This is a genomic window from Streptomyces sp. NPDC005374, assembly GCF_042872225.1.
Taxonomy (GTDB): domain Bacteria; phylum Actinomycetota; class Actinomycetes; order Streptomycetales; family Streptomycetaceae; genus Streptomyces.
Genome location: NZ_JBIAKA010000009.1, coordinates 1 through 404,463 on the forward strand (window position 1 = coordinate 1; position 404,463 = coordinate 404,463).

Annotated in this window: 376 protein-coding genes, 5 tRNA genes and 8 pseudogenes; 162 read left to right on the plus strand and 227 right to left on the minus strand. The window is 70.2% G+C overall.

Going from position 1 to position 404,463, the window contains the following annotated elements:
• Positions 1 to 709 precede the first annotated feature (709 nt).
• Entirely contained in the window at positions 710 to 1,771 is a 1,062-nt protein-coding gene (gene trpS / locus ACFYRX_RS23160) for a tryptophan--tRNA ligase (protein ID WP_389102763.1), read from the plus strand.
• Here trpS and ACFYRX_RS23165 read toward each other — a convergent pair.
• Positions 1,675 to 2,724, minus strand: coding sequence for a GlxA family transcriptional regulator (locus ACFYRX_RS23165; RefSeq protein WP_389102765.1), 1,050 nt, complete (start codon positions 2,722 to 2,724; stop codon positions 1,675 to 1,677). The genes trpS and ACFYRX_RS23165 overlap by 97 nt on opposite strands.
• Positions 2,725 to 2,799: 75 nt before the next feature.
• On the opposite strand from ACFYRX_RS23165, the gene ACFYRX_RS23170 reads away from it, so the two are divergent.
• Positions 2,800 to 3,387: a cysteine hydrolase family protein gene (locus tag ACFYRX_RS23170; RefSeq protein ID WP_389102767.1), complete on the plus strand. Its 588-nt coding sequence runs from the start codon at positions 2,800 to 2,802 to the stop codon at positions 3,385 to 3,387.
• Positions 3,388 to 3,404: 17 nt separating this feature from the next.
• On the opposite strand, the gene proC is transcribed toward ACFYRX_RS23170, so the two are convergent.
• From proC to ACFYRX_RS23185, 3 genes are all read right to left on the minus strand, one after another.
• Positions 3,405 to 4,217, minus strand: coding sequence for a pyrroline-5-carboxylate reductase (gene proC, locus ACFYRX_RS23175; RefSeq protein ID WP_389102770.1), 813 nt, complete (start codon positions 4,215 to 4,217; stop codon positions 3,405 to 3,407).
• A gap of 92 nt (positions 4,218 to 4,309) precedes the next feature.
• The gene (locus ACFYRX_RS23180; RefSeq protein ID WP_389102772.1) at positions 4,310 to 5,101 is read right to left on the minus strand and encodes an ABC transporter permease; all 792 of its coding nucleotides are present in this window, start codon (positions 5,099 to 5,101) and stop codon (positions 4,310 to 4,312) included.
• Positions 5,098 to 5,910 carry an ABC transporter ATP-binding protein gene (locus ACFYRX_RS23185; protein WP_389102775.1) on the minus strand — a complete coding sequence of 271 codons (813 nt, stop codon included), beginning with the start codon at positions 5,908 to 5,910 and terminating at the stop codon, positions 5,098 to 5,100. Before ACFYRX_RS23185 ends, ACFYRX_RS23180 begins: the two co-directional genes overlap by 4 nt.
• 243 nt (positions 5,911 to 6,153) lie before the next feature.
• On the opposite strand from ACFYRX_RS23185, the gene ACFYRX_RS23190 reads away from it, so the two are divergent.
• Complete coding sequence (locus tag ACFYRX_RS23190; protein ID WP_389102777.1) at positions 6,154 to 7,587, plus strand: SulP family inorganic anion transporter; 1,434 nt, start codon at positions 6,154 to 6,156, stop codon at positions 7,585 to 7,587.
• Here the strand turns inward: ACFYRX_RS23190 and ACFYRX_RS23195 are convergent.
• The 4 genes from ACFYRX_RS23195 to ACFYRX_RS23210 all read right to left on the minus strand — a co-directional run bounded on the left by ACFYRX_RS23195 (position 7,551) and on the right by ACFYRX_RS23210 (position 9,674).
• A complete protein-coding gene (locus ACFYRX_RS23195; RefSeq protein ID WP_389102780.1) occupies positions 7,551 to 8,330 on the minus strand; it encodes a class I SAM-dependent methyltransferase in 780 nt (259 codons plus the stop codon). The two genes, ACFYRX_RS23190 and ACFYRX_RS23195, sit on opposite strands and share 37 nt — an antisense overlap.
• 99 nt (positions 8,331 to 8,429) lie before the next feature.
• Positions 8,430 to 8,957: an EamA/RhaT family transporter gene (locus ACFYRX_RS23200; protein WP_389102782.1), complete on the minus strand. Its 528-nt coding sequence runs from the start codon at positions 8,955 to 8,957 to the stop codon at positions 8,430 to 8,432.
• A gap of 44 nt (positions 8,958 to 9,001) precedes the next feature.
• Complete coding sequence (locus ACFYRX_RS23205; RefSeq protein ID WP_389103668.1) at positions 9,002 to 9,310, minus strand: hypothetical protein; 309 nt, start codon at positions 9,308 to 9,310, stop codon at positions 9,002 to 9,004.
• Between the two features lie 46 nt (positions 9,311 to 9,356).
• On the minus strand, positions 9,357 to 9,674 hold the full coding sequence (locus ACFYRX_RS23210) for an SH3 domain-containing protein (RefSeq protein WP_389102784.1): 318 nt from the start codon (positions 9,672 to 9,674) through the stop codon (positions 9,357 to 9,359).
• 182 nt (positions 9,675 to 9,856) lie between these two features.
• Between ACFYRX_RS23210 and ACFYRX_RS23215 the strand changes: the two genes are divergently transcribed.
• Entirely contained in the window at positions 9,857 to 11,968 is a 2,112-nt protein-coding gene (locus tag ACFYRX_RS23215) for a serine/threonine-protein kinase (RefSeq protein WP_389102786.1), read from the plus strand.
• Positions 11,969 to 12,026: 58 nt separating this feature from the next.
• Here the strand turns inward: ACFYRX_RS23215 and ilvD are convergent, their stop codons facing one another.
• The 4 genes from ilvD to ACFYRX_RS23235 form a co-directional block, all read right to left on the minus strand.
• Positions 12,027 to 13,880, minus strand: coding sequence for a dihydroxy-acid dehydratase (gene ilvD, locus ACFYRX_RS23220; protein WP_389102788.1), 1,854 nt, complete (start codon positions 13,878 to 13,880; stop codon positions 12,027 to 12,029).
• Positions 13,881 to 14,063: 183 nt separating this feature from the next.
• Positions 14,064 to 14,783: a TetR family transcriptional regulator gene (locus ACFYRX_RS23225; protein WP_389102790.1), complete on the minus strand. Its 720-nt coding sequence runs from the start codon at positions 14,781 to 14,783 to the stop codon at positions 14,064 to 14,066.
• A complete protein-coding gene (locus ACFYRX_RS23230) occupies positions 14,780 to 15,604 on the minus strand; it encodes a sugar phosphate isomerase/epimerase family protein (protein ID WP_389102792.1) in 825 nt (274 codons plus the stop codon). Before ACFYRX_RS23230 ends, ACFYRX_RS23225 begins: the two co-directional genes overlap by 4 nt.
• Positions 15,605 to 15,744: 140 nt before the next feature.
• Positions 15,745 to 16,686, minus strand: a complete 942-nt coding sequence (locus ACFYRX_RS23235) for a Ppx/GppA family phosphatase (protein WP_389102794.1) — start codon at positions 16,684 to 16,686, stop codon at positions 15,745 to 15,747.
• A 71-nt stretch (positions 16,687 to 16,757) separates the two neighbouring features.
• Between ACFYRX_RS23235 and ACFYRX_RS23240 the strand changes: the two genes are divergently transcribed.
• Entirely contained in the window at positions 16,758 to 17,654 is an 897-nt protein-coding gene (locus tag ACFYRX_RS23240; RefSeq protein ID WP_389102797.1) for a hypothetical protein, read from the plus strand.
• 439 nt (positions 17,655 to 18,093) lie between these two features.
• Here the strand turns inward: ACFYRX_RS23240 and ACFYRX_RS23245 are convergent, their stop codons facing one another.
• The gene (locus ACFYRX_RS23245) at positions 18,094 to 19,812 is read right to left on the minus strand and encodes a hypothetical protein (RefSeq protein WP_389102799.1); all 1,719 of its coding nucleotides are present in this window, start codon (positions 19,810 to 19,812) and stop codon (positions 18,094 to 18,096) included.
• Between the two features lie 206 nt (positions 19,813 to 20,018).
• Here ACFYRX_RS23245 and radA point away from each other — a divergent pair, with 206 nt between their 5' ends.
• Positions 20,019 to 21,428, plus strand: coding sequence for a DNA repair protein RadA (radA, locus tag ACFYRX_RS23250; RefSeq protein ID WP_389102802.1), 1,410 nt, complete (start codon positions 20,019 to 20,021; stop codon positions 21,426 to 21,428).
• A gap of 81 nt (positions 21,429 to 21,509) precedes the next feature.
• On the plus strand, positions 21,510 to 22,634 hold the full coding sequence (disA, locus tag ACFYRX_RS23255; protein WP_389102804.1) for a DNA integrity scanning diadenylate cyclase DisA: 1,125 nt from the start codon (positions 21,510 to 21,512) through the stop codon (positions 22,632 to 22,634).
• A gap of 109 nt (positions 22,635 to 22,743) precedes the next feature.
• Here disA and ACFYRX_RS23260 read toward each other — a convergent pair whose 3' ends face one another.
• Positions 22,744 to 23,601, minus strand: a complete 858-nt coding sequence (locus ACFYRX_RS23260) for a hypothetical protein (protein ID WP_389102807.1) — start codon at positions 23,599 to 23,601, stop codon at positions 22,744 to 22,746.
• 346 nt (positions 23,602 to 23,947) lie between these two features.
• Here ACFYRX_RS23260 and ACFYRX_RS23265 point away from each other — a divergent pair, with 346 nt between their 5' ends.
• The 5 genes from ACFYRX_RS23265 to cseC all read left to right on the plus strand — a co-directional run bounded on the left by ACFYRX_RS23265 (position 23,948) and on the right by cseC (position 28,479).
• Positions 23,948 to 24,883, plus strand: a complete 936-nt coding sequence (locus tag ACFYRX_RS23265) for an A/G-specific adenine glycosylase (protein ID WP_389102809.1) — start codon at positions 23,948 to 23,950, stop codon at positions 24,881 to 24,883.
• A 235-nt stretch (positions 24,884 to 25,118) separates the two neighbouring features.
• The gene (locus ACFYRX_RS23270; RefSeq protein WP_389103671.1) at positions 25,119 to 25,661 is read left to right on the plus strand and encodes a SigE family RNA polymerase sigma factor; all 543 of its coding nucleotides are present in this window, start codon (positions 25,119 to 25,121) and stop codon (positions 25,659 to 25,661) included.
• A complete protein-coding gene (locus tag ACFYRX_RS23275; protein ID WP_389102811.1) occupies positions 25,646 to 26,323 on the plus strand; it encodes a hypothetical protein in 678 nt (225 codons plus the stop codon). Before ACFYRX_RS23270 ends, ACFYRX_RS23275 begins: the two co-directional genes overlap by 16 nt.
• 98 nt (positions 26,324 to 26,421) lie before the next feature.
• Positions 26,422 to 27,126, plus strand: coding sequence for a two-component system response regulator CseB (cseB, locus tag ACFYRX_RS23280; protein WP_389102814.1), 705 nt, complete (start codon positions 26,422 to 26,424; stop codon positions 27,124 to 27,126).
• Positions 27,127 to 27,144: 18 nt separating this feature from the next.
• Positions 27,145 to 28,479 (plus strand): two-component system sensor histidine kinase CseC, encoded by a 1,335-nt coding sequence (gene cseC, locus ACFYRX_RS23285; protein ID WP_389102817.1) that lies wholly within the window; start codon positions 27,145 to 27,147, stop codon positions 28,477 to 28,479.
• 47 nt (positions 28,480 to 28,526) lie between these two features.
• Here cseC and ACFYRX_RS23290 read toward each other — a convergent pair whose 3' ends face one another.
• Together ACFYRX_RS23290 and ACFYRX_RS23295 are read right to left on the minus strand one after the other, a co-directional pair.
• On the minus strand, positions 28,527 to 28,709 hold the full coding sequence (locus tag ACFYRX_RS23290; RefSeq protein ID WP_389102820.1) for a hypothetical protein: 183 nt from the start codon (positions 28,707 to 28,709) through the stop codon (positions 28,527 to 28,529).
• Between the two features lie 158 nt (positions 28,710 to 28,867).
• On the minus strand, positions 28,868 to 30,433 hold the full coding sequence (locus ACFYRX_RS23295) for an MDR family MFS transporter (RefSeq protein ID WP_389102822.1): 1,566 nt from the start codon (positions 30,431 to 30,433) through the stop codon (positions 28,868 to 28,870).
• A gap of 142 nt (positions 30,434 to 30,575) precedes the next feature.
• Between ACFYRX_RS23295 and ACFYRX_RS23300 the strand changes: the two genes are divergently transcribed.
• The gene (locus ACFYRX_RS23300) at positions 30,576 to 31,175 is read left to right on the plus strand and encodes a TetR/AcrR family transcriptional regulator (RefSeq protein ID WP_389102824.1); all 600 of its coding nucleotides are present in this window, start codon (positions 30,576 to 30,578) and stop codon (positions 31,173 to 31,175) included.
• A 298-nt stretch (positions 31,176 to 31,473) separates the two neighbouring features.
• On the opposite strand, the gene ACFYRX_RS23305 is transcribed toward ACFYRX_RS23300, so the two are convergent.
• On the minus strand, positions 31,474 to 32,022 hold the full coding sequence (locus tag ACFYRX_RS23305; RefSeq protein ID WP_389102827.1) for a M23 family metallopeptidase: 549 nt from the start codon (positions 32,020 to 32,022) through the stop codon (positions 31,474 to 31,476).
• Between the two features lie 366 nt (positions 32,023 to 32,388).
• Between ACFYRX_RS23305 and ACFYRX_RS23310 the strand changes: the two genes are divergently transcribed.
• The 3 genes and pseudogenes from ACFYRX_RS23310 (at position 32,389) to ACFYRX_RS23320 (ending at position 33,959) form a co-directional block, all read left to right on the plus strand.
• Complete coding sequence (locus ACFYRX_RS23310) at positions 32,389 to 33,021, plus strand: HAD family acid phosphatase (RefSeq protein WP_389102830.1); 633 nt, start codon at positions 32,389 to 32,391, stop codon at positions 33,019 to 33,021.
• 45 nt (positions 33,022 to 33,066) lie between these two features.
• Positions 33,067 to 33,666, plus strand: a pseudogene (locus ACFYRX_RS23315) (ATP-binding protein); the annotation flags it as partial.
• Between the two features lie 32 nt (positions 33,667 to 33,698).
• Complete coding sequence (locus ACFYRX_RS23320) at positions 33,699 to 33,959, plus strand: hypothetical protein (protein WP_389102832.1); 261 nt, start codon at positions 33,699 to 33,701, stop codon at positions 33,957 to 33,959.
• 189 nt (positions 33,960 to 34,148) lie between these two features.
• On the opposite strand, the gene ACFYRX_RS23325 is transcribed toward ACFYRX_RS23320, so the two are convergent.
• Entirely contained in the window at positions 34,149 to 36,677 is a 2,529-nt protein-coding gene (locus ACFYRX_RS23325; RefSeq protein ID WP_389102834.1) for an ATP-dependent Clp protease ATP-binding subunit, read from the minus strand.
• A gap of 430 nt (positions 36,678 to 37,107) precedes the next feature.
• Here ACFYRX_RS23325 and ACFYRX_RS23330 point away from each other — a divergent pair, with 430 nt between their 5' ends.
• The gene (locus ACFYRX_RS23330; RefSeq protein ID WP_389102836.1) at positions 37,108 to 37,812 is read left to right on the plus strand and encodes an SCO3374 family protein; all 705 of its coding nucleotides are present in this window, start codon (positions 37,108 to 37,110) and stop codon (positions 37,810 to 37,812) included.
• A gap of 35 nt (positions 37,813 to 37,847) precedes the next feature.
• Here ACFYRX_RS23330 and ACFYRX_RS23335 read toward each other — a convergent pair whose 3' ends face one another.
• From ACFYRX_RS23335 to ACFYRX_RS23380, 10 genes are all read right to left on the minus strand, one after another.
• A complete protein-coding gene (locus ACFYRX_RS23335) occupies positions 37,848 to 38,183 on the minus strand; it encodes an Lsr2 family protein (RefSeq protein ID WP_389102839.1) in 336 nt (111 codons plus the stop codon).
• Positions 38,184 to 38,405: 222 nt separating this feature from the next.
• The gene (locus ACFYRX_RS23340) at positions 38,406 to 38,954 is read right to left on the minus strand and encodes an amino-acid N-acetyltransferase (protein WP_389102842.1); all 549 of its coding nucleotides are present in this window, start codon (positions 38,952 to 38,954) and stop codon (positions 38,406 to 38,408) included.
• A 9-nt stretch (positions 38,955 to 38,963) separates the two neighbouring features.
• Positions 38,964 to 39,356 (minus strand): BlaI/MecI/CopY family transcriptional regulator, encoded by a 393-nt coding sequence (locus tag ACFYRX_RS23345; protein ID WP_389103673.1) that lies wholly within the window; start codon positions 39,354 to 39,356, stop codon positions 38,964 to 38,966.
• A gap of 139 nt (positions 39,357 to 39,495) precedes the next feature.
• Positions 39,496 to 39,672: a hypothetical protein gene (locus tag ACFYRX_RS23350; protein ID WP_389102844.1), complete on the minus strand. Its 177-nt coding sequence runs from the start codon at positions 39,670 to 39,672 to the stop codon at positions 39,496 to 39,498.
• A 59-nt stretch (positions 39,673 to 39,731) separates the two neighbouring features.
• Complete coding sequence (locus ACFYRX_RS23355; RefSeq protein WP_389103676.1) at positions 39,732 to 40,388, minus strand: hypothetical protein; 657 nt, start codon at positions 40,386 to 40,388, stop codon at positions 39,732 to 39,734.
• 153 nt (positions 40,389 to 40,541) lie between these two features.
• A complete protein-coding gene (locus tag ACFYRX_RS23360; RefSeq protein WP_389102847.1) occupies positions 40,542 to 41,339 on the minus strand; it encodes a type III pantothenate kinase in 798 nt (265 codons plus the stop codon).
• 5 nt (positions 41,340 to 41,344) lie between these two features.
• Positions 41,345 to 42,322 (minus strand): carboxylating nicotinate-nucleotide diphosphorylase, encoded by a 978-nt coding sequence (gene nadC / locus ACFYRX_RS23365; protein ID WP_389102850.1) that lies wholly within the window; start codon positions 42,320 to 42,322, stop codon positions 41,345 to 41,347.
• Positions 42,323 to 42,327: 5 nt separating this feature from the next.
• The gene (locus ACFYRX_RS23370) at positions 42,328 to 44,043 is read right to left on the minus strand and encodes an L-aspartate oxidase (protein WP_389102853.1); all 1,716 of its coding nucleotides are present in this window, start codon (positions 44,041 to 44,043) and stop codon (positions 42,328 to 42,330) included.
• Positions 44,040 to 45,032 carry a pantoate--beta-alanine ligase gene (gene panC, locus ACFYRX_RS23375; protein WP_389102856.1) on the minus strand — a complete coding sequence of 331 codons (993 nt, stop codon included), beginning with the start codon at positions 45,030 to 45,032 and terminating at the stop codon, positions 44,040 to 44,042. Before panC ends, ACFYRX_RS23370 begins: the two co-directional genes overlap by 4 nt.
• A complete protein-coding gene (locus ACFYRX_RS23380) occupies positions 45,029 to 45,982 on the minus strand; it encodes a Rossmann-like and DUF2520 domain-containing protein (RefSeq protein WP_389102859.1) in 954 nt (317 codons plus the stop codon). The genes panC and ACFYRX_RS23380 overlap by 4 nt, the downstream gene beginning before the upstream one ends.
• Positions 45,983 to 46,131: 149 nt before the next feature.
• Between ACFYRX_RS23380 and ACFYRX_RS23385 the strand changes: the two genes are divergently transcribed.
• Complete coding sequence (locus ACFYRX_RS23385) at positions 46,132 to 47,355, plus strand: threonine aldolase family protein (protein ID WP_389102862.1); 1,224 nt, start codon at positions 46,132 to 46,134, stop codon at positions 47,353 to 47,355.
• A gap of 88 nt (positions 47,356 to 47,443) precedes the next feature.
• Positions 47,444 to 48,541: a DUF5937 family protein gene (locus ACFYRX_RS23390; RefSeq protein ID WP_389102865.1), complete on the plus strand. Its 1,098-nt coding sequence runs from the start codon at positions 47,444 to 47,446 to the stop codon at positions 48,539 to 48,541.
• A 45-nt stretch (positions 48,542 to 48,586) separates the two neighbouring features.
• Here ACFYRX_RS23390 and ACFYRX_RS23395 read toward each other — a convergent pair whose 3' ends face one another.
• The gene (locus ACFYRX_RS23395; RefSeq protein WP_389102868.1) at positions 48,587 to 49,258 is read right to left on the minus strand and encodes a response regulator; all 672 of its coding nucleotides are present in this window, start codon (positions 49,256 to 49,258) and stop codon (positions 48,587 to 48,589) included.
• An 83-nt stretch (positions 49,259 to 49,341) separates the two neighbouring features.
• Entirely contained in the window at positions 49,342 to 50,544 is a 1,203-nt protein-coding gene (locus ACFYRX_RS23400; RefSeq protein WP_389102871.1) for a sensor histidine kinase, read from the minus strand.
• Positions 50,545 to 50,662: 118 nt separating this feature from the next.
• On the opposite strand from ACFYRX_RS23400, the gene ACFYRX_RS23405 reads away from it, so the two are divergent.
• Complete coding sequence (locus ACFYRX_RS23405; RefSeq protein WP_389102874.1) at positions 50,663 to 51,694, plus strand: SAM-dependent methyltransferase; 1,032 nt, start codon at positions 50,663 to 50,665, stop codon at positions 51,692 to 51,694.
• A gap of 327 nt (positions 51,695 to 52,021) precedes the next feature.
• On the opposite strand, the gene ACFYRX_RS23410 is transcribed toward ACFYRX_RS23405, so the two are convergent.
• Positions 52,022 to 53,173: an NADH-quinone oxidoreductase subunit D gene (locus tag ACFYRX_RS23410; RefSeq protein WP_389102877.1), complete on the minus strand. Its 1,152-nt coding sequence runs from the start codon at positions 53,171 to 53,173 to the stop codon at positions 52,022 to 52,024.
• Positions 53,174 to 53,204: 31 nt separating this feature from the next.
• Between ACFYRX_RS23410 and ACFYRX_RS23415 the strand changes: the two genes are divergently transcribed.
• Positions 53,205 to 53,708 carry a PH domain-containing protein gene (locus ACFYRX_RS23415; RefSeq protein ID WP_389102879.1) on the plus strand — a complete coding sequence of 168 codons (504 nt, stop codon included), beginning with the start codon at positions 53,205 to 53,207 and terminating at the stop codon, positions 53,706 to 53,708.
• A complete protein-coding gene (locus tag ACFYRX_RS23420) occupies positions 53,705 to 55,048 on the plus strand; it encodes a PH domain-containing protein (protein ID WP_389102881.1) in 1,344 nt (447 codons plus the stop codon). The genes ACFYRX_RS23415 and ACFYRX_RS23420 overlap by 4 nt, the downstream gene beginning before the upstream one ends.
• Before the next feature lie 54 nt (positions 55,049 to 55,102).
• Here ACFYRX_RS23420 and ACFYRX_RS23425 read toward each other — a convergent pair whose 3' ends face one another.
• Positions 55,103 to 56,377: a hypothetical protein gene (locus ACFYRX_RS23425; protein ID WP_389102884.1), complete on the minus strand. Its 1,275-nt coding sequence runs from the start codon at positions 56,375 to 56,377 to the stop codon at positions 55,103 to 55,105.
• Positions 56,378 to 56,498: 121 nt separating this feature from the next.
• On the minus strand, positions 56,499 to 57,626 hold the full coding sequence (locus ACFYRX_RS23430; RefSeq protein ID WP_389102886.1) for an alpha/beta hydrolase: 1,128 nt from the start codon (positions 57,624 to 57,626) through the stop codon (positions 56,499 to 56,501).
• Between the two features lie 174 nt (positions 57,627 to 57,800).
• Between ACFYRX_RS23430 and ACFYRX_RS23435 the strand changes: the two genes are divergently transcribed.
• The 6 genes from ACFYRX_RS23435 to ACFYRX_RS23460 all read left to right on the plus strand — a co-directional run bounded on the left by ACFYRX_RS23435 (position 57,801) and on the right by ACFYRX_RS23460 (position 62,779).
• A complete protein-coding gene (locus tag ACFYRX_RS23435; RefSeq protein ID WP_389102889.1) occupies positions 57,801 to 59,612 on the plus strand; it encodes a phosphatidylglycerol lysyltransferase domain-containing protein in 1,812 nt (603 codons plus the stop codon).
• A gap of 50 nt (positions 59,613 to 59,662) precedes the next feature.
• Positions 59,663 to 60,523, plus strand: a complete 861-nt coding sequence (folP, locus tag ACFYRX_RS23440; protein WP_389102892.1) for a dihydropteroate synthase — start codon at positions 59,663 to 59,665, stop codon at positions 60,521 to 60,523.
• On the plus strand, positions 60,520 to 61,023 hold the full coding sequence (locus ACFYRX_RS23445) for a nuclear transport factor 2 family protein (RefSeq protein ID WP_389102895.1): 504 nt from the start codon (positions 60,520 to 60,522) through the stop codon (positions 61,021 to 61,023). The genes folP and ACFYRX_RS23445 overlap by 4 nt, the downstream gene beginning before the upstream one ends.
• A gap of 245 nt (positions 61,024 to 61,268) precedes the next feature.
• Positions 61,269 to 61,628, plus strand: coding sequence for a dihydroneopterin aldolase (gene folB, locus ACFYRX_RS23450; protein WP_389102898.1), 360 nt, complete (start codon positions 61,269 to 61,271; stop codon positions 61,626 to 61,628).
• Complete coding sequence (folK, locus tag ACFYRX_RS23455; protein WP_389102901.1) at positions 61,625 to 62,236, plus strand: 2-amino-4-hydroxy-6-hydroxymethyldihydropteridine diphosphokinase; 612 nt, start codon at positions 61,625 to 61,627, stop codon at positions 62,234 to 62,236. Before folB ends, folK begins: the two co-directional genes overlap by 4 nt.
• A gap of 57 nt (positions 62,237 to 62,293) precedes the next feature.
• Positions 62,294 to 62,779: a DUF3180 domain-containing protein gene (locus ACFYRX_RS23460; protein WP_389102903.1), complete on the plus strand. Its 486-nt coding sequence runs from the start codon at positions 62,294 to 62,296 to the stop codon at positions 62,777 to 62,779.
• Between the two features lie 14 nt (positions 62,780 to 62,793).
• Here ACFYRX_RS23460 and folE read toward each other — a convergent pair whose 3' ends face one another.
• The 6 genes from folE to dacB all read right to left on the minus strand — a co-directional run bounded on the left by folE (position 62,794) and on the right by dacB (position 70,512).
• Positions 62,794 to 63,399, minus strand: coding sequence for a GTP cyclohydrolase I FolE (folE, locus tag ACFYRX_RS23465; protein WP_389102905.1), 606 nt, complete (start codon positions 63,397 to 63,399; stop codon positions 62,794 to 62,796).
• A gap of 123 nt (positions 63,400 to 63,522) precedes the next feature.
• Complete coding sequence (gene ftsH / locus ACFYRX_RS23470) at positions 63,523 to 65,556, minus strand: ATP-dependent zinc metalloprotease FtsH (RefSeq protein WP_389102908.1); 2,034 nt, start codon at positions 65,554 to 65,556, stop codon at positions 63,523 to 63,525.
• Between the two features lie 207 nt (positions 65,557 to 65,763).
• The gene (hpt, locus tag ACFYRX_RS23475) at positions 65,764 to 66,324 is read right to left on the minus strand and encodes a hypoxanthine phosphoribosyltransferase (RefSeq protein ID WP_123990840.1); all 561 of its coding nucleotides are present in this window, start codon (positions 66,322 to 66,324) and stop codon (positions 65,764 to 65,766) included.
• Between the two features lie 51 nt (positions 66,325 to 66,375).
• Positions 66,376 to 67,470, minus strand: a complete 1,095-nt coding sequence (tilS, locus tag ACFYRX_RS23480) for a tRNA lysidine(34) synthetase TilS (RefSeq protein WP_389102910.1) — start codon at positions 67,468 to 67,470, stop codon at positions 66,376 to 66,378.
• A 193-nt stretch (positions 67,471 to 67,663) separates the two neighbouring features.
• Entirely contained in the window at positions 67,664 to 68,788 is a 1,125-nt protein-coding gene (locus ACFYRX_RS23485; RefSeq protein WP_389102913.1) for a zinc-dependent metalloprotease, read from the minus strand.
• 86 nt (positions 68,789 to 68,874) lie between these two features.
• Positions 68,875 to 70,512, minus strand: coding sequence for a D-alanyl-D-alanine carboxypeptidase/D-alanyl-D-alanine-endopeptidase (gene dacB, locus ACFYRX_RS23490; RefSeq protein WP_389102916.1), 1,638 nt, complete (start codon positions 70,510 to 70,512; stop codon positions 68,875 to 68,877).
• Between the two features lie 79 nt (positions 70,513 to 70,591).
• Between dacB and ACFYRX_RS23495 the strand changes: the two genes are divergently transcribed.
• Complete coding sequence (locus ACFYRX_RS23495) at positions 70,592 to 71,083, plus strand: inorganic diphosphatase (RefSeq protein ID WP_389102919.1); 492 nt, start codon at positions 70,592 to 70,594, stop codon at positions 71,081 to 71,083.
• 102 nt (positions 71,084 to 71,185) lie between these two features.
• Positions 71,186 to 72,853 carry a threonine/serine exporter ThrE family protein gene (locus ACFYRX_RS23500; protein ID WP_389102922.1) on the plus strand — a complete coding sequence of 556 codons (1,668 nt, stop codon included), beginning with the start codon at positions 71,186 to 71,188 and terminating at the stop codon, positions 72,851 to 72,853.
• A 61-nt stretch (positions 72,854 to 72,914) separates the two neighbouring features.
• Here ACFYRX_RS23500 and ACFYRX_RS23505 read toward each other — a convergent pair whose 3' ends face one another.
• The gene (locus tag ACFYRX_RS23505; protein ID WP_389102925.1) at positions 72,915 to 73,778 is read right to left on the minus strand and encodes a DedA family protein; all 864 of its coding nucleotides are present in this window, start codon (positions 73,776 to 73,778) and stop codon (positions 72,915 to 72,917) included.
• Between the two features lie 130 nt (positions 73,779 to 73,908).
• On the opposite strand from ACFYRX_RS23505, the gene ACFYRX_RS23510 reads away from it, so the two are divergent.
• The gene (locus ACFYRX_RS23510) at positions 73,909 to 74,274 is read left to right on the plus strand and encodes a YbjQ family protein (RefSeq protein WP_389102927.1); all 366 of its coding nucleotides are present in this window, start codon (positions 73,909 to 73,911) and stop codon (positions 74,272 to 74,274) included.
• A gap of 11 nt (positions 74,275 to 74,285) precedes the next feature.
• Here ACFYRX_RS23510 and ACFYRX_RS23515 read toward each other — a convergent pair whose 3' ends face one another.
• The gene (locus tag ACFYRX_RS23515) at positions 74,286 to 75,047 is read right to left on the minus strand and encodes a MerR family transcriptional regulator (RefSeq protein ID WP_389102929.1); all 762 of its coding nucleotides are present in this window, start codon (positions 75,045 to 75,047) and stop codon (positions 74,286 to 74,288) included.
• A 191-nt stretch (positions 75,048 to 75,238) separates the two neighbouring features.
• Here ACFYRX_RS23515 and ACFYRX_RS23520 point away from each other — a divergent pair, with 191 nt between their 5' ends.
• Complete coding sequence (locus tag ACFYRX_RS23520) at positions 75,239 to 76,645, plus strand: glutamate decarboxylase (protein WP_389102932.1); 1,407 nt, start codon at positions 75,239 to 75,241, stop codon at positions 76,643 to 76,645.
• 167 nt (positions 76,646 to 76,812) lie between these two features.
• On the opposite strand, the gene ACFYRX_RS23525 is transcribed toward ACFYRX_RS23520, so the two are convergent.
• The 6 genes from ACFYRX_RS23525 to ACFYRX_RS23550 all read right to left on the minus strand — a co-directional run bounded on the left by ACFYRX_RS23525 (position 76,813) and on the right by ACFYRX_RS23550 (position 82,360).
• Positions 76,813 to 77,574 carry an ABC transporter permease gene (locus ACFYRX_RS23525; protein ID WP_389102935.1) on the minus strand — a complete coding sequence of 254 codons (762 nt, stop codon included), beginning with the start codon at positions 77,572 to 77,574 and terminating at the stop codon, positions 76,813 to 76,815.
• Entirely contained in the window at positions 77,571 to 78,524 is a 954-nt protein-coding gene (locus ACFYRX_RS23530; RefSeq protein ID WP_389102938.1) for an ATP-binding cassette domain-containing protein, read from the minus strand. The genes ACFYRX_RS23525 and ACFYRX_RS23530 overlap by 4 nt, the downstream gene beginning before the upstream one ends.
• Positions 78,525 to 78,608: 84 nt before the next feature.
• Positions 78,609 to 79,250, minus strand: a complete 642-nt coding sequence (locus ACFYRX_RS23535; protein WP_389102941.1) for a PadR family transcriptional regulator — start codon at positions 79,248 to 79,250, stop codon at positions 78,609 to 78,611.
• 18 nt (positions 79,251 to 79,268) lie between these two features.
• Positions 79,269 to 79,805, minus strand: coding sequence for a DinB family protein (locus ACFYRX_RS23540; protein ID WP_389102944.1), 537 nt, complete (start codon positions 79,803 to 79,805; stop codon positions 79,269 to 79,271).
• A gap of 115 nt (positions 79,806 to 79,920) precedes the next feature.
• Positions 79,921 to 81,381, minus strand: a complete 1,461-nt coding sequence (locus ACFYRX_RS23545; RefSeq protein WP_389102947.1) for an aldehyde dehydrogenase family protein — start codon at positions 81,379 to 81,381, stop codon at positions 79,921 to 79,923.
• 154 nt (positions 81,382 to 81,535) lie between these two features.
• Positions 81,536 to 82,360 (minus strand): helix-turn-helix domain-containing protein, encoded by an 825-nt coding sequence (locus ACFYRX_RS23550; RefSeq protein WP_389103680.1) that lies wholly within the window; start codon positions 82,358 to 82,360, stop codon positions 81,536 to 81,538.
• A 365-nt stretch (positions 82,361 to 82,725) separates the two neighbouring features.
• Between ACFYRX_RS23550 and ACFYRX_RS23555 the strand changes: the two genes are divergently transcribed.
• A complete protein-coding gene (locus tag ACFYRX_RS23555) occupies positions 82,726 to 83,232 on the plus strand; it encodes an ATP-binding protein (RefSeq protein ID WP_389102949.1) in 507 nt (168 codons plus the stop codon).
• 91 nt (positions 83,233 to 83,323) lie between these two features.
• Here ACFYRX_RS23555 and ACFYRX_RS23560 read toward each other — a convergent pair whose 3' ends face one another.
• The 5 genes from ACFYRX_RS23560 to rpmG form a co-directional block, all read right to left on the minus strand.
• Positions 83,324 to 83,566, minus strand: coding sequence for a DUF397 domain-containing protein (locus ACFYRX_RS23560; protein WP_389102951.1), 243 nt, complete (start codon positions 83,564 to 83,566; stop codon positions 83,324 to 83,326).
• A gap of 243 nt (positions 83,567 to 83,809) precedes the next feature.
• Positions 83,810 to 84,043 carry a 30S ribosomal protein S18 gene (gene rpsR / locus ACFYRX_RS23565; RefSeq protein ID WP_389102954.1) on the minus strand — a complete coding sequence of 78 codons (234 nt, stop codon included), beginning with the start codon at positions 84,041 to 84,043 and terminating at the stop codon, positions 83,810 to 83,812.
• Between the two features lie 5 nt (positions 84,044 to 84,048).
• Positions 84,049 to 85,227, minus strand: a complete 1,179-nt coding sequence (locus ACFYRX_RS23570) for a CobW family GTP-binding protein (protein ID WP_389102956.1) — start codon at positions 85,225 to 85,227, stop codon at positions 84,049 to 84,051.
• Positions 85,227 to 85,475, minus strand: coding sequence for a type B 50S ribosomal protein L31 (locus ACFYRX_RS23575; RefSeq protein ID WP_389102959.1), 249 nt, complete (start codon positions 85,473 to 85,475; stop codon positions 85,227 to 85,229). Before ACFYRX_RS23575 ends, ACFYRX_RS23570 begins: the two co-directional genes overlap by 1 nt.
• A gap of 2 nt (positions 85,476 to 85,477) precedes the next feature.
• Positions 85,478 to 85,642: a 50S ribosomal protein L33 gene (gene rpmG / locus ACFYRX_RS23580; protein WP_030043314.1), complete on the minus strand. Its 165-nt coding sequence runs from the start codon at positions 85,640 to 85,642 to the stop codon at positions 85,478 to 85,480.
• A gap of 62 nt (positions 85,643 to 85,704) precedes the next feature.
• Here rpmG and rpmB point away from each other — a divergent pair, with 62 nt between their 5' ends.
• The 4 genes from rpmB to ACFYRX_RS23600 all read left to right on the plus strand — a co-directional run bounded on the left by rpmB (position 85,705) and on the right by ACFYRX_RS23600 (position 87,524).
• Positions 85,705 to 85,941 (plus strand): 50S ribosomal protein L28, encoded by a 237-nt coding sequence (gene rpmB, locus ACFYRX_RS23585; protein ID WP_389102962.1) that lies wholly within the window; start codon positions 85,705 to 85,707, stop codon positions 85,939 to 85,941.
• 13 nt (positions 85,942 to 85,954) lie between these two features.
• Positions 85,955 to 86,260, plus strand: a complete 306-nt coding sequence (rpsN, locus tag ACFYRX_RS23590; protein ID WP_389102965.1) for a 30S ribosomal protein S14 — start codon at positions 85,955 to 85,957, stop codon at positions 86,258 to 86,260.
• A gap of 114 nt (positions 86,261 to 86,374) precedes the next feature.
• Positions 86,375 to 86,890 carry a hypothetical protein gene (locus tag ACFYRX_RS23595; RefSeq protein ID WP_389102968.1) on the plus strand — a complete coding sequence of 172 codons (516 nt, stop codon included), beginning with the start codon at positions 86,375 to 86,377 and terminating at the stop codon, positions 86,888 to 86,890.
• An 88-nt stretch (positions 86,891 to 86,978) separates the two neighbouring features.
• Complete coding sequence (locus tag ACFYRX_RS23600) at positions 86,979 to 87,524, plus strand: DUF4232 domain-containing protein (protein WP_389102971.1); 546 nt, start codon at positions 86,979 to 86,981, stop codon at positions 87,522 to 87,524.
• Here ACFYRX_RS23600 and ACFYRX_RS23605 read toward each other — a convergent pair.
• Positions 87,505 to 88,698 carry a DUF2786 domain-containing protein gene (locus tag ACFYRX_RS23605; RefSeq protein WP_389102974.1) on the minus strand — a complete coding sequence of 398 codons (1,194 nt, stop codon included), beginning with the start codon at positions 88,696 to 88,698 and terminating at the stop codon, positions 87,505 to 87,507. The genes ACFYRX_RS23600 and ACFYRX_RS23605 overlap by 20 nt on opposite strands.
• 72 nt (positions 88,699 to 88,770) lie before the next feature.
• On the opposite strand from ACFYRX_RS23605, the gene ACFYRX_RS23610 reads away from it, so the two are divergent.
• Both ACFYRX_RS23610 and ACFYRX_RS23615 read left to right on the plus strand, forming a co-directional pair.
• Positions 88,771 to 89,508 carry a Clp protease N-terminal domain-containing protein gene (locus ACFYRX_RS23610; RefSeq protein WP_389102977.1) on the plus strand — a complete coding sequence of 246 codons (738 nt, stop codon included), beginning with the start codon at positions 88,771 to 88,773 and terminating at the stop codon, positions 89,506 to 89,508.
• Positions 89,509 to 89,601: 93 nt separating this feature from the next.
• On the plus strand, positions 89,602 to 91,287 hold the full coding sequence (locus ACFYRX_RS23615) for a bifunctional 3'-5' exonuclease/DNA polymerase (protein WP_389102980.1): 1,686 nt from the start codon (positions 89,602 to 89,604) through the stop codon (positions 91,285 to 91,287).
• Between the two features lie 47 nt (positions 91,288 to 91,334).
• On the opposite strand, the gene ACFYRX_RS23620 is transcribed toward ACFYRX_RS23615, so the two are convergent.
• The 3 genes from ACFYRX_RS23620 to ACFYRX_RS23630 all read right to left on the minus strand — a co-directional run bounded on the left by ACFYRX_RS23620 (position 91,335) and on the right by ACFYRX_RS23630 (position 96,597).
• The gene (locus ACFYRX_RS23620; protein ID WP_389102983.1) at positions 91,335 to 94,733 is read right to left on the minus strand and encodes a BTAD domain-containing putative transcriptional regulator; all 3,399 of its coding nucleotides are present in this window, start codon (positions 94,731 to 94,733) and stop codon (positions 91,335 to 91,337) included.
• 363 nt (positions 94,734 to 95,096) lie between these two features.
• Complete coding sequence (locus ACFYRX_RS23625; protein ID WP_389102986.1) at positions 95,097 to 95,990, minus strand: glycosyltransferase family 2 protein; 894 nt, start codon at positions 95,988 to 95,990, stop codon at positions 95,097 to 95,099.
• A gap of 163 nt (positions 95,991 to 96,153) precedes the next feature.
• Complete coding sequence (locus ACFYRX_RS23630) at positions 96,154 to 96,597, minus strand: DUF3052 domain-containing protein (RefSeq protein WP_389102989.1); 444 nt, start codon at positions 96,595 to 96,597, stop codon at positions 96,154 to 96,156.
• 199 nt (positions 96,598 to 96,796) lie between these two features.
• Here ACFYRX_RS23630 and ACFYRX_RS23635 point away from each other — a divergent pair, with 199 nt between their 5' ends.
• Together ACFYRX_RS23635 and ACFYRX_RS23640 are read left to right on the plus strand one after the other, a co-directional pair.
• Positions 96,797 to 97,345 carry a dihydrofolate reductase family protein gene (locus tag ACFYRX_RS23635; protein ID WP_389102991.1) on the plus strand — a complete coding sequence of 183 codons (549 nt, stop codon included), beginning with the start codon at positions 96,797 to 96,799 and terminating at the stop codon, positions 97,343 to 97,345.
• Positions 97,346 to 97,689: 344 nt separating this feature from the next.
• Positions 97,690 to 98,460: pseudogene (locus tag ACFYRX_RS23640) on the plus strand (helix-turn-helix transcriptional regulator); the annotation flags it as partial.
• Between the two features lie 93 nt (positions 98,461 to 98,553).
• Here ACFYRX_RS23640 and ACFYRX_RS23645 read toward each other — a convergent pair.
• From ACFYRX_RS23645 to ACFYRX_RS23655, 3 genes are all read right to left on the minus strand, one after another.
• On the minus strand, positions 98,554 to 100,035 hold the full coding sequence (locus ACFYRX_RS23645) for an FAD-binding oxidoreductase (protein ID WP_389102992.1): 1,482 nt from the start codon (positions 100,033 to 100,035) through the stop codon (positions 98,554 to 98,556).
• A gap of 97 nt (positions 100,036 to 100,132) precedes the next feature.
• The gene (locus ACFYRX_RS23650; protein WP_389102995.1) at positions 100,133 to 101,320 is read right to left on the minus strand and encodes an MFS transporter; all 1,188 of its coding nucleotides are present in this window, start codon (positions 101,318 to 101,320) and stop codon (positions 100,133 to 100,135) included.
• Between the two features lie 166 nt (positions 101,321 to 101,486).
• A complete protein-coding gene (locus ACFYRX_RS23655; protein ID WP_389102998.1) occupies positions 101,487 to 102,230 on the minus strand; it encodes an SDR family oxidoreductase in 744 nt (247 codons plus the stop codon).
• Between the two features lie 287 nt (positions 102,231 to 102,517).
• On the opposite strand from ACFYRX_RS23655, the gene ACFYRX_RS23660 reads away from it, so the two are divergent.
• Genes ACFYRX_RS23660 through ACFYRX_RS23670 form a run of 3 tightly spaced genes read left to right on the plus strand, consistent with a single transcriptional unit; the run spans position 102,518 to position 104,764 of the window.
• Complete coding sequence (locus ACFYRX_RS23660) at positions 102,518 to 103,558, plus strand: phosphotriesterase (RefSeq protein WP_389103001.1); 1,041 nt, start codon at positions 102,518 to 102,520, stop codon at positions 103,556 to 103,558.
• Positions 103,548 to 103,889, plus strand: a complete 342-nt coding sequence (locus ACFYRX_RS23665) for a cupin domain-containing protein (RefSeq protein WP_389103004.1) — start codon at positions 103,548 to 103,550, stop codon at positions 103,887 to 103,889. The genes ACFYRX_RS23660 and ACFYRX_RS23665 overlap by 11 nt, the downstream gene beginning before the upstream one ends.
• Entirely contained in the window at positions 103,886 to 104,764 is an 879-nt protein-coding gene (locus ACFYRX_RS23670) for an SDR family NAD(P)-dependent oxidoreductase (RefSeq protein WP_389103006.1), read from the plus strand. Before ACFYRX_RS23665 ends, ACFYRX_RS23670 begins: the two co-directional genes overlap by 4 nt.
• A gap of 70 nt (positions 104,765 to 104,834) precedes the next feature.
• Here the strand turns inward: ACFYRX_RS23670 and ACFYRX_RS23675 are convergent, their stop codons facing one another.
• Together ACFYRX_RS23675 and ACFYRX_RS23680 are read right to left on the minus strand one after the other, a co-directional pair.
• Positions 104,835 to 105,833, minus strand: coding sequence for an aldo/keto reductase (locus ACFYRX_RS23675; RefSeq protein WP_389103009.1), 999 nt, complete (start codon positions 105,831 to 105,833; stop codon positions 104,835 to 104,837).
• Complete coding sequence (locus tag ACFYRX_RS23680; RefSeq protein WP_389103011.1) at positions 105,830 to 107,341, minus strand: FAD-dependent oxidoreductase; 1,512 nt, start codon at positions 107,339 to 107,341, stop codon at positions 105,830 to 105,832. The genes ACFYRX_RS23675 and ACFYRX_RS23680 overlap by 4 nt, the downstream gene beginning before the upstream one ends.
• A 420-nt stretch (positions 107,342 to 107,761) precedes the next feature.
• Between ACFYRX_RS23680 and ACFYRX_RS23685 the strand changes: the two genes are divergently transcribed.
• The 7 genes from ACFYRX_RS23685 to fabI are packed head-to-tail and all read left to right on the plus strand — an operon-like array spanning position 107,762 to position 113,462.
• Positions 107,762 to 108,730 carry an AfsA-related hotdog domain-containing protein gene (locus tag ACFYRX_RS23685; RefSeq protein WP_389103014.1) on the plus strand — a complete coding sequence of 323 codons (969 nt, stop codon included), beginning with the start codon at positions 107,762 to 107,764 and terminating at the stop codon, positions 108,728 to 108,730.
• Complete coding sequence (locus ACFYRX_RS23690; protein WP_389103017.1) at positions 108,730 to 109,413, plus strand: HAD family hydrolase; 684 nt, start codon at positions 108,730 to 108,732, stop codon at positions 109,411 to 109,413. The genes ACFYRX_RS23685 and ACFYRX_RS23690 overlap by 1 nt, the downstream gene beginning before the upstream one ends.
• The gene (locus ACFYRX_RS23695; protein WP_389103020.1) at positions 109,410 to 110,417 is read left to right on the plus strand and encodes a beta-ketoacyl-ACP synthase III; all 1,008 of its coding nucleotides are present in this window, start codon (positions 109,410 to 109,412) and stop codon (positions 110,415 to 110,417) included. Before ACFYRX_RS23690 ends, ACFYRX_RS23695 begins: the two co-directional genes overlap by 4 nt.
• 54 nt (positions 110,418 to 110,471) lie before the next feature.
• A complete protein-coding gene (locus ACFYRX_RS23700; RefSeq protein WP_266462935.1) occupies positions 110,472 to 110,723 on the plus strand; it encodes an acyl carrier protein in 252 nt (83 codons plus the stop codon).
• A complete protein-coding gene (locus tag ACFYRX_RS23705) occupies positions 110,723 to 111,970 on the plus strand; it encodes a beta-ketoacyl-[acyl-carrier-protein] synthase family protein (RefSeq protein WP_389103024.1) in 1,248 nt (415 codons plus the stop codon). The genes ACFYRX_RS23700 and ACFYRX_RS23705 overlap by 1 nt, the downstream gene beginning before the upstream one ends.
• Positions 111,967 to 112,677 carry a 3-oxoacyl-ACP reductase FabG gene (fabG, locus tag ACFYRX_RS23710; RefSeq protein ID WP_389103027.1) on the plus strand — a complete coding sequence of 237 codons (711 nt, stop codon included), beginning with the start codon at positions 111,967 to 111,969 and terminating at the stop codon, positions 112,675 to 112,677. The genes ACFYRX_RS23705 and fabG overlap by 4 nt, the downstream gene beginning before the upstream one ends.
• Positions 112,674 to 113,462: an enoyl-ACP reductase FabI gene (gene fabI / locus ACFYRX_RS23715; RefSeq protein ID WP_389103030.1), complete on the plus strand. Its 789-nt coding sequence runs from the start codon at positions 112,674 to 112,676 to the stop codon at positions 113,460 to 113,462. The genes fabG and fabI overlap by 4 nt, the downstream gene beginning before the upstream one ends.
• 125 nt (positions 113,463 to 113,587) lie before the next feature.
• Here the strand turns inward: fabI and ACFYRX_RS23720 are convergent, their stop codons facing one another.
• A complete protein-coding gene (locus ACFYRX_RS23720; RefSeq protein ID WP_389103032.1) occupies positions 113,588 to 113,854 on the minus strand; it encodes a hypothetical protein in 267 nt (88 codons plus the stop codon).
• Between the two features lie 288 nt (positions 113,855 to 114,142).
• Here ACFYRX_RS23720 and ACFYRX_RS23725 point away from each other — a divergent pair, with 288 nt between their 5' ends.
• Positions 114,143 to 114,712 carry an SMI1/KNR4 family protein gene (locus ACFYRX_RS23725; RefSeq protein WP_389103039.1) on the plus strand — a complete coding sequence of 190 codons (570 nt, stop codon included), beginning with the start codon at positions 114,143 to 114,145 and terminating at the stop codon, positions 114,710 to 114,712.
• A gap of 48 nt (positions 114,713 to 114,760) precedes the next feature.
• On the opposite strand, the gene ACFYRX_RS23730 is transcribed toward ACFYRX_RS23725, so the two are convergent.
• The 5 genes from ACFYRX_RS23730 to ACFYRX_RS23750 all read right to left on the minus strand — a co-directional run bounded on the left by ACFYRX_RS23730 (position 114,761) and on the right by ACFYRX_RS23750 (position 122,238).
• Positions 114,761 to 119,242, minus strand: coding sequence for a hypothetical protein (locus ACFYRX_RS23730; protein WP_389103042.1), 4,482 nt, complete (start codon positions 119,240 to 119,242; stop codon positions 114,761 to 114,763).
• Between the two features lie 17 nt (positions 119,243 to 119,259).
• Positions 119,260 to 120,243 carry a hypothetical protein gene (locus ACFYRX_RS23735; protein ID WP_389103045.1) on the minus strand — a complete coding sequence of 328 codons (984 nt, stop codon included), beginning with the start codon at positions 120,241 to 120,243 and terminating at the stop codon, positions 119,260 to 119,262.
• Between the two features lie 259 nt (positions 120,244 to 120,502).
• A complete protein-coding gene (locus ACFYRX_RS23740; RefSeq protein ID WP_389103048.1) occupies positions 120,503 to 120,664 on the minus strand; it encodes a hypothetical protein in 162 nt (53 codons plus the stop codon).
• A gap of 29 nt (positions 120,665 to 120,693) precedes the next feature.
• The gene (locus tag ACFYRX_RS23745) at positions 120,694 to 121,710 is read right to left on the minus strand and encodes a hypothetical protein (protein WP_389103051.1); all 1,017 of its coding nucleotides are present in this window, start codon (positions 121,708 to 121,710) and stop codon (positions 120,694 to 120,696) included.
• A 12-nt stretch (positions 121,711 to 121,722) separates the two neighbouring features.
• Positions 121,723 to 122,238 (minus strand): hypothetical protein, encoded by a 516-nt coding sequence (locus ACFYRX_RS23750; protein WP_389103054.1) that lies wholly within the window; start codon positions 122,236 to 122,238, stop codon positions 121,723 to 121,725.
• A gap of 499 nt (positions 122,239 to 122,737) precedes the next feature.
• Between ACFYRX_RS23750 and ACFYRX_RS23755 the strand changes: the two genes are divergently transcribed.
• Genes ACFYRX_RS23755 through ACFYRX_RS23765 form a run of 3 tightly spaced genes read left to right on the plus strand, consistent with a single transcriptional unit; the run spans position 122,738 to position 126,968 of the window.
• A complete protein-coding gene (locus tag ACFYRX_RS23755; protein ID WP_389103057.1) occupies positions 122,738 to 123,262 on the plus strand; it encodes a DUF2690 domain-containing protein in 525 nt (174 codons plus the stop codon).
• Positions 123,263 to 123,270: 8 nt separating this feature from the next.
• Entirely contained in the window at positions 123,271 to 126,270 is a 3,000-nt protein-coding gene (locus ACFYRX_RS23760) for a hypothetical protein (RefSeq protein ID WP_389103060.1), read from the plus strand.
• Positions 126,270 to 126,968: a hypothetical protein gene (locus ACFYRX_RS23765; protein WP_389103063.1), complete on the plus strand. Its 699-nt coding sequence runs from the start codon at positions 126,270 to 126,272 to the stop codon at positions 126,966 to 126,968. Before ACFYRX_RS23760 ends, ACFYRX_RS23765 begins: the two co-directional genes overlap by 1 nt.
• A 48-nt stretch (positions 126,969 to 127,016) precedes the next feature.
• On the opposite strand, the gene ACFYRX_RS23770 is transcribed toward ACFYRX_RS23765, so the two are convergent.
• Positions 127,017 to 127,349 carry a hypothetical protein gene (locus ACFYRX_RS23770; protein ID WP_389103066.1) on the minus strand — a complete coding sequence of 111 codons (333 nt, stop codon included), beginning with the start codon at positions 127,347 to 127,349 and terminating at the stop codon, positions 127,017 to 127,019.
• Between the two features lie 134 nt (positions 127,350 to 127,483).
• Here ACFYRX_RS23770 and ACFYRX_RS23775 point away from each other — a divergent pair.
• From ACFYRX_RS23775 to ACFYRX_RS23785, 3 genes and pseudogenes are all read left to right on the plus strand, one after another.
• Positions 127,484 to 127,915: pseudogene (locus ACFYRX_RS23775) on the plus strand (hypothetical protein); the annotation flags it as partial.
• Positions 127,914 to 128,177: pseudogene (locus ACFYRX_RS23780) on the plus strand (type II toxin-antitoxin system VapC family toxin); the annotation flags it as partial. The pseudogenes ACFYRX_RS23775 and ACFYRX_RS23780, both read left to right, overlap by 2 nt.
• A gap of 347 nt (positions 128,178 to 128,524) precedes the next feature.
• Complete coding sequence (locus ACFYRX_RS23785) at positions 128,525 to 129,364, plus strand: helix-turn-helix domain-containing protein (RefSeq protein WP_389103070.1); 840 nt, start codon at positions 128,525 to 128,527, stop codon at positions 129,362 to 129,364.
• On the opposite strand, the gene ACFYRX_RS23790 is transcribed toward ACFYRX_RS23785, so the two are convergent.
• Both ACFYRX_RS23790 and ACFYRX_RS23795 read right to left on the minus strand, forming a co-directional pair.
• Positions 129,316 to 130,170 (minus strand): alpha/beta fold hydrolase, encoded by an 855-nt coding sequence (locus ACFYRX_RS23790; protein ID WP_389103073.1) that lies wholly within the window; start codon positions 130,168 to 130,170, stop codon positions 129,316 to 129,318. The two genes, ACFYRX_RS23785 and ACFYRX_RS23790, sit on opposite strands and share 49 nt — an antisense overlap.
• A gap of 62 nt (positions 130,171 to 130,232) precedes the next feature.
• A complete protein-coding gene (locus ACFYRX_RS23795) occupies positions 130,233 to 131,678 on the minus strand; it encodes an MFS transporter (protein ID WP_389103076.1) in 1,446 nt (481 codons plus the stop codon).
• A 532-nt stretch (positions 131,679 to 132,210) separates the two neighbouring features.
• Here ACFYRX_RS23795 and ACFYRX_RS23800 point away from each other — a divergent pair.
• A complete protein-coding gene (locus tag ACFYRX_RS23800; RefSeq protein ID WP_389103079.1) occupies positions 132,211 to 132,993 on the plus strand; it encodes a BTAD domain-containing putative transcriptional regulator in 783 nt (260 codons plus the stop codon).
• 142 nt (positions 132,994 to 133,135) lie between these two features.
• On the opposite strand, the gene ACFYRX_RS23805 is transcribed toward ACFYRX_RS23800, so the two are convergent.
• The 3 genes from ACFYRX_RS23805 to ACFYRX_RS23815 form a co-directional block, all read right to left on the minus strand.
• A tRNA-Lys gene (locus tag ACFYRX_RS23805) sits at positions 133,136 to 133,224 on the minus strand.
• A 177-nt stretch (positions 133,225 to 133,401) separates the two neighbouring features.
• Positions 133,402 to 134,913 (minus strand): MmgE/PrpD family protein, encoded by a 1,512-nt coding sequence (locus tag ACFYRX_RS23810; protein ID WP_389103082.1) that lies wholly within the window; start codon positions 134,911 to 134,913, stop codon positions 133,402 to 133,404.
• Entirely contained in the window at positions 134,910 to 135,878 is a 969-nt protein-coding gene (locus ACFYRX_RS23815; RefSeq protein WP_389103085.1) for a diacylglycerol/lipid kinase family protein, read from the minus strand. Before ACFYRX_RS23815 ends, ACFYRX_RS23810 begins: the two co-directional genes overlap by 4 nt.
• Before the next feature lie 232 nt (positions 135,879 to 136,110).
• On the opposite strand from ACFYRX_RS23815, the gene ACFYRX_RS23820 reads away from it, so the two are divergent.
• Positions 136,111 to 136,470, plus strand: coding sequence for a nuclear transport factor 2 family protein (locus ACFYRX_RS23820; RefSeq protein WP_389103087.1), 360 nt, complete (start codon positions 136,111 to 136,113; stop codon positions 136,468 to 136,470).
• 130 nt (positions 136,471 to 136,600) lie between these two features.
• Here ACFYRX_RS23820 and ACFYRX_RS23825 read toward each other — a convergent pair whose 3' ends face one another.
• The 9 genes from ACFYRX_RS23825 to ACFYRX_RS23865 all read right to left on the minus strand — a co-directional run bounded on the left by ACFYRX_RS23825 (position 136,601) and on the right by ACFYRX_RS23865 (position 150,689).
• The gene (locus ACFYRX_RS23825) at positions 136,601 to 137,809 is read right to left on the minus strand and encodes a cytochrome P450 (protein ID WP_389103090.1); all 1,209 of its coding nucleotides are present in this window, start codon (positions 137,807 to 137,809) and stop codon (positions 136,601 to 136,603) included.
• Positions 137,810 to 137,949: 140 nt separating this feature from the next.
• A complete protein-coding gene (locus tag ACFYRX_RS23830) occupies positions 137,950 to 138,657 on the minus strand; it encodes a TetR-like C-terminal domain-containing protein (protein ID WP_389103093.1) in 708 nt (235 codons plus the stop codon).
• 100 nt (positions 138,658 to 138,757) lie between these two features.
• Positions 138,758 to 139,546 (minus strand): thioesterase II family protein, encoded by a 789-nt coding sequence (locus ACFYRX_RS23835; RefSeq protein WP_389103095.1) that lies wholly within the window; start codon positions 139,544 to 139,546, stop codon positions 138,758 to 138,760.
• A complete protein-coding gene (locus ACFYRX_RS23840; protein ID WP_389103096.1) occupies positions 139,543 to 140,595 on the minus strand; it encodes an LLM class flavin-dependent oxidoreductase in 1,053 nt (350 codons plus the stop codon). Before ACFYRX_RS23840 ends, ACFYRX_RS23835 begins: the two co-directional genes overlap by 4 nt.
• A gap of 27 nt (positions 140,596 to 140,622) precedes the next feature.
• Complete coding sequence (locus ACFYRX_RS23845) at positions 140,623 to 142,179, minus strand: long-chain-fatty-acid--CoA ligase (RefSeq protein WP_389103098.1); 1,557 nt, start codon at positions 142,177 to 142,179, stop codon at positions 140,623 to 140,625.
• Positions 142,172 to 148,348: an SDR family NAD(P)-dependent oxidoreductase gene (locus ACFYRX_RS23850; RefSeq protein WP_389103101.1), complete on the minus strand. Its 6,177-nt coding sequence runs from the start codon at positions 148,346 to 148,348 to the stop codon at positions 142,172 to 142,174. The genes ACFYRX_RS23845 and ACFYRX_RS23850 overlap by 8 nt, the downstream gene beginning before the upstream one ends.
• 31 nt (positions 148,349 to 148,379) lie before the next feature.
• Positions 148,380 to 148,691, minus strand: coding sequence for an acyl carrier protein (locus tag ACFYRX_RS23855; RefSeq protein ID WP_389103104.1), 312 nt, complete (start codon positions 148,689 to 148,691; stop codon positions 148,380 to 148,382).
• Between the two features lie 740 nt (positions 148,692 to 149,431).
• Complete coding sequence (locus ACFYRX_RS23860) at positions 149,432 to 149,605, minus strand: hypothetical protein (RefSeq protein WP_389103107.1); 174 nt, start codon at positions 149,603 to 149,605, stop codon at positions 149,432 to 149,434.
• Positions 149,606 to 149,684: 79 nt separating this feature from the next.
• A complete protein-coding gene (locus ACFYRX_RS23865; protein ID WP_389103109.1) occupies positions 149,685 to 150,689 on the minus strand; it encodes a DUF2156 domain-containing protein in 1,005 nt (334 codons plus the stop codon).
• A gap of 175 nt (positions 150,690 to 150,864) precedes the next feature.
• On the opposite strand from ACFYRX_RS23865, the gene ACFYRX_RS23870 reads away from it, so the two are divergent.
• The 13 genes from ACFYRX_RS23870 (at position 150,865) to serS (ending at position 163,687) form a co-directional block, all read left to right on the plus strand.
• Positions 150,865 to 150,947 (plus strand) — tRNA-OTHER (locus tag ACFYRX_RS23870).
• A gap of 427 nt (positions 150,948 to 151,374) precedes the next feature.
• Positions 151,375 to 152,976, plus strand: coding sequence for an aldehyde dehydrogenase family protein (locus ACFYRX_RS23875; RefSeq protein WP_389103112.1), 1,602 nt, complete (start codon positions 151,375 to 151,377; stop codon positions 152,974 to 152,976).
• A gap of 67 nt (positions 152,977 to 153,043) precedes the next feature.
• The gene (locus ACFYRX_RS23880) at positions 153,044 to 154,183 is read left to right on the plus strand and encodes an acyl-CoA dehydrogenase family protein (RefSeq protein ID WP_389103115.1); all 1,140 of its coding nucleotides are present in this window, start codon (positions 153,044 to 153,046) and stop codon (positions 154,181 to 154,183) included.
• Positions 154,184 to 154,279: 96 nt separating this feature from the next.
• On the plus strand, positions 154,280 to 155,563 hold the full coding sequence (locus ACFYRX_RS23885) for an aspartate aminotransferase family protein (protein ID WP_389103118.1): 1,284 nt from the start codon (positions 154,280 to 154,282) through the stop codon (positions 155,561 to 155,563).
• A 2-nt stretch (positions 155,564 to 155,565) separates the two neighbouring features.
• On the plus strand, positions 155,566 to 156,054 hold the full coding sequence (locus ACFYRX_RS23890) for a type II toxin-antitoxin system RatA family toxin (protein WP_389103121.1): 489 nt from the start codon (positions 155,566 to 155,568) through the stop codon (positions 156,052 to 156,054).
• Between the two features lie 69 nt (positions 156,055 to 156,123).
• Positions 156,124 to 156,672 carry a hypothetical protein gene (locus ACFYRX_RS23895; RefSeq protein ID WP_389103124.1) on the plus strand — a complete coding sequence of 183 codons (549 nt, stop codon included), beginning with the start codon at positions 156,124 to 156,126 and terminating at the stop codon, positions 156,670 to 156,672.
• Positions 156,669 to 157,277, plus strand: coding sequence for a flavin reductase family protein (locus ACFYRX_RS23900; RefSeq protein WP_389103127.1), 609 nt, complete (start codon positions 156,669 to 156,671; stop codon positions 157,275 to 157,277). The genes ACFYRX_RS23895 and ACFYRX_RS23900 overlap by 4 nt, the downstream gene beginning before the upstream one ends.
• A complete protein-coding gene (locus ACFYRX_RS23905) occupies positions 157,274 to 158,251 on the plus strand; it encodes a VlmB-like protein (protein WP_389103130.1) in 978 nt (325 codons plus the stop codon). Before ACFYRX_RS23900 ends, ACFYRX_RS23905 begins: the two co-directional genes overlap by 4 nt.
• The gene (locus ACFYRX_RS23910; protein ID WP_389103133.1) at positions 158,248 to 159,261 is read left to right on the plus strand and encodes a beta-ketoacyl-ACP synthase III; all 1,014 of its coding nucleotides are present in this window, start codon (positions 158,248 to 158,250) and stop codon (positions 159,259 to 159,261) included. The genes ACFYRX_RS23905 and ACFYRX_RS23910 overlap by 4 nt, the downstream gene beginning before the upstream one ends.
• Before the next feature lie 94 nt (positions 159,262 to 159,355).
• Positions 159,356 to 159,586 (plus strand): acyl carrier protein, encoded by a 231-nt coding sequence (locus tag ACFYRX_RS23915; protein WP_389103136.1) that lies wholly within the window; start codon positions 159,356 to 159,358, stop codon positions 159,584 to 159,586.
• Entirely contained in the window at positions 159,586 to 160,803 is a 1,218-nt protein-coding gene (locus ACFYRX_RS23920; RefSeq protein WP_389103139.1) for a beta-ketoacyl-[acyl-carrier-protein] synthase family protein, read from the plus strand. The genes ACFYRX_RS23915 and ACFYRX_RS23920 overlap by 1 nt, the downstream gene beginning before the upstream one ends.
• Positions 160,804 to 160,855: 52 nt before the next feature.
• Positions 160,856 to 162,349 carry an APC family permease gene (locus tag ACFYRX_RS23925; protein WP_389103141.1) on the plus strand — a complete coding sequence of 498 codons (1,494 nt, stop codon included), beginning with the start codon at positions 160,856 to 160,858 and terminating at the stop codon, positions 162,347 to 162,349.
• A 36-nt stretch (positions 162,350 to 162,385) separates the two neighbouring features.
• The gene (serS, locus tag ACFYRX_RS23930; protein ID WP_389103143.1) at positions 162,386 to 163,687 is read left to right on the plus strand and encodes a serine--tRNA ligase; all 1,302 of its coding nucleotides are present in this window, start codon (positions 162,386 to 162,388) and stop codon (positions 163,685 to 163,687) included.
• A 96-nt stretch (positions 163,688 to 163,783) separates the two neighbouring features.
• Here serS and ACFYRX_RS23935 read toward each other — a convergent pair whose 3' ends face one another.
• From ACFYRX_RS23935 to bldG, 13 genes are all read right to left on the minus strand, one after another.
• Positions 163,784 to 163,909 (minus strand): hypothetical protein, encoded by a 126-nt coding sequence (locus tag ACFYRX_RS23935; RefSeq protein WP_389103146.1) that lies wholly within the window; start codon positions 163,907 to 163,909, stop codon positions 163,784 to 163,786.
• 335 nt (positions 163,910 to 164,244) lie between these two features.
• Positions 164,245 to 164,318, minus strand: a tRNA-Thr gene (locus ACFYRX_RS23940).
• Positions 164,319 to 164,426: 108 nt separating this feature from the next.
• Positions 164,427 to 166,103 carry an alpha/beta hydrolase gene (locus ACFYRX_RS23945; protein WP_389103149.1) on the minus strand — a complete coding sequence of 559 codons (1,677 nt, stop codon included), beginning with the start codon at positions 166,101 to 166,103 and terminating at the stop codon, positions 164,427 to 164,429.
• 97 nt (positions 166,104 to 166,200) lie between these two features.
• Positions 166,201 to 167,406 carry a DNA polymerase III subunit delta' gene (locus tag ACFYRX_RS23950; protein ID WP_389103152.1) on the minus strand — a complete coding sequence of 402 codons (1,206 nt, stop codon included), beginning with the start codon at positions 167,404 to 167,406 and terminating at the stop codon, positions 166,201 to 166,203.
• 232 nt (positions 167,407 to 167,638) lie between these two features.
• On the minus strand, positions 167,639 to 170,824 hold the full coding sequence (tmk, locus tag ACFYRX_RS23955) for a dTMP kinase (protein WP_389103155.1): 3,186 nt from the start codon (positions 170,822 to 170,824) through the stop codon (positions 167,639 to 167,641).
• A gap of 124 nt (positions 170,825 to 170,948) precedes the next feature.
• Positions 170,949 to 173,792 carry a type I DNA topoisomerase gene (gene topA, locus ACFYRX_RS23960; RefSeq protein ID WP_389103157.1) on the minus strand — a complete coding sequence of 948 codons (2,844 nt, stop codon included), beginning with the start codon at positions 173,790 to 173,792 and terminating at the stop codon, positions 170,949 to 170,951.
• Positions 173,793 to 174,051: 259 nt separating this feature from the next.
• Complete coding sequence (locus ACFYRX_RS23965) at positions 174,052 to 174,249, minus strand: hypothetical protein (RefSeq protein ID WP_389103159.1); 198 nt, start codon at positions 174,247 to 174,249, stop codon at positions 174,052 to 174,054.
• Between the two features lie 296 nt (positions 174,250 to 174,545).
• On the minus strand, positions 174,546 to 176,894 hold the full coding sequence (locus ACFYRX_RS23970; RefSeq protein WP_389103161.1) for a protein kinase: 2,349 nt from the start codon (positions 176,892 to 176,894) through the stop codon (positions 174,546 to 174,548).
• A 250-nt stretch (positions 176,895 to 177,144) separates the two neighbouring features.
• Positions 177,145 to 178,677 carry a methyltransferase gene (locus ACFYRX_RS23975; RefSeq protein WP_389103164.1) on the minus strand — a complete coding sequence of 511 codons (1,533 nt, stop codon included), beginning with the start codon at positions 178,675 to 178,677 and terminating at the stop codon, positions 177,145 to 177,147.
• 115 nt (positions 178,678 to 178,792) lie between these two features.
• On the minus strand, positions 178,793 to 179,410 hold the full coding sequence (locus ACFYRX_RS23980) for a small secreted protein (RefSeq protein WP_389103166.1): 618 nt from the start codon (positions 179,408 to 179,410) through the stop codon (positions 178,793 to 178,795).
• A 196-nt stretch (positions 179,411 to 179,606) separates the two neighbouring features.
• Entirely contained in the window at positions 179,607 to 182,012 is a 2,406-nt protein-coding gene (locus ACFYRX_RS23985; RefSeq protein ID WP_389103168.1) for a sodium-translocating pyrophosphatase, read from the minus strand.
• Between the two features lie 308 nt (positions 182,013 to 182,320).
• Positions 182,321 to 182,758, minus strand: coding sequence for an ATP-binding protein (locus ACFYRX_RS23990; RefSeq protein ID WP_389103169.1), 438 nt, complete (start codon positions 182,756 to 182,758; stop codon positions 182,321 to 182,323).
• A gap of 119 nt (positions 182,759 to 182,877) precedes the next feature.
• Positions 182,878 to 183,219: an anti-sigma factor antagonist BldG gene (gene bldG, locus ACFYRX_RS23995; RefSeq protein WP_024885807.1), complete on the minus strand. Its 342-nt coding sequence runs from the start codon at positions 183,217 to 183,219 to the stop codon at positions 182,878 to 182,880.
• Between the two features lie 80 nt (positions 183,220 to 183,299).
• Here bldG and ACFYRX_RS24000 point away from each other — a divergent pair, with 80 nt between their 5' ends.
• Positions 183,300 to 185,801, plus strand: a complete 2,502-nt coding sequence (locus tag ACFYRX_RS24000; protein WP_389103172.1) for a DEAD/DEAH box helicase — start codon at positions 183,300 to 183,302, stop codon at positions 185,799 to 185,801.
• A gap of 283 nt (positions 185,802 to 186,084) precedes the next feature.
• Here ACFYRX_RS24000 and ACFYRX_RS24005 read toward each other — a convergent pair whose 3' ends face one another.
• The 7 genes from ACFYRX_RS24005 to ssd all read right to left on the minus strand — a co-directional run bounded on the left by ACFYRX_RS24005 (position 186,085) and on the right by ssd (position 191,984).
• Positions 186,085 to 186,465 carry an Rv3654c family TadE-like protein gene (locus ACFYRX_RS24005; RefSeq protein WP_389103683.1) on the minus strand — a complete coding sequence of 127 codons (381 nt, stop codon included), beginning with the start codon at positions 186,463 to 186,465 and terminating at the stop codon, positions 186,085 to 186,087.
• A gap of 254 nt (positions 186,466 to 186,719) precedes the next feature.
• Positions 186,720 to 187,094, minus strand: coding sequence for a TadE family type IV pilus minor pilin (locus ACFYRX_RS24010; RefSeq protein ID WP_389103175.1), 375 nt, complete (start codon positions 187,092 to 187,094; stop codon positions 186,720 to 186,722).
• Positions 187,081 to 187,302, minus strand: coding sequence for a DUF4244 domain-containing protein (locus ACFYRX_RS24015; RefSeq protein ID WP_389103178.1), 222 nt, complete (start codon positions 187,300 to 187,302; stop codon positions 187,081 to 187,083). Before ACFYRX_RS24015 ends, ACFYRX_RS24010 begins: the two co-directional genes overlap by 14 nt.
• 75 nt (positions 187,303 to 187,377) lie before the next feature.
• Positions 187,378 to 188,178: a type II secretion system F family protein gene (locus tag ACFYRX_RS24020; protein WP_389103181.1), complete on the minus strand. Its 801-nt coding sequence runs from the start codon at positions 188,176 to 188,178 to the stop codon at positions 187,378 to 187,380.
• The gene (locus ACFYRX_RS24025) at positions 188,175 to 189,233 is read right to left on the minus strand and encodes a type II secretion system F family protein (RefSeq protein ID WP_389103183.1); all 1,059 of its coding nucleotides are present in this window, start codon (positions 189,231 to 189,233) and stop codon (positions 188,175 to 188,177) included. Before ACFYRX_RS24025 ends, ACFYRX_RS24020 begins: the two co-directional genes overlap by 4 nt.
• 94 nt (positions 189,234 to 189,327) lie before the next feature.
• Positions 189,328 to 190,569 (minus strand): TadA family conjugal transfer-associated ATPase, encoded by a 1,242-nt coding sequence (locus tag ACFYRX_RS24030; protein ID WP_389103686.1) that lies wholly within the window; start codon positions 190,567 to 190,569, stop codon positions 189,328 to 189,330.
• A 302-nt stretch (positions 190,570 to 190,871) separates the two neighbouring features.
• Entirely contained in the window at positions 190,872 to 191,984 is a 1,113-nt protein-coding gene (gene ssd / locus ACFYRX_RS24035; protein WP_389103186.1) for a septum site-determining protein Ssd, read from the minus strand.
• Positions 191,985 to 192,582: 598 nt separating this feature from the next.
• Here ssd and ACFYRX_RS24040 point away from each other — a divergent pair.
• Entirely contained in the window at positions 192,583 to 193,416 is an 834-nt protein-coding gene (locus tag ACFYRX_RS24040; RefSeq protein ID WP_389103188.1) for an HAD family hydrolase, read from the plus strand.
• A 336-nt stretch (positions 193,417 to 193,752) separates the two neighbouring features.
• Here ACFYRX_RS24040 and ACFYRX_RS24045 read toward each other — a convergent pair whose 3' ends face one another.
• Positions 193,753 to 194,577 (minus strand): oxidoreductase, encoded by an 825-nt coding sequence (locus ACFYRX_RS24045; RefSeq protein WP_389103190.1) that lies wholly within the window; start codon positions 194,575 to 194,577, stop codon positions 193,753 to 193,755.
• Positions 194,578 to 194,678: 101 nt separating this feature from the next.
• Here ACFYRX_RS24045 and ACFYRX_RS24050 point away from each other — a divergent pair, with 101 nt between their 5' ends.
• Positions 194,679 to 195,665, plus strand: coding sequence for an ATP-binding protein (locus tag ACFYRX_RS24050; RefSeq protein WP_389103192.1), 987 nt, complete (start codon positions 194,679 to 194,681; stop codon positions 195,663 to 195,665).
• 3 nt (positions 195,666 to 195,668) lie between these two features.
• On the opposite strand, the gene ACFYRX_RS24055 is transcribed toward ACFYRX_RS24050, so the two are convergent.
• On the minus strand, positions 195,669 to 196,946 hold the full coding sequence (locus tag ACFYRX_RS24055) for a hypothetical protein (RefSeq protein WP_389103195.1): 1,278 nt from the start codon (positions 196,944 to 196,946) through the stop codon (positions 195,669 to 195,671).
• Between the two features lie 300 nt (positions 196,947 to 197,246).
• Between ACFYRX_RS24055 and ACFYRX_RS24060 the strand changes: the two genes are divergently transcribed.
• Positions 197,247 to 199,679 carry a SulP family inorganic anion transporter gene (locus ACFYRX_RS24060; protein ID WP_389103198.1) on the plus strand — a complete coding sequence of 811 codons (2,433 nt, stop codon included), beginning with the start codon at positions 197,247 to 197,249 and terminating at the stop codon, positions 199,677 to 199,679.
• Between the two features lie 47 nt (positions 199,680 to 199,726).
• Here ACFYRX_RS24060 and ACFYRX_RS24065 read toward each other — a convergent pair whose 3' ends face one another.
• Both ACFYRX_RS24065 and ACFYRX_RS24070 read right to left on the minus strand, forming a co-directional pair.
• Positions 199,727 to 200,356 carry a hypothetical protein gene (locus ACFYRX_RS24065; RefSeq protein WP_389103199.1) on the minus strand — a complete coding sequence of 210 codons (630 nt, stop codon included), beginning with the start codon at positions 200,354 to 200,356 and terminating at the stop codon, positions 199,727 to 199,729.
• Positions 200,353 to 200,961 carry an RNA polymerase sigma factor gene (locus ACFYRX_RS24070; protein ID WP_389103201.1) on the minus strand — a complete coding sequence of 203 codons (609 nt, stop codon included), beginning with the start codon at positions 200,959 to 200,961 and terminating at the stop codon, positions 200,353 to 200,355. The genes ACFYRX_RS24065 and ACFYRX_RS24070 overlap by 4 nt, the downstream gene beginning before the upstream one ends.
• A 229-nt stretch (positions 200,962 to 201,190) precedes the next feature.
• Here ACFYRX_RS24070 and acs point away from each other — a divergent pair, with 229 nt between their 5' ends.
• From acs to ACFYRX_RS24095, 5 genes are all read left to right on the plus strand, one after another.
• Positions 201,191 to 203,149: an acetate--CoA ligase gene (acs, locus tag ACFYRX_RS24075; protein ID WP_389103204.1), complete on the plus strand. Its 1,959-nt coding sequence runs from the start codon at positions 201,191 to 201,193 to the stop codon at positions 203,147 to 203,149.
• A 148-nt stretch (positions 203,150 to 203,297) separates the two neighbouring features.
• Complete coding sequence (nhaA, locus tag ACFYRX_RS24080) at positions 203,298 to 204,722, plus strand: Na+/H+ antiporter NhaA (protein WP_389103207.1); 1,425 nt, start codon at positions 203,298 to 203,300, stop codon at positions 204,720 to 204,722.
• A 64-nt stretch (positions 204,723 to 204,786) separates the two neighbouring features.
• Entirely contained in the window at positions 204,787 to 205,293 is a 507-nt protein-coding gene (locus ACFYRX_RS24085; protein ID WP_389103210.1) for a phage holin family protein, read from the plus strand.
• Entirely contained in the window at positions 205,290 to 206,231 is a 942-nt protein-coding gene (locus ACFYRX_RS24090; protein ID WP_389103212.1) for an alpha/beta fold hydrolase, read from the plus strand. The genes ACFYRX_RS24085 and ACFYRX_RS24090 overlap by 4 nt, the downstream gene beginning before the upstream one ends.
• A gap of 128 nt (positions 206,232 to 206,359) precedes the next feature.
• Positions 206,360 to 206,545 carry a hypothetical protein gene (locus tag ACFYRX_RS24095; protein ID WP_389103215.1) on the plus strand — a complete coding sequence of 62 codons (186 nt, stop codon included), beginning with the start codon at positions 206,360 to 206,362 and terminating at the stop codon, positions 206,543 to 206,545.
• Between the two features lie 19 nt (positions 206,546 to 206,564).
• Here ACFYRX_RS24095 and ACFYRX_RS24100 read toward each other — a convergent pair whose 3' ends face one another.
• The 3 genes from ACFYRX_RS24100 to nth all read right to left on the minus strand — a co-directional run bounded on the left by ACFYRX_RS24100 (position 206,565) and on the right by nth (position 209,646).
• Positions 206,565 to 207,764, minus strand: a complete 1,200-nt coding sequence (locus tag ACFYRX_RS24100; RefSeq protein WP_389103218.1) for a MarP family serine protease — start codon at positions 207,762 to 207,764, stop codon at positions 206,565 to 206,567.
• 120 nt (positions 207,765 to 207,884) lie between these two features.
• Positions 207,885 to 208,574 (minus strand): NUDIX hydrolase, encoded by a 690-nt coding sequence (locus tag ACFYRX_RS24105; RefSeq protein ID WP_389103220.1) that lies wholly within the window; start codon positions 208,572 to 208,574, stop codon positions 207,885 to 207,887.
• Positions 208,575 to 208,671: 97 nt separating this feature from the next.
• Entirely contained in the window at positions 208,672 to 209,646 is a 975-nt protein-coding gene (gene nth / locus ACFYRX_RS24110) for an endonuclease III (protein WP_389103223.1), read from the minus strand.
• Between the two features lie 277 nt (positions 209,647 to 209,923).
• Between nth and ACFYRX_RS24115 the strand changes: the two genes are divergently transcribed.
• A complete protein-coding gene (locus ACFYRX_RS24115) occupies positions 209,924 to 210,598 on the plus strand; it encodes a Crp/Fnr family transcriptional regulator (protein ID WP_015658871.1) in 675 nt (224 codons plus the stop codon).
• 231 nt (positions 210,599 to 210,829) lie between these two features.
• On the plus strand, positions 210,830 to 211,654 hold the full coding sequence (locus tag ACFYRX_RS24120) for a nucleotidyltransferase (protein ID WP_389103226.1): 825 nt from the start codon (positions 210,830 to 210,832) through the stop codon (positions 211,652 to 211,654).
• Here ACFYRX_RS24120 and ACFYRX_RS24125 read toward each other — a convergent pair.
• The 4 genes from ACFYRX_RS24125 to ACFYRX_RS24140 form a co-directional block, all read right to left on the minus strand.
• Positions 211,647 to 212,477, minus strand: a complete 831-nt coding sequence (locus ACFYRX_RS24125; protein ID WP_389103229.1) for an MBL fold metallo-hydrolase — start codon at positions 212,475 to 212,477, stop codon at positions 211,647 to 211,649. The genes ACFYRX_RS24120 and ACFYRX_RS24125 overlap by 8 nt on opposite strands.
• On the minus strand, positions 212,474 to 213,340 hold the full coding sequence (locus ACFYRX_RS24130; protein ID WP_389103230.1) for an NUDIX hydrolase: 867 nt from the start codon (positions 213,338 to 213,340) through the stop codon (positions 212,474 to 212,476). The genes ACFYRX_RS24125 and ACFYRX_RS24130 overlap by 4 nt, the downstream gene beginning before the upstream one ends.
• Before the next feature lie 443 nt (positions 213,341 to 213,783).
• Entirely contained in the window at positions 213,784 to 214,251 is a 468-nt protein-coding gene (locus ACFYRX_RS24135) for a RidA family protein (protein ID WP_389103233.1), read from the minus strand.
• The gene (locus ACFYRX_RS24140) at positions 214,248 to 214,412 is read right to left on the minus strand and encodes a DUF4177 domain-containing protein (RefSeq protein WP_389103235.1); all 165 of its coding nucleotides are present in this window, start codon (positions 214,410 to 214,412) and stop codon (positions 214,248 to 214,250) included. The genes ACFYRX_RS24135 and ACFYRX_RS24140 overlap by 4 nt, the downstream gene beginning before the upstream one ends.
• Positions 214,413 to 214,574: 162 nt before the next feature.
• Here ACFYRX_RS24140 and ACFYRX_RS24145 point away from each other — a divergent pair, with 162 nt between their 5' ends.
• A complete protein-coding gene (locus ACFYRX_RS24145; RefSeq protein ID WP_389103237.1) occupies positions 214,575 to 215,552 on the plus strand; it encodes an ArsA-related P-loop ATPase in 978 nt (325 codons plus the stop codon).
• Positions 215,549 to 216,985 carry an ArsA family ATPase gene (locus ACFYRX_RS24150; RefSeq protein WP_389103240.1) on the plus strand — a complete coding sequence of 479 codons (1,437 nt, stop codon included), beginning with the start codon at positions 215,549 to 215,551 and terminating at the stop codon, positions 216,983 to 216,985. The genes ACFYRX_RS24145 and ACFYRX_RS24150 overlap by 4 nt, the downstream gene beginning before the upstream one ends.
• A gap of 14 nt (positions 216,986 to 216,999) precedes the next feature.
• On the opposite strand, the gene wblA is transcribed toward ACFYRX_RS24150, so the two are convergent.
• Entirely contained in the window at positions 217,000 to 217,338 is a 339-nt protein-coding gene (gene wblA / locus ACFYRX_RS24155) for a transcriptional regulator WblA (RefSeq protein ID WP_328749084.1), read from the minus strand.
• A gap of 506 nt (positions 217,339 to 217,844) precedes the next feature.
• On the opposite strand from wblA, the gene ACFYRX_RS24160 reads away from it, so the two are divergent.
• Entirely contained in the window at positions 217,845 to 220,118 is a 2,274-nt protein-coding gene (locus ACFYRX_RS24160) for a transglycosylase domain-containing protein (protein WP_389103242.1), read from the plus strand.
• A gap of 329 nt (positions 220,119 to 220,447) precedes the next feature.
• Positions 220,448 to 220,954 (plus strand): hypothetical protein, encoded by a 507-nt coding sequence (locus tag ACFYRX_RS24165; protein ID WP_389103243.1) that lies wholly within the window; start codon positions 220,448 to 220,450, stop codon positions 220,952 to 220,954.
• A 120-nt stretch (positions 220,955 to 221,074) separates the two neighbouring features.
• On the opposite strand, the gene ACFYRX_RS24170 is transcribed toward ACFYRX_RS24165, so the two are convergent.
• On the minus strand, positions 221,075 to 221,539 hold the full coding sequence (locus tag ACFYRX_RS24170; protein ID WP_389103245.1) for a GatB/YqeY domain-containing protein: 465 nt from the start codon (positions 221,537 to 221,539) through the stop codon (positions 221,075 to 221,077).
• A gap of 100 nt (positions 221,540 to 221,639) precedes the next feature.
• Between ACFYRX_RS24170 and ACFYRX_RS24175 the strand changes: the two genes are divergently transcribed.
• The 3 genes from ACFYRX_RS24175 (at position 221,640) to ACFYRX_RS24185 (ending at position 223,579) form a co-directional block, all read left to right on the plus strand.
• Positions 221,640 to 222,569: a metallophosphoesterase gene (locus tag ACFYRX_RS24175; protein ID WP_389103248.1), complete on the plus strand. Its 930-nt coding sequence runs from the start codon at positions 221,640 to 221,642 to the stop codon at positions 222,567 to 222,569.
• A gap of 110 nt (positions 222,570 to 222,679) precedes the next feature.
• Entirely contained in the window at positions 222,680 to 223,465 is a 786-nt protein-coding gene (locus tag ACFYRX_RS24180; RefSeq protein ID WP_389103251.1) for a Pr6Pr family membrane protein, read from the plus strand.
• A gap of 40 nt (positions 223,466 to 223,505) precedes the next feature.
• Positions 223,506 to 223,579: transfer RNA gene (locus ACFYRX_RS24185), tRNA-Pro, on the plus strand.
• A gap of 121 nt (positions 223,580 to 223,700) precedes the next feature.
• Here ACFYRX_RS24185 and ACFYRX_RS24190 read toward each other — a convergent pair.
• The 14 genes from ACFYRX_RS24190 to ACFYRX_RS24255 all read right to left on the minus strand — a co-directional run bounded on the left by ACFYRX_RS24190 (position 223,701) and on the right by ACFYRX_RS24255 (position 235,117).
• Positions 223,701 to 225,206 carry a LacI family DNA-binding transcriptional regulator gene (locus ACFYRX_RS24190; RefSeq protein ID WP_389103253.1) on the minus strand — a complete coding sequence of 502 codons (1,506 nt, stop codon included), beginning with the start codon at positions 225,204 to 225,206 and terminating at the stop codon, positions 223,701 to 223,703.
• 57 nt (positions 225,207 to 225,263) lie between these two features.
• Positions 225,264 to 225,671 carry a helix-turn-helix domain-containing protein gene (locus ACFYRX_RS24195; RefSeq protein WP_389103256.1) on the minus strand — a complete coding sequence of 136 codons (408 nt, stop codon included), beginning with the start codon at positions 225,669 to 225,671 and terminating at the stop codon, positions 225,264 to 225,266.
• A gap of 393 nt (positions 225,672 to 226,064) precedes the next feature.
• Entirely contained in the window at positions 226,065 to 227,540 is a 1,476-nt protein-coding gene (locus tag ACFYRX_RS24200) for an ATP-binding protein (RefSeq protein WP_389103259.1), read from the minus strand.
• A gap of 2 nt (positions 227,541 to 227,542) precedes the next feature.
• Positions 227,543 to 228,388, minus strand: coding sequence for a bifunctional DNA primase/polymerase (locus ACFYRX_RS24205; protein WP_389103261.1), 846 nt, complete (start codon positions 228,386 to 228,388; stop codon positions 227,543 to 227,545).
• Positions 228,385 to 229,077: an SAM-dependent methyltransferase gene (locus ACFYRX_RS24210; RefSeq protein ID WP_389103263.1), complete on the minus strand. Its 693-nt coding sequence runs from the start codon at positions 229,075 to 229,077 to the stop codon at positions 228,385 to 228,387. Before ACFYRX_RS24210 ends, ACFYRX_RS24205 begins: the two co-directional genes overlap by 4 nt.
• An 86-nt stretch (positions 229,078 to 229,163) precedes the next feature.
• Positions 229,164 to 229,394, minus strand: coding sequence for a hypothetical protein (locus tag ACFYRX_RS24215; RefSeq protein WP_389103265.1), 231 nt, complete (start codon positions 229,392 to 229,394; stop codon positions 229,164 to 229,166).
• Positions 229,395 to 229,431: 37 nt separating this feature from the next.
• Positions 229,432 to 229,923 (minus strand): hypothetical protein, encoded by a 492-nt coding sequence (locus tag ACFYRX_RS24220; protein ID WP_389103268.1) that lies wholly within the window; start codon positions 229,921 to 229,923, stop codon positions 229,432 to 229,434.
• A 236-nt stretch (positions 229,924 to 230,159) separates the two neighbouring features.
• Positions 230,160 to 232,337, minus strand: a complete 2,178-nt coding sequence (locus tag ACFYRX_RS24225) for an FtsK/SpoIIIE domain-containing protein (RefSeq protein WP_389103270.1) — start codon at positions 232,335 to 232,337, stop codon at positions 230,160 to 230,162.
• 77 nt (positions 232,338 to 232,414) lie between these two features.
• The gene (locus ACFYRX_RS24230) at positions 232,415 to 232,585 is read right to left on the minus strand and encodes a pRL2-8 (protein ID WP_389103273.1); all 171 of its coding nucleotides are present in this window, start codon (positions 232,583 to 232,585) and stop codon (positions 232,415 to 232,417) included.
• A gap of 2 nt (positions 232,586 to 232,587) precedes the next feature.
• Entirely contained in the window at positions 232,588 to 232,905 is a 318-nt protein-coding gene (locus tag ACFYRX_RS24235) for a hypothetical protein (RefSeq protein ID WP_389103276.1), read from the minus strand.
• Between the two features lies 1 nt (position 232,906).
• Positions 232,907 to 233,296: an RRQRL motif-containing zinc-binding protein gene (locus tag ACFYRX_RS24240; RefSeq protein WP_389103277.1), complete on the minus strand. Its 390-nt coding sequence runs from the start codon at positions 233,294 to 233,296 to the stop codon at positions 232,907 to 232,909.
• Positions 233,296 to 234,348, minus strand: coding sequence for a conjugal transfer protein (locus ACFYRX_RS24245; RefSeq protein ID WP_389103689.1), 1,053 nt, complete (start codon positions 234,346 to 234,348; stop codon positions 233,296 to 233,298). The genes ACFYRX_RS24240 and ACFYRX_RS24245 overlap by 1 nt, the downstream gene beginning before the upstream one ends.
• Before the next feature lie 56 nt (positions 234,349 to 234,404).
• A complete protein-coding gene (locus ACFYRX_RS24250; protein WP_389103280.1) occupies positions 234,405 to 234,851 on the minus strand; it encodes a Pycsar system effector family protein in 447 nt (148 codons plus the stop codon).
• Positions 234,848 to 235,117, minus strand: a complete 270-nt coding sequence (locus ACFYRX_RS24255) for a DUF6284 family protein (RefSeq protein ID WP_389103283.1) — start codon at positions 235,115 to 235,117, stop codon at positions 234,848 to 234,850. Before ACFYRX_RS24255 ends, ACFYRX_RS24250 begins: the two co-directional genes overlap by 4 nt.
• Positions 235,118 to 235,600: 483 nt before the next feature.
• Here ACFYRX_RS24255 and ACFYRX_RS24260 point away from each other — a divergent pair, with 483 nt between their 5' ends.
• The 8 genes from ACFYRX_RS24260 (at position 235,601) to ACFYRX_RS24295 (ending at position 244,639) form a co-directional block, all read left to right on the plus strand.
• Entirely contained in the window at positions 235,601 to 236,359 is a 759-nt protein-coding gene (locus tag ACFYRX_RS24260) for a GntR family transcriptional regulator (RefSeq protein ID WP_389103286.1), read from the plus strand.
• Complete coding sequence (locus ACFYRX_RS24265; RefSeq protein WP_389103288.1) at positions 236,356 to 237,033, plus strand: AAA family ATPase; 678 nt, start codon at positions 236,356 to 236,358, stop codon at positions 237,031 to 237,033. The genes ACFYRX_RS24260 and ACFYRX_RS24265 overlap by 4 nt, the downstream gene beginning before the upstream one ends.
• Before the next feature lie 257 nt (positions 237,034 to 237,290).
• Positions 237,291 to 238,505, plus strand: coding sequence for a DUF262 domain-containing protein (locus tag ACFYRX_RS24270; protein WP_389103289.1), 1,215 nt, complete (start codon positions 237,291 to 237,293; stop codon positions 238,503 to 238,505).
• Positions 238,506 to 238,519: 14 nt separating this feature from the next.
• Positions 238,520 to 239,035, plus strand: coding sequence for a HEPN domain-containing protein (locus ACFYRX_RS24275; RefSeq protein ID WP_389103291.1), 516 nt, complete (start codon positions 238,520 to 238,522; stop codon positions 239,033 to 239,035).
• Between the two features lie 178 nt (positions 239,036 to 239,213).
• Positions 239,214 to 240,257: an HNH endonuclease gene (locus ACFYRX_RS24280; RefSeq protein WP_389103294.1), complete on the plus strand. Its 1,044-nt coding sequence runs from the start codon at positions 239,214 to 239,216 to the stop codon at positions 240,255 to 240,257.
• Complete coding sequence (locus ACFYRX_RS24285; protein WP_389103296.1) at positions 240,254 to 240,586, plus strand: hypothetical protein; 333 nt, start codon at positions 240,254 to 240,256, stop codon at positions 240,584 to 240,586. The genes ACFYRX_RS24280 and ACFYRX_RS24285 overlap by 4 nt, the downstream gene beginning before the upstream one ends.
• A 761-nt stretch (positions 240,587 to 241,347) precedes the next feature.
• Positions 241,348 to 242,532, plus strand: coding sequence for a helix-turn-helix domain-containing protein (locus ACFYRX_RS24290; RefSeq protein ID WP_389103299.1), 1,185 nt, complete (start codon positions 241,348 to 241,350; stop codon positions 242,530 to 242,532).
• A gap of 910 nt (positions 242,533 to 243,442) precedes the next feature.
• On the plus strand, positions 243,443 to 244,639 hold the full coding sequence (locus ACFYRX_RS24295; protein WP_389103301.1) for a DUF4365 domain-containing protein: 1,197 nt from the start codon (positions 243,443 to 243,445) through the stop codon (positions 244,637 to 244,639).
• A gap of 84 nt (positions 244,640 to 244,723) precedes the next feature.
• Here ACFYRX_RS24295 and ACFYRX_RS24300 read toward each other — a convergent pair whose 3' ends face one another.
• Positions 244,724 to 245,104: a hypothetical protein gene (locus ACFYRX_RS24300; RefSeq protein ID WP_389103303.1), complete on the minus strand. Its 381-nt coding sequence runs from the start codon at positions 245,102 to 245,104 to the stop codon at positions 244,724 to 244,726.
• A 56-nt stretch (positions 245,105 to 245,160) separates the two neighbouring features.
• Here ACFYRX_RS24300 and ACFYRX_RS24305 point away from each other — a divergent pair, with 56 nt between their 5' ends.
• Entirely contained in the window at positions 245,161 to 245,292 is a 132-nt protein-coding gene (locus ACFYRX_RS24305) for a hypothetical protein (protein ID WP_389103305.1), read from the plus strand.
• Positions 245,293 to 245,425: 133 nt separating this feature from the next.
• Positions 245,426 to 245,656 (plus strand): hypothetical protein, encoded by a 231-nt coding sequence (locus ACFYRX_RS24310; protein ID WP_389103692.1) that lies wholly within the window; start codon positions 245,426 to 245,428, stop codon positions 245,654 to 245,656.
• A gap of 5 nt (positions 245,657 to 245,661) precedes the next feature.
• On the opposite strand, the gene mgtA is transcribed toward ACFYRX_RS24310, so the two are convergent.
• Both mgtA and ACFYRX_RS24320 read right to left on the minus strand, forming a co-directional pair.
• Entirely contained in the window at positions 245,662 to 248,220 is a 2,559-nt protein-coding gene (mgtA, locus tag ACFYRX_RS24315; RefSeq protein WP_389103307.1) for a magnesium-translocating P-type ATPase, read from the minus strand.
• Positions 248,221 to 248,407: 187 nt separating this feature from the next.
• The gene (locus ACFYRX_RS24320) at positions 248,408 to 248,767 is read right to left on the minus strand and encodes an ArsR/SmtB family transcription factor (protein WP_389103309.1); all 360 of its coding nucleotides are present in this window, start codon (positions 248,765 to 248,767) and stop codon (positions 248,408 to 248,410) included.
• A gap of 371 nt (positions 248,768 to 249,138) precedes the next feature.
• Here ACFYRX_RS24320 and ACFYRX_RS24325 point away from each other — a divergent pair, with 371 nt between their 5' ends.
• Positions 249,139 to 253,110, plus strand: a complete 3,972-nt coding sequence (locus ACFYRX_RS24325; RefSeq protein WP_389103312.1) for an AAA family ATPase — start codon at positions 249,139 to 249,141, stop codon at positions 253,108 to 253,110.
• Positions 253,111 to 253,294: 184 nt separating this feature from the next.
• A complete protein-coding gene (locus tag ACFYRX_RS24330) occupies positions 253,295 to 254,035 on the plus strand; it encodes a glycosyltransferase family 2 protein (RefSeq protein ID WP_389103314.1) in 741 nt (246 codons plus the stop codon).
• Positions 254,036 to 254,136: 101 nt separating this feature from the next.
• Here ACFYRX_RS24330 and ACFYRX_RS24335 read toward each other — a convergent pair whose 3' ends face one another.
• From ACFYRX_RS24335 to ACFYRX_RS24350, 4 genes are all read right to left on the minus strand, one after another.
• Positions 254,137 to 255,378 carry an amidohydrolase family protein gene (locus ACFYRX_RS24335; RefSeq protein ID WP_389103316.1) on the minus strand — a complete coding sequence of 414 codons (1,242 nt, stop codon included), beginning with the start codon at positions 255,376 to 255,378 and terminating at the stop codon, positions 254,137 to 254,139.
• An 84-nt stretch (positions 255,379 to 255,462) separates the two neighbouring features.
• A complete protein-coding gene (locus tag ACFYRX_RS24340) occupies positions 255,463 to 256,761 on the minus strand; it encodes an amidohydrolase family protein (protein WP_389103319.1) in 1,299 nt (432 codons plus the stop codon).
• Positions 256,762 to 256,885: 124 nt separating this feature from the next.
• The gene (locus ACFYRX_RS24345; RefSeq protein WP_389103321.1) at positions 256,886 to 257,650 is read right to left on the minus strand and encodes a dienelactone hydrolase family protein; all 765 of its coding nucleotides are present in this window, start codon (positions 257,648 to 257,650) and stop codon (positions 256,886 to 256,888) included.
• Positions 257,651 to 257,669: 19 nt separating this feature from the next.
• Positions 257,670 to 258,380 (minus strand): NADPH-dependent F420 reductase, encoded by a 711-nt coding sequence (locus tag ACFYRX_RS24350; RefSeq protein WP_389103324.1) that lies wholly within the window; start codon positions 258,378 to 258,380, stop codon positions 257,670 to 257,672.
• 106 nt (positions 258,381 to 258,486) lie between these two features.
• On the opposite strand from ACFYRX_RS24350, the gene ACFYRX_RS24355 reads away from it, so the two are divergent.
• Positions 258,487 to 259,080, plus strand: coding sequence for a TetR family transcriptional regulator (locus ACFYRX_RS24355; protein ID WP_389103327.1), 594 nt, complete (start codon positions 258,487 to 258,489; stop codon positions 259,078 to 259,080).
• Positions 259,081 to 259,087: 7 nt separating this feature from the next.
• Here ACFYRX_RS24355 and ACFYRX_RS24360 read toward each other — a convergent pair whose 3' ends face one another.
• A complete protein-coding gene (locus ACFYRX_RS24360) occupies positions 259,088 to 259,840 on the minus strand; it encodes a TIGR03943 family putative permease subunit (RefSeq protein ID WP_389103330.1) in 753 nt (250 codons plus the stop codon).
• The gene (locus ACFYRX_RS24365) at positions 259,837 to 260,871 is read right to left on the minus strand and encodes a permease (protein ID WP_389103332.1); all 1,035 of its coding nucleotides are present in this window, start codon (positions 260,869 to 260,871) and stop codon (positions 259,837 to 259,839) included. Before ACFYRX_RS24365 ends, ACFYRX_RS24360 begins: the two co-directional genes overlap by 4 nt.
• A gap of 222 nt (positions 260,872 to 261,093) precedes the next feature.
• On the opposite strand from ACFYRX_RS24365, the gene ACFYRX_RS24370 reads away from it, so the two are divergent.
• Positions 261,094 to 262,977 carry an NAD-binding protein gene (locus ACFYRX_RS24370; protein WP_389103695.1) on the plus strand — a complete coding sequence of 628 codons (1,884 nt, stop codon included), beginning with the start codon at positions 261,094 to 261,096 and terminating at the stop codon, positions 262,975 to 262,977.
• 272 nt (positions 262,978 to 263,249) lie between these two features.
• Here ACFYRX_RS24370 and ACFYRX_RS24375 read toward each other — a convergent pair whose 3' ends face one another.
• Positions 263,250 to 265,064 (minus strand): prolyl oligopeptidase family serine peptidase, encoded by a 1,815-nt coding sequence (locus tag ACFYRX_RS24375; protein ID WP_389103334.1) that lies wholly within the window; start codon positions 265,062 to 265,064, stop codon positions 263,250 to 263,252.
• Positions 265,065 to 265,215: 151 nt separating this feature from the next.
• Between ACFYRX_RS24375 and ACFYRX_RS24380 the strand changes: the two genes are divergently transcribed.
• Together ACFYRX_RS24380 and ACFYRX_RS24385 are read left to right on the plus strand one after the other, a co-directional pair.
• Positions 265,216 to 265,590 (plus strand): nuclear transport factor 2 family protein, encoded by a 375-nt coding sequence (locus ACFYRX_RS24380; protein WP_389103336.1) that lies wholly within the window; start codon positions 265,216 to 265,218, stop codon positions 265,588 to 265,590.
• Positions 265,591 to 265,633: 43 nt separating this feature from the next.
• Positions 265,634 to 266,446 carry an SURF1 family protein gene (locus tag ACFYRX_RS24385; RefSeq protein WP_389103339.1) on the plus strand — a complete coding sequence of 271 codons (813 nt, stop codon included), beginning with the start codon at positions 265,634 to 265,636 and terminating at the stop codon, positions 266,444 to 266,446.
• A 41-nt stretch (positions 266,447 to 266,487) separates the two neighbouring features.
• Here the strand turns inward: ACFYRX_RS24385 and ACFYRX_RS24390 are convergent, their stop codons facing one another.
• The 4 genes from ACFYRX_RS24390 to ACFYRX_RS24405 form a co-directional block, all read right to left on the minus strand.
• On the minus strand, positions 266,488 to 267,513 hold the full coding sequence (locus tag ACFYRX_RS24390; protein ID WP_389103342.1) for a hypothetical protein: 1,026 nt from the start codon (positions 267,511 to 267,513) through the stop codon (positions 266,488 to 266,490).
• 107 nt (positions 267,514 to 267,620) lie between these two features.
• Complete coding sequence (locus ACFYRX_RS24395) at positions 267,621 to 268,274, minus strand: SigE family RNA polymerase sigma factor (RefSeq protein WP_389103345.1); 654 nt, start codon at positions 268,272 to 268,274, stop codon at positions 267,621 to 267,623.
• Between the two features lie 375 nt (positions 268,275 to 268,649).
• Positions 268,650 to 269,708, minus strand: coding sequence for an aspartate-semialdehyde dehydrogenase (locus ACFYRX_RS24400; protein WP_389103348.1), 1,059 nt, complete (start codon positions 269,706 to 269,708; stop codon positions 268,650 to 268,652).
• The gene (locus ACFYRX_RS24405; RefSeq protein ID WP_389103351.1) at positions 269,708 to 270,988 is read right to left on the minus strand and encodes an aspartate kinase; all 1,281 of its coding nucleotides are present in this window, start codon (positions 270,986 to 270,988) and stop codon (positions 269,708 to 269,710) included. Before ACFYRX_RS24405 ends, ACFYRX_RS24400 begins: the two co-directional genes overlap by 1 nt.
• A gap of 235 nt (positions 270,989 to 271,223) precedes the next feature.
• On the opposite strand from ACFYRX_RS24405, the gene ACFYRX_RS24410 reads away from it, so the two are divergent.
• Both ACFYRX_RS24410 and ACFYRX_RS24415 read left to right on the plus strand, forming a co-directional pair.
• Positions 271,224 to 271,913 carry a response regulator transcription factor gene (locus ACFYRX_RS24410; protein ID WP_389103354.1) on the plus strand — a complete coding sequence of 230 codons (690 nt, stop codon included), beginning with the start codon at positions 271,224 to 271,226 and terminating at the stop codon, positions 271,911 to 271,913.
• Positions 271,910 to 273,250, plus strand: coding sequence for a sensor histidine kinase (locus tag ACFYRX_RS24415; protein WP_389103357.1), 1,341 nt, complete (start codon positions 271,910 to 271,912; stop codon positions 273,248 to 273,250). The genes ACFYRX_RS24410 and ACFYRX_RS24415 overlap by 4 nt, the downstream gene beginning before the upstream one ends.
• On the opposite strand, the gene ACFYRX_RS24420 is transcribed toward ACFYRX_RS24415, so the two are convergent.
• Both ACFYRX_RS24420 and ACFYRX_RS24425 read right to left on the minus strand, forming a co-directional pair.
• Positions 273,216 to 273,716, minus strand: coding sequence for an SgcJ/EcaC family oxidoreductase (locus tag ACFYRX_RS24420; protein ID WP_389103360.1), 501 nt, complete (start codon positions 273,714 to 273,716; stop codon positions 273,216 to 273,218). The genes ACFYRX_RS24415 and ACFYRX_RS24420 overlap by 35 nt on opposite strands.
• A gap of 111 nt (positions 273,717 to 273,827) precedes the next feature.
• Complete coding sequence (locus tag ACFYRX_RS24425; RefSeq protein ID WP_389103363.1) at positions 273,828 to 274,019, minus strand: hypothetical protein; 192 nt, start codon at positions 274,017 to 274,019, stop codon at positions 273,828 to 273,830.
• 109 nt (positions 274,020 to 274,128) lie between these two features.
• Here ACFYRX_RS24425 and ACFYRX_RS24430 point away from each other — a divergent pair, with 109 nt between their 5' ends.
• Entirely contained in the window at positions 274,129 to 274,854 is a 726-nt protein-coding gene (locus ACFYRX_RS24430) for a TSUP family transporter (RefSeq protein ID WP_389103366.1), read from the plus strand.
• Between the two features lie 267 nt (positions 274,855 to 275,121).
• On the opposite strand, the gene ACFYRX_RS24435 is transcribed toward ACFYRX_RS24430, so the two are convergent.
• The 5 genes from ACFYRX_RS24435 to ACFYRX_RS24455 all read right to left on the minus strand — a co-directional run bounded on the left by ACFYRX_RS24435 (position 275,122) and on the right by ACFYRX_RS24455 (position 277,602).
• Positions 275,122 to 275,346 (minus strand): helix-turn-helix domain-containing protein, encoded by a 225-nt coding sequence (locus ACFYRX_RS24435; protein ID WP_389103369.1) that lies wholly within the window; start codon positions 275,344 to 275,346, stop codon positions 275,122 to 275,124.
• A 23-nt stretch (positions 275,347 to 275,369) separates the two neighbouring features.
• Entirely contained in the window at positions 275,370 to 275,786 is a 417-nt protein-coding gene (locus ACFYRX_RS24440; protein WP_389103371.1) for an SsgA family sporulation/cell division regulator, read from the minus strand.
• 121 nt (positions 275,787 to 275,907) lie between these two features.
• Positions 275,908 to 276,567: a DUF5063 domain-containing protein gene (locus tag ACFYRX_RS24445; protein ID WP_389103374.1), complete on the minus strand. Its 660-nt coding sequence runs from the start codon at positions 276,565 to 276,567 to the stop codon at positions 275,908 to 275,910.
• Entirely contained in the window at positions 276,560 to 277,159 is a 600-nt protein-coding gene (recR, locus tag ACFYRX_RS24450) for a recombination mediator RecR (RefSeq protein WP_019063094.1), read from the minus strand. Before recR ends, ACFYRX_RS24445 begins: the two co-directional genes overlap by 8 nt.
• Positions 277,160 to 277,239: 80 nt before the next feature.
• Positions 277,240 to 277,602, minus strand: a complete 363-nt coding sequence (locus ACFYRX_RS24455; protein WP_389103377.1) for a YbaB/EbfC family nucleoid-associated protein — start codon at positions 277,600 to 277,602, stop codon at positions 277,240 to 277,242.
• A gap of 240 nt (positions 277,603 to 277,842) precedes the next feature.
• On the opposite strand from ACFYRX_RS24455, the gene ACFYRX_RS24460 reads away from it, so the two are divergent.
• A complete protein-coding gene (locus ACFYRX_RS24460; protein ID WP_389103380.1) occupies positions 277,843 to 278,568 on the plus strand; it encodes an SLATT domain-containing protein in 726 nt (241 codons plus the stop codon).
• A 129-nt stretch (positions 278,569 to 278,697) separates the two neighbouring features.
• On the opposite strand, the gene ACFYRX_RS24465 is transcribed toward ACFYRX_RS24460, so the two are convergent.
• The 4 genes from ACFYRX_RS24465 to ACFYRX_RS24480 all read right to left on the minus strand — a co-directional run bounded on the left by ACFYRX_RS24465 (position 278,698) and on the right by ACFYRX_RS24480 (position 281,737).
• Positions 278,698 to 280,242 carry a PstS family phosphate ABC transporter substrate-binding protein gene (locus ACFYRX_RS24465; protein WP_389103383.1) on the minus strand — a complete coding sequence of 515 codons (1,545 nt, stop codon included), beginning with the start codon at positions 280,240 to 280,242 and terminating at the stop codon, positions 278,698 to 278,700.
• 124 nt (positions 280,243 to 280,366) lie between these two features.
• Positions 280,367 to 280,627, minus strand: a complete 261-nt coding sequence (locus ACFYRX_RS24470; RefSeq protein WP_389103386.1) for a hypothetical protein — start codon at positions 280,625 to 280,627, stop codon at positions 280,367 to 280,369.
• A 49-nt stretch (positions 280,628 to 280,676) separates the two neighbouring features.
• Positions 280,677 to 281,135, minus strand: a complete 459-nt coding sequence (locus tag ACFYRX_RS24475; RefSeq protein ID WP_389103389.1) for a MarR family winged helix-turn-helix transcriptional regulator — start codon at positions 281,133 to 281,135, stop codon at positions 280,677 to 280,679.
• A complete protein-coding gene (locus ACFYRX_RS24480) occupies positions 281,132 to 281,737 on the minus strand; it encodes a type 1 glutamine amidotransferase family protein (RefSeq protein WP_389103392.1) in 606 nt (201 codons plus the stop codon). The genes ACFYRX_RS24475 and ACFYRX_RS24480 overlap by 4 nt, the downstream gene beginning before the upstream one ends.
• Positions 281,738 to 281,866: 129 nt before the next feature.
• Here ACFYRX_RS24480 and ACFYRX_RS24485 point away from each other — a divergent pair, with 129 nt between their 5' ends.
• The 3 genes from ACFYRX_RS24485 to ACFYRX_RS24495 all read left to right on the plus strand — a co-directional run bounded on the left by ACFYRX_RS24485 (position 281,867) and on the right by ACFYRX_RS24495 (position 284,797).
• Positions 281,867 to 283,222, plus strand: coding sequence for an aspartate aminotransferase family protein (locus tag ACFYRX_RS24485; RefSeq protein WP_389103395.1), 1,356 nt, complete (start codon positions 281,867 to 281,869; stop codon positions 283,220 to 283,222).
• Positions 283,223 to 283,314: 92 nt separating this feature from the next.
• Positions 283,315 to 284,016 carry a GntR family transcriptional regulator gene (locus ACFYRX_RS24490; protein ID WP_389103397.1) on the plus strand — a complete coding sequence of 234 codons (702 nt, stop codon included), beginning with the start codon at positions 283,315 to 283,317 and terminating at the stop codon, positions 284,014 to 284,016.
• Positions 284,017 to 284,146: 130 nt separating this feature from the next.
• Positions 284,147 to 284,797, plus strand: coding sequence for a hypothetical protein (locus ACFYRX_RS24495; RefSeq protein WP_389103400.1), 651 nt, complete (start codon positions 284,147 to 284,149; stop codon positions 284,795 to 284,797).
• A gap of 12 nt (positions 284,798 to 284,809) precedes the next feature.
• Here ACFYRX_RS24495 and ACFYRX_RS24500 read toward each other — a convergent pair whose 3' ends face one another.
• Positions 284,810 to 285,103, minus strand: a complete 294-nt coding sequence (locus ACFYRX_RS24500) for a hypothetical protein (RefSeq protein WP_389103401.1) — start codon at positions 285,101 to 285,103, stop codon at positions 284,810 to 284,812.
• A gap of 194 nt (positions 285,104 to 285,297) precedes the next feature.
• Between ACFYRX_RS24500 and ACFYRX_RS24505 the strand changes: the two genes are divergently transcribed.
• The 6 genes and pseudogenes from ACFYRX_RS24505 (at position 285,298) to ACFYRX_RS24530 (ending at position 288,163) form a co-directional block, all read left to right on the plus strand.
• Positions 285,298 to 286,167, plus strand: coding sequence for an NAD(P)H-binding protein (locus ACFYRX_RS24505; RefSeq protein ID WP_389103403.1), 870 nt, complete (start codon positions 285,298 to 285,300; stop codon positions 286,165 to 286,167).
• A 140-nt stretch (positions 286,168 to 286,307) separates the two neighbouring features.
• The gene (locus tag ACFYRX_RS24510; protein ID WP_389103406.1) at positions 286,308 to 286,595 is read left to right on the plus strand and encodes an SCO4225 family membrane protein; all 288 of its coding nucleotides are present in this window, start codon (positions 286,308 to 286,310) and stop codon (positions 286,593 to 286,595) included.
• A gap of 27 nt (positions 286,596 to 286,622) precedes the next feature.
• A pseudogene (locus ACFYRX_RS24515) lies at positions 286,623 to 286,757 on the plus strand (hypothetical protein); the annotation flags it as partial.
• A 137-nt stretch (positions 286,758 to 286,894) separates the two neighbouring features.
• Positions 286,895 to 287,260 carry a hypothetical protein gene (locus ACFYRX_RS24520; protein ID WP_389103409.1) on the plus strand — a complete coding sequence of 122 codons (366 nt, stop codon included), beginning with the start codon at positions 286,895 to 286,897 and terminating at the stop codon, positions 287,258 to 287,260.
• A gap of 19 nt (positions 287,261 to 287,279) precedes the next feature.
• Positions 287,280 to 287,795, plus strand: a complete 516-nt coding sequence (locus ACFYRX_RS24525; protein ID WP_389103412.1) for a hypothetical protein — start codon at positions 287,280 to 287,282, stop codon at positions 287,793 to 287,795.
• Entirely contained in the window at positions 287,792 to 288,163 is a 372-nt protein-coding gene (locus ACFYRX_RS24530) for a peptidase inhibitor family I36 protein (protein WP_389103415.1), read from the plus strand. Before ACFYRX_RS24525 ends, ACFYRX_RS24530 begins: the two co-directional genes overlap by 4 nt.
• Positions 288,164 to 288,193: 30 nt before the next feature.
• Here ACFYRX_RS24530 and ACFYRX_RS24535 read toward each other — a convergent pair whose 3' ends face one another.
• The 3 genes from ACFYRX_RS24535 to ACFYRX_RS24545 all read right to left on the minus strand — a co-directional run bounded on the left by ACFYRX_RS24535 (position 288,194) and on the right by ACFYRX_RS24545 (position 291,652).
• Positions 288,194 to 290,002 (minus strand): bifunctional metallophosphatase/5'-nucleotidase, encoded by a 1,809-nt coding sequence (locus tag ACFYRX_RS24535; RefSeq protein WP_389103417.1) that lies wholly within the window; start codon positions 290,000 to 290,002, stop codon positions 288,194 to 288,196.
• Positions 290,003 to 290,176: 174 nt separating this feature from the next.
• Positions 290,177 to 291,061 carry a hypothetical protein gene (locus ACFYRX_RS24540; RefSeq protein WP_389103420.1) on the minus strand — a complete coding sequence of 295 codons (885 nt, stop codon included), beginning with the start codon at positions 291,059 to 291,061 and terminating at the stop codon, positions 290,177 to 290,179.
• A gap of 99 nt (positions 291,062 to 291,160) precedes the next feature.
• A complete protein-coding gene (locus tag ACFYRX_RS24545; RefSeq protein ID WP_389103422.1) occupies positions 291,161 to 291,652 on the minus strand; it encodes a hypothetical protein in 492 nt (163 codons plus the stop codon).
• Between the two features lie 193 nt (positions 291,653 to 291,845).
• Here ACFYRX_RS24545 and ACFYRX_RS24550 point away from each other — a divergent pair, with 193 nt between their 5' ends.
• Positions 291,846 to 292,865, plus strand: a complete 1,020-nt coding sequence (locus ACFYRX_RS24550; RefSeq protein ID WP_389103698.1) for an ArsR family transcriptional regulator — start codon at positions 291,846 to 291,848, stop codon at positions 292,863 to 292,865.
• 57 nt (positions 292,866 to 292,922) lie between these two features.
• Here the strand turns inward: ACFYRX_RS24550 and ACFYRX_RS24555 are convergent, their stop codons facing one another.
• Positions 292,923 to 294,206 carry an adenylosuccinate synthase gene (locus ACFYRX_RS24555; protein WP_389103425.1) on the minus strand — a complete coding sequence of 428 codons (1,284 nt, stop codon included), beginning with the start codon at positions 294,204 to 294,206 and terminating at the stop codon, positions 292,923 to 292,925.
• Positions 294,207 to 294,394: 188 nt separating this feature from the next.
• Between ACFYRX_RS24555 and ACFYRX_RS24560 the strand changes: the two genes are divergently transcribed.
• The gene (locus ACFYRX_RS24560; RefSeq protein ID WP_389103427.1) at positions 294,395 to 295,243 is read left to right on the plus strand and encodes a diacylglycerol kinase; all 849 of its coding nucleotides are present in this window, start codon (positions 294,395 to 294,397) and stop codon (positions 295,241 to 295,243) included.
• A 455-nt stretch (positions 295,244 to 295,698) separates the two neighbouring features.
• On the opposite strand, the gene eutC is transcribed toward ACFYRX_RS24560, so the two are convergent.
• Positions 295,699 to 296,457 (minus strand): ethanolamine ammonia-lyase subunit EutC, encoded by a 759-nt coding sequence (eutC, locus tag ACFYRX_RS24565; protein ID WP_389103430.1) that lies wholly within the window; start codon positions 296,455 to 296,457, stop codon positions 295,699 to 295,701.
• A 35-nt stretch (positions 296,458 to 296,492) separates the two neighbouring features.
• Positions 296,493 to 297,887, minus strand: coding sequence for an ethanolamine ammonia-lyase subunit EutB (locus tag ACFYRX_RS24570; RefSeq protein WP_389103433.1), 1,395 nt, complete (start codon positions 297,885 to 297,887; stop codon positions 296,493 to 296,495).
• Between the two features lie 148 nt (positions 297,888 to 298,035).
• On the opposite strand from ACFYRX_RS24570, the gene ACFYRX_RS24575 reads away from it, so the two are divergent.
• Complete coding sequence (locus tag ACFYRX_RS24575; RefSeq protein ID WP_389103436.1) at positions 298,036 to 299,544, plus strand: APC family permease; 1,509 nt, start codon at positions 298,036 to 298,038, stop codon at positions 299,542 to 299,544.
• A gap of 11 nt (positions 299,545 to 299,555) precedes the next feature.
• Here the strand turns inward: ACFYRX_RS24575 and ACFYRX_RS24580 are convergent, their stop codons facing one another.
• Positions 299,556 to 300,044: a GbsR/MarR family transcriptional regulator gene (locus ACFYRX_RS24580; RefSeq protein WP_389103439.1), complete on the minus strand. Its 489-nt coding sequence runs from the start codon at positions 300,042 to 300,044 to the stop codon at positions 299,556 to 299,558.
• 74 nt (positions 300,045 to 300,118) lie between these two features.
• On the opposite strand from ACFYRX_RS24580, the gene ACFYRX_RS24585 reads away from it, so the two are divergent.
• From ACFYRX_RS24585 to ACFYRX_RS24595, 3 genes are read left to right on the plus strand one after another with little or no spacing between them, the layout of a single operon-like run.
• Entirely contained in the window at positions 300,119 to 301,012 is an 894-nt protein-coding gene (locus tag ACFYRX_RS24585; protein WP_389103442.1) for an ATP-binding cassette domain-containing protein, read from the plus strand.
• Positions 301,009 to 302,577 carry an ABC transporter permease gene (locus tag ACFYRX_RS24590; RefSeq protein ID WP_389103444.1) on the plus strand — a complete coding sequence of 523 codons (1,569 nt, stop codon included), beginning with the start codon at positions 301,009 to 301,011 and terminating at the stop codon, positions 302,575 to 302,577. Before ACFYRX_RS24585 ends, ACFYRX_RS24590 begins: the two co-directional genes overlap by 4 nt.
• A gap of 45 nt (positions 302,578 to 302,622) precedes the next feature.
• Entirely contained in the window at positions 302,623 to 302,874 is a 252-nt protein-coding gene (locus tag ACFYRX_RS24595; protein ID WP_389103447.1) for a hypothetical protein, read from the plus strand.
• 19 nt (positions 302,875 to 302,893) lie between these two features.
• Here ACFYRX_RS24595 and ACFYRX_RS24600 read toward each other — a convergent pair whose 3' ends face one another.
• The 4 genes from ACFYRX_RS24600 to ACFYRX_RS24615 form a co-directional block, all read right to left on the minus strand.
• On the minus strand, positions 302,894 to 303,496 hold the full coding sequence (locus tag ACFYRX_RS24600; RefSeq protein WP_389103450.1) for a Uma2 family endonuclease: 603 nt from the start codon (positions 303,494 to 303,496) through the stop codon (positions 302,894 to 302,896).
• Between the two features lie 88 nt (positions 303,497 to 303,584).
• Entirely contained in the window at positions 303,585 to 304,790 is a 1,206-nt protein-coding gene (locus ACFYRX_RS24605) for a cytochrome P450 (protein ID WP_389103453.1), read from the minus strand.
• A 9-nt stretch (positions 304,791 to 304,799) separates the two neighbouring features.
• Positions 304,800 to 305,000: a DUF397 domain-containing protein gene (locus ACFYRX_RS24610; protein WP_389103456.1), complete on the minus strand. Its 201-nt coding sequence runs from the start codon at positions 304,998 to 305,000 to the stop codon at positions 304,800 to 304,802.
• Positions 305,000 to 305,851 carry a helix-turn-helix domain-containing protein gene (locus tag ACFYRX_RS24615; protein WP_389103459.1) on the minus strand — a complete coding sequence of 284 codons (852 nt, stop codon included), beginning with the start codon at positions 305,849 to 305,851 and terminating at the stop codon, positions 305,000 to 305,002. The genes ACFYRX_RS24610 and ACFYRX_RS24615 overlap by 1 nt, the downstream gene beginning before the upstream one ends.
• A gap of 217 nt (positions 305,852 to 306,068) precedes the next feature.
• Between ACFYRX_RS24615 and ACFYRX_RS24620 the strand changes: the two genes are divergently transcribed.
• The 3 genes from ACFYRX_RS24620 (at position 306,069) to ACFYRX_RS24630 (ending at position 307,173) form a co-directional block, all read left to right on the plus strand.
• Positions 306,069 to 306,479, plus strand: coding sequence for an ATP-binding protein (locus ACFYRX_RS24620; protein ID WP_389103462.1), 411 nt, complete (start codon positions 306,069 to 306,071; stop codon positions 306,477 to 306,479).
• Positions 306,480 to 306,616: 137 nt separating this feature from the next.
• Positions 306,617 to 306,862: a hypothetical protein gene (locus ACFYRX_RS24625; protein WP_389103465.1), complete on the plus strand. Its 246-nt coding sequence runs from the start codon at positions 306,617 to 306,619 to the stop codon at positions 306,860 to 306,862.
• The gene (locus ACFYRX_RS24630) at positions 306,859 to 307,173 is read left to right on the plus strand and encodes a hypothetical protein (protein WP_389103467.1); all 315 of its coding nucleotides are present in this window, start codon (positions 306,859 to 306,861) and stop codon (positions 307,171 to 307,173) included. Before ACFYRX_RS24625 ends, ACFYRX_RS24630 begins: the two co-directional genes overlap by 4 nt.
• Positions 307,174 to 307,196: 23 nt before the next feature.
• On the opposite strand, the gene ACFYRX_RS24635 is transcribed toward ACFYRX_RS24630, so the two are convergent.
• The 7 genes from ACFYRX_RS24635 to ACFYRX_RS24665 form a co-directional block, all read right to left on the minus strand.
• The gene (locus tag ACFYRX_RS24635; RefSeq protein ID WP_389103469.1) at positions 307,197 to 307,862 is read right to left on the minus strand and encodes a response regulator; all 666 of its coding nucleotides are present in this window, start codon (positions 307,860 to 307,862) and stop codon (positions 307,197 to 307,199) included.
• The gene (locus tag ACFYRX_RS24640) at positions 307,859 to 309,235 is read right to left on the minus strand and encodes a histidine kinase (RefSeq protein ID WP_389103471.1); all 1,377 of its coding nucleotides are present in this window, start codon (positions 309,233 to 309,235) and stop codon (positions 307,859 to 307,861) included. The genes ACFYRX_RS24635 and ACFYRX_RS24640 overlap by 4 nt, the downstream gene beginning before the upstream one ends.
• Before the next feature lie 91 nt (positions 309,236 to 309,326).
• Positions 309,327 to 310,001: a response regulator gene (locus ACFYRX_RS24645; protein WP_389103474.1), complete on the minus strand. Its 675-nt coding sequence runs from the start codon at positions 309,999 to 310,001 to the stop codon at positions 309,327 to 309,329.
• Positions 309,998 to 311,353: a sensor histidine kinase gene (locus tag ACFYRX_RS24650; RefSeq protein ID WP_389103477.1), complete on the minus strand. Its 1,356-nt coding sequence runs from the start codon at positions 311,351 to 311,353 to the stop codon at positions 309,998 to 310,000. The genes ACFYRX_RS24645 and ACFYRX_RS24650 overlap by 4 nt, the downstream gene beginning before the upstream one ends.
• 10 nt (positions 311,354 to 311,363) lie before the next feature.
• Positions 311,364 to 312,590: an acyltransferase gene (locus ACFYRX_RS24655; RefSeq protein ID WP_389103480.1), complete on the minus strand. Its 1,227-nt coding sequence runs from the start codon at positions 312,588 to 312,590 to the stop codon at positions 311,364 to 311,366.
• The gene (locus ACFYRX_RS24660; protein WP_389103699.1) at positions 312,583 to 313,515 is read right to left on the minus strand and encodes an alpha/beta hydrolase; all 933 of its coding nucleotides are present in this window, start codon (positions 313,513 to 313,515) and stop codon (positions 312,583 to 312,585) included. The genes ACFYRX_RS24655 and ACFYRX_RS24660 overlap by 8 nt, the downstream gene beginning before the upstream one ends.
• A gap of 298 nt (positions 313,516 to 313,813) precedes the next feature.
• On the minus strand, positions 313,814 to 314,788 hold the full coding sequence (locus ACFYRX_RS24665) for an alpha/beta hydrolase (RefSeq protein WP_389103482.1): 975 nt from the start codon (positions 314,786 to 314,788) through the stop codon (positions 313,814 to 313,816).
• A gap of 206 nt (positions 314,789 to 314,994) precedes the next feature.
• On the opposite strand from ACFYRX_RS24665, the gene ACFYRX_RS24670 reads away from it, so the two are divergent.
• Entirely contained in the window at positions 314,995 to 315,612 is a 618-nt protein-coding gene (locus tag ACFYRX_RS24670) for a TetR/AcrR family transcriptional regulator (RefSeq protein ID WP_389103701.1), read from the plus strand.
• 32 nt (positions 315,613 to 315,644) lie between these two features.
• Here ACFYRX_RS24670 and kynU read toward each other — a convergent pair whose 3' ends face one another.
• From kynU to ACFYRX_RS24725, 11 genes are all read right to left on the minus strand, one after another.
• On the minus strand, positions 315,645 to 316,841 hold the full coding sequence (kynU, locus tag ACFYRX_RS24675) for a kynureninase (protein WP_389103485.1): 1,197 nt from the start codon (positions 316,839 to 316,841) through the stop codon (positions 315,645 to 315,647).
• Complete coding sequence (locus ACFYRX_RS24680; RefSeq protein WP_389103488.1) at positions 316,834 to 317,676, minus strand: tryptophan 2,3-dioxygenase family protein; 843 nt, start codon at positions 317,674 to 317,676, stop codon at positions 316,834 to 316,836. Before ACFYRX_RS24680 ends, kynU begins: the two co-directional genes overlap by 8 nt.
• A 160-nt stretch (positions 317,677 to 317,836) precedes the next feature.
• Positions 317,837 to 318,250 carry a DUF3151 domain-containing protein gene (locus tag ACFYRX_RS24685; protein WP_389103491.1) on the minus strand — a complete coding sequence of 138 codons (414 nt, stop codon included), beginning with the start codon at positions 318,248 to 318,250 and terminating at the stop codon, positions 317,837 to 317,839.
• 309 nt (positions 318,251 to 318,559) lie between these two features.
• Positions 318,560 to 320,029, minus strand: a complete 1,470-nt coding sequence (locus ACFYRX_RS24690) for an MFS transporter (RefSeq protein WP_389103494.1) — start codon at positions 320,027 to 320,029, stop codon at positions 318,560 to 318,562.
• A 63-nt stretch (positions 320,030 to 320,092) separates the two neighbouring features.
• Complete coding sequence (fbaA, locus tag ACFYRX_RS24695) at positions 320,093 to 321,124, minus strand: class II fructose-bisphosphate aldolase (protein ID WP_389103496.1); 1,032 nt, start codon at positions 321,122 to 321,124, stop codon at positions 320,093 to 320,095.
• A 174-nt stretch (positions 321,125 to 321,298) separates the two neighbouring features.
• Positions 321,299 to 321,847 (minus strand): orotate phosphoribosyltransferase, encoded by a 549-nt coding sequence (gene pyrE / locus ACFYRX_RS24700; RefSeq protein ID WP_389103498.1) that lies wholly within the window; start codon positions 321,845 to 321,847, stop codon positions 321,299 to 321,301.
• Positions 321,848 to 321,857: 10 nt separating this feature from the next.
• Positions 321,858 to 322,649, minus strand: a complete 792-nt coding sequence (locus tag ACFYRX_RS24705) for an aldose 1-epimerase (RefSeq protein ID WP_389103500.1) — start codon at positions 322,647 to 322,649, stop codon at positions 321,858 to 321,860.
• Between the two features lie 62 nt (positions 322,650 to 322,711).
• A complete protein-coding gene (locus ACFYRX_RS24710; protein ID WP_389103503.1) occupies positions 322,712 to 323,458 on the minus strand; it encodes an SRPBCC domain-containing protein in 747 nt (248 codons plus the stop codon).
• 70 nt (positions 323,459 to 323,528) lie between these two features.
• On the minus strand, positions 323,529 to 325,181 hold the full coding sequence (locus tag ACFYRX_RS24715; protein ID WP_389103505.1) for a polyamine aminopropyltransferase: 1,653 nt from the start codon (positions 325,179 to 325,181) through the stop codon (positions 323,529 to 323,531).
• An 84-nt stretch (positions 325,182 to 325,265) separates the two neighbouring features.
• The gene (locus ACFYRX_RS24720) at positions 325,266 to 325,796 is read right to left on the minus strand and encodes a DUF2617 family protein (RefSeq protein WP_389103507.1); all 531 of its coding nucleotides are present in this window, start codon (positions 325,794 to 325,796) and stop codon (positions 325,266 to 325,268) included.
• 402 nt (positions 325,797 to 326,198) lie between these two features.
• Positions 326,199 to 326,549, minus strand: a complete 351-nt coding sequence (locus ACFYRX_RS24725) for a hypothetical protein (protein WP_389103510.1) — start codon at positions 326,547 to 326,549, stop codon at positions 326,199 to 326,201.
• A 129-nt stretch (positions 326,550 to 326,678) separates the two neighbouring features.
• Between ACFYRX_RS24725 and ACFYRX_RS24730 the strand changes: the two genes are divergently transcribed.
• On the plus strand, positions 326,679 to 327,869 hold the full coding sequence (locus ACFYRX_RS24730; protein WP_389103513.1) for a pyridoxal phosphate-dependent aminotransferase: 1,191 nt from the start codon (positions 326,679 to 326,681) through the stop codon (positions 327,867 to 327,869).
• A gap of 148 nt (positions 327,870 to 328,017) precedes the next feature.
• On the opposite strand, the gene ACFYRX_RS24735 is transcribed toward ACFYRX_RS24730, so the two are convergent.
• On the minus strand, positions 328,018 to 328,281 hold the full coding sequence (locus tag ACFYRX_RS24735) for a type II toxin-antitoxin system RelE/ParE family toxin (RefSeq protein WP_389103516.1): 264 nt from the start codon (positions 328,279 to 328,281) through the stop codon (positions 328,018 to 328,020).
• A complete protein-coding gene (locus tag ACFYRX_RS24740; protein WP_005483715.1) occupies positions 328,274 to 328,543 on the minus strand; it encodes a type II toxin-antitoxin system Phd/YefM family antitoxin in 270 nt (89 codons plus the stop codon). Before ACFYRX_RS24740 ends, ACFYRX_RS24735 begins: the two co-directional genes overlap by 8 nt.
• Positions 328,544 to 328,641: 98 nt before the next feature.
• Here ACFYRX_RS24740 and ACFYRX_RS24745 point away from each other — a divergent pair.
• Positions 328,642 to 329,065: pseudogene (locus tag ACFYRX_RS24745) on the plus strand (aminotransferase class I/II-fold pyridoxal phosphate-dependent enzyme); the annotation flags it as partial.
• A 96-nt stretch (positions 329,066 to 329,161) separates the two neighbouring features.
• Here ACFYRX_RS24745 and ACFYRX_RS24750 read toward each other — a convergent pair.
• Together ACFYRX_RS24750 and ACFYRX_RS24755 are read right to left on the minus strand one after the other, a co-directional pair.
• Complete coding sequence (locus tag ACFYRX_RS24750) at positions 329,162 to 329,653, minus strand: hypothetical protein (RefSeq protein WP_389103517.1); 492 nt, start codon at positions 329,651 to 329,653, stop codon at positions 329,162 to 329,164.
• On the minus strand, positions 329,650 to 334,248 hold the full coding sequence (locus tag ACFYRX_RS24755) for a DNRLRE domain-containing protein (protein WP_389103520.1): 4,599 nt from the start codon (positions 334,246 to 334,248) through the stop codon (positions 329,650 to 329,652). The genes ACFYRX_RS24750 and ACFYRX_RS24755 overlap by 4 nt, the downstream gene beginning before the upstream one ends.
• Before the next feature lie 484 nt (positions 334,249 to 334,732).
• Between ACFYRX_RS24755 and ACFYRX_RS24760 the strand changes: the two are divergent.
• Both ACFYRX_RS24760 and ACFYRX_RS24765 read left to right on the plus strand, forming a co-directional pair.
• Positions 334,733 to 334,929: pseudogene (locus ACFYRX_RS24760) on the plus strand (aminotransferase); the annotation flags it as partial.
• Positions 334,930 to 335,118: 189 nt separating this feature from the next.
• Complete coding sequence (locus tag ACFYRX_RS24765; RefSeq protein WP_389103713.1) at positions 335,119 to 337,125, plus strand: hypothetical protein; 2,007 nt, start codon at positions 335,119 to 335,121, stop codon at positions 337,123 to 337,125.
• A 64-nt stretch (positions 337,126 to 337,189) separates the two neighbouring features.
• Here ACFYRX_RS24765 and ACFYRX_RS24770 read toward each other — a convergent pair whose 3' ends face one another.
• Positions 337,190 to 338,089, minus strand: coding sequence for a hypothetical protein (locus tag ACFYRX_RS24770; protein ID WP_389103522.1), 900 nt, complete (start codon positions 338,087 to 338,089; stop codon positions 337,190 to 337,192).
• A gap of 351 nt (positions 338,090 to 338,440) precedes the next feature.
• Positions 338,441 to 339,637 carry an RNA-guided endonuclease InsQ/TnpB family protein gene (locus tag ACFYRX_RS24775; RefSeq protein ID WP_389103525.1) on the minus strand — a complete coding sequence of 399 codons (1,197 nt, stop codon included), beginning with the start codon at positions 339,635 to 339,637 and terminating at the stop codon, positions 338,441 to 338,443.
• A gap of 178 nt (positions 339,638 to 339,815) precedes the next feature.
• On the opposite strand from ACFYRX_RS24775, the gene ACFYRX_RS24780 reads away from it, so the two are divergent.
• From ACFYRX_RS24780 to ACFYRX_RS24790, 3 genes are all read left to right on the plus strand, one after another.
• Positions 339,816 to 339,881 (plus strand): hypothetical protein, encoded by a 66-nt coding sequence (locus ACFYRX_RS24780; protein WP_389103703.1) that lies wholly within the window; start codon positions 339,816 to 339,818, stop codon positions 339,879 to 339,881.
• Complete coding sequence (locus tag ACFYRX_RS24785) at positions 339,862 to 340,260, plus strand: ATP-binding protein (RefSeq protein ID WP_389103528.1); 399 nt, start codon at positions 339,862 to 339,864, stop codon at positions 340,258 to 340,260. Before ACFYRX_RS24780 ends, ACFYRX_RS24785 begins: the two co-directional genes overlap by 20 nt.
• A 115-nt stretch (positions 340,261 to 340,375) precedes the next feature.
• Positions 340,376 to 341,563, plus strand: coding sequence for a hypothetical protein (locus ACFYRX_RS24790; RefSeq protein WP_389103531.1), 1,188 nt, complete (start codon positions 340,376 to 340,378; stop codon positions 341,561 to 341,563).
• A 13-nt stretch (positions 341,564 to 341,576) separates the two neighbouring features.
• On the opposite strand, the gene ACFYRX_RS24795 is transcribed toward ACFYRX_RS24790, so the two are convergent.
• The gene (locus tag ACFYRX_RS24795) at positions 341,577 to 342,101 is read right to left on the minus strand and encodes a YbjN domain-containing protein (RefSeq protein ID WP_389103534.1); all 525 of its coding nucleotides are present in this window, start codon (positions 342,099 to 342,101) and stop codon (positions 341,577 to 341,579) included.
• Positions 342,102 to 342,241: 140 nt separating this feature from the next.
• Here ACFYRX_RS24795 and ACFYRX_RS24800 point away from each other — a divergent pair, with 140 nt between their 5' ends.
• Positions 342,242 to 342,730, plus strand: a complete 489-nt coding sequence (locus tag ACFYRX_RS24800) for a hypothetical protein (RefSeq protein WP_389103536.1) — start codon at positions 342,242 to 342,244, stop codon at positions 342,728 to 342,730.
• 54 nt (positions 342,731 to 342,784) lie between these two features.
• Here ACFYRX_RS24800 and clpB read toward each other — a convergent pair whose 3' ends face one another.
• Positions 342,785 to 345,382: an ATP-dependent chaperone ClpB gene (gene clpB / locus ACFYRX_RS24805; RefSeq protein ID WP_389103538.1), complete on the minus strand. Its 2,598-nt coding sequence runs from the start codon at positions 345,380 to 345,382 to the stop codon at positions 342,785 to 342,787.
• A gap of 118 nt (positions 345,383 to 345,500) precedes the next feature.
• On the opposite strand from clpB, the gene ACFYRX_RS24810 reads away from it, so the two are divergent.
• Positions 345,501 to 345,914, plus strand: a complete 414-nt coding sequence (locus ACFYRX_RS24810) for a pyridoxamine 5'-phosphate oxidase family protein (protein ID WP_389103541.1) — start codon at positions 345,501 to 345,503, stop codon at positions 345,912 to 345,914.
• Positions 345,915 to 346,066: 152 nt separating this feature from the next.
• Here the strand turns inward: ACFYRX_RS24810 and ACFYRX_RS24815 are convergent, their stop codons facing one another.
• Both ACFYRX_RS24815 and ACFYRX_RS24820 read right to left on the minus strand, forming a co-directional pair.
• Positions 346,067 to 346,402 carry a hypothetical protein gene (locus tag ACFYRX_RS24815; RefSeq protein ID WP_381335416.1) on the minus strand — a complete coding sequence of 112 codons (336 nt, stop codon included), beginning with the start codon at positions 346,400 to 346,402 and terminating at the stop codon, positions 346,067 to 346,069.
• Between the two features lies 1 nt (position 346,403).
• A complete protein-coding gene (locus tag ACFYRX_RS24820; RefSeq protein WP_389103705.1) occupies positions 346,404 to 346,583 on the minus strand; it encodes a hypothetical protein in 180 nt (59 codons plus the stop codon).
• A 116-nt stretch (positions 346,584 to 346,699) separates the two neighbouring features.
• On the opposite strand from ACFYRX_RS24820, the gene ACFYRX_RS24825 reads away from it, so the two are divergent.
• Positions 346,700 to 347,737 carry a helix-turn-helix transcriptional regulator gene (locus ACFYRX_RS24825; RefSeq protein ID WP_389103544.1) on the plus strand — a complete coding sequence of 346 codons (1,038 nt, stop codon included), beginning with the start codon at positions 346,700 to 346,702 and terminating at the stop codon, positions 347,735 to 347,737.
• Positions 347,734 to 348,714 carry a helix-turn-helix transcriptional regulator gene (locus ACFYRX_RS24830; protein ID WP_389103547.1) on the plus strand — a complete coding sequence of 327 codons (981 nt, stop codon included), beginning with the start codon at positions 347,734 to 347,736 and terminating at the stop codon, positions 348,712 to 348,714. Before ACFYRX_RS24825 ends, ACFYRX_RS24830 begins: the two co-directional genes overlap by 4 nt.
• On the opposite strand, the gene ACFYRX_RS24835 is transcribed toward ACFYRX_RS24830, so the two are convergent.
• Positions 348,677 to 349,714 (minus strand): LuxR C-terminal-related transcriptional regulator, encoded by a 1,038-nt coding sequence (locus tag ACFYRX_RS24835; protein ID WP_389103550.1) that lies wholly within the window; start codon positions 349,712 to 349,714, stop codon positions 348,677 to 348,679. The two genes, ACFYRX_RS24830 and ACFYRX_RS24835, sit on opposite strands and share 38 nt — an antisense overlap.
• A gap of 476 nt (positions 349,715 to 350,190) precedes the next feature.
• On the opposite strand from ACFYRX_RS24835, the gene ACFYRX_RS24840 reads away from it, so the two are divergent.
• From ACFYRX_RS24840 to ACFYRX_RS24850, 3 genes are read left to right on the plus strand one after another with little or no spacing between them, the layout of a single operon-like run.
• Positions 350,191 to 351,732 carry a circularly permuted type 2 ATP-grasp protein gene (locus ACFYRX_RS24840; protein ID WP_389103552.1) on the plus strand — a complete coding sequence of 514 codons (1,542 nt, stop codon included), beginning with the start codon at positions 350,191 to 350,193 and terminating at the stop codon, positions 351,730 to 351,732.
• Positions 351,729 to 352,661: an alpha-E domain-containing protein gene (locus tag ACFYRX_RS24845; protein ID WP_389103555.1), complete on the plus strand. Its 933-nt coding sequence runs from the start codon at positions 351,729 to 351,731 to the stop codon at positions 352,659 to 352,661. Before ACFYRX_RS24840 ends, ACFYRX_RS24845 begins: the two co-directional genes overlap by 4 nt.
• 17 nt (positions 352,662 to 352,678) lie before the next feature.
• The gene (locus ACFYRX_RS24850) at positions 352,679 to 353,521 is read left to right on the plus strand and encodes a transglutaminase domain-containing protein (RefSeq protein WP_389103708.1); all 843 of its coding nucleotides are present in this window, start codon (positions 352,679 to 352,681) and stop codon (positions 353,519 to 353,521) included.
• A gap of 39 nt (positions 353,522 to 353,560) precedes the next feature.
• On the opposite strand, the gene ACFYRX_RS24855 is transcribed toward ACFYRX_RS24850, so the two are convergent.
• A complete protein-coding gene (locus ACFYRX_RS24855) occupies positions 353,561 to 354,664 on the minus strand; it encodes a sugar ABC transporter substrate-binding protein (protein WP_389103557.1) in 1,104 nt (367 codons plus the stop codon).
• A 241-nt stretch (positions 354,665 to 354,905) separates the two neighbouring features.
• On the opposite strand from ACFYRX_RS24855, the gene ACFYRX_RS24860 reads away from it, so the two are divergent.
• The gene (locus ACFYRX_RS24860) at positions 354,906 to 356,645 is read left to right on the plus strand and encodes a fibronectin type III domain-containing protein (protein WP_389103560.1); all 1,740 of its coding nucleotides are present in this window, start codon (positions 354,906 to 354,908) and stop codon (positions 356,643 to 356,645) included.
• A gap of 59 nt (positions 356,646 to 356,704) precedes the next feature.
• On the opposite strand, the gene ACFYRX_RS24865 is transcribed toward ACFYRX_RS24860, so the two are convergent.
• From ACFYRX_RS24865 to ACFYRX_RS24885, 5 genes are all read right to left on the minus strand, one after another.
• Entirely contained in the window at positions 356,705 to 357,151 is a 447-nt protein-coding gene (locus ACFYRX_RS24865) for a heat shock protein transcriptional repressor HspR (protein WP_389103563.1), read from the minus strand.
• A 5-nt stretch (positions 357,152 to 357,156) separates the two neighbouring features.
• On the minus strand, positions 357,157 to 358,341 hold the full coding sequence (gene dnaJ, locus ACFYRX_RS24870) for a molecular chaperone DnaJ (protein WP_389103565.1): 1,185 nt from the start codon (positions 358,339 to 358,341) through the stop codon (positions 357,157 to 357,159).
• A 45-nt stretch (positions 358,342 to 358,386) separates the two neighbouring features.
• The gene (gene grpE, locus ACFYRX_RS24875) at positions 358,387 to 359,028 is read right to left on the minus strand and encodes a nucleotide exchange factor GrpE (protein WP_389103568.1); all 642 of its coding nucleotides are present in this window, start codon (positions 359,026 to 359,028) and stop codon (positions 358,387 to 358,389) included.
• Positions 359,025 to 360,866 (minus strand): molecular chaperone DnaK, encoded by a 1,842-nt coding sequence (gene dnaK / locus ACFYRX_RS24880; RefSeq protein WP_389103571.1) that lies wholly within the window; start codon positions 360,864 to 360,866, stop codon positions 359,025 to 359,027. Before dnaK ends, grpE begins: the two co-directional genes overlap by 4 nt.
• A gap of 94 nt (positions 360,867 to 360,960) precedes the next feature.
• A complete protein-coding gene (locus ACFYRX_RS24885; protein ID WP_389103574.1) occupies positions 360,961 to 361,992 on the minus strand; it encodes an MraY family glycosyltransferase in 1,032 nt (343 codons plus the stop codon).
• A gap of 192 nt (positions 361,993 to 362,184) precedes the next feature.
• Here ACFYRX_RS24885 and ACFYRX_RS24890 point away from each other — a divergent pair, with 192 nt between their 5' ends.
• From ACFYRX_RS24890 to ACFYRX_RS24905, 4 genes are all read left to right on the plus strand, one after another.
• Positions 362,185 to 364,467, plus strand: a complete 2,283-nt coding sequence (locus ACFYRX_RS24890) for a heterodisulfide reductase-related iron-sulfur binding cluster (protein ID WP_389103576.1) — start codon at positions 362,185 to 362,187, stop codon at positions 364,465 to 364,467.
• Between the two features lie 113 nt (positions 364,468 to 364,580).
• Positions 364,581 to 365,555 (plus strand): Yip1 family protein, encoded by a 975-nt coding sequence (locus tag ACFYRX_RS24895; protein WP_389103578.1) that lies wholly within the window; start codon positions 364,581 to 364,583, stop codon positions 365,553 to 365,555.
• 162 nt (positions 365,556 to 365,717) lie between these two features.
• Entirely contained in the window at positions 365,718 to 366,458 is a 741-nt protein-coding gene (locus ACFYRX_RS24900; protein ID WP_389103581.1) for a hypothetical protein, read from the plus strand.
• 98 nt (positions 366,459 to 366,556) lie between these two features.
• Complete coding sequence (locus ACFYRX_RS24905; protein ID WP_389103583.1) at positions 366,557 to 366,970, plus strand: Imm10 family immunity protein; 414 nt, start codon at positions 366,557 to 366,559, stop codon at positions 366,968 to 366,970.
• A 38-nt stretch (positions 366,971 to 367,008) separates the two neighbouring features.
• Here the strand turns inward: ACFYRX_RS24905 and ACFYRX_RS24910 are convergent, their stop codons facing one another.
• Together ACFYRX_RS24910 and dcd are read right to left on the minus strand one after the other, a co-directional pair.
• Positions 367,009 to 367,518, minus strand: coding sequence for a phosphoribosyltransferase (locus tag ACFYRX_RS24910; protein WP_389103585.1), 510 nt, complete (start codon positions 367,516 to 367,518; stop codon positions 367,009 to 367,011).
• Positions 367,515 to 368,090, minus strand: coding sequence for a dCTP deaminase (gene dcd, locus ACFYRX_RS24915; RefSeq protein ID WP_037702868.1), 576 nt, complete (start codon positions 368,088 to 368,090; stop codon positions 367,515 to 367,517). Before dcd ends, ACFYRX_RS24910 begins: the two co-directional genes overlap by 4 nt.
• 526 nt (positions 368,091 to 368,616) lie before the next feature.
• Between dcd and ACFYRX_RS24920 the strand changes: the two genes are divergently transcribed.
• Positions 368,617 to 368,690, plus strand: a tRNA-Gly gene (locus ACFYRX_RS24920).
• A gap of 278 nt (positions 368,691 to 368,968) precedes the next feature.
• Here the strand turns inward: ACFYRX_RS24920 and ACFYRX_RS24925 are convergent.
• The 8 genes from ACFYRX_RS24925 to ACFYRX_RS24960 form a co-directional block, all read right to left on the minus strand.
• The gene (locus ACFYRX_RS24925) at positions 368,969 to 369,571 is read right to left on the minus strand and encodes an ASCH domain-containing protein (protein WP_389103587.1); all 603 of its coding nucleotides are present in this window, start codon (positions 369,569 to 369,571) and stop codon (positions 368,969 to 368,971) included.
• Positions 369,568 to 371,133 carry a GNAT family N-acetyltransferase gene (locus ACFYRX_RS24930; protein ID WP_389103589.1) on the minus strand — a complete coding sequence of 522 codons (1,566 nt, stop codon included), beginning with the start codon at positions 371,131 to 371,133 and terminating at the stop codon, positions 369,568 to 369,570. The genes ACFYRX_RS24925 and ACFYRX_RS24930 overlap by 4 nt, the downstream gene beginning before the upstream one ends.
• Positions 371,046 to 371,648, minus strand: a complete 603-nt coding sequence (locus ACFYRX_RS24935) for a GNAT family N-acetyltransferase (protein ID WP_389103591.1) — start codon at positions 371,646 to 371,648, stop codon at positions 371,046 to 371,048. Before ACFYRX_RS24935 ends, ACFYRX_RS24930 begins: the two co-directional genes overlap by 88 nt.
• Positions 371,649 to 371,717: 69 nt before the next feature.
• A complete protein-coding gene (locus ACFYRX_RS24940; RefSeq protein ID WP_389103593.1) occupies positions 371,718 to 372,872 on the minus strand; it encodes a helix-turn-helix domain-containing protein in 1,155 nt (384 codons plus the stop codon).
• Positions 372,873 to 372,905: 33 nt separating this feature from the next.
• Entirely contained in the window at positions 372,906 to 373,556 is a 651-nt protein-coding gene (locus ACFYRX_RS24945; RefSeq protein ID WP_389103595.1) for a hypothetical protein, read from the minus strand.
• 206 nt (positions 373,557 to 373,762) lie between these two features.
• Complete coding sequence (locus ACFYRX_RS24950; protein WP_389103597.1) at positions 373,763 to 374,911, minus strand: tyrosine-type recombinase/integrase; 1,149 nt, start codon at positions 374,909 to 374,911, stop codon at positions 373,763 to 373,765.
• Positions 374,911 to 375,123, minus strand: coding sequence for a helix-turn-helix domain-containing protein (locus tag ACFYRX_RS24955; protein WP_389103599.1), 213 nt, complete (start codon positions 375,121 to 375,123; stop codon positions 374,911 to 374,913). The genes ACFYRX_RS24950 and ACFYRX_RS24955 overlap by 1 nt, the downstream gene beginning before the upstream one ends.
• Positions 375,124 to 375,263: 140 nt before the next feature.
• A complete protein-coding gene (locus ACFYRX_RS24960) occupies positions 375,264 to 375,521 on the minus strand; it encodes a helix-turn-helix domain-containing protein (RefSeq protein ID WP_389103601.1) in 258 nt (85 codons plus the stop codon).
• Between the two features lie 482 nt (positions 375,522 to 376,003).
• Here ACFYRX_RS24960 and ACFYRX_RS24965 point away from each other — a divergent pair, with 482 nt between their 5' ends.
• The 4 genes from ACFYRX_RS24965 to ACFYRX_RS24980 all read left to right on the plus strand — a co-directional run bounded on the left by ACFYRX_RS24965 (position 376,004) and on the right by ACFYRX_RS24980 (position 380,414).
• Entirely contained in the window at positions 376,004 to 376,849 is an 846-nt protein-coding gene (locus ACFYRX_RS24965) for a helix-turn-helix domain-containing protein (protein WP_389103602.1), read from the plus strand.
• A 7-nt stretch (positions 376,850 to 376,856) separates the two neighbouring features.
• Complete coding sequence (locus ACFYRX_RS24970) at positions 376,857 to 377,546, plus strand: hypothetical protein (RefSeq protein ID WP_389103603.1); 690 nt, start codon at positions 376,857 to 376,859, stop codon at positions 377,544 to 377,546.
• 517 nt (positions 377,547 to 378,063) lie between these two features.
• Positions 378,064 to 378,693, plus strand: coding sequence for a plasmid mobilization protein (locus tag ACFYRX_RS24975; RefSeq protein ID WP_389103605.1), 630 nt, complete (start codon positions 378,064 to 378,066; stop codon positions 378,691 to 378,693).
• Positions 378,690 to 380,414, plus strand: a complete 1,725-nt coding sequence (locus ACFYRX_RS24980; RefSeq protein WP_389103607.1) for a relaxase/mobilization nuclease domain-containing protein — start codon at positions 378,690 to 378,692, stop codon at positions 380,412 to 380,414. Before ACFYRX_RS24975 ends, ACFYRX_RS24980 begins: the two co-directional genes overlap by 4 nt.
• 452 nt (positions 380,415 to 380,866) lie before the next feature.
• Here ACFYRX_RS24980 and fxlM read toward each other — a convergent pair whose 3' ends face one another.
• The 6 genes from fxlM to ACFYRX_RS25010 form a co-directional block, all read right to left on the minus strand.
• Positions 380,867 to 382,090: a methyltransferase, FxLD system gene (gene fxlM, locus ACFYRX_RS24985; protein WP_389103609.1), complete on the minus strand. Its 1,224-nt coding sequence runs from the start codon at positions 382,088 to 382,090 to the stop codon at positions 380,867 to 380,869.
• Positions 382,091 to 382,176: 86 nt separating this feature from the next.
• Positions 382,177 to 383,352 carry a lanthionine synthetase C family protein gene (locus ACFYRX_RS24990; protein WP_389103611.1) on the minus strand — a complete coding sequence of 392 codons (1,176 nt, stop codon included), beginning with the start codon at positions 383,350 to 383,352 and terminating at the stop codon, positions 382,177 to 382,179.
• Complete coding sequence (locus ACFYRX_RS24995; RefSeq protein ID WP_389103614.1) at positions 383,352 to 386,402, minus strand: lantibiotic dehydratase; 3,051 nt, start codon at positions 386,400 to 386,402, stop codon at positions 383,352 to 383,354. The genes ACFYRX_RS24990 and ACFYRX_RS24995 overlap by 1 nt, the downstream gene beginning before the upstream one ends.
• Before the next feature lie 79 nt (positions 386,403 to 386,481).
• Entirely contained in the window at positions 386,482 to 386,712 is a 231-nt protein-coding gene (locus ACFYRX_RS25000) for an FxLD family lanthipeptide (protein WP_389103616.1), read from the minus strand.
• A 184-nt stretch (positions 386,713 to 386,896) separates the two neighbouring features.
• Positions 386,897 to 387,073, minus strand: a complete 177-nt coding sequence (locus ACFYRX_RS25005) for a hypothetical protein (protein WP_389103619.1) — start codon at positions 387,071 to 387,073, stop codon at positions 386,897 to 386,899.
• Positions 387,073 to 387,372: a hypothetical protein gene (locus ACFYRX_RS25010; RefSeq protein ID WP_389103621.1), complete on the minus strand. Its 300-nt coding sequence runs from the start codon at positions 387,370 to 387,372 to the stop codon at positions 387,073 to 387,075. Before ACFYRX_RS25010 ends, ACFYRX_RS25005 begins: the two co-directional genes overlap by 1 nt.
• A gap of 315 nt (positions 387,373 to 387,687) precedes the next feature.
• Between ACFYRX_RS25010 and ACFYRX_RS25015 the strand changes: the two genes are divergently transcribed.
• A complete protein-coding gene (locus ACFYRX_RS25015; protein WP_389103624.1) occupies positions 387,688 to 388,248 on the plus strand; it encodes an ATP-binding protein in 561 nt (186 codons plus the stop codon).
• On the opposite strand, the gene ACFYRX_RS25020 is transcribed toward ACFYRX_RS25015, so the two are convergent.
• Both ACFYRX_RS25020 and ACFYRX_RS25025 read right to left on the minus strand, forming a co-directional pair.
• Positions 388,129 to 388,833 carry a 2'-5' RNA ligase family protein gene (locus ACFYRX_RS25020; protein WP_389103627.1) on the minus strand — a complete coding sequence of 235 codons (705 nt, stop codon included), beginning with the start codon at positions 388,831 to 388,833 and terminating at the stop codon, positions 388,129 to 388,131. The genes ACFYRX_RS25015 and ACFYRX_RS25020 overlap by 120 nt on opposite strands.
• A 55-nt stretch (positions 388,834 to 388,888) precedes the next feature.
• Positions 388,889 to 390,229, minus strand: coding sequence for a hypothetical protein (locus ACFYRX_RS25025; RefSeq protein ID WP_389103629.1), 1,341 nt, complete (start codon positions 390,227 to 390,229; stop codon positions 388,889 to 388,891).
• A gap of 221 nt (positions 390,230 to 390,450) precedes the next feature.
• Here ACFYRX_RS25025 and ACFYRX_RS25030 point away from each other — a divergent pair, with 221 nt between their 5' ends.
• The 3 genes and pseudogenes from ACFYRX_RS25030 to ACFYRX_RS25040 form a co-directional block, all read left to right on the plus strand.
• Positions 390,451 to 391,326 (plus strand): helix-turn-helix domain-containing protein, encoded by an 876-nt coding sequence (locus ACFYRX_RS25030; RefSeq protein WP_389103632.1) that lies wholly within the window; start codon positions 390,451 to 390,453, stop codon positions 391,324 to 391,326.
• A gap of 116 nt (positions 391,327 to 391,442) precedes the next feature.
• A complete protein-coding gene (locus ACFYRX_RS25035; protein ID WP_389103710.1) occupies positions 391,443 to 391,586 on the plus strand; it encodes a DUF397 domain-containing protein in 144 nt (47 codons plus the stop codon).
• Between the two features lie 308 nt (positions 391,587 to 391,894).
• Positions 391,895 to 392,215: pseudogene (locus tag ACFYRX_RS25040) on the plus strand (TetR/AcrR family transcriptional regulator C-terminal ligand-binding domain-containing protein); the annotation flags it as partial.
• Between the two features lie 72 nt (positions 392,216 to 392,287).
• Here the strand turns inward: ACFYRX_RS25040 and ACFYRX_RS25045 are convergent.
• Positions 392,288 to 392,896 carry a TetR/AcrR family transcriptional regulator gene (locus ACFYRX_RS25045; protein ID WP_389103635.1) on the minus strand — a complete coding sequence of 203 codons (609 nt, stop codon included), beginning with the start codon at positions 392,894 to 392,896 and terminating at the stop codon, positions 392,288 to 392,290.
• A 509-nt stretch (positions 392,897 to 393,405) separates the two neighbouring features.
• Here ACFYRX_RS25045 and ACFYRX_RS25050 point away from each other — a divergent pair.
• Positions 393,406 to 394,257: an alpha/beta fold hydrolase gene (locus tag ACFYRX_RS25050; protein WP_389103638.1), complete on the plus strand. Its 852-nt coding sequence runs from the start codon at positions 393,406 to 393,408 to the stop codon at positions 394,255 to 394,257.
• Positions 394,258 to 394,366: 109 nt separating this feature from the next.
• Here the strand turns inward: ACFYRX_RS25050 and ACFYRX_RS25055 are convergent, their stop codons facing one another.
• Together ACFYRX_RS25055 and ACFYRX_RS25060 are read right to left on the minus strand one after the other, a co-directional pair.
• Positions 394,367 to 394,837 carry a glycoside hydrolase family 3 C-terminal domain-containing protein gene (locus ACFYRX_RS25055; RefSeq protein WP_389103640.1) on the minus strand — a complete coding sequence of 157 codons (471 nt, stop codon included), beginning with the start codon at positions 394,835 to 394,837 and terminating at the stop codon, positions 394,367 to 394,369.
• A gap of 172 nt (positions 394,838 to 395,009) precedes the next feature.
• A complete protein-coding gene (locus tag ACFYRX_RS25060; RefSeq protein WP_389103642.1) occupies positions 395,010 to 395,150 on the minus strand; it encodes a hypothetical protein in 141 nt (46 codons plus the stop codon).
• A 419-nt stretch (positions 395,151 to 395,569) separates the two neighbouring features.
• On the opposite strand from ACFYRX_RS25060, the gene ACFYRX_RS25065 reads away from it, so the two are divergent.
• The gene (locus tag ACFYRX_RS25065) at positions 395,570 to 396,442 is read left to right on the plus strand and encodes an alpha/beta fold hydrolase (RefSeq protein ID WP_389103645.1); all 873 of its coding nucleotides are present in this window, start codon (positions 395,570 to 395,572) and stop codon (positions 396,440 to 396,442) included.
• Positions 396,443 to 396,828: 386 nt separating this feature from the next.
• Here ACFYRX_RS25065 and ACFYRX_RS25070 read toward each other — a convergent pair whose 3' ends face one another.
• The gene (locus tag ACFYRX_RS25070) at positions 396,829 to 397,422 is read right to left on the minus strand and encodes a TetR/AcrR family transcriptional regulator (RefSeq protein ID WP_389103647.1); all 594 of its coding nucleotides are present in this window, start codon (positions 397,420 to 397,422) and stop codon (positions 396,829 to 396,831) included.
• A gap of 197 nt (positions 397,423 to 397,619) precedes the next feature.
• On the opposite strand from ACFYRX_RS25070, the gene ACFYRX_RS25075 reads away from it, so the two are divergent.
• Positions 397,620 to 399,185: a long-chain fatty acid--CoA ligase gene (locus ACFYRX_RS25075; RefSeq protein WP_389103650.1), complete on the plus strand. Its 1,566-nt coding sequence runs from the start codon at positions 397,620 to 397,622 to the stop codon at positions 399,183 to 399,185.
• A 280-nt stretch (positions 399,186 to 399,465) separates the two neighbouring features.
• On the opposite strand, the gene ACFYRX_RS25080 is transcribed toward ACFYRX_RS25075, so the two are convergent.
• Together ACFYRX_RS25080 and ACFYRX_RS25085 are read right to left on the minus strand one after the other, a co-directional pair.
• Positions 399,466 to 400,533, minus strand: coding sequence for an alkene reductase (locus tag ACFYRX_RS25080; RefSeq protein WP_389103653.1), 1,068 nt, complete (start codon positions 400,531 to 400,533; stop codon positions 399,466 to 399,468).
• Between the two features lie 193 nt (positions 400,534 to 400,726).
• Positions 400,727 to 401,566 carry an alpha/beta fold hydrolase gene (locus tag ACFYRX_RS25085; protein WP_389103656.1) on the minus strand — a complete coding sequence of 280 codons (840 nt, stop codon included), beginning with the start codon at positions 401,564 to 401,566 and terminating at the stop codon, positions 400,727 to 400,729.
• 131 nt (positions 401,567 to 401,697) lie between these two features.
• Between ACFYRX_RS25085 and ACFYRX_RS25090 the strand changes: the two genes are divergently transcribed.
• A complete protein-coding gene (locus ACFYRX_RS25090) occupies positions 401,698 to 402,312 on the plus strand; it encodes a TetR/AcrR family transcriptional regulator (protein WP_389103659.1) in 615 nt (204 codons plus the stop codon).
• 410 nt (positions 402,313 to 402,722) lie between these two features.
• On the opposite strand, the gene ACFYRX_RS25095 is transcribed toward ACFYRX_RS25090, so the two are convergent.
• Positions 402,723 to 403,553 carry an enoyl-CoA hydratase/isomerase family protein gene (locus ACFYRX_RS25095; protein ID WP_389103662.1) on the minus strand — a complete coding sequence of 277 codons (831 nt, stop codon included), beginning with the start codon at positions 403,551 to 403,553 and terminating at the stop codon, positions 402,723 to 402,725.
• A gap of 363 nt (positions 403,554 to 403,916) precedes the next feature.
• Positions 403,917 to 404,420, minus strand: a complete 504-nt coding sequence (locus ACFYRX_RS25100; RefSeq protein WP_389103665.1) for an SDR family NAD(P)-dependent oxidoreductase — start codon at positions 404,418 to 404,420, stop codon at positions 403,917 to 403,919.
• Positions 404,421 to 404,463 lie beyond the last annotated feature (43 nt).

Sequence of the window (404,463 nt, forward strand, 5' to 3'; positions counted from 1 at the left end):
TATCAACATATCTGGCGTTGATTTTTGGCACGCTGTTGAGTTCTCAAGGAACGGACGCTTCCTTTGTACTCACCCTCTCGGGCTTTCCTCCGGGCTTTTCCCTTCGGTCTTGCGTTTCCGACTCTATCAGACCGTTTCCGGCTCCGATTTCCTCGGTGCTTTCCAGGTTCCCGCTTCCGCGTTTCCCTTTCCGGCGACTCCGACTCTATCAGATCCTTTCGGGCCTGACTCCCAGTCAGAGGGGGCTTGCCTTCCCGGCTGTTGGGCCGTTCCGACGAGTGAGACTTTAGCGGATTCCCGGCTCCCGAGCTAATCGGGGACCGTCGTTCTTTCGAACGTGGATTCCTCATTTCGCGAATACGCACGCCAATGCGGCGACGGCAGACAGAGTGACTGTCGTCGTTTGTTGGCTGGTCTTGCGGAATGGCTGTCCGGGGACCGACCGGAGTCGGCGCTCACGTCGGACAACTCGGAGAACACTACGTACCGGGCTGGGGAGTGTCAACTCAAGGCCGGACGGGCCCCTGCAGGCGTACGCTGGCCTGCATGACAACGCGTACGTGCACCCAGCAGTGGTGGGCCGCCTGACGGCGGCCGGAGTCACGTATGCACTCAACGGCCGCCGCCTCGGCGGCCGTTCTTGTTTCCACCTCCAGGACTCCTGAGGGTCGGCCGGCCGGGGCGGCGGTCTCGACCAGGAGGTGGAGAGATGACGCGGGTCTTCAGCGGGGTCAAGCCGACGGGGCATCTGACGCTGGGGAACTACCTGGGAGCCATGCGGCAGTGGGTCGCGGAGGACCAGCACCGGGCGGAGTCGCTGTTCTGCATTGTCGACCTGCATGCCCTCACCGTCGACCATGATCCGGCGCGGGTGCGCCGGCTGAGTCGGCAGGCCGCGACGCTGCTGCTCGCGGCGGGACTGGATCCCGAGCTGTGCACCGTGTTCGTACAGAGTCATGTGGACGAGCACGCTCGGCTGTCGTACGTGCTGGAGTGCGTGGCCACGGACGGCGAGATGCGGCGGATGATCCAGTACAAGGAGAAGGCCGCTCGGGAGCGGGCGCGAGGCGGGAGTGTGCGGCTGTCGCTGCTCACCTATCCCGTGCTGATGGCGGCGGACATCCTGGCGTACGGGGCCGACGAGGTGCCGGTCGGGGACGACCAGGCTCAGCATGTGGAGCTGACGCGGGATCTGGCGGTGCGGTTCAACCAGCGGTACGGATACACGTTCGTGGTGCCACGGGCCACTGTGCCCAAGGTGGGCGCGCGGGTCATGAATCTGCAGGAGCCGACCTCGAAGATGGGGAAGTCCGACGACTCCGGGCCGGGGATCGTCTATCTGCTCGACGAGCCGGACGTCGTGCGGCGGAAGGTCATGCGGGCCGTGACCGACAGCGGGCGGGAGGTCGTGTACGACCGGGAGGCCCGGCCCGGGCCGGCGAACCTGCTGGAGATCCTCGCGTCCTGCACGGGTGGGAACCCATCGGAGCTGAGCGGTGTATATGAGTCGTACGGCGCCTTGAAGAAGGACACCGCCGAGGCCGTGGTCGAGGTCTTGAGGCCCGTGCAGGACAGGCACAAGGAGTTGTGCGCGGATCCTGGCTATGTGGAGGGGGTGCTGCGGGATGGCGCGGAGAGGGCGAGGGCCATGGCCCGGCCGACCGTGGATGCCGCCTATCGCGCGATCGGGCTGCTGCCGGCTGCTTCCGATCCGGTCGCTGTGGATACCGGCGGGGTCGGCAGTGGTGTCGCGTTGAACGCTGCTCGGTAGGCACGTGGGCTGGTGGCGAGGCGCGCTGCGAAGTGCTGGCGCATCGTGACCTCGCTGCCGAAGCCGGCGCGGCGGGCGATCTCGGGCATCGGCAGGTCGGTGCGCTCGAGGAGTTTCTGGGCTGCGGCGATGCGCTGGTCGAGGAGCCAGCGAAGCGGTGTCGTGCCGGTCTCCGCGGTGAAGTGACGGGCGAAGCTGCGGGCGGACATCCCTGCGTGGCCAGCCAGCTCGGCGACCGTGAGCGGTTCGTGGAGGCGGCGCAGGGCGTGCTCGCGTACGGCGGCGAGGGTGTCGGAGTCACGGTCGGCGCGCGGGGTGGGGTGCTCGATGAACTGGGCCTGGGTTCCGGTGCGGAAGGGCGCGGTGACCATCGAGCGGGCGATGGTGGCCGCGGCTTCGGCGCCGTGGGCCTGACGGACGAGGTGGAGGCAGAGGTCGATGCCTGCCGCGGTGCCAGCCGAGGTCCAGATGTTGTCGTCCTCGATGAAGAGGGCGTCGGAGACGACGGTGACCTGGGGGTGGTGTGTGCGGAGGAGATCGATCAGGTTCCAGTGGGTGATGGCGCGGCGACCGGTGAGGAGGCCGGCCTGGGCGAGGGTGAAGGCGCCGCCGCACAGGGCCGCGATGGTGATGCCGCGGGTGTGCGCGCGGCGAAGGGCTTCGAGAACGGGGGTGGGTGCGGAGGTGAGGTGGTCGTCGAGGCCGGGGATCACGATGAGGTCGGCGCGGGACAGCCAGCTGAGGGTGCGGTCGGGAAGGAGGGTGAGGCCACCGCGCATGGAGACAGGTGCGGTGTCGGGGGCGACTCGGCGCAGCTCGAAGGCGGGGGCTCCGCGATCGGCGCGGTCGGTGCCCCAGACCTCGGTGATGACGGAGACATCGAAGGCGCGGATGCCGGGGAAGGCGACCAGAGCGACGCGGTATGCACGCTGCTTCTCTCCAGGGTTCTCCACGGGTGGCAGTAAACCATCGATCGCTGGCTTTTCACCCTCTGGGTGGGATGGGCGCCCGGCGGCAGGATCGTCGGCATGGAGATCGCAGAGAACGCAGCGCTGGTGGTCGTGGACGTCCAGAAGGGCTTCGACGAGGCCGACTTCTGGGGACCGCGCAACAACCCTGACGCCGATGACAACATCGCTTCGCTCATCGACGTGTGGCAGGCGACGGGCCGGCCGGTCGTGTTCGTACGGCACGACTCGCCGAAGCCCGGGTCGCCGCTGCGGACGGGGTACGAGGGGAACGGCTTCAAGGAGTACGTGGAGCGGCGGCGCGGGAAGGGGGTTGGCGGCGCTGAGCTGCTGGTCACGAAGACTGTGAACTCGGCCTTCTACGGCACGCCGGACCTGGATGCCTGGCTGAAGGCGGAGGGGGTCTCGCAGGTCGTGGTGGCCGGGATCCAGACCAACATGTGCGTGGAGACGACGGCTCGGATGGGCGGGAACCTGGGATACGAGGTGGTGGTCGCGTATGACGCGACGCACACGTTCGATCTGGAGGGCCCGTTCGGCTGGCGGCGGAGTGCGGACGAGCTGGCGCAGGCGTCGGCGGTCTCGCTGCACGGGGGCGGCTTCGCTCGTGTGGTGGCCACGAAGGACGTGGTGGACGCGGCGGGGTGACCGCCCCCGAGCGGGCGTCAGTCCTTCTGGCCGGAGGCCAGTGCGCGGCTGCGGTCGCGGGCGGCTTCGAGGGCGGCGATGAGGGCGGCGCGTACGCCGTGGTTCTCGAGTTCGCGGATGGCGTTGATGGTGGTGCCCGCGGGAGACGTGACGTTCTCGCGGAGCTTCACCGGGTGTTCGCCGCTGTCGCGGAGCATCGTGGCGGCGCCGATCGCGGACTGGACGATCAGGTCGTGGGCCTTGTCGCGGGGCAGGCCGAGCAGGATGCCGGCGTCCGTCATGGCTTCGACCAGGTAGAAGAAGTACGCCGGTCCGGAGCCGGAGAGGGCGGTGCAGGCGTCCTGCTGGGACTCGGGGACGCGGAGCGTCTTGCCGACGGCGCCGAAGATCTCCTCGGTGTGAGCGAGGTGGTCGCCGGTGGCGTGGGTGCCGGCGGAGATGACGGACATGGCCTCGTCGACCAGGGCGGGGGTGTTGGTCATGACGCGGACGACCGGGGTGCCGTTGGCGAGGCGTTCCTCGAAGAAGGAGGTGGGGATGCCGGCGGCGCCGCTGATGACCAGGCGGTCGGCGGGGACGTGCGGGGCGAGTTCGTCCAGGAGGGTGCCCATGTCCTGCGGTTTGACGGTGAGGATCAGAGTGTCGGCGGCCTTGGCGGCTTCCGGGTTGGTGACCGGGGCGACTCCGTAGCGGGTGCGGAGTTCCTCGGCTCGCTCTGGGCGGCGGGCGGTGACCAGGAGGTCGGCCGGGGCCCAGCCGGCGCGGATCATTCCGCTGAGCAGGGCTTCGCCGATCTTGCCGGTGCCGAGGACTGCGACTTTCTGACTCATGCGGTTCAGTCTGGCACCGGTTCGTCGGGGGTCGGTCGGATGTCCGGTGGGCGGGACGTGGGTCGGGCGGGCGGAATCCACCCCGACCGGCTCTAAGCCGTCCTGCGCCGGACGGTTGCCGCGCCCAGGCACAGAACCAGCAGTGCGCAGCCCGCCACGATCAGGGCGTCCCGGACGAAGGTCGCTGTCATGTCCGTGTGCCTGAGGACCTCGTTCATGCCGTCGACGGCGTAGGACATGGGGAGGACGTCGGAGATGGCTTCCAGGACGGGGTGCATGTTGTCTCGGGGGGTGAAGAGGCCGCAGAGGAGGAGTTGGGGGAAGATCACGGCCGGCATGAACTGGACGGCCTGGAATTCGGAGGCCGCGAAGGCCGAGACGAACAGGCCGAGGGCGGTGCCGAGCAGGGCGTCGAGGAGGGCGACGAGCAGCAGGAGCCAGGGGCTGCCGGTGACGTCGAGGCCGAGGAACCAGACGGCGAGGCCGGTCGCGAGGGCGGACTGGATGATCGCGAGGGTTCCGAAGGCGAGGGCGTAGCCGGCGATGAGGTCGCCTTTGCCCAGCGGCATGGCGAGGAGGCGTTCGAGGGTGCCGGAGGTGCGTTCGCGCAGGGTGGCGATGGAGGTGACCAGGAACATCGTGATGAGCGGGAAGATCCCGAGGAGGGAGGCGCCGATGCTGTCGAAGGTGCGCGGGCTGCCGTCGAAGACGTAGCGCAGCAGGAGCAGCATCACGCAGGGGATCAGGATCAGCATCGCGATGGTGCGTGGGTCGTGGCGGAGCTGGCGCAGGACCCGGGCCGCGGTGGCGGTGGTGCGGGAGAGGCTGAGGGCGCTGGTGGGGGCGGGCGCGGGCCTGATGGGGGTCGGGGTCGTCGTGGTCATCGCGTGGGCTCCTTGGTGCGGCTTGCCTCGGTGGCCTGGTCGACGAGGTGGAGGAAGGCCTCCTCGACGGTGTCGGAGTTCGTGCGGGTGCGGAGGGCCTCGGGGGTGTCGTCGGCGAGGATCTCGCCCTGGCGCATGAGGAGGAGGCGGTGGCAGCGCTCGGCCTCGTCCATGACGTGGGAGGAGATGAGGAGGGTGGCGCCGCGGCGGGCGGCGATGTCGTGGAAGAGGTTCCAGAGATCGCGGCGCAGGACGGGGTCGAGGCCGACGGTGGGTTCGTCGAGGACGAGGAGTTCGGGGGCGCCGAGGAGGGCGACTGCCAGGGAGACGCGGCTGCGCTGGCCTCCGGAGAGGTTGCCGGCGAGGGAGTCGGCGTGGGTGGTGAGGTCGACGTCGGTGATGGCCCGGGTGACGTCGGAGCGGCGGCGGTCGGCGGCTGCGCGGCCGGGGTCGAGGATCGCGGCGAAGTAGTCGAGGTTCTGGCGGACGGTCAGGTCGTCGTAGACGGAGGGTGCCTGGGTGACGTAGCCGATGCGGGTGCGCAGGGTGGCGTGTCCCGCGGGGTGGCCGAGGACGTCGAGGGTGCCGGTGACTTTGGCCTGGGTGCCGACGATCGAGCGCATCAGTGTGGACTTGCCGCATCCCGAGGGGCCGAGGAGGCCGGTGATCTGGCCGCGGGGGACGTCGAAGGCGAGGTCGCGCAGGACGGTGCGGGGGCCTCGGACGACGGTGAGGCCGTCGGCGTGGACGGCCTTGTCGTCGGTGCCGGTTTCGCCGGTGTCGGGTGGGCGGGGCACTTTATTCATCATGCGATGAATAATGCTCTCGCCGACGGGACCCGTCAAGCCGGGTGCACACGACGGCGCAGGCGCGCGGTGGCGTGATCGGAGGCGGGTGATCCGGTTGCGCGCCTCCGATTCCCTGTGCCGACCAGGAGAATTTGATGCGCGATCAACTGCCGTTACCGACAATGGATTTCAGTGCCGCGCACTCCCCCGGTGCGGCACGCCCACGCATCTCCCGTTCGGTTCGCAACCGGAGGTGCTCCGTTCATGCGCTGTCGCGTAGGCAAGACCGATCTGTTCGCGTCTCTCGTCGTGTTTCTCGTGGCGCTGCCCCTGTGTGTGGGCATCGCCATCGCCTCCGGCGTGCCCGCCGAACTGGGGCTGGTCACCGGGATCGTCGGCGGCCTCGTCGCCGGTGCACTGCCCGGCAGCAGTCTTCAGGTGAGCGGGCCGGCGGCGGGATTGACCGTGCTGGTCTACGAGGCCGTCCATCGGTACGGCGTCGAGGCGCTCGGGGTGCTGGTGCTCGGAGCCGGTCTCGTGCAGCTGGGGCTCGGGGCGCTGCGGCTCGGGCGGTGGTTCCGGGCCGTGTCCATGGCCGTCGTGCAGGGGATGCTCGCCGGGATCGGGCTCGTGCTGGTGGCCGCGCAGGTGTACGCCCTCGGTGATGTGGCGGCGCCGGCGGGCGGGCTCGCCAAACTCGGCGGACTGCTGTCGTTGCCCGGGCGGCTGGACCCGGGGGCGTTGTCAGTGGGGGCTGCCACTATTGCCGTAGTGCTGCTGTGGCCTCGGTGGCGGCGGGGGGCCCGGCTGGTGCCGGCGCCGTTGGTGGCGGTGGGGCTGGCTTCGGTGGTGACCTGGGTGCTCGGCCTGTCGGTGCGGCGGGTCGAGGTGCGTGGACTGGTGGATGCCGTACGGCTGCCGCAGGCGGCGGAGTTCGGGCGGCTGACGGAAGTGGGGGTGATCGGGACTGTCGTGGCCTTCGCGTTGATCGCGTCGGCGGAGTCGCTGTTCAGTGCGGCGGCGGTGGACCGGCTGCACACGGGGCGGCGGACGGACTACGACCGGGAACTGATGGCGCAGGGCGCGGGAAACGCGGTGTGCGGGCTGCTGGGGGCGCTGCCCATGACCGCCGTCATCGTGCGGAGCGCGGCGAACCTGCAGGCGGGGGCGCGGACCAAGGCCTCGCGGGTGCTGCACGGGGTGTGGCTGCTGGTCTTCACCGTCGTGCTGCCCGGGATGCTCGGACTGATCCCGGTGGCGGCACTGGCAGCGCTGCTGGTGCACGCCGGGTGCAGGCTCGTGCCGGTGCGGGAGATGCGGGCGCTGTGTCGGGGGCACCGCGGCGAGCTGGTCGTGCTCGGGGTGACCGCCGCGGCCATCGTCGTCGGGAACCTGTTCGAGGGCGTGCTGGTGGGGCTGGCGCTGGCCGTGGCCAAGACCGCGTGGGACATCAGCCATGTGCATGTGGAGATCGAGGACCGAGGGGAGGCGGGGATCGTCGTACAGGTACTGGGGCATGCCACCTTCCTGCGGCTGCCGAAGCTGCTGGACGCGCTGGAGGCGTTGCCGCGGGACCGTGAGGTGCGACTGGAGCTGGGTGGGCTCAGGCATGTGGACCACGCGTGCGCGGCGGCTCTGGAGGGGTGGGGCGCCGCACGGGGTCAGGCGGTGGTGGCCACCATCAGCTCGACGTCGTAGGTCTCCTCGACGGTTCCGTCCGGGAAGAGCTCCAGCAGGATCCGGCGTTCCTCGGTGAGGAAGGCGTCCGCGTGTTCCTCACCCGCCACCAGGAACATCGAGTGGCTGCCGATGTTGGCGAGGTGGGTGTCGACGGGGACGCGGCGGCTCCAGCGGACGACGCGGCGCGCGAAGTCCAGGCGGCCGCTCGGGTCGGCCAGGGCGGACCGGGTTCCGTCGCCGTTCACCTCGACGGCCGGGTGGGCGCCGTAGGCCTTGAAGTGCTCGGCGACCCGGCCGACCTGACCGGCGATCCACGGGACGTCGAGGGCGTAGGTGTTCCACCACAGGGCGAGCGCACCGCCCCCGCGCAGTACGCGGAGGGCTTCCGGGACCGCGCGGGCGGGGTCGGTCCAGTGCCAGGACTGGGCGTAGGTCACGAAGTCGACGGAGTCCGCGAGGAGGGGGAGGTCGTTGCCGTCGCCCCTGATGACCGGGATACCGGGGTGCGTGCGGCGGAACTCCGCGGCCATGCCGTCCCCGGGTTCGACGGCCACGACGTCGGCGCCCCGAGCGTGCAGCAGGGCGGTCGCGATGCCCGTACCGGCGCCGATGTCCGCGACGCGGGCGCCGGCCAGGGGGCGACCGGCGAGTTCCTCAACGGCGTCGAGGAGGGCGGGCGGATAGGAGGGGCGGTTGGCGGCGTACTGGGCTGCGGCGGCGTTGAAGGAGTGGGCGCGGGTGGCGTGGAAGGAGGCCGTCATAGGGCCATGGTGCCGGGGAGGGGGGCGGGAAGCGGTGAGTTTTCGGTGAGAAGCGGAGGGGCTGAAGGGCAGCGCGCCTCGCCCGCGGTTCCCGGCGCCTCAGCCGCGGCGCTTCTTCTTGGAAGGGTTGCCGGTGCGCCGGGAGTTCCGCTTCTCGTGCAGCTTCAGCGCCGCCTCGTACTCCTCGCGGTGGAGCTTCTCGCCGGGCGCCTCGGTGAGGGAGCGGAGGAAGTAGGCGAGGAGGGAGCCGACGAAGCCGATGGCCAGCAGGCCGCGGAGGGAGGCCTGGCGGTCGGGGTCGGGGTGCTTGCCGAAACCGTCCCAGGTGTTGCGGAACGCCAGCGCGCTGCAGATCGCGAACATCGCGATGACGAGGACGGTCACGAAGCTGCCGGTGTCGGCGATCCGGAGGCCCTCGTAGGCGAAGCGCAGGACCAGGCAGGAGGCGACGGCTGCGGCGAGGGAGCCGACGGCCACGCCGACGCGGCGCAGGGCGTAGCCGTTGTCGTGGTTCGCCCAGGTCGTGCCGAAGAAGCGGATCGGTTCGGGGCGGGGGCCGCCCGCTGGGGAGCCGCCGCCCTCTGGGGAGCCCGCGGGGATGTCCTGGGTGCCGGATTCGTCGCTCACGGGACGATTATGGCGCCGGGGCGGGGGCGGGCTCCCTTCGGGGATCAGCCGCAGTTCGAGGCCACGTAGCCGTCGCTGCCGGTCTTCACGTAGGTGTCTGAGACGAACTCACCGTTGGCGATATTGTCCCAGATGTTCGACGTGCCGTAGTAGCCCGACACCGTCTCACCCGGCGTCTGGCAGAAGATCGCCACCTTCGCGCCCTCGGGCAGGACACGGACGATGCCGTACTGCGTTCCGGGACCACGGCGGACGTTCAGTCGGAGGCCCGGTGCGACGTCGTAGTAGTGGACGGCGGCCTCGGCGTGGGCGGCGCCCACCATGAGGAAGGCGCCGGCGAGGCCTAAGAGCATGACGGATCTGCGCTTCACGGAGGTCATGAGGATTCTCCAGGGAGGCTCAGGAGCAGCGGTCGGCGACGTAGCCGTCGCTGCCGGTGAGTACGTAGGCGTCAGAGATGTACTGGCTGTTGCTGATGTTGTCCCAGATGTTGCTGGTGCCGTAGGGACCGGTGACCGACGTGCCCGGGGTCTGGCAGTAGATCGGCACCTTGGCGCCCTCGGGCAGTACCCGCACGATGCTGTAGCTCGTGCCGGGACCGCTGCGGACGTTGAGCCGGACTCCGGGCGCGATCGAGTAGTAGCGAACCGACGCCGCCGCCGTCAGGGCCTCGGCATGCTCGACGCCCCCGGTCTCTTCCACGCGGTCAACAGACATGAAAATCCTCCCCCGTTGGTCCCCATGACTGCCATGAGGTCCCGTTGATTCCCCTAAATCACGCCATGAAACACATGTACGTAACTCGCACGCGGACACTAGCAAGCCGCCTCTGTCCCGTACGAGTCATCGAATAGGCTCCGTGTGTCGCGCGCGCGGACGATCAGCACGGGGGTGGTTCCATGGCGCCACAGGGCAGCACCGGAGCGGGCGCGGAAGCGGAACTTCCCGAGTACGCCGGTCACTACCGGCTGGAGTCATGCCTCGGGTCCGGTGGGATGGGCGTCGTGCACATCGCGCGCAGTACCTCGGGGATGAAGCTCGCGGTGAAGGTCGTACACACCGAGTTCGCCAAGGACCCCGAGTTCAGAGGGCGTTTCCGGCAGGAGGTGGCCGCGGCTCGGAAGGTGAGCGGGGCGTTCACGGCGTCCGTCGTCGACGCCGATCCCGATGCCGAACGGCCCTGGATGGCCACGCTGTTCATCCCCGGGTCGACGCTCTCCGACGAGGTGAAGCGGAACGGGCCCATGGCGCCCGCCGAGTTGCGCCGGCTGATGGCCGGGCTCGCCGAGGCGCTGCGCGACATCCATCGGGTCGGGGTGGTCCACCGGGACCTGAAGCCGAGCAATGTGCTGCTCGCCGAGGACGGCCCCAAGGTCATCGACTTCGGCATTTCTCGGCCAAAGGACAGCGAACTTCGCACCGAGACCGGCAAGTTGATCGGGACGCCGCCGTTCATGGCGCCGGAGCAGTTCCGGCGGCCGAGGGAGGTGGGTCCCGCGGCCGACATCTTCGCCCTGGGCTCGGTGATGGTGCATGCGGCGACCGGGCGCGGGCCGTTCGACTCCGACAGTCCCTATGTCGTCGCCTACCAGGTCGTACACGACGAGCCGGATCTGACGGGTGTACCGGAGAATCTCGCGCCGGTCATCATGCGGTGTCTCGCCAAGGAACCCGAGGACCGGCCCACGCCGGACGAGTTGATGCGGGAACTGCGGTCGGTCGCCGCCTCGTACGACACGCAGGCGTTCATACCGGCCCAGCGCACGGGTGACGTGACAGAGCAGGAACAGCAGCAGAAGCAGGGGCCGAGGAAGCCGGCGTCACGGCTCAGGAGACGTCCGTCCGCGAAGGCCGTCCTCGCCGCCGTCGGCGTCGTGCTCGTCCTGGCCGGCGCCCTCGCCTCCGTCCGTTGGCTCGGCACCAGCGGCGACGCCGTCGCGAAGAGCGGCGAGGAGCCCACGGCCACCGCTCCTGGATCGGCCGGCTGGGAGGCGAACCCGGTGCCGAAGGGCACGGGTGAAGTGCAGTGCTCGTTCGGAACACGTCAGTTGCTCTGTGCGCGGCCAGGGACGGTCTTCGCCCTGAACCCGTCGGACGGCACCGTGCTGTGGCGGCACTCCGTCGCCGCGTCGAGCCCGAGCAAGGCGCCGGTGGCAGGGGGCGGTCTCGTACAGCCCATGGTGGACGAGGGGCAACGCCTGGAGGCACTCGATCCCGCCTCGGGCAAGGCACGTTGGCAGCGGACCCTGCCCGCGCACAACGCCATGCGGACCGCGGGAGGAATGCTCCTGTTGACCCTCCTCGACGGAACGGTCACCGGCGTGGACGCCGCGACAGGCGACACCGGGTGGAGCGGGCGGATACCGGGGCAGCCCATGCCGACGTTCGTCTCGTTCGCCGGGGATCCGCTGGCGTACACGACGACCTTGTCCAGCGACTCGTTGAGCACCCGGGTCACCGCGGTGGACCCGGCGACCGGAGCGGTGCGCTGGGACGCGCGGCTGAGCGGAAACCTGACCCCCGTGGGCGTGCACGACGGATCGGTCTTCTTCCTGTCCACGAGCAACGTGTACGGCGACACGGACGCCGTCGTTCGCTACACCCCTGCCACCGAGTCCTCGCACCGGGTGAAACTCCCGGTGGCCCGCTCCGACGCCCAGGCCACCGTGCAAGGCACCGTGGTCTATCTACTGGGGACGAACGGCTCCCTGGATGCCGTGGACACGGGGTCGGACAAGCGGCTCTGGACTCTTGAGACGTCCGTGAGCCGTGGTTCCGTACCGGTCGCGGACGCCCGCCATGTGTACTTCACCGCGGCCGACGGACGGCTGCTGGCCGTCGACTCCGCCAAGGGGCGCCTCGTCGGGCAGACCCCGGCGCGGCTCGGCTCGAACAGCGGCACGGTCGCCGGCGCGCTGCCCAAACCCGTCCTCGCCGGCAACCACGTCTACGCCACCGCCCCCGACGGCACCGTCTTCGCCGTGGACGCCCGCGATCCCTCCGCCTGGTAGCGCGCCGGGCAACGCGAAAGGGCCGCCCCCGAGGAGGCGACCCCAGGCGTCAGCGTGTTCAGCCGAGCTTCGACACGTCCCGGACCGCGCCCTTGTCCGCGCTCGTGGCCATCGCCGCGTAGGCGCGCAGCGCGGCCGAGACCTTGCGCTCGCGGTTCTTCGGGGCGTACACGCCGCCCAGAGCCGCCTCTCGGCGCGCGAGTTCGGCGTCGTCGACCAGGAGCTCGATGGTGCGCCCCGGGATGTCGATGCGGATGCGGTCGCCGTTCTCGACGAGGGCGATGGTGCCGCCGGCCGCCGCTTCCGGGGAGGCGTGCCCGATGGACAGGCCGGAGGTGCCGCCGGAGAAGCGGCCGTCGGTGATCAGGGCGCACGCCTTGCCGAGGCCGCGGCCCTTCAGGTACGAGGTCGGGTAGAGCATCTCCTGCATGCCGGGGCCGCCCTTGGGGCCCTCGTAGCGGATGACGACGACGTCGCCCTCCTTGACCTGCTGGGTGAGGATCTTCTGGACGGCCTCCTCCTGCGACTCGCAGACGACCGCCGGGCCCTCGAACGTCCAGATCGACTCGTCGACGCCGGCCGTCTTCACGACACAGCCGTCGACCGCGAGGTTGCCCTTGAGGACGGCGAGACCGCCGTCCTTGGAGTACGCGTGCTCGGCGCTGCGGATGCAGCCCTCGGCGGCGTCCTCGTCCAGGGTCTCCCAGCGCTCCGACTGGGAGAAGGCCTCGGCGGAGCGGACGCAGCCCGGGGCCGCGTGCCACAGTTCCAGCGCCTTGGGCGAGGGCGAGCCGCCGCGGACGTCCCACGTCTTGAGCCAGTCCCCGAGGGAGGGGCTGTGGACCGAGTGGACGTCCTCCCGCAGCAGGCCCGCGCGGTGCAGTTCGCCGAGCAGGGCCGGGATGCCGCCCGCGCGGTGCACGTCCTCCATGTAGTACGTGCGGTTCTTCGCGACGTTGGGGGCGACCTTCGCGAGGCACGGCACGCGGCGCGAGACCTCGTTGATCTCCTCCAGGCCGAAGGGGACCTCCGCCTCCTGGGCCGCCGCCAGCAGGTGCAGGATCGTGTTGGTGGAGCCGCCCATGGCGATGTCCAGCGCCATCGCGTTCTCGAAGGCGGCGATGGTGGCGACGTTGCGCGGCAGGACCGTCTCGTCGTCCTGCTCGTAGTAGCGCCGGGTGATGTCCATGACCGTGTCGGCCGCGTCGACGTACAGCTGCTTGCGGGCCGTGTGGGTGGCGAGGACCGAGCCGTTGCCGGGGAGGGAGAGGCCGATGGCCTCGGTCAGGCAGTTCATCGAGTTGGCGGTGAACATGCCGGAACAGCTGCCGCAGGTCGGGCAGGCGTTCTCCTCGATACGGAGCATGTCCGCGTCGGAGATCTTCTCGTTCACGGCCTCGGACATCGCGTCGACCAGGTCGAGGGTGCGGACCGTGCCGTCCACGAGGGTCGCGCGGCCGGACTCCATCGGGCCGCCGGAGACGAAGACCGTGGGGATGTTGAGCCGCAGCGCGGCGTTCAGCATGCCCGGGGTGATCTTGTCGCAGTTGGAGATGCAGATCAGGGCGTCGGCGCAGTGGGCCTCGACCATGTACTCCACCGAGTCCGCGATCAGGTCGCGGGAGGGGAGGGAGTACAGCATGCCGCCGTGGCCCATCGCGATGCCGTCGTCGACGGCGATCGTGTTGAACTCGCGCGGGATGCCTCCGGCGGCGGTGATGGCCTCGCTGACGATGCGGCCGACCGGCTGGAGGTGGGTGTGGCCGGGCACGAACTCCGTGAAGCTGTTGGCGACCGCGATGATCGGCTTTCGGCCGATGTCCGCACCGGGTACACCGGAGGCGCGCATAAGGGCGCGTGCGCCCGCCATGTTGCGGCCGTGGGTGACTGTGCGGGACCTCAGCTCGGGCATCGTCGCTCGCTCCTTCGCGGACGGCCGTCGGACACTTCGAAGACGACCGTCGTATGAGACTTCTGACTTGTGACGAGCCTACGCCCGTCATCCAGGGGTCGGGACGGAGTGTCCGGAATGCGGGATGTCCGTCTCGGGATCGAAGCTCCGGGACCGCCCCGCCAGATCCCCACCTGTGACCCGTCAGAGCCCCGTCAGATGACCCTGCACCACCGGGGCCACCCGCGCGATGATCTGTTCGATGTCCGCCGACGCCAGCGGCTCCACCTTGATCACGTAGCGGAGCATGGCCGTCCCGACGAGTTGCGCGGCCGCCAGTTCGGCCCGCAGCTCCGCGTCCGGCAGGTCGAGCTGGTCGACGATGCGGCGCAGCAGCTGGGTGGCGACGAGCCGGCGGAAGACGGTGGCAGCGGTCTCGTTGTTCACGGCGGAGCGCACGATCGCCAGGATCGGCATGCGCGTCGCCGGGTTCTCCCAGATACCGAAGACGAAGCGGGTGAGACGCTCGCCGACGTCCTCCACGGGAACCTCGGCGAGGGCGTCCGGTCCACCGAGCACGGGCGCGGCGGCGACCTCCACGGCCGCCTCGAACACCTGCTCCTTGGTGCCGAAGTAGTGGTGGACCAGGGCCGAGTCGACCCCGGCGGCCTTGGCGATGCCGCGCACGGACGTCTTCTCGTAACCCCGTTCGGAGAACTCCTCGCGGGCCGCGCCGAGGATGCGGTCGCGGGTACCGGCCGCGTCCGATTCCGTACGACGGGGTCGGCCACGCTTCCGGGCGGAGACGTCGGCCGCTGCGGGGGAACCGGCGTGGCCGCCGACGGCCCGGGAATCAGCGTGACCGCCGACAGCCTGGGAACCGTCGTGGTCCCTCGCCGCCGCCGCACCGTCGCGGCTCCTCATCGTCGTGGCACCTTCACCGGCGAGGCCAAGTGGAGGCGGGTGAAGGCCAGGGCCTCCGCGAGGTCGGCCTCGCGTTCGGCGCCGGACATCGCGCGGCGGGTGTTGACCTCGATGACGACATGGCCGTCGAAGCCGCTCAGCGCGAGGCGTTCCAGCAGCTCGGCGCAGGGCTGGCCGCCCCGGCCGGGCACCAGGTGCTCGTCCTTCGCGGAACCGTTGCCGTCGGCGAGGTGGACGTGGCCGAGCCGGTCTCCCATCCGGTCGACCATCTGCATCGCGTCGGTCCGGGAGGTCGCCGCGTGGCTGAGGTCGATCGTGAAGTGCCGGTAGTCGTCCTTGGTGACGTCCCAGTCGGGGGCGTAGGCGAGCATCTCGCGGTCGCGGTAGCGCCAGGGGTACATGTTCTCGACGGCGAACCGTACGTCCGTCTCGTTCGCCATCCGCCAGATCCCGCTGACGAAGTCACGGGCGTACTGGCGCTGCCAGCGGAACGGCGGGTGTACGACGACCGTGCTCGCGCCCAGCTTCTCGGCGGCCGCGCGGGCTCGCTGGAGCTTGATCCAGGGGTCCGTCGACCACACGCGCTGGGTGATGAGCAGACAGGGGGCGTGCACGGCGAGTATCGGGATGCCGTGGTAGTCGGAGAGGCGGCGCAGGGCCTCGATGTCCTGGCTGACGGGGTCGGTCCACACCATGACCTCGACGCCGTCGTAGCCGAGGCGTGCGGCGATCTCGAAGGCCGTCGCCGTCGACTCCGGGTAGACGGAGGCCGTCGAGAGGGCGACCTTCGCGTCCGGGATCCGTACGACTGGTTCTGCCACGACGGTCAGCCTAAGGGGTTCGGTCGGGTGGGTATGGGGTGCCCATCGGCCGTTGTGGTGTTCGCCACTGGGCGGGTCGGAGTGCGTCGCGGTTGCACGCGCCCGCGCGGTGGAGCCGCGGGTGTCACGGCCTCACGCTCCTAGAGACTCTGCGCGGAACCCATGTGGTCAAGTCTGCGCAGGATGACGCCCTCTCTGAGCGCCCATGGGCAGATGTCGACCGTTTCCACACCGAACAGGTCCATCGCGCCCTCGGCCACCAGGGCGCCGGCCAGGAGCTGGTTGGCCCTGCCTTCGGAGACTCCCGGCAACTCCGCCCGCTGTTCCGTCGTCATACCGGCCAGCCTCGGGACCCAGGCCTCCAGGGACTCGCGCTTCAGTTCGCGTTGGACGTAGAGGCCCTCGGTGGAGCGGGCCGCGCCTGCGAGGCGGGCGAGCTGCTTGAAGGTCTTCGACGTGGCGACCACGTGGTCCGGGGCGCCGAAGCGCCTGAACTCTCCGACCGTGCGGGCGATCTGGGCGCGGACGTGCCGTCGCAGCGCCCTGACGGCGTCCGGGTCCGGGGGGTCGCCGGGGAGCCAGCCCGCGGTGAGGCGGCCCGCGCCGAGCGGCAGGGACACCGCCGCGTCCGGTTCCTCGTCGATGCCGAAGGCGATCTCCAGGGAGCCGCCGCCGATGTCGAGGACGAGGAGCTTGCCCACCGACCAGCCGAACCAGCGGCGGGCGGCGAGGAAGGTCAGCCGGGCCTCCTCGGCGCCGGTGAGGACCTGGAGCTCGACGCCGGTCTCGGCCTGCACGCGCGCGAGGACGTCATCGGCGTTGCTGGCCTCGCGGACGGCGGAGGTGGCGAACGGGAGCAGGTCCTCGACGCCCTTGTCCTCGGCGGCCTGACGCGCCTCCTGTATGACCGAGACCAGCTTCTCGACCCCTTCGGGACCGATCGCTCCGTCCCCGTCGAGGAGTTGGGCGAGGCGCAGTTCCGCCTTGTGCGAGTGCGCGGAAAGGGGGCGCGCGCCGGGGTGTGCGTCCACCACCAGCAGATGCACCGTGTTCGATCCCACGTCGAGGACACCGAGTCTCATGTAGGGAACGCTACTGCCAGCTGGGCGTTCGACTGTCTCCGGAGGGGCCTCGGGCGAATTACCCTGGACGTGTGCCGAAGACGAAAAAGGTGAAGGACGACAAAGCGGCCACAACTGGCGCCGGTTCTTCCCAGGTGAAGCCGCCGAAGCAGTCGCGGAAGTCCCGGAAGGCTCTGCAAGCCGACGAGAAGGGACTCGACTTCGCGCGCGCGTGGGTGGAGTTCCCGGATCCGGCGGACGACGAGCAGGTCTTCCGCTGCGACCTGACATGGCTGACCTCCCGATGGAACTGCATCTTCGGCAGCGGCTGCCAGGGCATCCAGGCGGGCCGGGCGGACGACGGGTGCTGCACGTTGGGTGCCCACTTCTCCGACGAGGACGACGAGAAGCGGGTCGCCGAGCATGTGGCGCGGCTCACTCCGGACGTCTGGCAGCACCACGCCGAGGGCACGGCCGGCGGCTGGGTCTCGGAGGACGAGGACGGCGACCGGCAGACCCGGCCCTTCCAGGGCTCCTGCATCTTCCAGAACCGGCCCGGATTCGCGGGCGGCGCGGGCTGCTCGCTGCACATCCTGGCCGTGAAGGAGGGCCGCGAGCCGCTGGAGACCAAGCCGGACGTCTGCTGGCAGCTCCCGGTGCGGCGGACGTACGACTGGATCGACCGGCCCGACGACACCCGCGTGCTCCAGGTCTCGATCGGCGAGTACGACCGGCGCGGCTGGGGCCCCGGCGGCCACGACCTGCACTGGTGGTGCACATCGGCGACCTCGGCGCACGGCGCGGGCGACCCGGTGTACGTGTCCTACCGGCCCGAGCTGATCGAGCTGATGGGCAAGGGCGGCTACGACCGTCTCGTCGAGCTGTGCGAGGAGCGGCTGGCCTCCCAGCTGCCCTTGCTGGCACCGCATCCGGCGGATCCGGTGGGTCCGGTGAACCATCCGGTGGACCCGGTGGGTCCCGTCGGCTGAGCGCTCCCGCAGGAAGGGCGGCACCGGGGACGCGAGGCGACGGGGTCGGCGCATCCTGGCGGCGGACGAGATTCCCGGTGAGCCCTGACCGCGCGGGCCACGCGGGCCGTTGTGTCCGTAAGCGCGGGACGACAGGCTCAGCGCAGCTCATCCTCGCGGCGTGGGGCAAAGCGCGCGGGCCATCCCCACGGCTCGTGGGCCCCGCGAGCCCTGACCGCGCGGGCCCCGACAGGGCCGTCCCGGCTCGAAGGCTCAGGGCGACAGGGACCGTCGGGTCCCGCTCGGCTCCGGGGTGAGACCCGGCGGCGGCCTACACGGCCCCAGTGCACGAGCCGGCGGTGACGAGGGACTCCACCCGCCCCGGGGCCCGGAACACGAACTGACGGCGTTCTGCCCCACCCCGCATGCACGACCTGCCCGGCCGCCCTTTCCCCATCGGCTACGACGACGAGGACGGACTGGGTTCGCCGCTGTCCGTCGGCGAGGGTGTCGAGCTCGCCGGGTCGGACGGCGTGGAGTCCGTCGGAGTGGGATCGGGGGTCGGGGACGAGGACGGCGGGTCGCTCGGCGTGGGATCCGACGGGGTCGAGGTCGTGGGGCTGGGCCCCGGGCCGGGCGGCGCAGTCGTCGGTCGGCCGGGGCCGCCGGGACGGCCGGGGTCGGACGGGGTGGGCGCGGTGCCGTAGCCCTGGATGGTGACGACGGCGCCGGCCGGTGAGAGCGCCACGCGCGCGCTCCAGGGGCCGGACGGCTCGCGCAGATGGTCGACGTACACCTTGATCGTCAACGACTCGCCCGGCTTCAGCGTTCCCGAGGACTGGCTGAGGTAGAGCCAGGAGGCTCCCGTGGTGGCCGACCAGCGGACCGGTCCGTCGCCGGTCGCGGTGAGGGTGACCAGGGTGGTGTCGCCGTCGTTGTCGGCCGCCACCGCCAGGTGCCCGGCACCCTTCTTGCCCGCTCCGGTGACGCTCACGACCTCAACGGACACGTCCGGGCGGCCGTCCTTGGCGAAGCGGTTGCCGGGTCCGGTGCGGGCGTTGCCCGCGTTGCCGGCGTTCTGGTAGCCGCCGCTCGCCGCCTCGCCGTCCAGGCTGCCGGGGCCGCGCGCCTCGCTGGCGCTCGCGGAGTGCCCGTCGGCCCCCTCGCCCGGACCGCCCCGGTAGGCGGCCCACAGGGCGAGCACGGGGGCGGCGATGACGGTGGCGACGACGGTCGTGGTGACGGCACGCGCGCGAAGCCGGTCGCGGCGGGCCGCGCGGTCCTTGGGGTCCATCGGGAAGCCGCGTCGGTCGAAGCGGGGCACGGCGGCGCCACGCGCGCGTGGCGGGTGCGCGAGCGCCATGTGCAGGGCCGCGCGCGGTGCTTCGAGCACGGGCAGCTCGGCCGGGGTGGTCATGGCGCCGGGCCAGCGTCCCGGGATCGCGCGCTCGGCGCTGCGGCGGCAGCGCGGGCAGTCGTCGACGTGGCGCACGAGTTCGCGGCGCAGGGCGGAACTGAGCACGAACTGGTTGTCGCCGGTGAGGCGGGCCACACCCGGGCAGTCGCCGGTCTCGACGACGGCGAGGGCCGCGCGCGTGCGCTCGACCTCGCAGGCGGCGGAGGCGAGCAGTTCGCGGGCGCCGGCGAGGTCCATGCCGAGGACGGCGGCCACCTCGTGGGCGGCGAGGTGGTGGCGCACGGCGAGTTCGAGCGCCTCGCGCTGCTCGGGGGTCGTACCGGCCGCCTCCGGCCAGGCCAGCTGGGCGAGTTCGCGGCGGCGGGCCTCCTGGGCCTCCTCGGCGACCGGGGTCTGCGCGGACTGCTCGGAAGCTCCGTGCCGTCCCGCCGCATGCGTGGCCTGACGTTTCTGCTTGGCCTCGGCCAGCTTGCGCAGACAGGCCCAGCGGGCCAGCGCGTACAGCCAGGACCTGCGGTCACCCGGCGCGTCCGGGCCGCCGCGCTTCTCGGCGAGGGCGAGGACATCGCCGAGGGCCGCGGTCGCCGCTTCGTGGTCGCACAGCACGGACAGGCAGTAGGTGAACAGGCCGTCCAGATACGGCTCGTAACGCGCGGGCGGCCGCTGCGCCAGCGTGCGCGCGGCACCGCGGTCGCGCTCCTCCCGTTGCGCCCGGTGCGCGCCGGTGGTGCGGGTCGAGGTCTCCGGACTGCTGCTCGTCATCCGTGGACCGTAGGGGTCGGAAGATGACCCCTACCTGCACCTTGAGCAGTTTTACTCCGTACGGGTGAAACGATCCCTCAATAGGGGACAGGAACCCTCGAATTCGTGGCTCGTTCTTGACGGGACGTGGCCGGTTCCCGCACCGAGGTGCAGGTCCGACGGCGGGCGGCGGCCGGGTTGTCAGTGGCGACGGTTACGGTTCGTGCATGGCTGCCCGTACGAAGTCCGCCAAGGAGCGTCCGTCCTACCGCTGCACCGAGTGCGGCTGGCAGACGGCCAAGTGGCTCGGCCGCTGCCCCGAGTGCCAGGCCTGGGGGACGATCGAGGAGTACGGCACGCCTGCGGTGCGTACGACGGCCCCGGGCCGTGTCACCACCTCCGCCGTGCCCATCGGCGAGGTGGACGGGCGTCAGGCCACCGCCCGTTCGACCGGTGTGCCCGAGCTGGACCGGGTGCTCGGCGGCGGTCTCGTGCCCGGCGCGGTGGTGCTCCTCGCGGGCGAGCCCGGCGTCGGGAAGTCCACGCTGCTCCTCGACGTGGCGGCCAAGTCGGCGAGCGACGAGCACCGCACGCTCTATGTGACCGGCGAGGAGTCGGCGAGCCAGGTCCGGATGCGTGCCGACCGCATCGGCGCGATCGACGACCATCTGTATCTCGCCGCCGAGACCGACCTGTCCGCCGTCCTCGGACACCTGGACGCGGTCAAGCCGTCCCTGCTGATCCTCGACTCGGTGCAGACGGTGGCCTCCCCCGAGATCGACGGCGCCCCCGGCGGCATGGCCCAGGTGCGCGAGGTGGCCGGGGCACTGATCCGGGTCTCCAAGGACCGCGGGATGTCGACCCTCCTGGTGGGCCATGTCACCAAGGACGGCGCGATCGCGGGCCCGCGACTCCTCGAACACCTGGTGGACGTGGTCCTGAGCTTCGAGGGCGACCGGCACGCGCGACTGAGGCTCGTCCGGGGCGTGAAGAACCGCTACGGCGCCACCGACGAGGTCGGCTGCTTCGAGCTGCACGACGAGGGCATCACGGGCCTCGCCGACCCGAGCGGACTTTTCCTGACACGTCGTGACGAACCGGTCCCCGGTACCTGTCTCACCGTCACTCTGGAGGGCCGCCGCCCGCTGGTGGCCGAGGTCCAGGCGCTCACCGTCGACTCGCAGATCCCCTCACCCCGGCGCACCACCTCGGGGCTGGAGACCTCCCGGGTCTCGATGATGCTCGCGGTGCTGGAGCAGCGCGGCCGGATCAGCGCGCTCGGCAAGCGGGACATCTATTCCGCGACTGTTGGTGGTGTAAAGCTTTCGGAACCTGCCGCGGACCTCGCGATCGCCCTCGCCCTGGCGTCGGCGGCCAGCGACACCCCGCTGCCCAAGAACCTCGTCGCGATCGGCGAAGTCGGCCTCGCGGGCGAGGTCAGACGGGTGACGGGCGTCCAGCGAAGGCTCTCCGAGGCGCACCGTCTGGGCTTCACCCACGCGCTCGTACCGGGCGATCCCGGCAAGGTCCCGGCCGGTATGAAGGTCCTGGAAGTAGCCGACATAGGGGACGCCCTGAGGGTCCTTCCACGCTCTCGTCGGCGAGAGGCCCCACGGGACGACGAGGACCGCCGGTAGACTTTGCCCTGGTCTCGCCCGTCCGTACGAACCGAATGTACGGAACGTGAGCGGTCCAGACCCCGCGACCGGAGGAGAGCAGTGGCAGCCAACGACCGGGCAGCAGCTCCCGGAAAGTCCGGTGGGAGTGCCGGTTCCGATGGCCTGATGCGCGCCTCCCTGAGCGCAGTGGCCCCCGGCACCGCCATGCGCGACGGCCTTGAGCGGGTGCTGCGCGGCAACACCGGAGGACTCATCATCCTCGGCTGGGACAAGACGGTGGAGACGATGTGCACGGGCGGTTTCGTGCTGGATGTCGAGTTCGCCGCGACCCGTCTGCGTGAGCTGTGCAAGCTCGACGGCGGCATCGTGGTCTCGTCCGACCTGTCGAAGATCCTGCGGGCGGGCGTGCAGTTCGTGCCCGACGCGACGATCCCGACGGAGGAGACGGGCACCCGGCACCGCACGGCGGACCGCGTGAGCAAGCAGGTCGGCTTCCCGGTCGTCTCCGTCTCCCAGTCGATGCGCCTCATCGCCCTCTACGTCGACGGCCAGCGCCGCGTGCTGGAGGACTCGGCGGCGATCCTGTCCCGAGCGAACCAGGCCCTCGCGACCCTGGAGCGCTACAAGCTCCGTCTCGACGAGGTCGCGGGCACCCTCTCCGCGCTGGAGATCGAGGACCTGGTGACGGTCCGGGACGTCTCGGCCGTGGCCCAGCGCCTGGAGATGGTCCGCCGGATCGCCACGGAGATCGCCGAGTACGTGGTCGAACTGGGCACGGACGGCCGTCTGCTCGCCCTCCAGTTGGACGAGCTGATCGCGGGCGTGGAGCCGGAACGCGAACTGGTGGTCCGGGACTACGTCCCCGAGCCCACCGCGAAGCGCTCCCGCACGGTCGACCAGGCGCTGCACGAGCTGGACGCCCTGACCCACGCCGAGCTTCTCGAACTCCCCACGGTGGCCCGCGCGTTGGGCTACACCGGCTCCCCCGAGGCGATCGACTCGGGGGTGTCCCCGAGGGGCTTCCGTCTGCTGGCCAAGGTGCCGCGCCTGCCCGGCGCGATCATCGACCGCCTGGTGGAACACTTCGGCAGCCTCCAGAAACTCCTCGCGGCCAGCGTGGACGACCTGCAGACGGTCGACGGAGTGGGCGAGGCAAGGGCGCGCAGCGTCCGGGAGGGCCTGTCCAGGCTGGCGGAGAGCTCGATCCTGGAACGGTACGTGTAAGAGCTTTCAGGGACGCGGGGCCGTATCAGTATCGGATGTGCGGCTCCGCAACGTGGGCGCGACCGGCCCCACGAAGCCGCGGACGACGCACCGCCGTCCGCGGCACCCCTCAGTCGCTCTCCAGCACGAACGAAGCCTGGACCGTGGCGTATCCGGGAGCCTTCACCTCGACCAGATACGTGCCGGCGCCCGCCGACCCCGCGGGAGGCGTGGCGCACTGCGGAGCACTCGGCTTGCGGTCCCACTTCACGGTGTACGTGATGCTGCTGCCGGCGGGAGCCCGGTAGACGAGGTTGCCCGCGGTCCTGGGGCAGTCGGCGGACGACCAGTACGCGTCGTCGGTGTCGGCCTGAGTGATCGTCAACACCGCGTTCTTCGGCCCGAGATCGACCTTGCAGTCACTGCCGGAGGAGTTCGTCGCGGTCAGCAGCAGGGTGGGCGTCTGGCCGGGATCGTAGGCGTTGCGCTGACTGTGGATCGTCAACTTCACGGCTCCTGCGGTGCAGTTGGGGAGCGAGGAGCCCGCAGGGAGGGTGTCGCCCTGTCCGACCCCGACCCCGGCTCCCGTATCGCCGCCCGCGCTGCCCGAGCCGCCCGTCCCGGCGGCGCCGCCGGTGCCCGAGGTGTCCCCCGTACCGGACCCGGCGCCGGAACCCGCACCGGCCCCGGTGCCCGAACCCGCACTCGACCCCGACCCGCCGGTGTCCCCACCGGTCGTCGACTCGTCGCGTCCGCCCGGCGCTTGACTGATGGCCGGCCCGGAACCGGACGGCCCCGGAGTGATCGTCGAGGGGGAGGGGTTCTTGCCGTTGGACCCGTCGGCACCGTTGTCGCCGCCTCCGCCGCCGGAGCTGACGATCCACGCGATCAGCAGCGCCAGCACACCGAGGACGGACAGCATGACAGCCCTCCGTCGCCAGTAGATGGAGGAGGGAAGCGGCCCGACCGGATTGCGCATAGATCCCACGGCGCAAACTGTACGAGAGATCGGTGAGTTCACCGTCCTCACCCGCCGCCCGGCGCCACAACTTTTCAGGATCATCATTCCGGAAACGGCCGTCCCCGCGCGTCGTTCGCCAGGCGTGACACGTGCCGACGGCGGAGTGTGACCGAACTGGCAGACCCGCTACGGTCCGTGACCGTGAAGATCGCCCCCGCGTGGGTGACGGCTCCCGGTCGGGATGTGGACGGGAGGGTGTTCGCGATCGCGTCCCTTGCACCTCTGGCCATGACTGTGGTCCGCACCGGTTCCGGCCGACCCGTGCCCTCAGAACACCCGTCCGCCCGCTCCGGCATGGCAGGATCGGAAGGCCATGACTGCGCCCACGAAGCCCCCGCACAGCAGCGCCGCCGACGGCGGTACCGACGCTCCCCTCGGAGCGGGCCTGCACTCCCCCGTCATCGACTGGTTCGACGAGCACGCCCGGGATCTGCCGTGGCGGCGGCCCGAGGCCGGACCGTGGGGGGTGATGGTCAGTGAGTTCATGCTCCAGCAGACGCCCGTGAGCCGGGTGCTGCCGGTCTACGAGCAGTGGCTCGCACGCTGGCCGCGCCCCGCCGATCTGGCCGCGGACGCTCCCGGTGAGGCCGTGCGCGCCTGGGGCCGGCTCGGCTACCCGCGCCGGGCCCTGCGGCTGCACGGCGCGGCGGTCGCCATAACGGAGCGGCACGGCGGTGACGTACCGAGGGAGCACGCGCAGCTGCTCGCGCTGCCCGGGATCGGCGAGTACACGGCGGCGGCTGTCGCCTCGTTCGCGTACGGGCAGCGGCACGCGGTGCTGGACACCAACGTCCGGAGGGTGTTCGCGCGGGCGGTGACCGGCACGCGGTATCCGCCGAACGCCACGACCGCCGCCGAGCGCAAGCTCGCCCGCGCCCTGCTGCCGCAGGACGAGGAGACCGCCGCGCGCTGGGCCGCCGCCTCCATGGAACTCGGCGCACTCCTGTGCACGGCCAAGAACGAGACCTGCGGCCAGTGCCCCATCGCCGCCCGGTGCGCCTGGCGGCTCGCGGGCAAGCCCGAGCACGACGGGCCGCCGCGGCGCGGACAGACGTACGCCGGTACCGACCGCCAGGTCCGCGGGAAGCTGCTCGCCGTCCTGAGGGAGGCCCACGCGCCCGTCCCGCAGACGGCCCTGGACCGGGTGTGGCACGAGCCGGTGCAGCGGGCGCGGGCGCTGGACGGTCTCGTCGCGGACGGACTCGTGGAGCCCCTGTCGGGTGGTTTGTATCGGCTGCCGTTGACGTAGCCCCTCCCGGAACAGGCCGACAAAACCCCCCGAACCAGCGCAATCAACCGCGCCGGTTTACCCCTTTTCGGTTTCCGTTACACAACCGACGGACAGCCGATTGCCAGCCGCGCGCTGGACCGGACAACGCCGTGACAACCGGTCCGTAGCTTCATTGCCATGCCGCACACAAGGCGGCGCAGAAGCGATGAGGACCGGCAGTGGCTGCCGGAACGGGGATCAGGAGGCGGTCTACATGGCGCAGGGCGAGGTGCTCGAGTTCGAGGAGTACGTGCGCACCCGGCAGGACGCGCTGCTGCGCAGCGCACGCCGTCTGGTCCCGGACCCGGTCGACGCGCAGGACCTGCTCCAGACGGCGCTCGTCAGGACGTACGGCCGCTGGGAGACCATCGAGGACAAGCGGCTCGCGGACGCCTACCTGCGCCGGGTGATGATCAACACCAGGACCGAGTGGTGGCGGGCACGCAAACTGGACGAGGTGCCCACCGAGCAGCTCCCCGACGCCTCGGTCGACGACGCCACCGAGCAGCACGCGGACCGCGCCCTGCTGATGGACGTGATGAAGGTGCTCGCTCCCAAGCAGCGCAGTGTCGTGGTGCTGCGACACTGGGAGCAGATGTCCACGGAGGAGACGGCCGCCGCCCTCGGCATGTCGGCCGGAACGGTCAAGAGCACGCTGCACCGGGCGCTCGCCCGGCTCCGTGAGGAGCTGGAGGCCCGCGACCTGGACGCACGCGCGCTGGAGCGTGAGGAGCGGGAGCGTTGCACGGCGGCCTGACCGAACCAGGGCCCACCCGGCAGGACCCGCCTCCGGTCCGGGGGGTCCTCCAGGCGGCAAGCGCGGTGGCGATCGTGCTCGCCGCCCTCGCCCTTTTCGTCTCCGCCTGCGCCACCGGCGGCACCGGCACCCGTGACGAGGGCCCGGCGCACGCGGTCGCGGAGGACGGCGCCTCGGTCGCGGACGCGCCGTCCGCCACGTCGTCCCCGCATCTGGACCGCACGGCGGCGGTCGCCCTCCTCAAGTCGGACCCGAAGGTCTCCGAGGCGGTCAAGCGCGACCTGAAGCCCTGCGTCGCCGACGAGTACCCGGTCGACCTGTTCTACGGCGATCTGACCGGAGGCTCGGCCGACGACGTCGTGGTCAACGTCGTGACCTGTGCGGATCTCGTGGGCGTCGGCTCGTACGTGTATCGCGAGAAGAGCGGTTCGTACCAGAATGTCTTCCAGACCGAGGAACCTCCGGTCTACGCCGAGATAGACCGCGGCGACCTGGTGGTGACCAAACAGGTGTACGAGAAGGGCGACCCGGTGTCGGAGCCGTCCGGCGAGAACGTGATCACATACCGCTGGGTCTCGGGGAGGTTCACCGCGGCGTACCGGACCCACAGCGACTACAGCAGTGTCGTGGGAACGGACCCGAGGCCGACGACGGACGGCTGAACCGACGGTCGAACCGACTGCGTACGGCGTGAACCGGTCGGGCCTCCCGGAACGATCCCCCAGTGACCGCATCGACACCGAAGAGTGAGAGCACCCGGATGGCAGACCAGACCCACGTGCTGTTCGTCGAGGACGACGACGTCATCCGCGAGGCCACCCAACTCGCCCTGGAGCGGGACGGCTTCGCGGTCACCGCCATGCCCGACGGACTGTCGGGCCTGGAGGCGTTCCGGGCGAACCGCCCCGACATCGCCCTGCTGGACGTCATGGTGCCGGGCCTGGACGGGGTCAGCCTGTGCCGCCGTATCCGCGACGACTCCACCGTGCCCGTGATCATGCTGTCGGCGCGCGCGGACTCGATCGACGTGGTGCTCGGGCTCGAGGCCGGCGCCGACGACTACGTGACCAAGCCGTTCGACGGTGCCGTCCTGGTCGCCCGCATCCGCGCGGTGCTGCGCCGCTTCGGGCACGCGGCGGGCGTGGACCGGGGTGAGGAGAGCGCCGGCGCGGTGGCCGAGGCCGTGCTGACCTTCGGCGAACTGGAGATCGACACCGAGGGCATGGAGGTGCGCAGGGCCGGGCAGCCGGTGGCGCTCACCCCGACCGAGATGCGGCTGCTGCTGGAGTTCTCCTCCGCGCCGGGCACGGTACTGTCCCGCGACAAGCTTCTGGAGCGGGTGTGGGACTACGGCTGGGGCGGTGACACCCGGGTCGTGGACGTCCATGTGCAGCGGCTGCGGACCAAGATCGGCCAGGACCGGATCGAGACGGTCCGCGGCTTCGGCTACAAGTTGAAGGCCTGAGCAGGGGGACCTGGGGTGATGCGGGGGATCCTTCGGGGCCCGGTGACGGAGCGCGTGGCCGTGCGGACGGGTCTGAGGTGGAAGCTCAGCGCGGCCATCGCGCTGGTCGGCGCGCTCGTGGCGATCGCGCTCAGCCTGGTCGTGCACAACGCGGCGCGTGTCTCGATGCTGGACAACGCGCGCGATCTCGCCGACGAGCGGGTGCGGATCGCCCAGCGCAACTACGAGCTGACCGGGCGGCCCAACTTCCCCAGCATCGTGGTCGACGACTCCCGGCTGCCGCCCGCGCTGCGCGAGAAGGTCGAGGAGGGCCGCCGGGCGACCTACGTCTCGGACCGGCACGCCGACGGGCCCGACATCTGGGCGGCCGTCCCGGTCAAGGGCGGGCATGTGCTGTCCCTGCACACCGGGTTCACCGACCGCAGCACCGACATCCTCAACGACCTCGACCAGGCCCTGGTGATCGGCTCCATCGCGGTCGTCCTCGGCGGCAGCGCGCTCGGCGTGCTCATCGGCGGGCAGTTGTCACGGCGGCTGCGCAAGGCCGCGGCCGCGGCGAACCAGATGGCCAGGGGCGAGACCGACGTACGGGTGCGGGACGCGATCGGCGGGGTCGTCAGGGACGAGACCGACGACCTCGCGAGCGCGGTGGACGCCATGGCGGACGCGCTCCAGCAGCGGCTGGAGGCCGAGCGCCGGGTCACCGCGGACATCGCGCACGAGCTGCGGACACCGGTGACGGGCCTGCTGACGGCGGCGGAACTGCTGCCTCCCGGCCGGCCCACCGAACTGGTCCTCGACCGGGCGAAGGCCATGCGGACCCTCGTCGAGGACGTCCTGGAGGTGGCCCGCCTCGACGGCGCCTCCGAGCGGGCCGAGCTCCAGGACATCCTGCTCGGCGAGTTCGTCGCCCGGCGGGTGACGGCGAAGGACCCGGACATCGAGGTCCGCGTGGTGCACGAGTCGGAGGTCACGACCGATCCGCGCCGCCTGGAACGCGTCCTGTTCAACCTTCTGGCCAACGCCGCCCGGCACGGCAAGCCACCCGTCCAGGTCACCGTCGAGGGCCGCGTCATCCGGGTCCGCGACCACGGCCCCGGCTTCCCCTCCGACCTCCTCGCGGACGGCCCGAGCCGCTTCCGCACGGGCAGCGCGGACCGGGCGGGCCAGGGGCACGGGCTAGGTCTCACGATCGCGGCCGGTCAGGCGCGGGTGCTCGGGGCGCGGCTGACCTTCCGCAACGTGCGGCCCGCCGGGGCTCCGGAGGGTGTGCCGGCGGAGGGCGCGGTGGCGGTCCTATGGCTGCCGGAGCACGCGCCCACGGCGACGGGCAGCTATCCACTGCTGCCGTAGCTCGCGACGCTCGGGGCGCGGAGTGGGCGCTGGATCGGGCTGTGCTCTCAGAAGCCCGGCGCCATCGGCTGCTCCCCCTCGAAGGCCGTACCCCGTTCCGTCCTGGCCATGGAGTACTGCCGCTCCGGTTCCTCCACCAACGTGCCGGGCCGCCCGGAGGACGCCGAGCCTTGGTTCGCGCCCGTGGCCGGAGGCAGCGATGCGGGGAGCGCGGGCGGCCGGGACACCATGGCTCAGCCGCCCCTCCGGGATCCTGGCCCCGGCCGGGGAGCCCGGCACGAGAGCGGCGCCGGTTCAGGCGCGCAAGGAGAAGGCCCCCCGGGGCGGACACCATCCGGGGGACCTTCGGTTCAGAGAGCCTGCTCGGACCTCGGGCAGGAGCGTCGGCTCAGACCTCGACCAGCGGAGCCGGCGTCGCCTCGTCGGCGGACTTCTGCGGTCCCGCCCCCTTCAGCGGCACCTCCTTGACGAACACAGCCGCCACCAGCGCGAACACGGCGGCGATCGAACCGAGCAGGAACGCCGAGTGCGTACCGGAGGAGACCGCGTACTGGTACGCCTCCCGCGCCGCCGCCGGCAGCTTCGCGAGGCTCGCCGCGTCCAGCTGCGCGGACTGCTCGGTCACCTTGGAGCCCAGTGCCCCGGCCCGCTCGGACATGACGTCCTGGACCCGGTTGTTGAACAGCGCGCCCATGATGGCGACACCGAAGGAGGAGCCGAGCGTACGGAACAGGGTGGTGGACGAGGACGCGACGCCCATGTCCTTCATCTCCACGCTGTTCTGCGCGACCAGCATGGTGATCTGCATCAGGCAGCCCATGCCGAGACCGACGACGGCCATGAACACGCCGGAGGTGAACCGCGTGGTCCCCGTGTCCATCGTGGACAGCAGGTACAGGCCGATGACCATCAGGACGCTGCCGACGACCGGGAAGACGTAGTAGCGCCCGGTGTTGGTGGTGACCCGGCCCGCGACCATCGAGGTCACCAGCATCGCGCCGAGCATCGGCAGGAGCAGCAGCCCGGAGTTGGTCGCGGACGCGCCCTGCACCGACTGCTGGTACAGCGGCAGGAAGAGGGTCGCGCCGAACATCACGAAGCCGGTGATGAAGCCGATGATCGACATCAGGGTGAAGTTGCGGCTGCGGAAGATGTGCAGCGGCACGATCGGCTCGGCCGCCTTGGTCTGCCAGAACACGAACCCGATCAGCGAAGCGACGCCGATCCCGATCAGCTCCATGATCCGCGCGGACGACCAGGCGTACTGCGAGCCGCCCCAGGTGGTGACGAGCACGATGGAGGTGATGCCGACGGTCAGCAGTACGACACCGAGGTAGTCGATGCCGGCCTTGGCCCGCTTCTTCGGCAGGTGCAGGACGACGCTGATCAGACCGAGCGCGACCACGCCGAGCGGCAGGTTGATGTAGAAGGACCAGCGCCAGCCCCAGTTGTCGGTGATGGTGCCGCCGACCAGCGGACCGCCGATCATCGCGAGCGCCATGACGCCGGCCATCATGCCCTGGTACTTGCCGCGCTCCCGCGGCGGGATCAGGTCGCCGATGATGGCCATGACGCCGACCATCAGACCGCCGGCGCCGAGGCCCTGCACGGCCCGGAAACCGATGAGCTGGCCCATGTCCTGGGCCATTCCGCTGAGCGCGGACCCGATCAGGAAGATCACGATCGAGGTCATGAAGGTGGCCTTGCGGCCGTACATGTCGCCGAGCTTGCCCCAGATCGGGGTCGAGGCCGCGGTGGCCAGCGTGTACGCCGTCACGACCCACGAGAGGTGTTCGAGCCCGCCGAGCTCGCCCACGATCGTCGGCATCGCGGTGCCCACGATCATGTTGTCGAGCATCGCGAGCATCATGGTGATCATCAGCGCGAGCAGGACGACCCGTACGCTCCGCTGTGGCTTGTCCGGTTCCGTCTCGACCGTCTGTGTGTCCGCCATCGTTCCCACTCCCCTGAGGTGCTGCGGTACTGCCCCCGCCGGGCACTTACTTGCCGCCCGGCTAGTTGTCTACACTGGGGAAGGTAGACGCGTAACTAGCCGGGCGTCAAGTAAGTTTTTTGGAAAGCCTAGAAGCACGAGGATGGGCGGCACGATGGACCGCACGAAGCAGCAGCGCCGCGGCAACACGCGCCAGCGCATCCAGGACGTGGCCCTCGAACTCTTCGCCGAGCAGGGGTACGAGAAGACGTCCCTGCGGGAGATCGCCGAGAGCCTGGACGTCACCAAGGCGGCGCTCTACTACCACTTCAAGACCAAGGAAGAGATCCTCGTCAGCATCTTCGACGACCTGACGCAGCCGATCCTCGACCTGATCGAGTGGGGCAGGCAGCAGCCGCACACGCTGGAGACCAAGAAGGAGATCATCCGGCGCTACAGCGAGACACTGGCCGGCGCGACACCGCTGTTCCGCTTCATGCAGGAGAACCAGGCGACGGTCCGCGAACTGCGCGTCGGCGAGACCTTCAAGGAGCGCATGCAGGGCCTGCGCGAGATCATCGTCGACCCGGAGGCGGACCTGACCGACCAGGTCCGCTGCGTCAGCGCGATCTTCACGCTGCACGCCGGGATGTTCTTCCTCCAGGACATCGCCGCCGACCCGGAGTCCAAGCGCCAGGCGGTCCTGGACGTGGCAACGGACCTGGTCACCCAGGCCCACCTGGGCAGCGGCGCGAATGCCTAAGGCCTGTCCGGCGGATCAGGCCGGCTCCAAGAACGGCGCCTTGTCAGCGCGGGTGAGCGGGGCCATGGGGGTCCCCCCGCGCGAGCGAAGCCGAGCGTGGGGGAGCGTGCAGCTGCAAGGCGGAAAAGGGAGCCGACGCGGAGCGATGGGGGCCCCTCCCGCTCGAGCGAGTCGAGAGTGGAGGAGAGTGACGACAACGCCGCTGGGGGCACCCCCTCTGGGGGAGTGCGTGCCAGGCCCCGCGCCGCCGGCATGATCCGCCGGCCAGGCCCTGGCCGCCACCCGGGAGTCCCGCTGCTCAGACGCTGACGCCCTTGGCGCGCAGGAAGGCGACCGGGTCGATGGCCGAGCCGTAGTTCGCGGTCGTACGGATCTCGAAGTGCAGGTGCGGGCCGCTGGAGTTGCCGGTGCTGCCGGACAGGGCGATGCGCTGCCCGGTCCTGACGACCTGGCCGACCTTGACGCCGATCCGGGAGAGGTGGGCGTACTGCGAGTACCTCCCGTTGCCGTGCTTGATCACGATGGCGTTGCCGTACGCGGGGCCGTCACCGGCACCGTTGGAGCCCGCCTTCACGACGGTCCCGCCGTGCGCGGCGACGACCTTCGTCCCGCTCGGCACGGCGAAGTCCTGCCCGCTGTGCGTGGACTGCCACATGCTGCCGGCCTGCGCGAAGCTCGCGCTGAGCGTGTACTTCTTCACCGGGTCGACCCAGGCGGCGGAGGAGGGCGCGGCCGAGGCGACCCCTGCCCCCAGTGCGACCGACGCCGTCACGGACGCGGCCACGACGGCCACCCGGGTGCGCGGCAGGGACGTACGGGAAGAGCGGCGGGAGACACGCAGGAACATCAGAACCTCATGAGGCCGGGGACAGGAAACCACCCGGCGCACGACGGCGGCCGGATGGGTCTCCCTTGGTACCCCCGAGCACCGCGCAGCCCAAAACCGGCAAACTACGACGGACCGTAGTAATAACCCGCACCAGTCCGGGCGGAAAGTCCGCTTATCTCCCTGAACCTCTCCACTATTCCGCCTAGTAACGGACAAATCGCCTGTGCGGCAAGTCACCGGCGACCCCGGCGTCATGGCCAAGCTTTGTGACGCACACCTCTAGCCACCTACCAACCAGTAACCCTACGGTTCCTCTCGCGCCACCCTCGTCCCCGAACATGCACCTGACACACCGGCATACGGACGTGAGAGGACCCCCACGAAATGACACACAGACGCCCCTGGGCGCGCCGCATCGTCGTCAGCACCGTCTCGGCGGCCGCCCTGGTCGCCCTGGCGGCCCCGGCGGACGCCGCTACGACCGCGACGAGCACCACCGCCACCAGCACCGCGGCCGCCGCGGACGTCGACTACGCCACCTGGCAGACCGACTGCCAGGCCGTGATGGACCAGGCCCTCCCCTACCTCAAGACCCGTATCGCCGCCGCCGGTTCAGGCGAGAAGCAGGCGATCGTCCTCGACATCGACAACACCGCCCTGGAGACGGACTTCGGCTTCAGCTATCCCTCGCCGGCCAACAAGCCCGTCCTGAACGTCGCGAAGTACGCCCAGGAGCACGGCGTGTCCCTGTTCTTCGTGACGGCCCGCCCCGACATCATCGGCTCCGCGACCGACTACAACCTCAAGCAGGTCGGCTACCAGGTCAGCGGCCTCTACGTCCGAGGCTTCCTCGACCTCTTCAAGGACGTCGCCGCCTACAAGACCGCCCAGCGCGTCAGCATCGAGAACAAGGGCTACACGATCATCGCGAACATCGGCAACAGCGCCACCGACCTGTCGGGCGGCCACGCCGAGCAGACGTTCAAGCTCCCTGACTACGACGGCCAGTTGTCGTAGGCGCCCACGGGGCTCCATCCGTTCACGCGACACACGGGGTGGCGGATGGAGCCCGCGGTACGGGGCAGCAAACTGGCGTCCGGCCTGGCCGACAAGCCCGTCCGGCTGAAGCACCTGGTGTTCTTCCGGGGCGAGAAGGACGTGCACAGACTCGCCGACCACCTGGTCCGGGAGACGGCCGACTCCCCCGGCGAACCGCCCTTCCGGCCCCAGGAACAGACCGCCGTCGCCAACGCCCGGCCCCGCCGCCTCCCCGCCCTCGGCGGCCTGGACATGGACGACGCCCGCCACTTCCTTGACTCCGCGACCGAGTGACCTGCCTCCAGATCGTGGAGTTCTTCACCCGCCGGTCCACCTTCGTGGCCCGCACCCTGGTCGGGCAGACCCGGACGCAGTCCGAACTCATCGCGAAGATCGACGAGTTGATCGCCCGCAGCCCGCGCCCCGGTGGCCAGGACCGCTCCTTCGAACGCCGCTGTCTGCCGTACGTCGCCGACCGCCACAACCACATCACCCTCTACGGCGTCGACTTGCGCGACTCCCCGGCGAGCGCCCCGACCCACCGCTCCGCCTGCCCAACTCCCGGTCGAGGAAGCCCTGTTCCGCCACGACCGGATCCTGCTGCGCGGCGCCGTGGGCTCGGGGACATCCTGGCCGCCGTACCGAACCCCGCGAACGTGACCCGCCTCGACCTGCGGGACAACCCCCTGATCACCGACCTGCACGCGCTGCTGTCCGCCGTCCGGGAGGTGCGCGGTCTGGACAGGTCGGCGGATCTTCCCCTCGACGAACTGATCTGCCTCGGCCGGCACACCACGAACCGCACCGGCCTGCGCGGCCTGGAGTACTGGAGCGGTCTCACGGGCCGCAGCCTCGGACCGCTGACCACGGAACTCACGGCGAGGGACCGGCAGGCGGTGGCCGACCGCCCGCGCTGAAGCAGCCGCACCTGAACGCCCGGATCCTGCGGGACCTGCCGCACTCCATCGCGCGCACGCCGGTGCTGCCGAACAGCAGGGACCTGCGCCTGCCGGGACGGCTCGGCACCGAGGGCGTCGCGGCGCTGAGAAAGCGCGAGAGGCCGGTGCCCGAAGGCACCGGCCCCTCACCTGGCCAACCCCGAAGGGCTAGGCGTCCTTGCTGAGATTCGGTCCGGCTCCGCCGGCCGCCTGCTCGATCGGCGGGACGTCCGGCAGCGCCGACTTCTCCTCGCCGCGGAAGGTGAAGGTCTGGTTCTCGCCCTCGCCCTCCGTGTCGACGACCACGATGTGGCCGGGACGCAGCTCGCCGAAGAGGATCTTCTCCGACAGGGTGTCCTCGACCTCGCGCTGGATGGTGCGACGCAGCGGACGCGCACCCAGCACCGGGTCGTAACCCTTCTTGGACAGCAGCTCCTTGGCGGACTGGGAGAGCTCGAGGCCCATGTCCCGGTCCTTCAGGCGCTCGTCGACCTTGCCGACCATCAGGTCGACGATCTTGAGGATGTCCTCCTGCGTCAGCTGCGGGAAGACGACCACGTCGTCGACGCGGTTGAGGAACTCGGGGCGGAAGTGCTGCTTGAGCTCGTCCGAGACCTTGTTCTTCATGCGCTCGTAGTTGGACTTCTTGTCGCCCGAGGCCGCGAAGCCCAGGTTGAAGCCCTTGGAGATGTCCCGGGTGCCGAGGTTGGTCGTCATGATGATGACCGTGTTCTTGAAGTCGACGACCCGGCCCTGGGAGTCGGTCAGACGACCGTCCTCCAGGATCTGCAGCAGCGAGTTGAAGATGTCCGGGTGGGCCTTCTCGACCTCGTCGAAGAGAACCACCGAGAACGGCTTGCGCCGCACCTTCTCCGTCAGCTGGCCGCCCTCTTCGTAGCCCACGTAGCCGGGGGGCGAACCGAAGAGCCGCGAGACCGTGTGCTTCTCGCTGAACTCCGACATGTCGAGGGAGATCAGCGCGTCCTCGTCACCGAAGAGGAACTCGGCGAGCGCCTTGGACAGCTCGGTCTTACCGACACCGGACGGGCCGGCGAAGATGAACGAACCACCGGGACGCTTCGGGTCCTTGAGGCCCGCACGCGTACGACGGATCGCCTTCGACAGCGCCTTGACGGCGTCGATCTGGCCGATGACCCGCTTGTGGAGCTCGTCCTCCATGCGCAGCAGACGCGAGGACTCCTCCTCGGTCAGCTTGAAGACCGGGATGCCGGTGGCGGTCGCGAGGACCTCGGCGATCAGCTCGCCGTCGACCTCGGCGACGACGTCCATGTCGCCGGCCTTCCACTCCTTCTCCCGCTTGGCCTTGGCGGCCAGGAGTTGCTTCTCCTTGTCGCGGAGGGAGGCGGCCTTCTCGAAGTCCTGCGAGTCGATCGCGGACTCCTTGTCGCGGCGCACGCCGGCGATCTTCTCGTCGAACTCGCGCAGGTCCGGCGGCGCGGTCATCCGGCGGATACGCATCCGGGAACCGGCCTCGTCGATCAGGTCGATCGCCTTGTCCGGCAGGAAGCGGTCCGAGATGTACCGGTCGGCCAGGGTGGCGGCCTGGACGAGGGCCTCGTCCGTGATGGAGACGCGGTGGTGGGCCTCGTACCGGTCGCGCAGACCCTTGAGGATCTCGATCGTGTGCGGCAGCGACGGCTCGGCGACCTGGATGGGCTGGAAGCGGCGCTCGAGGGCCGCGTCCTTCTCCAGGTGCTTGCGGTACTCGTCCAGCGTGGTCGCACCGATGGTCTGGAGCTCACCGCGGGCCAGCATCGGCTTCAGGATCGAAGCGGCGTCGATGGCGCCCTCGGCGGCACCCGCACCGACCAGCGTGTGCAGCTCGTCGATGAACAGGATGATGTCGCCGCGGGTGCGGATCTCCTTGAGGACCTTCTTCAGGCGCTCCTCGAAGTCACCGCGGTAGCGGGAGCCGGCGACCAGCGCGCCGAGGTCCAGGGTGTAGAGGTGCTTGTCCTTGAGGGTCTCGGGCACCTCGCCCTTGACGATGGCCTGGGCGAGGCCCTCGACGACGGCGGTCTTGCCGACGCCGGGCTCACCGATCAGGACCGGGTTGTTCTTGGTGCGGCGGGACAGCACCTGCATGACCCGCTCGATCTCCTTCTCGCGCCCGATGACCGGGTCGAGCTTGGACTCACGAGCGGCCTGGGTGAGGTTCCGGCCGAACTGGTCGAGGACCAGGGACGTCGAGGGGGTGCCCTCGGCAGGACCGCCACTGGCGCCGGCGGTCTCCTTGCCCTGGTAACCGGAGAGCAGCTGGATGACCTGCTGCCGCACCCGGTTGAGGTCTGCGCCCAGCTTGACGAGGACCTGGGCGGCGACGCCCTCGCCCTCGCGGATCAGGCCGAGCAGGATGTGTTCCGTGCCGATGTAGTTGTGGCCCAGCTGAAGGGCCTCGCGGAGCGACAGCTCCAGGACCTTCTTGGCACGGGGGGTGAAGGGGATGTGCCCGGACGGGGCCTGCTGCCCCTGCCCGATGATCTCCTCCACCTGCTGGCGGACCGCCTCGAGCGAAATCCCGAGGCTCTCAAGGGCCTTGGCGGCGACACCCTCACCCTCATGGATCAGGCCCAGGAGGATGTGCTCGGTGCCGATGTAGTTGTGGTTGAGCATCCGGGCTTCTTCCTGAGCCAGGACGACAACCCGCCGCGCGCGGTCGGTGAACCTCTCGAACATCGTTAATCGCTCCTCAGAGCGGTCAGGCAGTGGGGGGAACTTCCCCTCCCTGTCCTTCCGCAGCTTAGTCCCGCAAGCGGGGACCGCTCATTCCAACTGCCGACACCGTCCTTGGCCTCCTGACCCCGAACGCCGACATCTGCTCCAACCCGATGGTGCGAGACGATGTTCCCGCAGGCCAGACAGTTACCCCAGTCGCCAGTACGCCGATGGCGAACGTGAGACGGCCTTTCCTGCGTGTCGCCCCCTCCCACTAGGGATGTCTTACCCGCTCGGACGGACACTCCATGCCGCACGCCCCCTGTCCCTCCGCTATGGGCGAACAACCTTGCGCCGTCACGCACCCCCGCACGCCCCCGTTTCGGCCACTCTGCGCACATGTGGCCACACTCAGCGTAACTCGCACGTCTCTTTGACGGTTGCACTTGGCATGGTCGGCAGCCACCTCCCTCTCGCGGCGGATCTCACCGCGCTCCCGCTCCCCCGTCGGCCGCTCGACGCGACCGCCCCCGGCGACGATCCGGTACGCCGCTGGTACGAGAACGCACTGGGCTGGCCGACAGTGCCCGCGAGCACCCCGGAATCTCCCCTGCGACTGCGCCTGGGCCTGCGCTTCGACGTTCTGGACGTCCCGGCCGAGGCGGGTCGAGCGGCCCTGCGCCATCTCACCGGGGGTTCTCCGGTGGCACTGCGGGGCGACCGTATGCGGCTCCTGGTGGCCGCGGGCAGCTCGGAGGAGGTGCCGGGGCTGCTGGACTGGCTGGAGTGGGGCACGCTGGCACTCGACCTGCGGGTGATCGGCGCGGGCGGCGAGCTGGAGGCGCCGCTGCCGCCGGGAACCCCGCCGCCGGAACGCGGGGCAGGGGCGGGCGGGCTCGTCGACCGGTCACCGGCTCCGGCTCCCGGGGCGGTCCGGCCGGACGGGACGTGGCGGCCTCTCGTCCTGGGCCGCCCGAGCGCCCCGCAGGGGGCCGCCGTGTGGCTGCGACCCCCCGAGCCCGGGTGCGAGGTCGAGGCCTCGCTGCCGACGGTGTCGGCGCTGGGGGGCGGTGGGGGCGCCCCCGATCTCGTACGCGTCGTGGACACGGTGGCAACGCAGTGCCACCGGCTGCGGCTGCGGCGCGCGCGGCCATAAACCTTCGCAGGCTCCGGTTCGCGTGGACCTCCCGATCAGGCGTTGGCCTTCTCGTAAGCCTCGCGAATGCTTGCCGGAACGCGGCCGCGGTCATTGACCTCGAGGCCGTTCTCCTTGGCCCAAGCACGGATCTGAGCGGTGTCCTGGCTGCCACCGGAAGCGACTCGCGCCTTTCCGCGCCCGCCCGAAGCACGGCCTCCGGTGCGACGGCCGCCCTTCACGTAGGCGTCGAGAAGGCCCCGGAGCTTGTCCGCATTGGCAGTCGTGAGATCGATCTCGTACGTCTTGCCGTCCAACGCGAACGTGACGGTCTCGTCCGCCTCGCCGCCGTCGAGGTCATCGACAAGAAGGACCTGAACCTTCTGTGCCACCGGATTTCCTTTCATCCAATACTTGAGGGCCTGGGGTCTACGGCGTTCGCCGTTTCGCCGTCCCCTGTTATATGCAGTACTGCAGTACGTCGGAAAGCAAACCGCTTTTGCCGGAAAAACACAAACCCTCGGGAGAGACCGACAGCGGTCTCCTCGTCCGGAAACATGCGCGTTTCGGACATAGGGAACCTGGGCAGGGCTGAGCGCCCGAATCCCTGGCGATCACAGATGCAGAAGCATCCGGCTGTTGCCCAAGGTGTTCGGTTTCACTCGTTCGAGACCGAGGAACTCCGCCACGCCTTCGTCATAGGAACGCAACAGCTCCGCGTAGACATCGGTGTCGACGGGTGTCTCACCGATCTCGACGAAGCCGTGCTTGCCGAAGAAGTCCACTTCGAAGGTGAGACAGAAAACGCGACGAACACCGAGCCAGCGTGCCGTCTGCAACAACTTCTCCAGCAACTGATGGCCCACGCCGGCGCCCCTCAGGCCCGGCTTCACCGCGAGAGTGCGCACTTCCGCGAGGTCTTCCCACATCACGTGCAGGGCGCCGAAGCCGACCAGCTCGGCGTTGTCGTCGCGCTCGGCGATCCAGAACTCCTGGAGGTCCTCGTAAAGCGTCACCGTCGCTTTGTCGAGCAGGATGCGGTCACGGACGTAGGTGTCGAGCAGACCACGGATGCCGGCGACATCGCTGGTGCGGGCACGCCGGACGGTGATGGCTTTTGCGGTGACTTCGGGGTTCTCGGACGAGGGGCTCTTCGCGGACATGAGCGGACGCTATCGCCCGCCGCCCCGCGATGCCGAGTCGGGGTTCTCCGCCGACGGTCCGTCGACGATGCGTACGGCGTCCTGGAGTGCGTGTCGCTGTTCCTCGCTCATCATCCCGAAGAAGGCGACGAGAGCGGCGGCCGGGTTGTCGCTCTGCGACCAGGCGTCGTTCATCAGTGCGGCGGCGTAGGCGGCTCGTGTGGAGACCGCCTCATATCGATAGGCCCGGCCTTCCGCCTCACGGCGCACCCAGCCCTTCTGATGGAGATTGTCCAAAACGGTCATCACCGTGGTGTACGCGATGGACCGTTCCTGCCGAAGGTCTTCCAGGACTTCTCGAACCGTGACCGGGCGGTTCCACTTCCACACCCGCGTCATGACCGCGTCTTCGAGTTCTCCCAATGGGCGAGGCACAGCTCAGCACAATAGTGGGAGATCCGGCTATCGGCGTGACGGACGTGCCTTTCAACGCCAAACAGCAACAAAAAGGGCGCACGACTCGGAAAGCACGAGGGCTCGGGGAGTCGTACGCCGCCGGGGCTCAGGCGTCGGAGCCGGAGGGCTGCTTGGCGCGCTCCGCGCGCGCGAGCGCGGCGTCGACCGCCGCGTCCTCCTTGGCCTTGTTGGCCCCGCCCTGGGTCTTCACGATCACCCGGATCACACCGATGAAGAACACGGCCATCACGACCGGGGGCACGAGCGCGGCGACATAGTCCATGCGTCCAGAGTAGCCACGGGCGCACGGACAACTCGGGCGGGGTGCGGCAGAGCGCGGATTCAGCCCGCGGCCAGCTGCTGCGGCGGGTTCGCCGGTGGCGGGGCGGGCCTGCGGCGAGGGAAGACCTCGCCCGGCGTGGGAATGGGCCGGGGACGCGTGGGCGCCGCGGGGTCGGGCTTCTCCGCGGGCCGCGCGGGGGGCTTGGCCGGGCTCTTCGGCCCCTTGGCGTCCTGCTCCGCCGGAGCGCCCCTGACGGCCCCCGAAGGACCGCCGGAGAGGCCGCCGGGCAGCGCCAGCAGACGCGTACGCGAGGCCGGGACCGCCGGAGCGCGCCGGGCGGCCGTGGCACCCGCGAGCCGGGCCCGTACGTCCTGTTCGGCCAGCACCTGGCAGCGGCTCAGCAGCGCCGCCGCGACGGGGTTTCCGCGAAGCGCGCGGAGCCCGGCGAGGTCGTCGGGGTCGGGACGGTACCCGGCACCCAGCGCCTCCTCCAGAAGCGTGAGATAGCCGGCTGCGGTGCCGGGCAGAGCGGCGCGGTACCGGGCGAGGTCGGCCACCAGGAAGGCGCGCAGCCGGGCACCCTCACGCACCGCCTCGTCGAGGGACTCGGCGAGACGATGGCAGTCCTTGATGTCCTCGGCCGAGGCGGGGGCGGGGTGAAGGGCGAGGGCGAGAGCGCGGCGGAGCACACGCAGCTCCTCCACGCCGAACGCCATGCCGCCGCGGGATCCGTATGGCGTGGGCATGCTGCGACACTACGCGCTAATCAGACAAATTCCCCATAAGGGACAGGTGTGGCGTGCCGCTTCAGCCCGTCCGGGGGCACCCCCTCCGGGGGACGAGGCCTTGTCCCCCGGCCTCTGGGGACGTCACATCCGCGACACGTTCCGCTCGTACACCAGCCGCAGCCCCACCAGCGTCAGCCACGGTTCGTGCTCGTCGATCACCGACGACTCCCCCAGCACCATCGGCGCCAGCCCGCCCGTGGCGATCACCGTCACCTCCTCGGGATCGTCCGCGAGCTCCCGGGCCATCCGGCCGACGACCCCGTCGACCTGGCCCGCGAAGCCGTACACGATGCCGGACTGCATGGCCTCGACCGTGTTCTTCCCGATCACGCTCCGCGGCCTGGCCACCTCGATCTTCCGCAGCTGCGCCCCCTTCACCCCGAGGGCCTCCACCGAGATCTCGATGCCGGGCGCGATGACCCCGCCGACGTACTCCCCGCGCGCGGACACCGCGTCGAACGTCGTGGCCGTACCGAAGTCCACGACGATCGCGGGGCCGCCGTACAGCTCGACGGCAGCCACCGCGTTGATGATCCGGTCCGCGCCGACCTCCTTGGGGTTGTCGGTGAGGATCGGCACCCCCGTCTTCACGCCGGGCTCCACGAGCACGGCCGGCACGTCGCCGTAGTAGCGCCGCGTCACCTCACGCAGCTCGTGCAGCACGGACGGCACGGTCGCGCAGATCGCGATCCCGTCGATGCCGTCGCCCAGCTCGTCCCCGAGGAGCGGGTGCATGCCCATGAGGCCCTGCAGCAGCACCGCCAGTTCGTCGGCGGTGCGGCGCGCGTCCGTGGAGATCCGCCAGTGCTCGACGATGTCCTCGCCGTCGAACAGGCCGAGGACGGTGTGCGTGTTGCCTACGTCGATCGTGAGGAGCATCGCGACTACTCCGCCTCGCGCAGATCGAGGCCGATGTCGAGGATCGGCGAGGAGTGGGTGAGCGCCCCCACGGCGAGGTAGTCGACGCCGGTGTCGGCGTACGCGCGCGCGTTGTCCAGGGTCAGCCGCCCGGAGGCCTCCAGCGCGGCCCGCCCCTGCACGAGCGCGACCGCCTCCTGGCACTCGCCCGGCGTGAAGTTGTCCAGCAGGATCAGGTCGGCGCCGACGTCCACGACCTCCTGCAGCTGCTGCAGGGTGTCGACCTCGACCTCGATCGGTACGTCCGGGAAGGCCTCCCGGACGGCCTTGAATGCCTGCGCGACGCCCCCGGCGGCGACCACGTGGTTGTCCTTGACCAGCGCCGCGTCGGACAGCGACATCCGGTGGTTGACCCCGCCCCCGCACCGCACCGCGAACTTCTCCAGCGACCTGAGCCCCGGAGTCGTCTTCCGCGTGTCACGCACGCGTGCCTTGGTGCCCTCCAGTGCGTCCGCCCACGCGCGCGTGGCGGTCGCGATGCCCGAGAGCCGGCACAACAGGTTCAGTGCGCTGCGCTCGGCGGTGAGCAGGTCGCGCGTGCGCGTGGTGACCGACAGGAGCTTCTGCCCGGCCACCACCCGGTCGCCGTCCTCCACATGCCGCTCGACCTCGAACTCGGCCTCGCAGACCACCGAGACGACCGCCTCGGCGACCCTGAGACCGGCCACGACGCCGGCCTCGCGCGCGACGAAGTCGGCGGTGGCGACGGCGTCCTCTGAGATGGTCGCGACGGTCGTCACGTCCACGCCGTGGTCGAGGTCCTCCTGGATCGCGACGTTGGCGATGTCCTCGACCTCCACCGGGTCGAGCCCGGCGTCGGCCAGGAGTTGCGCGAGCGCGGGGTCGAGCCCGCACTCCAGGTACTCCGCGTCGCCGTCCGCGCCGCAGGCACAGCCGTCGCCGCAGCCTCCGGAGGAGGCGAGGGGAAGATCGTCGGTGCTCACTACTGTCACTGCTCCTGAAGGGGCTGCCGGGTCGGGGGGAAGTCTGCGGTATCGGTGGTGTGTACGGCGAGGGTCCGGTCGGGATTCAGTCGTACGACGATGTGGCGCCGCCACGCCGTGTCGTCCCGGTCGGGCGCGTCCTCGCGCCAGTGGCAGCCACGCGTCTCCTCGCGCAGCCGGGCCGCGGCCACCAGGACACGGGCCACGCACAGGAGGTTGGTGGCCTCCCAGGTGTCGACGCCGGGTTCGGCCGTCTTGCCGTTCTCCTCGAGGGCGTCGCGGGCGTCGGCGTGCAGTTGGTGCAGGGTGTCCGCCGCGCCGGCCAGGGACCGGGCGGAGCGCAGCACGCCCGCGCCCAGGGTCATGGTCCGCTGGATCGCGAACCGGGCCTCGGGGGCGAGCAGGGGGTGCGCGGGCTTCGCGGGGTGCTCGACGGGTGCGGGCACACGCGCGTGGAGGCCGTCGCCCGCGTGGCTCGCCATGATGTCGGCGGCGATGCGCTCGGCGTAGACCAGGCCCTCCAGGAGGGAGTTGGAGGCGAGCCGGTTCGCGCCGTGCACACCCGTGCAGGCCACCTCACCGCACGCGTACAGGCCGGGGACGGTCGTACGGCCCCGGGAGTCGGTGCGGACGCCTCCGGAGGCGTAGTGGGCGGCCGGTGCGATCGGGATGGGTTCGGTGACTGGGTCGATGCCGTGGGCGCGGCAGGCGGCGAGGATCGTCGGGAACCGGTGCTCCCACATGTCGGCGCCGAAGTGCCGGGCGTCGAGGAACATGTGCTCGGCGTCCTTCTCCTGCATGCGGCGCGTGATGCCCTTGGCGACGATGTCCCTCGGCGCGAGTTCGGCCAGTTCGTGCTGTCCGACCATGAAGCGCACGCCGTCCGCGTCGACCAGGTGGGCGCCCTCGCCGCGCACGGCCTCGGAGACGAGGGGCTGCTGGCCCTCGGCGTCCGGGCCGAGGAACAGCACGGTGGGGTGGAACTGCACGAACTCCAGGTCGCTGACCTCGGCGCCCGCGCGCAGGGCGAGCGCCACGCCGTCGCCGGTGGACACGGAGGGGTTGGTGGTCGCGGAGAACACCTGGCCCATGCCGCCGGTCGCGAGGACGACCGTGGGGGCGTGCACGGCGCCCACGCCGTCGTGCTGGCCCTCGCCCATGACGTGCAGGGTGACGCCCGCCGTGCGGCCCTCGGCGTCCGTCAGCAGGTCCAGGACGAGCGCGTTCTCGATCGTGCGCAGCCCCCGCGCGCGTACGGCCTCGACGAGGGCGCGGGAGATCTCCGCGCCGGTGGCGTCGCCGCCCGCGTGGGCGATACGGCGGCGGTGGTGGCCGCCCTCGCGGGTGAGCTCCAGGTCGCCCGCCTCGGACTCGTCGAAGTGCGCGCCGGTCGCGATCAGGCGGCGTACGGCGTCCGGGCCCTCGGTGACGAGGATCCGCACGGCCTCCTCGTCGCACAGGCCCACGCCCGCGACCAGAGTGTCGTCGAGGTGCTGTTCGGGGGTGTCGCCCTCGCCGAGGGCCGCGGCGATGCCGCCCTGCGCCCAGCGGGTGGAGCCGTCGTCGAGACGGGCCTTGGTGACGACGACGGTCCTGAGTCCCTCGGCCTCGCAGCGCAGGGCCGCGGTGAGACCGGCGACGCCGGAGCCGACGACCACGACGTCCGCGGCGATGGACCACCCGGGGGCGGGCGCGTGCAGTCGTATGCCTGTGCTGGTCACGAGGCGGCTCCGAAGGTCAGGGGGATGTTGTCGATCAGCCGGGTCGTCCCCACCCGGGCGGCGACGGCGAGGACGGCCTCGCCGGTGAAGTCGTTCTCGATCTCGCCGAAGTCGCGGGGGTCGACGAGCGCGAGGTAGTCCAGGACGAGCGGGGGGTCCTGGCGGGCGGCGTCGTCCAGGACCGTGCGCGCGGCCGCGCGGACGGCCGCGGGGCCGCCCGGGGACGCCTGGGCGACCGCGTGGGTGTCGGCGGCCGCGCGGGACTCTCCGAGGGCGCTCAGGGCCTCGGCACGCGCGTGCGTCGCGGGCACTTCGCGGGCTCGCGCGCGCAGCGCCTCCTGTGCCGCGTGCCGGTCGCGGCCCGCGAACAGGGCGCGGGACAGCGCGAGCGCGGTGCGGCGCTCCTGCGGCTTCAGATAGCGGTTGCGGCTGGACAGGGCCAGGCCGTCGTCCTCGCGCACGGTGGGCACGCCGACGATCTCGACGCCGAAGTTCAGGTCGCGCGCCATCCGGCGGATCAGGGCGAGCTGCTGGGCGTCCTTCTGTCCGTAGAGGGCGATGTCGGGGCGGGTGAGGTGCAGCAGCTTGGCGACGACGGTGAGCATGCCGTCGAAGTGGCCGGGGCGCGAGGCGCCCTCCAACCGCTCGCCCATCGGGCCCGCGCTGACGCGGACCTGGGGTTCCCCGCCCGGGTAGACCTCGTCGACGGAGGGCGCGAAGACTGCGTCGGCGCCCGCGTCCTCGGCGATCTTGAGGTCGGCGTCCAGGGTCCGCGGGTAGCGGTCGAGGTCCTCGCCCGCGCCGAACTGGAGGGGGTTCACGAAGACGGTGACGACGACCTCGCCGTCCGGTCCCGCGATCTCACGCGCGGTGCGGACGAGGGTGGCGTGGCCCTCGTGCAGGGCGCCCATGGTCATCACGACGGCCCGGCGGCCCGCACGCGGGCGTACGTGCAGTTCGTCGGCGGTGCGCAGCAGAGCGGTCGTCATCGGGCGTCTCCTTCGGAGCCGTTGCCGTCGGGCCCGCGCGCGCCGTCGGTCGCGCCGGCCAGGACCTCGAGGAGGTCCTCGGCGAGCTCCGGCTTCAGCAGCCCGTGGGCGAGCGCGCGGTCGGCGGTCGCGCGGGCCATCGCCAGATAGCCGGAGACGGTCTGGGGCGCGTGCTTGCGCAGCTCCGTGACGTGTGCGGCGACCGTACCGGCGTCCCCGCGCGCGACGGGGCCGGTGAGGGCGGCGTCGCCAGAGCGCAGGGCGTTGTCGAGGGCGGCGCCGAGCAGGGGGCCGAGCATCCGGTCCGGGGCCTCGACGCCGGCCGCGCGCAGCAGCTCCATGGCCTGGGCGACCAGGGTGACCAGGTGGTTGGCGCCGAGGGCGAGGGCCGCGTGGTAGAGCGGCCGCATCTCCTCGTCGATCCACTCGGGCTCGCCGCCCATCTCGATGACCAGGGCCTCGGCGGCCAGCCGCAGCTGGTCGGGGGCGGTGACGCCGAAGGAGCAGCCCGCGAGGCGCTGGACGTCCACAGGGGTGCCGGTGAAGGTCATCGCGGGGTGCAGGGCCAGCGGTAGCGCACCTGCGCGCAGGGCGGGGTCCAGGACCTTCGTGCCGTACCGCCCGGAGGTGTGCACGAGCAGCTGGCCCGGCCGCACGGCCCCGGTCTCGGCGAGGCCCTCGACCAGCCCGGGCAGGGTGTCGTCGGGGACGGTCAGGAGCACCAGGTCGGCGCTCTGGAGGACGTCCGCGGGGGTGACGAGCGGTACGTCCGGGAGCATCAGCTCGGCCCGCCGCCGGGAGGCGTCGGAGACTCCCGAGACGGCCACCGGCCGGTGCCCGGCGAGCTGGAGGGACGCGGCGAGCGCGGGGCCCACCCGGCCGGCGCCGACGACGCCTACGGTGAGCCGCGCGGGGCGGTCCTTGCTGTCTGGCTGTGGGGTTGTACTCACGCGACGGCGGCCTTCCCGTTCCAGTCCGCATCTGGGTACCGGACGATTTCTCGTCATGTTAACGCGATCGGTTCGAGGGGCGTCCGGTTGTCCACAGGCTGTGGGAAATCCGGGTGCCCTCGCGAGCGGACGCGAGGCATGATCCGGGCATGGGTGAAACGGCGGAGCAGAGCCCCGGGCAGGGCGAGCGGCTGACGGAGGCCGAGCGGCGCAAGCTCCGTTTCGAACGGCGTGTACGCGTGCGCCGGAGTGCGGAGCGCGTCCTCGCACGCCCCGGCTTCCAGGGCACGCTCCGGGAGCGCCTGGCGGTGCTGGACGACGCGCACGAGCTGTACGACCTGGACGAGCCCGCCGACCTGTACGGCAACGGCGTCGTCGAGGCCCTGGAGGAGCGGACGGCCGCCCTGCTCGGCATGGAGGCGGCCGCCTTCTTCCCGACCGGCACGATGGCCCAGCAGGTCGCCCTGCGCTGCTGGGCGGGCCGCACCGGGAACCCCACGGTCGCCCTGCATGCTCTCGCCCACCCCGAAGTGCACGAAAGGCAGGCGTTCAGCCAGGTCAGCGGCCTGCGCCCGGTCCGGATCACGAGTGAGCCGCGGCTGCCGACCGCCGACGAGGTGCGCGCCTTCCCCGAGCCCTTCGGGGCGCTGATGCTCGAACTCCCCCTCCGGGACGCCGGTTTCGTGCTGCCCACCTGGGAGGAGCTCGACGAGGTCGTGGCGGCGGCCCGTGAGCGTGACGCGGTGGTGCACTTCGACGGGGCACGGCTGTGGGAGAGCACCGTCCACTTCGGCCGGGCCCTGGACGAGATCGCGGGCCTGGCCGACAGCGTCTACGTGTCGTACTACAAGTCCCTCGACGGCTATGGCGGCGCGGCCGTCGCCGGCCCGGGCACGCTCGTGGAGGAGGCCAAGGTCTGGCGGCACCGCTACGGCGGCACGGTGTTCCAGCAGTTCCCCACGGCGCTGTCGGCGCTCGCCGGGCTGGAGCGGGAGCTGCCACGGCTGCCCTCGTACGTCGGCCACGCGCGCGTGGTCGCCGGCGCGCTGCGCGAGGGGTTCGAGGCGGCCGGGCTGCCGTGGGCGCGGGTCCACCCCGAGCCGCCGCACACCAACGAGTTCCGGGTGTGGCTGCCGTACGGTGCCGACGTCCTCACCGAGGCCTCGCTCCGGCAGGGCGAGGAGACGAAGACCCTGCTGTTCGCCCACCCGTGGGACGAGGCGGGCCCGGGCCTGTCGTTCACCGAGGTGTACGTCCGGGCCGCGGGGCTGGAGTGGGCGGCCGAGGACGTCCGGGCGGCCGTGGCGCACTTCGCGGTACTGCTGGCCGAAGAGGCGGGTCGTACCGGCACGGCCGGAGGCGGCGCCGGGTGATGCTCATGCCCCCGGGCAGCGCCTCCCCGGCGGCGGCGACGGATCGGCCGGGGGCGGTGTTGTCAGTGGCGGGGTGCACCATGAGGTCATGAGCGTGCGCATCGACATCGCGGGGCTGCGGCCGGAGAGGGTCACCGTCGCGCCCTCGCCCCTGGCCGAGCTCGGCATGGCGCTGCACGCGCTGGCCGAACCGGGGCACCATCCGGGACTCCGGGCCTGGGTGACGGGTGTGACGGCCGGGCTCGACCCGCATCTGGCCGACCGGATGTGCGAGGCGGACTTCCTGTGGCGGACGACCTTCTCGGACCTGTTCCTGCCGTACGCGGGCATCACGGACGCCGTCCCCGGGGCGGCGCTCGCCGATGAGCTGGACCTCCTGGACAAGCTGACGGACGAGCAGTTCGTGGAGGCGGCCCTGGAGTTCACGTGCGCGGTGCCGTACGGGCTGGAGCCCGGTCCGCTCGCCGACGCGGAGGTGCGTGGCCGCACTCTCGAGATGGCCGCCGCCCGGGGGCCGCGGCAAGCGCAGTTCAGTGAGCGCCTGCTGACCGACCCGCCCAGCACCCGTGCCTGGCTGCGGCAGTTCCTCGAGGACTGCCAGGAGGCGTTCTTCGCCGAGACCTGGTCCCGGCTGCGCCTCCAGCTGGCGGCAGACTCCCGGCACAAGACGGATGTCCTCAGGAACAGGGGCCTGGCCGAGATGCTGGCCTCGGTGTCCCGCGCCGTCTCGCTCGACGAGGCCGCCGGACGGATCACGGTCGACAAACTGAGCGAGGGCCGGACGGCCACGCGGGACGACGGCCTCCTCCTCGTGCCGACGAGCCTGGGCCGACCCCATCTGTCCGTCCTGTACCGGTTCGGCTGGCAGCCCGTGCTGCACTACCCGGCCGCCTCACCCGAGCTCACGGCCCCGCCGTCCGTCGAACAGCTGACCCTGCGCCTGACGGCCCTGTCGCATCCGGTCCGGATGCGGATCTGCCGTTATCTGGCCCGCACCGCCTACACCACCGGCGAACTGGCCCAGATCCACGGCCTGACCGCCCCGGAGATATCCCGGCACCTGAGCGTCCTCAAAAAGGCGGGCCTGATCACCACCCGCCGCCGCGGCCGGTACGTCCTGTACCAGCTGGACGTCACCGTGGTGGCGCGGCTCGGCAGCGACTTCCTGGAAGGCATATTGCGGTGACGGCCGGCCGGGACCGGCCTCACCCGTGAGGCAGGCCCGGGTGTGTCACCCCTGCCCACCCGCGCGCACCAGTCCCGTCTCGTAGGCGAGGACCACCACCTGCACCCGGTCGCGCAGGCCCAGCTTGGTCAGGATGCGGCCGACGTGGGTCTTCACCGTGGCCTCGGACAGGACGAGCCGGGCCGCGATCTCGCCGTTGGAGAGCCCCTGTGCGACCAGCATCATGACTTCTCGCTCGCGGTCGGTGAGCCGCTCCAGCTCCTTGTACTGGGGCTCCTTGCCGGTGGTGGGCAGCATCGGCGCGAACCGGTCGAGCAGCCGCCGGGTGGTCGAGGGGGCGACCACGGCGTCACCGCTGTGCACCGAGCGGATCGCGGTGAGCAGCTCGCCGGGCGGCACGTCCTTGAGCATGAAGCCGGAGGCGCCCGCCTTGAGCCCGGAGAAGGCGTACTCGTCGAGGTCGAAGGTGGTCAGGATCAGCACCTTCGGCGGGTCCGGCTCCGAGCAGATGCGGCGGGTGGTCTCCACGCCGTCGAGCTTCGGCATGCGGACGTCCATCAGGACGACGTCGACGGCGGTGGAGCGCAGCACCTGGAGGGCCTCCACTCCGTCCCCCGCCTCCGCGACGACGTCCATGTCCGGCTGGGCTGCGAGCACCATCCGGAACCCGGTGCGCAGCAGCACCTGGTCGTCGACGAGCATCACGCGGATCGTCATCGGTTCTCTTCCGTTTCCTCGGGGGTCGTACGGCGTGGTCGGCAGGGGGCGTGACAGGTGTCAACGAGGGGCGTGCGTCGGCGTCAATGCGCTGGTTTGAGCGGCAGCAGGGCACTGATGCGGAATCCTCCGCCGGGGCGGGGGCCCGCGTCCAGGGTGCCGCCGACCATGCCGACCCGCTCGCGCATGCCGATCAGGCCGTGGCCGGCGCCGTCGGCGCCGCCCTCCTCGTACAGCTCGTGCGGCGCGCCCTTGCCGTCGTCCTCGACGAGCAGGCCGAGACCGTCGTCGAAGTAGACCAGGCGCACGCTGGCACCCGCGTTGGGTCCGCCGTGCTTGCGCGTGTTGGTGAGCGCCTCCTGCACGATGCGGTACGCGGTGAGCTCGACGCCGCTGGGCAGCTGGCGCGGGGTGCCCTCGATCTTGAAGTCGACGGGCAGCCCGGAACCGCGGCACTGCTCGACGAGATCCTCGATCTGCTCGACGTCCGGCTGCGGTACGTACTCGCCGCCCTCCTGGTGCTCGCCGGTGCGCAGCACTCCCAGCAGGCGGCGCATCTCGGCGAGTGCCTGGCGGCCGGTGGAGGAGATGGTCTCCAGGGCCTTCTTCGCCTGGTCCGGCGCGGCGTCGAGGACATAGGCGGCGCCGTCGGCCTGGACCACCATGACGGACACGTTGTGCGCGACGACGTCGTGCAGCTCGCGGGCGATCCGGGCGCGCTCGGCGGCGACCGCGACCTTCGACTGCGCCTCGCGCTCCTTCTCCAGACGGGCGGCCCGCTCCTCCAGCTGCGCGAAGTAGGCGCGGCGGGTGCGGATCGAGTCGCCGAGCACCCAGGCCAGGGCGAACGGAATCGTCAGGAAGATCATCTGGGCGAGGTTGCCCAGCGCGGTCGAGTTCTCGTTCGGCCACCGCAGCTGCGCCAGCGGAGCCGCGCAGAGACCGCTCGCCAGCGCCAGCCAGGAGGCCCAGCGGGTGCCCGTCGCCGCCACGGTGTAGACGATCACCAGGAAGGCGAAGTCGGCCGCCTTGACCTCGACGTCCAGCACGAGCTGCGTCACGCCGAGCCCGATGGCCAGCACCAGCATCTTCTCCGGCATGCGCCGGCGCAACGCGATCACCAGGCACAGCAGGAGCACGACCGGAACGATCAGCGCCGCGGACCTGGTCCCCTGCGGATCCTCCTGGGCGGTTTCGCTCGCGAGCGAGATCCCGAACAGGAAGACGGCCCAGAAGACGTCGACCCCTGTCGGGTGTCTGCGGAGGAAGTCATAGAGGCGTTGCACGTAACCCAGCGTAGGGAAGCGTGATGCGTGCAGGGGTCAACCGGAGGATCGATCCGTACCGTCCACGCGTACTCCCCAAGGTGGAGGCCCCGTTCCCCTGTACGCCTAGCCTGACGACGTGAGCGATGACACCCCGGACGACCCTGCGGATGACTGGAGCGGCTGGCGGGCCGCCACCGAGGCCGCCCTGTACGGGCCGGACGGCTTCTACCGCAGGCCGGAGGGGCCCGCCGGGCACTTCCGTACCTCCGTGCACGCCTCCCCGCTGTTCGCCGGCGCCGTGGCCCGCCTGCTGTGCCGGGTCGACGAGGCACTGGGCCGACCCGCCCGGCTCGACTTCGTCGACATGGCCGCGGGGCGGGGCGAGTTGGCGGCCGGGGTCCTCGCCACCCTGCCCGCCGACGTGTCCGCCCGCACGCACGCGTACGCCGTCGACATCGCCGGCCGCCCCCCTGGCCTCGATCACCGCATCGAGTGGCTGACCGGCCCCCCGAAAGACGTCACCGGGCTGCTGTTCGCCAACGAGTGGCTGGACAACGTACCCGTGGAGGTCACCGAGACGGACTCCTCGGGCGTACCGCGACAGGTTCTCGTACGACGGGACGGGCGCGAGAAGCTCGGAGAGCCGGTCGGTGGTGCGGAGGCCGAGTGGCTGAGCCGTTGGTGGCCGCTGCCGGCCGAGGAGGGCCTGCGCGCCGAGATCGGCCTGCCCCGCGACCAGGCGTGGGCGTCGGCGGTCGCGACGGTCTCGCAAGGGCTCGCAGTCGCCGTCGACTATGCGCACGGGGCGTCCACGCGCCCTCCGTTCGGGACGCTCACCGGCTTCCAGGAGGGGCGCGAGACGGCACCCGTACCGGACGGGTCGTGCGATCTCACGGCTCATGTGGCGCTGGACGCGTGCGCCCTGCCCGGCGGGCACGTCCTGACACAACGCGACGCGCTGCGCGCCCTGGGCATCACGGGCGCACGCCCGGCGCTCACGCTGGCATCCACCCGGCCCGCCGAGTACGTACGCGCCCTCGCGCTCGCCGGAGAGGCCGCCGAACTCACCGCGGCGGGCGGCCTCGGCGACTTCGGCTGGCTGCTCCAGCCGGTCGGCATGTCCGTCGGAATTCCGGACGGACCGTTCCTGTGGACTGAACGGGAGTGAGTCCGCTCAGCCACACACCCCGAACGGTCCTGGACAAGCGGACCCCGGCGTATGCGCCCCCGTTTCCGGGGCGGCGACACGCATCCAGTGCGTGGTCCGGGCCCGGGAGACCCCCGCGGACGGAGGCCGCTGACGGGCACAGCCCTGCGCGACCTGGCCGGATGGGCACGGCCGGAGGCGACGGAGAGGCCCTGAACCATCCTCTGGTGGAGCAGGGGAACCGCACGCTGGACACCACACCCGGTGTCCCAGGTCGCACAGCCACGCTGCCCCCACGGCCCAGGGCGCCACAAGCCGTACGCACTCCCCGGCGAGCCGCTCGCAGACCTACTTGTCGATGTCCCCGACCACGAAGAACAGTGACCCCAGGATCGCCACCATGTCCGCGACCAGCGTCCCCGGCAGCAGCTCGGCCAGGGCCTGGATGTTGTTGTACGACGCCGAGCGCAGCTTCAGCCGGTACGGGGTCTTCTCGCCCTTGCTGACGAGGTAGTAGCCGTTGATGCCGAGCGGGTTCTCGGTCCACGCGTACGTGTGCCCCTCGGGCGCCTTCAGGACCTTCGGGAGCCGCTGGTTGATCGGCCCCGGCGGGAGTTCCGCGACCCGGTCCAGGCAGGCGTCGGCGAGGTCGAGGGCGTTGTGGGTCTGTTCCAGGAGGACCTCGAAGCGGGCGAGGCAGTCGCCCTCCTGGCGGGTCACCACCTTCAGGGTGTCCTGGAGCTCGCCGTAGGCCAGGTACGGCTCGTCGCGGCGCAGGTCGAAGTCGACGCCCGAGGCGCGCGCGACGGGCCCGCTGACGCCGTACGCGTGCACGGTCCCCGGCGCGAGGACGCCCACGTCCCGGGTGCGCCCGCGGAAGATCTCGTTGCCGAGCACCAGGTCGTCGAAGCGGTCCATGCGCGAGCGCACGGCGGACACGGCGGCACGCGCGCGCGTGGTCCAGCCGGCCGGAAGGTCCTCCTTGAGACCGCCGACGCGGTTGAACATGTAGTGCATGCGGCCGCCGGAGACCTCCTCCATGACGTTCTGGAGCACCTCCCGCTCCCGGAACGCGTAGAAGACCGGAGTGATCCCGCCGAGTTCCAGCGGGTACGACCCGAGGAACATCAGGTGGTTCAGCACCCGGTTCAGTTCGGCGAGCAGCGTGCGTGTCCACACCGCCCGCTGCGGGACCTCCATGCCGAGCATGCGCTCCACGGCGAGGACCACACCCAGCTCGTTGGAGAAGGCCGACAGCCAGTCGTGGCGGTTGGCGAGCATGATGATCTGGCGGTAGTCGCGCGCCTCGAAGAGCTTCTCGGCGCCCCGGTGCATGTAGCCGATCACCGGCTCCGCGCTCACGATGCGCTCACCGTCCAGGACCAGCCTCAGGCGCAGCACGCCATGGGTGGACGGGTGCTGCGGTCCGATGTTGAGCACCATGTCGGTGCTCTCCGCGGCGCCGCCGATGCCGACCGTGGTCTCCGTCGTGGGAGTCATGGACACAGTCTCTCCTACGTACGCTGGCTCCATGGAGACGGGGAGCGGGCAGGACACAGAGGTCACCGGCCACGAGCCGGTGTGGACCGGGCTGCCGCCCGGACTGCTTCGGATGCGGCGGTTGTTGCTGGTGGTGTGGCTGGGACTGCTCGCCGTGGCCGTGGGGCTGCTGCTCGGGCTGCTCTGCGGGCCGGCCTGGGCGGCCTTCGCACTGCTGCCGCTCGCCCTCATCGGCTGGGGCTGGGTGATGCTCGGCCGCAACTGGCGTTCCTGGCGCTACGCCGAGCGCGCCGACGACCTGCTGATCAGCAAGGGCGTGCTGTGGCGCGAGGAGACCGTCGTGCCGTACGGCCGCATGCAGCTGGTGGAGGTGACTTCCGGGCCCGTGGAGCGGCACTTCGGGCTGTCCAGCGTGCAGCTGCACACGGCGGCCGCGGCGAGCGACGCGACCATCCCGGGCCTCGTCCCGGCCGAGGCGGAGCGGCTGCGCGACCGGCTCACCGAACTCGGCGAGGCCCGATCGGCGGGCCTGTGACGGCGCAGGGCGTCGACGACGCCGTACAGGAGAAGCGGGAGCGGGAACCCGTCGCAGAGCGGCGGCTGCATCCCATAACGCCGCTCAGGCGGGCGTGGGCGCCGGTCGCCGTCATCATCGGGTGGGCCGTGCACGACCCCGACCAGGCGCAGCGCCAGCTGACCCGGCTGACGACCACCACGCTACTGATCGCGCTCGCGGTGATCGTCCCGGCCGCCGCCCTGTACGGCTTCCTCACCTGGTGGTTCACCCACTTCGCGGTGACCGATTCCGAACTGCGCATCCGGACCGGCCTGTTGTTCCGTCGCACCGCGCACATCCGGCTGGAGCGCATCCAGGCGATCGACGTCACACAGCCGCTCCTCGCGCGCGTGGCGGGTGTCGCGAAGCTCCGGCTCGACGTCGTCGGCACCGACAAGAAGGACGAGCTCGCCTTCCTCGGGGAGCGCGAGGCGCGTGCGCTGCGCGCGGAACTCCTCGCGCGCGCCGCCGGGTTCGCCCCCGAGACCGCGCACGAGGTCGGCGAGGCACCGGCGCGCGAGCTGATGCGCACGCCCCCGCGCGACCTGGCGCTCTCCCTGGTGCTGACGGGCGCCACCTGGGTCACCCTGGTCGGCGCCGCCGTCGTACCGACCCTGCTGTGGCTGGCCACCCACAGCGTGTGGACGGTCCTCGCGACCGCCCTTCCGCTGCTCGGCGCGGCGGGCGCGAGCAGTGTGGGGCGGTTCGTCACCGAGTACGACTGGACGGTGGGCGAGTCCCCGGACGGGCTGCGCATCGACCACGGTCTCCTGGACCGCACGCACGAAACGGTGCCGCCGGGGCGGGTGCAGACCGTGCGGATCGTGGAGCCGCTGCTGTGGCGGCGGCGCGGCTGGGTGCGGGTCGAGCTGGACGTGGCCGGGTCGTCCAACTCGGTGCTGGTCCCGGTCGCTCCGCGCGAGGTCGCCGAGGCGGTCGTCGCGCGCGTGCTGCCCGGAGTCACCGTGCCGCCGCTGTCGGAGCTGTCGCGGCCCCCGCGACGGGCCGGGCGGTGTGTGCCCGTGTGGTGGCGCGGCCACGGACTCGCCGTCACCGACGCGGTGTTCGCCTCCCGCCAGGGGCTGCTGCGGCGGAGCCTGGCGCTCGTCCCGCACGCGAAGGTCCAGAGCGTACGGCTCACCCAAGGGCCCTGGAAGCGGCTGTGGCGCCTCGCCGACGTGCACGTGGACACGGGAGCCAACAAGACCGTCACGGCCCGCCTGAGGGATGCTCAGGAGGCCGCGGAGCTGCTCGGGGCGCAGGCGGAGAGGTCACGGACGGGACGGAAAGGGGCACGGCCCGACCGTTGGATGGTCTGACCGTGCCCCTCGCGAGCAACCGTGCGTCCGTCAGGACGTCAAGGCGTCAGGACGTCAGGAGACCGCGCTGCGCAGCCCCTGCAGGTTGATCTGCTCCGTCTCGTCGTGGGCCGTCAGGTCGATGACCTGGCCCACGCCCCGCGACCCCTCGTCGGCCGGCTTGAACGCCGCCTCCGACTCGGCCTTGTGCAGGGCGAGGGCCTCCTGGCCGACGACGTCGGCGAGGTCCTCGTTCTGCACGGCCTCCATGGCGTCCCGCGAGGCACCCGGCTTCGTACCGAAGAAGTCGAACCCGCCCTCGACCCGCGGGCGCCGCTCGGGAGCCGCCGGCACGACCGCCACCGCGGTCGGCGCGATGAAGTGCCCCGCGGGCTGCTGCGGCGGCTGGGCGGCTCTGACCGTGGTGGTGGCGGCCGCGCGCTCATGCCCGTCGGCCGCCTCGGACTTCCCCCGCGCCTCGTCCTCCTGAGCGGCCTCCGCGTCGGTGCCGACGGCGTCCGCCGGACCGGAACCGGCGTTCACCGGCTCGCCCTTGGGCTCGGCCGCGAGGCTCTTCGGCTCCGCCTCGGGACCGCTCTTCGCGTCACCCTTCGACACGGACACGGACACGGACTTGGTCCTGGCGCCGGCCTCAGCCTTGGGGTTCTTGAGATCGGGCTCCGTCGAGGTGGCCGCGTCCGCGTCCCCGCCCTCGTCGAGCCGCTTCAGCGCGGCGTTCGCCCGCAGGAACAGCCGCGAACCCTCCGGCGAGAAGATCGCGAGCCGCGTCGACTCCTCGTCCCCGGCCGCCACGTCGCCCTCGGCCTCCGCCGCGGCAGCCACCGCCACGGCCTCCGCGTCGGCCTGCTCCCCCGACGGCAGCGCACGCGCCGGGGCGGCCTCTATCTCCAGCAGCCGACGCCCCTCCAGGGCGCTCGCCCGCTCGGTCTCCGCCGTGGCGTACCGCCGCAGCAGCGCCGCGTGTTCGTTGCGCAGGCCCGCCAGTTCCGCGCGCTTGGCGCGCAGCCGCTGCTCCAGCTTGACGCGCAGCTCCCGCGACTCCTCGAGGTCGGTCTCGAGTTCGGCGACCCGCTCCTCGTGCCGCCACTCGTCGCTCGCCCGCGCGCGCGTCAGGTCGGCGACCTGCTTGCCCGCCTGTCCGTCCCAGCGACGCATGACGGCCGCCCCCACGATCGCGACCGCCGCTGCGGCCGCGGCTATCACACGCAGCACGGCCTGCTGCGAGAACACCCAGGGGCCGAAGGCGCAGACGAGGGAGACGCCTGCGATCGCCGACGGAGGCAGCAGCCTGTGCAAGGGCGGGGAATGGCGGTGACGTCCACGTGGCATGGCCAGAAACTTACCGCGCGTAGGCGAATCGTGGTGCCCCGCCCCGTAAAAACACAGCCACCCGTAGCCTTCGCGCGGCATCGGGAATCGGAACGGCCGCCGAATTCGGCGCATTGATCACTCAACGATCACTCAACCGCCCGCTGATCCACTGCAAGGTCGCCGGGATCTCCCGTCGCCAGGTGTTGAAGTTGTGTCCCCCGCTTTCCAGGATGATCGACGAGATCCGGGTCGTTCCTGTGTCCTTCACCCGCTCTATGAACCGCAACGTGTCCTTGTAGTTCGTCTCGCCCACCTTGCTGCTGCTGACGAGCAGTGAGGTCTCGGGCGCGGGCAGGTGTTTGAGGCACCACCACAGGTTCGCGCGGTTGCGCAGCGCCTTGTCGCCGTGGAAGAGATCGCCCGTGGTGGGGTCGACGGGCGCCTTGTAGTACGGGGACAGGCCCGCCCCCGCGGCGTACACCCCGGGGTGGTGCATGGCGAGCTTCAGCGCGCAGTAGCCGCCCGTGGAGTCCCCGATGATCCCCCAGCTCCCCGGCCCCCTGCCCACCCTGTAGTGCGCGGTCAGCGCTTCCGGCAGGTCCTTCGCGAAGAACGACTCGGTCCGCGGGCCGTCCGGAACGTCCGCGCACTCGGTGTCCCGCGGCGGCGCCACCGTCGGCCGCATCATCACCAGGATCATCGGCTGCATACGGCCGTCCTTGGTGAGTTCCAGAGCCGTGCGCGGATAGTGGAGTTTGTCCACCAGCGCCCTGGCGGTGCCCGGATATCCGGTGAGGACGACGGCCGCGGGGAAGGTACGCGCGCGATAGCGGGCCTGGAAATACTCCGGCGGCAGATAGACGTATGCGGGCGAGGCGATGTCCGACGTACGGCCGACGATGTCGACCTTCTGGATCTGTCCTGCCGACGACGGCCGAAAGCCGCCCCTGCCCGGCACGTCCCCGATCTCGGTCACCCGCAGAGGTCCGCCCGAACGGTCGCCCAGGGTGTGGTCGACCACCACGCCCTGATCGGTCTCCCGGCCGAACAGGTCGGCCCAGGAGGCGTAGAACCCGAAAGCCTGGTTGGCCGCGAGACCCACCGACACGAAGAGCAGGACCTGCGTCGCAAGCAGCAGCCCTATACGGCCGCTGACGGACCGCCAGCCCCGCCGTGCCAGCCGCGGCCAGAGCCACACCGTGCCGGCGAACAGCGCGACGGCGGCCAGCACCGCCAGCACCAGCGTGTTGTTGCTCGTGAGACCCATTGCTTGCTTTCGCTTTCCTCGGCCTTTGAAACGGCTTTGAGAAGATGAGTGAACCTCTTCTCACCAGACACCGTCCTAGAGGGCGCAATGTCGCCGGATGCCCGAATCGGGGCTCCGGATCCAGAGTCACTCGCAGAACCACGGGATGCGATGTCTGTCAGGACAGATGAGGAAATGTCGGGCGAGGTTCCGATCCGATCAACACGGCTACGGCGTGCACTGCACGGACCGCGCCCCGAGGCCGTCCCCGTCCTCGTCGCCAGAGCCTGCGCACTCGTGGGGATACTGGACATCGCCGCCGGCGTCTTCCCACGCTTCCGGCACAGCCGTATACACACCCTGGCGGAGGTACTGCCCGGCGCGCTCGGACCCTTCGCGGCGGCGCTCTCGCTCAGCACCGGCGTCCTGCTGCTGCTCCTCGCGCACGGCCTCAGGCGCCGCAAACGCCGGGCCTGGCGAGCCGCCGTGGCACTGCTGCCGGCGGGCGCGCTGGCGCAGTTCACGTACCGCCACTCCCTCCTCGGAGTGGCCATCTCCCTCGCCCTGCTCGCGCCCCTGCTGCGCCACCGCGACCAGTTCACGGCACTGCCGGACCCGCGCAGCCGCTGGCGCGCGCTCGCCAACTTCGTCCTCATGGGCGCCGGTTCCCTCGTCCTCGGGCTGATCATCGTCAGCGTCCACCCGGACCGCATGCTCGGCGACCCGAGCCTGGCCGATCGGCTCACGCACGTCATGTACGGCCTCTTCGGCTTCGAGGGCCCCGTCGACTACCAGGGCGACACCTCGTGGACCGTGGGCGTCTCCCTGGGCGCCCTGGGCCTGCTCACGGCGATCACGACGATCTACCTCGCCTTCCGGCCCGAACACCCCGCCGCCCGCCTCACCGAGGAGGACGAGTCCCGCCTGCGGGCCCTGCTGGCCAAGCACGGCGGCCGCGACTCCCTCGGCCACTTCGCGCTGCGCCGCGACAAGGCCGTCGTCTTCTCCCCCAGCGGCAAGGCCGCGGTGACCTACCGCGTCGTCTCCGGCGTGATGCTCGCCAGCGGCGACCCCATCGGCGACGTCGAGGCCTGGCCGGGCGCCATCGAACGCTTCATGGACGAGGCCCAGGCTCACTCCTGGACCCCCGCCGTCATGGGCTGCTCGGAGACCGGGGGCGAGGTGTGGACGCGGGAGACCGGCCTGGACGCCCTCGAACTGGGCGACGAGGCGGTGGTGGACGTCGCGGATTTCTCACTGGCCGGCCGCGCGATGCGCAACGTGCGCCAAATGGTCAAGCGGATCGAGCGCGCCGGTTACGAGACCCGCGTACGGCGCGTCCGTGACCTCGGGGAGACCGAACTGGAGCGCATCCGCCAGGCCGCCGACGACTGGCGCGGCACCGACACCGAGCGCGGGTTCTCGATGGCCCTCGGCCGCATCGGCGACCTCTCCGACGGCGACTGCCTCATCGCCACCGCCCACAAGGCGGACGACCAGCCCGGCCCCTACGGCGACCTCAAGGCGATCCTGCACTTCGTGCCGTGGGGCACCGACGGGGCCTCGCTCGACCTGATGCGCCGCGACCGTTCGGCCGACCCCGGCATGAACGAACTGCTCATCGTCGCCGCCCTCCAGGCGGCCCCGAAGTTCGACATCACCCGCGTGTCGCTGAACTTCGCGATGTTCCGCTCGGCACTCGCCCGCGGCGAGAAGATCGGCGCCGGCCCCGTACTGCGCGTCTGGCGGGGCCTGCTGGTCTTCCTGTCACGCTGGTTCCAGATCGAGTCCCTGTACAAGTTCAACGCGAAGTTCCAGCCCCGCTGGGAGCCCCGCTTCGTCGTCTACCGGGCCTCCGGCGACCTCCCGCGCATCGGCTTCGCCGCCATGCAGGCGGAGGGCTTCGTCACCCTCGCGCTGCCCCTGCCGCGCTTCCTGCGCCGACGCTCGCACACCGCACGCACGTGTGCCCACGCGGTCGCGGAGCGGGACGTACGCGCGGCATGACCCACAGGCCGCTCGGGCCCAGCGCTCCACGCTGGGCCTAGGCTGAACGTATGAGCAAGCAGAGCGGACGCGGGCGCGTGGCCGGCCTTCCGGAATGGGACCGCTGCGCGGTCATGGGAGTCGTGAACGTCACCCCCGACTCCTTCTCCGACGGCGGCCGCTTCTTCGACACGGCGGCCGCCGTCAAACACGGCCTCGCCCTCGTCGAGGAAGGCGCCGACCTCGTCGACGTCGGCGGCGAGTCCACCCGCCCCGGCGCCACCCGCGTCGACGAGACCGAGGAACTGCGCCGTGTCGTCCCCGTCGTCCGCGGCCTCGCCGCCGAGGGCGTCACCGTCTCCGTCGACACCATGCGCGCCTCCGTCGCCGAACAGGCCCTCGCCGCCGGCGCCGCCCTCGTCAACGACGTCAGCGGCGGCCTCGCCGACCCCGCGATGATCCCGGTCGTCGCCGACGCGGGCGCCCCCTTCGTCGTCATGCACTGGCGGGGCTTCCTCGCGGGCGGCAACGTCAAGGGCGTCTACGCCGACGTCGTCACCGAAGTCGTCGACGAGCTCCACGCGCGTGTGGACGCCGTCCTCGCGGGCGGCATCGCCCCCGACCGCGTGGTCGTCGACCCGGGGCTCGGCTTCTCCAAGGACGCCGAACACGACCTGGTACTCCTCTCCCACCTCGACCGCCTCCTCCGGCTCGGTCACCCCCTGCTCGTCGCCGCCTCCCGCAAACGGTTCCTCGGCCGTGTCCTCGCCGGTCCGGAGGGCGCCCCGCCGCCCGCACGTGAGCGCGACGCCGCCACGGCCGCCGTCTCCGCCCTCGCAGCGCACGCCGGCGCATGGGCGGTGCGCGTGCACGAGGTCCGCGCGACGGCGGACGCGGTACGGGTCGCCCGCGCCGTGGAGGGAGCCCGGTGAGCGCCCCCCACATCGACGTCGAACAGGTGGAAGCCGCCAATACGGCCTTCTACGAGGCACTGGAGCGCGGCGACTTCGACGAACTGTCCTCGTTCTGGCTCACCCCCGCCGACCTGGGCGTCGACGAGGAGTACCACGACCCGGCCGACGTCGGCGTGGTCTCCTGCGTGCACCCGGGCTGGCCCGTGCTGACCGGCCGCGGCGAAGTCCTGAGGTCGTACGCGCTGATCATGGCGAACACCGACTACATCCAGTTCTTCCTCACCGACGTGCACGTCTCCGTCACCGGCGACACCGCTCTGGTGACCTGCACGGAGAACATCCTCAGCGGCGGCCCCGCACCCGAGGGCGGTGAGGAGCTCGGCCCGCTCGTCGGCCAGCTGGTGGTCGCCACGAACGTGTTCCGCCGCACCCCCGAGGGCTGGAAGATGTGGTCCCACCACGCCTCCCCGGTGCTGGCCGAGAACGACGAGGAGGAGGACGAGGAGCCGCCCTCCTGAGCCCCGGCACCCGTTGGGACCAAGAAGTGGTTGGAATCACGAACCCCTGGGTAGGGGCGGCTACCGACCCGCGAGCCGCCGGGTTCCCCAGGGGAAACACCCGGTGAGACCTCCGGGGCCCGGCTCGGGCCCGCGCCCCCGTGGCCCGGTTCTGTCAGTGCTCGCAGGTAGATTCGTTCGAGGCCGGTGTGCCGCCCGCACCCGGCACGAACCGGCCGACACCGACGATTGCAGGAGTGATTCGCGTGGATCGTGTCGCGCTGCGCGGCCTGAAGGCCCGCGGGCACCACGGCGTGTTCCCCAAGGAGCGCGAGGAGGGCCAGACCTTCCTCGTGGACGTCGTCCTGGGCCTGGACACCCGGCCGGCCGCCGCCGACGACGACCTGACGAAGACCGTGCACTACGGCATCGTGGCGGAGGAGGTCGTGGCCGTCGTCGAGGGCGAGCCCGTCAACCTGATCGAGACGCTCGCCGAGCGCATCGCCCAGGTCTGTCTGAAGCACCACGGGGTAGAGGAGGTCGAGGTCCGGGTCCACAAACCCGACGCGCCGATCACCGTGCCGTTCGACGACGTGACCGTCACCATCACCCGGAGCCGAGTATGACCGCGTCCTTCACCGCGGGTCACAGCGACCCGACCGTACAGCCGGTACCCGCCGCCGTCGTGCAGCAGGTGGACGCCGCCGACACCACCCTCCACAACCCGCAGCGGGCCGTGATCTCCCTGGGCTCCAACCTCGGCAACCGCCTGGAAACCCTCCAGGGCGCCATCGACGCCCTGGAGGACACACCCGGCGTCCGCATCAAGGCGGTCTCCCCGGTCTACGAGACCGAACCCTGGGGCGTGGCCGCCGACAGCCAGCCTTCGTACTTCAACGCGGTCGTCGTACTGAAGACCACGCTCCCCCCGGCCTCCCTGCTGGAGCGGGCACATGCGGTCGAAGAGGCCTTCAACCGGGTCCGGGACGAGCGCTGGGGCCCGCGCACCCTCGACGTCGACATCGTCGCGTACGCCGAGGTGGTCTCCGACGACCCGGTCCTCACGCTGCCCCACCCCCGGGCCCACGAGCGCGCCTTCGTGCTCGCCCCCTGGCGCGATCTGGAGCCCGAGGCCCGGCTGCCCGGCCGAGGCCCGGTCGCCGAACTCCTCGACACCGTCACCCGCGACGGTGTGGAAGCACGCAAGGACCTGGAACTCCGGCTGCCCGAATAGCCGTTAAGGTCAAGACGGCCACATTCCGTGGGACGCCGGGGGAGCTGAAGGGGCACCGTGAGAGAGCTGCGCATCAGGCTGCTGGCCGGCGTGTTCGCCGTGGCCGGAGTCCTGTCCTGGGCCGGCGCCCGGCTGTGGAACTCGGTGGGGACCCTGCCCAGTGTCCCGCTGGCCGCCCCCATCGTCCTCGCCCTGATCGCCGTGGTCCTCACGGCCACGGCCCTCTCCATCCGCGCCCGCCTCAACGCCCAGCGCGAGCGCGACCCCGAGGCGAAGGGCGTCGATCCGCTGATGGCGGCCCGCGCCGTCGTCTTCGGCCAGGCCAGCGCCCTGGTCGCCGCCCTCGTCTCCGGCATGTACGGCGGCACCGGCGTCTTCCTGCTCGAATCCCTCGACATCCCCGCCCGCCGGGATCAGGCCATCTACGCCGGCTTCTCGGTCCTCGCGGGCATCGCGGTGATAGCGGCGGCGATCTTCCTGGAGCGGGTCTGCAAACTCCCGGAGGACGACGACCGGAACACCGGGGCCCCCTCGACGGCCTGACGCCCACCCACAGGTCAGCGCGCCAGTATCAGGCTCATCGCCTCGGCCCGGGTCGTGGCGTCCCGGAGCTGACCCCGCACCGCCGACGTCGTGGTCTTGGCGCCGGGCTTGCGGATGCCCCGCACGGACATGCACATGTGCTCGGCCTCGATGACGACGATCGCGCCCCTGGCCTCGAGAATCCGCATCAGGGAGTCCGCGATCTGCGTGGTGAGTCGTTCCTGCACCTGCGGCCGACGGGCGAAGACGTCGACCAGCCGCGCGAGTTTCGACAAGCCCGTGATCTTACCCGTGTCGGCCGGGATGTAGCCGACGTGAGCCACACCGTGGAACGGCAGCAGATGATGCTCACAGAGGCTCACGATCTCGATGTCCTTCACCAGGACCATCTCGTCGTGCCCCAGGTCGAACGTGGTCGTCAGCACGTCCTCGGGCCGCTGCCAGAGCCCCGCCAGGATCTCCCGGTACGCCCGCGCCACCCGAGCCGGGGTCTCCTTCAGCCCCTCGCGGTCCGGATCCTCCCCGACCGCGATCAGCAGCTCGCGTACGGCGTTCTCGGCTCGCTTCTCGTCGAACTCGCCGATGGAGCCCTCGCCGTCCAGCGTCACGGGGTCGGTCATCTGGTGCCTCGTTCCTAAGAAGTCCCTCACGGCCGAAAAACGCCGTGCCCCCCAGGCTAAAACCTGGGGGGCACGGCATCCATTCCGGGCCCGGTGAGGTCACCGGGGCGGGACGGGCGAGCGTCAGCTCTCGGGACGGTCCTCGGGGACCGCCTCGGTGACCGGTTCCGGTGCGGTGGCCTTGGCGGTGGTGATCGCCGGGGTCGCGCCGTTTGCGCCGTTCGTCAGTGCGAGCTCCTTGGGGGAGAGCACCGGCGGACGGGTCGAGGGTGTGCGGCGGGAGGAGCCGGTCCAGGCCGGCCGCGGGGGACGCTTGACGATGGGAGCGAAGACCTCGGCGATCTGCTCCTTGTTCAGCGTCTCCTTCTCCAGCAGCTGGAGCACCAGCTGGTCGAGGACGTCGCGGTTCTCGACCAGGATTTCCCAGGCCTCGTTGTGCGCGGTCTCGATCAGCTTCTTGACCTCTTCGTCGACCAGCGCGGCGACCTCTTCGGAGTAGTCGCGCGGGTGCGACATCTCGCGGCCCAGGAACGGCTCGGTGTTGTCGCCGCCGAACTTGATGGCCCCGAGACGCTCGGTCATGCCGTACTGGGTGACCATCGCGCGGGCCGTTGCCGTGGCCTTCTCGATGTCGTTCGCGGCGCCGGTGGTCGGGTCGTGGAAGACCAGTTCCTCGGCAGCGCGGCCGCCCAGCATGTAGGCGAGCTGGTCGAGCATCTCGTTGCGCGTGGTCGAGTACTTGTCCTCGTCCGGCAGGACCATGGTGTAGCCAAGGGCACGGCCTCTGGAGAGGATCGTGATCTTGTGCACCGGGTCGGAGTTCGGGGAGGCCGCCGCGACCAGGGCGTGTCCGCCCTCGTGGTACGCGGTGATCTTCTTTTCCTTGTCCGACATGATCCGGGTCCGCTTCTGCGGGCCCGCCACGACGCGGTCGATGGCCTCGTCCAGCATGTGGTTGTCGATGAGCTTCTGGTTGCTGCGCGCCGTGAGGAGCGCCGCTTCGTTCAGCACGTTCGACAGGTCCGCGCCGGTGAAACCGGGGGTGCGACGGGCGACGGCCGACAGGTCGACGTCCGGAGCGACCGGCTTGCCCTTCTGGTGGACCTTGAGGATCTCCAGACGGCCCTGCATGTCCGGGCGGTCGACCGCGATCTGGCGGTCGAAGCGGCCGGGGCGCAGAAGTGCCGGGTCGAGGATGTCCGGCCGGTTCGTCGCGGCGATGAGGATCACGCCGCCCTTGACGTCGAAGCCGTCCATCTCGACGAGCAGCTGGTTGAGGGTCTGCTCGCGCTCGTCGTGACCGCCGCCGAGGCCGGCACCGCGATGGCGGCCGACCGCGTCGATCTCGTCGACGAAGACGATCGCCGGGGCGTTCGCCTTGGCCTGCTCGAAGAGGTCACGCACTCGGGAGGCACCGACACCGACGAACATCTCGACGAAGTCGGATCCGGAGATCGAGTAGAAGGGGACCCCGGCCTCGCCCGCGACGGCACGCGCGAGCAGGGTCTTGCCGGTGCCGGGAGGGCCGTACAGGAGTACGCCCTTGGGAATCTTGGCGCCGACCGCCTGGAACTTCGCCGGTTCCTGGAGGAACTCCTTGATCTCCTGGAGCTCCTCGACGGCCTCGTCCGAGCCGGCGACGTCCGAGAACGTCGTCTTGGGGGTGTCCTTGGTGATGAGTTTCGCCTTGGACTTCCCGAACTGCATGACCCGGGAGCCGCCGCCCTGCATCTGGTTCATCAGGAACAGGAAGACGACCACGATGAGGACGAAGGGGAGAAGGGAGAGCAGGATCCCGACGAAGGCGTTCTGCTTCGTCGGCGAGACGGTGTACCCGTCCGGGATCTGCTTGTCCTGGAACTTGTTCTGGAGAATGCCGGCGATGGTCACGCCTTGGTCGCCGATGTAGCTCGCCTGGATCTTCGAGCTGCCGTCGACCTTTTCGCCGTCCTTGAGCTCGACCTTGACGGTCTGCTCGTCGCCGGTGGTCAGTTTGGCCTGCTGGACCTTGTTGTCATTGATCGCCTGGACGACCTCGCCGGTGTCCACCGTCTTGTAGCCGCCGGACGAGCCGACGACCTGCATCAACACGACCACGGCAAGGACGGCCAGCACGATCCACATGACCGGCCCACGGAAGTATCGCTTCACGTCCATCCATACGGAGCGGAGCCCGCCCCGTCCCTCCTGCCATAGTGAGTTTGATAAGACAGTTCTTCTGACGGTACCCCAGCATTGTCACCCGAAGCCGCACGGGAGGGCTGGCAGGCCCGTCTGCATGCTCCAACGGCGCGAAGCCCGCCGGGGTTCCCGATCGTCCTACAAAGACGGCTCTGTTGGCTCAGCAGGCGCTGCAGCCACGTTTCAGCCGCCGTAGACGTGGGGCGCGAGCGTACCGACGAACGGGAGGTTGCGGTACTTCTCGGCGTAGTCGAGACCGTAGCCGACCACGAACTCGTTGGGGATGTCGAAGCCGACCCACTCGACGTCGATGGCGACCTTGGCGGCGTCCGGCTTGCGCAGCAGGGTGCACACCTTGAGCGTCTCCGGTTCGCGGGAGCCCAGGTTCGACAGCAGCCAGGACAGCGTCAGACCGGAGTCGATGATGTCCTCGACGATCAGGACGTGCTTGCCCTTGATGTCGGTGTCGAGGTCCTTGAGGATCCGCACCACGCCGGAGGACTGGGTGCCCGCGCCGTAGGAGGACACGGCCATCCAGTCCATGGTGACGGGGGTGGACAGTGCCCGGGCGAGGTCTGCCATGACCATCACCGCGCCCTTGAGGACGCCGACGATCAGCAGGTCCTTGCCCGCGTACTCCGCGTCGATCTTCGCGGCGAGCTCCACGAGCTTCGCGTCGATCTCTTCCTTGGTGATGAGTACCTCTTTGAGGTCGGCACCCATGTCTTTCGCGTCCACCCGCATCACTTTCGGTCGTCCCACCAGCCGCCCGGCTCCCCACAGGGAGTCAAGGATTCAGCCTTGCCGAATCACCAGTCTGCCACCCTGCCGCTGGGCGACGACCTTGCCGGGGAGATTGATGGCTCCCTGGCCGCGCCAGCCGGTGATCAGCCGGTCGACTTCCTCGATGTGGCGGGCGAACAGCGAACCGGCCGGGGCGCCCGCCTCGATGGCCGCCTGGCGCAGGATGCGGCGGCGCACGGCGGGCGGCAGGGCGTAGAGCTTGGCGCACTCCAGAAGGCCGGCGGTGTCGCGCACGGAGGCTTCGGCCTGGCGGGCCCAGGTGTCGAGGGCGTCGGCGTCGTCGCGGGAGAGCTGGGCGGTGCGGGCGAGCGCCTCGACGACTCCTTTGCCGAGCGCCTTCTCCAGGGCGGGCAGGCCCTCTTGGCGCAGCCGGGAGCGGGTGTACGCCGGGTCGGCGTTGTGCGGGTCGTCCCAGACGGGCAGGGACTGGACCATGCAGGCCTTGCGGGCGGTCTGCCGGTCGAGCTCCAGGAAGGGACGGCGGTAACGGCGGGCCGCTCCCGGTCCGCCGGAGACGGCGGCCATGCCGGACAGGGAGCGGATGCCGGAGCCGCGGGCGAGGCCGAGCAGGACGGTTTCGGCCTGGTCGTCGCGGGTGTGGCCGAGCAGGACGGCGCAGGCGCCGTGCCGTTCGGCGCCGGCGTCGAGGGCGGCGTAGCGCGCGTCGCGGGCCGCGGCTTCGGGGCCGCCTTCGCGGCCGACGGTGACGGCGGTGGCCTCGACGGGGTCCAGGCCGAGTTCCCGCAGCCTGAGGACGACTTCCTGGGCGCGCAGGTCGGAGCCGGGCTGGAGGCCGTGGTCGACGGTGATGCCGCCGGCGCGGATGCCGAGTTTGGGGGCCTCGAAGGCGAGGGCGGAGGCGAGGGCCATGGAGTCGGCGCCGCCGGAGCAGGCCACGAGCACGAGCGGCGACGGGCGGCGCTCGTGCGGGGTGTCGCCGGGGGCGGGGGCGGGTTCGGCCGTACGGCCGCGTGCGGCTGTGCCGCTGCCCGCGTAACTGTTCGTGCGGCTGGCTTCGTTGAGGAGGTCGTGGAGGACGCGGCGGACCGCCAGGCGTATCGCCGCGACCGCAGGATGGGGACCCATGTCCGGTTCCCTTCATGAAGTTTTCGGGGTATGGACCCGAGCTCGGTCACTCAGAGTGTGTAGATGGTGACAGAGACGGGCCGTTCCCCGAGCATTGCACGCCTACCCAGGGCTCACGGTCCCTCGGACGGGTGATTGAAGGGGCGTTCGCCTGCCGTCGGCCGGATTCCTCTCACGCCTTTCCGCGCGGGGTTCACGACTCGGTCCTGCGGTGCACCCGCGTGACCCAGTCCGCGGGTTTGGCGATCTCCGACTTGGTCGGGAGGGTGTTCGGGGAGGTCCACACGCGGTTGAAACCGTCCATGCCGACCTGGTCGACGACGGCCCGTACGAAGCGTTCGCCGTCGCGGTACTGCCGGAGTTTGGCGTCCAGGCCGAGGAGTTTGCGCAGGGCCATGTCGAGGCGGGAGGCGCCCTTGGCCCGGCGTTGCTGGAACTTCTCGCGGATCTCGGCGACGCTCGGGACGACGGCCGGGCCCACTCCGTCCATGACGAAGTCGGCGTGGCCCTCCAGGAGCGACATCACTGCGGTGAGGCGGCCGAGGATCTCCCGCTGGGCGGGGGTCTGGACGATCTCGACGAGGGAGCGCCCGCCGTCGTCCTCCTCGCCCTCGGGGCGTCCGCCGGCGAGCGACTGGGCGGCTTCCCGGATGCGTTCCAGGACGGTCATGGGGTCGACCTCGGTCTCCCCCAGGAACGACTGGATTTCACCCTCGAGGTGGTCGCGCAGCCAGGGCACGGCCGTGAACTGGGTGCGGTGGGTCTCCTCGTGGAGGCAGACCCAGAGCCGGAAGTCGTGGGGCTGGACGTCGAGTTCGCGTTCCACGTGGACGATGTTGGGGGCGACGAGGAGGAGCCGGCCGCCGCCGTTCTCTCCGGCCGGGAGTTCGCGGGTGGCGGGGGCGAAGGTCTCGTACTGGCCGAGGACGCGGGACGACAGGAACGACAGGAGCATGCCGAGTTCGACGCCTGTGACCTTGCCGCCGACGGCGCCGAGGACCGCGCCGCCCGGGGTGTTGCCGCGCCGTTCCTGCATCTTCTCCAGGAGCGGCTTGAGGATCTCCCGGAACCCGGCGACGTTCGCCCGGACCCAGCCGGGGCGGTCGACGACGAGTACGGGAGTGTCGTGGATGTCCTCCGTGCCCATCCGGGTGAAGCCGCGGACGTGTTCCTCCGCGGCCTTGGCGTGCCGGCGCAGTTCCGCGACGACGGCCCGGGCCTCGTCGCGGCTCACGTCGGGGCCCGGTCGTGCGAGCCGGGTCGCGGTCGCCACCGCGAGATTCCAGTCGACCATCTCGGCACCACCGATGCTCGTCATGCGTCAACCGTACGTGAGCGTTCCCGCTTGGGGCAGGCCGCTCGGGCGGGCAAAGCCGACATCTGCCCGCCGGGCGCGGGGCCGGCTCAGCCGCAGCCGCAGGCCGCCAGCGCCGTCGCCGTACGGTCCAGGGCACTCTGCGCCGCCACGGGGTTCGTCGTCCCGGAGGCGAGGAACGCGAAGGCGAGCAGCCGGCCGTCCTGGTCCACGACCGTTCCCGCCAGGGTGTTGACGCCGGTCAGCGTGCCTGTCTTCGCCCGTACGACGCCTGCCGCGCCGTCGGTGTAACGGCTCGTCAGGGTGCCGGTGAACCCGGCGACCGGGAGGCCGGTGAGGACGGGGCGGAGTTCGGGGTGGGCCGGGTCGCCCGCCTTCACCAGCAGGGCTGTGAGCAGGTTCGCGGTGAGCCGGTCGGCACGGTCGAGGCCGCTGCCGTCGTGGAAGTCGGCGCCTGCCAGTGGGAGTCCGAGTTTCTTCAGCTGCGCGCGGATCGCGTTGCCACCACCCTGGAAGTCGGCGCGCTGCCTGGCTGCCACCGCGGTCTGGCGGGCGAGGGCCTCGGCGATGTCGTTGTCGCTGTTGGTCAGCATGCGTTCGACGACGTCGGACAGGGGTGGTGAGGAGACCTCGGCGAGGGTCTCGGCGCGGCCGGTGGCTTTGGAGGGGCCGGGGGACGTGGTTCTGATGCCGCTGTCCGCCAGGAACCGGGCGAACTCGCGGGTCGCGTCCTTGGCCGGGTCCGTCGTGCGCGGGGCCGGCCCGCTCGCCGTGTCGTCGGTGCGGCCCTCGTCCGCCATCAGGGCGCTGACGGGAGCGAGGTTGTCGTTGACCCCGATCGGGTGGAGTTCGGAGCCGGCGTAGAGGGTCTTGTCGTAGGAGAGGGTGACCGACGTGATGCGGCGCTTCTTCAGGGCCGCGGCCGTGTCGTCGGCCAGTTCGCGCAGGCTCGCCCAACTGTCGGCGTCCTTGCGGGCGGTCAGTGTGGGGTCGCCGCCGCCGACGAGGACGAGTTCCCTGGTGTCGGCTTCCAGGGCCGCGCGCGTGGTGAGGCGGTGGTCGGCGCCGAGGGCCGAGAGAGCGGCGACGGCGGTGGCGATCTTCGTGGTGGAGGCGGGGGTCAGGGCCGTGCCGGCACCCGTGCCGTAGAGCTGTTTTCCACCGGCGACGTCCACGACGGCGGCGGTGGGGCGGGGGCCGAGGGCCGCGTTGTGCAGGAGCGGGCCGAGGACGTCGGCGAGGGCCTTCCCGGTCGGGGCGGACTTCACGTGGTTGCCGGCGGCGCCGAGTCCCACGAGGACGGACGCGGCGCTCGGAGCGGGCTGGGGGCCCGCGTCCGTCGTACCGGAATCACCGCCGTGATCTGCGCCACCCGTCTGCTCCAGTGCGGCGGCCCGGTCCCGCTCGGCCGTACGCTGACCCGAGGAGTCCCAGGGACCGGCGGCCGTCGCCACGGTCGCGGCCAGCGCCAGTCCGGCGGTGGCGGCGCCCGCGGTGTAGCGCCAGGTCCTGACGGACTCCGACCCCGGAATCCTGGCAAGCCGTGCGACCTGCGGTTTCATGGCGGCGACGGTCCGTGCGAGCTGCGGCCTCACGGTGTCCGTGGCCCGGGTGAGTCCTGGACGTACGGCGCCCGCGGCGCGTGCCAGACGCGGTCGTACGGCGTTCGCGGCCCGCTTCACATGCGGTCTCGCGGCCCGCCAAGGCCTCAGTTCAGGCACGACCAACAGCCCCTTTCGCGATCACACTCCGGCGTGAGGGACACTTAACCACCAGAACTATGTGCTGATCATGGAGGAGTCACCGGTGGAGTTCGACGTCACGATCGAGATCCCGAAGGGTTCGCGGAACAAGTACGAGGTGGACCACGAGACCGGTCGTATCCGTCTGGACCGTCGACTCTTCACCTCGACCGCCTACCCGACCGACTACGGCTTCGTCGAGAACACCCTCGGCGAGGACGGCGACCCGCTGGACGCGCTGGTCATCCTCGACGAGCCGACGTTCCCGGGCTGCCTCATCAAGTGCCGTGCGATCGGCATGTTCCGCATGACGGACGAGGCGGGCGGCGACGACAAGCTGCTGTGCGTCCCGGCGACGGATCCGCGCCAGGAGCACCTGCGCGACATCCACCACGTCTCCGAGTTCGACCGCCTGGAGATCCAGCACTTCTTCGAGGTCTACAAGGACCTGGAGCCCGGCAAGTCCGTCGAGGGCGCCGACTGGGTCGGCCGTACCGACGCCGAGGCCGAGATCGAGCGGTCGTACAAGCGCTTCAAGGACACGGGCGGCCACTGAGCACCGTGCTCCTGACGGGCCGCACGCGTACGTGTGCGGCCCGTTGGCATGCCCGCGCATACTGAGGCCTGTCGGAATGTGTCGTTCAGGGAGCGTTACGGAGTGACGGAGGCGGAGTACCGCAAGCCGCAGTCGGACGAGACCAGGGGTCTCTACGACTCCGAGATCACGTCCGAGTTCGCCCTTCCCGACGGGCTCGTCACGCCGCGAGCCGTCGGCGGCGAGCCGGAGACCACGTCCGAGTTCGCGGTGCCGAAGGGGCTTGGTGTCCCGCAGGCACCGGCCGTCGAGCCGGAGGGGTCGGCGTTCAGCCTGCCCCGGACCTACAGCGCGAAGGACGCGCCGCCCGCGTTCACCCCGCCGACCGGCATCCCTGTGGTGAGTCTCACCAAGGACCTGCCCTGGCAGGACCGGATGCGGACCATGCTGCGGATGCCGGTGGCCGAGCGGCCCGCGCCGGAGCCGGTCGCGAAGGCGGAGGACGAGACCGGTCCGGCCGTGCCGCGCGTGCTCGACCTGACCCTGCGTATCGGCGAGCTGCTCCTCGCGGGCGGCGAGGGCGCGGAGGACGTGGAGGCGGCGATGTTCGCCGTCTGCCGGTCGTACGGGCTGGACCGCTGCGAGCCGAACGTCACGTTCACGCTGCTGTCCATCTCGTACCAGCCGTCGCTGGTGGAGGACCCGGTGACGGCCTCCAGGACCGTGCGGCGGCGCGGTACCGACTACACGCGGCTGGCGGCCGTCTTCCAGCTGGTGGACGACCTCAGCGACCCCGAGGCGGCCATCTCCCTGGAGGAGGCCTACCGGCGGCTCGCCGAGATCCGGCGCAACCGGCACCCGTATCCGACCTGGGTGCTGACCTCCGCGAGCGGGCTGCTGGCGGGCGCCGCTTCCGTGCTCGTCGGCGGTGACCTGATCGTGTTCGTCGCGGCGATGCTGGGCGCGATGCTCGGTGACCGGCTGGCGTGGCTGTGCGCGGGGCGGGGGCTGCCGGAGTTCTACCAGTTCACAGTCGCCGCGATGCCGCCCGCCGCGATCGGGATCGCCCTCACGCTGGCCCACGTCGACGTGAAGGCGTCCGCGGTCGTCACCGGTGGGCTGTTCGCGCTGCTGCCGGGGCGGGCGCTGGTGGCGGGCGTCCAGGACGGCCTGACCGGGTTCTACATCACCGCGTCGGCCCGACTGCTGGAGGTCATGTACTTCTTCGTGGGCATCGTCGTGGGCGTGCTGGTGATGCTCTACGTGGGGGTGCAGCTGGGTGCGCGTCTCAACCCGGACGAGGCGCTGTCGACGGTCTCGCGGCCGGTGTGGCAGATCGCGGCCTCGATGCTGCTGTCGCTGACGTTCGCGGTGCTGCTCCAGCAGGAACGTTCCACCGTGCTGGCCGTCACCCTGAACGGTGGCGTCGCCTGGTGTGTGTACGGCGCGATGCGCTACACCGGCGAGTTCTCACCGGTTGCCGCCACGGCCGTCGCGGCGGGCCTGGTGGGGCTGTTCGGGCAGTTGCTGTCCCGGTACCGGTTCGCGTCCGCCCTGCCGTACACGACGGCGGCGATCGGCCCGCTGCTGCCGGGGTCCGCCACGTACTTCGGATTGTTGTCGATCGCCCAGAGCCACGTCGACGAGGGGCTCGTGTCCCTGTCGAAGGCGGCGGCGCTGGCCATGGCCATCGCCATCGGGGTCAACCTGGGGTCGGAGATCTCCCGGCTGTTCCTGCGGGTGGGGTCGGCGGGGAAACGGCGGGCCGCCAAGAGGACGCGGGGGTTCTGAGCTTTGGCGACCGCGGGTCCGTCGTGGTTGCTCGCGCAGTTCCCCGCGCCCCTGGTAGGTCTCAGTAACCCTGGTTGTACGGATTCTGCTGGTTCTGCTGGCCGTACGGCTGCTGCCCGTAAGTCTGCTGCTGCGGGTACTGCTGGGCGTAGGGCTGCTGCTGGTCGTAGCCGTACGGCTGCTGAGGGGGCTGCTGCTGCTGGGGGTACGGCTGCTGCTGGTCGTCGGACGGGATGCGGCGGAGCTGGGTCGTCGCGTCGTCCATGGGCTGGTACGGCTGCTGGGGCGGGGTCTGTGCGGCCGCGCGCTTCTTCTTGCCTCGCTCGCGCAGGTACTCGATGAGGATCGGGACCACCGAGACCAGGACGATCAGGACGAGGATGGCCTCGACGTTCTTCTTGATGGCGTCGATCTGGCCGAGCCAGTAGCCGGCGAGGGTGACGCCGGTGCCCCAGGCCACACCGCCGATGAGGTTGTACGTCAGGAAGGTGCGGTACTTCATCCGGCCTGCGCCCGCCACGATGGGGGCGAAGGTGCGCACGATCGGGACGAAGCGGGCCAGGACGATGGCCTTGGGGCCGAACTTCTCCATGAACTCGTGGGCCTTCTCCAGGTTCTCCTGTTTGAAGAGCTTGGAGTTGGGGCGGCTGAAGAGCTTCGGGCCGAAGAACTTGCCGATCATGTAGCCGACCTGGTCGCCGAGGACGGCGGCCGCCACGATGAGCGTGCACACGAGCCACAGGGGCTGGCTGATGTACTGCCCCTGCGCGACGAAGAGACCCGCCGTGAACAGCAGGGAGTCGCCCGGCAGGAAGGCGAACAGGCCCGACTCGGCGAAGACGATCAGCAGGATGCCTGGCAGGCTGAAGGTCTGGATCAGATAGTCGGGACTGATCCACTCGGGGCCGAGCGCGAGCGTGGTCACTGGATCGTGGCTCCTGCAGGTGGGTCGGGCGGGGCTGGCTGCCCAAAACTATCAACGCAGCCGTGGGGGCCCAGGTTCCATGGGGCTCCCCAGGATGCACTGTGGCCCGGCTGGGGCAAAGCTGTGAGCCATGGGTATCGATGAATACGGCGGTGGACAGGGGCCTCAGCCCGACGTTCTCGTGGTGACCACGAACGACGTACCCGGCCACCGGGTGCAGGAGGTACTGGGCGAGGTGTTCGGGTTGACGGTGCGTTCCCGGCACCTCGGCAGCCAGATCGGCGCCGGGCTGAAGTCGATGATCGGCGGTGAGCTCAAGGGGCTGACCAAGACGCTGGTGCAGACCCGGAACCAGGCCATGGAGCGGCTCGTCGAGCAGGCACGCGCGCGTGGCGCGAACGCCGTGCTGATGTTCCGCTTCGACGTGACGGAGGCCGCGGACGTCGGCACGGAGGTCTGCGCCTACGGCACGGCGGTGGTCCTGACCCGGGAGTAGAGCCCGGACGCCTACGAGGTGCGGCGGGCCGCGTTGGCCGTGATCGCGTCCCTGAGGTGCTCGGCGAGACCGGGGCGCATGGTGTCGTAGAACTCCTTGAAACGTTCGTCCGCGACATACATCTCGGCCAGGGCGACGTGCATCTCGTACGGGCAGTCGTAGTACCAGGTGCAGATGTGCTGCCGGTGTTCCTCGGCCATGGCCGTCGCCGCCTCGCCGGACGGCGGCTCGCCGGCGGCCATCAGGGCGGCGTAGCGCTCGCTCCAGGCGGCGACCTCGGCCTGCAGGCGTTTCCAGTCGTCCTTGGTGTAGCGGGCGGCGCGGCGCTGCGACTCGGCGTACGCCTCGGTGCCGCCCCAGCGTTGTTCGGCCTCCTCGGCGTACTGCTCGGGGTCCTTTTCTCCGAAAACCTCGAAGCGTTCCTCGGGGGTGAGATCGATGCCCATCTTGCGTGCCTCCATGGCGTGTTCCACGGCCGTCGCCATCTTCTGCAGCTTCTCGATCCGGGCGGTCAGCAGTTCGTGCTGGCGGCGCAGGTGCGCGCGCGGGTCCGCGGCCGGATCGTCGAGCAGGGCGGCGACCTCGTCGAGCGGGAAGCCGAGTTCCCGGTAGAACAGGATCTGCTGCAGCCGGTCGAGGTCGGCGTCGTTGTAGCGCCGGTGGCCCGCGTGGCTGCGTTCGCCGGGGGCGAGCAGGCCGATGTCGTCGTAGTGGTGCAGGGTGCGCACCGTCACGCCGGCGAAGCCCGCGACCTGTCCCACGGAGTAGCTCACTTCGTCCGCTCCCTTCTCGGTACGCGCTCCACACTGGGCCCTCACGCCACGTGAGGTGCAAGCCCAGCATGAACACCTCCGGATGTCGTGCCTGTTTTGTCCGTTTATGGTGATCCTCTGGTCCGAGTGTGGTGCGGGCGTACGGAACCCCGGTCCGCCGGTCGACGTTGATCTCTTCAGGAGGCAAGCCCATGCCACTGCACCAAGGGCCCGAGAAGCCCGACGAGCGCCCACTGTCCGTCAATCCCTTCTACGGCGTGGCCGATCCGGTCGGCGGGATGACCGAGGCCCCGCCCAAGCACCGGCTCCCCGGCGCCCCGATGCCCCCCGACACCGCGCATCAACTGGTCCACGACGAGCTGATGCTGGACGGCAACTCCCGGCTGAACCTCGCCACCTTCGTCACCACCTGGATGGAACCGCAAGCCGGGGTGCTGATGGCGGAGTGCCGGGACAAGAACATGATCGACAAGGACGAGTACCCGCGCACCGCCGAGCTGGAGCAGCGCTGCGTGGCGATCCTCGCGGACCTGTGGAACGCGCCGGATCCCTCGGCGGCGGTGGGCTGTTCGACGACCGGCTCCAGTGAGGCGTGCATGCTTGCCGGCATGGCGCTCAAGCGGCGCTGGGCCCAGAGGAACGCCGACCGGTACCCGGGGGCGCGACCGAACCTCGTCATGGGTGTCAACGTCCAGGTGTGCTGGGAGAAGTTCTGCAACTTCTGGGAGGTGGAGGCCCGTCAGGTGCCCATGGAGGGCGACCGGTTCCACCTCGACCCGCAGGCAGCCGCGGAGTTGTGCGACGAGAACACGATCGGGGTCGTGGGCATTCTCGGCTCCACCTTCGACGGCTCCTACGAGCCGATCGCCGACCTGTGCGCGGCCCTCGACGCCCTCCAGGAGCGCACGGGACTGGACATCCCCGTGCATGTCGACGGGGCGTCCGGCGCCATGGTCGCGCCCTTCCTCGACGAGGACCTGATGTGGGACTTCCGGCTGCCGAGGGTCGCCTCCATCAACACCTCCGGGCACAAGTACGGGCTGGTGTACCCGGGTGTCGGCTGGGCACTGTGGCGGGACAAGGAGGCCCTGCCCGAGGAACTCGTGTTCCGCGTCAACTACCTGGGCGGCGACATGCCGACCTTCGCGCTCAACTTCTCCCGCCCCGGCGCCCAGGTCGTCGCGCAGTACTACACCTTCCTTCGGCTGGGCCGCGAGGGCTACCGGGCCGTGCAGCAGTCCACGCGGGACGTGGCCCGGGGCGTCGCCGAACGCGTGGAGGCGCTCGGCGACTTCCGGCTGCTGACCCGCGGCGACGAACTCCCGGTGTTCGCGTTCGCCACGGCCCCGGGCGTGGAGGCGTACGACGTCTTCGACGTGTCCCGGCGGCTGCGCGAGCGGGGCTGGCTGGTGCCGGCGTACACCTTCCCGCCGAACCGGGAGGACCTGTCGGTGCTGCGGGTGGTGTGCCGCAACGGCTTCACGGCCGACCTCGCCGACCTGTTCGTGGAGGACCTGGAGCGCCTGCTGCCCGAACTGCGCCGCCAGCCGCACCCGTTGACGAGGGACAAGGGCGCGGCGACGGGGTTCCACCACTAGAGCGCCGACGCCGTGGGCCGCCGGGTGGGCCCCAGGGGCTTCTGAGGCTGTTGGCCGGCCGACCGGCAGCCGACCGGCTCGGCGTGGGCCACCTCATGGGTCACCCCCCGCCTCGTCGAGCGCACCCGTTCCGCCGGGGGACGGCTTCCAGAGCCGTCAGGGACGGCCTAGCGGCTCAGCCGCCCGAACCTCCGTACGGCCAGCGGGAAGAACACGGCGAGGAGGCCCAGGGGCCAGGCGACGGCGGCCCAGATGTGGCCCGGTTCGCCGCCGGGGCCGCCCAGCAGGTCCCGGACGGCCGTCGCCGTCTGGGACATGGGGTTCCACTCGACGGCCGTACCCAGCCAGCCGGGCATGGAGTCGGGGGTAGCGAAGGCGTTGGACAGGAAGCCGACCGGCCAGACCAGGATCTGCACGGCCTGCACCAGCTCCGGCTTTCCCGCGACCATCGCCAGGTGGATGCCGATCCACAGCATGGCGAACCGGAAGAGCAGGAGCAGACCCATGGCTCCCAGAAACCCGGTGACGCCTCCGTGTGCCCGCCAGCCGATGGCGTACCCGACGCCGGTCATCGCGGCCAGGCTCAGCACGGACTGGAGCATGTCGGCGGCCGAACGGCCCACCAGGACGGCCCCGTTGGCCATCGGCATGGACCGGAACCGGTCGATCACCCCCTTGTCGAGGTCCTGGGTGACGGCGATCATGGTCGCCTCCAGCCCGAACGCCATGGTCAGCGCGAGCATCCCGGGGACCAGGTAGTCGACGTACTCCCCCTCCACGCCCCGACCGCCGCCGATCAGGTAGCCGAACATCACCAGCAGCATCACCGGGAAGACGAGCGCGACCAGCACCCGCACCGGCTGCCGTGCCCAGTGGGCGAGTTCGCGCCGGGTCATGGTCCAGGAATCGGTCAGCGCGTAGGTGCTCACACGGTCTCCTTCACTCGGTTCTCGTCGCCGGTGAGGTGCAGGAACACCTCGTCCAGGGTGGGCCGGCGCAGGGCCACGTCCTCCGCCTCGACACCGGCCGCCTCCAGGGCCCTTACGACGCCGGAGAGCGCCGCCATCCGGTCGGTGACCGGGGCACTGAGCAGCCTGCGGTCGGGGTCGACGGAGACCGTGGCCGGGTCGAGCGGCAACAGGGCGAGGGCCGCGCCGAGTTGGCCCGCGTCGCGCAGGACGACGTCGATGCGGTCGCCGCCGGTGCGCGCCTTCAGTTCGTCGGAGGTGCCGTCGGCGATGACCTGCCCCCGGTCGACGACGGAGATGCGGTCGGCGAGCTGGTCGGCCTCCTCCAGGTACTGGGTGGTCAGCAGGACCGTCGTACCGCCGTCGGCGAGGGAACGGACCGCGGCCCACACCTCTGCGCGGCCGCGCGGGTCGAGACCGGTGGTGGGTTCGTCCAGGAACAGCACCTCCGGGTCGCGGATGAGTGAGGCGGCGAGGTCCAGGCGGCGCCGCATTCCGCCGCTGTAGGCGCGGACCTGCTTGCGGCCGGTGTCCGCCAGGCCGAAGCGCTCCAGGAGCTCGTCGGCACGCACGCGCGCGTGGCGGGCGCCCAGGTGGTACAGGCGGCCGAACATCTCCAGGTTCTGGCGGCCGCCGAGTTCCTCGTCGAGGGCGGCGTGCTGGCCGAGCAGGCCGATGCTCAGCCGTACGTCATAGGCCTGGCGTGTCACGTCGTGGCCGGCGACCTCGGCGCGGCCCTCGTCCGGGTGGAGCAGGGTGGACAGGACGCGGACGAGGGTGGTCTTGCCCGCGCCGTTCGGGCCGAGCATGCCGTGGACGCTGCCGCGCGCGACTCTCAGGTCGAGCCCGTCCAGGGCGGCTTTGTCGCCGTACCGCTTCCGCAGACCTTCCGCGACGATCACGTCGGTCATCGGGCATCCTCCAGAATCAGGGCGCGTAATCAAACTTGACTACCTATCCAAAGTAACGCCGCCCGTCCAACTAGTCAAACTTGATTAACGGGCGTCCCCGGGATGCCGTTCCCCCGTCGCGTAGGGGTTCTCCTCGCCCTCTCCGAGGACGCCGACGAACGGCTCGCCCTCCCCCGCGAAGGTGTACGCCCCGCCCTCGATACGGGCGATGAGCCCCCGGGTCCACTCGGACTCGGCGTCGGCCGTGTGGACCCAGAGGTTCATGATCTCGCCGATGTGGCCGAGCTGTTCCGGGCCGCCCTCGGGCACGTAGTGCTCGGTGACGGAGGAGCGCCACGCCTCGATCCCGCGGATCCGCTCCTTCAGCAGTGTCACGGCCTCGGCGCGCGGCAGTTCCACGATGAAGCCGATGGCCGCGGACTTGACGTCCATCTTCTGGTCGTACGAGGTCAGCGCCTCCCGCACCAGCCTGAAGCACTCCTCGGTGCCGGCCTCGGTGATCTCGTACTCCGTGCGCGGCGGCCCGCCCGCGGTGGAGGGCGCCGTCTCGTGCTCGATCAGCAGCCCCTGCTTCGCCATCTGTTTCAGGGCGTGGTAGATCGAGCCGGGCTTGGCGTTGGACCACTCGTGCGCGCCCCAGTACTCCAGGTCGTTGCGCACCTGGTAGCCATGGGCCCGCCCGTGCTGGCGCACCGCGCCGAGCACGAGAAGACGGATCGCTGACATGCGGTCCAGGTTATGGCCTCACTTTTCGGCGAGCGCCACCAGCTCGAACGCGGTCTTCCCGTCGAGGGACTCCCGGACGATGTCGGCGTGGCCGGCGTGCCGGGCCGTCTCGCGGATCAGGTGCAGCAGCACCCAGCGGACGGAGACCCGGCCCTCGGGCGGGAACCAGGGCTGGTCCGGGAGGGCGAAGGTGTCATCGAGGCTCGGTGCCGACCGGGCGAACGCCTCCGTCTCGGCGGCGACCTTCTCCCAGTACGCCAGCTGCGACTCCACGGTCTCCCCCTCGATCAGGGCGAAACACTCGTGCCAGTTCGACTGCTCCCGGTGCACCGCCGGCTCCTCGCCCTTGGCGCGGGCGATCCAGCTCTGTTCGACCTCGGCGACGTGTTTGACCAGGCCCCCCAGGGAGAGTTCGCTCGCGCTGGGCTTGGCGACAGCCTGCTCCTGCGTCAGCCCGAGCACCGACCGCCGGATCCCGCCGCGCTGCTCCTCCAGGAAGGAGAGAAGAGCTCCACGCTCGTCGCCGTACTCCTCCGCGGGAACGTGAGTGACCATGACCGCCGCCTTTCATCGGGCTCGGGGGGCCTTCCCCCCGACACCGACGAAGCTACGGGCCCTTTAGGACAGTTCCGGTCCTAAAGGGCCCGCGGCAGCGTTCGTACGCGAGGGATCAGAACGGGAAGCCGCTGCGGCCGTGCTGGACCGAGATCCACTTGGTGGTGGTGAAGGAGTCCAGCATGGTGTCGCCGTTCAGTCGGCCGATGCCGGAGTGCTTCTCGCCGCCGAAGGGGACGATCGGCTCGTCGTGGACGGTGCCGTCGTTGACGTGGAACATGCCGGTGTCGATCTGCTTGGCGAAGGCGACACCGCGCTCGATGTTCGCGGTGTGGACGGCACCGCTCAGGCCGTAGGGGGTGTCGTTGGTAAGGCGGACGGCCTCCTCCTCGCCGTCGAAGGTGATGAGGAACGCGACCGGGCCGAAGACCTCCTGGCGGAGCAGGGCGGAGTCGGCGGGGAGCCCGGCGAGGACCGAGGGCTCGACCAGGTTGTCGGTGGTGGTGCCGTGCACCAGCGCGGTGGCGCCCTCGGCGATCGCCTGCTCCACGACGCTCGAAAGGGCGTCCGCCTGCGAGGAGTTGATCACCGGGCCGATGACCGTCTCGGGGTCGCGCGGGTCGCCGACCTTGAGCGTGCGCACCTTGGCGACGAACTTCTCGGTGAACTCGTCGGCGACCGCGCGGTCGACCAGCACCCGGTTGGCGGCCATGCAGACCTGGCCCTGGTGGACGTACCGGCTGAAGACGGCGGCGTCGACGGCGTAGTCGATGTCCGCGTCGTCGAGGACCACGAGGGCGCTGTTGCCGCCGAGTTCGAGGACCGAGCGCTTGAAGTTCGCGGCGCAGACGGTGGCGACATGGCGGCCGACCTTGTCGGAGCCGGTGAAGGAGATGACCTTGGGGATCGGGTGCTCGATGAAGGCGTCGCCGATCTCGGCGATGTCGGTGATGACGACGTTGAGCAGACCGCCGGGGAGCCCTGCGTCCTCGAAGAGCTTCGCGACCAGGGAGCCGCCGACGATCGGGGTGTTCTGGTGCGGCTTGAGGACCACGCCGTTGCCGAGCGCGAGCGCCGGGGCCACCGACTTGAGCGACAGCAGGAAGGGGAAGTTGAACGGGCTGATCACACCGACGACACCGACGGGCACGCGGTAGACGCGGTTCTCCTTGCCGTCCACCGGCGAGGGGATGATCCGGCCCTCGGGGCGCAGCGACAGGTGGACCGCCTCGCGCAGGAACTCCTTGGCGAGGTGCAGTTCGAAGCCGGCCTTCAGCCGGGTGCCGCCGAGCTCCGCGATGATCGCCTCGGCGATCTCGCCCTCGCGCTCCTCGACCAGCCGCAGGACCTTCTCGAACACCGCGCGGCGGGCGTAGGGGTTGGTCTTCGCCCACTCCTTCTGCGCGCGGGCGGCGGCCTGGTACGCGTCGTCGACCTCTTCGACCGTGGCTATCGTGATCGACGCCAACTTGTCGTCGTCGTATGGGTTGAAGTCGATGATGTCCCAGGAGCCGGTGCCCGGGCGCCACTCACCGTCGATGTACTGCTGGGCCAGGTCGGTGAAGTACGACGACATGTGATCCCCAAATCACTAGCAGACACACGATCAACGTCACGGTCTGATCACACGTCATCGTACGTGCGCGGCAGGCGAGTTGGGCACGCCGAGCAATCTTCTGGGGAGAACCCTTGATGCTCCGGAGGAGATTCCGCGCGCTTCAGGACAACTGTCAGGACAGCTGAAGCAGACCGCGCAGCAGATCCCGGCTCTCGTCCGGACCGGGGCTGTCCTGCTGGAGCTCCTTGAGCGCCTTCTCGTACTGCGTGACGTCCTCGCGCTTGTCCAGGTAGAGCGCGCTGGTGAGCTGCTCCAGGTAGACGACGTCGGTCAGGTCGGACTCGGTGAAGCTGAGGATCGTGAACGCGCCGCTCTCGCCGGAGTGCCCGCCGAAGCCGAACGGCATGATCTGCAGCCGCACATTGGGGCGTTCGGAGATCTCGATGAGGTGCTGGAGCTGCCCGCGCATCACCTCGCGGTCGCCGTACGGGCGGCGCAGGCAGGCCTCGTCGAGCACCACATGGAACTCGGGGCCGGCCTCGTCGGCCAGGTGCTTCTGCCGCTCCAGCCGCAGCGCCACACGCTTCTCCACGTCGGCCGCGCTGGCGCCCTTCATCCCGCGCCGTACGACTGCACGTGCATACGCCTCGGTCTGCAACAGGCCGTGGATGAACTGGACCTCGTAGGCGCGGATGAGGGAGGCCGCGCCCTCCAGGCCCACATAGGTGGGGAACCAGCTCGGCAGGACGTCGGAGTAACTGTGCCACCAGCCCGCCACGTTGGCCTCGCGGGCGAGGGAGAGGAGCGAGGAGCGCTCCTGCTCGTCCGTGATGCCGTAGAGCGTCAGCAGGTCCTCCACGTCACGCGTCTTGAAGCTCACCCGGCCCAGTTCCATCCGGCTGATCTTCGACTCGGACGCGCGGATCGAGTAACCCGCCGCCTCACGCGTGATGTTCCGCGCCTCACGCAGCCGCCTGAGTTGCGAGCCGAGCAGCATCCGCCGCACCACCGATCCGGGCTCTCCCGCGCTCACGTTCGCCTGCCTCCCCAACGTCTTCAGGGGCCAGAGTCTGCCACTAAAACACTCCGAGCAGTACTCGTCCGATTACAGATATGGCAGAAAGCCAAAGATTCTGCATAGCCCTGAGACAGGAAGAGGGGAGGAAGAGGCAAGGAACGGGAGAGAAGATGGCGGAAAAAATGGCCAACAAGCGGTACGGGAGGGTCCAATTCGGTCAGCTGCACGTGCATCTGCACCTTGCATCTGCACCGCTCATCCGAAACCATGGTCCCGCGCAACCGCTGCATCGCAACGACCGCGAATTCCCGGGAGTGCCTCGCATGGGGACGAATGGATCGACCATGCTCGAGCCGTTACGGCAGGGCCTTCCGCCGCTGGATCCCGCGGACGTGTCCGACGCCGCCTCCTGTTCGCTTCCCGCCCGCTACGAAGCGGTCGGTGACGCACGGAGGTTCACCCGCAGAACGCTCGACCAGTGGGAGCTTGCCGACCGCTTCGACGACGTCTGCCTGGTGGTCTCCGAACTCGTCACCAACGCGCTGCGGCACGCGATGCCGGCGAACGGTGTGCGCACGGGAGAGCAGAACCCGCCCGTGCGGCTGCACCTGATGCGGTGGACCGAGCGGTTGGTGTGCGCGGTGCGCGACCCCAGCCAGGACAGTCCCGTCGCGCGCGATTCGGACGACTTCTCGGCGGAGTCGGGGCGCGGACTGTTCCTCGTCGACTCCTTCAGCGACAGCTGGGGATGGCACCCGATGAGGGAGTCGCTGGGCGGCAAGGTCGTCTGGGCCCTGTTCCGGCTCCAGTCGCACCCCCCGACGGCCGCGAGCCCGACCCCGGCCGAGTGATGCACCGCGGCGTTCTGTCACGCCGCGGTTCTACGCGCGTTACGTTGCGCGTGCCCACTGTCACCCTCGGTCGCCCGCGGATGACCGGGGATCAGCCCGCTATCAGGTGGTCGAACTCGCCGTCCTTGATGCCCAGCAGCATCGCTTCGATCTCCGCGCGGGTGTAGACGAGCGCGGGACCGTCCGGGAAGCGGGAGTTGCGGACCGCAACTCCCCCGTCGGGCAGACGTGCGAACTCCACGCAGGAGCCCTGCGAGTTGCTGTGCCGGCTCTTCTGCCAGGCCACCCCGCTCAGAGTCGTGGCCGTCATGCCGTTGTACACGTCGAGGTCCACAGGTCGCTCCCCGGTGGTGCGGTGGCCATGTGGCCAGTGATGCAGTGGTCAACTGGTCCGGATCATAGCTCTGTTCACGTGCAGATGCATGAGCAGATGCACGTGCACGAGGGGTGTTCCTGTGGTTACAGATGTGACGTGTGGGGCGCGACATCCGTTCCCGTCCTCGGGACCGAACCCTCGTGCACTAGGAAGAGACGCGAACCGGGCCGCCGGTGTTCCACCCTCCGGGGAAGGATGCGCTCAGCGGCTGCCGTACGGCAGCAGTGCCATCTCCCTCGCGTTCTTGATCGCTCGCGCCAGCAACCGTTGCTGCTGGGCCGACACCCGGGTGACGCGGCGGCTGCGGATCTTGCCGCGATCGGAGATGAACTTTCGCAACAGGTCGGTGTCCTTGTAGTCGATGTATGTGATCTTCGCCTGGTCCAGCGGATTGGGCCGGTCCTTGGCGGGCTTGCGCTCGGGCTTGCGGGGCATGGGGGTCAGACCTCCAGGAGGGTGTCGAAGGCGGGCGGGAGCCGCTTCCAGGCGTCGCGGCCCGCGGCGTACTCGGTGTCGGTCAACAGGCAGGACTCCAGCAGCCGTTCGAGTCCGTCGCGGTCGAGTCCTGGCGAGGTGAAGACGAGGTGCTGGCAGCAGTCGCCGTGCTCGGGGTGCCAGTCCATCGCGGCGGCCGCCCGGCGCACCGGCGGGACCATGTCCCACGCCGCGTCCGGGAGGGACGCGAGCCAGGGGCCCGCACTCTCGACACACAGGGCGCCGCCGGCCGCGTCCCAGTGCAGCAGCACGTCCGGCCGGTCGGCGAGCCAGAACCGGCCCCGGCTGCGGGCGGCCGCACAGGTGATGTCCTCCAGGGCCTCGTAGAGCCGCTCGGGGTGGAACGGCCGCCGACGGTGCCAGACGAGCGTGCAGACGCCGTGTGCGTCGGCATCGGCGGGGAGCAGGGCGCACGCGGGGTGCTGGGCCGCCGCCGCGGACTCCACGTCGAAGCCCGCGAGAGCGGCCCGGGCGAGCGGGGACTGCGCGGACTGCCGTACCGGATGGCGGGTGCCGGCCGGGTCCGTCGGGGGGATGTCCCCGATCGGGACCTGGCAGGCCGTCGGGTGCAGTTGGGCAAGGAGTTCGCGGTCCTCCTCGTCGGCCTCCGGGGAGTCGAGGACGGCGAGGACGGGGGCGTACTCCAGCTGGCGGGCGAACGTGTCGGCGACCGTGCGCTGGTCGGTGGCCGCCGCCGCGAGGCCGCCCTCGGCGAGGTCGTCGCCGTTGCCGAGGTAGGGCAGCACGAGCGCCGGGTCGACGGCGGTGATCACGCCGGTGACCGTGAGGCCGCCCGCCGTGACCACCTCCGCCATGGCCTTGGGCTCGACGGAGTCCCACAGCTCGACGACCGCGAGACGCAGCGACCCTGCCGCGTCCAGACGGCGCAGCTCCGGGACCAGGTCCTCCCGGAGCGCGCAGCACGCGCAGTCGTTGACCAGGGGCGCCTCACCCGCGTCGATGAGGCCGGCGGCGTCGCGGATCGTGCGTACGACGGTGCCGGCCGCGGCCGTCGCCAGGTCGTGGTGGAGGACGACGCTGCCCGGCACCTCGGCCAGGAGCCGTTCCACGGCCGCCTTGCGGGCGTCGGCGTGCAGCCCGCCGACGATCACGACGGAGAGCATCAGCCCTTCTTTCCGTACCGGCGCTCGAAGCGCTCCACGCGCCCCGCGGTGTCCAGGACACGTGCCGTGCCGGTGTAGAAGGGGTGGCTGACGTTCGAGATCTCGACGTCCACGACCGGGTAGGTGTTGCCGTCCTCCCAGTCGACCGTCTTCTCGCTCGTCATCGTCGAGCGGGTCAGGAAGGCGTAGTTCGCGGCACGGTCGCGGAAGACGACGGAGCCGTAGGACGGGTGGATTCCCTCGCGCATGGTCAGCGCTCCTCTCGGAAGTCGACGTGGCGGGCGACGACCGGGTCGTACTTGCGCAGGGTCATGCGGTCCGGGTCGTTGCGGCGGTTCTTGCGGGTCACATAGGTGAAGCCGGTCCCGGCGGTGGACCGGAGCTTGATGACCGGGCGGAGTTCGTTGCGAGCCATGCTGCTATCTTACTGAAAATGAATTCCATTTACATAACCGCTTCGAGAGAGGTGCATCACCTGTGTCCGCGCACTGCATGCTGACCGGCGCCCAGCCGGGCTTCGGCAACCGCATCTCCCGTTCCCACCGGCGCACTTCGCGCCGTTTCGACCCCAACATCCAGTCCAAGCGCTACTGGCTGCCCGGCGAGAGCCGGTACGTACGGCTGCGGCTGAGCACGAAGGGGATCAAGACCGTCGACACGATCGGCGTCGAGGCTGCCGTGGCGCGCATCCGCGCGCGCGGTGTACGGATCTGAGGGGAGCACCGACATGGCGAAGAAGAGCAAGATCGCGAAGAACGAGAAGCGCCAGGAGGTCGTCGCCCGGTACGCCGAGCGGCGGGCCGAGCTGAAGGAGATCATCCGGCGGCCGTCCTCCACCGACGCAGAACGGCTGGCCGCGCAGGAGGAGTTGCGGCGGCAGCCGCGGGACGCGAGCGCCACGCGCGTGCGCAACCGCGACCAGGTGGACGGGCGGCCGCGCGGCTACTTCCGGACCTTCGGGCTGTCCCGGGTGAGTCTGCGGACGCAGGCGCACGCGGGATATCTGCCGGGCGTCCGCAAATCGTCCTGGTAGACATCGATCCGGAAGCGATCAACCTGGCGGCTCGCGACCTGTTAGCTCTCAAGGGTGGTGCTGGTAGCTTGCTGCGGTCCGGCCGGGCCGACCACTACAGCTTGGGAGCCTCCAGTGACTTCGGCGAACTTCTCGCGCACGGTGTCCCGTCGGCGGGCGGGGCTCGCGGCCGTCGGGCTGGTGGGCGCGCTCGTCCTGACCGCGTGCGGCGGCGGGGGCTCGGACGACGAGCCGTCGCCCGACTCCAGTACGGCTGTCTCGTCGTCGGCGTCCGACTCCGCTTCCGCTTCCGGAGGGACCGGCGGTACGTCGACCTCGTCCGCCTCCGGCAAGGTGGCGGGCAGCTGGCTGGCGACCACGGGCGGCAAGGCCGTGGCGCTGCTGGTCAACGGCGATCAGGCCGGGCTCTTCGTCACCGGCGGCACGGTGTGCAGCGGGTCCGCCAACGCCGACACCATCCGCCTGAAGTGCACGGACGGCAGCAAGGACCGGGCGGAGGGGACCGTCGAGTCGGTCGGCAAGGACACCCTCAAGGTGAACTGGGAGGACGGCGTCGGCGCCGAGACCTACACCCGGGCCGAGGGCGGCAAACTGCCGAGCGGGTTCCCGACGGCGGGCTCGGGTTCGTAGCGGAAGGCGTCGGTGGGGGCGGGCAACCGCGGGGCCCTGTGATGCGTGATGATCCATGCACCGGATCGCTCACATCAGAGGACTTCACATGCGCGCCGCCCCCCTCACCGTCACCGCCCTCGCCGCGGCCCTGCTCCTGACCGGCTGCTCCAGCGGCGGCGACAACGACAAGGCGGCCGGTGACAGCCCCGCCGCGAGCCCGGGCAACGGCACCACATGCAAGATCGGCTCCATGGACGTGGAGGTCGGACCCGCCAACGTGGCCCCCGCGGCCGGGGACACCGGCAACATCCCTGTCACGCTCACCAACCAGAGTGCCGACTGCACGCTGGACGGCTTCCCCGGCATCGACCTGAACGCCGCGGACTCGTCGGCGAGCGTCTCGCCCGAGAAGGGCGCGGCGTCCACGAAGCTGACCCTGGCCAAGGGCACGGCCGCCACCTTCACCCTCACGTACGTGCGGGGCGAGGCGGGCGGCAAGGCGAGCCTCGACGTGAAGACGCTGAACATCGCCCTGCCGGGCTCCGGGACCGCGAAGAGCTACAAGTGGTCGTACGGCCCGGTCCAGGGCCGGAGCGACAACGCCGGCGTCCCGAACGCCTCGGTCGGCGCCTTCACTCAGGCCGGCGACTGAGCCGGGGCCGGTTGCCGACCTGCGCCCGGTCGGCCGCCTGGGCGCCCTCGGTCCAGCCCGCCTCGTCGGTGACACCGCGCAGCCGGGTCGTGGTGGTCTCGGGGAACATGCGGTCCGTGCGGTCGGTGACGGCGACCTCGCGGGAGGCGAGGACCGGGAGCAGGTCCTCGGTCACCGGGGCCTCGGCGGCGGCGCGCAGACGGTCGCCGACGCGGTGGGCGTAGGCCGCGAGGAAGGACTGCCGGAAGGTCTTGGTGCGCCGGCGGCCCCCCGCGCGCTGGGCCGCCTCCGCCTTGGCCATCGCGGACTGCGCCTGCACGAGCAGGGAGGTGTACAGGAGTTCGACCGACTCCAGGTCGGCCTCGAAGCCGACGACGGTGGAGAAGGCGAACGGTTCGTTCCACACGGCCCTGCAGTGATTGGCGGTGGCGACCACGTCCAGCAGCACCGCCTTCGCCTGCTCGTACGGCGGCTCCACCCCGATCCGGCAGGCGCCCGGGGCGTCCTTCGACGGCGCCCGCGCGTCCAGCAGTGCCTCGTCGACACTGTGCCGGGCCATCAGTTCCTGCGCCTTGGCGGTGAGCGCCTCCGCCTCCTCCGGGTAGCCGGTCGCCTCCGCCTTGGCGAGCAGGGCACGGATACGGCCGAGCATGCGGCCGTCGCCGCCCTTGTGCTCCCGCCGCGATTCACCCCCTGCCTCCAGTGCTTCCAGTGCGGGCAGGCGCAGCAGCAGGCGGTACAGCTCCAGTACGGCCGTGGCGTGCGTGAAGCGGTCGGGGCCGGGGGTGTTCTCGTCGGGCTCCTCCAGCTGGGCCAGCTGAGCGGCCCAGCGGTGACCGCGCGGGCGGTCGTCGGGGGCCTGCGCGCGGATCAGGGCCGTGACGAGCCGTACGTGCGGGTCGTCCAGTTCGCGCCGCACGATCCGTACGACGTCGGCGGGCTGCCAGCCACGCCGCCAGGCCTGTGCCGCGAACTCGGCTCCGCGCCGGGCCAGTTCGGCGTCGGCCGCGGGGTCGGCGGCGAGCAGGGAGGCACCGGAGTCCAGGGCGGAGTCGTCCTCGGCATAGAGGGCCGCCTGGAAGGCACGGTCGACGGTTCCGGGCGTACCGCTGTCTGTACTACTGCCGCCTGCACTACTGCTGTCTGTACTACTGCTGTCCGTACTACTGCTCACGCGGTCGATCATCCCACCCTTCACTGTCAACCAAGGGTTGACACAACCAAGGTGTCAACCTAAGGTTGACGCATGGCATCCAACCCCGAAAACGTCACGTCATCCGTACGGCTCGACGACCTCATCACCGCCATCAAGAAGGTCCACGTCGAACCCCTCGACCAGCTTCAGGACGCGGTGATCGCCGCCGACCACCTCGGCGAGGTGGCGGATCATCTGATCGGCCACTTCGTGGACCAGGCCCGGCGTTCCGGCGCCTCCTGGACGGACATCGGCAGGAGCATGGGGGTCACCCGGCAGGCGGCCCAGAAGCGGTTCGTGCCGAAGGAGACGACCGACCTGGCCGCCGACCAGGGCTTCAGCCGCTACACCCCGCGCGCCCGCAACGTGGTGATGAGCGCCCACAACGCGGCCATCACCGCCCGCAACCCCGAGGGCCGCCCCGAACACCTCGTCCTCGGCCTGCTCGCCGAACCGGAGGGCCTCGCCGCCAAGGCGCTCGTCACCGCGGGCGTCACCCTCGACGCCGTACGCCGGGCCGCGACCGACGCGCTGCCGCCGGCCGCCGACGAGGTCCCGGAGCTCGTCCCGTACGGCTCCGACGCCAAGAAGGTCCTGGAACTCACCTTCCGCGAGGCACTCCGCCTGGGCCACAACTACATCGGCACCGAGCACATCCTGCTGGCGCTGCTGGAGTTCGAGCACGGCACGGGGGTGTTGTCGGGGCTCGGCGTCGAGAAGGAGCCGGTCGAGGAGGCCCTCGTGAAGGAGCTGGCGGGGTACGTGAAGCAGCGGGGTGAGCAAGGCTGAAGGAGGCCTGCGGGTCGGGAGGCCGTGGGCTTTCTCCGGGGGCGGCGTTGTCCGGAAGGTCCGTTGTCAGACCCTCCTGTCACACTCGCAATCATGACCGACCGCTGGGCTCTCGCCCCGGCCGAGGACGGTGGCGTGGAGCTCGCCGCCCTCGGTCCGGACGGGCTGCCCGCGGGGCCGGTGCGACGGGAGGCGGATCTGGCCGAGGCCGTGCGGGGACGGCCGGAGGTGACGCGGTGGGTGTGGCGCTCCACCACCGAGGTGTATCCGCGGCTGCTCGCCGCCGGGGTGCGGGTGGAGCGGTGCTACGACATCGAGGACGCCGAGACCCTCCTGCTCGGCCACGCCGGACGCTCAGGCGAACCCCGCTCCGCTGCCGCCGCCCTGGCCCGCCTGCGCGGCGGCCCCGTACCGCCCGACCCGCCCCAGCGCGCGGCCCGACCGGGCTCGCAATCACCGCTGTTCGAGCCGCAGAGCGTCCAGGTGCCGCTGACCGACCTCACCGAGGTCTACGCCGACCAGCAGCGACGGCACGAGGCCACCGCGCACCCCGACCGGATGCGGCTGCTGACCGCGGCCGAGTCGGCGGGGATGCTGGTGGCCGCCGAGATGAACCGCGCCGGGCTGCCGTGGAGCGCCGAAACCCATCGCCGGGTGCTGCACGAACTGCTCGGCGAGCGGTATGCCGGCGGCGGCGAGCCGCGCAGACTGGCCGAGCTCGCCGACGAAGTGTCCGCCGCCTTCGGACGCCGGGTGCGGCCCGATCTGCCCGCCGACGTCATCAAGGCGTTCGCGCAGGCCGGCGTCAAGGTGAGGTCGACCCGCCGCTGGGAGATCGAGTCCCTCGACCATCCGGCCGTGAAACCGCTGGTCGAGTACAAGAAGCTGTACCGCATCTGGGTCGCCCACGGCTGGTCCTGGCTGCAGGACTGGGTGCGGGACGGCCGCTTCCGGCCCGAGTTCCTGGCCGGCGGCACCGTCACCGGCCGCTGGGTCACCAACGGCGGGGGCGCCCTGCAGATCCCCAAGGTGATCCGCCGTGCCGTGGTCGCCGACCCCGGCTGGCGGCTCGTCGTCGCCGATGCCGACCAGATGGAGCCGCGGGTACTGGCGGCCATCTCCCGCGACCCGGGGCTCATGGAGGTGGCGGGACGCGAGAGCGACCTCTACCAGTCCGTCTCCGACCGGGCCTTCTCCGGCGACCGCGGCCAGGCCAAGCTCGCCGTGCTCGGCGCGGTCTACGGCCAGACCTCGGGCGACGGCCTCAAGAACCTCGCCGCGCTCAGACGTCGCTTCCCGAAGGCGGTGGCGTACGTCGACGACGCGGCCCGCGCGGGCGAGGAGGGCCGGCTGGTGCGGACCTGGCTGGGGCGGACGTGCCCGCCGGCGGTCGGGGCGGGTGACATGGAGGAGGCGGGTATCCCCCAGGACGAACCGGCCGGGCAGCCCGCGGAGGACGGCTGGGTGCCCGGCTACGCCTCCACCAACGCCCGCGCCCGCGGCCGGTTCGCGCGGAACTTCGTGGTGCAGGGCAGTGCCGCCGACTGGGCGCTGCTGCTGCTCGCCGCGTTGCGGCAGGCCTGTGCGGAGATGTCGGCCGAACTGGTCTTCTTCCAGCACGACGAGGTGATCGTGCACTGTCCCGAGGAGGAGACGGAGGCGGTCGTGGCGGCGATCAGAGCCGCGTCCGAGGTGGCCGGGCGGCTGACGTTCGGCGAGACGCCGGTGCGGTTTCCGTTCACGACGGCGGTGGTGGAGTGCTATGCGGACGCGAAGTGATCACCGGCTGTCCGCGACTGTCCCCGGCTGTTCCCGGCGATCACCGACTACCCGCGTAAGCCCGAGTCGTCGAGCAGTGCGATGAGTTCCTGGAGCACCGTCTTCTCGTCCGTGCCGTCCAGAGCGTCCAGAGCGGCCCGCCACTGCTCGTACGCCTCCTGGGTCCTGCCCCGCTCGCGCAGCAGGAGTCCGTGCTGGTGGCGGGCGAGGGCACCGGTGTAGCGGTCGGCTCGGGCGTCCGCCCGGCCCAGCAGCTCCGCGCACTCGGCGGCGGCCCGGCCACCGTCGCCGATCAGGCGCAGGGCACGGACCAGGCCGAGGCGGCTCTGGGACTCGCCGTGCCAGTCACCGGGGCTGCCGAGGATGCGCAGGCTCTCCTCGAAGTGCGCCATGGCGGCGGCCGGTTCGCCCAGGGTGAGATGGGCGTAGCCGATGTTGCAGTGCGCCGAGTGCCGTACGACCACGCTGCCGGTCTCCTCACCGATGGCGAGCGAGTGGCGGTGCTGCTCGATGGCGGCGCGCGGGTCGGTGTGTTCGTACAGGTTGCCCAGGTTGCTGTGGGCCACGGCCTCGCCGAAGGGGTCGTCCAACTGCCGTGAGCGGGCGAGGCTCTGCCGCAGCGCCTCGCCCGACTCGGCGTACCGGCCCAGGCTTTCGAGCAGCAGGCCCCGGTTGTTGAGGCAGCGGCGGGTCCAGGAGTCCGCGCCGAGCCGCCGCCAGATGTCCAGGGCCCGGTCGTTGAGGGCCAGGGCCTCGCCGTGCCGGCCGGTCAGGAAGTGCAGGCCGGCCAGGTCGCCCAGGGCGCATGCCTCCGCCGCCTCGTCACCGAGCCGCCGCGCCACCGTGAGCGCGGCCCGGCCGAGGACCTCCGTCTCGGGGACGCGGCCGCTGCGCTGCAGGAAGGGCGAGAGCAGGCGCAGCAGGGTGGAGACATGGGCGGCGGTGCGCTCGTCCGGGGTGTCCGTGTGGCGTTCGGCCAGGGCGACGATGTTCTTCAGCTCCGACTCGCCCCAGGCGAACGCCTTCTCGGAGGACGGGAACGGCGGGATGGCGAGGACGTGCGCCGCGTGCTCCGGCGGCTGCGATGCGGTCGGGCGGCGGCGGTCGTCCAGGTCGAGACCGGGTTCGACGATCGCGGTCAGGGCGCGTTCGGCGACGGCCGCGTACCAGCGCAGGGCGGTGCGGGCGATGTCGGAGGCGTGTCCGGTGCCCGCGAGTTCTCTCGCGAAGTCGCGGACCAGGCCGTGCGGGGCGTAGCGGCTGTACGCCGTCTCCTCCAGGAGGGCCACGTCGACGAGGCGGTCGAGGGCGTCCTCGGCGCGGGACTCGTCGGTGCTGTCGGCGCTGTCGGTGCCGAGGAGGCGGGCGACGAGGGGGACGCCGTAGGTGGGCAGGTCGAGGGCGCCGATGCGGCACAGGGCGAGAGCGGCGTCGCGGTCGGAGCGGCGGCCCGAGGCGGCGAGGGCGTCGTGGGCGACGGCGAGGGAGCGGCGGACGGAGAGGTCGTCGTACTCCAGGTGCCGCAACCGGTCTTCGGTGGCGGCGAGTTGGTCGGCGAGGACATCGGGGGTGAGGGCGTGCCGGGCGGCGAGGCGGGCGGCCACCACGCGGAGGGCCAGAGGGAGGCGGCCGGTGAGTTCTATCAGGGGGTGGGTGGCGTCGATCGGGGCCGCGAGGGAATCGGGCGTGCCGGGCGCGATGGATACGGGGCCGGTCCGATCATCTCGACTGTCCCTGCCGTCCCGGCCCGAAAGCGCGCGCAGCAACTCCGCGCTCTCCTGCGCCGAGAGCGGGGTGAGCGGGAAGCGGTGGGCGTCGTCGAGCGCGGTCAGGGGGGAGCGGCTGGTGACGATCACCGCGCAGCCGCCGCCGGCCGGCAGCAGCGGCCGTACCTGTGCGGCGCTCGCCGCGTCGTCCAGCACCATGAGCGTGCGGGTGGGCGCGAGCAGCGAGCGCAGCAACGCGGCCGCCGCGTCCGGGTGTTCGGGGATGCTGCGCGGATCGGCGCCGAGGTCGCGGAGCAGGGCGGTGAGTGCCTGGGCCGGGGTGAGCGGGGTCATCCCCGGGGTGGCGCCCTGGAGATTCACATAGAGCTGCCCGTCAGGGAAACGTTCCCGCAGCGCGTGGGCGACATGCAGCGCGAGCGCGGTCTTGCCGACGCCGGCCATACCGCTGATGACACCGACGCGGGGGCCGCCGGCGAGGGTGAGGACACGGCGGAGGTCGTCACGGGTGGCGACACGGCCGGTGAAGTGGCCGGGAGGCGGAGGGAGTTGGGCGGGCCGGGGCAGCGGGAGGGAAGCCGGGGGTGATGCCTCGGCGTTGAGGTGGGGTGGCTTGTGGGGGTGGGGATGGGGCCCGTGGGCGTCGAGGTAGGGGTCGGGCGACTCGGGGTCGAGAGGCGAGGGCTCGGTGGCGGGCTGGGTGTCTTCGCGCGTAGCGCTTGCGGGAAGCACGCCGGAAGAGGCCGCCTGGCCGGCGGGGTGTGCGTTGCGTGCGTTGCTTGCGTTGCTGGCGGCGTCCGTGTCAGCGGCCCGTCCGGAGCCGTCAACGCCCTTTCCTGCACGGCCTGTTGCACGTGCACCCCCGGCCCTGTCGCCTCCGCCTCCCCCGTCGGCCCGCTCACCGCCGTAGGACACCCCCGTGACCGGGCCGGTCGTCGGCTCCCCTCCCCCGCGCAGCACCTCCACGTGTGCCTCGCGGACCGCGGGTCCCGGCTCGACGCCGAGTTCCTCGACGAGGCGGTTGCGGAGGTCGCGGTGGACGGCGAGGGCCTCGGCCTGGCGGCCGGTGCGATGGAGGGCGAGCATCAACTGGCGGTGGTAGGACTCGCGGAGGGGGTGTTCGGCGGCCAGTGCGGAGAGTTCGGGGACGAGGGCGTCCGGCCGGGTGGGCGCGAGGGCGAGCTCGGCGTCGTAGCGCCACTCCAGAAGGAGCAGTCGCGCTTCCTCCAGGCGCTGCACCAGCGCGTATCCGGCGAGTTCGGAGGGAACTCCGCTGAGCGGGGCGCCCCGCCAGAGCGCGAGGGCCGCCGCGCAGGCGTGGACGGTGTCCGTCCAGTTCCCCTCGGCGTGCGCGGCGCGGGCCGCGGCGGCATGGTTCTCGTAGACCTGGACGTCGAGTTCGCCCGGCGCCACGCGCAGCAGATAGCCGGGGGCCGACGCCTGGAGCCGTTCGGGGTCGTCGAGCAGCCGTCGCAGCCGCGAGACGTGGTTGTGCAGGGAGGCCTTCGCCGAGGCCGGCGGGGAGCTGCCCCACAGCGCGTCCTTCAGGGAGTCGACGGAGACGACCCGGCCGGCTTCGAGGAGCAGCGCGGCCAGCAGGATCCGCTGCTTGCGGCTCCCGACGACGCGTGCAGCGGCGCCGTCACCCCCGTCGCCGTCGCCGTACAGGATCGGCGGTCCGAGCAGTCCGAACCGCAGCCCCGACTGCGGTCCACGCCCCATCACGTCGCCCACTTCTGGCGGATTTCCGCCCTCTTCACGGCGGTTTCCCGCCAGCCACCCGACGCCGGCCCCTGCCTGAATCGGCTACTGCCTCGCGGCCCCACACCGCCGATTCCCCCTCGTCGCCGTCGACTTCACGCCAACTGGCGAGCAGCGAAACGGAGATGCGTTGGCCACATGTTAGCGATTTGTTGGCGCAACCTGATGTGATCACTACATCGGATCTGGCCCGAGGGCGCGCGCGTACGACGCGCAACTCGGGGGAGTGTCGCCGTCGCGGCCGGATCCGTGGGACGCGAGAGGGTCCCGGTCGGTGGAGGTGAACGACCGGGGCTCTCGTCCCGTCCTCGGGGCCGCGGGCTCTCAGATGACGGGCGGCCGTCCCAGCCGGGCGAGTTGCCACACCGTTCGCCAGCGCATCGGCCGCCGTTCACCGGCAGGTTCCCGTACGCCCTCGACGAACCCGCCGAACCAGGCGCGCAGTCCGCTCGCCGAGCGTGTGCGCAACAGGGTGAGCGCCATCCACACGCCGAGGTGGACGGGGACCAGGAGCAGGGGCAGCCGACGGCGTACCAGCCAGACGCGGTTGCGGGCGTTGACCCGGTAGAAGATGGCGTGCCGGGCCGGTGAGGTCCTGGGGTGCTGGAGCAGCAGTTCGGGAGCGTACAGGATCCGCCAGCCGCGGTCGGCGGCCCGCCACGCCAGGTCGATCTCCTCGTGGGCGAAGAAGAACTCCGCGGGCCAGTCGCCGGTCTCGGCGAGCATGGCCGTACGGAAGGCGTGGCCGCCGCCCAGGAACCCGGTGACATACCCGCCGCGCAGCGGATCGGAGGCGCCGACGCGGGGCACGTGCCGCTGCTGGGTCTCGCCGTTCTCGTCGGCGATACGGAAGCCGATGATGCCGAGACGCTCGTCGGCGGCGAACAACTCCTGTACGCGGCGCAGCACATCGGGGTCCACGAGCAGTCCGTCGTCGTCGAGTTCCACTACGACGTCGATGTCGCCGAAGTCCCGCAGCCGGGCCAGCGCCACGTTCCGGCCGCCGGGGCAGCCGAGGTTCTCCTCGACCTCGAGGGTGGTGACCCCGCCGGGCAGGGAGAGCCGCTCGGCGAACTCGGGCAGCCGGCAGCCGTTGCCGACGATCACGATCCGTGCCGGGGCGATGTCCTGCTTGGCCACGGACCGCAGCAACGCGTCGATCTCGTCGGGCCGGTTCCCCATGGTCACCACGGCGACGGCGATCCTCGGCGCGTCCATGTCCCCACCTCGTCCACTCGTACCGTCGTCCCGACGGGCATCAACCGGCGCGATGCTAGCCGTTCACGGTAAGGACTTCTCAGGTATGGGGATGCGGGGGTGGGGTGGAGGACGGTGCGGTAGGGCGGCGGCCGCCCCTGTGCCGCGTCCCATGGCCTGTGTCTCACCCCCGCCGGTTCTCCCGCCGCCGCACGAATTTCAGCCCCGACCAGTCCTCCCCCAACGCCGCGACTTTCACATCGACGACACCGAGTGGGAGGAACAGATCCCGCAGAGCGTTCTCGGTGATGTCGCTGACGTGACCGGCGGCCCTGCGCGGCCAGGCGATCCACAGCGCGGCGGTGTCCGCGAGGTCGGCGGTCAATGCGTCCGCCTGGGCCGCCAGCCGTACGTACTCACGGTGGAAGCTGAGGGCGACATCCGCGCCGCGCGGCCCCCCGGCGGCGAGGTCGCAGTGCTCGGGCAGGCCGGGGATGTCCCACCCGTCGGGCGCACCGTCGAGCCGCACCCGGTGTCCTGCCTTGATGCCGAGCTTCTTGGCGAGGGGCGTACCGGAGTATCCGCTGCCGGGATATCCGCCGCCGCCCGCCGACCCGGTTCCTGACATACGGCACCTCCGCGCACTGGTCCGGTCCCCTCGGCTCATGATCCCAGGGCGCCCCCGGGCGGCCACCGCACCGGCCGCGCGAGCAGCGTCCCTCCTCCGCGTCGGGCCACCGCAGATGCGCGCCCGCCTTCCGCCGTCGTGCTCCCACCAGCCGACCTATGATTCGGCCTCGGGCCGCCAAAGTCCTCGGAGAAGACGCATGAGTGATGTGAGCACCGGTACCGGCACCGGCAAAGTGGTCGTGAACAGGGCGATGTCGCTGGACGGGTTCATCGCCGGTCCTGACCACGCGATGGGCTGGATCGCCGAGTACCTGACTGCGGATGCGGTCCCGGAGGTCATGGCGGCCACGGGCGCCATGCTCGTCGGCCGGGGGACGTACGAGGTCGCCAGGCGTATGGCCGACCAGGGCCCCGCCTACGACGGGGGAGCACAGTTCGTCCTCACCCACGAGCCCCCCGACGAGCCGGACCCCACCGTCACGTTTCTCACCTGTGACCTCGAGGAAGCGGTTGCCACGGCACGCAGCGCCGCGGGCGGCAAGAACCTGGAGATCCTCGGTGCCGACGTGGCCGCCCAGTGCCTGCAGCGCGGGCTCGTCGACGAGATCCTGGTGTATGTCCTACCGGTGCTGCTCGGCGACGGCGTCCGCTTCTCGCCCCCGGGCCTCGGCAGGATCGACCTGGAACCTTTCAGCAACACCCGGTCGGGCGCTGTCACGACGCTCCGCTTCCACGTGCGGAGGTAGACGCAGCCCTCCGGCACGCGCGGACCCCCTGATGTCCGGTGCCACCCACCGGCTACCGGCTGTCGCGCCCGCTCATGACGGTGCGTAACCCGCCGGGCACCTAAAATCTCGTCTCACCTGGCGGTCGTCCAATGCGGGTGACGAGATGCCCCAGGCGTCCCCAAGGTTAAAGCAGAGTTACCACGGACACGCTGGGTAAAAAACTCGAAAAAGTTCTGCCAAAGAGTGAATATCCGACGGAGTCCGTCCCCGCTGCTTCCTCCACACAAGCGTGGGTGCGGCATGTATCTTTGGAGCAACCCGCCGTACCCCGGCGGGAATCATGATGCCAGGGGGAGTGCAGAATGCTGGTCACTGAACGGCAACGAAAAGAACTCGCCTCCTTCCTTCGGAACCGGCGCGAACGGCTCACACCAGAGGCCGTCGGTATCAAGAATTCATATGGCCGCCGCCGCACCCCGGGCCTGCGCCGAGAGGAACTCGCCCAGCTCGCCGGGGTGAGCGTGACGTGGTACACCTGGCTCGAACAAGCCCGCAGAATCCGGGTGTCGAGCCAGGTCCTGAGTGGACTCGCACGGGCCCTGCGGCTCGACACGACAGAGACCGGGCACCTGTTCCGACTGGCCGGCGAATTACCGCCCGCCACCCAGGCCCCCCAGTCAAGGGAAAGCATTCCCGCGCAATATCTTACGTTCCTCGAATTTCAGGACCCGTTGCCCGCATTCATCGTCAACAACCGTTTCGACGTGTTGGCATGGAACCACGGATTCTGTACGCTTTTCCCCTATTTCGAGTCCCTGGAGCAGAGTCGCCGCAACACCCTCGTGATGATGTTCGACGAGCGGGCCCGGGAAATGTACCCGAACTGGGAGCAGGACGCGCTCGAGACCGCCGCGCTGTTCCGCGCCCAGGCCGCCGATCAACTCGCCCAGCCCGAATACGCGAAGATGATCGACGACCTGCAGGGCGAGTATCCGGAATTCAGGGAACTGTGGGAGCGGCTCGATCTCGCCCCGCCCGTCCCCTCCGTACGCTGCTTCGACCATCCGACACTCGGGCGGATCGAACTCGGCTATGTGAAGCTGCGGCTCTCGAGCGCGGACGCGACCATGGTCGTCTACCAGCCCGTCCTGGACAGTTGCCTGCTCGCCCGCTTCCGTGATCTGGTCGAGGAACGGATCAGGGTGCGGCTGCACTCGGCCGGGGGCTCAGTCGGGCGGTCGTACCGACAGAGCGTGCCGGAAGACGTCCCCTGGGTCCCAGACGGCCTTCACCCGCTGCAGTCGGGGGTAGTTCCCCTTGAAGTACAGCGCGTGCCAGGGAACTCCTGAGGTGTTCCAGCGCGGGTCGGCCAGATCCACGTCCGGATAGTTGATGTACGACCCGTCGGTGCGTGCGTCGGAGACGGGCACCCCGCCGGTCTCCGCGTACAACTCCCGGTAGAGCTCCCGGATTCTGCGGATGTGCCGCTCGTCCTCGGCGGGATCGGTCCAGTACGTTCCCAGATAGCTCTTGAGGACCGAGTCCCGCTGGGCGACGACGGTCGCCGCGGAATCCACGGCGTTGACCTTCCTGCCGTAGGAGAACAGCACCACCGTCGTATGCCCGTCGTAGTCGCGATCGGAGAGATACCGGAAGAGCAGTTCGGTCTCCGCGGCCGAATAGGGCCGGCGCAGATAGGCGCCCTTGCTCTTGGAGCGGGTCAGCACTCCCCTGTTCTCCACGTCCCGCTGGCTGACCTGAAGCCACGGCATCCCGGTGCGGGTCACCCGGCCCGGGGCCCGTACGCCCTTGCCCACCGCCGCGACGTACTCGTCAAGTCGCCTGCGGGCATCGGGAGTCGACCCGTCGAGCTGAGCGCTGAGGGTGATCCGGCCGACCGCGCGCTGGTTGAGGTACAGCGCGCTGTACAAGCTCTCGTACGCCGGGTCCGAGCCGTCCTCCTCGCTGTGCCAGTCGCCGTGGTTGCGGACGAGCCGTGCGAAGTCGCGCTCGCTCAGTGACTCCCAGGGCCACTCGGCAGAGGCGAAGAGAGTCGTCTCCGGGGGCCGGGGCAGCAGATCCTGCGGGGCGTCCGTCTCCGCCTCCGGGGAGCGGAACCAATAGCGGGTGACGACACCGAAGTTGCCGCCGCCCGCGCCGGTGTGCGCCCACCACAGGTCGTGATGGGGGTCGGCGGGGTCCCGCGATGCCACCACGGTGCGCGCCTCATCCGGGCCGTCGGCGACGACGACCTCCACCGCCTCCAGATGGTCGACGATCAGCCCGTGCTGTCGGCACAGGGCACCGAAGCCGCCGCCCTGCACATAGCCACCGAGCCCGACCGAGGGACAGGTGCCGCCGGGCACGGCGACGCCCCAGTTCAGGTACAAGGAGCGGTAGACAGACCCGAGCAGCGCGCCCGCGCCCATGCCGAAGGCCCGCCTGTCGGCGTCGTAGGTGACGTCGTTCAGCTCGGACAGGTCGATGAGCGTGCGCACGGCCGGGTCGTCCACCAGGCCCTCCAGGCCGTGGCCTCCGCCGCGGATCGCCAGCCGGGACCTGTCGCGGACGGCGGCGGTGACCGCCCGGCGCACGTCCTCCGCGGTACGCGGCACATGGACGCGGTTCGGGCTGCCGGTGAAGCGGGTGTTGCGCGAACGCGTGGTGAGAGAGAGGTAGCGGGGGTCGGCGCGGGTGATCGCGGGCACACCCTGCGCGGGGATCCGCGGTTCGACGGAAACGGGTGCGGGTGCAGATACGGGTACGGGTGCGGCAGAAATGTCTGGAACGTCAGGAACGGATATGTCAGGCATCGGTGACCACAGCCGCCTTTCGTGAGGCCACGGCGCGGCGCACGGCCGCGTAGCCGAGGAGCAGGAGCAGGGCGCAGGCACCCGCGGCGCCGCCGAGGAGGGCGGTGTCCGGCCAGCCGCCGTGCGCCCAGAACGGACCCGTCAGCGCGGAGCCCGCCGCGCCGCCGAGGAAGTAGCAGGTCATGTAGACCGTGGTGACCCGGCTGCGCATCTCGTCGCCGACCTGGCCGAAGACCGTCGTCTGGTTCGAGATGTGCGCGGCCTGGACCGCGAAGTCGATCAGGACGATCGCCGCGCCGAGCACGAGCAGCGAGGACGACAGGGCCGACACCACGGCGAACGAGACCGCGATGAGCGCGAACGCGGCGGCGCTGACGGCCCGTTGGCGCCCCCGGTCGGCGAACCTGCCCGCCAGGTTGGCGCCGAGCGCACCGCCCGCGCCGAGCAGTCCCATCGCGCCGATCGCCGCGGAACCGTAGTGGTAGGGACCCTCGATCAGCCGGAGCGGCACGGCGGTCCACAGCACGGTGAACGCGGCGAAGCCCAGGGCGCCGTACAGGCAGCGCTCCACGATCACCGGCCGGGTACGGACAAGGGAGAACAGCGAGCCGATGAGCCGGGCGTAGCCGCGGGCGGTGAGGGGGGCCGGGGCGGGCTGCGCGGGCAGGATGCGGCGCAGCGTCACGCACACCGCGAGCATCAGGACCGCCGCGCCCCAGAACACGGCCCGCCAGTCGACGAGTTCCGCCACCACGCCGGCGAACGTCCGGCAAAGGAGCGCGCCGAGGATGACCCCGGTCATCACGGTGCCGACCACCTGCCCGCGCCGCTCGGGCGGCGCCATTCCGGCGGCCTGCGGCACGATCACCATGGCGGCGACGCTCACCAGGCCGAGCAGGAAGAACAGCCAGATGAGGAGGTCGTCGTCGGCCCACGGGATCACCGCGAGCACAGCGGCCGCCGTGGTCACCAGGACGGTGAGGAGCCGCCTGCGGTCGACGGCGTCGCCCAGCGGCACCAGCGCGAACAGACCGAGCGCGTAGCCGAACTGGGTGGCGGAGACGGACGAGGTGAGCGAGCCGGGGGTGCGGTGCAGCGACGCCGCGAGCTCGGGCAGGATCGGCTGGAGGTAGTAGAGGTTGGCCACGCACAGGCCGCAGGCGGCCGCGAGCAGCAGCACGGTGCTCCGGCCGACTCGCGGCCGCGGGGGGGGGGGGGGGGGGGGGGGGGGGGGCCCGGCCCCCCCCCCCCCCCCCCCGGCCGCCCCCCCCCCCCCCCCCCCCCCCGGGGGGGGGGGGGGGCGCGGCCCCCCCCCCCCCCCCCCCCACCGCCGTGTGCCGCCTGGCTCACAGCGTGCCGCCGCCATCGACGTGCAGCACCGCACCGGTCACGAAGGTGTTCTGCAGGAGGTGCAGCACCGAGGCCGCGACGTCGTCGGGCTGTCCGATGCGTCCCACCGGAGTGCTCTGCGCGGTCTGCTCGAAGAGGCCGGCGCGGGCGTCGTCGGGCAGGAAGGACCACAGCGGGGTGTCGATCAGGCCGCCGACGACGACGTTGACGCGCACCGGGGCGAGCTCTACGGCGAGGGAGCGGCCCATGCCTCCGATGCCCGCGTTGGCCGCGGCGGTCGCGCTCATGTCGGCGTACGACTTGAAGCCGGCCGCACCGGCGATCAGGACGATCGAACCCTGGCCGGAGATCTTCTTGCCGGCGTGCCGGACGCTCAGGAGCTGCCCGACGATCTTGGTGTCGAGGGCGGCGCGTACGGCGTCGAGAGACACGTCGTAGACGGAGCCGACGGCCATGTCGCCGGGGCACACGACGAGGTGGTCGAGGGAGTCGATGCCCGCGAAGAAGGCGCGCACGCTCTCCTCGTCGGTGACGTCCACGACACCGGTGGTGATGCCGTCGATCTCCTTGGCCGTCTGCTCCAGCTTGTCCTGGGAGCGGGAGCCGACGACGACCTGTGCGCCGGCGGCGGCGGCCTGGCGGGCCACCGCCCTGCCGATGCCGGACGAGCCGCCGATCACCACGACGCGGGCGTCGGCGAGAGAGGAGGCGGATGCGGAATAAGCGGGGGAAGCGGACAAGGTCGTCTCCTGGTCACGAGCGATTGAGTGCTGATCGGCCGGGGCAGAGTGAAAGCCCGGCCACTCATGACGCTGTCAGCTCGCGCGTGGGGCAGGGAGGCGAGGATTCATGCTAGTTGGAATACCACCTGGTTAGGCCTTCGCAGGCACGCCACCATGGGTTGTCGCCGGGTGCAACGGTTCGCCCGGCGCAACGGTCGGCGCGCGACACGGCGTACGCGTACCCGTCGCTGTCATCTCGCCCGACGCCCGACGCCGCAATGGCTGTTATTCCGAGGCGGTTCTCTGTGAGTACGGAATTTCCACTCCCGCACGACCCGGTTCCGACGGTCCGTGGACCGGTCGCCGCCGCGGACCTGGGCGTCACACTCGCGCATGAGCATCTCTTCGTGCTGAGCCCCGAGTTCCAGTCGAATTTCCCTCACTTGTGGGACCGCGAGGCCGGAGTGCGCGAGGCCGTGCACCAGTTGGGGAATGCCTACGCGGCAGGTGTGCGGACGCTGGTGGACATGACGGTGCTGGGCCAGGGCCGCGACATCGATCTGGTGCGCGCGGTCGCCGAGCGCACCCCGGTGAACATCGTCCTCGCGACCGGCGTCTACAGCGTCGACGGCATCCCGCTCTTCGCCCGCTTCCGGGGGCCCGGCGCCGCCATAGAGGCCGACGATCCGCTGATCGAGCTGCTGTTGCGCGATGTCACCACCGGCATCGCGGACAGCGGCGTCCGGGCGGGTCTGGTGAAGTTCGCCTGCGAGCGCACCCCGCCCGACGGGGCCGCGCACCGGATGGCCGCCGTCGTCGCCGAGGTGCACCGGCGGACCGGTGTCCCCGTCGTCGTGCACTGCGACCCCTTCGAGGGCAACGGCGTCCCGCTGGTGCGGCTCCTGGAGAAGGAGGGTGTGCCCGCGGGCTCCGTGGTCGTGGCGCACGCCGGGGACTCCGCCGACCTCGATGGGCTGCGTGCCCTCGCCGACACCGGCTGCGTGCTGGGCTACGACCGGTACGGCATGACCCCCTTCGCCCCCGACGAGCAGCGCAACGCCACCCTCGCCGCGCTCGTACGGGCGGGCCACACCGCGCAGTTGCTCGTCTCGCAGGACCACCCGGTGCACATCGACTATCTGACGGCCGAGCAGCGGGAGCGGACGTATCCGGACTGGAGTTATGTGCATCTCTTCGAGCGCGTCCTGCCGCTGCTCCTGAAGGAGCCCGGCATCGACGACGCGACCGTGCACACCCTCCTCGTCGACAACCCGCGGCGGCTGCTCTCCCGCATCGCCGCGCCGCGCCCCGGGGACCACCCCACGGAGGCCCGCGATGCCGCTTGAACCCTGGCAGGAGCTGGGCGCCGGCCTGCTCATCGACGAGGAGCACGTCAAGTGCTGGGTGGAGACCGTGCCGCCCGGCGAGCAGCGGCCCGCCCACACCCACCGGCACCCCTGGGTGACCGTCGTGCTCTCCGGGGCGCACGGTGAATCCCTGGACGAGAACGGTGAGTTGATCAAAGCCGTGACGCTGGAGACCGGCCAGGTGGTGCACAACCGCGGCGAGTCCCTGCCCATGCGGCACTACGTCCACAACCTCTCCGACCAGACCCTCGTCATGGTCGCCATCGAACTCCGTACGCCCACGGCGCCGGAGGAAGGACCGAGTACATGAGCCGACACGAAGGCCGAGCGGAGCAGAGCGGCGCGGGACAGCCGCCGAACACCCCCGCCCTGGTCACCGGGGCGACCTCCGGCCTCGGCCGGAGCCTCGCGCGGGCCCTTGCCGACCGTGGCTGGACCGTCCTGGTGCACGGCAGGGACGAGGGCAGGTGCGCCGAGGTCGTCGGCGAACTGCGTGCGGCGGGCGGCACGGCCCATCCGTATGTCGCGGACCTCTCCTCGCTCAAGGAAGCCGCCGAGCTCGGCGGGAGGGTGGCCGCCGAGCATCCCTCGCTGGGGCTGCTCGTGAACAACGCGGGCGTGGGCGCGGGCCGTGACGCGCGCCACCGCGAGGTCAGCCGCGACGGCTACGAACTGCGCCTCGCCGTCAACTACCTGGCGCCGGTGGTCCTCACCCGCACGCTGCGCTCCCCGCTGCGTGCGGCGGGCTCGGCGCAGGTCCTCAACATCGGCTCGATCGGACAGAGCCCCGTCGACCCGGACGACGTGCAGTTCACCCGGCGCTACGACGGCATGGAGGCGTACACGCGCAGCAAGTTCGCGCTCGCCGCCTTCACGTTCACCATCGCCGAGGAGTACGCGGCCGAGGGCATCCGGGTCAACTGCGTGCACCCCGCGAACTACATGGACACCACGATGGTCACCGAGGCCGGGGTCCGCCCCTGGTCCTCGGTGGCCGAGGGGACCGCGGCCGTGCTGAACGCCATCGACGACGGGGCGCGGGGCGCGAGCGGCCAGTACTACAACGAGGACCGCCGGGCCAAGGCGCACCGCCTCGCCTACAGCGCCGACACCCAGCGGCGGCTCGCCTCGCTCACCGACAAGCTCATCGGCCCGGCGGAGGGGGCGAGCGGCACGGCCTGGTGAGTGCCGGCACCTTCGGCGGACACGTCAGGGAGGGCCCGGGTGCGAGTCGCACCCGGGCCCGTCCCTTACCTCAGTCCTCCTGGACCAGTGCCAGCAGGTGGTCGGGGAACCGCTCGCCCGCGAAGGCGCCGGCGGGGGCGATCTCGTCGACCTGGTCCAGGACTTCGGGGGTCAGCCTGACGGCTCCCGCGGACGCGTTCTCACCCATGTGCGTACGCCGCTGTGCTCCCGGAATCGGTACGACGCCCTGCGCGACGAGCCACCCGAGGGCGAACTGGGCGGGCGAGCAGCCGAGTCGGGCAGCCAGTTCGCCGATCCTGGTGACGAGGTCCTGGTTGAAGCCGAGGTTGTCGTGGGAGAACCGGGGCAGGCCGCGGCGCATGTCGTCCGGGGCCAGTTCGGCCCCGGAGAGCTCCCCGGAGAGCAGGCCGCGGCTGAAGGGGCTGTAGGCGACGAACCCGATGCCGAGCTCGCGCACGGTGGGCAGCACGGAGCGCTCCGGGTTGCGGCTCGCGAGGGAGTACTCGGTCTGCACGGCAGTGATGGGGTGGACGGCGTGCGCCGCGCGGATCGCCGCCGTACCGGCCTCGGAGAGGCCCAGGTACCGCACCTTTCCGGCTTCGACCAGCTCGGCCATGGCGCCGACCGATTCCTCGACCGGCACGTCGGGGTCGACGCGGTGCAGGTAGTAGAGGTCGATGTGGTCGACGCCCAGGCGTTTGAGACTGGCGTCGACCGCCTCCTTGATGTGCCGGGGACTGGCGTCGACCCGCACACCGTCGGGGGTGCGGATCAGGCCGCACTTGGTGGCGAGAGTGGCCCGGTCGCGGTGTCCGCCGGCCAGGGCGCGGCCGACGATCTCCTCACTCAGGCCGGCGCCGTACATGTCCGCGGTGTCGAGGAAGTCCATGCCCCGGTCCAGGGCGCCGTGGATCGTACGGATCGACTCGGCCTCGTCGCTGTCTCCGTAGAACTCGGCCATGCCCATGCAGCCGAGGCCGATCACGGACACCTCCAGGCGGCCGCCGAGCAGGATGCGGTCCAGAGCGCGCGGTGTGGTGGTGGTCATGCCTTCTCCTCGTTGGCTACGGGTGGTGCGGCCATGCCGGTGGGCCCGGTCTCGCCGGGTGCGGCGGGCAGCAGTTGTTCCAGTCGGCGCAGGGCACCCGCATCGGTGAGGGCGGCGGCAGCGGCGACGACGCCGTCCGGGCGCACCAGGACCACCCCGGCACGGCGGGCGCCCAGGGCGCGGGCGGCCCGCGCGTCCAGGTGCGCGCAGGCGGGTGTGTCCCGCTCGGGGAAGGGGGTGGGGCCCGTGAGGACGAGCAGCGCATGCCGTCCGTCGCGCAGCAGGTCATGGGTGCGGCCGCCGGACGGAAGCGGAACGTCCGGCAGCCGGGTCCCGGGGCCGAGCTGTCCGAGCGAGGGCCCCTCGGCGGGGTAGCGCAGGTCCATCTGCGCGAGCCGGGAGGGCAGGACGCGGTCGAGGACGCCGCTGCGCTCGGCAGCCGACGCCGCCAGGTCACGCGCCCGCTCGCGCCAGCCGCTCCAGGTCCACAGGCGGGTCTGGCGGTCGGTGTCGTCGACCACGGTGCGCGCGACATGCCTGCGTTCTTGTTCCCAGGCCCCGAGGGCGGTCTCCGGCAGCCTGCCCCGGATCACGTCGGCGAGCCGCCAGGCGGCTTCGTGAGCGTCCTGGATGCTGGTGTTCAGGCCCTGGCCGCCGGCCGGGCTGTGCACATGCGCGGCGTCGCCCGCCAGCAGCACCCGCCCGTCGCGGAACCGGTCCGCCATCCTGCGGTGGACCTGGAAGTGACCCGCGCCGATGGCGGAGACCAACTCCAGGGGAACGGGGCTGCGTTCGGCCGCGATGGCGCGGACGGTCTCCTCGACGTTCTCGGGCCCCGCGCCCTCCGGGGCGCTGCCGAAGACACGGATACGCCCGCCCGGGAGACCGACGACGACGAGGACACCCGTGGGGCCCATGAAGTAGTGCGCCTCGGCGTGTGCGAGCGGCGTGTCCCACTCACCGTCGACGAGGACGAACGACTGGGGGTACGTCGGCCCGGTGAAGGCGACGCCGAGCTTCTCGCGGACCGCGCTGTGCGCGCCGTCGCAGCCCAGCAGCCGGCCCGTGCGGTGGACGGTGCCCGACAGGCCGGCGTCCACCCCGTCGGCGTCCTGGGCGAGGTCGGTCAGCGGATGACCGTACTCAACCCGGCCGCCTGCCTCACGCAGCGCGTCGAGCAGCAGCTCCTCGGTCTCGTTCTGCGGGAGGGAGAGGGGGGTTCCGAAGCGACTGCCCTTCAGGCCCCGGAAGTTGATGCGGGCGACGCGGCGGCCGCGGGCATAGTAGTTGGCGGCAACGACAGGAAGTGCCGCGTCCCGGATGCGGTCCTCCAGACCAAGGCGTGCCATCACCTCCAGCGCGCGCGGCTGGAGGATGATCGCCTTCGCATGGGGGTTCCTTCGGGCCGCGCGATCGACAATCCTGGTGTCGATCCCGCGGCGGATCAGCTCGGTGGCCATCATCAGGCCGGTCGGCCCTGCGCCGACGACCAGTGCTTCGCTGTCCACGGTGATGCGTCACACCTCCTGCGTTCAGGGGGGAACAGGCATACGGGTAGGGCGTGGGTGGTGCGCCGGACAACATGGTGCATGAACTCCAAGAGCCGGACGTGGTGCGCGTGATACCCCTGAGCCCAGCACCACCCTGGGCGATTTCTGCGGCCGGGAATCCGGGCCTCGGTGGCTGCGGGGCTCGTGGCGGGCCCCGCGTCGGGCGGTCGGCGACGCCCCGCGGCCGAACGTCCACGCGCTTTCAGCGACCGCGAATCACCCCATACAGCGGAAGTCGGGACACTCCGGCTCGGGGTAACTGGTAGCGATTTCAAGGGTATGAGCCGCACGGGTGGCAGAAGGATCTGGCTGGCGGCGGCGAGGCGCTCGAAGAATATGAGCCACGAGCCCGGCCACTGCACAAGGAGCAGCACACCGATGCCCCTCCCCCAGAGCGCCCTCGCACCGGACGCGGCCCCCACCGCACCGGCCCTCTCCTACCGTCACACGATCGACCGCGGCGATGTCCACCGATGGGCGGTCAGCGAGGTCTTCCTCACCGACTACGCCGACCTGACCTCGGACAACTACCTGGCGGCCGCCCAACTCCCGCCCGCTCACCACTACTTCGGCGACCACACCGGACCGGCCGCCGACGCCCCCGACAGCATGCTTCTCCTCGAGTGCTGCCGGCAGGCCGCCACCTGCATCGCCCACCGCGGCCTCGGCGTCGCCCGGGACAGTGCCTTCCATGTCACCGACTGGACGCTCGAACTCGCCGGTGCCACCCCGCAGCCGGTCCACGGCAGGCCCCTCGAGATCAGCATCCGGGCCGCCGTCACCCGCAGCCGGGTCCGCTCGGGAACGGTGCGCGCCGCGCGTTACGTCCTGGAGCTGTCGCACGGCGGCACAACGCTCGGCCGCTGCGACATCTCCGCCCGCTACTCCCCGGCGGAGGAGGCGGAGATCGTTCGCCGCTACCACCGCAAGTCGGCGCCTCCCCTGTCCGGTTCGCTGCCGCCCGTACCTCCGGGCACACCGGTGCCGCCCGCCGAGGTTGCCCGCCGCGACCCCGCCAACGTGGCGCTCGCCGACGCGCGCCGGGTCGCCGGCGGGGTGGCCGCAGTGGTGGCGGTGCCGTCCGTGCACCACACGCACTTCGACCACCCGCAGGATCACTACACGGCGATGATCCTCATGGAGGCCGCCCGGCAGGCCGCGCTCCTCGCGGCGGGCACCGGCGTGCGGATCACCGGCTACCGCTCGGCGTTCGCCAGGTTCGCCGAACTCGAGTCCCCCGTCCGGGTGTCGGCCGTGCGCCGCCACTGCGACGAGGTGGCCGTCCGCTTCCGCCAGGACGGCATTGTCGTCAGCGAGATCACCGTCGGTGTCTCGGAGGACTTCTGATGGCCGCCGCACCCGGGCCGGTCCGAGCGGTCTGGACCGACTACGGCGGCGTCCTGACCCCTCCGACAGCCGAGTCGATGGAGTCCTTCTGCGCCCGGCTCGGCGTCCCGTCGCTCACGCTTCTCGCCGCCATGCGGCAGGTGTCCCGCGACTGCGGGGCGGGCGACGACATCATGGCGCCGCTCGACACTCCACTGCTCACCCAGGAGACCTGGGAGCGCCGCGTCGAAGCCGCCCTCGCCGCACACAGCGGGATCCGCGTCGACCTCAGCGACTACCCCGGGCGCTGGTTCGCCGACCGCGCCGTCAACCAGCCCTGGCTCGACACTCTGTACCGGTTGCGCCGACAGGGCGTGTTCGTCGGCCTGTTGTCGAACATGCCGCCCGCCTGGGACCGGCACTGGCGCCTCGCCGTGCCGCCCGAAGGTCTCTTCGACGCGGTGGTGCTCTCCTACGACTCCGGCTGCCGCAAACCCGAGAAGGAGATCTTCCGCCTCGCCGCCGAGCGGGCCGGGGTGCGCCCCGAGGAGTGCGTGCTCGTCGACGACCTCGCGGTCAACTGTGCGGGGGCGGAGCAAGCCGGCTGGCACGGTGTCGAGTTCACCGGCGCCGACACCGCCACGGCCAGGATCGACGCACTGACCGCGCCGGGCACCGCCCTCGTCCCGGGAGGCGACCTGTGAGAGCCGCCGTCATCAGCGGCATCGGCTCATGGCTGCCGCCCGACCTGGTCACCAACGAGGACCTCGCCGTCCGCATGGACACCTCCGACGAGTGGATCCGCACCCGAACCGGTATCCGTACCCGGCACTTCGTGTCCGCCGGGATGCCCACCTCCCGTCTCGCCGCGGAGGCCGGGGCGCGGGCCATGGAGTCGGCGGGCACGGCGGACGTGGGCGCCGTGGTGCTCGCCACCACCACGCCCGACCGCCCCTGCCCGGCCAGCGCGCCCGAGGTGGCCCGCCGCCTCGGCCTCACCGGCCGCCCGGCCTTCGACGTCTCCGCCGTCTGCACGGGATTCCTGTACGCCCTCACCACCGCGGCCGGGATGATCGCCTCCGAAGCCGCCGATCAGGTTCTCGTCATCGGCGCCGAGGCCTTCAGCACCCTCATCGACCCTCAGGACCGCTCCTCCGCTGTCGTGTTCGGCGACGGCGCCGGCGCGGTGGTGCTGCGCGCAGGGGAGCCGGGCGAGCCCGGTGCCCTCGGCCGGATCGTGCTCGGCAGCGACGGTTCGCTCGCCGACCTGATCACGGTGCGGGCCGGCGGCTCCGAGCAGCCCCATCCCGGTGCCGACCCCGAACGTACGGACCCGGCCGACCGCTACTTCTCCATGCGGGGCCGGGAGGTCTTCGGGCACGCCGTGACCCGCATGTCCGAGTCCGCGCGAGCCGCGCTCACCCACACCGGATGGCAGCCGGGCGACGTCGACCGGCTGGTCGGCCACCAGGCCAACCTCCGTATCCTGCGGGCCGTCGCGGAGCAGCTGGACATCCCGGCGGACCGGCTCGTCGTCCACCTGGACCGGGTCGGCAACACCGCGGCGGCCTCCATCCCGCTCGCCCTGGCACACGCGCACACCACCGGCGAACTCACGCCCGGGGCACGCGTCGTACTCGCCGCCTTCGGAGGCGGAGCCACGTGGGGCGCCACGGCACTGACCTGGCCCTCGCTGAAGTCCGCGTAACCACAAGCCCGTTCACTCCCCCATCGCAACCCACGCCCGAAAGGCGGCACAGCCATGAGCACCTTCACGCCCCCCACCTTCGAGATCCTCTCCCAGGTCCTGGAGGAGAAGTTCGGCGTCCTGCGCGACGACATCAAGCCCGACACCGTCCTGGAGGACATCGAGCTGGACTCGCTCGCGTTGATCGAGGTCGCGCTGACCCTGCAGAAGCAGCTCGGCTTCGCGATACCCACGGAGGACCTCAACAGCAGCGGCACCGTCTCGGACCTCTACGAGCTGGTGAACACGGCAGCGGAGAAGGCCTGATGGCCCAGCACCCGGGACGGGACATGCCCGTCGCGATCACCGGAATCGGCCTCGTCACCCCGGCCGGCATCGGAGTGGCGGCGAACTGGGAGCGGCTCCTGTCGGGCCGCCCCACCGCCCAGCGCGACCCGGCGCTGGCAGGGCTGCCCGTGGACATCTCCTGCCGGGTCCCCGGCTTCGACGCCAACGCCCTGCTCGGTCGCTCCACGGCCTGGCGCCTGGACCGGGTCAGCCAACTCGCCCTGGTGGCCGCCAAGGAGGCCCTGACCGACGCGGGCCTCGACCCGCAGACGTGGGACGGCACCCGGGTGGGCGTCGTCATGGGCAACGCGCTGGGCGGCACCGCCTCCTACGAGGACGCCCACACCACGTACCACCAGGAAGGCGCCGACCAGGTCTCGCCGCTGGTGATGGTGAACTGGCCGGTCAACATGATCTCCGGCTATCTCGCCATGCACTGCCGGGCGCTGGGCCCGAACCTGGTGGTGGCCACCGCCTGTGCGTCCGGCGTCACCGCGGTCGGCACCGCACGGCAGATGCTGCAGTCCGGCGTCTGCGACATCGTGCTCGCCGGCGCGTCCGAGGCACCGCTGAGCCCCACACCGATGGCTGCCTACCACCGGATGGGCGCACTGTCGCGGCGCACCGACGACCCTGCGGGGGCATCCCGCCCCTTCGACGCGGACCGCGGCGGATTCGTGGCCGCGGAAGCGGCGTCCGTGCTGGTCCTGGAGCGCGAGCAGGACGCACGGGCACGGGGCGGCACGGTCCGTGCGCTGGTCGCCGGCTTCGGGGCCAGCGCCGACGGGCACCACGCCTCCGCGCCGGACCCGGCGGGCGCGGGCGTGGAGCGCGCCCTGCGCTCGGCGCTCGCCGACGCGGACATCGCTCCCGACACCGTCGACCACGTCAACGCCCATGGCACGTCGACCAGGTTGAACGATCTGATGGAGTCCCAACTGATCAGCCGCGTGCTCACCGGGCGGCCCTCGGTGACGTCCACCAAGGGGGTCACGGGACACGCGCTCGGTGCCGCGGGCGCCATCGAGGTGGCGTACACGGCCCTGACCATCGAGCACGGTCTGGTGCCGCCCACCGCCAACCTCGACAAGCTCGACCCCGAGATCGACATCGACGTCGTCAGCGGTGCGCCGCGCGAACAGCGCGTCGCCACGGCGACCAGCCATTCCTTCGGGTTCGGCGGGCAGAACGCCGTGCTGGTCCTCCAGAAAGCAGGCACCCGATGACCGGCGGCCGGTCCGTCTTCGTCACCGGAGGGAACCGCGGCATCGGTCTGGCCGTCGCCCGTGCCTTCGCCGCGCAGGGCGACCGGGTGGCGGTCGGCCACCGGTCGGGCGAGCCTCCCGAGGGCCTCTTCGGCGTACGCTGCGACGTCACGGATTCCGACTCGCTGGACTCGGCGTACGAGAAGATCGAGGCCGAGCACGGTCCGGTGCAGGTCCTGGTGGCGAACGCCGGAATCATGCGGGACAAGCTGGCACTGCAGACCACCGACCAGGACTTCCTGGAGATCCTCGACACGAATCTGGTGGGTGCCTTCCGGTCGGCACGGCGGGCCATCCCCGGGATGCTGGAAGGACGTTGGGGGCGACTCGTCTTCATCTCCTCCTTCTCCGGAATGCTCGGTTCTCCCGGGCAGGCGAACTACGCGGCGTCGAAGACGGGCCTCACCGGCCTGGCCCGCTCGCTCGCCAGGGAGCTGGGGCGCCGGGGCATCACGGTGAACGTCGTGGCCCCCGGCTTCATCGACACCGACATGGTCGCGGGCGTCACACCGAAGCGGCGTGCCGAGTACCTCTCCATGACGGCACTCGGCCGCCCCGGCACCCCCGAGGAGGTGGCGAACGTGGTGCGCTTCCTCGCCGGCGAGGACGCCTCGTATCTCACCGGCGCGTTTCTGCCGGTGAGCGGCGGACTCGGGATGGGCGTATGAGTACGGAGCCGAAGGACGTCGGACTGCTGGCCGGAAAGCGGCTGCTGGTCACCGGCGTGCTCTCCGACACGTCGATCGCCTTCCATGTGGCGCGGATCGCCCAGCAGGAGGGCGCCCAGGTGGTGCTGACCTCGTTCGGGCGGGCGCTGCCCATCACGGAGGCGATGGCCGAGCGGCTGCCCGCGCCCGCACCCGTGATCCGGCTCGACGTCACCGACCAGGGCGACCTCGACGCCTTGGCCGACGCGGTCGCCGAGCGCCTGGGCGGCCTCGACGGAATCGTGCACTCGATCGCGTTCGCCCCGCGGTCCGCGCTCGGCGGAGCCTTCCTGGAGACGTCGTGGCAGGACGCGGGGACCGCGCTCGAGGTGTCGGCGTACTCCCTCAAGGCCCTGGTCACGGCATGTCTTCCGCTCCTGGAGGAGGGCTCGTCCGTGGTGGGGCTCGACTTCGACGCGACCCTGGCCTGGCCCGGCTACGACTGGATGGGGGTCTCCAAGGCCGCGCTCGAGTCGGTCACCCGCTACTTGGCGATGTACCTCGGCGAACGGCGCGTCCGCGTCAACCTCGTCGCGGCGGGCATGGTCCGCACCCTGGCGGCGCGCTCGATCCCCGGAGTGGAGCGCATGGAGGAGATCTGGCGCACCCGCCCGCCGCTCGCCTGGGACGTCCACGACCCGGAACCGACGGCGAAAGCCTGCGCGGTGCTCCTCTCGGACTGGCTGCCGGCCACCACCGGCGAGATCCTGCACGTCGACGGAGGGCTTCACGCGGTCATGACGTGAGAGGCATCGGCCCGTTCCCGGCTGCCGCTGCACCGGCACCGCACAGCCGGGAACGCGGCTCGCCCGGGGGCGTCACCCGCGGCACGAGCGACGGCACGGCCCTGGTCATCGTGCGGTGGTGAGTCCTACCGCCTGTTGATGCCGGGCAGGTACACGCCGTAGGAATCCAGCATCGTGACGGTCTGGGCCCGCGTCCGCTCCCTCATGTACGGCCAGACCGCCTCCACGAGGCCGTCGGCGTTCAGGAGCTGTTCGAGCACCTCGAAGTAGGCGGCGCCTCGGACGCTCTCCAGGGAATGCTCCGTGAGCCGCTCCACGAAGTCCCAGCATCGTTCGAGCAGTTCTGTGTCCGGGGTGTCGCTCTCCAGCTGCGGTATCAGGACGGGCGTCATGAAGCACTCGGCCGGCACCGACTGAATATGAAATGGCGCGCCTTCGGTCAAAACGGCTTCTTCGGCAGGCATCTCGGAATCTCTTCGAAGGGAACGTCACTCATGTCTTTCCGGTTTCTGTGCGGTGGTCGCCGATGCCGGTACGGAGCCTGTCGCGCACGATGCGCTGCGCGGGCAGACGGATCCGCCCGCACTCCGAGTACCATTCCTGCGAGGTTTTCCGGTCGGCGCTGCGCAAGGTGGCTTACGTAGCCGTAGAGGGCGTTCGTACAGAGAGGATCGTGGGTGATGGGCGTGGTGGAAAGCTGGTCCCGCGTGATGGGTCTTCTTCAGGAGCACGCCCCAGCCGATCATGCGGATCTGCCCGGGCCGGCCACTGAACAGATGCTCGCGGCCGCCGAGGAACGGATGGGCATCCCGCTTCCTCGGGACGTGCGGACATGGCTGTTGCAGAACAATCTGGATGTTCCTGACGAAGACGTGGACGACGATGTGGCATGTTGCGGTTTCGACGGATTTCCGGACGAGGGAATGTTCTTTCTGGGCATTCGGGCCATGGAAAAGCTCTACGCGAACCACTCCACGCCCGGTGGGGTCAACCCTCCGGATCAGCCGGACAATCCGTTCTGGCGCAATGAGTGGATCCCTTTCCTGTCGGACCAGGACGGCTGGACAGGAAAGTTCGTGGACGCGCGGGACGGCCGTATCGGCAGGTGGTTCGTGGGTGAGAACACGACCACGGGCGAGTACGCGTCACTGGCTCACTACTTCGACTCGGTGGCGGAAACGCTCACGAAAATCGCCGACGGAATCCACCCGACCTGCTCGGTCGCCGAAGGACGGCTCGTCTGGTCGTGAAACAGAAGTGCCCCCCGGTTGTTCCGGGGGGCACTTCTCATTGTTCGGTCACGGTGTGGGCGCGGTGAATCCGCCCAGGTCGAGCCAGTAGTCGTCGTCCTCCATCAGGCGTTGTTCCTTGATGAAGTCGCCGAACGGCCGCATCGACTGGGTGTTCTGCCAGTTCGACATCGAGGACCGGCCGCAGGGCTCCTTCCAGGTCGGTGCCGGGGCATCAGGACGCAGGTGCAGCGTCATGGTGTCGTCGGCGTTCCGCCTGACATAGGTCTGCACGCATTCCTTGCCGCTGTACGTGACAGGGTTGGGGCCCGCGGAGTTTCCGGCGCTCTGGAAGGCGTTGGCGAAGGCGAACTCGTCACAGCTCTTCGCGTCGGTACGTGTCGCCCCTGCCTCCAGGGTCCACATGTCACTGAACAGACCGGTGTCCTTGTAGGTCTTCCACTGCCTGCTGCAGATGAGCTGCCGGTTGCGGTCCGACTGAATCTTGCCGGAGCCGTCGACGGACATCTTGTTGCCCAGGTACGTGAGCGGCTTGCCACCGTTGCGGTTGCCCCAGTCGACGTTCGTCTTGCGCCACATCATGTCGACGTGTGCGGCGGCCCCCGGGAACTTCTGGGAGTTCATGACGTACGTCGGGTCGTAGCCGGAGAACACGCAGCCGGTGGCGGCGTTGGGGACTTCGCTGTCGCAGCGGATGTCCAGTTTGGACTTCTCGACTTCGAGCGGATTCGCGATCGGAGTGGCGTTGGCCGTCCCGCCGAAGTACCAGTACGGGGTGATCGTGTTCTTGGTGGCACCACTGGGCGTCCACTTGAACCGCGTGGTGACGGTCCGCTGGATCGTGTCGCCCGTCTTGAAGATCTTCGACCCGTCCCAGGTGACGCTGGAGATGTTGCAGTACCCGCGGCACTTGGCCTGGTAGTCCAGGTTGACGGTGTTCATCACACCGCTCATCGACTTCAGCCGGACCGTGGTGACCTGGGAGAACTCATCACTCGCCGGGTCGAGATAGATCGTGTTGTAGTAGTCGAAGGACGCGTTTCCGTCCGGTGTGTTGTTCGTGTAGTGATTCACCCAGAGCTCGTCGTGGAGACAGCTGTTGGTGCGCTTGCGGGTGATGGAAAGGGCCACCGTCGAGCACGACGCGGTGCTCATGGTCGTCGCCGTCGGCGCCGCCGCGGCGGCGCCGGCCGAGAACCCGCTGACCGTGGGGAAGAGGCCGTCGCTGATGTCGTCGCCGGGCTCGACCGGCGCCGGGTCCGGTGCGGTGGGGTTGACCGTCATACTGCCCGTGATCTTCTGGCCGTTGTACGTTCCCGGGACGAACGCCAGCGCGTCGAAGGCGATGTCCGCGCTCCCGCTGCCGCCGTTGAAGTTGTCGAGCCGCACCTCGGGGATCTGGTCACCGAAGTCGTAGGCGCCCAGGTCCACCCACTTGTTGGACTCGTTCGCCGTCTGCGAGAGGGCCACTTCCTCCTCCCCCTCAGGGGTCTGGACCCGGTAGACGGCGTTGGAGGTCTGCGCCCCGTGGTCGGGGATGTGAGCGAAGACCTTCGCCTGGCGCGTGGTGTTGGTCAGCGGGGCGTTCAGCTTCCACGTGCCGGTGACCTTCATCCGGTCGGCGTCGGCCGTGGAGGACTCCGGCGATCGGGTGTGCGCGAACCAGAAGTGGTTGCCGTAGCCCGCGCCGATCTGGTGCGTGTCGATCTTCCCCGGATACGTGGTGACGGTCGTCGGGTTGTCCGTGCCGTCGTTGGTGAGATCCATCTGGGTGTCCCACGGAACGTACGTGAAGCCGAACGTGCCGCTGGAACTCACCGCCCCGCATCCGCGGTTGGTGCTGACTCCCGCGGGTGTGGTGCCGTTCGGAAGGTCGTCGACCACCAGGGCGTTGGTGGGCAGGGTGCCGATGGAGCAGTTCGGCGGGTACGAGCCGGCATCCGCCTGCTCGCCGTAGGAGGTACTGAAGCGGTGCACACCGTTGCCGCACTCGGCGAGCCGTTCACAGTCCTTCCACTGCTCCTTGGTGACCTTCTCGTGCCACCAGCAGTGGAGCCAGTGCGCGTTGGTGTCGCTGTCACCCGAGTCGAGGGTGCAGGCGCCCAGGCCCTGGTCGTTGGAGTCGTTGTCGCCGATCTTGGACGGGTTGCAGTAGTTCGACGCGTTACAGAAGAGATCGACGGGCGGCTTGGCGTTGGCGCGGTCCTCGTTGGTGGTCCACCACGCGGGACGGTAGCCCGCCTGGAAGTCTCCGGGCGCGAACATCGCCGAGATCGGGCGGGCCGCCCAGCCGATCACCTTCTCCTGGTACGGCCAGTCCTGCGGGTGTGCGGCATGGCTGTAGTCGTCACCGGCGGAGTTGGACGCGCTCTGCAGGAACGGAACGCGGTTGGCCTTCCACAGCGGGTTGGCCGGGTTGTTGGTCCAGCCGACGCCCCAGTGGCCCTGTGAGTCGGCGGTGTCGTAGAAGCCGGAGTTGTACGCCCACAGGGCGAAGAACCAGTTCTCGATCCACTTGGGGTGGCCGCCGTTGATCGTCATGCCGGCGTTGTAGGTCTGGTTCCACTTCTCCGACAGGATCCGCACACCGGCGGCGATGTTCGCCGTGTAGTCCAGGGCGACGGCTTCCTGCGCGAGGGCCGGCAGGGCGGTCTCGCCCGGCTTGGTCCTGCCCGCGAGGCGCATACCGTCGGTGGCCTGGGTGATGCCGTAACCGCAGTCGGCGTCCGCCCAGTTGATCCGCCACGGGTCGAGTTGCTCACCGTCGGCGGCGAAGTCGACGCCGTAGTAGTTGCCGATCAGGGAGTTGGCGGTGACACCGGGTACGGCAAAGCGGGCGGCCTGCCACATGTTGGACTCCTGCGCGGTGATGCCGAGCATCACCTGCGCGGGAATGTGCCACTTGTCGGTGACGTCGGGGTCCTCGTTGTCGAGGGTGCCGTTGGGGTCGCCGGCGAGCACGGTCGGCGGGAAGAGGCCCTGAGGCTGGTAGCCACCGGTCCCGGTGTTCTTCCAGTTCCCCTCGCGGTAGAAGTCCAGCTCGCCGACGACGGCCTGGTCCACGGCCCACTCGACCTGGCGCGGGGTGGGCTGGAAGGCCTGCTTCTTCGCGTCGTTGCGGGCCACTGCGCAGTAGCGTTCCCCGGTGCCTTCGCTGGGGTTGTCGGCCTGTGCGGTGAGGGCCTGGGTGCTGACGGTCTGCGTGGACAGGCCGGCTTCGCTCTGCTCGGCCGTGTCCGGGCCGGACTCGACCGGGCCGCCGGTGGGCAGGGCGGGCGACAGGTCACGCCCCTGGGCCTCGTCGCCCACGCGGTGGGCACCGGGACGCAGATCGAGGGTCACGGATTTGCCGGACCCGAGCATGCGCAGGACGGTACGCGCGGGGCGGGGTGTGGCGGCGTCCTCCGGGTTGACCAGGGTGGTCTTCCCGTCGGACCACGTGGTGGTCAGGGCTGTCCGGGCGTGACTGGAGATCGCCGCGCCTTTGGGGAGTTCGCCGGGGTTGTGCACCCGCTTGGGCAACGTTCCGGACGTGGCGGCACCGGTGACGAACACCTCGCCGCGTGCCGAACGGGTCAGGTCCCAGGCTTCGAGCTTGCCGGACACGACGGTGACGGGCTCGGTCTTGCGGCCCTTCTCGACCTTGGCGCGGTCGAGGTGCTTGGCCCAACTGGTCGGCGCCTTGGACGCCTTCTTGTCCAGCTCGCGGTCGATGAAGGTGATGCCGCCGTCGGCGTCGGCGGTGATCTCGAACGGCACCGTCGTGGTGGACGCCAGGGTCTTCTCGGCCGTGCCGTCGATCCGTACCAGCTTGTTGCCGTGCGCGGCGACGATGCCCGCGTCCGTGGGGATGGCCGAGGTGACCGTGCCGGCGAGCGTGACCGGCTTGGACTCCTTGCCGGTTGCCGCGTCGACGGTGATCAAGCGGGTCTGCTGCTTCTTGTCACCGTCGTGGCTGAGCTGAGTGAACACCGCCTTGTCACCCTGGCCGCAGCCGGGTGAGAAGTAGGCGAGCGAGGACTGGAACGGCAGCTTGTCGACCTTGCCCGACTGGAGATCGACCACTGCGGTGAATGCGCCGCGCACCATCAGCTCGGGCTTGTTGGTGAACATGCGCGGCGCGTACGAGACGGCCGCGTACCTGCCCGACCCGGTGACGCAGTGGTTGCCGATCCAGGTGTCCGAGGCGAACCCATCCTCGAACAGGCTGGCTATCGTGCGCAGTTGATAGCCGTCCTTCTCCTTGCCCGCAAGGAGGTGGAAGCCGGTGCCGTCGCCGGTCGTGGTCACGGCGGTGTCGGCGGATTCCGCGTAGTCCTTGCCGAGCAGGCCGGCGCGGTCCTTCGCGGGGATCGCGGAAGGCTTCAGGGAGAGCTTCTTCTGCTCCTGCGCGGCATCACTCCAGCCCTGCGCCGCGCCCTTCGGCGGTTCTGGTTCCCCGGCCTGCGCGGGCAGGCTCAGCGGTATCGCCAGCGCGGTGGCCACCGCGAGGGTGAGCGGCACCCGCAGGCGCATACGTCTGTGTCTCAACTTCGTTCCCCCTTCGATCACTTGACAGCCTTGGCGGCTGCAAGGGCTTTGCTCATGCGCGTCTTGACCGCGGTGAGCTGGGCCTTGTTCTCCTCGATCAGCCGCTTCTGGACGGCCGACTCCTCCTTGAACCAGACCTCGACCAGACGGGTCTGCTCCTTGCAGTCGATGTCGTCCAGCGCGAGCTCGATCGCGTCCTGGGTGGTGCCGTCGCCGTTGGCGTAGCCCTGCTCCATGGCCCTGTACGGGTCCGCGGCGGACCGTCCCTGCTTCTTCATGCAGGCCGACCAGTCCTTGATGGCCTTCTCGACCGGCTCGCGCGACCGGGACTCGGAGAGGCTTGTCGAGGCGAGCTGTGCGACAGAGCCCGCATCCGACTCGTTCAGCTTGATCTGCCGCTTCGACCACCCGGCGCAGCCGCCCTCGTGCAGCTTCTTGCCCTGGTACTCGGCGCGGGCGGGTTCGGAGTCCCCACCGGTGAAGTACGGCCCGTCCCCCTCGGCACCTTCGGGCGGAAGGAACTCGGGCTTCGTACGCCCGGTCAGCACCTCGGCCTCCACACCCGAAAGCCCCTTGTCGACCGCTTCGGTGCCCCGGGTCAGCTCCTTCGGCATCCCGTACCCGTACTTCTCCGCCCGGGTGCGGTCGGTGATGCCGTAACGGGCCTCTATCGACATGGCGTTGCTGTACGGCGGCGGGTTCATGCCGGGGCGCGGCAGGTCGACAGTGAGCCGGTACTCGGCCATGCACCGCGTCTGGAGGGTGCGCAGCGCGGTGTCCACGGCGACCTGATCCGCGTACGAGGACATATAGGTCTCGAGCGGCAGCTCCAGGCCTTTGGCCAGTCCTGAAGCAGGGGTCTCCGCAGGCCAGTTGCTCCGGTCGACCGGGGTGTGGTCCTTCGCCGGGCCGGAGTCCGATCCGGACGACGAGCATGCACCGAGGGATATTGCCGCGAGCATGACAGCTGCTGCGGTGGTCGTCGGCTTGAAGACGTGCACGGGCTTTCCTTGTCTGCATGAAGTGCCGGGGAGAATGCCGTCGTTGTTCAGCTGGTCAGCGGGCGTCGAAGACGGCCCGGACGATGTCACCCGGGCTTGCGACGCCCCGACCGTTGTCCGTTGCCGCGGCGGTGACGGCGAGGCCTCCGCTGACTGAGGTCAACCACGCGTGATCTGCCCGCCCGGTGCCCCGCTCCGGGATGCCGTACAGGGTGTGAGCACCGGTGTCGTGGGATGCGTCGCGGAAGTGTTCCGTTTTTCAGTCCCGGTCGACGAGGGGAGCGAACTCGTCGACGTAGATCTTCGGAACCTGCGGAACCGGACCCATGTCTCCCGAGCCGATCACCGCGGCTTCCCGGTCCTCGATCCTGGCGCGCACACCGCTGCCACCCGCCGCCGTCAGGCACAGTGCCCGGACCATCCACCGTCCGGTCACTCCAGTGCCAGCCTTCACCGGGCGGAAGCCGTCAACTGCCTGCGCGCGGCACCGACTTCCTTGCCGTGCTGATCCTTGATGCCGGTCAATGGGCTCTTGTTGTCGACGATCTGCTGGTTCTGGATCGCGGACTCCACACCGAACCAGATCTTCACCAGATCGGTCTGCTCCTTGCAGTCGATGTCGTCGACCGCCAGCGCGATGGACTCCTGCGACGGCTCCCCATCACTGGTGACACCCTGGTCCATCGCCTTGTACGGATCGGCAAGTCCCGCATGTCCCTTGCCGTCCATGCACGCGGACCACGCGGCGATGACCTTGATGACCTTGTCGTCCTTCAGCGACCGCACCAGGCTGTCCCCGGCGAGCTCCGCCACGAAGGTCGGGTCGACTTCCTTCACACCGAGTTGGTCCTTGGACCAGCCGATGCAGCCGCCCGACTTCAGCTTCTTCCCGTTGTACTCCGCCCGAGCGGGCTCGATGCCCTGGTTCGGGACGGCGACCGGCTCTCCCGCCTCGACCGCGTTGGGCGCCTTGGGCGGTTCGGGCTTGGTATGGCCGGTCAGGACCTCGACCTCGACACCGGACAGATCACGCATGGTCTGCTCGGTGTGCTCCCGCAGCGCCGGCGGGAGCTCGTAGCCGTACTTCTCGGCCTCGGCCCGGTCGGTGATGCCGTAACGGCGTTCGATGTTGGCGTCGTTGTCACTGGGCGGCGGGTTGGCGCCCGCCCGCGGCAGCGTCAGGTCGATGCCGTAGTCCTTCATGCAGGACTGCTGGAGATCGTCGGCGGCCTGCTCGACGGTGACCTGGTCCTCGTAGGAGGCCATGTACGCCTCCAGCGGAAGGGTCAGATCCTTGGCCGGACCGCTGGTGGGTATCTTCTCGGGCCAGTTCTCCTTGTTCACGATCGGTCTGTCGTCAGCCGCGTTCGTCGTGGTCTCCGGAGTCGTGCCCGGGGAGCAAGCACTGGCCAGGAGAGCTGAAGCGGTCAGGGCCACTGCGGCGGCGGTCCGCTTGATGTGCTTCACGGGGGTTCCTTCTCAAGCGAAGTGGGAGGAGGCGTTCTCGTTCTTCAGGGCGGAGATCAGGTTGGTGATGTTGCAGTCGCCGTAGGGGCCGTTCTTCGCGAAGTACTGAGCGGTGCCGCCGTAGCCGGAGCTGTAGTACACGCGGTAGTTGTCGTCCCGGGCGCAGTTCTCCACGGACGCCGCGTTGTTCTTCATGTACTGGCCGTTGCCGTTGCCGCCGTTGCCGAAGACGTACCGGTACGTCGTCAGCGACGATCCCTCGTACTGGCTCGTACCCCAGTGGTCGTACACGTTGCCGTAGTACATCGTGAACGCCGACTTGTAGTAGCCGTCCTGGATGGCAAGGTCCTTCGAGTTGTAGAACAGCCGCAGATCACCGTACGAGCACTCGATCCACGGAACGTCACAGTTGTCCGTGACCTTGTACTCCGCCGCATGTGCCGGGCCGGCGGTGGCCATCACAGCCGCGACCGCCGCGAAGGATGTGGCGCAGGCGGCCAGCTTCTTCTTGATGCGGGTACTCCTCATCACATCTCCATCGATAGGTGATTCACAGAGAAGATCTTTACCATCCGATTACTGTCATGACCATGAAGTTATTTGATCGTGACCTGCCCGAGCTCGGCACGGGCGACCGAAGCACCTGGGACGCGGGGCCAGTTGACGGGCAGTCAGATGGGTCGCACGAGGGGGCCCAGGCGATGCCTGCCCAGCGATCCGGTCCCCGCCGGTCGAAGCCGTTCCCGCGCGTCGCATGCTCATCCGGTGGCGGCATCGGCCACGAGATCCACCGCCCCCTGCGCGATCGCATGAGCAATCCATTGCTTCCCGCAAACTGTTCGCGGACGAGTTGATGAACCCGCTGCCGGCCGGGGTGTCGTTGTGAGATCTTGATGGACAGCCGGTGGACACCATGCCCACTTGTGTCATGTCTCGGACAATTCGGTGTCGTACCGGCGGACAGGCGGCAAGGAGTGCTGCTCGCGATGCGGCACCGAGAAGTGCAGAGAGATCCGAGGTGATGTGCGTGCACGGCATACGCAGATGGGGGCCGGCGACGGTCGCCCTGACGCTGCTGGCCGGGGCTTTCCAGGGAATTCAGGCGTCCCCGGCAGCCGCGGTCGACTGCTTTCGGGACACCTGTGCGGGCAAGGACCCCATCCAGATGGGGTGTGACAACGATGCCGAGATTCTTCAGCAGGTGACGGAGCCGGACGCGTCGGTCGCGGTGCGGCTGATGTGGTCGCCGCTGTGCCAGGGGGTGTGGGCGAAGATCTCACGCGATCTCGACACGTCCCCCGACTACGTGTACGGGACGCTGTGGACGACTCGTGATCCCTCCGGCGGCATTCAGGACGACGACACGACAGGTCTTCTCGCCGACGGTGTGGCAGGCGCCTACACCAAGATGCAGAACTGGAAGAACACGACGGCCAAGGCGTGCTGGAACGACATCGACGCTCAGTACGACCCCGCGCCACTGCGGTACATCGTGAACAACCACGACGCGAGCCTCGCGCTTCAGCACGGCTCGTGCACGGACTGGCTGTAGGGGGAAAGATGCCCAGAAGACGTCTCAGGAGATACTTCTCCACGAACCCGCTGATAGCCCTGAGCGTGGTGGCGGCATCCGCGACCTTAGTCCCACTGGCTTCCCCGGACACCCCGGTGAAGACGGCCGCCACCGCCGCGGACGGCACGGCGCCCCGCTTGTTCTCCGCACCCGGTAAAGAGCTCGGGTCGGGCTACGCCTCGTCGTCGGACGCGATCGTGCAGGCCACCGGCGACGCCGAAGGACTGCACATCCTCGCGGCGAGGGAGAGTGACGGGTTCTCCTTCTACGAGATCGCACGCCTCAGCCGTACGGAACTGTCCGAAGTCGGCCCGTGGACGGGCTATGTCTGCACCACGGGATCAGGGAACTACGCGGCAGCGGTCTACGCCCCGTCGGCCTGGTCCAACGAGCCCGGCGCGTACGAGAGGGGCGCGTTCGCCGCGGTCATCCGTCTCTCCGACGGCAAGGTCACCGAGGTTCCCGACCGGGTGCAGCTGGCGTACTTCACGCCGGGCTGCGGAACGGGCGACGAGGTGGCGTTCACCTCCAGCTCGGCCACCGACAGATCGGTCGGCTCGACGACGGTGATATCGGTCGACGCGGCCGACGGATCAGTGTCCTCCCGCCGCACGGTCAACGGCTACCTCACGCACGTCACGCCCACCCAGAAGGGCACCGTCGGCGTGCTCGGCGGAAACCTCGTCGATCTGAAGGGCGAAGGCAAGAAGCTGTCCGCCCGCAAGCTCGCCACGGTGCCGGGCCCGATGTTCGCACTGACCGCCTCGAAGAACGGTGCCGTCGACGTCGGCACGGTCGACGGCGAGAGCAGCGTCATCTCCCGTTTCGACGGCAAGGACTTCACCGAACTGGGCCGCGCCCCGAAGGGTGAGGTCAAACTCCTCCCCGTGGCCGGCGGCGCCGCGGTCGTCGGCGATGTGAAGGACATCGACACCAGCAAGGCGCCGGGGCTCGCCAAGCACATGGTGGACGGCCGTGTGGCCGGGATCTCCCGGCAGGGTCACCTGGTGACCAACTCGGTGTTCTCCGAGCAGATGAAGGGCATCACCACCGGCATCGGCTCGTCCTCGAACAAGGGTGTCGGATCGCTGACCGTCAAGGCGACCGCGCTCAAGACCGGGGCGAAAGCCACCACACTCGTCGACGCCGACCGCGAGCGGCCGAAACCGGATTCCTCACTGCCGATGGACCCGGCCGCGTTCACCGCGGACGCCCCCGATGACACGGACCCTCTCACCTGCGGTGAGGGCGGGCCGGAATCGCAGTGCCTGTCCGGATCCGGTGCGGCCGTCCACGGCAAGATCGCGGAAATGGAAACCCCCTGCATCGTCAAGCGCAACGACCCCAAGCGCCAGGCGCTCCAGGCCAGCGCGAACATGGTCGAATGGGCGGTCGACCAGGCTGTGCACGGGGATCTGACGGTGTCCCGTCCGGCGGACTGGCACGACACCGGCCTCGGCTCCTACACCCCGCAGGGCCTCTTCCCCAAGCCGTCACTGACCGGCGGAGGTGAGATTCCCGCACAGGTCATGCTGGGCGTCCTCGCCCAGGAGTCCAACTTCAAGCAGGCTTCCTGGCACTCCGTGAACGGCGACTCGGGCAACGTCACCAAGTCCGACTGGTACGGCAACGCCAACGGCATCCACGACTACCCCATCCGCGGCGACGCCGACTGCGGCTACGGCATCGCCCAGGTGACCACCGGCATGTCCGAGTTCGACACCCAGCAACTCGACACCTTGCGCGCCGGCGCCGTCACCACCGACTACGCGGCGAACATCGCCGCCGGTCTGAGCATCCTGGCCGAGAAATGGAACCAGCTCAAGGCGCTGGGCATGAACGCCAACGGCGGTAGCCCGGCCTACATCGAGAACTGGTACATGGCGCTGTGGGGCTACAACTCCGGCGTCTACACCTCCGGTTCCGTCGGCCTCGGCTACTTCAACAACCCGATCAAGCCGAACTACCCGGCCGACCGGCAGCCGTTCCTGCGCGACAGCTACGACGACGCCTCCCACCCCGGTGACTGGACCTACCAGGAAAAGATCCTGGGCTGGGCCGAAGTCCCGCAGATGACCTGGGACGGCGTGGCCTCGTACGTCAAGCCGGACATGCCGTTCGACGTCATCACGGCCGCCCCGCTCGACGCGTTCTGCGCGCCCTCCGTCAATGCGTGCGACCCGGACGCGGCCGACCCGTGCCCGAGCTGGGACGCGTCGTGCTACTGGGACGGCAGCGTGAACTGGATGGGGTCGCAGAGTCCCGCCAACTCCAGCACGGAGACGCTCAGATACACGCTCGGCTCGGGAGAGCCCGAGCTCCAGAGCAAGTACGGTCATGGCCCGTGCATCGACCACCCGAGCGTCTACACCAACGCCATCATCGTCGATGACCTCGGTCAGCACGAGAACACCTATGACTGTGCGGACATCGAGGGAGCCTACGACGGCAAGTTCACCCTCCAGACCGGTGACAACATCACCATGCAGAGGGACGACGGCACCTTCCGCGCGACCCCCTACATCGCTCCCATCGACCTTCACCAGTTGGGCGCCGGTTACGACCACCACGTCTGGTTCACGCACAGCTACGGGGACACCGACTACTTCCACAAGATCACCGGTCGGTGGGAGGTCAACCCGGCCAAGCTCCCCTCCGGAGACCAGCCCGGCCAGCGCTACAAGGTCTATGTCCACCTGCCCAGCCATGGAGCGGAAGCGATCGTCCGGTACAACTTCATCCCGGGCGACAACGCGTTCGGCGCCCAGCCCGACTACTGCCGGGTCAACCAGGCAACCCGCAGCAACGGTCAGGAGACCTGGTTCGAGATGGGCACCTTCAGCTTCTGGAAGGGCGGCCGGATCGAGGCGGACAACCTCCACGACGCCGGCACCGGGGACGACAACGTGGTGTTCGACGCGATCGCCTTCGTCCCGTTCAGCTCCGCCGATCCCGGAGCCTGCGCCCTGGTCGACGGTGGGCCGTGATGCGCGCTGCCCTCCGCGTTCCCGCCGTGCTGATGACCGTCGTCATCGGCACGGCGGGAGCCGTCTCCTGCAGCCGGAGCGACTCCGGCACAGCGGCACCCGACCGTACGAAAGCCTCAGCGCCCCATCCTGAGCCGTCCAGAGCGCGGACCGCGCCGCGTGCCGCCGATCTGCCGAAGCACGCGGTGACCAGCGACAAGCGGCCCACCTTCGGCGCGGCGGACACCATGGCCGCCGGATACACCGGGAAGGATTTCCTTGCCGGGCTCTCGAAGGACTGGAAGCTCAAGCTGGACAAGCCGGTTGGGCAGGAGATGCCCGATGGAAAAAAGAGAACCTATGTCAACGGGCACGGCGGGGACGGCGGGGACGGGATGACGGTTTCGGCCGGATACATCGACAACGAGAACATGTCATCCCTTCTGTGCAGAACCGGCACGGACCAATCCGATGGTTTCGACTTCCTCGCTGCCTGCACCGGGCTCGACGTGGCGGGAGTCGACCACGGAAAGGCGTCTTCGTGGCTCAAGCAGGCGAAGCAGGAGACCGATTCCCTCTATGCGGAGAAGATCGCCGAGACGGGAAACAAAAAGGAGTACGTTGTCAGCGGGGTTTTCACCTCGGGGCCGGTGGTGATGATTCTGCACCGGGCGTATGACAAGTACTCGCTGAGGATCCTCGGCGGCGCGGTGGCGTAGGACCGTAGTTGCCGCAGTAGAGCGAAGGTCCTGCCTTCGCTCTACTGACTACTGAGGTGAGCAGAGGAGTTCTTCGACCTTCTCCTTGTACTCCTGCATTTCGCCTGCCTCGTAGCCCGCTTTCTTCAGGTTCGTCATCAGTGCCGCCGTATCGCCGCACAGGCTGGAGCGTTGTCCGTCAAGGTAGGACTTGACGCCGTCAGCGGTCAGCTCTTCCCACGCCCTTTTGATCTCATCGTTCTTCTCGTGGGCGTAGGAATAATCGACCCATTCCCTCTCCCGGTCCGTCAGGCGGGACGTGTCAACCGGCGTGTCGCTTCCCCCGCAGGCGGCGACCATGAGAGTGCACACCACCACGAGACCTATATGCGCCTTCTTCACAATTCCTCTTCTGTGTAGATCGCCAGGGGCGCATCTTACGTCATGTGCGCGCCAATTCGCCGAATGGAGAATATCTCGAGGGGACGGGGCTCGAGCAGCCGGCGCGGTCTGCGCCCTTGCCGCGGACCTGCACCATGGTCCGCTCGCCGGCGTACTCGGGGTACCCGGCGTCACGACGAAGTCCGCCGCCCACCTCTCGGCGCCGTGCCAAGTCCGAACCCGAAATCAAGCGCAGGGTCAAGGAGTTGGACCGGCAACGCGACGATGCCCGCGCTACCGAAGCGGGGCGCGCACCGACCGTCGCCGAGTGCATGGAGACCCGTCTCACCGGCGTCGGACAGCACCGGATCGACAAGCTGCAACCCGAGCACCTGGAGCGCACGTACCGCGCCCTGCTCGACGCCGGCCACGCTCCCCCGCACGTCGTGAAGCTGCGCCGCATCCTGTCCCGCGCCCTGAAGATGTCCCATTGCCGCCGCATGAGCAGCGAGAACGCCGCCACGCTCGTGAACCCGCCCAGCGTCGACAAGACCGAGGCGAACCCGTTCACCCAGCAGGAGCCGCGTCGAAGCCCGCGACCCCAAAACCGACCAGGCCCGCTTCGACTACGCCGTCTCCCGCGTCAACATCATCCCGCCCACCGAAACCATCGCCCGCCACGCCGGCAAGCTCCTCGCCGCGGCCGGCCTGCACGGCCACAAATACGCACTCGACGCGATCGTGGCCGCCACCGCACTCGCCTCGCCCGCCCCCGTGACCGTCCTGACGTCAGACCCCGAAGACCTCCGCATGCTGTGCGGCCCTGGCATCCGCGTGTCTCCCCCGTAGCGTTCGTCCACCTGGCCGTGGAGCACGGCGACCCCCGCCCCTGTGGAGTTGGCCTGGACCGCCGACGGATGGACCCGGCGCGGTGCGCCGTCTTCAGGACTACGGCCGCATGCAGCGCGAGTGGTTTCAGGAGGAAGTGAGCTAGGAACTCACCGGTTGCGTACCCGAGTTGAACCCGTCCACCGGGCCGGCCCCATCCTGCCGCGGTGGTTGGGCCTGACACGTGTCCGCCCTCAACTCAAGGGGCCAGGTGACCGAAGCGGCACGCAGGGCCCTTAACCCCTTGGCCGAACAGATTTCAGCGGAGCGACGAGGAGTTCTTGGCTCTGACACCTACTATGGGTCGAATGACTACGCTCAGCAATTCGGACGGAGTCGGGCCACTCTTACGGGAGTGGCGTCGGCGACGGAAGCTCAGCCAGCAGGAACTCGCCCTCCAGACCGAGATCTCGGCACGGCACCTCAGCTTCATCGAAACCGGCCGCTCCCGGCCGAGCCGAGCCCTGGTGCACCGGCTCGCCGACAGCCTGGAGGTCCCGCTCAGACAGCGGAACACCCTGCTCGTCGCGGCGGGTTATTCGCCGTTGTACCAGGAGACGTCCCTTGACGCGCCGCGGCTCAAGGTCGTACGGGAAGCTGTCGACCGCCTGATCACGGCGCACAACCCCTACCCTGCCCTCGCCGTCGACGCCGGTGAGAACATCTTGTCCATGAACCGCGGGGCCCAACTGCTGCTGGCCGATGTGTCCCCGGCCCTGCTGGTCCCGCCGGTCAACGTGATGCGGGTCTGCCTCCACCCGGAAGGCCTGGCCCGCCAGGTCGTCAACGTCGACGAATGGCGCAGTCACCTCCTCGGCAGGCTCTACCGGCAATCCGTGTACTCCGGCCGCGAGGAGCTGCGCGAGCTGTACGAGGAAGTGTCGACCTACGGTCCCCGGTCGATGAAGGACTGCACAGAACTCTCGGACACCATCGTCGCTTCGATTCGAGTACGAGCGCTGGGCACGGAGTTGCGGTTCTTCAGCACTATCACCACGTTCGGAGCGGCCACCGACATCACGGTGGCGGAGCTGTCGCTGGAGACGATGCATCCGGCGAACGCGCACACCGCCACCGTGTTCAGCGCCGCGGTTGAGGATCAGCCGGACAGGAAGGACACGATGTCCTTGTTGAGCCGTTCGGCGTGAGAGGCGAACAGTCCGTGGGCGGCGCCCTCGTACCGGACGAAGGAGCAGTCGGGTATGAGGTCTGCCGTCCGCGCGCCGCACAGTTCCAGCGGGGCCGCGAGATCGGCATCGCCGTGAATGACCAGAGTGGGCAGAGGGACCTTCGCCGTCTCTTCGCGCTGGTCGGTGGTGAACAGGGTGCGGCAGATCTCTACGGTGGCCCGGGGTGAACTGTCCAGCGTCAGGTCCGCCATCCAGCGGGCCAGTTCGGTTGAGACCGGCAGGCGTGCCGGGTCGGCTGCGGCTGCGGGATAGAGCGGTGCATCGGCTCCGCCGAAGAACGGTCCGGCCAGTTCGGCGGCCCAGCGCGGCCGGTCCTGTTCGATGGCCTCCGTCATCTCGTCCAGCACGGCTCGATCGATGCCGTCGGGATTGTCAGGACTGCGCATCATGAACGGCGTCGTCGGGCTGACGAGGATCAGCCGGCTGACCCGGTCGGCGCCGTACCGGGCCAGGTAGCGCACCGCCTCGCCCGCCCCCACTGCGCAGCCGACCAGGGTCACGTCGCGCAGGTCCCTGCTCTCCAGCACCGCGGCAAGGTCATCGGCCAGGGTGTCGTAGTCGTAACCGTCCCAGGGCCAGTCCGAGCGGCCGCAACCGCGACGGTCGTAACTTACGCAGCGCAGACCCCGCTTGGCCAGGTGCGAGGCCTGGAGTTCCCACATCCGGGAGCTCATCACGCCGGTGGCCAGTAGCACCACCGGCCGGCCCGCCCCCCAGTCCGTGTAGTGAAGGTTCGTCGCGTCGGGCGTCGTGATGTACGGCATGGGGATCCCTTCCGTGGAGTTCGAACCGTCGGCCGCGGCGTTCGCCGGTGCCGGCCATGAACTCAGTCCGTCGTCGCGCGCGGCATCAGCCAGACCATCGCCGCGGCGGCGCAACAGAAGACGGCGAGCGGAATGAGCGAGACGCTGAAGGCGTGCGGATAGTCGGCCGCCACCGCCGAGCCCCCCAGAGCGGGGAAGAACACGGTGCCGGCGATGGCCACACCGATGGCGGCGCCGCCCTCCTGTGCGGTGTTGACAGCTCCTGAGGCGGACGCAGCGTGCTCCGGTGCGGCACCGGAGAGGACCAGCGCGGTGAGCGGCCCGGTCGTCATTCCCATGCCCATCCCGGCGATCAGCAGGAAGGGGATGAGCCAGAGGATGGATCCGTCGGTGCCGGTGACGTTCACGGCCACGCCGGTCAGGATGTAGCCGGTGGCGAGCGTGAGCGGGCCGAAGGCGACCAGACGGCGGCCGAGTCGCGCCGCGAGCCGGGCGGACACCAGGGAGGAGCCGAAGTACCCGGCGCCCAGGGAGAGGAAGAGCAAGCCGGACTCCAGCGGGCTCAGTCCCCGGCCTTCCTGCAGGTAGAGGGCGAGCAGGAAGAAGAAGGAGCCCATCGCCAGAAAGTACGTGACCGTGGCGGCCAGGCCGATGGAGAACAGGCGGCTGCGGAACAGCTCGAGATCGATGAGCGGGCCGCGGCCCTCGCGGCTGCGCCGGCGCAGATGGGCGACGGACAGGGCGAGGAGGACAACAGCAGCCGCGAGGCACGCCCAGCTCCAGGCCGGCCAGCCCTGCTCGCGGCCCTCGACCAGGGCGGTCACCAGCAAGCCGAGCGCGGCCGTGACAAGGATCGCTCCGGACAGGTCGAGGCGGGTGCCGTCGGCGTTGCGGGACTCGGGCACCGCGCGGGAGACGAAGGCGAGCGTGACGAGGCTGATCGGCACATTGATGAGGAAGATCGTCCGCCAGTCGAGACCGCCAAGGTCGAGGGTGATCAACAGACCGCCGATCAGCTGCCCGAACACGCCGGCAAGGCCGACGACGAGGCCGTAGACGTTGAACGCAGCGGCCCGGCGCGGTCCCGTGTAGACGGTGCCGAGGATCCCGAGAACCTGGGGCACCATCAGCGAGGCCGCCGCGCCCTGCACGATCCGCGCCACCACCAGCAGATCGGCGTTCGGGGCCAGACCGCAGGCGGCCGACGCCAGGCCGAACAACGCGAGCCCCAGAACGAACATACGACGGCGCCCGAACAGGTCACCGATCCGGCCTCCGGTGATCATGCCCGCGGTGAAGGCAACGCCATAGCCGACGATGACGAGCTGGGCCTGCGCGGAGCTGGCGTGGAGATCGCTCTGGATGGCGGGGATGGCCACATTGGCGATGAAGTAGTCGAGCACGGTCATGAACGTGCCGACCATGACGACCGCCAGGGCACCCCAGGACGGCCCTCCGGCGTCGCCGACGGCGCGGCCCTCTGTATTGGCGTACGTTTCTGACGTCATTCTTGGACTCCGCTCAAGGCATGCGCTGGGGCATGGCGCCGGCCTCGACGGAGGCGGCAGCCGGTCACACAGCTTCCAGCGGCCGACCCTTCAGGTCAATTACGTGAGAGGTAATGAAGAAATCCGGCCAAACGCACGGGCTGCCGCACATGAAGCCCCGTGACTTCTTTCTGTGAAACGCCGCCGGGGTCACGTCGAAAGGATTCTCACAAGGCCAGCGGCCCTCGCGGGAAGCGACGGAGCACCGCTTCCCGACACTCAAGACTGGGGATAAATCGGAAAAAATCGCAGAACTCATCGGCGGAGCGAGTCATTCCGCTGGCGAGTATCGGTGTACCAGCCGACCTGACCGGGCGTGTACCGCACACAGTCATGGCAGGATTGAACACGGCAACATTCACTCGCATCATCTTCACAGTATATGCACCTCCGAGTACCGGTGCGGTACCGATCAAGCGCTACCCCTCCGCCAGGAGGGTCAGCGTAATTAAAATGGAGTTTCATAGCGCATAAACTAGGGGGAATCAGGGTAGTGCGGTTCACAATTCTCGGACCGGTCGGTTATGAGATCGAAGGCCAGTTCCACAGCATTCGCGGTTCACGTCAGCGGACTCTGCTCGCTGCCCTGCTCGTCAGCGGCGGCCGACCTGTGCCCGCAGAACAGCTCTACACGGAACTCTGGGGTGAGAGCCCCCCGACGACGGCGAACAACTCGCTTCAAGCCCATATCTACCGGCTGCGCGGCACATTGCAGAGGCTGCCCGCAGCTGCCGGCAAAGGGCCCTGCGTGATGACAGGTGCCTCCGGCTACGCACTCGAGAACGACTGGGACAACCTCGACACGACTCTGTTCCGCAGCGGAGTCGCGGAATCGCGTCGTGTTGTCGACAAGGATCCGCGCAAGGCCTATGCACTGCTCGACGAGGCCCTTGACCTGTGGCGAGGTTCTCCGCTGCAGGACGTTGCGGCCGGTCCGATATGCCAGAGCGTTGCCCTGCAACTCGACGAGGAGTACATGACCGCCCTCGAGGACAAGCTCTGGCTGAGCATCGGGTGTGAGGACCCGACGCATGTAATAGGGGAACTCAAACGCATGAGCTCAGTACATCCGTGGCGGGAGCGCATCACGGAAATGCTCATGCTGGCCCTGTATCGGTGCGGGCGACAGGCCGAGGCCATAGAGGCCTACAACAGCGCGCGTCGAAGGCTGGTCGACGAACTGGGCATGGAGCCGTCCATGGAGTTGCGGCAACGTTTCCGCGACATCCTCAACCAGGCTCCCTCATTACGAGATTTCCACCCCGTCAGATGCTGACGAAAGCCCGCCGCCCGAACCTCGGGACACTTCCCGGGGCGGGCGGCGCGAGCCGAGCGTTCGGGAAAAACAAGAAATACCGCCCACCATTTCGGTAGGCGGTATTTCCGGGGAGGCTGCCGGCCGTGCACCGGGGGCAGAGCGGAGAGGGCAGGATTTGAACCTGCGTGGGCCGATGAGCCCGTCCGGCGTAAGAGCCGGACCCCGATAAACCACTCCGGGCACCTCTCCCCGTTCCCGGCCCGGGTTTCTCCGTGCCGTTCACGAGTACTATGTTGCCAGAATGCACTGATCTCGTGCTGATACGGCACTGACGGCGTTCAGCAGGATACTGGCCGCACGTTCCGGTTCCTCCGTTTCCGCTTTCCGGGCAGATTCCCAGCTACTGCAATCGCCCGCTCGTTCTGCTCAGGCCGGTCCGAGCGCTCGCTCCACGAGCGAAGAGACCTCCGCGGGAGAAAGTTCCTCCAGGCGTGCGCACAGCCGAGCGACCTCCGCCGGGCCGCCGGTGGTGCGGAACTTCTCCTCGACCAGCCTGCGGTGCCCGGAGCGGGTGTCGGGACCGGCACCGCCCACGGGGATGTCCTGGCGGGCCACGGCCCGGCCGCCGTCCGTCCACCGCACGGTCAGCCGCGAACCGGTGTACTTCGCGGCGTCCGTGAAGGTCTCCTCCGGCGGGCCGAACACGACGCGCGCGGCAGCGTCCGCACCGGCGAACGACTCCAGCCAGGGCATGGCACGCTCGCCGGCCCGGCGGATCGCCGCCCCCAGGGGTGCGGCACCGCCGAGCAGATCGTCCGTCATCCCGGGGTCCTCGACCAGCCGGACCCGGGCGGCGAGGTACCAACGGCGCGGGTCTCTGGTGGCAGGAGCGGCGAAGTCGGCCACGGTCAGGTCGCCGGTCAGGAGCGCGGTCGCGACCGCGTACGGGACCGAGAGCGGGAGAACGCTCGGCGCCGTGTCCGGTCCATGGCCGTGCTCCTCGGCGAGGCGCGCGACGTAGGTGGTGTAGCGGGAGGTCTCGACGACGATCTCCTCGATGTCGTCCGGGGTGTCGAATCGACCGGTGGGCAACTGCCGACGCAGGCGCAGGGCGCAGTCCACGGCAGTGTCCACGCCAGGGCCGCCCGGCCTCACTTTGAAGGACAACGTGTCGGTGTGCCAGCGCTTGCCGAGACTCTCGGTGACCGCCTCGGGCAGCGGGACCGCGGCAAACCGGGCGAGGAAACCCTCTGGGTGTTCCAGGACGTCGGGCGCCGCAGTCAGGCCGGCCTCAGCAGCGCTGCAGGCGTCCATGGCGGCACGGACCGGGTTCAGGGCGGTGAGCAGGCGGGCGTCGCCGCCCAGGAAGCCGTGGAGCAAGGTCCAGGGGGGCATGGTGAGCGCGAGCCCGAGGGCGTGGGTCCAGATGCCGGCATCGGTCCCCGTGCAGTGCAGCCGCCCGGCGACGGCGCCCACCAGGCTGGTGTGCGCGGCGGTCTGTCCGCGGAACGGCCCGAGGGTCCCCGCGGCGGTGACTCGCGCGGCGCACTCGTTGGCCGCCACGACGGCGGTCAGCAGCGCGGCCCCGTCGAGGTTCAGGGCCCGCGCGTACGCCAGCGGCACGGCCACGGTCGAGTTCGACAGATGCCCGGCGTAGGCGGTGTCGTCGAGGTTGAGCCAGGATCCCAGGCCCGCGAGGACGGCGGCGGCGTGCGAGGGGTCGTTCTGCAGCGGAGAACCGTAGGCAGTGACCAGTCTGCGTCCCAGCGGGTGCCCGAGACCGGCGCGGATGGCGGCGAGCTGCGACAGGACTTGACTGCGGGCCAGCGCGATCACCCGCTCGGGCAGATCGGACGGACGCAGGGCAGCGCCCCATGCGGCGAGTTCGGCGAGCCGGGCCGGCCGGGCGTGCGACGGGTGCGCGGGGCCGGCGGTCATCGGCGGGCCTCGGCTGCGGCAGGCTCCGGATCGCACAACACCGGGAGCGCACCGGGCAGGACGTCGAGTGTGATCCTCGTCCCCGCGTACGGTACGAGCTCCCCGTCGTGCTCGAAGCAGAGCGGCCGGCCGTCGGTGCGCTCCACGACGACGGTGCGGCCCGTCCGGTGGACCGTGCCGGGCCGGTCCAGGTGCCGGCCGTCGCGCAGCAGCGCCGGCACCTCGACGGGATCGGTGCCCTCCCCCACGACGCAGACGTCCAGCAGCCCGTCGTCGAGCACCGAGTGCGGCAGCACCAGGTACTGCCAGGCACGGTGGCGTCCGCCGCCGATGTTGACCAGAACGGTCCCGCCCTCGTGCACGACCGTTCCGTCGACGGTGACACGACCCTGATACGGCGCGTACGAGGCGGCCGCGTGCTCCAGCCCGGCCTGCAGGCGGGCCTTGCCCCGCTGGGGCATGCCGCGGGAGCTGTGCAGCACTTCGGCGGTGAGGCCGGCGCCCGCGCCGAGCACCACGAGCGCGTCCAGTTCACGGACGCGGGCCAGGTCGAGCCGACGCAGCGCGCGCCCCGGGCCGGCGAGCGCGTGATCGACCGCTTCCTGCCAGGGGCGCGTTCCCCAGTGCGAGCGGTAGCCGGAGTTGCCGGTGCCGGCCGGGACGACGAGCAGGGCGCATCGGTCTGCGGGTGCGCCGTCGGCCATCAGGCCGTCGACCACTTCGAGAACAGTGCCGTCCCCGCCGACGGCCACGACCACCCGCATGCCCTCCGCCGACGGCCGACTGACCGCCTGGCGTGCGGCTTCGGTCGCGTCGCCGGGTGCGGTGGTGCTCACCACGGTGACACGTGTGTGGCGCGCGCAGCGGGCCACCACATCGCGCACCAGTTCCTCTCCGACCGTGCCGGCGGCCGGATTGGCGACGATGAGGCACTCCTCCAACTGGGCGACGGCGGACTCCGCCATGACTGCGCTCCTCTCGGACATCTGCTGTGTGCACAGGCTCCCCGCCGGAGCTGACCCGGGCCTGATGCAGCTCTGACGACGTCTCCGCCCCGGCCCCGGACCAGGCCGTGGCAGGCATTTGCCGCGCCCGTGCATTACCCCGCAGGTAATCGACAGGGCGGTCCGATCGGTGAAACGCTTTTCGGGTACGGACGCCGTGTCGTCGTACAGCCTTTTCTCTGGAGGAAAAAACGTGAGCGACAACGGTTTTGTGGAGCGCTACCTCGCTGTCTGGAACGAGCCGGATCCGGTCCGCCGCCGTAAAGCTGTCGCGGAGGTCTGGCACGAGGACGCCCTGTACGCGAACACGGGCCGCGAGTTCAAGGGTCACGCAGAAATCGAGGAGGCGGTGACGGAGGCGTACGACGAGTTCGTCGCCAAGGGATTCGCTTTCCGGCTGCATGCGCACGCGGTCAACCACACCACGGCCCGTCTCACCTGGGACATGGCGCCCAAGGACGGCGGCGACGTCGTGGCCCGCGGCACCGAGTACCTGGCGTTCGCCCCGGACGGCCGGGTGCTGACCGATCATCAGTTCCCCGAGGAAATCTGAGGAACCGCGAAAGAGCGGTGGACGCTTCCGGTGCCGTCGGGCTCTGAATCCCCCGCAGAGTCCGCGGCCCCGGAAAACACAGGGCGGGTGGCCGGATAATTCCGGTCACCCGCCCTTCCCTTCCTTTTGGTCACCAGCTCACTGGCAGGTGCCGAACTCCATGGAACACGGTTCCGGTGCGGAAGACGCTGTCCGGGTCGTCGGCGGCCAGGTGCAGTGTGGGAAAGCGCCGGAAGAGCGTGCGCAGCGCGAGGTCCATCTCCAGCCGGGCGAGTGGGGCACCCTGGCAGTAGTGCGGACCGTTGCCCCACTGAAGGTGCTTGTTGCTGTCGCGCGTCAGGTCGATGCGGTCCGGGTGCGGGAACACCGAGGGATCGTGGTTGCCCGCCGGGATGGAGATGACCACGGCATCGCCCTTCTTCATGACCACCCCGCCCATCTCCACGTCCTCCAGCGCCTGACGCACGATGGCGTCCTGGGAGATCGACCAGTACCGCATGGCCTCCTCCACGTACTCCGGGACGAGGGCGCCGTCGTCGGCCAGCACCTCGGCGCGCAGCGCGTCGTCGGTGAGCAGGCTCAGGATGTTCAGGGCGATCTGGTTGGTGGTGGTCTCATGGCCGGCGACCAGCACCAGCCGTGCGATGCCGATGAGTTCGTCGAGTGTGATGTGTCCGGTGGCGAGGTGGTTGACGGCGAGCCTGCTCATCATGTCGTCCTGCGGGTCGTCGAGCTTGCGGGTGGCCAGGACCCCCAGGTACTCGGACATCTCGGTGTAGGCCGCATAGGAGCGTGCCGGGTCACCCTGGGAGATGGTGACCCGGGTCTTCTCCACGAAGTAGGCGGAGTCCTCGTCGGGGACCCCGAGCAGCCGTGCGACGACCAGCGTGGGCAGCTTGCGGGAGAACACGTCCTGCAGATCCGTCGGCCGCGGCCGGCCGGCCAGGTCGTCGAGGAGTTCGTCGATCAGCTTCTGGATCGCGGGTCGCAGCTTGCGGACCCGGCGGGCGGTGAACTCGGTGGCGATCAGCCCCCGTAACCGTGCGTGCTCCGGGTCGTCCATGCGCAGGAAGGACCCGGGCTTCTGACTGGGGTCCACCTGGATGCGTACGGGCGCACCGGGCAGGGTCTCGTCGGCGCTCAGCCGCGGGTCCATCAATGCCTGGCGGACCTCCGCGTACTTGGTGATCAGCCATGCGCGCCGCGATTGCGCCGCGCCCTCCGGTATGCGGACCGCACACGGTGGCTCCTCGCGTACTTCGGCGAGTATCTGCGCCGGACAGCCGGACTTCGTCCGGGGAAAGGGCCAGTCCAGAACCTTGTCCGCTGATTCGAGCATCACTCGTCTCCTTCGGAGCCGCCGGTGGTACGCCCACTATCGCGGCCGGTCCTGACCGGCTGCTGATCCGCTTCTGACCGGTTGCTGACGCACCGGGCGGGTGACGGCGACCCCCGCGGCACCCGCCCGGACGTCCGTGGTCAGCGGGTCAGCCCGACGTATTGCCCCATGGCCGTCGCGGCGTGGGTGAAGAACGCCGCCGGATCGGCTGCGACGCCCGCGACATGGCCGTTGACCTCGAAGCCGACCATGCCGTGCAGCTGGGTCCACATGATGAGCATGCGGGCGATGACGGGGGCGGGCAGCCCGCTCAGCAGGCCCTCGGCCAGCTCCCGGGTGGTACGCACCATGCCTTTGGTCAGAGCGGGTTCGGGGACATGGTCCACGGCGAGTTCTCCGTCCTGCAGGGCGTCGCGCACCAGGCCGATGAGCACCAGCACGGTGCGCGCACCCGCGACCATGGTCTCCGGCGGGGCGTCGTAGCCGGGCACGGGGCGGCCCCAGATCAGCACGTACTCCTCGGGGTGGGCCAGCGCCCAGTCGCGCACGCCCACCCAGCAGGCGACCCAGCGACCCAGCCGGCCTGCTCCCGCCTTCTCCGCCTCGGCCTCGGCGCGCTCCGCACTGTCGCCCATGCCGCGGTAGGCGTCCAGGACGAGTGCGGTGAGCAGGCTGTCCCGGTCCGGGAAGAGCCCCTCGGTCCGCGCGGGATCGAGTCCGGCATCGCGGGCCAGCCTGCTCGGTTCCAGGTCGACGTTCTGACGGGTCGCCAGGCGGCTGATCGCCTCGGCCTTCATGCGTGTGACTGCCGCGTCGGCGCCGTCGTGGGGGGCATGGGAAGACATCATGGATCGGACTCTTCCAGAGGCGTTCCGTAGCGTCGATTACGTGACAGGTAATGCACCCGGCCACCTGCCCCGGTGGCCCCGGGGAGGTGGCCGGCCATGCTCAGTCGGCCTGCTCGGCAAGCCGGCTGAGGTGGCGGGTGAAGTCGGAGGTGACCGCCAGGGCGTGCTTGTCGATGAAGAAGTGGCCGCCCGGGTACTCGCTGTGGCCCAGGTACTGGGGAGCGCGCGGCACCCAGGACGCGAAGGCCTCCGCCTCCTCCATCAGCGGGTCGGATTTGCCACCGTAGGAGACGAGCGGACACGGCACCACTGCACCGTCGTCGACGCGCTGGGCCGCCACCGACAGGTCGGCGCGCAGCGCCGGAATGACCATCTGGAGCATCTCGGGGTTGTCGTAGATCTCGGCCGGGAAGGACCCCAGCTTCTTGATCCAGCCGACGAGTTCCTCCTGCGGCATGCCGATGTGCTGCTCGGTCGGGTTGAAGAAGCCGTCGGGGGCCCAGCCGGACATACCGAGCAGGACCGGCCCGCGTACCCGTTCCTGTGCCATGCGCACCGACAGGTGGTAGGCGAGCTGGGCGCCCAGGCAGTGGCCGAAGAACGCGAAGGGCCGGTCGTCCAGCTCGGCGAGCACCACCTCGTAGAGCCCGTCCAGCAGGGGCTCCCACGCCGTGTACGCCGTCTCGTCGCGCCGTTCCTGACGGCCCGGCAGGGTGACGGCCTGGGCGGCGATGTCTGGCGGCAGCAGGTCGGGCCAGTCGCGGTAGATGATCGCGCCGCTACCGGCGTGCGGGAAGAGGAAGAGCCGGATCCTGGCCTCGGACGACACATCGGCCGGGTGGAACCAGTGGCCGTGTGTGGAGACCTTGCCGGCGAGGGAGTTGCTCACAGGGTTTCCTCCGGTCGGTGGAGTGGAGCGGGGAAGAGGGCGCGCAGGGCGGGCAGTACGACCTCGGCGATCGCGTCGATGTGGCGCTCCATGGCGAGCGAGCCCACGCGAAGCACCAGATGCCGGGCACCCGCGCTGACGTATTCGGCCAGCCATTCGGCGCAGTCGGCGGGGCTGCCCCAGCCGTAGGCCTGCAGGGATGCCATCGCATCGAGCGGGCGACCGTAGTACCGGCGCAGGTAGTGGTCCAGTTCGCGCCGCGCGGCCGCCCGGTCGGCGTCCGGGGTGAGCGTGGCGTAGAGCGCGGGTGTAACGGATCCGTCGGGACGGCCCGATTCGGCCATGTGGTCGCCGATCCGCCGCCACGCCGTGGCGTACTGCTCGGCGGAGGGCAGGAAGGGCAGCCAGCCGTCGTAGTACCGGGCGACCCGGCGCAGCACTGCGGGCGTGTCGCTGCCGGCGAGCCACAGCGGTGGCCCGCCGGCCCGGTGCGGCGGGGGTAGCCGGTGCAGTCCATCGGCCTTCCAGTACCGGCCGAAGAAATCCTGGGAGGTGCCGGCACGTGTGCTGTTCCAAGCCGTCCGCCACAGAGCGACGGTCTCGTCCAACCGCCCCACACGCGTGGCGAACTCGGTGCCGACCGCGTCGAATTCCTCCTCGGTCTCGGGAACCGGGAAGCCCGCACCAAGGCCGAGAACCAGCCGGGACCGTGCCACGTGGTCCAGGCTCGCGACGGTATGGGCGCCGATCAACGGGTGCCGCAGAGCTGCCGTAAGAGCGGCGGTACCCAAGGTGAGGCGCGTGGTGACCGCAGCGGCAGCGGCGAGGAGGGTCAGCGGGTCGAGACGCGGCCGGGCGATCAGGGAGTCGCCGACCCACACGGAGTCGAAGCCGAGTTCCTCGGCGCGGCGGGCCAGCTCCAGCAGAGGGGCGGCCGCGAAGCTTCCGTTGATGGCCTGCTCTCTGGTGGGCAGCAGCAGGCCTATGCGGAGCGGAGTGGTCGCAGGCGGACCGGTCGCGGGGTGGGTGTCGCTGGGCGGCTGGGTCATGTCGGATGCTTCCTCACTGCTGCTTCCTCACTGGTGGGCGAGTCGCTCGCGCACGGCCCGGCGCAGCACCTTGCCCGCCGGGTTGCGCTCGAGGACGTCGGCGAAGTGGAAGGCGGTCGGCAGTTTGTAGTCGGCGAGCCGCTCACGCAGGAACAGCAGCAGTTGCCGTGGGGTGGGCGGGGCGTCACCGCGGAGTACGACGCAGGCGTGCACCGCCTCTCCCCAGTCCGGGTGAGGCAGGCCGACGACGGCCGCGTCGGCCACCGCCGGGTGTTCGCACAATGCCTTCTCCACCTCGGCCGGGTAGATGTTCTGCCCGGCGACGATGATGGTGTCGTTGATCCGGTCGCACAGGAACAGGTAGCCCTGCTCGTCCAGATAGCCGGCGTCCCCCATGAGCAGCCACCCGTCCACCAGCGTCCTGCGGGTGCCGTCCGGGAGATTCCAGTACTCCAGCATGGTGGAAGGGGCTTTGACACACACCTGACCGATCTCTCCCGGGCCGAGGCTGTGTCCCTGCGTGTCGACGACCTTCAGTTCGTTGCCGGGGCACGCCTTCCCGGCGGAGCGCAGCAGTGGACTTCCCGGCTGGTGGTCGGCGGGCGGCAGACAGACCGCGACGCTCACCGTCTCGGTGCTGGCGTAGATCTGGGCGAACTCGCAGCCGAACGTGTCCAGGCAGCGCAGCAGGAGGGACTCGGTGATGGGCGCCCCGCCGTAAGCGATCTTGCGCATGGAGGTGAAGGCGGCTCGGTCGGCGGTGCGCTCATCGAGCATCATCTGCAGCATGGCCGGTGCGGCGAAGGTGATGGTCACGCGGTGTTCGCGGATCAGCCGCACGGCCTCCTGGGCGAGGAACTCACGCATCACCACATTGGTCAGGCCGGCGTTGAAGCCATGCATGAACCAGCCGATCCCGGCGGTGCCGAGCCCCGGCAGCGAGATGAGGCTGACGTCCTCGGGACGCCAGTCGAGCCAGCACACGCCCGCCGTTCGCTGCGCCGCGGGAAGGGTGAAGAAACCGCGGTGCGGGACGACGGCTCCCTTGGGGCGGCCGGTGGTTCCGCTGGTGTAGATCTGGACCACCGCGTCCTCCGGCCCGACGGCAATGCCCGGATCGGTGTCGGGGGCCCGGGACCACCAAGCGCGCAGCCCGGCGCCCGGGTCAGCGTCGCCGGGCCGGTCGACCGGTACGACATCCCGCAGCCGGGGTAACTGCGGCCTCAGCACTTCCACCCGGTCACGGAACTCCTCGTCCACGAAGACGAGTTCGGCCTGGGCATCGCGCAGAATGTGGTCGATCTCCGGTGCGGTGAGCCGCCAGTTGACCGGTACGAGCACCGCGGCGGCCTTGGCGCACCCGATGATCGCGGTGTAGTAGTACTCGGACTCGCGGCCCAGGTAGGCGATTCGGGAGCCGCGTCGCACGCCGGACGCATGCAGGGCGTGGGCGACGCGGTTGGCGTCGCGGTGCAGCCGACCGTAGCTCACCGCGCGGTCCTCGCAGCGGATCGCGGGGTGGTCGGCTCGGTCGCGGGCGTGCGCCGCGGCGGTCGCGACGAGGGTCCAGTCATGCTCACTCACGGTGCGCCTCCAGTTGGCCGACGAGGAAGTCCGCGAGGTCGCGGGGCGAGGGGTGGTCGAAGGTGAGCGTGGCGGGCAACGGGATCCTGAATGCCTGTTCCAGGGTTGTCTTGAGCTGCAGTGCCATCAGCGAATCCAGCCCCAGGGAGACGAAGGGCGCGGTCGGTTCCACCTGTTCCGCGTCCTCGGCCTGGAGGGCCGCGGCGACCGACTCGCGCACCATCCGGTCGACGGCCTCCCGGCGTTCCGCCTCGGGTTTGGCGAGGAAGGCAGTCGGGTCGAAGCGGTCGTCGCCGGCCGGGTCGCTGCCGTCGACCAGTTCCGCGTAGAGCGCGTTGTCGACCATGCTCGGCGCGACGTACGCGTTCCAGTCGAACCATCCGGCGACGTAGGGGCCGTGGGGGCGGGCGAGAAGCTGTTGGAACAGCCGCAGGGCCCTGGACGGCGAGAACAACCGGATGCCGCTGCGCTCCAGCTCCCGGCCGAGGTTCTCGTCGAGCCGGGCGGACATGCCCACCCCGCCCCACGCGCCCCAGTTGATCGACAGGGCCGGCAGCCCCGACCGGCGGCGCAGGGCGACCAAGTGGTCAAGGAAGGAGAACGCGGCCGCATAGTGCGCCTGGGTGGGGCCGCCGAGCACGGAGGAGATGGAGGAGTGGACGAAGAACAGGTCGAGTTCGGGGCTCTCCAGGGCGAGTTCGTGCAGCAGCCAGCCCCCGTACGCCTGGGCCGCCAACTGGGCGTCGATGGCCTCCCAGGTCAGGTTGCCGATGAGGGACTTGCCGGCGACGCCCGCCGCATGGACGATGCCGCCCAGCGGGGCCGGACCGGTGCGCAGCCGGTGTCGCAGGCGTGCCATGTCCGTGGGCGAGGAGACGTCGGCGCGTGCGACGGTGACCTGGGCGCGGGCGGAGAGGTCGTCGAGGACTGCGGCCGCCTCGGGGGCGGGGGTGCCGCTTCGGCTGACGAGCAGCAGATGCCGGGCACCGAGGTCCACCAGGGCTCGTGCGGTGACCAGTCCGAGGCCACCGAGACCGCCGGTGACCAGGTATACGCGGTCGGGCCGGACGGTGACGGGCCGGTGGGCATCCGGCCGGGGCGAGACGAGGGCTGGCGCCGCGTCCTCGGCGTCGCGCTCCCCCCTTTCCAGCATGACCACGACATGCCCCTCGCGGCCGTTCTCAGCGACCTCACAAGCCTCGGAGAGCTCGTCGAGGTCATAACCGCGGACGGGCAGCAGGGGAAGCTCCCCCTGCTGAAGGGCCTCACTGATCCGGTCCGCCGTGCCGGGGTCGAACGCCCCGGACCAGGGCGCAACGGTGACGGTCCTGCCACCGGCGGCCAGGCCGGCGACTGCCTGCGGAGGGAGCGGCTCGTCGGGAACGCCGACCAGCAGGTCGATCTCCGGCGCCCCGACCAGCGACGGCATCTGCCTGCCCTCGGTTCGATCAGGAAGGCCGAGGACACGGCGGGCACCGAGGCCGCGCAGCCTCTCCGCCTCCTCGGGCTCCGCGGTGACATACACCTCGGCGCCGGTCCGCGCCGCCAGTGCCACCACCGCCCGCACCGCCGCCCGGTCGGTGCCGTGCACCAGTACCCGTTCACCGGCAGTGAGTCCCGCCCTGGTGATCAGGGCGTGGTGGGCCGCGGCGTACGCCGCGAAGGACGCCGCGGCCGTCGCGGGGTCGGCCTGCCGCGGCGCGGGGGCGGCCGATGCTCCGGACACCGTCAGGGTGCGCCGCAGAGTGCTGTGGTGGGCGACGACGACCTCGGTGCCGACGGCGAGCGCAGCCCCGGCTCCGGCGGCGACGACGGTGCCCGCGCAGCCGAATCCCAGAGTGGCCGGTGCGGCGGTGCCGGTGCGGCGCGCCAGGGCCGCGGCCCGTACCCGCACCTGGATCTGGTCGCCGGTGGGCGCGGTGCTCTCGGCGGGCACCAGCCGGGGCTGCCCCGGCCCGCCCGCTTCGGGTGCCATCCCCTCGAAGTCGCCGTCCCAGGCCGGGGTCGAGTCGCCGGGCAGCAGCCGCCGCACATGGCGCTGTCCGTCGCGGTAGGCGAGCTGGTGGTCACCGGTGTCCGGGGTCAGCAGCGCGTCGACGAGGCACCGGACATCGGTGGTCGAGGACAGGTCCACAAGAGTGGTACGGGTGCGAGGGTTCTCGTTGAGCAGGACATGACCAAAGCCCCACAACATCGCGGCAGCCGGCTGTTCCGCTCCGTCGGGCCGGTCCAGGGGCAGCCACTGCGCGCGCGTGGTGACCAGCCACAGGCGCGGGCTCTGGGACAGGTCGGCGCCGGTCACGGCGGCGACGGCGTCGAGAAGGCGGCGGAAGTTGTGCTCGCACTCCGCATGCAGCCGGGCGTGCCCGTCGGGCTCGGCCGGGCGGGCAGGCGGCTGCCAGAACCAGCACAGGTCGGTGACCGGGCCGTCGGGCAATGTGTCCTGCTCCGGGGCATCGCCACGGAGCGCCGCGCCCAGGTCGTCGCGCTCGTCGAGGGCCGTGATCCGCAATCCGTTCCGGGCGGCGTGTGCGGCGAGCGCCTCCGCCTGGTCGCGGGCCGCACCGAGCAGCACGACCCGTCGGCCCGCGGGGTCGGCGGTCGGGGGCATCGACCGGCGCACCCAGCGGTGCCGGTGCAGCAGCGACGGCATGCGCTCCGGCGGCAACGCCGGACGGTACTCGACGCCGGTCACCACGGCGACCGGCGCATCCTCGTCCCGGATGAGCAGATCGGCGGTGCGCGGACCGGTTCCGGTGCCGGTGACGCGGGCGACGACACTGAGCCGTTCGCCGCGCGGCTTCTTCAGAAGCCGCAGCGCGCCCAGGCCGGTCGGGGTGAAAGCGGGGCTGTTGTCAAGGGCGACGGCGGTGAGCAGAGCGCACTCCAGCACGTCGACGGGCAGGTGCTCCGTGGCGTTCGCGCGACGCAGGACGAGGTTCCCGACGAGCGTGCCGTCCTCGTGTCGCACGATCTCGGTGAGCATCCCGAACCGCTCGGCGTCCCAGCCCGTGGCGGCCAGGTCGGTCAGGACGTCGGCGCTGCGGATCCGTTCCCGTACGGGTCCGGTCGGCAGGCCGGAGTCCTGGGGCGAGAACGCCGCCGCGGACGGGTCGACGACCGCCGTCGCGTGCAGCGTCTCCGCCTCGGCCGGTCCACTGACGATCTCCACGTCGGCCCGGCCGTCGGGCCGAGGCCGCAGTCGGGTGCGTACCTTGGTCCCGTCGTCGCCGACGGGCCGCAGTGGCGCGTGCAGCAACAAGTCCTGTACGACAGCGTGGGTGTGACCGTAGACCGCGTCCTGCAGGGCGAGGACCACCTCCACGTACGCGGCCGCCGATAGCAGCCCTTCGCCGTCGGAACCGGAGCCCGGCGGCTGCCAGAAGGGAGCGTCGGGTGCATACCGGGCCGTGAACTCCCGGATGCCGGGCCACTTCTGCTCGGCGGCGGACGCCACCGTGTCCGGCGTGGTCTCCTGACCCAGCAGAGGGTGCACGGCCGGGCCCCGGACGTCACTCGACCGACCGCCGAGGGGCAGCCAGTACCGCTTGCGTTCGAAGACGTGGCCGGGGAGCTGCATCCGCTCCGTGGGAGGCTGTCCGGCATACACCCCGGCCCAGTTCACCGGTGCGCCGGCGACGTACAGGTCTGCGAGCGCACGCAGCAGGGATCCCTCGCCGCTGTCCCGGCGGCGCTGACTCGCGACCCAGTGGTGGCCCTCGCCGACGACGCTCTGCTGGGCGAGCGCGGTCAGCGCGGCGGAGGGGCCGATCTCCAGGAAGGTGTGCCGGCCGCGCTTCTCGACGGCTCGGACGCCCTCCATGAACCGTACGGGTTCGCCGATGTGGCGTACCCAGTAGTCGGCCGTGGCGATCTCGGCGTACTTCGCGACGCGGCCCGTCAGATTGGAGACGAGCGGCACGGTCGGCTCGTGGAAGGTGATGCCGGCCATCGCCGCGCGGAAGTCGTCGAACACCTCAGCCATGAGCGGGGAGTGGAAGGCGTGCGACACCGAGAGGCGTTCGGCGCGGACACCCTGGCCGACCAGTTCGGCGGTCAGGCGCTCCAGTTCCGCCAGGTCCCCGGAGATCACGCACTGTGCGGGCGCGTTGACGGCGGCCACGGCGAGTCCGGGCCGGTCAGCGAGCCTCGGTTCGATCTCGTCGACAGCGCGGCTGACGGCGACCATCCCGCCGGGCGCCCGGACGGACTGCATCAGACGAGCGCGGGCGGCGACCAGCGTCACGGCGTCGGGCAGGGTGAACAGCCCGGCGACGGTGGCGGCAACCACCTCGCCGATGCTGTGCCCGATGAGGACGTTGGGTTTGATGCCCCAGGAAATCCATAGCCGCGCCAGCGCGTACTCCAGCGTGAAGAGCGCGGGCTGGGTGTACTGCGTGCGGTGAATGTCGGCGGCGACGCTCTCCCCCTGCGTCAACAACTCGCGTACGGACCGGTCCAGATGTCGTGCGAAGAGTTCGTCGCAGGTGTCGACCACCTCACTGAACACCGGGAAGCGGCGATACAGGTCGGCGGCCATCCCGGCGTACTGGGCCCCCTGTCCGCTGAACAGGAAGGCGGTCTTGCGGGGTGCCGCAGTAGTGCCCTTCTCGTCGGCGAGCCGGGTGGTGAGCAGTCTGCGGACGCCCGCGACGTCCTCGACCACACCGGCCAGCCGGTGCCCGAAGTGGGCGCGGCCGGTGGCCGCTGTGCGGCACAGGGGCCCTGTGCCGTCGCCGTCATCCCATCCGTCCAGGAAGTCCAGATACCGCTCCGCCTGCCGGCGCAGCCCTGCCGGGCTCTTGGCCGACAGGGTGAAGACGGCCGGCCCGTCGACGGCGGGCGACGGCTCGGCCTGTTCCGGCCCGGGGGCCTCCTCCAGGACCGTGGCCGCGATCGTGCCGGCGAACCCGAAACTGTTGACGACCGCCCGCCGCGTCCCCGAGGGCCAGGGAACGCATGCGTCGGGCACCCGCACGGGATAGGTGTCCCAGGGGATACGCGTGGAGGGCGTGCGCAGATTGAGGTGCGGGTAGACCGTCCCGGCGCGCATCTGCAGCACGGTCTTGATCACGCCGACGATTCCGGACGCGGGCTCCATGTGCCCGAGATTGGTCTTCGCCGAACCCAAGAGCAGCGGCGCGTCCTTGGTGTGCGACTCGGCGAAGACGTCCATGATGGCGCCGAGTTCGATGGGATCGCCGATCGGTGTGCCCGTGCCGTGCGCTTCCACGTACTGGATGTCGGACGGGGCGAGCCCGGCCGCCGTCAGCGCCCGCCGGATGACCAGTTCCTGAGCGGGGCCGTGCGGCACGGTGAGCCCGGCGCTGTCACCGTCCTGACCGATGGCGGAACCACGGACCAGGGCGAGGATCCGGTCGCCGTCACGGCGGGCGTCGGAGTACCGCTTCAGGACGAGCATTCCGCAGCCCTCGGCGCGGACGTAGCCGTCGGCGTCCTCGTCGAAGGTCTTGCACCGCCCGTCGGGAGCCAGCATCTGACCGTGCGAGAACATGACCATGATGCGCGGGTGGTGCAGCACGTTGACGCCACCGCACAGGGCGATGTCGCACTCTCCCAGCCGCAGCCCCTGAGCCGCCATGTGCAGGGCGCTGAGCGAGGAGGAACAGGCGGTGTCCACGCTGATGCTCGGCCCACGCCAGCCCAGGAAGTACGACAGCCGCCCGGACAGCGGGAAGAGCGTGATGCCGGATGCCAGGTGGCCGTCGAGTGCCTCGTAGGGCAGCGCGTCGATCTCCAGGGCGTAGTCGATCGAACTGGCGCCGATGTACACACCTCCATTGCCCCGACGCAGGGGCGTCGGGTCGATGTTGGCGTCCTCCAGGGCGTGCCAGGCGGTTTCGAGGACGAGACGCTGCTGAGGGTCGACGTACTGGGCCTCTTTGGGCGAGATGTTGAAGAACGGCGCATCGAACAGGTCGATCCGGTCGAGGAAACCGCCGCCCGTGGTGTGGATCTTGCCCTTCTCGTCCGGGCTCTCGGGGCGGAACGCCTCGGCGTCCCAGCGGTCCTCGGGCAGCGGGCCTGTTCCGGAACGGCCGGCGCGCAGCAGGTCGTCGAAGTCGTCGGCCGACTCACAACCGCCCGGGAACCGCAATCCGATCCCCACGATGGCGATCGGCTCGGCGTCCTCGGCTTCGCCAGTCATGTCGTCCCTCCAGCCTTCTTGTCGATGTCGGTCATTGCCTGTGCGCGGAGGTGGCCAGCCGCTCGCTGAGATGGGTGACGAGTTCGTCGACGGTGGGCTTGTTGAAGAGCAGGGTCGCGTCGATGGCGACATCGAGGGCGTCCTCCAGCCCCTTGCGCAGTCGGCTCAGGTTGAGGGAGGTCAATCCGAGATCGAAGAAGCTGATGTCGAGGGGGAGTTCCTCGTCGTCCCCCATGAGCAGCACCTGCTTGAAGCGCGCCACGACGAACGTCTCGAGTGCGTCCCGCAGGTCCGCCGGAGGCAGTTCACGCATCCGCAGGCCGATGCTCCGGAGTTCTGACATGCCGGTCCACCCGTTCTGTGGTGAAGGACGGAAGATCCGCCCAGCGATGTTCGGTACGCCTGGCGATCGAAACAGGGCAGGCTGATGTTCGGCTGATCCAGGGCTGACAGGTGCACGGGCGTGCGCGGTGCCCCTTCTGACCTCGTCGTGGGACACCGCGTCGAGGCCCCGCCTGTTCATGGGCCGGCGCGGTCAACGGGAGCCCGGCGGCGGGGTGGGCGGATAGGGGAACGGCGGGGGAGGTCCGCACGGCAGGCGGCCCGGCCGTGGGCACGGCGGAGCCCCAGTCGGCGCTCCGGCCGGAGGCAGCATCGGAGAAACCGACCGCAGGACCGGCCGTGGGCCCGGCAGCCCGGCGGTTCGGGCCGTGCCGTCGATGGGACGGCGCCTGCGGGAGCGGGCGATGGCTCCGCGGGATGGCGCCGGAAGCGGAGTCGCCGGCCAGCCCGGTGTCGCGTGTTGCAGCTGCGGTCAGCCGTCCGATCGGCAGGTGCGCGACAGAAGCCGCGGGCGCTGCGCTGCACGGCGCACGGCCGGACGCCGAGCGGCGGACAATGGGACAGTGGGCACGAGGGGCAGCGGTCCCAGGGGTGCTCCGGACCACCGATGCAGATCTCCGTGTGCGAAGCGGCGTCGCACCGCGGGCCACTGGCCACCCCTCCCGGTCTCCGCCTGGGGGGCCGCGCCGTGCCGTGCACAGTCCTCCCTCGGCCCACGGCCGGGGCACGGCTGCCGGACGGTCAGCGGGAACCGGCCTCTGCGGTCAGCCGCTCGTCGAGGTTACGGACGATCGCGGCGGCACTCTCGGCCGTCGGCTCGTCGTCCGGGGCGCCGATCACGGCCATCAGCGATTCCACGAGCGCCTGCTTGAGCTCGTCCGTGGAGCGGGCGCCCTGGGCGGGGGTGGTCGTCATGTGCTCCTCCTGCGGGGTGAAACGGCAATTCCGGGATCGGCCGGGGTGGCCGAGCGGTGCGGGACGTGGCTGAGGTGTCTCAGAAGGCGTTGCAGGCGCGGAATATGTGGGCGAAGGCGGCGATGGACGCTGGTCCGTCGAAGGCCACGTACTCGGGCAGCACCGCATGCGGGGCCCACTTCTCCTTGTAGTCCAGCTGCGACTGCGCCGGGTACAGCGCGGCGCCCTCGGCCCACAGGAAGTGCATCAGCCACTGGAAGGAGGGGCTGCTGCCGGGCAGTTCGTTGTCCTCGGACAGGCCGGTGAACGGGGTGAAGCCGAAGTGCAGCCACTCCGCCCCCTCGCCGATGAACTTCTCGATAGCGGCGGCGTTGGTGGCCTCCATCAGGCCCGGGGAGCCGCCTGGGATGCGCCGGCTCAGGTCGTGCATCCATCCGCTCCTGCTGCCGTACACCGGCGAGTAGGAGATGTAACTCACCGGGGAGCCGTCGATGCTGCCGAGGAAGAGCCGGCGGTGTTCCTGAGCGGGGCCGCCGACCTCACCGACGAGGAACTCCAGCGGTCGGGCGTGCTCGCCCTTGGAGGTCAGCCAGGCGTTGTCGATCGTGTGCAGCGCCTCCGCCCAGTCGTTCGTCGGCACCTCCTCGACCGTCAGGCCGTTGCGCAGGGCGCGGGAGATCTTGTTGCGCAGCTGCATGAAGCGGGTGCCGCGCAGGGTGAACTCGGGCAGGTGCACTGCCCACGAGGCGCCGATCTGATTGACCGTGAAGCCGGCCTCCCGGTACTGCTCGGCGTCCGGACGCTGGAGTTGGACGGACACGAGCTGCAACTGCTCGCGGCGAGCGTACTCACGCAGGCCCGAGAGCAGCCTTCCGTAGGCGTCGGGGGCGGAGAAGGGGCCGCCGAACTGCACGAGGTAGCGGCCGGTCCGACGGTAGACGGCGACGCCGTCGACGCCGGGGAGGGCGAAGACACCGTTCCCGGTGTTGAGGGCCAGGAACGAGCTGGGGTTCTCGGACCGGGTGTGCGTCGTGATCGCTCGCAGTACGGGACTGTCCAGGGTTGTCGTGCTTGTGGTCGACATGGCGGTCCTTCCTCGTCGCATCGGTTCGTCACCGCAAAGTAGAGCACCGTCAAATAGTGCGGCGGTAGAGCCGAAGAGAATGCAGGTAATTCCGTCAGGCAGATATCAGCAGAACATCAGCAGGGGCTGGCAGAGTATTCCTCGAGAGCGGGAAGGGAGACCGGACCGAACTCGGGGAGAGGTGCCCGGAGTGGCTTATCGGGGACCGGTGACGGTCGGGTCTTCGGACCCACGCAGGTTCAAATCCTGCCCTCTCCGCCCAGTGGATCACGCGTCCACCGCCCAGGCCGGGTGGTCATCGGCGTCAGGTCGGAGAGGCGCCGACGCGGACCGCCTCCATCAGCCGATCCGTGCCTTGGCCGATGCCGAGGCAGGCTGCCACCGACGCCGTTGACCGGCCCCACCCTCGACTAGGTCGAGGGTGGGGCCATGAGGCATGTCGGCTCACGAGTCGCAACGGTCCAGGTTCACCCCAAGCCGGCGGAGGCGACCGTTCGGACGCACAGGTGCCGCTCCGCGTCCCGCGCCGATTCCGTCGGCCGGATAAACGCCCCGCACAGCATCCCGCCAGGTTTTGTCATCGCCGGATCAGCAACGCGTCAGTGCGCGGTCAGAGAGGACTGCAATCATCAATTTGATTTCGCCTGTAATCCGATTGAGATTGCATTTCTGAAGGGTCCGCAGGATGAATCCGGAGAAAAAGTTCCGCAGCTACGGACTGTTTATCGCGGGGAAGGACGTAGAGGGCGACGGCTGGGTCTACACCGTGAGCGCCAAATCGCTCCTCGAAGATGTCTTCACCAGCGTCAGCCTGAAACGCACTCTCGAGAAGGACGCGGACTCATCCGCTGCGCAGCACCCCTACGTCATCGGCCGGTGCGCGATCGCCGACGACGCCGCCATCGACCTGGCGACCGAGGCGGCAGCCGCGGCCGCCCCCGGCTGGGCGGCGGTCCCGCTGGAGCGGCGCATCCAGCTCGGCTCCCTCTTCCGCGAGGAACTACTGCGTCGCAAGAACGAATTCGTGGAGATGCTGGTCGCCGAGTCCCACCCGGTGAAGTTGGCCCGGTGGGAACTGAGCTGCCTGCTCCAGGTCTACAGCGAGGCGAGCATCCGCTGGTACGCGCAACAGATGCACACCGAGTTCGAGGACGTCGGGCGCCGGCTGATCGTCCGTCGCCAGCCGGACGGCGTGGTCGCCTTCAACCCGCCCCAGAACGCCCCGGCACCCAGCGCGGCCCTCGCCGTACTGGCCGTGATGGCCGGCAACGCGGTCGTGGTCCGTGCCCCGCGCAGCATCGCGCTGAGCACCCTGTGGGTGCTGCGTGACGTGGCGGCGCCGCTGCTGGACGAGGTAGGGGCGCCTCCCGGCACGCTCAACGTGGTCTGCGCCAACCCGAAGCAGACCCTGGCTCGTTGGATCGCCAGCCCCCTCATCGACGACATCTTCTACATCGGCGGCAGTCAGGAGGGTCTGCGCTTCCAGGAGCAGTGCGTGGCCAACGGCAAGAAGCCGATCCTGGAGCTGGCCGGCAACGACGGGATCATCGTCTGGAAGGACGCCGACCTGCGCTACGCCGCTGAGGCGATCAGTGAGGCGTTCTACGGCTCAGGACAGATCTGCATGGTGCCCAACTACGTCCTGGTGCACCCCGAGGTCGCCGACGACCTCATCGCCGAGGTCGAGCGGCAGGTCGCCGGAGTGCGACCGGGCTACCCGGACGAGGAGGACGTCCTGCTCTCACCGGTGCGCCGCTCCGAGCGCTTCTTCGGCCTGCTGGACCGGGCCCTGGAGCAGGGTGCGCAGCTGGTGACCGGTGGCAGGCGCACCGAACTGGACGGCACTCCGTCCGAGACGGGTGTCTTCCTCCAGCCGACCGTGCTGCGGGTGGACGGACTGAGCGCGGCCCGCGAGCACGACGTGGTGCGGCACGAGACGTTCTTCCCCCTGCTGCCGATCGTGGTGGCCGAGCCGGGCACCGACGAGGTCCTGCTCGACCGTTTCCTGGACTTCGTCAACAGCAACGAGTACGGGCTGCGCAACTCGCTGTGGGCCAAGGACGAGAAGGTCGTCGACATCTTCGTGCAGCGGGTCGTCAACGGCGGCCTGCTGAAGGTCAACGACTCGCACATCGGCTTCCTGCCCTATCTGCCCAGCCACGGCGGGACCGGTCTGACCGGCGGGGTCTTCGGCGAGGCCAACTACCCGATGCTCAAGACCTCCCACGTCCAGGGCGTCAGCCTCGCGCGGGACGTCAGCCCCCACCAGACCGTCTTCGGCAGCTGATCCGCCCCTCCGACGCGCTCCGGCCGGCGGATCACCACCCGCGAACCCCCCGAATGAGGTGACACCCGTGAGATCTCTCGACGTCGCCCGCGACACCTGCGAGCGTTTCCACCCCGGGCTGGTCAAGGCCCTGTCGGCCCTGCCCTTCGAGGAGCGCGAGGCCCCCGGCAGTCCGGTGGTCGACCTGTTCCGGTCGGCCGCCGGTGTGGGGCTGCTGATCCCCACCGAGTACGGGGGCCTGGGTGCGGACCCGGTGGACGCCGTGCTCGTGCAGCGGGCCGTCGGCTCGCTTTCGCCGTCGCTGGCCGCAGCCTCCACCATGCACCACTTCACCGCCGCGATGCTCTACGCGCTCGCCCACGACACGGGCCGACTGACGCCCGCTCAGACCGAGGTGCTGCACACGGTGGTGCCCGAGCAGCGGCTGATGGCCTCCGGCTGGGCCGAGGGACGCACCCAGCAGAACATCCTCACGCCGGCGGTCACCGCCACGCCGGTCGAGGGCGGCTACCTGCTGAACGGCGCCAAGAAGCCGTGCAGCCTGTCGCGTTCGATGAGCCTGTTGACCGCGAGCATCGCCGTACCCGGCGCGGACAGCGTGCCCGAGCTGGCCCTGGCGTTGGTGAACTCCTCGTCGCCGGGCCTGACCGTGCAACCCTTCTGGAGCAGCGAGGTTCTGGCCGCCGCCCAGAGCGACGAGGTGCGCCTGGCGGATGTCTTCGTGGCCGAGGACATGGTGGTCCGCACCACCGCAGACGACCCGGACCGGATCGAGGACCTCCAGAACGCCGGCTTCGTCTGGTTCGAGATGCTGGTGTCGGCCGGGTACGCCGGCGCCGCCGCCGGGCTGACCGAGGAGGTGCTGAGCCGCGGGCGCGGCAGCGCGAGCGAGCGCGGCACCCTGCTGATCCGCACCGAGTCCGCCTTCCAGCTGCTGCTGGGAGCCGCCCGCGCGGTGCGCGACGGGGTCGGCGGCGAGGAGGCCGTCTCCCAGGTGCTGATCGCCCGGTTCTCCGCCCAGGAGGCGCTGTCGCTCGCCACCCAGCAGGCGCTTGAGCTGCTGGGCGGCATCGACTTCATCCGGTCCTCCGCGCACCTCCGTATGGCCGCCTCGGTCCGCCCGCTCGCCTTCCATCCGCCGTCCCAGGGCTCCACCGTCGAGTCGCTGCTGGCGTACGCCGACGGCGCCGTGCTCGATCTGTCGTGACGACCGGGAACGGGGCCCGACGGCCGGGCCCCGTTCGCCGCCCCCTTCAACGGGCCGCCGAGCCCGGCCCGCCCACGCACCGAAAGCGAGTCACCGATGACCACGACCCTCGACGCCGCGGTCGGCCAGGAGGAGGAGATCCTCCGGCTCTACCGGGCCCATCTGAGCAAGGGCCGGGCAACCCTGGCCGAGCTCTTCGGCACCCATATGGAGGTCGAGTCCAAGGGCGCCTGGCTCACCACCTCCGACGGCGAACGCTTCCTCAACGCGGGCGGCTACGGCGTCTTCATCACGGGCTCCCGCCACCCTGTCGTCATGGAGGAGGTGCGCCGCCAGCTGGAGACCCACCCCGTGGCCACCCGCATCCTGCTGGAGCCGACCGTCGCCCGGGCCGCCGAGGCACTGGTCTCGGTCGCTCCGGAGGGGCTGGACCGTGTGCACTTCGCTCTGTCCGGGGCGGAGGCGGTGGAGACCGGTCTGAAGCTGGCCCGGGCGAACGGCCGCAAGCGGACGGTCTCGATGCACGGCGGCTACCACGGCAAGACGCTCGGAGCCCTGTCGGCCACCGCAAAGGAGGTCTACCAGGCGCCCTTCCGCCCGCTGATCCCCGACGTGCTGCACCTGCCGTTCGGTGACATCGACGCGCTGCGTGCGGAGCTGTCCCAGCACCCGGGCGAGGTCTGCGTGGTCCTGGAGCCGGTGCAGGGCGAGGGCGGCGTGATCATCCCTCCCCGGGGCTATCTCAAGCAGGTCGAGCAGGCGGTCCGTGAGTTCGACGGCTTTCTGGTGCTGGACGAGGTGCAGACCGGCTTCGGTCGGCTCGGCGAGTGGTGGGGCCTGGACACGGAGGACGTCCGGCCCGACGTACTGCTGGCCGGTAAGGCGCTCGGCGGAGGCGTGGTGCCGGTCTCGGCGGCCATCGCCACCCGCGAGGCCTTCCGGCCCTTCGACAAGGACCCCTACGTCCACACCTCGACCTTCTCCGGACAGCCGCTGCTGATGGCTGCGGTACAGGGCACCGTCCGCGCGATCCGCGAGGAGGAGCTGGTGCCCCGGGCCCGCGAGCTCGGCGCCCGGCTGCTGCCGCGGATCACCGAGATCGCCCGGCGCAACATCCCCGACCTGATCGTTGAGGTGCGCGGCCAAGGCCTGCTGATCGGTGTCGAGATGGTCGAGCCGGGGCTGGCCGGCGAGCTGCTGATCGAGCTGTTCAACCACGGCGTCGTCGTCAACCACTCGATGAACGGCTCCTCCGTGGTGCGGTTCACCCCGCCCGCCATCCTCACCGACCGGGACGTCGAGTTCCTGCTCGACTCCTTCGACAAGGCCACCGTCGACCTTGTGCGGCGCTCGGCCATGATGCCTGAAGGCGGCAACTGACCATGCGACACGTCGAACTCCGCGCCCTGGTGCGTCTTGCCTCCGCCGAGGAGGTCTTCGCGACCGTCCCGCGCTGGGAGCGCTATCCGGAACTCGCCCCGCACGTGCGGTCCACGAAGGTGCACGCGACGCTGCCCGAGCCGGTCGGCAGCTCCAGCTGGGAGCTGCATTTCCGCAGCGGGCTGCTGCGCTGGACGGAGGAGGACACCTTCTTCCCCGACCGGCTGGAGATCCGCTTCGAGCAGACCGACGGCGACTTCGACAGCTTCGAGGGCATGTGGACGCTCCGTCAGGACGGCCCCGACGTCTCGGTCGTCTTCAGCGCCGACTTCGACTTCGGCATCCCGAGCCTGGCCAGCATCCTCGACCCGATCGCCGAGCGCGTCATCCGGGAGACCGTGGCCTGGGCCGTCACCGGCTTCTTCACCGACACCAAGATCCTCGACTCGGACATCGACCTCGACGCGGCAGCCGCCCCGAGCGCGGGCTGACCGCAGGACGGCGGCGGTCGGGCCGTCGTCGGCACCGCACCCTCACAGGAGTGGAACAGGAGTTCAACCGTGGACCAGGCCAATCCCTTCGAGACGCCGAAGACCTACTCCCTGCACCGCGCCGAGTACCTGGTCGGCTTGGCGGTGACCACGGGTCTGATCATCGCGCACGCCACCGACATCCGCTGGCTGCCGGCCATCGGGCTCTTCCTTTACATCGACCTGATCGGCTACATACCCGGCGCGATCGCCTTCCGTCGCTCCGGCGGGGCCCCCATCCACAAGGGCTACTACGTCACCTACAACATCATGCACAGCCTGATCACCCAGGGCGCCGTCGCCGCCCTGTGGTGCTGGCTGGTCAAGCCGGAGTGGGCGCTGTTGCTGCTGCCGTTCCACCTGTTCGGCGACCGCGGCCTGTTCGGCAACTTCATGAAGTCCTTCGCGCTGCCCTTCGAGCCGGTCCGTCAGCCCGGGTACCTGCGGCTGCTGGACGACCTGGGACTGAAGCACCCAAAGCCGGTCGGCCATGAGAGCGACCCGGCCCCCGTGGGCCACACTCCCGTGACCCGGAAGCTGGGCGAGACCCTTCCGGCCGGGCGGGGGGTGACCCGATGAGTTCCGTGACGCTGCGCAACCGCTGGACCACACAGGACCGCGCCCTGCGTCGGCTGGCCGGACCGGTGTCGGTGCTCACCGCCGTACACAACGGCCGCCGCCACGGCACGACCGTCAGCACGGTCACCCGGATCTCCCGCCGCCCGCAGGTGCTGGGCGTATGTCTGAAGCCCGGCTCGGTGCTGGCCGGGCTGGCCGGCACCGAGGGCCGGTTCGCAGTCAACGTGCTCAGCGGCGAGCAGGGCCGACTGGCCCGCTACTTCGCCGAGCACTCGCGGCCCCGCAGCGCCGCTCAGTTCGACGGCATCGACTGGCACCCGGCCGCCTACTCCGGCGCACCTCTGTTCCACCACGCCCTGGCGCACTACGACTGCCGGGTGGTGGGCCGCTTCCAGGTCGGCGACCACACAGTGCTGCTCGGCGCGGTCGTGCACGCCGATACCACCGAGGGGGATCCGCTGATCAGCTACTCCGGCGAGATGTTCGCCGGGACCCTGATGCCGGTCGCCGAGAGCGACGACGGCGCCGCGCTCGACGCGGACCCGGCGCTCGTCGACGCTTCCCTGCCCCTCCCGCCGCCCGCCAAGGAGAACGTGCCGTCATGACGACCACTGCCGAAGAAGCCGGCTGGGACACCGCACCCGGCCTGCTCGACGGAGCCACGGAACTGACCCTCGGCCCGGACCGGTGCAACCTGGCCTACTGGTTCACCGAGGTCGCGCAGGGCACCCTGCGGGACCGCGGCGCGACCGGGCACCATGACAAGGCCGACGTGCCGGAGTTCTTACGCCGGCCCGGGCCACTGCGCGAGGCGCTGGTCCTGGAGTTCGGCTTCCGCAGCCTGGCGGAGGAGATCGCCACCCGGCTGCTGGGCCACTACGTCTCCCGCGCCCCCGGCATCCCGGAGATGGAGTTCTACGCCACCCAGCTGATGGACGAGGCCCGCCACTGCCGGGTGTTCCGCAACCATCTGGTGGAGCTGGGCATGCCGGAGAAGTCGCTCCTGACCGACATCGAGGAGATGGCCGCCGACTACCGGCGCGAGGTCCTCCAGCCGGTGGAGGACTTCACGCTGGAGATCATCCGCGACCAGGGCGACTTCCCCGGCGGGGTGGCCGTGTTCGCCATCGTCATCGAGGGGGTGCTCGCACCGGCCGCCGAGCTGAGCGAGCGCAAGTGGACACCGCTGTCGGAAGCTACCCAGGAGATCTCCCGCGGCACTGCGATAGACGAGATCCGGCATCTGACCGTGGCCAGCACCATTCTGCGCGACCACGTCCGCGACCACCCCGAGTACCGGCCGCGACTGCTGGAGATCCTCGCGGCCGGCACGGAGCTGTGGGACCGGGTGCCGGACCGGCCTTACGTCATCCACCGCGAGGAGCTGTTCCAGCGGGGCATGGCGGAGCAGGCCGAACTGATCGGCGACTACGAGGTGTGGCCGGACGTGCGGCTGCTGGACACCACCCCGGAGCAGCGCTACGACATGGCCGAGAGGTGGACCGACGAGATGGCCGCGAGCCGGATGGCCTACATGGGCCTGCCGACGGACGTCACGGGACGGAGTGAACGCCCGTGACACGGCCGCCGTTCCCGGCCGGGCGGGCGGCCGTGATCGCCGGAGTCGGCGGCTACGTGCCGCCGACGGTGGTCACCAACAACGACCTGGTGGCCCGCCTGGATACCTCCGACGAGTGGATTCGCACCCGGACAGGCATCGTGTCCCGGCACGTCGTCACGCCCGGCACCGCCACCTCCGACCTCGCCGTCGAGGCCGGTCGACGGGCCCTGAAGTCGGCGGAGGACTCGCAGGTCGACGCGGTGGTGCTGGCCACCACCACGCCCGACCGCCCCTGCCCGGCGACCGCCCCGGCGGTGGCCACCCGGCTGGGGCTGAGCGGGGTACCAGCCTTCGACGTGGCGGCGGTGTGTACCGGTTTCCTGTACGCCCTGGCGGTCGGCGCCGGGTTCCTCGCCTGCGGCCTGGCCGATCGGGTGCTGGTCATCGCCTCGGATGCGTTCACCACGATCATCGACCCGGCCGACCGCAGCACCGCCGTCATCTTCGCCGACGGCGCCGGCGCCGTGGTACTGCGGGCCGGTTCGGCGGACGAGCCGGGCGCTCTCGGCTCGGTGGTGCTCGGCAGCGACGGCGAGCTGAGCGACCTCATCACCGTCCCGGCCGGCGGCTCGCGCCAGCGTTCCGCCGGCACCCCTCCGCAGCCGGGCGACGAGTTCTTCCACATGAACGGCCGTGCCACCTACCGGCACGCGGTGGAGCGGATGACCGCTGCCTCGCTGCGGTCCCTCGCCACCGCCGGCTGGCGGCTGGAGGATGTCGACCGGTTCGCCGCGCACCAGGCCAACGCGCGCATCCTCGGCGCGGTCGCCGAACGGCTCGGCATCGGGCCGGAGCGGCAGCTGACCAACATCGAGCACGTCGGCAACACCGGCGGCGCCTCGATCCCGTTGCTCCTGGCCCAGAGCGTGGCCGACGGAAGCCTGGCGGCCGGCCATCGGCTGCTGCTGACCGCCTTCGGCGGCGGCCTGGCGTGGGGCGCGGCAACCCTCACCTGGCCCGAGTTCTAGGTGATGCCCGCCGAGGATCGCCCCCCGGCACCCACCTGCATCCCTGCATACATCCCGCACACCACACGGACTGTGAACCGGAGGCGAGCACACCATGTTCGAAAAACTGAAGGAAATTCTGGTCAACAAGCTCAAGGTCACCCCTGAGCAGATCACCCCCGAGGCCACACTGGAGGACATCGAGCTGGACTCGCTGGCTGTCGTCGAGCTGTCGCTGGTGCTGGAGACCGAGTTGGCCGTGTCCGTCTCCGACGACGAACTGCTGGAGGCGGAGACCGTCGGTGACATGGTGGCGCTCATCGAGCAGCGGAGCGCGCGAGTGTGATGGCCGGCACCGACATCGCCGTCACCGGTCTCGGCCTGGTCACCCCAGCCGGGATCGGCACCACCGCGAGCTGGTCCGGCGTCCGCGCCGGACGCGCCACCGCGGCGTACGACCCCGCCCTTGAGGGCAACCCGGTGGCCATCTCGTGCCGGGTGCCGGACTGGGACCCCGACGCCCTGCTGGGTGCCCGCCGGGCCCACCGGCTCGACCGCTTCAGCCAGTTCGCGCTGGTCGCGGCGCGCGAGGCGATTGCCGACGCCGGCCTGGATCCCGCCACCTGGGACGGCGCCCGGGTCGGCGTGGTGCTCGGCTGCGCCGACGGCGGGCCGGGCACCGTGGAGGAACAGCACCGGGTGCTGGTGGAGCGCTCGCCGGACCGGGTCTCCCCGCTGCTGCTGCCGATGCAGTTGCCCAACATGCTGGCCGGCCAGACCGCCATCGAGTTCGGCGTCACCGGCCCGAACCTGGTGGTCGCCACCGCCTGCGCGTCCGGGACCACGGCCATCGGCACCGCCCGCGACCTGCTGCTGCTCGACCGATGCGACGTGGTGCTGGCCGGCGGCAGCGAGGCCATGATCACACCCCTGGTGATGGCAGGCTTCGCCCGCATGGGCACGCTGTCGCGGCGCACCGACGACCCGGCTGCCGCCTCCCGCCCGTTCGACACCGACCGCGACGGCTTCGTGGCCGGCGAGGGCGCCGGAGTGCTGGTCCTGGAGCGGCCCGCCGACGCCCGCGCCCGCGGTGCCCGGGTCCGCGCCCGGGTGGCCGGTTACGGAGCTTCCGCCGACGCCCACCACGTCACCTCCCCGCACCCCGACGGGGTCGGGCTGGAGGCGGCGATGCGCACGGCGCTCGCCGACGCCGGCGCGCTGCCGTCGGACGTCGGACACGTCAACGCGCACGGCACCGCCACCCGGCTCAACGACCTCGCCGAGGCCCGTGTGGTGCACCGCGTCCTCTGCGACCCGCTGGTGACCTCCACCAAGGGGGTCACCGGCCATCTGCTGGGCGCGGCCGGCGCGGTCGAGGCCGTGTTCACCGTGCTCGCTCTTCAGGAGCAGGTGGTGCCGCCCAGCGCCAACCTCGTCGTCCCCGATCCTGCCTGCGAGGTCAAGGTGGCCGCCACGGCCACCGGAACCCGCTTCGACCTCGCCCTGAGCAGTTCCATGGGCTTCGGCGGCCAGAACGCCGTGCTGGCCATCGCGGCCGCCTGAGCCGGCCCGACTCGACCGACCCACCCCACGTCCCACACCTCAGGAGCACGTCATGACGGCCGGAACCCCTCCCTCCCCCAGTCCCACCAGATCCCTGACCACCAGCTACATCGTCTTCATGATCGTCGCCGCGGCGGCACCGCTGTCCGCGATGGTCGGCACGGTCCCGCTGGCGTTCGCGATCGGCACGGCCGAGGGTGTGCCGGCGGCGTTCGCGTTCGCCGGGGTGATCCTGGTGTGCTTCTCCGTCGGGTACGCGATCAGTGCCCGCCGCACCGGGGGCTCCGGGGGCTTCTACGCATCCATCGCCGACGGCCTGGGTCGGCCCACCGCGGTGGGCGGCGGCTGGACGGCGATCGTCTCCTACAACTGCGCGACGATAGGTCTGGTCGGCGCACTGGGATACTTCACGAGCCTGGTGCTGTCCGACCACGGGGTGCACCTGTCGTGGGAGTGGTCCTGTGCCGTCGGCCTGGTGCTCGTCGCCGTCCTGGGATACCGGGACATCGCCATCAGCGCCCGCGTGCTGGCGGTGCTGATGCTCGCCGAGATCGGCATCCTGGCCGCCCTGGACGTGGCCGTGCTGGTGCGGCACGGCGTGCACGCGTTGCCGGGGACCTCGTTCTCCTGGCACACGGCCACAGGCCCCGGTGTCGGCATCTCGCTGATGTTCGCCTTCGTGTCGTTCATCGGCTTCGAGTCGGCCGCTCTGTACGGCAAGGAGGCGAAGACACCCGGCCGCAGCGTGCCGCGGGCGACCTATATCGCGGCGGTACTGATCGCCTCCTTCTACGCGCTGACCAGTTGGGAGGCGGTCGGCGCGATCGGCTCGGGCCGGGTGCGGGAAACCGCCGGAAAGCAGCTCGGCGACCTCTTCTTCAATCTGGGCGACGAGTACCTCGGACCCACCGGAAGCACCGTCCTTCAGATCATGCTCTGCTCCAGCCTGTTCGCCGCGACCCTGGCGCTGCACAGCGCCGCCAACCGGTATGCGCAGGTACTCGCGGACGACGGCCTGCTGCCCCGGTTCCTGGGCCGGCTGCACCCGAAGCACAGCTCGCCGCACCTCGCAAGCGTCGTGCAGGTGGTGGTGTGCGCCGCCGCCGTCGTCGCCTTCGCGATCGGCGGCCTGGACCCGTACGCGAACATGACGACCAGCATGCTCGGCCTGGGCACCCTTGGGATCGTCTTCCTCCAGGCCCTGGCCGCGCTGTCCACGGTGGCCCTGCGACGCAAGGGCGTCCGGCTGGGCTGGTGGCAGGGCACGGTGATGCCGCTGCTGGCCTTCGCCGGCCTTGCCGCCACGGTCTACCTGGTGGTCGGCAACTTCGACGTGCTGACCGGCGCGACCGGCGGGGTCGTCGCCCAACTGCCGTGGCTGATCCCACTGATGGCCGTGCTGGGCGTGCTGTGGACGCTGCGGCTCCGGTCCGTCGACGCCGAGCGCTACCGGGCGCTGGCCACCGCGCACGTCGCCCCCAGCACGGGCGATGCGGACGCCGACGCACCGGCCCCGACCCCTGCCACCGTCTCCGAAACAGCCTGACGACGGCCCCTGTTCGTACGATCCGGAGGGAACGACGTGCACGACGTACGCGAGCTGATCGAGAGCGGACCGGAGGCGGAGCGTCGGCTGGCCCGGCGCGGCCACCCGCTCGACCTCGACGCCCTGCGGGCCTCGCAGCAGCGCCGACTGGCCGCACTTGGTGCGGTGAGCGGGCTGCGGGCCGAGCTGAAGAAAACGGCCCGCGGCTCCGAGAGGACGCAGGCTGTGGGCGCCGCGGGCCTGACGGTCCCGGACCTGCGGGAGCGCAACCGGCGCCTGCGCGAGCAGGTTCAGGCGGCGGAGGCCGAAGCCCGGGAGGCCAGTCAGGAGTTGGAGCGGCTGCTGTTGACGGTGCCGAACCTGCCGTCGGACGACCTGCCCGACGGGTTCAGCGAGAAGGACGCGGTGGAGGTGCGACGGGTCGGCCCGCAGCGCGGATCGGGCCCCGGTCTCGGCCGGCACCACGCCGACCTCGGCGAGAAGCTAGGCGCGCTGGACTCTGCGGCGGCGGCGAAGCTGTCCGGGGCGCGCTTCAGCGTCAGCCGCGGTTCCGGGGCCCTGCTGGAGCGGGCCCTTTCCTCTCTGCTCCTTGATCTGCACACCCAGGAGCACGGGTACACCGAGTACTCGGTGCCGCATCTGGTCAGCCGACAGACCATGACCGGCACCGGGCAGTTGCCGAAGTTCGAGAAGGACCTGTTCGCCACGGCGGTGGGTGGACGGGAGATGTTCCTGATCCCGACCGCCGAGGTGCCGCTGACCAACCTGGTGGCGCGGGAGGTGCTCGACGGGCGCGAGCTGCCGCTGGCACTGACCGCCCGCTCCCCCTGCTACCGGGGCGAGGCGGGCTCCTACGGCCGCGACACCCGCGGCATCCTGCGACTGCACCAGTTCGAGAAGGTGGAGTTGGTGCGGGTCTGCCGGGCGGAGGACTCCGGGGAGCAGCTGGAATTGATGCTCGGACACGTCGAGGCGTGCCTCAAGCGGCTGGAGCTGTCGTACCGGGTGGTGCTGCTGCCGGCCGGTGACATCGCCTTCTCCGCGCGCAAGACGTACGACGTCGAGGTGTGGCTGCCCGGCAGCGACGCATACCGGGAGATCTCCTCGGTGTCGGACTGCGGGACGTTCCAGGGCCGCCGGGCCGGCATCCGCTACCGCACGGCGGGGGGCTCCCGGAGGACCGCAGCCACGCTCAACGGATCCGGCCTGCCGATCGGACGGACCGTCGCCGCGCTGCTGGAGCAGGGGCAGCAACAGGACGGCTCGGTGGTGCTGCCGGAAGCACTAGCCGCCTACACCGGCTTCCACCGCCTGCTCCCCGACGGCGGCGTCGAATAGTCCCCGCACCCGTGTTCCGGTTCACAGCACGGCGACATTGCCACCCCGGCTCACGTGGTGAGCACGGCACCTCGCCCAAGGATCTGTCCTCCTCTGTCAGCTCCTGAAACGCCAACTGCTCCAGGAGACCTCCATCGTGGTGCCGTGCTCGGCTGCGAGCACCCGCAGCCGAGCAGCGACAGAGTCCTTGGTCTTGATGCTCGTCCACTTCGGATCAGCCATCCCGGCCTCCACGCAACCGGTGGAGAACGGGCCGCCGCTGGAGTCGGTGAGAGCACCGTGTCTGGCGTGGTGACCGTCTGAACCACCAAATTCGCGGTTGGCCGGGAGCCGGTCTGCACGCTCGGCCACCACGCCAATCCGAACAGCCCGAAGAAGATCGACCGCGAGAGACAAAAGACCAGCCCACAACTCTGCAGAGCGGAACCGCCACCGACTGCAAACCTCAGACCTACGCATTGCGATGCACAGACCGCATGTGCCCGATTGACCCGAATTCCAAGGTCAACCAAAACAAGAAACCCCAGGTCAGAGGCCCGACCTGGGGTTCACCACAGAGCCGCCTTCGGGATTCGAACCCGAGACCTACGCATTACGAGTGCGTTGCTCTGGCCATCTGAGCTAAGGCGGCGCGCCGTCCGCACCATGGTGCGATCAGCAACGTCGGAAAGTCTACAGGGTTTCCGGGGGTGCTCCGCACGTGCCCTCGGGGCACCCCGGGACGGTCCGGCGATCAGGGCTAGGAGCAGCGTTTCCCGTCCGTGGGAGGGGTCCCGCGGAGCAGGTACGTGTCGATCGCGGAGTCGATGCAGGTACTCCCTCGGCCGTAGGCGGTGTGGCCGTCGCCCTCGTAGGTGAGGAGGTGGGCCGAGGAGAGCTGGGCAGCCAGGGCTCGGGCCCAGCGGTAGGGGGTGGCAGGGTCGCGGGTGGTGCCGACGACGACGATCGGGGCCGCGCCCCTCGCCTCGATGCGGTGCGGCTCACCCGTCGCCCTGACCGGCCAGTACGCGCAGCTGAGGGAGGCCCAGGCGAGGCCTTCGCCGAAGACGGGGGACGCCTTCTCGAAGGACGGCAGGGCCTTCTCGACCTCCTCGGGGCTGTCGTAGGCAGGCGGGAGGTCGAGGCAGTTCACGGCGGCGTTGGCGGACATCAGGTTGCTGTAGCGGCCGTCGGCGTCACGCTCGTAGTAGCTGTCGGCGAGGACCAGCAGCCCGGCGCCGTCCTTCTCCTTCATCGCCGACGCCAGTGCCTCACGCAACTGCGCCCAGGAACTCTCGTCGTACATCGCCGCGATCACGCCGGTGGTGGCGAGGGCCTCGCCGAGGCTGCGGCCGTCCGCGTCGCCGGTGGGGATCGGGTGCGCGTCCAGCCTCCCGAAGAAGGCCTTGAGGTGTCGGCCGACCTCCGCGGCCGTCGTGCCCTTCGTGCCGAGCGGGCAGTCCGGCTGCTGGACGCAGTCCTTCGCGAACGACTGGAACGCCGTCTCGAACCCCGCCGTCTGGTCGAGGTTCGTCCGGCGCGCGGACAGCGAGGGATCCATCGCGCCGTCCAGCACCAACCGCCCCGAGCGACCGGGGAACAGCCCGGCGTACGTCGCCCCGAGGAACGTGCCGTACGACGCCCCCACGTAGTTCAGCTTCGCGTCGCCCAGTGCCGCCCGCACGATGTCCATGTCCTGGGCCGTCTCGACCGTCGACACATGCCGCAGCAGCTTGGGCGAACGCGCCCCGCAGCTCTCCGCGAACTTCTTGTAGGCGTCGACGAGTTCGCCGTTCTCGCGCGAGTCGTCGGGGGTGCTGTCCGTCTGGGTGTACGTGTCCATGTCCCGCCCGTCGAGACACTCGACGGGCTCACTGCGGGCCACTCCGCGTGGGTCGACCGCGACCATGTCGTACCGGGCCCGGACCGCGGCGGGGTAGCCGATCCCGGCGTACGCCTGGAGGTAGCCGATCGCCGAGCCACCCGGTCCGCCCGGGTTCACGAACAGCGACCCGAGGCGCTTGCCCGGCCCGGTGGCCTTCTTGCGGGCGACGGCGAGCCGGACGTCTCCGCCGGCCGGCTTGTCGTAGTCGAGCGGTGCCTTCAACGTGGCGCACTCGAAGCCTGAGACCCCGCAGCTGTGCCAGCGTGCCTTCTGTCCGTAGTACGACGCGAGGGCAGCCGGTGTCGCTCGCGGCAGCGCGGCCGGCGCCACGTCGGCGGCCGAGGTGGCGGAACTCGTCGAGGCGCCGACGGAGCAGGCGGAGACGAGCAGCGCGGCGACCGCGAGGAGCGCACCGCCGACGAGGGCCGTGCGTGCCTGACGCGGGTGGGCCTGACGTGTACCGGCCTCAGATGCCTGACTGGTACGGGCCGTGCGGGCCTGCCGGACAGGGAGCTTGCGGCCGGTGCGGCGGGGGTTGCGCCTGATGTGCATCGGGCGAGAGTAACTCTCCGCGTTGGATCGCATGCCTTCCGTTCGCTATCCGGCCCGTACGAGTGACACCGTCAACCAGTGATCACCGGCGCGCTTCTCAGCCTGCTCTCAGTGCCATCGTCATCGCTTCCACGGCGAGCAGCGGGGCCACATTGCGGTCGAGGGCCACGCGGCAGGCGCCGATCGCCTCGATACGGCGGAGCGTGGTCTCCGGGGAACTGCCACGGGCGAGCCGCTCCAGGGCGTCCTCGGCGTCCGCGTTGGCGATCGCCACCCGGGAGCCGAGCTGGAGGGCGAGGACGTCGCGGTAGAAGCCGGTGAGGTCGGTCAGCGCGAGGTCGAGGCTGTCGCGCTGAGTACGCGTCCTGCGGCGCTTCTGCCTGTCCTCCAGGTCCTTCATCACGCCGGCTGTGCCGCGCGGCATCCGGCCGCCCTGGCCGCCGCCCATCGCCACTTTCAGCTCCTCGGTCTCCTTGCCGTCCATCTCCTCGGCGAGCTGTTTGGCGTCGTCCGCCGCCGCGTCGACGAGTTCCTGCGCCGCCCTGAGGCAGCCGCCGACATCATCGACACGCAGGGGCAGCTTCAGCACGGCGGCGCGGCGCTCACGCGCGGCCGGGTCGGTGGCCAGGCGGCGGGCCCGGTCGACGTGGCCCTGCGTGGCACGGGCGGCGGCCATCGCGGCGGCGGGCTCGATTCCCTCCCGGCGCACGAGCATGTCGGCGACGGCGTCCACGGAGGGGGTGGACAGATTCAGGTGCCGGCAACGGGAGCGGATCGTCGGCAGGACATCCTCGATGGAAGGGGCGCACAGCAACCACACCGTCCGCGGGGCGGGCTCCTCCACGGCCTTGAGCACCGCGTTGGCCGACTTCTCGTTCAGCCGCTCGGCGTCCTCGACGAGGATGATCTGCCACCGGCCGTTCGCCGGCGAGGTGAAGGACTTCCTCACGGTGTCCCGCATGTCGTCGGCGAGGATCTGGCTGCCGACGGCGGCGACGGACGTGACGTCGGCGTGGGTGCCGATCAGGGCCGTATGACAGCCGTCGCAGAACCCGCAGCCGGGAGCTCCGCCGAGAGCCCGGTCCGGGCTGACGCACTGCAGTGCGGCGGCGAACGCCCTCGCCGTCTGGTTCCGCCCCGCCCCGGGCGGTCCCGTGAACAACCAGGCGTGGGTCATCTTCGACGCTTCGGGAGGCGGGGCGCTGGTGGCGATGGCGGTGACCAGGGCGTCGGCATCCCGAGCGGCGGCCCCGAGCTGCTCGCTCACCCTCTCCTGGCCGACCAGGTCGTCCCATACGGTCATGGGTCACGCCGCCCTTTCGTCATGCTTCGCGGTACGAGGCCCATTGTGCGGGCGACCACTGACAACGGGGCTGCGAGAGGTTTTTTCGACCGCGGCCCGGTGGGGGCTGGTCGCGCAGTTCCCCGCGCCCCCAAACAGGTGGGTACAGCTTGACGTGCCTTCCCCGCACCCACCCAGGGGCGTGGGGAACTGCGCGACCAGCCCCCACGCTCCTGCACCCGCAAACCAACCGCTACCGCCCCCGACGCCGCCCGTCCCCGTACTCCTCGTCATGCGGCCCGAGCAACTCGTCGGCCAGCGACGGCAGATCGTCCAACGGCGTCTCCTCGGCCCAGTCCGACCGGGCCCTCCGCCGAGGCGTCCCCTTCTCGTCGACCTGCGGCAGCTCCCGCGTCCGCTCGGCGTCCCGGAAGTACCCCGGCGGCACCCGGTCCGCAGGCCCGTCAGGCCCGTCCTGCGTCACCGGAGGCAGCACGGCCGTCTCGTCCGCCGCACCCGAAGGAACGGGCGGAAGCACCGCGGTCTCATCGGCGGAACCCGAAGGCACAGGCGGCAACACGGCCGTCTCGTCCGCCGCACCCGGAGGAACCGGCGGCTGCGGCAACTCCGCCGTCACCTCGGAGTCGGGCCCCCTGGACGGACCGCCCCCGGAGGGACCCTCGTCGTCCTTCGCCATGGACACCCGAGGCAGCACAGCCGTCTCGTCCACCGGCCCGCCCGACGCGTTGGTCGGCGTCACCACCGGCGTGGGGACGGTCGCCGCATCCATCCCGGCCGCAGGAGTGGCGGCCTGCTTCGGCCCCGCCTCCGCCACCGCGGCGGCCGACTCGGCGAGCCGTCGCGCCTCCTCGGCCCGCAACAACGCCTCCTCGGCCTTGCGCTGCTTCTCCAGCCGCCGCTCCTCGGCCTCGGCACGCAGTCGCGCCTCCTCCTCGGCCCGCTTGCGGGCGGCCTCTTCCTGGGCCTTGCGCCGTGCCTCCTGCTCGGCGCGCGCCTTCTCCTCGGCGAGGAGACGTGCCCGCTCCTCCTCGGCCCGCCTGCGTGCTTCCTCGGCCCGCTGCCGGGCCTCCTCCGCCTGCCGCTCGGCCTCGCGGCGCTGGGCCTCCTCCAGCTCGCGCCGCTTACGCTCCTCCTCCTCGGCCTTCAGCCGGGCGAGCTGCTCCTGGCGCTCGCGCTCCAGGCGCTCCTCCTCGGCCTTGCGCGCGGCCTCTTCCTCGGCCTTGCGGCGCGCTTCCTCCTCGGCCTTGCGCCGGGCCTCCTCCTGCTCCCGTATCTCCTGCTCGGACAGCGGCAGCGTCTGGTCGAGCCGATGCCGTACGACGGTGGTGACGGCCTCGGGCTCCTGTCCCGCGTCCACGACCAGGTACCGCCCGGGGTCGGAGGCCGCCAGGGTGAGGAACCCGGACCGCACGCGCGCGTGGAACTCCGCGGGCTCCGACTCCAGCCGGTCCGGCGCCTCGGTGAACCGCTCACGGGCGATCTCCGGGGACACGTCCAGCAGCACGGTCAGATGGGGCACCAGGCCGTCCGTCGCCCAGCGGTTGATGCGGGCGATCTCCGTCGGGGACAGGTCCCGCCCGGCGCCCTGGTACGCCACCGATGAGTCGATGTACCGGTCGGAGATCACGACCGCACCGCGCTCCAGCGCGGGCCTGACCACGGTGTCCACGTGCTCCGCGCGGTCCGCCGCGTACAGCAGCGCCTCCGCGCGGTGCGACAGTCCGGCGCTCGACACGTCCAGCAGGATCGACCGCAGCCGCTTGCCCACCGGGGTCGCCCCCGGCTCGCGCGTCACCACGACCTCATGTCCCTTGGCCCGGATCCACTCGGCGAGCGCCTCGGCCTGGGTGGACTTCCCGGCCCCGTCGCCGCCTTCCAACGCGATGAAGAAACCTGAGGAGGCGGGCACCGTCACCGGGTCGTCGCCGCCGAGCAGCGCGTCCCGCAGGTCCTGCCTGAGCGGTACTCCGGACCGGTCGTCGACCTTGGCCAGCACCACCGCGGCCACCGGCAGCAGCAGCGCGCCGATCAGCATCAGGACGAACGCCGCACCGCCGTGCGCGAACACGAACTTGCCGTTCTCCAGCCGGTGCGGCCCGATCGCCGCGGCGACCACGGGCGCGACCAGTGCCCCGAGCGCCACGCTGACCCGCACGACCGCGTGCAGGTGCTCGGTGGTCCGGGCCCGCCGGTACTCCTCGGTCTCCTGGTCGAGCAGGGTGTGACCGGTGTTGGCGGCCACGCCCGCACCCACACCCGCCAGCACCTCGATCAGCAGCACGGTGGTGAGGTCCGGGACGAGCCCGGCGGCCAGCAGGGCGATGCCGGTGAAGGCGATCGCCAGCGCGAGCAGCCGGCGCCGCGACAGCGAGACCAGTACCCGGGGCGCCGTACGGACGCCGACCACGACACCGCCGGTCAGCGCGGACACCATCAGTCCGTACGTCACCGGGCCGCCACCCAGGTCGCCGGCGTGCAGCACGGCGACGGCGACGGCGGCCGCGATCGCCCCGGCGACGGCCGCGCAGGCCGGCACCAGCAGGGGGATCGCACCGGTACGGCCCTTGTCCACGCCGGTCCCCGTCTTGGGCCGGCGCAGCCCCTCCAGCGGTGAACGCGCGCGCGGGGTACGGGTGTCGGGCAGTTCCAGGAAGGTCAGCACCGACAGGGACGCGGCGAACAGACCGGCCGCGACATACGAGGCGAGGGCCGCCTGGTGCTGGCCGAACCAGTCGATGCCGGAACCCAGCAGGTTGTTGAGCAGACTCGCGGCGACGAGGGCGACGCCGGCCAGCGGGATCACCACGAAGGTCGTACGCAGCGACAGGCGGCGCAGGGCGTCCAGGTGGTCCGGCAGCGGTCGTACCGTCGCCCCTTCCGGCGGCGGAGCCGGCAGCAGGGCGGGCGCGGCGCTCTCGCGGCACACGGTCCACAGGCGCTCGGCGACACCGGTCACGAAGGCGGTCACCAGGAGCATCGTCAGCGCGTTGCCCGGCATCCAGTCGATCCACAGCGGGGCGACGATGAGCAGCGCGGCCCTCAGTCCGTCCGCGCCGACCATGGTCCAGCGGCGGTCGAGCGGACCCTCCTGCGACGTGAGCGACGTCAGCGGGCCGAGCAGGACGGCGCCGAAGAGCAGCGTCGCCAGGATGCGCGTACCGAAGACGGTCGCCACTGCGAACGCCAGGCCGCGGTAGCCGCCGCCGAACGAGTCCTCGACGACCTCCGCCTGAAAGGCCAGCAGCACCAGCACCAGAAGTGCGAGGGTGTCGCCGACTCCGCCGACGAGGTGGGCGCTCCACAGGCGTTTGAGCTGGGGCCTGCGCAGCAGGGCGCGGACGGCGCGCTCGCGGGAGTCCGCGACCAAGGCGTCGTCGGGGGCCGGGTCAGGGGCCGTTGGCTGCTCCGCACGAGTCATGCTTTCAGCCTATCGGGAGCCACCGACAGCCCGGGGCGCCCAGCCTGACGTGCGCACGTCCCGACACCAAAGTGATGCCGGGACGTTCGCATTGCGAAGCCTCAGTGGAGGAACAGCGCCGAACTCAGTCCTCGGCCGCCGCCTTCGAAGCCGCCGCCTTCTTCGCGGTGGCGGTCGTCTTCTTCACAGCCGTCGTCGTCTTCTTCGCGACGGTCTTCTTGGCCGCGGTCACCTTCTTGGCGGGAGCCTTCTTGGCCGGGGCCTTCTTCGCGGGCGCCTTCTTCGCCGTCTTCTTGGCGGGGGCCTTCGCCCGCTTCTCGGCGAGCAGTTCGAAGCCGCGCTCCGGGGTGATCTCCTCGACGCTGTCGCCGGAGCGCAGGGTCGCGTTGGTCTCCCCGTCGGTGACGTACGGCCCGAAGCGGCCGTCCTTGACCACGACCGGCTTCTCGCTGACCGGGTCCACGCCCAGCTCCTTCAGCGGCGGCTTGGCGGCTGCCCGCCCGCGCTGCTTGGGCTGGGAGTAGATCTCCAGCGCCTCTTCGAGGGTGATCGTGAAGAGCTGGTCCTCGGTCTGCAGGGACCGCGAGTCCGTGCCCTTCTTCAGGTACGGGCCGTAGCGGCCGTTCTGCGCGGTGATCTCCTGGCCCTCGGCGTCGGCGCCGACGACACGCGGCAGCGACATCAGCTTGAGGGCGTCCGCGAGGGTCACCGTGTCCAGGGCCATCGACTTGAACAGCGAGGCCGTACGCGGCTTCACGGCGTTCTTGCCGGTCTTCGGGGTGCCCTCGGGGAGCACCTCGGTGACGTACGGGCCGTAGCGGCCGTCGCGGGCGATGATCTGGTGGCCGGACACCGGGTCGGCGCCCAGCTCGAAGTCGCCGCTCGGCTTGGCGAGCAGCTCCTCCGCGAGCTCGACGGTCAGCTCGTCCGGCGCCAGGTCCTCGGGCACGTCGGCCCGCTGGTGGTTCTCGGAGTCCTTCTCACCGCGCTCGATGTAGGGGCCGTAGCGGCCGACCCTGAGCACGATGTCGTTGCCCACCGGGAACGAGGACACCTCTCGGGCGTCGATCGCGCCGAGGTCGGTCACGAGCTCCTTGAGGCCGCCAAGGTGGTCCCCGTCGCCGTTGCCCGCGTCGGCCGCGCCGCCCGCGGCGGAGCCGCTGTCCGGCAACGTCTCGCCGAAGTAGAAGCGCCGCAGCCACGGCACGGACTGCGCCTGACCGGCGGCGATGCGGTCGAGGTCGTCCTCCATCCGGGCGGTGAAGTCGTAGTCGACAAGCCGGCCGAAGTGCTTCTCGAGGAGGTTGACCACGGCGAAGGACAGGAAGGACGGGACGAGTGCCGTGCCCTTCTTGAAGACATAGCCGCGGTCGAGGATCGTGCCGATGATCGAGGCGTACGTCGACGGGCGGCCGATCTCGCGCTCTTCGAGCTCCTTGACCAGGCTGGCCTCGGTGTAGCGGGCCGGGGGCTTGGTGGCGTGCCCGTCGACCGTGATCTCCTCGGCGGACAGCGGGTCGCCCTCGTTGACCTGGGGCAGCCTGCGCTCGCGGTCGTCGAGTTCGGCGTTCGGGTCGTCGGCGCCTTCGACGTACGCCTTCAGGAAGCCGTGGAAGGTGATCGTCTTGCCGGAGGCACTGAACTCGACGTCCCGGCCGTCGGCGGCGGTGCCACCGATCTTGACGGTGACGCTGTTGCCGGTGGCGTCCTTCATCTGCGAGGCGACCGTGCGCTTCCAGATCAGCTCGTAGAGCCGGAACTGGTCGCCGGTCAGGCCGGTCTCGGCGGGCGTGCGGAAACGATCACCCGAGGGGCGGATCGCCTCGTGCGCCTCCTGCGCGTTCTTGACCTTCCCGGCGTACGTGCGCGGGGCGGACGGCAGGTACTCGGCGCCGTAGAGCTGGGTGACCTGGGCGCGGGCGGCCTTGACCGCGGTCTCGCTCAGGGTCGTGGAGTCCGTACGCATATAGGTGATGAAGCCGTTCTCGTACAGCTTCTGGGCCACCTGCATGGTCGCCTTCGCGCCGAAGCCGAGCTTGCGCGAGGCCTCCTGCTGGAGGGTCGTCGTACGGAACGGGGCGTACGGCGAGCGGCGGTACGGCTTCGACTCGACCGAGCGGACCGCGAACCGCGTCTGGTCCAGGGCGGCGGCCAGGGCGCGCGCGTTCGCCTCGTCGAGGTGGAGGGTGTTCGCGCTCTTGATCTGTCCCAGGGAGTCGAAGTCGCGGCCCTGCGCGACCCGCCTGCCGTCGACGGTCTGGAGACGGGCGACCAGCGACGACGGGTCCGAGGAGTCCCCCGCGCGGCCGGTCGCGAAGGTGCCCGTCAGGTCCCAGTACTCAGCGGAACGAAACGCGATGCGCTCGCGTTCCCGCTCCACGACGAGCCGGGTGGCGACCGACTGGACACGGCCGGCCGACAGGCGCGGCATGACCTTCTTCCACAGGACCGGCGAGACCTCGTAGCCGTAGAGGCGGTCGAGGATGCGGCGGGTCTCCTGGGCGTCGACGAGCTTCTGGTTCAGCTCGCGCGGGTTGGCGACGGCGGCCTGGATCGCGGCCTTGGTGATCTCGTGGAAGACCATCCGCTTGACCGGGACCTTGGGCTTCAGGACCTCCTGGAGGTGCCACGCGATGGCCTCGCCCTCGCGGTCCTCATCGGTGGCGAGGAAGAGCTCGTCGGAGTCCTTCAGCAGGTCCTTGAGCTTCTTGACCTGCGCCCGCTTGTCGGCGTTGACCACATAGATCGGGGCGAAGTCGTGCTCGACGTCCACGCCGAGCCGGCGCACCTCGCCGGTGTACTTCTCCGGCACCTCGGCGGCACCGTTGGGGAGGTCGCGGATGTGCCCGACGCTCGCTTCGACGACGTATCCGGGGCCGAGATAGCCCTTGATCGTCTTCGCCTTGGCAGGCGACTCGACGATGACGAGTCGGCGGCCGCCGTGTGCGGTCTCGCTGGTCGGGGACAACTTCGCTCTTCTCTCCGGTCGGCGTTGGGGATCTCCCCAGGCCTTGGTTCCCGGGGTCGGGTCATGCTGACGCTGCGGAGTGTGACGGTACATCCCGCCCCCGTGTCAAACGGGAAAAGCCCGCAACGGCCACTCGAACGGTAACCCGACTACCGCCATTCCTGCCGCCCGGAGTCCTCACCGGCCTTTTCGGGCTGATCCGGAGCGCGATCTCCCAATTACTGTTCGAGCTGCTCGCGCAGGCGTCCCGGAAGGCGTCCTAGAGGCGCGTGAAGCACCACGCGGCGAGGGCCAGCGTGACGAGCGCGGCAAGGGTCGCGAGGGTCGCGGATGCGACGGGACTCACACCGTGGGCGACGGGTTCGCGGTGGCGTACACAGGCCGCGGTCCACACCAGCAGCCCTCCTCCGAACAGGGCGAAGACCACTCCCGCGAAGACCGCCGGTCCGCTCTCCATGGTCCCCGTGCCCCTTTTCTCCCGGCCGCGCGTGCGCCTTCCATGGAGACTGGCACGCACGGGCGGCGGGCGGGCGAACCCCGGGTGAACGCCGGGCCGACTCGGCTGTGCACTCCCCCGGGCCGCCCCCGATCGACCGCCCGGCCCCCGCCCCGGCCCGCGCCCGGCCGGTCACCGATCCCGTCCGATTCATGCCCGGTTCTCACCCTGATCCCTCACGACACCGACCGGGAGCGCGCCGGATCCGGACCGGAAGCCGAGCGGTTTCGGACCGCGCGGACGGTTCGCGAACGGTTTCAGGCCGCTCCCGGCGGCGGTATCTTCCCGCTCGACTTCTTGTTGTCGGTCAGGCTCACCGTGCACACGATCTTGTTGAATCCCTTCTTCCAGTCGTCCTCGTCGGCCACCCAGCCGTACACGAGGCGCTCCTGACCGGACGCCCAGGTCGACTCGAATTTGTTGCCGCACAACTTGGTCGCGTTGTCGGTGCCCTTCTTGTAGGTCATTTCGGCCGGGGCCTGAACGGTGCCGATCACCTGGTCGGTGTGCGGTTTCGAGCAGTCGGTGAGCGGCGCCTTGTAGCCGTCGTCGAGCTGCTGGTACACCCAGCAGTCCCCGACGCTCATCTGACCGACCCACAGGTCTGTCCCCAGGTCCCGGAAGCGGCCCACCTCGCCGCCTATCGCGGCGTGACGGCCCAGTACGAGGCATGCCGTACCGCCGCCCGCCGCGCGGAAGCCCTCCTCGGTCGGCACGACGGCGTATCCGTCCGCGTCCGGCAGCGCGTCCACGACGGTCCGGCTCAGGTTCGCGCAGCGTTTGGCGCCCTGCGCCTCGGCGTCGGCGAAGTCGGCGGCCGTGTCGACCGCCACGACCTGTCCGTCGGGCCAGTCGTCCGCGCAGTCCACGACCCCGAGGTTCGGCGCCGACCTGAACGGCGTTCCCGACCACACCGCCTGCACGCAGTCGCCGGTCTCCAGGGGCTCGTCGAGCCCGACCGACTCGCCGTACGGCAGCACCGGCCCGGTCGGCGCCGATGTCCCCCGCGATCCGCCCGGGCCGGACGAGGACGACGCCGACGACTTGGTCGCGGTGTCCTTCCTGCCGTCGTCCCCGGTCAGCGACACGATCCCCCACGCGCCGCCCGCGGCGACGAGAAGCACTCCGACGACGAGAGCGATGAGCGCGAGGCGTTTCCCTCCGGCGGGGCGTTTCCCTCCGGCGGGGCGCGGTGGCGGGGATCCCTGACCACCACGGCCGCCGGGACCGCCCGGTCCACCGAGGACAGTGGGCGCACCCGCGACGGTGAACCCGCCCGAGCCTCCGTATCCGCCGTATCCGCCGGGGTCGCCGTATCCGCCGAGCGACCCGCTCCCATACGTCTGCGGGGTGCCACCGCCCGAGTACGGGGTCGCCGGACCACCCGCATACGGACCGGCCGGAGACGGTGAACTGCCGCCCCGCGCATAGGGGTTGCCAGGTTCCGGCGTCTGTCCTGCGGGCGGCGGCCACGCGCCGTACGGCGGCGTACCGGGCGTCGCCGACCCTCCGGAGCCGAAGCCGCCGTCACCCGAAGCACGGTCGCCGGCACCGCCGCCTCCCGGCATGGCCGGACCACCTGCACCGCCGCCCGCGTCTGCCGGAGTGTTCGGCGTCGACGGTGTACCCGGCGTCCGGCCCCACTCACCGGCAGGCGGCCCGAACGCTCCGGCCGGGGAGCCGTACCCCGGGCCCGGCGCGCCCACGCCCGCGCCCCTGGCGCCCCACGCCCCCGCCGTGCCCTGTACGACCCGCTCCAGCCCTCGCTGCACCGCCTCCGGCGAGAACCTGCGCACCGGATCCTTGACCAGCAGTCCCATCAGCACCGGCGCCAGTTCACCGGCCCGGGCGGGCGGGGTGGGGTCCTCGCCCAGCAGGGCCGTCAGCGTGGCGTACTCGCCGTGGCGGTCGAAGGGGCCGCGGCCCTCGACGGTGGCGTACAGCGTGGCGCCCAGGGAGAACAGGTCGGCGGCCGGGGTGGGCGGTTCACCCCGCGCGCGCTCCGGAGCGAGATAGCCGGGCGTGCCGAGGATGCCCGCGGTCGCGGTGAGCCGGGGCTCGCGGGACTCCGGCTGGAGGGCGATGCCGTAGTCGGTGAGCAGCACACGCGCGTAGGGGTCGCCCGAAGCGTCCGGCGCCAGAAGGATGTTGGCCGGTTTCACATCCCTGTGGAGGATGCCGATGCGGTGTCCGGCGGTGAGCGCGTCGAGGACGGCGAGACCGATCCGGGCCGCCTGCCCGGGCGACAGCGGCCCCGAACGCCGTACGACCGCCTGGAGGTCCACGGCGTCCGGCACGTACTCCATGACGATCCACGGCAGTTCCTCGTACATCACCACGTCGTGCACCGTCGCCACGTGCGGATGGCCGCGCAGCCGGGCCGCGTGCCGGGCTTCGCTGCGGGCGCGGGCGATGCGCTGGGCCGTCTCGGCCGTGTCCTCGGGCACGTCCGGAAGCGCGATCTCCTTCATCGCGACCTCGCAGGCCAGCTCTTCGTCGTGTGCGAGCCAGACGCGGCCCATGCCGCCCGCGCCGAGCGTCCGCAGCAGCCGGTACCGGCCGTTGATGATCCTGTCCTCGCCGTGATCCGGCGTCTCCCCCGCCATCACGCCTCCCCCCGAGACCTGAGCCGAGACAGCGCGCCTCCCCCGAGAACGCACGGCTCTGTCTCTTGAAGGTAGCTTCGCACCCGCCACTGACAGCAGCCCTTTTCCGGAGCAATCCCGCCAGAGCGGGCACACCGGCCACAGGAGTGCGAGCACGCCTCAGCAGCGACTGTGCCGAGCCCTCTCGGCAGTGCCTGCTGGCCAGGACACCTCGGCAGCGCCGCGCCCCGTCGCGCTCAGCTGCGGCGGGTCACGCCGGCTCCAGGAACCCCTGCTCCACCAGCAGCCGGATCTGCGCGGGCGTACGGTCGCGCAGCAGGACCGGGTCCTCGCCCATGAGTTGGGCGATGGCGTCGAGGATGCGACCGGCGCTCAGCGAGCCGTCGCACACGCCGGCGAAGCCCGCGCCGACCGTGTCCACCTTGGTGGCCCGGCGCATCCCGCGGTTCTGGCGCAGCACGACGTGCTCCGGGTCCTCGGCGCCGGGCAGCCCGACCTGCTCCTGGACGATCTCGGGCACGAGTGTGAAGTGGCCCTCCAGCAGGGCGGCGTCGTCGTTGGCGCGCAAGTAGTCCAGGCGCTCGAAGTGCGCCCGGACGGTGTCTCCGAGCGGCTGTTCGACCGGGTGCGGCCACTCCTCCACGGTGACGGAGGGCACGGCGGAACCCGTCCTGCGCAGGGTGATCCAGCCGAAACCGACGGCCTTCACCTTGCGCGCCTCGAACTCGTCCAGCCAGGCGTCGTAGAGCGCCTGGTACTCGGCCGGGTCTCCCCGGTGGTCACCGGCGTCCCTGAGCCACAGCTCGGCGTACTGCGTGACGTCCTGCACCTCGCGCTGCACGATCCACGCGTCGCACCCGCGCGGAACCCACGACCTGAGCCTGTCCTGCCAGTCCTCCCCCGCGACGTGCTGCCAGTTGGCGAGGAACTGCGCGAACCCGCCCTCGTTCAGCAGCTCTCCCGCCCCCTGAACGACCGAGCGGCACAGATCGTCCCCGCCCATGCCGCCGTCGCGGTACGTCAGCCGCGCGCCGGGCGAGATCACGAAGGGCGGGTTCGACACGATCAGGTCGTACGTCTCCCCCTGTTTGAGCGGCTCGAACAGTGAGCCCTCCCGCAGATCGGCGGCCGGGGCGCCGGAGAGCGCCAGCGTGAGCGCGGTGATGTGCAGCGCGCGCGGGTTGAGGTCGGTGGCCGTCACGCGCGTGGCGTGCTGTACCGCGTGCAGGGCCTGGATCCCGGAGCCGGTGCCGAGGTCGAGGGCGGCGCCGACGGGCGTGCGGACGGTGATGCCGGCGAGCGTCGTGGAGGCACCGCCGACCCCGAGGACGACACCTTCGTCACTGTTGCCGATGCCACCCGCGCCGCCGACGGCACAGCCCAGGTCCGACACGATGAACCAGTCCTCGCCGTCGGGCCCGCCGTACGGCCGTACATCGACGGTCGCGGCCACCTCGTCCCCGGCGGCGCCGGTACGCACCAGCCACCCGCTCTCCAGACACGCGTCGACGGGCAGAACGCCGTCCACGCGCGCGTGCGGCACCGGCTGCTGGAGGAGGAACAGGCGTACGAGGACTTCCAGCGGGGTGTCCCCGCGGGTGGCCCGGAGGGCGGGCACGGTCTCGCTGCGCGCGAGGGCGGCGTACGCGGGCGCGCCCAGCAGTTCGAGCAACCCGTCGGCGGTGAAGGAGGCGGCGAGAAGGGCGTCCCTCAGCCGGGCGGTGACGTCGGGGCGGCCGGGAGCGGGGGCGGCGGGCAGCGTGGGCAGACTGGAGGTACTCACGCCACCATTGTGGCCCGCGCCCGCCCCGTCGGAACGCCCCACGGGGCGACTCGCGGGCCCGCTCGGCCTACGGGACCCGAGGGGCCCACGAGGCCCGAGGTGTCCACGCGAACGGTCAGCTGTCGGTGGCCGAGGCCGATGCCCCGGCGGACGCGGTGACCGGCTTGCAGCCCGACTGCTCGGCCAGCGCCTGCTTGGTGTCGCCGGACTCCAGCTCCTTGAGCGCGGCGAGGGCGGTCTGGCGCTGCGCCTCCACCTTCTTCATCTCGGCCGAGACGTCCTTGAGGCCGCTCGCGAACTTCGCCTGGTCCTTGGTGTCGAGCCCGTCCACCTGAGTCTTCATGCCGGAGTAGGACACCGAGAGGGCGGTGAGCTGCGTGACGGCGTCCTGGAGCTTCTTCGCGCCGTCCTCGGCACCGGGAGGAGCACCGGCGTCGCGGATGACCGTGGCACGCGCCTTGTAGCCGTCGGACAGGTCCTGGAATGCCTGCGAGTCGGCCTTCTGGAGCTCCGCCGGGGTGCTCTCGGTGTCCTCGGCCGCCTTGGTGATCGCGTCGTAGGCCGCCGTGATCTTCTTGTTCTGGGCCGGCACCAGGTCGCAGACCTTCTTGGCCCAGGCGTCGAGTTCCTTGTTGTCCTTGCTGCCACCGCAGCCTGTCAGCGTCAGTACCAGTACCGCACCGCTGGACAGTGCGGCCGCAAGCTTCTTGTTCACCGGATCGGTCCCTTCCATGGCCTCTCAGCCCCCGGACCTTACACAGCACACGCACGAGACCCACGCACCGAATATCACGTACAGGCCCTTTTATGGCTGTTTATACCAGGCGAGACAAGCCTCACGGCCGATCGGCGGGCCCACACAGAGCGGGCGGGCGGCGCATGAACGCGCGCCGCCCGCCCGCCTCTTGAGCTGGGACTCGTCGGAGGGTCTACGAAACCACCGCGGGATCCGCCGACTTGGCCGTCTTCTTCTCGTTGTCTTCGTCACCCACGGCGATGCCGCGCCGTTTGGAGACGTAGACCGCGCCGGCGATCACGAGGAACGCGAGGACGGCGATGAAGATCCGTACGCCGATGCTCTTGTCCTCGCCGTAGCTGAACTTGATCACCGCGGGCGCGATCAACAGAGCCACCAGGTTCATCACCTTCAGCAGCGGGTTGATCGCGGGACCGGCGGTGTCCTTGAAGGGGTCGCCGACGGTGTCGCCGATCACGGTCGCGGCGTGGGCCTCGCTGCCCTTGCCGCCGTAGTGACCGTCCTCGACGAGTTTCTTGGCGTTGTCCCAGGCACCGCCCGAGTTCGCCAGGAACACCGCCATCAGCGTGCCCGACCCGATCGCGCCCGCCAGGAACGAGCCGAGCGCGCCGACACCGAGCGTGAACCCGATGAAGATCGGCGCCATCACGGCGAGCAGCCCGGGCGTGGTGAGCTCGCGCAGGGCGTCCCGGGTGCAGATGTCGACGACCTTGCCGTACTCCGGCTCCTCGCTGTAGTCCATGATCCCGGGATGCTCGCGGAACTGCCGCCGCACCTCGTACACCACGGCGCCCGCCGACCGTGACACCGCGTTGATCGCCAGCCCCGAGAAGAGGAAGACGACCGCCGCGCCCGCGATGAGGCCGACGAGGTTGTTGGGCTGCGAGATGTCCATCATCAGACTCATCGGCGCGCCCGAGCCGCTGAGCTTCTCGCCGACGTCCTGCGCGCCGGTCGTGATCGCGTCACGGTACGACCCGAAGAGCGCCGATGCCGCGAGGACCGCAGTGGCGATGGCGATGCCCTTGGTGATGGCCTTGGTGGTGTTGCCGACGGCGTCCAGGTTGGTGAGCACCTGCGCGCCCGCGCCCTCGACGTCGCCGGACATCTCGGCGATGCCCTGCGCGTTGTCGGAGACCGGACCGAAGGTGTCCATGGCGACGATCACACCGACCGTGGTGAGCAGGCCGGTGCCGGCCAGCGCCACCGCGAACAGCGCCAGCATGATCGAGGTGCCGCCGAGCAGGAACGCGCCGTAGACGCCGAGGCCGATCAGCAGGGCGGTGTAGACGGCCGACTCGAGACCGATGGAGATACCGGCGAGGACGACGGTGGCGGGCCCCGTGAGCGAGGTCTTGCCGATGTCCTGGACCGGGCGGCGGGTCGTCTCGGTGAAGTAGCCGGTCAGCTGCTGGATGACGGCGGCGAGCAGGATGCCGATCGCCACCGCGACGAGCGCGAGGATCCGCGGGTCGCCGTCCCTGCCGCTGATCGCGGTGTCGGTGACGCCGTCGAGGTCGGCGTACTTCCCCGGGAGGTAGACGAAGACGGCGATCGCCACCAGGACGAGCGAGATCACCGCGGAGATGAAGAACCCGCGGTTGATCGCGGACATACCGCTGCGGTCGGAGCGGCGCGGGGCGACCGCGAAGATGCCGATCATCGCGGTGAGCACGCCGATCGCCGGGACGAGCAGTGGGAAGGCCAGTCCGGCGTCGCCGAAGGCCGCCTTGCCGAGGATCAGCGCGGCGACCAGGGTCACGGCGTACGACTCGAAGAGGTCGGCCGCCATGCCCGCGCAGTCGCCGACGTTGTCGCCCACGTTGTCGGCGATGGTCGCGGCGTTGCGCGGATCGTCCTCCGGGATGCCCTGTTCGACCTTGCCGACCAGGTCGGCGCCGACGTCGGCGGCCTTGGTGAAGATGCCGCCGCCGACCCTCATGAACATCGCGATGAGGGCCGCGCCCAGACCGAAGCCCTCCAGGACCTTCGGCGCGTCGGCCGCGTACACCAGCACCACACAGGAGGCGCCCAGCAGACCGAGCCCCACCGTGAACATGCCGACCACGCCGCCGGTACGGAAAGCGATCTTCATGGCTTTGTGCGAGACGGCGGTGAGATCCTTTTCCGGCTCACCTTCCGCCGGAGTGGCTTCTCGCGCCGCCGCGGCCACACGCACATTGCTGCGCACGGCGAGCCACATGCCGATATAGCCGGTGGCCGCCGAGAACGCCGCGCCGATCAAGAAGAACACGGATCGGCCCGCGCGCTGATTCCAGTCGTCCGCGGGGAGCAGCATGAGCAGGAAGAACACGATGACGGCGAATACGCCGAGCGTGCGCAACTGGCGTGCCAGATAGGCGTTCGCGCCTTCCTGGACCGCTGCGGCGATCTTCTTCATGCTGTCGGTGCCCTCGTCGGCCGCGAGCACCTGGCGTACCAGGACACCCGCCACCACGAGCGCCGCGAGGGCAACGACCGCGATGACCGCGATCAGCACCCGGTTGTCGTCGGTGAGCACCGCAGCCGCGAGGGTTGTGGGGTGGTCAAACTGATCAGGGGTAGAAAGCCCCGCCATTCGTCCTCCTTGACGCTTGGGCTGAGCTCAAGATGTGGACGGATTGTAGGTACCCCGTCCTGATCAAAACAGGGCGCGGTAAACGGAATTCACCTTTACGGAACCTGAACGCAGTAATGCCCCGAAGGCATTCATGACCCGATATCTAGATCGTGAACCAATTCACGAAATGCATCGCACCAGACCACTGTAGGCACAGAAAGCCCACGCCGACATGCGGAAGGGTCCTACCGATCGGTAGGACCCTTCCGCATGTCGAACAGATATTTGATTCGAATACCGAGAGAATCGAGAAAATCGAGGGACCTTCAGGGAAGCATCGCGACCGGCGGTGTGGTCGGCCAGGTCATACGGATCTGGCCGCCGTGCTCCCCTGCGGTGACCTCGACATCGTCGACGAGGCCGCTGATGACCGCGAGGCCCATCTCGTCCTCCTCTGCCTCGGCATCGAACTCCTCGCCCGCGGCGCCCGGCGCCCGGTCACCCGGGGCGGAACGCGGCGCCTCGTCGCCGACCTCGATGGAGAACTGCTTCTCCTCCTCGATCAGCAGCACCTGGACCGGCGCGGTGATGCCGCCGCTCTGGTGCAGTCCGACGGCACGGGTGCAGGCCTCGCCGACAGCGAGTCTGACCTCGTCGAGAACGGCCTCGTCCACCCCGGCCCTGCGCGCCACCGCTGCCGCCACCAGTCGGGCGGTCCTGACGTGCTCGGGCAGCGCGCTGAAACGGAGTTCAACGGTGGCCATACGTCCCCCTCGGAACTACGGGCGTGCTGTCGGGGGACCGGGCCGCCGAAAGCCCGGACCCCCTCCTTGTACTTCTGTCGACGTCCTCCTGCCGCCCCGGGCACGGACCCGGGAACCGGTCAGTCGGTCGCCGCCACCGCTTCCTCGACCGAGGTGTGGATCGGGAACACCTTGGTGAGGCCGGTGATACGGAAGATCTTGAGAATGCGCTCCTGGTTGCAGACCAGGCGCAGCGAGCCCTCATGGGCACGCACCCGCTTCAGGCCGCCGACCAGTACGCCGAGTCCGGTGGAGTCGAGGAAATCCACGCCCTCCATGTCGACGACAAGGTGGAAACTGCCGTCGTTCACCAGCTCGACCAGCTGCTCGCGCAGCTTGGGCGCGGTATATACGTCGATTTCGCCACCGACCCTGACGATCGTGCGATCGCCGATGGTCTCGGTCGACAGGGACAGGTCCACGGATCCTCCAGCACCTTGCTATCGAGCGGTCGCCCCTCGGGACACCTCGGCAGAGCCCCCGGGACGGTTCGCCAGCCGCGATGGCATTCAATCACTTACCGGCAGGCGTGCACGACGCCTTGGTCCCATTGTCCGTCACGCCAGTGACACACTCGGTGCCGATGGCCAAGAATCTCCGATCCGATCGACCCTCGACGGACCCCGGCTCCCGCCCCACACCGAGCACGGTCCTCGACCGGCTCGCCGCCGGGCCGAGCCGGGCTGCGCGCATCACTCATACGGAGCACTTGCCCCCACGTGAGGGCCGCCATGCCGTCTGGCCCGACCGGATCCGCTCGGAGGTCGTCGCGGCCGTCCAGGCGTGCGGCATCGAACACCCCTGGGCCCACCAGGCCCTCGCGGCGGAACACGCCCTGGACGGCGAGTCGGTCGTCGTCGCCACCGGCACCGCCTCCGGCAAGTCACTGGCGTACCTCGTGCCCGTCCTCTCCACCCTCCTTGACGGCTCGGAGGCCCCGAACGGCCGCGGCGCCACCACGCTCTACCTGGCCCCCACAAAAGCCCTGGCGGCGGACCAGTGCCGCTCGGTGAAGGAACTTTCACAACCGCTGGCCAATTCGGTACGACCAGCGGTCTATGACGGCGACACGCCGTTCGAGGAACGCGAGTGGGTCCGCCAGTACGCCAACTACGTCCTCACCAACCCGGACATGCTGCACCGCGGGATACTCCCGTCCCACGCGCGCTGGTCGTCCTTCCTGAAGGCTCTCAAGTACGTCGTCATCGACGAGTGCCACACCTACCGGGGCGTCTTCGGCTCCCACGTCGCCCAGGTGCTGCGCCGCCTGCGCCGCCTGTGCGCCCGCTACGGCGCCTCTCCCGTCTTCCTGCTCGCCTCCGCGACCGCCGCCGAGCCGTCGGTGGCCGCCCGCCGCCTGACCGGCCTCCCGGTGGTCGAGGTCGCCGACGACGCCTCACCTCGCGGTGAACTGGTGTTCGCCCTCTGGGAACCCCCGCTCACCGACATGCAGGGCGAGAAGGGCGCCCCGGTCCGCCGCACGGCCACGGCGGAGACGGCAGACCTGCTGACCGACCTCGCCGTGCAGGGCGTGCGCTCCGTCGCCTTCGTCCGCTCCCGGCGCGGCGCGGAGCTCATCTCCGTGATCGCCCAGGAGCGGCTGGCCGCGGTCGACCGCTCCCTCGCCCGGCGCGTGGCGGCGTACCGCGGCGGCTACCTCCCCGAGGAGCGCCGCGCCCTGGAACAGGCCCTCCATTCGGGAGAGTTGCTGGGTCTTGCCGCCACGACCGCCCTGGAACTCGGCATCGACGTCTCCGGGCTGGACGCCGTACTGATCTCCGGCTACCCCGGCACGCGCGCCTCCCTGTGGCAGCAGGCGGGCCGGGCCGGCCGCGCGGGCCAGGGCGCCCTGGCCGTCCTGGTCGCCCGCGACGACCCCCTGGACACCTTCCTCGTCCACCACCCCGAGGCCCTCTTCGACCAGCCCGTGGAGTCCACGGTCCTGGACCCCGACAACCCGTACGTCCTCGCCCCGCACCTGTGCGCCGCCGCGGCCGAACTGCCGTTGACGGACGAGGACATGGAACTGTTCGGCCCGGCATGCGAGGACCTGCTGCCCCAGCTGGAGGCCGCGAAGCTCCTGCGCCGCCGCACCAAGGCCTGGCACTGGACCCGGCGGGAACGCGCCGCCGACCTCACCGACATCCGCGGGGAGGGCGGCCCGCCGGTCCAGATCGTCGAGTCCGGCACAGGCCGTCTCCTCGGCACGGTCGACGCGAGCGCCGCCCACACCACCGTCCACGAGGGCGCGGTCCACCTCCACCAGGGCCGCACCTATCTGGTGCGGTCGTTGGACCTGGAGGACTCGGTCGCCCTGGTCGAGGAGGCGAACCCGTCCTACTCGACGGTCGCCCGCGACACGACCTCCATCACCGTCCTCGAGACGGACACCGAGATCCCCTGGGGCGACGGCCGCCTGTGCTACGGCTCCGTCGAGGTCACCAACCAGGTGGTCTCCTTCCTCCGCAGACGTCTGATCACCGGTGAAGTGCTCGGTGAGACGAAACTCGACCTCCCTCCTCGCACGCTGCGCACCCGCGCGGTGTGGTGGACGGTCACCGAGGACCAGCTCGACGAGGCCCGGATCAACCCGGAGATCCTCGGCGGCGCCCTGCACGCCGCCGAACACGCCTCGATCGGCCTGCTGCCCCTCTTCGCGACCTGCGACCGCTGGGACATCGGCGGCGTGTCGATCCCTCTCCACCCCGACACACTGCTCCCCACGGTCTTCGTCTACGACGGCCACCCGGGCGGCGCGGGCTTCGCGGAGCGCGCCTTCCACACCGCCCGCGCCTGGCTCACCGCCACCCGCCAGGCCATCGACTCCTGCGAGTGCGAAGCCGGCTGCCCGTCCTGCATCCAGTCCCCCAAGTGCGGCAACGGCAACGACCCGCTGCACAAGAGGGGGGCGGTGCGGCTGCTCACGGTGCTGTTGCGGGGAGCGCCGGAGGAGGGGGCGAGCACGGGGGCGGAGCTGCCCGGGGTGCCGGGGGCGAGGTCGTAGTCGCGTCCCATGGGGGGCGAGGTGGTAGCCGCGCCCCCGGGTGCCGGAACAGAGATCGCGGCCCTCACCCTGGTACCGAGTGGGTGCTGACTCCACAACCTCACCCCGGTGTCGGAACGAGGCTCAAAGCCTGGCCTCACCCAGGCCTCGGAAGAACGGGGCACGGCCCCGTCTCACCCGGCCGCCCGAACGTGGACTCTCAGCCCCGTCTCACCCAGCCGCCCAGAAGCGGGCTCTCAGCCCACCCCCTCCCAGTCGCCCTCGGAGGCAAGAGCACCGGGTCTCACCCCTCCGTCGGCGCCGGAGCCCCCGGAACCGCCGGATCATCCGGATACGTCGCCCCATCCGGTCCCGGTGGAAGCGGCACCCCCGACGGGACCGGGCCCGCAGGCCCCGCCCGTGCCCTCATCTCCGCCGTGAACGGCCCCCTTCCCGAGGCCGCCGTCACGTCCGAGATCTCGCCGACCACCGCGCACCGGACGAGCCGCACGCCCTGGGCCCTCGCCACCCCCTCCGCCCGGACACAGGCCGCTCCCGGGCCGTCGGACCAGTGGTCCGCCGCCGCGAGCGCCGCGAGATCCGCACCGCCGGCCGCACGATGCCGTACGACGACTGCCTGCCCCAGGGCCAGCACTCCCCCGAACACCACGCACAGCATCGCGATGGCACCGACACTCCAGACGGTGGCGGATCCCCGGTCCGCCCGGGCACCGGGGGCGTGGGCGCCGACGAACCGGGTGGCAGCGCCGCGAGCCTTGACGAGGCAGGCGACGGCGAACCTGGCGGAGGCACGGCGGGAGTTGGCGCGGCGCACGTCAGCGGCGGACCGGGCGGTAGCAGGCCCAGCATCTGGGGACCCGGCAGAGGCAGCCCCGTGCTCCGAACGCTCCGAGACGTCACCCCTCGCCGCATCGACGCTCATCCCCCTCCCCCCACCGTGTCCACCGTCTCCTCCGCCAACGCCACGGCCTCCTCCCGCACCTCGAAGGGCAGGCCGTGCAGTGCGGGCGGTTTCGCCACGACCACCACGCGGACCCGGTCGCCCTCGCGGGCGACCGTGACCTCCGCATCGCGCGGGGCCGTCTCCCGGGCCACCTGGACGACCGCGTCGGCGGAGTCCTGGCGGGCCGCGGCCCGGGCACCCGCCCGGGCCGCGTCCACGCACTGGATCTGTGCGGCCACCACGAGCAGCCCCCACACCAGCGCCATCGCGAACATCACCAGAACGGGCAGCACCATGGCCGACTCCGCCGTCACGAACCCCTGGTCCGCCGCCCGTTCACGCCTTCGCATCGAGCGCCCGTTTCACGATGGCCTGAAGCTCTGCACTCACGGCCCCGCTCGTCACCACCTTGTAGAGCACGACCGCGAACGCCACCGCCGCGACGATCCCCATCGCGTACTCGGAGGTGACCATCCCCTTGTCCTCGCGCATCGACCGCGCCCCGCACATCGTCCTGCACACCAGGGCACGCATCCGCGCCCATACCGTCTTGTACATCTCAACCCCCGTGAGGATCAGCTTCGTTGACTGCCTGTCTGCCTGTTCGTCCGCCAGCTCAGCGGCTGTCGTCCGTCATCTCCCACCTCCTCCCAGGACTCCGCCCGCGAGTCCGATGACGATCGGCAGTACGCTGACGGCGATGAACGCGGGCAGGAAACACAGCCCCACCGGCGCGGTGACCAGCACTGCCGCTCGCCGTGCCCGTGCCGTCGCGGCACGCCCCCAGTCGGCGCGCGCGTCCGCCGCAAGTCCGGCGACCGGCCCGGCGGCGGGCACCCCTGTCACGTCAGCGCGTGTCAGCAGCCGCGCCAGCGGTTCGGCGCCCTGTGTCGTGGCGAGCCCTCGCCAGGCCTCACCCGGTTCACCGCCGAGCCGCACCTCCGCCGCCCCGCGCGCGAGTCCCTCCCCCACCGGCCCGCGCAGTGCCTCTCCGACGGCCTGCGCGGCGATCACCGGACCGGCGCCCGCCGCGATACACGCGGCCAGGAGATCGGCGGCGAGCGGGAGTTGGCGGGCCGCCTCTCGCAGGTCGGCCTCCGGGGCAGCCATGCCGGCCTCCTGCCGGAGCCGCCACCGCCACCGCCACCGCCACAGGCCCACCGCGACGACCAGGCCGACCACCGCGCCGGGGACTCCGCCGACCAGAACCCACCCGGCGCACCCGGCACCGACCACGGGCAGCCACCGCCGCAGGAGCTCCCGCCCCTCGAACCGCGGGCCCTCTGCCGTGGCCTCCGCGACGGCCAACAGCTCACCGAGCCGCCGCTTCAACCTCCGTTCACGCCGTGCCGCGACAACCCATCGGGCGAGCCAGGCGGCGCCCATGGCCATCCCCACGACCACCCCCAGCCTGTGGACAACTTCCGCGCTCACGCCGCCTCAGCTCCCCGCACGATCCGCATCGCCCACCACATCCCGAGGCCTTCCAGCAGACCGCCGACCAGGAGACAGCCCAGCCCGCTCCCGGTGTGCAGCAGGACATGCAGGGGATCGGCGCCGAGGGCGGCGCCCAGGCCCAGCCCCAGGGCCGGCAAGGCGGCGAGCATCCACGCCGTGGACCGCGCTCCGGCCAACTGCGCGCGCAGGTCGTCCCGTTGGTCCCGCTCAGCCCGCAACGCCCCTTCGAGCCGGTCCAGCCCGGCCGCGAGGCCCGCGCCCTGGTCCACGGCAACCCGCCAGCACGCGGCAAGCCCCAACAGCCCTTCCGCCCCCGGCTGCCGAGCCCCGGCCGCGAGAGCCCTCGGGACATCCCCACCGAACCGGGCCGCCGCCAGCACGACCGCCTGCGCGTCCCCGAGCCCACCCGACTCTCCGGGCCCACCCGACTCCGGCGCACCGAGACCGACGCGCAGTTGGCCCGACCGCGCCCCGTGAGACCGCAGTCCACCCGACCGCAGCCTCCCCAAGCGGCGCCCGCCGCCCCCGGTGTTTTCAGGACCCGGCCGGCCAGGCCCGGACCCGCCCGAGTCCGGTCCGCGAGCCGCCGCCACCTCGAAGTCCCGCACAGCCCACACCAGCGCCTCCCCCGGCTGCCGCCCCGCCCTCACCTCCCCGGCGACCGTCGCGCACAGCGCGATCACCGCGTCCGTCCGCCGCTCCCGAACCCGACGCTCCTCCCGGGCCACCCGCACCCGCCGCAGCAACGGCACCCCGGCCGCCCCCGCGACGAGCGGCACCACCGACGCCCCCAGCACCGCGAGCACCAGCCCGGCGACCGCCGCCCACCACTCGAACCCCAGCCGCCCACGAACCCGCCCCAGCTCCCCCAGCAGGCGCTGCCACGGCGGAGGTCCGACCCCCGCCACCCCGCCGCCCTCGAACAGCGCCTGTGCCCGCCGCGCCCCGGAACGGCGCCCGCCCGACAGCCACACGGCCACTCCGAGGCATCCCGCGACCGCCCCCATCGACCCGACCGACATCTCACCCATCCCGATCACCACGTCCTCTCACCGTCCGAGCCGTCGTCGGCCCCCAGCAACTCCCCAACAGCCCGGTCCACGCCGCCGTCCCGTCGTTCCGCAGTCACCCGCCCTCCCCCTCCAGCCCTGGCATCGCGCCCCCGAGCAGCCCCCGCAGCCGCTCCCACCCGCGCTCGTACGCGAACGCCTCCGCTCCCCACCGCAGCGCCGGCACCGTCCGCACCAGGCCCGAGGAGTCCCGCTCCAGCACACGCACCTCGGCGATCCGCCGCCGCCCGGTCCGGTCGCGCACGAGATGCAGTACGACCGACAGCGCGGCCGCCAACTGGCTGTGCAGGGCGGCCCGGTCGAGCCCGGCGGCCGTTCCCAGCGCCTCGAGACGGGCCGGGACATCGGCGGCCGCGTTGGCGTGCACGGTCCCGCAGCCGCCCTCGTGGCCCGTGTTCAAAGCGGCCAGCAAATGCGCCACCTCAGACCCTCGAACCTCACCCACGACCAGCCGATCCGGTCGCATCCGCAGTGCCTGCCGCACCAGGTCCTCGAGCGTGACGAGCCCGGCGCCCTCCTGGTTGGCGGGTCTGGTCTCCAGCCGTACGACGTGCGGATGGTCCGGCTTGAGCTCCGCCGAGTCCTCCGCGAGCACGATCCGCTCTCCCGGCCCCACGAGCCCCAGCAAGGCGCTCAGCAACGTGGTCTTGCCGGTGCCCGTCCCGCCGCTGATGAGGAAGGACAGCCGCGCGTCGAGCAGCGCCCGCAGTACCCGGTCGCCGCCCGGCGGCACCGTGCCGGCCGCGACCAGTTCGTCCAGCGTGAACGCGCGGGGCCGTACGACTCGCAGCGACAGACAGGCGCAGCCGACGGCGACCGGGGGAAGCACCGCGTGCAACCGCGTCCCGTCCGGCAGCCTGGCGTCCACCCAGGGCCGGGCATCGTCGAGGCGCCGGCCCGCCACCGCGGCCAGCCGCTGCGCGAGTCGTCGTACGGCGGCCGCGTCCGGGAAGGATACGGCTGTCAGTTCGAGTCCGCCGCCCCGGTCCACCCACACCCGGTCCGGGGCCGACACCAGGACGTCCGTCACCGACGGGTCGGCGAGCAACGGTTCCAGAGGCCCGCTGCCGACCAGTTCGGACCGCAACCGGTCCGCCGCGCCGAGCACTTCGGTGTCCCCGAGCACCCGCCCCTGCTCCCGCAGTGCCTGCGCCACCCGTGCGGGCGTCGGTTCGGCACCGCTCTCGGCCAGCCATTGCCGTACGCCGTCCAGTAGGCCGGGAGCCACGTCCAGGCCTGCCACCGAGCCCGCCGCGGAGGTGTCCGGCCGACCCGCCTCGCCGGCCCTGGCATCCACGCCGTCCGCCTGCCATGCGGCTGCCTCGGCCACCGGCTCATCGGCCTGCCACCCTCCGACAACAGCGCCCTCACCCTGACCGGCCCGCCACCGCCCGACACCCCCGTCGGCAGACCCACCAGCCCGCCACCGCCCGTCGGCACCAACCGCACCCGCGCGCCGCCGTTCGACAGCCCGGTCGGCCGACTCACCGGTACGCCACCGTTCGACGGTCCCGCTCGCCGAAGGCGTGTCCGGCCTCCGCCGTCCGGTCACCGAGCCTCCCGGCCCGCCGGCCGTCCGCCCGTTTCCGTATGCGCCGCTCATGCCGCCCCCGCCTCCGTCAACGCCCGCTCCCAGAACTCCTTGCAGAAGCGGGCCAGCGGCCCCCGGACAGCCGCTCCCGGCGGCGCCTCGCTTCCCTGCGGCCGCTGAAGCGCCGACTCGACCGGCACCTCGCCCACCAGAGGCAGTCCCAGCAGCCGGGCAACCTCTCGGTCGTCGAGGCCTGGCGCGTACGGGCCGCGCACCGCCACCCGCAGGTCCCGCAGAACCATGCCGACGGCGGAGGCCACCCGGCCGGCCGCGGCGATGGCTCGCAGCTCTGCGGGGACCACGAGGATCCCGAGGTCGAGCTGGGCGAGAGCCTCGGCGACGCCGTCGTCCAGACGGCGGGGCAGGTCGACGACGACGGTGCCGCCCCGGCGCCGGGCGGCGGCGAGCACCGCCCGTACGGCCGGGGGCGGGACGGCGATCCGGTCGCCGCGGTCCCAGCTCAGCACCCGCAGCGAGTGCAGCCGCGGCAGCGACTCCTCCAGGGCGCCACCCCCGACCCGCCCGCGCGAGGCGGCGAACGCGGGCCAGCGCAGCCCCTCGGTGCTCTCGCCGCCGAGGAGTACGTCGAGTCCGCCGCCCAGCGGATCCGCGTCCACGAGGAGTGTGCGCAGGCCTTCACGCGCGGAGGTGACGGCGAGGGCGCACGCGAGCGTGGAGGCTCCGGCCCCGCCCCGGCCGCCGATGACGCCGACGGTGAGGGCGGGTCGGCCGACGCCCTCGGCGACGTCGGCGATGCGGTCGACCAGCCATTGCTCGCCGTCGGGCAGTACGAGGACATGGTCGGCGCCGATCTCGACGGCCCGTTTCCACACCCCGGAGTCGTCCTGGTCCCTGCCCACGAGCACCACTCCGCGCCGGCGTGCGGTTCCGCGCACCCGTCGTGCGGCATCGTCGCCGACCAGGACGAGCGGGGCGGCCTCCCAGCTGCCTCTGCGCTCCGGCACCCCGTGATGCACCTCGGGTTTCGCGCCGGCCGCCGCGCACAGGCGCAGCAGGTCGTCCAGCAGATCCTCGTCCTCCGTGACGATCAACGGCTGCCCCTGCCGCCCTCCGGCGGCGGGCGGCGGATCGTGTGTGACAGCTGCGGCCACGGTCCTCATCCCCCTTCACTGCGACGCGCGAGGACCCGCGCGACGCTTCTGTCACGCGGCCCCTCCGGCCCCGCGATTCCCAAACATGTGAAGAACCGGCAAGCGGTCTCCATATGAGCGGCCGATACGAACCGGCCAAACACGCCCGACTAACCGGAACCGGCCATGAAGTCGGTCCGAGCCGGATGCGTGGGAATCACGGTGCAGCGATCCCGGAAATGATGTGGATCTTGGTCGATAACTGTGGACAACTCGGCGGTTGTGAATATCGCGGTCACCCATACCGGTGAGCCCACGCGGCCTGCGCCGCGGCTTCCACAGAGCAGTCCCGCAGCTACGCACAGTGACGGATCGCGGGCACGACAAAGAGGCGGCCGAAGCCGCCTCGAAACGGTCGTACGACCACGTGCGGAAGTGAAAAACCCACCCGGACATGCGACGACCCCCACCGGGGGGGAGAGTGGGGGTCGCCTTCACGGCCGACTCGGGGGGGGAGGAGCCGGACCGTGTTAGCACGGTCGCGAACGATCCGTGACTTCCATGGTGTACCCGAGAGCCCTCTCAGGCAAACCCACACGCCTCACCTTACGCCGAATGGGCTGCGCCTATGCTCGGGGTCGTGGATAACCACTCCTTGCCCCGCACAGCCGCCTTCTTTGACCTGGACAAGACGGTCATTGCGAAGTCGAGCACGCTCACGTTCAGCAAGTCGTTCTACCAAGGCGGGCTGATCAACCGCAGGGCCGCCCTGCGGACCGCCTATGCCCAGTTCGTCTTCCTCGTCGGCGGTATGGACCACGACCAGATGGAGCGCACCCGCGAGTACCTCTCCGCGCTCGTGCGCGGCTGGAACGTCCAGCAGGTGAAGGAGATCGTGGCCGAAACGCTCCATGACCTGATCGACCCGATCATCTATGACGAGGCCGCGTCCCTCATCGAGGAACACCACACCGCCGGACGCGACGTGGTCATCGTCTCCACGTCCGGCGCCGAGGTGGTCGAGCCGATCGGCGAACTCCTCGGCGCGGACCGGGTGGTGGCCACTCGCATGGTCGTGGGAGAGGACGGCTGCTTCACGGGCGAGGTGGAGTACTACGCGTACGGCCCGACGAAGGCCGCGGCGATCAAGGAGCTGGCGGAGTCCGAGGGATACGACCTGGAGCGCTGCTACGCCTACAGCGACTCTGCGACCGACCTGCCGATGCTCGAGGCCGTGGGCCATCCCCACGCGGTCAACCCCGACCGGACGCTGCGCCGCGAGGCCCTCGCGCGCGGGTGGCCGATTCTCGATTTCCACCGGCCCGTCCGGCTCAAGCAGCGCCTGCCCGGATTCGCCGTCCCGCCCCGTCCGGCACTCGTCGCGGTCGCGGCGATAGGAGCCGCAGCGGCCACCGCGGGTCTCGTCTGGTACGCGAATCGACGCCGGTCGACGGTGGCCTGAGGCGGTTCGGCCCACTTGGCACCTATTTGCGGATAAAAGTAAAGAACCGCTGCCGGGGGTTCCGCTTGCCCCGGTCCAGGAGTACAAAGGGGTTAACGGCCCGCGAGACCAAGGACATCCGAAAGGATCACCTTAATAACGCATTTGGCCCCACGGACCGAGCATGAACACCAGGCACCCACGCGACGTCGACCCGTCGATTACGGGCCAGCCGCACCAGGTGACGGGCAGAGTTCCCGACCTGATGGGCAATATTTCGAGGACGCTTGGTAACCAGGTGAACATGCCAGCGGCGGTACGAATCCTCGTACCGCCGCAACCCTTTTCCGGGACTTTTTACGCCGCCCCGCGCTGGAGGGCCTCGCACACCGCCGTCGACTCGCGGGCGCCCAGTTCGATGGCCCTGCCGCAGTGGGCGATCCAGGCGGCCATACCCTCGGGAGTGCCGGAGACGTATCCGTCGAGCGCCGCCAGATAGGCCGCGCGGCCCAGTTCGGCGTGACCGACCTCCGCCGGGCAGACCGACTTCGGGTCGAGGCCGCTGCCGACCAGGACGATCCGCGCCGCCGCGCGCGCGACCAGGCCGTTGTACGAGACGAAGGGCCTGAGGGCGAGCAGTTCTCCCTGTACGACGGCGGCGGTGACCAGGGCGGGGGCGGAGCCGCCCGCGATGATCAGCTCGGACAGCCCCTCCAGCCGGCCCGAGACCTCTGCCGCGCCCGGCAACGGCAGTTCGATGAGCGGTTCCTGGACGGCCTCGCCCGCCTGGCGCGGACGTCCGACCTCCGCCCCGTCGGTGGCCGCGGCCACCAGGTGCAGCCGGGCCAGTACACGCAGCGGCGACTGCCGCCAGATGGACAGCAGTTGGCCGGCCTCGGCGGTCAGCCTCAGGGCCGCGCCCATGACCCGTGCCTCGTCGTCGACACCGAAGTCCGAACGCCGGCGCACCTCTTCGAGGGCCCAGTCGGCGCCGGACAGCGCGGCCGAGCCGCGGGCGCCGCGCAGGGCCGCCTCTGAGGTGATCTCGTTGCTGCGGCGCCGCATGACACGGTGTCCGTAGACCCGGTCCACGGACTTGCGCACGGACTCCACGGACTCGGCGACACCGGGCAGCGAGCCCAGGGCCGCGAGCGGATCGGCGGTCGCGCCTGTCGTACTCATGAGTACGACCCTACGCATTCCAGCCCCACACCCCTCGATGGAGTGGTCTTCTTCACGCACACCTGACACGTACAGCTATTTCCCGACTACCCTTCGTGAACATGAAAATTGCTTTCGTCGGGAAGGGCGGCAGCGGCAAGACCACGCTGTCCTCCCTCTTCATCCGCCACCTCGCGACCACCGGAGCACCGGTGATCGCCGTCGATGCCGACATCAACCAGCACCTGGGACCGGCGCTCGGCCTGGACGAGGCGGAGGCGGCCGCACTGCCCGCACTGGGCGATCGGCTGCCGTTGATCAAGGAGTACCTGCGCGGCACCAACCCTCGCATCGCCTCCGCCACGGAGATGATCAAGACCACTCCGCCCGGCGAGGGCTCGAGGCTGCTGCGGGTGCGCGAGGACAACCCGGTGTACGACGCCTGTGCCCGCCCGGTGGAACTCGACGGCGACGTCGTCCGTTTGATGGTCACCGGCCCCTTCACGGACGCCGACCTGGGGGTCGCCTGCTACCACTCCAAGACCGGAGCGGTGGAGCTGTGCCTGAACCACCTCGTGGACGGGCGGGGCGAGTACGTCGTGGTGGACATGACGGCGGGCTCGGACTCCTTCGCCTCGGGCATGTTCACCCGCTTCGACATCACGTTCCTCGTCGTCGAGCCGACCCGGAAGGGGGTCTCCGTCTATCGCCAGTACCAGGAGTACGCCCGCGACTTCGGCGTCGCCCTGAAAGTCGTCGGCAACAAGGTTCAAGGTCAGGACGACCTCGACTTCCTCCGCGCCGAAGTCGGGGACGACCTGCTGGTGACGGTCGGCCACTCCGACTGGGTACGCGCCCTGGAGAAGGGCCGGCCGCCCCGGTTCGCGCTTCTGGAGGACGTCAACCGCCGCGCCCTGCACCGGTTGCGGAGGGCTGTCGACGCGACGTACGACCTGCGGGACCGGGAGCGCTACACCCGGCAGATGGTGCACTTCCATCTGAAGAACGCGCAGGCCTGGGGCAACGAGCGCACAGGGGTCGACCTGGCGGCGCAGATCGACCCCTCGTTCGTGCTCGGCGAGAGCGCGGTGACGGCCGCGACCGTCTGACGGCTACTGCTTCTTGGCCGCCGGCGCCCCCGGTACGCCCTTCGGTGCCGGGGCGGGGCTGCCGGACAGGAAGGCCGGCCAGCCCTGCTTCGGCGCCTCGCCGACCTGCAGGGCACTCAGCTTCTGGAGCATCTTCGGGTCCTGGGCGTCCAGCCAGTCGGAGAGCTGCCGGAAGGAAACGCAGCGCACGTCGGGCTTGTTGCACACCCGCTCGATGGTCTCCTCGACGGCCCGCATGTAGGTGCCGCCGTTCCAGGACTCGAAGTGGTTGCCGATGATCAGGGGCGCGCGGTTGCCGTCGTAGGCCCGGTGGAAGCCCTTGAGCAGGCCGTCGCGCATCTGGTGGCCCCAGAACTCGAACTTGTCCGGGTCGCCCTGGGTCGCGGTGCCGGACTGGTTGACCATGAAGTTGTAGTCCATGGTGAGCTGCTCGTAGGAGTGCCCGGGGAAGGGCACGAGCTGCATCGACAGGTCCCACAGGCCCTGCTTCTTCTTCGGCCAGAGCTGCTCGTTGACGCCGCTGGTGTCGTAGCGGAAGCCCAGCTCGCGGGCGGCCTTCATGAAGTTCTTCTGGCCCTCCAGGCAGGGAGTGCGGGCGCCGATGAGCTCCTTGTCGTAGTCGAAGGGCAGCGGGGAGGCCTTCGTCATCCCGGTGTTGGTCTTCCAGGACTTCACGAACTTCTTCGCCTGGGCGATCTCGTCCTTCCAGTCCTCGACCGACCACTGACCCACCCCACCGCCGCTGCCGCAGAAGTGGCCGTTGAAGTGGGTGCCGATCTCGTTGCCCTCCAGCCACGCGAGGCGCAGCTGCTTGACGGTGTCGGCGATGCCCTGCTTGTCGTTGAAGCCGATGTCGGAGCGGCCCGGGGAGTGCTGCGGCGGCTTGTACTCGTCGCGCTTGTCCTCCGGCAGCATGTACACGCCGCTCAGGAAGTACGTCATCGTCGTGCGGTTCGCCTTGGCGACCTTACGGAAGTGGGAGAACAGCTTCTGGCTGTCCTCGCCGGCGCCGTCCCAGGAGAACACCACGAACTGCGGGGGCTTCTGGCCAGGCTTCAGGCGCTCGGCTCTGGGCAGGTGCGGCTGGGCTCCGGTGTAGGAGGTGGAGCCGTCGCCGATCAGGCGGACCGCGTGCTTGGGGGGTGCCTGGGCCGGCTTCGCCTTCTGCGGACCGGCGGCTCCTCCCTTGGAGGCGTCGGTGCCGATCGCGCAACCGGCGAGTGAGGCGGCGCATACCGCGGCGACCACGGCTCCCGCGGCAATCCTCTGGGTGGCGGCCATGTTCCGCCCACCTTCTTCCTTCTCTCGGGGCCAACGACAGCGCCGCCAAGTTCGCATGGGACCCAAAATGAATTAGTACGACAAGCCGATGAAATTCCCACTTCACCCATGCAGGTGACTTGTTAGACCATTTGCCCGGAAAGTCTATGCCTGGCCTTTACTCTGCATTACGATCCGTTTACCGAGTGTTGATTCATCCCGCCGCTGCACGCCGTGACCCACGGCCGCGACCCGACCCCCCGCCATCGACGGGGGACCACCTGTTCCGCGACCGCGCTGCCCCGGAGGAGACGGGAAAACATGTCAGCCTGCGTCCCCACCCGCGCCACCGACCCGAGCGACTCGGACCGCACGAGGCGCATCCACCGACCCCACAGTCCGCCGCCGACACCGCCCCGCCGCTTCCGCATCGCGGGTGCCGACGTGTCGGCCTCCATCGCGGTCTTCCTGATCGCCCTGCCCCTGTCCCTGGGCATCGCCCTCGCCACCGGCGCGCCCCTCCAGGCCGGCCTCGTGGCCGCCGCCGTCGGAGGAATCGTCGCCGGCCGGCTCGGCGGCTCCCCACTCCAGGTCAGCGGCCCCGCCGCCGGACTCACCGTGGTCACCGCCGACCTGATCCATCGCTACGGCTGGCGGACGACCTGCGCCATCACCGTCCTGGCCGGAGTGGTCCAACTCGGCCTCGGCTGCCTGCGCGTGGCCCGTACCGCGCTCGCCGTCAGCCCCGCGATCGTGCACGGCATGCTCGCCGGTATCGGCGTCACCATCGCCGTCGCCCAGTTGCACATCGTCCTCGGCGGCACCCCGCAGAGCTCCGTCCTCGACAACCTCCGGGGCCTGCCCGCCCAGTTGGCGCGCGTCCAGCCGTCAGCGGTGTGGGCCAGCGCACTGACCCTGGTGCTGCTCTTCCTGTGGCCGCGCATCCCCGGCCGGACCGGCCGTCTGTTGCGCAGGATCCCGGCCGCCCTCGTCGCCGTCGGCGGAGCCACCGTCGCCGTCTCGCTCGCCGGGCTGACCCTGCCCAAGGTCGACCTGCCGTCCTGGAGCAGCCACGCCCTGGCCGGCCTGCCCGAGGGGCCGGTGCTGGGCCTCGCCGCCGCCGTGCTCACCACCACGCTGGTGTGCAGCGTGCAGTCGCTGCTCGGCGCCGTCGCCGTCGACAAGCTGGCGGCGGGCCGCCCCGATCTGCTCGCCGCCGGCCCCGGCACCGGCCGCAGTGCGCGTGTCGGCCGCTCTGACCTCGACCGCGAGTTGCTGGGCCAGGGCGCCGCCAACATCGTCTCCGGCACGCTCGGCGGACTGCCCGTCGCCGGTGTGGCGGTGCGGAGTTCGGCGAATGTCCAGGCGGGTGCCGTCAGCCGGAACTCCACGATGCTGCACGGCGTTCTCGTAGTGATCGCCGCGCTGCTGATGGTCCCGGCCCTGGAGTTCATCCCGCTCGCCTCGCTCGCCGCCCTGGTGATGGCCGTCGGCATCCAGATGGTGTCCCTGCACCACATCCGCACGGTGACCCGCCACCGAGAAGTGCTGGTCTACGCCGTCACCACCCTGGGCGTGGTCCTCCTCGGCGTTCTGGAGGGCGTCTCGCTGGGGATCGCCGTCGCCGTCGGGGTCGCCCTGCACCGCCTCACCCGCACCCGCATCACCCACGACGAGAGCGAGGGAGTCCATCACGTACACGTACGAGGCCAGTTGACGTTCCTCGCGGTGCCCCGGCTCAGCAGGGTCCTGCATCTCGTCCCCCGGGGGGCCGACGTCGTCGTGGAGCTGGACGGGTCGTTCATGGACCACGCGGCCTACGAGTCGCTCCACGACTGGCAGAAAACGCACACCGCACAGGGCGGCTCGGTCGAGCTGACCGGGCGCAGACCCGGCACACGGATCGCCGAACCGTCCGACTCCGCCGACTGCCGCTGCCGACCCTGGACGCCCTGGCGCAACCACCAGTGCGAGCGCCCGAGCACCGCGCCGGGCGCCGGACACATGGGCGCACCCGGTGAGCCCGGTACGGCACCCGGTCCGAGCGTGCCCCGTGAGTCGAGCGGGCATGAACTGGCCCGCGGCATCAGCGCGTTCCAGCGCAACACCGCACCGATCGTGCGGGGCGAGCTGGCCCGGCTGGCACGCGAGGGCCAGCAGCCCTCGCAGCTCTTCCTCACCTGCGCCGACTCACGGCTGGTCACCTCGATGATCACCTCCAGTGGTCCGGGCGACCTCTTCGTAGTGCGCAACGTGGGCAACCTCGTTCCTCCCCCGGCCAGCCCCCGGCCCGGCGAGGAGAGCGGGGACGACTCGGTGGCGGCCGCGATCGAGTACGCGGTGGACGTGTTGAAGGTGCGGTCCATCACGGTGTGCGGACACTCCGGCTGCGGGGCGATGCAGGCACTGCTCAACTCCGAGCCGGGCGGCGCCCCGACCCCGCTGAAGCGATGGCTGCGGCACGGGCTGCCGAGTCTGGAGCGGATGGCCGACGACGGCCGCCCCTGGGCGAGGCTCGCCGGACGGGCGCCCGCCGACGCCGTCGAGCAGCTCTGCCTGACCAACGTGGTCCAGCAGTTGGAGCATCTGCGGGCGCACGAGTCGGTCGCCCGGGCCCTGCGCGAAGGGGGGCTGGAGCTGCACGGGATGTACTTCCATGTGGGCGAGGCGCAGTCGTATCTGCTCACCGAGGCGTCCGGCACGGAGGTGTTCGACCATGTGAGCGACGCGGAGGGCCTGCCCAGCCCTGCGTAGCCGAAGCCCTGGGCGCGCTGACGCACCGGCGCGCCCACGCCCCCCGCTCAGCGGAGACCGGACGTCTCCGCCGGGCGGGGCTCCGTGGCGGGGATCGGATTGCACGGGGCGACCTCACCGCGGAAGAAGGCGTAGCCGGTGACCCGTTGGAAACTCCCGTCGGGCTGGCGCTGCTCCATCCTTTCGATGACCAGGGAGTCCCCGTGCCGCAGGTCGAACACCCAGCTGGGACCCTCGCCCGGATCGGACCGGCTCGGAGCCCCCTTCCCCCGGGACTGGGTGCACTCATAGCCCTTCGGCACGTCGTCCACGACCACGCGGATGCCGTTCTCCTTGAGCCGTTCGACGAGTCCGTCCGGCAGTCTGCCCCCGAGGCCGAAGTCGTTCATGGTGACCGTCACGCTCCCGTCCGAGTGCGACACCACCGCGTAGGCCGGGCTTTCGGCGGGGGAGCCCGGCATCAGCACCCAGGCGCCCGCGACAGCAGCGCAGGTCAGGGCGACGAGGCCGAGCCTCGGCGCGGTGAGGACCTCGGTGAGGACCGCGGTGAGAGCCGTGAAGCGGCGGCGCCACACGAAGGTCGGCGCCGCCTCCGCCGTACGGTCGGCCGCGCGCAGGTCGATCTCGCGGCGCAGTTCTGCCAGCAGCCGGTCCTCGAATGTCGTCCTGGTGGTCATGCCTCTCCCCCGGTTCCTCCGGTGACGTATGACAGGGATGTGCCGCGCGGTCCGTCGGTGGGCTCACCCGCCGCCGCCCCGCGCAGCGACTTGCGTGCCCGGTGCAGCCGTACGCGGGCCGTGACCTGGGTGATGCCCAGTGCGCCGGCGGCCTCGGAAACCGTCAGCTGGTCGACCGCGATGAGTTCCAGGACGGCTCGCTCCCCCGCGGGGAGCCGTTCCAGCGCGGCCAGGGCACGGCGGCCCGGGCTCTCGGCGTCCAGCTTGTCCACCAGCCGGGCGATGTCGTCGGGCTCCAGCAGCCGCCGCCCGGAGATGCGCCGGTCACGCTCGGACTCGCGGGCGGCCCGACGGCGCTCGGAAGAGACCACGTTCCGTGCGATGCCGTACAGCCATGCGCGTTCGCTGCCCCGAGACGGGCGGTAGGTGTGGGCCGAGTCCAGGACCGCCAGGAAGATCTCGGCGGTCAGGTCGGCCACGGTGTGCGGATCCGCGACACGCCGGGCCACGAAGGACGTCATCGCGTCCACGTGGCGCCGGTAGAACTCCTCGAAGAGCTGAGGGTCGCGAACCGCCGCCCGCGGCCCGCCCCGTATGCCTTCCACGCAAGCTCCCTTCGTCGATGGCCCTTCACCCGTACTTGGGCGGGAGTGTGAAAGGCGTTACAAGTGCTGAACTCTGCCTGGTCGGCGCACGTGGGTACGAATGACCTCGGCCGCCCGATTCGGCGCCCGACAGGTCTAAACCAATTAAAGGTCGACCCTTGTCATCGCACCCCCGGTCTGATGAGCTGTGGCCCGGGACACAACGGACACCCTGGGAAAGGCAGATGCCGTGAGCAACGAGAGCCTGGCCAACCTGCTCAAGGAAGAGCGCAGGTTCGCGCCACCCGCGGACCTGGCGGCGAACGCCAACGTCACCGCGGAGGCGTATGAGCAGGCCAAGGCTGACCGCCTCGGTTTCTGGGCCGCGCAGGCCCGCCGACTGAGCTGGGCCAAGGAGCCGACCGAGACGCTGGACTGGTCGAACCCGCCGTTCGCCAAGTGGTTCAAGGACGGCGAGCTCAATGTGGCGTACAACTGCGTCGACCGGCATGTCGAGGCGGGCAACGGCGACCGGGTCGCCATCCACTTCGAGGGCGAGCCCGGCGACAGCCGCGCGATCACCTACGCCGAACTCAAGGACGAGGTCTCCAAGGCCGCGAACGCCCTGCTGGAGCTGGGAGTCGCGAAGGGCGACCGGGTCGCCGTATACATGCCGATGATCCCCGAGACCGCGATCGCGATGCTCGCCTGCGCCCGGATCGGCGCCGCGCACTCCGTTGTCTTCGGCGGCTTCTCCGCGGACGCGCTCGCCACCCGGATCCAGGACGCCGACGCGAAGGTGGTCATCACCACGGACGGCGGCTACCGGCGCGGCAAGCCGTCCGCGCTCAAGCCCGCCGTCGACGAGGCCGCCGACAAGGCCGGCAACGTCGAACACGTGCTCGTCGTACGGCGTACCGGCCAGGAGGTCGCCTGGAACGACAGCCGGGACGTGTGGTGGCACGAGATCGTCGACCGGCAGTCCGTCGAGCACACGCCCGAGGCGTTCGGCGCCGAGCAGCCGCTGTTCATCCTGTACACGTCCGGGACGACGGGGAAGCCGAAGGGCATCCTGCACACCTCCGGCGGCTACCTCACCCAGACCGCGTACACCCACCACGCCGTCTTCGACCTCAAGCCGGAGACCGACGTCTACTGGTGCACGGCCGACGTCGGCTGGGTCACCGGGCACTCCTACATCGTCTACGGCCCGCTCGCCAACGGCGCCACCCAGGTCATGTACGAGGGCACGCCGGACACCCCGCACCAGGGCCGTTTCTGGGAGATCGTCCAGAAGTACGGCGTCACCATCCTGTACACGGCGCCGACCGCCATCCGTACGTTCATGAAGTGGGGCGACGACATCCCCGCGAAGTTCGACCTCAGCAGCCTGCGGGTGCTGGGGTCGGTCGGTGAGCCGATCAACCCCGAGGCCTGGATCTGGTACCGCAAGCACATCGGCGCCGACCGCACGCCGATCGTGGACACCTGGTGGCAGACCGAGACCGGCGCGATGATGATCTCCCCGCTGCCGGGCGTGACCGCGACCAAGCCCGGTTCCGCGCAGACCCCGCTGCCCGGCATCTCGGCCACCGTCGTGGACGACGAGGCCAGGGAGGTCCCCGACGGCGGTGGCGGCTACCTGGTGCTCACCGAGCCGTGGCCGTCGATGCTGCGCACCATCTGGGGTGACGACCAGCGCTTCCTCGACACCTACTGGTCGCGCTTCGAGGGCAAGTACTTCGCCGGTGACGGCGCGAAGAAGGACGACGACGGCGACATCTGGCTGCTGGGCCGGGTCGACGACGTCATGCTCGTCTCCGGCCACAACATCTCGACGACGGAGGTCGAGTCGGCGCTGGTGTCCCACCCGTCGGTCGCCGAGGCCGCCGTCGTCGGTGCCGCCGACGAGACGACCGGGCAGGCGATCGTGGCCTTCGTGATCCTGCGCGGCACCGCGAACGCCGACGACGAGAACCTCGTCGCCGACCTGCGCAACCACGTCGGCGCCACCCTCGGCCCGATCGCCAAGCCCAAGCGGGTCCTTCCGGTGCAGGAACTGCCGAAGACCCGCTCCGGCAAGATCATGCGCCGCCTGCTGCGGGATGTCGCCGAGAACCGCCAGCTCGGTGACGTGACGACCCTGACCGACTCCACGGTCATGGACCTCATCCAGACCAAGCTGCCGGCCGCGCCCAGCGAGGACTGACCGTCTCCTTGAAAAGGGGGTGCCAGGCGCGACGGAGCGCCGGGCACCCCTCTTAGGTAAACTAAACAAAGTAATGTGATCCTCAAGGTGTGCCGGGAAGTCTGGTCGGCGAACAGCTCCGCCCTGCCCCCGACCGGAGGTCACCCTCATGCCGCCGCCCACCCGCAAGGTCCTCGGACGCCTGTCCCTCCCCGAGCGGACCTACGTCGCGGACGCGCTGCGCACCGAGACGGTCGGCGGAGTACTGCTGCTCGTCGCCGCGCTCACCGCGCTGATCTGGGCGAACGTCCCCGCACTGCACGACAGTTACGAGAGCGTCAGCGACTACCACCTGGGCCCCGCGACCCTCGGACTCGACCTCTCCGTCGCCCACTGGGCCGCCGACGGACTCCTCGCGGTCTTCTTCTTCGTGGCCGGCATCGAGCTCAAACGCGAGCTCGTCGCCGGTGACCTGAAGGACCCCAGGGCGGCCGCGCTGCCCGTGGTCGCGGCCCTGTGCGGCATGGCCGTACCCGCGCTCGTCTACACGCTCACCAACCTCACCGGCGGTGGCTCCCTGAGCGGCTGGGCCGTACCCACCGCCACCGACATCGCCTTCGCGCTCGCCGTGCTCGCCGTCATCGGCACCTGGCTGCCGAGCGCGCTGCGCGCCTTCCTGCTGACCCTCGCCGTCGTCGACGACCTCTTCGCGATCCTGATCATCGCGGTCTTCTTCACCGCGGACATCGACCTCGCCGCGCTCGGCGGCGCGGCGGTCGGCCTCGCGGTCTTCTGGGTGCTGCTGAGGAAGGGCGTACGCGGGTGGTACGTGTACGTTCCGCTCGCGCTGGTGATCTGGGCGCTGATGTACAACAGCGGGGTCCACGCCACCATCGCGGGCGTCGCGATGGGCCTGATGCTGCGCTGCACGACTCGGGACGATGAGAAGCACTCCCCCGGCGAGCGCGTCGAGCATCTCGTACGACCGCTCTCGGCGGGCCTTGCCGTGCCCCTGTTCGCCCTGTTCAGTGCGGGTGTCTCGCTCTCCGGCGGCGCGCTCGGCGACGTGTTCACCCAGCCCGAGACGCTGGGCGTGGTCCTCGGCCTTGTCGTGGGCAAGGCGGTCGGCATCTTCGGCGGGACCTGGCTGACGGCACGTTTCACCCGGGCCTCGCTCAGTGACGACCTCGAGTGGGCCGACGTGTTCGCGGTGGCGACCCTGGCCGGTATCGGGTTCACCGTCTCGCTGCTCATCGGGGAGCTGGCCTTCGACGGCGACGCCACGATGACGGACGAGGTCAAGGCCGCCGTGCTCCTCGGCTCGCTCATCGCGGCGACCCTGGCGACCGTGCTGCTGAAGCTGCGCAACGCCAAGTACCGCAGGCTCTACGACGCCGAGGAGCGCGACGACGACCTCGACGGCGTCCCGGACATCTACGAGGAGGACGATCCGGCGTACCACCTGCGCATGGCGGTCATCTACGAGAGCAAGGCCGCCGAGCACCGCCGGATCGCCGAACTGAAGGCCGCTGAGCGCACGCGGCTTGCCGAAGTGGCGGGCGGGGCAGGCGAGGACGACGACCGTCCGGCATGATCTGACGGGACGGTACAAAAAGACGAGACCATACGCACTTGGTCGGAAGCAGGGAGACCGCGACATGAGCGCACCCGACGGCAGCCCGGTCGGCGCCGAACGCAGCATCGGCCAGCTCTTCGCCTCGGCGACGACCGAGATGTCTGCGCTGGTGCACGACGAGATCGCGCTGGCGAAGGCCCAGCTCAAGCAGGACGTCAAACGCGGCGCGATGAGCGGCGGCGCGTTCAGCGGGGCCGGCGCGGTCCTGGTGTTCTCGCTGCCGATGCTGAACTTCGCGCTGGCGTACGGCATCCGGACCTGGAGCGACTGGAACCTCGCGGTCTGCTTCCTGCTGTCCTTCGCGGCCAACGTCCTGGTCGCGCTGGTCCTCGCGCTGGTCGGCGTGGTCTTCGCGAAGAAGGCGCAGAAGGGCAAGGGCCCGCAGAAGGTCGCCGCGTCGATGAAGGAGACGGCGGGCGTGCTCCAGAACGCCAAGCCCCACCCGCGGCCCGGCGACGACACCAAGGTCCTGGAGGAGCGGGTCCGAAACACGAAGGCCATCGAGGCTGTGGCACGCTCGTCGTCATGACGGATCCCGCCCCTTCTTCGGCGCAGCAGCCCGCGTCTCTCATACGGCCCGACGGTCCCTGGACGCACCGGGACGTGGCCGCCAACGGCGCGCGCTTCCACATCGCCGAACTGGGCGACGGGCCGCTGGTGATGTTCCTGCACGGCTTCCCCCAGTTCTGGTGGACCTGGCGGCACCAGCTGGAGGCGCTCGCCGAGGCCGGTTTCCGGGCCGTGGCCATGGACCTGCGCGGGGTCGGCGGCAGCGACCGCACCCCGCGCGGCTACGACCCCGCCAACCTCGCCCTGGACGTCACCGGCGTGATCCGCTCCCTCGGCGAGCCCGACGCGGCACTGGTCGGCCACGACCTGGGCGGCTATCTGGCGTGGACGGCGGCCGCGATGCGTCCCAAGCTCGTACGGCGGCTCGCGGTCGCCTCGATGCCGCATCCGCGGCGCTGGCGCTCGGCGATGCTCTCGGACGTCAAGCAGACGCGTGCCGGTTCCTACATCTGGGGGTTCCAGCGGCCCTGGATCCCGGAGCGCCGGCTGACCGCGGACGACGGCGCGCTGGTGGCCGAGCTGATCCGGGACTGGTCCGGCCCGCGCCTGCCGGACGACGACGCGGTGGAGACGTACCGCAGGGCGATGTGCATCCCCTCGACGGCACACTGCTCGGTCGAGCCGTACCGCTGGATGGTCCGGTCCCTGGCCCGCCCGGACGGGATCCAGTTCAACCGGCGCATGAAGCGGCCCGTGCGGGTGCCGACGCTGCATCTGCACGGCTCGCTCGACCCGGTGCTGCGGACGCGGAGTGCCGCCGGGTCCGGGGAGTACGTCGAAGCGCCGTACCGCTGGCGGCTGTTCGACGGGCTGGGGCACTTTCCGCACGAGGAGGATCCGGTCGCCTTCTCGACCGAGTTGATCAACTGGCTGAAGGACCCCGAGCCCGATCGGTGACCGTCCCACCGCGCCCGGTATCCGAACAACGAACGCCTGTCCTACGAACGGCCACTTGCCCGGCGCATAGGCCAATTGGGGGGCGTGGGGGAGGTTATCGACCTTGGGGCAGGGGCACACGTCGGGGTATGGGCTGGACGCACGACTACAGTGACGTAGCACGCAACCGACGCTCGGGCGGTGGCCTGAGCTCCCGTCATCAGGGCGGTGCCCCGCAACTCGCGGGCGGCACGGACCTGAGGGTGGGCATCCCGCGCATTCTGCGCCGCCGGGCCCGCTGGGTCTCGGTGCGCCTGCGTCACCCCCGAGGCTGACGCACCGGTCCGACACCTCTCACAGCGCGCAGCTGTCGCTGTCCACCTGCTGGTTCGCGGTGCGCCCCTTGGTGATGTCCTCCTGGATCTCGTCCGCGGTGAGCGCGTACCCGGTCTCGGCGTTGTCGAGCGACTTCGCGAAGACGACGCCGTACACCTTGCCCTCCGGGGTGAGCAGGGGGCCGCCGGAGTTGCCCTGGCGGACGGTCGCGTAGAGGGAGTAGACATCGCGGCTGACGGTGCCGCGGTGGTAGATGTCCGCTCCGTGGGCGTCGATGCGCCCGCGCACACGCGCGGAGCGGACGTCGTACGAGCCGTTCTCCGGGAACCCCGCGACGATCGCGCTGTCCCCGCTGGTGGCGTCCTTGGACGCGAACTGGAGGGCGGGCGCCCGCAGATCGGGCACGTCCAGTACGGCGATGTCGCGCTGCCAGTCGTAGAGGACGACCGTGGCGTCGTACTTACGGCCCTCGCCGCCTATCTGGACGGTGGGCTCGTCGACGCCGCCGACGACATGGGCGTTGGTCATGACACGGCGGTCGCCGAAGACGAAGCCGGAGCCCTCCAGGACCTTGCCGCAGCTCTGGGCCGTGCCCATCACCTTCACGATGGAGCGCTGGGCGCGGGCGGCGACCGCGCTGTTCGCGAGCTTGGGGTCGGGCGGCTGGACTTCCTTGATGGGCTCGTCGGAGAACGGACTGAAGACCTGCGGGAAGCCGTTCTGCTCGAGGGCCGAGGTGAAGTCCTTGAACCAGGTGTCGGCGTCGGAGGGCAGTGCCTCCTGCACGCCCAGGAGCACCTTGGAGGCGCGGACCTCCTTGCCGACCGTCGGCATCGTGGTCTGCGCGAGGGTGGCGCCGATCAGCCAGGCGACCAGGAGCATCGCCAGGACGTTGACCAGGGCGCCGCCGGTGGCGTCCAGGGCGCGGGCCGGGGACCAGGTGATGTACCGGCGCAGCTTGTTGCCGAGGTGGGTGGTCAGGGCCTGGCCCACGGAGGCGCAGACGATGACGATGACGACCCCGACCACAGCGGCGACCGTGCCGACCTCCGCCTGGTCGGTCAGCGCGTCCCAGAGGACGGGCAGGGTGTAGACGGCGACGAGACCGCCGCCCAGGAACCCGATCACCGACAGGATGCCGACGACGAAGCCCTGGCGGTAACCGACGATCGCGAACCACACGGCGGCGACCAGCAACAGGATGTCCAGCACGTTCACCGGTTCGAGCCTCGCCTCATCACTTCACGTTCACCACGGGTCGGCCGGGGCCCGGTCCACCGCGAAGCGGCTGATCGGACACAGCGTCCCCCGGGACGACACGACACGGAGTTCACCCTGTCATGCGCGCCAGTCGAGCGGGACCTGCTTCTCGCGGTCCCAGGGGCGCTCCCAGCCCGCGTAGTGCAGGAGCCGGTCGATGATTCCGGCGGTGAAGCCCCACACCAGGGCTGATTCGACCAGAAATGCCGGACCTCGGTGGCCGCTGGGGTGGGCGGTCGTCACACGGTTGTCGGGGTTGGTGAGATCCGCCACGGGAACGGTGAAGACGCGCGCCGTCTCGTTCGGGTCGACGACACCGACCGGGCTCGGCTCGCGCCACCAGCCCAGCACCGGGGTCACCACGAAGCCGCTGACCGGGATGTACAGCTTGGGCAGCACGCCGAAGAGCTGGACGCCGGACGGGTCGAGGCCGGTCTCCTCCTCGGCCTCGCGCAGGGCGGCCCTCAGCGGCCCGTCGCCCTTCGGATCGCCGTCCTCGGGGTCGAGTGCGCCGCCGGGGAACGACGGCTGCCCGGGGTGCGACCGCAGCGAACTCGCCCGCTCCATGAGCAGCAGCTCAGGACCGCGCTCTCCCGCGCCGAACAGGACCAGCACGGCCGACTGCCGCCCCGCGCCGTTCTCCGGCGGCAGGAAACGGCTCAGCTGCCGTGGCTCGACCGTCTCCACGGCCCGCACCACCGGATCCAGCCAGCCCGGCAGACCGTCCTTGCCGATCATCACGCCCTCGGTATGGCTCGCGCGTGTCATCGCCACCCCCGTTCTGCCGGATCCAACGCCCGACGCCCCTGTGATCGTTCCTGGGAACGTACCCAACGGCGTGTCGCCCGGCAGGTGTTCCGGCGTGTCATACGGCCCCCAGCGGCGGTGCGGCCTTCCCGCCCGCGTCCAGATAGGCCTGCGGCGGATTCAGCCGCTGCCCGGGGAAGCCGCCCTTCTCGTACTTGAGGAGCTTCCGGGCCTTCTCCGGGTCCGTCTCGCCCTCGCCGTAGGCCGGGCAGAGCGGGGCGATGGGGCAGGCGCCGCAGGCCGGCTTGCGGGCGTGGCAGATACGGCGGCCGTGCCAGATGACGTGGTGCGAGAGGTCGGTCCAGTCGCTCTTCGGGAAGAGCGCGGCGACGGCGGCCTCGATCTTCTCGGGCTCGCTCTGCTCGGTCCACTGCCAGCGCCTGACCAGCCGCTGGAAGTGCGTGTCCACGGTGATGCCGGGCCGGCCGAAGGCGTTGCCGAGCACGACGAAGGCGGTTTTGCGGCCGACGCCGGGCAGCTTGACGAGGTCCTCGAGCCGCCCCGGGACCTCGCCTCCGAAATCCTCCGCGAGCGCTTTGGACAGCCCTATCACCGACTTGGTCTTGGCCCGGAAGAAGCCGGTCGGCCGGAGGATCTCCTCGACCTCCTCGGGGTTGGCCGCGGCCAGGTCCTCGGGGGTCGGGTACTTGGCGAACAGGGCGGGGGTCGTCTGATTGACCCTCAGGTCGGTGGTCTGCGCGGACAGGACCGTGGCGACGACGAGCTGGAAGGGGTTCTCGAAGTCCAACTCCGGGTGGGCGTACGGGAACACCTCCGCGAGCTCGCGGTTGATCCGGCGGGCACGTCGGACCAGGGCAGTGGGCGACTCGGCCCCGGGCGGCTTGACGGCGACCTTCTTGAGCGGCGCCTTCTTGACGGCGGCGGTTTTCGCTGCGGCCTTCTTGGCTGCGGCCGTTTTGACTGCGGCCTTCTTCGTGGTGGCCGTCTGCACAGCCTCCGGAACCTTCTTCACCACAGCCTTCTTCGTCTCTTTTGCCGCTTTCTTTCCGCCACTGGAGCCTTGTTCGCCCACAGCGGAATCCCGACGTGCAACCACCCGCCCAGCCCCCTCGGCCTGCGCTCTCACCGGCGTTTTGGACACCCGGCCAGCCTAAAGCCCGGCACTGACAATCGCCCCGGACCCCGGGGGATCGGCCCCCGATTGGACCCCTGCCGCTTACCCGTGGACAGGTGTACGGCATCCTTGTGACAGATCACACTGTTTGGACCGTCCGGAAAAATGGGCACCACGGTCCCTTGGTACCAAGGGGGAACAAGATCCCCTGAGCAGGTCGACAAGGAGAGAACTCGTGGACGACGTTCTGCGGCGCAACCCGCTCTTCGCGGCACTCGACGACGAGCAGTCCGCCGAACTGCGCGCCTCCATGAGTGAGGTGACCCTCGCGCGAGGCGACTCCCTGTTCCACGAGGGCGACCCCGGCGACCGGCTCTACGTCGTCACCGAGGGCAAGGTCAAGCTCCACCGCACCTCCCCCGACGGCCGCGAGAACATGCTCGCCGTGGTCGGCCCCGGCGAACTCATCGGCGAACTGTCGCTGTTCGACCCGGGCCCGCGCACCGCGACCGCCACCGCGCTGACCGAGGTCAAGCTGCTGGGCCTCGGCCACGGCGACCTCCAGCCCTGGCTGAACGCCCGCCCCGAGGTGGCCACCGCACTGCTGCGTGCCGTCGCCCGCCGGCTGCGCCGCACCAACGACGCGATGTCCGACCTGGTCTTCTCGGACGTCCCCGGCCGGGTGGCCCGCGCGCTGCTCGACCTCTCACGCCGCTTCGGTGTGCAGTCCGAGGAGGGCATCCACGTCGTCCACGACCTCACGCAGGAGGAGCTGGCCCAGCTGGTCGGCGCCTCCCGCGAGACGGTCAACAAGGCCCTCGCGGACTTCGCCCAGCGCGGCTGGCTCCGCCTGGAGGCCCGCGCGGTGATCCTGCTGGACGTGGAGAGGCTCGCCAAGCGCTCCCGGTGAGCGAATGAACGTACGAACGACGTAGAGGGGCCCCGCTACACAGCGGGGCCCTTCGCGCAGGCCCGGGCGGGCGGGGCCCGCCTCCTTGGGCACACGGCTGTGAACTCCTCCTTCAGCGGGACACGCGGCGGCCCGGCGCAACTTCCCGGCGCGACCACGTTCGGCCCCACACGGCCCGCCCAGGGCCGTAAATGACCTGACCGCGGGCCCGCCCCCGGGCACAGTGATCCCATGGCCGCCGAAACCGTTCGCCCTCACGCCCCCAAGGGACTCGACGCCCAGGGATTCATCGAGCGCGAGGGGTCCCTCGGGCGGATCCAGCGCCCCTTCCGTCCGGTCGTCGCAGCAGCCCGGGACCGGGTGCTCGACCTTATCGGGCCGAGGCTGCACAGCGCCTACCTCTACGGATCGATTCCGCGCGGCACCGCGCGCGTGGGCCGCAGCGACCTCGACCTCCTGCTCGCCCTGCGGGACGAACCGGCCGACGCGGACCGGGAGGGCGTACGGGCGCTCGGGGAGTCGCTCGACAAGGAGTTCCCCGAGATCGACGGCGTCGGAACGCTGCTGTACGGCCGGAAGCTGCTGCTGAGCGAGTCGGAACGCCACGACCTGGGCTGGTTCGTGGCCTGCCTGTGCACCCCGCTGCTCGGCGACGACCTGGCCGAGTACCTTCCCCGCTACCGCCCCGACTCCCTGCTGGCCCGGGAGACGAACGGCGACCTGGCCCTCCTGCTCCCCCGCTGGCGCGAGCGGATCGACGCGGCGGACTCCGACGAGGCGCGGCGCCCCCTGGTCCGCTTCATGTCCCGCCACCTGGTCCGCACCGCGTTCACGCTGGTCATGCCCCGCTGGAACGGCTGGACGAGCGACCTGGGCGAGATGGCGGAGATTTTCGCCGGGTACTACCCGCAGCGCGCCGACGAGCTGCGGGCGGCGGCCGTTCTGGGCCACGCCCCGACCGCCGACGCGGCCGTACTTCGCAGATACGTCGACGACCTGGGCCCCTGGCTGGCGGACGAGTACACGCGTGTGCACGGCACGAAAGCGCCTAGATGAGCCCGTGCTCCTCCAGGTACTCCAGCTGCGCCCGCACCGACAGCTCGGCGGCCGGCCAGAGCGACCGGTCCACGTCCGCGTACACGAGCTCCACGACGGCACCGGGCGTCCGGTGGCCGTTCTCCGCGGCCGTCTCGACCTGGGCGAGCCGGTGGGCCCGGTGCGCGAGATAGAACTCGACGGCACCCTGGGCGTCCTCCAGGACGGGCCCGTGGCCGGGCAGGACCGTGTGGACGCCGTCGTCGACCGTCAGCGACCTCAGCCGCCGCAGCGAGTCCAGGTAGTCGCCCAGCCGGCCGTCGGGGTGGGCCACGACGGTCGTACCGCGGCCCAGGATGGTGTCACCGGTCAGAACGGCCTGATCGGCCGGGAGATGGAAGCACAGCGAGTCGGCGGTGTGCCCGGGCGTCGGCACGACCCTCAGCTCCAGCCCGCCGACGTTCACCACCTCCCCGGCACCCAGGCCCTCCTCCCCCAGCCGCAGCGCCGGGTCCAGGGCACGCACCTTTGTGCCGGTCAGTGCGGCGAAGCGGGCGGCGCCCTCGGCGTGGTCGGGGTGGCCGTGGGTGAGGAGCGTGAGGGCGACGCGCTTGCCGGCGGCCCCGGCGGTGTCGACGACGGCACGCAGGTGTCCCTCGTCGAGCGGACCGGGGTCCACGACCACGGCGAGGTCGGAGTCGGGCTCGGACAGGATCCAGGTGTTGGTGCCGTCCAGAGTCATCGCGGAGGCGTTGGGCGCGAGGACGTTGACGGCTCGCTCTGTGGCGGGGCCGGTGAGGACCCCGCCCCGTGGCTGGCCGGGGAGGGCTGCGGCGTCGGTCATGCGGGGGCTCCACCGGTCGGGATGTGTTTGGTGAACTCGTCGTGCCCCGGCCAGGAGAGCACGATCTCCCCGTCCACCAGCCGGGCCCGCGCGAGGACGGGGGTCAGGTCGCGGTCGGCGGCGGCGGCGAGCGCGTCGGCGGCGCCGTAGGCGGTGAGCTGCCGCAGGGTGGCGATGGTGGGCGGCATCATCAGCAGCTCGCCCTTGTCGTAGCCCTCCGCAGCGTCCTGGGGCCGGATCCACACCGTGCGGTCGGCCTCCGTGGAGGCGTTGCGGGTGCGCTGTCCCTCCGGGAGGGCGGCGACGAAGAACCACGTGTCATAACGGCGAGGTTCGAACTCCGGCGTGATCCAGCGCGTCCAGGCCCCGAGCAGGTCCGACCGCAGGACGAGCCCCCTGCGCTCCAGGAACTCCGCGAAGGACAGCTCCCGGGCGACGAGGGCGGCACGGTCCGCCTCCCACTCGGGGCCCGTGGTGTCGCCGACCACCGAATCGGCCGTCGGCCCGGCGAGCAGGACGCCCGCCTCCTCGTAGGTCTCCCGCACGGCCGCGCAGACGATCGCCTGGGCCATGGTCTCGTCCACCCCGAGCCGATCCGCCCACCACGCGCGCGTGGGGCCCGCCCAGTGGATCTGGTGCTCGTCGTCACGGGGGTCGACGCCACCGCCGGGGTAGGCGTACGCGCCACCCGCGAAGGCCATGGAGGCCCGTCTGCGCAACATGTGCACGACGGTCCCGGTCGCCGTGTCCTTCAGCAGCATCACGGTGGCCGCGCGCCTCGGCACGGCCGGCTGGAGCGTGCCGTCCGCGAGCGCACGGATACGGTCCGGCCACTCCGCTGGGTACCACTGCCCGTTTGCCATGGGCGGAGGCTAACTCCTGGGGCGCGGATGTTCGAGACCGGGCGTGGTGGGGGTGCCTCGCGGCGTCGTGGGGCGAGTGCGGGCCGGTGGGGGCTGGTCGCGCAGTTCCCCGCGCCCCTGGGTGGGGACGGTGGACGCATCTTCGGACGCGCACGGCCCCCGCGCCCCTGGGCGGGGACGATGGACGCACCTTTGGACGCGAACGCCCCCCCGGTAGGGACGGTGGACGCACCTGCAGTCGCCGACGGCGCGCAGGGGACGGGGTGGGGGGTGTCCGCCCGCAGCGGCCGGCGTCCGTCACAGAGCACTGTCGGATCGACAGCAACCGCCGGACCGAGGACGGACACCCCCCCCCCCCCCCGGCCCCGACCCACCCACTCACCTCAGGGGCGCGGGGAACTGCGCAAAAACGCCCGCCCCCACCCACCCCGCAGACGCACTCACTACACCCCCGCCAACTCCACCTGCACCTCGACCTCGACCGGCGCGTCCAGCGGCAGCACCGCCACACCCACCGCACTCCGCGCATGCACACCCGCCTCGCCGAGCACCTCGCCCAGCAGCTCACTCGCGCCGTTGATCACACCCGGCTGCCCCGTGAAGTCGGAGGCCGACGCCACGAACCCCACGACCTTCACCACGCGCGCGATGCGGTCCAGGTCGCCCACCACCGACTTCACCGCCGCCAGCGCGTTCAGCGCGCACGTGCGGGCCAGCGCCTTCGCCTCCTCGGCCGTGACCTCCGCGCCCACCTTCCCGGTGACCGGAAGCTTGCCGTCGACCATGGGCAGCTGACCCGAGGTGTAGACGTACGCCCCCGACCGCACGGCCGGCTGATACGCGGCCAACGGCGGCACGACCTCCGGCAGCGTCAGCCCCAGCTCCGCGAGCCGCGCCTCGACCGCGCTCACGCCGCCCGCTCCCGCTTCAGGTAGGCCACCAGCTGCTCGGGGTTGTTCGGCCCGGGCACGACCTGCACGAGCTCCCAGCCGTCCTCACCCCAGGTGTCCAGGATCTGCTTCGTGGCATGGACGAGCAGCGGCACGGTCGCGTATTCCCACTTCTTGGTCATGCGGCCGACTTTAGCCGCTGCCCGGCCACCGACCGCCGCCCGGCCATGAGCCGCCACCTGGCCGGGATCCGTGGCCGGGATCCGCCGTTCCCCCACAGCCCGTGCCCGCGTTATCCACAGCCTCCTGCTTAGGTTCGCCGCCGACTGGTTACGCTCGAATACGTGAGCAGGCTCCAGGTCGTCAGCGGCAAGGGCGGGACCGGTAAGACCACGGTCGCCGCAGCTCTAGCGCTGGCCCTCGCCACCGAGGGGAAGCGGACGCTTCTCGTCGAGGTAGAGGGCCGCCAGGGAATCGCGCAGCTCTTCGAAACGGAGACGCTGCCCTACGAGGAGCGGAAGATCGCCGTCGCTCCGGGGGGCGGGGAGGTGTACGCCCTCGCCATCGACCCCGAACTGGCCCTTCTGGACTACCTCCAGATGTTCTACAAACTGGGCGGAGCGGGACGCGCCCTGAAGAAGCTCGGCGCGATCGACTTCGCCACCACCATCGCGCCCGGTCTCAGAGACGTCCTTCTGACCGGCAAGGCCTGCGAGGCGGTCCGCCGCAAGGACAAGTCCGGCCGCTTCACCTACGACTGCGTCGTGATGGACGCACCCCCCACCGGCCGTATCACCCGCTTCCTGAACGTCAACGACGAGGTCGCCGGGCTGGCCAAGATCGGCCCGATACACAACCAGGCACAAGCCGTGATGCGCGTGCTGAAGTCCCCAGAGACCGCCGTCCACCTGGTGACCCTCCTGGAGGAGATGCCCGTCCAGGAGACCGCAGACGGTATCGCCGAACTCCGGGCCGCCCGCCTTCCCGTGGGACGGATCGTCGTGAACATGGTGCGTCCGGAGGTGTTGGACGGCACCGATCTGGAACTCGTACGGACCACCCCGCGTTCGGCCGTGGCGAAGTCACTGTCCTCGGCCGGACTCGGCGGCGCACGCCGCGGGGGCAACGCCGAGAAGCTGGTCGACCCGCTGGTCCGGCAGGCCGAGGAGTACGCCGAGCGGTACGCGCTGGAGCACGAGCAGCGCTCGGCCCTCGGCGCGCTGGGGCTGCCGTCGCACGAACTGCCCCTGCTGTCCGAGGGCATGGACCTGGCGGGTCTGTACGAACTGGCCACCGAGCTGCGGAAGCAGGGGATGTCATGAGCCCGGACGGCAACGCGCACGACCGGCACCACCGCCTCTCCCCCGCCCCCGTGCTCGACCTCGATCCGTTGATCGACGATCCGAACACCCGCATCGTGGTCTGCTGCGGCTCGGGCGGCGTCGGAAAGACCACGACCGCGGCGGCTCTCGGTCTGCGGGCGGCCGAGCGCGGCCGCAAGGTCGTCGTGCTCACCATCGACCCGGCCCGCCGGCTCGCCCAGTCGATGGGCATCGACTCCCTGGACAACGTCCCGCGCCGGGTCAAGGGCCTCGACGACTCCGCGAGCGGCGAACTGCACGCGATGATGCTCGACATGAAGCGCACCTTCGACGAGATCGTCGAGGCGCACGCGGACGCCGAGCGGGCGGCCGCGATTCTGGGAAACCCGTTCTACCAGTCGCTCTCGGCGGGTTTCGCGGGCACGCAGGAGTACATGGCGATGGAGAAGCTCGGGCAGCTGCGGGCCCGGGACGAGTGGGACCTGATCATCGTGGACACACCGCCGTCCCGCTCGGCGCTGGACTTCCTGGACGCCCCGAAGCGGCTCGGGTCCTTCCTCGACGGACGGCTCATCCGGCTGCTCACCGCCCCGGCCAAGCTCGGCGGCCGCGCGGGCATGAAGTTCCTGAACGTCGGTATGTCGATGATGACCGGCACCATCGGCAAGCTGCTGGGCGGCCAACTCCTCAAGGACGTCCAGACGTTCGTGGCCGCGATGGACACGACCTTCGGCGGCTTCCGCACGCGCGCGGACGCGACGTACAAGCTGCTCCAGGCGCCCGGGACGGCGTTCCTCGTGGTGGCCGCCCCGGAGCGGGACGCGCTGCGCGAGGCCGCGTACTTCGTGGAGCGGCTGGCCGCGGAGGACATGCCGTTCGCCGGTCTGGTGCTCAACCGGGTCCACGGCAGCGGCGCCGACCGGCTCTCGGCCGAGCGGGCGCTCGCCGCCGCGGAGAATCTCGAGACGGTGGAAAATCCCGAGGCCGCAGAAAATCTTGAAGAGCCCCGCATTGTCGATCAGGAGGGCGGGAAAGCTGGACTTCGTAACTCTCCCGACACGTACGGCAGTTCAGAATCTCCCGCTTCCGAAGCACCGGTTCCTGACGCAGGCTCCCCCGCCCACTCGGAGAACACCGTCGCGGAGCGCACGGAGAAGGAACAGCCCTCGAACTCCGCGGACCTGTCCGCCGATCCCGCTGACCGGTCCGTCGACCGACTCACCGCAGGCCTGTTGAGACTGCATGCCGATCGTATGCAGCTGCTCTCCCGCGAGCAGCGCACGCGTGACCGCTTCACCGCGCTGCACCCCGAGGTGGCGGTGGCCGAAGTGGCCGCGCTGCCCGGCGACGTGCACGACCTCGCAGGGCTGCGGAACATCGGAAACCGGCTCGCGGCCGCGCAGCCGGAGCTGCCCGAGTCTGCCGGGGACTGAACCGGGGGGCCCCCTCAGCTCACCGCCAAGTAGTTCTCGTACACCTCGTCGTCGTCGAGGGGCAGGATGCCGACCCCTCGCTCGTACTCGACGCGCGCGGTCTCCAGGAGCCGGCGCCACGAGGTGACCGTCGGACGCCTGCGCAGCAGTGCGCGGCGCTCGCGCTCCGTCATGCCTCCCCACACGCCGAACTCGACGTGGTTGTCCAGCGCGTCGGCGAGGCACTCCGTGCGCACCGGACATCCGGTGCACACTGCCTTCGCCCGGTTCTGCGCTGCTCCTTGTACGAACAGTTCATCCGGATCGGTAGTGCGGCAGGCCGCCTGCGCACTCCAGTCGACTACCCAGCCCATACCGGCGCCGTCCTCTCCCGAATCGAGGCTCCCCCACGGCGGCAGCGGCATATTCACCGCTGCCAGTTGAGGACGTTACGGAAGGCAGGCACAGCGCAACACCCCCTTCGGGCCCAATCTTGAATGGCCCGAACGGACTATGCGTAAGCGGCAGATCACCCGGGGGAGTGAGCCCGCGACATACATGACTATCCCGGCAAACCAGGACACTTGTCTTGCGTCACAACGGGCACCTGATGACACACGAGGCGGATTCGGACACGCCCCCACCAAAAAAGTTGGGGAACGACCGGAACGATTCGGGGTCGCCGGACGTATTGATACGTGGCCCTACTGCTGTGACAGTTGAGAGCAGCTTAGGCCAAGGCCTGTGCGCGTGTCCGGTGAATGAGAAGGTAGGCGCTCCTGTCGTCATGCCCGCTCCGACGCCGTCGTGCCCGCTTCCGTCGCCGTGCCGTGACATGGGCCCACTCGGAACCCTCATGAGTACGGATTAGGCTGCCTCCATGTCGAAGAAGCGCTCGGGCGGCGGTCTGTCGACCACGCAGCAGGCCGCCAAGTTCCTCGGTGTCAGTGTTCTCGCCGGGGCGGTGATGGCCGGCATCGCGTTGCCCGCGGCGGGCGCGCTCGGACTCGCGGCCAAGGGATCGGTGGAGAGCTTCGACGAGCTCCCGACCAACCTGAAGACCCCGCCGCTGAGCCAGCGCACCACGATCCTCGACAGCGAGGGCGGCACCATCGCCACGGTGTACTCGCGCGACCGCACGGTGGTCGAGCTCAAGGACATCTCGCCGTACATGCAGAAGGCGATCGTCGCGATCGAGGACTCACGCTTCTACCAGCACGGCGCGGTCGACCTGAAGGGCGTCCTGCGCGCGCTGAACAAGAACGCGCAGAGCGGCGGCGTCTCGCAGGGCGCCTCCACGCTGACACAGCAGTTGGTGAAGAACGTCGCGGTGGAGGAGGCCGGTGACGACCCGACGAAGGTCGCCGAGGCCACCCAGCAGACCATCGGCCGCAAGATCCGCGAGCTGAAGTACGCGATCCAGCTCGAAGAGGAACTCGGCAAGAAGAAGATCCTCGAGAACTACCTCAACATCACCTTCTTCGGCCAGCAGGCCTACGGCGTCGAGGCCGCCTCGCAGCGCTACTTCTCCAAGCACGCCAAGGACCTCAGCCTCCAGCAGGCGGCGCTGCTCGCGGGCATCGTCCAGTCCCCGAGCCGCTACGACCCGGTCAACGACGAGGCCGAGGCCACCAAGCGTCGCAACACCGTGCTCCAGCGCATGGCCGAGGTCGGCGACGTCTCCCAGGCCGAGGCCGACAAGGCCAAGGAGGCCCCCCTGGGCCTCAAGGTCAGCAAGCCCAAGAACGGCTGCATCACGGCGGTCAAGGGCGCGGGCTTCTTCTGCGACTACGTCCGTGAGGTCTTCCTGACCGACCCGGTCTTCGGCAAGACCAAGGAGGCCCGGGCCAAGGTCTGGAACCAGGGCGGCCTGACGATCCGGACCACCATGGACCCGCAGGCCCAGGAGTCGACGCAGAAGTCCATCAAGGAGCACGTCTACCAGAAGGACGACGTGGCCACCGCCGCCACCATCGTCCAGCCCGGCACCGGCAAGATCCTGGCGATGGGCCAGTCGCGGCCGTACGGCATCAACACCAAGAAGAACGAGACGACGCTGGACCTCTCGGTCGACCTCGACATGGGCGGCGGCGCGGGCTACCAGCCCGGTTCGACGTTCAAGCCGATCGTGGCCGCGGCCGCCATCGAGGGGGGTACGCCGGCGACGCAGATGTTCTCCTCGCCGTACAAGATGGACTACCCGAGCCCGGTCCAGCTCTGTGACGGCAAGGTCTGGAACGAGAAGGGCGTCTCCCTCACCAACGAGAACGATTCCGAGGCCGGCCCGTACTCCATGAAGGAGGCGACGGCCAAGTCCGTCAACACCTACTACGTGCAGCTGATCAGCGACATCGGCGTCTGCCCGGTGACGGAGATGGCCGCGAAGATGGGGGTCGAACGCGCGGACGGCGGCAAGCTGCAGCAGCGGCCCTCGATCGCCCTGGGCACCCAGGAGGTGTCCCCGCTGACGATGGCGAACGCGTACGCGACCTTCGCCTCGCGCGGTATGTACTGCACCCCGGTCGCCATCGAGTCGATCACCCAGCGGGTCGGCGACAAGTCGAAGTCCCTGCAGGTCCCGAAGTCGACCTGCTCGCGGGCGATGTCGGAGACCACCGCGGACACCGTCAACACGCTCCTGAAGGGCGTGGTCGAGGACGGTACGGGCACCCAGGCGGGCCTCACCGGCCGCGCCAACGCCGGTAAGACCGGTACGACGGACGAGCGCTACGCGGCCTGGTTCGTGGGCTACACGCCGAACATGGCCGGCGCGGTCTGGGTCGGCGACCCCGCGCACAAGCGCAAGATGCAGAACATCACCATCGGCGGCGTCTGGCACTCCAAGGTGTTCGGCGGTGAGGTCCCCGGACCGATCTGGCGCGACATGATGAGCGGCGCCCTGGAGGGCAAGGACGCCCCGAACTTCAACCTCGTCAACATCCCGGACCCGCCGAAGAAGGAGAAGGGCGACGGGAACGGCAACAACGACGGGGACAACGGCGACGACGGCGGGAACAACAACGGCGGCAACGACACCGGGGGCGACGACGGCGGCAACACCACCTTCCCGACGCCGACCTTCTCGATCCCGGAGAACTTCATCCAGGGTCAGGACGGCGGCAACAACGGGAACGGCAACGGTGGCCGTGGCTGACACGCCGATCCGAGTGCGGCAACGGACGTAGGGAAGCCGGCCTGCCGCGTCGTACCCGGCGGGTGCGCGGCGTCAGGTGGTACGTGACGGGCAGGCGAGTTGATCTCGCCTGCCCGTCACGGCATCGTCGGCCGCCGTTGCCGCCCCCGCCCCCGCCCTCGCCCTCGCTCAGCTGAAATCCCTTATGCCGCGACATGTCCTGAGGTACGCCCGACGTAATTACGCCATCTCCTCCTTCCGGGCAACCTCACGGCAGGTGCCGTGCCATATTCATCCACGGTCCTGCCCAGAAGGCGCCCATTCGCACTGCCACTTGCCATGGAGGGGAATTGAAGATACGAACCCGCCTCGGATTCGCGCTCGGCACATTGCTGAGTTCTCTGGCATTCACCATCGTCGCCCCCAATTCGGCTTCCGCGGCCGCCCTGGCCTGCGACAATTTCGGCTGCGACGGCCACGACCCGAACATCCAGAGCTGGGAATCGGGCCCGGTGACCACGTACGGCCCCAACCAGGCAGGCGGGTCGTTCCTCTACGAGTTGCGGTGGGGGAAGACGGACGGGGACCAGTACAGCTGGGCCCGCCTGTGGTACATCAGCGGCTCCAACGAGCAGGACTGGAACATCTATGTCCAGCGCTGCACCAAGGACCAGTCCGAGTGTTACTGGCGCCTGGGTGTGAAAGCAGGCGGGGCGTCGGGCTGGACCGCGAAGGTGCCGGACGGGACGAATTACTACTACACGCGCACGCCGATGTACTACAACCCATCGACGCACAAAATGCGCGCCTGCGCCGAGAACCCCTCAGGCACGGAGTACTGCACCGCCTGGTACTGAGCCGAGCCGAGCCGAATTCGTCAGCCGGCAGTCCAACGCATAGCGGGTGGGTGGCGTGATCACGCCACCCACCCGCTGCCTTACCGACGCTTACCCCGGCTCACCCTCGGGTGAGCCCGCTCAGCCCGCCAGGAGCTTCTTCACCACCGCGGCGACCCGGCCGCCCTCCGCGAGGCCCGCCACCTTCGGGTTCACGATCTTCATGACGGCGCCCATGGCCCGCGGCCCCTCGGCGCCGGCCGCCCTGGCCTCCTCGACGGCCTGGGCGACGATGTCGTTCAGCTCGTCGTCGCCCAGCTGCTTGGGGAGGTACTCGGCGAGCACCTCGCCCTCGGCCTTCTCCCGCTCGGCGGACTCGGCGCGACCACCCTGCGCGAAGGCGTCCGCGGCCTCGCGGCGCTTCTTCGCCTCCTTGGTGATCACCTTCAGGACCTCCTGGTCGGAGAGGACGCGCTTCTGCTTGCCCGCGACCTCCTCGGTGGTGATCGCGGCGAGCGTCATCCGGAGCGTCGAGGAGCGCAGCTCGTCGCGCCCCTTGATCGCGGCGTTGAGGTCTTCCTGCAGCTTCGACTTGAGCGTGGTCATGGGTCCGATTGTCGCAGGTACAAGGTTCTGGACGCCCGCGCTTTTACCCTGAGGCCGACGGGCGGTCAAGGATGTCTCCGCAATCTGACACGATGGACGTATGCGCGCGCGATACGGAGTCCCCTTGGGAATCGCGGCGGTTGGCACCGCCGGTCTGCTCTACTCGGCGGGTATCGAACCCCGCTCCTTCCGCCTGCGACGGGTGACGGTCCCCGTGCTGCCGGCCGGTATGCGCCCGCTGCGGGTGCTCCAGGTCTCCGACATCCACATGGTCGGCGGCCAGCGCAAGAAGCAGCGCTGGCTGCGCTCGCTGGCGGGTCTGCGCCCGGACTTCGTGATCAACACGGGCGACAACCTGTCGGACCCCGAGGGCGTGCCGGAGGTGCTGGACGCGCTCGGCCCGCTGATGGAGTTCCCGGGCGCGTACGTCTTCGGCTCCAACGACTACTACGGCCCCAAATTCCGCAACCCCGCCCGCTACCTGCTCGAGAAGGCCCAGGGCCGCCACGGCCTGAACGGCAACGCGCCCGCCGTGGACGTCGTCCGCAACCCGTGGGAGGACCTGCGGGACGGCTTCGACGCGGCGGGCTGGCAGAACCTCACGAACACGCGGGGCATGCTGAAGATCGAGGGCGCGTCGGTGGAGCTGACCGGCCTGGACGACCCGCACATCAAGCGTGACCGGTACGCCGAGGTGGCCGGCGGCCCATCCGGCGCCGCGGACTTCTCGATGGGCGTGGTGCACGCCCCGTATCTCCGCGCCCTGGACGCCTTCGCCGCGGACGACTACCCGCTGATCCTGGCCGGCCACACCCACGGCGGCCAGATCTGCCTCCCCTTCTACGGCGCGTTCGTGACGAACTGCGATCTGGACACCGACCGGGTGAAGGGCCTGTCCAGGCACTCGGCGGAGGGCAGGACGTCGTATCTGCACGTGTCGGCAGGCTGCGGGGCGAGCCGCTACACGCCGGTGAGGTTCGCGTGCCCGCCCGAGGTGACGTTGCTGACGCTGGTGGAGCGCGCGGCATAGCGCCTGGCTGTGCGGCTGGTGCGGCGCCTCCGCTCCGGTGACCGTGCGGGGATTAACCCGCACGGCCCGCCCGTATCGCCCCTTTTGGCGGGTCTGCCTAGCGTGAGGCCATGACCGCGCCGATACCCAGGGACATCCCGGACCTCCCCGCAGTCCCGGGCATGCCCGCCTTCCTGCCCTGTCCCGTCCCCGCCACGGCGGTGGTGACTCCCGTACGGCATCCCGTGGCCGCCGCCTACCGCGTACTGGTGGCCCTGGCGGCCGCCGCGGCCGTGACCGTCGAAATACTGCAGACCAGCCCGGTCCGCGCGCTGAGCTACTTCTCCGTCCAGAGCGCGATCCTCCTGGCGGCGGTGCTCCTGCTCTCGGCCCGCAGAGCCTGGACCGCCCGCCGCCCCCTGCCGTCGGCCCTCACGGGCGCGGCACTCCTCTACGCCACGATCACGGCCCTGGTGTACCACCTGCTCCTGGCGAACGCGTCGAGCCCGTTCTCCCTGACGGGAACCGCGGCGACCCCGACAGGCTGGCACGCGGTGACCGCCCATCTCCTGCACACGGCGATCCCCGCGGCGGCGATCGCGGACTGGCTGCTGTTCACACCTCCCGACCGCCTGCATCTGCGCCAGGCGGCGACCTGGCTGGTCTACCCCGTGGCCTACCTGGCGTTCTCCTTCACCCGGGGCGAACTGATCCCTCCGGGCACCGGCGGCCGCTACCTCTACCCCTTCCTGGACGTCGACCTCCACGGCTACAAGAGCGTCCTCGGCAACGCCCTCCTCCTCGGCCTCTCCTTCTACGCCCTCGCGATCCTCCTGGTCGCCCTGGACCACGCCCGCCCGAACCCCATCCGCCACCGCCCCAAAACCGGATTTCGCCTCCAGCCACCGGTGGGCTAAAGTAAACGACGTCGCCGCGGCTAGCAGCAGCAGCGACAATCGGGGTGTAGCGCAGCTTGGCAGCGCGCTTCGTTCGGGACGAAGAGGTCGTGGGTTCAAATCCCGCCACCCCGACAGCTAAATCGCAGGTCAGGCCCGGTGTTGAGTAATCAGCACTGGGCCTGCCTCGTTCTCTAGGGGCTCTCTGGAGAAATCCTGGAGAAGATCTTGGAATCTGTCTCCAGATCGGCGCCCGTTAGCGAGCTTTCAGCAACGCATCCAGAGCAGCCACAGGCGAGCCGGGACTCATGGTCCGGCGCGCGTCCAGCGCTTCCTCCCACATCCCGGTGAGCGCAGTCATCAGCGTCTGCCGCATCCCTGGCGTGATGTGGTCGTAGCGCGACTGGACGGAGCCGTCCTCGTGGCCCATGCGTTCGTCCATGAGCTTGGGCGGGGTCCCCACTTCCCTCATCAGGGTCTTGTGCGTGTGGCGCAAGCCGTGCGGAGTCAGCCCCGGAGCGATCGGCATCCAACACGCTTCAGCCCGCTTCGAGGCTCCTCGCCCGCGTGCCGGAATGCCGGGCCAAGGCTCAGCAATGACAGGCACCGGCCGCTCTTCCTGACTGCCTCGCCCCGGATACCGCCCTGTTGCGGCCGGTCGAAAGAGCCACGTGGCGAAACCGGAGCGGCGCCAGTGAGCAGCCAACTCCCCCGATGCGGCGTTGCGGATGTACCCGAGATCGCTGACGGCTTCCAGCACCTTCAGTCGCGTTGGCTCCGCCACGGCATCCGGGCGGTTGAGGACGTTGGAAACGGTGCCGGTCGATACGCCGGCGCGGCGCGCCACGTCGACTAGCTTTGCCCCGGGTCGGCTTGCGGAGCCGTTGGCGGTTCCATGGCCACGGAAGACGTAGGCCAGTCCGTGGCACTCGCAAGGCTTCGATCTCGTCCGGGCGATGTGGCTGGCAAGCAGCGAGGCGAGGAAATCCGGGGTGTCGATGTCGCGGTAGGAGTCGTCCTTGGGCGGGCAGCGGTGCAGTTCGCCGGTGTCCAGTTCGTAGAGCTGCCACTCCACACGGATGCCCCTCGGTCGGACGAACTCCGGCTCAAGGCCAACGATCTCGCCCCAGCGCATCCCGGTGTAGCCCTTCACGATGGCGGCAACGAACTCGTCGTCGCGGCCGGACAGCAGGGCCATTCTCTCGGCGAGCAGCAGGATGCCGAGTGCGGTCGTGACAGCCTTCTCCGGGCCACGGTTACGTGAACGGCCGGCACGCTTTCCTCGGCCGCGGCGCTTGGTTGCCGGGTTGGAGTCGCGCAGCCCCTCGTCAACAGCATCGGCAAGGATCAGATGCAGTGTCGCCCGCCATGTCTTGACGCTGGATGCCGCATACGGCACGGCGCGTTCGCGCTTCTCCCAAGCGGCAATGTCGGTGCTCAGGATGTCAGCAACGGCGGAATCCTCGAACGCGGGAAGCAAATGCTCTTCGATGTGCCGCCGGTAGTTCTGCATGGTGGATGCCGCCAAGTCCTGCGCGGCATACCAGCGGTTGACGTAGGCACCGAAGGTGATCCGCTCACCAGGCGCCTTCTTCGTTCCGGCCAACAGCTTCGCTTCTTCGGCGTCAGCTGCCTTCTTTGCCGCGGCCTTGGTACGGAAGCGGATGGCATCGCCATCGGCATCGCGGACAGTGGCGTACTTGCCCGGCGCGAGCTTGTACCGGCCGCGCCAGTAGCTGCCGAGACTCTCGGCATAACCCACGTGGTTCTCCTATGAACAGGTGTGCCGCCCGACTGGAGAGCCGAGCGGCACACGGAATCAGGCTGCGCTGGACTGCGGTTGGCGGCCTTGCGCCCTGCGTGGCGTCCTTGCCTTCAGGGAGGTGACGGACGCTGCCGTTGTGGTCGCCCTGCGACGTGGTGCTTGTTTTGTCGGCGCAAGAGCGTCATGGCTTTCAGTGGGGCGGCTCTCGAAAATGTGCATGATTTCGGTGAAGTGCTCGGCCGTGAACCGGTAGCTGCCTCCGGGCTTGGTGAAGGGAATGCGTCCCCTGCGGGCCTGTTCCTTCACCCACCACTCGGAGCAACCGAGAGCTTGGGCAACATCCGCAGCAGAGTAGAGCTGAGGCAAGCCAGTGATCTTCTGACGCGCTTTCATGTCTCCTCTAGGGTTCGCTTCGGGGGTTCTGGGGCCCGCGCCTGTCCGAGGTTCGGATTTCTGCGTCATTGCGTCATCAGCGTCATACAGGCTTCTGACCTGCAGCTTTGCGTGACGCAGTAGCCGAGGCGTGCGTCATCGGTGCGTCATGGGCTGCGTCATGCGTGACGTGGTCCATGACGCAGATGACGCAGGATGACGCAGGCGTGGCTGTCTGCGTCATGGCTGTAGCCGCAGGTCAGGGCCCGTTTTTCTGTCCGGATGACGCAGATGACGCAGCGTCTTCCCTCTTAGGACAAAAGAGGGGTTGTCTGTTGTGGTGCGGTGCTGCTTCGAGCGTGAAAGAAGGAGCCGCTGCGCGGCACGTCCTTCGGGCGGCGCGGTGCGCCGAACAGCAAGAGGAGCACGCCTGGCCGGTGGTGCTCTTCTTGCTTGTCCGGGGGCGAGCGGGCGGTTCGCGGGTCAGAACATCTGCTTCTGCTCGGTGGGTGCCGTGGCGGGTTGGCGGGTCATTTCGAGGTAGCGGCCCTCGCTGGTGCGGCCGGAGTCGATGAGGACCCCGCGTGCGGCGAGGGTGGGCTGAAGACGCTTGAGTCGGTCGGAGAGGACTTTGCCGGTGGTCGGCCACCCCTTGGGCAGCGGACGGCAGTCGTCACCGCTGTAGAGGCCGCTGAGGAGATGCAGCCACTCGGTGGACGTCATCCGCTGCTCCGCACCCGGTTCGAGGCTGTCGGCGTGCCTGAGGACAGTCTGGGCGAGGAGATCGCCCTCAATGACGTCGTCATTCAGGTCGTCGAGACTGGCCCGGTAGGCGGTGAGCGCCCCGAGACCGGTGGCCGCGTCGAACTGCGCGCACAGGTGCGCGAAGTCCGCCATCCGCAGGTCGGTGGGGGTCTCTGCCGCAACGGCGCGGACCTTGACCGTGAGGTCCAGGAGCGAGCCCAGCACCACGGGCAGGACTTCCGCGTAGTCCGCCCACAACTCCGCCTCCGTGCGCCGCACCCGGGGCCGTTCCAGACGCAGCGGCAGGAGGCGTTCGGCCAGGTCGGGCCGGATCACGCCCACGTCGATACCGGTCAGGAGCAGGGGGCGGCGGTAGCCGACGCGGAACACGTCCCCGTCGGTGAACAGGGCCCGCTTGACGCTCTCGGCACCGGTGACAATGCAGCACATCGCGTCCGAGAGGTCCGGGGTCATGTGGGAGAGGTTGTCCAGGGCGGTGACCCATCCCGCCGCCACCGCCGCGATCAGATTCTCCTCATCCTTCGGGGCGCGGCGCAGGTCACCGCTCATGCCCTCAATGATCCGCACCAGCATCCGCCCACCAGTGGACTTCCCCGCACCCTGCGGCCCGGTGAGGAACGGAGCGGGCACGGGTACGGACGGCCCGAGACAGCCGATCAGCCAGGCGATGGCCAGGCACTCGGTTTCCGCGTTGGCGAAGTTGCACAGCCGCATCAACAGGTCGATGCCCTTGCCGTCGGTGTCCTTGGCCGGCAGGGGCAGTTCGCCGGTGAGCTGAGTGCGCCGCCAGCACACTTCCCGCGGGTCCGGGGTGAGGATGTCCCAGCCGGTGGGGTGGATACGGACGGACTGTCCGTCGTTGCGCCCGAGGTCCAGCCACGTGGCCCCGTCGAATCCGGGGGCAACGCGGATGTGCACGGGCTGTACGTCCTCGATCAGCGCGAGAGCTTCGATCAAGTCCAACGCCTCCTTGAGCGCGGTCCCGTTGAACACCCCGACCCCGTCCTTGAACAGGCCGACCATGAGTTCCTGGCGGTGGCTGCCGGTGGTGCCCTGGGAGCGGATCGGGCGGGCCACGGGATGGCCGTTCTTCTGCGCGTACACGGTCCCGTCGGCGGTGCGGAAGTACCGGAAATGTGCCTGCGCGTAGTCGGTGATGACCTGGCGGGCCGGGTTCTTCTCGTCCTCAGACATGGTCACAGTCCCAACGTGGTGCGGGCGTTGGTCCACGCGTCGGTGCAGTGCCGGACCGATTCGCCCTTGGCCTGCGCGGCGGTGAACAGCCGCGCGACATGGGCGTCGGTGAGGCAGCCGCACCGACCGTGAGCGGACAGTACGGCGAGGAACGTGCGGTAGACGGTGGCGTGCACCGCGTTACGGGCCCCGGTGATCTGCTGCTCGGCCATGGCGATCCCACGGTCCAGATAAGCGGGCGTGCGGTGGCGGCACTCCCCCGGTCCGCCGCTGAGGGGCACTGTGAGCGCCTGTGACGCCCTGCGGGCAGGGGACGTCTTTATCGCCAGCGCGCGCACAGCGTCCGGGAGAGCGGCCATGGTGCCGGTGCCGGGTCCGAGCCAACGGGCGTATCCCATAAGGGACTTGATATCCACGCCGGGCCGAACCGCGTTGGCGGACTGCATGGCGCCCTGGTAGATCCAGTGCTCACCCCTGGTGGTGCGCACGGTGCGGGTGACGGGCAGCGTCGCGCGTGCCCACGTGATGGCTCCCGCATTGTCGAGGTCGACGACCGTGAGCCCGGCGCCGCCGGGGTGGTAGGCCACCGCCGCCGCCTCCCGCCACGCTCGCGCCCACTCCTGGGAGTTCAGGACGGTGGGGTCGGTGGTGGCGGCGGCCCACGCGTGGCACGGGCGCGGGCAGGCGCAGGGGCCCGGGACTTTCATGTTCGGCCGGCCGCCGCACATGTTGCGGGCGCAGGTTCGGCAGTTGCCGAACGGCACCTTCCCGGCCCGCAGCGGCAGTACGGGCACATCGGCGGCGGCAAGCTCCAACGCGGCCCGCAGAAGGCTGTCGACGGAGCTCACGCGACCGCCCCCAGAACGGGAGCGAGAGAGGCGAGGAACACGGCCCCGATCCACTGGGTGTAGGCGGGCGGGATGCACTCGCGGATGCCGTCGCGGTTCATCCACGGCACCCCCAGCACACGGCGGGCCAGGTCGACGCCGGAGAAGTTGCCGACGAACTGGCCATAGTGGCCGGGCGGGACGGGCCGTCCCATCTTGGCCTGCGCCACCAGGTGCACGGGGTGGCCGGGCTGGTCGAGGGTGAAGCCGCCGCCGGTCTCGAAGAACCGGTGCCGGTAGGTGTCCACGCCGAACATCGGCCCGCACAGCATCACCGGACGGTGCAGCTTGGGCACCGCGCCCCGCACGTTCTCCATCACCCACGGCCGCCCGGACGCTTCCAGGGCGGTGCGGGTGGGGGCGATCAGGTCGGGATGCTGGTTGCCCTGGATGCGCTGGCACTCGCTGTCGTGCTGGCACGGCGGGGAGGCGTGGATGAAGTCGAACGCGGCGCCGTGTTCGAGGACGAACGCGATCGCGTCGGCCTGCACAAACTGGTACGGGTAGCGGGGCTGCGGGGCGATGTCGACGCCGGTCACATCGAACCCGGCGTCGGCGTAGCCCTTGGCTGCGCCGCCCTGGCAGCAGAACAGGTCCAGCAGCCGCGGCCGGTGGCCGCGCACTCGCCGGATGTCAGTGGGTTGGGTCATCCTGGATCTCTCCAGTTCCTGGGTTGGGTTCTGGTTGGCAAGGGCGGCCCCGGACTTTGGCGAGACGGGGGCCGCCCTTGGCGTAGCTACTGGTCGTCGGCGGCGCGGCGGATGAGGCTCGCGATGGTGGCCACGGTGGGGTAGTCCCAACCCGCGATCCAGTCGACGATCAGGCGGTCGTACGTGCCCAGTTCGACGCCCGCGCTGTCGAGTTCGGCGAGCAGGGCCGCACGCTGCGCGGCCTGCGGGGCGTAGCCGAACGGGGCGCTGTCGAGGGGGTTCGCGGAGATGGGGTCGTTGTCCCGCTGCTTGTCCATGGGGCTCCCGTCGGTCAGAAGGGCGGCTGAGCCCGTTTCAGCGGTGGTCGTTGTGGGTGCGGGCAAACACGGCGCGGGTGTGGGTGGTGGTGTGTTCCTGCCGGACCGGCCCGGTGTAGTGGTGGTGGTGCTCGTCCGGGGCTGCTTCGGCGACGCGGTGGAACAGCCGGGCCAGGGCGAGGACGGGCACGGCGACAGCGGCCGGGGCGGCGCAGATCATGCCGATGACGGTCGGGTCCGCCTGCCGGGAGGCGATCAGTACGCCGATGGCGATCAGACCCGGGGGGACGGTGGCCAGGCCGGCGGTGAGCATGAGGCGGGAGGCGTCCACGGCCCGCTGCGACATCGGCGGCACCCCGGGCTGAGTGACGGGGGGCGTGTCGCCGTGGGCGGGCAGGGGGCTGGTGTCGCGGTAGGAGGTCGGCACGGCGGGGGCAGGCCGGTAGGCGTCAGCGATGATCCGAGCGGCCTCGGCGGATGCCTGGTCGTCGGTCATCGCGGCGGCGGACGGGGTGGTGTCGGGGTGCATGCGGGTTCCCTTCCGGGACTCGGCGGAGCGGGCAGCGAACGCCCTCGAAAGGGCGCTGAGAGGGGTCGGGGCGGGGGCCCTACGACCCCCTTTACCGGCCTTACCTTGCAGGTCAGGGGCCTATACCGGCCCCTCTACCGGGGTAAAGAGCCCCCTCTACTCCGGGCCGCTTAGGCAAGAGCGCGAACGGCCGGGCAGAGGGGGCCCCGGTAGGGGCGGGGTAGGGGCGGGGGGCTTTACCTGCCGGTGCTGAGCAGGATCTCGGCAGGCACCGCCGCTTCGATGTCGCGGCGCTGGTATCCGGCCCCGTTGGCGCCCGAGATCTTGACCTGTTTGCTGGTGCGCTTGACGCCGGCTGCTTCGAGGTCGGAGGCGAGGCGTTCGGCGTTGAGGTCGCCGTACTCGTCCTCGTCGAGGTTGGCGAGGCCGGTGAGCAGGTCGGTGGTGAACATGCGCGGGGCGTGCCGCATGACTTCCAGGGCGTCGGAGACGATCGCGGGCACGGTCAGGCCGGCCGCATCGGCGGCGGCGGTGACGTCGCCGGCCGCGTCCCCGGTGAGCTGTCCGGCGGCCTCGCGCAGGGCGCGGCCCTTGGCGCACAGGGCGGCGAAGCCGGTGCCGTCGAGGTAGTCGGCCCGCACGGTCACGAACGACGCCGGACCCGTGACCAGTACACCCACGCCCCGGTGGTCCTCGGAGAGGACCGAGGCGTCGGCGCCCTGGGCGGCTTTGCCCTTGCCCAGGACCATGTCGGAGCTGGTGCGGTCGACGACCTGGGTGGAGTAGCGGATGGTGATGATCTCCCGCAGCTTCGGGGGCACCGATTCGGCGTCGGGGCGCTGGGAGGCGAAGTTGGAGACGAAGCCGGCGGCGGGGCCGCGGCGGGCGACGCGGCACAGGTCGTTGATGACCTGCTCGCGGTCCTCGCGCTCCATTGCGGTGAAGTACTCCTGCAGTTCGTCGATGGTGACGAAGATGACCGGCAGGTTGTACTTGACCATGATCTCGGGGGTGAGCTTGCCTTCCGGGCACACCGAGGTGGGCAGGTCCCGCAGCAGCGCGAACCGGCGCTCCATCTCGGCAAGGAGCTCCTGCAGCATGGCCTTGAGTGCTTCGATTGCGTCGTCCTCGGCGCCCATGATGAGGCGGTGGGCGACGGCTTTCATGGCCTTCCAGTCGGCGCCGCCCTTGCCGTCGGCGACGTAGTGGCGCACGTAGGCGTCGAGCAGACCGGCAGCGGTTAGGAGGCGCTGGGAGAAGGTCTTGCCGCGGCGGGGCAGGCCGCCGAAGAACATCGACTGCCACATGACCGGCACCGCGACCCGGTTGCCGCGGGCGTCCTGCCCGAACGGGATCGCGTCCCAGATGGAGAACTTCTCCGCCTTCTCCAGCGGGGAGGGGTTCAGCGGGCCCAGGTAGGGGTCGTCGTCTGCGACCCACATCGAGACGCGGCCGGCGTTGCCGCCCTTGGCCGCCCGGACCCGGGACATGATGACCTGGATCTCGTCGACTCCGAGTTCCTGCGCGATCACCTCCCGCTTGGCCAGCACGTCGGAGGCGGTCTTGCCGCCACCCCGCGGCATGTCGAAGATCACGGCCCAGCCGCGGCCGTCACGGACCGGGCCCATCGTGCACGACACCTTCGGAAGGTCGCTGTCGTCCTTGCCGCTGACGGTTTTGAGCAGGCCAGCGGCGCGCAGGGCCTCGTTGAGCTGCTGGGCGGACATGTCCACCCGCAGCGGCGGCGCCGCCTGGTCCAGCAGCCGGGTCTCCTTGCCCCGCCCGAGGTAGGCGAGCGGGGTGGTGACAGCAGCAGCTATGCCGACTTGCAGGAGCGGCGGGGCCAGGAGGATGCCGATGGCGGCGGCGGTGACCGCAGCGGCGGCGGCCCCGAAGCGCCAACGCCGGGACTGAGTGCGGGTGTAGTGCGCCATCTGCAACCGCACGGCCAGGTCGACGTCTTCGGGCCGGGCCTTAACCTGCGCCCGCAACGCCTTGACCGCCGCGGTGTGGTCCTGTGCGGACAGTGTGGGCCACAGACCGGCCGCGGCACGGAAGAAGCCGCGCGCGGCCAACAGGACGGTTTTGACCAGGTACTTGGGGGTGCGCAGGCCGTGATAGCGGGTGTGCCACCAGGTGAGCCGGCCGAACGCCTGCACGTTGGCGACCACCGAAGCACGCGAGCGTGCCCAGGCGGGCAGGACGTCGGCGTCGGGCAGAGCAAGCCAGTCGGCCAGCGGGTTGTCGGGCCGGTCGACCGCCTCCCCGATCGGAGCGTCCTCGATCTCCGGCATGGGGGCAGGAGCGGCAGGTACCTTGACCAGGTCGACGACCGGGGTCGTGTGGTCGGTGCGGTGGTCGTCGAGGCGGTGGACAGTGCCCATAGGGGTGGGCTCCACGGCGGGTTCAGGCATGACGGGATGACTCCGAACTGCCCTGAGCAGGGCGGGAGTTGAGCAAGACAGGGGGTGAGGGGGCGTGGTGGGCGTGGTCACCACCAGCGGGATTCCTTCTTGGGCACCAGGTAGGGGCAGCCGTTGACCATGTGGTCCACGCACTGCGGGCAGTCCTGGCGCGGCTTGAGCTTGCGGTGGATGCGCTTGTTGTGGGCGTGCTCCCAGCACTGCGGGCACTCACCCGGCGGGGTCTGGTCGGCGGCCATGCTCACCACCAGCTCGACGACTTCTTGACGGCCTTGGCGGTGGCGGCCTCGGCAACGAGCCGGGCCCGCTCCTTCTGGAACGCGGTGAGTTCGGCGTTCAGCCGGTTCAGCACCGACTCCCGCACCCTGTCCAGCGTCCGCTCCGCTCGTCCGGTGCTCTTGCTGCGCAGCGTGCGGTAGGAGCCGGAAGCCAGCGCCCCCAGGACCTGGCGGCGCTCGGAGCCGGTCAGCGGCCACAGCTCCTCGTTGCGGACCGCCTCCAGCTTGCGCTCCGTCAGGGCAATTTCACGGTCCAGGTGACGGGTGTTGGGCCTACTCATGTCAACTCCCCTTCTGGGAGGCGTAGGTGGATTCGATGCAGAGTCCGCACATGCCGTGGCGGCGGGAAATGCAGTAGCTGTAGACGACTCCGCAGGCCGGGCAGGTCTGGCGGGCGAGCATCGCCAGCGCGAGGGCGCCCCACTTGCGCGAGGTCATCGGCCGTACCGGAAGCGCGCAGTCGAGGCGGTAGAAGTAGGCGACGCGCGGTGTGCCGGCACAGCGGTTGATGCGCATAGCCTGCGCGGCGATCGGCTGACCGCCCGGACGCAGACCCAGAGCCCGTAACTGCCGGCGGGTGGCCAACCCGTCCGGGGCCAGGCGCCACGGGTAGGTGGGTATGCCGTGGCGGGCCCCGGTGGGGTCGAAGCACTTGCCGTAGACGCCGGACATCACGGCGTTCCGGCCGTGGCGGCGCGTTCGGCGAGCAGGGCATCGCGCAGCTTGCGGGCGTTGGCCGGCGAGGTGTGGATCGCACGACGGATGCCCTCGGCGGTCACCTTCGCGTCCGCGAGACCGGCGGTCGCCGACCGTGCCTCAGCGAGCAACTGCTCCGGGGTGCGCTTGAGCCGGGGCGATCGGGCCGCGTCGGGAACCCGACCGGTCACCCCACGCGCCGGAGTCGATCCCGCTGCCATGCTCCCCCGTACCGGTGCGGCGATCGGCGCCGGAGTCGGGGCGGGGATGGCGGGCATCGACTTGAGCGGAAGAATCGACTTACCCGCATCGACCGCGACCGGCTCCGGCATCGACAGGCGGGTCAGTGTCACGGCCGGTGCCGGGGTCGATTCCCCCAGCTCAGCCATAGACCGTTTCCTGACGATCTCGGTAGATTCCTCCGCATTCACGGATGCGGTGAGGGCCGGGGCCGGGGTGCCGAACATCGACGCGAGGGCGGCATCGGCGCCCTCGGTGACCCGATCACGCTGGACATCGAGCAGCCTCGATCCCAGCGCCGTGTCACCGACCCCGATCTTGCGGGCCAGGCGCCACGACTTGCGCTCCGACCACCACTGCACCCGACTACTCGGATGCTGGGCGGCGCGGGCGCGGTGGTAGGCCAGAGCCTGCACGAGATCGGCGGTGTGCCGCTCGTGTTCGGCGTCGCGGCCGTCGGTGTGCACCACGATCCGACGGGCCAGAAACGCCATGCCCTCAGCGGAGACGGACATGCCCATCGGGGTCAGGGCGTAGATGACGGTGCGGGCGGGGTCGGGTGCAGCCATGGCGCCCATCACGGACGCGGCAGCGGGCAGCGCCCACAGCCCGGCCCGTACAACGCGCGGCGAGGACTGGCCCAGCATGGTCAAGCCGAGCAGGACCAGGGCGAGCACGGCGGTGGCGCCCTCACCGGCTCCGAGCGCTCCGAGGGCAGTGCCGCGGCCGTAGGCGTGGCCGATGTTGCTGTAGGTGCCGATACCGCCGATCACGCCGGTGGCGAGCATCGGCACGAACGCGGCGGTCAGCACACCGATCTGCACCTTCGTCAGCTCGGTGCGGTTCACAGGGCACCTCCGGCGGTGAGCAGGAGGGCCAGAACGAGCAGGGCGCCGCCGGTCAGGGTCAGGTCGACCGCGCGGCGCAGGCCGGTGAACTTGACCACCGCGAGCCGGGACAGACCCGCGATGTCGGCAGCCAGATCGCCGGCGACAGCGTCGGCGATCTGCTCGGGGGTGAGGGTGGCCCACAGCGGGAAGCCGTGCCGGCCGGACAGGTTCGGGCGGACGGAGCGCAGCAGCAGACCGGCCGCCGCGATCAGGAGCGCCATACCGAGGCCACCCACGGTGGCGGCGGGCCAGTTCAGGGGCAGGCCGACGGCGATCGTCCACGCTCCGGCGAGGACGGCTCCGATGAACGCCAGCAACAGCGCGACCTTGTTGTCGGTCCGCGCGATCTCCGCCTTTACCTCGGCGTGCGCGGCCGTCAAGTTCTGCGTCGGGGTGCTCACGCGGCACCCCCTGACAGCGTGACGTCGGCGGTGCGGTTGACCAGGGCCAGGCCCTCGTCCAGCACCCGGCGCCGGGCGCGGCGGATACGGCGGGTGTCCAGCTCGGTCGGGGTGCGGTCAAGGGTGATGATCTGCGCGTCGAGCAGGTCGACGCGCGCCAGGATCAGCGGCATCTCCCGCTCGATCGCGTCCAGCTCCGCATCCGTCGGCTCCATGAAGGCGCCGAACGCGGTAACAGCTTCCTGAGCAGTGACGATGTGGTCCATTGGGTCGTGGTTCCTCTCACAGGTGGACGGCCCGAAAAGCGGCCCCGGTGTTCGAGCACCGGGGCCGCGCGCCGTGGAAGTCGGTAGATCCGGCTCCCCTCAGCGCTGCTCGTACGAGACGAGCAGCGGAGGCAACCGGCCGCAGCAGATGAGCTGCGAAAAGGTCGAAATGCGCTCTACTCACACGTGGGGACAGAACCCACATATGCCGCCCCCTTGCTTGCAGAGGTGGGGCGGTGTCCCTCAGCACGCTGTTGAGTTTTCAACCGACAGTCGCTTCCTTCGAGCCCGTTTCACGGAGCCCTCCGGGCGTTGACGCAACCTCTGGTTCACGCCCGTTTTGAACACAGGTGTGCCGAGGTTCAGCGACCGCCGTTCCCCGAAGCGACCGGCGGGCACATCCCTAAGGTTCCCTAGGGTTCCCTGCGGTGTCAAGCGGTAAGCTAGGGAACCTCAGGGAAGTAACGACAGGGAGCAGGCAACATGGCAGGCCAGGCCGACAATCGGGCGCCGTACGCGAAGATTGCCGCCCACTACACAGAGCTGATTACGTCTGGTCAGCTAGAGCCAGGAACGCTCTTGCCGAGCATCAAGAACCTCTCGGAAGAGTGGAAAGTGAGCACCGCGACAGCCGAAAAGGCTCTGCGTAAGCTCCGCAACGAGGGGCTTGTGCGCGGCATCCACGGGATCGGTACCGAGGTGCTGGACCAGCCGGCTCCGATGTCTTCGGGATCCCAGCGCCAGGACCGGGGGCGCCGCACCGGATCCAGCTGGGGGGCAGGCGAAAGGTCCGACTCACATCAGGCAGCCGTAGTGTCCGCACCCGCTGACGTAGCCCAAGCACTGGATATTCAGCCCGGTTCCGACGTGATCCGTCGAAGCCGGGTCTACCGAGACCGGCATGGCATCGTGGCCCACAGCACGTCATGGATTCCCGCTCGCTACGGGCAACTGATCCCGCAACTTGCGGAGAGCGAGCGGCTGACCGGGGGAACCTCGCTCCAGCTCATCGCCCAGGTGACTGGTCACCCGATCAGCCACCGCATCGACACGGCATCAGCGCGCCTACTGACGCCGGAGTACGCACAGCTCCTGGAGCTAGGCCCTGAGCATCCCCCGACCGATCCTGTGGTCGTGATGACGGCACGGTTCGTGGACAGCGAGGGGAACACCGTGGAGTACGGCGTGGACCTCGGGGGCCCTGGCCGCACATGGCGTACGGAATCGGAAGTCGCTCCATGACGGTGATGGATGACACGCTCGCGAACGGGCTCGAAGGGCGCCTAGGGTCACTCCTTGCAGCCCACGCGGCTGGCACAATCACGCTCGAAGCCGAAGCGGAGATGGCTGCCATCTCCCAGACCATGACGAGACCGATGCCACCACGTCCACCGTTCTGCGTCCTGATGGCCGGGCTCCCCGGCTCCGGTAAGACGACCCTTTCCCGTGTTCTCACTGCTCGCGGGTTCGTACGGCTGTGCCCGGACGAAGAGATGTACCGCCGACATGGTGTGTATGGGGTGGACTTCCCCCGAGGCATCTTCCCCACCCTGGAACGACCGGTACTAGAGGACGTAGCGGTCGAACTCAGGGACCACCTCAAGGCCGGCCGCGACGTCGTCGTTGACCACGGCTTTTGGACTCCGGAGGACCGGGCCAACTGGCGAACCATCGTCACCGACGTCGGCGCCACCCCTGTACTCGTCTACCTCGCAGCCAGTCACGAGGAGCTATGGGCGAGGATCAGCGAGCGCAACGAGTTCCACGCGAACGATCCCAACTCGATCTACTTCTCCGAGAGCGACCTTCAGCGATACCGCACTCGGTTTTTCCCCCCTCAGGCAGACGAACCGCACCTGCTGTACGACGGTGATCCCGCGGCCGTAGTCGCGGCTTTGGACGCTCCTCGCTTTTGACTCTCGATCAACGCAGTCGTGCCCCTCGACGTCGGTAGGGGGGCACGGCTGCTGCCCAGCTACTCAGCTGATGCGCTCCACGCATCGTTGGCATCGCCGCATGAAGGAGCGACCCTCAGCGGGACGCCCCCTGCCTCAGCTCAGCTAGCAAAAGCGACGACACCAGCAGGGCCATCATCGTCCGCCATCCACTCCCCTGACGCCTGACACATCGTTAAAGTGTCGATCTAGGCATCGACGCGGCAGGGAGCAGGCCAGTGACAGAGCAAGAGCTCGACGAGCCCGGATTCGATCAGGAGTCCGACCTCAAGGACCTCAACTTCACGGAGCTTTCCGAAGACGGGGTCATTAGCCAGATCGACGAGTACCAGATCGTCGCCTCACCTAACGATTTCAACACCAAAACGATCAATAGCTTCCTCGAAGAAGGCGCGATCAAGGTCCCCCCTTTCCAAAGGAATTACGTCTGGGATCGAAAGAGGGCATCAAAACTGATCGAATCACTCATCCTCGGACTACCGGTACCACAAGTATTCCTCTACGAGGAAGGGAATAATGACTTCCTCGTAATTGATGGCCAGCAGAGGTTGATGACCGTTTTCTTCTTCGCAAAGGAGAGGTTTCCGCGCAAGGAAAAGCGAAGCACACTCCGCAAACTCTTCAATGCAGAGGGCGGGATTTCCGAGGAAATTCTCCAAGATGATGAATACTTCGAGAGCTTCAAGCTCAGCCTGCCGAGCCTCCCAGGAGAGAAGAAGAACAAGTTCGCTGGGCGCACCTACTCGACACTTGCCGAGTTCAAGCGCCAGTTCGACTTGCGGACAATCCGGAATGTGATCGTAAAGCAGGTGAGTCCTGCAGATGACGACTCAGCCATGTTCGAAATGTTCAACCGATTGAACACCGGAGGCGTCAACCTTAACCCGCAGGAAATCCGTGCGAGCTTGTACCATTCAAAATTCTTCCAGGGAATCTTCAGCCTTAACGAAAACACCAAATGGCGTGAACTTCTCGGATCTTCGGAGCCAGATTCCCGCATGAAGGATATGGAGATCATCCTCCGTAGCCTTTCCTTGCGTGAAGGGACCGACGGTTACGCCGGGTCCATGACGGGTTTTGTCAACCGATTCTGCAAGAAGTCAAAGAAGTTCGGGTCTGAGAAAATTAAACAGACCGCAGATGAATGGTCCTGGTTCATGGGACTGAACCAAAACTGCACTCGAAGCACGTATCAGGCAGGGTCCGCCCGGTTCAGCCCTCTGCTCTTCGAAGCTATCTATGTAGCCGCACTTAACCTTAAAAAAGAGGGGGTGGAAATTACACGACTCCGGCCTGAGTGGATTGAGCGCATCGGAAAGAGCACTCGCTTCACTAAGTTCGCGCAAGAGGGGTCCACTAAAACGGCTAATGTCAAGGGAAGGCTAGCCGAAACTCAACAGCTCCTTAGCGAGTTTATTGGCAATGCCTCATGAGTAGGGTCGCAAGGATGTACGCCGATCATCGAGGCGTACTCGACTACCTCAGCGACCAACAACAGGCATCTCACCACGCGACTCTGCAGATCACCCTGCCTAAGGTGCTTCTCCTGGCCGCTGCCAGCGAATTCGAAGACAGGGTGAGCCAGGCACTCAAGGATCACATTTCCGAGAACACTCTAGACTCGAAGATTGTCGAGCTAGTAGACCAGAGTGCAATTCGCAGAAAATATCACACACTCTTCGACTGGGACACAACAAACGCGGGAAAGTTCTGGTCCATTTTCGGTCCGGACTTCAAAACAGGCATGAAGCAATACTGCCGCGACGACCCGGACTTGACTCGTCACATCAGCGCTTTCATGGAACTCGGCTCGCTTCGCAACAACATGGTTCACAACAACTATGCAAGCTTCGTCCTAGATAAGACCCTGGCTGAAGTGTACGAACTTTACGAACTCGGCGACTTGTTCGTTAATCGGATTCCCGAGTTACTAAAGCTTTCTTTCAAGCAAACCGAAGAGTGAAAGTTGCTCTAAGCCAACTTCTCCCGGCACAGTCGGTTTCGGACACGACACCGACTTCTTCCGGTCTCTTCTGAGGAATCAGACTGTGGGCTGGCTGATCCGAACGAAATCGATCCCGTGCTGCCAGTCTCCGGCCTATTCTTCTAACATGCGTAGAGGAGCAATCACCCCGGGGTCCGTGCTCAAGGCCGTTGCTGAGCACGATGAGGCAGGACGCGAAGCTTTCCTGTCGAAGTATGGATTCGGTGAGGCCCGCTCATATGTCCTGGTCCACGAGGGACGGGAGTACGACTCAAAGGCCATAGTCGGAGTGGCGCACAAGTGGGACCAAGGGCGGGTGCTTACTGCTGACGAATTCAGCGGGGGCAAGGACCACGCAGCCGCTTGGTTGACACGTCTGGGATTCCAAGTCAGATCTGTAAAGAATCCCGACTGGGCACGCGACGAAGTCATCCTTGCCTGCGATCTCGTCATGGGAAACGACTGGAAGGGGCTGAGCGTACAGGACCGGAAGGTCATCGAACTGTCTGCTTTGCTTCAGCTGCTACCTCTTCACACTCACGCTGACCGCAATGAAAAGTTTCGTAACCCCAATGGGGTGGCCCGCAAAACGTTTGACATCGCTACCCGGCACCCTAACTACCCCGGCAAACCCACAAATGGTGGCGCCTTGGATGTGGAAGTCCTCCACGAGTTCCTTGCCCGGCCAGATGAGATGACCAAGGTGGCCCGCCTGCTCCGACAAGGCATCAGCACTGGCGGGCTGCGGGGCCTCGCTCAGACTGACGAAGAGGAGCTTGACGACGACTTCAGTGCGCCCGAAGGACAGCTGCTGTGGCGCCGCCATCGGGCGCGGGAACGAAACCAGGGGCTGCGCAAGAAGAAGATCGCTTCCGTCCTCCGGAAGGGCGGAAGCCTCGCATGTGAAGCATGCGGATTCGACTTCGAGGAGGTCTACGGCGAGCGCGGAGCCGGCTATGTCGAGTGTCATCACGTCGTGCCTCTGCACGAGGCCGGCGAAGGGACAACCAAGCTCAGCGATCTAGCACTCATCTGCGCGAACTGCCATCGCATGATCCATCGCCGCGCACCCTGGCCCACTCCCGCCGAGATAGGGAGTGCTATCGCGCACCGCGGCCAATCACGGCTTCGTGGTACCACCGTCGGGAAGCAGCGCGACGAGGGTGCGGCAAGTTCCGACATGCAGGAGGGCCAGCGGTGACGGATCCAGCAGACCCCGTGTTGCTCTTCGACGAGGACGGTCGCATGTTCATCCTGCATGAGCCTGCCCTGGCTGATGACCTGATCGAGTCCGTGGATGAGTTCTTCGAGGGCTACGACGGTCTCGGCCGCCCCGTCCATGCGTACGGAGAGCCAGGGCACGTCGCTCTGGCTCTGGCTGCCGCAGAACCGCAGGCGAACGAGCTGCGTGCACGAGTCGAGCACTACTACTTTGTCTTCGCGGCTCGGCACCCCACACGCATCCCTCCCCAGGAAGCCGACCTTGCGACTTTCATTCGCGCCGTGGCGGAAGACTGGATCGAGGAGTAGAGGGCCCTGGAGAAATCCTGGAGATGATCTTAAAGCTGAGGCCTCCAGGCGCCAACGGAGACCAACGCACCCCAACGTTCTGACCTGCATCTTTGACATGGTTGGCTGGCCGGTGATCTTCTAGAGCCTAATTCGGGACGAAGAGGTCGTGGGTTCAAATCCCGCCACCCCGACAGTTGTAGCACCAGGTCAGGGGCCTGATCCGCATTGCGGGTCGGGCCCCTGACTTGTTCCCGATCCCGCTTTGGGAGCGGAGGGCCACTACCGGCGGGCGGTGGCCCACACGCGCAGAAGACCGTTCAGCACGCGCACCATGACGTGGGGCACATCGCGAGGCGGGCGTCGAGCTCCGCCTCCCACTGCTCGGGCTCTGCCAGGGAAGTCAGCGGTGGCGGGACACGAGGGCAACGGTAGCCAGCAGGACCGCGCCCAGGGCAATCCCGGTGCTCAGTGGGCCAACCAGGCTCGGGTGGACCGCACAGAGGTAGACCGTGGCCCCTACAAGCAGCAAGTTCATCGTCACTAGCAGTGCAATCACGAGGGGATCGCGAAGGGCACCAGGCTCGTTCCGCGGAGGGGAGCCATGAGAGCGAGGGGCAATGCCGGTCATGGAACGATTCCTTCCGATGCCTACACGTGGGCGGAACCCATACTCGGAGAAGTGGTGCGGGAACTCAGCGATCGTCTCCTGCCGTCGCTCGATGCGGGAATCCGCAACAATTGCCATTGGTGGCAACCCGGTTCGTAGGAGATGAGAAGCGGTGGAGACGACGCAAGTGCCGGCTGAGGAGACCGCCGTGACAGAGCTCAGGCAAGAGTGGGCCCTGCTATTACGTCGGCTCCTGGACACCACCGGTCTCAGCCAGAAGCAACTGGCGAAGCACATCGGCTACCCGCCGCACGACTTCTCCCGCTACCTCAACCTGCGGCGCCTGCCCCCGGTCGGCTTCCTCACCGAGTTCTGCGGGCATGTCGAGGGCGTCTCCGGCCGTCCCGTGCCGACGGAGACGAGAGAGCGCGCCGACCGAGCATTTCTGCGCTTCGTGGAAGTCGAACATCCGCACCGGTACGAGATCGAAGTGCTGCGCCGGGAACGGGACGCGGCAATCGAGTGCGTGGATGCCCTTTCGGACCTGCTCGAGGGAGCACGTCGGGACCTGGAGAACTGCCGGCAACGGTATGAGCAGGTCGAGGAAGGCGTCGAGCTCCTGACAGAAGAGCTGCGTCAGGTTCGTGGGGAACGGGACGCGGCACAGCAGCGGTGTGTGGAATTGAGGGGGCTGCTGCGCGATAGCGGGCGGAGTACGTCACGCGAGACATCGACCGTGCCTTACACGGACATGGAGGACTGGCGGCTCCCGGGGCAGACGGTCGCGCAGAAGGACGAGCTTGCGGGCGAAGTGATCAAAGAGGTCACCAACTTGATCTCGCAGGGCGATGTGGAGCCCAGACACACCATCGCTCTGGCATGCGTGGGCGCCGAAACCGCGAAGCTCCTCGCTCACACCCTGACGCACGAATGGGCGCTGTACACACCCCAGCAGGCGGCTGGTGTCGCTTCAGCAGCATTTGCCCAGCTGACAGCCACCTGCGAGGCGCTACGTCAACTCGGCGGCGCGCTGGACCACATGGCAGGCCGCCGGGATATCCACCTCGCGACGCCCCCCAGCCCCGGGCAACCCGAGGGCCTCTCGGACGCCGTCGTCCGCCTGCACACCGCGGCCGAGACCGCCCTCTCGGCGGTCGACTCCCACGCGTCCTTCGTCGTCGCCACCTTCGAACACGCCCCGATCTCACGTACCTTGCCGACCGACACCCACGCAGTCCTCGCCGAGGTTGGTGAGCTCCTCAATGGATCGCTCTCCTTCCATGGATCTCATTCACGTGAGGGCAGCGGTGCCGCCCTCACGTATCCGGATCCCTGTTCCTGTGTGCTCACCTTTTGACACAGTGACGAGGAATGGGTCCTCGACCGCACGGACTGGGGATGGTCGCTCCTGAACATGGGCGGCGGCAGGCGCAACGACGATGGCACCATCAGCTCTTTCAACCCGCCGTCCCTGGGGCTCGTGGAAGACGCTCCGCACCCTGAACGCCTGCTGGACTCGGTCCGCAGAGTCCTGGCTGCCCATGACAACTCGTAGGGGCCCACCAGCCGCTGCCCGGTCCGACCTCCACGCCTGCGTGTCGTCGACCCTTCCAAGGCCATGACTCAGCGCCCTCGACCGTTCACCCGATTCCCGACACCGAGCCCCCCGGGCAGCCGGAGTGCTCGCGCTGCTCAGCCTGGGAACGACTTCCTCCCACCGCTAGGTGAAGTCGAGTGTCCGGCTTGCGCGAGCCGGACGTGATGTGGGCAGAGCGCGCCGAGACCAAGCAGCCGATATGGTCCATGCTTTCGTCCATGAACGCCTTCTCAATGCCATGGTCCTCCACCATCGTCTGGTGGGTGCGGCGCAGACCGTGAGGCATGACGCCCTTGGCGATCGGAGGCGGGTCGGCGTCAGCCCGTTCGCCGGCCCTGCGTCTTTGAGCCGGGACGCCGAGCCACGGCTCGCCCAGGACCGGGATGGGCCGCGCCTCCTGCGGAGCCTTCTTCGGGTTCCAGTTGGAGACCGCCGGCACTCATGGATGAGTGGCCCCACGGTCAACGACCTGAACTTTCGTTGTGTCGGGCTGTGCCAGGCCCCCGTCGCCATGAGCTCAGAGTCCCCGGCCCTTCCAGGCACGATGTCAGAGGCGTGAGGCATGGTGACCCAGGAAGACACCATCCTGGGCCCGTCTGGGCAAGCAAGGAAGCTTCGGAGAACGTGGATGCCGAAAATCTCAAAAGGAAGGCGCGTAGGACAGGCTGCTGTGAACGCGCTGCGCGCCCTGCTCGAAGAGCACGATCACATCGTTCAAGAGATATCCGGGCAGAACGATTTCGGCGAGGACTTCTACGTCACCTTCACCGACAACGGGGAGGTCACGAGCGACACGATCAAGGTTCAGGTCAAGGGTGGGGACAGCTGGCGCCGAGGCAACGGCTACGCGGTGCCTATCGACCAGCACGGCGGCACCTGGGCGAACGGGAACATCCCCGTCTACTGCGTGGTGTACGACCCGGACACCACGCGACTGCACTGGGCGAATGCCACCCACCAGCTCCGCCGGTTCGGTCCCCTCAATCCGCCACGCTTCATCGGCGTCAGCCCCAACGCGGTGCTGGACGGCACCACCATGGAGTCCTTCGTCGCTCATGCCCGCCGCTACGTCGGACGTTATCGAGGCCGACAAGCTGTCCTCACCCATCTGGGCGAGATGTCCGGAGTCGAATTCGACCCGGCGGACCACGTTCTGCACTTCGTCAATGGCGACGACGAGGACCTCATCTTCTGGAAACGCCCAGGAGACGTTGTGGCGACTCTGCTGCTCAGCACACAGGGCTGGGAGCCCATTTGGGTAAGCCTGGAGTCCCTGATGCGCTCCGAGATTCCGGTCCCGGAGGACAGACGAGGCAGCGGACCCGCCGACCCTGACCTGTGGTCCGCCGAAGATCTGGAGCTGAGCCAATCCGAGATCATGTGGGCGGCCTCATGCTTCATCTCCACTCGGCAAGCCGACGAAGGGCCTGAGGGCGACCTCGTCGAACCTGTGGAGTGCAAGGGGTGTGCGAACTGCACAGGCGAGGAGTCCGAGGAGCATGGCAGGATCGAGGCGGACGTGATCCACGATTACGTCCTCGCCCGCATTCTCGACCGGATTGAAGCCGAGCCCGACCTGATAGCGCGCTCGATCCTGGCCATGCGAGAGGACGACGAACTCGAACCGGGGATTGTCGCCGAGCTGGGCCCTCTCGAAACTGAGCCACACATCGTCCGCCAGGTGAACAAGCTGAGCCGGGCGAAGGTGACGGGTGTGGACGACATCGAACCAGAGGCATTCCGGCTGGCCGTCCTCTACCTTGTCCACCGCATCTACGTCGGCGGCCCCTCGCTCCCCCTTGACGAGCAGGTCCGAATCGTCTGGCGCGTCCCCGAACCGGATCCCACCGTATCCAAGAGTGTCTGAAACAGGGGGGCGCCGGCGCATGCCGGGGGTGACGTGGGCGTAGCGCGCCCTGGACTTGGGCCGCTCGCGCGGCAGCGCTCTGTGTTACTCCTCCTCTGACGCAGGCGGCTGCGTGGTTGCGAGCTCAATGCCGCGCAGTCGGCGAAGCCAGCGGGTCAAGACGTAGAGCCCGGTGCCGAGAATCCCGCACGGCTCCCAGATCTCCGTCACCAGCGCCGGGATTCCACCGTCGTCCACGATGTAGATCGCCTGCGCGCCGACCACGGTGGCGATGAGGCCATTGACGCGCGAGTCCATCGACAGCAGCCAGTCGACCGGACGCCATACCGGTCGCGCCGTGTCGCGCAAGCGGTAACGGATTGCTGCCATCCCGAATCCGAGGGCGTAGCGGCGCTGCTGGCTGACCGTCAGCACGACACCGCTCTTGGGGTCCCCAGCGAGGTGAGCGCGCCACGGCTCGAGCATGCCTCGACGATCGCCGGCGAGCTTGGCAGCCCACCAGGTCATTCTCCAAGCTGCATGTGAGCCATGCCGCTCGGGCCGTGCTCGCCGTCATCGCGCGACAGCAGAAGGGGCAGGTCACCGTCTTCAGCTCGGACGTCGACGACCTGGAGAAGCTGGTCCCGGGCACGATCGTCGTCGAGAAGGTGTGACCCGGACCGTGTGCTGCTGAGGGTTTCGTTGTTCGCGGCCATGGGAGCGTCGATGTGGTGGAGAGGGGGGTCTGTTCCGCTGATTGGATGGTTGCGTGAGCTTTAAACTGTTGGGGTGGAAGCAGCGGAGACAGTGGATGCAGCGGATGTGACCGGGTGGGATGTCGCCGTTCTTGATGGCGGGCCGGCCGACGGGATGCGGGTCAAGGTCGCCGATCGGCCCAGGGTGTTGCAGGTGACGTATCCATGCCAGGCGGACGGGGCTCCGCCCGGGGTCCGGGTCGAGGGGGTCTACGTCTACCGGCTCGATCACGGGGTGGCGGGCGAACCGCTGCGGTACGGATTCGACATCGCCTGTCCCTGACGGGGTCAGTCCTCGGCGCGGCGTTCGTAGCGGGTCCTCGCCATCGGGAGGGCCACGGCGTACAGCGCGAGGACGGCCGCCAGGAGGGCGTAGTACACGGCGGGCAGGGGGCTCAGGCCCAGGGGCGTGCCCAGCGGGGACGCGGGGAGCAGCAGGCCGACCGCGGTTAGTCCGGCGGCGGACCAGGTCACCGGGCCCGGCCGCCGACCGTGGCGGGCGCCTCGGCCCGGTGACAGCAGGACCATCACCAGCGCCTGCGTCAGCAGGTTCTCCGTGAACCAGCCCGAGTGGAACAGCGCCTCGTCGTCCCCCGGCCCCCGCAGGGCCAGCGCGAGGACGCCGAACGTGGCCAGGTCGGCCACGGCATTCAGCGTGCCGAATCCGACGATGAACCGGAGCAGTTCCCGGGGTCGCAGCACACTCGGGCGGCGCGACGCGGCCGGGGCGGGGCGGTCGTGGGCGAAGGCGAGTTGGGCCGCGTCGAAGGACAGGTTCTGCACAAGGACCTGGGCCGGGAGCATCGGCAGGAAGGGCAGGAGGAGGCCCGCGGAGAGCATCGCGATCACGTTGCCGAGGTTGGAGGAGAGCGTGATGCGCAGATACGTGGCGATGTTGCCGCCCGCGTGACGGCCGGCGGCGACCGCGTGCCCGATCGCGGTGAGGTCCTTCCCGGCGAGGACGAGGTCGGCGTTCTCGCGGGTCACGCCGGCCGCGTCGCGCGGGGCGATGCCCACGTCGGCGGTCCGCAGGGCGGGCAGGTCGTTGACGCCGTCGCCGAGGAAGCCGACCGTGTGCCCGCCGGCCTGGAGGGCTCGGACGACGCGGGTCTTGTGGTCGGGGGTACAGCGGGCGAAGACGGTCGTACTGCGGGCCAGTTCGGTGAGTTCGGGGTCGGTGAGGGTGTCGAGGCGGTCGGCGGTGAGGACACCGGCCACCGGGACCCCCAGATCACGGCAGCTACGCACCGCGGTGCCCGGGTGGTCGCCGGTGAGCACCTTGACGGTGACACCGCGGTCGGCGAGCCCGGCGAGGGCCTCGGCGGCGGTGGGGGCGAGGTCGTCGCGGAAGGTGACCAGGCCGCGGAAGGTGAGGCCGGTTCCGGAGGAGGAGCGGGAGGAGGAGCGGGTCCAGGTTTCGGCGGGGTGCTCCTTGGTGGCTACCGCCAGTACCCGCACACCGTCGGCGGCCTGCGCGTCGGCCAGGTCGTGCAGGCGGGCGCGCTCGTCGTCGGACAGGGCGCAGCGTCGCAGTACGGCGTCCACGGCGCCCTTGGTGATCAGGGTGTGCGTGCCGAGCCGGCCGGGGGTGCGGACGACGACGCCGGCCAGGCGGCGGGCCGGGTCGAAGGGGAGGGCCGTGACGCCGTCGTACGCCATGAGGGCGTCCTCGTCGGCGGCGGCGAGCAGGGCCTCGTCCAGGGCGTCGGGGGCCGGCAGGTCGGTGAGCTGGAGGGACCACCAGGCGGCCGCCGCCGCCCAGCGCAGTACGCCGGGGTCGTCGTGGCCGTCGGCGTCCAGTGCGCGGTCGAGGACCGGGCGGTCCTGGGTGAGGGTGCCGGTCTTGTCGACGCACAGGACGTCCATGGCGCCGATGTCGTGCAGGGCGGGGAGCCGTCGGACGATGACGCCGTGGGTGCGGGCGAGGAGGGCGGCACCGCGGGCCAGGCAGGTGGTGACGAGGACCGGCAGCATCTCGGGGGTCAGCCCGACCGCCACCGCGACGGCGAAGGGGAGGGTCTCCAGGCCACGGCCGCGGAAGGCGGCGTTGGCCATGAGCACCAGGGGCGGGGTCAGCAGGGCGAAGCGGATCAGGATCCAGGAGACGCCCTGGACGGAGCGTTCGAAGGCGGTGGCGGGGGGCTTCCCGGTACGGCGGTGAGACGCGGCCAGCAGGGTGTCGCCGCCGGTCGCCGTGACGACGGCGGTGGCGTTGCCGGCGGCGACGCTGCTGCCCTGGAAGCAGAGCCGGGGGTCCTGGAGGGCACCCCTGGCGTCCCTGGCGTCGGCCGCGGACTTCTCCACCGGTGCCGATTCTCCGGTGAGCGCGGCCTGGTGGACCGTCAGTCCGGTCGACCGCAGCAGCCGTACGTCCGCGGGGATCAGGTCGCCGGGGACGAGCCGTACGACATCGCCGGGGACGACTTCCTCGACCGGGATCTCCCGGGTGGCCGGTGGCGTGTCGTCGTGGGCCCGGCGCTGGACCGTGACCGTGGTGGCCACGAGGCGGCGCAGTCCCGCCGTGGAGCGGTCGGCACGGTGTTCGCCGGAGGCGCGCAGCACGCAGCTCACGACGACCAGCAGGAGGATCACCGACGCGGTGCCCCAGGCGACGACGGCGGCCGACAGCAGCCCCAGAAAGAGCAGCACCGCGGTGAACGGGTCGCGCAGACTCCGGGCGAACAGCCGGGGCCAGGAGGGGTCCCGGCGGTCCGGGATCACGTTCTCCCCGCACCGTGTCAACCGCTCCTCGGCCTGTGCCTCGGTCAGTCCTCGTGGGCCGCTGTCGAGCTCGCGGAACACTGCGAGGAGGGCGGCCGTCGGGTCGAGGGCGGAGGTTCGGGACACGGCCTGGTCGGAGCCGGGAACGAGGTCGGCCGCGGCAGGGAGGACGCGCAGGAACGGAGGAGGGGGTCCGGTCGGAGGCCCCGCCGGAGCCACGAGCACGGGCGGCGACTCGGCCGGGGCAGCGGGCTCGGACGCCGACCCCCCGGCACCACCGGCACCACCGGGTTGCTCCGGGGCCTCCGGCTCCTCAGACACCGGCCTCGCGCAGCCGGTCCGTCGGGGTGGAGGAGGTCTCGCGGGCCGTCAGTTGGCCGAGCATGACGCGGACCACGGTCACGATGTCGGGGTCGTCGACGTAGTAGACCTGGCGTCGGCCCTCGCGGCGGGCGCGGACGAGGCCGGCGAGTTTCAGTTTCGCCAGGTGCTGGCTGACCGCGGGCAGCGCGCCGCCGACGCGGTCGGCGAGGTGGGTGACATCGCTCTCGCCCTGGGCCAGGGCCCACATGATGTGCAGCCGGGCGGCGGAGGCGAGGAGTCCGAACGCGGCGGCGGCCTCGGTGAGCACCTCCGACGACGGGTCCTGGAAAGCGCCGACGACCTTCGCCACAGACCTCTCCGTTCCGTCCTCCGCCGCGTATGTCCGGCCAGGTGTTGCGGCCAAGTGTAGGGCGGCAAGGTGATCGTCCCGCTTCGTCCGGTACCGGTCCCTCCCCTCGTGGGGACCGGTACCGGAGGAAGCGGTGGATCGTCGGCGGAATATGACCGAGAACGTGCGGCGCGCTGGGTGGAATACCGGGCGCCGTACTGGTGGCCTGTCATGGCGTCGCCCGGTGGCTGCGCCGTGGACTCATGATCCTGCCAGCGCAGCGGCCGACAGAGGAGGATCCGGTGCCGGGGGCAGTGCGTTGCCGCAGGTCAGCCGTATAAAGTGGGTTTTCCGGTCCGGATTCAACCGCGAGGGAAGTAAGGGGTGGAACCTTGAGTTCCGACTCAGGGACACGCACGGCCTTCGCGGAACGTCTCGCGCTGTTGTACCGGGAGGCGGGAAATCCGCCTCTCAAGCGGGTGTCCGAGGGAGTCGGCCGGCTTCAGCGTGTCGACGAGCGCGGGCGGCCCGTGCGGGTGTCCGCCCAGCGGATCAGCGACTGGCGGCGGGCCCGGAACGTCCCCGCTCAGTTCGCCGCGCTCTCCGCCGTGCTGCACATCCTCATTCCCGAGGCGCGGCGGATCAGTCCCACCCCTGTCTCGGCCGGACTGTACGACCTGGGCCAGTGGCAGCGGCTGTGGGAGCGCGCGGTGGCGCCGGAGGAGGACGAGGGGTCGCCGGCCGACGCCACGGCCCCCGTGCCCGCCGGCGTCTGCCCGTACCGCGGTCTGGCCTCCTACCGGCGCGAGGACGCCCGCTGGTTCTTCGGCCGGGAGCGGAGCGCCGAGGCGCTGGTCAAGCTGCTCCGGTCGGCGGCCGAGTCCGACACGGGCGGTCTGGTGATGCTCGTGGGCGCCTCGGGCGCGGGCAAGTCCTCCCTTCTCAACGCCGGTCTGGTGACCGCCCTGGAGGAGGGCACGCTCGGCGGTGACGCCGAGGACGGCGGCCACCCGGTCCTCCAGCTCGTGCCGGGCGCCGATCCGGTCACGGAACTGACCCGCCGTATACCCGAGTTGGAACCGGTCGTCGCCGGAACAGACGGTGGCGAAACCGACCATCCTCCCGAATTCGCCTCCGCCGTGCGGGAAGCGGTCGCCTCGTGGGCTCAGCGCGAGGCCGCCGCCGCCCGGCCGGTGGTGATCGTGGACCAGTTCGAGGAGGCGTTCACGCTCTGCTCGGACGACAGCGCCCGGCGTACGTTCGTCCGGCTGCTGCACGCCGCGTGCACGCCCGAGGGACCGGACACGCCCGCGCCCGCCCTCGTGCTCCTCGGTGTCCGCGCCGACTTCTACGAGCGCTGCCTGAGCCATCCCGAGCTGGCCGACGCGCTCCAGCACCGGCACATGGTGCTCGGGCCGCTGACCGTCGGCGAACTGCGCGAGGCCGTGACCGCTCCAGCCCGGGCCGTGGGCCTGGAGCTGGAGCCGGGGCTCGCCGAGCTGATCGTCCGGGAGGTGAGCGCCGACGGCCCGCGCGGGGCCCACGACGCGGGCGTGCTGCCACTGCTCTCGCACGCCCTGCTCGCGACCTGGCAGCGCCGCAAGGCGGGCCGGCTGACCCTGGCCGGCTACCGCGCGGCCGGCGGTATCCAGGGCGCGGTCGCGGCGACGGCCGAACGGGCCTGGACGGGTCTGGATCCGGCGGCGCGTACGGCGGCCCGGCTGCTGCTGCTGCGTCTGGTACGCCTCGGCGAGGACACCCACGCCACCCGCAGGCGCGGCACCCGGCGTCAGCTGGCCGCGGAGTCGACGGACCCCGGCAAGACGGAGGAGTCCCTCGAGGCACTGGTGCGCGCCCGGCTGGTGACGCTGGACGCGGAGACCGTGGAGATCACCCACGAGGCCCTGCTGACGGCGTGGCCGCGGCTGCGCGAGTGGATCGACGAGGACCGCAGCGACCATCTGCTGCGCCAGCGGATCGAGGAGGACGGCCGGTCCTGGGAGGGCTCCAACCGCGACTCCTCGCTGCTGTACCGGGGCTCACGGCTCGAGCAGGCGCGCGCCTGGGCGAAGTCCGCCGGGGACACCTTCCTGACCCGCAGCGCGGTGGAGTTCCTGGCCGCCTCGGTCCGGCTGCGCCGCCGTACGGTCCTGATCGCCCGGGGCGCGGTGTCGGCGCTGGTCGTCCTCGCGATGGTGGCCGTCGGTTCGGCGGTGGTGGCCTGGCAGCAGCGCAACGACGCCGTGTTCGAGCAGGTCGTCGCGGAGGCCGACCGCGTCCAGTACACGGATCCGTCGCTGTCCGCCCGCATCGACCTGGTCGCGCACGGACTCAGGCCCGACGACGAGGGCACCAACACCCGGCTGATCTCCATCGTCAACGCGCCCCTGGCCACCCCGCTCACCGGCCACACCGGCGCCGTCTACCTCACCTCGTTCAGCCCGGACGGCAAGCTCCTCGCCACCGCCAGCTACGACCGGACCGTGCGCCTGTGGGACGTCAGCGACCGCAGTCACCCCAAGGCGCTGGGCGAGCCCCTCGTCGGCGGCGCGAGCTGGGTGAGCAGCGCGGTCTTCAGCCCGGACGGCAGGACCCTGGCCAGTGCCGGGGACGACGGGACGATCCGGCGGTGGGACATCACCGACCCGCGCCGCCCCAAGCCCCTCGGCGCTCCCCTGACCGGGCATCGCGGCACGATCTACCTGATCGCGTTCAGTCCGGACGGGCGCACGCTGGCCTCCGCCGGTGAGGACCGCACCGTACGGCTGTGGAACATGCGTGACGCGAAGGAGCCGCCCCGCGCGCTGACCGGAGCCGGTGCCGCCGTGCGTTCCGTGGCGTGGAGCCCGGACGGGCACACCCTCGCGGCCGGGGGCGACGACGACACGATCCGGCTGTGGAACACCGCGGATCCGCGGCGGCCGAGGGCGTACGACCGGGTGCTGGCCGGGCACACGGGCCTGGTGCACTCGGTCGCGTTCAGCCCGGACGGCACCATGCTCGCCAGCGGCAGCGCGGACGACAGCGTCCGGCTGTGGAACGTGGCCGACCCGGCCGACCCGAGCCCGGTCGGCTCACCGCTCACCGGCCACACCGGTCCCGTCTGGTCGGTGGCCTTCAGTCCCGACGGGCACATGCTCGCCGCCGCCAGCGCGGACAGCACGGCGAGTCTGTGGAACGTGAGCGATCCCGAGACCCCGTCACAGGTCGGTGAGCCCCTCGCCGGAAGCAGCGGTGAGATGTACGCGCTGGGCTTCAGTCCGGACGGCCGTACGCTCGCGACCGGCAGCGGCGACAGCAAGGTGCGCCTGTGGTCGATCCCCACGTCGGACATGGTCGGCGGCAACGGGGCGTTCCGCCCGGACGGCAAGGTTCTCGCCACGGCCGCGCGCGACGGACGGATCAGGCTGTGGGACGTCCGGGACCCCGCCCGGCCGGTGGCGCTGGGCAGGCCGTTCCTGCCCGGGGACACCGGCCAGCGCGCCCAGGTGTTCTCGCCCGACGGCCGCACGCTCGCGGTGACGACGGGCGAGCAGTCCGTACGGCTGTGGAACGTCACCGACCCGGCCCACCCGGTCGCCTACGGCTCCCCCATCGTGCTGCGCACCCGGTTCATGGGCCCCGACGCGCTGGCGTACAGCCCGGACGGGAAGACCCTGGCCACCGCCTTCACCGACCGGACCCTGCGGCTGTGGGACGTCAGCGACCCGGCGCGTCCGCGGGCGCTCGGCGCGCCGCTCACCGGCCACAAGGGCTACATCAACGCCCTCGCCTTCAGCCCGGACGGTTCCACCCTGGCCAGCGGCAGCGCGGACGGCACGATCCGGCTCTGGAAGGTCGGGGCCACCCGTCCACCCACTCCCCTCGGCGAGCCGCTCACCGGGCACACCGGCCCGGTCAACGTGCTCGCCTTCAGCCCGGACGGCGCCACCCTCGCCAGCGGCAGCGACGACGACTCGGTCCGGCTGTGGAACGTCGGCGACCCGGCCGAGGCCGGCCAGGCCGGGGAGGCGCTCACCGGTCACACCGAGGCGGTCGTGTCCCTGACCTACCGCAGGGACGGGCGCACCCTGGCCAGCGGCGGCAACGACAACACGGTCCGGCTGTGGGACGTGGCCGACCCGGCCGACGCCCGCCGCATCGGGCAGTCGATGAGCCCGAACGCCAAGACCGGCAACTTCCTCGCGTTCAGCCCCAACAGCCGCATGCTCGGGGTGTCCAGCGGCTCCGACACGATCCGCCTGTGGGACCTCGACGTGGCCGACGCGATCCGCCACATCTGCGCCACGACCGGGAACGTCCTGACCCGCGAGGAGTGGGAGAAGTACCTGCCGCGGCTCTCGTACGATCCTCCGTGCGACTGATCCGTATGACGTGATCCCGCTCACAACTTCTCCCCACAGCCGAGCAGTCCGCTCCCGCTGTCCGGACAGCCTTGTTAGTGTTGGCCACAGCCCGACCGCTGGTGCATCCCCCGTCGCCAGCGGTCGGGCGTTTCCGTGCCTGGTCACGTCGGGGGCGGGCCCGGCCGGGTCATAGTCTGGGGCGGTGCGCATCACCGTCGTCACGGCCGTCCACGCCCCCTCCGCCCGCTTCCTGCCGGAGGCGTACGCCTCGCTGTGCGCGCAGGAGTTGCCCGCCGGCTGGGAGTGGCGGTGGGTGATCCAGGAGGACGGCCGCACGGACGAGGTCCGGCCGCACGTCCCCGACGATCCCCGGGTGACCTTCCGGCAGGGCCGGCCCGGCGGTCCGGGTGTCGCCCGCACGATCGCCCTCGCGCACGCCGACGGGACGTACGTGAAGGTCCTGGACGCCGACGACCAGCTCACGCCGGGCGCGCTCGCCCGGGACCTGGCCGCTCTGGAGGCCGACCCCGCGCTCGGCTGGGCGGTCTCCAGGGCGCTGGACCGGCTGCCGGACGGTTCGACGGTCGGTTTCCCGGGGGATCCCGCGGAGGGTCACGTCGAGCGGGGTGCCGTACTCGCGCACTGGGCGGCGAACGGCTTCCGCGCTCAGGTGCACCCGGCGACCCTGTTCGTCCGCCGGGACCTCCTGCTCGCCCTCGGGGGCTGGATGGCCCTGCCCGCCTCCGAGGACACCGGCCTGCTGCTGGCCCTGGACGCCGTGAGCCGCGGCTGGTTCACCGCCGAGCCGGGCCTGCTGTACCGCAAGTGGGACGGCCAGGCGACCGGCCAGGCCGCCCACGTCGACACGGCCGAGCGGGCGGCCCGGATGGCGGTGGCCGAGGCCCGCGCGCGGTCGCTGGCCGCATCCGGGTGGACCTTCTGAGCGGATCACTCACGGTTCGACAGCGCCCTTCAAGGGGCGCGGGGAACTGCGCGACCAGCTACGACGGTGCCGCAGACAATCGACGACCCGCTGCTCACTTCTCACCTGTCGAAGTCGAGCTCCAGCATCCGGATCGCGTTGCCCCGCAGCAGCTTGTAGGTCACTTCCTCGGACAGTCCGGCCACATGCTCCTCGGCGACCTTCTTGGTGTGCGGCCAGGTCGAGTCGACGTGCGGGTAGTCGGTCTCGAAGGTGGCGTTGTCCACGCCGACGGTCTCGATGGCCTCGATGCCGTGCTTGTCGCGGAAGAAGCAGCAGTAGATCTGCCGGTAGTAGTACGTCGACGGCGGCTCCGGGATCAGGTCCTTGACGCCGCCCCAGGCGCGGTGTTCCTCCCAGACGTCGTCGGCGCGTTCCAGGGCGTACGGGATCCAGCCCATCTGGCCCTCGCTGTAGGCCAGTTTGAGCCGCGGGAACTTCACCAGGACGCCGGAGAACAGGAAGTCCATCATCGAGGCCATGGCGTTGTTGAAGGAGAGGGAGGCCTGGACGGCGGGCGGGGCGTCGGGGGACGCGGCCGGCATCTGCGAGCTGCTGCCGATGTGCATGTTGACGGTCGTCCCGGTCTCCTCGCAGGCCGCGAAGAACGGGTCCCAGTAGCCGGAGTGGATCGACGGCAGCCCCAGATAGGTGGGGATCTCGCTGAAGGTGACGGCCCGTACGCCCCGCGCGGCGTTGCGGCGGATCTCCGCGACGGCGAGTTCGACGTCCCACAGCGGGATCAGACACAGCGGGATCAGCCGGCCCCCGCTGTCGCCGCACCACTCCTCGACCATCCAGTCGTTGTAGGCGCGCACACAGGCGAGGCCGACCTCCTTGTCCTTGGCCTCGGAGAAGGTCTGCCCGCAGAACCGCGGGAAGGTGGGGAAGCACAGGGAGGCCTCGACATGGTTCATCTCCATGTCCTCGATACGGGCCTTCGGGTCCCAGCACCCCCGCCGCATCTGCTCGCGGGTGATCCCGTCGAGGGTCATCTCGTCGCGCGAGAAGCCGACGGCCGCGATGATCCGCTTGTACGGGAAGAGGTCGCCCTCGTACTCCCACCAGTCGGTGAGCTGGCCCTCCGGATCGGTGGTGAACCGGTACTTCCCGCCGACGTACGCGAGGTCCCCGATGCCGGCGGTGAGCGGCTTGGGCCCCCTGTCCCGGTACTTGGCCGGGAGCCAGGTCTCGAAGAGGTGCGCGGGCTCGATCACGTGATCGTCCACGCTGATGACTTTGGGGATGTCCCTGCTGCCGGGTCCCGTTCCGGATCCGGTTCCGCTCTCGGTGGTGACGGCCATTGCCTGCCCCCTAGCCGGTATCTGATGGGTCGTCAGATTGCAGGCTAGGGGGAGGGTCCTACGACGGCAAGAGCTTCCGTGGGTTCAGCGCGACGCGGCGGCCACCGCCGCCCGGGCCCGCTGGCGGAAGGCCTCCAGTTTGTCCACCGGCTCCTTGAGCTGGCGGCTGCGGGAACGGACGCTGACGTCGTGCCCCTCGGCGGCCCGGCGCAGGGCGCCTACGGTGGCCAGGTCACGGGGAACGTGGGCGAAGGGGTCGAAGGAGTACCAGCGCATGGCGTTCTCGTGGGTCATCTTGACGATGTCCGCGTCCGGGACCTCGCAGCCGGTGAGCACGTCGTGGAGCTGCTCGGGCGCGTCCGGCCACATGGAGTCGCTGTGCGGGTAGTCGCCCTCCCAGCAGATGTTGTCGATGCCGATCTCGTGACGCAGCCGCACGCCGAGGCGGTCGGTGATGAAGCAGGTCAGGAAGTGCTCGCGGAAGACCTCGGAGGGGAGCTTGCCGCCGAAGTCCTGGAGGGTCCACGTCGCGTGCATCTCGAAGGTGCGGTCGACGCGCTCGAGGAAGTAGGGGATCCAGCCGGTGCCGCCCTCGGACAGGGCGATCCGCAGGTCCGGGTACTCCTTGATGGTGCGCGACCACAGCAGGTCGGCGGCGGCCTGGACGAGGTTGATCGGCTGGAGCGTGATCATCACGTCCGGCGGCGAGTCGACGGACGGGATGGCGAGCCGCCCCGAGGAGCCGATGTGCACCGACAGCACGGTGTTGGTGTCGCAGGCCGCCTGCCACACCGGGTTCCAGTACGGGTCGTGGAAGCTCGGGTAGCCGAGGGCCGCCGGGTTCTCCGGGAAGGTCATGGAGTGACAGCCCTTGGCCGCGACCCGGCGCATCTCGGCGGCGGTGAGCTCGGCGGACCAGATGGCCGGCAGCGCCATGGGGATGAAACGGCCCGGGTAGGCGCCGCACCACTCGTCGATGTGCCAGTCGTTGTACGCCCGCACCAGCGCCAGGGAGAAGTCGCTGTCCTCGGTGGCGAACATGCGCGCCGAGAAGCCGGGGAAGGACGGGAAGTTCATCTGGGCCAGGACCCCGCCCGCATTCATGTCCTTGACGCGTTCGTGCACGTCGTAGCAGCCGGGCCGGATCTCGTCCATGCCCTGCGGATCGAGGCCGTACTCCTCCTTGGGCCGCCCGGCGACCGCGTTGAGCGCGGCGTTGCCCACGGTGCTGTCCCGGAACTGCCACACATCGCTGCCGTCCTCGCGGTGGACGAGCTTGGGCGCGTCGTCCAGGTACCGCTTCGGCAGGTGGTTCACGAAGATGTCCGGCGGCTCGATGATGTGGTCGTCCACGCTGATCAGGATCAGGTCGTCCCGCTCCATTGACGGTTCCCCTTCGTTCCCGCGCCCTGCGACGGAGTGCAGATTCCCGCTCTCGTTTTATGAAAATTACATTCTCCGAGAACGGGAATCAAGCGCTCGAACCAAACGGGTCGGCAGGACAGGGTCAGCCGGACAGCCTCCGGGCGAACAGGTCCAGCAGTGCCGCCCAGTGACGGTCCGTCGCCTCGGCCCCGTACATCGCCGTGTCGGCCTGGGTGAAGCCGTGGTGGGCGCCCTCGTAGACCTCGCCGCGGTGCTCGACGCCCGCCTCGGTGAGCGTCTTCTCCAGGCGGGCGATCTGCTCGGCGGGGTTGGTGGAGTCCTGGTCCGCGTGGCCGAAGTACAGCTCGGCGGTGAGGTGACCGGCGAGCAGGTGCGGGCTGTCAGGGGCGTCCGTGGCCAGGTACGCCCCGTGGAACCCGGCCGCCGCGGCGACCCGGTCGGGGTGGGTCCCGGCGGTGCGCAGGGCGAGGCCCGCGCCCATGCAGTAGCCGGTGACACCGACGGGGCCGTCGACCGTCAACGGGGAGGCGGCCAGCCAGTCGAGGTAGACGGCGGCGTCCTGCATGGCCCCCTCGGGGGTGAGGGTCCGCGCGGCCGGACCGATGTCCCGGATGATCTCCGGGCGCTCGGCGGGGTTGATGAACTCGGGGAGTTCGACGACGGGCGCGCGGCCGAAACGGTAGAAGACGTTCGGGACCAACACGGTGTAGCCCTCGGCGGCCAGCCGGTCCGCCATCGACTTCAGGTGCGGGCGCAGCCCGAAGGCGTCCATGTAGAGGAGGACGGCGGGATGCGGGGCACCGTCGTCCGGGTGGGCGAGGTAGGCGTCGGCGGTGCCGTCCCGGGTCGGGATCTCGATCATCGCCATGGTCGTCGTCATCGTCATCGTCGTCGTGGGTCTTTCGTCAGTGGGCGGTGTCGATCAGTTCCTTGACCCGGGCGGCGGGCACGGGCACACCGGGCGAGGCCAGGAACCAGCGGTGGGCCTCCTCCGGGCTCAGCCCCTCCGGCCGCTCCCCCATGTACGGCTGGACGTACACCGGGCTGCCGGGCGCGAGACGCCCGCTGTCGGCGAGGGTGCCGGCGTCGACCGTGTCGTATCCGAGCAGGTCGAGCAGCCGGGTCACCTGAGCCTTGGCGTCGGCGTCGTCGCCCGCGACGGGCAGGGCGCTGCGGTCGGCGGCTCCGGCCGGGCGGGCGAGGGTGCCCAGGTGAAGGAAGTCGATGGTGGCGAACGCCTTGACCACCGTCGCCCCGGCCAGCTGCCGCTGCACGAGCTCGCTGGAGGTCAGCTCGCCCGCGTCGAGAGCGGCGATGCGGCCGTCGCGGTCCGGGTGGTGGTTCATCGCGTCGATCACGGTCTTCCCGGCCAGGTCGGCGACGGGGAGACGGTCGTAGGCCTTCAGCGGTACGGCCACCACGACCAGGTCACCGGCGCGAGCGGCCTCCTCGGGGGTGGCCGCGCGGGCTCGCTCGCCGAGTTCCGCGACGAGGCCGGCGAGGGTCTCGGGGCCACGGGAGTTGCTCACCACCACATCGAGTCCGGCGGCGACGGCGAGCCGGGCCACCACGCCGCCGATCATGCCGCTGCCGATGATGCCGAGGGTCTGGGGCATGCCCGAGCCTTCCTGGGTTCAAGTTCTAGATGTGAAACTCAGTGTCACACTAGTGACTGAGGTCCACTCCTGCAAGGTCGGTTCACTCGGGCGGTAGGATCGGCGGGTGACCGGAGCCGCGCGTACGACCACGAGAGACATCGCCCGGGCCGCCGTACGGGCCCAACTCGCCCAGGTGGCCTTCGAGTTGTTCCGTCGCGAGGGGTTCGACAAGGTCACGCTCGACGACCTGGCGGCGGCCGCCGGGGTCTCCCGCAGCACCTTCCTGCGCTACTTCGGCACCAAGGAGGACGCCGTCCTCGGCGCCTTCGAGGGCCACGACCGGCGGGTCGCCGACGCGCTGCGGGCCCGCCCTGCCGACGAGGACGACTGGACGGCACTGCGGCACGCCCTGGACGCGGTCGTCGGGCGCTACCACGAGGACCCGGCCGGCGCCCTCGCCACCACCCGGCTCGTCTACGACACCCCGTCCCTCTGCGCCCGCCACCTGGAGAAACAGCACAGCTGGCGGCCCGCCCTGGTCGAGGCCCTCGTCGACCGCGCCGGTACCGAGGGACCCCCGACGCTCGCCCAGAACGTCCTCGCCGGGGCCGCGCTGAACTGCCTCAACGTCGCCTTGGCCCACTGGACCGCGTCCGACGGGCACCTCGACCTCGTCACCCTGCTCGACGAGGCCTTCGCGGCGACCCGCGGGGGCTGAGGGTCCCTCAGTTGTTCCAGGTCTCGTCGTACGGGTCGTGCGGTGTCGGGACCGGCTTGGCCTGCGTGATCCTCAGATACGGGATCGGGCCGCCGTTCACCGTGTCCTTGGTCCGCTCGGCCGTGTAGGTGCCGGTGACCTCGAGCCAGCTGTCCGGCTGGAGGACCGGCGGGATCTTGCCGGTCAGGCCGACCTTGACCGGCTGGGCGTCGGCCGCACAGCAGTTGAGGGCCATACGGACCAGGTAGGGCGCGCCGGAGTGGTCCAGGGCGACGAACCCGGTGACGACGACCTGCCGGCCGACGAGGTCCCGGCCGTGCCCGTAGTACGCGCGGCCCGCGTAGTCGACGAGGCTGAGGCGCAGGGGGCCGCTCTCGGGGAGCTTCGTATAGCCGAACGACTGCTGCAGGGCCGTACCGGTGCGCATGGCGCTGTAGGAGCCGAGGGCCGGCGGGGCGACGAGGATCAGGGCGAAGAGGGGGAGGACCAGGAGCCAGGAGACGCGGGGTTCGCGGTGGGCGTGCTCCTCGTGATCGCTGTGGTCGTCTTGGGGGCCGTCGCCGTGATCCGGCCGGCGCCGCTTCGGGCGCCACTCGTACCAGGCCGTCGCCAGGGCCGTCACCATGAGGACGACCCCGGCCGCCAGGACCAGCGGCTGCAGTCCCGCCTTCACGTAACGGAGGTAGAGGTCGGTGAGGCCCGCGTGCAGCAGGGCCGCGCCGAGGACGAACAGGACCGCCGACTGCGCCTGCCGGTTCACAGCAGCACCGCCCCGGTCAGGACCGAGCCCACGATCGCCATGGCGAGGGTCGCGGGGGCGAAGCGCAGGGCGAAGGCGCGGCCGAAGGTGCCCGTCTGCATCGCGAACAGCTTCAGGTCGATCATCGGGCCGACGACCAGGAAGGTCAGCCGTGCGGTCAGCGAGAACTGGGTGAGCGAGGCCGCCACGAACGCGTCCGCCTCCGAGCAGATCGACAGCACCACCGCGAGGGCGGCGAGGGCCAGCACGGCGATCACCGGGTTCTCGGCCGCCGTGCGCAGCCACGTCTGCGGGACCACGGCCTTCAGGGTCGCCGCCGCCATCGCGCCGACGACCAGGAAGCCGCCCGCGTGCATCACGTCGTGCCGCACCGAGCCCCAGAAGGCGGCGCCCTTGCCCTGGCCCTCGTAGGACTCCCGGGCCGGCGGCTTCAGCAGGTCGGCACGGCCCAGGCGCAGCCACAGCCAGCCCATCGCGCACGCCACCAGCAGGCTCCCGACGAGCCGGCCCACGACCATCTCGGGGTTGCGGGGGAAGGCCACGGCGGTGGCGGTCAGCACGATCGGGTTGACCGCCGGGGCGGAGAGCAGGAAGGCGAGGGCCGCGGCCGGGGTGACGCCCCTGCGCACCAGCGCCCCGGCCACCGGCACGGACGCGCACTCGCAGCCCGGCAGGACCGCGCCCGCCACACCGGCCACCGGCACCGCGAGGACGGGGTTCTTCGGCAGCGCGCGGGCGAAGAACGACGGCGGCACGAACACCGCGATCGCCGCCGACAGCAGCACCCCGAGCACCAGGAACGGCAGCGCCTGGACGAGCACGGCGACGAACACCGTCATCCAGCTCTGCATGACCGGCGCGCCCAGCGCCTCCCGGATGGGGCCCTGGCAGAGCACCATCAGGAGCATCAACAGGGTCAGCACGAGAGGGGAGTTGAGGCGCCGCGCCTCCGCGTCCGGCGCCGGATCGGGTGCCGGGCTCCGGTCCTCGTCGGTGGCCCGCGCGAGCGGGGGTGCTTTGGTGACGGCCACGGCCGGGATCCCTCCGGTGGTGAGGTGCTGGTTCCCCTGCTGGTGCGTACGGCGGCGAAGGTCCGTTTGCTCAGTGTGCGCGGGGGTTTGGGGATTTCTTGACGGTTCGCAGCGGCCCGGGGCCCCGTACGTGGCACCATCCGTCCCGGTGAGGCAGTCTTCTCCCTCGTGGCAAGCGTTCCGAACCAGAGTCCAGGGCTGCCGGGCGACACGGCCGCGCACATGGTGGTGTGCGGGGACGACGGGCTCGCGCACCGGTTGGCCGCCGAGCTCAGAGGCGTCTACGGCGAGCAGGTCACCCTCGTCGTACCGGCCTCCGAACGGTCCGTGCGGCCGCCGGTGGTCGTGCGGGCCCGGGCCGCGTCCGCGCTGCTCGACCGCATGGTCAACGCGGCCGTCGGCCTGACCGGCAACGGGAACGGGGGTGGGAGCGGGGCTGCCGTCGGCGGCACCAGCGGCACCTCCCCCGGCTCCGAACCCCCGGGCGGCGTACGGGTGATGGAGGCGGCCGAGCCGAACGAGGCTGCGCTCGCCGGGGCGGGCGTGGAGCGGGCGGACGCCCTCGCGCTCGTGTACGACGACGACGAGACCAACATCCGCGCCGCCCTCACCGCCCGCCGCCTCAACCCCCGGCTGCGGCTCGTCCTGCGGCTCTACAACCGGCGGCTCGGCCAGCACATCGAGGAACTCCTCGACCAGGCCGCCGCGTTGGCCTACGGCGACTCGGACGGCGGTCCGGAAGGCGGCGCCGGTTTCGACGCCTCCACGACCGTGCTGTCCGACGCCGACACGGCCGCGCCGGCGCTGGCCGCCACCGCCCTCACCGGCACCAGCAAGGTGCTCCAGACCGGCGGTCTGATGCTGCGGGCGGTCGAACGGCCCCCGGCCCGGGACGGGGTGAGCCCGGTTCCCGGACTGGCCACGCTGGCCCTGCTCTCGCCGACCGACAGTGCGGAGCCCGGCGCGGACCAGGGACCGGCACTGCTGCCGGACGCGGCGGCGGTACGGGCCGGGGACGGGCGCGCGACGGTCGTGCTGGAGCAGGTGTCGTACGCCGGGCCCTCTTTGCCCGACGGCCGGGGTGTGCTGCCCTGGTTCGGTTCGCTGTTCTCGCGGCGGCTGCGCTGGTCGCTGGCGGGGATGGTGGGGTGTGTGCTCGCGCTCGCCGTCGCCCTGTGGGTGGTGACCGGTATCCATCCCCTCAGCGCCTTCTATCTGACGCTGCTCGACCTGTTCGCGATCGACGACCCCGCGATCGGGGAGTCCGTCGGCCGGCAGATCCTCCAACTCCTGTCCGGGCTCGTCGGGTTGCTGCTCCTTCCGGTGCTCCTCGCGGCGGTCCTGGAGGCGCTCGGCACCTTCCGCACCGTGTCGTCCCTGCGCAAACCGCCCCGCGGGCTGGGCGGACACGTCGTGCTGCTCGGGCTGGGCAAGATCGGCACCCGGGTGCTGACCCGGCTGCGGGAACTGAACATCCCCGTGGTCTGCGTCGAGTCCGACCCCGAGGCCCGCGGACTGGCCACGGCCCGGCGACTGCGCGTGCCGGTGGTCCTCGGGGACGTCACCCAGGAGGGCGTCCTGGAGGCCGCGAAGATCCACCGGGCACACGCGCTGATGGCGGTGACCAGCGCCGACACGACGAACCTGGAGGCCGCCCTGTACGCGCGGGCCGTACGGCCCGATCTGCGGGTGGTGCTGCGGCTGTACGACGACGACTTCGCGACGGCGGTGTACCGGACCCTGCGGGCGGCGCACCCCCGTGCGTCCACGCGCAGCCGCAGCGTGTCCCATCTGGCGGCTCCCGCGTTCGCCGGGGCGATGATGGGACGCCAGATCCTGGGCGCGTTCCCCGTCGAGCGGCGGGTGCTGCTGTTCGCGGCGGTGGATGTGGGCGGCCATCCCCAACTGGAGGGCAAGACGGTCGGCCAGGCGTTCCGGGCCGGGTCCTGGCGGGTGCTGGCCCGGGAGGAGTCGGGGGACTCCCCCGGCCTGACGTGGGACCTGCCGGACACGTACGTGCTGCGCGCGTCGGACAGGGTGGTGCTGGCGGCGACCCGGCGGGGGTTGGCGGAGCTGCTGGGGCGCCGGGGGCGGGTGGGGGCATAGCGGTTCGTCGCGGGCTGCGGGTGCGTTGTGGCTGGTCGCGCAGTTCCCCGCGCCCCTGAGTGGGTACAGGTCGGCCGACTGCAAGCGCACCGGCCCAGGGGCGCGCGGGGGCGTAGCCGTTCGTCGCGGGCTGCGGCGCCGTGGGGGCCGGTCGCGCCGTTCCCCGCGCCCCTGGGTGGGTACAGCTCCGCCGACTTCAAGCGCACCCACCTGGGGGCGCGGGGAACTGCGCGACCAGCCCCCACGCACCCGCAGCCGGAAGTCCGTCCCCGCTACCCCAAATACCTCTCCGCGAAGTCCAGTTCCAGCTTCACCTGCTTGATCCGCTCCTCCACCACCAGCGAACCGTGACCGGCGTCGTACCGGTAGACCTCATGCACGGCCCCCCTGGACTCCAACCGCTTCACGTAGTTGTCGACCTGACGGATCGGGCACCGTGGGTCGTTGACACCGGCCGAGATGTACACCGGCGCCTTGACCTGGTCGACGTACGTCAGGGGCGACGACGCCTCGAAGCGCTCCGGCACCTCCTCCGGCGTGCCGCCCAGCAGCGTGCGGTCCATCGCCTTCAGCGCTTCCATCTCGTCGTGGAACGCCGTGACGTAGTCGGCGACCGGAACCGCCGCGATGCCCAGGGCCCACGCGTCCGGCTGGGTGCCCAGGCCGAGGAGCGTGAGATACCCGCCCCAGGACCCGCCGGTGAGGACGAGGCGCGCGGGATCGGCGAGACCCGAACTCACCGCCCATTCCCGCACCGCCGCGATGTCCTCCAGCTCGATCAGCCCGACCCGGTACTTGAGCGCGTCGGTCCAGGCCCGCCCGTACCCCGTGGAACCGCGGTAGTTGACCCGGACGACCGCGTACCCGTGGTCCACCCATGCCGCCGGGCCCGCAGCGAAGGAGTCGCTGTCGTGCCAGGTCGGGCCGCCGTGGATGTCGAAGACCGTCGGCAGCGGCCCCGTCGCTCCGGCCGGCTTCTGGACCAGCGCGTGGATCCGCCCGCCCGGCCCCTCGACCCACACGTCCTCCACCGGCACCGAACCGGGGGACTTCAGGCCCGGCGGGTCCAGGACCACCTCACCCGTCGTCGAGCGCACCGCCGACGGCTCGGCCGAGGAGGACCACAGGTACTCCACGCTGCCGTCGGGGCGGGCCGTCGCCCCGGAGACCGTGCCGGGCGGGGTCGGGACCTTCTCCAGCTTGCCGCTCGCAAGGTCGTACCGGAACAGCTCGCTGCGCGCCTCGAAGCTGTGCGCGACGAGCAGCCCCGTGCCGTCCGGGTACCACTCGGCGCCCACGTCACCGGGCAGGTCCAGGGCGAGATCGGTCTCCTCGCCCGTCGTCACGTCCCACACCAGCGGCTCCCAACGACCGCGCCGCTGGTGGCCGATGAGCAGCCGGGTGTCGCCGTCGACCGGAGCGAAGCCCAGGACCTCCAGGCCCAGTTCCTCGACGCCGCCCTTGGTGTCGTCGAGCTCGGCGACCGCCCTGCCGTCGGAGCGCAGCACGCGCAGCGCCGAGTGCATCGCGTCGCCGTGCTCGGTGTGCTCGACCGCGATCAGCGAGCCGTCGTGGGAGAGGTCGCCGACGCCCGCCGACTCGCGGTGCCGGTAGATCTCCACCGGGTCCTCACCGGAGCGCACGAGGTGGATGGACGTGCCCTCGTCGTCGGTCGAGCAGCCCACGACCGCCGTACGGCCGTCCCGGCCCAGGGCCAGGCCCGCCGGGTAGGAGGCCTCCAGGCCCGGTGCGGCGAGCTCGTCGGGGCCGCCCTCGAAGGGCTGGCGGCGCCAGACGCCGAACTCGTCGCCGTCCTTGTCGTCGAACCACCAGATCCACGCGCCGTCCGGGGAGAGCACTCCGTCGGTGGTGCCGTTGGGCCGGTCCGTCACCTGGCGCTGTCCGCCGGTCGCCCGGTCCCAGGCGTACAGCTCGTACGTCCCCGTGGCGTTGGACACGAACAGGGAGCGGTCCGGGGCGTCCTCCGCCCAGTCGGGCAGGGACACCCGGGGCGCCCTGAAGCGCTTCTCCCAGTCCGGCACATCGTCGTTCCGCTCGGCCGCGGCGGACCCGTTGCTCTCAGTCATGACCCCATACTGCCCGCCCTCACAGACAATCCGTAGGCGAGGTCCCCAGCCTGTGGAAAACTTCTACCGCCTGCTTACCCGAACCCCGCCCGACCAGGGCGCAAGGGCCTGCCAGGGCCCGTTGTCAGTGGCCGGGTGCAGACTCGTCCCCATGACCGATCTACGCGGGACCGTGGAGAGTTTCTGGGCGCTGGCCGAGGCCCGCGACTGGAGTGCCTTCGCCGAAACCCTGGCCGAGGACGTCGTCTACACCCTGCCGCAGACCCGCGAGCGCATCAGCGGCCGGGAGCGGTTCGTCGAGTTCAACCGGGAGTACCCGGCCGACTGGCACCTGCGGATCGAGCGGATCATCGCCGAGCCGGGCCAGGTCGTCACCTGGGCCCGCTTCACGGTGGGCCTCGAGGAGATGGACGCCGTCTCCTTCTTCACCGGTGACGAGAGCGGCCTCATATCCACCGTGACCGACTTCTGGCCGGAGCCGTACGAGCCGCCCGCGGGCCGCGATCACCTGACCGAGAGGTACTGACCCCGCGCCCCCGCCGCCCGGGGCGGCCCCGTACCGTGGGAGTGTGTACCGGTTTCTGCTGACGCCCCGCTGGTTCGGCATCAACGTCTTCGTGCTGCTCGCCATCCCGTTCTGCATCTTCATGGGGTCCTGGCAGCTGAGCCGGTTCGAGGACCGGATGACGGAGAGCCGGGACGCCAAGGAGTCGGTCGTCACCGACGGGCGGGAGACCCCGCGCCCCCTGGCCGAGCTGCTGCCGGTCGACAAGGCGACCTCCGGCAAGCAGGTCACCGCGACCGGCCGGTACGACAAGCAGCTGCTCGTCCCCGACCGGCAACTCGACGACCGCGACGGCTACTACGTCCTGACGCTGCTGCGCACCGACGGCGGCAAGGCCCTGCCCGTCGTCCGGGGCTGGCTGCCGGGCACCCCCGACCCGGCGAAGGTCCCGGCCGCGCCGAAGGGCGAGGTCACCGTCACCGGCGCGCTCCAGGCGTCCGAGACGCCGGGGGACAACGGCGTCAGCGCACAGGGCGGGCTGCCGGCCGGGCAGACCGCGGCGATCAGCGCGGCCTCACTGATCAACCTGGTGCCGTACGGCGTGTACGACGCGTGGATCACCCTCGGCACCGCCGACTCGGGTATGACGGCCGTACCGGCGACCGCGCCCGCCGACAGCGGGCTGGACCTGAAGGCGTTCCAGAACCTCGGCTACACCGGCGAGTGGTTCGTCTTCGCCGGCTTCGTGGTCTTCATGTGGTTCCGGCTGCTGCGCCGCGAGGTGGAGTTCGTCCGGGACGCGGCGCTGGGCATCCTCCCCGACGACGAGCAGCACGAGCAGGAGCGGGACCGGCCCCAGGAGAAGGCGACCGCCTGAGGCCCGCTCACGCCGTCACGCCGACATCACGACGACGACAATCACGACGACGTCAGCACACCCGTCGAGTACACGGTCCCCGCGCACGCGTCGGACACGACGGTGGACACCGTCGGCCCGCCGCCCTCCGCCGTGTTCGTCACCAGGACGCTCCCGTCGGTCGTGCCGTCCTCCGTGACGAGCTGGGTGGAGGTGCCGGTGTCGCCGCCGGTCGAGGAGCCCTCGCTGGAGGAGGTGTCCGGGGAGGTCGTGGGGTCGGGGCTGGGGTCGGTCGAGGGGTCGGACGTGGGGCAGGTCCCGGACGGCACCCAGGCGAACTTCACGTCGTAGGAGGAACCCGGCTGCAGCAGCAGCTGGGAGACCTCCTGGGCCGGGTCGGGCAGTCCGGACGCCACATCGCCCGAGACATGCCGGACAGCGGTGATCTTGCCGGCGTCGGCAGCGCCCTGCGCGGTCGCCGTCACGGTGCCGGGCCCGGTGACCGTACAGACGGCGGTGGAGCCGTTGGTGACGTGGAAGGTGCCGTAGACCGCTCCGGCGGAGTCGGGCACACCGGTGGTGGTCGTGGGCGTGCCGAGCTGTGCGGCCGTGCAGACGGGGGCGCTCGCGGCGGTCGAGGCGGACGGGTCGGCGCTGCCGCCGGTGCCGCTGGTGGCGCCCGCGGTCCTGCCCTTGCCCTCGCCCTTCGTCTCGCCCTTGCCCTTGTCCTCGGTCCTGCCGGAGGAGCCGCCGGAGGTGGACTCGCCGCCCTCCGTCTCCTTGCCCTGGCCCGCGCCGCCCTGCATCTGGGAGGTGTGCCCGGCGTTGGAGGTGTTGGCGCTGGTGTTGGTGGAGGAGACGTGCACCACTGCGGGGATCGCGGTGCCGAAGAAGAGGGCCGCGGCCGCCATGCCGACGACGGCCTGCCGCTTGCGCGCCCGCCGGGCGGGGACCGCCTTGCGCAGATGGTCCAGCGTGCCGTCGCGTGGCTCCATCTCCTGGACCGCCTGCTGAAGCAGGCGTCGCAGTGCCAGCTCGTCCGAGTCGAACTCCCCCGTGGAGCTCTGGTCTTCGGGGCCGTGGTTCACAGTTCCGTTCCCAGCGTGTGATTGCGTGTGCTCTTGCTTGCCGGCCCATGTCGGCTCTCGCCACGCGTAGGGCTCATGGCGCCGTTCCTGGGGGTCGCCGTCCGTGCTCATACCGGCTCCTCCATGGCGACCCGCAGCGCGGCTATCCCGCGGGAGCCGTACGCCTTCACGGAGCCCAGCGAGATGCCGAGCGTATCGGCGACCTGGGCCTCGGTCATGTCGGAGAAGTAGCGCAGGACCAGGACCTCGCGCTGGCGGCGCTGGAGGCCCTTCATCGCCTTGATGAGGGAGTCGCGCTCCAGCAGGTCGTAGGCCCCCTCCTCGGCGCTCGCCATGTCGGGCATCGGCTTGGACAGCAGCTTGAGTCCGAGGATGCGCCGGCGCAGGGCCGAGCGGGAGAGGTTGACGACGGTCTGCCGCAGGTACGCGAGCGTCTTCTCGGGGTCGCGGACGCGCTTGCGCGCCGAGTGGACGCGGATGAAGGCCTCCTGGACGACGTCCTCGCAGGAGGCGGTGTCGTCGAGCAGGAGAGCGGCGAGACCCAGCAGCGAGCGGTAGTGCGCCCGGTAGGTCTCGGTGAGGTGGTCGACGGTGGTTCCCGCCGCGGCTTCCTCGATGCCGTCACGCTGACTGGGTATGCGCGTGGGCCGCGCTGCGGGCATGGGGGCGATCACCGGCATGCCGCCGGGCGCCCCGGGCGACCGGGGCCTGAGGACCGCCACGCCGCTCGGCGCGGCGCGGAATTCGAGTACCTGAGCCACGCCAGTTGGACACGCTCACCCCGGTGAGGGTTGTACGCGTCCGCCCATCTTCTCTCAGGCAGCACAACTGACCGTGCGTCAAACGTGCTCATGCCCTACCCGCTCTTCCCCTGTGTCCTGAGTGACCGGGGCGTCCCCACGCCCCGCACGCATCCCCGCGCCCCCTGAAAGGGCGTTCGCAAAGACGCTCCCCGCCCTTCGCACGGTTGCGGAGAACGGGGAGGAAAATCTTCGGACGCCGAAGCGCCGGGATCAAGTGGTTCGGACCATTAGTCGCACCACATGCCGTACACAGATCCTACAAAGCGTTTCGGCCATGGCCAGGACTTTTACGGTGGGCGCCTGTCCGTACCGGCAATGCGCCGCCGGACGGGGTCACCCGAACTCGGCCGCCAGCAGCTCCGCGATCTGCGCGGTGTTGAGCGCCGCACCCTTGCGCAAGTTGTCTCCGCACACGAAAAGTTCGAGTGCCGTGGGGTCGTCGAGGGCCCGCCTGACCCGCCCGACCCAGGTGGGATCGGTGCCGACGACGTCGGCCGGGGTGGGGAACTCGCCGGCCGCCGGATCGTCGAAGAGGACGACCCCGGGGGCGGTCGCGATGATCTCGCGGGCCTTGCGGACGGTGACCTCGCCCTCGAAGCGGGCGTGGACGGTGAGGGAGTGCACGGTGACGACGGGGACCCGCACACAGGTCACGGCGACCGGCAGGTTGGGCAGTCCGAGGATCTTGCGGGACTCGTCCCGCACCTTCATCTCCTCCGAGGACCAGCCGTCCTCGCGCAGCGACCCGGCCCACGGTACGACGTTCAGCGCGACGGGCTCCGGGAACGGCCCGGTGTTGTCGCCGACGGCCCGCCGCACGTCACCGGGGTGCGTGCCGAGCTCGGTGCCCGCGACCAGGGACATCTGCTGCCGAAGCGTCTCGACGCCGGCGCGCCCGGCCCCGCTCACGGCCTGGTAGCTCGACACCACCAGCTCCCGCAGCCCGAACTCGGCGTGCAGCGCGCCCAGGGCCACGATCATGGTGAGGGTCGTGCAGTTGGGGTTGGCGATGATGCCGCGCGGCCGCTTCCGGGCCGCGTGCGGATTGACCTCGGGGACGACCAGGGGCACGTCCGGGTCCATCCGGAAGGCGCCCGAGTTGTCCACCACGACGGCACCGCGCGCGGCGGCGAGGGGCGCCCAGTGCGCCGCCACCTCGTCCGGTACGTCGAACATGGCGACGTCGACCCCGTCGAAGGCCTCCTCCGACAGGGCCACCACCTCGACCTGCTCCCCGCGCACGGCCAGCTTGCGGCCGGCCGAGCGCGGGGAGGCGATCAGGCGGATCTCGCCCCACACGTCCGCGTGCTGGGACAGGATCTGGAGCATGACCGTGCCGACGGCCCCGGTCGCTCCCACGACGGCCAGCGTGGGCCGCCTCTTCGCGGACATCAGCGCCCGGTGCCCCCGTAGACGACGGCCTCGTCGCTGTCGGAGTCCAGCCCGAAGGCGGAGTGCACGGCCCGGACGGCCTCGGGGACGTCGTCCTGGCGGGTGACGACCGAGATGCGGATCTCGGAGGTCGAGATGAGCTCGATGTTCACGCCCGCGTCGGACAGTGCCTGGAAGAACGAGGCGGTGACGCCCGGGTTGGTCTTCATGCCCGCGCCGACCAGGGAGATCTTGCCGATCTGGTCGTCGTAGCGCAGCGAGTCGAAGCCGATCCCGCCCTTGGCCTTCTCCAGGGCGTCGATGGCCTTGCGGCCCTCGGTCTTGGGGAGGGTGAAGGAGATGTCGGTGAGGCCGGTCGACGCCGCCGACACGTTCTGCACGATCATGTCGATGTTGATCTCCGCGTCGGCGATCGCGCGGAAGATCACCGCGGCCTCGCCCGGCTTGTCCGGGACGCCGACGACCGTGATCTTGGCTTCGGAGACGTCGTGGGCGACTCCGGAGATGATGGCGTGCTCCACCTGCTGGTCCCCTTGCGACTCGGGCTTCTCGTTGCTGACCCAGGTGCCCGGCAGTCCCGAGAAGGACGAGCGGACGTGGATCGGGATGTCGTAGCGACGGGCGTACTCCACACAGCGGTGGAGCAGCACCTTGGAGCCGGACGCGGCCAGCTCCAGCATGTCCTCGGAGGAGATCCAGTCGATCTTCCGGGCCTTCTTCACCACGCGCGGGTCGGCGGTGAACACACCGTCGACGTCGGTGTAGATCTCGCACACCTCGGCGTCGAGGGCTGCGGCGAGCGCCACAGCCGTCGTGTCGGAGCCGCCGCGCCCCAGCGTGGTGATGTCCTTCTTGTCCTGGCTGACGCCCTGGAAGCCGGCGACGATGGCGATGTTGCCCTCGTCGAGCGCCGTACGGATACGGCCCGGCGTGACGTCGATGATCCGGGCTTTGTTGTGGACCGAGTCGGTGATGACGCCGGCCTGGCTGCCGGTGAAGGACTGGGCCTCGTGGCCCAGGTTTTTGATCGCCATGGCCAGCAGCGCCATGGAGATCCGCTCCCCGGCGGTCAGCAGCATGTCGAACTCACGCCCGGCGGGCATCGGAGATACCTGCTCGGCGAGATCGATCAGCTCGTCCGTCGTGTCGCCCATCGCGGAAACGACGACAACGACCTGGTGGCCGTTCTTCTTCGCTTCGACGATTCGCTTGGCGACGCGCTTGATGCCCTCGGCATCGGCTACGGAGGAGCCTCCGTACTTCTGCACGACAAGGCCCACGTGCGCTCCTCGCTCAGTCCTGTGTGTCGGCTCAGTTTAACGAGCGTCCGATTTTCACTTCCGCGGTATCGCATGGTGAGACATCGCGGCTTCGGACACCCAGGTCAGCGCATGCCCATCCGGGAGCTCCGGGAAAAGTGCACCGCGTCACACGCCGGGCCGCACACCCCGGTACACACCCATGTGGGACTCGTGTGGCGACTGTGAATTAAGTTTCAAGGATTAGGGTGCGGCTGTGCGCGTACTCCTGGTGGAAGACGATGAGCCGGTCGCCCAGTCCCTCAGACGCGGCCTGGTCCGGTACGGGTTCGAGGTCGAGTGGGTCTCCACGGGCGGGGCGGCGCTGAGCCATGAGGGCCCCTACGACGTCGTACTCCTGGATCTCGGGCTGCCCGACACCGACGGTCTCGACGTGTGCAGGGCCCTGCGCGCCCGCGGTGACGTGCCGATCATCGTGATCAGCGCGCGCAGCGAGGAGACGGACCGGGTGGTCGGCCTGGAGCTCGGCGCCGACGACTACGTGTCCAAGCCGTTCGGCGTGCGGGAGGTCATCGCGCGGATACGAGCCGTGATGCGGCGCGCGCAGCCCCGTGCCGAAGCCGCGGCGGGCCCCGACCGGTACGGCTCCCGCCTCACCGTCGACCGCAAGGCGGCCCGGGTCCGCCTCGACGGCGAGGAGGTGCCCCTCACGCCCAAGGAGTACGACCTGCTGGCCTTCCTCACCGAGGAGCCGGGCGCGCTGATGTCGCGCGAGCAGATCATGGAGGCGGTCTGGGACGCGAACTGGTTCGGGCCGACCAAGACACTGGACGTGCATGTGGCGGCGCTGCGGCGCAAGCTGGCCGGCGCGGTCGGCATCGAGGCCGTGCGGGGCGTGGGTTTCCGGCTGGAGATCGTCAAGGCGGACGGCGACGGGGCTTCATGAACCGGCAGCTCATCCGGAGTTACATCCTGCTGGTCGCGGTGGCGATCCTGCTGTTCACGGTGCCGGTGGCGTTCACGCTCACCTCGCAGCTTCGCGACGACACCGAGTCGTCCGTCAAGCGCGAGGCGACCACCATGGCACTGCTGCTGAGCAACGGCGACAGAGCCTCGTGCGAGGCACTGACCAAGGTGGCCAAGGCGTACGGCAACGTCCAGGCGACCCCGACCGCGAGCTGTGACCCGCACCTGCAGACCCCCACCGCGGACGCGGCGCTGACCCGGGCCGTGACGGACAACGAACCGACGACCGACTGGGGTTCGGACTTCGTCTGGGGCAAGCACCTGACGGTCACGGTCCCCGCCGACGGGGACGCGGCCGTCCGGGTCGTCTTCTCGACCTCGGACATGACCAGGCGGCTCTGGCAGATCTGGGGCTTCCGGGCCGCCCTCGCCGTGCTGGTCCTCGCGGCGGCCGCCTCGATCGGCGCGTTCGCCGCCCGCCGGATCACCGCCCCCCTGCGCGAACTCAACTCCATGGCCAGCAAGTTCAGCGACGGCGACCTGACCGCACGCTCCCCGGTGACCGGCCCGCCGGAGACCCAGACCCTCGCCCGCACCCTGAACCAGGGCGCGGAACGCCTGGACACACTGGTCGCCTCTCAGCGCATCTTCGTGGCCGACGCTTCGCACCAGCTCAGGACGCCGCTGACCGCGCTGCGACTGTCCCTGGACAACATCGCGGACGGCGTGGACGACGAGTTCGTCCGCGAGGACGTGGAGCAGGCCACCGCCGAGGTGGTCCGGATGAGCCGCCTGGTCAACGGCCTTCTCGTCCTCGCCCGTGCCGAGGCGAAGGTGACGGCCGCGGAGCCGCTCGCCCTGACGGACATCGTGGACGAACGGCTGACGGTGTGGAGACCGGCCGCCGACGAGCGCGGTGTCACCATCGCGCTCATTGGGGGGAGTATCGGCGGCCGGCCGTCTGTGCTGGCCAGCCCCGGCCATCTGGAACAGGTGCTGGACAACGTGCTCTCGAACGCCCTGGAGGTCTCGCCCGACGGCGGGCGGATCACCGTCGAGGTCGCGTCACGGGCGGATGCGGTGGTGCTGTCGGTACGGGACGAGGGACCCGGCATGTCCGACTCCGAGAAGTCCCGCGCCTTCGACCGCTTCTGGCGCGGTCAGGGCCTGACCGGGCGCTCCGGCTCGGGTCTCGGCCTCGCCGTCGTCAAGCAGTTGGTGACCGACGACGGCGGAACCGTGGCCCTGGCGGACGCGCCCGGGGGCGGACTGAAAGTGGATATCAGCCTTCGGGCATCGCCGAGGAGTGGTGGTTGACGATCTTCCACTGGCCGTTCCGCTTCTCGTACTCGTAGGTGTAGCGGGCCTCGACGACACGCTTGGCGCTGGTCTTCGGGTCGGTGAGCGTGAACTCGTAGACGCCGGTGTCGATCGCGGAGTTGGTGTCGAGGACGTTGACGATCGTCTGGACCTTCTTGCCGACCGGCTTGTTCTTGAGGAAGTGCTCGAAGTAGTCGACGATCTGCGCGTGGTTGGTGCGGACCTTGTTGGAGACGGTGGGCAGGAGCACCGCGTCCTTCGCGTACAGGTTCGCGACCTTGTCGGCGTCGCCGGTCTGCAGGGTCGCGTTCCACGTGGTGAACAGTGCCGCGATCTGCTTCTTGGAGGGCTTCTTCGCGTGGTCGGGACCGGCGGTCGCCGCGACGGTACCGACGGTGCCGACAGCGACGAGTGCGGTGGCCGTGACGATGGCTGCGCGCTTGGTTATGGAACGACGGGTCATCGCTGTCTCCAGTGCGGTGAGAGGTGCTGTGGTGAAGTGACTCCAGCCTCTCTTCGCGCCGGTTAGGGCCCGTGCAGCCCGGATACAGGGCAGAGACAGCGCAGGCCCAATTCACGCCGTGTGACGGCCCGGTCGCTGTCCGCGCAGCAGGCCGACCCCGGCTCCGAGCGACACCACGCCCATGCCCACGGCGGTCATGACGCCCTGCGTTCCGTCCACGACGAAGGGTGCGGCCGCGGCGACGGCGAGGTTGAACAGGAAGAGGAACCAGAGGACGGGGGTGGAGGAGAGCAGGGACTTCATGGTCGTTTCCTTCGGCTGGAGGGGCTCGCTTTCGAGATCAACGATCCCGTTTCCGGACGGCGGTCACGAGGGGGTGCTCTCCCGGATCGGGGGTGTAGTGGGGTACACCATGACCGTGACGGCAGATGCGCTTCTGACAGCGATCGTGCTGCTCGGTTCCTCCGTGCAGTGGCTCACGGGGATGGGCTTCGCGCTGGTCTCCGTACCGGCCCTGGTCCTTCTCCTCGGCCCGACGCAAGGAGTGGTCCTCGCCAACTGCGCGGCCGGGGTGATCTGCCTGGTCGGCCTGGCCGGCGGGTGGCGCCTGGTACGCCCACGCGCGATGCTCCCCCTGTGCCTGGCAGCGGCCTGCACGGTCCCGGCAGGCACCTGGGTGACCCGCCAACTCCCCCAGCCGTGGCTGCTGTTGGTGATGGGCGGACTGGTGACGGTGGCGGTACTGCTCGTCATGCGGGGCGCGAGAGCGGCCGCGCTGCACGGCACCCGGGGCGCCGTGTTCGCGGGCGCGGCGGGCGGCTTCATGAACTCCGCGGCGGGGGTGGGCGGCCCGCCGTTCTCCCTCTACGCCCTCAACGCGGGCTGGACGATACGGGAGTTCGTGCCGAACGCGATGTTCTACGGCGTCATCGTGAACGCCTTCTCGGTGGCGTCGAACGGCGTGCCGGACCTGACCGGCACGCGGTGGGCCCTGGTGATCACGGCGATGGGAGCAGGCGGTCTGATCGGCAGGGGCCTCGCCTCCCGGATCCCGGAGGGCCGGGCCCGCCTGCTGGTGCTGTCGCTGGCGTTGCTGGGCGGGGTGACGGCCGTGGGCAAGGGCCTCTGGGGCCTCTGATCAGTCCGCGAACTCCTTGAGGGGCTCGGTGTCGAGGTCGAAGCCGACCGGCTGAGGAAGCTTGACGGTGGCGCCGAACGGCAGCTTCTCCCCGTGCCGGTACGGACCGTCCTCGGGCTGGTTGAAGACGACGATCTCGCGGTCACGGGGGCTCGGTGTGCGAAGTCCGGGTCGGCGTGCGGGTCTTCGTCACCGGTGGAGCGAGGTCAGGCCCCGGAGCCGGTGTTGGCGCACCGCACGTCGACGCCGGGCTCCTGACCGCCGTGGTCACGGGCGCCGTACCCGCGCGGCCCGCGTCCCCCTGATCCGTGTTCCCAGCGCGCGGGCGTACTCGCGCAGGGTCTCCAGGTCGTGGATCTCGCCGCCCTCGATCTGCGTGACCCACGCCGGGAAGAAGTCCGCCGTCACGGCCGCCTGTCCGCGCGTCAGGCCCTGTTCCTCGCGGACCTCACGCAACCGGTGGCCGAGGGCGTAGGCCTGCGGGGCGGACAAAGGGCCCCGGGAGCCGACGCGGATCACACCCGCCCGCCGAACAACGCCACCAGCCCGTGGTCCAGTTCCGCGCCCACGGTCTCCTCGTCCGGGGCGACGACGGTGTAGGTGCGGGCGAGGAAGCGGGTCAGGTCCGCGGAGGCGAACCTGAGGACGGCGACGCCCTCGGGGGCGTGAAACTCGACACGGGTGTGGGCCGAACCGGCCGGGCGGACACGGACGTTGCCGATGCCCGCCGGAGTGCGCAGGCCCTCGCCCAGCAGGGTTCGGGCGAAGGTCCAGGTCGCGCCCTCGCCGTCGAGCGTGACATGCGGCGGGAAGTCGATGTGCACGGCCGCCGGGTCGGCGGAGGTGTAGCGCAGGGTCGCCGGGATCGCGATCTCCTGGTCCCTGGCCGTGATCAGGCGGGCGCCTGTCGGCTGCTGGAGGGTGACGTGCATGACGGGCTCCAAGTGGGCGGTGGCACGGGCCGGGGGTGGCCGTTGTGCAGTGCGACCACCCCGGGGGCCCGTCCATTACGCCATTTCAGAAGCCATTTGCGTGACGCCCGTCACATGGGGGCTACAGGGAAGGGCGAAGGCCCAGCGGGCCCGCGATCTCCTCCACCATCACCTTGCCCGCCTCGAACTCCAGCGTCTCGTCGCCCACGGCCTGGTCGGTGTCGAGGCCGTCCAGTTCCTCCAGGGGCTGGTTGAGGCGGACGTGCGCCACCACCGACTGAAGGGCGCGCAGGGTCGCGGACGCCGTGGAGCCCCAGTTGGAGAAGTAGGAGAACTGCCACCACCACAGGGCTTCCGTGGTGCGGCCGGCCTTGTAGTGGGCCATGCCGTGGCGCAGGTCGGCGATGACGTCGGCGAGGTCGTCGGAGATCCGGGCCGGCACGGGTGCCTTGCGGGGCTCGTAGGGGTCGAAGACCTCGGAGTAGACGTCGATCGGCTCCAGGAGCCGGGCGAGGTTCAGGCGGAGCTCGTCCACGTCGGCCTCGGGGCCCAGGTCGGGCTCGTAGCGCTCGTCGGGGACGATGTCCTCGTGGGCGCCCAGGCGTCCGCCGGCCAGCAGGAGCTGGGAGACCTCCAGGAGGAGGAAGGGAACGGCCGAGTCCGGCTCGTCGCCCTTCGCCACCTCCCTGGTGGCCACCAGGAAGCTCTCGACCTGGTCGGCGATCTGGACCGCGAAGTCGTCGGGGTCCTGGGCGGTCGCGTGCAGTGTGGCGTCAGACATCTAGGAGTCGTCTCCCCTCGAAGGCGCGGCCGAGGGTCACCTCGTCCGCGTATTCCAGGTCGCCACCCACCGGGAGGCCGCTGGCCAGGCGGGTGACCTTGAGGCCCATGGGCTTGATCATGCGGGCGAGGTACGTCGCCGTGGCCTCGCCCTCCAGGTTCGGGTCGGTGGCCAGGATCAGCTCCGTGACGGTCCCGTCGGCCAACCGCGCGAGAAGTTCTCGTATACGCAGGTCGTCCGGACCGACACCCTCGATCGGGCTGATCGCGCCGCCGAGGACGTGGTACTTGCCGCGGAACTCACGGGTGCGTTCGACCGCGACCACGTCCTTCGGCTCCTCCACCACGCAGATGACGGTGAGGTCGCGCCGGGGGTCGCGGCAGATGCCGCACAACTCTTCCTGGGCGACGTTGCCGCAGGTCGCGCAGAAGCGGACCTTCGCCTTGACCTCCATCAGGCACTGCGCGAGACGCCGTACGTCGGTCGGCTCGGCCTGCAGGATGTGGAAGGCGATCCGCTGGGCGCTCTTGGGACCGACGCCGGGCAGCCGCCCCAGTTCGTCGATGAGGTCCTGGACCACGCCTTCGTACAACGGACTGCCGTCCTTCCTGGGTTCCTTGCAGTACGTACGCTAGTTGGCCGGTGCCCGTCTCCGATAGGCAGGCCCCGCTCCTAGAACGGCAGTCCGGGGATGCCGCTGCCGCCGCCGAGCCCCTGGGCGAGCGGGCCGAGCTTCTGCTGCTGGAGGGTCTGGGCGTTCTCGTTGGCCGCCTGGACCGCCGCGACGATCAGATCCGCGAGGGTCTCGACCGTCTCTTCAACAGATGCAGCCTCCGGGTCCACCGCCTTCGGGTCGATCTTCAGCGCGCGCAGCTCGCCGGCGCCGGTGACCGTGGCCTTCACCAGGCCGCCGCCGGCCTGGCCGTCGACCTCGGTCCTGGCGAGTTCCTCCTGCGCGTTCGCCAGGTCCTGCTGCATCTTCTGTGCCTGCTGGAGCAGCTGCTGCATGTTGGGCTGGCCACCACCGGGGATCACGATCAGCTCCTGTGCTTTCCGCCTTGGTCTTCCGTCTGTCCCGAGCCTACGTGTTCCACGCAGCCGTCGCCCCGGCACTCTTTCGAGTGAGCCGATGTAGAGGCCTATACCTGATCAAGGCCCTCTTCCGAGCGGAAAAGCGACCAAAGCACCCCCTTCGCCACCCATTGGGCGGTAGGAAGGGTCCGGCACATCAGCATCAGGCGTCACGCAGGGTGACCGATCAGTAGGGAGCGCCGGGTGGGTCAGCCGGAGATGCAGCCCGAGGGCCCGCCCCAGGACGGGCAGGCCGATCTGGCCGGGCGGACGTTTCCGCTCGGGGACTGGGGCGAGCCCGCCGTGCGGCTGGACGAGCTGTACCGGTGGGCGGAGCGCGGGGCGCTGGAGACGGCGGCCTGGTATCTCACGGACCGGATGTGGAAGCGGCGGGGCGCGCGGGTGCTGCGGGGCGGGGCCGCGGCGGGCGCGGTGACCGGAGCCGTGCTGCCGTTGCTGGACCTGACGGGGGTGGCCGGGGCCGAGGTGGCGCCCTGGGGCTACCTGGCGCTGCTGCTCGCGGTGGCCTGTGTGGCCGTCGACCGGTACTTCGGGGTGACCTCCGGGTGGATAAGGGACGTGGCCACCGCGCAGGCCGTGCTGCGCCGGCTCCAGGTGCTGCAGTTCGACTGGGCCTCGGAGAGCGTGCGCGAGGTCCTCGGTCCCACGGACGGTACGGCCGCCGAGGCCACCGAGCGCTGTCTGGGTGTTCTGCGCCGGTTCTCGGAGGACGTCACCGAGCTGGTCCGTGTCGAGACGGCCGACTGGATCGTGGAGTTCCGCAATGGTTCGGCTCCGATGGGTATCCAGGGGGCGGTGACGTCCGGGGGGCGGCAGGACCCGGGGGCCGCGCAGGGGCGGTTTCCGCTGCCTCCGGGGCCGCCCGCCCGGCCGAACATGCCTCGGCAGCGGCCGCCCGAGCCTCGGTGAGGCGGGAGTTTTCCGCCCCCGCCGCCCCTTCCCGTCCCGTCCCTGGGGGCTGCGCCCCCAGACCCCCATCGGCCCGAAGGGCCTCGTCCTCAAACGCCGGACGGGCTGAAAACAGACTGGAGCGCTGAACTACTCGCACAAGCCCGCCGCCCGCCCGCACGGCAGATGTCCCCGCTCCCGGATCACGTCCTGGCTGGTGCCCTCGTCGAGGTAGGCGAGGAAGCCGGCGGTGAGGGAGCCGGGGGCGGGAGTGCGGTAGGTGTAGGCGTACTCGACACCGCGGTAGGGGTACTGGCCCAGATGGTCGGCCGAGGCCGGCTCGCCGTCCAGCGGCGCCCGGCGGACGCCCTTGTGGCCGGTGGCCAGGGTGAGTTCGCTGTAGCCGAGGGCGCCGGGCTGGGCGGCGACCTTGTCCAGCACGTCCTCGGTGGAGGCGAGTTCGCAGCGCGTGACGGGGGCGCGGGCGGCGGCGGCCACCGCCTTGTCCGTCAGCGGGTCGCAGTCCAGGGATGTCGTGGGGGTCATCTCCCAGGCGCCCGCCAGCACCCGGTCCTGGAAGATCTGCCGGGTCCCCGAGTACGCGTCCCGGCTGACCAGGACGACCGGCAGGTCGGGCAGGCGCGGGAGGTTCGCGGGGCGGGAGGCGTTCAGGTCGCTCCAGCGCCTGACCTCGCCCCGGTAGAGGCGTTCGACCTCGGCCCGGGTCAGACCTCGGGCGCCGAGGTCGATGCCGTCGTTGACGACCAGGGTGAAGACCGAGAGGGCGATCTCCTCGCCGTGCAGGCCCAGCCGGTCGCCCATCGGGCCGTCCGAGAAGGCGATCACCGAGCGCGCACCCGTCGCGGCGAGCCCGGCCACCCCGGCCTCGCTGCCGCGTGCCTCGACGGTGATGTCGGCGCCCTCGCAGTCCTTCTCGTACTCCTTCGCGAGGGTCTCGATCACCGGGGCGAAGGCGGTGGAGCCGGTCACGGTCAGGCTGCCCGTCTCGCAGCCGAGCGGGGGCGGGGTGTCGTCGCGGGCGACCACGATCGTGGCGAGGACGAGGACGGACAGGGTGAGCAGGCCCGTGAAGATCCGTGCAGCGGGGCTGAACACGGGCGGGATCTCGTCCGGGGTGGCGCTGCGGTTGGGGTGCACCTCGCCGTCCCGGATGCCGCCGATCATCCGTATCGGACGGCCCACGTCACCGCCGGACAGCAGCACCAGCAGCTTGAAGTGGTCGCCGTGGTTGAGCGGGACGCGCGGGATGCGCAGCCGGTTGCCCTCGTAGCCGAAGCCGCGCTCGGGGGTGAAGTGGTCCATGAGGTGGTCGGTGTCGACCGGCTGGGTGACCGAGACCCCGCGGACCGTGCGGTCGCTGAACACCGCGGTCAGGCCGTGCGGTTCGGGGCCGGTGTAGTCGTCGCGGTCGATGCCCTGCGAGCCGTCGTTCTCGACGCGGAGGAGGACGAGGGTGGCGTCCGACATGTCCGGGGCCTCGTCGAAGAGCCCGAGTCTGACGTTGGCCCGGCCCAGACGTACGTCGTCACCGATCGGGTTGTCCATCTGCACGCGGTACCCGATGCGCTTACGGCGCGGTACCCGGCGTTCGAACCAGACCATGACCCCGGACGCGACGATGCCGAGGAGGGCGGTCCCGACCGCCACGAAGTTCTCCGCGCTCAACCACTGCACTGTGGGTGCCCCCGCAACTCCCGCAGTTCGCTCGTACGACCACCGTACGGCCGTACGAGTGGACCTGAGGGGTCGGCGGGACGAAGTTCGCCCTGCGTTCAACCGGCGTACGCGGGAGGGGATTTCACGGTGAGACCGGTGCCGTGGGGGCCGTCGGCGCCGCGCCGGGGCCCTCGGCGTCCAGGGTGGCGTAGACGGTCCAGCCCGCGCCCACGGCGACCACCAGCGCGGCGGCGACGAGGGCGGCCGTGACGGGACGGCTGCGGTGCCCCGGCTCCTCCTTCGGTTCCGGCGCGTACGGCGTCATGTACGTGCCGGGCGAGGGGCGTTGCCGGGAGTCGTCGTGCTCGGGTTCGGCCGAGGCGTGTTCCTCCGGACCCTCCATCGCAGGCCCTCCCCCGAGACCGCACACCTGCACGACACAGGTCCAGTGTCTACGTCCGCTCCTCTCCCGTCGAGAGCTGGTCGAGCACCTTGGACAGCCGCTCCAACGTCCCGACGGCCTCGGCGAGTTCGACGTCCCCGAAGGCCTCCGCGAGCCGGTCGGCGAAGGCCGCGTGTCCCGGGTCGATCCGCCGCACGGCGGCCAGCCCCTGGGCCGTCGGCGCGAGGAGCTTGGCGCGGCGGTGGGCGGGGTTCGGCCGGTACTCGGCCAGCCCCCGCTCCACCAGCAGATCGGCGATCCGCTGCACGCTCTGCCGGGTGATGCCCATCTCCCGGGCGATCCCGGAGACCGGCAACGGCCGGCCGAGCACCGCGCCGAGCACCTGCCACCAGGCGGCGGTGAGCCCGGCGGGCCCGGCCAGCTCCTCGGCCACGCCCAGGAACTGCCCGTTGAGCCGGAACACCCCGAGCGCCCCGCGGCTGAGCAGTTCCTGTCGCTCCCGGCTCACTGTGTGGCCGCCTTCTCCAGCACGGCGTACGCCGCCGGGTCGGAGTCGTGGAACAGCCGGTACCAGGCGTCCAGCACCTCGCCTTCGTACACCCCGAGCAGGCGGAAGATCTCCCGGGCGAACGCGACGGGTTCGGTGGGCCCGGCGGTGATCAGCCCGCCGTCGGTCACGGCGTCCGCGTCGACGTACCGCGCGGCGCCGCCGTAGCCGGTGGCCGCCAGATAGAAGGACACGGCACTGGTGTGCGCCCTCTCGTCGAGCAGGCCCTCGCGCGCGAGTCCCGCGGTGGCCCCGCAGATCGCGGCGACGGGCACCCCGGCGTCGAGGAACTCCCGCGCCTTGCGGGCGAAGGGGGCCAGGTCGTCGCCGGTGTCCCAGAGGTCGGCGCCCGGGAGGATCAGCAGGGAGCTGTCGGACGGCCCCACGTCGTCCAGGGCGCACGCGGGCTGGACCCGCAGGCCCCCGATGGAGGTCACCGGTTCGCGCGAGGGGCCGACCGTACGGATCCCGTGACCGGCCCGGGCGAGATACGCCGTGGCGTGGCCCGTCTCCCAGTCGGCGTAGGTGTCGTACACGGCGAGATGCACGGGTTTGGTATTCATGACAACATGCTGTCATTCAGACAGTGTGCTGTCAATCACATGGCGCTGGACAACGTGTCGCGGAATGCCTCCGTCCACAGACAGGACGCCCATACCGGTTCCGTATCGCGGACATTTACTCTCGGGCGTATGACCCCTCAGCCAAACCCCGAGGTCGGCGCCGCCGTGAAGGCCGCGGACCGTGCTCATGTGTTCCACTCCTGGTCCGCGCAGGAGCTCATCGACCCGCTCGCCGTCGCCGGTGCGGAGGGGTCGTACTTCTGGGACTACGACGGCAACCGCTATCTCGACTTCACCAGCGGGCTCGTCTACACGAACATCGGCTACCAGCACCCGAAGGTCGTCGCCTCGATCCAGGAGCAGGCGGCGACGATGACGACGTTCGCGCCCGCCTTCGCCGTCGAGGCCAGGTCGGAGGCCGCCCGGCTGATCGCCGAGCGGACGCCCGGGGACCTGGACAAGATCTTCTTCACCAACGCCGGCGCCGACGCCGTCGAGCACGCCGTCAGGATGGCCCGGCTGCACACCGGCCGGCCCAAGGTGCTGTCCGCCTACCGCTCGTACCACGGCGGTACCCAGCAGGCGGTCAACCTCACCGGGGACCCCCGGCGCTGGGCCTCCGACAGCGCCTCCGCCGGGGTCGTGCACTTCTGGGCGCCCTTCCTGTACCGGTCCCGCTTCTACGCCGAGACCGAGGAGCAGGAGACCGCCCGGGCGCTGGAGCACCTGGAGACGACCATCGCCTTCGAGGGGCCCGCCACCGTCGCCGCGATCATCCTGGAGACCATCCCCGGGACCGCCGGGATCATGGTCCCGCCGCCCGGCTACCTCGCCGGGGTCCGCGAGATCTGCGACAAGTACGGCATCGTCCTCATCCTCGACGAGGTGATGGCCGGGTTCGGGCGGACCGGTGAGTGGTTCGCGGCCGACCTGTTCGGGGTCGTACCCGACCTCATGACCTTCGCCAAGGGCGTCAACAGCGGATACGTGCCCCTCGGCGGTGTCGCCATCTCGGGTGCGATCGCGGAGACCTTCGGCAAGCGGCCCTACCCCGGCGGGCTCACCTACTCCGGGCACCCCCTCGCCTGCGCCGCCGCCGTCGCGACGATCAACGTCATGGCGGAGGAGGGCGTGGTCGACAACGCGAAGCACCTCGGTACGGCCGTCCTGGAACCGGCGCTGCGGGAACTCGCCGAGCGGCACCCCAGCATCGGCGAGGTGCGCGGCGTGGGCATGTTCTGGGCCCTCGAACTCGTGAAGAACAAGGAGACCCGCGAGCCGCTCGTGCCCTACAACGCGGCGGGCGAGGCGAACGCCCCGATGGCCGCGTTCGGCGCCGCCGCGAAGAAGCAGGGCATCTGGCCGTTCGTCAACATGAACCGGACCCACGTCGTGCCCCCGTGCAACGTGAGCGAGTCCGAGCTCAAGGAGGGGCTGGCGGCGCTGGACACGGCGCTCTCCGTGGCGGACGAACACACGGAGTAAACCCCCCTCGCCTTCGAACGCGTAAGGTGGCGTGCTCGTAGACATATGTACGAGCACGCCATTTGCACTCGCGTGAGGGAGGCGCCCCGACGATGCCCGGCAGCAATGGCAGCGGTACCGTCACCCGCAGCACGCTGCGGCAGCAGATCGCGGACGCACTGCGCGACGAGGTGCTGGCCGGCCGGCTCCAGCCGGGCCAGGAGTTCACGGTGAAGGAGATCGCCGAGCAGTACGGCGTCTCCGCGACCCCCGTGCGCGAGGCGCTCGTCGACCTGTCCGCGCAGGGGCTCCTGGAGGCCGACCAGCACCGCGGCTTCCATGTGCACGAGTACTCGCTCGCCGACTTCCTGGGCATGATCGAGGCCCGCAGCCTGGTCACGGACGGCATGTTCCAGGCGCTCGACGCCGGGCACCGGATCTTCCAGGAGCTCGACGAGCCCCGTACCGCCGCGGCCGTGGCGGGCGTACGGCGACGTGGCGAGGAGGCCCGGCGGGCCGCCGCCGCGGGCGACCTGACCGTACTGATCGGCTACGACCTGCGCTTCTGGCGCGAGCTGAGCATCCTGTTCGGCAACCCCTACCTCGCCGACTTCCTGCACCGGCTGCGGGTGCAGACCTGGGTGTGCACGGTCCAGCACCTGCGCCGGCTCACCGATCTGCGCGGCAACCTGTGGTCCGGCCACACCGAGTTGGTCGAGGCCCTGTATCGCCGCGACACCAAGGCGGCCCGTGCGCTGCTCCTCGCCTTCAACGGCCACTATCTGACCCTCATTGAGAGCCTCGCCTCCGACTGAGCGCCCCCGGCACGGGTAAAGGACCACCACTACCCGCACGACGGGCCCCCGCGCCCGCACCACAGCGACTACCCTTCCTGACCACCGTGTGATGATGTCCGCGCACCGCGAGTATCCGAGGAGCTGTCTTTTGGCCTGTGACCTGTGGCTGGTGCCTCTCGTCGACGTGTTGTGCCACACCCCGGACAACCCGTTCGCCGAGGAACTCGCGCAATACAACAAGGTGCTCGCCGAGGCCGGGTTGCCGCCGGTGCCGGTGTACCAGTACATGCCCGGCCTGGCCGGTGAGGTCGCCCCGGTGGCCGGTTTCGACTACGACGCCCTGCACTTCCTGCGGCGCGCCTATCTGCTCCAGGTCTGCGGGCTCCCGGTCACCCCGGTCGACGAACTCGGCGGTGACTACGAGCAGTTGCTGGAGATGTTCGAGGCGACGGCCCAGCAGTCCCATCTGGTCTGGCACTACGACCACGCGGGCGCGTACGTCCCCGTCGACTTCCCGCACCCGCTGGCCAACGACGAACTCCTCGCGGGCGGCGGCCCGTTGGGCTCCTCGCAGGCCCTTCTGCGGGAACTGGAGATCGTCGCCCCGGTGATCGGCATCGACCCCGCCAATCCCCCGGCGCCGCCCGAGCCGCCGCGCGCTCCCACGGAGCTGGAGGAGCCGGCCGTGCCCGCGCCGTACGACCCCAGCCCCTTCGCCCGTGAACGCCATGTCTGGCTGGGCCTGCACGCGGCGGCCACCAGGAGTCTCGCCCAGGGGTCGATGATCATCTTCAGCTGAGGTCGGCCGAGGTCAACGCCCCAGCTGGGAGAGCCCCTTCTGGACGTCGTCGTAGTTCATCACCGGGGTGTAGCTGATCTTCGCGCCCAGGTTCATGAAGAACGGCTCGCTGATCACCGGCATCTGCGAGCTGTCCTGCATGTCGAAGAACAGGTAGGCGGTGCGCTGGCCGTTCTCGGCGGTGAAGTAGGCCGCTTCGGGCTTGATCTGTTCCAGCGACGCCTCGATCAGCTTCGGCAGGGTGCCGTGGCTGATGGCCTCGTTCGCCTTCTCCGTGTCCATGACCACTTTGAGCAGTACGCGCATCGCACTCACCTTCTCCGGATCGACACACGCCGATGCACGCTCCCAGCGTATTCCCAAATGGTCTATTTCTCCCTTTCTGCCGCCTTTCTGCTCCGGCCCTACTCCGGGGGGAGCAGCCGGACCGCCTCCCCCTGTGCGACGCCCACCCCGGGCCCTCGCACGCACCCTGGAGACATCCACGAAGGGAGACGGCGATGATCCTGGTGACCGGAGCGACGGGCCATGTCGGCGGCGAACTGGTACGGCGGCTCGCGGCGGCTGGGGTGCCGGTGCGCGCGATGACCCGGCGGCCCGCGCAGGCCCGGTTCCCCGCGAACGCGGAGGCGGTGTACGGCGACGCGGCGGACCCGGCGAGCCTGGACGCGGCCTTCGCGGGCGTGGACGGGGTCTTCCTGATGTCGGCGCAGGCGGTCGGCACCGCCCCCGAACCCACCCACGACCTCGCACTCGCCGCGGCGGCGGCCCGGGCCGGGGGCACCCCCTCCGGGGAAGCACTACGGGTCGTGAAACTGTCCACCCTGGACGGCGGGACGGGCGACGACCCGATCGCCCGCTGGCAGAGGGCGGCGGAGGCGGCGGTGACCGACCCGGCCCGCGGCTTCGCCTGGACCCTGCTGCGCCCGGGCCGTTTCATGTCCAACGCCCTGCAGTGGGCGGGGCAGTTGCGCGCCGGTGACGAGGTGGCGGTCCCCTTCGCCGACCGTCCGGCCGCGAGCATCGATCCGGCGGATCTGGCGGAGATCGCGGCACTGGCCCTGACTACCGGCGAACACGCCGGTGCCGTCCACGAGTTGAGCGGCCCCCAGTCGCTCACCCCGGTGGCGGAGCTGGCGATCCTCGGCGAGGTCCTCGGTCGCGACCTGCGCGCACGGCCCGTCCCCGCCGACGCGGCCCGCGCGGGCATGTCCCGGTACGGCTTCCCTCCCGAGGTCGTCGACGCGATCATGCGGCGCACGCTCGACGGCGACCGGGGCTCGGAGGTGCTGCCGACGGTGGAGAAGGTGCTGGGCCGCCCGGCACGGACGTTCACCCAGTGGGCGAGGGCGCACCGGGAGGAGTTCTGAGGCCCGAGGAGTTCTGAGGCGCTGGGTACCCGGCCCCCGAGGTTGAGTACCGCTACTCAGGCGGCGGGTCCCGGTCGCCCGGCATCGTGGAGACCACGGACGGGGCCCGCAGCTCCGAAACGACTTACTGGGGGCTCCAGATGACCGGCTCGCGTTCCTTCCTCAACCCGCTCTCCCTCGGCTACCTGATCGTCGTGGCCGCGGTCGTCGGCTGGGTCGGTGTGGACACGCTGTTCGTCGAGCACGCGGACGCGAGTCTCGCCGCTGTCTGGGCGTTCCTGGTCACGGCCCCGGCGTCCCTGCTGTTCGTGATGCTCCCCGACAGCCTGGCGTGGGCCGGGGTCGTCGCCGGGGCCCTGGTCAACGCGGCAGTGCTCGGGGCCGCGTACCGGAGCATCAACGGCCGCCGACCGCACCCCACGGCCTGAAAGTCCCACGCCCCCGCGACGAGCCCGGCGTCCCTGCTGTTCGTGATGCTCCCCGACAGCCTGGCGTGGGCCGGGGTCGTCGCCGGGGCCCTGGTCAACGCGGCAGTGCTCGGGGCCGCGTACCGGAGCATCAACGGCCGCCGACCGCACCCCACGGCCTGAAAGTCCCGCGCCCCCGGCGACGACCTGGCAGCCAACTGCCCGGTGGTCGCCGGGTTTTGCGCGTCACCGGTCCGGGATGATCCGCTGAACGGGTGAATCGCCGCATACGCTCACAAAAGGCTGGGCATGCAGCGCGCATGCGCCCCGTCTTGATCATCTCCGTCCTACTCGCTGCCCTCACGCCACTCGCGGCCCCGCCCGCGCACGCCGCCGCTGCCGTACCGCCCGGGCATGTCTACTTCTGGGCGGAACCGGGGCAGATGGGGCCGGGCGGCGCCTGGGACTACGCACCTCCCGGGTACAAGGAGGCCGAGCCGCGTGTGAAGCGGCACGCGTACTCCTTCGACTCGCACGCGCCCGGGACCGTGTACGCGATCAGCTTCAAGGGCGGCGGCGCCTGTCTGTACCGGGCGATCCGTCCGGACGACTACTCCGACAACTGGGCCTGGGCCACGAAGTTCGACGGGGTCAGCGACACCACGATGGGCTGCGAGGCCGGCTGACCCGCCCACCGCCGCGCCCATGCGTTCTCGTACGGCGACGGCCCTGGCCGTCCTCCTCGCTCCGCTCACCCTGCTCACCGCCTGCACGGCCCGCCCGGCGCCCAGCGCCGACGACGTCGTCAAGGCGGCCACCCGCAAGCTCACCGACGACTGCCTGACCCGCCGGGGCCTCACCGCGACGTCGGACCAACAGCACGTGTCCGACGCCCTGTTCGGCGCCGGAAAGGCGGAGCTGTCGCTCCGGCTGCCCACCGGCTACACGGTCCGCGCCCACACCGACGGCTGTCTCGCGGCAGCCGAACAGCGGCTCTACGGCGACCAGGACCGCTGGTTCCGTACCTCCGTCGTCGTCAACAACCTGGGGCCCGAGGCCGCGAAGACCGGCCGCCCGCTCTCCGAGGTCCGTGCCGCGCACCGCGCGGAGATCGCGGAGTGGCGGCGGCTGCGCGCCCACGCCCTCACCACAGCGACCGCCCTACTCAAGGGCGGCGGCAGTGCCCACCCAAGCATTACCCGTCTGAAAGGAAACTCGTGAAGCGCTTCATCGCCGTCCTGACCGCCGGACTGTTCGCCACCGGAGCCGTCCTCGCCACCTCGGCCTCGGCCCAGGCGGCGGCCTGCGGCAGCGGGAACTTCTGCGCGTGGACGGACGCCAACTTCCAGGGCCAGAAGATCGAGTGGACCGGCGACGACGGCTGGTGGGAGGGGAACATGGCCGACCAGGACTCCTCGTGGGCCAACCACGGCATCTCCGGCCCCGGCATCAAGGACCACGTCAAGGTGTACGCCTCCGCCAAGCAGCTCGGCCCCATGACCATCTGTCTGGCCCCCGGCCAGGAGGTCGGCTACAACGGCGTGGCCAACGACCGGGGTGACTCCCACATCTGGGCCACCGGCTGCTGAGACGCCGGCGGCCCGTGCGGCGGGACTCGGTCAGAAGACCGGCGTCCCGCCCTGCGTCAGCTTCCAGTTGGTGACCGCGAAGTCCTTCGGGTCCAGGGCGCCCTTCGACGTCACGTAGTCGATCATCAGCTGGCGGATCTCGTTGGTGGAGCTGTAGGCGATGTCGGCGGCCGCGATGTGCGGGTAGCCGGAGCCGCCGTTGGCCCGGTAGTTGTTGACGGCGACGACGAAGACCTGGTCGTCGGCGACCGGAGTGCCGTTGTAGGACAGGTTCTTGATGCGGGAGCCCTCGGCCGCCGCGATGTCGATGTCGTACGAGACGCCGGCCGCGGTGTCGTACATGTAGTCCCAGAAGCTGTTGGCGTTGGTCAGCGTCGAGGTGTCCACGGCGGTGCCGACCGGCACCTGGTGGTAGTACTTCGCCCCGTACTCCAGGTAGTCCTTGAGCTGGGCGCCGGTGAGCTTCTTGCCGTACAGGGTGTTGTCGTAGATGTAGAGCCCGGCGATGTCCTTGATGGTGACGCTGCCCGCGGGGATGTCGGCGGTGCGCGAGAAGGGCGCGGCGACCGAGATGAGCGGGAGGGCGGCGTCGGCGGTCGACAGGCCGGTCTTGACGGTGTCCATCTGGACCTGGTGGATGAAGTCCATGATCGGGACGTCCTTCCAGCAGGACTCCGCCGCCGAGAGGTCCTCGGTACAGGTGCCGACGGCCGTGTTGACGTACTTCACCACCAGCTCGTGGTCGGCCTCCAGGAGCTTCTTGATCTCCGGGTCCTCGTCGACCGTGTTGGGGTTGAGGGTCTGCGCGGTCTTCTTGGTGACCTTCCACTGACCGCGCACGAGCTCCAGCTCGAAGTCGAACACGCTGAGCCGGTAGCCCCAGCAGTACGGCTCGGACAGGAGGACGTCCTCGCCGGTCTCGTCGTTCTTCACCGTGTACGACGGCACCTCGACGTGGGTGTGGCCGACCAGGATCGCGTCGATGCCGGGGACCTGCTGGGCCACGAGGTTGGAGGCGTTCTCGACGTACGGGAGCTCGTCGCCGTACGACGAGGAGCCGTCGAGCCCCGAGTGGTCGGTGAGGAAGACGACGTCACAGCCGAGCGCGCGCAGCCGGGGCACGTACTTCTTCGCCTGCTCGACCAGGCCCGGGAAGACCATCTTTCCGCTGACGTTGTCCTTGTCCCACAGCGCGATGCCGGGGTTGGTGAGGCCGAGGATGCCGACCTTGATGTCGGGGGCGCCGGGAACGCAGATCCGCTTGACGGTGTACGGCTGGAAGGCGGGCTTCAGCGTCTTGGCGTCCAGCGCGTTCGCGCCGAGCAGCGGGAAGTGGCACTGGCTCTCGAACTTGCGGAGCACCTCGATGCCGTAGTTGAACTCGTGGTTGCCGAGGGCGGCGGCGTCGTAGCGCATGTGGTTCATGGCGACGGCCATCGGGTGCTTGGACGCGCCCTTGTCGGTGATCGGCTTGACGCGCGCGAAGTAGTAGGCCAGGGAGGTGCCCTGGATGATGTCACCGGCGTCGACGAGCAGCACGTGCTCCTCGCCCTTGGCCCTGCGCTGCTGCTTGATGAGGGTGGCGACGCGGGCGACGCCGACGGAGTTGCCCTTGGCGTCGGAGTAGGCCTTGTCGAGGTAGTAGTCCCAGTCGAAGACGTGGCTGTGCAGGTCGGTGGTGCCGAGGATGGAGAACGACCAGGTCTTCGGGGCCTTCGCGGGCTTGTGCTCGGCGGCCTGGGCGGCGGGTGCGCCCGCCGCCCCCGCGACGGCCACGGCCGCACCGGTGACGGCCGACTTCTTCACGAAATCCCGGCGGTTGAGGGGGCTGACGGGCATGGGCGGACTCCTGGGGAGGGCGGGAGCGAGTGTGAGCCGACAATGACTACACGCGTAGATCGTGACTGCCGACCCTCGCCGTCGAAACCAGGAGTTATCCAACTCTGGGTCAAGTAAAGGAAATGAGCGGGGTTTCGGAAAGGAGAGGGCCCGGTGTCCCCGGGCCCCTCACTTTCAGCCGAGGACTTCGCCCGCGACCGTCGACTGCCGGAGCTGGAGGCTCCTCCAGCCGGGCAGCACCTCGGGGTTCTCCGTCAACCACTTCGACTGCTCCGCGGCCAGCCTGGTATAGGAAATGGCCAGATAATCCGTTTCGCCCTTGCAGCGCAGATCCGCCTGCGCCGCCGGGTGCTTGTACAGGTCCGTGTCGGCGGGCAGGGACTTCACCAGGGTCACCGGGTCCGTGGTCTCGACGCCGGCCCGGAGCACGCACGTGCGCCACCGTTCGTTGACCGCGCGGAACTGCGCGTCCTGGTCCAGCCGTTCCAGCGACTCGTTCTGCCCGTCGTGGAGCTGGAGCCGCAGCCGCAGATACCTGAGCCGCCCTTCCGTGCCCCCGAGCAGCCGCTGCTCCGCCTCGGCCTGGCAGCCGTCCGCCGGCCGGGACACCTGGAGGGACGCGCCCTTCGCGGAGATCTTGTGGTCGGGGTCGCCGTAGAGCGCCCGTGTGAACGCCTTGCTCCTGGGCTGTTCCGGGGGCAGCGACTCGGACGGCTCGGTCCCGCGCGGGGGAAGGGGCTCCAGGCCGAACGGTGACGGCCGCTCGGCGGTCCCGTCGGTCACCTCGGCCACCGGGGCGGGTTCGTAGCGGAAACCGAGCTTCGTCATGCACCCGACGATGAGACGCTGCTTGGCCAGCGCGACCCGGTGCTGCGGTTCGGTCCACCGGTAGAAGATTCCGTTGATCGGGGGTCGCAAGGCCAGGCGGGCCACCGACTCCTTCGACCGGTCCGGCACCGGCGCCGACTCCCCCGGCCGTGCCGCGTACGCCCAGGCCCCTGCGCCCAGGACGAGGACGACCACCATCGGCGCGACGAAACGACGTATGCGTGCGGGCACTGTCCCTCCCCTCCTTCTCGTGCTTCTCGCCATTTCCTCGAGCAGGTCCGGCCCGGTGGTGCACCGGGCCGGACCGAGTCCGTCGACCCGTCGCCGCTGTTACCAGCAGTCGATGGACGTCGTCCCGCGCAACTGGAGGGAGCTCGCCCGCTGGCGCAGGCCGCTGGTCAGCCCGCTGCCGTTCGTGGTGCTGGTGTTTCCACCGTTGCTGGCGGTGGAGGCGATGTAGTCACCGGGATTCACACAGAACAGGAATCCCGAGTAGTTCGCACCGTCGTAGTAGTGGCTCTCGTAACCCCCGGTGCTGGAGTTACTGGCGGACCACACGTTGTTGTCCACGGCCGCGCCGTAACCGGCCTGACCGCTCGACTGGTTGAAGGTGTCACCGCTGAAGTTGGAGTCGCTGTTGAAGTACGAGTGCCGGGCGGAGTCGATCGTGGAGTAGAAGACGCAGTGGTACCCCGAGGCGCAGTTGGGTCCCGCCGAGGCCGGAGCCGCGACGACCGCACCGCCGGCGGCCACCATGGCGGTCAGACCGGCGAGGAGTCCGAGCCGCCGGCGTATACGTGACTTCTCATTCCGTACAGGCATTTGCCTTTCCGTCCTTCCGTTGATTCGACCCGTTAACCGGGTTGCCCGAACCGCATTCGAGATATCGGCGCCGGAATTCCGGGCCGCTGTCTCGAAGTGGTCCGTGAGATCAACGGAACTATTGCCGAGCAAGTCGGGCTCGGCCATGCTGTGTCGCCCGGTGGCAAACACCAAGGCCTTGGGGGAGAACGCGATGCTCCGTATCCACTTCACCGACCGGGATCTCGCCCGGATCCGCGTGGCCGCCCATCCGGATCCACTGTGGGAGATCGCCACCAGCCTGCACCGCTTCCAGAGCCGCCGTGGCCGCTGGGCCTTCGCGGCCTGGCATCGCGTCAGCAGAGCCCGGCTGCGCGAGAGACGGCTGGACCGGGTCCTGCGGACCGGGCTGCTGCCGCTGTTCCCGAGAGCCGCGTACTACCCGGACTTCCTGAATCCCGCCGAGTCCGCCGAAGGGCTCGGCCCCGGCCTTGAAGCCATCCTGGCCACACCGCCGCACCGGGTCCTGCACGAGATGTCGATCCTCGACCGCCGCGTCGGTGCGCCGTCCTGGGCTCCGCGGCTGGCCGACACCGAGACCCGAAAGGAGCTGGTCGAGGCGATCCGCGGCTACCACGAAGCCGTCATCGCCCCGCACACCGACCAGATGCAGGCCCGGTTCGAGGCCGACCGGTCGGCCCGCTGCCGGGGTCTGCTCGACGGCGGCGTCGAGGGCATGCTCGCCGGGCTCGCGCCCACGATGAGATGGCGCAGCCCCGTGCTGTACGTCGACTATCCCGCCGCCGAACGGGACCTGTGCCTGAACGGCCGCGGGCTGGTGCTCGTCCCGTCGTACTTCTGCTGGCACACCCCGATCGGTCTCGCCGACCCCACGCTGTCGCCGGTCCTGGTCTACCCGATCCTGCACAGACCGGCCGCCGCGCCGGAGTCGTTGCCGGCCTCCCCGCAGGCCGAGGCCTTACCCGACGGCTCGGTACCGGCCCCGTTGAGCACCCTTCTCGGGCGCACCCGGGCCACCGTCCTCTGTGTCACCGCCACCGGTGCCACCACCGGCGAGATCGCCCGTGCCGCCGGAGTGTCCAGCTCCTCCGCCAGCAAGCACACCACCGCCCTGCGCGACGCCGGGCTGATCATCAGCATCCGGCACGCCACCAGCGTCCTGCACACCCTCACCCCGGCCGGCGTCTCGGTGCTGCGCGCCACCCGCCGCTGACTCCGCACCGGCGACGCCGACAGTTCCGAAAAACCGTCGGCGTCGCCAAAGCGGGCGTTAGAGGAACGAGTTGATCTCGATCGTCTCGTCCCGGCCCGGGCCCACGCCGATCGCGGAGATCGGGGCGCCGGACATCTCCTCCAGCGCCTTGACGTAGTCCTGGGCGTTCTTCGGGAGGTCGGCGAAGGTCTTGGCCTTCGTGATGTCCTCGCTCCAGCCGGGGAGGTTCTCGTAGATCGGCTTCGCGTGGTGGAAGTCGGTCTGCGAGTAGGGGAGCTCCTCGACGCGCTTGCCGTCGATCTCGTACGCCACGCAGACCGGGATCTGCTCCCAGCCGGTGAGGACGTCGAGCTTGGTGAGGAAGAAGTCGGTGAGGCCGTTGACGCGGGTCGCGTAACGGGCGATCACCGCGTCGAACCAGCCGCAGCGACGGTCACGGCCGGTGGTGACACCCCGCTCGCCGCCGATGCGGCGCAGCGCGTCGCCGTCCGCGTCGAAGAGTTCCGTGGGGAAGGGGCCGGAGCCCACACGGGTCGTGTAGGCCTTGAGGATGCCGATGACCCGGCTGATCTTCGTCGGACCCACGCCGGCGCCGGTGCAGGCGCCGCCCGCGGTCGGGTTCGACGAGGTGACGAAGGGGTACGTGCCGTGGTCGATGTCCAGGAGCGTGCCCTGGCCGCCCTCGAACAGGACGACCTTGTCCTGCTCCAGGGCCTGGTTGAGCAGCAGGACCGTGTCGGCGACGTAGGGCTTCAGCCGGTCCGCGTAGCCCAGCAGCTCCTCGACGACCTGCTCCACCTCGATGGCGCGGCGGTTGAAGACCTTGGTGAGGAGCTGGTTCTTGCCGTCGAGGGCCGCCTCGACCTTCTGGGTCAGGATCGACTCGTCGTACAGGTCCTGGATGCGGATGCCGACGCGGTTGATCTTGTCCGCGTAGGTCGGTCCGATACCGCGCCCCGTCGTGCCGATCTTCCGCTTTCCGAGGAAGCGTTCCGTCACCTTGTCCACGGTGACGTTGTACGGCGTGATGACGTGGGCGTTACCGCTGATCAGGAGCTTGGAGGTGTCGACTCCGCGGTCGTTCAGTCCGTTCAGCTCGGAGAACAGGACCGATGGATCGATGACGACACCGTTACCGATGACCGGGGTGCACCCCGGAGACAGGATTCCGGAAGGGAGCAGGTGGAGGGCGTACTTCTGATCGCCCACGACTACCGTGTGGCCGGCGTTGTTGCCGCCCTGGTAGCGCACCACATAGTCGACGGATCCACCTAGAAGGTCCGTCGCCTTTCCCTTGCCTTCGTCACCCCACTGAGCACCGAGCAGCACAAGTGCGGGCACGCGCGTACACCCCTTCCGGGCGGGGCATGTCCAAGGTCAGGGATGTGCGCGTACGGTTCACCGTCGCGTGCACCAACGGCCGTGGTCGGCCGCTGCCCGTCGGACCCGGGTGCCCCGGAATAGACGAAGCCCCTGGCGCAATAGCGCAAGGGGCTCTTGCACAAAGATGCTACCCGAGGAAGCGAGGCATGGCCGAGGTGGCGACTTCCGCGACTTCCGATCAGCTGCTCGTAGTGATCGATCCGGTCGCCCGACAGACCGACGGCGAGTCCGTACGGATCGTGAAAGACGTGCTCAGCGCGGGTGCGGCGACAAAGGTGTGCCTGCCGGAGGGGCCCGAGGAATTCGCCCGGGCGCTGGCCCGGCGCGGCTCCCGGCGGCCGGTGGTGGTCGGTGACGACCGCGCGCTGATGCGGGCGGTGGTGCTGCTGCACCGGCAGCGGGAACTGGCGCAATGTGTGCTGTCCGTGGTCCCGGTGGGCCCGGTGCTGGGCGTCGCCCGCACGCTGGGGCTGCCGACGGGGGCGGTGGCGGCCGCGCGGGCGGTGCTGGACGGCGCCGAGCGGCGGCTGGACCTGCTGGTCGACGACAGCGACGGGGTGGTGCTGGGCACGCTGCGGATCCCGCCCCTGTCGGTCCCGGAGCCCGCCGAGGCGGCGGCTGGACGGCCCTGGCTGCGGACCTACCAGTCGCTCGTACGGACCCTGGTACCGGCCCGGCCCGCCCGGGAGCCGTTCGTGCCCGCGCCCGGCCCCGCCCGCCTGCGGGTGGAGGTGGACGGCGTCACGCTGGTCGACCTGGACCAGCCCCTGGAGGCGGTGTCTGTGACCCCGGGCTCCGGCGGCGGCCTGGCCTCGGTCGAGGTACGCCCGCTGTCGGTGGGCGCGGAGGCCTCCCCGCTGCTGGCCTCGGGCAGGACGGTGACGGTCACGGGATCGGACTTCCGCTACCGGGCGGACACGGGGGTCGCGGGACCGGTACGGAGACGGACGTGGGTGGTACGGGAGGGAGCACTGCGGCTCACGATGCCACGGTGAGCTCGGCGGGGGGCTCGGGGGGGGGCGGTGAGCCCTGCGGGCGGCTCGGGGGGCGCGGTGAGCTCGGCGGGCGGCTCGGGGCGGTCACCCGGGGCGGCTCGGGGCGGTCGCTGTGAGCCCTTCGGGGCGGCTCGGGGCGGAGGTCCGGCGGCCGCCCGGGGCGTCAGGGCCGTCGCCCGGGAAAGCTCGGGGCCGTCGCGGTGAGCCCTTCGCGGCGGCTCAGGGCGGATGCCCGGGACAGCTCGGGGGCGGACGCCCGGGACAGCGCAGGGCAGTCGGGTGAGCTCTTCGGATCGGCACAGGGCAGTCGCCGCGGGCAGCTCGGGGCGGTCCCGGTGAGCCCTTCGGGACAGCTCAGGGCGGAGGTCCGGGACAGCTCAGGGCAGTCACGGGTGGGCCTCGGGGCGGCTCCAGGCAGTCGTCCCGGAGCAGGTCGCGGCGGTCGCGCGGGGCGCTCAGGGCAGGCGCTCGGCGGTTTCGCCGTGATCGGTCTCGTCCTTCAGGGCCACGCCCGTCAGCTCCAGCTCCCTGGCCCGCCCCATGAGCCCCGCCAGCTTCACCGCCGCGCCCTCGTACGACAGCCCCAGCGGCGGCCTGATGTTGGACAGGCAGTTGCGGTCGGCGTCCGTCGTCGTGCCCGGGACCGGCCGGTACGTGAGATACGCGCCCAGCGAGTCCGCCGCCGACATACCGGGGCGTTCGCCGATCAGCACCACCACCATCGCCGCGCCCATCGCCGCCGCCACGTCGTCACCGAGGGCCACGCGGGCCTGTTCGGCGAGGACGACCGGGGCGACGCGCCAGTCCCCGAGGAGGGCCGTCGTACCACGCACCACCGCCGCCGCGTGCTCGTGCACCGCCCGGCTGGAGAGCCCGTCGGCGACGACGAAGACCACGTCCCACTCCCCCACCGGCAGGTGCGCGCGGTCCGTCGGGTCGAGGCGGCGGCCCAGGTCAGGGCGCTGGAGGTAGGTGAGCCGGTCGGCCGCCGCGCTGCGCACCCGTACCGTCGGCGTCCCCGCCAGCCCCGCCGCGATCACGTCCGGCTCGAACGCCGAGTGCACCGCGTCCCGCGCGGCCGCGTGGGCGGCCTGGAGTTCCAGGCGGTGCCGGGTGGGAAGCGCGGAGCCGGCCCGGCCGAGCCCGATCCTGGCCTGCGTGCGCAGCCGTAGCTCCGCCCACAACTCACCTGCCTGTACGGCTACTTCGGACATGCCACCGACTCCCTCCGTGTGTACGGTCACCTCGCTCACGCCGCCGACTCCCTTCCGGCGATCGCCGTCAACGGGTGGATCTCTCCGGAGACCTCGCGGATGCCGCCCCGTTCGTCCAGCAGCCCGATCGAGGCGAGCCAGGTCTCGAACTCCGGCGCCGGGCGCAGGCCCAGAACCTCCCGGAGGTACAGGGCGTCGTGGTAGGAGGCCGACTGGTAGTTGAGCATGATGTCGTCGCCGCCCGGCGTGCAGATCACGAAGGACGCGCCGGCCACGCCGAGCATGGTCAGCATGGTCGCCACGTCGTCGTCATCGGCGTCCGCGTGGTTCGTGTAGCAGATGTCCAGGCCCATCGGCAGTCCGAGCAGCTTGCCGCAGAAGTGGTCCTCCAGGGCGGCGCGCAGGATCTGCCGGCCGTCGTAGAGGTACTCCGGCCCGATGAAGCCGACGACGGTGTTGACCAGCAGCGGGTCGTAGCGGCGGGCCACCGCGTACGCCCGTGCCTCCACCGTCTGTTGGTCGACCCCGTGGTGCGCGCCCGCCGACAGGGCGCTGCCCTGCCCGGTCTCGAAGTACATGACGTTGGTGCCGACGGTCCCCCGCTCCAGCTTCAGGGCCGCCTCGTACGCCTCGTCGAGCAGACCCAGTGTCACCCCGAAGGAGGCGTTGGCCGCCTGGGTGCCCGCGATCGACTGGAAGACCAGGTCGACCGGGGCGCCGCGTTCCATCAGGTCCATGCTCGTCGTGACATGGCTCAGCACACAGGACTGGGTCGGGATCTCGTACCGGCGGATCACTCCGTCGAGGAGTTCCAGCAGGTCCCGTACGGCCCTGGGGCTGTCGGTCGCCGGGTTGATGCCGATGACCGCGTCGCCTGAGCCCAGCAGCAGTCCGTCCAGCAGGGCCGCCGCCACGCCCGCCGGGTCGTCGGTGGGGTGGTTGGGCTGGAGCCGGGTGGCCAGCCGTCCCGGCAGCCCGATCGTGGAGCGGAACGCGGTGACCACGCTGACCTTGCGGGCCACGGCGACCAGGTCCGCGTTGCCCATCAGTTTGGAGACCGCCGCGACCATCTCGGGTGTGAGCCCGGGCGACACGGCGGCCAGGGTCTGGGGGGAAGCCGCTTCCGACAGCAGCCACTCCCGGAACCCGCCGACCGTCATCGAGGCCACCGGCGCGAACGCCGCCGCGTCGTGCGTGTCCAGGATCAGCCGGGTCACGTCGTCGGTCTCGTACGGGATCAGCGGCTCGGCGAGGAAGTCCGCGAGCGGTACCTCGGCGAGCGCCCAGCGCGCCGCGACCCGCTCCTGTTCGGACGCGGCGGCCAGTCCGGCCAGGCGGTCACCGGAGCGTTCGGAGCTCGCGGCGGCGAGCAGGCGGGCGAGGCTCTCGAAGCGGTGGCGCCGACCGCCGAGCACGGACGAATAGCTCATGCGACGACGCTACGAGCCCCGTGTTGCCACCAGATTTCTAAAGGTCTGGTTGACAAACTTTTAACGCCCCGAGACCCTTGCGCGACTCATTCGGGCTACAGAGTTCCGGTTCGACACACAGTGGACGGGCAAGGAGAGGGGCCATCCGATGGCAGTGGACGAAGGAGTCGCCCCGGCGGCGGACACGGACGGGGACGCCTCTGTCCACCGACTGAAGGCCAACGCTGTGGGCCTGCTCGGGGTGGTCTTCATGGCCGTGGCGACCGCCGCGCCGATCACCGCGATGACCGGCAACGTGCCCTTCATGGTGTCGGCGGGCAACGGCATCGGCGCCCCGGCGAGCTACCTCGTCGCAATGGTCGTCCTGGCAATCTTTTCCGTCGGCTTCACCTCGATGGCGAAGCACATCACCTCGACGGGCGCCTTCTACGGCTTCATCTCCTACGGCCTCGGCCGCACCATCGGCCTGGCCTCGGGCCTGCTCGCCACCTTCGCGTACGTCGTCTTCGAACCGGCGCTCATCGGCATCTTCTCGACGTTCGCGACGGGAACGCTGAAGGACCAGACGGGGCTGCACATCCCGTGGTGGGCGTTCGCGGTCCTGATGCTCGCGATCAACGCGATGGGCACCTGGTTCGGCATCTCGGTCGCCGAGAAGCTCCTCGTCGTCCTGCTCGCCACCGAGGTGACCATCCTCGCCGCGATGGCGATCTCGGTCGCCTTCCACGGCGGCGGCCCGAACGGCTTCAGCCTCGACCCGGTCAACCCCGTCAACGCCTTCAAGGGCACCTCCGCCGGACTCGGCCTCTTCTTCGCCTTCTGGTCGTGGGTCGGCTTCGAGTCGACGGCGATGTACGGCGAGGAGTCCCGCAACCCGAAGAAGATCATCCCCAAGGCGACGATGATCTCCGTCCTCGGCGTCGGCGTCTTCTACGTCTTCGTCTCCTGGATGGCCATCTCGGGCACCGGCGAGTCCAACGCCGTCAAGGTCGCCACCGACAACCCCCTGCAGCTCTTCTTCGGGCCCACCGAGCAGTACGTCGGCCACTGGGCCGTAGACGTCATGCAGTGGCTGATGATCACCGGCTCGCTGGCCTGCGGCATGGCCTTCCACAACTGCGCCGCCCGCTACATGTACGCGCTGGGCCGCGAGGGCGTCCTGCCCGTCCTGAAGAACACCGTCGGCCGCACCCACGCCCGGCACGGCTCGCCGCACATCGCGGGCCTGGTGCAGACGGTGGTGACGGGACTCCTGCTCCTCGCGTTCGCGGCGGCGGGCAAGGACCCGTACAACGGCACCTACGTCCTGCTCGCCATCCTCGGCACCATGGCGATCCTGATCGTCCAGGCCGTGTGCTCCTTCGCGGTGCTGGCGTACTTCCGCAAGAACCACCCGGAGAGCCGCCACTGGTTCCGGACCTTCACGGCCCCGCTGGTCGGCGGCGTCGCGATGCTCGCCGTGGTCGTGCTCCTGGTCTCCAACATGGGCGCGGCGGCCGGCACGGAGTCGGGTTCCCTCGTCCTGAAGGCCACGCCGTGGCTGGTGGCGGCGGTCGCGGCACTGGGCATCGGGTACGCGCAGTACCTCAAGCGCCGGTCACCGGAGCGGTATCTGCTGCTGGGGCGGACGGTGCTGGAGGAGACCAAGGAGCGGTAGCCCCTCGACTCCTAGTCGCCGAACAGCTGGTGGCGGTGCACCCGCCACCGCTCCATCATGGCCGCGACCTCGCCCTCGACGAACTCGAAGAAGGCGAGCGTCTCGGCCATGCGGCGTCCGGCCGGGGTGTCGGCGCCGAGGCTGCTGACGCCCTCGCGCAGGGCGCTCTCCCACCGCTTGATGATGGCCTCACGGTTGGTCAGGGCCTCGTACCACTGGTCGCCGTGCACCCGGTAGCGCTCACGGCGTGAACCGGGCTCCCGCTCGCGCGAGACCATGTGCGTCTGCGCGAGGTAGCGCACCGCCCCGGAGACGGCTGCAGGGCTGATCCGCAGCTGCTCGCCCAGTTCGGCGGAGGTCATGGTGCCCTCGTCGGAGGACAGGAGCGCGGCGAAGACGCGGGCCGGCATGCGCTGCATCCCGGCCTCGACGAGCTGCGCCGCGAAGCTCTCCACGAACTTCGAGACCGCATCCTGATCACGCCCCGCCGCATCCGTCATGGTCACCACCCTAACGGGGCTTCATACGCTTCCTTAACTTCACAAATTTCTGAAAGAAGCGTACGTTCCGAAGCATGACGAAGGCAATCAGCGTCTCCGGACTCCACAAGTCGTTCGGCGGCACCCACGCCCTCGACGGCCTCGACCTGGACGTCGAGACCGGTGAGGTGCACGGCTTCCTCGGCCCCAACGGCGCCGGCAAGTCCACCACCCTCCGCGTCCTGCTCGGCCTGCTGCGCGCCGACTCCGGCGCCGCGCAGGTGCTGGGCCGCGACCCGTGGACGGACGCGGTCGAGGTGCACCGACGCATCGCCTACGTCCCGGGGGACGTGACGCTGTGGCGGAACCTGTCGGGCGGCGAGGTCATCGACTTGTACGGCCGTCTCCGCGGCGGCCTCGATCCGGCCCGCCGCGCCGAGCTGATCGAACGCTTCGAGCTGGACCCCACCAAGAAGGGCCGCACCTACTCGAAGGGCAACCGCCAGAAGGTCGCCCTGGTCGCCGCGTTCGCCTCGGACGTGGACCTGCTGATCCTGGACGAGCCCACATCGGGCCTGGACCCGCTGATGGAGGCGGTCTTCCGGCGCTGCGTCGAGGAGGAGCGCGACCGCGGCCGTACGGTCCTGCTGTCGTCGCACATCCTGAGCGAGGTCGAGGAACTCTGCGACCGGGTCAGCATCATCCGGCGCGGCCGCACGGTGGAGTCGGGTTCACTGGCCGAGCTGCGCCACCTCACCCGGACCAGCGTCACGGCCGAACTCGCGGGCGCCCCCAACGGGTTGGCCCGCCTCCCCGGCGTCCACGACCTCGACATCCAGGGCCGCCGGGTCCGGCTCCAGGTCGACACCGAGCAACTCGACGCCGTACTGCGGTCGTTGACCGACTCGGGCGTGCGCACGCTGACGTCGACCCCGCCGACCCTGGAGGAACTGTTCCTGCGGCACTACCAGGACGAGGCCGCGTCATGACCTCCCTCGCGGGCACGGGCGCCCTGCTGCGTTTCTCGCTCCGCCGCGACCGGGTGATGATCCCGGTGTGGGTGTCGGTGAACGCCCTCATGGTCCTCTCCATGCCGAACACCCTCAGGGGCCTGTACGGCACCGAGGCGGAGCGCAGCGACCTGCTCCACCAGGTCGCCACCAACTCCTCCCTCCGCGCGCTGATCGGCCCGGTCTTCGACGACTCCCTCGGCGCCCTCACCGCCTGGCGCGTCGGCGTCTACGCGGGCGCGCTCGCCGCCGTCACCGCGCTCCTGGTCGTCGTACGCCACACCCGTGACGAGGAGGAGAGCGGCCGGCACGAGCTGATCGCCTCCGGCGCGGTGGGCCGCCGCGCCTCGCTGACGGCGGCGCTGCTGGCGGCGGCCGTGGCGAGCGGGGTGCTGGCGCTGCTGGTGACGGCGGGTCTGGCGGGCCAGGGAGTTGGGGGTGCGGTGGCGTTCGGCCTGGGTCTTGCCGCCGTCGGCATGCTCTTCGCCACGATGGCCGCGATCGTGGCGCAGCTGACGGAGAGCGCGCGGCTGGCGCGGGGGCTGACGGCGGGGGTGCTCGGCACGGCCTTCATATTGCGGGCAGCGGGCGACTCGGCGTCGACTGAGGGTTCGTCGGTGCTGACGTGGCTGTCCCCGCTGGGCTGGTTGTCGCAGCTGCGCTCCTTCGCGGACGAACGCTGGTGGGTACTGGGGCTGTTCGCGGCGACGATCGCGGCGCAGGCCGCGCTGGCCTACGTACTGGCGGGCCGCCGGGACGTGGGCATGAGCTTCGTGCCGACGCGCCCGGGACCTCCCTCCGGCCGCCTGGGCACGGCAGGGGCCCTGGCCTGGCGGCTCCAGCGCGGCAGCGTCCTCGGCTGGTCGACCGGCTTCTTCCTCGCCGGGGTGGTCTACGGCGGCCTCACCGACGGCGTGGCCGACCTGGTCGGTGACAACGACAAGGCCCGCGAGATCTTCGAGCGGATGGGCGGACAGTCCGGCATCACGGATGCCTTCCTCGCCTCGATGACCGGGATGCTGGGACTGGTGGCCGCGCTGTACGTCGTCGCGTCGGTACTGCGACTGCACGGCGAGGAGACCTCGATGCGGGCGGAACCGCTGCTGGCGAACGCGGTGGGCCGACTGCGGTGGGCTCTCGGCCATCTGGTGATCGCCTTCGGCGGCTCGGTGCTCATCATGCTGCTCGCGGGCCTCGGCTTCGCCGTGGGCTACGGCAAGGAGGCCGGCCCGATCCTGGGCGCGTGCCTGGTGCAGGTGGCCGCGGTGTGGGTGATCGGCGGACTCGCGGTCCTGCTGTACGGGGTGGCCCCACGGCTGGCCCCCCTGTCCTGGGGAGTCGCCGGAGCGGTTCTGCTGATCGGCTGGGTGGGCCCGGCCCTGGACGCCCCCCAACCGATCCTGGACCTCTCCCCCTTCGGCCACCTGCCGAAGCTGCCGGGCGGCGGGATGGAGTGGGAACCGGTGCTGGTGCTGCTCGCGCTCGCGGCGGTGCTGGTGGCGGGCGGCCTGGCGGGGCTACGGCGACGAGACCTGACGACGTGAACCGTGGGCCCGGGCTCGCGCGTCCCTCCCTGCATGAAGCGGAGAGTGGACGGAGTGACCTGCGGGGGCTGCGCGCTGTCGGCGGCGGGGGCGATCGCGGCCCCGGCACTGTGGCTGTCCATGCCCCGCACCCAACGCCACCTGGGCGGCAGCTTCGAGAACGAGGGCATGAACCTGAAGGTCCTGTTCACGGAGTTGCCGTTCGTGGTGCTGGGGGGAGCGCTTCTGCCGCTCCTCGTCTTCACCCTGCTGGTGCGGTGGGTGGGCCGTCGACGGAGCTTCCACAACGGGACCTGACGACGCGACGCCGGGGGGGTCAGTCGACGTACTGCTTGAGTTTCTCGGTGTCGAGTTCGATGCCGAGGGGCTCGGGCAACATGAGCGGGACACCGAACGACGCTGTACGACAGTTGGCGTACCCGACATCCGGGTCCGGATCGCTGTAGAGCTGGGTTGTGCAGGCGTCCCGGTCGATCAGAAGGTAGAACGGGATGCCTGCGGCGCCGTAGGCAACCGGCTTCTCCTGACGGTCACGCCGGTCGGTGTCGGAATCGTACGACGTGACCTCAAGCACCAGGAGCACACCGCCCGGGCCGGCCCATTCGCCGTGCCCGGCGAAGTGATCCTCGGGCACCAGCACTGCGTCGGGACGGGCCCGGCCCTCTCGGTACTTCTCGACCATCAGCCCCTGCCCCTGGTACAGGTCCAGATCGGGCCTGACACGCATACAGCCCTTACTCAGCCACAGGACAATGGTGTTGTGGTCGCCATCGGCCACCTTCTTGACCCCGATCCGTCCGTTGATGAACTCGAACCTGACGGTGTCGTCGGTCTCCTTGGCGGCGAAGGCGGCGATCCTCTCGAACTCCTCCACCGACATCTGGGACGTCTGCACTGTGCGCTCTGCCATAACGGTCATGGTGCACCCCCTCTCAGGCTGTGGCCAGTGTGGCGAGCCCCGGACGAAGCACGTGCCCTGATCACCCGTTGATCAGCCGAACGAGTGATCACATCACCTCGACTCGCAGTCCCTCCAGCCCCCGGATCACGAAGTTCGGCTTGCGCTCCGGCTCCGCGGCCAGGGTCAGCGTCGGGGCCCTCTCCAGCAGGGCCGTCATGGAGGCCGCCAGTTCGATACGGGCCAGGGGGGCGCCGATGCAGTAGTGGATACCGGCGCTGAAGGAGATGTGCGGGTTGTCGGTGCGGGTGAGGTCGAGATGCTCGGGGTTCTGGAACACCTCGGGGTCGTGGTTCGCGGAACCGAAGAGCATGGCGATCTCGGCGCCCCTCGGGATGGTCGTCCCGTCGACCTCGATGTCGTCCAGCACCCAGCGTTCGAAGAGCTGGAGCGGGGTGTCGTAGCGCATGAGCTCCTCGACGGCCCGCGGGACGAGGGAGTGGTCCGCGCGCAGGGCGGCCAGCTGCTCCGGGTTACGGAACAGGGCGTACCAGCCGTTGACCGTGGAGTTCACGGTGGCTTCGTGACCGGCGTTGAGCAGCAGCACGGCCGTGGAGATCATCTCCTGCTCGGTGAGCCGGTCGCCCTCGTCGTGCGCGGCGATGAGCCCCGAGATCAGATCGTCGCCGGGTTCCTTGCGCCGCTCGGCGATCAGTTCCCGCAGGTACTCGGAGAACTCGACCGACGCCCGCACCGCCCTCGCCGCCACGTCCTCCGCCGGGCTCAGCTCGTACATCCCGCAGATGTCCGCCGACCAGGGCCGCAGCGGCGCCCGGTCCGACTCCGGGATCCCCAGCATCTCCGCGATCACCGCGACGGGGAGCGGCTCGGCGACATCGGTGAGCAGGTCGCCGCCGCCCTCCGCGACGAGCCGGTCCACCAGCTCACCGGCCAGCTTGGTCACATACGGCTTGAGCTGCTCGACCGTGCGCGGCGTGAACGCCTTCGACACCAGTCGCCGGATCCGGGTGTGGTCCGGCGGCTCCAGGTCGAGCATCCCGTGGTCGTTGAGCGTGTGGAACGGCTCGTGCGCGGCGGGTGGCGCGGTCCGCCCGAAGTCCTCGTGCGTGAACCGGTGCTGATACGTCCGCCCGAGCCTGCGGTCCCTGAGCAGCGCGGAGACGTCCGCGTGGTGCGGGACGAGCCACTGGTTCGTCGACTCGAAGTACTGCACCCGGCCTTTGGCACGCAGTTCGGCGTAGGCGGGGTACGGGTCGGCGAGGAAGGCCGGGTCCCAGGGATCGAAGGCTGCCATACGGGGACGCTAGCCGCTGAGGCGGGCGTCTGACCAGGGGTGTTCCTTCAGGTGGTCGATCAGGGCGGTGAACGACGCCTCCGGGAAGGAGAGGGTGGCCCGGGAGGGGGCCTTGGAGTCGCGGACGGCTATTCGGGGGTGCAGCTCGGCGACCTCGACGCAGGTGTCACCATCGCCGCCATCGGAGTACGAGGACTTACGCCAGTTCATCAGAGTTCCTTCGCCAGACGGTGGATGAAGTCACGCGACGCGACGGGGTCCAGCGACGCGCCTTCCACCCTACGGATCAGCATCCGCAGCCGGTCCAGCTGAGATTCGGCATCAATGAACGCGACCCCGGTGGGCGAGTCCCGCAGCCCGGTGTCGAGCCTGGGCAGGGGACCTCCCACGAACATCATTGAGGCCCCGGAACCGGCAAAGCCGTCCTGGTCAGTAGGGATCACGCGCACGGACGCATGACCCTCCTCGACCAGATCCAGGATCTGACGGAGTTGAGCACGCGAGGACTCACGGTCGGAGACACGGAGCCGCAGTGCGACCTCGTGGATGATCGCCTCGTACGGGGTTGGATCGTCACCCTCGATGACAGCACGGCGCCGCATCCGGTGCTCCACCCTGGGGGCGACCTCTTCGTCGGGCAACTCGGGGTTCATGTAGGCATAGACCGCGCGTGCGTAGTCCGGGGTCTGGAGGAGCCCCGGGATGCGGGTGATCACGATCTCGCGAAGGAACGTCGCGTGGTGCTCGGCTTCGGCCGAGTCCATGAACACCGGCGGCAGCACACCCCGGTACTCCTCCCACCAGCCCCGCGTCCGGTCGGTCGCCATCGCCACCAGCGCTTCGATCAACGCCTCGTCCGTACAGGCGTAGTGAGCAGCGAGACGCCGCACACGAGCCTCGCTCACACCGGTGAAGCCCAGCTCCACCTGGCTTATCTGCGTCGAGGTCGAGTTCAGCAGTCCGGCCACCTCGCGAGCCTTCAGCCCCGCCGCCTCCCGCAGTCGACGCAGCTCGGTGCCCAACCGAACCTGCCGTGCCGTGGAGTGACTCCTCGGCGCCATGCACCCTCCTCAACGGCCCTGTCGCCCTACCTCGTTGGAGGGTCAGGGTAGCCAATCGCTTGCCCCAGGAACAATTGTTGCCCTACCGTCGGTGACGCGACGCACACACTGCGGAACCCCGGGTTACCGGAAGCGCACCGCACCGCCCTGCCATGACGGCGCGACACAGCCACCGCCGGCCGACCGTAACCCCCCACCACCCGAACGGAGTTGCCGCATGCCCGAAAACGCCCCTTGGGAGTACGTCCTCCACATCCCCAACGACCCCCGAGCCGTCACCGTCAGCCGCCGCACTCTGCGCCTGATCCTGACCATGCACGGCCTGATCACCCTGGTCGACACCGCGGAGCTCCTCGCCACCGAGCTGGTCTCCAACGCCGTACTCCACACCAAGGGCCCCGCCGCACTGCGTGTGCGCTGGTCGCCACCGGGAACGCTCCGCCTCGGCGCGTGGGACGCGGACCCCGAGCCACCCGAGCCGCCGGGCCCCCTGGCCCACCTCACCGACGCCGAGAACGGCCGCGGCCTCGCCCTGGTCCGCGCCTGCGCCAACCTGTGGGGCTGGCAGCCCCTCTCCAGAAACGGCAACCGCGGCAAGTACGTCTGGTGCGAACTGGCCGCGGTGTGAGTCGGCCGCGACGAACGCGGTGCGCAAGCCGCGACCAGTGGCGGAAGCATCCGGGTACGGTGAAAGCGACACTGCGAAAGGGAGCCGACGCCATGACTACCCGACCGGCAGAGTCCGGCCAGCCCCACATCCCTCCCATGCGCACCATCGGGGAGCTTCGTGCAGCCCTGACCATGGGCTACGGCTTCCCCGGTGACGCCGACGATTTCGAGGCCGAGCTGGCCCGTGAGATCAACCATGCCGATCCGGCTGACCTTTCCGGAGTCGTCCGCTTGGTCGAGGAGTTCCGTGGCCGGGTAGCAGCGCGCCAGGATCCCGACTTCGATTCGGCCGTCGCTGCGGCCGTCGCCGAAATCCGCACTGCTCGGGGCGATGATCGGTGAGCGACGATCAGCAGCCGGTCGTCGCCGAGATCACCCGCGAGGCCCACGCCCGCTGCCTCGCCATCGGCCGCGGAACACTCGAAGCCGTCGAGGCCCTGAGAGCCGAACTGGAGAAGAACCCGGTACTCGGTCGGCGAGCGCACAGTGCGGTCGGCGGCATGAAGATCCATACGACGCGTCTCGAAAGCACGGACATCCGCCCCGCGCTCACGGTCACCTACGTCTACGACGCACCTCCTCCCGAACCCGGCCTGATCCGCATCGCGCTCGTGTCACCCGTACGTTTCGCCGGCGGCGGCACCGAATTCTGACTCGGCGGTGACAGCCGCGCCGGTCAGCCCGGCGTCACCAACCGCGCCTCGTACGCGAACACCGCCGCCTGTGTACGGTCCCTGAGACCCAGTTTCACCAGGACCCGGCTGACGTGGGTCTTGATCGTGGACTCCGCGACCATCAGGCGCTCGGCCATCTCGGAGTTCGACAGGCCCTGGGCGATGAGGATCAGTACCTCCGTCTCGCGGTCGGTCAGGTCGCCGTACGCGCCGTGGGCCGAGGTGATGAGGCGGGGGGACTCGGAGAGTTTGGCGAACTCCGTGATCAGCCGGCGGGTGACGGAGGGCGCGAGGAGTGCCTCGCCGGAGGCCACCACCCTTACTCCCTCGGCGAGTTGACGGGCAGAGGCATCCTTGAGGAGGAAGCCCGAGGCTCCCGCGCGCAGGGCCTGGTACACGTACTCGTCGAGGTCGAAGGTCGTCAGGACCAGGACCTTCGCCATGCCGTCCGCCGCGACGATCTCCCTGGTCGCCTCGATGCCGTTCAGCTCGGGCATGCGGATGTCCATCAGGACCACGTCGGGGGCGAGTTCACGGACCCGGTCCACCGCCTCCCTGCCGTTGACGGCCTCTCCGACCACCTCGATGCCCGGCATCGCGTTCAGCAGTACCGAGAAGCCCTCGCGGACCATCATCTGGTCGTCCGCGACCAGGACCCGGATCGTCATGCCGCATCCCCGTCGCCGAACGGCACCGGCAGGAACACCGCCACCTCGTACCCTCCCTCGTCCGTGGGGCCCGCCGTCATCTCACCGTTCAGCATGGAGACCCGCTCCCGCATGCCGGTGATGCCGTGCCCCGCTCCGGGCGAGGGCTTCACCAGCGACGGCCAGGGCAGCGGGCCGTTGACCACGCGCAGGCCCAGGCCGCCGAGGACGTACCCGATCTCGACCCGGGCGCTCGCCCCCGGGGCGTGGCGCAGGGTGTTGCTCAGGGCCTCCTGGACGATCCGGTACGCCGACAGCTCGACGCCCTGCGGGAGTTCGCGCACCGCACCGGTGACCGCCTTCTCCACGCTCAGTCCCGCCTCCCGCACATTGGCGAGCAGCGCGTCCAGGTCGGCCAGGGTGGGCTGCGGGGCGTCCGGCGCCTCGTAGTCCTCGGCGCGGACCACGCCCAGGACCCGGCGCAGCTCGGTCAGGGCCGCCACCGCGTTCTCCCGGATGGTGGCGAACGCCTTCTCCAGCTCCGGGGGCGGGTTCTCCACCCGGTAGGGCGCGGCCTCCGCCTGGATGGCGACGACCGACATGTGGTGGGCGACCACGTCGTGCAGCTCGCGGGCGATGGTCGTGCGCTCCTCCAGGAGCGTGCGGCGGGAACGCTCGTGCGCGGTCACCGTCTGCTGGGCGGTCACCGTCTGCACTGCGTCCCGGCGTATGTGCCAGACGCTCACGACAAGCAGGACCAAGGCGGAGACGAACAGCATCTCCACGGTGTTGGAGCGGTAGTAGTGACTGCCGCCGAAGGCGATTTGCCATATCAGACCGTAGGCCCCGGTCAGCAGCCACATCCAGGCCGCCGTACGCGGCCTGGTGCGCACGGCCACCACGGTGAGCACGACGAGGTGGCAGGCGAAGCTGCCCGGCAGCCATGGCCAGTCCTGCTGCCAGGAGTTGACGAAAGCCACCGGATAGGTGAACGCGGTCGCGGCCAACGACAGCCAGAAGGCCATGACCGGCCGCACCATGGTCAGCAGGATCGGGGCCAGGGCGGAGACACCGACGAAGACGTTGGCGCCCGCACCGCGGCCGCTGTTGTCCGCGCCGATGAACATCGCGAGCAGCCCGGCCGCGGTGATCAACACGTGGGGTGTCCAGACCGCGTGATCCCGCAGCCGGCCGGACAGCATGCGGGCGGGCCCCTTGTCGGCGCGCAAGGGAGGCAGCAGCCGGTAGGCGAAGGCATCGCTGATCAGGTCGTGCCGCAGGCCGCGCAGGGCGTCCATGGCGGCCCTGAACTCCGGGCTGCGGGGCTTGTACGCGTCGTACCCGCCGCTGCCGCCCTGCGTGAGTGTCATATGAGTCTCGGTCGTCTCGGTCACGTTCAAAACGGTAGGTGTGAGCCGGGGTCCACGTCGTCACCAGTGAGAGGGGTCCTTCCACCTCCCCCTCAAGTACTACGGGTGCAGCGGGTCAGTACCCCGAGGGACGGACCAGCCCCGACTCGTACGCGAACACCGCCGCCTGCGTCCGGTCCCTGAGGCCCAGCTTCACCAGGATGCGGCCCACGTGGGTCTTCACCGTCTGCTCGGCCACCACGAGACGTCCGGCGATCTCCGCGTTCGACAGTCCCTGCGCGATCAGGGCGAGGACCTCCGTCTCCCGCTCGGTCAGCTCGCCCACCCGGCTCTTGAGCGGGGCCCGGGGCCGGTCGCCGAGACGGGAGAACTCGGCGATCAGGCGGCGGGTGATACCGGGCGCGAGCAGCGCGTCCCCGGCCGCCACCACCCGCACCGCCTCGGCGAGCTGCTCCGCGGAGGCGTCCTTCAGCAGGAACCCGGACGCGCCGGCCCGAAGCGCCTCGTAGACGTACTCGTCGAGGTCGAACGTGGTCAGCACGAGGACCCTGATCTCCGGGCGCTCGCCCGTGATGCGGCGAGTGGCCTCGATGCCGCCCATCCCGGGCATGCGGATGTCCATCAGGACCACGTCCGGGACGAGCTCGGCGACCTTGGCGACGGCGTCCAGGCCGTCGACCGCCTGCCCGACCACCTCGATGCCGGGCTGGACGCCCAGCAGCACGCTGAAGCCCTGCCGGACCATCTGCTGGTCGTCGGCGATCAGGATGCGGATGGGGCTGCTCGTCATACGGTGCCGTCCTTGGAGTCACTGGCCTGGTCGGGGCCGCCGCCCGGGGGCGACGTCGGAAGATACGCGGCCACCTCGTAGCCGCCATCGGGCCGGGGGCCGGCACGCAGGGTTCCGCCGAGCATCGCGGCCCGCTCCCGCATGCCGAGCAGTCCGTGCCCCGCGCCCGGTGAGGCCGCCACGCTGTGCAGGGGACGGGAGTTGGCGATCCGCACGTCCACCCCGTGCAGATAGTGGACGAGCCTGACGGAGGCGGTCGCGCCGGGCGCGTGGCGCAGGACGTTGCTCAGCGCCTCCTGCACGATCCGGTACGCCGACAGCTCCACACCGGACGGCAACGGCCGCGGTGTCCCCAGTACGTCGACCTGGACGCTCAGTCCGGCCGCCCGGGTGTTCTCCACCAGCGCGTCGAGCCGGTCGAGGGTGGGCTGCGGGGTGTGCGGGGCGGTACCGGTGCCCGGCCGGCCCACGGGGTCCGGGGCGTCGGGGTCCTCGGAGCGCAGCACTCCCAGAACCCGGCGCAGCTCGGTCAGTGCCTCCAGCGCGTTCTCCCTGATACCGGCGAGGTTCTCCTGGAGCTCCTCGGACGGGTTCTCCACGAGGTGCGGGGCGACCTGGGCCTGGATCGAGATGACGGACATGTGGTGGGCGACGACGTCGTGCAGTTCGCGCGCGATACGGCTGCGTTCCTCCAGGAGGGTGCGGCGGCCCCGCTCCTCCGCGGTGAGCGTGGTCTGCTCGACGAGTTCCGCGCGAGCCTCGCGGCGGCCCCGCAGGGCTGTGCCGAGGACCACGACGATCGTGCACAGGATGACCGTGAGCACCCCGGTGGGCGCGTAGTCGGCCGCGCCCACCAACCCCTGGATGACATAGGTCAGAAGTACGTTCACGGCCAGTGCCTCGATCGACACCCGGGTGCGGACCCTCAGGGCGAGGAGCAGCAGCACCGCCATGTGTCCGACGATCCCGGCCGTCGTCCAGGGCCAGGTGAAGTCGTGGGCACCACCGGCCAGCAGTTGACGGCGCACCTCGAAGGCGCCCACCACCATGGCCGCCGTCGACACCCACCACGCCGGTACGGGCCGCCAGAGCGCGAACACCACGGCGAAACCCTGCGCGAGCCCGATGAGGAAGGCGAGTTGGGTGCCCACCCCGCCGTTGTCCGTGAGCTGGGCCACGGCGCCGAGCACGACTCCGAAGGCGACCATGCACAGCACACCGTGCGGCAGCCAGCGCGCCCACACCGAAGGGGGCAACGGGTCGGCCTCGAAGCTCCAGAGGTCCTCCCGCAGCACCCGCAGCCGGCGCAGGACACGGCTCACGACCACCCGCTGGATCCCCGTCTCCGTCACGCCGCCCACCCTAGGCACGACGCGCCTCCTTCACCGGGGCCGGATCCGTACGACGGTGGACCCGGATCACCCGTGACGCCCGGCCCCCGACCCTGCGCGGCCCCTGTTCGAAGGACCGGAAGGCCGCCCAGCAGACCGTCAGGACGAGAGCGAACACCGGGAGCCAGGCCAGCCGGGCCGCCACCCAGCCCAGACCGTCGGGCACGGTGTGCAGACCGGGAAGTCGGCCCACTGCGAGACCCGTGGCCGTGGTGGCCATCAACGCGGTCTGATGCCACAGGAAGACCGTCATCGCGGAGAGGTTGACCAGCGCCACCGCCGCCCAGGCAAAGGGGCGTCGCATGCCGCGGCGCAGCCGGTCGCGCAACAGCAGGGCGAGACCGCACTGGGCCAGGCCGAAGGTGACGGCGGCCAGCGTCGGCGGGTTCAGGTTCGAGACCTGGGCTCCCGGCACCCCGACCATCGACGCCGGATACCCCGCCCCCACGACGAGCACCGCGGTCACCACCGCACCGCCCCCGAGCAGCAGCCACCCCACACGCCGCCCCTCCAGCTCACCGCGCGTCCAGGCCGCGCCCAGGGTGTACGGCACCAGCCAGCCGGCCGCCAGGTTCACCCAGCCGAGCCAGTCCGGGCCGCCGAGCCCGAAGCGCACGATGTCCACGTGCAGCACGACGGCCAGCGGCCACAGCGGGTGGAGCCGCCGCAGCAGCGGGGTCGCCGCCGTCAGCACGGCGAAGACCAGAAGGAACCACATCGGGGACAGGGCGAGCTTAACCAGCGTTCGGACCGTGCCGAACGGGACGCCGGTCAGCAGCAGGGCCACCGCGGCCACCGTCCACAGCGCCAGGACGGCGGCGACTGGCTTGAACAGTCGCGCCATGCGCCCCTTCAGCCACTGCCCGTACGTCACCCCGCGCGCACGTGCCGAGGTGTAGCCGCGTGTCGCCACATGGCCGCCCACCAGGAAGAACACGGCCAGTGTCTGGAAGGCCCAGGAGATCGGGGCCAGCCAGGGCATGTGCTGCAACGGGCTCGCGGTGTGCAGGGCACCGCCGTCGACGACCAGGGCGGTCACCAGCCAGTGGCCGAGGACCACACCGAGGATCGCGAAGGCGCGCAGGGCGTCCACGGCACGGTCCCGCCCGGGAGGTGTCACCGCGTCGACCTCGGCTGCGGCCCGGCGTATGCCGTCGCGTACCCCGCCCCGGGGAATGTGGGTCCGGATCTCAGGCACGGGTCACCTCCGCGGTGTCTCCGAGGACGATCCGGGCGAGGTTGGTCAGGGAGACCGAGCCCGGGGTGAAGTAGTCGCTGTGACCGCCCTTGCCGGCGGCGAAGACATGCGCGCCGAAGGCCGGGGACAGCGGATCGGTGCCGAAGCCGACGGTGACGCCGAAGAAGTCGGTCCTGACGTGAGGGACCTCCGCCACCCAGTCGTCCTCGCCTCTGGCCGCCCAGACCCGGGCCGGGGTCCGCAGACCTGTCACGGTGTCCGCGCCGGTGCCGGGGCTGCCGACCAGGGCCAGGTCGTCGATGTCCAGGTGGGCTGCGGCTCGGGCGCAGACGACGGTGCCGTAGGAATGGCAGAGGAGGGAGACGGTCGCCCCGGGGCGGGCGACACCGCGCAGTCGGCGTATGAACTCCCGTAGCTGTGGGGCTGCTTGGTCGGCCCGGTCCGTGGTGAGGGCCGTGGTGCTGATCGTGTCCGGGGTGCGGTAGCCGAGCCAGGCGACCACCGGGGTGCGGGTGCCCTTGGGGGCCGTTCTCGTGAGGCGCCGATGGAGGGCCTCCGCGGCAGCCCGGAAGCGGGGGTAGGTGTCCAGGGACGTGTCGGAGCCGGGGACCAGGACGGCCACATGGTCGGCGTCGGCGAGGTCGCCGAAGACCTCGATCGCCTGGCCGGGGCCCCTGCCGTCGAAGGCGAGGAGGTGCCGGTCGGGGGCGGCCATCTCCCGGTCAGCCTCGGCACGGTGGGCGTAGCCATGCGCCGCGGCCATGTCGGCGGCCGCGGCGGCGTTGGCGCTGTTGGCGGCGTAGATGCCGGTGAGGGTGGAGGCGGTGAGCGCCGGGAGGGCGGCAGGGCGTGGGGCGGGGATGCCCGGGCCGGCCGCGGCGGAGAGAGGGACCACCACCGCGGTGACGATGAGGCTCGCGAGCAGGGCTCGGCGCCATCTGTGGGTCCGGCGGCGTGGGCGCTCCCCCCGCTCGTCCCCCGCCTGTTCCCGCGCGTCCCCGCGCGCCTCGCCCTCGCTCCTGCCTTCGCCCTCGCCCTCGCGCCGACCCCTCCGGATGCTCCCCACGTCGTCGTCCCTTTCCGTCCGCCCGGCCATCGGGCTTGTCTGGAAAGGAAGTTACGGAGCAGCGTCTGTCGTCCGCGTCACGCCGGGGAGCTCTTCTGGGTCGTAGCTCTCAGGTACTACGGGTATCCCCGGGAGGGGCTGAAAGCCTCACCCCTTCTCACCACGCCAGCTGCGCGATCTCCTCCGCCACCACCGCGCACGCGTCCGCCGCCGGGTCGATCAGCGGGAAGTGTCCGACGTCCTCCAGCAGCGTCAGACCCACCACCTCGCCCGCCTTCGCCGCCGCGTCCGCGTACGCTTCGGCGACCGCCTGCGGGACGACCGTGTCGGCGCGGCCCTGGACGAGGGTGGTCGCGATGCCGGTGGGGAGCAGGAGCGCGGGGTCGGCGTACGGCAACCGTGCCGCGAACCCCTCCTCCCCGCCCAGGAGTTGACGGCACGCCCCACCGCACACGTCCAGCTTCTCGGCGACCGTGAAGTCGGCGATCGGGGCGAGGGCGACGACACCGCGCAGGGGCGCCGGGCGGTCGAGACGCCAGGCGGCGTCGGCCGGCAGGAGGTGACGTGCCGCGGCCCACAGGGCCAGGTGGCCGCCCGCGGAGTGACCGGTGACCACCATGCGGCGCGGATCCGCCTGCGGGAGGGACTGCCGTACGAGCCCGGGAAGCGCGTCCATCGCGGCGGCCACGTCGTCGAAGGTCTCAGGCCAACGCCCGGCAACCGGCCCGACCCCACCACCGACAGCCGCACCGCCACCGCCAGCACCGGCCCCCGCACCCGCGTCAACGGCGTCAACCGCCGTACCCTGCCCCGGAATCGACACCCCACCCCGCCGGTACTCCACATTGGCCACCGCGAACCCGCGCCGAACCAGGAAGTCCGCGAACGGCGTCACATGCCGACGGTCGTACGGGGCCCGCCATGCCCCGCCGTGCAGGACGACGACGAGGGGCGCGAGGACGCCACCCGGCGCGGGCTCCCCGCGCGGGGCGTAGAAGTCGATCACCTGATCGGGGTCGTCGCCGTACGCCACGGTGACGTCGGGGTCGACCGCCGGGTGCGAGAAGGCCGACTCCTCCTCGGCCGCGGCGCGGGCTTCTGCGGCGGCACGGGCTGCGGCGTCGTCGGACATGCTCCAACCTCTCAGCGATCAAACGGATTTGACGGACCGGCAACCGTCCTGGAAGAGAATTCGGCCGTTGGCCGGGACGGTATCAGCCCGATGACGTGCGCGGACACGCGGATGTCACGCTCGGTGAGGGTTAAACGGTTCTGCTGTTTCGTTACGCTGGCGAGGTGTCCGCACCCGCGGATCCGGAGCGTACCGAGGAGTCCGACATGTCCGCCGAACCCGGCACCGTCCGTCCCGGAGGGCGCACCGCGCGTGTCCGGACCGCCGTGCTGCGGGCGGCCGGAGACGTGCTCGCCGAGCAGGGTTTCGACCGCCTCGATCTCGCGGAGGTCGCCCGCCGCGCGGAGGTCGGCAAGACGACCGTGTACCGGCGGTGGGGGACGGTCACCGCGCTGGTGGCCGACCTGCTCGCCGACATGGCCGAACAATCGCTGCCCCGCACCCGCACCGGGTCGGTCCGCGACGATCTGCGGGCCAACGCCTCCCTCGTCCAGCGGACGCTCGCCGACCCCCGGCAGGGCGCGCTGTTCCGCGCGGTCATCGCCGCGGCGGCCTGCGACACGCGTACGGCCGAGGCGCTGCGGCACTTCTACGACGTACGGGTCGCCGAGTGGGCCCCGTGCGTGACGGAGGGCGTCGCGCGCGGGGAGCTCCCGTCCGGCACGGACCCGGCGACGGTCGTACGGGCGGTCTCGGCCCCCCTCTACTACGGCCTGCTCACCGCCGGAACCGCCCCCGACCCCGCCGCCGCCGAACGCGCGGCCGACGCGGCGCTCGCGGCGGCGAAGGCCGGGGTGTACGTCACTCCCGTCACCCCGGCCTGACACCACAACGAGCCCAACAGCCCAACAGCCCATCAGCCCATCAGCGTCTCCCCCAACACCCGTGCCGCCCGCTCCACGTCCGCGAAACCGACGTACAACGGCGTGAAACCGAACCGCAGCACGTCAGGGTGCCGGAAGTCGCCCACCACACCCCGCTCGATGAGCCGCTTCATGACGTCACCGGCGTCCTCGCAGCGCAGGGCGACCTGGCTGCCCCGCTCCCCGTGCGCCAGGGGGGTCACGCACTCGACGCGCCCCTCACCGACGTACGACGAGACGCACTCCAGGAACAAGTCCGTCAGGGCGAGGGACTTGGCGCGCACCGCCTCGACCGACACCCCGTCCCAGACGTCGAGGGCGGCCTCCAGGGCGAGCATGGAGAGGATGTCCGGCGTGCCGACCCGGCCCCGCAGCGCGCCCGGCGCCGGGTCGTACGACGGCCGCATCCCGAAGGGTTCCGCATGGGAGTTCCACCCGGGCAGCGGGGAGTCGAAACGGTCCTGGAGCTCGCGGCGGACGTAGAGGTACGCCGGTGAACCCGGGCCGCCGTTCAGGTACTTGTAGGTGCAGCCGACCGCGAGGTCGACCCCGTGCGCGTCGAGCCCGACGGGCAGGGCGCCCGCGCTGTGGCACAGGTCCCAGACCGAGACCGCGCCCACCGCGTGCACGGCGGCGGTGAGTTGGGGCAGGTCGTGCAGGCGGCCGGTGCGGTAGTCGACGTGGTTGAGCAGGACGGCCGCCGTACGGTCGCTCAGCACGCCCGGCACCTCCGCCGGGGTCACCGCACGCAGGGTGCAGCCCGTCATCCGGGCCGCGGACTCGGCGATGTACCCGTCCGTGGGGAAGGTGGTCGCGTCGACAACCACCTCGTCACGACCGGCGGCGGGACCGCCCGCGAGCCGCACGGCCCCCACAACTGCCTTGAAAACATTGACACTTGTCGAGTCGCCGACCACGATCTGCCCGGCCGCCGCCCCGACGAGCGGGGCGATCCGGTCGCCGATCCGCTCGGGCGCGGTCCACCAGCCGCTCTCGTCCCAGGACCGGATCCGGAGCGACCCCCACTGACGGCGTACGACGTCCTCGACGCGCTCCGGGACGGCGGCCGGAAGCGCGCCCAGCGAGTTGCCGTCCAGGTACACCACGTCGTCGAGCACGAACCGCGAACGCACGCCCGCCAGCTCATCCGCCGAGTCCAACTTCTCCGCGCGCAAGGTCAGTTCAGACATGGGACCGCGCCGTCCACAGCTCCGGGAACACGTTCTTCTGCGCGCGCTTCTCCAGCCAGGCCACCCCGGCGGAGCCGCCCGTGCCGGCCTTGGAGCCCATGGCCCTGCGGGTGGCGACGAGATGGTCGTTGCGCCAGCGCCAGACCAGCTCGGCGACATCGGTCAACGCCTCGCCCAGACGGGCCACTTCGTCCTCCGAGGGGCCGGAGTAGACGGCCGTCCAGGCGGCCTCGACCTCCTCCGACGGGTCGTACCGTCGCGAGACGTCCCGGTCCAGGACCGAGGAAGGGATCGCGTGCCCGCGCCGCGCGAGCAGCCGCAGCACCTCGTCGTACAGGCTCGGCTCGTGCAGCGCCTTCTCCAGTTCGGCGTGCACGCGGGGCGCGCCCCGGTGCGGGACGAGCATGGACGCGGACTTGTCGCCGAGCAGGAACTCCATGCGCCGGTACATCGCCGACTGGAAGCCGGAGCCCTCGCCGAGGGCACTGCGGTACGAGTTGAACTGCGCCGGGGTCAGCTGGCCGAGCGGCTTCCAGGAGGCGGTCAGCGCCTCCAGCTCGCGGACGGAACGCTTCAGTGCGGCAACGGCCGTAGGCACGTCGTCGGAGCGCAGTGCACCCGCGGCGGTCTCCCACTCGTGGACGATGACGGTGAACCACAGCTCCATCACCTGGGTCGTGACCAGGAAGACCATCTCTCCGGGATCGTCGGAGAGGGTGTGCTGGAGGTGGGTGAGCACGTCCGCCTTGACGTAGTCCTCGTACGGCGTGGTGCCTTGGAAGTCGAGATGCGGGGTCTCGGGCTCCTGCGATTCGTGAGCCTCATGGGACGACATCGCTGTCTCCTGTTATTACTCCGGGTAGCGGTCCGCACCTGCCGTTGTCGACAGGACGCCCCGGTCCCCGCGTGAATCCTCTTGGATGGTCCCGCGAAAACGCAAGGCCCGCCCGCTCACATCGGACGGACCTCACATCACGGCCTCACGACCGGGGCGATCAGCCCAGCGTCTGGGCCGCCACCGGAGAGGAGTCCTTCAGGAACTGCGTGCAGCGCTCGTACTCCGCCTGTTCGCCGATGGCACCGGCGGCACGGGCGAGGCCGTGCAGGGCACGCAGGAAACCGCGGTTCGGCTCGTGTTCCCACGGGACGGGCCCGTGGCCCTTCCAGCCGCTGCGGCGCAGCGAGTCCAGGCCGCGGTGGTAGCCCGTACGGGCATAGGCGTACGACTCCACGACGCTGCCCCGCTCGAACGCCTCGTCGGCCAGCTGGGCCCAGGCCAGCGAGGAGGTCGGGTACTTCGCGGCGACATCCGCGGGCGCGGTGCCGTTCGCCAGGAGCTCACGGGGCTCCGGGTCGTCGGGGAGGTGGGTCGGGGGCGGTCCCCCGAGAAGGTTCTCGTGAATCGACATGGCTCCAGTTTCCCTCGCCCGAGGCCTGGTTTCGCCTGCGGGTGCACTGTGGCTGGTCGCGCAGTTCCCCGCGCCCCTGAGTGGGCACAGCGAACGCCCGTCGAGCTGCACCCACCCGTTCAGGGGCGCGAGGAACTGCGCGACCAGCCCCCACCGGCCCGCAGCCGACCTACGACAGCTCCCCTGAGCCCGCGCCCCTGAGTGGGTGCAGGGCGCAGTGAAGGCCCGTCGAGCTGCACCCACCTCTTCAGGGGCGCGGGGAACTGCGCGACCAGCCACGACGTACCCGCACCCGCACCCGCACCCGCCCTACGCCAACCGCTTCCGCACCGGCGCCCCCTCCAGTGGCGGCGCCATCACCGCCCCGTGCGTACGGCACTCCGGACGTCGGCACCCCGCCGGCAGCGACCGCACCGTCGCGAAGGCCACCGCCGCCCCCACCACCAGCACCCCCGCACACACCGTCATCGCCCGCCCGAAGGCGTCGTCGAAAGCCGAAGCCGACCGGTACGCCTCCTCGCCCATCCCCGTGACCAGCGGCAACGCGGCCACCGCGATCAGGCCCGCCGCCCGCGCCGCCGCGTTGTTGATCCCGCTCGCCAGCCCCGCCCGCGAGGCGTCCACGGACCCCAGCACGGTCGCCGTCAGCGGCGCGACCAGCGTGACCATGCCCGCCCCGAGAACCAGCAGCGCGGGCACGATGTCGAGGACGTACGACGCCCCCGGCCCGACCCTCAGCATCAGCAGCATCCCGGCGGCGGCCAGCAGCGGCCCGACGGTGAGCGGGATCCGGGGGCCGATCCGGTCGGCCAGGGCGCCCGAGCGGGCGGAGAACAGCAGCATCAGCGCGGTCGTCGGCAGCAGGGCCGTACCGGCCTGGAGCGCCGAGTAGCCGACGACGACCTGGAGCTGGAGCGCGGCGAGGAAGAAGAACCCGCCGAAGGCCGCGTACACGCACAGCGTGACGACGTTGACCGCCGTGAACTGCCGGGACGCGAAGATCGCGGGCGGCATCAACGGATCGGGCCGCCGCTTCTCCACGACCACGAAGGCCACCCCGGCGACCACGCCCGCGAGTGCCGTCACGGCGACGACGAGGGAACCGGAACGGGCCTCGATCAGCGCGTACGTCACCAGCGCGAGCGCCAGCGCGCCCAGGACCGCGCCGAGCACGTCGAAACGCCCGTGGTCCGCGCGGCCGTCCGCCGACTCCGGCACATGCCGCAGGGCGACCGGCACGCACAGGAGCGCCAGCGGGACGTTGAGCAGGAACACCCAGCGCCAGCCCGGCCCGTCCACCAGCCAGCCGCCCACGAAGGGGCCGACCGCCGCCCCGATGCCGCCGAACCCGGACCACAGACCGACGGCACGGCCCCGGTCGTCGGGATGGAAGGAGGCCTGGATCAACGCCAGCGACCCGGGCGTGAGCAGGGCGCCGCCCACCCCCTGGAGGGCCCGGGCGGCGACGAGGACACCGGCGTTCGGGGCGAGACCGCACAGCAGGGAGGCCGCCGCGAACCACACGACCCCGATCACGAAGACCTTGCGGCGCCCGTACCGGTCCCCGAGGGAACCGCCGAGCAGGATCAGCCCGGCCAGCGTCAGCATGTACGCGTTGACCGTCCACTGCAGCGCGCCGAGGTCCGCGTCCAGATCACTGCCGATGCGCGGCAGGGCGACGTTGACGACGGTCGAGTCCAGCAGGGCCATGCTGGAGCCGAGGACGGTGGTGAGGAGGATCCACTTGCCTTGCGGTGAGGCCAACCGGACATCGGGCATGCCTCAGATATACAGCGAGCCCGGTGCTGTAGCACCGGGCTCACCGCAAACAGCTTCAAAGACCTACTTGATCTTCGTGCCCGCCGAGCGCAGGTTCTGCGTGGCCTCGACGACACGGGCGGCCATGGAGGCCTCCGCGAGCTTGCCCCAGGTGCGCGGGTCGTAGACCTTCTTGGAGCCGACCTCGCCGTCGACCTTCAGGACGCCGTCGTAGTTGCGGAACATGTGGTCGGCGACCGGACGCGTGAAGGCGTACTGCGTGTCGGTGTCGATGTTCATCTTGACGACGCCGTTCTCCAGCGCGGTGCGGATCTCCTCCTCCGTGGAGCCGGAGCCGCCGTGGAAGACGAAGTCGAACGGCTGGGCGCCGGCCGGCTTGCCGAACTTGGCGGCCACGCCGTCGTTCAGCTGCTTGAGCAGGTCGGGGCGCAGGACGACGTTGCCCGGCTTGTACACACCGTGGACGTTGCCGAAGGAGGCGGCCAGCAGGTAGCGGCCCTTCTCACCGAGACCGAGCGCCTCCGCGGTACGGACGGCGTCGTCGACCGTCGTGTACAGGGAGTCGTTGATCTCGTGCGTGACACCGTCCTCCTCGCCGCCGGTCGGGGTGATCTCGACCTCGAGGATGATCTTCGCGGCGCGGGCGCGCTCCAGGAGCTCCTGGGCGATGGAGAGGTTGTCGGCGAGGGTCTCCGCCGAGCCGTCCCACATGTGCGACTGGAACAGCGGGTTGCCGCCGGCCTTCACGCGCTCCTCGGACACGGCGATCAGCGGGCGTACGTACCCGTCGAGCTTGTCCTTGGGGCAGTGGTCGGTGTGCAGGGCGACGGTGACCGGGTACTTCTCGGCGACGATGTGCGCGAACTCGGCGAGGGCCACGGAACCCGTGACCATCTCCTTGCTGTACTGGCCGCCCAGGAACTCGGCGCCGCCGGTCGAGATCTGGATGATGCCGTCGCTCTCGGCCTCCGCGAAGCCGCGCAGCGCAGCGTGCAGGGTCTGGGTCGAGGTCACGTTGATGGCCGGGTAGGCGAACTTGCCTGCCTTCGCCCGGTCGAGCATCTCGTTGTAGACCTCGGGGGTTGCGATGGGCATCTGTCCGCTCCTTGTATCTGCGGGTTGGCGTACTGCGTGCTTACGGCCCTGACCTAGACCTTGTGTGGGGGTGCGACATCATCGTCGGCCCCATCCTTCCAGACTTGGCCGGATGGTCCATCCCTTGGTCGGTCCCTGGTCAGTACCTGATCAGTCCCTGAATCGGTCCCTGAATCAGTCCAGGCCCAGCTCGTCCTTCGAGTACGCGAAGAGGTACGGCACTCCGGCGCCCTGTTCGATCTTCTCGGCGGCACCCGTCGCCCGGTCGACGATCGTGGCCACGGCGACGACCTCGGCGCCCGCCGCACGCACGGCCTCGACGGCGGTCAGCGGCGAGCCGCCGGTGGTCGAGGTGTCCTCGACCACCACGACCCGGCGGCCGGCGATCTCCGGTCCCTCGACCTGCCGCTGCATGCCGTGCGCCTTCGCGGCCTTGCGGACGACGAAGGCGTCCAGGCGCTGCCCGCGCGCCGCGGCCGCGTGCAGCATGGCCCCGGCGACCGGGTCGGCGCCCATGGTGAGCCCGCCCACCGCGTCGAAGTCCAGGTCCGCGGTCAGGTCCAGGAGGACCTGCCCGACCAGCGGGGCCGCCTCACCGTCGAGGGTGACGCGGCGCAGGTCGACGTAGTAGTCGGCCTCCAGACCCGACGACAGGGTCACCTTGCCGTGCACCACGGCCTTGTCGAGAATCTGCTGCTTCAGGGCGGCGCGTGCGTCAGTCATGCCTGTCAGCTTAGAGGCGGCGCCATGTCCAGGTGGTCGAGGCCTCCAACGGCTCCAGCGGCGTGACCAGGCGCGGGAGCGTGTTCAGGCCGTTGGGCGGGCCGGTCTGCGGCTCCACGCAGACGGCGGCCTCCTGCTCGTCGTACACCACGACCCACTCCTCGCGGCTGGCGACCTTCAGCTCCAGCCGGCCGGGCCAGGTGAGCGTGACGTCGACGCCGCCGGGCATGCCGAAGCAGTCGTCCCAGGGGCCGGGCTTCGGGTCGACGCGGTTGCCGGTGGGCAGGTGGTCGGCACCGCGCTCCTCCTGCCAGGCGGCGGTGAAGCCGAGCCGCACGGGCTCGCCGCCGTCGAGGGTGCGGTTGAACCACGGGTGCCAGCCGATCTGGGCCAGGAACGAGGAGTCGTACGTCTCCACGGACATCGTGAGCGTCAGAGCGTCCCCGGTGAGGGCGACGGCCTGGGTGACACGGCCTGTGTAGGGCCAGGGGTCGACGAGGTCGTACGTGATGACCGCGGAGTCGCTCCCGCTGTGGGCGACGGTCCACGCGCCGTCGCGTGCCGTGCCGTGGATGGCGTGCGGCGGGGAGTTGAGGGGCATCTGCCGTACCGTCGCGCCGTCCCGGAAGCGGCCGTCCCGGACGCGTCCGCACCAGGGGACCATCGGGAAGCAGCCGAAACGGTCGCCCTGGCGCAGGAGTTCGGTGCCGTCGATTCTCAGGCCGCCGATGCGTCCGCCGTTCTCGGGCTGGACGGTGACTTCCGCGTTGCCTGCGGTCAGCGTGATGTGTTCATGGCTCACGGGACGACCCTATGCCGTCATCGCGCGGACGACCCCGTGCCTCCGAGAACAGGTGGTGCCGCTCAACGGCGTTTTCTCAGGACCCTGCCCACCACGATCGCCGAGGCCAGCACCACTGCCGCCGCCGGGGCCGCCCAGCGGAGAGTCGCGCTCGCGGCCACGGTCTGGGGGGCCGGGACGGGGGCGTAGCGGCCCCTCGGGGGTGCGTGGTCGACCTCCTCCGCACTGCGGCCGATCATCGTGCGGCGGGCGTGGGCCGCCTCGGCCGGGGGGCCGGCGGGTTCCGTGAAGTCGTCGATGAGGGGGGCCACGTGCTCCTCAGCGGGCTCCTCCGCAGCAGCGGGTTCCTCCACAGCCGGGCGCTCCGCGGGAGTTTCCTCGGCCTCCGGCTCCTCCTCCGCCAGTGCCTCCGCGAAACGGTTCAGCAGGCGTACGACCGCGGAGCCCACCGCGTCCTGGGGGAGGTCCGTGACGCGGCCGTCCGCCGTCGCCGTGGCGTCGAAGGCCAGGGTCGTGCCGCCCTCGGTGTCGTGCAGGCGCAGGGTGAGGGCGAGGGTGACGGAGCCGGTGCCGCGAGCCTCGGTGGCGTCCCCCTGGACGGCGTAGGAACCGTCGTCCCGGCCGGAGACGCGGAGCGCGCCCCGGTAGGTGATGGAGTGGCTGCCGACCCGCACCTTCAGGCGTCCGGTGAGGGGTTCCGCGCCGGCGTCCTGCTGGAGTCCGGGAACCGCCCGGGCGACCCTGACGGGGTCCCCCAGGGCCTCCCTCAGCCGCTCGGCCGGAACCGGAACGAACACCTCATGCTCCATGGTTGCCGAGCCTACCCAGGGGCGGCGGTCGTGCACCCCCGTTGGTCGAAAGTGACCGCGCCCTCGCGTCTCAGTAGCGCGGATGCACCAACGTCGAGGCCGCAAGACCCCTGATCCTGGTCGCCTCCGCCGCGCTCCGCGCCGCCCGCAGGGACTGCTCCGTCAGGGTCGCCGGTCCTGGTCCCGGCCCCGGTCCCCGGGGATCGAGGGCCAGTGCGGGGCGCGCCGACTGTGACGCCAGTACGAAGCCCCAGTCGTCCGGGGCGCGGGACGCGCCGGCCGTGCGGTCGGGGCCCGCGGCGAAGCCGGAGTCGCGGCCGCCGACACGGTAGGGCGTGGTGAACAGGCCCGCCGCACGCATCGTCGACTCCACCGTCCAGAAGGCCCGGGGACGGGAGGAGACCGGCCCCGCGTGCACGACGAGGCGGCCGTCGGGGGCCAGGACGCGGCGGACGAGGCCGTAGAACTCCTCGGAGTACAGCTTGGTGCTCGCGGTGATGCCGGGGTCGGGGAGATCGGAGATCACCACGTCGTACGACGGCACGGGCGGCGCCGTCCGCAGCCGGCGGAACGCGTCGGCCGTGGTCACGTGGACACGCGGGTCGCCGAACACATGGCCGTTGAGCCGGGAGAGCGCCGGGTCGCGGCGGGCCAGGTCCACCACCGCGGGGTCGAGTTCGACGACGTCGGCCCGCCGTACACCGGGGTACCGCAGCACCTCGCGGGCGGCGAGGCCGTCGCCGCCGCCGAGGACCAGCACGCGCGCGTGGGGGCCGTCCATCGCGGGGTGGACCAGGGCCTCGTGGTAGCGGCGCTCGTCGCGGCCGCTGACGCGCAGGCGGCCGTCGAGGAAGAGGTCGAGGGGGCGGCCGTGGGTGCCGCCGGTGAGGACGACCTCCTGGACGCCGGTCTGGAGGGCGACGCGCACGTCGTCGCCGTAGACCGCCTCCCGCGCGACCCGTTCGAAGTCGTCGACGAGGACGGCGGCGGTGGCGAGGACGCCGAGTACCACGAGGTTGGCGCACAGCAGCAGATGGCGGGCCCGGCGGGTCAGGTCACGGCGGAACAGGCCGAGGACCAGGGCGCCGCCGGCGATCACGTTGACCGTGCCGGTGAGCATCACGCCGGTCAACTGACCCAGCAGGGGCAGCAGGAGGAAGGGAAAGGCCAGGCCGCCGACGAGGGCGCCGACGTAGTCCGCGGCGAACAGGTCGGCGACCGCGCCGCCGGCGTCCTGGCGGCGGATGCGCTGGATCAGCTCCATCAGCAGGGGGACCTCGGCGCCGATGAGCAGGCCGATGGCGAGGGAGAAGGCGACCAGGAGCCAGCGCGGGCCGCTCGCCCACAGGCCGCCCCAGTCGCCGGTCCAGGCGAAGACGGCGTACAACGCCATCGCACTGCACCCGCCGACCAGGGCGAGGAGTGCCTCCAGTGCGCCGAACGCGGCCGCCGCCCGTCGGCGCAGCCGCTTGGCGGCGAGCGAGCCGATGCCCATCGCGAAGACCATGACGGACAGCACCACGGAGGCCTGGGTGACGGAGTCGCCGATCAAGTACGAGGCGAGGGCGACCAGTTCGAGCTCGTACACCAGTCCGCAGGCCGCGCAGACGAAGACACAGGCGAGGACGAGGAACCGGCCCGTGCCGGGGCGGACGGGCAGCCGCGCGGGTCCGGCCCACGACGGCGGAGCGCCGGGCGGGGCGGGAGCGTGCGACTCGATCACGTTGCGACGTTACGTCACTGACGAGTCACGATTCGTCACCCACACGTGTGGAACTCCCGGTCAACCGTGCCCCGCCGGTTTACCTCAGTGAGCGAACGGCGCGCCCACCGGAACCCGGACCCCGACCCTCGTCCGGGTCGCCACCAACTGGCCGTCCTGCGGGTAGGCGTGCCAGGTCCGCCAGTGCACCTGGCCGTCGTGGCGCTGGGCCAGCATCGCCGTGAACGCGTGCGGACTGCCGGGGAAGACGCCGGCCAGTCCGTTGGGATGGTCGCGGACGAGCGCCAGCAGTTCCTGCGCCCGCCCGGCGAACTGGCCCGGTGACAGCGCCTCGACGCGCGCGGCGAACTCGTACTCCCAGTCGCCCACCCGTTTGGCCACGCCCAGCGGCAGCGGCGTACTGCTTCCGGCGATGCACGCCACCGTCTCCGAACACGTGCCTCGCTCCTCCTCCAGGAGTACCTGGTGGGACGCGCCGAGAAGTCTCAACTGAAGCTTGGTCCCGCCGAGTTCGAGGTCGAGCGTGGCGAGGGCGGGCAGCGGCTCGCGCCCCAGGGCCCAGGCGAGGTCGGCCGCGCGCGTGTCGGTGTACGAGGTGTTCAGGGTCGTGAGCATGGATCGGCTCCGCTAGCACGCAAAGGAGAGGGTGATGTGGGGTTCCAGCACGCCCGGGCGACTGTGGGGGGATCTGCCCGGTCAGCCCAGTCGGGAGGTCAGGAGGTGTCCGTAGGACGTCCGAGGGGCTGTGTTGGTGATTTAGAGGGAATCATGAACAGTGGCGCCGTCACAGCGTTTTTACCCAACTTCGTGGGGTTTCCATCCCTCCGTGGGCTTCACAGCTCAACTGTTCAACCACGGCGCACGCCACGGCGGCCGGAGCGTACGCCGGGGTACCGGAGTGAAAAAGCGACAAGCGGGGGCGTGGATCCCGACCCAGGTCCGGACCCACGCCCCCGCGTTCCCCCGCTCCCCCGTCTCCGGATGCGGTTCCCCCTGCCGGAGCTCAGCTGCCCCGTGTCAGCTGCCTCCCCCGCATCCGCCCCCGCCGCCGCAGGACGACCCGCCACCACAGGACGAACTGCTGCCGCAGGAGTTCCCGCCACCGCAGGAGTGCGAGTGGCCGCCGTGATGTCCGCCGGAGTCCCCGCTGGAGGACCCGCACGAGGAAACGGCTCCGGCCGCCCCGCCGGCCCACCAGCTGTCGCCACTGCTGCCGCTGCCGCTGCTGCTGCTGCTGCCGCCACTGCCGCGCCGCCTGCCGCGCGTATCCACCCTCGCCGACCTGCGGGCGTTGCGGCCGGCGGCCGCGATTCCCGCCAACGCCAGAGCGGCGATCACTGCCAGAGCCAGGATGATGCCGATGATCATGGCGCCACCCTCCTTCCGAGTCCCCCGAAGCGACCCCCCGTGGGCGCCTCGCCGGTTGCGTGAGCTGGAGATGCCCTTCCGTCTCACGGGCCAAAGCAGAGTTGAGGAACTCCAGAGCTTGGGCGCAGGATGACCGGCATGACCTCCAGTGCGCGCCCCCTGCTCAACCGCCGTCTCGCCGAGTTCGGGACGACGATCTTCGCCGAGATGTCCGCCCTGGCTCTGCAGACGGGTTCGATCAACCTGGGCCAGGGCTTTCCCGACACGGACGGGCCCGAGGAGGTCAGGGAGGCGGCCGTGCGGGCGCTGCGCGACGGGCGTGGCAACCAGTACCCGCCGGGCCCGGGCGTCCCGGAGCTGCGCTCGGCGGTCGCCGCGCACCAGGAGCGCCGTTACGGCCTCTCCTACGACCCCGACGCCGAGGTGCTGGTCACGGCGGGCGCCACGGAGGCCATCGCCGCCGCGCTGCTCGCCCTGGTCGAGCCCGGTGACGAGGTCGTCGCGTTCGAGCCGTACTACGACTCCTACGCGGCCTGCATCGCGATGGCGGGCGGCACCAGGGTCCCCGTCACCCTGCGCCCCGCCGAGGGCCGCTTCCGCCTGGACCTCGACGAGCTGCGCGCCGCCGTCACCGACCGGACCCGGCTCCTCCTGATCAACACCCCGCACAACCCCACCGGCACGGTCCTCACCCGCGAGGAGCTGACCGCGATCGCCGAACTGGCGGTCGAGCGGGACCTGCTGGTGATCACCGACGAGGTGTACGAGCACCTGGTCTTCGACGACGCCGAACACATCCCGCTCGCCTCCTTCCCGGGGATGCGGGAGCGCACGGTCTCGATCGGTTCCGCCGGCAAGACGTTCTCCTTCACCGGCTGGAAGGTCGGCTGGATCACGGCGGCGCCCGGCCTTGTCTCCGCGGTGCGGTCGGCGAAGCAGTTCCTGACATACGTGTCGTCGGGGCCGTTCCAGTACGCCGTCGCCGAGGCGCTGGCCCTCCCGGACACGTACTTCGAGGCGTTCCGCGAGGACATGCGGGCCAAGCGGGACCTGCTGTCGGCGGGGCTCACGGAGGCGGGCTTCGAGGTGTTCCGGCCCTCGGGCACGTACTTCATCACCACCGACATCCGCCCCCTCGGCGAGACGGACGGCTTCGCCTTCTGCCGCGCCCTGCCGGAACGGGCCGGCGTGGTCGCGATCCCGAACGCGGTCTTCTACGACCACCGGGAGCAAGGCGCACCCTTTGTTCGATTTGCCTTCTGCAAGCGGACAAGCGTGCTGGAGGAGGCGGCATCCCGGCTCAAGTCGCTGGCCGGGTAGCAGCCGCACGGTTCGGGCTCCTCCGTGGACCTCAGCCGCCAGGATGCCGGCGAGCGTTTCGTCTGCGGTACAGGCCGTTACGGGCCCGGCCCCTTCAGTGATCCCGTGCTGGATCGGTGCTGGATTCTCTGACTCGGTCTCAGAGTGCTCAGGTGTCGTAGACGGTGGAGCGATGCCCGACGTGTACGACCCACACCACCAGCTCGCCGTTGTCGATCGTGTAGATCACGCGGTAGTCGCCTACCCGCAGGCGGCGCCGGTCGGGCTGGGAGACGAGGGCCGTGGTGTTGAACCCAGTGGGGTCGTTCTCCAACTCGGTGAGCTTGGCCAGAATGCGGAGGGCCATGTCTCGCGGCACCTTGCGGAGTTCGGCCTGAGCCTCGGCTCGGAAGACGGTGCGGTACTCACTCACTGCGCGCCAGCGTCTCCCTCATGATGTCCTCGATCGGGATGCCAGGTGCCGGGTTGGTCATGCGCTCGTCGATGATCCGGTTGATCTCGCGCTCTTCCCACTCCTGGTATTTGCGCAGCACCTCGATGGACACCACGGCGGCGACCTGCTTGCCGCGCCGGGTGATGACGGTAGGTACATCGTCCCGGTCGGCCCGCTCCACGACCTCGGCCAGGTGTGCCCGGACATCGCGGATCGACTCTATGGGCATGGGCTGTGTCATGCGCCCAAGAGTACCGAGTGTCCCATGTGTACACAACAGGTCGCTGTCACTCGGAGGTGCAGCCCCGTGGGCCCTCATGCGGATGAGTGCCCGAACGGGAAGTGGCCTGGATCACGGCGACGCCCGGCCTCGTCTCGGTGGTGCGGTCGGCGAAGCAGTTCCTGACGTACGTGTCGTCGGGGCCGTTCCAGTACGCGGTGGCGGAGGCGCTCACCCTGCCCGACAGCTGCTTCACGGCGTTCCGCGAGGACATGCGGACGAAGAGGGACCTGCTGGCGGCGGGCCTGGAGGAAGCGGGCTTCGAGGTCTTCACCCCCCTCGGGCACGTACTTCAGCCCCCTCGGCGAGACGGACGGCTTCGTGCCCTGCCGTGCCCTGCCGGAACAGGCCGGCGTGGTCGCGATCCCGAACGCGGTCTTCTACGACCACCGCGAGCAAGGCGCAGCCTTCGTGCGGTTCGCGTTCTGCAGGCGGGCATCGGTGCTGGCGGACGCAGTAGGCCGATTGAAGCGGCTGGGGTGAGCCGGACGACGAGGTCATCGCCATCCGACCCTTCTCCCGCCCGAACCTGATCAACGCTCCTCCACAGCCATACGCGGCTGTGGAGGAGCATGTGTCTCAGGAGGATCCGGAGGGTGAGGCCAGTGACTTGAGGTGATCGCGCCAGGCAGCCGTCACACTTGACGGGATCTTGGTGGTCAACCCGGCTTCTTTGGTGAAGGCGAGGCCCTGACTGTAGGCGCCACCCCCACAGCCGTCCGACTGGCGGGTGAGCTTCACGTCGGAGGAAGCGTCGATCTCGGGACTGTTGCTTCCCTTCGGGGTGACGCGAAACCGGACCGTACCGAGGTCAGGATCCACGTCGCCTGGAAGAGGCAGGCTCACTCGGGTGATGTCCTCCTGTTCGAGCCTGTCCTTGACGCATTTGCCCCCTGCGCACAGCTCGTAGGAGGCGCCCGCGAGGTCGGTGTAGCCCTGCTGGAGGAACATCACGCCGACCTGCGATGTGACGCCGACGCCGGCGCACGGCTTGGAGCTGCTGCACGCCGATGCGGTCAACGCCACGGCGGACACGATCGCGAGGACTCCCAGCCTCACCGTTCGTCTCACCACTTCTTTACCCCTCCCGGGAGTGCCTTCTCCGCCAGAGCGATGTCCGTGAAGAACACCGTGCATTTGCCGTCCCAGGCGTCGCTGCACTCGCCGTCATCACTGACCGACTTGCAGCCGCCTCCCGAGATGATGCCCTTCGCGTTGACGTGGCCGTTGGACTTCACGGAGTAGACGGGCCCGCCGGAGTCACCGTTGAGCGTGCACGCTCCCGAGTTCTTCTGGCCCACGGTCATGTTGTGCGCCACGTCCCCGTTGCCGTACTTGAACCGCTTCTTGGTCTCCGTCACCTTCCAGCCGCAGACCTCACTGGAGCGGCCGCCTCCGGTGCAGAACTTCTGTCCCTTCGACGACCGTGTGGTGAACCGGTTGTCCACCCGCCGCATCACGCTGTCGTGCTGGTAAATACGTGCGGACACGTTGTACCTGTTCTCGAGGACCTTGATCAGCGACAGGTCTCCCGAATAGTAGTTCTGGCCATGGAGTTTCACCGAGCCCCTGCCGTTGGCGTAGTTGTCGACGTTGACGAAGCCGACGGTGACCGAGTCGTCGGTACCGGTGATGTCCCAGCTGTCCATGTATCCGTCGGCGTAGGTGCAGTGCCCGGCGCTGACGATGTACGGCTTACCGTTGTATGTCCAGGCGAAGCCGGTGGTGCATGCGTTGACCTTCCCCGCCGCATCGCCCGCGGCCCAGTGGGACTCGTAGCCGGCTCCTCCCTTGTAGGGGTTCTTGTCGGTCCAGCGGGTCGAGGTCTCCTGGAGTTGGGTGACTCCGGGATTGACGCGGACGGTAACGGTGTCGGTGCCGTATCGCCGGCCGAGCCCGTCGGTGAGTTCAGGGTTGTCCGCGGCGATCTCGACGACGACCTTGTTGGTTTCGGCGTCGACGTCCGCACTGGCGAGCGCGGAGGCACCGGGAAGGTCGTCGTCGTCGAGCAGCAGGACCTCGTCGGCGATGGAGTCGAGTTCGGCCTGACTGTGGTCGACGACCTTTGTTGTGGGGATCACGGTGGCGTCGGTGGTGGTGACGGTACTGGCCACGTCGTCCTCGGTCGTGGTGGTGCCGTCGGCGGCCTCGTCCTCGTCGTCCACGGTGGTGTCGTCGCCGCCCTCGTCGACCGGCACACCGGTCAGGGAGATCGTCGCGGTGGCGTCGGTCTTCGCGCCGCTGTCGGCTACCGGGGCGACGATCTTGCCGGTGTCCTGGTCGAGGTAGGGCGGTGCGAGGGCGTCGGGAGACGCCTCGGCCCGGTCCTCGGCCGTCTCCAGCGCGTACGACTCGATGGAAGTCGGTGAGGCCAGGCTGTCGAGGTCGGTGCCGTCGTCGGTGACCTCGACCCGGTTCAGCAGAACGGCGACGGACGCGGAGGGCGCCGGTGCGTTGGCGCCCGTGAAGGTCACTCGCAGCTGAAGGCCTCCGTCGTCGGTGACGGCGTCAGTGGTCCAGGTGAGCACCGGGGTGACACCAGCGGTCATGGCGACCGGCCAGGTGACGGCGGTGCCGTCCGAGGCGAGGGTGACGGCGGACACCGGAATGTCCGACCAACTGTCGCTGTCGCCGCGCCGGTACTGGAAGGTGGCCCCGGTCAGGTCCACGGGTCCGGCCGCGGTGAGGGTGACCGAGTGGCCGATCTCCTCGCCGGACAGTGGTGTGGTGAGGCCTGCGGCGCCGACGTGGAAGGTGTAGACGGTCGCGGGGGAGGTGTTGCCCGCCTTGTCGGTGGCCGTGACGGTCAGCTTGTGGCTTCCCTCGCTCGCCGGGGTCAGATCGATCGCGGCGGCCGCGGCAGCGGCGGCGACCGTAGTGGCCGTACCGCTGTCCAGGGCATAGGTGAAGGTGTCCAGCCCCTTGTCCGCGGACGTCAGCGTGAATGTCCCGGTATCGCCCCCGTCACCGGCCCAGGCGTCGCTGGGGAAGTCCGGCGAGGAGACCGTGGGCGCGGCGGGCGCAGTGGTGTCGACGGTGAAGCGGTAATGGGCCGCGGGTCCCCAGGTTCCGGCCGAGTTGACGGCGCGGACGTGCAGGTACCAGGTGCCCTGTGCGGCGGTGCCGCTGTAGCCGGCGGTCGTGGAGTCGGCCGTGGTGTCCGGCACGGTGGTGGCACTGGAGTCCACGGTGTAGCTGTAGCCGCTTGCGGTGGCGCTGGTCGTCCACGTCGCCTTGAAGGCGGTCGCCTTGTAGGCGTCCGTCTGGTCGGGGTGGGTGGAGGAGGTGACCGTCGGCAGCAGGCCCAGGGTGGAGTCGACCGTGAAGGCGTAGTGGGCGGCGGACGCGGACCAGTTGCCCGCCTTGTCCCTGGCCCGGACGTGCAGGTACCAGGTGCCGTCGGCATTCACCGTGGTGGTGTAGGACGCGGCGCTCTGGGTGGTGCCGGTGCTGCTGGGCAGCGTCGTGCTGCTCTGGTCCACGGTGACCGCGTACGCGGACACACCCGAGGTGTCGCTGGGTGCGGTCCAGGCGAAGGCGGCCGTGCGGCTCGCGTATGTGGATGCGCTCAGCGGGTGCGTGGACGAGGTGACGGTCGCCGCGCCCGGGGCCGTCGTATCGACGTTGAAGGGGAAGGTCTGGGTCGGTGACCACAGTCCGGCCGCGTTCCGGGCCGCCGCGTGGACGTACCAGGTGCCGTCGGTCCGGTCCGTGGCGGACACGGCCGTGGAGGTCTGGGTGACCGTGGTGCCGGCGCTGGTGGCCGGACTCTTGTCGACCTTGACCGCGTACCCGTTGATGCCGCTGGTGTCGTCGGCGCTGAGCGTGCCGGTGAAGTCGTCCGCGGCATACCAGTTGGCCGACGAGCCGTGGCTGCTGCTGGTGACGGCGGGCGCGGCCGGAGCCGTCGGATCGACGGTCAGGGTGCGCCAGGCCGACCACGCCTTCGAGAGGTCGGTCGTGTCGTAGGCCTTGACCCGCCACTTGTACGTTCCCGCGGGGAGTGTGCCCGAGGTCCAGGTGCCCATCCGTCCGGACAGTACGTACTTGGAGTTGCCAGTGGTCTTACGGGTCGTCAGGCCGCTGTCCCAGACCTCGAAGGTGTAGCGGAGCTGGTCGGAGTCGGCGTCCGTCGCCCTGGCCCAAAGGGTGGGGGTGGCATCGGCAGTAACGATTCCGCTGAGCGGGAAGAACTGAAGGGCGGTGCTCGGGTACGAGTTATAGGTAACGGTGAGGTGCGGCTCGGTGGACGAGTCACCCGAGGCGTAGTTCGCCGACCGGAAGCGCCGCCAGGTCAGCGAGTCGGTCTCGCTCGCCCCGCGGACCTGGATGCCGTAGTTGTCGCTGCCGTCGGCCCAGGACTGGACGATGTCGTCGATGTCGAAGTTCATCGTGCCTGCCGGGCAGTCGTCCGAGTAGCCCTTGGCTGCGGTGTTGGTGACCGCTCCGGTGGTGGTTGTCGAAGGCTGGTCGGCCCAGGTCACGCTCGACGACGACCAGGAAGAGGTGATCCGCCGCACCTGGGTGCCCGCGCCCGACGTCGAGCACGAGGAGGACCAGTACGAGTACAGGGCCAGATCGGTGTCGGTGATGTGCTTGCCCGCAAAGTCCGAGACGTCGAACTTCAGGTACGAACGGGCCTTGGTGGAACCCGCGTTGTACGTCCCCGACTTCAACTCGGTCGACGAGATCTGCGAGTCGGTGTAGTTGGTGGCCACCCAGGTGTCCGTGGTCACCGCGAGGGTGGAGGTCGGATCCACCGTCACCGGGTAGGTGGCCGCGGCCAGGAAGTCCGCGTTCGGGGCGAGGATCAGAGTCTGCGACCCATCTGCGGCGGTCTCGATGTCGGCGTCCACCCGGGCCTGGTTCTCCGGCTCGCCGGACAGCTCGTCCTTGCTGGAGTCCCACATCATCGGTGCGGGAGCCTCGGCAACCAGATCACCGGAGGAGTCCTTGAGCAGCAGGTGCCCCGAGTCAGCCTCGGAGAGGCGAAGCCCGTGCAGTTCGAGGGGGATTCGGTACGACACCGGTCTGTCCGGGGCCCGGTCGAGGAGCACGTTCTGGGAGAAGCCCTGGGGCAGCGCGGTCACCTGGAGCGTCTCGCCCGCGCTCAGCGCATACGAGGCCGTGTCGCCGTCCACCGTGGGGGTGGGCAGCTTGTCCTCCCAGCCGAGCCCGAAGCTCTTGCCGTCGTCCGACACCGAGGCCAGATCGGTGTCACCGCCGTCGGAGACCGTGATGTCCGCGGCCGCGGTCTCGGGCGTGAGATCGGCGCCGGTGTCGGCCAGCGTGGTGTCGATGTCCTCCCACTTGCCGTCCTCCTTCACCCGGACCTGCGCGGCGAACGCCTCCGCCGTGAGCGTGCCGTCGGGATTGGCATAGGTGGAGCCCGTCTCAGTACGCTCCGAAAGGATCTCGATACGGCGGTTCTCGCTCTGGGCCAGCACACGGGCCGTGCTCTCGTCGTCGGCCTCCGCCGGACCGAAGTCCCGCTGCTCGGTCGCAGCCGAAGCGGTGGAGTCAGAAGGCGTGTCGTCGGCCGCCGCCTGGCCGACAGATGACAGAGCACCACCAGCCAGGGTCAGAACCAGCATCGCCGCGGTGACGGCAGTTGCGTGTGTCGACTTGCGCCCGTGCTTGCGCCCGGGTCTGTATTTGTGTCGCATCAGCGACCCCTCCCCTGTTCATGCCGGGCAAAGGGCGTCCGGCGTAGGGGAGTTTCACAAAGACCACTGTCAGCATGACCGGTTGATAAATCACCACAGAAAGATCAGATGCGACACCTTGCCGCTTCGGGGCAACTCGGCCTGCACGAAGGCGACATGACATGGCATCCGATTTGACCGGTACATGCATTCCAGAATCTGCCAAAAAGTCGCGAATATCGCCCTGACGCTCTCCGCAAGAAGGGGCCCTTTCCGCCCTCCGTCGAATGTGATGGAAACGTGACCCCAAAGGGTCGTTACAGTGAAGACGCAGGTCAGCCGAGCTCAGCAATCTCACACAAGGCTCGGGGTGCAATCGCACCGGGCACGACGGCATCCGCTGTCGGCCCCCACGTGTGCCAGTGGTCCGCGCTCCGCGCCTTCACCGGTAGTGCGACTCGTCGTGGCGTATGCGTACCTCGATGACTTCCGCACCGCCCACCAGCGCAAGCGCGACCTGCTCGTTTACGGCCTGCGCGCAGCCGGGTCGAGGTCTCCCAGCCCCAGGGCACGTACGTCATCACCACCGACATCCGCCCCCTCGGCGAGACGGACGGCTTCGCCTTCTGCCGCGCCCGCCCCGAACGCCGCGGTGTCGTGGCCGTCCCCGACTCCGTCTTCTACGACGACCCCGACGCCGGCCTCACCAGGCCCGTCGGCCAGAGCCCGCCGACCGGCCTTCCACCCCTTGGGACAACCGGCGAGGATCTTGACACGCGGTCGGAGCCCATTCACGATCTTCACGCTGCTGCCACACCGCCGCCCACTCCTCACCCGTACGCGGTGACAGGGGGCGCCGAGCCAGAGGCAGGCAGGCCCAGGAGGAGAGACGTGGGTATATCCCGATCTGTCAGATCGCTCGCCGTTGCCGCGAGTACCGCCGTGCTGTGCGCCGCCGCACTCGCGCCGGCCGCTGTCGCGGACGACACCGGTGCCGTGATCACGTTCGACGGCATGTCCTCGGACGCCGGAGGCGACGGCACGGTCAGCGCCGGGCAGACCGTCACCGGCACGACGGATGTCACCTTCACGGTGCACGCGGACCCGGACGACGAGCCGACCGACGCCGTGGTCGGCATCACCGGCAGCAACCAGTACCAGGGCACCGGCACGGTCCAGCAGACCATCGCTCTGAGCCCGGGACAGTGCCTGCCCTCCTGCACCCTGCACGCGACCCTGGACACCGCCGCCACCCGGCAGTTCGGAGGCTCCACGAACGGGGTGGCCGCGCCGCTGGTGAACGACGGCGCGAACTCCGTCCACATCGAGGTGGACAGCCCCCGTCCGCGGACCGTCACAGCCGACACCGCCGTCACCGTCGACAACAACCGGCCGGTCGTCACCCTGCCCGACCTGCCCGGCGAGGACGCCTGGACCAACCACGAGCCCGTGGGCCTGTCCGCGGACGGCGAGTTGTCCCTGCGAGCCACGGCGACCGGCGCCAACGGCGTCTCGCGCGTACGGTACTTCAGCTCGAACAGCACCTGGCCCGCCCCCGTCGACCTGACCGCCCCGGCAAGCGGCGCGACATGGACCACCACACTGGACACGAGTGCGGTTCGGGCCGGTCTGTGGGCCGGAGAGGTCTTCGTCGTGGCCTACGACAAGGACGGCCGCGCGGGTTCCCCGGTCCGGGCCGCCGCCCTGGTCGACCACGGCTTCACCATCATGCCGAAGCTCGACACCGTCATCCATCCGGGCGAGACGCCGGTGATCGTGAACTACGCCTACCCGTCGGCGCTCAACAAGACGTTCCCGTCCAACCTGAACTACGCCTACCCGGTCAGCACCACCGTGTCGCTCGACGGCAAGGCGCAGACGACGACGCCGGTCGGCGCCTACACCTACCAGGGAAACACGGACGGCTTCATCGCCGACCTCGATCAACTCCCCTACGGCACCCACACGTTGACGTTTGACTCGGTGGACAACCGCGGCGCCCACGGCCGGGTGGACCTGCCGGTCCGCGTGGTGTCCGACGTGACGCCGACCTGGACGGGCGGCTTCCAGGACTTCCCCGTGGCGGGCAGCAGCCGTACGTACGCCGCCACGACATCCGCCGCCGACGGTGTCAGCCGGGCCGAGCACTGGACTCTCGACGTCGACGGCACGACGTTCGCCACCGGCAGTTATCCCGCACGGCCCTCAGGCACCTGGAAGACCACGACCACGGGCGTGCACACCGTCACGCTGACGATCGTCTCCCAGTACGGCGACACCACCGTCAGCACCATGCCGATCCGCGTCCTGGCCGCCACGACGACCGCGCTGACCGGCCCGGCCACCAGCACCTACGGCCACAAGGCGGCCTTCACCGCCACCGTGGCCCGGACCGGCGCGAAGCCCGCGTCCGGCGCCAAGGTGAGTTTCCAGTACAAGCGGGCGGGGACCACCGTCTGGAAGACCCAGGCGACCGTCACCGCGGACAGCACCGGCAGGGCGACGTACACCACGACCGCCAGGCACAACGGCGCCTGGCGTGCCGTCACCGCCGCGAAGAACCTGACGTGGGCGTCCTCGACCAGCAAGACCCTGACCTCGCACGTCAAGGCCGTCCTCACGGTCAGCAGGCCGGCCGCCAAGGCCGTCCACGGCAAGCCGGTGTCCTTCACCGCGCACAGCTCCCCCTACGTCAAGGGGACCGCCCTGCGCTTCCAGGCCCGCAAGAAGGACGGCACGTGGGTGACCCTCACCAGCGCCACCCTTTCCACCGGCGGCAGCGCCACCGCGAAGATCACCTTCCCGCGCGCGGGAACGTGGACGCTTCGCGTCTACCGCCCGGCCACCACCGACCTGACGGACACGTACTCCTCGACCTGGACGGTCAAGGTCAGCTGACCCGGGCCGTCGTCACCCTCGGCGCGCACGCTCACGACTCACCGGACGCCCTCCCGTCACATGCTCAGCCGGCCGCACGGAGTTGGTCCCCGGTCAGGCAGCCCCGGCAACGGCCGGGTTTCGCTGAACGGAATCCCAGGTCGCAGCCCTCGCAGTTCCGCATGGGCAGGACCACCGGACGTGCGGGGAGTTCCGCGCCTCTGGCCGGTACCGGCAGGGGAGTCTCCTTGAGGCGGTAGGCGAGGATGCCGACCGGGCGGGTGAGGAAGCAGTCCGGCAACCTCGCGGTGAGGTGGTCCGTGATGTGCGTGGGCAGAATGCCCGCCGCGAGCCACCGGGTGACGGCCGGGGCGAGGCGGGCGGTTTCCTGCGCGGACAGGATGAGGCGGGGGTCGACCCGGCGCAGCCCGGTGAGTACGGCGACGGCTCGGGGGTCTGCGTCGGCGAGCGGGACGGGTGCCTCCGCCTCGGCCGGCGCGGGCGCGGCCACGGTTTCCTCCACGGGCGCGGACGCTGGTGTGACCGCAGCGGCGGCGCCCTGCTTCCGGGGTCTGCGCGGCTTCGGCGGCTCGGGAGGACCGTCCGGGTCCGTGTCCGGGTCCGTGTCCGGACCGCCGCCGGGGACGTCGTAGAAGTACGTGCGGGTACGGACGTGTCCGGTGGACGTCCGCTCGCGGCGGCGCTCCAGGTAACCGGCCGCTTCCAACTCCCTGAGCGCCCGTGAGATCAGGATCTCGCCCTCGCTGAAGTGCTCGCACAGGGCCGGGATGGTCACGCGGGTGCTGTCGGGCAGGGAGGAGATGTACGCCGCGACGCCGACCGTGACCGCGCTGCCGCGTCGCTGGGCGAGGGCGTTGGAGATCACCGTGAAGTCGGCCGTGAGACGGGTGCGGACATGGATCACCCCGGACGTCGGAGCTCCGGCGTGGGCGCGCGAGGGCGCGTTAGACTGCGAGTCAGCCATCGGGAAGCGTTTCCTTCTCGATCGGTCAGGCCCTCGTTCGGGACGGCAATCCCGGCCGGGGGCCGAAGTCTGTGTGCTGTTGTCGCGGCGAACGTAACCGCCCCCATCCCGCGTCTGCAAGCCGGTCACTCGGACGAGTGACGCGAGCCGTGCGGCCGGGGAGGGTGGGTGGGTGGGTAGTTCTTTCCCCCGGTTCTTTTGGGAGGCCAGCGGCCTGCCGGGACCTCGCGGACAGGGGTCCGGTGGGCCCGGGACGTGGACGGTGGCCAGGGCCCGGCGGACTCAGTGACGGTGGCCCTCCGGCCTTCAACTCACCTTTGACTTCGTCCCCTTCGTGAACGAGGGGGATTCCTACGGCTCGCGCCGTGGGGTTTTCTGCTTCACCGCCGACTGCCCCGTCCGGGAGGACTCCCGTTGAGGTCTTACACCGACTCCCCAGACAGACACCGCCAGCCCGGCGGCCAAAAGGTTCTGCGCCGCGTTCACGTCCCGGTCATGGACCGCACCGCACTCACACGTCCACTCCCGGACGTCGAGCGGCAGCTTCGACCGGATCGTGCCGCAGGCACCGCACAGTTTCGAGCTGGGGAAGAAGCGGTCGACGACCACCAGTTCCCGCCCGTACCAGGCAGTCTTGTACTCCAGCATCATCCGCAGGTCGCTCCACGCCGCATCGGAGATGGCGCGGGCGAGCCTGTGGTTTTTGACCATGTTGCGGACGGTCAGGTCCTCGATCACGACCGTTTGGTTCTCACGGACGAGTCGGGTGGTCAGTTTGTGGAGGAAGTCCCGGCGTCGGTCGGCGATCCGGGCATGGACGCGGGCGACCTTGCGGCGGGCTTTGGCCCGGTTGGCGCCGTCGCCCTTGGCCTTGCGGGACAGTTCCCGCTGGGCGTGGGCGAGGCGGGCCCGGTCCTTGCGCTCGTGCTTCGGGTTGGTGATCTTCTCCCCGGTGGACAGTGTCGCCAGACACGTGATCCCCAGGTCGATGCCCACCGCATTCGTGGTGGCCGGGGCCGGGATGATGATGTCGTCGCAGAGCATCGACACGAACCAGCGTCCGGCCGCGTCCTGGGACACCGTCACCGTCGACGGCGTGACACCCTCCGGCAGCGGCCTCGACCACACGATGTCCAAAGGCTCGGCCATCTTGGCCAGAGTCAACTCGCCATTACGGAAGCGGAAGCCGCTGGTGGTGTACTCCGCGCTCCTGCGGGACTTCTTCCGCGACTTGAAGCGCGGGTACTTGGCCCGCTTGCCGAAGAAGTTGGTGAACGCCACCTGCAGGTGCCGCAGCGTCTGCTGGAGCGGAACCGACGACACCTCGTTCAGGTAGGCGAGTTCCTCGGTCTGCTTCCACGCCGTCAGCATCGCGGACGTCTGGTTGTAGTTGACCCGTTCCTGCCGCGTCCACGCCCGGGTACGGGCGTCGAGCGCCAAGTTGTAGACCTTCCGCACGCATCCGAAGGTGCGCGACAGCTCAGCCGCCTGCGCATCCGTCGGACAGAAGCGGTACTTGAACGCCCGCTTCACCTGCTTCGTGGTCATGCTCACAAACTAGAGCACTTGCCAGTGAGGGATAAATGCACTGGTCAAGGCACTGTGATTCGCCCTGGCGGCGAACCCCAGCTCCCGGCCCTGCTCCGCAGGAGTCCGATTCCTCCCCGGCCCGAAGACCGGGGTTTCCTCGGAGGTATCCGAGGAACACCACGCGTGGATGCAGTTGATGGTCAAGAAGCGGCGCAGAACCCTCGTGGTCTGCCCTCCCTGCCATGACGGCATTCACGCATAACCCGGACCAGGATCACGCAGCAGTCACTGGAGAGCCCGCTGCACCGAAACGGTGCACGGCGGGTTCGGGCCGGGGGCCACTGGAAAAGGAACCGCACAGCGGAAACCTCGCCAGTGGCCTACCGGTACTGACCCACGGCCGGGTCCCGGGGCACGACTTCGGTCTCCGGGTCGCTCTCGACGCGGCGACGGGCCTGGTCCGCGTGGAGGTCTCGGACGCGGCCTCGACGAAACGGCCTCCCGCGACCCCGCCGTCGTCGATCCCCGAGGGCGAGTCGGGCCGGGGGCTGCTCCTGGTGGACACCCTGGCCGTGCGCTGGGGTTCGGTGCCGCGTCGCCCACTGGGCAAGACGGTGTGGGCGGAAGTGTCCATCGCCTGAGACGGGCCAGACAAGCCAGATGGGCCACAGGCGGACGAGAACCGGCGTCGAGGACGGAACAGACACCGGGCGCGCGATGCTCGCTTATGACTGGTTTCTTATGCAATGTGCTGATGTGACTCACGTCAGCACCCACACAGGCACCCGCACTCTCGCGCCGCCCGCCCTCGTGCGGCCCGGCGCCGCCGCCCGGTACCCCCTGGTGGTGGCGCTCGGTCTCTTCGCCGCCGCCCGGCTCACCGGGCTGGCCGTGCTCGCGGTGACCGCCTGGGCCACCGGGCACGGGCCGCTCACGCTGCTCGGGCGGTCCTGGGACTCCCGGTGGTACCTGGGGATCGCCGAGCACGGTTACGTCCGTACGGTGCATGTCCGGCCGGGTCTCGTCTTCGACGATCTGGCGTTCTTCCCGCTGTACCCGGCCCTCGTCCGGGCCGTGACCGCGCTGACCCCGCTGAGCGGGGGCGCGGCGGGTCTGCTGGTGTCGTGGACGGCTGCCGCGGTGGCCGCCGCCGGCATCCACGCCGTGGCCCTGCGTCTGCACGGGCGTGCCGTGGCCGTCGCCGTGGTCCTCCTGTGGGGTCTGCTGCCGCACTCGGTGGTGCTGTCGCTGGCGTACACGGAACCGGTGCTGACCGCTTTCGCCGCCTGGTCGTTGTACGCGGTGCTGGCCGGCCGCTGGGTGTGGGCGGGGACGCTGGCCGCCCTCGCCGGGCTGTCCCGGCCCAACGGCTTCGCGGTCGCGGCGGCGGTCCTCGTGACGGCGGCGTACGAGATCGTGAGGCGGCGCGGAAAAGTTACCCACAGGCTGTGGACGGGCGCGGCCCTCGCCCCGCTCGGCTGGTCCGGGTACGTGCTGTGGGTCGGTCACCGCAGGGGTGACCTGCTCGGCGGCTACTTCGAGGTGCAGCGCCGGTGGGGTTCCCGCTTCGACCTCGGCCGGGGCTCACTGCGTTTCGTACGGCATCTGGTGCTGCAGGGCGACCGTCTCGTCTTCCCGATGGCGATACTGCTGGTCGCCGCCGCCGTACTCCTGTACGCCCTGCTGATCGCCGACCGCGCCCCGCTGCCCCTGCTGGTCTACAGCGGTGTCCTGCTGCTGGTCGCGCTCGGCGGCTCGGGGTTCTTCGCCTCCAAGCCCCGCTTCCTGCTGCCCGCGTTTCCGCTGCTGCTGCCGCTCGCGCGGGCGCTGGTGCGGACGGCGAGAGCCCGGCCCTGGCACGCGGCCTTGGTGGCCGGTGCCCTGGCCGGGCTCTCGTTCGCCTACGGGGCGTATCTGGTCGTGATCGCCCACACGCCCCTGTAGTGGGTCCTGCCGCCTACTCGTCGCCCTCGGGCTGTTCGGCGTCGTTGACGTCCTCCTCGATGCCGAGCTGCTCGACGAGCCACTTGTCGAACTCGATGGCGGCCCGCACCCAGCTGACGGTCGAGGAGACGAAGTGTTCCAGGCTGACGCCGGTGCCGATCAGCATCTGCGCCTCACCGATCAGACGGACGGTGCCGTCGTCGTGGGTGTGGCTGTAGACCTTGGGCCACAGGGTGCGCCGGTTCCAGTCGTCGATGGACTCCAGCAGCAGCGGCTTCTCGTCGATCTTGTGGGACCGGTCGTAGAACGTCCGCACCGAGAAGACCTGCTGGTCACCCTCACCACGGAACATGAAATACGTACGGAACTGCTCCCACGGCGCCGCGAGGTCACCCTCGTCGTCGACGACGTACTTCAGCTCCATCTGGTCGAGGAGCTGCTTCACAAGATCCTGATCCGGGACGACGGGGCCCGCCGGTCCTTGCTGCGGCTCGGGCTGGCCCCCGAAGTTCGGAATCGAGGACGGGTCGATGGTCACCGTGAATTTCCCTTCGTACGGATTCCGCCATCCTCCCCCATCCGGGGAGGGGGGTGGCAAGCCCCGGCCGCCCTGTCCTCCCAGGGCTGACATGATCCGGACAGCCCAGGTAGAACTGACGTCGACCATTGGGGGAACACATGACGCAGACGGACACCGAAACCGTGGCGGAACAGGACGTTCCGGGCAGAACAAGATGGGGGGTCTTCCTGGCGATCCTGGCCGTGCCAACGCTGGTCGTGGCGGCTGTGATCGCGCTCCTGGTCGCCTGGTTGTTCACGGACGACTCGGTCGCCTCGGACGTGAAGAAGACCTCGTGCGCCGAGGCCCTGGCCTTCGGCGGGGCGAAGATGCCGACGGGGGCGCGCGACGCCTGGTGCGGGCTCGAGGCCGGGCCTGAATCCCGCTACACCGCGCGCTTCCGGATGCCGCGCGCCGAGATCGACGCCTGGGTGGCGGCCGGCTTCCCGCAGGGGCCGGAGCTGCGGACCACCCAGTGCGGCGACGCCCAGGTCGACGCGTGCCTGACCGCGGGCCCGGTCGCCAATGAGCGGGCCTCCGTGCAGATCGACATCACCCACGACAGCCGCACGTGGTCCGAGGTGCGGTTCGTGGCGTTCACGCTGTGAGAGGAGCGGCGGGGGCCTGACCAGCCCCCGCCCGACCAGCCCCCGCCGCGCCGCTCAGAGCGTCTTGCCGGTGGCCGGTCCCACGATCAGGCCGTCCCCGAAGGCGTCCACCCGGACCGTGTCGCCGTCCTTGACCTCGCCGGACAGGATCTCCTTGGCGAGCCGGTCGCCGATGGCGGTCTGGACGAGGCGACGCAGCGGACGGGCGCCGTAGGCCGGGTCGTTGCCCTCGTCGGCGAGCCAGGCCAGGGCCTCGTCACTGATCTCCAGGGTGAGCCGGCGTTCCGCGAGGCGCTTGGCCAGCCGGTCGATCTGGAGGCGGGCGATCCTGCCGAGCTCGTCCTTGTTCAGGGCCGAGAAGACGACCAGGTCGTCGAGGCGGTTGAGGAACTCCGGCTTGAAGGAGGCCCGCACGACCTCCAGGACCTGCTCCTTCTTCTCCGCCTCGCTGGTGATCGGGTCGACGAGGAACTGGCTGCCCAGGTTGGAGGTCAGCACCAGGATCGTGTTGCGGAAGTCGACGGTGCGGCCCTGACCGTCCGTCAGCCGCCCGTCGTCCAGCACCTGGAGCAGGATGTCGAAGACCTCCGGGTGGGCCTTCTCCACCTCGTCGAGGAGCACCACGCTGTACGGCCGCCTGCGCACCGCCTCGGTCAGCTGGCCGCCCTCCTCGTAGCCGACATAGCCGGGAGGCGCGCCGACGAGCCGGGAGACGCTGTGCTTCTCGCCGTACTCCGACATGTCGATGCGGACCATCGCCCGCTCGTCGTCGAAGAGGAAGTCGGCGAGCGCCTTGGCGAGTTCGGTCTTGCCGACGCCGGTCGGGCCGAGGAAGAGGAAGGAGCCGGTCGGACGGTCCGGGTCGGCGATCCCGGCCCGGGTGCGCCGTACGGCGTCGGAGACGGCCTGCACGGCCTCGCTCTGGCCGATGAGCCGCTTGCCCAACTCCTCCTCCATGCGCAGGAGTTTCTGCGTCTCGCCCTCCAGGAGGCGGCCCGCCGGGATGCCGGTCCAGGCGGCGACGGTGTCGGCGATGTCGTCGGGGCCGACCTCCTCCTTGACCATGGTGTCCTTGGACGCCTCCTCCTCGGCCTCGGAGGCGGCCTCCAAGTCCCGTTCCAGGGCGGGGATCTCGCCGTAGAGCAGCTTGCTGGCGGTGTCGAAGTCGCCGTCGCGCTGGGCGCGTTCGGCCGTGCCGCGCAGTTCGTCGAGCTTCTCCTTCAGCTCACCGACGCGGTTGAGGGACTCCTTCTCCTTCTCCCAGCGGGCGGTGAGGCCGCGCAGCTCCTCCTCCCGGTCGGCGAGGTCGCGGCGCAGTCGCTCCAGGCGTTCACGGGAGGCGGGGTCGGTCTCCTTCTCCAGCGCGAGCTCCTCCATCTTCAACCGGTCGACCCCGCGCTGGAGTTCGTCGATCTCGACGGGCGAGGAGTCGATCTCCATGCGGAGGCGGGAGGCCGCCTCGTCGACGAGGTCGATGGCCTTGTCGGGCAGGAAGCGGGAGGTGATGTAGCGGTCGGAGAGGGCCGCCGCGGCCACCAGCGCGCTGTCCGCGATCACGACCTTGTGGTGGGCCTCGTAGCGGCCCTTGAGTCCGCGCAGGATGGCGATGGTGTCCTCGACGGTCGGCTCGGCGACCAGCACCTGCTGGAAGCGGCGCTCCAGGGCGGGGTCCTTCTCGATCCGCTCGCGGTACTCGTCGAGGGTGGTGGCGCCGACCATGCGCAGTTCCCCGCGGGCGAGCATGGGCTTGAGCATGTTGCCGGCGTCCATGGCGGAGTCGCCGCCCGCGCCCGCGCCGACGACGGTGTGCAGCTCGTCGATGAAGGTGATGATCTGGCCGTCGGAGTTCTTGATCTCCGCGAGGACGGTCTTCAGCCGCTCCTCGAACTCGCCCCGGTACTTCGCCCCCGCGACCATCGCCCCGAGGTCGAGCGCGACGAGCCGCTTGTTCTTCAGCGACTCGGGCACGTCCCCTTTGACGATCCGCTGGGCGAGCCCCTCGACGACGGCGGTCTTGCCGACGCCGGGCTCGCCGATGAGGACGGGGTTGTTCTTCGTACGGCGGCTGAGCACCTGTACGACGCGGCGGATCTCCTGGTCCCGGCCGATGACGGGGTCGAGCTTGCCCTCACGCGCGGCGGCGGTGAAGTCGGTGCCGAACTTCTCCAGCGCCTTGTACTGCCCCTCGGGGTCGGCGGTGGTCACCCTGCGCCCTCCTCGGGCCTTCTGGAAGGCGTCCACCAGCTTCTTCGCGGTGGCGCCCTGCTGTGTGAGCACGTCCGCCGCCGGTCCGCCCTTGGCGGCGATGCCGATGAGCAGGTGCTCGGTGGAGAGGTATTCGTCACCGAGGTCCTCGGCGCGTGACTGCGCGTCCGCGATGACGGACAGCAGGTCACGGTTGGGCTGCGGGGGCGCGACGGTGGATCCGGTCACGCTGGGCAGCCCGCCGAGCGCCTTCTCGGCACCGGCCCGCACGGCGGCCTGGTCGGCGTCGACACTGGCGAGCAGATCGGTGATGTTCGCGTTGTCCTGCCCCTGGAGCAGAGCGAGGAGCAGGTGGGCAGGGGTGAGATCGGCGTGCCCCCCGGTCACGGCACGGTTGCTGGCCGCGTTGATCGCGTCCCGGCTCCGGTTGGTCAGCTCGGCATCCACGTTCGCGTACTCCTCCTCGGTATCGGCTCGCCCTGTCTGACTCAGTCAGCGTATACAAAGTTGAGTCTATTCCACTCAAGGCGGTGTTCGGGAGGGATGGAGGGACTAGCTTCCCGGCATGACCTCCTACGCCCAGGATCCGGGTGCCCCGGACCCGTCGTATCTCAGCTTCTGGCGGGAACGGCATCTCTGCACACTGACCACACCCCGCCCGGACGGCAGCCCGCACCTGGTGCCCGTCGGGGTGACCTACGACCCCGAGGCCCGTCTGGCCCGGGTGATCGCGAGCCGGACGAGCGCGAAGGTACGGCACGTGCTGGCGGCCGGCGAGGGCGGGGCGGCGGTGGCGGTGTGCCAGGTGGCGGGGCCGCGGTGGGCGACGCTCGAGGGGCGTGCGCATGTCCGCGACGAACCGGAGCGGGTCGCGGAGGCGGTGCGGCGGTACGCCGAGCGCTATGAACGGACGCCGTCACCGAACCCCGAGCGGGTGGTCATCGAGATCTCACTGACGGGAGCGATGGGGCGCTTCTGACGGGAGTGACGGGACGCTTTCGAGCCACAGCCCGATCGGCCGATACCCGGAAATGTCCCCGCAAAATGCAGCGGCGTCACCGTGTTCAGGTCACGGTGACGCCGCTGCGGGGGGAAGCACCTGAGCGATCTTGTTACAACGGGGGAATCGCGTCAGGCACTGCGGGGGGTGGCTGAGATGGTCCGGGGGGTGGGGGTTTCCGGTTCCACCAGCCGATGGTCTCGTTGGTCCAGGTTCACAAAGATCATTCCGTACCGAATGGCACACCGGACGGGCTGCGGCGCCCCCCGGGGCCGCCGCAGACACCGGTACGCCCGCACGTCCTCGTCGTCGTCCCGCGTGACGACCACCGGTTCACCGAAGACCGTCACCATCAACGAGTCACCGGAGTGGGGGATCGCGGTGACCAGATCGATGAAGTGCCAGCCCGATCGGTAGGCGGTGGCCATCTCTCTGCGGAAGGAGCGGTCGTCGGGTGGAGTAGTCATGTCAAGACCAGATGCTGTCGGCCGGGAAGATCTCGGCACCCTCGTCGGCAGGCACAGTCGACGCGACCGTCACTGACCTCGCATCACCGGTGTGTGCGTCACCCTTCGCTGCAGAGAGGCCACTCAGCGTTCCAAAGGCCACAACGGCGGAGAAGGCGGCGACAAGCACCGAGCGAAGCATTCTCTTCCTCATAGTCGGCTTCGTCCTCACTTGAAGGTCCCTCATTCCCCCGTCGGATAAGACGATGGCTCATTCAGGCACGTCATGGCCACACAATCAGTGCATCATGTTCCTGCATGTTCAGGACCCTGGGGGGTGGAGATTTGACAACAAATCGGACCAACGCGACACATCCCCATGCGATCACTGAACTGTGTGCAGAGGGGGAGCGCGTCTACACGCATGCCCTGCGCACCGGGCGCATCGCCCGTGCGGACGTGGAAACCGCTCCCTGCCTGATGGAATACGCCCTTCTGCAGCCTGATCCCGACGACGCGAACTGGCTGCGTCCGGTTCCGCCCTCCGTCGCGCTGGCCCAGCGTCTCAATCCGCTCGAGCGCGAGATCTCCGAACGCCGGCGGACGTCGATAGAGCTGGCCGAGGTGTTCGAGCCGTTCATGGCCCTGAGTGCCCAGGGAGCGGCGCCCACCCACGCGATCACGGTGCTGGAGGGCCTGGACCGGATAAACGCGGCTCTCGACCTGGCCACGGAGCAGTGCCAGAACGAGATGCTCACGATCCAGCCCAGCGCCAACCACCCCGAGCGCAGGGTCATCGAAGGGCTGGAACGCGACAGGACCCTCACCGAGCGGGGCATCCGGATCCGGACCCTGTACCAGCACACCGCGCGCTACAGCCCCGCCCGGATCGCCTACATGGAGCGGTTCGCCGACGGCAAGGTGGAGTACCGGACCATCGACGAACTGGTGGAACGGCTCATCATCTGCGACGAGTCCGTCGCCTTCCTTCCCGTCCGTGACGACCGCCAGGTCGCCCTGGAACTCCGGCACCCGGGCATCGTCGGCTATCTGATCAAGGTCTTCGAGTTCATGTGGAACCGGGCGGTCCCGCTGAGCGCCGGCGCCCCCTACGAGACGGCCCCCGACGGCATCACCGACATCCAGCACTCCATAGCCAAGCTTCTCGTCGAGGGCCACGTCGACGAGGCGATAGCCCGCCGCCTGGGCATGAACGTACGCACCTGCCGGGCCCACATCGCCAAGCTCGCCACCGCGCTCGGAAGCGGCAGCCGCGCACAGCTCGGCTTCCTCATCGCGCAGTCGGGGATCCTCCGTCCCGACCAGCCGATATCGGGGGACGGCGACCACCCGTGACCGGGACCCATCCGCACGGGGCGGAGGAGCTGTGCGAGGCGGGCCTGCACCTGTACACGCGCGCGCTGCGCGAAGGGTGGGTGAGTGCCGCCGACGCGGACAAGGTGCCGTGTCTCGCCGACCTCGGTCTGCTTCAGCCGGACCTCGGGGACCTGCGCCGGCTGCGGCCCGTCACCCCGGCGTTCGCCCTCCACCGGCTGCTGCGGGCCGTAGAGGACCGCATCGCCGACGAACGGCGCCGCGAGGAGCGGCTGGCGGCGATGTTCGAGTCGCTGGTCGCGATCGACGGTCCGCATCCCGCCGCCGCGGCGGCTCCGGAGATCGGCGTCCTCAGCGGCCTGGACCGCATCGGCCAGGCCCTGCACCGGGCCGTGACGGACACCTCGGGCGAGGTGCTGACCATCCAGCCCGTCACCAACCACACCCACTCCCCCGCCGGGCTGCACGCCGAAGCCCTGGCCCGCGACCAGGCCCTGCTCGACCGCGGCGGCCGTATCCGCGTGATCTACCAGCACACGCTCCGCCACGCGCCGAGCATCCTGGCCCGCTACGAGCGCCTGCACGGCGACGTCGAGGCCCGCACGCTCGACGAGGTCACCCAGCGCCTGATCGTCGTGGAGCGCGAGGTCGCCTTCATCCCCGCCAGCAAGGACCGCACCCTCGCCCTGGAGATCCGTCAGCCGGCCATCGTCGACTTCCTCGCCACCGCCTTCGACCGGCTGTGGCGGCTGGCCACCCCGATGTACCCGCGGGCGGTTCAGCAGCCCTCCCTCGACGGCATCACCTCCCGGCAACGAGCCATCGCCGCGTTCCTCGTCGAGGGCCACACCGACGCCGTCATCGCCGACCGCCTCGGCATGAACATCCGCACCGCCCGCGTGCACATCGCCAAACTCGCCGCCACCCTCGGCAGCGAGAGCCGCGCCCAGCTCGGCTACCTCATCGGGCGGTCCGGGATTCTTGACCGGGAAGCGTGACGGAGGGCACGGCGGGGACGGCGGCCCGTCCGTCCAGGCCCACCTGCGCTATCCGGACGCCCAACTGCGTACGGCTGGCCGCCCCCAGCGTCTCCGACAGCCGCGCGATGTGGGCCCGGCAGGTGCGCACGCTTATCCCCAGGCGTTCCGCGATCACCGCGTCCTGATGGCCCTCCGCCAGCAGGGCCGCGATGGACTGCTCGCGGTGGGAGATGCCCTCGATGCCGGTGTCGGGGAGAGGGGCCGTGAGCGGGATCGCGAGGCGCCACAGCCGCTCGAAGACCGTCACCAGGTACTCCACCAGTGCCGGGTGCCGCAGTTCCAGCGCGAGGGTGCGGTCGGCGTTCGCGGGGACGAAGGCCACCGTGCGGTCGAAGAGGATCAGGCGGTCAATGACCTCGTCGAGGGTCCGCGCCTGGACCGAACCACCCATCAGTTCAAGGTAGTTGAGCAGTCCCTGGCCGTGCCGCGCCACGTGCGTGTACAGGTCCCGCATGCGCACGCCCCGGCCGCGCAGCGCCAGCGCCCGGTGCAGGCCCTCGGTCAGCTCGTGCTCGGGGCGGATACCGCCCGGCTGGACCGTGAGGACCTCCGTCGTGCACGCCTCCGTCGCCTCGTCCATCGCGGCCTGGATGCGGGACAGACCGTCCAGGACGCGGATCGCGGTGCCCTCCCCGGCGCCCGCGACGACACTGGGCGCGAGGCCCGCGTACCGCTCCACCGCCGCGACCGCCGCGCCCATCCGTCGCTGGCTCGCGCTGACGTCGTCGTAGACCCCGCGCAGCAGCCGGGTCATGACCTCCTGCGGTGCGGTCGGCACCAGCCAGTCCATGTCGTCGGGGTCCGGGTGCAGCAGGGCCAGCTCCAGCAGGCAGGGCACCGGTTCGGCGTCGGAGCGCGGTACCCGGCCGCGCCGGACGGCTCGGGAGTACACGCGATCACCGGCTTCGCACAGCCGGTCAGCACCGTGTGGATGGTCGTCCGCCGTGTGCCCGGCCATTGCCCATCCCACCCCCGGTTCCAGCGTCCGCCGCCCTCTTGTCCGGTATTCCCACCAGGGCGTCGAAGCCCCCTCGGCTCCGCAACTATGCGCGGCCCGGACCGGCTCCGCAACACGGCTCCCCAGGCGAGAGCCCGTGAAAACACCTGGTATGCCCCAGACTGCGGCCCGGTGGGGGCGGGTCGCGCAGTTCCCCGCGCCCCTGGGTGGGTGCGGTGAAAGCCCGTTCACCAGATCCGGACCTCCCCACGCCCGCCTGCAACAAGCTGCGGGCCGGTCGGTGGGTGCGGTGAAGGTCCGTTCGGCTGTGCCCACCTTGTTTGGGGGCGCGGGGAACTGCGCGACAAGCCCCCACCGGCCCGCAGACGCACTGCGACCGACGCCCCCGGCCCCCCGCGGAACAACCCGCTCCGCGTGTCGACTCCTGGAAATCACGCAGTGATCACCCCGTTACGTGCCGCACTTAACGTCAGGTCATGGCGGACATATTTGACGCATACGCGTTGGCCGACGCGTGGGACGAGATGTTCGAGCGGCCAGGTGAAGTCAGGACCGCCTACGAGCCGGTGCTGGCAGCACTCCAGCCGATCGAACCGAGTGAACTGCGGTTCCGGGCCGACCAGATGGCCCGGGCGTTCACCGACAGGGGCGTGACCTACGCCTTCGCGGGCGAGGAACGGCCCTGGCCGCTGGACCTGGTGCCGAGGATCCTCGACGCCCTCGAATGGGATCTCATACAACGGGGAGTCGGTCAGCGGGTCAGGGCCCTGGAGGCCTACCTCGCCGACGCCTACGGTCAGGCCCGGGCCTTCGAGGACGGCGTAGTGCCCTGGCGGCTGCTTCTGAGCTCCCCGCACTTCCACCGGGCCGCCCACGGAATCGAGCCGGTGAACGCCGTACGCATCCATGTCGCCGGCATCGACCTCGTACGGGACGAACAGGGCGATTTCCGGGTCCTGGAGGACAACGTCCGTGTCCCCAGCGGCGTGTCGTACGTCATCGAGAACCGGCGCGCGATGACCCGCGTCTTCCCGTCCCTGTTCGCCGAACAGCACGTGGTCCCCGTCGACGGATACGCGCAGAAGCTGCTCGCGGCCCTGCGCGCCGCCGCCCCCGACGGCGCGCAGGATCCCCGGGTCGTCGTCCTCACCCCCGGGCCCAGCAACGCCGCCTACTTCGAACACGCCCTGCTCGCCCGGCTGATGGGCGTGCAGCTGGTCGAGGGACACGACCTGGTCTGCCGCAACAACCGGGTGTGGATGCGGACCACCCGCGGCGAGGTGCCCGTCCATGTCGTATACCGGCGCCTGGACGACGACTTCCTCGATCCGCTGCACTTCCGCCCCGACTCCGTGATCGGCTGCCCGGGCATCCTGGGCGCGGCCACGGCGGGCCATGTCACCCTCGCCAACGCGGTCGGCAACGGCATCGCGGACGACAAGCTGCTCTACACCTACGTCCCGGACCTGATCCGCTACTACCTCTCCGAGGAACCGATTCTTCCCAACGTGGAGTCCTTCCGGCCCGACGAGCCGGGGCAGTTGGACGCCGTCCTCGACCAGATCGACCAGCTCGTCGTGAAGCCCGTCGACGGGGCCGGCGGCCAGGGCATCGTCATCGGGCCCAAGGCCGACCGCGAGACCCTGGAGAAGACCCGCGAGGCCGTCCGCAAGGACCCCCGCGGCTTCATCGCCCAGCGCCCGGTCGCCCTGTCCACCTCTCCTACCCTCGCGGGTGAACGCATGGCCCCCCGCCACATCGACCTGCGCCCCTTCGCCGTCAACGACGGCAACGACATCTGGGTCCTGCCCGGCGGCCTGACCCGCGTCGCCCTCCAGGAGGGCAACCTGATCGTCAACTCCAGCCAGGGCGGCGGCTCCAAGGACACCTGGGTGCTCGCCGAGGGGCCCACCGAGCCGCCCACGCCCGCGAACGGGACCGCCCTCCTCGACATCGCCCCACGTCAGCACGGTCCCGATGGCCTCCCCACCGTCGTACAGGAAGGGGCCCAGCAGTGAACGACGTGATCCTCTCCCGGATAGCCGAGGCACTGATCTGGACCGGCCGCTACGTCGAGCGGGCGGACGCCACGGCCCGGATCCTCGACGCCTACCTCCACCGGATGCTGGAGGACCCCTGGCGCGACGAGGACGTGGCCTGCCGGTCGCTGTACGCGATCCTCGGCGTCGACGCGGGCGGCACCCGGGTCGACATGCAGCAGGTCCTCGACCAGCTCGCCTTCGACGCCCGCTCGACCTGCGCCATCGAGGGCGCGCTCGGCGCGGCCCGGCTCAACGCGCGCAGCGCCCGTGAGGCCGTCTCCTCCGAGATGTGGGAGTGCCTGAACTCCACCTGGCACGCCCTCGCCGACCAGCGCCTGGCGGCCCGCCGTACGGGCCCCTACGCCTATCTGGAACTCGTACGGCGGCGCTCGGCACTCTTCTTCGGGCTCGCCGACTCCACCATGAGCCGCGACGACAGCTGGCGTTTCGTGGTGCTGGGCCGGAGCCTGGAGCGGGTGGACATGACCGTGCGGCTGCTGTCGGTCCGGGTCCTGGACGCGGCCCACGCGCCCGACTGGCCGACCCTGCTGAGCGCTTCGGGCGCCGACGAGGCGTACGCGCGCGTGTACAGCGGTTTCGGCGACACCCCGCGCGTGGCCGAGTTCCTGCTCCTGGACCGGGACTTCCCGCGCTCCGCGCTGCACGCGCTGACCACGGCCGAGGAGTGCCTGACCGCGCTCGGCCGCCCCCGCCAGGACCCCGCGCGCCGCCCGATCGGCCGGATGCGCACCCGCCTCGAATACCTCGACCTGCCCGCCCTGGAGGAACAACTCCCCCTTCTGCTGGGGGACCTGCAGACCGCCTGCATGGCCTCCGCGGAAGCGGTGGCGGAGCGGTTCTTCCCGTACCAGGGGCCCGTCGAGTGGGCCCAGGAAGGAGCGTGAGCATGGCCGCCAACCCCGTGACCCGCCGCCTCCGGATCAAGCACGTCACGAAGGTCTCGTACGCCCAGCCCGCGGCCTCGTCCCACAACGAGGTCCGCATGACCCCGCTGACCCTGCCCGCCCAGACCACGCTGGACGCCCGGGTCACCGTCAACCCGACGACGCCCACCTGGTCGTACTGGGACTACTGGGGCACCCAGGTCACCGGCTTCGACCTGATGGACCCGCACGGCCAGGTCACCATCACGGCCTCCAGCCTGGTCGAGACGTCCCGGCCGGAGCCCCTGCCGGCCCCGCCCACATGGGCGGAGGTGGCCGAACGCGTCGCCGGATCACGGCTGTTGGAGTTCGCGACCCCGACGGGCCGTACGACGGTCCCGCCGAAGCTGGTCAAGAAGGCCCGGAAGGCGGCGGCCGGCCTCGACCCGCACGAGACGGCGGTCGCGGTGTCGGCGCTGGTCGCCGACCGGGTGTCGTACCTGCCCGGCGCGACCAGCGTGAACACCTCCCCCGCGGAGGCCTGGGAGCAGGGCGCCGGCGTCTGCCAGGACATCACCCACCTCACCGTCGCCCTGCTGCGCGGCGCCGGCCTCCCGGCCCGCTATGTCTCCGGCTACCTCCACCCGGAACGCGAGGCCGAACTCCACCGGCCCGTCGCCGGGGAGAGCCACGCCTGGATCGAGTACTGGGCGGGCGACTGGTGCGGCTACGACCCCACCAACCGCGTCCGCGCCGACGAGTCCCACGTGGTGGTGGCCCGGGGGCGCGACTACGACGACGTGACGCCCCACAAGGGCATCTACCGGGGCGTGGCCGGAGGATCGCCGCAGGTCACGGTGGAGTTCACGCGGGTGGCGTGACCGGGACGGCGGAGGGGCGCTCCCTCCGCCGTGGCGCGGTTACTTCAGGCCCGCCGCGTCACAGGCGCTCTTGTACTCCGCGGTGCAGATGTCCTTGATCGTGTAGATGCCGTCCTTGACGACCGTGTTCTTGATGTTGTCCTTCGTCAGGGCGACGACCTGGACGAGCTGCGCCGGGATGTCCTTGTTGGTGGGGCTGTCGACGCTGTCCGTGGCGAGGGCGTCGAACTGGATGCCCTTGCCCTGGACCTTCATCACGGCCATCTCGGCGGCGGCCTCGGCCTCGCCCGGGTACGGCTTGTAGACGCTCATGTACTGCTCGCCAGAGATGATCCGCTGCACCGCGGGCAGCTCCGCGTCCTGGCCGGTGATCGGCGGGAGCTTGGTCATGCCCGCGCTCTCCATCGCCTGGATGGCCGCGCCGGCCATGGCGTCGTTGGCGGAGTACACGGCCTTGATGTTGTCCTTGCCGATCGCGTTGATCGCCTTGGTCATGTCGGCCTGGGCGATCTCCGGCTTCCAGCCGTCGACGTCGTACGTCTCGGCGATCGTCACCTTGCCGTTGAGCTCGGACATCGCGCCCGCCTTGAACTGTCCGGCGTTCGGGTCGGAGGGCGAGCCGTTGATCATGACGATCTTGTCGGAGGTGTCGATGCCCGAGCCGATCGCCTCGACGAGGGAGCGGCCCTGCACCTCGCCCACGAGTTCGTTGTCGAAGGAGACGTACGCGTCGATCGGGCCCTCGGCGAGCCGGTCGTAGGCGATGACCGGGATGCCCGCGTTCTTGGCCTTGGTCACCATGCTCGCGATGGCGTGCGAGTCCACGGCGTCCAGCAGGATCACGTCGACCTTCTCGTCGATCATCTGCTGCATCTGGGTGGCCTGCTTCGACGCGCTGGCCTCGCCGTTGGCGTAGATGGTCTTGCCCTGCTTGTTCGTGAGCGCGGCGACCTTCTTCTGGATGATCGGGTAGTCGAACTCCTCGTAACGGGTGTTCGTCTTCTCCGGCATCAGCACACCCACGGTGATGTCATTGCCCTTGGTCGGGCTCGCCTCGGTCCCGCTCGCGGCGCCGAGCGCGCCGCAGGCGGCCAGCGAGAGGGTCATCGTGGACGCGGCCACGGCTATGGCGATACGACGCATGTGGGCTGCTCACTTCTGGTGCTTTCCGGACGCGGGCGCGGCATTGCGGCCCATGTGTCTGAAAAGACAACGGGGGGCCGCCCATCGACGTCAAGCGGAATCACTTAACGAGTGCGCAACGCCACTCTCCGCCGAAGGTGTGAAGACTTGGCGCGAACACTAGTACAACCAACTTCACACCTCATGAGTCGTGATCACAGCAGTCCCACAACTGCTGTTCCCCGTACGACCAGAGGATCGAATGAAGTCAGCCAGACGCACGGCCCCGGCGACAGCCGCCGCCGCCGTGCTCGCCACCGCCGGCGGCCTCCTCGCGGTGGCGACGGCCCCCGCCTCCGCGGCCGTATCGTGCGCCTCCCCGGTGTTCAAGCGCCAGTTCTTCGCGAACACGTCCTTCGCCGGCACCCCGAAGAAGACGGACTGCGACAGCGCGGTCGACGAGAGCTGGAGCGGCGCCCCCGCCTCCGGCCTCCCGAAGGACACCTTCGGCGTCCGCTGGACCGTGACCCGCGACTTCGGCTCCGGCGGCCCCTTCGCACTCAACGCCACCGGCCTGGACGGCATCCGCGTGTACGTCGACGGCGTCCGCAAGATCGACCTGTGGAAGAACGTCTCGACCACGGTGAAGAAGACCGCGAACGTGACGATCCCGTCCGGCAAACACACCCTCCGCATCGACTACGCCAACTGGACCGGCACCGCCAAGGTCAAGGTGACGTACACGCCGCGCACCTCCGCCGACGTGGACAAGGTCAGACCCCTTGTCCCGACCGGCCCTTCGGTGACGTACGACAAGGCCACCGGCAAGGCGAAGCTGACCTGGGCGAAGAACCAGGAGATGGACCTGGCCGGGTACCGGGTCCACCGGCGGCTCAAGGGCTCGTCCTTCCCGTCCGTCCCGCTCGCGACGACCGCCCTCACCTCGTACACCGACAGCACCCTGCCGGTGACCGGCGAGACCTACTACTACGAGCTGCGCGCCTACGACAAGGCCGGCAACGAGTCGTCGGGCACCGCCGACCAGCCGGTGACCACCGTCGACCGGATCGCCCCGGGCGTGCCCACCGTCACGGGCGCGTCCGGCGAGGTGCGGCCGGGCGGTGCCGGTACCGGCGGCATGAAGGTCGCGTGGGACCAGGTCACGGACGCGACGGCCTACCGCGTCTTCCGGGCGGCAAGCGAGAGCGGCACGTACACCGCCGTGGGCCGCACCGACCAGCTCTCCTACCTGGACACCTCGGCCGCGGAGAGCACGGCCTACTACTACCGCGTCAGCGCCTTGGACGCGGCGGGCAACGAGTCCGCCCGGTCCGCGCCGTACCAGGGCCGGATCTGGGACAACGACCCGCCGCCGCTCGTCACCGGCCTCGACGTGACCCCGACCGAGTACGGCTTCGAACTGAACTGGGACAAGAGCCCGGCGACGGACCTGCGGTACTACAAGGTCTACCGGGGCGAGCTCGTGGTCGACGAGGACGAACGGTACTGCTACGGCAGCTCGGTGAGAGACGTCTCGCCGGACAGGACGTCCTACTCGTACCCCACCCTCCCGGACGGTGACGAGGTCTGCTTCTTCATGGATGCCGTGGACGACGAGAACAACTCCGCCGTCCAGTGGAGCGAGGACCGGCCCAGCGCCGTGGTCGTCACCGAACTCGACATGACGCCGAGCGTGGCGACGCCCGAGGGTTCGCCGCTGGACCTCCTGGTACAGGAGGCCCGGGGCGACGAGGGCAACCTGCTCACGTGGTCCGGGGGCTCCGCGCAGGGCTACCGCGTCCACCGCTGGAACCCCGCCACCTCCTCGTACGAGCGGATCGCCGAGCTCGACGGCACCGCCTCGCAGTACCTCGACACCGGAGCGCGGCGCGGCACCACTTCCTACTACTGGGTGACCGGCGTCCTGGCCGACGGCACGGAGACCCTGCCCGCGGGCGGCTGGGCGGTCACCGCACCGGTCGGCGGCACGGCGTCCGGGTGAGCACGGCGAAGGGGCCCGGAGAGATCTCCGGGCCCCTTCGCACAGCTGCCTGGTGACGCCTAGTCCTTGGCCTTCTTCGGCCGCCACACCACCAGCGCACTGGTGTGCTGGACCTCCTGGTACGGCACCAGGTCGCGGCGGTACGACGCGTGCACCGCCGCCTCGCGCTGCTGGATGGCCGCGGCGGCACCCTCGACGGCGGCCTGGAGCTCGGCCACCCTCGACTGCAGCGCGGCGACCTGGTTCTCCAGCTCGATGATGCGCTTGATTCCGGCGAGGTTGATGCCCTCGTCCTGCGACAACTGCTGGACGGTGCGCAGCAGTTCGATGTCACGGGCCGAGTAGCGGCGGCCCCGCCCGGCGGTGCGGTCGGGAGAGACCAGGCCGAGACGGTCGTACTGGCGCAGGGTCTGCGGGTGCAGGCCGGAGAGCTGGGCCGCCACCGAGATGACGTAGACCGGGGTCTCCTGCGTCAGTTCGTACGGATTGCGTCGACGGCCGTCCACTCGAATCAAGCTCCCTTCGCGGCCTGGAACAGCTCCGCCCGCGGATCCTCACCCGCGGTCGCCTCGCGATACGCCTCCAGCGCGTCACGAGCCTTCCCCGACAGCTCGGTCGGGACACTCACCTCGACGGTGACCAGCAGATCGCCCCGGGTGCCGTCCTTGCGGACCGCGCCCTTGCCCCGCGCCCGCATGGTGCGGCCGTTGGGGGTGCCCGGGGGCAGTTTCAGTGTCACCGCCGGTCCGCCGAGCGTCGGGACCCGGACCTCGCCGCCCAGCGCCGCCTCCGAGAAGGTCACCGGGACGGTCACCGTGAGGTTGTCGTCCTTGCGGCCGAAGACGGGGTGGGCGTCGACGTGCACCGTGACGTACAGGTCGCCCGAGGGTCCGCCGCGCTCGCCGGGCGCTCCCTTGCCGCGCAGCCGGATCCGCTGGTTGTCGGAGACGCCCGCCGGGATGCGGACCTGCATGGTCCGGGAGGACTTCGCCCGCCCGGAGCCCTTGCAGATCTCGCAGGGGTTCTCCGCCATCAGCCCGCGGCCCTTGCAGTCCGGGCACGGGTCGGTCAGCGAGAAGCCGCCGCCCGAACCGCGGGCCACCTGCCCGGTGCCGACACAGGTCGGACACACGCGCGGGTTGCCGTTGGCGTCGCCGGTGCCCGAACACGCCTTGCAGGGCGACTGCGAGGACATCCGGAGCGGAACGGTCGCACCCTCGATCGCCTCGGTGAAGCTGAGGGTGACCTCGGTGTCGATGTCCTGGCCGCGCCGGGGCTGCACCCGCGTGGTGCCGGAGCTGCCGCGGTTGAACAGGCCCCCGAAGACGTCTCCGATGCCGCCGCCGAAGCCGCCCGCGCCCTGCTGGCCCCCACCCTGGGCGCCGCCTCCGAAGAGGTCGCCCAGGTCGAAGTTGAAGGAGCCGCCCGCGCCGCCCGGCCCCGGACGGAAGCCGCCGTTGCCGTAGAGCGTGCGGGCCTCGTCGTACTCCTTGCGCTTCTTGGAGTCACCGAGGACGTCGTTCGCCTCGGAGATCTCCTTGAAGCGCTCCTCGGCCTTGGCGTTGCCCTTGTTGGCGTCCGGGTGGAACTCGCGGGCGAGCTTGCGGTACGCCTTCTTGATCTCGGCCTCGGTGGCGTCCTTGGGGACGCCGAGGACCTTGTAGTAGTCCTTCTCGATGAAGTCCTTGGTGCTCATCCCCGACGCTCCCCCTTTCCGGTGTCCCGATCAATCTCTACGACTTCAGCCCTCCTCAGGGCCGTTGTCCTTGTCGTCGCCGGCCTCGGACTCGTCCTTGGCCGTCTGCGCGCCCGGCTGCGGTTCGGCCACGGCCACCCGCGCGGGGCGGATGGTGCGCTCGCCGAAGCGATACCCCGGCTGCAGAATCGCCACGCACGTCGTCTCGGTGACGTCGGGCGCGTAACTGTGCATCAGGGCCTCGTGGATCGTCGGGTCGAAGGGCTCGCCCTCCTTGCCGAACTGCTGCAGGCCCATCTTCGCCGCGACGGACTCCAGCGATTCCCCGACGCCCTTGAAGCCGCCGACGAGTTCACCGTGTTCGCGTGCGCGGCCGATGTCGTCGAGCACGGGCAGGAGTTCGGTCAGGAGGTTCGCGATGGCGATCTCCTTGACCGTGATCCGGTCCCGCTCCACGCGGCGGCGGTAGTTCTGGAACTCGGCCTGGAGCCGCTGGAGGTCCGCGGTGCGCTCTTCGAGCGCCTTGCGCACCTGGTCCAGCTGGGCCGTCAGACCGGCGATCTGGGCACTTGCGTCCCCGGCCGGGGCCGCCCCTTCCTGGGGGGCGGCCGTCGGCTCGGCGTCGTCGGGGGTGGCGCCGGAGGGGACGTCGGGCTTCTCGTCGAAGCCCGGGGTCTCCTCCGTCACGCGGCACCGTCCTTGCGCTCGTCGTCCACGATCTCCGCGTCCACGACGTCGTCGTCCGCCTTGGGAGCCTCGGCACCGGCGTCGCCGCCCGCGGCCTGAGCGCCCTGGGCGTCGGCGTACATGGCCTGGCCGACCTTCTGGGAGACCGCGGCGACCTTCTCCGTCGCCGTACGGATCTCGGCGGTGTCCTCGCCCTTGAGCGCGGCCTTCAGCTCCTCGACGGCGGCCTCGACCTCGGTCTTGACCTCGCCGGGGACCTTGTCCTCGTTGTCCTTGAGGAACTTCTCCGTCTGGTAGACGAGCTGCTCGCCCTGGTTGCGGGTCTCGGCGGCCTCGCGGCGGCGGTGGTCCTCCTCCGCGTACTGCTCGGCCTCCTGGCGCATCCGGTCGACCTCGTCCTTCGGCAGCGAGGAGCCGCCGGTGACGGTCATCTTCTGCTCCTTGCCCGTGCCGAGGTCCTTCGCGGTCACGTGCATGATGCCGTTGGCGTCGATGTCGAAGGCGACCTCGATCTGCGGGACACCGCGCGGGGCGGGCGGCAGACCGGTCAGCTCGAACATCCCGAGCTTCTTGTTGTACGCCGCGATCTCGCGCTCGCCCTGGTAGACCTGGATCTGCACGGACGGCTGGTTGTCCTCGGCCGTCGTGAAGATCTCGGACCGCTTGGTCGGGATCGTGGTGTTGCGCTCGATGAGCTTGGTCATGATCCCTCCCTTGGTCTCGATACCGAGGGACAGCGGGGTCACGTCGAGGAGCAGGACGTCCTTGACCTCACCCTTGAGCACACCGGCCTGCAGGGCGGCGCCGATGGCGACGACCTCGTCCGGGTTGACGCCCTTGTTGGCGTCCTTGCCGCCGGTGAGCTCCTTGACGAGCTCGGCGACGGCGGGCATACGGGTGGAGCCACCGACGAGGACGACGTGGTCGATCTCGTTGATGGAGACGCCGGCGTCCTTCATGACGTTGAAGAACGGGGTCTTGCAGCGCTCGAGGAGGTCCGCGGTCAGCTGCTGGAACTGAGCCCGGGTGAGCTTCTCGTCCAGGTGCAGCGGGCCCTCGGCGGAGGCCGTGATGTAGGGCAGGTTGATCGAGGTCTCGGTGGAGCTGGACAGCTCGATCTTGGCCTTCTCGGCGGCCTCGCGGAGGCGCTGGAGGGCCATCTTGTCCTTGGCGAGGTCCACGCCGTGACCGGACTTGAACTGCTGCACCAGGTAGTCGACGACGCGCTGGTCCCAGTCGTCACCACCGAGGTGGTTGTCACCGTTGGTGGCCTTCACCTCGACGACGCCGTCGCCGATCTCCAGGAGGGACACGTCGAAGGTGCCGCCACCGAGGTCGAAGACGAGGATCGTCTGGTCGTCCTTGTCGAGGCCGTACGCGAGCGCGGCCGCGGTGGGCTCGTTGACGATGCGCAGGACGTTCAGGCCCGCGATCTCGCCGGCCTCCTTCGTCGCCTGGCGCTCGGAGTCGTTGAAGTACGCCGGGACGGTGATGACCGCGTCGGTCACCTTCTCGCCCAGGTAGGACTCGGCGTCCCGCTTCAGCTTCTGCAGGATGAAGGCGGACATCTGCTGCGGGTTGAAGGGCTTCCCGTCCAGCTCCGTCTTCCAGTCCGTGCCCATGTGGCGCTTCACGGACCTGATGGTCCGGTCCACGTTGGTGACCGCCTGGCGCTTGGCCACCTCGCCGACGAGCACTTCACCGTTCTTGGCGAAGGCGACGACGGACGGCGTGGTCCTGGCACCCTCGGCGTTGGTGATGACGGTGGGCTCGCCGCCCTCCAGAACGCTGACGACGGAGTTAGTCGTGCCCAGGTCGATGCCGACCGCACGTGCCATGGTGATTTCCTCCAGCTGACTTGAGTGGAACAGGCTCAAGTGTGCACGACGTCCGCGACTCGGTCAACAGACCTGAGTCACGGGGGCTCAACTCTTATCCGTTCCTTACACGCAAGCTGGCTCTGACCTGGGTGTTCGTAGCGCGCCTAGGTCCAGGCGGGCGTCCACGCCGAGGGCCGTGCGGCTTGACGCGGAGCAGTCCGAGCACGAACACCAGCGCTCCGGCCGCCACCCACCACACCCCGCTCGCGGCGAGCCGGCCCAGATGCACGAGGACCCCGACGAGTACCCCGGAGAACGCCGCCGCACCGAGCACGACGGTCGCCCCCTGCGCAGTGAGCCCGAGACGGCGCAGCCGGTGCGCGAGATGGTCGGGGCCGCCGCGCAGCAGGGGCCGCCGGGTCAGGACCACGAGCAGGACGTCCGCCGCCACGACCGCCGTGAGCGCGAACAACACCCCGGCGCCGGAACCGAGTTCCTGCCCGGCACGGGTCGTCACGGCCGCCGACGCGAGCACGAACCCGGTGAACAGCGACCCGCACGCGCCGAGCCCCCCGCGCGCGGGATGCCAGTTCTGCATCAGGAAACCGGTCAGCGCGGCGGCCAGCACGCTCAGCAGCACGGCGAGCCCGTCCATCACCTCGGCCGCGGCGCAGGCCCCCACCCCGAAGGCGGTGACGACCCCGACGGTCCCGGCGAGCCCGTCGGCGTGGTCCAGCGCCTTGAACCCGAGGGTGACGAAGACGATCCAGCCGACGGCGAGGAGTCCGGCGGGCACGCCCGTCTCCTCGTACGGCACCACACAGGCCGCCGCCACGGCCGTACCGCCGACGAGGAACCGCGCCTTGACCCGCCGCACGTCGGCGACGAGCCCGAGCAGCGCCGCGGCGCCCCCGGCGACGAGCAGCCTGCCGACCTCGGGCTCGAGCGGTGCGACGGCTCTCCAGTCCCCCACGACCGCCACGAGACAGGTGGCCGTCACCACCGCCACGCCGCCCGACAGCGGCACGGGCCGCCGCCGACGCCGGTCGACGATCCCGAGGCGCAGGGCGGGCAGCCGCAGCAGTGCGGCGAGGACGGCGGCGAGGAACAGGGCGGAGGTGGCGGCGAGAATCCCATAGAGCACCAGGCCAAATTAACGCCGTATGTACCAATTCAGCATGAATAACACGATCGGGTTTTAAGGTAACCCTCAGCGATCCAGATCACTCCGCGTCCGGTTACAGTGCGGCGGAGGATGGGGGTACTCTCAGACGGATATAAGTTACCGCTTAGTAATGTCGCTCTAAGTACCCTCGCAGGCCCGAGGAGCCCCCAAATGCAACTCGCCGCGATCATCGTGTCGCTGGTTCTGATCGTGGTCGGCGCGGCCCTGTTCGCCCGCGCCCTCCTTCAGATCTACACCTTCATGCGGCTCGGCCAGGACGTGCCCGCGGGCACCCGCACCGACGAGCCCGGCCGGCGCACCGTCACCGTGGCCAAGGAGTTCCTCGGCCACACCCGGATGAACCGCTGGGGCATCGTCGGTGTCGCGCACTGGTTCGTGGCGGTGGGCTTCTTCACCCTGCTGCTGACGATCGTCAACGCCATCGGCCAGCTGTTCCAGGCCGACTGGATCCTGCCGGTCATCGGCGACTGGGCCCCGTACAACGTCTTCGTCGAGTTCATCGGCACGATGACGGTGCTCGGCATCCTGGTGCTGATCGCGATCCGCCAGCTGAACCACCCGCGCAAGCCGGGCCGCAAGTCCCGCTTCGCCGGCTCCAACTTCGGCCAGGCGTACTTCGTCGAGGCCGTCATCCTCATCGTCGGCGTCTGCATCTTCACCCTGCACGCGCTCGAGGGTGCCCAGCACCACGTGGACGGCTACGAGGCCTCGTTCTTCATCTCGTACCCCCTGGTCTCGGCACTGGAGAACCTGGACCTCTCCACGCTCCAGAACCTCACCTACTTCTTCGCCGGCCTGAAGATCGCGACCTCGTTCATCTGGATGATCACGGTCGCCCTGAAGACCGACATGGGCGTGGCCTGGCACCGCTTCCTGGCCTTCCCGAACATCTGGTTCAAGCGCAACGCGGACGGCGCGACCTCGCTCGGCGCCCTGCTCCCGATGACGAGCGGCGGCAAGCCGATCGACTTCACCGACCCCGGTGACGACGACGTCTTCGGCGTCTCCCAGGTCGAGCAGTTCTCCTGGAAGGGCCTGCTCGACTTCTCCACCTGCACCGAGTGCGGCCGCTGCCAGTCCCAGTGCCCGGCCTGGAACACCGGCAAGCCGCTCTCCCCCAAGCTCCTGATCATGTCCCTGCGCGACCACGCGCACGCCAAGGCGCCGTACCTGCTCGCAGGCGGCGGCAAGTCGATGGAGGGCGAGGAGAAGGCGTCCGAGGAGCAGCTGGCCGGGGTGCCCGCCGCGGCTCTCGCGGAGGCCGAGCGCCCGCTGATCGGCACGCTCGAGGAGAACGGCGTCATCGACCCCGACGTCCTGTGGTCCTGCACCACCTGCGGCGCCTGCGTGGAGCAGTGCCCGGTCGACATCGAGCACGTCGACCACATCGTCGACATGCGCCGCTACCAGGTGATGATCGAGAGCGCGTTCCCGTCCGAGGCGGGCACCATGCTCAAGAACCTGGAGAAGAAGGGCAACCCCTGGGGCCTGGCGAAGAAGCAGCGCCTGGAGTGGCTCAAGGAGGTCGACTTCGAGGTCCCGGTCGTCGGCCAGGACATCGAGGACCTCACCGAGGTCGAGTACCTGTACTGGGTCGGCTGCGCGGGCGCGCTGGAAGACCGCGCGAAGAAGACCACGAAGGCCTTCGCGGAACTGCTCCACATCGCAGGCGTCAAGTTCGCGATCATGGGCGGCGACGAGAAGTGCACCGGTGACTCCGCCCGCCGCCTCGGCAACGAGCCCCTGTTCCAGGAGCTCGGCATGGAGAACGTCATGGCGCTGAACATGGCGTTCGGCGAGGAGCTGGACGACGACGGCAAGGTGGTCCCGGAGTCCGCCAAGCCGAGGTCCGCGAAGAAGATCGTCGCGACCTGCCCGCACTGCCTGAACACGATCGGCAACGAGTACCCGCAGATCGGCGGCGACTACGAGGTCATCCACCACACCCAGCTGCTCCAGCACCTCGTCGACGAGGGCAAGCTGGTCCCGGTGACCCCGGTCGAGGGCATCATCACCTACCACGACCCCTGCTACCTGGGCCGCCACAACAAGATCTACACGCCCCCGCGCGAGATCATCGCCAGCGTCCCCGGTCTCCGCAACGAGGAGATGCACCGCCACAAGGAGCGCGGCTTCTGCTGTGGCGCCGGTGGCGCGCGGATGTGGATGGAGGAGCGGATCGGCAAGCGCATCAACAACGAGCGCGTCGACGAAGCCCTCTCCGTCAACCCCGACATCGTCTCCACGGCCTGCCCGTTCTGCCTGGTCATGCTGACCGACTCGGTCAACGGCAAGAAGAACGATGGCAAGGCGAAGGAGTCGATCCAGGTCGTCGACGTGGCCCAGCTGCTGCTGGACTCCGTCAGGACACCGGTCGACCCCGCGGACGCCGCGGAGTCGGAGAACGAGCCGGAGCCGGAACCGGTGAAGTAACGGTCACGGCCGCACAGTTCGGTGCCCCCAGGTCCTCCCGGGCCTGGGGGCACCGCCGTTCCCCTCAGGCCCCTCAGAGGTCCCTCAGAGGTCCCTCAGGGGCCCCTTAGGGGATGTCACAGCTCAGCCGCAAAGCCGTCCCCGAAACGCCCCGCCCCGCACGTTGTCCGCCGGGACCGGGTACGTTCGAAGACGTGGCTGGATTCAGGATCGGACGCGGCCGGGACAACGGCGCTCCTCACACGCGACCGCAACACCCTCCGTACGGGCAGCAGGCGCCCCAGGGACAGTCGTACGGCTATCCCCCCGCGCCCCCGCAGCCCCAGCCCTACGGCACCGCGGGCGCCCAGGGCCAGTGGACCCAGGGCGGTGGTGGAGGCTACGACGAGCCGGAGTACTTCGGCGCGGGCGCGGGCGCCCCGTACCCGCAGGGCCCGGACCCGTACGCGGCCGACAACCCGGGCCACACCCAGGCGTTCTCGGTCGGTGAGGACCCCTACAACCCGGGCGGCACCTACCGGGCGGGCTCGGCCCCGGCCCCGGCGGGCCCCCGTCTGCACTGGAAGGCCCTGCTGAGCGGAATCTTCACCTCCCCCAACCAGACCTTCCTCCAGATGCGGGACTACTCGATGTGGGGCCCGGCCCTCATCGTCACCCTCCTCTACGGCCTGCTCGCGGTCTTCGGCTTCGAGGGCGCCCGCGAGGACGCGATCAACGCCACCCTCTCGAACGCGATCCCGATCGTCCTCACGACGGCCGTCGCCATGGCCCTGTCGGCCTTCGTCCTCGGCGTCGTCACCCACGCCCTGGCCCGCCAGCTCGGCGGCGACGGCGCATGGCAGCCCACGGTCGGCCTCTCCATGCTGATCATGTCCCTCACGGACGCCCCCCGCCTGGTCGTCGCGATGTTCGCCGGCGGCGACGCGTCGTTCGTCCAACTCCTCGGCTGGGCAACCTGGGTGGCCGCCGGCGTCCTGCTGACCCTCATGGTCAAGGCCTCCCACGACCTCCCCTGGCCGAAGGCCCTGGGCGCGTCGGCGATCCAGCTGATCGCACTGCTGTCGATCGTGAAGCTGGGCACCTTCTAGGACGCCACGAGCAGAGGGACGCGGCGGGCCCCAAATGGGCGATAAGCCCCGCATGTCGCCCATAATTGACTACTCAGAGTCAGTTAATGTGACCGCTCCCGCACCCTCTGTAAGGAGCGCTCAGTGTTCGCTGGATCTCGTTCTGGTAGAAGCCGGAAGAGCGTGGTCGCGGCCGCTCTGCTGGCCGCCGTGATCGCCGCGATCCTCCCGGGATCGGCGGTCGCCGACGGGGGTGGCGGCGGTACCCCGGACCACTGGGGCGTGATCGCCCGCAACACGATCGGCTCCCCCGTGGCCGAACTGCGCAACGGCCCGTACGTCTCGGGCGTACCGGCCGCCTTCGCGAAGCCGCCGTTCGGGCGGGGAAGCCTCGGCATCGAGGTGGCGGACAGGTCCACATCGCTCAGCCCGCCGAGCGAGAAGGTCGACTTCGGCAACGAGGTGGACTTCGTCGGCAGCCGCATCCTGACGCTCCGCCAGGTCGGCTTCCGGGTCTTCCAGACGGGCGAGAACGTCGACTACGGCGGCGCGACGAACATGCCGAACATCAAGATCGAGATCGATCCGAACCTGCCGCTGCAGCCCAACGACAACTACTCCACGCTGGTGTGGCTGCCACCGGCGGTCCCGGCCGTCAACCAGTGGAGCCCGTACCTCGACGCCACCAAGACCGGCACCTGGTACCTCACGGGCGCCGAGACGGCGTGCAAGTTGGCGACGCCGTGCACCTTCACCGCGCTGAGGGCCTCGTTCAGCAGCCTCGGCGCGACACCGACGGTCTTCTCGGTCGCGGTGGGCAAGGGCCGCGACAACATGTGGATCGGCGCGATCGACGGCCTCCGGCTCAACAACCACATCTACGACTTCGAGCGGGACGGCGTGCGGAGTCTGCGCGCGAACTGAAGCGGTGCCACGCGCAAGGCGAGCGTGACAACGTCACCCGCCTTGCGCACCACAGGCCCTCCCGAACCCCTCGGTCGGCACGCTGATAGAACACGGTCATGACCTACAGGTTCGTTGCCCGCGCCGCCGGGGCGGAGATCGACTTCGACTATGACGACTACATCGAAGCGGGGATCGCGGAGGGGGAGGACGGCAGCGGTTTCGTGCTGCTGTTCCAGCGCAGGGCCGATGAGCCCGACGAGCAGGACGTCTCGCTGGGATTCGACACGCACTGCCTGGTCACCGCTGGCCAGGGCACGGCGTACGGATGCGTTCGGTCGGTCGAGCTGACCGGGAACGTCCTGAGGGTCTCCCTGGCCCCGGAGTCACTGCCCGCGCTGGGCCTGGACGACGCTGAGATCGAGGCCGTGCTGGAGGCGCCGGCCGAGGATGTCGCCCGCTTCCGCGAGGTGCTTCCGCAGGTTCTGACCTACGGGCGCGAGAACGCGCGGCCTGTCCACGTGGCCGTGTGAATGCCGAAAGCCCCGGCAACATCCAGCTGTTCGCTCGCTCAGAGAGCTTCCTTGGAGGGAGTGACCGGCTCCCCCGCCCTACGTACTACAGGCAAGACGCTCCACGGGAAGTTGATCCAGTCGTCCGTGCGCTTCCAGACGTACTCGCACTTCACCAGGGACTGGGACTTCTCGTAGATGACCGCGGAGCGGACCTCGGCGACGGCGTCGAGGCAGAAGTCGCGCACCAGCTTGAGCGTCTTGCCGGTGTCGGCGACGTCGTCGGTGATGAGGACCTTCTTGTCGGAGAAGTCGATGGCGTTGGGGACGGGGGCCAGCATGACCGGCATCTCCAGGGTGGTCCCCACACCGGTGTAGAACTCCACGTTCACGAGGTGGATGTTCTTGCAGTCGAGGGCGTACGCGAGACCACCGGCGACGAAGACACCGCCGCGCGCGATGGAGAGGACGACGTCGGGCTCGTACCCGTCGTCGGCGATGGTCTGCGCGAGCTCCCGGACGGCGGTGCCGAACGCCTCGTAGGTGAGGTTCTCCCGTACGGCGCTCATACCTGGGTCCGGTGGAAGTTGAGGAACGAGCGGGAGGCGGTCGGGCCGCGCTGGCCCTGGTAGCGGGAGCCGTAGCGCTCACTGCCGTAGGGGAACTCGGCCGGCGAGGAGAGCCGGAACAGGCACAGCTGGCCGATCTTCATGCCCGGCCAGAGCTTGATGGGGAGCGTGGCGAGGTTCGACAGCTCCAGGGTCACGTGTCCGCTGAAGCCGGGGTCGATGAAGCCGGCGGTGGAGTGGGTGACGAGCCCGAGCCGGCCGAGGGAGGACTTGCCCTCCAGTCGCGAGGCGAGGTCGTCGGGGAGGCTGATGACCTCGTACGTCGAGGCGAGAACGAACTCCCCGGGGTGAAGGATGAACGGCTCGTCGCCCTCCGGCTCCACGAGCCGCGTCAGGTCGGCCTGCTCGACGGAGGGGTCGATGTGGGGGTACCGGTGGTTCTCGAACACCCGGAAGAAGCGATCGAGGCGCACGTCGACGCTGGACGGCTGCACCATGGATTCGTCGTAGGGATCGATCCGCACTCGCCCGGCGTCGATCTCGGCCCGGATGTCCTTGTCTGAGAGAAGCACGCCCCGAGGATACGCAAGGCGCGCGGACCGACCACAATCGGACGGACCCGCGCGCCTGGCACTGAACTTCTCAGTGGAACTTCTCAGTGGAACTTCTTAGTGCTTTTCCAAGGTCACCTGAACGACACTGCGAAGCCGCGCACAGCGAGGACACCGGACGAGCCGTCCGGGACCGAGGCGCTCGGCCTGCTGCATCGGGAACGAAGCGGTGCTGAACACGTGCCCATCGGCACAACGGACCACGGTGCGCTCCATCAAGTTCTGGAGTCCCTTCCCCAAGAGCCGCGTCGGGCTGCTGCTCACCTGACGACAAAAGCCACATTACGGGATGGTCGGGGCGACCCTCCAGGCGGCACTCCGATCCCACCCGGACCCTCTTCCCCCACCCCACCGTACGCCCCAACTCCCGTCCCCCGCAGCCCCCATCCCACCCCTGCAACGCACACCGGCCCCACGGCTTCAGCGCCAGGGGCCGGGGATGAGGTAAGGTGACGTTGCGTTTCGACACCGGTCCGACCGGCGTCGCGCGGGTGTAGTTTAGTGGTAGAACATCAGCTTCCCAAGCTGAGAGTGCGAGTTCGATTCTCGTCACCCGCTCCATATTGAAACCCCAGGTCAGCGGCCTGGGGTTTATTGTTGTCTAGTCCAATTCGAGGACTGCGTGCCCTTCGCGTGCCCTAAGTGGAGGCGGAGGAACCACTCCGGGGTGCTCCCGCATTACCGCGAGAGACTCAACCCCTCAAGCGTCTCAAATGGCGAGACGCATTTCATGTGGCCTGCGTCACGCCAGGACGCTTGTTGGGTGAAGTTGCATACGCAAAAGCCCAGTTCGCAGACTCGTCAAGCCGCTCTCGCAATTTGACGAAGTGAACACTGCCCTACGAGGCAGGCCCGACCAACAGGACAGCGGAACGGAGCGCTGAGTGCCCAGCTCGGCTGCCCGGGCTTGACTGCAGCGAGTTACGCACGGCACCGCCCGCCGTATGGGCTGTGGAAGCAGCCGAGGCGGTTGAAGTCGCTCTGATGAGCCGATCGAGTAGGACGTCAGCCATGGCATGCCCAGTGACCAAGCCGTGGAGGGTGTCTTCAGCGATGTAGCGATAGCTCTGCGGTGGGTGGAAGGCGCCGCCGGCCCGAAGGTGGGCCAGCGGCACCGGTTCTTCCAGCCGCTCGGGAGCCTCCAACAAGAGTGCTGATGCTTGGGCTGCCCCATCCATGTAGGTGTCGTACTCGGCGCGGCTGATCCCTGTTTCGGAACGGTGCCGCTTCCACACCTCGGAGGGAGATGCTGTGTCAACGCGAGCAACGCGCGCAGTACCGACGAATGCCATTACCGGCGAAGTGGCGTAGAGAACGACCGGCGTGCCGGGAGGGACTGCCACTCTCTGACGACGGAGCTCCACCGACTTACGCCCATCCAGGATCGAGGTCGCAAAGCGCGGGTGCAGAGATAGCAGGAGAGCGCGTTCTGAGTCGGTCACCGTGCGGATCGGCCTTCCTCGTAGATGGCTTGGAACAGGGCAGACGAGATCTTGAAGACCGACTGTACGTTGAGGGTGTGACTCTGGCGGTCGGCCAGTTGTTTAAGTCGCTTGAGCGGAACGAAGTTCGGGAAGATCTCCGTGTCGGAGAAGAGAATGGCCCGGGCCTGGGCGTGGCCTTCGCAGTGCCTGAGGACGTCCGCGAGGTTCCACACGCCCAGGTGTTGAAAGCGCTGGTGGAGCTCAACAATGTCGTCGACGACGGTGGCATCGAACCGTGAGCAAGCGATGACCGACGACAGAGTGAGCGTCGGATCAGTGCTGGCGTACCACAGGATGCGGGCTGGCACTCTCTCGCCGCCGGAACGAGCAGCGCGATAGTAGACATGCTCCCGGCTCAGTCCTAGCTGGTCGCTGCGGGCCACGAGCCCCTCAGGGACTCCGAAGAGGTCGTACGCGTATTTCGGCTTGATCGGCACGAGGAAGGTCGGCAGCTCCGCATCAGTAATCTTCAGCGGCCACCAGGCCCGCTCGACAGCGGACGCCGCAGCCGCCGGCAGAGGAGCTTGAAGCTGGGGCAGCTCAAGGCCGAGCTGGCTGGCAAGGGCAGCCGCATGCTCATCAACGGTCTTCGTGTCCGCAACCTTGTCCAGAACGAAGGCGATCAGATCGTCTCCGAGGGGCTGAAACCCGTCCTCCTGGGCTGCGGCACGTACCGTGGACGGAAGATGCGGGTCGGTCAGTCGCAGGACCTCTGCGCCGACGATCCGGCAGTGCTGACGCAGCAGGAAAAGGATCTGCCGGGCGATGGTCTCGCTTAGTGCATGCCCGCCGACGACGCGTAGGAGCGGCACTTGAAGCTGCTCCTGTCCTCCCCCATGGCAGTACGTAGCGAAGAGCTGCCCCTGGTCGTCCACGATCTGCTGGCGCTCCCACCTGGCTGGCTGAGCCGCCAGCTCGCGTAGTCGCGATCTGAAAGCATTCAGACGTTCTCCGCCGGGTTTGTCGAGAAAAATCAGCTGCTCCTGCTCCCGGCCTGCCGCAACGGCCCTCGTCGTGTAGGAGGTGCCGAGGAGACGGCCTGGCTGATACAGCTGCCTACGCCGCAACTCGTCGAGGTGCAAAACGACGTCTGAGGGCCGCAGGATGCGGACGTTGCAGACCTGCTGGGCGGCCTCCGAGAGCCGCAGGAAGTTGTCGTCGCGGGTGACAACGTACGGGACACCGGCCGCGCCAGCCTCAGCCACATACCTAAGGTCCGATAGGTCATTCGGCTTGACGGGTAGCGTGATGCCCAGCTGCTCCCGAGCAAAGGTAATCAACTGGGGTACGAACTGGTCTGCCAGCTGTCTGTCGGATCGGGGGCGTCTGTAGGTGCTTGACACGCGCAATTGACTGCGTCGGTCGGTCTGCTCCGGGATCTTGCCGATCTCGGCTACAAGCTCAGGCAGGACCACCAACTCGACAAGTCCTGTCAGCCACTCCGCTCCAAGAGCCTGGGTCTCCTGCGAACCATTTCGGTTGTTCGCCGCGTGAAGGTCGGCGAACACGTTGCAGTCCATAGCGAGGTGAGTAGGGCCGTCGGCTCCAGGTCGGTGAACAGATCTGCATGACCGTGGTCACGCCACCACACAACGAGCGGCTTGGGGTCCTTGCCTCGACCATCGACCTCATCGCGGGGCTCGAAGCCGAGCTTCAGCCACATTTGCTCGTAACCGTAGTCTTTGCGGCACCTCACGATGATGCCGAGACGGTCCTGATGACGGCGAGTGATCTCGTCCACCAGAATCCGGGCCACCCCACCACGCCGCCGACTGGGATCGACGCAGAGGTGAGTCAGGCGAATGCGCTGCCCTGGGAGCCCGTACAGGGCGTAGCCGATGAGGTCTGGGCCCGCCACGGCAGCCAACAGGGTGTTCTGTTCAGCGGCCTGCTGGTAGACCGCCGGCGGCAGAAAGCCGAGCTTGCTCCTGAACCGATCGCCCAACTCGACGATGGAGGCCAGGAGCGCTGTGTTCTGGGGGCTGACGGGGCTGATGCGTATTGCGGCGCCGTATGTGGCCTCAGGGATCTGCACCGACCAAGTGTGACCCTATTTCCCTTATGGCGCCACGGAGTTGGGATCGCCCAGCAATGCTGGCAATTGTCAGCGGACCAAGGAGAGTCGCGGCCTGCCCTCGGAGTCGGGACGCCGCTGCCCCTCACCTTCCTGCGCAGTGACTACCAAACCGAAGATCAGATCATTGAGATCGGCAGGACACAGATGTAGTTGTCGGGCCACGTCCGCCGGGCGGGTGCCTTCGCTGCGCAGGGCAGTGAAGACCTTGCCCAACACTTGCGAGGTCTCTCGGGCAACCCCACTTCGGGGCTCCGACTTGCGGTAACCGAGGCGGCCGAGTTCCACACAGTGGGTTCGGTACTGCCACTCGGTGGTCAGGCCCAGTTCGTGCAACCGGTGGGCAAGAGCCATGGCGGCGACTTTCCAGCGCCGCTTGGCCTGCAGGATCCAGTTGGTGCTCGCCCCTCGTGGTGCGTGGGCCAGCACATCTGCTCGCGGCATAAGAAACGCGGCCGCAAATCTGTGGGCTTCGGCTTCGGCCTGGGGCCCATGTGGCATCTGTTCTTCGCCATGCAGGACGAGGTGACCGAGTTCATGGGCCGCATCGAAGCGCCCGCGTTCCGCGGTCTTCTCCGTGCTCAGCAGCACGAACGGGATCCCCCGGTCCCAGAACGAGAACGCGTCGACCTCTGGGCAGGCCCGGGAGAGCGAGAAGACGCGAACGCCGTGGGCCTCAAGCTGGTGCACCACATTCGGCATCGGGGCGTTTCCCAGTCCCCAACGGGCTCGCACCAGTGCGGCGGCTTCCTCCGCGGGACAGTCCGTACCTGCCGCCTCGCCGGGGTGTGGAATCTGGTCCTCGTCCGAGCCAAGACGGCTGAACGAGGTCAGTGACGGAATGTCGGGAGCCGGCAAGCGGAAGTGCTCACCGATCCAGTCCTGCAGCACGCTTGCGAGCCGCCCAGAGCTGAGAGCGATGTCCCGCTGGGACGCGGTCATCTTGCTCAAGGCGCGAAAGCTCACCGAGTCGACCGTCAGATCGGCCACCTCTTCGGCGCTGAAGAAGGAGGGGGGAAACTCCAGCGCCGTCGCAATCGCTTCCAGAGACGGCGGGCTGGGTACGGCCCGCCCGCTCTCGTAGTCAGACAATCTGCGTGGGGTCAGGCCGACCAACTGAGCGAGGCGAGTGACGGTGAGCCCTCGACGCTTGCGCGCCAGTACGAGCCGAGATGCGGTGGTCATGGGAGCGCCAAAGGGGAGGTCGGGGCAGGCCACTCAGGCCAGACGTTCAATGGGGATGTCGATGCCGCCCTGGTCGTCAGCGTCGTCGACGAACGGGGTGAAGCCCTCGAAGTCGATCCAGGGGAGGACGATCCGCTCGTGCCAGCTGCTGATCTTGCCACGGTTACCGGGGTCATTCGGGAACGACAGCTCCGCGTGCAGTCGGGTTCCCCGGTCAGTCTTGGCATGGTGATAAAGCAGGAACCAGGTAGGAACACCATCCCCGACGTCCTGTTGCTCGCCCGGAGCCTCAGGCTCGCCGAACAGCAGTAGCTGCCTGTTGGCCTCCACTCGCTTCATCACCGCGTTGCCTTTCGGGTAACGAGTGGAAGGCGTGAGCACGGCGTACCCCGTTTCAGGGCTTCCGCTGGAAGCTGTGATCGCGAAGTTGCCTGAAGGCGCGACGAGCAGCGGTACGTTGCTCGGGCTTGCGCTCGTCCATCCCTCAGGGATGTACGTCTCCCGCAAAAAGCGGATGGTACGCCCCCAGAAGATGTTGCCGGGCAGGGAAACCGGGTCCAACGGTGTGCAGAAGTTGCGCTCGGCCTCGGCTCGCCGCAGCGCATCTTCGATACCTTCGACGGACATTCCGAGCTCGGCGAGTCGGTTACGGGCCCGGAGGTCCTCCGCGTGCACGACAGTCATGTCCAACCTCTCGACGAGCTACCTCGACTTCCGGAAATCCTCCCTCAAATGAGGCCAAGAATCAAGAAATTAGGCTGGTCAGGGGCATCGACTACCTGAGGACGACGAGCAAGACGCCGCAAAGCGCCCAAATCGGCATCTCAGCCCATCCGGGGTACCGGCCGGATTAAGCACGGCGGCCAGCACCTCAGCAGGGAACCGGAACGTCATGCCTCCCGGGCACTCGGTTGGGTCGTCGATTCCCGGAGCTGAGCACGCACCTCAGCGTCGATACCCTGGGCCAACCGCTTCTGGTGCTTCGCCGTCGAATGCTGGTAGATCAGCTGAGCCCGCTCCGACGACTGCCCGGCGCGGACCATGAGGTCCTTCAGCTTGGCGCCGGTGTCGGCGGCCAGGGTGTTGCCCGTGTGGCGGAGGTCGTAGAAACGGAAGTTGGCGGGCATGCCGACCTTCGTCCGGGCCCTGCGCCACTTGCGGCCGAAGGTCGAACGGCGGAAGGGAGCGCCCTTCTCTCCGACGAAGAGGAGGCCATCGCGCTCCTTCTCGGCGAACCACCGAAGGTGGCGGCGCAGCTCAGGGAGCACGAAGTCAGGCAGGTAGACGGTGCGCTTGCCCGCGCGGGTCTTGGGGTCGCCGGTGACCCTCCTGCCGTTGGTCAGCTCCGGTGAAGCCTGGCTGACGCGCAGAGAGCATTCGTCGAGATTGACACTGTGGCGGCGCAGTTCGGCCAGTTCCTCCGGGCGGAGGGAGGCGAAGGCACCGAGCAGGACCATCAGGCGCCAGCGCGGGCCCATGGCGTCAGCGAGGTCGAAGACCTGCTCGATGGTGGCGGTGGGCCGCTCGTCGGCCTCCTCCTTGCCGGCGCCCTTGATGCGGCACGGGTTGCTGCGGAGCAGGTCGTCATCGACGGCGGTCTGAAGGATGGCCTTCAGCAGGCGGTACGCCTTGGCGACCGTGGTGGCGCCGGTCGCCTTCAGGCGTTCGGCCCGCCAGGTCCGGACGGAGGGCGGGGTGATCTCGTCCAGGTCCTTGCCGCCGAACGTCGGCAGAATATGGAGGCGCAGCAGACCGTCATAACGGTCGAGCGTGGTGGGGGCGAGGCCGCGTTCCTCCATCCAACGCAGCGCGTACTTCTCGAAGTTGATCGCGCCGGCGTCCGGATCACGCCATACGTCGCGCTCGATGTCCGCGCGGACGAGGTTGAGCCAGTCCTGGGCGTCGGACTTGGTCTCGAAGGTCTCCGGTGCCTTGTGCCGCTGGCCGTCCGGTCCGAGGTACCGGGCCTGCCATCGGCCGGAGGCGAGCTCGCGTACCGTGCCGAACTCGCGCCGCCGCTGTGGCTTGCGTGCCGCCATCAGGCCGCCCTCCCATAGCGGGTACGGCTACGACGAACCGGCTCGACGGTGCGCGCCTCGACGTACTCGGCGATCGCGCTCTCGGGGACGCGGACCGGGCGGCCGAGCTTCACGTAACGGATGCGGCGCTCGGCGATCAGGCGGCGAACGAAGCGCTCGCCCGTCCCGAGCAGTTCGCCGGCCTCGGCCACGGTCAGGAGACGGTCAGGCATTCGCGGGCACCTCCTGCGTGGTGCGGGCGATGTGCTGGGAGCGGGAGAAGGCAGGGGGTATTGCGGTTCGGCGCAAGGGCGTTTCGTCCTTTACTCGGGGGCGGTTCGGGTGGCAGACCATTCGGCAGGCGGCACCTGGGCTACGCGGCGCGGATCCCCTGGAGGAGGGCCAGGGGCGAAACCCGGAGAGCCTGAGAGAGGGCGACGAGGTCGTCGATGTCGCAGCGGCGTTGGGCGCGTTCGATGCGGGACAGCATTGTGTTGGTCATCGGACGGCCGAGCGCGGTGACGCGGGCGGCGAGCTCGCGCTGGGCGAGGCCGCGCTCGTTGCGGAGGATTTCGATGGTGCGGGCGGTCCGTATTCCGGCCGGTCCGATTTCCAGGGATCGTGCTGCCATAGCTCCATTTGTAGCTTCCATTCGCCGGTTTGGTTAACCGGCGATCGTCGGCTATGTTGCGCCCGGCGGACGGGCGGGAGTTACCTCCGGGCGGGGGTTCGGGCATCCGTGGGCGTTACCTTCGTCGACCCAACAGCATGCTCTGACGTGGGGTGTTGTGTTGTAGCTTGGCGCCGCGGCGGAAGTCAACGGTCTCCCGATGTGATCCTCCTGGCTTCGCCTGACGGGGCATTATTTCGGCAACGGCCGATTCAGGTTTATTATTTTGGCGATGCCTTGCCCTCAGTAAGCGTTCGCCGTCGGCTGTCTGATTTCTCGGCGGAATGCTGGACTTGTGTGGCATGGATGTGGCTGTCTTGGCTATACGACGCCACCAGCCCTCCCCGCACCTTCGGACCGGGGCTGTGCGCAACCCCCTCCCTGTGCATCGCCCGACAAGGGCCGACCGCACCTCCATGCCCCGACCCAGGAGCCGCCACCCGATGAGCTACGACGCCCGCGAATGGGTGTGGGACCACAGCGACAGCAAGGGCACCGCCCGCATGGTCCTCGCCCTGATCGCCGACCGGTGCCGCGACCGGCACTGCGTCGCGTACGCGTCCGTGCCCACCCTCATGAAACGCGCCAACGCCTCCCGCACCGCCGTACGCGACGCGCTGGCCAAGCTGATCGCCGACGGCGAGCTGGTGCAGCTCCCCGATCGCAAGGGGCCCAGGGGGGAGACGTACTACCGCCTCCCGGTTGCTGCCCGGTCCCTCGCCGAACCGGCCGCGGAGGGGGGTCGGAATCCGACCCTCCAGGGGGATCAGATTTCGACCCCCTGGGGGTCAGAATCCGACCCTGCCGCCCTCTTCGAAGGGGGGCCGGATTCCGACCCGGGGGAACGGAACCCGGCCCCCGGGGGATACGGATTCCGACCCGGAGGGGGTGCGGAATCCGACCCCCAGAACTGTAGAGAACCGAAGGTGAACGGTAAGAGCAGCAGCAGCTCTGCCCCGCTCATCTCCGCCACCGCCTGGCAGATCGACGACGACGCCCGAGCCTGGCTCCAGCACCACGGCCACCTCGCCCGACTCGGCGAAGACGCCCTGCACGCCGCCGACGAGAAGTGGCGCAGCTACCGGACTCCCTGGGCGCCCCGCACCGCCGCCGCGTGGGCCACCGACTGGCGTGCGTGGATCTCCCGGGAACACACCCCCACCCCTGGCCGCCCCAACCTGTACGCCCTGCCCGGCGGCACCCCCACCGCAGCCCCCGGCATGACGCGCTCCGAGGCACACATGGCCGCCCTGCTCGCCGCTCTCGACGAACCGACCGGAACGGAGTAACTCGCCTTTGGACCGACGCGAAGTCGCCGCCGTCCTCGCCTACATCGGCCGCCTCGACCCCCGCACCGCCCGCACCAACGCGGGCGAAGCCCGCGACCAGATCGCTCAGTGGCAGGAACTGCTCGACGACGTGCCCTTCGCCACCGCTCACGGCTGGGACGTCCGCGAGGCAATACGGGCCCACGTCCTCGACTCGCCGTACCCGATCCTGCCCGTGGACGTCGCCCGCAGATGGCGTGCCCACCGACGCGACCGCCTTGACCGGCACACCGACCCCACTCCTGGCGCCGATCCGGATGATCCGGCCGCGTGGCGTGCCGAGCTGCTCCAGTCCCGGAACGCTGTCGCGGCCGGCATGGCCGCCCCTTCGACGCATCGGCAGATCACACGCGGTGACCGGCCTCGCGATGTCGAGAAGCGCATGCGCGAGATCGGATCGTGTATCCCGCAGGCCGTACGCGCCGAGCTGGCCCGCTATCGTCCGAATCGCTCGGCGCGCGAGTCCGCCATCGATGAGGGAGTCCCGGATGCGCTCGGTGTCCGGTGCGACTGGTGCCACGCACGCGTGGGCTCCCCGTGTCGTCAACGCAGGGCAAGCCCTGACGGAGCCGCCCGGGGCAATGCCGTACGTGCGACTCCCCACCCGTCGCGTGTCGACCTGTCCGCCACCCGGAGGGACCAACGCCGAGCTGTGTGACGCCGTCCGGCTTCACTCCTTGCTACAGCTGGGTGGGCTGCAACCTTCGGTCCCGAACCAGTTGTACACGGTCCCGAGTAGCACTTCGGGGACCGCGTCCCGGGGACCGTGCCGACGGTTTTCGAGGACCGGTCCCCTCTGAAACCGCAGCTCAGATGGCCTTTCATGCCGGTCCCGGAGCGTCCGCAGCAGCGGGGACCGTCCCCGCAGTCGCCCCTTCGGTCCCCTCGGGGACCGGGACCGTGCAGTGGAACGGGGACGGTCCCCGTGACGGCGTGTCAGGGGGACCGTCCCCGACGAGCCTCGCATCCGGTCCCCAGGCGTCTGGGGACCGTGCACCGCAGGCTTTGGGGACCGGTCCCCGTTGCTCTCCTCGCAACCATGGCCCTGCCCCTGACGGTGCTTCGCGCAGCTCCCACACCCTCTCGAACTGCCCCGGCCACTGGCCACATCTGCCATCGCTCGGTGCCTCGACGGCTCAGCCCCCCTACCGACCACACACCCCGGAGAACCACACATGCACGATCGACACCATGACCAACCCAACCGGCAGGAGACGCCCACCGCTCCAGACAACCGCGCAGCAAGTTGGAGGTTCGGACACTCCCCCGCAGGGGGAGCGCCCGAACCCGACCCCGCCCCGGGGGCGGCGGGGCCCGCCCGGCGCCAGGGGGCGCCGGACGGGGAGGCTGCGACCGAGGGCGGATCGCAGCCAGGAAAGGCCGGCCGTACGCGCCGGACCAAGATCAAGGGGAAGGCGCGTCTGCGCGAGAAGAAGCAGCGCCCCGCTCAGAGCGTCCGCCTCAGCGATCACGAGCACGCCATCATCCAGGCCGGCGCCGATGCCGTCGGTATGAGTGTGGCCGGCTTCCTCGCGCACTCCGCGCTGGCCGCCGCCCGCGACCAGTCCCGCACCGCCGTCACCATCGCCACCGAACGCGATGTGCTCACCGAGCTGTTCGCCATGCGCCGACAGCTCGGCTGGGCCGGCAGCAACCTCAACCAGGTGGCCAAGGCGCTCAACTCCGGCGGCGAAGTGCCCTATTTCAAGGAGGTGCTCGCCGACGTCCACCGCGCGGCGAACGCCACGAAGAAAGCCGTCGACCGGGTCGCCAACCGCCAGGCGCAGGAGGGTGAGGCGGCTTGATCCCCAGCATCCACCGGCAGGGCAGCAGCACCCTCGGCCTGCTCCGCTACCTCTACGGCAAGGGCACGCACGAGGAACACGTCGACCCGCACCTGGTCGCCTCCTTCGACCACCTGGCCCCCGACCCCGGCCGCGACCCCTCGGCCACGAAGAAAGACCTCGCTCACCTCCTCGACCAGCCCCTCCACCTGCTCGACCAAGACCAGCGACCCGAGCAGCACGTGTGGCACTGCTCGGTGCGCGCCGCCCCCGACGACCCGTTCCTGACCGACGAACAGTGGGCCGAGATCGCCCGCCGCATCGTCGCGGCCACCGGCATCGACCCCGGCGACGGCGCAGGCTGCCGCTGGGCCGCCATCCGCCACGCCGACGACCACATCCACATCATCGCCACCCTCGTCCGCGAAGACGGCCGCCGCCCCGACCACCACCGCTCCGGCCAACGCGCCCAGGGCGAAGCCCGCCTCATCGAAGCCGATTACGACCTCCATCGTGTTGCCCCCGGCGACGGCACTGCGGCGAAGCGCACCACCAGCGCCGAGCGGCACAAGGCCGATCGCCTGGGCTGGGACCGCGCTGCGCGCGAGGAGCTGCGCGAGACCGTGCGCCGCGCGGTGGCCGGTGCCGCCTCCACGGACGAGTTCCTCGAACGCCTCAAGGACGCCGGGCTGCTCGTGCGTACCAGGGTCTTGCCCTCCGGCGACCTGAAGGGCTACATGGTCGCCTTGCCCGGTGACCGCAACGGGGACAAGGAGCCGATCTTCTACGCCGGCTCTACGCTCGCCCCTGACCTGTCCCTGCCCCGCATCCAGGCACGCTTCACCACCGACTCCACCCCACCGGGGACCGCCGACAGCGAGCGGCCGGAACGCTCTACCGCGTCCTCAGCACCCGCCGTGGCCCGGCGCACCACCGCCCACGCGGCCTGGGCGGCAGTACTCGTCCTCGACCACAGCACCGATGACGGCGCGGCTGCCGCCCAGATCGCCGCCGCCGGCGAGGTCCTCGATGCCCTCGCCAAGACTTCGGCCCTCCACACCCGCGGCGAACTGCGGCAGGCGGCCTGGGAGTTCGAGCGGGCCTCCCGCTCCCACACCCGAGCCGAGTTCCGCCACGCGCAGGACCTGCGCCGTGCAGCCCGCGACCTGGTGTACAGCGGGCCCGCGTTCGGACGAGGCGAGGACGGAGCCGGCACCGCCATGGTCCTGGACACACTGGTCTTCCTCGCCATCGCGGCGGCCCACTGGCACGCCCAACGTCAGCACGCCCAGCAGGCCGAAGCCGCGCGCCGGGCCGCCGCGCACCTGCGGGCCGCCTACCAGCAGGCAGCCGCCGAACCCCTCGCGGTGCTGCGTGAGCGTGGCCGCTATATCGCCCCCTCCCTGCGCCGCCACCACGCCACCACGGTGCGCGCCGTCCTGCCAGGGCTCGCCGAGACCGTGCTGGCCGAGCCCGGCTGGGACGCCCTGGCCGCAACCCTCGCCGACGCCGAACGCGCCGGCCACAATCCCCGCGCCCTGCTCGCCGAGGCCGCCGCCGGCCGGGAACTGGACACCGCTGATTCCGTCAGCGACGTTCTCGTCTGGCGTCTGCGCCGCACCGCGGATCTCCCGTTGTACGCCCCAGCCCAGGAAATCACCCGGGCCAACCGCCCCAACGATCACGTGTCTGTCGCGCGGACGAGGCCGGTACCACAGGCATCGCGGGCACAACGCCGTTGATCACTGCAAAGACAACGAACGCGACCACCGTCCCGGTACGGACGGCCGTCTGCTTGACCACTCTGCTGCCTCCGCCGGCGGTGAAGGTGAGCAGTTGGCTCCACCGCTCCTGGCTAGGACGGAGTGGCATACCCACCTGGAGGACACAATCCTGATCTCGCCGACCCAGTGCGCACACAGGCCGGGATGGTGCGACCACATGACCGAGGACGACGTACAGCCGCCGCGCTGGGGGTGGATCCCGAATCCTCCGGGCGGGCTCTGGGAGCGGTTGAGCAGCTCTTCTCCGGCGACCGCCACCGCAGGCAATCCGAGGTGGCGGGCTGTGCGACGGTGCACCCCTTGTGAGGCGAACCTCGCGCAGGGCTGACCACCGCGCTGCGTCAACGCTCTGTTCTCGCTTCGGTGGGCGCGGCCTCACCCGTCAATGTCCGCGCCCACTTCCGTCAGGATCAGTAGGCGATGACGAGCCGCACGGAGGGCCGGTCGATCAAGGCTCCGTCGGCGAGGTCGCTGTCCGGTGTGTCCGCGGGGTAGGCCGTGACCACGGGTTCGGCGGTCCGGGCCGGACTCCAGGCGCGGATCTGCGCGCAGATTCGCTCGGCGAGATCGGCGCCGGCCGGGCCGTAGCCGACGGCTCCCAGCCGGAACCGGGGCTCTGCCGCCGGGGCTTTGGCGGTCCGCTCCAGGGTGAGGTAAGCGATGGAGTCGCCCTCGACGAGGGCGGGGCTCAGGGCTGGCGAGGCGGGGCGGTGGAGACCGGCCTCCATCGCTTCGGGCTTCGCGGTGATGCGGCAGGTCGCTCGCTCCGTGGCGCTCAACCGCAGCCAAACACCGTCGAACGACTCGACGGGCCCGACCGTCACATCGGTCCAAGCGACCGACTTCGGTTGGGTGAGCGCGTCGCGCAGGAGGTTCAAGGCGATGGACTGGTCCTCGTCCCAGTAGAGCCGGACGAGCCGGTCGTCGTCGATGTAGTCGTTCCGCTCTCCGTCCTGGCCGATCACCGGGAGGAAGCCGCACATCTTGACGGAGTCGGACAGCATCCGCCCTTCCTCGCGTTGGAAGGCCACGGCCCTGGAGAGTCCGCGCCATCGCAGCGGGACCACGAGGCGTCCGTCGACGGCGAGCTGGTCCCACCAGGCAGCGGGGAGGTCCCACATACCGACCGTGGCGATCATTCGGTCGTAGGGGCTGAACTCCGGGGCGCCGAGTGCGCCATCCCTCGTGACCACGCGAACGTCTTCGTATCCGTTCGCGGCGAGCATCCGGCGGGTGTAAGCGGTCACGTCGGAGTCGATGTCGCATGTGGTGACCTGTCCGGACTTCCCGGTGAGGTGCTTGAGGAGGGCGGCGTTGTAGCCGGTGCCAGCCCCGATCTCGAAGACGTTCTCGCCTTCGCGGACCGCGAGCTGGACCAGCATGAAGTGCACGACATCGGGCTGGGAGGCGCAGCTCAGCGGGAGTGCGTCCTCGTCGGGGTTCTCCTTGATCGTCACGCTCTTGTTGGCGTACGCCTCCGCGAGGGGCGCGTCGGGGAGGAAGGCATGGCGGGGTACGGTCCGCATGGCGGTTTCGACGCGTGCGTCGCGGAGGCCGGAGATGTCCTCCTTCACGATGGCGTCGACCAGGCGGTTGCGCAGATCCTCGGGGGAGGCGCCAGTGGTGGTGTTCATCGCGTCCTTCCGGAAGGTGCCCGGCCGTGCGTACGGCAGGGGCAGATCGTACTTATTCGTTCTGGTGCCGGGTGCGGGGCGCGGCTTCATCCCGTCAGGAGCAGACAGCGGTCCCAGGGGGCGGTGGCCGCCGTGTTGACAGGGTCGGTGAGGCGAACCAGGCGGATGCCTGCCGTGCCGTCCATCAGGCCGGCGCCGTCCGGCAGTCCGCAGTGGTCCAAGTGCTCGTTGAGCCGGGCGTTCAGGCGGGGTAGATGCGACCTGAGTTCGTCGTCGACGGCGTCGGCGGCGGCACGGGAGACGGTGCGTATGAGCCCCGCCCAGCCGTGGCAGAGGGATGCGTCGGTGAGCTGGGCGAGCTGCTGGTCGTCGGCCACGCATCCGGCCAGGGCCTGCTCGGCTTGGTGTTGCCGGTCACGGTCGCCGAGGGCGAGGCCGGCGAGTTGCTGGGCGCGGGCGATGCCGGGGGTGCCGTAGCACCAGGACGGGCGTCTCGGTACTGAGCGCTGGCGCTCGCCGCCTCGGTGTTCGGCGCGGGTGATCAGGTCCGGCCACCAGGCGCGCGAGCCGGTGTCGCTGCGCCACTGGTCGAGCCAGTCACAGATCCGGGTGATGGCTTTCGTCCGTCCGGGCACTGTGTGGCCGTGGCGCAGTGCCGTGGCCAGCAGCGCCAGTGGTCCGGCTACGCCGTGGGCGAGGCCGAAGTTGCCGTGTCCGCCGGGCCATCGCGGCGACGGCCGTAGATCGGGGCTGTCGCTGGTCCACCAGCCGGGCAGATGTTGCGCTTCGATGATGACCGGTTCCGTCAGCCGCACCAGGTAGGCGAGGACGTCCTGCAGTTCCGTCTTGTGGCCGCGGTGCAGGTGGTAGACGCCCAGCCCGGTCAGTCCGCTGATGAGGTCGTACTCGCCCAGAGTGGGCAACGCACCGCGCTCAATGCGGGCGTGTGCCCGCTTGAGCCGTTGGCGTGTGACGTCGGCGAGGTGTGTGTCCAGGGTCGCCAGGGCGCGTGTGGCGGTGTTCGTGCGCGTGAAGCTGAGCACGTACGCGACGGCCGGGGCGCCCTCGTACAGACCGCATGCCTCGGGAGCGGCCTGGATCGGGCCCTTGACCATGGCGGCGGCCCACGGCCGGAGCGCGTCGCTGTCGTCTTCGCCGGTGTGGGCCATGACGGCATGCAGCAGGGCGACTCCTGCCGCGCCGGAGTACAGCGACTGCCCCCAGCCGGGCCCGGTGGGTGTGGGCGCCAAGTCGTAGTTCATCAGCGCTTCTCCCCCGGCCAGGCGGCCCGTGCGACGGCGGACTGACGGGCAAGGCGGCGGCAGATCCCCTCGTCCTCCCGGTCCACGCCGCGCAGGCGGTTGTGATGCATGTGCAGCAAGGATTCCAGGACGGAGCCGAGGTCCATGTTCTCGGCGAGGCACTCGCGATACAGCGCCAGAGCCGCGGCGCGGCGGTGCCAAGCCTGGGCGAGCGCTTCACCCCAGCTTCGGGCCTGGGGCGTGGGCCGGCGAACGAATTCGATGGCCTGATCGCTGACGCCTCGCTCGACGCGACCCGGAGGCGCGGGGTGGTTCGCCAGCCACTGCATGCCCTCGTCAGGGCCGAGCAAGCCGCAGGCGATGTCCACCATGCCGACCGCGGCCAGCGCGCGTCCGTCGACGCCGTCGGCTCCCAGGCTCTGCAGAGCGGCGAGGGCATAAGCCGAGTCGGCCGTGAACACCGCCTCGGCACTGCGCAAGGCAGCGCCGGGGCCGTAGCGGCCGGTCTCCGGGGTGTACGTGTCGAACACGAGCCTGCTGCTGAGCCCTTCGCGGCGCAGGCCGGCGGCCCATCCGGCGACGAGCTCGGTGCAGGCTGCGTACTGCCCGGGACTGCGCGTGCGGATGCGCAGGCGCAGGTGGTCGAGGTCGTTCGGGGTGCGGTAGCGGACGAACCACCACTCGGGTGTGCCTGGGAGTTGGGGCACGAGTTGCGCGAGGTGGGTGCCGATGAGTTCCTCGAACTGTTCGGGGTGGCTGTAGATCTTGGCGTTCAGCCAGGGTGCCTGCACCGCCCCCGGTACGGGTCCGAGGGTGCCGTTGGTGAGCACGGGGAGGAAGCCGGAAAGCGGGTCGGGTATCGGCGGGCTGGTGCTGGTCATCGGCAGGGCGATCTCGTGGACGTGGCCGCCGATCCAGCCGTAGCTCTCCTCGGTCGGCGCTTCTGTGAGCACGGCATGGGCTTCCCGGTCCAGATGAGCACGGAGGACGGTGGCGTGGGCGGGCACGTCGAGTTGGAGCCGCCGTGTCCGGTTGTCCTCCCGCAGCTCGACGGCACCATGGCAGTGCCACCGCTTCCGCCACCGGCCCAGGGCGTCGGCCCACTCCCGCATGTCCGCACCGCGGCTTGGAAGGTCGTCAGCCGTCAGGTTCCAGCGACTGGGCGAGAGGACCACGCGCCCGTAGCGGACGCGCGGCAGGAACGGCAGCCGTGCGCCGTGCGGCCCCCAGTCGAAGCCGGTCCAGGCAGGGCCGAAGGAGCGGGTCAGGTGCGCCAGGAACCTGGCCAGGGGCGGGGGTTGCTTGTCCAGGGCCATGGCGTGAAAGACCTGCGGGTCCACGAGGCGACGGCGGGAGATGCTGGCCAGGTACAGGCGGGTGTAGGTGGCCGTGACGGCGAGGTCGTCCACGTCGATGAGCGTCGGCGAGGTGTCGTCGGGGTTGCGGTGCTCGCCCAACGGGATCACGTGTGGGAGATAAGCGGGGATGCGGGCAACGTTCTCTGTGTGCGGGTACAGGGGCGGGAAGGAGAGCTGCGCGGTCAGCGCGTTCTCGACGCCCGTGGGAATTTGGCGGTAGATCTCGTCGAGCCCCGTGCCGGTGGCGACCGGAGTGAACCGGGACGTGAGTGTTCCCGCGGCTCGGGCCGGTGTCACCGTGAGCGTGAAGTCCCCGTCCTCCAGGGCGAACAAGCTGTCGGCGTGCAGGCGCGCGCACATCTCCACGTGGGGTGGTGCCTCCTGCCCGGTCGGCGCATCGCCGGCCAGGCGGTCGATCAGGTCGTCGGTGAGGACGATCTCCCTGCTGCCGTCGGCCAGCGCCTGCCAGGCCAGGGCCAGCAGCCGCTCGTCCCGCTCGGAGACTGTCGGGGGCGGAGCGGTCATACGGCTGCCGGGGTACTCGGCTGGGTAGCCGAGCCCGGACGCCGGGTCGACGACCTCCTTCACCGGCACGAGCGTGCCGGTGCCGTACCGCTCCCAGAACGCGACCTGATACTCCTTCCACACACCCTGGCCCGCCGGTCGGCGCGTGAGCCGCAGTAGGGCGTCGGCAGCCCTCTCCATCTCCTGCGCGACGCTCTCGGGGATCCGTACCTCGGCGTCCAGTCTCAGGTCGACGGCCAAGGGGCTTCGACCCGCTTCGGAGAGTCGACGCAGTCGACCCGTGAGTTCCTCCCGAGCCGGCCCTTGCGCACTCGCCGGGCGCCGGTTGTGCTCGTGTACGGCGCGCTGCACCGCTTCCAGCTCGTGCAGAACCTGCGCGGCTTCCGGCACCGTGCCCGCGTCCGCGCCGTGCAGCCGCTCGATCAGGTGGGACAGCGGATCGGTGTCGGTCATCGGCGCGCGCAAACTGGTGATCAGGAACTTCTCGCGCACCAGCGCGCCGAGCAGTGTGCGAATGTTCTGCGGCTCGGCTCGGGGGAAGGAGGCGGCCAACTGCTCGGCAAGGGCGGTGAAGTGGACCGGCCGGCGTGCCAGGTCCTCCATCACGCGTACCGCGCTGGTGCGCCGGACGGTGGCGCCCATCGGTCCGCCGTGTGGGACGTGCAGGCGTCCGCCGCGGCGCGCCGCCAGGTTGTTCAGGACGACTTCCAGGCGCTCCAGCAGGGCTGGGCACGCCTCAAGGCGGACGATGACGTCGTCCAGCCACTCGGTGTCCACGCGGGCCACGGCCCGGTGGGCGTCCCCCCACCTCACGTGCGGTGTCGAGCCCACGCCGGCCGCGGTGACTCCTGCGAAGAGGCCGAACGGGGTCGGTCGGCCGGTGGCGCGCAACAAGTAGCGGACGGTGGCCATGGCGGCGCGCCGGACCTGCTTGGAGCGTGTCGGCTGCCCGGCGCAGATCGCGTCAACTCGTGTCGCGAGATCACAGCTCGCATGTCGGACGGCGCCAGCGAACCGCGCGTCGGACCACACCTGCTTCAGCCACCTGCCGCACGCATCCGTGTCGGACGGATCAGGCCACCATCCCGGCAGATCCGTCAGCGGCACCGCAGCGGCCCGGAGCAGCGCCGCGCCTGTGTGCTGGTAGAGCTTCCCGTCGCTTCCCATCTCAATGCCTCCGCCATCAGTGCTGTGAACGACCGGGGTCGGGAGCGGCTGCGCCCCCGACCCCGTGCACGAGCCGTCGTCAGACGGCGCTCGCGCAGGACGAGGCGCAGGACGGCGCGCACCCGTCACCGGTGCCGCACGCCTTGGGGAGCAGGTCGGCGCCGATCTCCGTGACGATGGTCAGGTCGATGTCGAACGGGTCGGCGGGCACCTCGGGGGCGGCCGTCGTGACGGGCGCCTCGGTGGTGGCCGTCGTGACGGGCGCCTCGGTGGTGGCCGCCATGATCGGGCTGAGCGTGGCTGCGGTCATCGCACTTCCTCTTCTCTTGGAAGGATCCGAACGGTTCGTCGTGCTGCCCGGCCGACGTATGCACTGCCGCAGGGCCGGGTTTCTGCATTCGCACCTTGGGTGCGGCCCCTCTCCGGTTGGCCGGATTCCGTGGGGGAATGGATTCGGAGCATCCGGAGAGGGGGGTCGAGGACACGGGCCGGGGCTACCGGAACTGGCCCGCGTAGAGCGTGGTCAACGTTGTGCCGGTCACCAGGGCGGGCAGGAACAGCACCTGGAAGGTGCCGAAGCCGAACCGGCCGACGTACGTCGCCGGATGCCGCAGCACCCATCCGACCTGGTCGAGCAGCTGCCGGAGAACCCCCTGGCGCACGGTGGTCATCAGGCCGCCGACCGTCGTGAGGCCGTGGAGCCGACGGCATCGACGACCGCCCACGGCGTCGTGATCAGCGCCCCGGTCCGGGTCTGCCAGGCAGCGAGGTTCGTCCTGTCCTCCTCCACATGGCCGAGCATCACGAGCAAGGGTGTGACGATCCCGGCGGCCCTCCCCTGCTCGACCGCGGCCAATGCGTTGTGCCAGCCCTCACACAGAACCCGGCTCTCGAACGGTGCCGCCCGGTCCACGTACGTCTCGACCGCCTCCCAGCCGGCATCGTCGACGTACCGCTGTGCGCTGGCCACGCTGTGGTCGGCTGCCTCACCGAGCGACGCGGGCAGGCAGGCGTACAGCACCAGGCGCGAGCCCGGGGCACCTCGTGTGGCGCGGTCTGCCTCGCACTGCCGCTCATTCCGCGTTACCTCCAGCCAGGTGAGCCGAGACGCCAAGGACCGGCGCCTCGACGAAAGCCTCGCCGGGGGCAGTCGGCGGCGGTACGCCGTCAGCACGCCGTTCGTCCGCCGTCCGCGGCGCGCGAAGAGGCGGAGGCGCGGCGTACCGCTGCGGCTCAGCCGTGGCGAGGCTGAACGGTCCAGTGCCAAGTGGAAACGAGAGCGGCGATGGACGCGGTGGACGAAGAGCGCCTCTGCAGGCGGATACCAGTACGGCGTCATTGGGTGAAGCTGGCCGATTGCACCGAGCCTTCGAGCCTCGCGCGCAGACACGTACGAGAGTTCCTCGAGGGACGTGCCGTGCCGGAGCGGGTCGACGACGCCGTTCTGGTCGCCTCGGAGCTCGTGGGCAACGCGCTCCGGCACACAGCCGGCGGACCGGACTGCATGTGTGTGGAGGTCTACCGGGACGTGGCGGTACTGCGGGTCCACGACGCGGGACGGGATGTCTCCAGGGTCCGGGCACGCTCAGCGGAAGAGTCGCTGGATGAGCTGACGGGCAGTGGTCTCGGACTGCTGCTCGTCGGGGAGTTGGCCTCCGAGTGGTCGGTCCGGCCGACCGCGATCGGCAAGGAAGTGGTCGTGGTTCTCGCCCTGGACGCTGGTGGGCTATCCGAGCGGCACGTTCTTCAGTACATCCCAGCGGTACGTCCGCCCGTCACGGCGGAGCTCCACCAACTGGGCGGCGGGAACGAAGAGTTCGACGGCCGGGAGGGCGCGGAGGCTTGAGACCGCCTCCACGACGGGGGCGGCGGGGCGCCGACGGTTGTTGTACGCGAGGCTCAGGTGGGGCCGGAAAGCGGAGGTCGGCTTCTTCGGGGCCAGGCCGATGCTGCTGCCCGCCTTGGCCAGCGCATGGTGCAGCCGGAGCAGGGGTTCCCAGGGGCCGAGAGACAGGCGGACGGCGCCTCGGGAGCCGGCCAGCGGTATGGCGCGTATGGAGAACGCGGAGGGCATCAGCGCCTCGGCGTCCCGCTCCAGGCTGTCCAACTGGCCGGGGGTGACGACGCCGGGCGTTCCGACTCGGGCGAGGGTGATGTGCAATCCGTCCCTCGGCACCGGGTCGAGACCGAGGGGCGCCAACTCCTCCTGGCAGTGCCCGGCGAGAGTCGCGAGCCGCTGATCGTCCGGGAAGGTCAGCATCCAGTAGTACGCGCGGCTGCCGTCCGACCAGCCGGGGCGTGCCCAGTGGTCGGTCATCTCGTCGACTGCGCTGAACGCTGCCCAGTCGTGGGCCGCAGTGACCGCCGGGTCGTCCGTGTCGGCGGGGGGCTCGGCGGGGAACGCGGCGGGATCGGCGCTGAGCAGAGGCACCCGACGTACTCCTTCGGCTTCACACTGCCCCGGAGTACGACGACACCCAGGGCGCTTACGACGCGGATGACGCCATGGCCAGGGCCGCTGGCTGCGAGCTCCAGGTCCGGAACTCCTCGCCATAATCGCGTACCGCCGCGTGATCACGCCACGGCCCGGCCTGCTCATGCAGGTCGCGGGAGCGTTGGTAGACGGAGCTGATCGGTTGCTCTCCGCACAACCGCAGGGCCTCACGGCCCAGCACCATCGCCTGTTCGATGTCGGGCGTGCGCTGTTGCAGCAGCGCGGTGGCGACGTCGAGGCGTACGAGCGAACGGCTCCAGGAGGAGGCCGAATGCTCCACCAGATCGTCGATGTGCTCGGCGTCGCGCAGTACCTGGGCCGTATTGCGCAGCGCCACGTGTGACGTGACGGCGTTGGCCAGCGTCCGGGCCCGTCCGTACGGCTCGAAGGAGATGCACGAGGTCAGCCGGACGGGTACCTCGTGGAGGTCGGAGAGGCGGAGTGCCTGTCCGATGGCCTGCTCGACGGCACGCCGGTCGTCGGTCTTACCGAGGGCCCGGGCCCGGCCGTTGGCGAGCAGGCGGATGGACTGGGCGTGGCGTGGAGCGCGTTCGATAGCTGCGGCGGCGCAGGCGTCCGCCTCGTCGTATCGGCCGGCGTAGTAGAGGCTGAAGGAGAGGGTGCCGCACGCCCAGAGGTCGGTGTCCAGGTCGCCGATCTCTCGGCTGAGATCCCGGGCTTCGGTGCAGTACGCCTCCGAGAGCGCGAAGTCTCCCGTGTTCACCGCCATGTAGCCGAGCAGGCCGGAGGCACGGGCGGCGAGGCGGAAGAGCTCGCGGCGTGTGCGTGGTGGCTGGCGGCCGTCGAGGAGGGTGTGGGCGAGCTGCCGCGCCTGGCGGGCTTGGGGGCGGAGGACGTACGGGCCGTCCTGTTCGTACCGGCTGGCGATGCCCTCCAGGGAGGAGTCGAGGAAGGCGAGCGTCGCGTCGTCGGCGTTGCTGGCCGTGAGCTGCCGGGTCCGGGCGACGATATCCAGTGGGTTCTCGTCGTCCTCGCGCGACGGAGGGGCATTCGTCGCCTGCTGGCGCGTGCTCGGCTCCTCGTCGCGGTCGTGCGCGGAATCGTCTTCGTACGCCGTGGAGAACAGCTCGGATACGGGTCTGCCCAGCATGTGCTCCAGAACTCGGCGGGCGTCAGGACGGGGCAGAGTCAGCAACTCCCCGCCGTACCAGCGGTCGAACTGGCGTGGAGAGACCTGGAGGGAAGCCAGGCGGGAGTCTCGGTCGAGTTCCGCCAGCCGGGCGGCGGCCCGCTCGTACTGGGCGGCGAAAGCCTCGTGCGTCGTCAGGTGCCGTTGCTGGAGCAGCTGCCGGAGCAGCGTTGTCCGTGGCATGGGCCACCCTCCTGGTGCGGCGTGCAGGACCGACGCGAAGGCGCGTGCCGGTAGCGAGGTCGTGGCCTGCTCGCTCATCGGTCGGCTGCGGCGCATGCCCGTACGAACGCGCGCCGTGACTCCTGACAGCATGCCGATGCAACCACCAACTAGGCAATATGTCTGGTGAAGTTGACCCGTATGGGTTGTAGAGGTGTCGCCGATACGGAGAGACTTCCGGCATGGCCTTGAAGAGAAGCCTGGTCCCGCAGTCGGTGTACCGGCGACAGCTCGCGGCACGGCTGAAGGAACTGCGTGACGCGACCGGGCTCACCCTCACTGAGGTCGCGGGTCAGCTGGAGGTCAATCAGGGGTCGCTGAGCCGGATCGAGAACGGCGAACGCGGTACGACACCGGTCCTCGTCCGGGCACTGCTGGACCTGTACGGCGTCAAAGACGAGGATCGGCGCGCCGACGTGCTCGACCTCGTGCGAGCTGACAAGGAGCAGCAAAAGCCCTGGTGGCGGAAGTACTCGACGGTACTCACCCCGACGCGCTACGACGGCTACCTCGCGCTGGAGGCCGGCGCGACGCACCTCGCCAGCTACCAGCCGATGCTCGTGCCGGGACTGCTCCAGACCGAGGGCTATGCCCGCGCCGTGATCTCCCAGATGAGGAAGGACCTGTCCCAGCCGCAGGTCGAGTCCCTGGTCAAGGTCCGCATGGAACGGCAGAACAGCCGCTTGGGCGGTGAGGTCCCAGCCCGGCTCTGGGCGATCCTCGACGAAGCCGTGCTGCGCAGGACAGTCGGCTCCGTCGACGTGATGCGCGACCAGATGCAGAAACTGGTGGAGGCGAGCGAGCAGCCGAACGTCACTGTGCAGCTACTGCCGTTCTCGCTGGGAGCGCATCCCGGGCTGTACGGTCCGTTCGTCATCCTGACCTTTCCGGACCCCACGCCAGATCTGGTGTGGTTGGAGAACCCCAAGAACTCCGTGTATCTCGAGTCCCTGGATGACGTGGACAACTACACGGAAATCTTCGACCAGTTGAGGGCCAGCGCCCTCGGTCCGTCGGAGACTCGCACCCACATCGCACGGATCAGCAAGGAGCTCTAAGAGTGAGCACGCCCCGCATTGCCGCCCCACACGGCGTCACGGCAGCCCGGCACGACGTCGACCTCGCACACGCGCGTTGGCGGAAGAGCTCGTACAGCGGGGGTGCGAACGACTGCGTGGAAGTTGCGGAACTGGGTGAGTGCGCCGCAGTGCGCGACTCCAAGGACATCAGCCGTGGGCCATTGCTGTTCCCGAAGCCGGCGATGCGCGCGCTGGTTGGCGGAGTCACCAGCGGGGCCATGGGTGAGCATCGAGGCTGAGCAGAGAGTTGGGGCGTGAGAAGAGGGCAGAGGCGATCGCCCAGCTCGCGGAGCGCGCCGAGGTGACCGACGCGGCCGGCCACTCGGCCGCACCCTCTCCACAACTCTCGCCCGCCGCACCGCCGTTACGACCCGCATCGTCGCCCTGATCGCTCTCGGTGGCGGCACCACCGCACGCTCAGCTGGACCGGCAGGAGGAAGACCGCCCCGGACACGAAGAAGAGAGCAGACATGCCCCACCCTGGTGCGCAACTGCGGCGTCCCCCGGGGGCCTCCGGCCCGCCACGTGATCGCCCCGCGAGGCACTCGTTGCGACGATGACCCGCGCCCTTTGGAGCCAGAACCCTTCCCGCGTCGACCTGCACACGGCCCTGCATGACACGGCTCGCCAGGAGCCGGAACTGTGCGGTCTCGTCCGGCAGCGATATGTCGACCCCCTGCACCAGGCCATCGAGGGCGCGCTGGCACACGCGGTGGAGCGCGACGATCTGCCCCCGCGCCAGGCCGGTCACTCGATGGTGGTCTCCGCCGCCGTCGCTCTGCTGCTCCACTGGCTTGTCCGCGACCGGCGGGTCAGCGGCGACGACATCGCGGCGATCGTCGACGGCGTCCTCATGCCCTTGTTCTGACGGCCATTCGTGCAGCGTCACCGGCAGGCGGAGGGCGCGGCGCGCGCTCCGCAGTGTCCGTGTGTACGCCGGTCAGTGTGCCGTCCTGGTGTCCCCTTCGTGCTCGACGCCCAGGAGGGCGAGGGCGTTGTGGATGCCCTGTTCGAGGACCTGGTCGGCGAGCTGGGGGTCGGCGAGGGCGCGTGAGAGCTGGAGTGTGCCGGCCATCATGGCGTACGAGCTCAGTGCCATGGGGCGGACCGAGAGCGGGTCGTGGGGCGCCAGGCGTGCGGCGAGGCCGTCGGCGACCGTGAGTACGCCCTCGGTGTATGCCTGCTTGGTCGGGTGGGTGCAGCGCCCTATCTCGTCGAGCAGGGCGGCGGAGGGGCAGCCGACGTCACGGCTGTCGCGGTGCCAGGGGGACAGGTACCAGCGCACGATCTGTTCGAGGCCGGCGCGGCCCGGTTGTGCGTGCGCGACGATGCTCGCGTTCTGGGCCTGCATCTGGTCGGCGATCGTGGTGGCCACCAGGTCGTCCTTGGACGTGAAGTGGGTGTAGAAGGCGCCGTTCGTCAGCCCGGCGTCCTTCATGAGCGCCGTGATGCCCGAGCCGTCGATGCCGTCCTCCTTGAACCGACGGCCCGCCGTCTCGATGATCCTCTGCCTGGTCGCCTGCTTGTGCTCTCTCCTGTATCGCACCACACACTCCTCTACGTGCCGGGAGGGCCGCTCACCCTCCATCAGCTCTTCCAATGTATTGTATTGTGAACGTAATTCAATAGCCCCGGATTCCCGCACCCGCACGGCCGGGGCCCGGTTACCGCCCCCTCCACCTCCGCCGCGCTGGACCACCTCCGCCGCCGGCCCGCTTGCGGCCCCACGGCCGGCCGCGGACTCCGCCCCCCACCGGAACCCCCTTGCGTGCCCGGGTTGCACCTGCTTAGTATTATGGCCATAATTTAATTGGCTCGCGGCTCGGTGTGGTGGATTCCGAGGTGGTCGGAGCGAGCCGGAAGCCGCCTGGGTCACCCCAGTGGGCGAGCAGGTGATCGAGCGATCCGAGCGGCTCGTCGGCCTGATCCACAACTCAGGCTCGCCTCATCGCGTGCCGGTCAAGGGCAGCGCCTCCACAGGCCCAGCACGTCTCCCCGTGTGCTGCGTGAGCAGACCCGCCAGAACTGACGGGCACCCGCCGACAAGAGAAGGACGATATGAGTACGTATCTGGCAGACAAGGCCGAGAACCTCACCGTGGAGGGGCCCTCCGCGACCTTCACCTACCGGCGCATGGGTCCGCAGGGCGGTGTCCCGCTGGTCCTGCTGCAGCGTTTCCGCGCGACCATCGACTGGTGGGACCCGGAGTTCCTGGACTACCTGGCCGCCGACCACGACGTGATCGTGTTCGACAACGTCGGCGTCGGCTACACCACTGGCGAGCCGCGCGACTCCCTCGACGGATTCGCCGAGGGCGCCGCCGAGTTCATCGAGGCCCTCGGCCTCACGCAGGCCGACGTGCTCGGCTGGTCACTGGGCGGCTTCGTGGCCCAGCGCCTGGCCGCGCGTCGCCCGGAACTGGTGCGCAAGATCATTGTGGCGGGCAGCGGCCCGACCGGCTGGGTGCCCGGTGCGCCGGAGGCGAGTGAGAAGGTCCTGGGCATCATGGCCAAGCCCGACGCCGACCTGGAGGACACGCTGTTCCTGTTCTACCCGGAGACGGACGCGGCCCGCGCCTCAGGTCACGAGCACTTCGCCCACGTCGCGCCCCGGCTCGCCGCCGGTGGCCCCGCGGTCTCCGAGACGGCGGCCCAGGGCATGCTCGCCGCGATCGGCCAGCTCCTGGCAGCCCCCTTCGACGAGGTCAAGGCCGAACTGGAGTCCATCAAGCACCCCGTCCTGTACGCCAACGGCCTGCACGACGTGATGGTCCCCGCCCACGCGTCCTACGTCGCCGTCCAGCACCTGGCCGACGCGACCCTCCTCCTCTACGGCGATGCCGGCCACGCCTTCCTCTTCCAGCACGCCAAGGCATTCACCAAGCAGGTGACCGACTTCCTCGCCGCCTGAAGACGCCGACCGCGCCGCCGCTCCCGAACCCCGGGCGGCGGCCGGTCAACCATCGTGCAAGCGCCGCCTCTCGGCTGTGAGGCGGCGCTTTTACGACTGCCGGCCGTCATCACCATCGAGGCTGGGCATTCGGTGCGTGCCGGTGACATGACGGGAGCCTGGATGGTCGGTTCCGAGTAGTGCACCGTCGTGTAGTGAGCCTCGCCGAAGCGGCCGTGATGCCCCCGGACTTGGCCGCAGTAGACCGGCGGCTGTCCGGCATGGCGGGAATGCTGAGCGGCAGCCGCCCGCTCGGCTCGATGCGCCCGAGCAGGAGCTCGGCGATTGCCCGACCGCCCCGCATCCCCGGGGTGAAGGCTTGGACGATGGCGTCCGCGCCGTGTTCCGAGGCGGGCAGCGTCGAGGGCCTGCCCTGGAGCAGGACGACGACGAGGGGCCGGTCGAGCTTCTGGAGGGCGTCGAGGAGCGCGATCTGACTCACCATGAGCTCCAGCGTCGCCGTGGAGCGGCCTTCCCCGGTCGGACCGACGGTGTCGCCGACGACCGCGACGATGTGGTCCGCCTGGGACGCGACCGCCACCGCCTCAGCCAGTTCGGCCTCGCCGACCTTGGCAGGCAGGATCGACCGGATCGGGGATCAGCCGGCCGATCTGCGCACCACGACGGTGTTGCGCAGGAGCACGAGTGAACACCACGACAGTTCGAGGACGGGGCGGACGTCGATGACGACGGAGGGCGCCGTAAGCGCCCCGTCAGGTCCACTGCGGGTGCAGGTGGGCGATGCGCTGTACCGGCGGCGCGGGATCGAGGTTGAGGCGGGCCTTGTCGTAGGTCGATGGTGTGGACGCGGTCCTCGTCCTGAAAGCCGGGGCGCAGCAAGGCGTCGTCCTCATGCCGGCATCGATGTCCTGACCGCTGTGGAGATCGTCGGCTGTCACCGGTCCGGGGTTCGGACGTCCACGACTTGTCGGTCACGACCAGCAACTCGTGGCCGTCGGCGTAGCTGAGCCGCCCCTGCCCTGGTGGTGTGCTGTGCTGTGCGCCGCGACTCTCAGCGGAACCCGTGATTCCACAGCTGCGCATCTCGTTCGCCTCGACCACTTGCGCCCTGATGAAAGTACGGTCATACTTCAATAGTCGACGGGTTGTTCAGGGACCTGATCCAAGGGGTTTCCCACTTCCTGGGCCTCCTCTGGCCGCCGACTCCGGACTGCAGTCGCAGCCGGGAGACCGGGAACCGCTCTGCGCCCACCTGCGAGGAAGCAGAAATTGGCGCACAGTGGCGGTAACCCACACATCGAAGGGCACGACCGTGAACGCACGCGAAACACGAAACGACGGCGACGTGGTGACGTCGTACAAGAACGCGCAGACCCGCACCATCACCGCCGACGGAGTGACCTTCGCCTACCGCGACCTCGGCCCCCGCACCGGCATGCCGGTCATCTTCATCACCCACCTCGCCGCGGTCCTGGACAACTGGGACCCCCGGGTCGTCGACGGCATCGCCGCCAAGCACCGGGTGATCACGTTCGACCTCAGGGGCGTGGGCGCGTCCAGCGGCGTGACGCCGAAGACGATCGAGGAGATGGCCAGGGACTCCGTCACCTTCATCCGGGCGCTGGGGTTCGAGCAGGTTGACGTCCTCAGCTTCTCGATGGGCGGCATGATCGCCCAGGTGATCGCACAGACCGATCCGCAGCTCATCCGCAGGCTGATCCTCGCGGGCACCGGTCCGGCCGGAGGCGAGGGCATCAAGAACAACACCCGGGTCACCCACTTCGACACCGTCCGGGCACTGCTCACCTTCCAGGACGTGAAGCAGTTCCTCTTCTTCACCCGCACCCCGAACGGGATCCGGGCCGGCAAGGAGTTCCTGGCCCGCCTGAAGGAGCGCACCCAGGACCGGGACAAGGCGATCGCCCTCAAGTCCTACTTCTCCCAGCTCAAGGCCATCCACCGCTGGGGGCTGGCAAAGCCGCAGGATCTCTCCCGCATCCAGCAGCCCGTGCTCGTCGCCAACGGCGACAACGACAGGATGGTTCCGACGCCGAACTCGCATGACATGGCCCGGCGGCTGCCCAATGCCGAGCTGGTGATCTACCCCGACGGCGGCCACGGCGGCATCTTCCAGTACCACGAGCAGTTCGTGCCGACGGCGCTCGAGTTCTTCGGCCGGCCGTAGGGGCGCGGTGTGATCGGTGCTCGGGCCGAGGATGGTGACTTAGAGCCGTGACGCCCGCCGGGCGTCACGGCTCTCGTCACCTGTTCGACGTAACCGGCCTGCTCATTTCCTGGCTGTACGGCGCCGAGGCGGATGTCGCGCGGACGGCGATGCGGAGCACGGTGTGGTCGACGCCCCGTCCGGGCGCCAGGACCAGGTCCGGGACCTGAGCTGCCGCCCTGGCGTGTCGAATGTGCGGAGCACCATCCCGCCATCCGCGGTACGAGTGCAGGAACGCCGCGTCGGTGTCGCATCCGAGATCGCAGGTGCCCCCGGGAGACCAGCCGCTCACGCTGACGGCGGAAACGCGGGTGCACGGCACCAGCATCCTGGCCCTTGCCGGGTGGTCACCCAGCCGGTATCGACCGGCACCGCGCCAAGGCGAGGACGTTCTCGACTCCCTGCTCGAGGACCTCGTCGGAGAACTTCCGGTCGGAAAGCGCCCGGGACAGCTGCAATGTCCCCACCGCCATGGCATAGAGCCCGATGGCCTGACCGCGGGCGGACTGCGGATCCTCCGGATTCAGGCGGGCGGCGAGCTCGTCCACGATGGCTTTGGCACCGTCGGTGTAGGCGCCCTTGGTCGCCTCCCCGCAGCGGCCGATCTCGTCGAGCAGGGCCGCGGACGGGCAGCCGCCGCCGGGGTTGTCCCGGTGCTCGGGCGACAGATACCAGCGAAGGAAATCCTCGAGTCCCTCGCGGCCGGGCCGCAGCGTGCCGTACTGCTCCACCTGCGCGCGCAGCTGGTCGGCGACGACGTAGGCGACGAGGTCGTCCTTGGACTCGAAGTGGGCGTAGAAGGCTCCGTTGGTGAGTCCGGCGTCGGACATCAGCGTGGAGATGCCGGATCCGTCGATGCCGTCTTGCTTGAACCGGTGGCCCGCGGTCTCGATGATCCGCTGCCGCGTCACCTGCTTGTGTTCCTTGGTGTAGCGCGCCACAGGGTTCCTCCCTCAACTTTGCCGGACCATTGCCTCGTATCCCATCCTAATCTATGGTCTGACGTGCGTAATATTACGGTCAACAGGTGATTTTGCGGCCGATCTGCCCCCAACGGACGGCAGTCCATGGGCTCGCCTGGCGACCTTGGCCCTTGCCCGGCGCGACCGCCCCCACCCGCAGAATCAGGAGAGCAACGATGCTCAATCCGAGCCGCAACGTGTCAGGACTGCTGACGGACACCGCGTCCCGACACCCCGAGCGCACCGCGATCGTCTTCGGTGACGACCGCATCACGTACGCCGCCCTCGACGCCGCTGCCAACCGTGTCGCGAACCTGCTCGTTACGCGCGGGATCCAGCCGGGCGACAAGGTCGCTCTGTCCTGCCCCAACCTCCCGCACTTCTCCGCCGTCTACTTCGGCATCCTCAAGGCCGGGGCCGCTGTCGTGCCGCTGAACGTGCTGCTGAGGGCTCGGGAGGTCACCTATCACCTCGCCGACTCCGACGCGAAGGCGTACTTCGCGTTCGAGGGCACGCCGGAGCTGCAGATCGGGCAGGCGGCGTGGGAGGGGTTCGGGGCGGCCGAGGGCTGCACCGAGTTCTTCCTGATCGAGAGCGGCGGCGCGGCATGGGCCGGGGGCGGTGCACCGGAGTCGTACCAGGCGGCCGTCGCCGAACAGCCCGTGACGTTCCGTACGGTCGAGCGCGACGAGGACGACACCGCGGTGATCCTCTACACCTCCGGCACCACCGGCCACCCCAAGGGTGCGGAGCTGCGGCACCGCAACGTGTACGACAACGCGCTCATCGGCCGCGACCTGTTCGCCGCCGATCCCGGGCGCCCCGACACCTACCTGTGTGTGCTGCCGCTGTTCCACGCCTTCGGCCAGACCGTCATCCAGAACGGAGCCTTCGCGTTCGGCGGCACGATCGTGATGCAGCCGAGGTTCGAGGCGCAGGCGGCCCTGCGCCTCATGCTCGCCCACGACGTGACGTTCTTCGCCGGGGTCCCGACGATGTACTGGGGCCTACTCGCGGCACTCGACGACACGGTCGACGTCGCCCGCCTGGCGGCGAACCTCCGCGTGGCCGCGGCCGGCGGCGCGGCGCTGCCCGCCGAGATCCACAAGCAGTTCAAGGACCGCTTCGGCGTGACCATCCTCGAGGGCTACGGCCTGTCCGAGACCTCGCCGATCGCGTCCTTCTCCCGGTTCGGCGAGGAACCCCGCGTCGGCTCGATCGGGGTGCCCATCCCGGGCGTGGAGATGAAACTCATCCGCGACGACTGGTCGGACGCCGAGGGCGGCCCCGACGAGATCGGGGAGATCGCGATCAAGGGCCACAACATCATGAAGGGCTACTACAAGCGGCCCGAGGCGACAGCCGAGGCGATCAAGGAGGGTTGGTTCCGTTCCGGCGACCTCGCACGCAGGGACGAGGACGGCTTCTACTACATCGTCGACCGGTCCAAGGACATGATCATCCGGGGTGGCTTCAACGTCTACCCGCGCGAGATCGAGGAAGTGCTCATGGAGCACCCCGCGGTGTCGCTGGTCGCCGTGATCGGCGTACCGCACGACTCCCACGGCGAGGAGATCAAAGCTGTGGTGGTGAAGGAGGCTGGGAGCGGCACGACCGAGGGCGAGCTCGTGGCCTGGGCGAAGGAACGGCTCGCCGCCTACAAGTACCCGCGCATCGTCCAGTTCGTCGACGAACTGCCCCTGACCCCGACCGGCAAAATCCTCAAGCGCCGGCTCTCCTGAGCAGGTCGGCTGTCTCGGCCCAGGCGGCAGAGCCAGGCGACAAGATCAGGCAGCCGTCCCTGAGGTGGGTCCGGATGCGATGGCATCGCGCACGGACCCACCTCAGAGAGATCACCCGTTACCCGGTAGCGCGTACGCGGCTGGGTGGATCTGTGACGGCAGAGAAGCCTGGGCACCTTCACCCGCCGCTTCACGAGGAATGTTCACCACTGCCTGGCTGTGGCGTGCGTACGCCGAAGCGCCCGAGGAAGGTGACTGCCTCGGGCGCCGGGCGTTGTGGTCAGGCGGTGTGGGTGGGGTAGTCGGTGTAGCCGGCCGCGCCGCCGCCGTAGAAGGTGGCGGGGTCGGGGGTGTTCAGGGGTGCGCCGGCTCGTACGCGCTCCACCAGGTCGGGGTTGGCGAGGGCCATCGAGCCCACGGTGACGACGTCGGCGACGCCGTTGTCGATGTCCTTGGCGCGGGTGGCGATGTCGGTGCCGGCGCGGTTGAGGAGCAGCGTGTTCGGCCACAACTCGCGCAGCGTGCCCAGGAGTTCCTCGTCGCCGCCGTGGGCGAGGTGCAGGTAGGCGAGGTCGAGGGGGGCGAGGGCGCGCACGAGGTGCGGGTAGAGCTCGTGCGGGTCGTGCTCCGCGAGGTCGCCGAGCTGGAAGGGGTTGCCGGGGGAGAGCCGGATGCCGGTGCGGTCGGCTCCGATCTCGTCGGCCACGGCGGTGGCGACCTCCACCGCGAAGCGGATGCGGTTGTCGAGGGAGCCGCCGTACTGGTCGGTGCGCTGGTTGGTGCTGGGGAAGAGGAACTGGTGGATGAGGTAGCCGTTGGCGCCGTGGATCTCGACGCCGTCGGCGCCGGCCGCGATGGCGGCCGCGGCGGCCCGCCGGAAGTCGTCGACCGTCGCGGCGACCTCGTCGGTGGTCAGGGCGCGCGGCTCCGGCATCTCCTGCATCCCGGAGCCGGTGAATATCTGGCCTGCCGGCCTGATCGCGGAGGGGGCCACCGGCTGCCGGTGGTGGGGGGTGTTGTCGGGGTGGGCGATGCGCCCGACGTGCATGAGCTGGATGACGATGCGTCCGTCGGCCCTGTGGACGGCGTCGGTGACCTTGCGCCAGCCGGCGATGTGCTCGACCGTGTAGATGCCCGGGGTCACCGGGTAGCCCTGGCCGTCGGCGGAGGGCTGGGTGCCCTCGGTGATGATGAGGGCGTGCGAGGCGCGCTGGGCGTAGTACTCGGCGTTCAGCTCGGTCGGCACGCCGTCCGGGGTGGACCTGCTCCGCGTCAGCGGGGACATCGCCAGACGGTGCGGCAGGGAGATCTTTCCGGCGACGGTCGGGGTCCACAGGCTGTCGAGCATGCGTGATTCCTCAGGTTGTTGGGGGCTGAGATCCGGCAGACCTGCGTTCCGGGCTGTGAGTCCGACGAGGCATCCGCCATGAGCATGGGTAAATTATATTACGTACATAATACTTTGCCGGGTGGCAGACGGCGCAGGAATGGCCGAGACGGCCGTCGATCGAGGACGGGCCGTTCGCCTTGCGCGCGGCTGCTTACTCGTCGAGGAACTGCAGGGCGTGCTTCAGGAACCGCTCGGGGTACTGGAAGTGCGCTCCGTGCCCGGCGTCGGGATAGATCAGCAGCTGGGCGTTGGGGATGTTCTGGGCGAGGTGCCAGGAGTTGATCGAGGCGATCATCACGTCGTTCACGCCGTTGAGGACCAGCGTCGGCTGGGTGATCGCGTTCAGGTAGGCGTAGGGATTCTCGCCGGGAAGGGGTTCGGCGTAGGCGGCAACCGCTTCGAGCTGCGCCTGTGCGACTGCGAGCGAGCTCGGCGGATCCTGGTCCGCCCGCTGGTGGCGTCGCTCCCAGAAGGCCCGGCCCGCTTCGACCGCGGCTTGCGAGCGGCCGAAGAACAGGAAGAGGAAGTCCTCCACCGTGGGGACCGGATTCGTCGCCACCTCGGGCACCTTGGGGTCCATCGTCGGGTCCCCGCCCCGCAGACCGGTGCCGACCAGGAGGAGCTTGCGCACCAGTTCGGGGTGGCGCAGCGTGACTTCCTCCGCCTGCCAGCCGCCGATCGAGAAGCCGAGCAGATCGACCTGCTCCAGCCCCAGCGCCCGGATGACCGCGGCGATGTCGTCGGCCATGTCCTCCATCCGGTTGCGCGGCGTGCCGGATGAGGAGGCGATGCCACGCCCGTTGAACAGGATCACCTCACGGCCTTCAGCCAGGCCGTCGGTGAGCAGGGGGTCCCAGTTGTCCATTCCGCCGCGGAGGTGCTGGACGAGGAAGATCGGGACGCCGGAGGGCTTGCCCCAGCGTCGGTAGGCGAATCGGTCGCCGTCGACCTCGACGTACTGGGTCGGTGCGGTCACATGCGTGTCGCTCATGGCCTGGGCCTTTCTGGTGGGGATGAGAAATACGATGACGGCCGTAATCTAAAAAGTCAAGCCTTTTGATGTCGATCGGCATCTATGTATGCTTGACCGTCGAGTGTCGACCGTGGAAGGGGTGGCTGGACATGCGCGTGACCAAGGCACAGGCGGAGCGGAACCGTGCGCACATCGTCGCGACGGCGGCCAGGCTGTTCCGCGAGCGCGGCTACGACGGCGTCGGCGTGGCGGAACTGATGGCAGCCGCCGGGTTCACCCATGGCGGGTTCTACAAGCACTTCCGCTCCAAGGCCGACCTGATGGCCGAAGCGTCCGCGAGCGGGCTCTCGCAGATCGCGGCACGGGCAGAAGGTCTGGGCCCCGCCGAATTCGTCGAGAGCTACGTCTCCCGGGAGCATCGCGACGGGCTCGGCGACGGCTGCACCATCGCGGCCCTGAGCGGTGATGCCGCACGTCAACCGGCAGACCTCAAGGGAGAATTCGCGGCCGGGATCGAGCAGTTGCTGACGGTCCTTCAGACCTCGAGCGACACACCGGGTGATGCGGACCAGGACCAGCGCGTGGACCGCACCACGCTGATCGACATGCTCGCCCATTCGGTCGGCGCGGTCATGCTGTCGCGGGCATGCCCGAACGGGTCTCCGCTGGCGGACGAAATCCTCGACGTCTGCCGCAAGGAGATTCTCGCCTCGCTGGCGCACGGCAGCGGCGATCAGCCGACGGCACAGGGCTCAGAAGCCTGACCACAGCCGACCGACGCAGGGCGCGACCACCCGAGGGTCAGCCACTGACGCAAAAGCCTGCGCTTTCAAGCCGCTGGAGCGGCATTACAGCAGAAGCCCTCTCGAAGGAGGGCCTGGCACCGCTGCCGAGAGCTGTTCATGTGTCGGCGACGAAGTCACGGCACATGACGCGAGAACGGTCGACTCGCACGTCACGACCGTGCGCGGTGGGGCATCGTCCGTCGCGTTTTCCGTGTTCGGACCCCGGCGGGTGCGGCGGGGCCCTCCGGCCGGGAGCCGACGGCCGGGCTGCCGTTGAAGCGTGCCCACCCGCCATGGGAACCCTGGTGGGTGGGGGGATGGAACCCCCCCCGGGGGGTGTCGCGGCCCCGACGGGCGCCCTGTGAGGCGCTGCGGTCGGTCGTGAGCGATCAGAGGGCTTCGCTGACCCGACCGATGTACTCGCCCAGCTGGTACTCGACGTCGAGGCCCTTCTCGGCGACCAGTGCGCCGAGCCCGACCGCACGCGCGGCGAACCCCGGCTGAGTCAGGGTGCCCGCGAACTCACCGAAGGAGGCGACCAGGTGGGCGTCCGGCGGCAGTGTCGCCCGGTTGACCTGGGACTTCGCGGTGGCAATTGCCTGCCGGTCGAAGGAGGCGAGACGGGCGACGGTCGCGTCGACGAAGGCGTCGAGTTCCGCGTCGGGCAGGGTCCGGGTGACCCATCCCCAGCGCTCGGCAGTGTCGGCGTCGTAGTCGGCGCTGGTCAGGATCGCCTCCAGGGCGCGGTCGCGGCCGATGGCGCGCGGCAGGCGTTCGCCGCCGCCTCCGCCGGGGACGAGCCCGAGGCCGACCTCGGGCTGGCCGAAGAACGCCTTCTCGCGGCTGGCGTAGCGCAGGTCGCAGGCGAGGGCCAGCTCGTTGCCGGCGCCCCGGGTGCGGCCCCGGATGGCCGCGATGCTGACGAACGGAGCCTTGGTCAGCCGTAGAACCATGTCGGTCCAGAGCGGGTTGTCGTCCTCGTGCTCGGGCGCGGGGAGGTCGGCGGCCGCGGCGGCGTCGAAGTGGTTGATGAAGAAGTCGGGGAGTTCGCTGGCGAAGACGACGACCTGGATGTCCGGGTCGTTCTCCAGCTCCGAGACGATCTTGTGCAGCGTCACGATGGACTCGGGAATCACCAGGTTCACGGGAGGATTCGAGAACGTGATCCTGGCAGTTCGCGGGGTCGTCCGCTCAAGGCGGATCGTGCTGGGCTGGCTCATGGCGTGGTTTCCATTTCGTACGGGGGTGCGCTTGGGCTTGTGTGGCCGTGATCGCGTCTGGCGACCACGGGGCTGTTGCGCCTGGTGGGGGTATGGGTGTCGCCGACTTGTCTGTCGGAGCGGCATCGGCTGCGCCGGGCGTGCATGGGAGCCGTTTCAGCTGATGGCGAGCCATTGATCGGCTCTCATCATTAACCTTACGGTCGTAATACCATAGGCCGGGAAACGCTCGGCAGGCAAGACCCGACACGCGGGGGAACCATCGCCGGTCGTTTAGCGGTCGACCGACGAATCGCAGATGCTGCGCCGTGGCGTTCCCTTGGCCGACACGCCTGGCGGTTGGCCCGTGGGGGCGAGTGCTCCTCAGGGGAGCTGCGGGTAGAGCGCCGAGACGCCCCCGGACAGTGCCGCCTGGGCCTGGCGGGCCGCGTTGTCGGCGAGGATCTCGTAGGCGCCGGCGGCGATGCCGTCCACGGCGATGCGCGCGATGTCGGCCGGGTCAGACTTGGCCGCGTCGACCGCCCGCACCATCTCGGTGTCCATGTAGCCGACGTGCAGGCCGGCCACGCGGATGCCCTGGTCGGCGAGCTGCACGCGCAGGGCGTTGGTGAGCGACCACTCCGCGGACTTGGCGGCGCAGTACGCGCCTATCTCGGGGAAGCTGACCCAGGACAGGCCGGACAGGACGTTCAGGATCGCCCCGCCGCCGTTCGCCGCGATCTGGGGTGCAAAGGCGCGGACCACCGACAGGGTGCCGAGGTAGTGGGTGTCCATCTCCAGGCGAATGTCGTCCAGGTCGGCGGCAAGCAGGTCGGTGAACCGTTCCGGGTTCGGTAGGGACTCGATCATTTGAGAGGATCGAGTCATGGCACGCCCTTCCCCTTACCCTCTTGAGCTGCGCAGACGAGCG

Bases quoted from the DNA above. Each gene is read 5' to 3' on its own strand.
- trpS (WP_389102763.1), top strand. From the start codon at position 710: ATGACGCGGGTCTTCAGCGGGGTCAAGCCGACGGGGCATCTGACGCTG.
- ACFYRX_RS23170 (WP_389102767.1), top strand. From the start codon at position 2,800: ATGGAGATCGCAGAGAACGCAGCGCTGGTGGTCGTGGACGTCCAGAAG.
- proC (WP_389102770.1), bottom strand. From the start codon at position 4,217: ATGAGTCAGAAAGTCGCAGTCCTCGGCACCGGCAAGATCGGCGAAGCC.
- ACFYRX_RS23180 (WP_389102772.1), bottom strand. From the start codon at position 5,101: ATGACCACGACGACCCCGACCCCCATCAGGCCCGCGCCCGCCCCCACC.
- ACFYRX_RS23185 (WP_389102775.1), bottom strand. From the start codon at position 5,910: ATGATGAATAAAGTGCCCCGCCCACCCGACACCGGCGAAACCGGCACC.
- ACFYRX_RS23190 (WP_389102777.1), top strand. From the start codon at position 6,154: ATGCGCTGTCGCGTAGGCAAGACCGATCTGTTCGCGTCTCTCGTCGTG.
- ACFYRX_RS23195 (WP_389102780.1), bottom strand. From the start codon at position 8,330: ATGACGGCCTCCTTCCACGCCACCCGCGCCCACTCCTTCAACGCCGCC.
- ACFYRX_RS23205 (WP_389103668.1), bottom strand. From the start codon at position 9,310: ATGCTCTTAGGCCTCGCCGGCGCCTTCCTCATGGTGGGCGCCGCCCAC.
- ACFYRX_RS23210 (WP_389102784.1), bottom strand. From the start codon at position 9,674: ATGTCTGTTGACCGCGTGGAAGAGACCGGGGGCGTCGAGCATGCCGAG.
- ACFYRX_RS23215 (WP_389102786.1), top strand. From the start codon at position 9,857: ATGGCGCCACAGGGCAGCACCGGAGCGGGCGCGGAAGCGGAACTTCCC.
- ilvD (WP_389102788.1), bottom strand. From the start codon at position 13,880: ATGCCCGAGCTGAGGTCCCGCACAGTCACCCACGGCCGCAACATGGCG.
- ACFYRX_RS23225 (WP_389102790.1), bottom strand. From the start codon at position 14,783: ATGAGGAGCCGCGACGGTGCGGCGGCGGCGAGGGACCACGACGGTTCC.
- ACFYRX_RS23235 (WP_389102794.1), bottom strand. From the start codon at position 16,686: ATGAGACTCGGTGTCCTCGACGTGGGATCGAACACGGTGCATCTGCTG.
- ACFYRX_RS23245 (WP_389102799.1), bottom strand. From the start codon at position 19,812: ATGACGAGCAGCAGTCCGGAGACCTCGACCCGCACCACCGGCGCGCAC.
- radA (WP_389102802.1), top strand. From the start codon at position 20,019: ATGGCTGCCCGTACGAAGTCCGCCAAGGAGCGTCCGTCCTACCGCTGC.
- ACFYRX_RS23265 (WP_389102809.1), top strand. From the start codon at position 23,948: ATGACTGCGCCCACGAAGCCCCCGCACAGCAGCGCCGCCGACGGCGGT.
- ACFYRX_RS23270 (WP_389103671.1), top strand. From the start codon at position 25,119: ATGGCGCAGGGCGAGGTGCTCGAGTTCGAGGAGTACGTGCGCACCCGG.
- cseB (WP_389102814.1), top strand. From the start codon at position 26,422: ATGGCAGACCAGACCCACGTGCTGTTCGTCGAGGACGACGACGTCATC.
- cseC (WP_389102817.1), top strand. From the start codon at position 27,145: ATGCGGGGGATCCTTCGGGGCCCGGTGACGGAGCGCGTGGCCGTGCGG.
- ACFYRX_RS23290 (WP_389102820.1), bottom strand. From the start codon at position 28,709: ATGGTGTCCCGGCCGCCCGCGCTCCCCGCATCGCTGCCTCCGGCCACG.
- ACFYRX_RS23295 (WP_389102822.1), bottom strand. From the start codon at position 30,433: ATGGCGGACACACAGACGGTCGAGACGGAACCGGACAAGCCACAGCGG.
- ACFYRX_RS23300 (WP_389102824.1), top strand. From the start codon at position 30,576: ATGGGCGGCACGATGGACCGCACGAAGCAGCAGCGCCGCGGCAACACG.
- ACFYRX_RS23305 (WP_389102827.1), bottom strand. From the start codon at position 32,022: ATGTTCCTGCGTGTCTCCCGCCGCTCTTCCCGTACGTCCCTGCCGCGC.
- ACFYRX_RS23310 (WP_389102830.1), top strand. From the start codon at position 32,389: ATGACACACAGACGCCCCTGGGCGCGCCGCATCGTCGTCAGCACCGTC.
- ACFYRX_RS23325 (WP_389102834.1), bottom strand. From the start codon at position 36,677: ATGTTCGAGAGGTTCACCGACCGCGCGCGGCGGGTTGTCGTCCTGGCT.
- ACFYRX_RS23330 (WP_389102836.1), top strand. From the start codon at position 37,108: ATGGTCGGCAGCCACCTCCCTCTCGCGGCGGATCTCACCGCGCTCCCG.
- ACFYRX_RS23340 (WP_389102842.1), bottom strand. From the start codon at position 38,954: ATGTCCGCGAAGAGCCCCTCGTCCGAGAACCCCGAAGTCACCGCAAAA.
- ACFYRX_RS23350 (WP_389102844.1), bottom strand. From the start codon at position 39,672: ATGGACTATGTCGCCGCGCTCGTGCCCCCGGTCGTGATGGCCGTGTTC.
- ACFYRX_RS23355 (WP_389103676.1), bottom strand. From the start codon at position 40,388: ATGGCGTTCGGCGTGGAGGAGCTGCGTGTGCTCCGCCGCGCTCTCGCC.
- ACFYRX_RS23360 (WP_389102847.1), bottom strand. From the start codon at position 41,339: ATGCTCCTCACGATCGACGTAGGCAACACGCACACCGTCCTCGGCCTG.
- panC (WP_389102856.1), bottom strand. From the start codon at position 45,032: ATGACGACCGCTCTGCTGCGCACCGCCGACGAACTGCACGTACGCCCG.
- ACFYRX_RS23385 (WP_389102862.1), top strand. From the start codon at position 46,132: ATGGGTGAAACGGCGGAGCAGAGCCCCGGGCAGGGCGAGCGGCTGACG.
- ACFYRX_RS23390 (WP_389102865.1), top strand. From the start codon at position 47,444: ATGAGCGTGCGCATCGACATCGCGGGGCTGCGGCCGGAGAGGGTCACC.
- ACFYRX_RS23395 (WP_389102868.1), bottom strand. From the start codon at position 49,258: ATGACGATCCGCGTGATGCTCGTCGACGACCAGGTGCTGCTGCGCACC.
- ACFYRX_RS23410 (WP_389102877.1), bottom strand. From the start codon at position 53,173: ATGACTCCCACGACGGAGACCACGGTCGGCATCGGCGGCGCCGCGGAG.
- ACFYRX_RS23415 (WP_389102879.1), top strand. From the start codon at position 53,205: ATGGAGACGGGGAGCGGGCAGGACACAGAGGTCACCGGCCACGAGCCG.
- ACFYRX_RS23425 (WP_389102884.1), bottom strand. From the start codon at position 56,377: ATGCCACGTGGACGTCACCGCCATTCCCCGCCCTTGCACAGGCTGCTG.
- ACFYRX_RS23430 (WP_389102886.1), bottom strand. From the start codon at position 57,626: ATGGGTCTCACGAGCAACAACACGCTGGTGCTGGCGGTGCTGGCCGCC.
- ACFYRX_RS23435 (WP_389102889.1), top strand. From the start codon at position 57,801: ATGTCGGGCGAGGTTCCGATCCGATCAACACGGCTACGGCGTGCACTG.
- folP (WP_389102892.1), top strand. From the start codon at position 59,663: ATGAGCAAGCAGAGCGGACGCGGGCGCGTGGCCGGCCTTCCGGAATGG.
- folK (WP_389102901.1), top strand. From the start codon at position 61,625: ATGACCGCGTCCTTCACCGCGGGTCACAGCGACCCGACCGTACAGCCG.
- folE (WP_389102905.1), bottom strand. From the start codon at position 63,399: ATGACCGACCCCGTGACGCTGGACGGCGAGGGCTCCATCGGCGAGTTC.
- ftsH (WP_389102908.1), bottom strand. From the start codon at position 65,556: ATGGACGTGAAGCGATACTTCCGTGGGCCGGTCATGTGGATCGTGCTG.
- hpt (WP_123990840.1), bottom strand. From the start codon at position 66,324: ATGCGGGTGGACGCGAAAGACATGGGTGCCGACCTCAAAGAGGTACTC.
- tilS (WP_389102910.1), bottom strand. From the start codon at position 67,470: ATGGGTCCCCATCCTGCGGTCGCGGCGATACGCCTGGCGGTCCGCCGC.
- ACFYRX_RS23485 (WP_389102913.1), bottom strand. From the start codon at position 68,788: ATGACGAGCATCGGTGGTGCCGAGATGGTCGACTGGAATCTCGCGGTG.
- ACFYRX_RS23510 (WP_389102927.1), top strand. From the start codon at position 73,909: ATGGGTATCGATGAATACGGCGGTGGACAGGGGCCTCAGCCCGACGTT.
- ACFYRX_RS23520 (WP_389102932.1), top strand. From the start codon at position 75,239: ATGCCACTGCACCAAGGGCCCGAGAAGCCCGACGAGCGCCCACTGTCC.
- ACFYRX_RS23530 (WP_389102938.1), bottom strand. From the start codon at position 78,524: ATGACCGACGTGATCGTCGCGGAAGGTCTGCGGAAGCGGTACGGCGAC.
- ACFYRX_RS23535 (WP_389102941.1), bottom strand. From the start codon at position 79,250: ATGTCAGCGATCCGTCTTCTCGTGCTCGGCGCGGTGCGCCAGCACGGG.
- ACFYRX_RS23540 (WP_389102944.1), bottom strand. From the start codon at position 79,805: ATGGTCACTCACGTTCCCGCGGAGGAGTACGGCGACGAGCGTGGAGCT.
- ACFYRX_RS23545 (WP_389102947.1), bottom strand. From the start codon at position 81,381: ATGTCGTCGTACTTCACCGACCTGGCCCAGCAGTACATCGACGGTGAG.
- ACFYRX_RS23550 (WP_389103680.1), bottom strand. From the start codon at position 82,360: ATGCTGCTCGGCTCGCAACTCAGGCGGCTGCGTGAGGCGCGGAACATC.
- ACFYRX_RS23555 (WP_389102949.1), top strand. From the start codon at position 82,726: ATGCTCGAGCCGTTACGGCAGGGCCTTCCGCCGCTGGATCCCGCGGAC.
- rpsR (WP_389102954.1), bottom strand. From the start codon at position 84,043: ATGCCCCGCAAGCCCGAGCGCAAGCCCGCCAAGGACCGGCCCAATCCG.
- ACFYRX_RS23570 (WP_389102956.1), bottom strand. From the start codon at position 85,227: ATGCTCTCCGTCGTGATCGTCGGCGGGCTGCACGCCGACGCCCGCAAG.
- ACFYRX_RS23575 (WP_389102959.1), bottom strand. From the start codon at position 85,475: ATGCGCGAGGGAATCCACCCGTCCTACGGCTCCGTCGTCTTCCGCGAC.
- rpmG (WP_030043314.1), bottom strand. From the start codon at position 85,642: ATGGCTCGCAACGAACTCCGCCCGGTCATCAAGCTCCGGTCCACCGCC.
- rpsN (WP_389102965.1), top strand. From the start codon at position 85,955: ATGGCGAAGAAGAGCAAGATCGCGAAGAACGAGAAGCGCCAGGAGGTC.
- ACFYRX_RS23600 (WP_389102971.1), top strand. From the start codon at position 86,979: ATGCGCGCCGCCCCCCTCACCGTCACCGCCCTCGCCGCGGCCCTGCTC.
- ACFYRX_RS23610 (WP_389102977.1), top strand. From the start codon at position 88,771: ATGGCATCCAACCCCGAAAACGTCACGTCATCCGTACGGCTCGACGAC.
- ACFYRX_RS23615 (WP_389102980.1), top strand. From the start codon at position 89,602: ATGACCGACCGCTGGGCTCTCGCCCCGGCCGAGGACGGTGGCGTGGAG.
- ACFYRX_RS23620 (WP_389102983.1), bottom strand. From the start codon at position 94,733: ATGGGGCGTGGACCGCAGTCGGGGCTGCGGTTCGGACTGCTCGGACCG.
- ACFYRX_RS23625 (WP_389102986.1), bottom strand. From the start codon at position 95,990: ATGGACGCGCCGAGGATCGCCGTCGCCGTGGTGACCATGGGGAACCGG.
- ACFYRX_RS23630 (WP_389102989.1), bottom strand. From the start codon at position 96,597: ATGTCAGGAACCGGGTCGGCGGGCGGCGGCGGATATCCCGGCAGCGGA.
- ACFYRX_RS23635 (WP_389102991.1), top strand. From the start codon at position 96,797: ATGAGTGATGTGAGCACCGGTACCGGCACCGGCAAAGTGGTCGTGAAC.
- ACFYRX_RS23665 (WP_389103004.1), top strand. From the start codon at position 103,548: ATGCCGCTTGAACCCTGGCAGGAGCTGGGCGCCGGCCTGCTCATCGAC.
- ACFYRX_RS23670 (WP_389103006.1), top strand. From the start codon at position 103,886: ATGAGCCGACACGAAGGCCGAGCGGAGCAGAGCGGCGCGGGACAGCCG.
- ACFYRX_RS23675 (WP_389103009.1), bottom strand. From the start codon at position 105,833: ATGACCACCACCACACCGCGCGCTCTGGACCGCATCCTGCTCGGCGGC.
- ACFYRX_RS23685 (WP_389103014.1), top strand. From the start codon at position 107,762: ATGCCCCTCCCCCAGAGCGCCCTCGCACCGGACGCGGCCCCCACCGCA.
- ACFYRX_RS23690 (WP_389103017.1), top strand. From the start codon at position 108,730: ATGGCCGCCGCACCCGGGCCGGTCCGAGCGGTCTGGACCGACTACGGC.
- ACFYRX_RS23700 (WP_266462935.1), top strand. From the start codon at position 110,472: ATGAGCACCTTCACGCCCCCCACCTTCGAGATCCTCTCCCAGGTCCTG.
- ACFYRX_RS23705 (WP_389103024.1), top strand. From the start codon at position 110,723: ATGGCCCAGCACCCGGGACGGGACATGCCCGTCGCGATCACCGGAATC.
- fabG (WP_389103027.1), top strand. From the start codon at position 111,967: ATGACCGGCGGCCGGTCCGTCTTCGTCACCGGAGGGAACCGCGGCATC.
- fabI (WP_389103030.1), top strand. From the start codon at position 112,674: ATGAGTACGGAGCCGAAGGACGTCGGACTGCTGGCCGGAAAGCGGCTG.
- ACFYRX_RS23720 (WP_389103032.1), bottom strand. From the start codon at position 113,854: ATGACGCCCGTCCTGATACCGCAGCTGGAGAGCGACACCCCGGACACA.
- ACFYRX_RS23725 (WP_389103039.1), top strand. From the start codon at position 114,143: ATGGGCGTGGTGGAAAGCTGGTCCCGCGTGATGGGTCTTCTTCAGGAG.
- ACFYRX_RS23740 (WP_389103048.1), bottom strand. From the start codon at position 120,664: ATGGTCCGGGCACTGTGCCTGACGGCGGCGGGTGGCAGCGGTGTGCGC.
- ACFYRX_RS23750 (WP_389103054.1), bottom strand. From the start codon at position 122,238: ATGAGGAGTACCCGCATCAAGAAGAAGCTGGCCGCCTGCGCCACATCC.
- ACFYRX_RS23760 (WP_389103060.1), top strand. From the start codon at position 123,271: ATGCCCAGAAGACGTCTCAGGAGATACTTCTCCACGAACCCGCTGATA.
- ACFYRX_RS23765 (WP_389103063.1), top strand. From the start codon at position 126,270: ATGCGCGCTGCCCTCCGCGTTCCCGCCGTGCTGATGACCGTCGTCATC.
- ACFYRX_RS23785 (WP_389103070.1), top strand. From the start codon at position 128,525: ATGACTACGCTCAGCAATTCGGACGGAGTCGGGCCACTCTTACGGGAG.
- ACFYRX_RS23790 (WP_389103073.1), bottom strand. From the start codon at position 130,170: ATGCCGTACATCACGACGCCCGACGCGACGAACCTTCACTACACGGAC.
- ACFYRX_RS23795 (WP_389103076.1), bottom strand. From the start codon at position 131,678: ATGACGTCAGAAACGTACGCCAATACAGAGGGCCGCGCCGTCGGCGAC.
- ACFYRX_RS23810 (WP_389103082.1), bottom strand. From the start codon at position 134,913: ATGACCGCCGGCCCCGCGCACCCGTCGCACGCCCGGCCGGCCCGGCTC.
- ACFYRX_RS23815 (WP_389103085.1), bottom strand. From the start codon at position 135,878: ATGGCGGAGTCCGCCGTCGCCCAGTTGGAGGAGTGCCTCATCGTCGCC.
- ACFYRX_RS23825 (WP_389103090.1), bottom strand. From the start codon at position 137,809: ATGCTCGAATCAGCGGACAAGGTTCTGGACTGGCCCTTTCCCCGGACG.
- ACFYRX_RS23830 (WP_389103093.1), bottom strand. From the start codon at position 138,657: ATGATGTCTTCCCATGCCCCCCACGACGGCGCCGACGCGGCAGTCACA.
- ACFYRX_RS23840 (WP_389103096.1), bottom strand. From the start codon at position 140,595: ATGACCCAGCCGCCCAGCGACACCCACCCCGCGACCGGTCCGCCTGCG.
- ACFYRX_RS23850 (WP_389103101.1), bottom strand. From the start codon at position 148,348: ATGACTGGCGAAGCCGAGGACGCCGAGCCGATCGCCATCGTGGGGATC.
- ACFYRX_RS23855 (WP_389103104.1), bottom strand. From the start codon at position 148,691: ATGTCAGAACTCCGGAGCATCGGCCTGCGGATGCGTGAACTGCCTCCG.
- ACFYRX_RS23860 (WP_389103107.1), bottom strand. From the start codon at position 149,605: ATGACGACCACCCCCGCCCAGGGCGCCCGCTCCACGGACGAGCTCAAG.
- ACFYRX_RS23865 (WP_389103109.1), bottom strand. From the start codon at position 150,689: ATGTCGACCACAAGCACGACAACCCTGGACAGTCCCGTACTGCGAGCG.
- ACFYRX_RS23875 (WP_389103112.1), top strand. From the start codon at position 151,375: ATGAATCCGGAGAAAAAGTTCCGCAGCTACGGACTGTTTATCGCGGGG.
- ACFYRX_RS23885 (WP_389103118.1), top strand. From the start codon at position 154,280: ATGACCACGACCCTCGACGCCGCGGTCGGCCAGGAGGAGGAGATCCTC.
- ACFYRX_RS23890 (WP_389103121.1), top strand. From the start codon at position 155,566: ATGCGACACGTCGAACTCCGCGCCCTGGTGCGTCTTGCCTCCGCCGAG.
- ACFYRX_RS23900 (WP_389103127.1), top strand. From the start codon at position 156,669: ATGAGTTCCGTGACGCTGCGCAACCGCTGGACCACACAGGACCGCGCC.
- ACFYRX_RS23905 (WP_389103130.1), top strand. From the start codon at position 157,274: ATGACGACCACTGCCGAAGAAGCCGGCTGGGACACCGCACCCGGCCTG.
- ACFYRX_RS23915 (WP_389103136.1), top strand. From the start codon at position 159,356: ATGTTCGAAAAACTGAAGGAAATTCTGGTCAACAAGCTCAAGGTCACC.
- ACFYRX_RS23920 (WP_389103139.1), top strand. From the start codon at position 159,586: ATGGCCGGCACCGACATCGCCGTCACCGGTCTCGGCCTGGTCACCCCA.
- ACFYRX_RS23925 (WP_389103141.1), top strand. From the start codon at position 160,856: ATGACGGCCGGAACCCCTCCCTCCCCCAGTCCCACCAGATCCCTGACC.
- ACFYRX_RS23935 (WP_389103146.1), bottom strand. From the start codon at position 163,909: ATGGCTGATCCGAAGTGGACGAGCATCAAGACCAAGGACTCTGTCGCT.
- ACFYRX_RS23945 (WP_389103149.1), bottom strand. From the start codon at position 166,103: ATGCACATCAGGCGCAACCCCCGCCGCACCGGCCGCAAGCTCCCTGTC.
- ACFYRX_RS23950 (WP_389103152.1), bottom strand. From the start codon at position 167,406: ATGACCGTATGGGACGACCTGGTCGGCCAGGAGAGGGTGAGCGAGCAG.
- tmk (WP_389103155.1), bottom strand. From the start codon at position 170,824: ATGACTCGTGCGGAGCAGCCAACGGCCCCTGACCCGGCCCCCGACGAC.
- ACFYRX_RS23965 (WP_389103159.1), bottom strand. From the start codon at position 174,249: ATGGAGAGCGGACCGGCGGTCTTCGCGGGAGTGGTCTTCGCCCTGTTC.
- ACFYRX_RS23970 (WP_389103161.1), bottom strand. From the start codon at position 176,894: ATGGCGGGGGAGACGCCGGATCACGGCGAGGACAGGATCATCAACGGC.
- ACFYRX_RS23980 (WP_389103166.1), bottom strand. From the start codon at position 179,410: ATGGAAGGGACCGATCCGGTGAACAAGAAGCTTGCGGCCGCACTGTCC.
- ACFYRX_RS23985 (WP_389103168.1), bottom strand. From the start codon at position 182,012: ATGGCGGGGCTTTCTACCCCTGATCAGTTTGACCACCCCACAACCCTC.
- ACFYRX_RS23990 (WP_389103169.1), bottom strand. From the start codon at position 182,758: ATGGCCACCGTTGAACTCCGTTTCAGCGCGCTGCCCGAGCACGTCAGG.
- ACFYRX_RS24000 (WP_389103172.1), top strand. From the start codon at position 183,300: ATGGCATTCAATCACTTACCGGCAGGCGTGCACGACGCCTTGGTCCCA.
- ACFYRX_RS24010 (WP_389103175.1), bottom strand. From the start codon at position 187,094: ATGCGAAGGCGTGAACGGGCGGCGGACCAGGGGTTCGTGACGGCGGAG.
- ACFYRX_RS24015 (WP_389103178.1), bottom strand. From the start codon at position 187,302: ATGTACAAGACGGTATGGGCGCGGATGCGTGCCCTGGTGTGCAGGACG.
- ACFYRX_RS24025 (WP_389103183.1), bottom strand. From the start codon at position 189,233: ATGGGTGAGATGTCGGTCGGGTCGATGGGGGCGGTCGCGGGATGCCTC.
- ssd (WP_389103186.1), bottom strand. From the start codon at position 191,984: ATGAGGACCGTGGCCGCAGCTGTCACACACGATCCGCCGCCCGCCGCC.
- ACFYRX_RS24040 (WP_389103188.1), top strand. From the start codon at position 192,583: ATGCTCGGGGTCGTGGATAACCACTCCTTGCCCCGCACAGCCGCCTTC.
- ACFYRX_RS24045 (WP_389103190.1), bottom strand. From the start codon at position 194,577: ATGAGTACGACAGGCGCGACCGCCGATCCGCTCGCGGCCCTGGGCTCG.
- ACFYRX_RS24050 (WP_389103192.1), top strand. From the start codon at position 194,679: ATGAAAATTGCTTTCGTCGGGAAGGGCGGCAGCGGCAAGACCACGCTG.
- ACFYRX_RS24055 (WP_389103195.1), bottom strand. From the start codon at position 196,946: ATGGCCGCCACCCAGAGGATTGCCGCGGGAGCCGTGGTCGCCGCGGTA.
- ACFYRX_RS24060 (WP_389103198.1), top strand. From the start codon at position 197,247: ATGTCAGCCTGCGTCCCCACCCGCGCCACCGACCCGAGCGACTCGGAC.
- ACFYRX_RS24065 (WP_389103199.1), bottom strand. From the start codon at position 200,356: ATGACCACCAGGACGACATTCGAGGACCGGCTGCTGGCAGAACTGCGC.
- nhaA (WP_389103207.1), top strand. From the start codon at position 203,298: ATGCCGCCGCCCACCCGCAAGGTCCTCGGACGCCTGTCCCTCCCCGAG.
- ACFYRX_RS24085 (WP_389103210.1), top strand. From the start codon at position 204,787: ATGAGCGCACCCGACGGCAGCCCGGTCGGCGCCGAACGCAGCATCGGC.
- ACFYRX_RS24090 (WP_389103212.1), top strand. From the start codon at position 205,290: ATGACGGATCCCGCCCCTTCTTCGGCGCAGCAGCCCGCGTCTCTCATA.
- ACFYRX_RS24095 (WP_389103215.1), top strand. From the start codon at position 206,360: ATGGGCTGGACGCACGACTACAGTGACGTAGCACGCAACCGACGCTCG.
- ACFYRX_RS24105 (WP_389103220.1), bottom strand. From the start codon at position 208,574: ATGACACGCGCGAGCCATACCGAGGGCGTGATGATCGGCAAGGACGGT.
- ACFYRX_RS24120 (WP_389103226.1), top strand. From the start codon at position 210,830: ATGGCCGCCGAAACCGTTCGCCCTCACGCCCCCAAGGGACTCGACGCC.
- ACFYRX_RS24125 (WP_389103229.1), bottom strand. From the start codon at position 212,477: ATGACCGACGCCGCAGCCCTCCCCGGCCAGCCACGGGGCGGGGTCCTC.
- ACFYRX_RS24130 (WP_389103230.1), bottom strand. From the start codon at position 213,340: ATGGCAAACGGGCAGTGGTACCCAGCGGAGTGGCCGGACCGTATCCGT.
- ACFYRX_RS24140 (WP_389103235.1), bottom strand. From the start codon at position 214,412: ATGACCAAGAAGTGGGAATACGCGACCGTGCCGCTGCTCGTCCATGCC.
- ACFYRX_RS24150 (WP_389103240.1), top strand. From the start codon at position 215,549: ATGAGCCCGGACGGCAACGCGCACGACCGGCACCACCGCCTCTCCCCC.
- wblA (WP_328749084.1), bottom strand. From the start codon at position 217,338: ATGGGCTGGGTAGTCGACTGGAGTGCGCAGGCGGCCTGCCGCACTACC.
- ACFYRX_RS24160 (WP_389103242.1), top strand. From the start codon at position 217,845: ATGTCGAAGAAGCGCTCGGGCGGCGGTCTGTCGACCACGCAGCAGGCC.
- ACFYRX_RS24170 (WP_389103245.1), bottom strand. From the start codon at position 221,539: ATGACCACGCTCAAGTCGAAGCTGCAGGAAGACCTCAACGCCGCGATC.
- ACFYRX_RS24175 (WP_389103248.1), top strand. From the start codon at position 221,640: ATGCGCGCGCGATACGGAGTCCCCTTGGGAATCGCGGCGGTTGGCACC.
- ACFYRX_RS24180 (WP_389103251.1), top strand. From the start codon at position 222,680: ATGACCGCGCCGATACCCAGGGACATCCCGGACCTCCCCGCAGTCCCG.
- ACFYRX_RS24195 (WP_389103256.1), bottom strand. From the start codon at position 225,671: ATGACGCAGAAATCCGAACCTCGGACAGGCGCGGGCCCCAGAACCCCC.
- ACFYRX_RS24200 (WP_389103259.1), bottom strand. From the start codon at position 227,540: ATGTCTGAGGACGAGAAGAACCCGGCCCGCCAGGTCATCACCGACTAC.
- ACFYRX_RS24210 (WP_389103263.1), bottom strand. From the start codon at position 229,077: ATGACCCAACCCACTGACATCCGGCGAGTGCGCGGCCACCGGCCGCGG.
- ACFYRX_RS24215 (WP_389103265.1), bottom strand. From the start codon at position 229,394: ATGGACAAGCAGCGGGACAACGACCCCATCTCCGCGAACCCCCTCGAC.
- ACFYRX_RS24220 (WP_389103268.1), bottom strand. From the start codon at position 229,923: ATGCACCCCGACACCACCCCGTCCGCCGCCGCGATGACCGACGACCAG.
- ACFYRX_RS24225 (WP_389103270.1), bottom strand. From the start codon at position 232,337: ATGCCTGAACCCGCCGTGGAGCCCACCCCTATGGGCACTGTCCACCGC.
- ACFYRX_RS24230 (WP_389103273.1), bottom strand. From the start codon at position 232,585: ATGGCCGCCGACCAGACCCCGCCGGGTGAGTGCCCGCAGTGCTGGGAG.
- ACFYRX_RS24235 (WP_389103276.1), bottom strand. From the start codon at position 232,905: ATGAGTAGGCCCAACACCCGTCACCTGGACCGTGAAATTGCCCTGACG.
- ACFYRX_RS24240 (WP_389103277.1), bottom strand. From the start codon at position 233,296: ATGTCCGGCGTCTACGGCAAGTGCTTCGACCCCACCGGGGCCCGCCAC.
- ACFYRX_RS24245 (WP_389103689.1), bottom strand. From the start codon at position 234,348: ATGCTCGCCACCGGCGTGATCGGCGGTATCGGCACCTACAGCAACATC.
- ACFYRX_RS24255 (WP_389103283.1), bottom strand. From the start codon at position 235,117: ATGGACCACATCGTCACTGCTCAGGAAGCTGTTACCGCGTTCGGCGCC.
- ACFYRX_RS24260 (WP_389103286.1), top strand. From the start codon at position 235,601: ATGGCAGGCCAGGCCGACAATCGGGCGCCGTACGCGAAGATTGCCGCC.
- ACFYRX_RS24265 (WP_389103288.1), top strand. From the start codon at position 236,356: ATGACGGTGATGGATGACACGCTCGCGAACGGGCTCGAAGGGCGCCTA.
- ACFYRX_RS24275 (WP_389103291.1), top strand. From the start codon at position 238,520: ATGTACGCCGATCATCGAGGCGTACTCGACTACCTCAGCGACCAACAA.
- ACFYRX_RS24300 (WP_389103303.1), bottom strand. From the start codon at position 245,104: ATGCTCGAGCCGTGGCGCGCTCACCTCGCTGGGGACCCCAAGAGCGGT.
- ACFYRX_RS24335 (WP_389103316.1), bottom strand. From the start codon at position 255,378: ATGGCCGTCACCACCGAGAGCGGAACCGGATCCGGAACGGGACCCGGC.
- ACFYRX_RS24340 (WP_389103319.1), bottom strand. From the start codon at position 256,761: ATGGAGCGGGACGACCTGATCCTGATCAGCGTGGACGACCACATCATC.
- ACFYRX_RS24345 (WP_389103321.1), bottom strand. From the start codon at position 257,650: ATGACGATGACGACGACCATGGCGATGATCGAGATCCCGACCCGGGAC.
- ACFYRX_RS24350 (WP_389103324.1), bottom strand. From the start codon at position 258,380: ATGCCCCAGACCCTCGGCATCATCGGCAGCGGCATGATCGGCGGCGTG.
- ACFYRX_RS24370 (WP_389103695.1), top strand. From the start codon at position 261,094: ATGGTGGTGTGCGGGGACGACGGGCTCGCGCACCGGTTGGCCGCCGAG.
- ACFYRX_RS24375 (WP_389103334.1), bottom strand. From the start codon at position 265,064: ATGACTGAGAGCAACGGGTCCGCCGCGGCCGAGCGGAACGACGATGTG.
- ACFYRX_RS24380 (WP_389103336.1), top strand. From the start codon at position 265,216: ATGACCGATCTACGCGGGACCGTGGAGAGTTTCTGGGCGCTGGCCGAG.
- ACFYRX_RS24400 (WP_389103348.1), bottom strand. From the start codon at position 269,708: ATGTCCGCGAAGAGGCGGCCCACGCTGGCCGTCGTGGGAGCGACCGGG.
- ACFYRX_RS24415 (WP_389103357.1), top strand. From the start codon at position 271,910: ATGAACCGGCAGCTCATCCGGAGTTACATCCTGCTGGTCGCGGTGGCG.
- ACFYRX_RS24420 (WP_389103360.1), bottom strand. From the start codon at position 273,716: ATGACCCGTCGTTCCATAACCAAGCGCGCAGCCATCGTCACGGCCACC.
- ACFYRX_RS24425 (WP_389103363.1), bottom strand. From the start codon at position 274,019: ATGAAGTCCCTGCTCTCCTCCACCCCCGTCCTCTGGTTCCTCTTCCTG.
- ACFYRX_RS24430 (WP_389103366.1), top strand. From the start codon at position 274,129: ATGACCGTGACGGCAGATGCGCTTCTGACAGCGATCGTGCTGCTCGGT.
- ACFYRX_RS24440 (WP_389103371.1), bottom strand. From the start codon at position 275,786: ATGCACGTCACCCTCCAGCAGCCGACAGGCGCCCGCCTGATCACGGCC.
- ACFYRX_RS24445 (WP_389103374.1), bottom strand. From the start codon at position 276,567: ATGTCTGACGCCACACTGCACGCGACCGCCCAGGACCCCGACGACTTC.
- ACFYRX_RS24470 (WP_389103386.1), bottom strand. From the start codon at position 280,627: ATGGAGGGTCCGGAGGAACACGCCTCGGCCGAACCCGAGCACGACGAC.
- ACFYRX_RS24480 (WP_389103392.1), bottom strand. From the start codon at position 281,737: ATGAATACCAAACCCGTGCATCTCGCCGTGTACGACACCTACGCCGAC.
- ACFYRX_RS24485 (WP_389103395.1), top strand. From the start codon at position 281,867: ATGACCCCTCAGCCAAACCCCGAGGTCGGCGCCGCCGTGAAGGCCGCG.
- ACFYRX_RS24490 (WP_389103397.1), top strand. From the start codon at position 283,315: ATGCCCGGCAGCAATGGCAGCGGTACCGTCACCCGCAGCACGCTGCGG.
- ACFYRX_RS24500 (WP_389103401.1), bottom strand. From the start codon at position 285,103: ATGCGCGTACTGCTCAAAGTGGTCATGGACACGGAGAAGGCGAACGAG.
- ACFYRX_RS24505 (WP_389103403.1), top strand. From the start codon at position 285,298: ATGATCCTGGTGACCGGAGCGACGGGCCATGTCGGCGGCGAACTGGTA.
- ACFYRX_RS24510 (WP_389103406.1), top strand. From the start codon at position 286,308: ATGACCGGCTCGCGTTCCTTCCTCAACCCGCTCTCCCTCGGCTACCTG.
- ACFYRX_RS24520 (WP_389103409.1), top strand. From the start codon at position 286,895: ATGCGCCCCGTCTTGATCATCTCCGTCCTACTCGCTGCCCTCACGCCA.
- ACFYRX_RS24525 (WP_389103412.1), top strand. From the start codon at position 287,280: ATGCGTTCTCGTACGGCGACGGCCCTGGCCGTCCTCCTCGCTCCGCTC.
- ACFYRX_RS24535 (WP_389103417.1), bottom strand. From the start codon at position 290,002: ATGCCCGTCAGCCCCCTCAACCGCCGGGATTTCGTGAAGAAGTCGGCC.
- ACFYRX_RS24545 (WP_389103422.1), bottom strand. From the start codon at position 291,652: ATGCCTGTACGGAATGAGAAGTCACGTATACGCCGGCGGCTCGGACTC.
- ACFYRX_RS24550 (WP_389103698.1), top strand. From the start codon at position 291,846: ATGCTCCGTATCCACTTCACCGACCGGGATCTCGCCCGGATCCGCGTG.
- ACFYRX_RS24560 (WP_389103427.1), top strand. From the start codon at position 294,395: ATGGCCGAGGTGGCGACTTCCGCGACTTCCGATCAGCTGCTCGTAGTG.
- eutC (WP_389103430.1), bottom strand. From the start codon at position 296,457: ATGTCCGAAGTAGCCGTACAGGCAGGTGAGTTGTGGGCGGAGCTACGG.
- ACFYRX_RS24570 (WP_389103433.1), bottom strand. From the start codon at position 297,887: ATGAGCTATTCGTCCGTGCTCGGCGGTCGGCGCCACCGCTTCGAGAGC.
- ACFYRX_RS24575 (WP_389103436.1), top strand. From the start codon at position 298,036: ATGGCAGTGGACGAAGGAGTCGCCCCGGCGGCGGACACGGACGGGGAC.
- ACFYRX_RS24580 (WP_389103439.1), bottom strand. From the start codon at position 300,044: ATGACGGATGCGGCGGGGCGTGATCAGGATGCGGTCTCGAAGTTCGTG.
- ACFYRX_RS24585 (WP_389103442.1), top strand. From the start codon at position 300,119: ATGACGAAGGCAATCAGCGTCTCCGGACTCCACAAGTCGTTCGGCGGC.
- ACFYRX_RS24590 (WP_389103444.1), top strand. From the start codon at position 301,009: ATGACCTCCCTCGCGGGCACGGGCGCCCTGCTGCGTTTCTCGCTCCGC.
- ACFYRX_RS24600 (WP_389103450.1), bottom strand. From the start codon at position 303,496: ATGACCGTTATGGCAGAGCGCACAGTGCAGACGTCCCAGATGTCGGTG.
- ACFYRX_RS24605 (WP_389103453.1), bottom strand. From the start codon at position 304,790: ATGGCAGCCTTCGATCCCTGGGACCCGGCCTTCCTCGCCGACCCGTAC.
- ACFYRX_RS24610 (WP_389103456.1), bottom strand. From the start codon at position 305,000: ATGAACTGGCGTAAGTCCTCGTACTCCGATGGCGGCGATGGTGACACC.
- ACFYRX_RS24615 (WP_389103459.1), bottom strand. From the start codon at position 305,851: ATGGCGCCGAGGAGTCACTCCACGGCACGGCAGGTTCGGTTGGGCACC.
- ACFYRX_RS24620 (WP_389103462.1), top strand. From the start codon at position 306,069: ATGCCCGAAAACGCCCCTTGGGAGTACGTCCTCCACATCCCCAACGAC.
- ACFYRX_RS24625 (WP_389103465.1), top strand. From the start codon at position 306,617: ATGCGCACCATCGGGGAGCTTCGTGCAGCCCTGACCATGGGCTACGGC.
- ACFYRX_RS24635 (WP_389103469.1), bottom strand. From the start codon at position 307,862: ATGACGATCCGGGTCCTGGTCGCGGACGACCAGATGATGGTCCGCGAG.
- ACFYRX_RS24645 (WP_389103474.1), bottom strand. From the start codon at position 310,001: ATGACGAGCAGCCCCATCCGCATCCTGATCGCCGACGACCAGCAGATG.
- ACFYRX_RS24665 (WP_389103482.1), bottom strand. From the start codon at position 314,788: ATGTCCGACGACGCCGCAGCCCGTGCCGCCGCAGAAGCCCGCGCCGCG.
- ACFYRX_RS24670 (WP_389103701.1), top strand. From the start codon at position 314,995: ATGTCCGCCGAACCCGGCACCGTCCGTCCCGGAGGGCGCACCGCGCGT.
- kynU (WP_389103485.1), bottom strand. From the start codon at position 316,841: ATGTCTGAACTGACCTTGCGCGCGGAGAAGTTGGACTCGGCGGATGAG.
- ACFYRX_RS24680 (WP_389103488.1), bottom strand. From the start codon at position 317,676: ATGTCGTCCCATGAGGCTCACGAATCGCAGGAGCCCGAGACCCCGCAT.
- ACFYRX_RS24685 (WP_389103491.1), bottom strand. From the start codon at position 318,250: ATGTCGATTCACGAGAACCTTCTCGGGGGACCGCCCCCGACCCACCTC.
- ACFYRX_RS24690 (WP_389103494.1), bottom strand. From the start codon at position 320,029: ATGCCCGATGTCCGGTTGGCCTCACCGCAAGGCAAGTGGATCCTCCTC.
- fbaA (WP_389103496.1), bottom strand. From the start codon at position 321,124: ATGCCCATCGCAACCCCCGAGGTCTACAACGAGATGCTCGACCGGGCG.
- pyrE (WP_389103498.1), bottom strand. From the start codon at position 321,847: ATGACTGACGCACGCGCCGCCCTGAAGCAGCAGATTCTCGACAAGGCC.
- ACFYRX_RS24710 (WP_389103503.1), bottom strand. From the start codon at position 323,458: ATGGAGCATGAGGTGTTCGTTCCGGTTCCGGCCGAGCGGCTGAGGGAG.
- ACFYRX_RS24720 (WP_389103507.1), bottom strand. From the start codon at position 325,796: ATGCTCACGACCCTGAACACCTCGTACACCGACACGCGCGCGGCCGAC.
- ACFYRX_RS24725 (WP_389103510.1), bottom strand. From the start codon at position 326,549: ATGATCATCGGCATCATCCTGGCTCTGGCAGTGATCGCCGCTCTGGCG.
- ACFYRX_RS24730 (WP_389103513.1), top strand. From the start codon at position 326,679: ATGACCGGCATGACCTCCAGTGCGCGCCCCCTGCTCAACCGCCGTCTC.
- ACFYRX_RS24740 (WP_005483715.1), bottom strand. From the start codon at position 328,543: ATGACACAGCCCATGCCCATAGAGTCGATCCGCGATGTCCGGGCACAC.
- ACFYRX_RS24755 (WP_389103520.1), bottom strand. From the start codon at position 334,248: ATGCGACACAAATACAGACCCGGGCGCAAGCACGGGCGCAAGTCGACA.
- ACFYRX_RS24770 (WP_389103522.1), bottom strand. From the start codon at position 338,089: ATGGCTGACTCGCAGTCTAACGCGCCCTCGCGCGCCCACGCCGGAGCT.
- ACFYRX_RS24775 (WP_389103525.1), bottom strand. From the start codon at position 339,637: ATGACCACGAAGCAGGTGAAGCGGGCGTTCAAGTACCGCTTCTGTCCG.
- ACFYRX_RS24785 (WP_389103528.1), top strand. From the start codon at position 339,862: ATGACGGCATTCACGCATAACCCGGACCAGGATCACGCAGCAGTCACT.
- ACFYRX_RS24800 (WP_389103536.1), top strand. From the start codon at position 342,242: ATGACGCAGACGGACACCGAAACCGTGGCGGAACAGGACGTTCCGGGC.
- ACFYRX_RS24810 (WP_389103541.1), top strand. From the start codon at position 345,501: ATGACCTCCTACGCCCAGGATCCGGGTGCCCCGGACCCGTCGTATCTC.
- ACFYRX_RS24815 (WP_381335416.1), bottom strand. From the start codon at position 346,402: ATGACTACTCCACCCGACGACCGCTCCTTCCGCAGAGAGATGGCCACC.
- ACFYRX_RS24820 (WP_389103705.1), bottom strand. From the start codon at position 346,583: ATGCTTCGCTCGGTGCTTGTCGCCGCCTTCTCCGCCGTTGTGGCCTTT.
- ACFYRX_RS24825 (WP_389103544.1), top strand. From the start codon at position 346,700: ATGTTCAGGACCCTGGGGGGTGGAGATTTGACAACAAATCGGACCAAC.
- ACFYRX_RS24835 (WP_389103550.1), bottom strand. From the start codon at position 349,714: ATGGCCGGGCACACGGCGGACGACCATCCACACGGTGCTGACCGGCTG.
- ACFYRX_RS24840 (WP_389103552.1), top strand. From the start codon at position 350,191: ATGGCGGACATATTTGACGCATACGCGTTGGCCGACGCGTGGGACGAG.
- ACFYRX_RS24855 (WP_389103557.1), bottom strand. From the start codon at position 354,664: ATGCGTCGTATCGCCATAGCCGTGGCCGCGTCCACGATGACCCTCTCG.
- ACFYRX_RS24860 (WP_389103560.1), top strand. From the start codon at position 354,906: ATGAAGTCAGCCAGACGCACGGCCCCGGCGACAGCCGCCGCCGCCGTG.
- dnaJ (WP_389103565.1), bottom strand. From the start codon at position 358,341: ATGAGCACCAAGGACTTCATCGAGAAGGACTACTACAAGGTCCTCGGC.
- dnaK (WP_389103571.1), bottom strand. From the start codon at position 360,866: ATGGCACGTGCGGTCGGCATCGACCTGGGCACGACTAACTCCGTCGTC.
- ACFYRX_RS24890 (WP_389103576.1), top strand. From the start codon at position 362,185: ATGCAACTCGCCGCGATCATCGTGTCGCTGGTTCTGATCGTGGTCGGC.
- ACFYRX_RS24895 (WP_389103578.1), top strand. From the start codon at position 364,581: ATGTCACAGCTCAGCCGCAAAGCCGTCCCCGAAACGCCCCGCCCCGCA.
- ACFYRX_RS24905 (WP_389103583.1), top strand. From the start codon at position 366,557: ATGACCTACAGGTTCGTTGCCCGCGCCGCCGGGGCGGAGATCGACTTC.
- ACFYRX_RS24910 (WP_389103585.1), bottom strand. From the start codon at position 367,518: ATGAGCGCCGTACGGGAGAACCTCACCTACGAGGCGTTCGGCACCGCC.
- ACFYRX_RS24930 (WP_389103589.1), bottom strand. From the start codon at position 371,133: ATGGACTGCAACGTGTTCGCCGACCTTCACGCGGCGAACAACCGAAAT.
- ACFYRX_RS24940 (WP_389103593.1), bottom strand. From the start codon at position 372,872: ATGACCACCGCATCTCGGCTCGTACTGGCGCGCAAGCGTCGAGGGCTC.
- ACFYRX_RS24945 (WP_389103595.1), bottom strand. From the start codon at position 373,556: ATGACTGTCGTGCACGCGGAGGACCTCCGGGCCCGTAACCGACTCGCC.
- ACFYRX_RS24950 (WP_389103597.1), bottom strand. From the start codon at position 374,911: ATGGCGGCACGCAAGCCACAGCGGCGGCGCGAGTTCGGCACGGTACGC.
- ACFYRX_RS24955 (WP_389103599.1), bottom strand. From the start codon at position 375,123: ATGCCTGACCGTCTCCTGACCGTGGCCGAGGCCGGCGAACTGCTCGGG.
- ACFYRX_RS24960 (WP_389103601.1), bottom strand. From the start codon at position 375,521: ATGGCAGCACGATCCCTGGAAATCGGACCGGCCGGAATACGGACCGCC.
- ACFYRX_RS24965 (WP_389103602.1), top strand. From the start codon at position 376,004: ATGAGCTACGACGCCCGCGAATGGGTGTGGGACCACAGCGACAGCAAG.
- ACFYRX_RS24975 (WP_389103605.1), top strand. From the start codon at position 378,064: ATGCACGATCGACACCATGACCAACCCAACCGGCAGGAGACGCCCACC.
- fxlM (WP_389103609.1), bottom strand. From the start codon at position 382,090: ATGAACACCACCACTGGCGCCTCCCCCGAGGATCTGCGCAACCGCCTG.
- ACFYRX_RS24990 (WP_389103611.1), bottom strand. From the start codon at position 383,352: ATGAACTACGACTTGGCGCCCACACCCACCGGGCCCGGCTGGGGGCAG.
- ACFYRX_RS24995 (WP_389103614.1), bottom strand. From the start codon at position 386,402: ATGGGAAGCGACGGGAAGCTCTACCAGCACACAGGCGCGGCGCTGCTC.
- ACFYRX_RS25000 (WP_389103616.1), bottom strand. From the start codon at position 386,712: ATGACCGCAGCCACGCTCAGCCCGATCATGGCGGCCACCACCGAGGCG.
- ACFYRX_RS25005 (WP_389103619.1), bottom strand. From the start codon at position 387,073: ATGACCACCGTGCGCCAGGGGGTTCTCCGGCAGCTGCTCGACCAGGTC.
- ACFYRX_RS25015 (WP_389103624.1), top strand. From the start codon at position 387,688: ATGGACGCGGTGGACGAAGAGCGCCTCTGCAGGCGGATACCAGTACGG.
- ACFYRX_RS25025 (WP_389103629.1), bottom strand. From the start codon at position 390,229: ATGCCACGGACAACGCTGCTCCGGCAGCTGCTCCAGCAACGGCACCTG.
- ACFYRX_RS25030 (WP_389103632.1), top strand. From the start codon at position 390,451: ATGGCCTTGAAGAGAAGCCTGGTCCCGCAGTCGGTGTACCGGCGACAG.
- ACFYRX_RS25050 (WP_389103638.1), top strand. From the start codon at position 393,406: ATGAGTACGTATCTGGCAGACAAGGCCGAGAACCTCACCGTGGAGGGG.
- ACFYRX_RS25060 (WP_389103642.1), bottom strand. From the start codon at position 395,150: ATGAGGACGACGCCTTGCTGCGCCCCGGCTTTCAGGACGAGGACCGCG.
- ACFYRX_RS25075 (WP_389103650.1), top strand. From the start codon at position 397,620: ATGCTCAATCCGAGCCGCAACGTGTCAGGACTGCTGACGGACACCGCG.
- ACFYRX_RS25080 (WP_389103653.1), bottom strand. From the start codon at position 400,533: ATGCTCGACAGCCTGTGGACCCCGACCGTCGCCGGAAAGATCTCCCTG.
- ACFYRX_RS25085 (WP_389103656.1), bottom strand. From the start codon at position 401,566: ATGAGCGACACGCATGTGACCGCACCGACCCAGTACGTCGAGGTCGAC.
- ACFYRX_RS25090 (WP_389103659.1), top strand. From the start codon at position 401,698: ATGCGCGTGACCAAGGCACAGGCGGAGCGGAACCGTGCGCACATCGTC.
- ACFYRX_RS25095 (WP_389103662.1), bottom strand. From the start codon at position 403,553: ATGAGCCAGCCCAGCACGATCCGCCTTGAGCGGACGACCCCGCGAACT.
- ACFYRX_RS25100 (WP_389103665.1), bottom strand. From the start codon at position 404,420: ATGACTCGATCCTCTCAAATGATCGAGTCCCTACCGAACCCGGAACGG.